The 441,254-nt window shown below is 70.5% G+C and carries 467 protein-coding genes and 7 tRNA genes (2 of these 474 running past the window's edge); 244 read left to right on the top strand and 230 right to left on the bottom strand.

Features of this window, described 5'->3' with window-relative positions:
* The 8 genes from U5911_RS08995 to U5911_RS08960 form a co-directional block, all read right to left on the bottom strand.
* Nucleotides 1–441: the 5' portion of a hypothetical protein gene (locus U5911_RS08995; RefSeq protein WP_336036691.1), read on the bottom strand. It extends 210 nt beyond the left edge of the window; the window shows 441 of its 651 coding nt (coding positions 1–441); the start codon lies at nt 439–441; its stop codon lies off the left edge, out of view.
* Between the two features lie 115 nt (nt 442–556).
* Complete coding sequence (locus U5911_RS08990; RefSeq protein WP_336036690.1) at nt 557–1,237, bottom strand: hypothetical protein; 681 nt, start codon at nt 1,235–1,237, stop codon at nt 557–559.
* 2 nt (nt 1,238–1,239) lie between these two features.
* Nucleotides 1,240–2,844 (bottom strand): SipW-dependent-type signal peptide-containing protein, encoded by a 1,605-nt coding sequence (locus U5911_RS08985; RefSeq protein WP_336036689.1) that lies wholly within the window; start codon nt 2,842–2,844, stop codon nt 1,240–1,242.
* A gap of 118 nt (nt 2,845–2,962) precedes the next feature.
* The gene (locus U5911_RS08980; RefSeq protein WP_336036688.1) at nt 2,963–3,784 is read right to left on the bottom strand and encodes a SipW-dependent-type signal peptide-containing protein; all 822 of its coding nucleotides are present in this window, start codon (nt 3,782–3,784) and stop codon (nt 2,963–2,965) included.
* A 123-nt stretch (nt 3,785–3,907) separates the two neighbouring features.
* Nucleotides 3,908–5,368, bottom strand: coding sequence for a vWA domain-containing protein (locus U5911_RS08975; RefSeq protein WP_336036687.1), 1,461 nt, complete (start codon nt 5,366–5,368; stop codon nt 3,908–3,910).
* Nucleotides 5,369–5,455: 87 nt separating this feature from the next.
* The gene (locus tag U5911_RS08970) at nt 5,456–7,225 is read right to left on the bottom strand and encodes a SipW-dependent-type signal peptide-containing protein (RefSeq protein ID WP_336036685.1); all 1,770 of its coding nucleotides are present in this window, start codon (nt 7,223–7,225) and stop codon (nt 5,456–5,458) included.
* A 99-nt stretch (nt 7,226–7,324) separates the two neighbouring features.
* Nucleotides 7,325–8,761, bottom strand: a complete 1,437-nt coding sequence (locus U5911_RS08965) for a SipW-dependent-type signal peptide-containing protein (RefSeq protein ID WP_336036684.1) — start codon at nt 8,759–8,761, stop codon at nt 7,325–7,327.
* A gap of 88 nt (nt 8,762–8,849) precedes the next feature.
* A complete protein-coding gene (locus tag U5911_RS08960; protein ID WP_336036683.1) occupies nt 8,850–10,229 on the bottom strand; it encodes a choice-of-anchor W domain-containing protein in 1,380 nt (459 codons plus the stop codon).
* 223 nt (nt 10,230–10,452) lie between these two features.
* Here U5911_RS08960 and U5911_RS08955 point away from each other — a divergent pair, with 223 nt between their 5' ends.
* Nucleotides 10,453–10,983, top strand: a complete 531-nt coding sequence (locus tag U5911_RS08955; RefSeq protein WP_336036681.1) for a DUF7344 domain-containing protein — start codon at nt 10,453–10,455, stop codon at nt 10,981–10,983.
* A gap of 33 nt (nt 10,984–11,016) precedes the next feature.
* On the opposite strand, the gene U5911_RS08950 is transcribed toward U5911_RS08955, so the two are convergent.
* Together U5911_RS08950 and U5911_RS08945 are read right to left on the bottom strand one after the other, a co-directional pair.
* Entirely contained in the window at nt 11,017–11,844 is an 828-nt protein-coding gene (locus U5911_RS08950; RefSeq protein WP_336036679.1) for a DUF8054 domain-containing protein, read from the bottom strand.
* Between the two features lie 85 nt (nt 11,845–11,929).
* The gene (locus tag U5911_RS08945; RefSeq protein ID WP_336036678.1) at nt 11,930–12,637 is read right to left on the bottom strand and encodes a helix-turn-helix domain-containing protein; all 708 of its coding nucleotides are present in this window, start codon (nt 12,635–12,637) and stop codon (nt 11,930–11,932) included.
* A gap of 132 nt (nt 12,638–12,769) precedes the next feature.
* On the opposite strand from U5911_RS08945, the gene U5911_RS08940 reads away from it, so the two are divergent.
* Entirely contained in the window at nt 12,770–13,402 is a 633-nt protein-coding gene (locus U5911_RS08940; protein WP_336036676.1) for a metal-dependent hydrolase, read from the top strand.
* 24 nt (nt 13,403–13,426) lie between these two features.
* Nucleotides 13,427–13,927, top strand: coding sequence for a GNAT family N-acetyltransferase (locus tag U5911_RS08935; RefSeq protein WP_336036675.1), 501 nt, complete (start codon nt 13,427–13,429; stop codon nt 13,925–13,927).
* Between the two features lie 3 nt (nt 13,928–13,930).
* On the opposite strand, the gene U5911_RS08930 is transcribed toward U5911_RS08935, so the two are convergent.
* Nucleotides 13,931–14,509: a DUF7978 family protein gene (locus U5911_RS08930; protein WP_336036673.1), complete on the bottom strand. Its 579-nt coding sequence runs from the start codon at nt 14,507–14,509 to the stop codon at nt 13,931–13,933.
* A gap of 207 nt (nt 14,510–14,716) precedes the next feature.
* Complete coding sequence (locus U5911_RS08925; protein WP_336036671.1) at nt 14,717–15,157, bottom strand: pyridoxamine 5'-phosphate oxidase family protein; 441 nt, start codon at nt 15,155–15,157, stop codon at nt 14,717–14,719.
* A gap of 352 nt (nt 15,158–15,509) precedes the next feature.
* On the opposite strand from U5911_RS08925, the gene U5911_RS08920 reads away from it, so the two are divergent.
* Together U5911_RS08920 and U5911_RS08915 are read left to right on the top strand one after the other, a co-directional pair.
* Nucleotides 15,510–16,244: a hypothetical protein gene (locus U5911_RS08920; RefSeq protein WP_336036670.1), complete on the top strand. Its 735-nt coding sequence runs from the start codon at nt 15,510–15,512 to the stop codon at nt 16,242–16,244.
* A gap of 51 nt (nt 16,245–16,295) precedes the next feature.
* A complete protein-coding gene (locus U5911_RS08915) occupies nt 16,296–17,459 on the top strand; it encodes a hypothetical protein (RefSeq protein WP_336036669.1) in 1,164 nt (387 codons plus the stop codon).
* 134 nt (nt 17,460–17,593) lie between these two features.
* On the opposite strand, the gene U5911_RS08910 is transcribed toward U5911_RS08915, so the two are convergent.
* The 4 genes from U5911_RS08910 to U5911_RS08895 are packed head-to-tail and all read right to left on the bottom strand — an operon-like array spanning nt 17,594 to nt 28,041.
* Nucleotides 17,594–21,235 carry a DEAD/DEAH box helicase gene (locus tag U5911_RS08910; protein WP_336036668.1) on the bottom strand — a complete coding sequence of 1,214 codons (3,642 nt, stop codon included), beginning with the start codon at nt 21,233–21,235 and terminating at the stop codon, nt 17,594–17,596.
* An 8-nt stretch (nt 21,236–21,243) separates the two neighbouring features.
* Entirely contained in the window at nt 21,244–24,105 is a 2,862-nt protein-coding gene (locus tag U5911_RS08905; RefSeq protein WP_336036667.1) for a DUF1156 domain-containing protein, read from the bottom strand.
* A 1-nt stretch (nt 24,106) separates the two neighbouring features.
* Nucleotides 24,107–24,739, bottom strand: coding sequence for a DUF7680 family protein (locus U5911_RS08900; RefSeq protein ID WP_336036666.1), 633 nt, complete (start codon nt 24,737–24,739; stop codon nt 24,107–24,109).
* Nucleotides 24,736–28,041 carry an ATP-binding protein gene (locus U5911_RS08895; protein WP_336036664.1) on the bottom strand — a complete coding sequence of 1,102 codons (3,306 nt, stop codon included), beginning with the start codon at nt 28,039–28,041 and terminating at the stop codon, nt 24,736–24,738. Before U5911_RS08895 ends, U5911_RS08900 begins: the two co-directional genes overlap by 4 nt.
* A 356-nt stretch (nt 28,042–28,397) precedes the next feature.
* Between U5911_RS08895 and U5911_RS08890 the strand changes: the two genes are divergently transcribed.
* The 6 genes from U5911_RS08890 (at nt 28,398) to U5911_RS08865 (ending at nt 33,146) form a co-directional block, all read left to right on the top strand.
* Nucleotides 28,398–28,982, top strand: coding sequence for a winged helix-turn-helix domain-containing protein (locus U5911_RS08890; RefSeq protein WP_336036663.1), 585 nt, complete (start codon nt 28,398–28,400; stop codon nt 28,980–28,982).
* Nucleotides 28,983–29,210: 228 nt separating this feature from the next.
* On the top strand, nt 29,211–30,980 hold the full coding sequence (locus U5911_RS08885; RefSeq protein ID WP_336036662.1) for a DUF262 domain-containing protein: 1,770 nt from the start codon (nt 29,211–29,213) through the stop codon (nt 30,978–30,980).
* Between the two features lie 122 nt (nt 30,981–31,102).
* Nucleotides 31,103–31,495 (top strand): hypothetical protein, encoded by a 393-nt coding sequence (locus U5911_RS08880; RefSeq protein WP_336036659.1) that lies wholly within the window; start codon nt 31,103–31,105, stop codon nt 31,493–31,495.
* Entirely contained in the window at nt 31,492–31,884 is a 393-nt protein-coding gene (locus tag U5911_RS08875; protein WP_336036657.1) for a hypothetical protein, read from the top strand. Before U5911_RS08880 ends, U5911_RS08875 begins: the two co-directional genes overlap by 4 nt.
* A gap of 97 nt (nt 31,885–31,981) precedes the next feature.
* A complete protein-coding gene (locus U5911_RS08870) occupies nt 31,982–32,548 on the top strand; it encodes a hypothetical protein (RefSeq protein ID WP_336036656.1) in 567 nt (188 codons plus the stop codon).
* Nucleotides 32,549–32,771: 223 nt separating this feature from the next.
* Nucleotides 32,772–33,146: a hypothetical protein gene (locus U5911_RS08865; protein ID WP_336036655.1), complete on the top strand. Its 375-nt coding sequence runs from the start codon at nt 32,772–32,774 to the stop codon at nt 33,144–33,146.
* Nucleotides 33,147–33,182: 36 nt separating this feature from the next.
* Here U5911_RS08865 and U5911_RS08860 read toward each other — a convergent pair whose 3' ends face one another.
* On the bottom strand, nt 33,183–34,229 hold the full coding sequence (locus U5911_RS08860; protein ID WP_336036654.1) for a hypothetical protein: 1,047 nt from the start codon (nt 34,227–34,229) through the stop codon (nt 33,183–33,185).
* Nucleotides 34,230–34,404: 175 nt separating this feature from the next.
* Here U5911_RS08860 and U5911_RS08855 point away from each other — a divergent pair, with 175 nt between their 5' ends.
* Nucleotides 34,405–34,626: a hypothetical protein gene (locus U5911_RS08855; protein WP_336036653.1), complete on the top strand. Its 222-nt coding sequence runs from the start codon at nt 34,405–34,407 to the stop codon at nt 34,624–34,626.
* Nucleotides 34,623–34,859: a hypothetical protein gene (locus U5911_RS08850; RefSeq protein ID WP_336036652.1), complete on the top strand. Its 237-nt coding sequence runs from the start codon at nt 34,623–34,625 to the stop codon at nt 34,857–34,859. The genes U5911_RS08855 and U5911_RS08850 overlap by 4 nt, the downstream gene beginning before the upstream one ends.
* 21 nt (nt 34,860–34,880) lie before the next feature.
* Here the strand turns inward: U5911_RS08850 and U5911_RS08845 are convergent, their stop codons facing one another.
* Together U5911_RS08845 and U5911_RS08840 are read right to left on the bottom strand one after the other, a co-directional pair.
* Entirely contained in the window at nt 34,881–35,267 is a 387-nt protein-coding gene (locus tag U5911_RS08845; RefSeq protein WP_336036651.1) for a hypothetical protein, read from the bottom strand.
* Nucleotides 35,268–35,383: 116 nt separating this feature from the next.
* Nucleotides 35,384–36,286 (bottom strand): hypothetical protein, encoded by a 903-nt coding sequence (locus U5911_RS08840; protein WP_336036650.1) that lies wholly within the window; start codon nt 36,284–36,286, stop codon nt 35,384–35,386.
* A 143-nt stretch (nt 36,287–36,429) separates the two neighbouring features.
* Here U5911_RS08840 and U5911_RS08835 point away from each other — a divergent pair, with 143 nt between their 5' ends.
* Nucleotides 36,430–36,903 carry a hypothetical protein gene (locus U5911_RS08835; protein WP_336036649.1) on the top strand — a complete coding sequence of 158 codons (474 nt, stop codon included), beginning with the start codon at nt 36,430–36,432 and terminating at the stop codon, nt 36,901–36,903.
* A 19-nt stretch (nt 36,904–36,922) separates the two neighbouring features.
* Here the strand turns inward: U5911_RS08835 and U5911_RS08830 are convergent, their stop codons facing one another.
* Nucleotides 36,923–37,294 carry a hypothetical protein gene (locus U5911_RS08830; RefSeq protein WP_336036648.1) on the bottom strand — a complete coding sequence of 124 codons (372 nt, stop codon included), beginning with the start codon at nt 37,292–37,294 and terminating at the stop codon, nt 36,923–36,925.
* A 251-nt stretch (nt 37,295–37,545) separates the two neighbouring features.
* Here U5911_RS08830 and U5911_RS08825 point away from each other — a divergent pair, with 251 nt between their 5' ends.
* Nucleotides 37,546–38,295: a recombinase family protein gene (locus tag U5911_RS08825; protein WP_336036647.1), complete on the top strand. Its 750-nt coding sequence runs from the start codon at nt 37,546–37,548 to the stop codon at nt 38,293–38,295.
* 118 nt (nt 38,296–38,413) lie between these two features.
* Here U5911_RS08825 and U5911_RS08820 read toward each other — a convergent pair whose 3' ends face one another.
* Nucleotides 38,414–39,121: a hypothetical protein gene (locus U5911_RS08820; RefSeq protein WP_336036646.1), complete on the bottom strand. Its 708-nt coding sequence runs from the start codon at nt 39,119–39,121 to the stop codon at nt 38,414–38,416.
* A 54-nt stretch (nt 39,122–39,175) separates the two neighbouring features.
* Here U5911_RS08820 and U5911_RS08815 point away from each other — a divergent pair, with 54 nt between their 5' ends.
* The 3 genes from U5911_RS08815 (at nt 39,176) to U5911_RS08805 (ending at nt 42,909) form a co-directional block, all read left to right on the top strand.
* On the top strand, nt 39,176–39,790 hold the full coding sequence (locus U5911_RS08815; RefSeq protein ID WP_336036644.1) for a hypothetical protein: 615 nt from the start codon (nt 39,176–39,178) through the stop codon (nt 39,788–39,790).
* A gap of 741 nt (nt 39,791–40,531) precedes the next feature.
* Complete coding sequence (locus U5911_RS08810) at nt 40,532–42,577, top strand: minichromosome maintenance protein MCM (protein ID WP_336036643.1); 2,046 nt, start codon at nt 40,532–40,534, stop codon at nt 42,575–42,577.
* Nucleotides 42,574–42,909, top strand: coding sequence for a hypothetical protein (locus U5911_RS08805; RefSeq protein WP_336036642.1), 336 nt, complete (start codon nt 42,574–42,576; stop codon nt 42,907–42,909). Before U5911_RS08810 ends, U5911_RS08805 begins: the two co-directional genes overlap by 4 nt.
* 3 nt (nt 42,910–42,912) lie before the next feature.
* Here U5911_RS08805 and U5911_RS08800 read toward each other — a convergent pair whose 3' ends face one another.
* From U5911_RS08800 to U5911_RS08790, 3 genes are all read right to left on the bottom strand, one after another.
* Entirely contained in the window at nt 42,913–43,146 is a 234-nt protein-coding gene (locus U5911_RS08800) for a hypothetical protein (protein ID WP_336036641.1), read from the bottom strand.
* A 257-nt stretch (nt 43,147–43,403) separates the two neighbouring features.
* A complete protein-coding gene (locus U5911_RS08795) occupies nt 43,404–44,384 on the bottom strand; it encodes a tyrosine-type recombinase/integrase (RefSeq protein WP_336036640.1) in 981 nt (326 codons plus the stop codon).
* Entirely contained in the window at nt 44,377–44,739 is a 363-nt protein-coding gene (locus U5911_RS08790) for a hypothetical protein (RefSeq protein WP_336036639.1), read from the bottom strand. The genes U5911_RS08795 and U5911_RS08790 overlap by 8 nt, the downstream gene beginning before the upstream one ends.
* 56 nt (nt 44,740–44,795) lie before the next feature.
* Between U5911_RS08790 and U5911_RS08785 the strand changes: the two genes are divergently transcribed.
* Nucleotides 44,796–46,301: a replication factor C large subunit gene (locus tag U5911_RS08785; RefSeq protein WP_336036638.1), complete on the top strand. Its 1,506-nt coding sequence runs from the start codon at nt 44,796–44,798 to the stop codon at nt 46,299–46,301.
* Here the strand turns inward: U5911_RS08785 and U5911_RS08780 are convergent.
* Nucleotides 46,298–47,134, bottom strand: coding sequence for a COX15/CtaA family protein (locus tag U5911_RS08780; RefSeq protein WP_336036637.1), 837 nt, complete (start codon nt 47,132–47,134; stop codon nt 46,298–46,300). The two genes, U5911_RS08785 and U5911_RS08780, sit on opposite strands and share 4 nt — an antisense overlap.
* A gap of 158 nt (nt 47,135–47,292) precedes the next feature.
* Here U5911_RS08780 and U5911_RS08775 point away from each other — a divergent pair, with 158 nt between their 5' ends.
* Nucleotides 47,293–49,545, top strand: a complete 2,253-nt coding sequence (locus U5911_RS08775) for an NADP-dependent malic enzyme (protein ID WP_336036636.1) — start codon at nt 47,293–47,295, stop codon at nt 49,543–49,545.
* Between the two features lie 14 nt (nt 49,546–49,559).
* On the opposite strand, the gene U5911_RS08770 is transcribed toward U5911_RS08775, so the two are convergent.
* Nucleotides 49,560–50,186 (bottom strand): ribonuclease H, encoded by a 627-nt coding sequence (locus U5911_RS08770; RefSeq protein WP_336036635.1) that lies wholly within the window; start codon nt 50,184–50,186, stop codon nt 49,560–49,562.
* A gap of 108 nt (nt 50,187–50,294) precedes the next feature.
* Between U5911_RS08770 and U5911_RS08765 the strand changes: the two genes are divergently transcribed.
* Both U5911_RS08765 and U5911_RS08760 read left to right on the top strand, forming a co-directional pair.
* The gene (locus U5911_RS08765; RefSeq protein ID WP_336036634.1) at nt 50,295–50,789 is read left to right on the top strand and encodes a CBS domain-containing protein; all 495 of its coding nucleotides are present in this window, start codon (nt 50,295–50,297) and stop codon (nt 50,787–50,789) included.
* 177 nt (nt 50,790–50,966) lie between these two features.
* The gene (locus tag U5911_RS08760; protein ID WP_336036633.1) at nt 50,967–51,884 is read left to right on the top strand and encodes a DMT family transporter; all 918 of its coding nucleotides are present in this window, start codon (nt 50,967–50,969) and stop codon (nt 51,882–51,884) included.
* Here U5911_RS08760 and U5911_RS08755 read toward each other — a convergent pair whose 3' ends face one another.
* The 3 genes from U5911_RS08755 to U5911_RS08745 form a co-directional block, all read right to left on the bottom strand.
* Nucleotides 51,885–52,853 carry an aldo/keto reductase gene (locus U5911_RS08755; RefSeq protein WP_336036632.1) on the bottom strand — a complete coding sequence of 323 codons (969 nt, stop codon included), beginning with the start codon at nt 52,851–52,853 and terminating at the stop codon, nt 51,885–51,887.
* Between the two features lie 73 nt (nt 52,854–52,926).
* Nucleotides 52,927–53,172, bottom strand: a complete 246-nt coding sequence (locus U5911_RS08750; protein ID WP_336036631.1) for a DUF8028 family protein — start codon at nt 53,170–53,172, stop codon at nt 52,927–52,929.
* A 364-nt stretch (nt 53,173–53,536) separates the two neighbouring features.
* Nucleotides 53,537–53,693 (bottom strand) — tRNA-Met (locus tag U5911_RS08745).
* A gap of 93 nt (nt 53,694–53,786) precedes the next feature.
* On the opposite strand from U5911_RS08745, the gene U5911_RS08740 reads away from it, so the two are divergent.
* Nucleotides 53,787–54,884, top strand: coding sequence for a DUF7115 domain-containing protein (locus tag U5911_RS08740; RefSeq protein ID WP_336036630.1), 1,098 nt, complete (start codon nt 53,787–53,789; stop codon nt 54,882–54,884).
* Between the two features lie 30 nt (nt 54,885–54,914).
* Here U5911_RS08740 and U5911_RS08735 read toward each other — a convergent pair whose 3' ends face one another.
* Nucleotides 54,915–55,331, bottom strand: a complete 417-nt coding sequence (locus U5911_RS08735) for a DUF5830 family protein (RefSeq protein ID WP_336036629.1) — start codon at nt 55,329–55,331, stop codon at nt 54,915–54,917.
* 152 nt (nt 55,332–55,483) lie between these two features.
* Here U5911_RS08735 and U5911_RS08730 point away from each other — a divergent pair, with 152 nt between their 5' ends.
* A complete protein-coding gene (locus tag U5911_RS08730; protein WP_336036628.1) occupies nt 55,484–56,110 on the top strand; it encodes a TVP38/TMEM64 family protein in 627 nt (208 codons plus the stop codon).
* Here the strand turns inward: U5911_RS08730 and U5911_RS08725 are convergent.
* Both U5911_RS08725 and U5911_RS08720 read right to left on the bottom strand, forming a co-directional pair.
* Nucleotides 56,100–56,243, bottom strand: a complete 144-nt coding sequence (locus U5911_RS08725; protein WP_336036627.1) for an HVO_2523 family zinc finger protein — start codon at nt 56,241–56,243, stop codon at nt 56,100–56,102. The genes U5911_RS08730 and U5911_RS08725 overlap by 11 nt on opposite strands.
* Nucleotides 56,244–56,335: 92 nt before the next feature.
* A complete protein-coding gene (locus U5911_RS08720; RefSeq protein ID WP_336036626.1) occupies nt 56,336–59,488 on the bottom strand; it encodes an adenosylcobalamin-dependent ribonucleoside-diphosphate reductase in 3,153 nt (1,050 codons plus the stop codon).
* Between the two features lie 406 nt (nt 59,489–59,894).
* On the opposite strand from U5911_RS08720, the gene U5911_RS08715 reads away from it, so the two are divergent.
* Nucleotides 59,895–60,101: a DUF8029 family protein gene (locus U5911_RS08715; protein WP_336036625.1), complete on the top strand. Its 207-nt coding sequence runs from the start codon at nt 59,895–59,897 to the stop codon at nt 60,099–60,101.
* Nucleotides 60,102–60,161: 60 nt separating this feature from the next.
* Here U5911_RS08715 and trpG read toward each other — a convergent pair whose 3' ends face one another.
* From trpG to trpD, 4 genes are read right to left on the bottom strand one after another with little or no spacing between them, the layout of a single operon-like run.
* Nucleotides 60,162–60,755: an anthranilate synthase component II gene (gene trpG / locus U5911_RS08710; RefSeq protein WP_336036624.1), complete on the bottom strand. Its 594-nt coding sequence runs from the start codon at nt 60,753–60,755 to the stop codon at nt 60,162–60,164.
* Nucleotide 60,756: 1 nt separating this feature from the next.
* A complete protein-coding gene (trpE, locus tag U5911_RS08705; protein ID WP_336036715.1) occupies nt 60,757–62,421 on the bottom strand; it encodes an anthranilate synthase component I in 1,665 nt (554 codons plus the stop codon).
* A gap of 38 nt (nt 62,422–62,459) precedes the next feature.
* Complete coding sequence (locus tag U5911_RS08700) at nt 62,460–63,104, bottom strand: phosphoribosylanthranilate isomerase (protein WP_336036623.1); 645 nt, start codon at nt 63,102–63,104, stop codon at nt 62,460–62,462.
* Nucleotides 63,101–64,111 carry an anthranilate phosphoribosyltransferase gene (trpD, locus tag U5911_RS08695; RefSeq protein ID WP_336036621.1) on the bottom strand — a complete coding sequence of 337 codons (1,011 nt, stop codon included), beginning with the start codon at nt 64,109–64,111 and terminating at the stop codon, nt 63,101–63,103. The genes U5911_RS08700 and trpD overlap by 4 nt, the downstream gene beginning before the upstream one ends.
* A gap of 161 nt (nt 64,112–64,272) precedes the next feature.
* Here trpD and U5911_RS08690 point away from each other — a divergent pair.
* Both U5911_RS08690 and U5911_RS08685 read left to right on the top strand, forming a co-directional pair.
* Nucleotides 64,273–64,347, top strand: a tRNA-Val gene (locus U5911_RS08690).
* 156 nt (nt 64,348–64,503) lie between these two features.
* Nucleotides 64,504–64,923, top strand: coding sequence for a universal stress protein (locus U5911_RS08685; protein WP_336036620.1), 420 nt, complete (start codon nt 64,504–64,506; stop codon nt 64,921–64,923).
* Nucleotides 64,924–65,012: 89 nt separating this feature from the next.
* Here U5911_RS08685 and U5911_RS08680 read toward each other — a convergent pair whose 3' ends face one another.
* The 3 genes from U5911_RS08680 to glpA are packed head-to-tail and all read right to left on the bottom strand — an operon-like array spanning nt 65,013 to nt 69,380.
* Entirely contained in the window at nt 65,013–66,362 is a 1,350-nt protein-coding gene (locus U5911_RS08680; RefSeq protein WP_336036619.1) for an anaerobic glycerol-3-phosphate dehydrogenase subunit C, read from the bottom strand.
* A complete protein-coding gene (glpB, locus tag U5911_RS08675; protein WP_336036618.1) occupies nt 66,359–67,633 on the bottom strand; it encodes a glycerol-3-phosphate dehydrogenase subunit GlpB in 1,275 nt (424 codons plus the stop codon). Before glpB ends, U5911_RS08680 begins: the two co-directional genes overlap by 4 nt.
* Nucleotides 67,623–69,380 (bottom strand): anaerobic glycerol-3-phosphate dehydrogenase subunit GlpA, encoded by a 1,758-nt coding sequence (gene glpA, locus U5911_RS08670; protein WP_336036617.1) that lies wholly within the window; start codon nt 69,378–69,380, stop codon nt 67,623–67,625. The genes glpB and glpA overlap by 11 nt, the downstream gene beginning before the upstream one ends.
* A gap of 118 nt (nt 69,381–69,498) precedes the next feature.
* On the opposite strand from glpA, the gene coxB reads away from it, so the two are divergent.
* The 6 genes from coxB to U5911_RS08640 are packed head-to-tail and all read left to right on the top strand — an operon-like array spanning nt 69,499 to nt 73,862.
* On the top strand, nt 69,499–70,260 hold the full coding sequence (coxB, locus tag U5911_RS08665) for a cytochrome c oxidase subunit II (RefSeq protein WP_336036615.1): 762 nt from the start codon (nt 69,499–69,501) through the stop codon (nt 70,258–70,260).
* Complete coding sequence (locus U5911_RS08660; protein WP_336036613.1) at nt 70,250–72,868, top strand: cbb3-type cytochrome c oxidase subunit I; 2,619 nt, start codon at nt 70,250–70,252, stop codon at nt 72,866–72,868. The genes coxB and U5911_RS08660 overlap by 11 nt, the downstream gene beginning before the upstream one ends.
* A gap of 2 nt (nt 72,869–72,870) precedes the next feature.
* Nucleotides 72,871–73,131: a cytochrome C oxidase subunit IV family protein gene (locus tag U5911_RS08655; RefSeq protein ID WP_336036612.1), complete on the top strand. Its 261-nt coding sequence runs from the start codon at nt 72,871–72,873 to the stop codon at nt 73,129–73,131.
* A gap of 4 nt (nt 73,132–73,135) precedes the next feature.
* Nucleotides 73,136–73,408, top strand: a complete 273-nt coding sequence (locus U5911_RS08650) for a zinc ribbon domain-containing protein (RefSeq protein ID WP_336036610.1) — start codon at nt 73,136–73,138, stop codon at nt 73,406–73,408.
* Nucleotides 73,405–73,620, top strand: coding sequence for a hypothetical protein (locus tag U5911_RS08645; protein WP_336036609.1), 216 nt, complete (start codon nt 73,405–73,407; stop codon nt 73,618–73,620). Before U5911_RS08650 ends, U5911_RS08645 begins: the two co-directional genes overlap by 4 nt.
* Before the next feature lie 47 nt (nt 73,621–73,667).
* Nucleotides 73,668–73,862, top strand: coding sequence for a hypothetical protein (locus tag U5911_RS08640; protein WP_336036608.1), 195 nt, complete (start codon nt 73,668–73,670; stop codon nt 73,860–73,862).
* Here U5911_RS08640 and U5911_RS08635 read toward each other — a convergent pair.
* The 6 genes from U5911_RS08635 to U5911_RS08610 form a co-directional block, all read right to left on the bottom strand.
* Nucleotides 73,859–74,182 (bottom strand): DUF7410 domain-containing protein, encoded by a 324-nt coding sequence (locus U5911_RS08635; protein ID WP_336036606.1) that lies wholly within the window; start codon nt 74,180–74,182, stop codon nt 73,859–73,861. The two genes, U5911_RS08640 and U5911_RS08635, sit on opposite strands and share 4 nt — an antisense overlap.
* 23 nt (nt 74,183–74,205) lie before the next feature.
* Nucleotides 74,206–75,603, bottom strand: a complete 1,398-nt coding sequence (locus U5911_RS08630) for a hypothetical protein (RefSeq protein WP_336036604.1) — start codon at nt 75,601–75,603, stop codon at nt 74,206–74,208.
* A gap of 2 nt (nt 75,604–75,605) precedes the next feature.
* Nucleotides 75,606–76,295 carry a DUF7546 family protein gene (locus tag U5911_RS08625; protein ID WP_336036603.1) on the bottom strand — a complete coding sequence of 230 codons (690 nt, stop codon included), beginning with the start codon at nt 76,293–76,295 and terminating at the stop codon, nt 75,606–75,608.
* Nucleotides 76,296–76,304: 9 nt separating this feature from the next.
* A complete protein-coding gene (locus U5911_RS08620) occupies nt 76,305–76,727 on the bottom strand; it encodes a hypothetical protein (protein WP_336036601.1) in 423 nt (140 codons plus the stop codon).
* A gap of 83 nt (nt 76,728–76,810) precedes the next feature.
* On the bottom strand, nt 76,811–77,311 hold the full coding sequence (locus U5911_RS08615; protein WP_336036600.1) for a DUF6789 family protein: 501 nt from the start codon (nt 77,309–77,311) through the stop codon (nt 76,811–76,813).
* Nucleotides 77,312–77,578: 267 nt separating this feature from the next.
* Entirely contained in the window at nt 77,579–77,896 is a 318-nt protein-coding gene (locus tag U5911_RS08610; RefSeq protein WP_336036598.1) for a lycopene cyclase domain-containing protein, read from the bottom strand.
* 108 nt (nt 77,897–78,004) lie between these two features.
* Between U5911_RS08610 and U5911_RS08605 the strand changes: the two genes are divergently transcribed.
* Both U5911_RS08605 and U5911_RS08600 read left to right on the top strand, forming a co-directional pair.
* Nucleotides 78,005–79,147, top strand: coding sequence for a CBS domain-containing protein (locus U5911_RS08605; RefSeq protein WP_336036596.1), 1,143 nt, complete (start codon nt 78,005–78,007; stop codon nt 79,145–79,147).
* A gap of 137 nt (nt 79,148–79,284) precedes the next feature.
* The gene (locus U5911_RS08600) at nt 79,285–79,476 is read left to right on the top strand and encodes a DUF7333 family protein (RefSeq protein ID WP_336036594.1); all 192 of its coding nucleotides are present in this window, start codon (nt 79,285–79,287) and stop codon (nt 79,474–79,476) included.
* A 15-nt stretch (nt 79,477–79,491) separates the two neighbouring features.
* Here the strand turns inward: U5911_RS08600 and radB are convergent, their stop codons facing one another.
* A complete protein-coding gene (radB, locus tag U5911_RS08595; protein WP_336036593.1) occupies nt 79,492–80,196 on the bottom strand; it encodes a DNA repair and recombination protein RadB in 705 nt (234 codons plus the stop codon).
* Nucleotides 80,197–80,317: 121 nt separating this feature from the next.
* Between radB and U5911_RS08590 the strand changes: the two genes are divergently transcribed.
* From U5911_RS08590 to U5911_RS08580, 3 genes are all read left to right on the top strand, one after another.
* Entirely contained in the window at nt 80,318–81,046 is a 729-nt protein-coding gene (locus U5911_RS08590; RefSeq protein WP_336036592.1) for a hypothetical protein, read from the top strand.
* A gap of 145 nt (nt 81,047–81,191) precedes the next feature.
* Nucleotides 81,192–83,417, top strand: coding sequence for a CDC48 family AAA ATPase (locus U5911_RS08585; RefSeq protein WP_336036591.1), 2,226 nt, complete (start codon nt 81,192–81,194; stop codon nt 83,415–83,417).
* Nucleotides 83,418–83,600: 183 nt separating this feature from the next.
* Nucleotides 83,601–84,737 carry a twin-arginine translocation signal domain-containing protein gene (locus U5911_RS08580; RefSeq protein WP_336036589.1) on the top strand — a complete coding sequence of 379 codons (1,137 nt, stop codon included), beginning with the start codon at nt 83,601–83,603 and terminating at the stop codon, nt 84,735–84,737.
* 51 nt (nt 84,738–84,788) lie between these two features.
* Here U5911_RS08580 and U5911_RS08575 read toward each other — a convergent pair whose 3' ends face one another.
* A complete protein-coding gene (locus U5911_RS08575; RefSeq protein ID WP_336036587.1) occupies nt 84,789–85,163 on the bottom strand; it encodes a 30S ribosomal protein S8e in 375 nt (124 codons plus the stop codon).
* Nucleotides 85,164–85,250: 87 nt separating this feature from the next.
* Here U5911_RS08575 and U5911_RS08570 point away from each other — a divergent pair, with 87 nt between their 5' ends.
* Both U5911_RS08570 and U5911_RS08565 read left to right on the top strand, forming a co-directional pair.
* Nucleotides 85,251–85,697 carry a DUF2240 family protein gene (locus tag U5911_RS08570; protein WP_336036586.1) on the top strand — a complete coding sequence of 149 codons (447 nt, stop codon included), beginning with the start codon at nt 85,251–85,253 and terminating at the stop codon, nt 85,695–85,697.
* Nucleotide 85,698: 1 nt separating this feature from the next.
* Nucleotides 85,699–86,082: a DUF7993 family protein gene (locus U5911_RS08565; RefSeq protein WP_336036585.1), complete on the top strand. Its 384-nt coding sequence runs from the start codon at nt 85,699–85,701 to the stop codon at nt 86,080–86,082.
* On the opposite strand, the gene U5911_RS08560 is transcribed toward U5911_RS08565, so the two are convergent.
* Complete coding sequence (locus U5911_RS08560; RefSeq protein WP_336036584.1) at nt 86,072–86,509, bottom strand: hypothetical protein; 438 nt, start codon at nt 86,507–86,509, stop codon at nt 86,072–86,074. The genes U5911_RS08565 and U5911_RS08560 overlap by 11 nt on opposite strands.
* A 111-nt stretch (nt 86,510–86,620) precedes the next feature.
* Here U5911_RS08560 and pyrF point away from each other — a divergent pair, with 111 nt between their 5' ends.
* Nucleotides 86,621–87,424, top strand: coding sequence for an orotidine-5'-phosphate decarboxylase (pyrF, locus tag U5911_RS08555; protein ID WP_336036583.1), 804 nt, complete (start codon nt 86,621–86,623; stop codon nt 87,422–87,424).
* A 5-nt stretch (nt 87,425–87,429) separates the two neighbouring features.
* Here pyrF and U5911_RS08550 read toward each other — a convergent pair whose 3' ends face one another.
* Nucleotides 87,430–87,597, bottom strand: a complete 168-nt coding sequence (locus U5911_RS08550; RefSeq protein WP_336036581.1) for a zinc finger HIT domain-containing protein — start codon at nt 87,595–87,597, stop codon at nt 87,430–87,432.
* 74 nt (nt 87,598–87,671) lie between these two features.
* On the opposite strand from U5911_RS08550, the gene U5911_RS08545 reads away from it, so the two are divergent.
* Nucleotides 87,672–88,199: a J domain-containing protein gene (locus U5911_RS08545; RefSeq protein ID WP_336036580.1), complete on the top strand. Its 528-nt coding sequence runs from the start codon at nt 87,672–87,674 to the stop codon at nt 88,197–88,199.
* A gap of 174 nt (nt 88,200–88,373) precedes the next feature.
* On the top strand, nt 88,374–90,005 hold the full coding sequence (locus U5911_RS08540) for a GTPBP1 family GTP-binding protein (protein WP_336036578.1): 1,632 nt from the start codon (nt 88,374–88,376) through the stop codon (nt 90,003–90,005).
* Between the two features lie 12 nt (nt 90,006–90,017).
* Here the strand turns inward: U5911_RS08540 and U5911_RS08535 are convergent, their stop codons facing one another.
* Nucleotides 90,018–90,503 carry a double winged helix-containing putative transcriptional regulator gene (locus U5911_RS08535; RefSeq protein ID WP_336036577.1) on the bottom strand — a complete coding sequence of 162 codons (486 nt, stop codon included), beginning with the start codon at nt 90,501–90,503 and terminating at the stop codon, nt 90,018–90,020.
* A gap of 311 nt (nt 90,504–90,814) precedes the next feature.
* On the opposite strand from U5911_RS08535, the gene U5911_RS08530 reads away from it, so the two are divergent.
* Nucleotides 90,815–91,786, top strand: coding sequence for a phytoene/squalene synthase family protein (locus U5911_RS08530; protein ID WP_336036576.1), 972 nt, complete (start codon nt 90,815–90,817; stop codon nt 91,784–91,786).
* A 42-nt stretch (nt 91,787–91,828) separates the two neighbouring features.
* Here the strand turns inward: U5911_RS08530 and cruF are convergent, their stop codons facing one another.
* The 4 genes from cruF to mch form a co-directional block, all read right to left on the bottom strand.
* The gene (gene cruF / locus U5911_RS08525) at nt 91,829–92,713 is read right to left on the bottom strand and encodes a bisanhydrobacterioruberin hydratase (RefSeq protein ID WP_336036575.1); all 885 of its coding nucleotides are present in this window, start codon (nt 92,711–92,713) and stop codon (nt 91,829–91,831) included.
* On the bottom strand, nt 92,706–93,533 hold the full coding sequence (locus tag U5911_RS08520) for a prenyltransferase (RefSeq protein WP_336036573.1): 828 nt from the start codon (nt 93,531–93,533) through the stop codon (nt 92,706–92,708). Before U5911_RS08520 ends, cruF begins: the two co-directional genes overlap by 8 nt.
* Before the next feature lies 1 nt (nt 93,534).
* Nucleotides 93,535–95,073 carry a phytoene desaturase family protein gene (locus tag U5911_RS08515; RefSeq protein WP_336036572.1) on the bottom strand — a complete coding sequence of 513 codons (1,539 nt, stop codon included), beginning with the start codon at nt 95,071–95,073 and terminating at the stop codon, nt 93,535–93,537.
* Between the two features lie 84 nt (nt 95,074–95,157).
* Entirely contained in the window at nt 95,158–96,093 is a 936-nt protein-coding gene (mch, locus tag U5911_RS08510) for a methenyltetrahydromethanopterin cyclohydrolase (protein WP_336036571.1), read from the bottom strand.
* Nucleotides 96,094–96,234: 141 nt separating this feature from the next.
* On the opposite strand from mch, the gene U5911_RS08505 reads away from it, so the two are divergent.
* The 3 genes from U5911_RS08505 to U5911_RS08495 all read left to right on the top strand — a co-directional run bounded on the left by U5911_RS08505 (nt 96,235) and on the right by U5911_RS08495 (nt 97,569).
* Entirely contained in the window at nt 96,235–96,855 is a 621-nt protein-coding gene (locus tag U5911_RS08505; protein WP_336036570.1) for a winged helix-turn-helix transcriptional regulator, read from the top strand.
* 70 nt (nt 96,856–96,925) lie between these two features.
* On the top strand, nt 96,926–97,222 hold the full coding sequence (locus U5911_RS08500) for a DUF7344 domain-containing protein (RefSeq protein ID WP_336036567.1): 297 nt from the start codon (nt 96,926–96,928) through the stop codon (nt 97,220–97,222).
* 8 nt (nt 97,223–97,230) lie between these two features.
* Nucleotides 97,231–97,569, top strand: a complete 339-nt coding sequence (locus U5911_RS08495) for a HalOD1 output domain-containing protein (RefSeq protein ID WP_336036566.1) — start codon at nt 97,231–97,233, stop codon at nt 97,567–97,569.
* Between the two features lie 23 nt (nt 97,570–97,592).
* Here the strand turns inward: U5911_RS08495 and U5911_RS08490 are convergent, their stop codons facing one another.
* Both U5911_RS08490 and U5911_RS08485 read right to left on the bottom strand, forming a co-directional pair.
* Complete coding sequence (locus tag U5911_RS08490) at nt 97,593–97,907, bottom strand: MTH1187 family thiamine-binding protein (protein WP_336036565.1); 315 nt, start codon at nt 97,905–97,907, stop codon at nt 97,593–97,595.
* A gap of 25 nt (nt 97,908–97,932) precedes the next feature.
* Nucleotides 97,933–99,225 carry an MFS transporter gene (locus U5911_RS08485; RefSeq protein ID WP_336036564.1) on the bottom strand — a complete coding sequence of 431 codons (1,293 nt, stop codon included), beginning with the start codon at nt 99,223–99,225 and terminating at the stop codon, nt 97,933–97,935.
* A gap of 237 nt (nt 99,226–99,462) precedes the next feature.
* Between U5911_RS08485 and U5911_RS08480 the strand changes: the two genes are divergently transcribed.
* Together U5911_RS08480 and U5911_RS08475 are read left to right on the top strand one after the other, a co-directional pair.
* Complete coding sequence (locus U5911_RS08480) at nt 99,463–99,642, top strand: hypothetical protein (protein WP_336036563.1); 180 nt, start codon at nt 99,463–99,465, stop codon at nt 99,640–99,642.
* A gap of 140 nt (nt 99,643–99,782) precedes the next feature.
* Nucleotides 99,783–101,150 (top strand): hemolysin family protein, encoded by a 1,368-nt coding sequence (locus U5911_RS08475; protein WP_336036562.1) that lies wholly within the window; start codon nt 99,783–99,785, stop codon nt 101,148–101,150.
* A 62-nt stretch (nt 101,151–101,212) separates the two neighbouring features.
* Here U5911_RS08475 and U5911_RS08470 read toward each other — a convergent pair.
* A tRNA-Gly gene (locus U5911_RS08470) sits at nt 101,213–101,283 on the bottom strand.
* Between the two features lie 263 nt (nt 101,284–101,546).
* On the opposite strand from U5911_RS08470, the gene U5911_RS08465 reads away from it, so the two are divergent.
* Genes U5911_RS08465 through secY form a run of 25 tightly spaced genes read left to right on the top strand, consistent with a single transcriptional unit; the run spans nt 101,547 to nt 115,887 of the window.
* A complete protein-coding gene (locus tag U5911_RS08465) occupies nt 101,547–102,398 on the top strand; it encodes a putative RNA uridine N3 methyltransferase (protein WP_336036560.1) in 852 nt (283 codons plus the stop codon).
* A gap of 4 nt (nt 102,399–102,402) precedes the next feature.
* Nucleotides 102,403–103,410 carry a 50S ribosomal protein L3 gene (locus U5911_RS08460; protein ID WP_336036558.1) on the top strand — a complete coding sequence of 336 codons (1,008 nt, stop codon included), beginning with the start codon at nt 102,403–102,405 and terminating at the stop codon, nt 103,408–103,410.
* A 2-nt stretch (nt 103,411–103,412) separates the two neighbouring features.
* Nucleotides 103,413–104,165, top strand: coding sequence for a 50S ribosomal protein L4 (gene rpl4p / locus U5911_RS08455; protein WP_336036557.1), 753 nt, complete (start codon nt 103,413–103,415; stop codon nt 104,163–104,165).
* On the top strand, nt 104,162–104,416 hold the full coding sequence (locus tag U5911_RS08450; RefSeq protein ID WP_336036556.1) for a 50S ribosomal protein L23: 255 nt from the start codon (nt 104,162–104,164) through the stop codon (nt 104,414–104,416). The genes rpl4p and U5911_RS08450 overlap by 4 nt, the downstream gene beginning before the upstream one ends.
* Before the next feature lie 2 nt (nt 104,417–104,418).
* Complete coding sequence (locus U5911_RS08445) at nt 104,419–105,141, top strand: 50S ribosomal protein L2 (protein ID WP_336036554.1); 723 nt, start codon at nt 104,419–104,421, stop codon at nt 105,139–105,141.
* A gap of 3 nt (nt 105,142–105,144) precedes the next feature.
* On the top strand, nt 105,145–105,567 hold the full coding sequence (locus tag U5911_RS08440) for a 30S ribosomal protein S19 (protein ID WP_336036553.1): 423 nt from the start codon (nt 105,145–105,147) through the stop codon (nt 105,565–105,567).
* Nucleotides 105,568–105,569: 2 nt separating this feature from the next.
* On the top strand, nt 105,570–106,046 hold the full coding sequence (locus U5911_RS08435) for a 50S ribosomal protein L22 (RefSeq protein WP_336036552.1): 477 nt from the start codon (nt 105,570–105,572) through the stop codon (nt 106,044–106,046).
* Complete coding sequence (locus tag U5911_RS08430) at nt 106,046–107,071, top strand: 30S ribosomal protein S3 (RefSeq protein WP_336036551.1); 1,026 nt, start codon at nt 106,046–106,048, stop codon at nt 107,069–107,071. Before U5911_RS08435 ends, U5911_RS08430 begins: the two co-directional genes overlap by 1 nt.
* Nucleotides 107,071–107,298: a 50S ribosomal protein L29 gene (rpmC, locus tag U5911_RS08425; RefSeq protein ID WP_336036550.1), complete on the top strand. Its 228-nt coding sequence runs from the start codon at nt 107,071–107,073 to the stop codon at nt 107,296–107,298. Before U5911_RS08430 ends, rpmC begins: the two co-directional genes overlap by 1 nt.
* Nucleotides 107,295–107,717 (top strand): ribonuclease P protein component 1, encoded by a 423-nt coding sequence (locus U5911_RS08420; protein ID WP_336036549.1) that lies wholly within the window; start codon nt 107,295–107,297, stop codon nt 107,715–107,717. The genes rpmC and U5911_RS08420 overlap by 4 nt, the downstream gene beginning before the upstream one ends.
* Nucleotides 107,708–108,037, top strand: a complete 330-nt coding sequence (locus tag U5911_RS08415) for a 30S ribosomal protein S17 (RefSeq protein ID WP_336036548.1) — start codon at nt 107,708–107,710, stop codon at nt 108,035–108,037. The genes U5911_RS08420 and U5911_RS08415 overlap by 10 nt, the downstream gene beginning before the upstream one ends.
* Nucleotides 108,037–108,435: a 50S ribosomal protein L14 gene (locus tag U5911_RS08410; RefSeq protein WP_336036547.1), complete on the top strand. Its 399-nt coding sequence runs from the start codon at nt 108,037–108,039 to the stop codon at nt 108,433–108,435. Before U5911_RS08415 ends, U5911_RS08410 begins: the two co-directional genes overlap by 1 nt.
* A 4-nt stretch (nt 108,436–108,439) precedes the next feature.
* On the top strand, nt 108,440–108,796 hold the full coding sequence (gene rplX / locus U5911_RS08405; RefSeq protein WP_336036545.1) for a 50S ribosomal protein L24: 357 nt from the start codon (nt 108,440–108,442) through the stop codon (nt 108,794–108,796).
* The gene (locus U5911_RS08400; RefSeq protein WP_336036544.1) at nt 108,793–109,512 is read left to right on the top strand and encodes a 30S ribosomal protein S4e; all 720 of its coding nucleotides are present in this window, start codon (nt 108,793–108,795) and stop codon (nt 109,510–109,512) included. Before rplX ends, U5911_RS08400 begins: the two co-directional genes overlap by 4 nt.
* Nucleotides 109,509–110,033, top strand: a complete 525-nt coding sequence (locus U5911_RS08395) for a 50S ribosomal protein L5 (protein ID WP_336036543.1) — start codon at nt 109,509–109,511, stop codon at nt 110,031–110,033. Before U5911_RS08400 ends, U5911_RS08395 begins: the two co-directional genes overlap by 4 nt.
* Complete coding sequence (locus tag U5911_RS08390; protein WP_167246145.1) at nt 110,030–110,185, top strand: 30S ribosomal protein S14; 156 nt, start codon at nt 110,030–110,032, stop codon at nt 110,183–110,185. The genes U5911_RS08395 and U5911_RS08390 overlap by 4 nt, the downstream gene beginning before the upstream one ends.
* 2 nt (nt 110,186–110,187) lie before the next feature.
* Nucleotides 110,188–110,580 carry a 30S ribosomal protein S8 gene (locus tag U5911_RS08385; protein WP_336036541.1) on the top strand — a complete coding sequence of 131 codons (393 nt, stop codon included), beginning with the start codon at nt 110,188–110,190 and terminating at the stop codon, nt 110,578–110,580.
* A 2-nt stretch (nt 110,581–110,582) separates the two neighbouring features.
* Entirely contained in the window at nt 110,583–111,119 is a 537-nt protein-coding gene (locus tag U5911_RS08380; protein WP_336036539.1) for a 50S ribosomal protein L6, read from the top strand.
* A 3-nt stretch (nt 111,120–111,122) separates the two neighbouring features.
* Entirely contained in the window at nt 111,123–111,848 is a 726-nt protein-coding gene (locus U5911_RS08375) for a 50S ribosomal protein L32e (RefSeq protein WP_336036538.1), read from the top strand.
* On the top strand, nt 111,845–112,294 hold the full coding sequence (locus U5911_RS08370; protein WP_336036537.1) for a 50S ribosomal protein L19e: 450 nt from the start codon (nt 111,845–111,847) through the stop codon (nt 112,292–112,294). The genes U5911_RS08375 and U5911_RS08370 overlap by 4 nt, the downstream gene beginning before the upstream one ends.
* Nucleotides 112,294–112,851 carry a 50S ribosomal protein L18 gene (locus U5911_RS08365; protein WP_336036536.1) on the top strand — a complete coding sequence of 186 codons (558 nt, stop codon included), beginning with the start codon at nt 112,294–112,296 and terminating at the stop codon, nt 112,849–112,851. Before U5911_RS08370 ends, U5911_RS08365 begins: the two co-directional genes overlap by 1 nt.
* Nucleotides 112,848–113,486, top strand: coding sequence for a 30S ribosomal protein S5 (locus tag U5911_RS08360; protein WP_336036535.1), 639 nt, complete (start codon nt 112,848–112,850; stop codon nt 113,484–113,486). Before U5911_RS08365 ends, U5911_RS08360 begins: the two co-directional genes overlap by 4 nt.
* Complete coding sequence (gene rpmD / locus U5911_RS08355; RefSeq protein WP_336036534.1) at nt 113,486–113,950, top strand: 50S ribosomal protein L30; 465 nt, start codon at nt 113,486–113,488, stop codon at nt 113,948–113,950. Before U5911_RS08360 ends, rpmD begins: the two co-directional genes overlap by 1 nt.
* Nucleotides 113,951–113,952: 2 nt before the next feature.
* Nucleotides 113,953–114,414, top strand: a complete 462-nt coding sequence (locus U5911_RS08350; protein ID WP_336036533.1) for an uL15m family ribosomal protein — start codon at nt 113,953–113,955, stop codon at nt 114,412–114,414.
* Nucleotides 114,415–114,417: 3 nt separating this feature from the next.
* Complete coding sequence (gene secY, locus U5911_RS08345) at nt 114,418–115,887, top strand: preprotein translocase subunit SecY (RefSeq protein ID WP_336036532.1); 1,470 nt, start codon at nt 114,418–114,420, stop codon at nt 115,885–115,887.
* A 323-nt stretch (nt 115,888–116,210) separates the two neighbouring features.
* Here the strand turns inward: secY and U5911_RS08340 are convergent, their stop codons facing one another.
* The 3 genes from U5911_RS08340 to U5911_RS08330 all read right to left on the bottom strand — a co-directional run bounded on the left by U5911_RS08340 (nt 116,211) and on the right by U5911_RS08330 (nt 120,757).
* The gene (locus U5911_RS08340; protein ID WP_336036531.1) at nt 116,211–117,050 is read right to left on the bottom strand and encodes a hypothetical protein; all 840 of its coding nucleotides are present in this window, start codon (nt 117,048–117,050) and stop codon (nt 116,211–116,213) included.
* Between the two features lie 125 nt (nt 117,051–117,175).
* Complete coding sequence (locus U5911_RS08335; protein ID WP_336036530.1) at nt 117,176–118,099, bottom strand: M48 family metallopeptidase; 924 nt, start codon at nt 118,097–118,099, stop codon at nt 117,176–117,178.
* Between the two features lie 69 nt (nt 118,100–118,168).
* Nucleotides 118,169–120,757 carry a PAS domain S-box protein gene (locus U5911_RS08330; protein WP_336036529.1) on the bottom strand — a complete coding sequence of 863 codons (2,589 nt, stop codon included), beginning with the start codon at nt 120,755–120,757 and terminating at the stop codon, nt 118,169–118,171.
* Between the two features lie 135 nt (nt 120,758–120,892).
* Here U5911_RS08330 and trkA point away from each other — a divergent pair, with 135 nt between their 5' ends.
* A complete protein-coding gene (gene trkA / locus U5911_RS08325) occupies nt 120,893–122,236 on the top strand; it encodes a Trk system potassium transporter TrkA (RefSeq protein ID WP_336036528.1) in 1,344 nt (447 codons plus the stop codon).
* Nucleotides 122,237–122,261: 25 nt separating this feature from the next.
* On the top strand, nt 122,262–123,854 hold the full coding sequence (locus U5911_RS08320; protein WP_336036527.1) for a TrkH family potassium uptake protein: 1,593 nt from the start codon (nt 122,262–122,264) through the stop codon (nt 123,852–123,854).
* Nucleotides 123,855–123,873: 19 nt separating this feature from the next.
* Here U5911_RS08320 and U5911_RS08315 read toward each other — a convergent pair whose 3' ends face one another.
* Nucleotides 123,874–124,713, bottom strand: coding sequence for a universal stress protein (locus U5911_RS08315; RefSeq protein WP_336036525.1), 840 nt, complete (start codon nt 124,711–124,713; stop codon nt 123,874–123,876).
* Between the two features lie 192 nt (nt 124,714–124,905).
* Between U5911_RS08315 and U5911_RS08310 the strand changes: the two genes are divergently transcribed.
* The 3 genes from U5911_RS08310 (at nt 124,906) to U5911_RS08300 (ending at nt 127,446) form a co-directional block, all read left to right on the top strand.
* Nucleotides 124,906–125,592, top strand: a complete 687-nt coding sequence (locus U5911_RS08310) for a potassium channel family protein (RefSeq protein ID WP_336036714.1) — start codon at nt 124,906–124,908, stop codon at nt 125,590–125,592.
* A 94-nt stretch (nt 125,593–125,686) separates the two neighbouring features.
* Nucleotides 125,687–127,249 (top strand): TrkH family potassium uptake protein, encoded by a 1,563-nt coding sequence (locus U5911_RS08305; protein WP_418771525.1) that lies wholly within the window; start codon nt 125,687–125,689, stop codon nt 127,247–127,249.
* Nucleotides 127,246–127,446, top strand: coding sequence for a hypothetical protein (locus U5911_RS08300; protein WP_336036524.1), 201 nt, complete (start codon nt 127,246–127,248; stop codon nt 127,444–127,446). The genes U5911_RS08305 and U5911_RS08300 overlap by 4 nt, the downstream gene beginning before the upstream one ends.
* Before the next feature lie 37 nt (nt 127,447–127,483).
* Here the strand turns inward: U5911_RS08300 and U5911_RS08295 are convergent, their stop codons facing one another.
* Together U5911_RS08295 and U5911_RS08290 are read right to left on the bottom strand one after the other, a co-directional pair.
* Nucleotides 127,484–127,894, bottom strand: coding sequence for a DUF7975 family protein (locus U5911_RS08295; RefSeq protein ID WP_336036523.1), 411 nt, complete (start codon nt 127,892–127,894; stop codon nt 127,484–127,486).
* A gap of 87 nt (nt 127,895–127,981) precedes the next feature.
* Nucleotides 127,982–128,596 carry a class I SAM-dependent methyltransferase gene (locus U5911_RS08290; RefSeq protein ID WP_336036522.1) on the bottom strand — a complete coding sequence of 205 codons (615 nt, stop codon included), beginning with the start codon at nt 128,594–128,596 and terminating at the stop codon, nt 127,982–127,984.
* An 80-nt stretch (nt 128,597–128,676) separates the two neighbouring features.
* Between U5911_RS08290 and U5911_RS08285 the strand changes: the two genes are divergently transcribed.
* From U5911_RS08285 to U5911_RS08255, 7 genes are all read left to right on the top strand, one after another.
* Nucleotides 128,677–129,327, top strand: a complete 651-nt coding sequence (locus tag U5911_RS08285; protein WP_336036521.1) for an adenylate kinase — start codon at nt 128,677–128,679, stop codon at nt 129,325–129,327.
* Nucleotides 129,328–129,527: 200 nt separating this feature from the next.
* Nucleotides 129,528–130,403: a DUF106 domain-containing protein gene (locus U5911_RS08280; RefSeq protein WP_336036520.1), complete on the top strand. Its 876-nt coding sequence runs from the start codon at nt 129,528–129,530 to the stop codon at nt 130,401–130,403.
* Between the two features lie 281 nt (nt 130,404–130,684).
* Nucleotides 130,685–131,263 carry a (d)CMP kinase gene (cmk, locus tag U5911_RS08275; protein ID WP_336036519.1) on the top strand — a complete coding sequence of 193 codons (579 nt, stop codon included), beginning with the start codon at nt 130,685–130,687 and terminating at the stop codon, nt 131,261–131,263.
* 1 nt (nt 131,264) lies between these two features.
* Nucleotides 131,265–132,158, top strand: a complete 894-nt coding sequence (locus tag U5911_RS08270; protein ID WP_336036518.1) for an RNA-guided pseudouridylation complex pseudouridine synthase subunit Cbf5 — start codon at nt 131,265–131,267, stop codon at nt 132,156–132,158.
* A 51-nt stretch (nt 132,159–132,209) separates the two neighbouring features.
* A tRNA-Pro gene (locus U5911_RS08265) sits at nt 132,210–132,280 on the top strand.
* A gap of 499 nt (nt 132,281–132,779) precedes the next feature.
* Nucleotides 132,780–133,712, top strand: a complete 933-nt coding sequence (locus U5911_RS08260; RefSeq protein ID WP_336036517.1) for a methyl-accepting chemotaxis protein — start codon at nt 132,780–132,782, stop codon at nt 133,710–133,712.
* 2 nt (nt 133,713–133,714) lie between these two features.
* Entirely contained in the window at nt 133,715–134,140 is a 426-nt protein-coding gene (locus U5911_RS08255) for a chemotaxis protein CheW (RefSeq protein WP_336036516.1), read from the top strand.
* A 410-nt stretch (nt 134,141–134,550) separates the two neighbouring features.
* On the opposite strand, the gene U5911_RS08250 is transcribed toward U5911_RS08255, so the two are convergent.
* Nucleotides 134,551–134,688, bottom strand: coding sequence for a hypothetical protein (locus U5911_RS08250; RefSeq protein ID WP_336036515.1), 138 nt, complete (start codon nt 134,686–134,688; stop codon nt 134,551–134,553).
* Nucleotides 134,685–134,999 (bottom strand): DUF7344 domain-containing protein, encoded by a 315-nt coding sequence (locus U5911_RS08245; protein ID WP_336036514.1) that lies wholly within the window; start codon nt 134,997–134,999, stop codon nt 134,685–134,687. Before U5911_RS08245 ends, U5911_RS08250 begins: the two co-directional genes overlap by 4 nt.
* A gap of 268 nt (nt 135,000–135,267) precedes the next feature.
* On the opposite strand from U5911_RS08245, the gene U5911_RS08240 reads away from it, so the two are divergent.
* The 4 genes from U5911_RS08240 to U5911_RS08225 all read left to right on the top strand — a co-directional run bounded on the left by U5911_RS08240 (nt 135,268) and on the right by U5911_RS08225 (nt 137,925).
* Entirely contained in the window at nt 135,268–135,549 is a 282-nt protein-coding gene (locus U5911_RS08240) for a HalOD1 output domain-containing protein (RefSeq protein ID WP_336036513.1), read from the top strand.
* Between the two features lie 224 nt (nt 135,550–135,773).
* Nucleotides 135,774–136,037 carry a hypothetical protein gene (locus U5911_RS08235; RefSeq protein ID WP_336036512.1) on the top strand — a complete coding sequence of 88 codons (264 nt, stop codon included), beginning with the start codon at nt 135,774–135,776 and terminating at the stop codon, nt 136,035–136,037.
* Nucleotides 136,038–136,244: 207 nt separating this feature from the next.
* On the top strand, nt 136,245–137,042 hold the full coding sequence (locus U5911_RS08230) for a hypothetical protein (RefSeq protein WP_336036511.1): 798 nt from the start codon (nt 136,245–136,247) through the stop codon (nt 137,040–137,042).
* A gap of 169 nt (nt 137,043–137,211) precedes the next feature.
* A complete protein-coding gene (locus U5911_RS08225; RefSeq protein WP_336036510.1) occupies nt 137,212–137,925 on the top strand; it encodes a glycerophosphodiester phosphodiesterase in 714 nt (237 codons plus the stop codon).
* 42 nt (nt 137,926–137,967) lie between these two features.
* Here U5911_RS08225 and U5911_RS08220 read toward each other — a convergent pair whose 3' ends face one another.
* The 6 genes from U5911_RS08220 to U5911_RS08195 form a co-directional block, all read right to left on the bottom strand.
* Complete coding sequence (locus U5911_RS08220; RefSeq protein ID WP_336036509.1) at nt 137,968–138,960, bottom strand: AbrB/MazE/SpoVT family DNA-binding domain-containing protein; 993 nt, start codon at nt 138,958–138,960, stop codon at nt 137,968–137,970.
* On the bottom strand, nt 138,960–139,634 hold the full coding sequence (gene phoU / locus U5911_RS08215; RefSeq protein ID WP_336036508.1) for a phosphate signaling complex protein PhoU: 675 nt from the start codon (nt 139,632–139,634) through the stop codon (nt 138,960–138,962). The genes U5911_RS08220 and phoU overlap by 1 nt, the downstream gene beginning before the upstream one ends.
* Before the next feature lie 5 nt (nt 139,635–139,639).
* Complete coding sequence (gene pstB / locus U5911_RS08210; protein ID WP_336036507.1) at nt 139,640–140,566, bottom strand: phosphate ABC transporter ATP-binding protein PstB; 927 nt, start codon at nt 140,564–140,566, stop codon at nt 139,640–139,642.
* Nucleotides 140,563–142,752 (bottom strand): phosphate ABC transporter permease PstA, encoded by a 2,190-nt coding sequence (gene pstA / locus U5911_RS08205; RefSeq protein WP_336036506.1) that lies wholly within the window; start codon nt 142,750–142,752, stop codon nt 140,563–140,565. The genes pstB and pstA overlap by 4 nt, the downstream gene beginning before the upstream one ends.
* Complete coding sequence (gene pstC / locus U5911_RS08200) at nt 142,749–143,858, bottom strand: phosphate ABC transporter permease subunit PstC (RefSeq protein ID WP_418771524.1); 1,110 nt, start codon at nt 143,856–143,858, stop codon at nt 142,749–142,751. Before pstC ends, pstA begins: the two co-directional genes overlap by 4 nt.
* A 139-nt stretch (nt 143,859–143,997) precedes the next feature.
* Nucleotides 143,998–145,170 carry a PstS family phosphate ABC transporter substrate-binding protein gene (locus tag U5911_RS08195; RefSeq protein WP_336036504.1) on the bottom strand — a complete coding sequence of 391 codons (1,173 nt, stop codon included), beginning with the start codon at nt 145,168–145,170 and terminating at the stop codon, nt 143,998–144,000.
* Nucleotides 145,171–145,549: 379 nt separating this feature from the next.
* Here U5911_RS08195 and U5911_RS08190 point away from each other — a divergent pair, with 379 nt between their 5' ends.
* Entirely contained in the window at nt 145,550–145,936 is a 387-nt protein-coding gene (locus tag U5911_RS08190) for a hypothetical protein (protein ID WP_336036503.1), read from the top strand.
* 142 nt (nt 145,937–146,078) lie between these two features.
* On the opposite strand, the gene U5911_RS08185 is transcribed toward U5911_RS08190, so the two are convergent.
* The gene (locus U5911_RS08185) at nt 146,079–146,273 is read right to left on the bottom strand and encodes a cold-shock protein (RefSeq protein WP_011324233.1); all 195 of its coding nucleotides are present in this window, start codon (nt 146,271–146,273) and stop codon (nt 146,079–146,081) included.
* Nucleotides 146,274–146,466: 193 nt separating this feature from the next.
* Between U5911_RS08185 and U5911_RS08180 the strand changes: the two genes are divergently transcribed.
* On the top strand, nt 146,467–147,156 hold the full coding sequence (locus U5911_RS08180) for an RAD55 family ATPase (RefSeq protein WP_336036502.1): 690 nt from the start codon (nt 146,467–146,469) through the stop codon (nt 147,154–147,156).
* Nucleotides 147,156–147,596, top strand: coding sequence for a DUF8057 family protein (locus U5911_RS08175; RefSeq protein WP_336036501.1), 441 nt, complete (start codon nt 147,156–147,158; stop codon nt 147,594–147,596). The genes U5911_RS08180 and U5911_RS08175 overlap by 1 nt, the downstream gene beginning before the upstream one ends.
* A 3-nt stretch (nt 147,597–147,599) precedes the next feature.
* Here the strand turns inward: U5911_RS08175 and ilvD are convergent, their stop codons facing one another.
* The gene (gene ilvD, locus U5911_RS08170) at nt 147,600–149,312 is read right to left on the bottom strand and encodes a dihydroxy-acid dehydratase (RefSeq protein WP_336036500.1); all 1,713 of its coding nucleotides are present in this window, start codon (nt 149,310–149,312) and stop codon (nt 147,600–147,602) included.
* Between the two features lie 134 nt (nt 149,313–149,446).
* On the opposite strand from ilvD, the gene U5911_RS08165 reads away from it, so the two are divergent.
* The 8 genes from U5911_RS08165 to U5911_RS08130 all read left to right on the top strand — a co-directional run bounded on the left by U5911_RS08165 (nt 149,447) and on the right by U5911_RS08130 (nt 155,960).
* Entirely contained in the window at nt 149,447–149,833 is a 387-nt protein-coding gene (locus tag U5911_RS08165) for a cupin domain-containing protein (RefSeq protein WP_336036499.1), read from the top strand.
* A gap of 84 nt (nt 149,834–149,917) precedes the next feature.
* On the top strand, nt 149,918–150,907 hold the full coding sequence (locus U5911_RS08160) for a beta-ribofuranosylaminobenzene 5'-phosphate synthase family protein (protein WP_336036498.1): 990 nt from the start codon (nt 149,918–149,920) through the stop codon (nt 150,905–150,907).
* Nucleotides 150,908–150,931: 24 nt separating this feature from the next.
* Nucleotides 150,932–151,771, top strand: a complete 840-nt coding sequence (locus U5911_RS08155; protein WP_336036497.1) for an RAD55 family ATPase — start codon at nt 150,932–150,934, stop codon at nt 151,769–151,771.
* Between the two features lie 69 nt (nt 151,772–151,840).
* The gene (locus U5911_RS08150) at nt 151,841–153,082 is read left to right on the top strand and encodes a hypothetical protein (protein ID WP_336036496.1); all 1,242 of its coding nucleotides are present in this window, start codon (nt 151,841–151,843) and stop codon (nt 153,080–153,082) included.
* Nucleotides 153,075–153,575: a DUF8135 domain-containing protein gene (locus tag U5911_RS08145; protein WP_336036495.1), complete on the top strand. Its 501-nt coding sequence runs from the start codon at nt 153,075–153,077 to the stop codon at nt 153,573–153,575. The genes U5911_RS08150 and U5911_RS08145 overlap by 8 nt, the downstream gene beginning before the upstream one ends.
* Nucleotides 153,576–153,583: 8 nt before the next feature.
* On the top strand, nt 153,584–153,898 hold the full coding sequence (locus tag U5911_RS08140) for a transcription factor S (RefSeq protein ID WP_336036494.1): 315 nt from the start codon (nt 153,584–153,586) through the stop codon (nt 153,896–153,898).
* A gap of 44 nt (nt 153,899–153,942) precedes the next feature.
* Nucleotides 153,943–154,374 (top strand): NUDIX domain-containing protein, encoded by a 432-nt coding sequence (locus tag U5911_RS08135; RefSeq protein WP_336036493.1) that lies wholly within the window; start codon nt 153,943–153,945, stop codon nt 154,372–154,374.
* A 71-nt stretch (nt 154,375–154,445) separates the two neighbouring features.
* Nucleotides 154,446–155,960, top strand: a complete 1,515-nt coding sequence (locus U5911_RS08130) for a hypothetical protein (RefSeq protein ID WP_336036492.1) — start codon at nt 154,446–154,448, stop codon at nt 155,958–155,960.
* A gap of 100 nt (nt 155,961–156,060) precedes the next feature.
* Here U5911_RS08130 and U5911_RS08125 read toward each other — a convergent pair whose 3' ends face one another.
* From U5911_RS08125 to U5911_RS08110, 4 genes are all read right to left on the bottom strand, one after another.
* Nucleotides 156,061–156,525: a twin-arginine translocation signal domain-containing protein gene (locus U5911_RS08125; protein WP_336036491.1), complete on the bottom strand. Its 465-nt coding sequence runs from the start codon at nt 156,523–156,525 to the stop codon at nt 156,061–156,063.
* Between the two features lie 79 nt (nt 156,526–156,604).
* Entirely contained in the window at nt 156,605–157,471 is an 867-nt protein-coding gene (locus U5911_RS08120) for a ZIP family metal transporter (RefSeq protein WP_336036489.1), read from the bottom strand.
* Nucleotides 157,472–157,572: 101 nt separating this feature from the next.
* Nucleotides 157,573–158,247, bottom strand: coding sequence for an SDR family oxidoreductase (locus tag U5911_RS08115; protein WP_336036487.1), 675 nt, complete (start codon nt 158,245–158,247; stop codon nt 157,573–157,575).
* A 63-nt stretch (nt 158,248–158,310) separates the two neighbouring features.
* Complete coding sequence (locus U5911_RS08110) at nt 158,311–159,138, bottom strand: rhodanese-like domain-containing protein (RefSeq protein ID WP_336036486.1); 828 nt, start codon at nt 159,136–159,138, stop codon at nt 158,311–158,313.
* Between the two features lie 132 nt (nt 159,139–159,270).
* Here U5911_RS08110 and U5911_RS08105 point away from each other — a divergent pair, with 132 nt between their 5' ends.
* The 4 genes from U5911_RS08105 (at nt 159,271) to U5911_RS08090 (ending at nt 162,490) form a co-directional block, all read left to right on the top strand.
* Nucleotides 159,271–160,137 (top strand): DUF6159 family protein, encoded by an 867-nt coding sequence (locus U5911_RS08105; RefSeq protein WP_336036484.1) that lies wholly within the window; start codon nt 159,271–159,273, stop codon nt 160,135–160,137.
* A 45-nt stretch (nt 160,138–160,182) separates the two neighbouring features.
* Complete coding sequence (locus U5911_RS08100) at nt 160,183–160,848, top strand: HAD family hydrolase (RefSeq protein ID WP_336036483.1); 666 nt, start codon at nt 160,183–160,185, stop codon at nt 160,846–160,848.
* Between the two features lie 61 nt (nt 160,849–160,909).
* The gene (locus U5911_RS08095) at nt 160,910–162,100 is read left to right on the top strand and encodes a redox-regulated ATPase YchF (protein ID WP_336036481.1); all 1,191 of its coding nucleotides are present in this window, start codon (nt 160,910–160,912) and stop codon (nt 162,098–162,100) included.
* 60 nt (nt 162,101–162,160) lie between these two features.
* Nucleotides 162,161–162,490 (top strand): DMT family transporter, encoded by a 330-nt coding sequence (locus U5911_RS08090; protein ID WP_336036480.1) that lies wholly within the window; start codon nt 162,161–162,163, stop codon nt 162,488–162,490.
* A gap of 28 nt (nt 162,491–162,518) precedes the next feature.
* Here U5911_RS08090 and U5911_RS08085 read toward each other — a convergent pair whose 3' ends face one another.
* From U5911_RS08085 to U5911_RS08075, 3 genes are all read right to left on the bottom strand, one after another.
* Complete coding sequence (locus U5911_RS08085) at nt 162,519–163,478, bottom strand: AEC family transporter (RefSeq protein ID WP_336036478.1); 960 nt, start codon at nt 163,476–163,478, stop codon at nt 162,519–162,521.
* Between the two features lie 134 nt (nt 163,479–163,612).
* Nucleotides 163,613–163,852 carry a hypothetical protein gene (locus U5911_RS08080; RefSeq protein WP_336036477.1) on the bottom strand — a complete coding sequence of 80 codons (240 nt, stop codon included), beginning with the start codon at nt 163,850–163,852 and terminating at the stop codon, nt 163,613–163,615.
* Nucleotides 163,853–163,854: 2 nt separating this feature from the next.
* The gene (locus tag U5911_RS08075) at nt 163,855–164,574 is read right to left on the bottom strand and encodes a hypothetical protein (RefSeq protein WP_336036476.1); all 720 of its coding nucleotides are present in this window, start codon (nt 164,572–164,574) and stop codon (nt 163,855–163,857) included.
* A gap of 102 nt (nt 164,575–164,676) precedes the next feature.
* Between U5911_RS08075 and U5911_RS08070 the strand changes: the two genes are divergently transcribed.
* Together U5911_RS08070 and U5911_RS08065 are read left to right on the top strand one after the other, a co-directional pair.
* Nucleotides 164,677–165,558 (top strand): hypothetical protein, encoded by an 882-nt coding sequence (locus tag U5911_RS08070; protein WP_336036474.1) that lies wholly within the window; start codon nt 164,677–164,679, stop codon nt 165,556–165,558.
* Nucleotides 165,559–165,659: 101 nt separating this feature from the next.
* Nucleotides 165,660–165,944: a translation initiation factor eIF-1A gene (locus U5911_RS08065; RefSeq protein ID WP_336036472.1), complete on the top strand. Its 285-nt coding sequence runs from the start codon at nt 165,660–165,662 to the stop codon at nt 165,942–165,944.
* Between the two features lie 345 nt (nt 165,945–166,289).
* On the opposite strand, the gene U5911_RS08060 is transcribed toward U5911_RS08065, so the two are convergent.
* The 4 genes from U5911_RS08060 to U5911_RS08045 form a co-directional block, all read right to left on the bottom strand.
* Nucleotides 166,290–166,724, bottom strand: a complete 435-nt coding sequence (locus U5911_RS08060) for a universal stress protein (RefSeq protein ID WP_336036471.1) — start codon at nt 166,722–166,724, stop codon at nt 166,290–166,292.
* 96 nt (nt 166,725–166,820) lie between these two features.
* Nucleotides 166,821–167,765 (bottom strand): hypothetical protein, encoded by a 945-nt coding sequence (locus U5911_RS08055; RefSeq protein WP_336036469.1) that lies wholly within the window; start codon nt 167,763–167,765, stop codon nt 166,821–166,823.
* Between the two features lie 169 nt (nt 167,766–167,934).
* Nucleotides 167,935–168,522, bottom strand: coding sequence for a DUF998 domain-containing protein (locus tag U5911_RS08050; protein ID WP_336036468.1), 588 nt, complete (start codon nt 168,520–168,522; stop codon nt 167,935–167,937).
* Nucleotides 168,523–168,721: 199 nt separating this feature from the next.
* A complete protein-coding gene (locus U5911_RS08045; protein WP_336036467.1) occupies nt 168,722–169,705 on the bottom strand; it encodes a DUF7282 domain-containing protein in 984 nt (327 codons plus the stop codon).
* 479 nt (nt 169,706–170,184) lie between these two features.
* On the opposite strand from U5911_RS08045, the gene U5911_RS08040 reads away from it, so the two are divergent.
* The 3 genes from U5911_RS08040 (at nt 170,185) to U5911_RS08030 (ending at nt 171,985) form a co-directional block, all read left to right on the top strand.
* On the top strand, nt 170,185–171,180 hold the full coding sequence (locus U5911_RS08040; RefSeq protein ID WP_336036466.1) for a DUF7972 family membrane protein: 996 nt from the start codon (nt 170,185–170,187) through the stop codon (nt 171,178–171,180).
* Nucleotides 171,181–171,393: 213 nt separating this feature from the next.
* The gene (locus tag U5911_RS08035) at nt 171,394–171,615 is read left to right on the top strand and encodes a hypothetical protein (RefSeq protein ID WP_336036465.1); all 222 of its coding nucleotides are present in this window, start codon (nt 171,394–171,396) and stop codon (nt 171,613–171,615) included.
* Complete coding sequence (locus tag U5911_RS08030; protein WP_336036464.1) at nt 171,608–171,985, top strand: hypothetical protein; 378 nt, start codon at nt 171,608–171,610, stop codon at nt 171,983–171,985. Before U5911_RS08035 ends, U5911_RS08030 begins: the two co-directional genes overlap by 8 nt.
* Before the next feature lie 127 nt (nt 171,986–172,112).
* On the opposite strand, the gene U5911_RS08025 is transcribed toward U5911_RS08030, so the two are convergent.
* The 10 genes from U5911_RS08025 to U5911_RS07980 all read right to left on the bottom strand — a co-directional run bounded on the left by U5911_RS08025 (nt 172,113) and on the right by U5911_RS07980 (nt 181,200).
* The gene (locus tag U5911_RS08025) at nt 172,113–172,583 is read right to left on the bottom strand and encodes a PIN domain-containing protein (protein ID WP_336036463.1); all 471 of its coding nucleotides are present in this window, start codon (nt 172,581–172,583) and stop codon (nt 172,113–172,115) included.
* On the bottom strand, nt 172,580–172,831 hold the full coding sequence (locus U5911_RS08020) for a hypothetical protein (RefSeq protein ID WP_336036461.1): 252 nt from the start codon (nt 172,829–172,831) through the stop codon (nt 172,580–172,582). The genes U5911_RS08025 and U5911_RS08020 overlap by 4 nt, the downstream gene beginning before the upstream one ends.
* Nucleotides 172,832–173,227: 396 nt before the next feature.
* A complete protein-coding gene (locus U5911_RS08015; RefSeq protein WP_336036460.1) occupies nt 173,228–174,058 on the bottom strand; it encodes a formate/nitrite transporter family protein in 831 nt (276 codons plus the stop codon).
* Between the two features lie 111 nt (nt 174,059–174,169).
* On the bottom strand, nt 174,170–175,555 hold the full coding sequence (locus tag U5911_RS08010; RefSeq protein WP_336036459.1) for an FAD-dependent oxidoreductase: 1,386 nt from the start codon (nt 175,553–175,555) through the stop codon (nt 174,170–174,172).
* 233 nt (nt 175,556–175,788) lie between these two features.
* A complete protein-coding gene (locus tag U5911_RS08005) occupies nt 175,789–176,547 on the bottom strand; it encodes a Nif3-like dinuclear metal center hexameric protein (RefSeq protein ID WP_336036457.1) in 759 nt (252 codons plus the stop codon).
* Between the two features lie 59 nt (nt 176,548–176,606).
* Nucleotides 176,607–177,455 carry an arginase family protein gene (locus U5911_RS08000; protein WP_336036456.1) on the bottom strand — a complete coding sequence of 283 codons (849 nt, stop codon included), beginning with the start codon at nt 177,453–177,455 and terminating at the stop codon, nt 176,607–176,609.
* Between the two features lie 19 nt (nt 177,456–177,474).
* The gene (locus tag U5911_RS07995) at nt 177,475–177,855 is read right to left on the bottom strand and encodes a translation initiation factor IF-5A (protein ID WP_336036455.1); all 381 of its coding nucleotides are present in this window, start codon (nt 177,853–177,855) and stop codon (nt 177,475–177,477) included.
* Between the two features lie 187 nt (nt 177,856–178,042).
* The gene (locus tag U5911_RS07990) at nt 178,043–179,143 is read right to left on the bottom strand and encodes an aminotransferase class I/II-fold pyridoxal phosphate-dependent enzyme (RefSeq protein WP_336036454.1); all 1,101 of its coding nucleotides are present in this window, start codon (nt 179,141–179,143) and stop codon (nt 178,043–178,045) included.
* A gap of 40 nt (nt 179,144–179,183) precedes the next feature.
* Nucleotides 179,184–180,845, bottom strand: a complete 1,662-nt coding sequence (locus U5911_RS07985) for an ABC1 kinase family protein (RefSeq protein ID WP_336036453.1) — start codon at nt 180,843–180,845, stop codon at nt 179,184–179,186.
* Nucleotides 180,846–180,849: 4 nt separating this feature from the next.
* A complete protein-coding gene (locus U5911_RS07980) occupies nt 180,850–181,200 on the bottom strand; it encodes an Hsp20/alpha crystallin family protein (protein WP_336036452.1) in 351 nt (116 codons plus the stop codon).
* A gap of 573 nt (nt 181,201–181,773) precedes the next feature.
* Between U5911_RS07980 and U5911_RS07975 the strand changes: the two genes are divergently transcribed.
* Together U5911_RS07975 and U5911_RS07970 are read left to right on the top strand one after the other, a co-directional pair.
* Nucleotides 181,774–182,976 carry a molybdopterin molybdotransferase MoeA gene (locus tag U5911_RS07975; RefSeq protein ID WP_336036451.1) on the top strand — a complete coding sequence of 401 codons (1,203 nt, stop codon included), beginning with the start codon at nt 181,774–181,776 and terminating at the stop codon, nt 182,974–182,976.
* On the top strand, nt 182,973–184,874 hold the full coding sequence (locus U5911_RS07970; protein ID WP_336036450.1) for a molybdopterin biosynthesis protein: 1,902 nt from the start codon (nt 182,973–182,975) through the stop codon (nt 184,872–184,874). Before U5911_RS07975 ends, U5911_RS07970 begins: the two co-directional genes overlap by 4 nt.
* Nucleotides 184,875–184,936: 62 nt before the next feature.
* Here U5911_RS07970 and U5911_RS07965 read toward each other — a convergent pair whose 3' ends face one another.
* The 7 genes from U5911_RS07965 to U5911_RS07935 form a co-directional block, all read right to left on the bottom strand.
* On the bottom strand, nt 184,937–185,590 hold the full coding sequence (locus U5911_RS07965) for an HAD family hydrolase (RefSeq protein ID WP_336036449.1): 654 nt from the start codon (nt 185,588–185,590) through the stop codon (nt 184,937–184,939).
* 70 nt (nt 185,591–185,660) lie between these two features.
* Nucleotides 185,661–186,029 (bottom strand): LWR-salt protein, encoded by a 369-nt coding sequence (lwrS, locus tag U5911_RS07960; protein WP_336036448.1) that lies wholly within the window; start codon nt 186,027–186,029, stop codon nt 185,661–185,663.
* On the bottom strand, nt 186,030–186,305 hold the full coding sequence (locus U5911_RS07955; protein ID WP_336036447.1) for a 4a-hydroxytetrahydrobiopterin dehydratase: 276 nt from the start codon (nt 186,303–186,305) through the stop codon (nt 186,030–186,032). It abuts the gene before it with no gap.
* Between the two features lie 141 nt (nt 186,306–186,446).
* Complete coding sequence (gene hemA, locus U5911_RS07950) at nt 186,447–187,754, bottom strand: glutamyl-tRNA reductase (protein WP_336036446.1); 1,308 nt, start codon at nt 187,752–187,754, stop codon at nt 186,447–186,449.
* Nucleotides 187,751–188,407 (bottom strand): precorrin-2 dehydrogenase/sirohydrochlorin ferrochelatase family protein, encoded by a 657-nt coding sequence (locus U5911_RS07945; RefSeq protein ID WP_336036444.1) that lies wholly within the window; start codon nt 188,405–188,407, stop codon nt 187,751–187,753. The genes hemA and U5911_RS07945 overlap by 4 nt, the downstream gene beginning before the upstream one ends.
* On the bottom strand, nt 188,407–189,462 hold the full coding sequence (gene ahbB, locus U5911_RS07940) for a siroheme decarboxylase subunit beta (protein ID WP_336036442.1): 1,056 nt from the start codon (nt 189,460–189,462) through the stop codon (nt 188,407–188,409). The genes U5911_RS07945 and ahbB (U5911_RS07940) overlap by 1 nt, the downstream gene beginning before the upstream one ends.
* Nucleotides 189,463–189,508: 46 nt before the next feature.
* On the bottom strand, nt 189,509–189,925 hold the full coding sequence (locus tag U5911_RS07935) for a DUF5778 family protein (RefSeq protein WP_336036441.1): 417 nt from the start codon (nt 189,923–189,925) through the stop codon (nt 189,509–189,511).
* 200 nt (nt 189,926–190,125) lie between these two features.
* Between U5911_RS07935 and uppS the strand changes: the two genes are divergently transcribed.
* Together uppS and U5911_RS07925 are read left to right on the top strand one after the other, a co-directional pair.
* On the top strand, nt 190,126–191,034 hold the full coding sequence (uppS, locus tag U5911_RS07930) for a polyprenyl diphosphate synthase (protein ID WP_336036440.1): 909 nt from the start codon (nt 190,126–190,128) through the stop codon (nt 191,032–191,034).
* Nucleotides 191,035–191,146: 112 nt separating this feature from the next.
* Entirely contained in the window at nt 191,147–191,992 is an 846-nt protein-coding gene (locus U5911_RS07925) for a M14 family metallopeptidase (RefSeq protein WP_336036439.1), read from the top strand.
* Nucleotides 191,993–192,038: 46 nt separating this feature from the next.
* Here the strand turns inward: U5911_RS07925 and U5911_RS07920 are convergent, their stop codons facing one another.
* A complete protein-coding gene (locus U5911_RS07920) occupies nt 192,039–192,647 on the bottom strand; it encodes an undecaprenyl diphosphate synthase family protein (RefSeq protein WP_336036437.1) in 609 nt (202 codons plus the stop codon).
* A gap of 133 nt (nt 192,648–192,780) precedes the next feature.
* Between U5911_RS07920 and U5911_RS07915 the strand changes: the two genes are divergently transcribed.
* Nucleotides 192,781–194,109, top strand: a complete 1,329-nt coding sequence (locus tag U5911_RS07915) for a DUF92 domain-containing protein (RefSeq protein WP_336036435.1) — start codon at nt 192,781–192,783, stop codon at nt 194,107–194,109.
* Between the two features lie 204 nt (nt 194,110–194,313).
* On the opposite strand, the gene dnaG is transcribed toward U5911_RS07915, so the two are convergent.
* Nucleotides 194,314–195,705, bottom strand: coding sequence for a DNA primase DnaG (dnaG, locus tag U5911_RS07910; protein ID WP_336036434.1), 1,392 nt, complete (start codon nt 195,703–195,705; stop codon nt 194,314–194,316).
* Nucleotides 195,706–195,900: 195 nt separating this feature from the next.
* Between dnaG and U5911_RS07905 the strand changes: the two genes are divergently transcribed.
* Nucleotides 195,901–196,110 carry a DUF3311 domain-containing protein gene (locus U5911_RS07905; RefSeq protein WP_336036433.1) on the top strand — a complete coding sequence of 70 codons (210 nt, stop codon included), beginning with the start codon at nt 195,901–195,903 and terminating at the stop codon, nt 196,108–196,110.
* A complete protein-coding gene (locus U5911_RS07900; protein ID WP_336036432.1) occupies nt 196,107–197,594 on the top strand; it encodes a sodium:solute symporter family protein in 1,488 nt (495 codons plus the stop codon). Before U5911_RS07905 ends, U5911_RS07900 begins: the two co-directional genes overlap by 4 nt.
* 54 nt (nt 197,595–197,648) lie before the next feature.
* Here the strand turns inward: U5911_RS07900 and U5911_RS07895 are convergent, their stop codons facing one another.
* Entirely contained in the window at nt 197,649–197,942 is a 294-nt protein-coding gene (locus U5911_RS07895; protein ID WP_336036431.1) for a helix-turn-helix domain-containing protein, read from the bottom strand.
* A gap of 151 nt (nt 197,943–198,093) precedes the next feature.
* Between U5911_RS07895 and U5911_RS07890 the strand changes: the two genes are divergently transcribed.
* From U5911_RS07890 to U5911_RS07880, 3 genes are read left to right on the top strand one after another with little or no spacing between them, the layout of a single operon-like run.
* Complete coding sequence (locus tag U5911_RS07890; RefSeq protein ID WP_336036430.1) at nt 198,094–198,882, top strand: YqcI/YcgG family protein; 789 nt, start codon at nt 198,094–198,096, stop codon at nt 198,880–198,882.
* Nucleotides 198,879–199,427: a cysteine hydrolase family protein gene (locus tag U5911_RS07885; RefSeq protein WP_336036429.1), complete on the top strand. Its 549-nt coding sequence runs from the start codon at nt 198,879–198,881 to the stop codon at nt 199,425–199,427. Before U5911_RS07890 ends, U5911_RS07885 begins: the two co-directional genes overlap by 4 nt.
* A gap of 31 nt (nt 199,428–199,458) precedes the next feature.
* Nucleotides 199,459–200,355 (top strand): HFX_2341 family transcriptional regulator, encoded by an 897-nt coding sequence (locus U5911_RS07880; protein WP_336036428.1) that lies wholly within the window; start codon nt 199,459–199,461, stop codon nt 200,353–200,355.
* A 55-nt stretch (nt 200,356–200,410) separates the two neighbouring features.
* Here U5911_RS07880 and U5911_RS07875 read toward each other — a convergent pair whose 3' ends face one another.
* The 3 genes from U5911_RS07875 to U5911_RS07865 all read right to left on the bottom strand — a co-directional run bounded on the left by U5911_RS07875 (nt 200,411) and on the right by U5911_RS07865 (nt 204,181).
* Nucleotides 200,411–201,463, bottom strand: a complete 1,053-nt coding sequence (locus tag U5911_RS07875; RefSeq protein ID WP_336036427.1) for an enolase-like domain-containing protein — start codon at nt 201,461–201,463, stop codon at nt 200,411–200,413.
* Nucleotides 201,464–201,517: 54 nt separating this feature from the next.
* Nucleotides 201,518–202,186, bottom strand: coding sequence for a DUF1405 domain-containing protein (locus U5911_RS07870; RefSeq protein ID WP_336036426.1), 669 nt, complete (start codon nt 202,184–202,186; stop codon nt 201,518–201,520).
* Nucleotides 202,187–202,285: 99 nt separating this feature from the next.
* Nucleotides 202,286–204,181 (bottom strand): formate/nitrite transporter family protein, encoded by a 1,896-nt coding sequence (locus tag U5911_RS07865; RefSeq protein WP_336036425.1) that lies wholly within the window; start codon nt 204,179–204,181, stop codon nt 202,286–202,288.
* 121 nt (nt 204,182–204,302) lie between these two features.
* On the opposite strand from U5911_RS07865, the gene pdxS reads away from it, so the two are divergent.
* Nucleotides 204,303–205,211: a pyridoxal 5'-phosphate synthase lyase subunit PdxS gene (pdxS, locus tag U5911_RS07860; RefSeq protein WP_336036424.1), complete on the top strand. Its 909-nt coding sequence runs from the start codon at nt 204,303–204,305 to the stop codon at nt 205,209–205,211.
* 137 nt (nt 205,212–205,348) lie between these two features.
* Here pdxS and U5911_RS07855 read toward each other — a convergent pair whose 3' ends face one another.
* The gene (locus U5911_RS07855) at nt 205,349–206,095 is read right to left on the bottom strand and encodes a hypothetical protein (RefSeq protein WP_336036423.1); all 747 of its coding nucleotides are present in this window, start codon (nt 206,093–206,095) and stop codon (nt 205,349–205,351) included.
* 426 nt (nt 206,096–206,521) lie between these two features.
* On the opposite strand from U5911_RS07855, the gene U5911_RS07850 reads away from it, so the two are divergent.
* The 9 genes from U5911_RS07850 to U5911_RS07810 all read left to right on the top strand — a co-directional run bounded on the left by U5911_RS07850 (nt 206,522) and on the right by U5911_RS07810 (nt 215,829).
* Entirely contained in the window at nt 206,522–207,721 is a 1,200-nt protein-coding gene (locus tag U5911_RS07850; RefSeq protein WP_336036422.1) for a LeuA family protein, read from the top strand.
* Between the two features lie 265 nt (nt 207,722–207,986).
* A complete protein-coding gene (gene ilvB, locus U5911_RS07845) occupies nt 207,987–209,861 on the top strand; it encodes a biosynthetic-type acetolactate synthase large subunit (protein ID WP_336036421.1) in 1,875 nt (624 codons plus the stop codon).
* Nucleotides 209,858–210,508 (top strand): acetolactate synthase small subunit, encoded by a 651-nt coding sequence (gene ilvN / locus U5911_RS07840; RefSeq protein ID WP_336036420.1) that lies wholly within the window; start codon nt 209,858–209,860, stop codon nt 210,506–210,508. The genes ilvB and ilvN overlap by 4 nt, the downstream gene beginning before the upstream one ends.
* Complete coding sequence (ilvC, locus tag U5911_RS07835; protein WP_336036419.1) at nt 210,505–211,563, top strand: ketol-acid reductoisomerase; 1,059 nt, start codon at nt 210,505–210,507, stop codon at nt 211,561–211,563. Before ilvN ends, ilvC begins: the two co-directional genes overlap by 4 nt.
* Nucleotides 211,556–211,882 (top strand): DUF7989 family protein, encoded by a 327-nt coding sequence (locus U5911_RS07830; protein ID WP_336036418.1) that lies wholly within the window; start codon nt 211,556–211,558, stop codon nt 211,880–211,882. The genes ilvC and U5911_RS07830 overlap by 8 nt, the downstream gene beginning before the upstream one ends.
* Nucleotides 211,875–213,299: a 3-isopropylmalate dehydratase large subunit gene (leuC, locus tag U5911_RS07825; protein ID WP_336036417.1), complete on the top strand. Its 1,425-nt coding sequence runs from the start codon at nt 211,875–211,877 to the stop codon at nt 213,297–213,299. Before U5911_RS07830 ends, leuC begins: the two co-directional genes overlap by 8 nt.
* Entirely contained in the window at nt 213,296–213,973 is a 678-nt protein-coding gene (gene leuD / locus U5911_RS07820) for a 3-isopropylmalate dehydratase small subunit (protein WP_336036415.1), read from the top strand. The genes leuC and leuD overlap by 4 nt, the downstream gene beginning before the upstream one ends.
* Nucleotides 213,966–214,931, top strand: a complete 966-nt coding sequence (locus U5911_RS07815) for an isocitrate/isopropylmalate dehydrogenase family protein (RefSeq protein ID WP_336036414.1) — start codon at nt 213,966–213,968, stop codon at nt 214,929–214,931. Before leuD ends, U5911_RS07815 begins: the two co-directional genes overlap by 8 nt.
* 127 nt (nt 214,932–215,058) lie before the next feature.
* A complete protein-coding gene (locus U5911_RS07810; RefSeq protein WP_336036413.1) occupies nt 215,059–215,829 on the top strand; it encodes a class I SAM-dependent methyltransferase in 771 nt (256 codons plus the stop codon).
* Between the two features lie 32 nt (nt 215,830–215,861).
* Here U5911_RS07810 and U5911_RS07805 read toward each other — a convergent pair whose 3' ends face one another.
* The 5 genes from U5911_RS07805 to U5911_RS07785 all read right to left on the bottom strand — a co-directional run bounded on the left by U5911_RS07805 (nt 215,862) and on the right by U5911_RS07785 (nt 220,062).
* On the bottom strand, nt 215,862–216,575 hold the full coding sequence (locus U5911_RS07805; RefSeq protein WP_336036412.1) for a TOBE domain-containing protein: 714 nt from the start codon (nt 216,573–216,575) through the stop codon (nt 215,862–215,864).
* A gap of 4 nt (nt 216,576–216,579) precedes the next feature.
* Nucleotides 216,580–217,353 carry an amino acid ABC transporter ATP-binding protein gene (locus U5911_RS07800; RefSeq protein ID WP_336036411.1) on the bottom strand — a complete coding sequence of 258 codons (774 nt, stop codon included), beginning with the start codon at nt 217,351–217,353 and terminating at the stop codon, nt 216,580–216,582.
* Nucleotides 217,350–218,117: an ABC transporter permease gene (locus U5911_RS07795; protein WP_336036410.1), complete on the bottom strand. Its 768-nt coding sequence runs from the start codon at nt 218,115–218,117 to the stop codon at nt 217,350–217,352. The genes U5911_RS07800 and U5911_RS07795 overlap by 4 nt, the downstream gene beginning before the upstream one ends.
* 2 nt (nt 218,118–218,119) lie before the next feature.
* Entirely contained in the window at nt 218,120–219,043 is a 924-nt protein-coding gene (locus U5911_RS07790) for an ABC transporter substrate-binding protein (protein ID WP_336036408.1), read from the bottom strand.
* A gap of 143 nt (nt 219,044–219,186) precedes the next feature.
* Nucleotides 219,187–220,062: a homoserine kinase gene (locus U5911_RS07785; protein ID WP_336036407.1), complete on the bottom strand. Its 876-nt coding sequence runs from the start codon at nt 220,060–220,062 to the stop codon at nt 219,187–219,189.
* Between the two features lie 149 nt (nt 220,063–220,211).
* Here U5911_RS07785 and U5911_RS07780 point away from each other — a divergent pair, with 149 nt between their 5' ends.
* Entirely contained in the window at nt 220,212–221,543 is a 1,332-nt protein-coding gene (locus U5911_RS07780; RefSeq protein WP_336036405.1) for an NAD(P)/FAD-dependent oxidoreductase, read from the top strand.
* Between the two features lie 115 nt (nt 221,544–221,658).
* Here the strand turns inward: U5911_RS07780 and U5911_RS07775 are convergent, their stop codons facing one another.
* From U5911_RS07775 to U5911_RS07760, 4 genes are all read right to left on the bottom strand, one after another.
* The gene (locus tag U5911_RS07775) at nt 221,659–222,231 is read right to left on the bottom strand and encodes a DUF6149 family protein (RefSeq protein WP_336036404.1); all 573 of its coding nucleotides are present in this window, start codon (nt 222,229–222,231) and stop codon (nt 221,659–221,661) included.
* Between the two features lie 134 nt (nt 222,232–222,365).
* Nucleotides 222,366–222,551, bottom strand: coding sequence for a hypothetical protein (locus U5911_RS07770; protein WP_336036403.1), 186 nt, complete (start codon nt 222,549–222,551; stop codon nt 222,366–222,368).
* A 428-nt stretch (nt 222,552–222,979) separates the two neighbouring features.
* The gene (locus tag U5911_RS07765; RefSeq protein ID WP_336036402.1) at nt 222,980–223,519 is read right to left on the bottom strand and encodes an Hsp20/alpha crystallin family protein; all 540 of its coding nucleotides are present in this window, start codon (nt 223,517–223,519) and stop codon (nt 222,980–222,982) included.
* A complete protein-coding gene (locus U5911_RS07760) occupies nt 223,516–224,562 on the bottom strand; it encodes a hypothetical protein (protein ID WP_336036401.1) in 1,047 nt (348 codons plus the stop codon). Before U5911_RS07760 ends, U5911_RS07765 begins: the two co-directional genes overlap by 4 nt.
* A gap of 386 nt (nt 224,563–224,948) precedes the next feature.
* Between U5911_RS07760 and U5911_RS07755 the strand changes: the two genes are divergently transcribed.
* The 3 genes from U5911_RS07755 to U5911_RS07745 all read left to right on the top strand — a co-directional run bounded on the left by U5911_RS07755 (nt 224,949) and on the right by U5911_RS07745 (nt 227,135).
* Nucleotides 224,949–226,202: an NAD(P)/FAD-dependent oxidoreductase gene (locus tag U5911_RS07755; protein ID WP_336036400.1), complete on the top strand. Its 1,254-nt coding sequence runs from the start codon at nt 224,949–224,951 to the stop codon at nt 226,200–226,202.
* A gap of 249 nt (nt 226,203–226,451) precedes the next feature.
* On the top strand, nt 226,452–226,661 hold the full coding sequence (locus U5911_RS07750) for a DUF7979 domain-containing protein (RefSeq protein ID WP_336036399.1): 210 nt from the start codon (nt 226,452–226,454) through the stop codon (nt 226,659–226,661).
* Between the two features lie 54 nt (nt 226,662–226,715).
* Nucleotides 226,716–227,135, top strand: a complete 420-nt coding sequence (locus U5911_RS07745; RefSeq protein WP_336036398.1) for a DUF7124 domain-containing protein — start codon at nt 226,716–226,718, stop codon at nt 227,133–227,135.
* 13 nt (nt 227,136–227,148) lie between these two features.
* Here the strand turns inward: U5911_RS07745 and U5911_RS07740 are convergent, their stop codons facing one another.
* A complete protein-coding gene (locus U5911_RS07740; protein ID WP_336036397.1) occupies nt 227,149–227,643 on the bottom strand; it encodes a DUF5813 family protein in 495 nt (164 codons plus the stop codon).
* A gap of 94 nt (nt 227,644–227,737) precedes the next feature.
* Here U5911_RS07740 and U5911_RS07735 point away from each other — a divergent pair, with 94 nt between their 5' ends.
* From U5911_RS07735 to U5911_RS07720, 4 genes are all read left to right on the top strand, one after another.
* The gene (locus U5911_RS07735; RefSeq protein ID WP_336036396.1) at nt 227,738–228,115 is read left to right on the top strand and encodes a CrcB family protein; all 378 of its coding nucleotides are present in this window, start codon (nt 227,738–227,740) and stop codon (nt 228,113–228,115) included.
* 19 nt (nt 228,116–228,134) lie between these two features.
* Complete coding sequence (locus U5911_RS07730; protein WP_336036394.1) at nt 228,135–228,494, top strand: fluoride efflux transporter FluC; 360 nt, start codon at nt 228,135–228,137, stop codon at nt 228,492–228,494.
* Nucleotides 228,495–228,542: 48 nt separating this feature from the next.
* Nucleotides 228,543–229,304, top strand: a complete 762-nt coding sequence (locus tag U5911_RS07725; RefSeq protein ID WP_336036392.1) for a geranylgeranylglyceryl/heptaprenylglyceryl phosphate synthase — start codon at nt 228,543–228,545, stop codon at nt 229,302–229,304.
* Between the two features lie 80 nt (nt 229,305–229,384).
* Nucleotides 229,385–229,639, top strand: coding sequence for a DUF8119 family protein (locus U5911_RS07720; protein WP_336036391.1), 255 nt, complete (start codon nt 229,385–229,387; stop codon nt 229,637–229,639).
* Here U5911_RS07720 and U5911_RS07715 read toward each other — a convergent pair whose 3' ends face one another.
* The 6 genes from U5911_RS07715 to U5911_RS07690 all read right to left on the bottom strand — a co-directional run bounded on the left by U5911_RS07715 (nt 229,640) and on the right by U5911_RS07690 (nt 234,157).
* Entirely contained in the window at nt 229,640–230,878 is a 1,239-nt protein-coding gene (locus U5911_RS07715) for a hypothetical protein (RefSeq protein ID WP_336036390.1), read from the bottom strand.
* Between the two features lie 109 nt (nt 230,879–230,987).
* Nucleotides 230,988–231,070, bottom strand: a tRNA-Leu gene (locus U5911_RS07710).
* 46 nt (nt 231,071–231,116) lie between these two features.
* Nucleotides 231,117–231,458 (bottom strand): ferredoxin, encoded by a 342-nt coding sequence (locus tag U5911_RS07705; RefSeq protein ID WP_336036389.1) that lies wholly within the window; start codon nt 231,456–231,458, stop codon nt 231,117–231,119.
* Between the two features lie 105 nt (nt 231,459–231,563).
* On the bottom strand, nt 231,564–232,106 hold the full coding sequence (locus U5911_RS07700; RefSeq protein ID WP_336036388.1) for a peptidylprolyl isomerase: 543 nt from the start codon (nt 232,104–232,106) through the stop codon (nt 231,564–231,566).
* A 69-nt stretch (nt 232,107–232,175) separates the two neighbouring features.
* The gene (locus U5911_RS07695) at nt 232,176–233,021 is read right to left on the bottom strand and encodes a winged helix-turn-helix domain-containing protein (protein WP_336036387.1); all 846 of its coding nucleotides are present in this window, start codon (nt 233,019–233,021) and stop codon (nt 232,176–232,178) included.
* A 77-nt stretch (nt 233,022–233,098) separates the two neighbouring features.
* Entirely contained in the window at nt 233,099–234,157 is a 1,059-nt protein-coding gene (locus tag U5911_RS07690; protein WP_336036386.1) for an anthranilate phosphoribosyltransferase, read from the bottom strand.
* Nucleotides 234,158–234,357: 200 nt separating this feature from the next.
* Between U5911_RS07690 and ahbB (U5911_RS07685) the strand changes: the two genes are divergently transcribed.
* Complete coding sequence (gene ahbB, locus U5911_RS07685; RefSeq protein ID WP_336036385.1) at nt 234,358–235,389, top strand: siroheme decarboxylase subunit beta; 1,032 nt, start codon at nt 234,358–234,360, stop codon at nt 235,387–235,389.
* Between the two features lie 268 nt (nt 235,390–235,657).
* Here ahbB (U5911_RS07685) and U5911_RS07680 read toward each other — a convergent pair whose 3' ends face one another.
* Together U5911_RS07680 and U5911_RS07675 are read right to left on the bottom strand one after the other, a co-directional pair.
* Complete coding sequence (locus U5911_RS07680; protein ID WP_336036384.1) at nt 235,658–235,924, bottom strand: DUF8006 family protein; 267 nt, start codon at nt 235,922–235,924, stop codon at nt 235,658–235,660.
* A 30-nt stretch (nt 235,925–235,954) separates the two neighbouring features.
* On the bottom strand, nt 235,955–236,161 hold the full coding sequence (locus U5911_RS07675; protein WP_336036383.1) for a DUF7996 family protein: 207 nt from the start codon (nt 236,159–236,161) through the stop codon (nt 235,955–235,957).
* A 380-nt stretch (nt 236,162–236,541) separates the two neighbouring features.
* Between U5911_RS07675 and U5911_RS07670 the strand changes: the two genes are divergently transcribed.
* Nucleotides 236,542–237,339 (top strand): aldo/keto reductase, encoded by a 798-nt coding sequence (locus tag U5911_RS07670; protein WP_336036382.1) that lies wholly within the window; start codon nt 236,542–236,544, stop codon nt 237,337–237,339.
* 69 nt (nt 237,340–237,408) lie between these two features.
* Here the strand turns inward: U5911_RS07670 and U5911_RS07665 are convergent.
* Both U5911_RS07665 and U5911_RS07660 read right to left on the bottom strand, forming a co-directional pair.
* Nucleotides 237,409–237,482 (bottom strand) — tRNA-Ile (locus tag U5911_RS07665).
* 59 nt (nt 237,483–237,541) lie between these two features.
* The gene (locus U5911_RS07660) at nt 237,542–238,117 is read right to left on the bottom strand and encodes an FxsA family protein (RefSeq protein ID WP_336036381.1); all 576 of its coding nucleotides are present in this window, start codon (nt 238,115–238,117) and stop codon (nt 237,542–237,544) included.
* Between the two features lie 125 nt (nt 238,118–238,242).
* Between U5911_RS07660 and U5911_RS07655 the strand changes: the two genes are divergently transcribed.
* Entirely contained in the window at nt 238,243–239,865 is a 1,623-nt protein-coding gene (locus U5911_RS07655; protein ID WP_336036380.1) for a DUF255 domain-containing protein, read from the top strand.
* Between the two features lie 248 nt (nt 239,866–240,113).
* Nucleotides 240,114–240,914 (top strand): TrmB family transcriptional regulator, encoded by an 801-nt coding sequence (locus U5911_RS07650; protein WP_336036379.1) that lies wholly within the window; start codon nt 240,114–240,116, stop codon nt 240,912–240,914.
* A 159-nt stretch (nt 240,915–241,073) separates the two neighbouring features.
* Here the strand turns inward: U5911_RS07650 and mptA are convergent, their stop codons facing one another.
* Together mptA and U5911_RS07640 are read right to left on the bottom strand one after the other, a co-directional pair.
* Entirely contained in the window at nt 241,074–242,006 is a 933-nt protein-coding gene (gene mptA, locus U5911_RS07645; protein ID WP_336036378.1) for a GTP cyclohydrolase MptA, read from the bottom strand.
* A 92-nt stretch (nt 242,007–242,098) separates the two neighbouring features.
* Complete coding sequence (locus tag U5911_RS07640; RefSeq protein WP_336036377.1) at nt 242,099–242,926, bottom strand: NAD(+)/NADH kinase; 828 nt, start codon at nt 242,924–242,926, stop codon at nt 242,099–242,101.
* Between the two features lie 121 nt (nt 242,927–243,047).
* On the opposite strand from U5911_RS07640, the gene U5911_RS07635 reads away from it, so the two are divergent.
* On the top strand, nt 243,048–244,307 hold the full coding sequence (locus U5911_RS07635) for a KaiC domain-containing protein (protein ID WP_336036375.1): 1,260 nt from the start codon (nt 243,048–243,050) through the stop codon (nt 244,305–244,307).
* A gap of 298 nt (nt 244,308–244,605) precedes the next feature.
* Here U5911_RS07635 and U5911_RS07630 read toward each other — a convergent pair whose 3' ends face one another.
* The 3 genes from U5911_RS07630 to U5911_RS07620 form a co-directional block, all read right to left on the bottom strand.
* Nucleotides 244,606–245,163: a hypothetical protein gene (locus tag U5911_RS07630; RefSeq protein ID WP_336036374.1), complete on the bottom strand. Its 558-nt coding sequence runs from the start codon at nt 245,161–245,163 to the stop codon at nt 244,606–244,608.
* Nucleotides 245,164–245,236: 73 nt separating this feature from the next.
* The gene (locus tag U5911_RS07625; RefSeq protein ID WP_336036373.1) at nt 245,237–245,656 is read right to left on the bottom strand and encodes a universal stress protein; all 420 of its coding nucleotides are present in this window, start codon (nt 245,654–245,656) and stop codon (nt 245,237–245,239) included.
* A gap of 73 nt (nt 245,657–245,729) precedes the next feature.
* Nucleotides 245,730–247,517, bottom strand: a complete 1,788-nt coding sequence (locus U5911_RS07620) for an ATP-binding protein (protein ID WP_336036372.1) — start codon at nt 247,515–247,517, stop codon at nt 245,730–245,732.
* Nucleotides 247,518–247,598: 81 nt separating this feature from the next.
* Here U5911_RS07620 and U5911_RS07615 point away from each other — a divergent pair, with 81 nt between their 5' ends.
* Entirely contained in the window at nt 247,599–248,354 is a 756-nt protein-coding gene (locus tag U5911_RS07615; protein ID WP_336036370.1) for an inositol monophosphatase family protein, read from the top strand.
* A gap of 99 nt (nt 248,355–248,453) precedes the next feature.
* Nucleotides 248,454–248,795, top strand: coding sequence for a DUF7113 family protein (locus U5911_RS07610; protein WP_336036369.1), 342 nt, complete (start codon nt 248,454–248,456; stop codon nt 248,793–248,795).
* A gap of 15 nt (nt 248,796–248,810) precedes the next feature.
* On the opposite strand, the gene U5911_RS07605 is transcribed toward U5911_RS07610, so the two are convergent.
* From U5911_RS07605 to U5911_RS07595, 3 genes are all read right to left on the bottom strand, one after another.
* Nucleotides 248,811–250,430, bottom strand: a complete 1,620-nt coding sequence (locus U5911_RS07605) for a hypothetical protein (protein WP_336036368.1) — start codon at nt 250,428–250,430, stop codon at nt 248,811–248,813.
* A gap of 2 nt (nt 250,431–250,432) precedes the next feature.
* The gene (locus U5911_RS07600) at nt 250,433–251,206 is read right to left on the bottom strand and encodes an ABC transporter ATP-binding protein (RefSeq protein ID WP_336036366.1); all 774 of its coding nucleotides are present in this window, start codon (nt 251,204–251,206) and stop codon (nt 250,433–250,435) included.
* Between the two features lie 121 nt (nt 251,207–251,327).
* On the bottom strand, nt 251,328–252,575 hold the full coding sequence (locus tag U5911_RS07595; RefSeq protein ID WP_336036365.1) for a DNA double-strand break repair nuclease NurA: 1,248 nt from the start codon (nt 252,573–252,575) through the stop codon (nt 251,328–251,330).
* A 283-nt stretch (nt 252,576–252,858) separates the two neighbouring features.
* On the opposite strand from U5911_RS07595, the gene U5911_RS07590 reads away from it, so the two are divergent.
* From U5911_RS07590 to gpmI, 3 genes are all read left to right on the top strand, one after another.
* A complete protein-coding gene (locus U5911_RS07590; RefSeq protein ID WP_336036364.1) occupies nt 252,859–253,275 on the top strand; it encodes a hypothetical protein in 417 nt (138 codons plus the stop codon).
* A gap of 108 nt (nt 253,276–253,383) precedes the next feature.
* Nucleotides 253,384–253,674: a hypothetical protein gene (locus U5911_RS07585; RefSeq protein ID WP_336036363.1), complete on the top strand. Its 291-nt coding sequence runs from the start codon at nt 253,384–253,386 to the stop codon at nt 253,672–253,674.
* Between the two features lie 27 nt (nt 253,675–253,701).
* Nucleotides 253,702–255,240, top strand: a complete 1,539-nt coding sequence (gene gpmI, locus U5911_RS07580; RefSeq protein ID WP_336036362.1) for a 2,3-bisphosphoglycerate-independent phosphoglycerate mutase — start codon at nt 253,702–253,704, stop codon at nt 255,238–255,240.
* A 7-nt stretch (nt 255,241–255,247) separates the two neighbouring features.
* On the opposite strand, the gene U5911_RS07575 is transcribed toward gpmI, so the two are convergent.
* Nucleotides 255,248–255,586 (bottom strand): DMT family transporter, encoded by a 339-nt coding sequence (locus tag U5911_RS07575; RefSeq protein WP_336036361.1) that lies wholly within the window; start codon nt 255,584–255,586, stop codon nt 255,248–255,250.
* A 111-nt stretch (nt 255,587–255,697) separates the two neighbouring features.
* On the opposite strand from U5911_RS07575, the gene U5911_RS07570 reads away from it, so the two are divergent.
* A complete protein-coding gene (locus U5911_RS07570) occupies nt 255,698–256,489 on the top strand; it encodes a TrmB family transcriptional regulator (protein ID WP_336036360.1) in 792 nt (263 codons plus the stop codon).
* Between the two features lie 40 nt (nt 256,490–256,529).
* On the opposite strand, the gene U5911_RS07565 is transcribed toward U5911_RS07570, so the two are convergent.
* Nucleotides 256,530–256,685, bottom strand: a complete 156-nt coding sequence (locus U5911_RS07565; RefSeq protein WP_336036359.1) for a DUF8143 family protein — start codon at nt 256,683–256,685, stop codon at nt 256,530–256,532.
* Nucleotides 256,686–256,816: 131 nt separating this feature from the next.
* Between U5911_RS07565 and U5911_RS07560 the strand changes: the two genes are divergently transcribed.
* Nucleotides 256,817–256,999, top strand: a complete 183-nt coding sequence (locus U5911_RS07560; protein WP_336036358.1) for a hypothetical protein — start codon at nt 256,817–256,819, stop codon at nt 256,997–256,999.
* Nucleotides 256,996–257,250 carry a DUF7344 domain-containing protein gene (locus tag U5911_RS16795; protein WP_418771523.1) on the top strand — a complete coding sequence of 85 codons (255 nt, stop codon included), beginning with the start codon at nt 256,996–256,998 and terminating at the stop codon, nt 257,248–257,250. Before U5911_RS07560 ends, U5911_RS16795 begins: the two co-directional genes overlap by 4 nt.
* Nucleotides 257,251–257,353: 103 nt before the next feature.
* Here the strand turns inward: U5911_RS16795 and U5911_RS07550 are convergent, their stop codons facing one another.
* Both U5911_RS07550 and U5911_RS07545 read right to left on the bottom strand, forming a co-directional pair.
* On the bottom strand, nt 257,354–257,668 hold the full coding sequence (locus U5911_RS07550) for a HalOD1 output domain-containing protein (RefSeq protein ID WP_336036356.1): 315 nt from the start codon (nt 257,666–257,668) through the stop codon (nt 257,354–257,356).
* Between the two features lie 115 nt (nt 257,669–257,783).
* Nucleotides 257,784–258,578, bottom strand: coding sequence for a TrmB family transcriptional regulator (locus U5911_RS07545; protein ID WP_336036355.1), 795 nt, complete (start codon nt 258,576–258,578; stop codon nt 257,784–257,786).
* Between the two features lie 295 nt (nt 258,579–258,873).
* Here U5911_RS07545 and U5911_RS07540 point away from each other — a divergent pair, with 295 nt between their 5' ends.
* Nucleotides 258,874–259,710: a TrmB family transcriptional regulator gene (locus U5911_RS07540; protein WP_336036354.1), complete on the top strand. Its 837-nt coding sequence runs from the start codon at nt 258,874–258,876 to the stop codon at nt 259,708–259,710.
* A 137-nt stretch (nt 259,711–259,847) separates the two neighbouring features.
* Here U5911_RS07540 and U5911_RS07535 read toward each other — a convergent pair whose 3' ends face one another.
* The 3 genes from U5911_RS07535 to U5911_RS07525 all read right to left on the bottom strand — a co-directional run bounded on the left by U5911_RS07535 (nt 259,848) and on the right by U5911_RS07525 (nt 262,981).
* Nucleotides 259,848–261,368 carry an amidohydrolase gene (locus U5911_RS07535; protein WP_336036353.1) on the bottom strand — a complete coding sequence of 507 codons (1,521 nt, stop codon included), beginning with the start codon at nt 261,366–261,368 and terminating at the stop codon, nt 259,848–259,850.
* A 75-nt stretch (nt 261,369–261,443) separates the two neighbouring features.
* Nucleotides 261,444–262,640, bottom strand: a complete 1,197-nt coding sequence (locus U5911_RS07530) for a thiamine ABC transporter substrate-binding protein (RefSeq protein ID WP_336036352.1) — start codon at nt 262,638–262,640, stop codon at nt 261,444–261,446.
* A complete protein-coding gene (locus tag U5911_RS07525; protein ID WP_336036351.1) occupies nt 262,637–262,981 on the bottom strand; it encodes a thiamine-binding protein in 345 nt (114 codons plus the stop codon). Before U5911_RS07525 ends, U5911_RS07530 begins: the two co-directional genes overlap by 4 nt.
* Before the next feature lie 103 nt (nt 262,982–263,084).
* Here U5911_RS07525 and hmgA point away from each other — a divergent pair, with 103 nt between their 5' ends.
* From hmgA to U5911_RS07510, 3 genes are all read left to right on the top strand, one after another.
* Complete coding sequence (hmgA, locus tag U5911_RS07520; RefSeq protein WP_336036350.1) at nt 263,085–264,299, top strand: hydroxymethylglutaryl-CoA reductase (NADPH); 1,215 nt, start codon at nt 263,085–263,087, stop codon at nt 264,297–264,299.
* A 44-nt stretch (nt 264,300–264,343) separates the two neighbouring features.
* Entirely contained in the window at nt 264,344–264,685 is a 342-nt protein-coding gene (locus U5911_RS07515) for a hypothetical protein (RefSeq protein WP_336036349.1), read from the top strand.
* Between the two features lie 67 nt (nt 264,686–264,752).
* A complete protein-coding gene (locus U5911_RS07510; RefSeq protein WP_336036348.1) occupies nt 264,753–264,893 on the top strand; it encodes a hypothetical protein in 141 nt (46 codons plus the stop codon).
* Here U5911_RS07510 and U5911_RS07505 read toward each other — a convergent pair.
* Both U5911_RS07505 and U5911_RS07500 read right to left on the bottom strand, forming a co-directional pair.
* Complete coding sequence (locus U5911_RS07505) at nt 264,890–265,231, bottom strand: hypothetical protein (protein ID WP_336036347.1); 342 nt, start codon at nt 265,229–265,231, stop codon at nt 264,890–264,892. The genes U5911_RS07510 and U5911_RS07505 overlap by 4 nt on opposite strands.
* 230 nt (nt 265,232–265,461) lie before the next feature.
* Complete coding sequence (locus tag U5911_RS07500) at nt 265,462–265,986, bottom strand: DUF5817 domain-containing protein (RefSeq protein ID WP_336036346.1); 525 nt, start codon at nt 265,984–265,986, stop codon at nt 265,462–265,464.
* 88 nt (nt 265,987–266,074) lie between these two features.
* On the opposite strand from U5911_RS07500, the gene U5911_RS07495 reads away from it, so the two are divergent.
* From U5911_RS07495 to U5911_RS07475, 5 genes are all read left to right on the top strand, one after another.
* Nucleotides 266,075–266,428 (top strand): hypothetical protein, encoded by a 354-nt coding sequence (locus U5911_RS07495; protein WP_336036344.1) that lies wholly within the window; start codon nt 266,075–266,077, stop codon nt 266,426–266,428.
* A 105-nt stretch (nt 266,429–266,533) separates the two neighbouring features.
* The gene (locus U5911_RS07490) at nt 266,534–266,875 is read left to right on the top strand and encodes a cupin domain-containing protein (RefSeq protein WP_336036343.1); all 342 of its coding nucleotides are present in this window, start codon (nt 266,534–266,536) and stop codon (nt 266,873–266,875) included.
* Between the two features lie 85 nt (nt 266,876–266,960).
* Nucleotides 266,961–267,947 carry a thiamine pyrophosphate-dependent dehydrogenase E1 component subunit alpha gene (locus U5911_RS07485; RefSeq protein WP_418771528.1) on the top strand — a complete coding sequence of 329 codons (987 nt, stop codon included), beginning with the start codon at nt 266,961–266,963 and terminating at the stop codon, nt 267,945–267,947.
* The gene (locus tag U5911_RS07480; RefSeq protein ID WP_336036339.1) at nt 267,947–268,981 is read left to right on the top strand and encodes an alpha-ketoacid dehydrogenase subunit beta; all 1,035 of its coding nucleotides are present in this window, start codon (nt 267,947–267,949) and stop codon (nt 268,979–268,981) included. Before U5911_RS07485 ends, U5911_RS07480 begins: the two co-directional genes overlap by 1 nt.
* Nucleotides 268,978–269,229, top strand: coding sequence for a lipoyl domain-containing protein (locus tag U5911_RS07475; RefSeq protein WP_336036338.1), 252 nt, complete (start codon nt 268,978–268,980; stop codon nt 269,227–269,229). Before U5911_RS07480 ends, U5911_RS07475 begins: the two co-directional genes overlap by 4 nt.
* A gap of 279 nt (nt 269,230–269,508) precedes the next feature.
* On the opposite strand, the gene U5911_RS07470 is transcribed toward U5911_RS07475, so the two are convergent.
* On the bottom strand, nt 269,509–269,799 hold the full coding sequence (locus U5911_RS07470) for an SUI1 family translation initiation factor (RefSeq protein WP_336036336.1): 291 nt from the start codon (nt 269,797–269,799) through the stop codon (nt 269,509–269,511).
* Between the two features lie 96 nt (nt 269,800–269,895).
* On the bottom strand, nt 269,896–271,155 hold the full coding sequence (gene icd, locus U5911_RS07465) for an isocitrate dehydrogenase (NADP(+)) (RefSeq protein WP_336036335.1): 1,260 nt from the start codon (nt 271,153–271,155) through the stop codon (nt 269,896–269,898).
* 163 nt (nt 271,156–271,318) lie between these two features.
* Here icd and U5911_RS07460 point away from each other — a divergent pair, with 163 nt between their 5' ends.
* From U5911_RS07460 to map, 5 genes are all read left to right on the top strand, one after another.
* Nucleotides 271,319–272,224 (top strand): isoaspartyl peptidase/L-asparaginase, encoded by a 906-nt coding sequence (locus tag U5911_RS07460; RefSeq protein ID WP_336036334.1) that lies wholly within the window; start codon nt 271,319–271,321, stop codon nt 272,222–272,224.
* An 87-nt stretch (nt 272,225–272,311) separates the two neighbouring features.
* A complete protein-coding gene (locus tag U5911_RS07455) occupies nt 272,312–273,085 on the top strand; it encodes a hypothetical protein (RefSeq protein WP_336036333.1) in 774 nt (257 codons plus the stop codon).
* 96 nt (nt 273,086–273,181) lie between these two features.
* Nucleotides 273,182–273,451 (top strand): hypothetical protein, encoded by a 270-nt coding sequence (locus tag U5911_RS07450; protein WP_336036332.1) that lies wholly within the window; start codon nt 273,182–273,184, stop codon nt 273,449–273,451.
* A gap of 111 nt (nt 273,452–273,562) precedes the next feature.
* On the top strand, nt 273,563–273,979 hold the full coding sequence (locus U5911_RS07445; RefSeq protein WP_336036331.1) for a hypothetical protein: 417 nt from the start codon (nt 273,563–273,565) through the stop codon (nt 273,977–273,979).
* Nucleotides 273,980–274,020: 41 nt separating this feature from the next.
* Nucleotides 274,021–274,911 (top strand): type II methionyl aminopeptidase, encoded by an 891-nt coding sequence (map, locus tag U5911_RS07440; protein WP_336036330.1) that lies wholly within the window; start codon nt 274,021–274,023, stop codon nt 274,909–274,911.
* A gap of 119 nt (nt 274,912–275,030) precedes the next feature.
* Here map and U5911_RS07435 read toward each other — a convergent pair whose 3' ends face one another.
* The gene (locus U5911_RS07435) at nt 275,031–275,231 is read right to left on the bottom strand and encodes a DUF7835 family putative zinc beta-ribbon protein (protein WP_336036329.1); all 201 of its coding nucleotides are present in this window, start codon (nt 275,229–275,231) and stop codon (nt 275,031–275,033) included.
* A 125-nt stretch (nt 275,232–275,356) separates the two neighbouring features.
* On the opposite strand from U5911_RS07435, the gene U5911_RS07430 reads away from it, so the two are divergent.
* From U5911_RS07430 to U5911_RS07420, 3 genes are all read left to right on the top strand, one after another.
* Nucleotides 275,357–275,899, top strand: a complete 543-nt coding sequence (locus U5911_RS07430; protein ID WP_336036328.1) for an HIT family protein — start codon at nt 275,357–275,359, stop codon at nt 275,897–275,899.
* A gap of 40 nt (nt 275,900–275,939) precedes the next feature.
* The gene (locus tag U5911_RS07425) at nt 275,940–276,839 is read left to right on the top strand and encodes a cation diffusion facilitator family transporter (protein ID WP_336036327.1); all 900 of its coding nucleotides are present in this window, start codon (nt 275,940–275,942) and stop codon (nt 276,837–276,839) included.
* Nucleotides 276,840–277,017: 178 nt separating this feature from the next.
* Nucleotides 277,018–277,170, top strand: coding sequence for a DUF8106 domain-containing protein (locus tag U5911_RS07420; RefSeq protein WP_336036326.1), 153 nt, complete (start codon nt 277,018–277,020; stop codon nt 277,168–277,170).
* 24 nt (nt 277,171–277,194) lie between these two features.
* Here U5911_RS07420 and U5911_RS07415 read toward each other — a convergent pair whose 3' ends face one another.
* On the bottom strand, nt 277,195–278,448 hold the full coding sequence (locus U5911_RS07415; RefSeq protein ID WP_336036325.1) for a tRNA (N(6)-L-threonylcarbamoyladenosine(37)-C(2))-methylthiotransferase: 1,254 nt from the start codon (nt 278,446–278,448) through the stop codon (nt 277,195–277,197).
* A gap of 123 nt (nt 278,449–278,571) precedes the next feature.
* Here U5911_RS07415 and U5911_RS07410 point away from each other — a divergent pair, with 123 nt between their 5' ends.
* Nucleotides 278,572–279,423: an NmrA family NAD(P)-binding protein gene (locus U5911_RS07410; RefSeq protein ID WP_336036324.1), complete on the top strand. Its 852-nt coding sequence runs from the start codon at nt 278,572–278,574 to the stop codon at nt 279,421–279,423.
* Between the two features lie 20 nt (nt 279,424–279,443).
* On the opposite strand, the gene deoC is transcribed toward U5911_RS07410, so the two are convergent.
* Nucleotides 279,444–280,082 carry a deoxyribose-phosphate aldolase gene (gene deoC, locus U5911_RS07405; RefSeq protein ID WP_336036323.1) on the bottom strand — a complete coding sequence of 213 codons (639 nt, stop codon included), beginning with the start codon at nt 280,080–280,082 and terminating at the stop codon, nt 279,444–279,446.
* A 125-nt stretch (nt 280,083–280,207) separates the two neighbouring features.
* On the opposite strand from deoC, the gene U5911_RS07400 reads away from it, so the two are divergent.
* From U5911_RS07400 to U5911_RS07370, 7 genes are all read left to right on the top strand, one after another.
* Nucleotides 280,208–281,152, top strand: a complete 945-nt coding sequence (locus U5911_RS07400) for a ribose 1,5-bisphosphate isomerase (RefSeq protein WP_336036322.1) — start codon at nt 280,208–280,210, stop codon at nt 281,150–281,152.
* Nucleotides 281,153–281,271: 119 nt separating this feature from the next.
* Nucleotides 281,272–282,090, top strand: a complete 819-nt coding sequence (locus U5911_RS07395; RefSeq protein ID WP_336036321.1) for a DUF63 family protein — start codon at nt 281,272–281,274, stop codon at nt 282,088–282,090.
* 25 nt (nt 282,091–282,115) lie between these two features.
* Nucleotides 282,116–283,006 (top strand): ATP-dependent ribose-1-phosphate kinase, encoded by an 891-nt coding sequence (locus U5911_RS07390; RefSeq protein ID WP_336036320.1) that lies wholly within the window; start codon nt 282,116–282,118, stop codon nt 283,004–283,006.
* 103 nt (nt 283,007–283,109) lie between these two features.
* Complete coding sequence (locus U5911_RS07385; protein ID WP_336036319.1) at nt 283,110–284,045, top strand: WD40/YVTN/BNR-like repeat-containing protein; 936 nt, start codon at nt 283,110–283,112, stop codon at nt 284,043–284,045.
* A 106-nt stretch (nt 284,046–284,151) separates the two neighbouring features.
* Nucleotides 284,152–284,325, top strand: a complete 174-nt coding sequence (locus U5911_RS07380; protein ID WP_336036318.1) for a hypothetical protein — start codon at nt 284,152–284,154, stop codon at nt 284,323–284,325.
* Between the two features lie 52 nt (nt 284,326–284,377).
* Entirely contained in the window at nt 284,378–285,106 is a 729-nt protein-coding gene (locus U5911_RS07375; protein ID WP_336036317.1) for a nucleoside phosphorylase, read from the top strand.
* Nucleotides 285,107–285,206: 100 nt separating this feature from the next.
* Nucleotides 285,207–286,661, top strand: a complete 1,455-nt coding sequence (locus tag U5911_RS07370) for an HPP family protein (RefSeq protein ID WP_336036316.1) — start codon at nt 285,207–285,209, stop codon at nt 286,659–286,661.
* A gap of 31 nt (nt 286,662–286,692) precedes the next feature.
* On the opposite strand, the gene U5911_RS07365 is transcribed toward U5911_RS07370, so the two are convergent.
* Nucleotides 286,693–287,865 (bottom strand): NAD-binding protein, encoded by a 1,173-nt coding sequence (locus U5911_RS07365; protein WP_336036314.1) that lies wholly within the window; start codon nt 287,863–287,865, stop codon nt 286,693–286,695.
* Between the two features lie 143 nt (nt 287,866–288,008).
* On the opposite strand from U5911_RS07365, the gene U5911_RS07360 reads away from it, so the two are divergent.
* Genes U5911_RS07360 through U5911_RS07345 form a run of 4 tightly spaced genes read left to right on the top strand, consistent with a single transcriptional unit; the run spans nt 288,009 to nt 291,469 of the window.
* Complete coding sequence (locus U5911_RS07360; RefSeq protein ID WP_336036313.1) at nt 288,009–289,241, top strand: potassium channel family protein; 1,233 nt, start codon at nt 288,009–288,011, stop codon at nt 289,239–289,241.
* The gene (locus tag U5911_RS07355; protein ID WP_336036312.1) at nt 289,241–290,386 is read left to right on the top strand and encodes a DUF8167 domain-containing protein; all 1,146 of its coding nucleotides are present in this window, start codon (nt 289,241–289,243) and stop codon (nt 290,384–290,386) included. The genes U5911_RS07360 and U5911_RS07355 overlap by 1 nt, the downstream gene beginning before the upstream one ends.
* Nucleotides 290,387–290,438: 52 nt before the next feature.
* Entirely contained in the window at nt 290,439–290,714 is a 276-nt protein-coding gene (locus U5911_RS07350; protein WP_336036311.1) for a ubiquitin-like small modifier protein 1, read from the top strand.
* Nucleotides 290,714–291,469 carry a glycerophosphodiester phosphodiesterase gene (locus tag U5911_RS07345; RefSeq protein ID WP_336036310.1) on the top strand — a complete coding sequence of 252 codons (756 nt, stop codon included), beginning with the start codon at nt 290,714–290,716 and terminating at the stop codon, nt 291,467–291,469. The genes U5911_RS07350 and U5911_RS07345 overlap by 1 nt, the downstream gene beginning before the upstream one ends.
* Nucleotides 291,470–291,488: 19 nt before the next feature.
* Here U5911_RS07345 and U5911_RS07340 read toward each other — a convergent pair whose 3' ends face one another.
* The 4 genes from U5911_RS07340 to U5911_RS07325 all read right to left on the bottom strand — a co-directional run bounded on the left by U5911_RS07340 (nt 291,489) and on the right by U5911_RS07325 (nt 296,153).
* Nucleotides 291,489–293,132 carry a potassium channel family protein gene (locus U5911_RS07340; protein WP_336036309.1) on the bottom strand — a complete coding sequence of 548 codons (1,644 nt, stop codon included), beginning with the start codon at nt 293,130–293,132 and terminating at the stop codon, nt 291,489–291,491.
* An 81-nt stretch (nt 293,133–293,213) separates the two neighbouring features.
* Entirely contained in the window at nt 293,214–294,152 is a 939-nt protein-coding gene (locus tag U5911_RS07335; RefSeq protein ID WP_336036308.1) for a GNAT family N-acetyltransferase, read from the bottom strand.
* Nucleotides 294,152–295,429: a Glu-tRNA(Gln) amidotransferase subunit GatD gene (gene gatD, locus U5911_RS07330; protein ID WP_336036307.1), complete on the bottom strand. Its 1,278-nt coding sequence runs from the start codon at nt 295,427–295,429 to the stop codon at nt 294,152–294,154. The genes U5911_RS07335 and gatD overlap by 1 nt, the downstream gene beginning before the upstream one ends.
* Nucleotides 295,430–295,502: 73 nt before the next feature.
* Nucleotides 295,503–296,153: an ArsR/SmtB family transcription factor gene (locus tag U5911_RS07325; RefSeq protein WP_336036306.1), complete on the bottom strand. Its 651-nt coding sequence runs from the start codon at nt 296,151–296,153 to the stop codon at nt 295,503–295,505.
* A 148-nt stretch (nt 296,154–296,301) separates the two neighbouring features.
* Between U5911_RS07325 and U5911_RS07320 the strand changes: the two genes are divergently transcribed.
* The 7 genes from U5911_RS07320 (at nt 296,302) to thrS (ending at nt 303,877) form a co-directional block, all read left to right on the top strand.
* On the top strand, nt 296,302–296,643 hold the full coding sequence (locus U5911_RS07320; RefSeq protein ID WP_336036305.1) for a DUF5802 family protein: 342 nt from the start codon (nt 296,302–296,304) through the stop codon (nt 296,641–296,643).
* Nucleotides 296,644–296,806: 163 nt separating this feature from the next.
* Nucleotides 296,807–298,153, top strand: a complete 1,347-nt coding sequence (locus U5911_RS07315) for an NAD(P)/FAD-dependent oxidoreductase (protein WP_336036304.1) — start codon at nt 296,807–296,809, stop codon at nt 298,151–298,153.
* Between the two features lie 75 nt (nt 298,154–298,228).
* A complete protein-coding gene (locus tag U5911_RS07310) occupies nt 298,229–299,128 on the top strand; it encodes a Vms1/Ankzf1 family peptidyl-tRNA hydrolase (RefSeq protein ID WP_336036303.1) in 900 nt (299 codons plus the stop codon).
* A 117-nt stretch (nt 299,129–299,245) separates the two neighbouring features.
* Nucleotides 299,246–300,259, top strand: a complete 1,014-nt coding sequence (locus tag U5911_RS07305; protein WP_336036302.1) for an N-acetyltransferase DgcN family protein — start codon at nt 299,246–299,248, stop codon at nt 300,257–300,259.
* Entirely contained in the window at nt 300,256–301,290 is a 1,035-nt protein-coding gene (locus U5911_RS07300; RefSeq protein WP_336036301.1) for a dipeptide epimerase, read from the top strand. Before U5911_RS07305 ends, U5911_RS07300 begins: the two co-directional genes overlap by 4 nt.
* Before the next feature lie 62 nt (nt 301,291–301,352).
* Complete coding sequence (locus U5911_RS07295) at nt 301,353–301,826, top strand: DUF6789 family protein (RefSeq protein WP_336036300.1); 474 nt, start codon at nt 301,353–301,355, stop codon at nt 301,824–301,826.
* A gap of 125 nt (nt 301,827–301,951) precedes the next feature.
* Entirely contained in the window at nt 301,952–303,877 is a 1,926-nt protein-coding gene (thrS, locus tag U5911_RS07290) for a threonine--tRNA ligase (RefSeq protein ID WP_336036299.1), read from the top strand.
* Between the two features lie 31 nt (nt 303,878–303,908).
* Here the strand turns inward: thrS and U5911_RS07285 are convergent, their stop codons facing one another.
* From U5911_RS07285 to U5911_RS07275, 3 genes are all read right to left on the bottom strand, one after another.
* Nucleotides 303,909–304,505 carry an HPP family protein gene (locus U5911_RS07285; protein WP_336036298.1) on the bottom strand — a complete coding sequence of 199 codons (597 nt, stop codon included), beginning with the start codon at nt 304,503–304,505 and terminating at the stop codon, nt 303,909–303,911.
* A gap of 78 nt (nt 304,506–304,583) precedes the next feature.
* Entirely contained in the window at nt 304,584–305,612 is a 1,029-nt protein-coding gene (locus tag U5911_RS07280; RefSeq protein ID WP_336036297.1) for a DUF7972 family membrane protein, read from the bottom strand.
* Between the two features lie 181 nt (nt 305,613–305,793).
* A complete protein-coding gene (locus tag U5911_RS07275; protein ID WP_336036296.1) occupies nt 305,794–306,666 on the bottom strand; it encodes a PspA/IM30 family protein in 873 nt (290 codons plus the stop codon).
* 159 nt (nt 306,667–306,825) lie between these two features.
* Between U5911_RS07275 and U5911_RS07270 the strand changes: the two genes are divergently transcribed.
* The 5 genes from U5911_RS07270 (at nt 306,826) to U5911_RS07250 (ending at nt 310,846) form a co-directional block, all read left to right on the top strand.
* Entirely contained in the window at nt 306,826–307,428 is a 603-nt protein-coding gene (locus U5911_RS07270) for an alpha/beta hydrolase (RefSeq protein ID WP_336036295.1), read from the top strand.
* 133 nt (nt 307,429–307,561) lie between these two features.
* Complete coding sequence (locus U5911_RS07265; RefSeq protein ID WP_336036294.1) at nt 307,562–309,232, top strand: CTP synthase; 1,671 nt, start codon at nt 307,562–307,564, stop codon at nt 309,230–309,232.
* Nucleotides 309,232–310,149 (top strand): glutamine-hydrolyzing GMP synthase, encoded by a 918-nt coding sequence (gene guaA, locus U5911_RS07260; RefSeq protein WP_336036293.1) that lies wholly within the window; start codon nt 309,232–309,234, stop codon nt 310,147–310,149. The genes U5911_RS07265 and guaA overlap by 1 nt, the downstream gene beginning before the upstream one ends.
* Before the next feature lie 25 nt (nt 310,150–310,174).
* Entirely contained in the window at nt 310,175–310,489 is a 315-nt protein-coding gene (locus U5911_RS07255) for a DUF7126 family protein (RefSeq protein ID WP_336036292.1), read from the top strand.
* Nucleotides 310,490–310,531: 42 nt separating this feature from the next.
* The gene (locus tag U5911_RS07250; RefSeq protein WP_336036291.1) at nt 310,532–310,846 is read left to right on the top strand and encodes a cupin domain-containing protein; all 315 of its coding nucleotides are present in this window, start codon (nt 310,532–310,534) and stop codon (nt 310,844–310,846) included.
* 9 nt (nt 310,847–310,855) lie between these two features.
* Here U5911_RS07250 and U5911_RS07245 read toward each other — a convergent pair whose 3' ends face one another.
* Both U5911_RS07245 and U5911_RS07240 read right to left on the bottom strand, forming a co-directional pair.
* Nucleotides 310,856–311,287 carry a hypothetical protein gene (locus U5911_RS07245; protein ID WP_336036290.1) on the bottom strand — a complete coding sequence of 144 codons (432 nt, stop codon included), beginning with the start codon at nt 311,285–311,287 and terminating at the stop codon, nt 310,856–310,858.
* Between the two features lie 286 nt (nt 311,288–311,573).
* On the bottom strand, nt 311,574–312,278 hold the full coding sequence (locus U5911_RS07240) for a 5-formyltetrahydrofolate cyclo-ligase (protein WP_336036289.1): 705 nt from the start codon (nt 312,276–312,278) through the stop codon (nt 311,574–311,576).
* Nucleotides 312,279–312,501: 223 nt separating this feature from the next.
* Here U5911_RS07240 and U5911_RS07235 point away from each other — a divergent pair, with 223 nt between their 5' ends.
* Nucleotides 312,502–312,969: a hypothetical protein gene (locus U5911_RS07235; RefSeq protein WP_336036288.1), complete on the top strand. Its 468-nt coding sequence runs from the start codon at nt 312,502–312,504 to the stop codon at nt 312,967–312,969.
* 102 nt (nt 312,970–313,071) lie between these two features.
* Here U5911_RS07235 and U5911_RS07230 read toward each other — a convergent pair whose 3' ends face one another.
* Nucleotides 313,072–313,695 carry a MogA/MoaB family molybdenum cofactor biosynthesis protein gene (locus U5911_RS07230; protein ID WP_336036287.1) on the bottom strand — a complete coding sequence of 208 codons (624 nt, stop codon included), beginning with the start codon at nt 313,693–313,695 and terminating at the stop codon, nt 313,072–313,074.
* A gap of 90 nt (nt 313,696–313,785) precedes the next feature.
* On the opposite strand from U5911_RS07230, the gene U5911_RS07225 reads away from it, so the two are divergent.
* Nucleotides 313,786–314,826 carry a zinc-binding dehydrogenase gene (locus U5911_RS07225; RefSeq protein ID WP_336036286.1) on the top strand — a complete coding sequence of 347 codons (1,041 nt, stop codon included), beginning with the start codon at nt 313,786–313,788 and terminating at the stop codon, nt 314,824–314,826.
* Between the two features lie 5 nt (nt 314,827–314,831).
* On the top strand, nt 314,832–315,245 hold the full coding sequence (locus U5911_RS07220; protein ID WP_336036285.1) for a DUF7977 family protein: 414 nt from the start codon (nt 314,832–314,834) through the stop codon (nt 315,243–315,245).
* A 14-nt stretch (nt 315,246–315,259) separates the two neighbouring features.
* On the opposite strand, the gene U5911_RS07215 is transcribed toward U5911_RS07220, so the two are convergent.
* The 3 genes from U5911_RS07215 to U5911_RS07205 form a co-directional block, all read right to left on the bottom strand.
* On the bottom strand, nt 315,260–315,673 hold the full coding sequence (locus U5911_RS07215; protein ID WP_336036284.1) for a desampylase: 414 nt from the start codon (nt 315,671–315,673) through the stop codon (nt 315,260–315,262).
* 73 nt (nt 315,674–315,746) lie between these two features.
* Complete coding sequence (locus tag U5911_RS07210; RefSeq protein ID WP_336036283.1) at nt 315,747–316,370, bottom strand: isopentenyl-diphosphate Delta-isomerase; 624 nt, start codon at nt 316,368–316,370, stop codon at nt 315,747–315,749.
* A 72-nt stretch (nt 316,371–316,442) separates the two neighbouring features.
* Nucleotides 316,443–316,856, bottom strand: coding sequence for an Lrp/AsnC family transcriptional regulator (locus tag U5911_RS07205; protein WP_336036282.1), 414 nt, complete (start codon nt 316,854–316,856; stop codon nt 316,443–316,445).
* 97 nt (nt 316,857–316,953) lie between these two features.
* Between U5911_RS07205 and carA the strand changes: the two genes are divergently transcribed.
* Nucleotides 316,954–318,015, top strand: a complete 1,062-nt coding sequence (gene carA / locus U5911_RS07200; protein WP_336036281.1) for a glutamine-hydrolyzing carbamoyl-phosphate synthase small subunit — start codon at nt 316,954–316,956, stop codon at nt 318,013–318,015.
* Here carA and U5911_RS07195 read toward each other — a convergent pair.
* On the bottom strand, nt 318,012–319,781 hold the full coding sequence (locus tag U5911_RS07195; RefSeq protein WP_336036280.1) for a carbamoyltransferase family protein: 1,770 nt from the start codon (nt 319,779–319,781) through the stop codon (nt 318,012–318,014). The genes carA and U5911_RS07195 overlap by 4 nt on opposite strands.
* Before the next feature lie 238 nt (nt 319,782–320,019).
* Between U5911_RS07195 and U5911_RS07190 the strand changes: the two genes are divergently transcribed.
* Nucleotides 320,020–320,289 carry a hypothetical protein gene (locus U5911_RS07190; protein WP_336036279.1) on the top strand — a complete coding sequence of 90 codons (270 nt, stop codon included), beginning with the start codon at nt 320,020–320,022 and terminating at the stop codon, nt 320,287–320,289.
* On the opposite strand, the gene U5911_RS07185 is transcribed toward U5911_RS07190, so the two are convergent.
* The 3 genes from U5911_RS07185 to U5911_RS07175 all read right to left on the bottom strand — a co-directional run bounded on the left by U5911_RS07185 (nt 320,290) and on the right by U5911_RS07175 (nt 324,923).
* Nucleotides 320,290–320,763, bottom strand: a complete 474-nt coding sequence (locus U5911_RS07185) for a hypothetical protein (RefSeq protein WP_336036278.1) — start codon at nt 320,761–320,763, stop codon at nt 320,290–320,292. It abuts the gene before it with no gap.
* 116 nt (nt 320,764–320,879) lie between these two features.
* Complete coding sequence (gene carB / locus U5911_RS07180) at nt 320,880–324,167, bottom strand: carbamoyl-phosphate synthase large subunit (protein WP_336036277.1); 3,288 nt, start codon at nt 324,165–324,167, stop codon at nt 320,880–320,882.
* 210 nt (nt 324,168–324,377) lie between these two features.
* A complete protein-coding gene (locus U5911_RS07175) occupies nt 324,378–324,923 on the bottom strand; it encodes a DUF5815 family protein (protein ID WP_336036276.1) in 546 nt (181 codons plus the stop codon).
* A gap of 94 nt (nt 324,924–325,017) precedes the next feature.
* Here U5911_RS07175 and U5911_RS07170 point away from each other — a divergent pair, with 94 nt between their 5' ends.
* The 3 genes from U5911_RS07170 (at nt 325,018) to U5911_RS07160 (ending at nt 327,320) form a co-directional block, all read left to right on the top strand.
* Complete coding sequence (locus tag U5911_RS07170; protein WP_336036275.1) at nt 325,018–326,058, top strand: ABC transporter ATP-binding protein; 1,041 nt, start codon at nt 325,018–325,020, stop codon at nt 326,056–326,058.
* The gene (locus tag U5911_RS07165) at nt 326,051–326,839 is read left to right on the top strand and encodes an ABC transporter permease subunit (RefSeq protein ID WP_336036274.1); all 789 of its coding nucleotides are present in this window, start codon (nt 326,051–326,053) and stop codon (nt 326,837–326,839) included. Before U5911_RS07170 ends, U5911_RS07165 begins: the two co-directional genes overlap by 8 nt.
* Before the next feature lie 151 nt (nt 326,840–326,990).
* Nucleotides 326,991–327,320: a DUF7344 domain-containing protein gene (locus U5911_RS07160; protein WP_336036273.1), complete on the top strand. Its 330-nt coding sequence runs from the start codon at nt 326,991–326,993 to the stop codon at nt 327,318–327,320.
* Between the two features lie 131 nt (nt 327,321–327,451).
* Here U5911_RS07160 and U5911_RS07155 read toward each other — a convergent pair whose 3' ends face one another.
* Nucleotides 327,452–327,679 carry an Lrp/AsnC family transcriptional regulator gene (locus tag U5911_RS07155; protein WP_336036272.1) on the bottom strand — a complete coding sequence of 76 codons (228 nt, stop codon included), beginning with the start codon at nt 327,677–327,679 and terminating at the stop codon, nt 327,452–327,454.
* Entirely contained in the window at nt 327,680–328,357 is a 678-nt protein-coding gene (locus U5911_RS07150) for a potassium channel family protein (protein WP_336036271.1), read from the bottom strand. It lies immediately after the preceding gene.
* An 88-nt stretch (nt 328,358–328,445) separates the two neighbouring features.
* Between U5911_RS07150 and U5911_RS07145 the strand changes: the two genes are divergently transcribed.
* Nucleotides 328,446–328,682, top strand: a complete 237-nt coding sequence (locus U5911_RS07145) for an Lrp/AsnC family transcriptional regulator (protein ID WP_336036270.1) — start codon at nt 328,446–328,448, stop codon at nt 328,680–328,682.
* 39 nt (nt 328,683–328,721) lie between these two features.
* Here the strand turns inward: U5911_RS07145 and pdhA are convergent, their stop codons facing one another.
* A complete protein-coding gene (pdhA, locus tag U5911_RS07140; protein WP_336036269.1) occupies nt 328,722–329,768 on the bottom strand; it encodes a pyruvate dehydrogenase (acetyl-transferring) E1 component subunit alpha in 1,047 nt (348 codons plus the stop codon).
* 66 nt (nt 329,769–329,834) lie between these two features.
* On the opposite strand from pdhA, the gene U5911_RS07135 reads away from it, so the two are divergent.
* Nucleotides 329,835–330,161 carry a DUF7991 family protein gene (locus U5911_RS07135; protein WP_336036268.1) on the top strand — a complete coding sequence of 109 codons (327 nt, stop codon included), beginning with the start codon at nt 329,835–329,837 and terminating at the stop codon, nt 330,159–330,161.
* Here the strand turns inward: U5911_RS07135 and U5911_RS07130 are convergent.
* A complete protein-coding gene (locus tag U5911_RS07130) occupies nt 330,129–330,611 on the bottom strand; it encodes a hypothetical protein (protein ID WP_336036267.1) in 483 nt (160 codons plus the stop codon). The genes U5911_RS07135 and U5911_RS07130 overlap by 33 nt on opposite strands.
* Before the next feature lie 42 nt (nt 330,612–330,653).
* Nucleotides 330,654–331,244 (bottom strand): dTMP kinase, encoded by a 591-nt coding sequence (gene tmk, locus U5911_RS07125; protein ID WP_336036266.1) that lies wholly within the window; start codon nt 331,242–331,244, stop codon nt 330,654–330,656.
* A 137-nt stretch (nt 331,245–331,381) separates the two neighbouring features.
* On the opposite strand from tmk, the gene U5911_RS07120 reads away from it, so the two are divergent.
* The 6 genes from U5911_RS07120 to cofG all read left to right on the top strand — a co-directional run bounded on the left by U5911_RS07120 (nt 331,382) and on the right by cofG (nt 336,771).
* On the top strand, nt 331,382–332,272 hold the full coding sequence (locus U5911_RS07120; RefSeq protein ID WP_336036265.1) for a complex I NDUFA9 subunit family protein: 891 nt from the start codon (nt 331,382–331,384) through the stop codon (nt 332,270–332,272).
* 190 nt (nt 332,273–332,462) lie between these two features.
* Complete coding sequence (locus tag U5911_RS07115; RefSeq protein ID WP_336036264.1) at nt 332,463–333,641, top strand: tubulin/FtsZ family protein; 1,179 nt, start codon at nt 332,463–332,465, stop codon at nt 333,639–333,641.
* On the top strand, nt 333,619–334,401 hold the full coding sequence (locus U5911_RS07110) for a hypothetical protein (RefSeq protein ID WP_336036263.1): 783 nt from the start codon (nt 333,619–333,621) through the stop codon (nt 334,399–334,401). The genes U5911_RS07115 and U5911_RS07110 overlap by 23 nt, the downstream gene beginning before the upstream one ends.
* Before the next feature lie 3 nt (nt 334,402–334,404).
* Nucleotides 334,405–335,094, top strand: coding sequence for a 2-phospho-L-lactate guanylyltransferase (gene cofC, locus U5911_RS07105; RefSeq protein WP_336036262.1), 690 nt, complete (start codon nt 334,405–334,407; stop codon nt 335,092–335,094).
* A gap of 106 nt (nt 335,095–335,200) precedes the next feature.
* Complete coding sequence (locus U5911_RS07100) at nt 335,201–335,653, top strand: hypothetical protein (RefSeq protein WP_336036261.1); 453 nt, start codon at nt 335,201–335,203, stop codon at nt 335,651–335,653.
* The gene (cofG, locus tag U5911_RS07095; protein WP_336036260.1) at nt 335,650–336,771 is read left to right on the top strand and encodes a 7,8-didemethyl-8-hydroxy-5-deazariboflavin synthase subunit CofG; all 1,122 of its coding nucleotides are present in this window, start codon (nt 335,650–335,652) and stop codon (nt 336,769–336,771) included. Before U5911_RS07100 ends, cofG begins: the two co-directional genes overlap by 4 nt.
* On the opposite strand, the gene U5911_RS07090 is transcribed toward cofG, so the two are convergent.
* Complete coding sequence (locus U5911_RS07090; protein WP_336036259.1) at nt 336,772–337,326, bottom strand: metal-dependent hydrolase; 555 nt, start codon at nt 337,324–337,326, stop codon at nt 336,772–336,774.
* 46 nt (nt 337,327–337,372) lie between these two features.
* Nucleotides 337,373–338,740 (bottom strand): 7,8-didemethyl-8-hydroxy-5-deazariboflavin synthase subunit CofH, encoded by a 1,368-nt coding sequence (gene cofH, locus U5911_RS07085; protein WP_336036258.1) that lies wholly within the window; start codon nt 338,738–338,740, stop codon nt 337,373–337,375.
* 157 nt (nt 338,741–338,897) lie between these two features.
* Here cofH and U5911_RS07080 point away from each other — a divergent pair, with 157 nt between their 5' ends.
* Genes U5911_RS07080 through U5911_RS07070 form a run of 3 tightly spaced genes read left to right on the top strand, consistent with a single transcriptional unit; the run spans nt 338,898 to nt 341,448 of the window.
* Nucleotides 338,898–339,938 (top strand): phosphoribosylaminoimidazolesuccinocarboxamide synthase, encoded by a 1,041-nt coding sequence (locus tag U5911_RS07080; RefSeq protein WP_336036257.1) that lies wholly within the window; start codon nt 338,898–338,900, stop codon nt 339,936–339,938.
* A complete protein-coding gene (locus tag U5911_RS07075) occupies nt 339,935–340,291 on the top strand; it encodes a VanZ family protein (protein ID WP_336036256.1) in 357 nt (118 codons plus the stop codon). The genes U5911_RS07080 and U5911_RS07075 overlap by 4 nt, the downstream gene beginning before the upstream one ends.
* Nucleotides 340,292–340,347: 56 nt before the next feature.
* Entirely contained in the window at nt 340,348–341,448 is a 1,101-nt protein-coding gene (locus tag U5911_RS07070) for an archaeosine biosynthesis radical SAM protein RaSEA (protein WP_336036255.1), read from the top strand.
* A gap of 39 nt (nt 341,449–341,487) precedes the next feature.
* Here the strand turns inward: U5911_RS07070 and purQ are convergent, their stop codons facing one another.
* Entirely contained in the window at nt 341,488–342,162 is a 675-nt protein-coding gene (purQ, locus tag U5911_RS07065) for a phosphoribosylformylglycinamidine synthase I (protein WP_336036254.1), read from the bottom strand.
* Between the two features lie 79 nt (nt 342,163–342,241).
* The gene (purS, locus tag U5911_RS07060) at nt 342,242–342,496 is read right to left on the bottom strand and encodes a phosphoribosylformylglycinamidine synthase subunit PurS (RefSeq protein WP_336036253.1); all 255 of its coding nucleotides are present in this window, start codon (nt 342,494–342,496) and stop codon (nt 342,242–342,244) included.
* A gap of 317 nt (nt 342,497–342,813) precedes the next feature.
* Between purS and U5911_RS07055 the strand changes: the two genes are divergently transcribed.
* A complete protein-coding gene (locus tag U5911_RS07055) occupies nt 342,814–343,068 on the top strand; it encodes a hypothetical protein (protein WP_336036252.1) in 255 nt (84 codons plus the stop codon).
* A gap of 102 nt (nt 343,069–343,170) precedes the next feature.
* Here the strand turns inward: U5911_RS07055 and U5911_RS07050 are convergent, their stop codons facing one another.
* From U5911_RS07050 to arcS, 7 genes are all read right to left on the bottom strand, one after another.
* Nucleotides 343,171–344,334, bottom strand: coding sequence for a PGF-pre-PGF domain-containing protein (locus U5911_RS07050; RefSeq protein WP_336036251.1), 1,164 nt, complete (start codon nt 344,332–344,334; stop codon nt 343,171–343,173).
* A 71-nt stretch (nt 344,335–344,405) separates the two neighbouring features.
* A complete protein-coding gene (locus U5911_RS07045) occupies nt 344,406–349,106 on the bottom strand; it encodes a surface glycoprotein (protein WP_336036250.1) in 4,701 nt (1,566 codons plus the stop codon).
* Between the two features lie 91 nt (nt 349,107–349,197).
* Nucleotides 349,198–349,368 carry a hypothetical protein gene (locus U5911_RS07040; RefSeq protein WP_336036249.1) on the bottom strand — a complete coding sequence of 57 codons (171 nt, stop codon included), beginning with the start codon at nt 349,366–349,368 and terminating at the stop codon, nt 349,198–349,200.
* Nucleotides 349,369–349,711: 343 nt separating this feature from the next.
* A complete protein-coding gene (locus U5911_RS07035; RefSeq protein WP_336036248.1) occupies nt 349,712–349,993 on the bottom strand; it encodes an ArsR family transcriptional regulator in 282 nt (93 codons plus the stop codon).
* Nucleotides 349,994–350,368: 375 nt separating this feature from the next.
* Complete coding sequence (locus U5911_RS07030; protein ID WP_336036247.1) at nt 350,369–350,656, bottom strand: DUF8103 family protein; 288 nt, start codon at nt 350,654–350,656, stop codon at nt 350,369–350,371.
* A 188-nt stretch (nt 350,657–350,844) separates the two neighbouring features.
* Complete coding sequence (locus tag U5911_RS07025) at nt 350,845–351,273, bottom strand: CBS domain-containing protein (RefSeq protein WP_336036246.1); 429 nt, start codon at nt 351,271–351,273, stop codon at nt 350,845–350,847.
* 58 nt (nt 351,274–351,331) lie between these two features.
* Entirely contained in the window at nt 351,332–353,086 is a 1,755-nt protein-coding gene (gene arcS / locus U5911_RS07020; RefSeq protein ID WP_336036245.1) for an archaeosine synthase subunit alpha, read from the bottom strand.
* A 115-nt stretch (nt 353,087–353,201) separates the two neighbouring features.
* On the opposite strand from arcS, the gene U5911_RS07015 reads away from it, so the two are divergent.
* Nucleotides 353,202–354,089: a mechanosensitive ion channel family protein gene (locus U5911_RS07015; protein WP_336036244.1), complete on the top strand. Its 888-nt coding sequence runs from the start codon at nt 353,202–353,204 to the stop codon at nt 354,087–354,089.
* 36 nt (nt 354,090–354,125) lie between these two features.
* Here the strand turns inward: U5911_RS07015 and tgtA are convergent, their stop codons facing one another.
* The 4 genes from tgtA to U5911_RS06995 form a co-directional block, all read right to left on the bottom strand.
* On the bottom strand, nt 354,126–355,598 hold the full coding sequence (tgtA, locus tag U5911_RS07010; protein ID WP_336036243.1) for a tRNA guanosine(15) transglycosylase TgtA: 1,473 nt from the start codon (nt 355,596–355,598) through the stop codon (nt 354,126–354,128).
* Nucleotides 355,599–355,743: 145 nt separating this feature from the next.
* Nucleotides 355,744–355,917, bottom strand: a complete 174-nt coding sequence (locus U5911_RS07005) for a hypothetical protein (protein ID WP_336036242.1) — start codon at nt 355,915–355,917, stop codon at nt 355,744–355,746.
* A 67-nt stretch (nt 355,918–355,984) separates the two neighbouring features.
* A complete protein-coding gene (locus U5911_RS07000; RefSeq protein WP_336036241.1) occupies nt 355,985–356,542 on the bottom strand; it encodes an NUDIX hydrolase in 558 nt (185 codons plus the stop codon).
* A gap of 50 nt (nt 356,543–356,592) precedes the next feature.
* Nucleotides 356,593–357,129, bottom strand: coding sequence for a P-loop nucleotide/nucleoside kinase family protein (locus tag U5911_RS06995; RefSeq protein ID WP_336036240.1), 537 nt, complete (start codon nt 357,127–357,129; stop codon nt 356,593–356,595).
* A gap of 481 nt (nt 357,130–357,610) precedes the next feature.
* Here U5911_RS06995 and U5911_RS06990 point away from each other — a divergent pair, with 481 nt between their 5' ends.
* The gene (locus U5911_RS06990; protein ID WP_336036239.1) at nt 357,611–358,117 is read left to right on the top strand and encodes a DUF6653 family protein; all 507 of its coding nucleotides are present in this window, start codon (nt 357,611–357,613) and stop codon (nt 358,115–358,117) included.
* Between the two features lie 2 nt (nt 358,118–358,119).
* Here the strand turns inward: U5911_RS06990 and U5911_RS06985 are convergent.
* Nucleotides 358,120–358,192, bottom strand: a tRNA-Pro gene (locus U5911_RS06985).
* Between the two features lie 175 nt (nt 358,193–358,367).
* On the opposite strand from U5911_RS06985, the gene katG reads away from it, so the two are divergent.
* Nucleotides 358,368–360,587 carry a catalase/peroxidase HPI gene (gene katG / locus U5911_RS06980; protein WP_336036238.1) on the top strand — a complete coding sequence of 740 codons (2,220 nt, stop codon included), beginning with the start codon at nt 358,368–358,370 and terminating at the stop codon, nt 360,585–360,587.
* 125 nt (nt 360,588–360,712) lie between these two features.
* Here the strand turns inward: katG and U5911_RS06975 are convergent, their stop codons facing one another.
* Both U5911_RS06975 and trmY read right to left on the bottom strand, forming a co-directional pair.
* On the bottom strand, nt 360,713–361,156 hold the full coding sequence (locus U5911_RS06975; protein ID WP_336036237.1) for a TIGR00725 family protein: 444 nt from the start codon (nt 361,154–361,156) through the stop codon (nt 360,713–360,715).
* Between the two features lie 2 nt (nt 361,157–361,158).
* Entirely contained in the window at nt 361,159–361,749 is a 591-nt protein-coding gene (gene trmY, locus U5911_RS06970) for a tRNA (pseudouridine(54)-N(1))-methyltransferase TrmY (RefSeq protein WP_336036236.1), read from the bottom strand.
* 82 nt (nt 361,750–361,831) lie between these two features.
* Here trmY and U5911_RS06965 point away from each other — a divergent pair, with 82 nt between their 5' ends.
* The 11 genes from U5911_RS06965 to U5911_RS06915 all read left to right on the top strand — a co-directional run bounded on the left by U5911_RS06965 (nt 361,832) and on the right by U5911_RS06915 (nt 375,265).
* Nucleotides 361,832–362,065: a hypothetical protein gene (locus tag U5911_RS06965; RefSeq protein ID WP_336036235.1), complete on the top strand. Its 234-nt coding sequence runs from the start codon at nt 361,832–361,834 to the stop codon at nt 362,063–362,065.
* A gap of 104 nt (nt 362,066–362,169) precedes the next feature.
* Nucleotides 362,170–363,450 (top strand): tRNA pseudouridine(54/55) synthase Pus10, encoded by a 1,281-nt coding sequence (locus U5911_RS06960; RefSeq protein ID WP_336036234.1) that lies wholly within the window; start codon nt 362,170–362,172, stop codon nt 363,448–363,450.
* 7 nt (nt 363,451–363,457) lie between these two features.
* Nucleotides 363,458–364,129, top strand: a complete 672-nt coding sequence (gene rnhB, locus U5911_RS06955) for a ribonuclease HII (RefSeq protein WP_336036233.1) — start codon at nt 363,458–363,460, stop codon at nt 364,127–364,129.
* Nucleotides 364,130–364,892: 763 nt separating this feature from the next.
* Nucleotides 364,893–365,651, top strand: a complete 759-nt coding sequence (locus tag U5911_RS06950; protein WP_336036232.1) for an IclR family transcriptional regulator — start codon at nt 364,893–364,895, stop codon at nt 365,649–365,651.
* 137 nt (nt 365,652–365,788) lie between these two features.
* A complete protein-coding gene (locus tag U5911_RS06945; RefSeq protein ID WP_336036231.1) occupies nt 365,789–366,760 on the top strand; it encodes an ABC transporter permease in 972 nt (323 codons plus the stop codon).
* Nucleotides 366,761–366,762: 2 nt separating this feature from the next.
* Nucleotides 366,763–367,668 carry an ABC transporter permease gene (locus tag U5911_RS06940; protein ID WP_336036230.1) on the top strand — a complete coding sequence of 302 codons (906 nt, stop codon included), beginning with the start codon at nt 366,763–366,765 and terminating at the stop codon, nt 367,666–367,668.
* Complete coding sequence (locus U5911_RS06935; RefSeq protein ID WP_336036229.1) at nt 367,665–368,831, top strand: ABC transporter ATP-binding protein; 1,167 nt, start codon at nt 367,665–367,667, stop codon at nt 368,829–368,831. The genes U5911_RS06940 and U5911_RS06935 overlap by 4 nt, the downstream gene beginning before the upstream one ends.
* A complete protein-coding gene (locus tag U5911_RS06930; protein WP_336036228.1) occupies nt 368,828–370,198 on the top strand; it encodes an ABC transporter ATP-binding protein in 1,371 nt (456 codons plus the stop codon). The genes U5911_RS06935 and U5911_RS06930 overlap by 4 nt, the downstream gene beginning before the upstream one ends.
* 70 nt (nt 370,199–370,268) lie before the next feature.
* Nucleotides 370,269–371,435, top strand: coding sequence for a hypothetical protein (locus U5911_RS06925; protein ID WP_336036227.1), 1,167 nt, complete (start codon nt 370,269–370,271; stop codon nt 371,433–371,435).
* A 68-nt stretch (nt 371,436–371,503) separates the two neighbouring features.
* Nucleotides 371,504–373,240 carry an ABC transporter substrate-binding protein gene (locus tag U5911_RS06920; RefSeq protein WP_336036226.1) on the top strand — a complete coding sequence of 579 codons (1,737 nt, stop codon included), beginning with the start codon at nt 371,504–371,506 and terminating at the stop codon, nt 373,238–373,240.
* Between the two features lie 72 nt (nt 373,241–373,312).
* Nucleotides 373,313–375,265, top strand: a complete 1,953-nt coding sequence (locus tag U5911_RS06915; protein WP_336036225.1) for a CocE/NonD family hydrolase — start codon at nt 373,313–373,315, stop codon at nt 375,263–375,265.
* 54 nt (nt 375,266–375,319) lie between these two features.
* Here U5911_RS06915 and U5911_RS06910 read toward each other — a convergent pair whose 3' ends face one another.
* Complete coding sequence (locus U5911_RS06910) at nt 375,320–376,492, bottom strand: M20 family metallopeptidase (protein ID WP_336036224.1); 1,173 nt, start codon at nt 376,490–376,492, stop codon at nt 375,320–375,322.
* A gap of 848 nt (nt 376,493–377,340) precedes the next feature.
* Here U5911_RS06910 and U5911_RS06905 point away from each other — a divergent pair.
* Nucleotides 377,341–379,008 (top strand): aldehyde ferredoxin oxidoreductase family protein, encoded by a 1,668-nt coding sequence (locus U5911_RS06905; protein WP_336036223.1) that lies wholly within the window; start codon nt 377,341–377,343, stop codon nt 379,006–379,008.
* 3 nt (nt 379,009–379,011) lie between these two features.
* Here the strand turns inward: U5911_RS06905 and U5911_RS06900 are convergent, their stop codons facing one another.
* The gene (locus U5911_RS06900; RefSeq protein ID WP_336036222.1) at nt 379,012–380,256 is read right to left on the bottom strand and encodes a M20 family metallo-hydrolase; all 1,245 of its coding nucleotides are present in this window, start codon (nt 380,254–380,256) and stop codon (nt 379,012–379,014) included.
* Between the two features lie 195 nt (nt 380,257–380,451).
* Between U5911_RS06900 and U5911_RS06895 the strand changes: the two genes are divergently transcribed.
* Nucleotides 380,452–381,264 carry an SDR family oxidoreductase gene (locus U5911_RS06895; RefSeq protein ID WP_336036221.1) on the top strand — a complete coding sequence of 271 codons (813 nt, stop codon included), beginning with the start codon at nt 380,452–380,454 and terminating at the stop codon, nt 381,262–381,264.
* Nucleotides 381,265–381,301: 37 nt separating this feature from the next.
* Here U5911_RS06895 and U5911_RS06890 read toward each other — a convergent pair whose 3' ends face one another.
* Together U5911_RS06890 and U5911_RS06885 are read right to left on the bottom strand one after the other, a co-directional pair.
* Nucleotides 381,302–382,108, bottom strand: a complete 807-nt coding sequence (locus U5911_RS06890; RefSeq protein WP_336036220.1) for an SDR family NAD(P)-dependent oxidoreductase — start codon at nt 382,106–382,108, stop codon at nt 381,302–381,304.
* Nucleotides 382,109–382,196: 88 nt separating this feature from the next.
* Nucleotides 382,197–383,300 (bottom strand): cis-3-hydroxy-L-proline dehydratase, encoded by a 1,104-nt coding sequence (locus U5911_RS06885; protein ID WP_336036219.1) that lies wholly within the window; start codon nt 383,298–383,300, stop codon nt 382,197–382,199.
* Nucleotides 383,301–383,457: 157 nt separating this feature from the next.
* Here U5911_RS06885 and ddh point away from each other — a divergent pair, with 157 nt between their 5' ends.
* A complete protein-coding gene (gene ddh / locus U5911_RS06880; protein ID WP_336036218.1) occupies nt 383,458–384,396 on the top strand; it encodes a D-2-hydroxyacid dehydrogenase in 939 nt (312 codons plus the stop codon).
* Here the strand turns inward: ddh and U5911_RS06875 are convergent, their stop codons facing one another.
* Both U5911_RS06875 and U5911_RS06870 read right to left on the bottom strand, forming a co-directional pair.
* A complete protein-coding gene (locus U5911_RS06875; protein ID WP_336036217.1) occupies nt 384,397–385,197 on the bottom strand; it encodes a creatininase family protein in 801 nt (266 codons plus the stop codon).
* Complete coding sequence (locus U5911_RS06870; protein ID WP_336036216.1) at nt 385,197–386,399, bottom strand: NAD(P)/FAD-dependent oxidoreductase; 1,203 nt, start codon at nt 386,397–386,399, stop codon at nt 385,197–385,199. The genes U5911_RS06875 and U5911_RS06870 overlap by 1 nt, the downstream gene beginning before the upstream one ends.
* Nucleotides 386,400–386,509: 110 nt before the next feature.
* Between U5911_RS06870 and U5911_RS06865 the strand changes: the two genes are divergently transcribed.
* On the top strand, nt 386,510–387,157 hold the full coding sequence (locus tag U5911_RS06865) for a DUF8102 family protein (protein ID WP_336036215.1): 648 nt from the start codon (nt 386,510–386,512) through the stop codon (nt 387,155–387,157).
* Between the two features lie 60 nt (nt 387,158–387,217).
* Here the strand turns inward: U5911_RS06865 and U5911_RS06860 are convergent, their stop codons facing one another.
* The 6 genes from U5911_RS06860 to U5911_RS06835 form a co-directional block, all read right to left on the bottom strand.
* Complete coding sequence (locus U5911_RS06860; RefSeq protein ID WP_336036214.1) at nt 387,218–388,078, bottom strand: ABC transporter permease; 861 nt, start codon at nt 388,076–388,078, stop codon at nt 387,218–387,220.
* Nucleotide 388,079: 1 nt separating this feature from the next.
* Nucleotides 388,080–389,006, bottom strand: a complete 927-nt coding sequence (locus tag U5911_RS06855; RefSeq protein WP_336036213.1) for an ABC transporter permease — start codon at nt 389,004–389,006, stop codon at nt 388,080–388,082.
* 7 nt (nt 389,007–389,013) lie between these two features.
* Entirely contained in the window at nt 389,014–390,102 is a 1,089-nt protein-coding gene (locus U5911_RS06850; RefSeq protein WP_336036212.1) for an ABC transporter ATP-binding protein, read from the bottom strand.
* Between the two features lie 27 nt (nt 390,103–390,129).
* Nucleotides 390,130–391,335: a type 2 periplasmic-binding domain-containing protein gene (locus tag U5911_RS06845; protein WP_336036211.1), complete on the bottom strand. Its 1,206-nt coding sequence runs from the start codon at nt 391,333–391,335 to the stop codon at nt 390,130–390,132.
* Between the two features lie 180 nt (nt 391,336–391,515).
* Entirely contained in the window at nt 391,516–392,610 is a 1,095-nt protein-coding gene (locus U5911_RS06840; RefSeq protein ID WP_336036210.1) for a Leu/Phe/Val dehydrogenase, read from the bottom strand.
* Between the two features lie 132 nt (nt 392,611–392,742).
* Nucleotides 392,743–393,744: an agmatinase family protein gene (locus U5911_RS06835; protein WP_336036209.1), complete on the bottom strand. Its 1,002-nt coding sequence runs from the start codon at nt 393,742–393,744 to the stop codon at nt 392,743–392,745.
* A gap of 125 nt (nt 393,745–393,869) precedes the next feature.
* Here U5911_RS06835 and U5911_RS06830 point away from each other — a divergent pair, with 125 nt between their 5' ends.
* On the top strand, nt 393,870–394,691 hold the full coding sequence (locus U5911_RS06830) for an SDR family NAD(P)-dependent oxidoreductase (protein ID WP_336036208.1): 822 nt from the start codon (nt 393,870–393,872) through the stop codon (nt 394,689–394,691).
* An 82-nt stretch (nt 394,692–394,773) separates the two neighbouring features.
* Here the strand turns inward: U5911_RS06830 and U5911_RS06825 are convergent, their stop codons facing one another.
* Nucleotides 394,774–395,082 (bottom strand): pyrimidine/purine nucleoside phosphorylase, encoded by a 309-nt coding sequence (locus U5911_RS06825; protein WP_336036207.1) that lies wholly within the window; start codon nt 395,080–395,082, stop codon nt 394,774–394,776.
* An 82-nt stretch (nt 395,083–395,164) separates the two neighbouring features.
* On the opposite strand from U5911_RS06825, the gene U5911_RS06820 reads away from it, so the two are divergent.
* Nucleotides 395,165–396,064 (top strand): DMT family transporter, encoded by a 900-nt coding sequence (locus tag U5911_RS06820; RefSeq protein ID WP_336036206.1) that lies wholly within the window; start codon nt 395,165–395,167, stop codon nt 396,062–396,064.
* Here U5911_RS06820 and U5911_RS06815 read toward each other — a convergent pair whose 3' ends face one another.
* The 3 genes from U5911_RS06815 to U5911_RS06805 form a co-directional block, all read right to left on the bottom strand.
* Nucleotides 396,065–397,528, bottom strand: a complete 1,464-nt coding sequence (locus U5911_RS06815) for an amidase (RefSeq protein WP_336036205.1) — start codon at nt 397,526–397,528, stop codon at nt 396,065–396,067.
* Nucleotides 397,529–397,611: 83 nt separating this feature from the next.
* Complete coding sequence (locus U5911_RS06810; RefSeq protein ID WP_336036204.1) at nt 397,612–398,910, bottom strand: amidohydrolase; 1,299 nt, start codon at nt 398,908–398,910, stop codon at nt 397,612–397,614.
* Nucleotides 398,897–400,276 carry an aspartate aminotransferase family protein gene (locus U5911_RS06805; protein ID WP_336036203.1) on the bottom strand — a complete coding sequence of 460 codons (1,380 nt, stop codon included), beginning with the start codon at nt 400,274–400,276 and terminating at the stop codon, nt 398,897–398,899. The genes U5911_RS06810 and U5911_RS06805 overlap by 14 nt, the downstream gene beginning before the upstream one ends.
* 119 nt (nt 400,277–400,395) lie before the next feature.
* On the opposite strand from U5911_RS06805, the gene U5911_RS06800 reads away from it, so the two are divergent.
* On the top strand, nt 400,396–401,574 hold the full coding sequence (locus U5911_RS06800) for a M24 family metallopeptidase (protein WP_336036202.1): 1,179 nt from the start codon (nt 400,396–400,398) through the stop codon (nt 401,572–401,574).
* Between the two features lie 21 nt (nt 401,575–401,595).
* Here U5911_RS06800 and U5911_RS06795 read toward each other — a convergent pair whose 3' ends face one another.
* Both U5911_RS06795 and U5911_RS06790 read right to left on the bottom strand, forming a co-directional pair.
* Entirely contained in the window at nt 401,596–402,558 is a 963-nt protein-coding gene (locus U5911_RS06795) for a D-2-hydroxyacid dehydrogenase (RefSeq protein ID WP_336036201.1), read from the bottom strand.
* Nucleotides 402,551–403,879: a class-III pyridoxal-phosphate-dependent aminotransferase gene (locus U5911_RS06790; RefSeq protein WP_336036200.1), complete on the bottom strand. Its 1,329-nt coding sequence runs from the start codon at nt 403,877–403,879 to the stop codon at nt 402,551–402,553. The genes U5911_RS06795 and U5911_RS06790 overlap by 8 nt, the downstream gene beginning before the upstream one ends.
* 126 nt (nt 403,880–404,005) lie before the next feature.
* Between U5911_RS06790 and U5911_RS06785 the strand changes: the two genes are divergently transcribed.
* The 4 genes from U5911_RS06785 to U5911_RS06770 all read left to right on the top strand — a co-directional run bounded on the left by U5911_RS06785 (nt 404,006) and on the right by U5911_RS06770 (nt 408,756).
* On the top strand, nt 404,006–404,800 hold the full coding sequence (locus tag U5911_RS06785; protein WP_336036199.1) for an IclR family transcriptional regulator: 795 nt from the start codon (nt 404,006–404,008) through the stop codon (nt 404,798–404,800).
* A gap of 452 nt (nt 404,801–405,252) precedes the next feature.
* Nucleotides 405,253–406,389 (top strand): thiamine pyrophosphate-dependent dehydrogenase E1 component subunit alpha, encoded by a 1,137-nt coding sequence (locus tag U5911_RS06780; protein ID WP_336036198.1) that lies wholly within the window; start codon nt 405,253–405,255, stop codon nt 406,387–406,389.
* Nucleotides 406,386–407,405: an alpha-ketoacid dehydrogenase subunit beta gene (locus U5911_RS06775; RefSeq protein WP_336036197.1), complete on the top strand. Its 1,020-nt coding sequence runs from the start codon at nt 406,386–406,388 to the stop codon at nt 407,403–407,405. The genes U5911_RS06780 and U5911_RS06775 overlap by 4 nt, the downstream gene beginning before the upstream one ends.
* Complete coding sequence (locus U5911_RS06770) at nt 407,395–408,756, top strand: dihydrolipoamide acetyltransferase family protein (RefSeq protein WP_336036196.1); 1,362 nt, start codon at nt 407,395–407,397, stop codon at nt 408,754–408,756. The genes U5911_RS06775 and U5911_RS06770 overlap by 11 nt, the downstream gene beginning before the upstream one ends.
* 103 nt (nt 408,757–408,859) lie before the next feature.
* Here U5911_RS06770 and U5911_RS06765 read toward each other — a convergent pair whose 3' ends face one another.
* Both U5911_RS06765 and U5911_RS06760 read right to left on the bottom strand, forming a co-directional pair.
* Nucleotides 408,860–410,089, bottom strand: coding sequence for an acyl-CoA dehydrogenase family protein (locus U5911_RS06765; RefSeq protein WP_336036195.1), 1,230 nt, complete (start codon nt 410,087–410,089; stop codon nt 408,860–408,862).
* A gap of 568 nt (nt 410,090–410,657) precedes the next feature.
* Nucleotides 410,658–412,247 (bottom strand): Na+/H+ antiporter NhaC family protein, encoded by a 1,590-nt coding sequence (locus tag U5911_RS06760; protein ID WP_336036194.1) that lies wholly within the window; start codon nt 412,245–412,247, stop codon nt 410,658–410,660.
* Between the two features lie 135 nt (nt 412,248–412,382).
* Between U5911_RS06760 and nucS the strand changes: the two genes are divergently transcribed.
* The gene (nucS, locus tag U5911_RS06755; RefSeq protein WP_336036193.1) at nt 412,383–413,135 is read left to right on the top strand and encodes an endonuclease NucS; all 753 of its coding nucleotides are present in this window, start codon (nt 412,383–412,385) and stop codon (nt 413,133–413,135) included.
* A gap of 29 nt (nt 413,136–413,164) precedes the next feature.
* Here the strand turns inward: nucS and U5911_RS06750 are convergent, their stop codons facing one another.
* The 5 genes from U5911_RS06750 to U5911_RS06730 form a co-directional block, all read right to left on the bottom strand.
* Nucleotides 413,165–415,609: an efflux RND transporter permease subunit gene (locus U5911_RS06750; RefSeq protein WP_336036192.1), complete on the bottom strand. Its 2,445-nt coding sequence runs from the start codon at nt 415,607–415,609 to the stop codon at nt 413,165–413,167.
* Nucleotides 415,606–418,932: a COG1361 S-layer family protein gene (locus tag U5911_RS06745; protein ID WP_336036191.1), complete on the bottom strand. Its 3,327-nt coding sequence runs from the start codon at nt 418,930–418,932 to the stop codon at nt 415,606–415,608. Before U5911_RS06745 ends, U5911_RS06750 begins: the two co-directional genes overlap by 4 nt.
* Nucleotides 418,933–419,265: 333 nt before the next feature.
* Nucleotides 419,266–420,783, bottom strand: a complete 1,518-nt coding sequence (locus U5911_RS06740; RefSeq protein ID WP_336036190.1) for a preprotein translocase subunit SecD — start codon at nt 420,781–420,783, stop codon at nt 419,266–419,268.
* Nucleotides 420,780–421,634 (bottom strand): protein translocase subunit SecF, encoded by an 855-nt coding sequence (secF, locus tag U5911_RS06735; RefSeq protein ID WP_336036189.1) that lies wholly within the window; start codon nt 421,632–421,634, stop codon nt 420,780–420,782. The genes U5911_RS06740 and secF overlap by 4 nt, the downstream gene beginning before the upstream one ends.
* A gap of 221 nt (nt 421,635–421,855) precedes the next feature.
* Nucleotides 421,856–422,458, bottom strand: coding sequence for a metal-dependent hydrolase (locus U5911_RS06730; RefSeq protein WP_336036188.1), 603 nt, complete (start codon nt 422,456–422,458; stop codon nt 421,856–421,858).
* A gap of 243 nt (nt 422,459–422,701) precedes the next feature.
* On the opposite strand from U5911_RS06730, the gene U5911_RS06725 reads away from it, so the two are divergent.
* Complete coding sequence (locus U5911_RS06725; RefSeq protein ID WP_336036187.1) at nt 422,702–423,019, top strand: DUF7968 family protein; 318 nt, start codon at nt 422,702–422,704, stop codon at nt 423,017–423,019.
* 34 nt (nt 423,020–423,053) lie between these two features.
* On the opposite strand, the gene U5911_RS06720 is transcribed toward U5911_RS06725, so the two are convergent.
* From U5911_RS06720 to U5911_RS06710, 3 genes are all read right to left on the bottom strand, one after another.
* The gene (locus U5911_RS06720; protein WP_336036186.1) at nt 423,054–423,272 is read right to left on the bottom strand and encodes a DUF7130 family rubredoxin-like protein; all 219 of its coding nucleotides are present in this window, start codon (nt 423,270–423,272) and stop codon (nt 423,054–423,056) included.
* 94 nt (nt 423,273–423,366) lie between these two features.
* Nucleotides 423,367–423,834 carry a DUF5812 family protein gene (locus tag U5911_RS06715; RefSeq protein ID WP_336036185.1) on the bottom strand — a complete coding sequence of 156 codons (468 nt, stop codon included), beginning with the start codon at nt 423,832–423,834 and terminating at the stop codon, nt 423,367–423,369.
* A gap of 58 nt (nt 423,835–423,892) precedes the next feature.
* Nucleotides 423,893–424,435, bottom strand: coding sequence for a DUF8056 family protein (locus U5911_RS06710; RefSeq protein WP_336036184.1), 543 nt, complete (start codon nt 424,433–424,435; stop codon nt 423,893–423,895).
* Nucleotides 424,436–424,549: 114 nt separating this feature from the next.
* Here U5911_RS06710 and U5911_RS06705 point away from each other — a divergent pair, with 114 nt between their 5' ends.
* From U5911_RS06705 to U5911_RS06695, 3 genes are all read left to right on the top strand, one after another.
* Nucleotides 424,550–425,827 carry a glucose-6-phosphate isomerase gene (locus tag U5911_RS06705; protein WP_336036183.1) on the top strand — a complete coding sequence of 426 codons (1,278 nt, stop codon included), beginning with the start codon at nt 424,550–424,552 and terminating at the stop codon, nt 425,825–425,827.
* Nucleotides 425,828–425,891: 64 nt separating this feature from the next.
* On the top strand, nt 425,892–426,926 hold the full coding sequence (locus U5911_RS06700) for a CPBP family intramembrane glutamic endopeptidase (RefSeq protein WP_336036182.1): 1,035 nt from the start codon (nt 425,892–425,894) through the stop codon (nt 426,924–426,926).
* A gap of 67 nt (nt 426,927–426,993) precedes the next feature.
* On the top strand, nt 426,994–427,158 hold the full coding sequence (locus U5911_RS06695) for a ribbon-helix-helix protein, CopG family (protein WP_336036181.1): 165 nt from the start codon (nt 426,994–426,996) through the stop codon (nt 427,156–427,158).
* A gap of 52 nt (nt 427,159–427,210) precedes the next feature.
* On the opposite strand, the gene U5911_RS06690 is transcribed toward U5911_RS06695, so the two are convergent.
* A complete protein-coding gene (locus U5911_RS06690) occupies nt 427,211–427,669 on the bottom strand; it encodes an NOB1 family endonuclease (protein ID WP_336036180.1) in 459 nt (152 codons plus the stop codon).
* Nucleotides 427,669–427,911: a PRC-barrel domain-containing protein gene (locus tag U5911_RS06685; protein ID WP_336036179.1), complete on the bottom strand. Its 243-nt coding sequence runs from the start codon at nt 427,909–427,911 to the stop codon at nt 427,669–427,671. The genes U5911_RS06690 and U5911_RS06685 overlap by 1 nt, the downstream gene beginning before the upstream one ends.
* Before the next feature lie 181 nt (nt 427,912–428,092).
* Between U5911_RS06685 and infB the strand changes: the two genes are divergently transcribed.
* Nucleotides 428,093–429,895, top strand: coding sequence for a translation initiation factor IF-2 (gene infB, locus U5911_RS06680; protein ID WP_336036178.1), 1,803 nt, complete (start codon nt 428,093–428,095; stop codon nt 429,893–429,895).
* A gap of 27 nt (nt 429,896–429,922) precedes the next feature.
* On the opposite strand, the gene U5911_RS06675 is transcribed toward infB, so the two are convergent.
* From U5911_RS06675 to pepF, 6 genes are all read right to left on the bottom strand, one after another.
* Nucleotides 429,923–430,288, bottom strand: coding sequence for a DUF5811 family protein (locus tag U5911_RS06675; RefSeq protein ID WP_336036177.1), 366 nt, complete (start codon nt 430,286–430,288; stop codon nt 429,923–429,925).
* A gap of 63 nt (nt 430,289–430,351) precedes the next feature.
* Complete coding sequence (locus tag U5911_RS06670; RefSeq protein WP_336036176.1) at nt 430,352–431,191, bottom strand: phosphatase PAP2 family protein; 840 nt, start codon at nt 431,189–431,191, stop codon at nt 430,352–430,354.
* A gap of 2 nt (nt 431,192–431,193) precedes the next feature.
* Nucleotides 431,194–432,906: an ABC transporter substrate-binding protein gene (locus U5911_RS06665; protein ID WP_336036175.1), complete on the bottom strand. Its 1,713-nt coding sequence runs from the start codon at nt 432,904–432,906 to the stop codon at nt 431,194–431,196.
* 310 nt (nt 432,907–433,216) lie between these two features.
* Nucleotides 433,217–433,690, bottom strand: coding sequence for a pyruvoyl-dependent arginine decarboxylase (locus U5911_RS06660; protein ID WP_336036174.1), 474 nt, complete (start codon nt 433,688–433,690; stop codon nt 433,217–433,219).
* A gap of 93 nt (nt 433,691–433,783) precedes the next feature.
* Nucleotides 433,784–435,019 carry a proteasome-activating nucleotidase Pan2 gene (gene pan2, locus U5911_RS06655; RefSeq protein ID WP_336036173.1) on the bottom strand — a complete coding sequence of 412 codons (1,236 nt, stop codon included), beginning with the start codon at nt 435,017–435,019 and terminating at the stop codon, nt 433,784–433,786.
* 134 nt (nt 435,020–435,153) lie between these two features.
* Complete coding sequence (pepF, locus tag U5911_RS06650) at nt 435,154–436,944, bottom strand: oligoendopeptidase F (protein ID WP_336036172.1); 1,791 nt, start codon at nt 436,942–436,944, stop codon at nt 435,154–435,156.
* A 106-nt stretch (nt 436,945–437,050) separates the two neighbouring features.
* Here pepF and U5911_RS06645 point away from each other — a divergent pair, with 106 nt between their 5' ends.
* Nucleotides 437,051–438,373 (top strand): M28 family metallopeptidase, encoded by a 1,323-nt coding sequence (locus U5911_RS06645; protein WP_336036171.1) that lies wholly within the window; start codon nt 437,051–437,053, stop codon nt 438,371–438,373.
* On the opposite strand, the gene truA is transcribed toward U5911_RS06645, so the two are convergent.
* The 3 genes in view from truA to U5911_RS06630 are tightly spaced (at most 48 nt apart) and all read right to left on the bottom strand, a layout consistent with a single transcriptional unit that may run on beyond the window.
* Nucleotides 438,370–439,191 carry a tRNA pseudouridine(38-40) synthase TruA gene (gene truA / locus U5911_RS06640; RefSeq protein WP_336036170.1) on the bottom strand — a complete coding sequence of 274 codons (822 nt, stop codon included), beginning with the start codon at nt 439,189–439,191 and terminating at the stop codon, nt 438,370–438,372. The genes U5911_RS06645 and truA overlap by 4 nt on opposite strands.
* Before the next feature lie 3 nt (nt 439,192–439,194).
* A complete protein-coding gene (hisS, locus tag U5911_RS06635) occupies nt 439,195–440,493 on the bottom strand; it encodes a histidine--tRNA ligase (RefSeq protein WP_336036169.1) in 1,299 nt (432 codons plus the stop codon).
* A 48-nt stretch (nt 440,494–440,541) separates the two neighbouring features.
* Nucleotides 440,542–441,254, bottom strand: the 3' portion of a protein-coding gene (locus U5911_RS06630; protein ID WP_336036168.1) for a DMT family transporter. Its footprint extends 163 nt past the window's final position; the window shows 713 of its 876 coding nt (coding positions 164–876); the start codon falls outside the window, past its right edge — the gene reads right to left on this strand; the stop codon is at nt 440,542–440,544.

Here is a 441,254-nt window from a genome sequence, read left to right as displayed (position 1 = left end):
GTACAGCGTGGCGTCGTCCCCGCCCCAGGTCGGCGCGTACGCCAGCGAGACGTCCAGGGCGTCGGCCAGCGGCGCGTCGGCGTCGCCGAGGGGGCGCAGCCAGACGCGACCGGGGTTCTCGCAGGCGCGGAACGCGACGGTCGTCTCGCCCGACGCGTCGCCGCCGTCCGGGTCGACGGTCGGTAACGGGACGGTGACGCCGGACTCGGCGGCGAACGTCGACGGGAACGAGCCGTCCTGGGGCGGCTCGTGTGTCGTCTCGCCGCCGACCGTCGAGCGCGCCGCGACCTCGAGGTCGAGGCTGCCGGACGCGAGCGTGCTCCCCCGGAACCGTTCGCGGTCCGAGAGGAGGGCGTGAGCGCCGACGCCGGCCGCGCCGCCGAGCGTCGCAGCGCCGGCTACCGTCGCGACTCGCAGAATCGATCGCCGCGTTCGTTCCACCACTACCGTCCACCCCCGGTTCCCTGTCCGGACACGGGCCTCGGTACGCGGATCGTGGGCATAGTAATTGACCGACTTACCGTTTCAACCGGTGGTTTAACCGGCCGTGTGGGGGTCACGACGGGTCACACGGCTCCACCGTGAACGCGAGGTCGGTCGCCACGCTGTCCCCCTGGATCCGGTTGCCGGCGGTCGCGGGCAGCGCCCACTCGACGCCGACGCAGACGCCGTCGTCGCTCGCCAGGCAGTCCCCGCCGAGTCGCACGCCGTCGGCGAGCGCGGCGTCGGCGTCCAGCAGCGAGCCGTCGACGAGCGTCGACTCCGCGGTGTCGCGGTCGCCGTCGCAGGCGCCGAGGCCCGGGACGCCGAACGACCCCGTGTCGTACCAGACCGCGACGTCGAGGGCGTCGCCGAGTTCGCCGCGGTCGGGCGTCTCGTCGCCGGCCGCGCGCTCGGGCTCGTTGCGGCCGTTCTCGGCGTTCTCCGTGACGGCGAGCGAGAACAGGACGCGGGCGCCGCCGCCGGTCTCCGGCCGCACGCGGAACGCCAGCGACCCCGAGTCGCCGGGCTGGGCGTTCCCCACGTGCAACACCGGGCCGTCCGCGTCCTCGTCGCCGTCCTCGCGGACGGCGCCGTTGTACGTCTCCCGCCAGTCGACGCGCACGGTCGGGTCGCTCCCCACCGTCGCGGTCTGCTCGTAGGCGACCGCGTTCGAGGACAGCGCGGTCACGCCGACGAGCGCGGCGCTGCCCGCGCCGGCGACCGCGCCGAGCAGCTGGCGGCGGCTCAGGTCCATGGTCACGTCCCGTCCGGCCCGCCAGCGTCGTTGTGGCGGCACTGCTCGGCGTGGAACCCGAGGTCGAAGCGCACCGAGTCGGTCTGGACCTCGTTGCCGACGTCGGTCGGCAGCCACCACGCGAACCCGAGGTAGTGGTCCGTCGACGGCTCGAAACAGCAGTCCTCGTCGCCGTTCCCGCCGCCGCCGTCCGTCGAGACGGCGAGACAGAAGTCGACGTGGCTGATGTCCTGGCCGGTCGGCGTCTGGAGTTCCGTGTCCTCGTCGCTCATCGCGCCGACGGCGCCGTCGTCCTCGCTGAAGTCGTCGTCGCCGTCCGCGTTGTCGTAGCTGTAGACGTTCGCGCCCTCGTTGCCGCCCTTCACGACGACTTTCGCGACGCAGTAGCCCTCGTCGCTGTCGAGCTCCCAGTCGGTGACCGTCTGCTCGTCGTCCACGAGGGCCGTGGTCACGGTGATCTCCCCGTACTCCGTGCTGTATGTCGTCTCGCCGCTCTCCGGGAGGTTGCCTTCTGGCGCCTCGTCGGTCTTCAGGCCCTGGATCAGCCCGAAATCCGCGCACTTCGGGTTCTGGTCGATCTCGACCTCGGTCGGCCCCTCGGTCGCCGGCGTGTCCACGGTGACGGTCTCGCCGGACGCGTGCACGCTGTCGTAGTCCTTCTCGTCGGGGCAGTCGCCGGCGGGCGGCTCCACGGCCCCCCCGTCGCCGCCGGGACAGAGCTGGACGCCGTCGCCGTCCTCGAGGAGTACCAGGAGCTCCCCGAGCGAGAGCGCGGGCGTGAGGTAGCTCGGGTCGTCGCCGCCGACCTCGGGGACGTTGTCGCCGTCGTCGTACCAGAGCCGCGTCTGGATCGCGTCCAGCAGCTCGCCCTCGGTCCCGGGGTCGTCGACGGTGCCGTCCTCGCCGTCGGCGTCCGCCTCCGGTCCGGTCACCCCGTTCTCGGCGTTCTCGCGGAGCGCGCCCGTCAGCCACACGTACCCGGGGTTGCCACAGAGGTGGTAGCTCAGCGTCACCTCGCCGAAGTCCCCTGGCTCGACGTCGTCGAGGGCGACCAGCGGCTTCGGCTCGCCGGCCTCGCCGTCCCACGTGTCGTCGTTCTCGGTCCGGAGTCCCTCGGTCGGGTCGAGGTCCGCGGACGCGTCGGCGCCGTCCTCGCAGACGTACCGGACGCCCTCATCCGTGGTCTCGCCCGGCTCGCTCGCGAACGCGTCCTGCACGCGGTCGTCGTCCGGGTCGGGGTACGCCTCGATTGCCGTCGCGTCCATGTACTCAGCGAGGTCGTCCTCGTGCACCCAGACCATCGGGTGTTCGGGGTCCGGCAGCGCGACGTACCCGTCGTCGCCGGGCTCGGTCCGCGTGACGTCCAGGCCGTCCGTCGGGTCGGCGAAGCCGTACGCCTGGGGGTGCGAGTAGTGCTCGGCCCAGTCGACTTTCAGGTCGAGCGTCCCCGCCGCGAGGACGTTGTCCTCGAAGGACTCCGTGTCGTTGAGGTACGCCGACGTCCCGAAGCCCGCGGCGGCCGACGCCGCGCCGACCGCGCCGAGGCCGGCCAGCACGCGCCGCCGCGAGAGCGCGAATCCGTCTCCCGTCGTGTCTGCGTTCGTCATGTATCGGGTTCCCTCCTGGGGACGCCCACCGGCGGAGTCGAACCGCCGCGCCGCGGGTCGGCCGCGAAATCGGGGGTCACGCCGCGACAGGCACCGGCGTGGGTCGAGTGCGCCATCGTCACGAGTTCGCGAACGGCGCGTCGTTGTGGCGGACCTGTTCGGCGTCGAACCGCATCGTGAACGTCAGCGAGTCGCCCTGAATCTCGTTGCCGACCGACGGCGGGAGTTCCAGGAGCTGGTAGAACCACGCGGCGTCACCCTGTGTGCCGACCTCAAGCGGGTCTCCCGTGGACGGGTCCCGAAGCAGGACGCCCGACTTGTAGACATCGTGGGCTTCGTTCATGGTCGTGTAGTGGGCGCCACTCGACGTTTCGCCGTCCTCGTCGGGCGTTTCGTAACTGCCGAGGTCGGAGTCGTTGTTGTCGGTCGTTTCGTCGAGGCCCTCCAGGTACTGGCGGGGGTCGCCCCCTCCGAGGCTTTCGTATGACGACCAGACAGTCGACAGAAGTGCGTCACCGAGGTCACCCGGTGAGGACGTGTCGGTCTCCGGTTCCGGGTTCTCACCTTCTTCGTTCACGTAGTCGTCGTCGTCAGACGTGACCTGTACGTACCCGGGATTGGCGACGACTTCCGGGTTCCACTCGAGGATGAGCCAGTCACCGGGCTTCATGTCGTCGACCGTGATTGTGACTTCGTTCCCGTCCGCGGTGTCCTTCGGCGTGATCGTCGTGTTGTCGCGTACGATCTCGTTCGCGTGCTCAATGTTGTCCACGGTGACTCGAAGATTGAGCGCGCCAGCTTCCACGGTGTTGTCCGTGAACGACTCCGTGTCGTTGAGGTACGCGCTCGTGCCGAGTCCCGCCGCCGCGCCTGCCGCGCCGACCGTCGCGAGGCCGGCGAGCACGCGGCGCCTCGTCAGTTCGTGTCCTTCTCCTTTCATTTTCCTCATCCCCCTTCCGGGGAACGCTCACGGGCGGAGTCGAACCGCCCGGCGCGTCGCCGCGCCGCACCCGCGTGAGTCGCGGTGACCGTCTGGGCCACCAGTCGCTGGTCGTCGATTCGGCTACGCGTTCGTCCGAGCGCCGTCGTTGTGGCGGCACTGCTCGGCGTAGAACCCGAGGTCGAACTCGACGGTGTCGCCCTGGATCTCGTTGCCGACGTCCGTCGGCACCCACCACCGCATCCCGATGCAGTGGCCGGAGCGCGCCTCGAAGCAGTCCCGGTCCTCGTGGGTGTCGCCCGCGCCGTACGGCATGTCGCCGTCGCCGTCCAGCGGAATCATGCCTTCGTTGCGGTCGATGATGTCCATCGCTTCCGCGAGCGTGACGGGGTCGTCGTGCTCGCCGTCGCCGACGCCGAGGATGACCTGCTCGCCGGTGATGACCACCGAGGCGATCTGGTTGTAGATCTCCTCGAGGTTCTCCGAATCGGCAGCCGTGTAGGCGTCGTCGGGGTTCGACGCGATGCCCTCCATGAATTCCTCGTCGGCGCCGTCGCCGAGCGCGATGGTGAAGATGCGGATGCCCTCGTCCTTCGCGTCGTCAGCGGCGTCCTCCGCGTCACCCTCGTCGCTCGGTTCGCCATCGCTGAGGACGATCATGACCTTGTTCGCACCGTCAGTGGCGTTGGTGCCGTCGAGAAGTTCGTCGGTGGCAGTCGTGATGCCATCGTCCATGTCCGTGGAGCCACTGGCGGAGTAGTCGTCGATGGCGTCCTTGACGGCATCGTAGTCCGTCGTCAGTTCCTGGTCGAGGGTCGAACCGTTCGCGAACGACACTGCTGCAGCTTCGTCCGGACTCGCGAGTTCGTCGAGGAAGCTCTTCGCAGCGGTCTTCAGGTCGTCGATGGAGTCGTCCATCGAGCCGGAGACGTCGCTGACGAGAGCGACCTCAAGTTCCTGACCCTGCTCGCCGCCCTCGCGGTCGAGCTGGTTGTCGCAGTCCTCGTCGTACCAGAGTTCGACGAAGGTGTTCTCGGCGAGCTCGCCGTCGTCTTCCTCGTCGCCCTCCAGTTCTTCTTCCTCGGGTTCGGTCGTCACGCCTCCGGTCTGACTGAAGTTGTCGGCCATCAGCCAGACGTACCCGGGGTTGTCACACAGGTGGAGGCTGAACGTGATCTCGCCCTCGTCGCCGGGCTTCACGTCGCCGAGTTCGACCAGGTGCTCCTGATCTTCGCCGAAGTTGTAGTTGTGGTCGAGGTTGCCACAGGTGAGGTGGTCGACGATGTTCCGCTCGTCGTCGCTGTACCGGTGAACGGCATCGTCGACCTCGATGGACTGCTCGCCGTCCTCGTCGTGGTCGGGGTGGGCGTTCACGAACTCCCAGGACTCGCTGGCGCCGTAGTAGGACTGCTGCCAGTCGACCTTGAGGTCGAGCGTCCCGGCCGTGATGGTGTTTTCTTCGAACGATTCCGTGTCGTTGAGGTACGCCGACGTGCCGAGGCCCGCGCCCGCCCCCGCCGCACCGATTGCGCCGAGGCTCGCGAGCACCTTCCGCCGCGTCAGCTCGATTTTCTCTGCGGTCATCTGTACCCCCCTCCTGGGGGAGACCCACCGGCGGAGTCGAACCGCCGTCGCGCGCCTGCGTGGGTGGAGCGGCTCCGCTGGGAGCCGTCAGTCGTCGGCTGCCGGTCCGCTGCCGTCGTTGTGGCGGCACTGCTCGGCGTAGAAGCCGAGGTCGAAGCTCACCGTGTCGCCCTGGATCTCGTTGCCGACGTCCGTCGGCAGCCACCACGCGAACCCGACGTAGTGGCTCACGCCAGGCACGAAGCACTCGCGGCTCTCCGAGGACGGGTCGTCCTCGAGTTCGTCGAACTCACTGGCGCGGTTCCCGTCGAGTGGGATGCCGTCCCCGGACGCGAGCCGCTCGAGGTCCTCATCGAGGGTGCCGCGGCGGAACACCTCGCCGCAGAACGCGCCCGCGGTCATGTCGCCGAAGTCGTAGTCGTAGGCGTCGCCGTCGAGCGTCATCGAGTACGACTCGGTGATGCTGCCGTCGGTCCGGTCGACGACGTGGATCTCGTCGTTGTCGCGGTCGGACGCGACGATGTCGCCGGTGCCTGCGTCGCGGATGGCGAGGCCCGTGATCCGCTCGTCTTTCTCGCCGATGTTGTCCTCGTCGACGGGAACTGCAGTCGGGTCGCTGCCCGGGTCGTCGACCCTGTAGAGGCCGTCCTCGTCGGTGTTCGCCGTCCAGATGTACATCGTGCCGTCCGAGGAGAACACGAGGTCCGCTCCAGAGAGGTCGATACCAGTGTCGCCCTGGGACGTGGCAGAGGGGCCCGACGGGTCGACCGTGTAGAGTTCGTTCGTGTCCTGGCTCGCCGCCCAGAGCGTCCCGGTCGGGGAGTACCCGGCGAGGACAATTCCTCCCGGATCGCCCGAAATCTCTCCCTCGTCGGTGAACGTGTCGGCGTCGATGTCGTACGTCCCCAGGTGGCCAGACTCCTTGTCGTAGAACAGGACCTCGTCGCCGTTGGGCGTCGCGGCGATCGCGTCCGTCTGGTTGAAGTCGTCGTCGCTGTACTCGCCGGGGCCCAGGAGCTCGGTCAGCTCCGCCTCGTCAGTGTCGTCGTTCAGCGCGACCTCGAACAGGGTCGTCGGATTGGTCCCGCTGTCGGCCAGGTACAGCTTCTCCTCGCACCCGGTCTGGAGGACGTTGTCGCCCCGCGAGTCGTACCACCAGACGGTCCGGATGTTCTCGGCGAGTTCGGGGTCCTCCGGAGTGTCGTCTACTTCGGCTTCGGGTTCAGTGAGGCCATTCTCGGACTCCGAGACGTTCGCCGCCTGCAGCCACACGTACCCGGGGTTGTCGCAGAGGTGGAAGCTCAGCGTGAGCTCGCCGAAGTCACCGGGCTTGACGTCCGTGAGGTTGACGAGCGGGTTGACGTCATCGCCGGTGACCGTGTCCTCGTTGTCCGTCCGCGTCGCCGGCCCGTCCTGCGGTTCCAGGTCCGCGTCGACGTCGGCGCCGTCCTCGCAAGCAGCGTACGTGAAGTCCACGTCGTCGTTCTCGTACTCGACTTCCTGGCTGCCGTCGTTGTTCGGGTCCGGGAACGCCTCGATGGCGGTGGCGTCCATGAACTCCGGGATGTCGTCCCCGGAGAGCCAGACCTGTGGGTCGTCGGGATCGGGGAACCCGACCGCGCCGTCGCCCGGGTCGCTGTACGCGACGAGGTCGCTGCCGCTGGAGCCGTCGTAGTAGTGCTCCTCCCAGTCGACCTTGAGGTCGAGCGTCCCGGCCGCGATGGTGTTGTTCTCGAACGACTCCGTGTCGTTGAGGTACGCGCTCGTACCGAGGCCGGCCGCCGCCGATGCGAGGCCGACGCCGCCGAGCCCGGCGAGCACGCGCCGCCGTGAGAGTTCGAACGTGTGGTCTGTCATGATTGCTCCCCCTCCGGGGAAGACCCACCGACGGAGTCGAACCGCCGAGGCCGGCGAGGCCTGCGACCTGCGTGGGAGGATGGCATCACTTCGAGTCACCTACGCAGCGTCCGAACCACGGCCCTCACAGTTGCAGTCCACTCCGCCACAGAGGAGCAATCCGACCGGATTTGCGCCCCCGTTCGCGTCGTCGGCGTTCTCGACTTCTGCGATGAGCGTGTGCTCGCCGGGAGCGATCTCCTGTTCGAAAGTCTCCATGGCCGCATACGTCTCGGTGTCCATCGGGCCGCCAAGCGTACCGATCTCGTTCTCGTCTGAGACCGAATCGAGGTAGAACGACGCATGGTTGTCGGTCGCGGCGTCGAATAGCAACGTACACGGGCCGCCACCGGCCGGCGTCTCCTCCAGATCGACCTCGAAAGACGTCTCGAACGTGTACGTTCCCACCGGGTCCACATCGCCGTTGGCGTCCGTGTTCCCGTCGTCAGGCGGTGCAACCCACGAACAGTCTTCGGCTGGCTCGACCCAGCGCTCGTGAGGTGTCTGTACGACCGCATCCCCGGTCTGTGGGCCGCTAGAAATCGACCAGTCCGCGATACCGGTACTCAGGTCGAGTGACCGTGGGTCACAGCCGTCGTTGTGCCGGCACTGCTCCGTGTAGAACCCGAGGTCGAAGCTGAGTGTATCGCCTTGAATGACGTTGCCGACCTCGTCGGGCACCCACCAGTGAACGCCGATACAGTACTGCTTGTCACCGTCGAAGCAGTTGCGAGAGACGGCGCCGGCGGGAATGTTCCACCCGTTAATCCCGCCGTTACTCAGCGGAATCAGGCCGTCTGCATTCTGGAGTTCCGAACGCGCCTGTGCGAGCGTGACATCGTCAGTGTGTACGCCGTCGCCGTCGCCGAGGATTATGGCCTCGTCGTCATCGAACTCGTTGTCGCAATCGGTATCGTACCAGATCTCGACGTAGAGATTCTCTGCGAGTTCGCCCTCGTCGGGCGTAGGTTCTGGTTCCGGCGTGTCGCCCGGGCCCTCCTCGATGTTGTTCAGCGTCATCCAGACGAAACCCGGGTTGTCACAGAGGTGCAGGCTGAACGTGACCTCACCCTCGTCACCGGGCTTGACGTCGCCCAAGTCGACGAGGTGGTCCTGGTCCGTGATCGGGCCCGGGGTGGAACGCTCGGGCGATTCGAACACGTCTTCATCGAGTTCCGAACCGCTCTCCAGTTGGCTACACTCGAGGGTCAGCGGCTCTCCGGGCGCGTACTCGTTCGTGTCTGAGGTCGACTGCCAGCCGTCGTCGTCGTGGTCGGGATACGCGTTGACCGGCACACGCCCGTCAGGTCCGGTGTACGTCTGCTGCCAGTCGACTTTGAGGTCGAGCGTCCCGGCCGTGATGCTGTTACCTTCGAACGACTCCGTGTCGTTGAGGTACGCGCTCGTGCCGAGGCCGGCCGCCGCCGACGCGAGGCCGACGCCGCCGAGCCCGGCGAGCACGCGCCGCCGCGTGAGTTCGAACGTGTGATCTGTCATTGGTGGCCCCCTCCTCGGGGAGGACCCACCGGCGGAGTCGAACCGCCGAGGTGCCAGCGTGGGTCGGGTCAGTTCGCGAGCGCTGCGCCTACTCGAAGACCACGTCGAAGGCGACGCCCTCCTGGCCGCCGGCGTAGTCGTCCTGGAGAGTGACTGTCGCTTCGCCGCTGAGTTCGAACGAAGTCGAGCCGTCGAGCGCCGTGTTCACGACAAGGTGACGGACCTGGCGGCCGTCTCCGTCGTTGGTCGCGGTGACGCTGGTCGGGCCGCTCAGCGAGACGGAATCCCCGTCGATGCTGAGACTGTCGATGGAGGCCTCGACGTTGGCCTCGTCGGCCTTCCCCTGGATTGCCATCCGGCCGTCCGGCTGGGGGTCGTCGATGGTGTCCGAGATGGTGGTTCCGTCGAACGTGAACGTCAGCTCGTCGCTGGACTCGTCGTACTCGACGGAGTAGTCGACCGTATCACCGCTCGTCCACACGTGGTTCTCCTGTGCGAACTCGCCGGACACACCGGGTTCGTCGCCGACGGCGAGCTCCCAGGCTCCGGAGGAACCGTTGTTCCCGTAGCGCGCACGAGCACCGGCACTCGAGGTGCCGTCGCCGTTGAACTCTTGGGTCTGCTTCGCGAAGTCGTCGCCGGTCTCCGTGGTGATGCCGCACGGGTTGTCCGTGCCGTCGTTGTGGCGGCACTGCTGGGCGTAGAACTGGACGTCGAACTCGAGGCTGTCGCCCTGGATCTCGTTGCCGACCGACGTCGGCACCTCCCAGTCCAGGCAGATGCAGTAGTTTTCTTCATCGCTGTCCGTGCCGACGAAGCACTCCTGCTCGCCCGGTTCGTAGAAGCCGACAGTGTCGTCGTTGTCGTTGTTGTCGTCGTTATCGTCGTCCGGACCGTCTGCGTCGCCGTCCAGCGGGAGGCCCGTCTGGGCCATCGCGAGGAACTCCGCGAGCGTCCCCGACCAGATCGTGGCGACCTCGTCGACGTCGTCGGGGTCGAAGTCGTCCCCGATGTCGTCGTCGAGTTCGCAGTACTTGACGTCGACCTCGATGTTCTCCTCGAGTTCGCCCTCGCCGTTGTCGTCCTCTGGTTCGGGTTCTGTGTAGCCGTTCTCGCTGCTGTCCGTGAGTTCCCCACAGAGCCAGAGGTACGCGGGGTTGGTCTCGATGCGCGGACAGAACGCGACGATGCCGCTGTCGCCGGGCTTGACGTCGCCGAGCTCGGAGGAGACGGCCTCGCCGTCGGCCGTGCCCGAGACCTCGCCGGTGCCTGCGGACCCCTGGTTCCAGTAGGAGTAGTAGTCGACGAGCAGGTCGAGCTCGCCGGCGGTCATCACGTTGTCTTCGAACGATTCCGTGTCGCTCAGATACGCGGACGTGCCGAGGCCCGCGGCGGCTCCGGCGACACCGATTGTGCCGAGGCCGCCGAGGACGCGGCGCCGCGTGAGTTCGATTTGCTTCTTCGACATGGGTGGTGGCCCGACGGTCGGGGTCGGGCGCTACCACAACCCACTGATAGATACCCCCATAGCTAATCGCGAGATTGGCGAACGGAACGACCCGTTCGACGTTCCTAAACCCGGTATTCAGGGATTTTAGCGGGCGGTTCGAAGCGGTTAGTCACCCGTCTATACCTGGTCGGTAGAGGTAAGAAAGCGGATAAATAAGCGGTATGCTGTCGCCCGTGGGCGTATGGCGCTCACGCGACCCACGTCGCTGCCCGAGACGGAGATCCACGACATCCTGCGGAACGACCGCCGCCGTCGCGTACTCGAACACCTCAGGGAGTCGGTGGGCAGCGTGACCGTCCGGGAGCTCTCCGAGGCCATCGCCGCCCACGAGGCCGGCGAGTCGCCGGCGCCGCGGCCGCTCCGGGAGAGCGTCTACAACTCGCTCCACCAGACCCACCTCCCGAAGCTCGACAGCGAGGGCGTCGTCGAGTACGACGAGCACCGGAAGACGGTGGAGCTGCAGGCGCGCGCACGCGACGTGAACGTCTACATGGAGGTCGTGACGAAGTACGGCGTGACGTGGGCGGACTACTACCGGACGCTCGCGACGCTCGCGCTCGCGCTGGTCGTCGCCAGCGACCTCGGCGTCCCGCTGGTCGCGGCGGTGCCCGGGCTGCTGTGGGCGAGCGTCGCGCTCGCGGCCATCGCCGGGTCGACCGCCTACCAGCTGTGGACGCGGCGGTGGACGTACCTCCGGCCGCTGCTGGACTGAGCGCTCGGCGAGCGCGGCCGCCGGGAGCGCGAGTCAGGACTCGTCGTCCGGCAGCGGCGCCTCGAAGACGCGCGCGCCACAGGACGTACAGGACGCCGCGACCACGGGGACGGACCGACAGCAGGACTCGACGGTCTCCTCGCCGAGTTCGACGCGGCCGTCGCAGACCGAACACCGGTCGAGCCAGAGCCGGAGGCCGGCCAGCAGGCGCGTGCGCTCGGCGAACTCGCGGTCGGGCCACTCGGGGTCGGCGTCGGCGAGCGCGGCGGCGCCGGCGGCGTCCGCGACGAACGCGGCGCGGGACGGCCACTGCGCGACCGTCGTGCCGGAGACGCGCGCGACGACGGACTCGCCGCGGAACTCCACGTCGGCGGGGTCCTCAACCGAGTCGGGGAGGAGGCGGCCGACGGCGGCGTCGAGGTCCGCGGCGGCGGCCGCCATCTCGGAGCGCCACGCGGTCCGGAACACGGAGTCCAGGCAGAGGTCGTCGCGGTCGGCACAGGGGGTGAGCGCGCCGGCGTCGCGGAGCGCGGACTCCGGGTCGAAGTCGCGGTCGGCGTCGTCGACGCCGTCGTCGGCCGCGTCGGCGGCGGGGCCGCCGTGCTCGAAGTACGCGAGCACGCGGTCGGGGAGCAGCCGCTGGGTGAGCGTCGGCGTCCCGGGGACGACGTAGCCGCGGGCGTACACGAGCGCGACGCCGACGACGGCGACGCCGACGCCGGCAGCGAGCGTGCTCCAGGCGGCCGCCGCGGCGCTGGCGGCCGCGACGACGACGAGATTGACGGCTGTACACGGCAGACAGCGGTTCTCCCCGGTGTACTCCGGACGCCGGAGCGCGGCGACCGCGCGACGACCCTCCATACCAACGGAGTGGGGCGTCGACCGAGTTAGGTATCACCCCGCTAACGGGGCTGAACGGCGAGTTAAACCGGCGCCGCGGCGGGCCTCAGGCGAGGTCGCGGAGCGCGTCGAGCATGTCCTCGAGGCTCGCTTCGGTGACGGCCAGCGAGTAGCCGTCGCGCTGTGCGAGCTCGGGCGCGTGCTCCCAGAGGTCCTCGGGGGAGAGGCCGTGCAGGAGGACGGCGTTCGGCGTGGGGTTGACGACGCGCAGCGCGATGCCGGTGCTCTCGCCGCGCGTGACGCTCGTGAACGCGAGCACGCGGCTCGTGGACTGGCCGTACAGCCGGTAGAACTCGTCGGCGCGCAGGCGCTTGATCGCCTGGATGGAGTCGATGACGGTGTGGCCCGTGATCTGGTCGCGGTCGCCGGCGACGACCTCGGTGGCGTCGACGGCGTCGTAGAGGTCGTCGAGTTCGACCGCGGTGGGGTACTCCTGGAGGTCGAGGACGACGTCGCTGTCGAAGCCGGCGGAGAGCACGCGCGTGTACTGGCGGACGTGGTCGCCGCCGCGGCGCTCGTCGACGTCCAGCAGCGCCTCGACGAGCCGGCGGACCAGGGCGATGCCGGGGCTCTCGCGGCGCCCGCTCTCGTAGTCGGAGACGACAGACGACGAAACGTCGAGCTCGTCGGCGAGCTCGGTCTGGGTCACCTCGAAGTCCGTGCGCCACTTCCGCAGCGTCGCGCCCGGGTCGTCGCTGAGGGTGATCTCGCCGGCGATTCGCTCCGCGAGGTCGCCGCGCGGGTCGTCGGGCATGGCGTCGACTCGGGTACCGCCCGGCAAAAGCGTACCGGAGGGAGTTCGACACGTGCCGAACCCGAGCCGGGCGGACGGCGCCTCCGGCCCGGCGGCGCAAGACACATCTACGTGTGTGACACACCCACACGCATGGTCTCGACGGTCGTCCACGTCTCGGTCGGCGCGCTCGTCGCCGCCGCGCTCCTCCGGTGGTTCGACGCGAAGTCCCTGGCGGTCGTCTGCGCGTTCGCCGCGTTCCCCGACCTCGACACGTTCCTCGGCGTCTGGGTCCCCGGCGGCCACCGCGCCCTCCTCCACACGCTGCTCGTCCCCGCGGTCCTCGGCGCGGTCGTCTACTGGGACGCGCGGCGCGCGGACTCCTGGCTGCGCGGACGCTTCGGCCAGCGCGGCCCGCACGTCGCCGCCGTCGGCGTGCTCGCGCTGACGTTCGGCGGCATCCTCCCGGACCTGACGGCCAACGGCGTGAACCTCCTCTACCCCGTCCACGACCGCTTCTACACGTTCTCGGGGAGACTCCACCTCTCCAGCACCGAGGGCGTCGTCCAGACGTTCGTCGACTTCGCCGACGAACCCGGTGGCGGCGGCACCGTCGGCGGCACGACCGAGAACACCCACTACTACACCGGCGTCGACGTCGAACGGGGGCCGGACCCCGCCGACGCCGAGCGCGTGTTCCCCGTCGTCTCCTCGGGGATGGAACTCGTCGTGGTGCTGACCGCGGCGCTCGGCGTCGCCGGCCGGTTCCGCGAGCAGAAGCGCTAACGGCACGCGGCGCGACGCTCGCGCATGGTCAGACCGTACGAGGACGCGGACGCGGACGCGCTCTGGGCGCTCAAGCGCGGCTTCGAGACCGGGCTCGGCGAGGGGACCGGCGGCGACGAGAAGGCCGCCGCCTACGAGGCGAAGCTCACCGACGGCTACCGCGACCGGTGGCTGGACTGGGTCGACCGCTGTGTCGCCGAGGACGAGCGCTGCGTGCAGGTCGCGCCGGCCGACGACGGACGCGGGACCGACCGCGCGCTCGCCGGCTACGTCTTCGTGCTCCCGGCGTCGATGGCGTTCGTCTGGGACGCCGCCGTCCTGAACGAGGTGTACGTCCGGCCCGCGGACAGGGGGACGGGCGTCGCCGACGACCTGATGGACGCGGCGCTCGCGTTCGCTCGCGACCAGGACCTGCCGCTGGACCGGCTGGTGCTGGACGTCGACCGCGAGAACGACCGCGCGCGAGCGTTCTACGACCGGTACGGCTTCGAGCACTGGGGCGAGCTGGTCTCCCGGGAGCTCTGAGCGCTACGACGCCGCCGTCGCGGCGCCGAGCGCGCCGCCGAGCGCGCCGAACCCCAGCGGGTAGAGGAGGCCGGCCAGCAGCACGCCGAGCGCGTAGTCGACGTGCATCGTCGCGCCGCCCGCCGAGTACCGGAACGCGACGAGCCCCACCACGGCGAGCAGGACGTAGCCCGCCGCGACGGTCCCGCCGGCGCGCGCGCCGTCGCTCGCCGTGGCGGCGCCGGCGCGCCGCGCGACCGCGAACCCCGCGACGGCCAGCAGCAGCGGCGGCAGCAGGTAGAGGAGCACGGGCGCGTTCCCGTCCGCGATGAAGTTCCGGGAGACGCGGCCGCCGCCGAGCGCGGGGTGTGTCACGGCGACGTTGTGCGCGTTGTAGTACAGCCACCCGACGGCGGTCCACGCCGGCACCGGGTCGCCGCCGAGGAACTCCACGATAGCGTTGTACGCCTCGAGGCTGTCTCGGACCGCGTCGGCCTGCCAGAGGTACGTCAGGACGTAACCGACGGCGTACGCGAGTACCCCGGTGACGACACCGCCGCTGACGGACGCCGCGTCGAACCGCTCCGTGGCTCGCTCGGACATAGTACCAGCCCTCGACGCGCAGCGAGAAGTCCTTTGGGGCAGATCTGTCGGTGCCGTGACGGCCACGCGTCGGCGAACCACCGGACGTGCCGGCCCGGTCGCGTCGTCGGACTAGCCGGCGTCGGCCGCCTCACTCGCCCGGACTGCCCGGAGTTGGGCGCCCGGCGTCCCCGGAATGCCCGCCGTCGGGCACCTGGCGGCGCCGGATCACCCGGCGTCGGGCGCCTCGCGCCGACCGGACACCGCGTCGGGGTCGAGCACGAAGAACCCGAACGTCGTCTCCCGGACCGGCTTCTCGAAGATGTCCACGAGCGGGATGTCCACGCGCTGGAGGCCAGCGAGCACGTCCGAGGGCACGTCGGCCTCCTCGACCGGCTGCAGGTCGCCGGTCGCGACGACGCTCTGCCAGCCGTCCTCGGTCTCGTCGTACGTGACGAAGCTCACCGTCCCGGCGTCGTAGTCGGGCTTCTGGGAGTCCGGCTGGTAGGCCAGCCGGAAGTAGAACCACCCCTCCTGGGCGTCGTAGCCGTAGGACACCGGCAGCGAGTGCGGCGGGTCACCCGGGAACGAGATGACGCCCGTGCCGCCCGCGCCCAGGAACGCGTCGACGTCCTCCCGCGACAGCTCGACCGTTCGAGTATCGGCCATACTGTTCTGTTCGGCAGCGACCACGAAAACTGTGGGGGACGGCGCCGCCAGCGGTCGCGGACGGCTGGCTCAGTCAGCGAACTCCCCCCGGTCGAGCACGCTCTCCGCAACCACTAAACGCGGTTCCCACCTAGCCCAGAACAATGGTAGACTGGACGGAGAAGTATGTGAAATCGTGTGTATATCGTGTTGACAACCAGCGGGGTGGAGTTCACTGACTTGTTCAAACAGCCAGTCAAATGAAGTTCAAAGAAGGATTCAGTAGGCGCACCTCGACCAGTCTTTATCTGTAAAGAACTACGTCTCCCGAATATCTGGCGCATAAGAACTGGTCTCCACTAAACCAACTACTATGGATGAAGACATTAACGACGCGATGGAGGTATTCCATTCAGTTCGTGACCACGACTATAACGAACTCCGCAACGATATTGCTGGGTTGAGGGCCCGCGTTCAAGCGATGAATGCCGCGATTGAAGAACTGAGTGAACTTGAAAATGAGATTCAGGGAGAAGGCTGGGCTTGGATTCCTGAAGGAGATGAAGAACACTCGAAGCGGGAGGACCTACTCATTGATATTCTGAGAGTCGTTGATGATGGGTATCTCTCTTCTGCTTGGGCCCTCCGTGAAACGCTCAAATCTCTAAAAATCGACCACGCATCAGAGTCGGGCAAAGCCGACTCTCTGCACGAGAAATACGAAGACGAAAGTCGGGCAGTGATGGGTTTGAGAATCTACTCTCACCACGGTAACAGCCTTCCAATAAGAATCATCAATGACACAACCGGTAATGAAACCGGGGGTGGTGCGGAAGTACGTCAAAAAATTGGCGTACGCGTTGACGACGTATGGGAAAAGAAAGGTGGTGAATATCACACGTCTCCAGACAACCACTATGGCCATCTTGACACGGACTTCATCCATCTCCCTACTTTCCTAGCGCGGCATTTCGAGAAGGCAGACGGCCTAGTTGACGAGTTCACTGAGGTGGTTCTTCAGGAGAATTCGGATATGGTTCAGGACTACCAAAGCATACAAGCGAAGCTTGGCTCGTTGTTGGACTCCGGTGCCCACAACCGTTATTGAGTACCATTCTTTCCCTGTTGTTTATATCACACAGATAAGTAACGGGGGAGTGTGGCAAATACTCGCCTAGACGCCGCACTACAGGCTATCGGCGACGGTGCTCGACTCGAACAACTTGCTTCAGACCTCCTGAGACGAGAGGGGTACTCGGTAGACCCTACCGGAACACGCGGACCTGACGGCGGTCGTGATTCGTTACTCTCTATCGACAACGAACAGGGTATTCTACATTGTAGCGTAGCAGAGGAGTGGGAGTCAAAAATCAAATCGGACGTGGAAAGTGCGAGAAACCGTCCTGAAGATTTTGAATTCTTCCTCTTCGCGACAATACAGAATCCGGCAGGGATAATGCGTGACCGAGTTGAAGAAGAAATTGCAGAGGAGTACGGTTGGCGAGTACGGATATACGATTTCGAGCGGCTTCGTAACCGGCTGATGGGCAACCGTGAGAATCACGACCTCGCACGAGAGCACCTAAGCGTTGACCCAGGACACGCCTTCGACGACATTTCTAGTCAAATAAATGACCGATGCGAGTCGTTCTTAGAACGCCTCCACGAACGAGAAGCGCCATATGGGTCAATCCGTTCCGACTTACCCTTCGCCGCTGTCCATATCATTCCGGCTGAATCATTGAACGACAATTTCGACAGGATAGCAGTAGACCTTCCCGACCCACCGTGTTTCGCTTCCCGTAGTGGTCTCACTCAACGTGTTGGGGATGCCGTTATCACGTGCAACCCAACAGGTCTTGAGGACGAACCATACGCCCATTATACGAGTTTTCACATAGAAGGGTGGATGGAAGCAGTCAGCACCTACGTTGACGTAGCTCAAGCAGATACCCCACAACTCACTTACGGGCTTGACCGATACATTGTTCATTTCGTTGAACAGGCGCTAGAGAGCTATGAGCAGGCCAATATCTATCCGCCGTTCTTTGTTTACATCACTCTCATTGATGCAGCGGACTACACAATGAGTAAACCTCCTCGGATGACTGGTCCTGCTGTTTCACGAGACCTTGGAACAGACGAGTTCCGATTGAATCGAGTGACAATCAAGAGTTATGACGAAGATGTTCCCAACGCACTTCGAAGACCTCTCTATCAGCTTTGGAACCGGGCAGGTTGGTCTACAGGTTCTATCAATTACAACGAATTGGAGGATGACACCGGGGAAATACGCTACGAGTGGGACCCTTACGCTGAGTGACCTCGGTAAGGAATCCTACTCCGAGGAGGAAATTTGCGCGATTATAACCCAGATTCGACAGCAAGCCGGTCTTTCTCGCGATACAGCTAATCACCGATTTCGGCATACCAAATAGCCAAACTCCAAGCGCCGATTCACTCCAACCCGACGAAGTCAGCGTACTTCTCCAACCACTCCTGCACATCTTGTCTCCCAGTTTGCTCATCCGGCAATGGCACGTCAAGAGTAAGTCGGCGTGCTGACTCCGTCGCGTAGGTCGCCACCTGTGCTGGAGAGTTTGCTAATGACTCCGTCCAGAGGTGTGGATTCCCATTCTCAATGCTCCCTGCTACCCTGACGACCTCATCATCTACCGTGTCCTCAAGTTCCGCCATTAGCTCCTCCAGCAGGTATTCGAATAGGCCATGCTGGGGAAGTGGAACAACTACTGACGGGTACCATTCGAGAACTTCGGGGTCGAACGAGACCAGTACTTCCCCGGAATCCGCGAATAGTGACTGCACCGTGTCTTCCGGTGGATTTGTAGAAATCGGTGGGTCTGCATCTTCTGGGATATTCAACCGATACAGCTTCTGATAGGGCGCATCCTCGTCATCCGTCAATTCGCGGTCCAGCATCTCGAACGTCCAGCCCTTGTTCCGCAATACCTGACTCTGCGTGAAGAGCCGCTTCACCACGCCAGGACTCATCAACGGGTCGAACGGGCGGTCTGGATAGCCGATACGCCCTACGTCTGGATGGGACTGTGTCCACCCGTAGAGTTTGGCTTCCTCGATGATGTCCTCTGGTTGAACCTCGTCGAGGTCTTGAACGAGACCCACTTGTTTCGTCTTCTGTTCAGCCTCCTTCGACTTGGCTTCCGCATCAGCAGCAACATCCTCTCCCGACTTCTGTGACTCACCCATCGCTACGTCCTGTACCTCGCCTTCGAGTCCATCAAGAATTGGACGAAGTGGACCGACAGCTTGCTCGAAGAGGTTGATGCGTTCTCCCAACCGTTCGTAGATATCCTCCTCGACCGTATCGTCGTAAATATAGTTCCAAATGAGGACTTTCTCGTTCTCCTGTCCGATGCGGTCAATCCTCCCGATTCGCTGTTCGACGACCTGCGGATTCCACGGCATATCGTAGTTTATCATCGCATCGCAGGACTGGAGATTCAGCCCCTCGCTGGCAGAATCAGTGCATACGAGAATCGAGAGGTCGCCATCTGGGTCGGTGAACTCACGCTTCACTCGCTCCTTGCTTACGCCCCGCCACTCGTCATTAGCGCGGTTGTATATCTCCCCGCCACCACCCGAATATGTCCCCACATCGTGATGACTGAGACAGACCTTCTCTTTGATAGCATCCAGGGTGTCCGTGTACTGCGTGAAGATGATGACCGTGTCACGGGCTCGCGCACTGAGTTCGTTCAAGTCCTGCATCAACTGCTCCAGCTTCGGGTCTTCAGGAACGTCGTAGAGTCGTGCGATGAAGTCTTCCAGTTCACTCAACTCGAACTTTCGAACCCGCTCCCCAGCCGACCCACTCGCGCCAATCTCATCCACCGTGAGACCGTACTCACGCTGCAGCACCTCCTCACGGTCGGCAATCGCACCCGTCCGAAGGTCGCTATCCGAGACCTCAGAGATGTCTCGTAGGTCCGAACGAAGGTTGTTGCGACGACGCTGGAGAGATTGCTCAACCGCATGCAGACTTGACGTGAGCCGCTGCCGGTAGGTGGTCATGACAAACCCGATGGCAGTCTTCTCTTTACCCTCCAGCAGCTTCTTGGATTGGTCGTACACGTTGCTGATGTACGTCTCGACCCGTTCGTAGAGCGGTTCGGCGTCCCCGAGTTCAACGGACCGCGTCTCGATATCGCGACGCGGGATATTTTCGTCGATGAGGTCCGCTTGCTTGCACATCCGAAGCGTCTGGCGAGTATTCCGAAATACTCGTGATTTGACCGGCGTCGTCTCGTCGCCGAGGTCGAGGAGGAACCGCAGGCTGTCGACCGAGAGATTCGAGAACTTCTCCTCCCAGTTGCGTGGTCCGAGCTTTCCTGTCCCGAGCACACGGTTGAGACGGCGGCGTTCACTGAGTGAGAGGCCGCTGTCGTCTACGCGGTCCCCAACCCAATCCGCAACGTCGTCGTGTGACTGTACGAACGATTGAATCATCCCGGCCCACGTCTGGAGATGGGTCATTCCCTCGTATGGCTCGTAGTTCCACTTCGATGCGAGGTCGGGGAGTATCTCCTCAACGGTTTTCGAACCGGCAGCATCGAGTTCGTCGAGCGTTTCAGCGAGGTCTTGCTGCATCTCGAAATACGTGTCAAACGACTCTCGCTCATTCCAGCCATAGGGAAGGTCACAAACTCGAAGAAGGTCGAATAGCTCAGTGATTTCGAGTTGCATCGGCGTCGCCGTCAGAACATACGTACAGGCCGTGTCGTTCTGCAGTGCCGTGACCAAGTCGTAGAGATTCGTTCCTTCGCGACCGTGATGAGCCTCGTCGACAAGCGTGAGGTCCCACTCGAAGTTTCCCTCCCGAGATTCGTCCGATAGTTCTGGCTCTTCTGAGTGAACGGACGGTGAGAACATCCCCATGTTCTCTGTCCGTCGAGCTGTGTGCCACGAAGCGAGGATGACCGTTGGCTTGTCCCGGCCGGTGACGAATTCGCCGATATGAGAGTCTTTCCACGCATCGATAGTCTCGTAGTCGGATAGAGAGTGCTCAATGCCGTAGGCATCGCGTAGGACACGCTCTGCACCACTGTATTCGTAGGAGTAGGCGTTGATGTTGAACTTCTCCAGTAACTCCTCCTGCCACTGTGGCTGAACTGTCGCTGGAACAAGCAACAGGGCGTCGCTCACCTCACCAATTGTGAGCAGTCGCGAGATAGTGAGCCCAGCTTCGATGGTCTTTCCGAGCCCGACCTCGTCGGCAAGCAGGAGACTATTCGGATAGATGCTGGTGGCCGTGTCAGCGATGACTCGCTGGTGAGGCCACGGCTCTATTGAACTGATGTCCTCTGCAATGTTAACTGCGCCCGGTAGAAGCTCGCGCTCGTTCGCGATGCGACCTACGGTAGCTTCGGACGCAGGAGGTTCACTCGATTTTTCTAACCGTTCGACGTGTTTTTCGACCTCCTCGTCGGACTCGGGTTGCCAGTCGAGGATATCCCGCTCGATAGCCTCATCGATGTCCGTGACTTCGACGTCTTCGTGTTCCTCGTTCCAGAGCCGCTTGAAGGTCTTCACGTCCTCCTCGACGTATTCGTTCTCGACCTCGTCCCACGAACGGTGGACTTTGAATCGCTCGTAGTTGCGATACCACGCGTTGTACGTCTCGTTAATACTCCCCTCGAACGTGATTCGGTTCCCATCGGCGTCGGTCGCGATACCGAGCTTGGGATGGAAGATACCCGAATCGGAGTTATTCCTAGGTTCGCCAATTTTGAGGTGGAGACGTCCTTCATCCAGCATCTGAGCGATGAGTGCAAGCCGTGATTCCCCCTCCTCAGAGAGCGGAGCATCATCGGTCAGGACTGGCTTGTTCTCTTGGCTCAGACGCTTCGAGGCGATTATACGGATTTCGCCGTCGGATTCAAACGCTGACTCGATGCCTTGGAGAGCGTCAGCGAGGTTCTGGAGGCTGAGATAGCCAGCGAGACGGTCATAGTACCGTGCTTCCGAGAGCAGAGGGCGATAAAATAAGGTCACAAGAGTCTCGCTACCCCTAAAATTGCTCTCGTATACGCGATTCCATTCCTTTTGCCGAAAAGTCATAAGCAGTTTTAGAAGTCTTGGAGCGTGGTTCGGCTATTTTCACGCTCATCTTCGGCGATGAATTCTGTGGGATTGACATCAAGAAGTTCCCCTGTCTCTCCAGATGCAAGGTTCACCAGATTCTCGTAATCTTCGAAGTCCTCAGGCATCACTTGTAATAGACTCTTGATTGTCCTCTGGAACGATGCTCTATCTTGTAGATTTCTCTCATTCAACCAATTCCATGCGAATTCCGACCCCTTCGTTTCAAGCACATTCAGCGCAGCCTGAACTGCATCTATTTCGTAATCAAAGCTCTCATCACGAGGGTCAACCGGGTAAGCCCTCTTTCGGCGCTTTCCGCCGGATTCAAGCTCTGTGTAATCCCTAACGCGGTCCTTTTGTCCTTGTAGAATCAGGGTCTCTTTGCTTTTACTCCAGATTTTTGTATCTCTTTTTATTTCGTCAATGTTAATACCGACACCTAGACCGAGTTGGCGAGCATCGTCATACGGTACAGCAGTGCGTTCATAGACTAAGAGCGTTAGAATATACCATTTAGATAGGTTATCAACCGTGTCTAAAGTGTTATTCAACTCTCGGTCAACCAAGACTTCAGTTACCGCAGTTCGGGCCTCTTCTAATGCTCTCTGAGGGCGTACTTTTTCATCATATTTGTCAACAACCGGGTACTCTTCGGTAAAGACCTTTAGAGTCGGGCCGAAAGCGCCAATTATGATGTCTGTTTTTGTTAATTCTATTTCTGAAGCCAACAACTCTTTTGCTTTTTCCTGAGCAGATTCTCGGGTTTTTTGTTGAATGTCACTCCAAAGAGAGGGCTGCGACCTTCCCTGCGAATCTGGTTCTATAGGTTTTCGGCATGTGAGTAAAAGAGTGCTGTCAGCAGAAGCCCTCTCCCTCATCCCTACTCGTTGCGGCATCTCACTGGTGATAGTGTGGGTCGCTGAGATAGTGAACCCAGAATTTATCAGAGACATGGTTAGTGAGTCCCATGCGGAGGCCTCTTTATCAGTAAAGTAAACCGTGAGGACGCCCCCTCGTTCCAAGACCCTATGACACTCGGAAAAGATACCACTCATCTTCCGCTCATACTTTTCCCGCGCTCGTTGCTGGGCCGAGTCTTCACTGGACTCCTTATCGAATAAACCGACATTCTCTACCGCTTCATCCGCTTTATTCGTCTCGGGAGCCGCGAATTCTTGCGGGAACTCGTCCTGTAGATACTCTCTTAACCAAACATAGAGAGAGTCAGATAACTCTGAATACATGACATTATCGCCATAAGGGGGGTCAATGACAACTGCTCCAACACTTTCGTCGTCATGCGAAAGGTCGGATGCGTCACCTTGGGTTAAGCCAACCGCTGGAACATCATCAACATCGAAATAGTCAACTATCTCCTCATACTTCTCCATCACTTTCTCTACGGTACTAATATAGCTAAAGGAACCTACCGTTGGATTGGTCTCGGCAAAATGCCACTGGAAGGCATAATTGTTATTCCCGAGCATGCTATTCGGGATACCTAATCGTATGTCTAACGGTTGGAGTCGTGAGTTTCTATTGACGAGTTTCGTTGCACCAAGAGAAATCATTGCAATAACGGCCTCGGCCTTTTCATCTTCATACTCCTCACGAATCTCGTCAGTAAACTCTTGGAATACTTGCAAATAGGTAGCGTGAGATAAGAATTGACGTGGACTGAATAAGTCGCGCCATTGGGTCATCCCATAAGGCGCAGCACGGTCTTGCAATCCAATATAGCGGTCATTAGATAAGAGCGTAGTTAACTCAAGATTGGATTCAATCTTCTGGGTAGCTCGGTCTAATGCCCGTTTATCCTCCTCGCTCGGGGTAGTGTACCGGTTATTGCCATTTTCGACTTCGTGGAGTACCCCGCAGATTTCATACTCAAACTCACCGTTGCTCATTAAGTCGGTGATTTTGTCACGCTCGGTTACCACACCACAACTCGGGCATTCCGCATCACCGCCACTCACCGTTCCTTCCGAGGGGTTGAAATCACTCTCAGAGACGTCTGTCACGTGCTCATATTCAATATGGTCTTCATGAGGTATCGGACGGAAAGCGTGTCCCTCCGTGGCTGAATCTTTATAGAACCACCATCTATTGCTGAGCGGAAGCCGCTTACCACATGAGGGGCATTCTATACTATAAGCATTGAAATAGTATGTTGGGCTTTTTTCTCCTGAATGAGACGGATAAAATTCGCCTAGTCGAGAGGTTGCCTCATCATCAATCTTGTTTACCCATTCAAGGACATCGGATTCAAGCGACCCGACTTGAGGAGCGTACTGCAAAATTACTTTGTTGATGAGCCATGCGACGGGATTAAGCTCATTTGCTTCAGTTGGAAGACCGTATCTGAGCGACTCCATCGGTATGGTTCCTCCCCCAGCAGTTGGGTCCAAGATAGTGGGGAGTTCGCCATCCCAATGGTTCTTAACCATCTCATGGAGGTCCTGAATTTCTTCTTTATTCGGTGTCTGCGAATGGGGGAGTGAATACCCGTAGTGGTCTTCAAGTGATTCATCACTATCCTCCCATGATTTTCGCCGTTCAATAACGTAGTCACTAACACTCCCATCCATTAACTCCGGATGAGCGGGCCCGATTTGCATCAATTTGAGCAGCTCATCATTAGAGACCTCTTTCGGGAGAATAGATGCTAATATGGCTAACCGTGTCGCCGAGGTAGGTCGACGAGCGAACCACTTGTACAGGTATCGGTGAGGAGACATAGTGGTCGGAATCGATTCTTTCATACATTCAATTCCCACCGCCTTCACGGGGAGAACATCTTCAACTTTCAACGAGCGAAGTTGCTGTTTTTGATTATCGTCTGTCATTCTATAGGTGGTCTGCGAGTAGCGTTCGGAGAGCCTTTATTCCATTCGGACTTGATGGCGAACGACATTTTGCGTGCCAATAATAACACTCCTCAAGGCTCATTCGTGCTATACAATCTGCGACGGTCGTTAACTTCTCGTACTTCTGAAGTCGCTTCATCGCTAAGAATGCGATAGTCAATCGAATTCCTGCTCCCTCAGAAAGGACAGTCGAGCCTTCTCCTCGGGTCACGAAATTAACATCAATCCCGCTATCATCCAAGACATCATGAACGAGCCTGTGTACGGCCTGTTGACGACTGTTCGAAAGGCTAGCAATTTTCAGGGCACACCAGTCATTCCAATGCCAATCATTAGGCGTACGTGCCGACGGTGCGCCCACTTCTGAAAAGTCTAGAACACCGTTCGAATCCTCCCGCACATCCGGGATAGCATCCGTCACGGGGACCCGTGAGAGCTTCCGGTTGCTATTCGCCTTTCTGAATCGCTTCTGACGTCCGTTAGCGAGGTCGTCGGGAATCAGCTCGTACAGGGTCAGGCCAGCGTCGTCGCCCAGTCGACGCGTCAGCGCGAATGTCGGTCGCCCACCGTACATGCTACTGCCGTAGGCGAATGACTCCGCCTCGATGCTCATACGCTCACCTCTTCACTCTGTTCCGACTCCTCTTTCACGGTACCAGAGACGACCAGTTCGATGTTGTTAATCCCACCGAGGCTTTCGAGCGCGTCCTCCAGCACGCCAAGCGTAGCCTCACGAGAGTTGTCCTCCATCGATTCTGTGTCGATTATCAAGACTGCCTCCCCTTCGGAGTCTCCTCCAGCACTGATGAAGCTCTCCGGGATGTGGTTCGTGCCGAAGTGGTCAGCGAACTCGGCTGCAGACCCTTCGAAGCCGGCCTCGAAGACGCTGCCAGATGTATCAGTTCCTTGGGCGATAAATTCGAACACGATGGAGGTTGCTTCCCCGATGCTATCTAAATCTTTGAGCTTGTTCGAGATGAACCACGCCCGCTCCCAGACTTGGTCGCCCTCCAGTTCGATTTCAATGGAGTCGACCTCGACCACAATGTCATTACTGGACACGTCGTAATTGTCCCGCAGGCTCATCTTCTTCTGGTCGATAGCGCCGTTCACATCCGAGAACGCGCCTTTGATTGCGCTCGGCGAGTCCGTGTCAGCGTTGAATGAAAGTTCTGTACGCTGAGGCGGGCTGATACCCCCTCCGGCCCCACCACTGCTTCCGCCGCCCGCTCCGCCGGAACCACCCGTGCTTCCGCCCTCAGAGCCACCTTCATCTTCGCCTTCCTCCTCGGTCTCCTCGGGGAAGTCGAGTTCGTGTTCGGCGAGCAGCTTTTCGCCATCCCCATAGACGAGGTGGTCGTCGCTAATCAGGACGCTCGACATCGGAAGGTCAGTCGACATTTGCTCGGACTCGGAGAGCGTCTTCTGACCTTCCGACGTGTCTACGGTCATCCCTTCTGAACAGTATCCCTCACTAGCCGTTTCATCCCAGAAGACGTACGTCGACATGTCGCTGGTCGTCACGGCTCGGATGGTTGCTCGAAGCGGTCTCGGGTCAAGGAGGATGCGGATGTCTGTCCGCTTTGCCACGAGCTTCTGGATGTCAAGCGTCGTCATCGAGTCCGGGTCGGATTGCCAGATGCGGTTCCGAAACCATGTCGTGCCGAGTGCGCCCTCGTCCTGCGTAATGAGTTTGTCGAGGCTTTCGAGGTTCTCGAAGACGATGTCGTGGAGGTCCGAGCTATCGTTGACAGAGTCGATGGTCTCATTCGACAGTCCGTTAGAGTCTGGGTAGTAGAGATGTCGGTAGGATTGCCGGACAGATTCACCGAGAAGGGCTGACTCCTTCTGGAGACGTTCGTCGAGGTCGTCTCGCTGGGCGTTGTTGAGTTCGGCCTCCCACGCTTCTCCGTTGAGAACGCGCTCCATTGCTTTCACGCGTCGTGCGTGGTCAAGTGCACCCTCTGTCTCCTGCTCGCCCGCCGCGAGGAATACGATGTTGTTGCGGTAGACGCGCTTTTTTTCCGACCCCGGCGAATTCCCGGTCTTGGTCGCCAGCGTTTGGAGTAACTCGGGAGGTTCGTCAAGGTCACTAGTGACAGTCACCGCCTCGAATCCCATCACGCAGAGCCGGACCGTGTCGTAGTCGTCCGGGACTTCGTAGGGGGCTCGCGGGTCGTAGATAGTTTCGAAGACACCACCTCCGAGTGCGCCTCGAATCGTCTGTTCGAGACGGTTCCGAGCGACTCCCGGCTCGATTTGCTGTGCCTCGTTGGTGATGAGCTTCGAAATCTTCGGTTCGCCCTTGAATCGGAGAAGACCGTTCTCCGTCTCGTAGAGGAAGAATGCCTCGGTGTCCGGGTCCGCCCCTGTCTCGTTGAGGTTCTTCAGGGCGTCGCGGTAGTGGTCGAGTTCGACACCGGGCTCCAGAATCATCTCCCAGAGCTTCCGTCGTGTTACACCACGGCCGCGATTCCCTCCAGAGACGATACTCTTCCAGAGGATACTCGTTCCGAGATGCGTCGCAATCGGAGGATGCCCCATCGGCGTCCAGTTCTCGTCCTCGTACTGGCAGGCCGCCTTTCCATCATTCGTATAGATGTCCGACTTTGAGGCTGTCCGGAGGTCCTGCTCGATGTGCTCGAAGAGGTCGAGGAGAGTCGACCAGACGTGGTCGTCCGAGGGGTGCATATCGAACGTCCGGACGTAATGACGACTCTCGTTACTGTCTTGATTATTCCAGATTCGGTGGACAGCTCGGGAAACGAGCTTAAGCGCTCCACGTGTACGCTGGAAATTCGGGAGGGTGTCAATTTCCTTCCCAAGTAGGTCGATGAGAGTGGGGTGGAAGGGATACGTTCGTTCGAGTTGGTCGCGGAAATCAGCCTTGGTTACCCGGTCGGGAAGTTCGTCCTCTAACTCTCGATAGTAGGCCTGATACTCCTCGGCGACTGTTCCAGCTACGTCGTCATCAACCGATTTGAACAGCCGGTGCCGGAGGACCGCTGCGACTTCGTCGTCATCAGTGGGGGTAACGGAGTGTTCAGTCCGCTCGGAGATATCGTCGAGGTCGTCAATGAGGTCTTGGACTTCCTGTGCTCGTTCCTCGAATGCAGTGGAGGACACGGAGAGGATGACCGTCACTGCGTCCGTGTTTTGGCTGGCGCGCATCAGAGACCATAGGAACGAGTTCGTCTGGTCCGCCAGTGTTGAGTCTTCCACGCCGATTGCAGCGGCCTGCTCGAAGTATTGAGCAACTTCGTCGATGAGCACGAGGCCCGGGTCATCGAGTGATTCGAAGAGGTCAACGATGTCGGATTCGCCGGGCGCAGTGAGGTCGTCGTCTTCTTCGCTGAACTTGGCGTACCCCTCAGCCCCGCCGAGTTGATACGCGAGTTCGCCCCACATTGTCTGTGTATTTGGGGCATTCTCGTCGTCCTTGTTGCACTTCGCACTCTTCGCGCTGACGTATCCACCCTCAAAGACCGCTGTCCGCACGGAAAGTTCGTCTTTGATTTCTTCAAATTCTTCGCGCGCGTCGTCGTCCACGATATATTCATCCAGATTCTGGATGACTTCGGGATTCCGAGATAGGTGATAGGCGGCTATTTGAGAGTGCGTCTTCCCCCCTCCGAAGACGGTATCGAGCGAGAGGAGACCATCTTCACCGCTGAACTCCCCCCTGACTTGTCCGCTATAGCGTTTGGCGAGAAGCGTGAGGAGGGTTTGGAGCCCGTCCGTCGCGTATGTTTTGGAGAAGAAGGTATCTGGGTCAGCGTAGATGTCTGGCGACTCTTCCGACCGAAAAGCTACGTCTGAGAGCTTTGCGGCGAACTCGTTTTCAGAGAGTGTCCCCGACAGCACATCGTCGTGTGGCGTACACGACTCAAACAGCGTGGGAATTTCTGGAGACATTGATGATACTGGCAACGTAGCGAGGGGGGAAGTAAGTCTTTACGTCTGATTAACATTCCCTCGGCGAGCTTTCTCTACTGCCATATTCCGTTTCTACGCCGATTCTGGCTTGGATTTCCATCTGAAAATTTGAGCTACTACCTGGTATTGTAATTGGCTCGGTGGTCAGTATTCTCAGGCCATAGTAACTCCCCAAAAAAGCAGTTAGTTCACGGGGTTGGCTTCTTGGAGTAATCGTTGCTCACTCCTAAATCGGATAATTTCCCATTGTTACACGTTTTGAGTCGTCCACCGAGATTACACGGATATTCCGGGATGGAGGAGCTCCTTTGCGCGTCCGTCTAAAATTCAGACATATGCCGGTAGACAATCTTGCACGTCACGTCGACCGAGACGCCCTTCGATTTCTTCGAGCCGTAGAATACCACGGCGGGAACGCATCAATGACCCAAATTCGACAGCGAACCGGTCTGTCTCGCGACGCAGCTAATCACCGATTTCAGCGACTCGAAGAGTTAGACCTGATTGATGTCACGTATGCCGAGGAGGGCTACGGCGACAGACACCCTCCAAAAGTCGCGCATCTAACAGGCGTAGCACGTCGTGAGATTGAGCGTGGCTTATTCCAGCCTCTCGACACGGAGAAAGGGGAATCTGGGGAGACAGTAGACATCCAAGCGGAACTCGGTACGATGCAAGACCAACTTGACCAGCACGACCGTCGACTGGATTCACTATCAGCAAGCGACCCATCCGTGGACCATCTCAGCGAACAGGTGGAGGCGATGGAAACTCGTCTTGACGAGCTTGAGGATTACATATACGAGTGGCACGAAGCTGCCGAAACGTACCTTCGCGGGCTTCGAGCCGCCTTAGAGGCCAACGGAATTGATGTCGAACCGCATTTTCGCGAGGCTCAGGACGCAACCACCGATGAATGAATGGTTGCAAATTGACGCCGCACAAGTGAAGAATCCAACCTAGTTCTATCTTGTCCGTGACGTATGGCCGCGATGAACTGAGTTGGTAGATTGAGTTGCTGTCACAGTCCGCTGGTCCTAGGGGTCCGGAAACACCAAGTCATGTCAACCTGCGCCGGGGAATACAGCCGGATTTTGTCGGTAACTCACCACCACCATTATGTTTGTCTGATGTAATTCCCTGAAAGAATGAGTGCCAGCCAGATTGACGCGAAGGAAGAGTTTCTCAGCAAACTCTACGACGATTACCACTACAAAATCCCCAAGTTCCAGCGGCCCTTCTCCTGGACCGAGGAGAACTTCAACGACCTCATCGACGACCTCACGGACGCCTACGATGTCGGTCGCGAGGCACACGGCACCCTCCTTGACGAGGAAGACGAGCTAGACAAATCCACTCTTGACGCTTACGAACCCTACTTCCTCGGCAGCATCATTCTGAACGACGGAGACGACTCCGGCGAACGCTCGGATATCATTGACGGACAACAACGGCTGACCTCGCTCGCGATTCTCATCGCAGTTTTGAGGGACATCGTTGAGAACGAGGCTCGCGCCAACTCGCTTGGCGGCCTCATCTACGAGGAGAGTGACCCGATAAAGGGGAAGTCAGAGACGGTACGCCTGGAAATCAGGGGCCGTGACCGCGAATTCTTCGACGAGCATGTTCTCGCACGCGGCGCGACAGAGGACGCGCCGGACCCCGAAACGGGGGAGTCGGAACCCGAACAGAATATTCTACAAGCTATTGAGACGTTCCGAGAAGAACTTACTGAGTGGCAGGACGAGGAAGACGGCGACCTCGGAGACTTCGCTACGTATCTCACGCTCCGCGTGGTGATGGTTCGTATCTCGACGAACTCCCTGAGTTCTGCATTCCGCCTGTTCAACGTCACGAACGCGCGAGGGATGCCGCTCAACAACGCCGACCTCCTCAAGTCCGAGAATCTGAGCCACATTGATGACGACGAGAAGCGTGAAGAATACCAGCAGACGTGGGAGGACATGGAAGAAGAAGTCGGGAACGAGGGGCTTGAACGGTTCATCGGCTTCATGCGCCACATCATCGTGAAGGAGAAGTCCCAGAAGTCTGTCTACGACGAGTTCAAGGACCGCGTGTTCCCCGAAGATAAGGGGTTCCGGGGCGCCAAGTTCGTCGATTATCTGGAGACGGTCTTCGATGTCCATCGCCACCGGATATACAACGCAGAACTTGACTCAGTCTCTCACTCCGAGGAGGTGTATTACCACAATCTGGTTTCGCTCATGCGGGACTTCTACCCCTCTGACGAATGGATGGTCGCACTCATCCAGTTCGATGCAAAATTCGAAGACGAGTCGGCTTTGCTCTCGTTCGTCGAACTCTTAGAACGACGTTTGACCGTTGACTGGTTGACCGGCTCTTCGAATACCGGGAGATATAGCCGGGTCTACGAACTCCTGCGAGAGATAGAACGTGCGTCTACCCCGGAGGATGTCCTCTCGCTCTCGGTGCTCACCGAGGACATTGACGATGAGAGTGAGGCGTTCGAGAACGCACTCGACCGTAGTAACTTCTATCGCAAAGGGAACTACCAGTGGCCGAAGTACATCCTGATGCGTATCAACGGCGAGCGGTTCGATAACACGAACTCAAAGGTCGAGTATGGCAGTAACGTCACTATTGAGCATATTCTCCCACAGACGCCCAATAACGACTATTGGTTGAGCCGATTCGATGACGAACATTGGAGGGACGACTGGACGGACCGCATGGGGAACCTCGTACCGCTGGACGGTCGGAAAAACTACAAAGTGAGCAACAAGCCGTTCAACGCGAAGTACGATGAATACTTCAAGAAGAAGAGTGATTTCCCTCTCGTCACCGAGCTTGAGGAGCACGACGAGTGGACACCTGACCACCTCGAAGAACGTCACGAGCGTCTAAAAGAGGAAGCCAAAGAAATCTGGTTATCCTAGCTGAGGTTAGGTACTGGCGAGCAAGCTGACCCCATCTTGGCAGACCTGAACGTCGTTATTTCACTGTCCAAATGACAGTGAGAAGATAGTGCTCTCTTTTACTCTACGAGCCCAGCTAGCGTGTGCTCGAGTTCCTCGTCGAAATCGGTTCGCTGTTACTGATTGGAGCTATTGGCTGCCTGTTCATCGGGTTCTTTACCGTCAAAACCGTGATTTGGGGTAGTGTGGCGACAGTCGCCGTATGGTTGATGTCATTCGTTGTCGCGGATTTCACCGGACTAGAAGTCCTGAACGAGCTTGTCCCGCACCTAAAGGGGATGTTGACCGTCTATCCGCGTGCCCTCGGATTGGCGTGGGTGGACGCAACGGACTACGGCAACGTACTGTACAGCATCGTCGGCGGTGCGACCGTCATCATCACCGGTATCATCCTGCTGCCGTTCTACATCACCGGCCTGTTCTTCGGCTTCACACTCTGGCCGGAGTTATTCGTTTTCGGGTTGATTTTCCGATGACCGACGAGTACTACGACCGCGCTGCCATCCACGCCCACATTCATAGCGACGATGTACCTAGCGACGTTCGCATAACAGACCAGGACACCCACGACCGTACGGCCGAGCTTGTCTACCACCGTGATTCTGACGACTACCGCGCTCTTGAGCGGTTCCAAGGGGAGGGCGTTCTATACCTGCAAGTCGCGGAACCACGCGACCATTTCGAGGACGCGCTGCGGGATGCGATTGACTATGCCCGAGCGAACGCTATTCCTCTCCAGCGAACGGTATTCGCTTGGACCTTGAGGTCCAGCAGCCTCGACCCTGGTGCCGCCCGGCTGCCCCGCCCGTGGCTCAACCCCGACGGAATTGAATCACAAACCAACGAAGATTCCACCGACAGCTAGACCCCCTAAATTAGCGGTACAGGGCTTCTTCGAGTTGTATTCGAGCCTCTTAGCAGGATACGTAGTTATATATTGGTGATATTTCGTTGAGGGAAGTATGAGTCTGACACCAGATGATGACTCTGCACAGGCCGATAACTACGTTCCGACCGACCACGACCGAGTCGTCTACGAGGCGACGACTGACAAATACGGTCGAGGAGAACTCGCCGTCGCCAAAGCCGTGGCAGAAGCAGTAGACGACTACACGGTCGTCATTTCGATGGGTCCGTACCGGGGATACAACGTCCACTACGACACCGATGTGGAGAACAAGACCATCGAGCTAGACTTCTATTCGGCAAGTCCCCAGCGAGGATACTCGGCTGCAGAAGTCATTGCGGACATCAAGGCTGGAATCACGATTCAGTCAGGCGCGGAGACATTCGATGACCTTGTGGACCTGCTTGATAGCATCGGGACCCCGAATGATTGGGCCGTTCGGTTCGCCCTAGCTGGTGACAAGCAGACCCTCCAGGATGGAGCAAACGTGTGGTGTGGTTCCCCGGATGAAATCGAGGATATGTATGTCCACGTCGGTCTTGACGAGCGTGCGGCCAGTTACAAACTCACCGCCGATGGAGCGGGGGAAATGGTACGCGATGCGCTCCAGTTAGAGAGTTAGTCCCGGCGGCTAAACCCGGGCCGTTTGTTGAGTGGATTTGTGAATTAAAAGTGATGTTTTGAGGGTGGTGGGTTAACTATTGACATTGGATTCGTCATACTCTATCCCCACTAAGTGTGTGGGTTTCGGACGCGCGACCCTTCTCCTATATAAGAGTATACTATGTGCTCGTTATATTTAAATAAAATTATAGGTTTTATCAGTAATTGGTTCGAATCCAGTAATGATGGAATCCAATACCCATCACGAATCGTCCGTCGAATCGTTCGAAGACCTCGCAACCGACCTCATCGAAAGTGGCGTCGTCACCATCATGGCCGCTGAAGACCTCATCGGGTCTAAGCAGCTGCTCCTGTCTCTGCACCTTGGTGTTGACGCCGACCTTGACGCCATCCGGAACATCGTCGACGATACCGAGGAAGTACGCGTCGACGACCACGTGTTCGACCTCTACTGTGACATCGACCCGTGGGCACCCAGCGACCTAGGTAAAATTACAGTCTACTTCAAGGCGCCTAAGGATGAGACTGGGTGTCAGATAGTCCCGTCAACCTCCCTCAACGACGGTATCGACCAGGTACTCGCCAGAGCAGAATAACCCAGAAGTTCAGACTCGGCCGTCGTCACCTGGAAACTATGCTCCAGTAGGTTCGGTACTTGTTTTAGATGACGAGTCAGTTTGAAGCCCACTTCTATCCCCGTTCAGGACGGCCTCTAGGGAGAGAGCCTCCTGCTTAATTCCCTCTGCCAGTTCTTTCGCTCCCTCAATTTCGTGTTCACCCAGGACTCGTTCAATCTCCTGTTCGTCCGTATTCCCAATCTGGGTGAGGTTACCGAGTCGGTCTTGAATCGATGATTGGCTACTGATGAGGTCTCGCATCTGCTCTTCAGTGGCATATGGGATTGCGAGCAATGCGATGTTTTCTCGGAGTTCCTCTTCCATCGAGATTCGGTCACTCCGAGCTAGCATACTCAGCAGGTCGTCCGTTGGAACAACGGGTTCCGTGTCGAAAAGCTCATCAATTGTATTCATCTCGAACTGGCTGTCGTCACCGGCCTTATCCTGGCCGAAAACCTGGCGAAGGTCAATAACGGAGAACAGTTCCAGCTTATAGGTTAGATTTTCACGCCCACCAAGAACTTCCTCGTGGAACCACTCCTCTAGTTCGGCTCGAGTTTCGATATCTTGGTCAATACTTCGAGGAGGGATAACACGTGTCGCGCCGTGCAAAATCTTCGTATCCAGCTTATCTAGCTGGTCTCGAATGAACTGCTCTCCTTCAGATGTGTTCCACCCATTCTCCGATTTAAAGTGAGTCAGCACTAGGAGAGGCGCTTTGAGAGGCTGTCCGTATTTCTCGACGAGATAGTCCACGTCAATTCCTTCCCGGTCAAGGACTTGCTTGAGATTCCGTAGACGCTGGCTTTTGAGTTGCTTCTTGCTCTCCGTCTCCTCCAATTCTTCCTTCAGGTCCTCCTTCTCCTCCAAGAGACCGTTCAGGGCTGACTCTAGGGCAGCAACTTTCTTCTTCTTCCTCCAGCCATACACCCCGCTCCCTACGCTGACCGAGAAGGCCAGGAGTGTGAGAGCATTTGGCGCACCTATAATATACAGGAACACACCGAAACATATCAGAACGCCCCCTACGCCAAAGGCCACTTTCTCCCCCTCAAGACTCATGTGTCAACTGGTGCTGGTATCGCGCATGTAATTAATATTTGGCAACATCTCCAAAATTTATCATTCATCGTTTCAGCCCAATCTCATTGACTAATAGAACCCGTATTTGGAACGGGTGTTTCGCCACTGTTATTGAGTAAATGATTATTAGTTGCAGAGTCGTATATATGCTCCAATGACGGATGCAGTGGGTGCAATTGTCCAGTCTATCGTCGTTTTCATATTGGCATTCATCGGAATCGCTGTCCTCGCCGCACTACCGTCAGTCGAAGGCACGTTCGCTGCTGAGGCTGCACAGTTCCGATTGACGACGGCTAATTTACTGGTACTCGCGGCAACAACACTGGGTGGCGTTTCCCTATTCATCATCGCAACGCTAGGGTCAATAGGACGATGACGGACGAAGTAGATTTTATCTGGAATCTGGTCTACGCCGGAATCTTCGTGGTCGTCATCGCGGTGTTCTTCGAGACGGTCGCGAGCACGGGGCTCGCCCCAGAACCAGGCGACCATTTCTACGTGGCGTGGCTGGACGTTACTCGGTACGGGGAGGCAGCCTTCGCCCTCGTCATTCCGGGGGCGGCGGGCGCGCTCTTCATTCTACGTGAGAAGCTCGACGGCGGCAGGTAACTGGTGCCGAAATTGGAACCGTCAGAATGAGAACGCAGAATAGGTTAGGTAGCCTGAGCCGACGAGGAATGCAACTGTGACGAGTCGCCAAAAGTTCCCGTCGAGAACTATATCTATACTGACGTTCTCTTCGGCCCATTTTCCAAGTCTTCTGAGTGCCGAATCTGCCTTTTGAACGAGTCCAAGACCACCTTTACCAACGAACAGGAGCAGTCCACCGGCGAGCTTCACAAAGAGATACAGAACAGACCCAAATCCAGATAGCAGACGAGTGATTGAGTCCTGGTCTGAGTTTTTGTCGTTGTCACCTCCTAGTGCCCAAGCTGTGACCCATACAGCGAACGCCACGATGAACCACCATTCTACAGGCAGGAGACCGAGGATATCTCCAAATATCTCACCTGACACGTCTCCGTGATATCACCCAGAGTAAAAATATCTTAGCGGGCCGTGTCGTATTTTGTGGGATTTCCTGATAGAGTCAGCTGCGCACCGGTCGCTGTGGTCACTGTTTGAATTCTTCTTCAAGTGAAGAACAACCAGTATATGAACCCACCATAGACACCCATCGTCGCCAAGTGGTGAGTATTCCCCTGCAGGAAACGACTCAGGTGCTGCGAGCCATACGCAAGATACCAGAATCCGATTAGATGACGAATAGCCATAATTGCAAACAGAAACAGCAGACCGCTTACAACGGGGTATCCAGTGAATGATAGAATCCAACTCACCACGCCGTATCCAATAGCGAGTACGATTCCAGTACCCACCAGTAGCTGTCCTACTCCCGAGTCACTCCCCACTTCCATTTCCATCTCCTCGACGAAACTCCGGAGAGTGTTCCACTTCTCCAAATCTTCATCCGGAATTACGTTCGGCGCATCCAATATTTTGTACGCGAATGTGAGGTAAGCTCTTGAAAGCGAACGTCGCAGCAACTCTGGGACAAGATTGTCTGCCTCATTAGCACCTCTCTGGAGCGCCATCCCCTTCGTGTAGAACGCTGCCCCCCACCAAATCATGTAGTCTCCAAAGACCAACTCTTGGATGATGACTACTCCCAGAACTCCAACGACCAGTATAGCTGAGAACACCCCCAGACTGGATTCTTGAAGTCCAACTGTCCTGAGAGATACGAGACTGACTTCAACGAGACAGACGATAGTCAAGAACTCTATAGGCTGGACAGTCGAATTCAATATCGAATCTGAGTCAGGAAATGGACTGCTAACCCCCATTCGTCGTACGAGAGTCAGAATCAACACCGCAACAGCACAAATAGTGACGATAAGAGAGTGTTCCGCTTGAGACCTTGAGGCGGCGAGTGTGCCGGTAGCAATGAGGGCCGTAAACGCAATCTCAAAATCAACGGACTCTGGTTGCGATTTATCGAAGATAATGTCGACTAGCCGAGTGGAGTCAGTCATTTCACGTATAACGTTTCTAGGGGCTCATGAAGTTGACTCCTTGATACTACTGAGTTAAGACTATATCTGGGTATTCGGCGTTCGCGGCCGGTTCAATAGTCATAGTACAGCTTTATCCGGCGTGTCGATGCACACCACCTCCAATGACTGACGACTGGGTCGCTGCTCCTGAGGACGCTGTTGCATACTGGTTCTCCCAAGAAGTCGGGCACCCGATTGAGTCTCTGGTTGTGTTAGATACGGACGACGAGACGATGACGGCGTCAATCAACTGGGTGGAGCGCGCTCAGGAGCTTCCAGATGGAGACCTGACTGAGGACGTGGACTGGGTGTCGTCCGCCGGCATCGGTCGCAAAGAGATTCACATCCCTTCCGTCTTTGAGGCGCTCGAACTCCACGAGAGCGACCTCGGAGAGTGCGACCGAGATGACTGTAGGGCTTCTGCCGACCAGTTCGTCCTCTGGGCAACTGCGTATTGGGAGTCGGGGAGCGAGGCTGTCTCGGATGTACAGCAGTACTGCGACCGTCACGTTCCACTATCCTGCCCGTTCCATAGAGGCGGCACGACGACCGGCGTCGACGCTCCCGGGTTCGGTTGGTCACCAGGGAAGTCGTGATTCTTCCAAGTGACCCCGGTCAGCCGTAGACCTCGGCGTGCGCTTCCCGTAGGTCGGCCATCACGTCCCCAACCTCGTCCTCGTCCAGATAGTATTCATATAGAGCTTCGTCTCCTGCTTCAAGGCGAGTTCCAACCTCGGAGAGCTTCTCCTCTCGGTCGGTCCCACTCTCAACGTAGATTTCTGCGTACATCGGCTCCACGCCGTCTTCGGAGAGGTCGAAGTCTACCTCTGCGTCAAACGTCTCACCGTTCAGTTCGACCGGGATGTTGAGGAAGAACCAGCAGATATGGTCACCCATCGCCGTGTCCGGATGAATTTCCTGCCCCACCTTCTCTTCGACCGATTCGCGGAACCGTTCGAGGTCTTCGTCGTAGGTTGGTTCTGGCACGTGTACACGCTTGGACGAGAGTCATATGAAGGTATTTGTGAAATTCTCCGTGTCGTATTTTGAGGAATCCTCCGACATTTTGGCATCGACGTTCCTGGGTTCGGATGGTCACCAGGGAAGTCGTGATTTCAGTCGCTCATAGAACAGCAACCCCTAGCGGTTGCGTTGTAAATTAACGGGCATCCGCTTACATCCTGTAAGCGACCAAGGGGGACTTATATAGGAGTACAGTTGCAAGCTACAACCACGATATGTCAACCAACATGAACGAGGTGACGGCCTACATTCGCAAATCCACAGCCGACCAAGAAGACGAACACCAGCGACAAGACATCGCCAACTGGCTTGACCAGCACGACCTCACGATTGGTGAGGTCGAGGTCTTCGCAGAGCAAGCATCCGGAGCTTCTGAAGACCGGGACGAGTTCCTCTCGCTCATCGAACGCATCGAGGACGGCGACTTTACCAATGTGGTCGTCTGGGAAATCAGCCGAATTGCACGGAAAGGCGTACTCGCCCAGCGTTTCTTCGACGCCTGCGAAGAAAACGAGGTCGTTATCAACGTCACCAACGGGAGCGTGCGCGAGGTCCACCCAGACGGAACAGGACGCCTTATCGCCGACATCATCGCCTCGGTCGCGGCCGAGGAGCGTCGGTCACTAATTCGTCGTACTCGCTCCGGTCAGCGTCGAGCGCGGGAAGCAGGAAAGTGGCTCGGTCAGGTCCCCGCCGGGTTCATTCGTGAGGACGGATACCTCCGCCCGAATCTCAACCCGGACTATGAGAATGATGAAACAGGGTACTTCGATATCGTCAAGGCGCTTGAAGCAATCTCCAACGGAGAGAGCTACAACAGTATAGCAGGACGCACGCCGAACGTGACCCGGCAGACGCTTGCGACTATTGACCAGAACGAGGAGCGTCGGTCGTGGTACGAAGATGAGCCTACGGCAAATGATAGTCGAGTTGAAGCTGCTCTTGACTCCCTCCGTACTGACTAACCAGCAGAGAACTCTTCCACGACAGTTTGCGTCGGGACAACCAAACCATCACAACTAGAGGTCTTACCAATGCACAGGATACACCCTGTGAACTCAGATGAATCGAGTTACGTGAAAATCACTCATTGTCCCAGTTATGGTAGTCCTCTGCAAGTCTCTTGTAAAGTTCATCGGCTTGTTCTCGAAGCTGCTGGAGTTCACTTCGGTCTTCTTCTGTTCTGGTCTCAATCGTGTCAATCGTGTCCTCGAAAAATTCCTCAACGTTCGGCCAATCTTCCTGAATTAGCTCTACCGGCTCGAAGTACGGTTTGTCGATATGGCCGAAGTGAGTGTCAAAATCTCTATCCTCACCGCTTCTATGTAAATCATCAACGTAGATAACGAGTGATGCAGAATTATCTAACTTCGATATTTTTGGCTGCAAGGGGAGAACATTTTCATGCTGAATGTAATGCCGCAAGCCGAGAGTAGTAAGTGATGATTCAAGTCGAAGATAATCGCCCCGGACTTCTCCCAGTTCTCCACGGTAATTCTCCCCCACGCCGTCTTGGAGAGACTTTTGCTGCTCAACTAGACTGAACAAACCAGATAGGTAGTGATGGAGTCGACGTTCAAATTCGAAAACATACCCTTGAGACCGGAGTTGGTCTCCAAGTTCTGTAGCGGGTGGAACATCCATTTCATGGATGGCGATTAAGTCCTTGAAATCACTCTCAAGCGTGGTAAATCTCCACCTCAGTTTCTGGACTTGCTCCTCAACCCTACGACCGTGGTGTTCTCGGATTCTATCAAATATCGTCTCAACACTATCCTCGTCTGGCACCATACCAGAGAACGTGGAGAGGGAATATTATATTCTTCGCGGGGTATGAAAATAGTGATGGGGCAATTAATCGAGAGTCGCTTCCGCATCCTTGACTTCGATGAAGACGACGCCCAAATGACCGACATCGCTGACGTGGGTCAGCCCGTCTACGTCGCGAAGGAACTAGATGAGTACAGTCAGAGTCTCCAATCGAAGATTGACGACTTGGAGGTCGGCTATGTAGTTGAGGCCGAAATCCAAAGTGAGAGCGTGACCCGGCAGGACAGCTTTTGGAAGTTTGTTGACCTTAAGATTGTAGACCGGACACGATTTCATTTCATTGAGGATGCTTCAACTCATCCCGCTGTTGCAGACAAGCTGTTTGAGGGGGCGAAGAAATCTGACGGAAATAGTGCTCGGACAGCCCTCGCTTCAAATGGGGAACCGATAGGATACATCACGGTAGCTGAAACTCAAGGAGGTTCGTTCTGGTCTGGGCTAAGAATGGGCGTGAACTCGCACGAATTTGATTTGCAGAATTTGGAGGAACTAGATTCACCTCCGTTTGAGGCGATTTACACACGTGATTCTGAAGAAGGCAGGCTAGTTTTCTATCACTTTTGCGAGAAGGGGACGGAGATTGCTAAGACGATAATTTCTGCGAATTCTCCAACGGACTCGAACAGATAAGTAGCAAACGTTGGGAGGAGACTGGGCAGAAATCAATGTCAGATAGTACTTAGCGGCGGTTTTGAACGCTCTCTAGAGGTTATCGTCTGGCACCATTGGTGACGGGGTGTTGTCCGCTGGCCTCTCAGAGAGGGGTTTGCGTCGGCACAATTGCGTCGGCGCAACTCCGATTCTTACCAACGACGACTGTCTCGGATGGAATCAAAGACCTACCGGATAGCGATTGCTATCGCTGGAATAGAATAGAGAACGACGGGCAAGGAACCCGCCCGCCGAACCACCAAGATGTCTACTCCAGCATCACGGACCCGACTACTGCTGGCGGATACTGGACAACATTATATAATATTCCCGACACTATATGTCCATCGGTGGTGGGGGTGGTGAAACAGACCCCCTCCCAACCCCCCGGAATTCTACCGAAAATAAGAGGTGGAACCCCTCTACTTCCAGATTCATTTGTTATGGTGGGGGAGGGGGGTGGTTAGGGGAGTCTAGTGGAGATTCTGATTGTTATTTGTTAACAAATGTAAGATGTGGAAGTCAAAATCCCAAGAGTAGAGAGCTATCGTTGACCCCCTCCCCCCAGTTCTACCAATCAGTTTATGTATGGTCGCTTTCTCAGACGCTCTCTCAATGGATTTGAGGGGGGGCATATAGGGGTGGTTGGGGGGTTCGACCAGCCCGTGTTTGTATCGGATTGGCGACATACTTATGAGATGGCTCGGGTTTATGTCAATTATGACATCAACCAAGATGTCTTCAGAGACTGATGTATCGTCCTCCGACGTAACGGAGGTGAACAATCCCTTGCTGTACGGAGCACAGTCCAACGCCCCGAATTCGACTTCAAGGTTCGCGGACCTCCTTGACGGAGTCCACGCTGAGGATGGTGTTGTGGAGGTATCCTCACCCGACATAGTCGAGAGTGGGTCTGAAGAGATTCTGGAGGAGATTATTAAGGAACCGGATGAGTGTCTCTTCCACTATGAGGTCGCTGCGAGAGTCCTCGGAGAAGGGTCGGAGGAACTCCGTCTAGTCGGTGAACTCCCGACGCATCAGCGAATCGAGGACCTCCGAGCAGACTCAATCGGTACACTGGTTTCGATTGAGTGTCGGGTGATGGACCGAACGGACCAGTACTCTCGGCACATCATCGCTAAGTTCCTGTGTCGTGACTGCGGCGCGCAGATTGACCGGCGGCAGTCGCGGGCTGCTGGCGACCTTGAGTATCCGAATGAATGCTATTCCTGTGAGAACAAGTCTACGAAGGTCTTCAAGCACCTTCCAGAACAGGGGGAGGTCGTCGACCGCCAGCAGGTCATCGTCCAAGACCTTCACACACACTCCTCAACGCCGAATCCGACAGACATCCGAGCGGACCTCCATAACGGTCTCGTGAATGAAGTTGAGGCTGGGGAGACAGTCACGTTGACTGGGATTCTGCGTGCGACGGCGGACGACGACAAGGACTCTGACCTCTACATTCAGGCGACTGGCATCGAGCATCACGACCGAGGGTATTCTGGCGTTGAACTGACGGAGGAGGACATTGCCGAGAACGAGCGGATTGCGTCCCAGGATGACGCTATCGGCGCGCTCGCGGACAGCATCGCGCCGACGATTAAGGGTGACTATAAGCTCGCGAGGATGGCTGCGTTACTCCAGCTTGTCGGTGGTGTTCGCCGTGGGTTGGATGACCAGAAGGAGCGTGAGCAAATCCACGTCGCCTTCGTGGGTGACCCTGGTACCGGGAAGTCCGATATCGCAAAGTACGTATCTGAAATCGCACCGAAGTCTGTCTATCAGAGTGCGGACAACGCTACGCAAGCGGGACTGACTGCGTCCATTTCGTACGAGGAGCAGTTCGATTCTACGAAAGCTACGCTTTCGGGAGGTGCTCTGGTTCGGGCGGACGGTGGCCTCGCGGTAATCGACGAATTGGACAAGGGTTCGGAGAGCGTTCGGAACTGTCTGCAAGAGCCGCTTTCGGAGCAGGAAGTTTCGGTCGCGAAGCACAACATTCGGGCGACGTTGCCGACTCGGTGCGCAACCCTCCTTGTCGCAAATCCGGTGGACTCCCGCTTCGACCTCTACGAGCCGCTGAAGCACCAAATCAACGTGAACGAGGTTATCTGGGACCGTATGGATATCATCGTCCCGTTCATCGACCGACCGGATGCGGAACGGGACGCCGAGATTGCGAAGTCAGTCCTTGACCGGGCACAGGGCGTCACCGGGGACTACATCTCGCCGGAACGGATGATGAAGTACGTTGCACACGCTCGAAGTCTTGACCCTGACCTGACGGACGAGGCATACGATATCCTGCACGATGCGTGGGTTGACTGGCGTGAGGATTCGAACGAAGTTCGAACGGCGGTCGGGGTGCGGAAGCTCTACGCACTCCGTCGTCTCGCAGAGGCCTCGGCTCGTCTTCGCCTCTCCGAGGAAGTGACGGTTGGTGACGCCGAGCGGGTCGTCCACCTGATGGAGACGTGGATGGGCGCGCTGATGACGAACGAGAATGGAAAGCTCGACCGAGACGTTCTTGCAGGGTCGGCGTCGGCTCCGGAGCGAGAACTGAAGCAGACCGTCCGTCGAGTGATTGACGACATTGGTACTGGTGGGGCAGCCCCGCGAGACGAGGTCGTCGATGCTGTTGAAATGAAGGGGGATGAGGACCGAGAGGCGATTCAGCAGGAGATTAACGGTTGGATTGGCAACCCAGCGGGCTCGGGCTTCAAACAGGAGGATGGCCACCTGTTCAAGGGTGATTTCTCGTGAGCGCCTCGGTTGATGAGTCGCCGTTCGTGTTCTTCAATGGTGACGTAGACCCTCGTCCTCGTGGACGGGCGGTGATTGCTGACCGTCGCATTATTGTTCGCCTTGAACCGCACGTGGAGGTGGGTGGTGACCGTGTTGGCGTCGTAAAGTTCGGGTCGGATGCGGAGTGGGTCCGGCGAGCGTTCGACGATTTCGTGCTGCCATCGGATTCGGATTCGGCGGCCCTGGTCCGTGTTGAGGACCTCCGAGGTCTGGTGACGTACTGTGCAGAATGTGGGGTGGAGGTCGTTGTGGACCGCGAGTTCTGGACGTACGCAGAGCTTCTTCACTGACCGTTACTCTGCGTCGACGGCCACGACCCTCCCGTCGTAAATTGCAAACATTTTGGCGGACCTGATGTGCTTGCATTCCATTTCTAGCAGAGTACCAAGCTTGGGGTCGGTCTTGTTCTTCTCCCATTCTTCGCACTCGCATTCAGCGCCGTCCCACCGCCGAACGGCTTCTTCCGGGGCACGGCGGAGTGTGACGGTCATCGCACCGACTCGGTAGTGTTCATCGTCGTCGGTCATCTGTTACCAACGACGTTCGACCAGAACTTCAAACAGGAATCTTATTCCGAAGATTAATGGGCGGAATGATAGCCAATGGGCGGGGTTGGCGTCCGTCCCCGTATGGATTCCACACAGTCACTCAACTTTGAAGAACGCCACTACGTGGCGTGTCCAAACGACGAGAATTGGGTTCGGTGCAAATTCTGTAACGAGAAGGTGTTCGCGGGGGAGAATCGCCTTGACATAGAACGCCACGAGGAGCGTTGTGAGTGGCGTTAGATTCGCGGAGCGTACTTCTTCTCAGCTTCCCGGATGTCGTCCTTCCGGAACTTCAGGTACTTCCGTGTTTGCTCAATGTCGGCGTGTCCCATCAACTCTTGAAGGTAGACGATGGGCATCCCTTGCTTCACTCGGTGAACAGCGTAGCTGTGACGGAATGAGTGGGCCGTAACACGGTATCGTTTGCGACCGGAGGCATCCTCCCAAAGTTCATCTTGAACACCAGCATCGGTTGCGATTTCGTCGATGATTTCAGTTACTCGTTTAGGCTGAGGGTGGTCGGCCTGCTTCGAAACGATGAGGTGGGACGAACTATCGGAAGACATGTACTTATTCCGAGCACCCCGGTCAAGCCAGTCACGGAGCGTTCGCTCCATTCGGCGGCTATAGTAGACAGTACGAGATTTAACATCAGAGGTTCGTCCTTGCTTCCCGGTCTTGATGGTGATTTCCCGTTTATCTCTATCAAGGTGGGCCTCTACCTCGATGTTCACAGCCTCCTCCGCTCGGACACCGCAGTTCCACAATAACCGTAAGAGAAGCTCATCCCGAACCCGAGAACAGGCGTCCAGCATCGCCTCGTATTCCTCTGGCTCTAAATAGCGAACCTCGGCGTATTCATCCATGATGGTGCCGGTCAAATCACTCGTATCAACATCCTCCACGGGATTCTCGTCCACATGGTTCCGCTTTTTAAGGTACTGATAGAGCGCAGAGATGTCGTAGATTTTGTTTCGAACGGTACGAGGTGCGAACCCCTCTCCGCCCTCGTCGTCCAGCATGTAGTCAATCCAATCCTCAACAAGCCACTCGTCTGCCTCAAATAGGGATGAGCCATTCCTACGGCACCACTCATCGAACTGTGCCGCCGCAATGCGGCGATTCTTGAGGGTGTGCGGTGATTGACGAGCACGGACTCGACGGAGGTATTTACTAACAGCTATGGCTACTTCGATTGAGGTTGCTTGACTACTCATCTGACCTCCTCACTGTGTCTTCGAGGTCCCGAACCTCTTCCTGGATGAGGTCGGAGTGGAATTCTACTATGTCTTCAACAGTCTCTTCGTCTAGCTGAGATTGTTCGAGAGACTCGAATGCTTCATTCGCGAAGTTCAAACGAGATTCAAACCGTTCAAATTCAGCGAGGATTTCGTCGAACCGACTCTCCATCTGCTCGGGAAGCTCCGATTCCGAATTCGTATCCTCAATGAACTTCTCTACTGCCGTTCTGATGAGGTCTGAGCGGTCATCAATGCCAGACTGTTTTTCGGCGAAGCCATCCCAGCGTTCTTTTTGCTCGCCGGAAACAACGAGTTGTATGCGCTCTCCCACGTTGAACCAATTGTTGAACAAATCACTTAACTCTATACACATGGAATACACACGATATGACTGATTGGACGGAGAAGTATCGTCCGTCGTCGCTGTCGGAGGTCCGCGGGAACAACAAGGCCCGGGACGCCCTCAGGGAGTGGGCGGACACCTGGGAGGACCACCGCGAGGCCGTCGTCCTGCACGGGAGTCCGGGCGTCGGGAAGACGTCGGCGGCGCACGCGCTCGCGAACGACGAGGGCTGGGACGTCGTCGAGCTGAACGCCTCGGACCAGCGCACCGCGGACGTCGTCGAGCGGGTCGCCGGCGAGGCGGCGAAGTCGGGGACGCTCACGGGGGGGACGGGCGGCCGGAAGCTCGTCGTGCTCGACGAGGCGGACAACCTCCACGGGAACGTCGACCGCGGGGGCTCCGCGGCCATCACGCGGCTCGTGAAGGAGGGCACCCAGCCCATCGTCCTCATCGCGAACGAGTACTACGACATGAGTTCGGCGCTGCGGAGCGCGTGCCGGGACGTCGAGTTCCGGGACGTCTCGAAGCGCTCGATCGTCCCCGTGCTGCGGGACATCTGCCGCCGCGAGGACGTCGAGTACGACGAGGCCGCCCTGGAGGCCATCGCCGAGCAGAACTCGGGGGACCTGCGGTCGGCGGTCAACGACCTGCAGGCGCTCGCGGAGACCGACCGCCGGCTCACGGTCGACGACGTGGTGATGGGCGAGCGCGACCGCAGCGAGGGCGTCTTCGACTTCCTCGACGGCGTCGTGAAGCACCTCGACGCGGAGGCCGCGCTGCAGTCGGCGTACGACGTCGACGAGACGCCGGACGACCTCATCAACTGGGTGGAGGACAACGTCCCGAAGGACTACTACGGCGAGGAGCTGGCGGTCGCCTACGAGTTCCTCTCGAACGCGGACGTCTGGCTGGGGCGGGTGCGCGCCACCCAGAACTACTCGTACTGGCGGTACGCGACGGACAACATCGCGGCGGGCGTGGCGGCGGCGCGTCGGAACGACCACGGCGGCTGGACGCGGTACGGGCCGCCGTCGTACTGGCGGAAGCTCGGGAGCTCGCGCGCCACGCGGGAGAAACGCGACTACGTCGCGCGGAACGTCGCCGAGGTGTCGGGCACCAGCATGTCGACGGCGCGCCGCGAGGTCGTCCCCTTCCTCGCGGCGATGACCCACCACTGCAAGAACCGCGAGCTCACCGTGGCGATGACCGCGGCCTACGACCTCGACGCCGAGCACGTGTCGTTCGTCACGGGCTCCGGCGAGACGACGAACAAGGTCCAGTCAATCGTCGAGGACGCCGAGGCGCTCCGCGAGGAGCGCGCGGTCGAGCACTCGGGCGGCGCGTTCGAGGGGCAGGCGTCCGTGGACGCCGACGTCGGGGACGACGCCCAGGGCGTGGCCGCGGAGGCCGGAGGCGACACCGAGCAGGCTGCCAGCGGCGGGGACGCGGCCGTGGCTGCGGACGACGCGGACGCGAGCGGGGAGGCAGCCGACGCGGACGGAGCGGACGACGGCGACGACGACCAGGCGGGCCTGGACGACTTCTTCTAGTCGGCCGTCGCGGCCGCGGTCGGGCCGTCGGTCGGGAGGCGCGCGGCGACGACGAGGAGCGCGCCGACGGCGGCGGTGAGCGCGTAGTAGGTCAGCTGGACGGCGGCGGAGAACTGCACGATCCCGGTGCCGAGCAGGATCTGGACGGTGACCAGCCAGGCGGCGGCGCCGGCGGCGGTGGCGGCACGCGCGGCGTCGCGGCGGCGCCCCCACGTCCACGCGGCGAGCGCGGCCGCGAACACGACCAGTTCGAACGCGTGGTGGGCGAGCTGGACGCGCGTGCCGTACACCGCGAAGACGGTGTTGCGGCTGAACGCGAGCACGAGCGGGAGCGCCGCGAGGCCGGCGACCGCGGCCGTCCGGACTCGCCCGACGCCGAGGCCGGCGAGCTCCCGCATGCGGAGGGTCGTGTAGACGAGCGTGCCGAAGATGGCGAGCGCGGCGAGGTGGTGGACGGCCTGGGTGAGCGGCATGTACCCCCAGGGGACGAGGCCGCTGAACGTGACGGTGGTGCCGCCGAGGACCACCTGGAGCGGGAGGAGCACGACCGCGAGGACGCCGCCGAGCTTGACGTCCCGCTCGTCGAAGCGCCGCCACGCGAGGACGCCGGTGCCGAGGATGAAGAAGCCGACGACCATCGCGACGGCGCGGTGGAGCCACTCGATGAAGTCGTGCAGCGGCAGGCCGAACGGGAGCAGTTGTCCGTTGCAGTACGGCCACTCCAGGCCGCAGGTCGCGCCCGACGCGGAGACGGCGGTGAACTCCCCGAGCAGGATGAGCGCGAACGTGAGCGCGGTCGTCGCGACCGCGAGCTGGTACGAGCGGCGGGCCATACCGGGAGCTATCGGCGCTCGGTACGTAGGGCTGTCGTCTCGTCCGCGCGCGTGCGAGCTCGAGGACGACGCAGACGGCGGCCGGGTTTCGACGACCGTCGAAGCAACATTCGACGCGTTGGGACAGGTTTTTGCCGGTCGCCGCGGCACGGGAGGACATGGGACTGGACGACGACTCGCTGGAGTACCACGCCAGCGACCCGCCAGGGAAAATCGAGATCTCCACGACGAAGCCCACGAACACGCAGCGGGACCTCTCGCTGGCGTACTCCCCGGGGGTCGCGGCGCCGTGCCGCCGCATCGCCGAGAACCCCGAGGACGCGTTCACGTACACCGCGAAGGGCAACCTCGTCGGCGTCGTGTCGAACGGGTCGGCCGTCCTCGGCCTCGGCGACATCGGCGCGCAGGCCTCCAAGCCCGTCATGGAGGGGAAGGGCGTGCTGTTCAAGCGGTTCGCGGACATCGACGTCTTCGACGTCGAACTGGACCAGGACACCGCCGACGAGATCGTCGAGTCGGTGTCCGCGATGGAGCCGACGTTCGGCGGCGTCAACCTCGAGGACATCAAGGCCCCGGAGTGCTTCGAGATCGAGACGCGCCTCCGCGAGGAGATGGACATCCCCGTCTTCCACGACGACCAGCACGGCACCGCGATCATCTCCGGCGCCGCCCTCCTGAACGCCGCCGAGATCGCGGGCAAGGACCTCGAGGACCTCGAGGTCGTGTTCTCCGGCGCGGGCGCCTCCGCCATCGCCAGCGCGAAGTTCTACGTCTCCCTGGGCGTCCGCCGCGAGAACGTCACGATGTGTGACTCCTCGGGCGTCATCACCGAGGACCGCGACGTCAACGAGTACAAGGCCGAGTTCGCCAGCCCCGCCGACGAGGCCGGCGACCTCGCGGACGCCATGGAGGGCGCCGACGTGCTGGTCGGCCTCTCGGTCGGCGGCATCGTCGACCAGGAGATGGTGCAGTCGATGGCCGACGACCCCATCGTCTTCGCGATGGCGAACCCCGACCCCGAGATCGGCTACGAGGCCGCGAAGGACGCCCGCGACGACACCGTCATCATGGCGACCGGGCGCTCGGACTACCCGAACCAGGTGAACAACGTCCTCGGGTTCCCGTTCATCTTCCGGGGCGCCCTGGACGTCCGCGCGACCGACATCAACGAGGCGATGAAGGTCGCCTGCGCCGAGGCGCTCGCGGACCTCGCGAAACAGGACGTCCCGGACGCCGTCGTGAAGGCCTACGGCGACCAGCCGCTGCAGTTCGGCCCCGACTACATCATCCCGAAGCCCCTCGACCCGCGCGTGCTGTTCGAGGTCGCGCCGGCCGTCGCCGAAGCAGCCATCGAGTCCGGCGTCGCTCGCCGCGACCTCGACCTCGAGGCGTACCGCGAGGAACTCGAGGCGCGCCTCGGGAAGAGCCGGGAGATGATGCGCATCGTCCTGAACAAGGCCAAGAGCGAGCCGAAGCGCGTCGCGCTCGGCGAGGGCGACGACGAGAAGATGATCCGCGCCGCCTACCAGATGGCCGAGGAGGGAATCGCCGAACCCGTGCTCATCGGCGACCGCGACACCATCCACGGCGTCGTCTCCGGACTCGGCCTCGACTTCGACCCCGAGATCGTCGACCCCAACGAGGGCGACCACGAGGCGTACGCCGAACGCCTCTACGAACTCCGCCAGCGCAAGGGCGTCACGCGCAGCGAGGCGGAGTCGCTCGTGAAACGCGACCCGAACTTCCTCGGGTCCACGATGGTGGAGGCCGGCGACGCCGACGCGTTCCTCACCGGCCTCACGCACCACTACCCGAGCGCACTCAAGCCGCCGCTGCAGGTCGTCGGCACCGCGCCCGACGCCAACTACGTCGCCGGCGTCTACATGCTGACGTTCAAGAACCGCGTCGTGTTCTGCGCGGACACCACCGTCAACCAGGACCCCGACGCCGACGTGCTCGCGGAGGTCGCCCAGCACACCGCCGAGCTCGCGCGCAGCTTCAACGTCGACCCCCGGGTGGCGATGCTGTCGTACTCGAACTTCGGCAGCGTCGACAACGAGGGCACCCGGAAGCCCCGGGAGGCCGCCGCGATGCTGCGCGACGACGACAGCGTCGACTTCCCCGTGGACGGCGAGATGCAGGCCGACACCGCGGTCGTCGAGGAGATCCTCGAGGGCACCTACGAGTTCAGCGAGCTCGCGGACCCCGCGAACGTCCTCATCTTCCCGAACCTCGAGGCCGGCAACATCGGCTACAAGCTCCTCCAGCGCCTCGGCGGCGCGGACGCCATCGGCCCGATGCTCGTCGGCATGGGCGAACCCGTCCACGTCCTCCAGCGCGGCGACGAGGTCAAGGACATCGTGAACCTCGCCGCCGTCGCCGTCGTCGACGCCCAGGAGGACACCGAGTAGCGAGCCCGCGCTGCCTAGTCGCTCGCGCGGCGGTCGCTGCGCGACGGCGGCGGCACCTTCGGGTCGCCGCCGGCGTCCTCGAAGGCGGGGAGCGGACAGCGCGCCGGCTCGTCGTTGACGTGCGCGTACTGGTCGGGTTCGTTCGCGAGCACGTGCGCGGGGTTCGTCCCGGAGTCGAGCTGGGCGGCACGGAGTTCCTCGAACCCGACGACGCGCGCGCGGATGCCCCGCCAGTGGTGGTCGGCGCCCCTGGGCGGCGAGAACTCCCGGATCGGCCGGTAGTCGTGGGCGCGCGCGGCGAGCACGGCGGTGTTCACGTCGCCCGCGAGGTCGTTGTGGTCGACGAGCACGCCGACGCGCGCGTCCCGGGGCGCACGCGCCGCGAGCACGTCGAGGCCGAGGTGGAGCGCGCGGTACTCGGCGACGTTGTTGTTCGGGGCCTCGTCCGGTACCGCGAGCCTGGCGACGCGGTCGCCCGTGCGCGTCTCGACGACGACGCCGAGACCGCTGCCGTCGCTGGAGTACGAGCCGTCGGTCGCGACGTAGAAGTCCCGCCGGTGGGACTCGGGGGGGTGGGCGATGTGTGGGGTCGGCGCGTCGTCGAAGAGGTCGCGGAGCTTCCTCCGGCCCACGGTGGCCATACGCCGAATTGCCGCTGGTGTGACTTAAGCGGTGCGCCGGTCCGCGGTCGCGTGCGCCGCCACCGGCCATCCACAAACGATAGGGAGCGCGGCCGCGACCGTTCGCGTATGCAGGTACGAGACCTGATGACGGCCGACGTCGAGACGGTCCACGAGGACGACGAGATCAGCGACGTCCTCCAGCAGCTCGCGCGGCGGAAGTTCACGGGCTTCCCCGTCGTGGACGACGACGACCGGCTCGTCGGCGTCGTCACCCAGCGGGACTTCGTGGAGCTGTTCCAGCCGAAGAGCCACACCGTCTGGATCCCCATCGGCCTGCCGCCGTTCCTGGAGACCCTCGACTACGGCATCGACCTCTCGTGGAACGAACTGGAGACCGAACTCGACCTCGCGAAGAACGCCGGCAAGCCCGTGAAGACCATCATGACCGGGGACGTGCTCACGGTCGGGCCGGACGCCAGCGTCGACGACGCGCTCGCCATCCTCGCCGCGGACGAGCGCGACGTCAACCGCGTCCCCGTCGTCGAGGACGACCGCATCGTCGGCATCGTCACGCGCCAGGACGTCCTGCGCGCGCTCCACGCGGAACGCGGCGGGGAGTGAGTCGCGGACCCGGCCGTCGAATCCGGCTACGCGGCGACCGCCTGTCCGCAGACCCGGACGGCACGCGCGGCGGCGCGTGCGTCGGGTCCGGCCGCGCCGACGACGGCCCGCCGGGCGGCCGCGGCAAAACGCGCACGGGTTCGAAAGCGTAAACGTCGCGCCCGCCGGAGCACCGACGTGACCAGCTACCGGGACGCAGCGCTGTTCCTCGCACTCGCCGCGGTCTGGGGGTCGGCGTTCGCCGCCATCAAGGCCGGCCTGAACGCGGGCTTCGAGCCCGTGCTGTTCGCCGCCGTCCGGTACGACGTCGCGGGCGTCCTCATGCTCGCGTACGCCGCCCACGCCGCCGACGACTGGCTGCCGCGGACGCGCGCCGACTGGACGGTCGTCGCGGTCGGCGCCGTCTTCCTCATCGCCGCCTACCACGCGTTCCTGTTCGTCGGCGAACAGCACACCACGAGCGCCGTCGCCGCCGTCGTGGTCAGCCTCAGTCCGGTCCTCACGACCGGGTTCGCGCGCGCCCTCCTGCCGTCCGAACGCCTCTCCGCGGTGGGGCTGGCCGGCCTCGCGCTCGGGCTCGTCGGCGTCGCCGTCCTCTCGGATCCCGACCTCTCGAACCTCCTCGACGGCGGCACCGTCGGCGTCCTGCTCGTGTTCGCGGCCGCCGCGTGCTTCGCGTTCGGGAGCGTGCTCACCCAGCGCGTCGACGACGGACTGGACGTCGAGACGATGGAGGCGTGGTCGATGCTCGGCGGCGCCGCCCTGATGCACGCCGCCAGCGTCGCCGTCGGCGAGACGCAGACGATTCCGGCCAGCACGGACGCGCTCGTGGCGCTGGCGTACCTCTCGGTCGCGTCGAGCGCCGCCGGCTTCCTCGTCTACTTCGAACTGCTGGACAGGCTCGGCCCCATCGAGATCAACCTCGTGAGCTACGTCGCGCCCGTGTTCGCGGCGGTCGTGGGGTTCCTCGCGCTCGGGGAGCCCATCACCGCCAACGTGGTCGCCGGCTTCCTCGTCATCTTCGCCGGCTTCTGCCTGCTGAAGCGCCGCGCGCTCGCGGCGGAGCTCCGGAGCGTCCGCACGACCTGGGGGTGACTACTTCGCGTCCGCGATGCGGTCGAACTGGCCGTCCGTCAGCGACACGTCCGCCGCCGCGAGGTTCTCCCGGAGCTGTTCTGGCGTCCGCGCGCCCGAGATGGGCGCGACGACGTCGTCGTGGTGGCACAGCCACGCCAGCGACACCTGCGCGGGCGACGCGCCGACCTCCGCGGCGACCGCCTCCACCTCCTCGAGCGCGTCGAAGTTCCGCGGCGTCAGGTAGGAGTCGACGAACTGCTGGTCGGTCGCCCCGCGGGTCCCCTCAGGCGGGTCCTCGCCGCGCGTGTACTTCCCGGTGAGGAACCCGCCAGCGAGCGGCGACCACGGCACCACGCCGACGTCGTAGTCCCGGCACATCTCGAGGTAGTTCCCCTCGACCTCGCGGTTCACGGCGTTGTACCGCGGCTGGGCGACGGTGAACGGCTCGTAGCCCTCCCGTCTCGCGATCTCGTTGGCCTTCGCGACCTTCCAGGCGTTCGGCTCGAACGTCGACGCGCCGAGGTAGTGCACGCGGCCGTCGCGGACGAACTCGTCGAGCGTGCGCATGAACTCCCGCGCGGGCGTGTCGTCGTCCCAGCGGTGGATGTAGAGGACGTCGAGGTAGTCCGTGCCGAGCCGGTCGAGGATGCCGTCGAGGCTGTGCCGGAGGTGCTTGCGGTTGAGGCCGCGGCCGTTCGGGTCGTCGCGGGTCGGCCAGTAGACCTTCGAGGCGACGACGAAGTCCTCGCGGTCGCGGTCGGCGAGCCACTCGCCGACGTAGCGCTCGGCGCGGCCGCTGCCGTACATGTCCGCGGTGTCGACGAAGCGGCCGCCGGCGTCGGCGTACGCGTCGAGGAGGGCGTGCGCGCGGTCGCGGCCGACCTCGACGTCGCCGGCGTCGTTCTCGCGGCCGAACCGCCACGTGCCGAACGCGACCTCGGAGACCTTCAGTCCGGTGCGGCCCAGGGGGACGGCGTCGAGACCCATACGGGGACCGACAGGGCGGCCCGAGTTAAGGGACCCGAACTCGCGTCGCCGCCCGGTCGCTGGACTCGCGCCGTCAGTTCGTGTTGTGCCGGTGGCCGAGCACGAGCGCGACGACGTGGAGGGCGACGAGCGCGGCGAGCGCGGTCTGTTCGGCGCTCGTCTCCGGGCCGGCGAGCACGAGCGGCGTGTACAGGAACGGCAACGCGATCGCCGCCCAGAACCCGGCGACCTCGAAGGGCTTCAGGAGGGTCGCGGACGCGGGCGTCTTCACGGCGTCCGACGCGGCTTCGGCGAGCGCGGAGCGGGAGGGAGTGGACATGTCGGGGGGCACCTCGTTACTCCATCCATGGACCGGCCACCCCATATAACGGCCAGACCGTTGCCCGGATTTCAGCACGTTTCACCCGGCCAGACCCGAGTTGCCGACGTTTCACGAGGCGACGAGAGGCCTCCAAACTGTTTACGGACGGCTCTGCGTCCGTTTCGGTGGATCGGGGGTGAACGTCACCAGCCGAGCCCTGGTGCGGTGGCGCGCCGAGGCGACCGCCCGCGTTAGCCGAGTTGCTAACGAACGCCGGTTCCGCTCCGTAAGCTGATACTACTCGACGGGACGCCGGAAATAGGAACCGTCTAACACCGCGCCAGGAGTGGGGACTCGCGGCTCGGTCGCAGTGGAACGAGTATGCCCGGGGAGGGTTTCGAACCCTCGACCTCCGCATGTCCCAGGTTCGAGGCTCGGCGGGCCTCGCGGACATGCCGAGCAACCACGTGGCGTGGGTTGCCGCACCGAAGCTCGGAACCCTATGAGTGCGGCGCTATGACCAGCTAAGCCACCCGGGCTCGATTCCGGCTAGGGCGAGGGTATTCTTTAACGTTCTCATCTGCGCTCGGCCACCCGCCGGGTTTAAGCCGAGCCGGTTGCTTCGAGCGTGTATGAACGTACCTGCGCTCGTGCAGTCCTCGCTCGGCGACGAGGACGTCGCCGCGCACGTCCCGCTGAAGGGCGAGGACGCCCTGTTCGTCACGCCGACGCGCACCATCGTCTACACGGCCGACGGCCTGCTGAGCGACGAGTCCGTCGACGAGTTCTCCCACGACGCGGAGGGCGTCGAGGTCAGCGAGGGCCGCCGGAAGGCCAAGGTCACCCTCGACTACGGCCTCGACGGCGACGAGACGTTCACGGTGCCGTCGGGGAAACTCGACGACGCCCTCCACCCGATTCTCGCGGGCGTGCTGAACGCCGCGGGCGTCACCCAGCCCGGCGAGACTGTCAAGCGGACCTACCGGTTCAGCGAACTCACCCTCGTCGTCACTAGCGACCGCGTCGTCAAGCACATCGGGAGCGCGGTCTGGGGGACCGACTTCGAGGAGATCGACTACGAGTCGGTGACCGGCATCGGCGTCGAGGACGGCAACGTCTCCAGCCAGCTCGTCCTGGAGACGAGCGAGCGAGCCCAGCGCATCAAGGCGCCGAACGAGCAGTTCCGGGACGTCCGCGAGACCGTCGAGGACGCCGTGTACGCGTACCACGACGCCGCGAGCGCCGAGGAGTTCGAGCGGATGACCGTCGACGAGGACGCCGACGCGGGGACCGAGGAGGTGTCGTTCGGCGGCGGCGTCGACCCCATCGACACCAGCGGCCTCGACGAGGACGCGGAGGGCGGCGAGGAGGCGGCCGCGGACTCGCCGGACGCCGGCGGCGACCCGGCGGACGCAGGGGCGGCGGAAGCGACGACCGGCGAGCCCACGGGCGCCGCCGGCGAGGGCGACGAGTTCGCGTCGAGCGGCTTCCAGACCGCCGCCGCGACCGTCGAGCCGCCGGTCGACCCCGAGGATCTGGACGCCGAACTGGACGCCCTCGAGGCCAGCGTCGCGGACCTCGCGGCGACCCTGGACCGCCAGCGCGAGGTCGCCGAACAGCACCGCGAGGCGGCCGAACGACACCTCGACGTCCTGGACGCCCAGGAGGCCGTCCTCGAGGAGCACCGCGAGCGCCTCGCGGCACTGCGGGCCCTCGCGGACGACGAGTAGCGCGGGCGGCGGCGCCGGGGCCGTCACGCCCTACTCGCGTCCGGTGACCTTCCGGATGCACGACGAGCCGAACGCGCCGAGTTCCCCGGCCTCGAAGTCGATGAAGTAGCCCGTGGAGATCGTGGCGCCGCAGCGCCGACACGAGAACTCTCCCTCCTTCGTGACGACGTCCGACTGGAAGGAGACGTAGCCGCCGCTCTGCGGGCGGACCTCGCCCGCGTCGCGCTCGATGACGCCGCGACGCTGGGCCTCCTCGAGGATCTCCCGGGTTTTCCGGGGGTGGGTGGTGACGGTCTCGAGGCGGTCGATGGCGGCCGCGACGGACAGCGACCCGAATTCGAGGTTCGCGAGGAGTTCCACGCCCACCGCCACGGGGTCGTCGAGGTCGCCGTGGGCGTCGAGGTGGTCGCCGCCGTGGGCGTCCCGGTGGTCGTCGCCGTCGGCCATGCGTTGTGGTGGGGCGACGGCGCGCTTAACGCTTGCGTGCGGCAGCGGTCCGGCGGCGAGCTGACGGCGGCGCGGCGGCGAGCGGACGGCGGACCGGCCGGACGGCCGCGGAAGGGAAAGCCACAAGCGCGGTGCCGCGGTAGCGGGCGGTCATGAAGCGGTACGCGGCCGGCGTCGCGGTCGCCGCGCTCCTGGTCGCAGCGGCGCTCGCGCGACCCGACCGCGCGTTCGGGGCGCTGCGCGTCGCGCTCGCCAGCCCCTGGTTCCCCGTCGTCCTGGTCGGCCTGTACGCGGTCCGGCCGCTGCTCGGGTGGCCGATCAGCCTCCTGTCGGCGCTCGTCGGCTTCAGGTACGGTCTCCTGGTCGGCGTGCCGGTGGCGCTCGCCGGCGCGGTCGCCACCAGCCTGCTCCCGTACGCTGCCGGCCGGTACGCACCCGCCGACGGCCGCCTGTTCGGCCGGTTCTCGGACGGCAGCGAGCGGTACTTCGACGCCGCCGGGCCGCTCCGGGGGCTGGTCGCCGCTCGCCTCGCCCCCACGCACCCCGAGCCGGTGTCCGCCGCCGCGGGCGCGGGCGGCGTCCCCCTCCGCGCGTTCGCGGCCGGCACGCTGCTCGGCGAGCTCCCGTGGGTGGTCGGCGCCGTCGCCGTCGGCAGCGGCCTCGACGCGTTCACGATGGCCGCGACCGACCTCGACACCGTCTACGTCGTGGGCGGTCTGGTCGTCGCGGGCGCCCTGCTCGCACCGGTCGCACACCGCGCGTTGCGGGCTAGAAGGTGAAGGGGTCGCCGCAGTCGACCACTACGCCGTGCTGCGGACAGACGTACTTGCAGTGGCGCCTGAACAGGTCGGCGCCGCACAGCGGGCACTGGCTGCCGCCGCGGTCGCCGGAGTCGTCGGCCCGCTCGCTCATGGCTGTCGGTGCGCGCGCGACGAGGAAAAGCGTGTTCCTCGCGGCGAGCGGCGTGTTCCTCGCGGCGAGAGCCGAGCCTCACCGGGAGCGAGTCAGCACTCGCTCCAGCCGCAGGACTCGCAGGTCTTGCAGCCCTCGCTGTAGTAGAGGGTCATCGACCCGCAGTCCGGGCACTCGGGGCTCTCGCCGGCCTCGATGAGCGACTGCGTCGCGTCCTGGGCGTCCTCCTCGCCGGCGCCAGACGGGCCCTGCGGGCCGCCGACCGCGGCGTCCCCGGCCGACGCGCCGCCGTCCGTCTCGGGGGTGCCGGGGGCCTCCGCGTCCTCGGAGATCTCGCCGAGGCGCTGCTGCTGGGGGTAGGCCGCGCGGTCGACGTCGCCGTCGAGGTACCGCCGGAGCGCGGTGCCGAACGCGTCCGGGATGGAGTTGATCTGCTCGCCCTTGTCCCAGGCGACCTTCGGCGAGCGGATGCCCTGGAGCTTGTCCGCGATCTCCTCGGGGTCGACGCCCGACCGGAGCGCCACGGAGATGGTCTTCGCGAGCGCCTCCGTGAACGAGCCCGTGAAGCCGCCGGAGTTGCCCGTGTTCGCGAACAGCTCGAACGGCCGCTCGCGCTCGGGGTCCTCGTTGATGGTGACGTACAGCTTCCCGTAGCCGGTGTCGATGCGCTGCGTGACGCCGTGCAGGAGGTCGGGACGCGGCTGTTTCTCCGCGAAGCCGTCCTCGTCGAAGCGCCCCGCGTCGCCCGTCTCGAACAGCTCGCGGAGCTCGTCGCCGAACGCCGCCTCGACGTCCTCGTTGTCGAGGAAGCCCTCGATGCCGCCGAACGTCTCCTGGATGGTGTCGACGATGGCCTCCGCGGCCTCGTCTTCGTCCAGCTCGGAGAACTCGGTGTTGTCGGCGCGCGTCGTCAGCACTTGCTTGCTGCGGGTGCCGTCGCGGTAGACGGTGACGCCCTTCCCGCCGTGCTCGTAGATGTAGCGGTAGACCTCGTCCATGTCCTCGACGGACGCGTCGTTCGGGAAGTTACACGTCTTCGAGATGGCGGAGTCGACGCCGCCCTGGCAGGCGGTTTGGACGGCGGCGTGCTCCTTCCCGGAGAGGTCGCTGGTGACGACGAACAGCTCGCCGATGGCGTCCGGGACGGTGTCCAGGCCCTCGACGCCGTCGAACTCGTTGTTCGCCATCTGCACCTGGGCCTCCTCCTTGACGGCCTGCACGTCGACGTCGTTTGCCTCCAGCGTGCGGAGGAAGTAGTCGTCGAACTCCACGAGCATCTCGTCGCCCTGCACGTCGTCGCTGACGTTCTTGTAGTACGCGACGTTGTAGATGGGCTCGCAGCCGCCCGTGGTGTTCCCGACCATCGACGTCGTCCCGGTGGGCGCGATGGTCGTGGTGTTGTGGTTCCGGATGGGGTAGCCGTCCGCCCAGTCGTCGGCGTCCTCGCCGGTGTGGTGCTCGAACCACTCGCGGTACTCGGTGGGCTCGGCGTACTTCGAGTTCTCCCACTCGTCGAAGCTCCCGCGCTCGGTCGCGAGGTCGTGGCTGGCGGCCTTCGACCCGTGGTTGATCTGTCGCATCACCTGGCGGGCGATCTCGTTGCCCTCCTCGCTGCCGTACTTCACGCCGAGCTGGATGTACAGCTGCGCGAGCCCCATCACGCCGAGGCCGACCTTCCGCATCGCCGAGACCTTCCGTTCGATCTCGGGGACGGGGAAGTCCGACATCGTGACGACGTTCTCGAGGAACCGCGTGCCGACTTCGATGCGGTGCTCGAACTCCTCGTGGTCGAGGGCCTCCTCGAGGAAGCGGCCGACGCCCTCCTCGAGGCTGTCGAAGTCGTGTTCCTCGCGCCAGACGCGCCAGTCGGGCGCGTCCCGGTCGGCGAGCGTCGAGAGGTTGATGTGGCCGAGGTTGCAGGCCTCGTACTCCTCGAGGGGCTGCTCGCCGCAGGGGTTCGTCGCGAGGATGCGGTGCTCGGGGTGTTCCTCGACGTCGAAGGAGTGCTGTTTGTTGACGCGCTCGAGGTAGATGACGCCGGGCTCGCCGTTCTCGTGGGCGCCCTCGACGATGCGCTCCCAGAGCACCTCGGCGGGGATGGAGAGCTCCTCGCCGACGTCGACGTACTCGCCCAGCCCGTACCGCGAGTACATCTCCTTGGTCTCCTCGGTGGCGACGTGGGGCTCCCCGGTGCGCGGGTTCGTGAACGTGTACTCCTCGCCGGCCTCGAGGGCCTCCATGAAGCCGTCGGTGACGCCGACGGAGATGTTGAAGTTCGAGAGGTGGCCCTCGACGGCGTTCCGGAGGTGCTCGGGGACGCGGCCCTCGTCGTCGATGAGGTCCCGTGCTTCCTCGAGGGCCTCGGAGAACTCGGTGTACGTGTAGTCGTCGGGGTCGTTGAGCTTCAGGGTGTGCGCCAGCGAGACGTCCTTGTTCTTCGCGTGGATGAACTCCACGACGTCGGGGTGGCTGACGCGCATCACGGCCATCTGCGCGCCGCGGCGCGCGCCGCCCTGCGCGATGGTCTCGCACATCTGGTCGAACGTCTCCATGAACGTGAGGGGGCCGGAGGCGATGCCGCCCGTGGAGCCGACCGTGTCGCCGTAGGGGCGGAGCTGCCAGAACGCGTACCCCATGCCGCCGCCGGACTGGAAGACCTCGGCGGCCTCCTTGGCGGTCTGGTGGATGTCCGTGATGTCGTCGTCCGGGGAGTCCACGAAGCACGCCGAGAGCTGCTGGAGTTCGTCGCCGGCGTTCATCAGCGTCGGCGAGTTCGGCATGAACGAGAGGCCCTCCATGAGGTCCTGGAACTCCTCGCGTTTCGCCTGCACGTGCTCGCGGACGTCGTCGTCGAGTTCGGGGACGACGGTGTCGTACGCGAACTTGTTGACGTTCGCCTCCGTGAGCTCGACGGTCTCCTCGGTGTCCTCGGGGGAGACGCCCTCGCCGAAGACCGCCTCGGCGAGTTCGTCCCGGCGCGGGTGGTCGGGCTTGAGCTGGTCGGGCGACACCTCGACTGGGTCGTCGCTGGCGTAGACGACTTCCGCGAGCGCGATGTTCTTCGCGACGCGCGGGAAGAGGTCCTCCTGCTCCTCGACGAGTTCGCCGTCGGTGTTCTTCCGGAGGTACCGCGCCGGCAGGATGTCGTGGTAGGCGTTCGCGGTCAGCCGCTCCTCGAGGGTGTCGCCGGTGGTGCGCTTGACCGGCAGTTCGAGTTCGTCCGCGGAGAGGTCGGGCGAGCTCATCGGCGGTCCCGCCTCCGTACAGTCGGTGACGTGGGTGGTTGGTGTATCATGGATTGTCGGACGTGGGGTGTCGGTAGGGACGACTTCGTTGCGGGCACGGGACGTTAGTAGTTGTGCTTCCGGTGCCCCGACCCTGGTCCCCGAACCCGCCCGTTCGGGCGTGGTCGGACCGTAGGGGCGGACCGGATATAACGGTGACCAAAGCGGAGTGAAAGTGGCCGCTATCCGGACGCGACGTGGGCACCGTCACGGGGTTTCAGTTTCGACCCTGCAGTGGAACCGGAGGGGGCGTTCGGGCCGCCGCCGAGTCGGGGTGCGTGCCCGCTCCGATCGGGCGAGTACGCCGAGCCTACTCGCCGCGCGAACCGCCACCTCACTTAAGGGGGTGGTCGCCGTGGCTTCGCGCATGGACCCGACTGCTGTCGCGTCGCTGGCGCCGCTCGCGCTCGGCGGCCTGACGTCGTCCCCGCTCGGCACGCTGCTGCTCGCGCTGGTGGTCGTCACGGTCGTCGTGCTGGTGGGTCGCGTCGTGTTGAGCGTCGCGTGGAAACTGCTCGTCGTCGCGACGCTGCTCGTCGGCGCCGCCTGGGTCGTGACGACGCTGCTCGGCTGACGAGTCGCGGAGGCGTTCGGCCGACGAGTCGCGGAGGCGTTCGGCCGACGAGTCGCGGAGTCAGACCGACGCGAGGAAGTTCTCGACGACGTCGTGGCCCGCCGCCGTGAGCACGCTCTCCGGGTGGAACTGGACGGCGGCGATGGGGTGCTCGCGGTGCCGCACGGCCATCGGGAGGTCGGCGTCGCCGTGCCGCGTGGTCGCCGACACCTCGAAGCAGTCGGGGACGGCGGTGCAGGCCAGCGAGTGGTAGCGCGCCGCCGGGAACCCCTGTTCGACGCCGGCGAAGACGCCCTCGCCGTCGTGCTCGACGGGACTGGTCTTGCCGTGCATCGGTTCGGGCGCGCGCCCGACGGTGCCGCCGTACTCGTGGACGGCGGCCTCCATCCCGAGGCAGACCCCCAGCGTCGGCACCTCGGTGCTGACCTCGGTGAGGACGGCCGCGGTGACGCCGACGTCCCGGTCGTTCTCCGGGTGGCCGGGCCCGGGACTGACGACGACGGCGTCCGGGTCGACGGCGCGGACGTCCGCGAGGGTCGCGGTGTTCTTCAGCACCGTCGTCGCCGGGCGCTCGCCGTCGACGCGCTGCTCGGAGACGTACTCCACGAGGTTGTACGTGAACGAGTCGAAGTTGTCGACGAACAGGACGCGCATGCTACTGCTCGACCTCCGGCGCCGCCTCGTCGGTCGCGTCGCTCGCCTCGTCCTCGCGGATGCGGTCGACGGCCGCGAGCACGCCGTCCATCTTCGCCTCGGTCTCGTCGAACTCCGCGCCCGGGTCGCTGTCCGCGACGACGCCGGCGCCCGCCCGAACGCGGAGCGTGTCGGCCTCGCCGGCGTGGTCGACGGTCGCCGACCGGATGGTGATGGCGAACTCGGCGTCGCCGGTCCACGAGAAGTAGCCGACGCCGCCGCCGTAGATGCCCCGCGGCGACGACTCCAGGTCGTGGATGTGCTCCATCGCGCGCACCTTCGGCGCGCCCGAGAGCGTGCCGGCCGGGAACGACGCGCGCGTCGCGTCGAAGGCGTCCTCGTCGGCGGCGAGCGTCCCCGTGACGGTGGACTCGATGTGCTGGACGTGGCTGTACTTCAGCACGCGCATGAACTCGGGGACGCGGACGCTCCCGGGTTCGCTGACGCGGCGGACGTCGTTGCGCGCGAGGTCGACGAGCATCGTGTGCTCGGCGCGCTCCTTCTCGTCGGCGAGCATCTCGCCCGCCAGGCGCCGGTCCTCGACGGGGCTCGACCCACGGGGGCACGTCCCCGCGATGGGGTTGTTGAGGACGGTGTCGTCGTGGACGGCGACGAGCGTCTCCGGACTCGCGCCGACCACGCTCCGGTCGCCGTGGGACAGCAGGAACATGTACGGCGAGGGGTTCACGTCCCGGAGTGCGGCGTACAGTCCCCTCGGGTCGACGTCGCCGTCGAGTTCCCGGGTCCGCGAGAGCACGGCCTGGTAGACCTCGCCGTCAAGAACGGCTTCCTTCGCCTGCTCGACGGCGTGCTCGTACTCCCCGCGCGGACCCGAGCGCTCGGCAGTCACGCGGAAGCCGCCGAACTCGGGGTCGTCGGCGTCGGCGAGCGCGCGCTGCACGCGGTCGGCCTCGGCCTGGAGCGCGTCGTAGACGGCGTCCGCGTCGTCGCCGTCGCCGACGACCGGCGTGAACACGAGCGAGACGCTGCCGGTCGCGCGGTCGTAGACGAGCGTCCGCGTCGTCAGCACGAACTCGGCGTCCGGCAGCGGCGTCGCCGGGCGGTCGACGCCGACCTCCTCGAGCCAGAGGTCGTAGACGGCGTCGTAGGAGAGGAACCCCACGAGCCCGCCGTCGAGCAGCTGGCGGTCCTCGTCGGGGAAGCCGCGGCGCTCGACGTCTGGGAACGCGTCGCGGACGCGGTCGAGGACGTCGCGGTCCCCGTCGGAGCCGCCCCCAGCGGTCGCCGCCAGCAGGTCGGTCGCGCGCTCGTCGCTCAGTTCCACGACCCGCGTCTCGTCCGGGTCGACCGTGACGACCGCCGCTGGGTCGTAGCCGACGAACGAGTACCGCGCGTGCCGGTCCTCGGTGGCGTCGGACGGCCGGAACGCGCCGTCCGGGTCGCTGGCCGCGGTCTTCTCCGCGCTCTCCAGGAGGAAGCCGTACTCGCCGTCGCACTCGCCGTGCTCGCGTCCGGCGCCGCCGGCCGCGTCGCTCTCGGGGAGCCCGTCCGTGAGCGTCGCGTACGCGGTGAGCGGCGACGCGTCCGTGTCGACGTCGGCCGCGACCCGGACGACCGCGGGACCGTCCGCCGCGAGGGCGGCGAACTCGCCGCGCGTGGTGTCCAGGCGCGCGGCGGGCTCGCGTTCGGTCGGCGCGGCGTCGGTCACGCCTCCACCTCCCGGCCGCGCGTCGCGTTCGCGACGAACCGCCGGACCGCGTCGTGGTCCTTCTCGCCGCCGCTGGCCTCGACGCCGGACGCGACGTCGACCGCGAACGGGTCGACGGTGGCGACGGCCTCGGCGACGTTCTCGGGCGTGAGACCGCCGGCGAGCACGACCGGCGAGTCCACGGCGTCGGCGAACGCGCGCGTCGCCGTCCAGTCGTGGGTCTCGCCGGTGCCGCCCGCGCCCTCGCCGTCGACGGAGTCGACGAGCAGGGCGTCGGCCACGTCGTCGTAGCGGCCGCCCTCGGGGTCGTCGGCGGCGACGGTCTTGACGACGCTCGCTGTCGCGTTCGCCGACACGTACGCGACGTCGCCGACCGGGACGTCGCCGTGGAGCTGGACGACGTCCGGGCCGACGTCCTCGACGAGCGCGACCGCTCGCTCGGGCGTGTCGGGCATCGTCACGAGGACCGTGGTGACGAACGGCGGCGCGGCGGCGACGAGGCCGGCGGCGGTTTCCAGCCCGACCTCGCGGGGCGTGTCCACCGGGACGTCCGCGACGACGCCGACGGCGTCCGCGCCGGCGTCGACGGCGGCCCGGAGGTCGGGTTCGTTCGTGATGCCACAGACCTTCGCGCGCGTCATTGCGTCGCGGTCGCGGGGTCCCGGAGCGCGTCGAGGGTGGCCGCGGCGTCGCCGGCGTCGATGGCGTTCGCGGCGGCCTCGGCGCCGTCCTCGAGGGAGTCGGCGAAGCCGGCGGCGTAGACGGCGGCGCCGGCGTTCGCGAGGACGATGTCCCGCTTCGGGCCGGTGACGTCGCCGGTGACGACGCCGCGGAGGTCGCGGGCGTTCTCCGCGGGCGTGCCGCCCGCGACGGCGTCGACGGGCGCCTCCTGGAGGCCGAAGTCCTCGGGGGTGACGGTGTACTGTTCGACGTCGCCGCCGTCGAGTTCCGCGACCGTCGACTCGCCGTGGAGCGCGAACTCGTCGAGGCCGTCGCCGTGCACGACGAGCGCGCGGTCGACGCCCATGTGCGAGAGCGCTCGCGCGAGCACGGGCACGAGGTCGGGGTCGTAGACGCCGACGACCTGGGCGTCCGCGCCGGCCGGGTTCGTGAGCGGGCCGAGGACGTTGAAGATGGTGCGCACGCCGAGTTCGCGGCGCGGCCCGATGACGGCCTTCATGGCGGGGTGGAACGCGGGCGCGTGCATGTAGCCGATGCCGTGGTCCTCGATGGTGGCCTCGACGGCCTCGGGGTCGGCGTCGAGGTCGACGCCGACTTCCTCGAGGACGTCGGAGCTGCCCGACGAGGAGGACACGGAGTAGTTGCCGTGCTTGGCGACGGGGACGCCGGCGCCGGCGACGACCACCGTGGACGTCGTGGAGACGTTGATGGTGTCGTAGTCGTCGCCGCCCGTGCCGCACGTGTCGACGAGGGGCGCCCGGTCGGGGTCGATGGTGTGTGCGGCCTCGCGCATCCCCTGCGCGAAGCCCGCGATCTCGGTCTCGGTCTCGCCTTTCGCGCGCAGCGCGGCGAGCAGCGCGCCGATCTCGGCGTCGGTCGCGTCCTCGAACAACTGGGTGACTGCGTCGCGCGCTTCGGCGAGGGCGAGGTCCTCGCCGGCGGTGACGCGTTCGACGTACTCTTTCATTGTGGACACCAATGTACTATTTCGGGTTATAGTGTACAACTCTGTACAGAGACTTAACTCTGTCGTGGGAACGAGTGACGCGGGGAGGTCGCCGCGAGGTGGCGATTCGAAACCTTCAACTATACCCCCGGACTACGATGGAGTGCACTCGAAGCCAGCGCGGGTCGGTGGTCTAGTCTGGCTATGACACCTCCTTGACATGGAGGAGGTCGGCGGTTCAAATCCGCCCCGACCCACTTCTACTGACCCAACGACCGCGAGAGACCGCCGTGTCTCTCGCGTCGTCGCAGTTGCGTGCGGTCGGCGGGATTCGAACCCGGAGCCAGCGCCGGACGGCGGACCGGAGTGGCTGCGGTGCGAGGGCCTTTCCGGCGCGACGCCGTAGGCGTGGTATGGTATCGCAAGTACTGGTCGGGATGGACGATTCGGAGATGGCCGAACGGGCGCTCGAGTACGCGCTTGAGGTGCATCCGGACGCGGAGATCACGGTGTTGCACGTGGTCGGCGGCGGGTCGCCGATGATGGGGGAGGCGACGTCGGTGGCGTTGAGCGAGGACTCGGAGGCGGCGGCCGAGGAGCACGGCCGGGAGGTGTTCGAGTTCGCCGACGAGCTGGCGGCCGAGCACGGGCGCAGCGTCGAGACGACGGTGGCGTTCGGGAAGGCGGCGCAGGCGATTCTCGAGCACGCGGAGGAGTACGACGTGGTGGTCATCGGCGCGCACAGCGGGTCGCTGGCGGAACGGCTCTTCACGGGGAACACCGCGGAGACGGTGGTGCGGAAGTCGCCGGTGCCGGTGACGACAGTCCGGTGACTCGTGGCGGCCGCGGTACTCGCCGGCAGTGAGGCCGCCGGTCGGCCCGTCGGCGTCCGCGTCGTGGTGAACGGCGAACGGGATTCACGTCACTGGGCGTCGCCGACGAGCGCGGCGTCGAGGAGTTCGAGGGGGTGGCGGACGTCGTATCCGGTGCCGTGTTCCATCTGCATGGCGCAGGTCGGGCACTCGGTGAGGCCGGTGTCGCCTTCCGCGGCTTCCATGTGGTCGAACATCTCGGCGCCGATGGCCATCGACGTCTCGTACTTCTCGGCCTTCCAGCCGTACGTCCCGGAGATGCCCGAACAGGAGTCGCCGACGTCCTCGACGCCGACGCCGTCGAGGTCGCCGAACAGCTCGACGGCCTGCCGGTCGAGGCCCTGGTTGCGGGCGTGACAGGGCGCGTGGTACGCGAACTCGGCGGCGAGGTCGCCGCCGAGGTCGGCGGCCCGGAGTTCGTCGGCGAGCGGTTCGTTGACGCGGAGGTACTCGACGGACTCGAAGGCGTGGGCGGCGACGTCGTCGACGCCGTCGAGGTCGAACAGTTCGGGGTACTCCTGGCGGAGCGCCATCGAGCAGGACGTACACGACGCGACGGCGTCGTAGCCCTCGTCGACGAGCGCCGACAGGGAGGCGACGTTCGTCTCCGCGTGCCGGCGCGCGTCACCGAGGACGCCGTTCGCGAACATCGGCGTGCCCGAGCAGCCCTGCTCGGGGACGACGACCTCGTAGCCGAAGTGCTCGAAGACGCGCACCAGCGACGTCGCGACCTCGGGCGTGTTGTAGTTCGCGTAGCAGCCGTGGAAGTACGCGACCTTCTTGTCGGCGTCGACGGGGTCGCCGCGTTCCTCGCGTCGCTCGCGGGCGCGCTCTCGGGACGCCGCCGCGCCGCCCCGCTCGGCCCACCACTCGCGGAACGTCCGCTCGGCGAACTCGGGGAACTCGCGCTCGCTCGTGACCCCGAGCGCCTTCTCCAGCAGCCAGCGAGCGGGACCGAAGTTCGCCGCGGCGTTCGCCAGCCGTGGGACCTCGCTCGCGAGCCGCGCCGCCGTCCGGTAGTTCGCGAGCAGGCGGTTGCGCCAGTACGCGGCGGACCGCCGCGACTGCTCCTCCCGGACGTACTCGGCGCGCGCGACGTTGTGCATCTGGGACAGCGACACGCCGGCCGGACAGGCGCTGTCACAGCGCATGCAGTTCGAGCAGTCCAGCACGGAGTCGTCGACCGCGTGGTCGTCGTCGCGGCGCTTCAGCCGCCACTGCTCGGGGCCCTGGAACTTCGGCCCGGGGAAGTCGTCGTCGACCGCCGCGACCGGACAGCTGGTGTCGCACGTCGAGCACTTGTAGCAGTCGTCCGCGCCCGGCCGCAGGTCGGCGTCCGGTTCGGCCGGGTCCGCGTCCGGCTCGGCCGCGTCGGCGTCCGGGAACTCGGGGTCGCTCATCGCGTGGCCTCCGCCGCGGCCGTGCCGGCCGCGTAGCCCGTCGCGAGGGAGACGCCGGTCCCGGACTTCTCCGCGGCGAAGTCGTAGCCGCCGAGCACCGCGCCCGCCGCCCGGAGGTTCGCGAACTCGACGCCGCCGGCCGCGTCGACCGGTCGCAGGTCGTCGTCGGTGGTGACGCCGAACCGCGCGAACGCGTGGTCGCCGAACGCGCCGTCGGCGTACCACTCGGTGCGGTCCTCCGGGTGGGGGACGTGGCAGCCGAAGACCGGTTCGCGGACGCCGGAGCGGTCGGACGCGACGCCCTTGCCGACGAGGCCGCCGGTCGCGAGGACGTACTCGTCGGCGGCGTTCGGGATCCGCGCGCCGTGCTTCTCGACGTACACGCGCTCGATGCGGTCGGTGCCGTCGAAGCCGGCGACCGGGTTGCCGGTCTCGACGCTCGCACCGGCCGCGTCGAGGGCGTCGAAGAGCGCGTCCTCGAGGCGGAGGCCGGGCAGCGACGGCGGTCCCGGGGGGACCTCGAACACCGCGGCGCCGAGGCGGTCCGCGAGGTCGGCGCGCACGTCGGCAGGGGCGTCGTCGCCGAGGATGGCGGGGAAGCCGACGCGGTTCTCGCCGTCGAGGGCCGCCGTCACGCGTTCGGCCAGCGCCTCGCGGACCGGCCGCTGGCGGCCGTCGGCGTCGACGGTCGCGTTCTCGTCGAGCAGTCTGGCGTACCGCGTGACGCCGGCGTCCGCGCGCAACTCGCCCGGGAAGCCGACGGTGACGCCGCGCGCGTCGAACGGAACGCCGGCGGCGGCGAGGTGGGCGGCGGCGCGCGGGGCGTCGAAGTCCAGCAGGGAACCGAACCCGACGAGGAGGGCGTCGCGGCCGTCGCTGGCGACGCCGGCGCTCGCGCCCCGGGGGTAGCGCGCCGTCGGCTTGACGGTCCCGCCGTGCGTCGGCAGGAGGGCGTTCCGGTCGGTGTGGCCGCCCTCGTAGCCCGGGACGGCGTCGTCGAACAGCGCCAGGCCCTCGCGGACGGCGTCGACGCCGACGACCCGGTAGGGGTGCCGGTCGGGCAGGTCCGGGATGGCGGCGAACGGGTCGACGACGGGGCCGTCGCGGCCCGGCGCGTAGCCGAGGACGTCCACGAGCCCCGAGGCGTTCCGGAGCGTGCTCTCCCGGTGGGAGACGAGGCGCACGGACGCGCCCTCGCGCGCGGCGGCGAGCGCGCTCGCGAGGCCGGCGAGTCCGCCGCCGACCACGAGGACGTCGGACTCAACCGCCATCCGGTCGTCCTCCGTCGGCGGCCGGGCGGTCGGCGTCGGTGCTCGCGGGACGCGGCGGCCCGTCGTCGAACGCGTCGAAGTCGACGGTCCCGGGGCGGTCGGCGGGGTCGCGGTCGCGGTTCTGCGTGGTGGCCTGGAGCGCGTAGTTCAGCATCGCCTGGGAGAGCTGGTCGCCCCAGAGGGCGTGCCGCTGGCCCTTCCAGCGCTCCGCTACGAGTTCGTCCCACGCGCGCCTGACAGTGGGTTCGTCGAAGCCGCCGTCGCCCGTCGGGTCGGCCGCGCCGTGGAGGACGCCCGCGAGGCGGTGACAGCAGAAGCCGCCCTGGCAGCTCCCCATCGACGCCCGCGTGCGGATGCGGACCGCGTTCAGGTCCGAGCCGGACTCCTCGATGGCGTCCCTGACCTCGGCGCGCGTGACCGCCTCGCACTCGCAGACGACGGGGTTCGGGCCGTCCGTGTCGAGGACGTCGTCGGCGCGCGACCCGAGGCGTTCGACGCTCCGGCGGCCGACCGGCGACCGCAGCCCGAACTCGGACATGTAGTCACGCAGCACGTCGAAGTCCTCGCTGCCCGGCAGGGGGACGTCGGCGGTCCGGCAGTCGGCGTCGACGCCGAGCGTCGCGCAGACGTGGTCGGCGACGGCCTCGGCCATCGCGCGGTACGTGGTGAACTTCCCGCCGACGATGGTGGTCAGTCCGGGCCGGTCGTCGCGGTCAGCGTGGTCGAGGAGGAAGTAGTCCCGGGTGACGTCCGTCGGGTCGTCGCTGCCGACGTCCGGGGGTTCGTACAGCGGCCGCACCCCCCAGAACGACCGGACGGTGCGGGCGTCCCGGAGCAGGGGGACGAGCTCGGCGAGTTCGTCGACGAGGCGGTCGACCTCCCAGCGCTCCTCGGGGTAGTCCTCGGGGTCGTCGACCGCCTCGTCGGTGGTGCCGAGGATGGCGGTCGTCTCGTGTGGGACGAGGATGTCGGCGTCGCCCTTCGGCCGGCAGCGGTTGATCACGGTGTCGACCTGCCGGACGTTCGTGACGACCATCGCGCCCTTCGACGGGCGGACGGCGACGTCGACGCCGGCTAGCTCGCCCAGGCGGCCCGCCCACGCGCCCGTGGCGTTCACGACGTGGTCGGCGCGAATCACCTCGGTGCCGCCCTCCCGGCCGTGCACGCGCTCGCCGGGCCCCGAGTCGTGTTCGACCTCGAGGCCGACGACCTCCCCGGACTCGACGAGGACGTCGGTGACCGTCGAGTGGGTCTCGACGCGCGCGCCGTGCTCTCTGGCGCTGGCGGCGTTCGCGACGACGAGCCGGAACGGGTCGACGGCGGCGTCCGGCACCGCGATGGCCTTCTCGACGTCGTCCGCGAGGTGGGGTTCGATCGCTCTCGCGTCCGCGCCGGAGACCACCTCGGCGGGGATTCCGCACTCGCGGCAGCCGTCGAGTTTCGCCTGGAAGTACGCCTCGTCGTCCGCCGGGCGCTTCGCGAACAGGCCGCCGGTCTCCTCGACGCAGTGGCCGGCGACGTCCCGGAGCACGCGGTTCTCCGCGATGCATTCGCGGGCGCTGGCCTGGTCCGCGACGGCGTACCGGGCGCCGCTGTGCAGGAGACCGTGCATGCGTCCCGTCGTGCCGTGCGTGAGGTTCCCTCGTTCGACGAGCGTCACGTCGAGTCCGCGCATCGCGAGGTCGCGCGCGACGCCGACGCCCGTCGACCCGCCGCCGACGACGGCGACGTGTGGTGTGCCTGCCATCCGTTCTCCGTGCGTTCAGCGGCCACGTACTTTAGTCGGGCGCCCCGCGACCGCCCCAGAGGTGTTCCGCACCAAATATTTACGTAGTGGTACCTGCTAACACTGGTCAATACGTGGCATGATACCGCTTGGCAGTGTCGGCCGATGGGCTGGGGGGGTCGCGTCCATCGTCCCGCGCGGGACGCGAGCGTACGTCTTCGACCAGATCTACACCGTCTTCCTCCTGCTGGGGACGCTGGTCGGGGTCGTCGTCGTCCTCTACATGCTGCACAAGGCGTACAAGTACCGCGCGTCCCGGTCGGCGGGCGACGACGACTACGACCGGCCGGAGGTCGGCGAACTCCCGGAGGGCGGCGGCGGCGGCCGGAAGCTGTTCGTCTCGTTCGCGCTGAGCGCCATCATCGTCGTCTCGCTGGTCTCCTGGACGTACTTCACGCTCCTGTACGTCGAGAACCCCGACGACCAGGGCGACGAACAGCCACTGGAGGTCGAGGTCGTCGGCCACCAGTTCTACTGGGAGTTCGTCTACCCGAACGGCAACTCCACGCGCGGCACGCTGCGCGTCCCCGCCGACCGCCGCGTGCAACTCGAGGTGACCTCCGGGGACACGTTCCACAACTTCGGCGTGCCGGAGTTGCGCGCGAAGGCGGACGCCATCCCCGGCCAGACCACGACCACGTGGTTCGTCGCCGACGACCCCGGGACGTACCGCGCGCACTGCTACGAGCTCTGCGGGTCCGGCCACTCGTACATGGACGCGACGGTCGAGGTGATGCGCGAGGACGACTACGAGGCGTGGTACGCGAACACGACGGCCGACAGCGAGTCCGGCGCGAACGCCAGCGCCGCGCTCGGGGGGGGTGTGAGCGATGACGACTGACGACCAGCCGACCGGCGCTCTTTCTGACGACGAGTGCCCCGACGCCCAGTCCGACCGCGACTCCACCGGCGAGGACGCGCGCCCGGACGGCGGCGTCGCTCACGAGGACGCCGACGGCCGCGGCCACGCGTTCCCGCCGACCAGCTCCGTGAAGCGGTGGTTCGTCACCACGAACCACAAGGACGTCGGCACGCTGTACCTCGTCACGTCGCTGCTGTTCCTCGCGATGGGGGGCGTGCTCGCGCTGCTGATGCGCGCGCAGCTGTGGGTGCCGCGGCCGCCCGGCACCGGCCCGCTCTCCCAGCTCGCGTACAACCAGGCGGTGTCCGTCCACGGCCTCGTGATGGTGTTCTGGTTCCTGTCCCCGTTCGCGTTCGGGTTCGCGAACTACGTCGTCCCCCTCCAGATCGGCGCGAAGGACCTCGCGTTCCCCCGGCTGAACGCGCTCTCGTACTGGCTGTACCTCGCCTCCGGCGTCCTGCTCGGCGTCTCGTTCTTCCAGGGCGGGTCGTTCGCGGGCGGCTGGACGATGTACGCGCCGCTGAACCTCCCGACGTTCACGCCGAGCGTCGGCGGCAGCGCCGCCATCCTCGCGCTCACGCTGTTCGTCGTCTCCGTCACCGTCGGCTCCGTGAACTTCCTCACGTCCATCCACCGGATGCGCGCCGAGGGGCTGACGCTCCGCCGCATGCCGCTTTTCACGTGGACCATCCTGCTGACGGTGTGGATGATGCTGTTCGCGTTCGCCGCGCTGCTGGCGGCGCTGCTCATCCTCTCGGCGGACCGCCTGCTCGGCACCACGTACTTCGCCGCCGACGCCGCGAACGGCTCGCTGCTGTGGACGCACCTGTTCTGGTTCTTCGGCCACCCCGAGGTCTACATCGTGTTCTTCCCCGCGCTCGGCGTGATGGCGGAGACGTTCCAGACGTTCACCGGCCGCCGCGTCGTCGGGCGGAAGTGGTTCATCGCGGCGATGGTGCTGGTGGCCCTCCAGAGCTTCATCGTCTGGATGCACCACATGTTCCTCACCAGCATCAACCTCGAGATCAAGACGCTGTTCATGGCGACCACCATCGGCATCTCCCTCCCGTTCGACCTGATGGTGTTCGCGCTCATCTACACGATGGTGAAGGGACGCATCCGGTTCAAGACGCCGTTCCTGTTCTCGTTCGGCGGGCTCCTGTTGTTCATCCTCGGCGGCATCACGGGCGTGTTCCTCGGCGCGGTCGTCCTCGACTACGAGATGCGGGGCACGTACTGGGTCGTCGCGCACTTCCACTACGTGATGGTCGGCGGCGCCACCGCCCTGATCGGCGGGCTCTACTACTGGTACCCGAAGATCACGGGCCGGATGTACGACGAGTTCCTCGGGAAGGTGCACTTCGCGGTGTACTTCGTCGGGTTCAACCTGCTGTACTTCCCGATGTTCGTCGCCTGGGAGACGCCGCGGCGCGACTTCGCGTACGAGCCCGGGATGACCGCCTGGCACCAGCTCGCGACGGTCGGCGCCGTGGTGTTCGGCGCGTCGTTCGTCGTCATGTTCTACAACATGGTGAAGTCCGCGTACGCGGGCGAGCCGGCGAGCGAGAACCCCTGGGAGTACTCCTCGACGGCGGAGTGGGCGGTGCCGTCGCCGCCGCCCCTGGAGAACTTCCCCGGGATTCCGAGCTACGGCAGCGGCCGCCTCCAGTTCCTCACCGGCGACGGCGACGACGCGCGGGCGCTCGACCCGCCGGTGAGCGAGGCGGACGCCGCGGCGGCCGGCGACGGCGTCGCGGACGGCGGGTACGCGTCGGGCCACGCGGGCGAACTCGCGTCCGGACACGAGGACGGCCACGAGAGCCACGCGAGCTGGTGGCCGGTGCTCGTCGCCGGCGCCGTCCTCCTGGTGTTCTTCGGGCTGTCTGGCTTCCAGGGCGGCCAGTTCCCTGACTCCGCGATGGGCGTCGTGTACGCGTCCGCGACCGGCCTCGGCCTCGCGGGGACGCTGGTGACGCTCGTCGGCATGGCGAGCGAGCGGTTCACGGGGCCGGAAGGACCGTTCGGCGAGAGCTGGCCGTTCGACGGCGTCGACAACACCAAGACCGGCGTGTGGATCTTCCTCGCCTCGGACGTGGTGCTGTTCGGCGCGTTCATCGGCGCGTACGTGTTCCTCCGGTACTCCGTCGGCTGGGTGAGCTGGGAGCCGATTCCGGGGAACGTGATGCCCGGGCTCGTGAACACGTACCTCCTGTTGACGAGCAGCTTCGCGGTGGTGCTCGCCCTGGAGGCCGCCGAGCGGCAGAGCCGGTGGGGCGTGGTCGCGAGCCTCGCGACGACGCTGATCCTCGGCGTCGGCTTCCTCGGGAACAAGGCCATCGAGTGGAATCACTTGCTCCACGAGGGCGTCTGGCTGTCCTCGAACGTCCGCGCGTCGACGTTCTTCCTGACGACCGGGCTGCACGCCGCCCACGTCGTCACCGGCCTCGTCGTGGCGGCGTACATGCTGGCCCGCGCCGCCCGCGGCGCCTACCTCGAGGACAACGCGCCCATCGAGCACTTCGGGCTGTACTGGCACTTCGTGGACATCGTGTGGCTGTTCCTGTTCCCGCTGTTCTACATCCTGTGACAATGACCAGGCTCAAACTGTACACCGCCATCTACGTGGTACTGTTCGCGTCCGCGACCGTGCAGGTGCTCGTCGAGCGGGCGGGCCTCGAGTACGGCGTGGCGCTGGCCGCCATCCTGGTGCTGTCGTTCGCGAAGGCCGCCGTCGTCGCGGGCTACTACCAGCACCTGCGCTGGGAGCCCCGGTCGCTGACGTACCTGGTGGGGCTGGGACTGCTGGCGGTCCTGGCGCTGACCGTGGCCTCGACGTACTCTATCGCGTGACGCCATGTTGGACGCCCTCGCGTTCGCGGCGCTGGTCGTCGTCCCGCTCGCGCAGGTGCCGCTCGTGGCGTACCTCTCGCGGTACGTGGAACTCGACGCGGACGAACAGCTCCCGCCGCCGGGACGCGGCTACGTGACGTACGGCACGGCGTCGGCGCGCCCCGGCGGCTGGGAGGAGGGCAGCGAGGGCCCGAACTGCGGCGCCGAGGCCGCCGCCGACTACGACTACTGCGGGGCGTGTGCGGCGCGGCTGCCGCCGCGGAGGGAGCGCCGGTGACGTCGACGCGCGAGCGACTCGGCTGGGCGCTGCTGTTCGGGCTGCCGGTCGGGGCGGGCGTCGCGCTCGCGACCGCGCGGATGGGGCGGACCGGGCTGGCCGACCCGCTCGTCGTGGGCGCTGGCGTGGGGTTCGCCGCGCTCGTCGGCGGCCTGCTGTGGGCGGCGACGAGCGTGAACCAGGCGCCGCCGGGTCGAGAGGGGGCGCCGTAGGCCGGCGCGCGCATAGTTTTAAGCCGCGCGCCGCGAATCGTGCTACCATGGCACAGTCCGGGGCCGTCTACGTGGCGCTGCTCGCGGCGCTGACCGCCGGCGTCGCCGGGATGCTCGCGGCGGAGTTCTTCCACGGCCTCGACGTCCTGCTGTGGGCGGGCGGCGGGCTCGCGCTCGCCGCGGTCGCGGGCATCACGGCCGCCGTCTCGCGCGCGGACCCGCCGGCGGACGCCGGCCACTAGAGGAAGTCGCTGCCGAGCGCCACCATGTACAGGAGGACGGTGACGGTGTACAGCACCGCGAGCGCCGCGACGACGCGCAGGTGGAAGTAGAAGAGGTCGTCGCGCTCGGCGGCCCGGGCGTCCTCGTAGGCCTCCCGCTCCGCGGCCGTGCAGTCGGCTGCGTGGACGTCGCCGACGTGGAGGTCGCGGGCCTCGCTGTCGGCGAACGGGCGACCGCAGTGCGGGCAGACGGCGACGGGGTCCTCGCCGTCCCTGACAACGGTCTCGAGGCTGGCGACGGCGTCGGCCGTCACGCGGTCCCGGGTGCGGCGAGACTGCATCTGCCCGGACGTGTGCGGTGCAGTCACAAGAAGGCAGGGGTGACCGCGGGCTGGCCGACCACCCACGCGCTGGTCATCGTGTACGCCGTCATCGCGACGACGAACGGGTACTGGCTGCGGATGGGGCGGAGGACGCCCGGGAAGAGCTCCATCGCGAGCGCGTGGGCGACCCAGACCGCGAGCAGGTGGCCGGCGACGACGAACCCGAGTTCGAGCGTGCCGAACCACGCCGGCAGCACCGCGACCCGGGCCGGGCCCGCGCCCCCCAGCGGGTGGGCGAGCACGCCGGCGAGCGCGGGCGACAGCGTGAGGAGGTACCCGAGGAAGTGCGCGACGTGGTAGCCGGCGGCGATCGGCAGGAGGGCGGGCGCGAACCACCGCTCGACGGCGCCGGGCGCGAGGAAGCTGTCGACGGTCGCCCGGGAGCGCTCGGCCGCGAGGCGGTAGGCGCCGAGGAAGGCGGCGAACCCGACGAGCATCGCCGCGAGGTAGAACAGGGAGACGGCGGCGCGCCCGAGCGCCCGGTCGGGCGCGACGGGGCCGAGGACGACGGTGGCGACGGCGTTCCACGCGGGCGTCGCGACGAGGCCGTCGAACGTCGTCACCCACAGCAGGGCGACGACGAACGCCGTGCTGCCGGGTTCGCGGCCGCCCGTGCGCTCGGTGAGTTCGGTCCCCGGCAGCCGGAGGTGGACGCCGTCGGCGTCGCGCTGGACCGGCGCGACGCGCCCGTACAGCCGGAACACCCGGGAGACGGGGTCGACGCGCCCGAACCACGTCCCGGTGCCGTAGACGGACGCGCCGGCGAGCGCGAGGACGGTGTAGGCGGCGACGAGCGCGCCGAGCGCGGGCGCGTTCGCGGCCAGCGGGCTGACGACCTCGACCCAGACGAGCGCGAGCAGGCCGGCGACGCTCGGCCACGCGCCCCACGCCGCGGGCAGGTCGCGGCTGCCCGAGACGGGGAGCAGGCGCGCGAGCGTCCGCCACGGGTTCACGGCCGGCCACGTGTTCCCGACGGCGTACGTCGACATCGCGTAACCGGCCCACCAGCCCACCCAGACGACGAGGATGGCGAAGTTCCGCGTGGGCTCGTCCGGGCCCAGGACGCTGGACGCGAGCACGAGCGCGAGCCCGAGAACGCCGGCAGCGGAGAGCGCCGCGGCGCCGGCGCGGCGGAGCAGCGGCGGTGACGGGAGCGCGGCGCGCGCGCCGTTCACCGCGCGGACGGCCTCGTGGTCGGTGAGCAGGCTGTTGAACAGAAACGACGCGCCGACGAGCGCGCCGCCCGTGAGGACGGTGAGCCAGGACGGCACGCCGCCGCCGACCACCTGGTCGCCGAGCCCGCCGACGTGGGCGAGCAGCCGCCAGGCAGCGGCGAGCGCGTCGAGGACGCCGGGGAGCGCGGCGGCGGTCGGCGACACGGCTAGCGCGCCCCCGGCCGCCAGACGAGCAGCGCGACGGCGGCGACGAACGCGGCCGTCGAGAGGTCGACCGAGAAGCTGTACACGGCCGAGGCGACCGCCGAGCCGCCGGCGACGCCGGCGAGCAGGGACGCGAACACCGGCCACGAGCAGCTCGCACACGACAGCAGTCCGACCGCGCCGCTGAGGGCCGCCGACGCGGTGTCGAGGAGCGCGGCGTACGCGAGGTACGCGAGCGCGAGGTAGCCGACTAACTGGTAGGGGACGACGGTCACCGAGAACAGCGCGTGGTCGTAGGCGACGGTCGGCCCCCAGCCCGGCGGGAGCGACGTGAAGACGGTGAGCCCGCTCGCGCCGCCGTGGCTGTGTGCGTGGCCGACGTGCGCGAGGTCGAGGACGCCGCCGAAGTACGCGAGGACCAGGAGGTAGGCCGCGGCGGCGGCGCCGACGGCGTACCGGACCCGCCGGGAGGCCGTCGGCGGGTCGACGGCGAACACCGCGGCGGCGGCGACGTTCAGCCAGACGAAGGGGTAGAGGAGGTAGCGCACGTTCCCGGCGGTCGTGCCGGAGACGCCGAGGTAACCGGCGACGAGCGCGAGTTCGGCGGCGACGACGGCGGCGAGCGCGCCGGCCGTGACCGGGTCGACGCGGCCGGCGAGCGCGTGCAGCGGCCGCGCGAGGGAGTCACGCATGCGGCGGAGTCAGCCGACGAGGAGTTCGACGGCGATGGCGCCGACGAGCAGGACGCCGAACAGCCACGCGCTCAGGCCGACGGCGTGGGCGCGCGGGAGGCCGCGGGCGCGGGCGATCGCGTAGACGCCCCACGCGAAGTACGCGGCGACGAGCCCGACGGCCACGCCGGCGACCGCCACCGGGCCCGCGTCGGCGAGGATCGCCGCGCCGGCGCCGACGGCGACCAGGACGGCGGCGACGAACGCCGCGGCGTCCGCGGAGACGCCGGTGGACTCGCCGGTTTCGCCGGGGAGCGCGGCGACGCCGCTGCCGGTCGCGCGCAGCTGTGGTCGGTACTGGCGCCACCGCCGCAGGCGCGCGACGGCGACCGCTGCGCCGAGGAGCAACACCCCCATCACGACCGTGCTAGCCAGGAACGCTCCCGAGACCATTGGTACCTTACCACACGGGTATCGGGCGGGGAGGCCAATAACTTTCGTATTGTTTCCGTCCGCTCGGCGCGGAATTATACCGGTCAGACCCGGTGTTCCGGGATTCCCGTGAGCCGCTGCATCACGAGGCCGAGCACGAGCCCGTACAGCCAGTGGGCGACCAGCGTCACGGCGAGGAAGACGCCGTCGACGAAGAGGCCGCCGTTCGGCCAGAAGATGAACACGAACGCCGCCCAGAACAGCGTCGCGATGGTCGCGCCGCGGACGTACTTCGGTTCGCGCGGCGGGAGGAACGTCGCCGTCACGAGGAAGAAAAGCGGCAGCACGAACGCGCCGCCGGCGACGAAGAACGCGACGCCGAGCGTGCCGCTGGCGTCCGCGATGACCAGGTCGGCGAACCGCTCGAGGGGCTCCATCTCGAAGACCCCGAGCAGGATGGGGATGCCCGCGATGACGGGCGCCATCACGAGCAGGCCGGCGATGCCGCCGGCGAACGCGCCGAGCACGGCCCGGACGGTCAGCGGCTCCTCGGTCTTCCCGAGTACCTGTTCCTCGGCGGTCGCCTCGCTGGTCCGTTCGGCCATACGTTTATCATGGTCGTTCGTGTTGTTAATGTTTCGCACACTCCGCGAGTGCTCGCGGCCGGGCGAGCATCCCGGTCACACGTCGTCGAGGCGCGCGCCGCCGTCTGGTCTCACTCGCCGAGGCGCACAACAACCCCTCAGTCGTCGAGGCGCGCGCCGCAGTCCGGGCACTCGTCGTCGACGACCGTCACCTGCGCGTCGCAGTCCGGACAGAAGTCGAGCCAGCACGCGCGGTCGCCCATGCCCCGGCGTTCGGCGGCCGGGAACTTAGTCGTAGTCGTGTATCGTCTCGTGGAACCCCACCACGAGCGCCGGCACCACCACCATGAAGAGGTGTTCCTCCACGGGAATCCCCAGGAGGTCGACGCCCGTCCGCAGTTCGACGGCGAACACGCCGATGGTCAGCGTGTACCAGTCCCAGACGTACGCCACCGGGTAGAGCGCGGCGACGGTCGCGGCTGCGCGCCGGAGCGCGCCCGCCCGGTACAGCAGCGCGAACGCCACCGCGCCGAACGCCACCTCCGACGCGAGGTACGTGTACGGGCCGAACACCGCACCCACGTCCGGGACGAACCACGGTAACACGGCACGGCCTACGCGTCGGGGCCCCATAACTCTACGAGGGAACTCCAGCGAATCGAGGGGCGCAACAAGGTTGAAGGCGCTGGTCCGCGACGTCCCAGACGTAGGCCCATGGACATCTCTGACATCGCGACGAACGACTACATCGAGGTCGAAGCCGAAACCCGACTGGGGAAGGTCCGCTCTATCTTCGAGGACGAGAACCCCAAGGGCATCATCGTCACGGAGGCCGGTCAGTACGAGGGAGTCGTCACGGAACGACAGCTCATCGGCTCCCACATCGAGGACGACACCCGGGTCGCCGCGCTCACCGAGCCCGCGCCGAAAGTCGACCGCACCGAGGACGTCCGCGAGACCGCGCGCATGCTCGTCGAGGGCGGCACGAAGATCGCGCCCGTCTTCGAGGCGGGCGACCTCTGGGGCATCGTCACCGAGGACGCCATCCTCGAGGCCGTCCTCGACAACCTCGACGCGCTGTCGGTCGGCGACATCTACACGGAGAACGTCGTCACCATCGGCGAGGACGACAGCATGGGCACGGTCATCAACCGCCTCCGCGAGCACGGCATCTCCCGGCTGCCGGTCGTCGACGAGGACGGCTTCCTCACCGGCGTCGTCACCGTCCACGACATCGTCGACTTCGTCGTCCGGGACATCTCCAAGACGACCCGCGGCGACCGCCGCGGCGAAGTCGAACGCATGCTCGACCTCCCCGTCTACGACGCGATGTCCAGCCCCGTCGAGACCGTCACCGTCGACGACTCCGTCGAGGACGCGGTCGCCACCATGCTCGACAACGACTTCTCCGGGCTGGTCGTCACGCCCGCGGACGACGACCGCGTCGTCGGCGGCGTCCTCACGAAGACGGACGTCCTGCGCGCGCTCACCTACACCGAGGAGGAACGCATGGACGTCCAGATCACGAACGTCGACCTCCTGGACGCGCTCAGCCGCGAGGAAGTCCAGGAGCGCATCGAGCAGGTCGCCGAGAAGTACAGCGACATGCGCGTCCACCACGCGCACGTCCGCCTCCACAAGCACAAGGAGAAGCTCCGCGGCACGCCGCTCATCCAGGCGCAGATCCGGCTCCGCACGAACAAGGGCCAGATGGCCGGCAGCGGCGAGGGCTACGGCGCCGACAACGCCTTCCACGTGGCCCTGGACGTCCTCGAGCGCAACGTCCTCGAGGAGAAGGGCATCGAGCGCGACGAGGAGTACGAGGGCCAGCTCCTCCGGAAGCTGAACGAACTCTAGGACGCACTGTTTGCTGCGGTCGGCGCGGCGCCGCCGCGCCTCCCCGTCGAACCCGTGGGACAACGCGTTTCGCCGTCCCGTCGGTCGTCCTCGCGCCTTCACGAACCTATTTGCTGGGCGCGTCCCAACCCGCGGACATGGAGTACGACTTCACGCGAGCGGTCGGCATCCTCGTGGCAATCGTCGTGGTCGGCGTCGTCGGGCTGGCGTCGGCCGACGTGATGGGGGCAGACACCGTCTTCACGATGGTGCTGCCGTCGATGATCGCGTTCGCGGTCGTCTCGTTCTTCCTCGGGATGAAGCACGGCGAGTACCGCGCGTCGCACTGACGGCCCCGCGAGCGGTCAGTACTGGCCGGCGTCGACGCCCTCGACGCCGGCGTCCGTGAGCTGGAAGCGGACCTGGTCGCCGTCGGGCTTCGAGCGGTGCTTCTCGAGGGTGGCGCGGCGGTTGCCGCCGCGGAACCGGTCGAGGCGGACGACGACGCCCGTCCAGTGGTTGAGCGTGTGGCCGCCCAGGGGGCGCACGCGGTCGCTGTCGCTGTCGACGTCGGTGAACACCTGGTTCGTGACGACGACCGCGAGGTCGTGTTTGCGCGCCAGCGACAGCAGGTGCGCGACCTGGTCGGCGACGCGGCGGAGGGCGTCGCCGCCGTCCTCGTCGTCGCGGGCCAGCCGGTAGAAGCCGGTCGCGGAGTCGACGACGACGAGGTCCGCGCGCTCGGCGAAGTCGCCGGCGTCGCGGACGGCCTCCGCCTGCTCCTCGAAGTCGTGGGCCGCCGAGAGCACGACGCGGCTCGAGGCGGCGTCCGGGTCGTCGGCGCGCGCCCGGAGCAGCTGCTCGAAGCGCGCGACGGAGACGCCCTCCGTGTCGACGTAGACGGCGGTGCCGCCCTCGGCGGCGACCTCGACCGCGGTCGAGAGCGCGACGTTCGTCTTGCCGGCGGCGGGCGGCCCGTAGAACTGGGTGACGGTGCCGCGCTCGACGCCGCCCCCGAGCAGGTCGTCGAGCGCGCCGCAGCCGGTCGAGACGTGGGTGTCGTCGGTCACTGTCTCCGGGTTGGGTGGGCCTCCGCAAAAGAACCTCGGTCGGCCGGACCGGTCGTCGCTCGCGGCCGTCCGCGCGAGCGGCGGGCAAGGGTTTTGCTGTCGGCCGTCCCAGGTTCGGACAGTGATCGTCGTCGCGACGGCGGACTTCGAGGTGTACCACGAGGTCGTCGAGGAGCTGCGCGAGCGGGACGTCGAGTTCACGACCGTCGAGCCCGGCGACCCGCTGCCCGAGCGGACGAGCGTGGTCGTCACGGCGGGCGAGGACGTGGACACCGACCTCCCGGTTGTGGTCGCGGCGGGCGGTGACGCGCGCCGCACGGTCGAGGAGGCGCTGGTGCACGTGCGCGGCGGCGAGGGGCGGACGGTCGTCGGCGTCGACCCGGGGACGCGGCCCGGCATCGCGGTGCTGCGCGGCGGGATGCTCGTGGCGGCGTTCCAGGTGCCGGTCGACCGCGCGGCCGACGTCGTCCTGGAGGAGGTCGCGGGCGACGACGACGCGGTGGTGCGCATCGGCGACGGCGCGCGGCTGGAGGGCGCGCGCATCGTCGACGAACTCGACGACGTGCGCGTCGAGCTCGTCGACGAGACGGGGACGACGCCGTTTCTCGGTCCCGGCGCCAGGGGGATGGGCGACGTGCTCGCGGCCGCGAACATCGCGCTGATGGCGGGCGAGGAGATCGAGGGGCGGACCATCGAGCCGACGGCCGGCGAGCTCCAGGTCATCAAGTCGCGGTCGCGGGAGGCCAGCGAGCAGAACCGCGCCATCACGGAGGCGCTCGCCCGGAGGGTCGCGCGCGGCGAACTCACCCTCGAGGAGGCGCTGGCGGAGCACCGCGCGGACGACGCGTAGGGCGGTCGTCGACACCGGCAGGACGGGCGGCGAACAGCACTGCTATCAGGCTCCGCGTGGTACACTCTCGCAAGCGCGGGGGGTGCGGCGGAAACTACTTCCGTCACCACGCCGGATTCCGACACATCACCCGCAGTCGCCAATCATGAACGAAGTCCAACTTGAGGTGGCGAAAGCCTACCCGAACGACTCGGGGAGGGGCATCGCTCGCCTCGACCCCGACACGCTGTTGCACCTGAAGCTCAGCCCGGGAGACATCATCGAGATCGAGGGGGCGGAGACGACCGCCGCGAAGGTGTGGCGCGCCGACCGGCAGGACTGGAACACGGACACCATCCGCATCGACGGGTTCACGCGCCAGAACGCCGACGTCGGCATCGGGGAGCGCGTGAAGATCCGGAAGGCGGACGCCGAGAAGGCCGACCGCCTCGTGCTGGCGCCGCCGGAGGACGCCAGCGTCCAGTTCGGGTCGGACGCCGCCGGCATGGTGAAACGCCAGATCCTCAAGCGGCCGGTGGTCTCGCGGGACATCGTGCCCGTCATGTCGTCGACGAACCACCCGTTCATGCGGTCGCCCGGCCAGGCGATCCCGCTCATCGCCGTCGAGACCGACCCGGAGGGCGTCTGCCTGGTCACCGAGGACACGGACGTCGAGCTCCGCGAGGAGCCCATCAGCGGGTTCGAGCGCACGGGCGGCGGCATCACGTACGAGGACATCGGCGGCCTCGAGAACGAGATCCAGCGCGTCCGGGAGATGGTCGAACTCCCGATGAAACACCCCCAGATCTTCCAGAAGCTCGGCATCGAGCCGCCCCAGGGCGTGCTCCTGCACGGCCCGCCGGGCACGGGGAAGACGCTGCTGGCGAAGGCCGTCGCCAACGAGACGTCGGCGAGCTTCTTCTCCATCGCCGGCCCCGAGATCATCTCGAAGTACTACGGCGAGAGCGAACAGCAGCTGCGGGAGATCTTCGAGGACGCCAAGGAGGACTCGCCGGCGATCATCTTCATCGACGAGCTGGACTCCATCGCGCCCAAACGCGAGGACGTCACCGGCGAGGTCGAGCGCCGCGTCGTCGCCCAGCTGTTGACGATGATGGACGGCCTCGAGGGCCGCGGCCAGGTCATCGTCATCGCGGCGACGAACCGCGTCGACGCCGTCGACCCGGCGCTGCGCCGGCCGGGCCGCTTCGACCGCGAGATCGAGATCGGCGTCCCGGACGAGGTCGGCCGCGAGGAGATCCTGAAGATCCACACGCGCGGCATGCCGCTTTCCGACGACGTGAACCTCTCCTCGCTCGCGGACGACACCCACGGGTTCGTCGGCGCGGACATCGAGAGCCTGACGAAGGAGGCGGCGATGCGCGCGCTCCGCCGGTACCTCCCCGAGATCGACCTCGACGAGGAGGACATCCCGCCGAGCCTCATCGACCGCATGATCGTCAAGCGCCAGGACTTCAAGGGCGCGCTCAACGAGGTCGAGCCGTCCGCGATGCGGGAGGTCCTCGTCGAGCTCCCGAAGCTCTCCTGGGACGACGTCGGCGGCCTCGAGGACGCCAAACAGGAGATCAAGGAGTCCGTGGAGTGGCCGCTGAACCAGCCCCAGAAGTTCACGCGGATGGGCATCGACCCGCCCGCCGGCGTCCTCCTCTACGGGCCGCCGGGGACGGGGAAGACGCTGATGGCGAAGGCCGTCGCCAACGAGACGGACGCGAACTTCATCAGCGTGCGCGGCCCCCAGCTGCTCTCGAAGTGGGTCGGCGAGTCCGAGAAGGCCATCCGGCAGACGTTCCGGAAGGCCCGCCAGGTGTCGCCGACGGTCGTGTTCTTCGACGAGCTGGACAGCCTCGCGCCCGGCCGCGGCCAGGACGTCGGGAACAACGTCAGCGAGCGCGTCGTCAACCAGCTGCTCACCGAGCTCGACGGCCTCGAGGAGATGGAGGACGTGATGGTGATCGCGGCGACGAACCGCCCGGACATCATCGACCCCGCGCTCATCCGCTCGGGCCGCTTCGACCGGCTCGTGCAGGTCGGCCAGCCGGACGTCGACGGCCGCGAGCAGATCCTGAAGATCCACAGCGAGGCCATCCCGCTGGGCGCGGACGTCAGCCTCCGCGAGCTCGCGGAGCTGACCGACGGCTACGTGGGCAGCGACCTCGCGAACATCGCCCGCGAGGCCGCCATCGAGGCGCTGCGCGAGAACGAGGACGCCGAGGTCGTGGAGATGCGGCACTTCCAGAAGGCGATGGAGGACGTCCGCCCGACCGTCACGGACGACCTCCAGGAGTACTACGACCGCGTCGAAGAGCAGTTCAAGGGCAGCCAGACGCCGGAGCCCGGCCGCGAGCGCGGCGGCCACATCGGCTTCCAGTAGTCCCGTTTTCCTGCGCGGTGGCCCCTCGCTCGCCGCGGTCGTTCGCCGAGTGAACCGCTCGCTCCAATCGCGAAGTGAACCGCTCCGTTCCCGACCGCCGGGGACGTAAGTACGTTCGCCGCGCTCGCTGGCAGCGAAACGGGAACGGGGTACTGAAGGGGGGACCGTCCAAACAACGGGCCGATGGCTCCTGCGCCCTCCAGACGAGACGTACTGAGCGCGCTCGCGGCCGCCGGCGTCGCCGGCGTCGCGGGCTGCACTGGCAGTCCCGGCAGCGGCGGCGAGACGACCCGGCCGCCGACGAGCGCCGAACCCACCACCGCGGCGTCGACGACCGCGGCGACGACGGACGAGCCGACGACCGGGGAGAGTGCGGACGCGGCCGCAGTCGACCCGGCGGACAGCCCCGTCGCGGCGGTCGAGTCGGCGTTCACCGCGGAGGACGTCGAGGGGTTCCAGTCGCGGTTCCACCCGCTCCACCCGATGAGCGCCGAGCGGATGACCCGGGAGCAGGCGGAACCGCTCCACGAGAACGCCAGCGAGCCGACGACCGTCGAGCGCGCGGACCGCGAGGTCACCGTCGACCTCGTCCTGTCGTCGACGCTGCCGGGGTCGGACGTCGAGCGCGCCGCCGTCGAGGACGCGCTCGACGGGGCCGGGACCGCCGTCGTGACGGCCACCGTCGAGGGGACGGACTCGGGCACACAGCGGGTCCAGTTCGTCACCGTCGAGCGGGACGGCGGCTGGCTGGTCCTCGCACAGGGGCTGCCGGCGCCTGAGGAGTCGTCGTCGGGCGTCCTGGAGGCCCGCGTCGTCGGGGGCGTCGCGTTCGAAGCCGACCAGGAAGCGGCGCGCGTGCAGTTCGTCTCGGACGTGGTCGCGGACGGCGTGACCGTGGAGTCCGTCCGGGCGGGCGAATCCACGTCGACGAGCACGCCCGGGAGCACGACGTACCTCGAGGTCGGCGTCGACCCCGAGGGCGACGAGGTCGTGGTCTCCGCGACCGTCGACGACGAGTCCCGGGTCGTCCACCGCGAGCGCTTCCCCGAGGACGACCGCCTCGTCGACGACGTGGAGTTCGTCGCCGACCCCGAGACCGACGACCGGGACGCGATCGCGCGCGTGACGTTCAACGACACCGACGGGGAGGGACGGGTGCGCGTGGTCTCGACGGTGAACGACGGCAGCGCGGAAGCCGAGCCGGCGGGGTCGCTGAACTACCTCAACGTCGGCGTCGACCCCGAGGGCGACGAGGTCGTCGTGACCTACCCCGTCGGCGACGACGCCGAGGAGGTCCACCGCGAGCGCTGGCACCCGTAGCGGTCGCCGGGCGGCCCGCCAGCGGGAGAACCGGGGAGAGAACGAGCGGCGTTACTCGTCGACGAGGACGGCGTTGACCTGGCCGTTCTGGCCGGGGCGGGACGTGACGCGGGCCGTCCCGGCGTCCGTCTCGATGACGGCGCCCTTCGTGACGATGTTCCGGCGGGCGTAGTTCGGGTTGGCGTCGTTCTCCACGACGTCCTCGATGGTGGCGCGGACCGTGCCGTCGTCGGTGGAGACGTTCGCGACGTTCGTGGAGAGCGCGCGCACCTTCTCGACGTTGCCGCGCGCGTCGACGGTCCGGAACCGGGGTTCGCCGACCGTCGTCTCGGTCGGGCTCCGGCCGAGTTCGGACTTGTCCTTCTTCGAGCGCGGGCGGAGTCGGGCGCCGGTCTTCGAGCGCTTGGAGCGGCCCTGGTATTGCATACGCGGAGAGTGGCCCACGACGTACTTGAAAGGCTCGGTTGGCCGAGAACAGCGGGTTTTACCGGCGTGCGAGCCGTCGCCGCGGGTATGAGTCTCCGGGTGGCGGTGGCGGCGCCGTTCAGGCAGAAGGGCAGAGAGCGGCTCCCAGAGCAGGCGTTCGTCGTGGCGCTGTCGCTGGACCGCGACTGGATGAGTCCCGACCAGGCCAAGCGCCTGCTGGACGTCGCGGCCGGCGAGGGCCTCGTCAAGCGCGAGGGCGGCGAGGTGGCGGCGGCCTTCGACGTCGACGGCGTCGAGATCCCCGAGGAGTACTCGCCGGACGAGTCGCTGTTCCAGGAGCGGTCGGCGTTCGAGCGCGCGCTGGACGCGCTCGCCGACGCCGGCCACGACCGCCAGGAGACGGTGGCGGCCGTGAACCGCCTCCAGCAGGAACTCGGCGTCACGGCGGACGCGGCGGCGGTGGTGTACGCGCGCCGGCGCGGCGTGGACGTCGACGGCGCCGCGTCGAAGGCGCGCGCGGACCTGGAGGGGTAGCGTGGTCGAGGACCGCATCACGGACGGCACGCGCATCGCGCAACTGCTGTCCAGCGAGGTCACGGGCCACGGGGACGACCCGTACGGCCGGCTGGCGGTGACGAACGCGGACCCGGACGTGGAGCCGACGACGGACGGCGCGCACGCCTACGACGTCGCACTGGACGGCGAGCGGCTCGCGGCCGTGTACGTCCAGCCCGACCGCGTGCGCGTGGAGGTGTTCGACGGCCTGGCGGCGGCGCGGCGCGAGGCCGGGGAGCGCGGGCTGCGCGCGCGGCCGGTCGGCGGTCGGCCGCCGCGGCTCCTGGTGTTCGTGCCGGACGGCGCGAAGACCAAGCGCGCGCTGGACGTCCTCGGCGCGGCCGCGGACGCGGCTACGACCTGAGCCGGTCGGCGGCGAGCTCGGCGGCCCGCCAGCAGCCGACGGCGACGGCGAGCACGGTCGCGGCCGCGGCGAGAGCCAGCCACAGGAGGACGGCGCCGCCGACGCCCGCCGGCCCGAACGCCGACAGCAGGGGGCCCGGGGCGACCAGCAGCGCGAGCGCCGGGCCGACGAACGCGAGCACGCCGAGCGCGCCGGCGACCTGGAGGACCCGCGCCTGCAGCGGCCGGAGGCCGGCGCCGGACAGCAGGAGCGCCGCGCCGGCGACGGCGACGCCGGCGGCGAGCACGAAGAAGCCGAACACGACCGCGAGACCGCCGGGGAACCCCTCGGCGCCGAGGCCGCTGGCCGCGAGCGCGGCGCCGAGCAGGACGAACGCGGCCCCGGCGACGGCGAGGAGGGCGCGGAGGACGCTTCGGAGGGAGGGCACGTGCGGTGGCTCGCGGCGGACCGACAAGTGCTTTCGGTCGCGGCGACGGCTCGCAGCGCCGACCGGCCCGGAAAGCGAACCGCTTTTGCCCGGAGCGAGGGACCCCCACCCATGGGCTTCTTCGACGACCTGGCGGCGCGCATCGACGCCGCCGACACCGTCGTGAGCGTCGGCCTCGACCCCGACCTCGACCGCCTCCCCGACGAGGTCCGGGACGCGGACCTGCCGCGGTGGGCGTTCAACCGCCGCGTCATCGACGCGACCCACGAGCACGCCGCCGTGTTCAAGCCGAACGCGGCGTTCTACGAGGACGCCGACGGCTGGCGCGCGCTCCGCGAGACGGCGGCGTACGCCCACGGCAAGGGCGTGCCCGTGCTGCTGGACGCCAAGCGCGCGGACATCGGGAACACCGCGCGCCGGTACGCCGAGGTGCTGGAGTACGTGGACGCGGTCACTGTCAACCCCTACCTCGGCGAGGACGCCCTCCAGCCGTTTCTCGCCCGCTCGGACGCCGGCGTGTTCGTGCTGTGCCGGACGTCGAACCCCGGCGGCATGGACTTCCAGCACCTCGAGCTCGCCGCGTACGATCGCCGGCTCTACGAGCACGTCGCCGAGCGCGCGGCCGGCTGGAACGACGAGTACGGCAACGTCGGCCTCGTCGTGGGCGCGACGGCGCCCGACGAGCTGGAAGCGATTCGCGAGCGCGTCCCGGAGCTCCCGTTCCTCGTGCCGGGCGTCGGCGCGCAGGGCGGCGACGCGGAGGCGGCCGTCGAGTACGGCCTGAACGACGAGGGCGTCGGCGTCGTGAACTCCACGCGCGGCATCATCTTCGCGGGCGAGGACTCGCCGGCGTGGGAGCGCGCCGCCGGCGACGCCGCGCGCCGCCTGAAAGAGCGCCTGAACGAGCACCGGTAGGGCGGTCAGCGCGGACCGCTGTCGCCGCGGCCGGCCCGGACCTCGGCGGCGCAGTCCGTGCAGTAGCCGGTCTCGGGGTCGTAGTGGGCCTCGCAGACGAGCGCGCCGCAGCGACTGCACTGGTAGTCGGCGCGCTGGCGCTCGCAGATCTGGCAGAGCCCGCTCACGCTCATGCGGTGGCGTACGCGCTCCGTCGTGAAAGCCGGTGGGGCCAACAGCCTTTACGCTCGCGGCCCCAACCACGGGTGTGGAGACGGACTCGAGCATCGTCTGGGGGTTGACCGGCGTGTTCGGCGTGCTCGCCGCGGTGTTCGGCGTGCTCGGCGTCGCGTACAGTCCGGTGGCGCTCGGCGTCGCGGTGCCGTTCGGCGTGGCGGCGGCCATCTTCTACCTGCACGCGTCGGGCCGCCTCGCGGACGCGGCGTTCCGGCGGCGCCGGCTGTCCCGCGAGGAGTACGCCCGCGAGCAGCGCGAGCGCGCGCGACGGGACCGCCAGCGCGCCGGCGGCTTCCGCGGCGGCCGGCGGCGACGGCAGCGAGGCCGAGCGGGCGGCGGCCGCGCGGCAGACGGCTGGGAGGGCGCGAGCGGCGCGGCGTCGACGACGCCGACGCGCGAGGACTACCGCGTGCTGGGCGTCGACCCCGGCGCCAGCGAGGAGGAGGTGCGGGCGGCGTACCGCGAGAAGGCGCGGGAACTTCACCCGGACCGGGGCGGCGACGCCGACGAGTTCTCGCGCGTGAACGAGGCCTACCGTCGGCTGAAGCGGAACGCGTAGCGGACGCCGGCCGACGCGGAACGCGTAGCCGCCGGCCGACTGGCCGACGACTCACACGGAACGCGGAGGCGGCCCAGCGCGTGGCGGCCGGAGGCCGCCGAACCCCCCGTCTCCGTACGTCTCGGGAGCGCTACCCGGGGAAGCCTTTTATTCGCCTCCGCCTAAGCCCCGGCCATGGGGCGTGACCGTGCCCGCCTGGTCCGCGCGCTCGACCGCGGGGAGCAGGAGGGCGGCAGCGTCGAGTTCAAGGAACGGTTCAGCCGCGACGTCCACCTCGCCGACGGCCGCATGGAGAGCCTGGCGGCCCAGCTGCGCCACCGCGTGCTCTCCGGCGACGGCGAGGCCGAGTACGTGCTCGGCGTCACCGACGACGGCGGGCTCGCGGGCGTCAGCCCGGAGACGTTCTCGGAGACGATGGACGTGCTGAGCCTGCTCGCCGAGGAGGCCGGCGCGCACATCGCCGACGTCCAGACGTGGGGCGTCGACAGCGTCCGCGAGGCGGACGGCGACGCAGACGCGGGCATCGTCGGCGTCGCGACGGTCCGCGAGGGGTCGTCGCTCGCGCCGAGCGACGACCACATCATCGTCGGGACCGCCGGCCACGTCGACCACGGGAAGTCGACGCTCGTCGGCAGCCTCGTCACGGGCGACCCGGACGACGGCGACGGCGACACCCGGGAGTTCCTCGACGTGCAGCCGCACGAGGTCGAGCGCGGCCTCTCCGCGGACCTCTCGTACGGCGTCTACGGGTTCGACGGCGACGGCCCGCTGCGCGTGCGGAACCCCGACCGGAAGGACGAGCGCGCGGCGGTCGTCGAGCGCGCCGACCGCGTCGTGTCGTTCGTGGACACGGTCGGCCACGAGCCCTGGCTGTCGACGACCATCCGCGGCCTCGTCGGCCAGAAACTCGACTACGGGCTGCTGACGGTCGCCGCGGACGACGGCCCGACGAAGACGACCCGCGAGCACATCGGCGTGCTGCTGGCGACCGAGCTGCCGACCATCGTCGCCATCACGAAGACCGACCTCGTCGACGACGACCGGGTCGCCGAGGTGGAGCGGGCGGTCGAGCGCCTGCTCCGGAACACGGGCCGGTCGCCGCTGCCCGTCGAGCGCCACGGCGTCGACGCCGCCGTCGACGAGATCGGGGACAACGTCGTGCCCATCGTGCGCACGAGCGCCGTGACGATGGACGGCCTGGACGTCCTCGACGAGATGTTCGAGCGCCTGCCGAAGACGACCGCGGCGAGCGGGCCGTTCCGGATGTACGTCGACCGCACGTACAAGGTGACAGGCGTCGGCGCCGTCGCCTCGGGCACCGTGAAGTCCGGCACCGTGGAGGCCGGCGACGAGCTCCGCCTGGGGCCGTTCCCGGACGGCGAGTTCCGCACCGTCGAGGTGCGGTCCATCGAGATGCACTACCACCGCGTGGACCGCGCGGAGGCCGGCCGCATCGTCGGCATCGCGCTGAAGGGCGTCCGCGAGGCCGACGTCGAGCGCGGGATGGTGCTGCTGCCGGCCGACGCCGACCCCGAGCCCGTCAGGGAGTTCGAGGCGGAAGTGATGGTGTTGAACCACCCGACGCGCATCGACGCGGGGTACGAGCCCGTCGTCCACCTGGAGACGGTCGCGGAGGCCGCGCGCTTCGAGCCGGAGGGCGGCCAGCTGCTGCCCGGGGACACGGGCGAGGCGACGGTCCGGTTCAAGTTCCGGCCGTACCTCGTCGAGGAGGGCCAGCGGTTCGTGTTCCGCGAGGGCTCCAGCAAGGGCGTCGGCACAGTCACGAACGTGCCGGACGGCGAGTAGCGTCCCGCGGCGTCACGCCGGCAGGCGGTAGCCGCCGTCGCCGCGCTCGGCGAGGCCGAGCAGGACCGCCCAGTCGAGGCGGCGCTCGACGCGGCCCGTCCAGAACGCCGGCCAGTTCTCGCGCTTCGCGCGCTCCCACTGGGGGACCCGGTCGCGGACCGCCTCGAAGACTTCGGCGGCGGTCCGCGCGTCCGCGTCGTCGAGGGCGGCCAGGCAGTCGGCGGCGAGGAAGACGTTCTCGCGGAAGTTCGCGGCGAGGGCGGCCGCGTCCGGGTCGCCGCGTCCGCGCGCGAACCCCTTCTCGGTGTCGTCGACGACGCCGAGCGCCGCGAGGAACACGAGCCACGCCGACGCTGTCCCGCGGTCGGGGACGCCGGCCCGCTCGACGAGGCGGCGACAGCAGTCGGCCTCGGGTTCGGGCACCAGCGGCACGGCGTCCCGGACCGTCCAGACGGCGTCCAGGGAGTCGGGCGCGGGCGGCACGGGCTTGCGCTGCATGCGTCCGCGTCCGCGCCGGACAGCCTTGAGTCGTTTGGACGCGGCGGTCGAGCGGCGCGGCGAGTCGAGCGGCGCGGCGAGTCGAGCGGCCCCGGTCGCGGTTCGACCGGACGGCCCCTCCGGCGGTTCGGTCAGGCGACCGGCCCGCGCGTGCAATCGGGGGACGACGGGGGGCGTTGTTAGCTCGGTTACGGGTAGCGGTAGGCACCGCTTACGCCACCGTGTTTTTTCTTCTTGGCGGCCCAACAGACTGACCGTACAGCCGGGAGCTGCACGCGCCGCAGTGCCGCATCTGGCCCCATCCCCCCACAATGGTCGACAGCACCCAGATCTCGACGAGCAAGGCGATACAGCAGCGGACCGGGAAGACCTTCCACCTGGCGACGCGACTGCTGCCCGAACGCGTCCGCCACGCGACCTACGTCCTGTACGCGTTCTTCCGCGTGGCCGACGACGTCGTGGACACCACGGCGGACCGCGACCCGGACGAGCAGCGCGCGGAACTGGAGGCGGTGCGCCGCGCGGCGCTCGGGGAGGCGCCCGCCGACGTCGACGCGCTCGACGCGGACGAACAGGAGGTGCTGGCGGCGTTCCACGAGCTCGCGGGGCGGTACGGCATCGACGACGAGGACGTGGACACGTTCGTCGACGCGATGCTCGCGGACCTCGACACCCAGCACTACGACGCGTACGCGGAGCTCGAGGCGTACATGCGCGGGTCGGCGGTCGCCGTGGGGAACATGATGATGGACGTGATGACCGTCGAGGACCGCGAGGCCGCGGCGCCCCACGCCGCGGCGCTCGCGGAGGCGTTCCAGCTGACGAACTTCCTGCGGGACGTCCGCGAGGACGTCGACGACTACGGCCGCGTCTACCTCCCGGGGGAGACGCGCCGCGAGCACGGCGTCACCGTCGACCAGCTGCGGCGCCACGAGGTGACGCCGGGGTTCCGGGACGCGGTCCGGACGGAGCTGGCGCGCACGGAGGCGCGCTACCGGGAGGGCGTGGCGGGCATCAAGTACCTGCCCGAGGACTGCCAGTTCGCGGTGCTGGTCTCGGCGGTGCTGTACGCCGACCACCACCGCGAGATCCGCGCGCGCGGCTGCGACACGCTCACGGCGACGCCGTCGCTGTCGACGCCCCGGAAGCTCTGGCTGGTCGCGAAGACGCGGCTGTACTGGGCGTACTACGGCGACCCCGAGCACGTGTTCTACCGCGTAAGCTGCGTGTCCTCGCACGCCGACCACCGACACGGCCACGGCGACCCCCACCCGGCGCCGTAGTCGCGTCCGCCAGCGAGGGCGGCGGGGTCCCGTGGCCGCCAGTCACCGGTCGCGGGCGGGGTTCCGGTCGCGGACGGCGAAGTCGAAGCGGTCCGTCCGGAGCAGCGCGACGCCGAGCACCGCGGCCGCGAGCACGGGCGCGACCTGCCCGAACGCGGCGTTGACGGCCCCCCAGAGGATGACGAAGCTCACGAGGTCGTCGAGCATGAACGGGCAGTCCGCGAGTCGCTCGCGGAGGTCGGCGGCGTCGAACCCCCAGTCGAGGACGGCGACGGAGACGGTCGCCGAGAGCACCCAGCCGAGGTAGTTCGACAGCGGGACGCCGTGGTAGGCGCCGCCGGCCTCGTACGCCCAGAAGCCGAGCGCGACCGCTCCGGGGTCGATGACGACGTCCATCCAGACGACGACGGCGGCGACGAGCGGGACGCGGACGGCCGCGCGGCGGGCGAGGGGGCCGCCGACCAGCAGCACGAGCAGGTAGCTGTTGACGACCAGCGGCAGGAAGAACACGGGCAGGCCCAGGGGGACGGCGCCGGCGAGCATCGGACCGAGGTCGACGAGGTACGCGAACTCGCCGTACGGCCAGCCGGTGTGGACGCCGACGAGTTCGACGCCGTACGCGTACGCGGCGAGCGCGAGCACCGCGACCGCGGCGCGGCGGTCCGCGAGGGGGAGGAGGCCGGCGACCAGCGGCAGCCGCATGACGGTGACGCCCGCGAGCACGAGGTAGGGGTTGAACGCGAGCGGGTCGGGCAGCCACCCCCACGCGGACGCGAGCAGGAGGGCGGCGCCGACGACCGGGAACACCACGGCGATCTCGAAGCGGTGGCCGGCGACGAGGTCGTCGAGGCGGCGTTCGACGCGCGCTCGCGTCCACTCGCCGCCGAGCGCGGCCGCGGACTCCGAGCCTGGTTCGGCGTCACCCATTGGTGAGCCTCCAGAGGCCGCCGAGCGTGATGAGCGCGCCGACGGCGGTGTTCACGGCGGGGTACCACCAGTACGCGCGGTCGACGTCGACGTCCGACCGGACGATGCCGGCGACCAGGAGCGGGTACGCGAGCAGGACGGTGCCGAGCCGCCAGTCGACGAGCCCGAACGCGGCGGCGGCGGCGAGCCAGCACGCCGCGCAGTACGCGTACGTGCGGCGTTCGCCGAGCGCGGTCGCGGTGGTGGTGACGCCGGCCTCGCGGTCGGGTTCGATGTCCGGGATGGCGGAGAACGTGTGCATGCCCATCGCCCACAGCCAGCCGCCGGCGACCGCCAGGAGCGGCGGGTGCCGCCCGGCGACGGCGGCGTACGCGGCGGCGCCCGGGAGGACGTACAGGCCGTTCGAGACGGAGTCCAGCAGCGGCGTGGTCTTGAAGCGCAGCGGCGGCGCGCTGTACTCCACCGCGAGCAGCGCCCACGCCGCCAGCCAGGGGACGGCGACCCGGGGCGCCGCGGCGGCCACCGGGACGAGGAGGACTCCCGAGGCGGCGACGACCGCGTGCACGGCGGCGCCGCCGCGGTAGCGCGCCTCCTTCTGGTCCTTCTTGGGGTTCGCCTCGTCGATCTCGCGGTCGAAGGCGTCGTTGACGCCGTACAGGAAGACGTTCGCTGGCACGAGGAAGTACGCGAACAGCGCGAGCGCCGGCGGCGAGAACAGGTCCGGCAGGGAGTCGGCGGCGTACGCGACGCCGACGAGGACGGGGCCGGCGAGGTACAGCCAGAACCGCGGCCGGGACAGCACGAGGAGGTACCGGAGCATCCTACGCGGCGTCTTCGAGGACGTAGTCGGCGGTGAGTTCGCCGCCGATGAGGCACATCGGCACCCCGATGCCGGGCGTGGTGTACGCGCCCGTGAAGTAGAGGCCGTCGAGGGCCGTCGAGCGGTGCGGCGGCCGGAACAGCGACGTCTGGCGGAGCGTGTGCGCGAGCCCGAGCGCGGTGCCGCGGTAGCTGTTGTACCGCTCGGCGAACTCCGAGACTGAGAAGCGCTCCTCGACGACGATGCGGTCGCGGAGGTCGACGCCCGTGTGTTCGGCGACGTCCTCGAGGACGAGGTCGCGGTACGCCTCGCGCACCTCGTCGGTGTCGTCGAGGCCGGGCGCGACCGGGACGAGCGCGAAGAGGTTGCTGTGGCCGTCCGGCGCCACCGAGTCGTCCGTCTCGGAGGCGACACAGAGGTAGTAGGCGGGTTCCTCGGGCCACTCGGGGTCCTCGAAGATCTGGTCGAAGTGCGCCTGCCAGTCGCTGGGCAGCACGAGCGTGTGGTGGGCCAGCGGGTCGACGTCGCCCTCGACGCCCAGGTACAGCAGGAACGCCGACGGCGCGTACGTCCGGGACGCCCAGTAGTCGGCGTCGTACTGGCGTTTCTCCGGCGGCAGGAGCTCCTGTTCGGTGTGGGCGTAGTCGGCGTCCGAGACCACCTCGTCGGCGAAGACGTCGTGGGCGCCGTCGGTCTCGACCTTGAAGCCGCCGCGGTAGCCGTGAATCCTCGTCACCGGGTGGTCGGTGAGGAACCGCACGCCGAGCTCCTCGGCGAGGTCGGCGACGCCGCGGGCCACGCCGGACATGCCGCCCTCGGGGTAGTAGACGCCGAGGTTGAAGTCGACGTGGCTCATGAGGTTGTACAGCGCGGGCGTCGTCGTCGGCGACCCGCCGAGGAACACCAGCGTGTACTGCATCACCTGCTGGAGCTTCGGGTGGTCGAAGTACTTCTCGACGTGGTCCTGCATCGACCCGAGCAGCGTCAGACCCCGGGCGTACTGCGCGAGGTCGGGGTCGAGCCAGTCCCGGACGCGCGGCCGGTCCTCGTAGACGAAGTGCTCCATGCCCACCTCGTAGTTCTCCCGCGCCTGCGCGAGGTAGTCGTCGAGGCGGTCGCCGGCGCCCGGCTCGTAGGCGTCGAAGACGGCCTTGACCTGCTCGCGGTCGGGCGTCACGTCGAGGACGTCGCCGTCAGCGTTCACGTCGAGGCCGGGCGGCGCGCGGCCGGGGCGGCGGCCGGCGTTGTCCTTGAAGAAGATGCGGTAGTGGGGGTCGAGGTGCGTCAGCCCGTAGTAGTCCGTCGGCTCGCGCCCGAAGTCCGCGAAGAACCGCTCGAAGACGTCCGGCATCAGGTACCACGACGGCCCCATGTCGAAGGTGAACCCGTCGCGCTCGAGGACGCTCGCTCGCCCGCCGACCTGCTCGTTCTTCTCGACGACGGTGACGTCGGCGCCCGCGTCCGCGAGGTAGCAGGCCGTCGACAGGCCGCCGAAGCCAGCGCCGACCACGGCGACCGACCGACCCGACAGGGCGTTCATGCCTCTCTCGTGTGGCTCGGCGAAGATAAAACGACGCGTTCCCGCCGCCGTCGCCGCGTCCGGCGCCCGACGGCCGCGTCCGTGTCAGGCGACGCCGAACCCCTCGGCGAGCAGGTCCTCGCGGACGCCGCCGAGCGCGTACGTCGGCCCGCCCTCGACGTCGACGGTGACCTGGGCGGGACCGAACACGCCCTCGTCGACGGCGCCGGCGTCCCAGTCGTGGTCGTCGAAGACGTCCGCGAACGGCCGCCCGTAGCGCTCGGCCGCCGAGGACGGCACGGCGTCGAACTCGTCGAAGTCCTCGGCGACGGTGAGGTGGACGCGGCCGCCGTACGCGAGCGCGTCGTTCGTCCGGGCGATAGCGGCCTCCTCGTCGCCCGGGACGGGCGCGACGGGCGCGCTCCCCGTCGCGGTGAGGACGTCCGTGGGGTCGTAGCCGAGCTCGTACAGGCGGAAGACCGCGAGCTCGGCGGCCCGCGCCGCCGCGGTGACGCCGCCCGCGACGCTCGCGGTGCGGTACGCCGCCAGGAACACGCTCTCCGGGTTCACGTCCGCGAGCTCCGCGACCTGTTCGGCCGCGGACGCGGTCGGGAGCGCGTCGCTCTCCAGGGCGAGCACCGCGAACTCGAAGGCGTCCACGTAGTCGATGGCCTCGTACTCGCCCTCGCGCGCCACGAGGGCGCGCGCCGGCCCGCTCCCGAGCCCCTCGTAGTCGGCCGTGGAGAGCTCCCAGCCGGCCTTCTGCGCGCCGAGCAGCGCGACTGCGGGGCGGTCGCAGGCCAGTTCGACGTACGGGAACGCCGCGCCCGCCACGACGTCGACGCGCGTCTGCAGGGTCGCCAGCCCCGCGGTCTGGAGTTCGGCGAGCAACAGCCCGGCTTCGAGGCCGCCGCGGTGCTGGACGCCGAAGTCGATGACCGTCGCGCCGTTGTCGAGCTCGAACGCGCCGACGTCGAGCTCCTCGGTGAACTCGAGGGCCTCGTCGGCGAGCTCAAGCGCCATCCGGTTGAGACTGTCCATGGCGCCGGGTTCGGCGCCCCCACACAAGAGGTTTCTCAGTCCGGCCGTGTCGGCGTCCCGACGCGTCCCGCCGGTAATCTCGTCCTACCGCTGTCAGGTGCCGAGCGACTGAAGTGCCTGCAGCGCACAGACGGTTCCGCCATGCGCCGCGACCGCCTCGCCGTCTGCGCCGCGCTCGTGCTCGTGTTCGCAGCGGCACTCGCCGCGACCGGCCCGGCCGCCGCGTCCGCCCAGCCCGACCGCGGGGACGCGGGAGCCGCCCTGGTCGCGGCCGCACCGGCCGGGGAGACGACCGCGAGCCAGTCCGTCAGGCCGTCGCGGGACCGCGAGTTCGACAGCGAGGCTCGCGCCGCCATCTACGACGTCGTGCGGTCGCTGCCGGGCGTCCACTTCGCGCGGGCCGCCGAGGACGCCGGCCTGGAGACGTCGACCGCGCGGTACCACGTGCGCGTGCTGGAGCGCGACGGCGTCGTGGACAGCGAGCACGTCCTCGGGAAGAAGCGGCTGTTCCCGTCGGACCGCGACGCCGACCGCGCCGCCGACGCGGCCGCCGTGGACCCGACGACGCGCGCCGTACTGGCGGCCGTCGACCGCACGGACCCCGCGACCGTGAACGCCGTCGCGGCCGCCCTCGACCGCGCGCCCAGCACCGTCTCCGAGCACCTGGACCGGCTGGACGACGCCGGCGTGCTCGACCGGGAGCGCGACGGCGGCAGCGTGGTCGCCCGCCTCAGTCCCGCCGCCGAGGGCCGCCTGCCGTGAGGTGACCGCGCCGGCCGGCTTTCGGGGAATCCGCCAGAACACGCTTTTCCCGTCCGTCCGCAGTGAGGGTATGGGAGTGAACCCGGACGACCTGCTCGCAGTGCTGTCGAACCGCGACTGCCGCGTCGTGCTCCGGGAGCTCGACGACGGCCCGCGGACCGTCGACGAGCTCGGCGCGGCGCTGGCCGCCGCCGACGACGTCCGCAGCGAGCGCGACGGCGTCACGGCCGCACACCACGTCGTCGTGCCGAAGCTCCGGCGCGTCGGCCTCGTGGACGTGGACGCGAGCGGCGTCAGTGCTGCCATCGACGCGGGGCGCGCCGACGCGTCCCGGACGCCGGCGTCGAAGCACACGCGACACGCGTGAGGACGGCGATGGAGGACACGTCGGACGACGACCCACCAGGTCAGGTGGACCACGACGCGGCGCGGCGCGAGGACACCGTCGCCCGGGAGTGGGAGCGGACCGGCGACGGGCGCGCGGCCGCCGAGGTGGTGGCCGCCGTCGCGGCCGCCCTCGACGTCGACCCGGTGACGCTGCCGCCGCTCGCGCACCGCATCGACCCGGACAGCCTCGACGACCTGCTCGCGGACGCGCCGAACGCCACCGTCCGCTTCACGTACGCCGCCTGCCGCGTGCGAGTGACGAGTCGAGGGACCGTGCACGTCGTCCGGGACGCCGCGACGACGACGGCCACGACGCGCCAGCGGTGACGGCCACGACGCGCCAGCGGTGCCTACTCGCGGTCCGAGCGCGCCGGCCGGCCGAGTTCGCGCTCGACGGCGTCGACCTTCTCGGTGGCGGGCCGGTCGTCGGTGCGCTTGTCGTCGACTTTCAGGAACGTGCTCACGCGGTCGGCGTCGACGGCCTTGTGCGCGGCGGCGACCGCCGCGAGCAGCGTGTCGACGTCCTCGGCCTCGATCACGGTGCCCATGGGGTTGGTCTCGTAGCTGACGTCGAAGTCCTCGAGCGCCGCGACGGCGTCCGCGACGTCCGCCGCCATGCTGTCCTCGGTGACGGGCGCGACGCTGAGCAGCGCGATGACTGTCATACCAGGAACTGGGGGCGCTCGGTACTTAGTCCTCGGCGGTCGCGTCGGCGTCCGCGGCCGTCGCCGCCCGGGAGGCCTCGTAGTCCTCGCTGATAGGCGGTCGGAACAGCCACAGGAGCGCGGCGCCGACGAGGAAGATGCCGCCGAGGATGGCGACCGCCCTGATGGACCCGAACATCCCGGCGAGGACGCCGCTGCCCACGCGGAACGGGATGCCGGCGACGCTGCGCAGCATCGCGACCGAGGACAGCAGCGTCGCGCGGCCGACGGACTGCACCTGGTCGTTGATGTAGCGGTTCTGGATGGGGCCGGTGAGCGCGCCGCCGCCCTTCATCACGAAGAACATCGGGAACGCCAGCACGGCCACCATCCCCGCGAGGAGGTACGAGACGGCGATGGCCGCCGGCACGAGCATCATCGCCTTGCGGACGCCGAAGGCGTCCTCGACGTCGCTGGCGTAGTCGCTGGTGACCGCGCTGACGAGCGTGAACGACGAGTACAGCAGCCCGAGGATGACGCCCTCGGTCAGGCCCCAGGACTCCAGGGTCGGCCCGAAGGACTCCCGGAGCGCCTCCTGGGCGATGGGCTGGATCCACATGTCCATGGTCATGATGGCGCCGCTGAACAGCGCGATGTAGACGACGAACCACCGGAGGTCGGGCGCGCGCAGCTGGTCGCGGATGATGGGGAGCGCGTCGACGATGGTGAGGCGGTCGTCGTCCTCGTCGGCGTCGGCCTCGTAGTCGTCGTCGTACATCCGGTTCTTCGGCAGCCGGAGGACGAACACCAGGCTCAGCGTCGCCGCGAGGACGCCCGCGTAGAACGGGTAGAACCGGTCGAGGGAGTAGAGGACCCCGCCGACGGGGATGGTGACGACCTGCACCCAGCGGGAGAGCGCGCGCGACCGGCCGGAGACGTACGTGAACTCGTCCTCGTCGTCGTGTTCTTTGAGGGTGTCGTAGAGCCACGCGCTGCCGCTGCCGGAGAGGAACGTGCCGCCGAACGACAGCATCACGAACGTGAACGTGAAGCCGACGAAGTCGGTGGCGACGAGGTAGCTGGCGTTCGAGACGAGCATGAGGAACCCGCCGACTGCGAGGCTGTTCCGGCGCCCGATACGGTCGCCGACGTAGCCAGTCGGGATCTCGCCGGTCACGACGACGACGGACTGGATAGTGGCGATGAGGCCGATCTGGGGGAGCGAGAGGCCGTTGAACAGCAGGAACAGCGTGTAGACGGGGTAGTGGAAGTTCGGTCGTGCGGTCGCCCGGTAGAGGTAGTACCGCCGGATGACCTGGGACTTCGAGAGGCGGCTCATCGGAGGACACGGTACTGTTATTCTAATCAGACATATATCCACCGAGAGAGTGGTTCACATTCTCACATCCCTCGGCGAGCGGGCGCGTTCGAGTCCCCCTCGGCGGTTCTCCGCTCCGGCCGGATCCGGGCAGGTGAACAGAATTAAAGTATGAAAAGTGATACAACCGGCGGCTCGCCTCGCGGCGCGTGCGAACGACCGGCACCGTTCAAGTGCCAGGCGCCCGTACGCCCGCTCATGCCAGGTCGCAGCGGCCGCCTCCAGCGCGTCGGCCTCCTGTTCTTCGCCGTCGCGCTCGTGGGGTACGCGGTGTTGGGCTGGCGGTTCGGCGACGGCTCGACCGACCCGGCGGCGTTCGGACTCGCGCTGGTCGCCGTCGGCGTCGCCGCCTACAGCACGCTCCGCAGTCGCGGCTGAGCGAGGCGGCCGCGTCGTGAGCGCCCGCGCACCGGCGTCGCGTCCGCCCGGGCCAGGTGCGCCGCGCGTTCGCGACCGGACGGAGCACCGACACGGCGGCGAAACCCCCCTTACAAGACCCTCACCGACGATGCGGACGTATGGTAACGTTACTCTCCGTCGGCGGGCTGCTCCTCGCCGTCTTCCTCGTCGTCATGAACGGCGTGTTCGTCGCCGCCGAGTTCGCGTTCGTGAAACTCCGGCCGACGCGCGTGAACGCGCTCGTCGACCGCGGGAAGCCCGGCGCCGGCCTCGTCCGCGACGCCATCGAGAACCTGGACGGGTACCTCGCCGTGAGCCAGCTCGGCATCACGCTGTCCTCGCTCGGCCTCGGGTGGATCGGCGAGCCCGCCGTCGCCGCCCTCATCGAACCGGTGCTCGGCGAGGTGCTGCCCCCGAGCGCGGTCCACCTCGTCGCGTTCGCGCTCGGGTTCGGCTTCATCACGTTCCTCCACGTCGTGTTCGGCGAGCTCGCGCCGAAGACGCTCGCCATCCAGGAGGCCGAACGCGTGGCGTTCCTCGTCGCGCCCCTGATGAAGTTCTTCTACTACGTCTTCATGCCCGGCATCGTCGTCTTCAACGGCACCGCGAACTACTTCACCGGCCTCGTCGGCGTCTCTCCCGCGGCGGAGGGCGGGGAGACGCACTCCGAGGAGGAGATCCTGATGATCCTCAGCCGCGCCGAGGAGTCCGGCCGCATCGACCTCGACGAGGTGGAGATGATCGAGAGCGTCTTCGAGCTCGGTGACACGCTCGTGCGCGAGGTCATGGTGCCGCGTCCGGACGTGGCGACCGTCGCCGCGTCGACGCCCCTCCCGGACCTCCGGTCCGTCGTCGCGAACGGCGCCTACACGCGCTACGTCGTCCTCGACGACGACGGCGAACAGCCCGTCGGGTTCGTGCACGCGAAAGACGTCCTCCAGGCCAGTGAAACCGCCACGGACGGCGAGGAGCCGACGACCGCACGCGATCTCGCTCGCGACGTCGTCGTCGTGCCGGAGACGCGCCGCCTCGACGAGATTCTCGCGGAGTTCCAGGCGCACGGCAGCGGTCAGATCGCGGTCGTCATCGACGAGTGGGGCGTCTTCGAGGGCATCGTCACCATCGAGGACGTCCTCGAGGAGATCGTCGGCGACATCCGCGACGAGTTCGACGCGCCGCCGCGTGCGCCCACGATCGAGACGCGGGACGACGGCACGCACGTCGCGGACGGCGGCGTCCCGCTCCGGGAGGTGAACGACCGCCTCGGCACCGAGTTCGAGGGCGACCAGGTCGAGACCGTCGGTGGCTTCGTCTTCAGTCGCCTCGGCCGCGAACCCGAGGTGGGCGACGAGGTCGAACGCGACGGATACGTCCTCCGCGTCGACGCCGTCGAGGACGCGCGAATCGAACGCGTCGTCCTCTCGGAGTCCGAACGGGGACAGGACGCGTCCGGACAGCAGCAGGACGAGTCCGTGGACGACGCGTAGCCACGGCCCGAGCGTGCCGCGAGCGACACAGTGGTCTCTCGGGGTCGTGGTTGCAGTAGAAGTGCGCTGGCTGGGATTTGAACCCAGGTTGTGACCATGGCAAGGTCACGTGATACCACTACACTACCAGCGCGCCTGCCTTCGTTCGCATTCGGACGAACGGCACGGTCGTATATAAATCCGTTCTTTGCGAACGGCAGTGGGAACGCGGGACAGCCGCGACCGGAGACACCACAGCCCCGACCCGGGAACGCGGAGTGACAGGCAATCGCACGCTATTCGGCGCGTAGGTGGAGTGTAACGCCGTCACACGGCCGGAATCGAAACGCCACCCTTTTAGGCGAGGGCTCGGTACCTAACCTACAGTCTCGTGACGAGACACGGACGCGACACGGCATGACACTCAGCGTACTCGTGCCGTCGTCCCTCGTCCGGGAAGCCGAAGACAAACGCGAGGCCACGCGGAAGCTCGGATACGTCGCACGCGCGGCGGCCGTCTTCGACGTGGACCGCCTCGCGGTCTTCCCGGACCCGGACGGCGAACGGCGCTGGGGCGGCGGGTTCGTCGAAACGGTGTTGCGGTACGCCGCGACGCCACCCTACCTCCGAAAGGAGGCCTTCGGGCGGCGCGACGAACTGGAGTACGCCGGTGTCCTGCCGCCGCTCCGTCTCTCGTCATGGACCGGCTCAGACTCGAGCGGGTCTGGGTCGTTACGACAGGGAATCGTGACCCAGGTCGGATCTGAAGGGCGCGTACGGGTCAATTGCGGCTTGCAACACCCAATCTCCCTCCAGACGCCTCCCGACGTGGAGGTCGAGGAGGGGGAACGCGTGACCATCAGGGTCTCTTCGCGACGACCGGTCCGTGCGAAGCTGGTCGACGAACCCCTCCCGGGGTTCTCGGTCGAACGCACGGCCCTCGGTGACGCGCTCGACCGCCCCGACGCGGGCGTTCGCATCGCCACCTCCCGGCACGGGGAGCCGCTCACCGCGGCTTCCCTCGGGGGGTACGTCGAACGCACCGCCCGGGACGGACTGACCGTCGCCTTCGGCGCCCCCGAACGTGGGCTCCCGCCCATGCTCGGGCTGTCCGAGGACGAGGTCAGCGAGGCGGTCGCCGACTCCGACGCCGACGCACCCGCGCGATTCGACGCCTGGCTCAACACCATCCCCAATCAGGGCAGCGAGGTCGTGCGAACCGAAGAAGCGATGTTCGCCTCACTCGGCTGCCTGACGCTCACGGAGTGATACGATGCCACAGCCAAACCGACCACGAAAAGGCTCGATGGGGTTCAGTCCCCGCAAGCGCGCGGAGAGTGAAGTACCGCGCTTCAACTCGTGGCCCGAAGACGACGGCCAGGTCGGCCTGCAGGGCTTCGCCGGCTACAAGGCCGGCATGACCCACGTCGTCCTCGTCGACGACAAGGCGAACGCACCGACGGAGGGCATGGAGACGACCGTGCCCGTCACCGTCGTGGAGACGCCGCCCATGCGGGCGGCCGCAGTTCGCCTCTACGAGGACACGCCGTACGGCGCGAAGCCGCTGACGGACGTCTGGGCCGACGACACCCACGAGGAACTCGACCGCGCGCTCTCCGTCCCCGAGGACGGTGGAGACACTGACGCACTGACCGAAGCGCTCGAAACCGAGGACGTCGCGGACGTGCGCGTCATCACGCACACGGTCCCCGGCGACGTCAAGAGCGTGCCGAAGAAACAGCCCGACGTCATGGAGACGCGGGTCGGCGGCGGCTCCGTCCGGGACCGCGTCGACTTCGCGACCGAACTGCTCGAGGACGGCGGCGTCCACGAGTTCGGCGACGTGTTCCGCGCCGGCGAGTTCACGGACGTCGCCGGCGTGACGAAGGGCAAGGGCACCCAGGGCCCCGTCAAGCGCTGGGGCGTGCAGAAGCGGAAAGGCAAGCACGCCCGCCAGGGCTGGCGGCGCCGCATCGGGAACCTCGGCCCGTGGAACCCGTCCCGGGTCCGCTCGACGGTTCCCCAGCTGGGCCAGACCGGCTACCACCAGCGCACCGAACTGAACAAGCGCCTCATCGACATCGGTGACGGCGACGACGTGAACGCCGCCGGCGGCTTCCCGAACTACGGCGAAGTCGACGGCCCGTACGCGCTCGTGAAGGGCTCGGTGCCCGGTCCCGAACAGCGCCTCGTGCGGTTCCGTCCGGCCGTCCGGCCGAACGAATCGCCGCGCCTCGACCCCGAGGTGCGCTACGTGAGCACCGCATCCAACCAAGGCTAACCATGCAGGCAACTGTACGCGACCTGAACGGCGACGACGCGGGCTCGCTGGACCTGCCGGACGTCTTCGACGAACCCGTCCGGCCGGACCTCGTGAAGCGAGCCGTGCTCGCCGCGCAGGCAAACCGAACACAGGAGTACGGCGCCGACGAGTACGCGGGCCTGCGCACTTCCGCCGAGTCCCACGGGAGCGGACGCGGCATGGCTCACGTCCCGAGGACGAACGGCCGTGGCGCGCGCGTCCCGCAGACCGTCGGCGGCCGGAAGGCGCACCCGCCGAAAGCCGAGAAAGACCACGGCCTCGACGTCAACGACAAGGAGCGGAAGGCCGCCGTCCGGAGCGCCGTCGCGGCGACGACGGACAGCGACCTGGTCGCCGAGCGCGGCCACGACTTCGACGACGACGTCGAGCTCCCGCTGGTCGTCAGCGACGACTTCGAGGACCTCGCGAAGACGAAGGAGGTCGTCGACTTCCTCGAGGCGGTCGGCGTCCACGCGGACGTCGAGCGCGCCGACGACGGGCGGTCCGTCCGCGCCGGCCAGGGGAAGCTCCGCGGCCGGAAGTACCGCGAGCCGACGTCCATCCTCTTCGTGACGTCCAGCGAGACCGGGCCGTCGAAGGCGGCGCGGAACCTCGCCGGCGTCGACGTGGCGACCGGCCGGGAGGTGAACGCCGAGGACCTCGCGCCCGGCGCGGAGCCGGGCCGCCTGACGGTCTGGACCGAGAGCGCCGTCGAGGAGGTGGGCCAGCGATGACGGGCATCATCGACTACCCGCTGGTCACGGAGAAGGCGATGGACAAGATGGACTTCGAGAACAAGCTCCAGTTCGTCGTCGACCTCGACGCCGCGAAGCCCGAGGTCCGGGACGCCATCGAACGGCAGTACGACGTGACCGTCGTGAACGTGAACACGCAGGTGACCCCGGAGGGCGAGAAGAAGGCGACCGTGGAACTGTCCGCGGACGACGACGCACAGGACGTCGCCTCCCGCATCGGGGTGTTCTGATCATGGGACGCAGAATCCAGGGCCAACGGCGCGGCCGCGGCTCGTCGACGTTCCGCGCGCCGTCCCACCGGTACAAGGCAGAGCTGTCGCACCGCAAGACCGAGGACGCCGACGTGCTCGCCGGCGAGGTCGTGGACATCGAACACGACCCCGCCCGCAGCGCGCCCGTCGCGAACGTCGAGTTCGAGGACGGCGACCAGCGCCTCGTGCTCGCCAGCGAGGGCGTCGCGGTCGGCGACACCATCGAAGTCGGCATCTCCGCGTCCATCGAGGAGGGCAACACGCTCCCGCTCGCGGAGATCCCGGAGGGCGTCCCGGTCTGCAACGTCGAACGCCAGCCCGGCGACGGCGGCAAGTTCGCTCGGGCGAGCGGCGTGAACGCCGACCTCATCACGCACGAGCGCGACGCCGCGGTCGTCCAGCTACCCAGCGGCGAGATCAAGCGCCTGAGCCCGGACTGCCGGGCGACCATCGGCGTGGTCGCGGGCGGCGGCCGCACGGACAAGCCGTTCGTGAAGGCGGGCGCGAAGTACCACAAGATGAAGAGCCGCGGCGGCAAGTGGCCGAAGGTCCGCGGCGTCGCGATGAACGCCGTCGACCACCCGTTCGGTGGCGGCGGCCGCCAGCACCCCGGTCGGCCGAAGAGCGTCTCGCGGAACGCGCCGCCGGGCCGGAAGGTCGGCGACATCGCCTCGAAGCGCACCGGTCGCGGAGGGGAGAAGTAACCCATGAGTAGTGAATACCGAACCGGCCGCGAGGGTGAGTTCACCTACCGCGGTCACGACCTCGACGAGCTGCAGGACATGAGCCTGGAGGACGTCGCGGAACTGCTTCCCGCTCGACAGCGGCGAACCATCACCCGTGGGCTGTCCGACGAACACCTGAAGGTGCTCGAGGAGGCCCGCGAATCTGAGCCCGAGGAGACGGCCAACGACCCCATCCGGACGCACCTGCGCGACATGCCGGTGCTGCCGGAGTTCGTCGGGCTGACGTTCGCGGTCTACGACGGCCACGAGTTCGAGCGCGTCGAGGTCGAACCCGAGATGATCGGGCACTACCTCGGCGAGTTCCAGCTCACCCGGACGTCGGTCGAACACGGGCAGGCGGGCATCGGCGCGACCCGCTCCTCGAAGTTCGTGCCGCTCAAATAACCATGGGAATCAGCTACAGCGTGGACACCGACCCGGACTCGACCGCGAAGGCGATGCTCCGGGAGCGGCCCATCAGCCTGAAGCACAGCAAAGCCATCGCCCGACAGCTCAAGGGCAAGACGGTCGCCGAGGCGCGCGAGTACCTCGACGCGGTCGTCGACGAGGAGCAGTCGGTGCCGTTCAAGCAGCACAACAGCGGCGTCGGCCACCGCAGCGACATCGAGGGCTGGGACGCCGGACGGTACCCGGAGAAGGCCTCGAAGGACTTCCTGAAGCTCCTCGAGAACGTCGCGAACAACGCCGAGCAGCAGGGCTTCGACAGCGACGAGATGGTCATCGAGCACGTCGCGCCGCACAAGGTCGACGAGAGCGTCGGCCGGAAGCCGCGCGCGATGGGGAAAGCCGACCCCTGGAACACGACGCTCTGTGACGTCGAAGTCGTCGTCGCCGAGCCCGACAGCGAGGAGGTGAGCGCCTGATGGCCGACGAGATGGAGTTCATCGAGCAGGGCATCCAGCGCTCCCAGATCGACGAGTTCTTCGCCGACGAGCTGGCGCGGGCCGGCTACGGCGGCATGGAGCTCGCGCCGACGCCGATGGGCATGCAGATCGTCCTGAAGGCCGAGAAGCCCGGGATGGTCATCGGCAAGGGCGGGAAGAACATCCGGAAGATCACGAGCGAGCTCGAGGAGCGCTTCGACCTCGAGGACCCGCAGATCGACGTCCAGGAGGTCGACGAGCCCGACCTGAACGCCCAGATCGTCGCGGACCGCCTCGCGAACGCGCTCGAGCGCGGCTGGTACTTCCGGAAGGCCGGCCACACGACCATCGACCGCATCATGGAGGCGGGCGCGCTCGGCGCGGAGATCGTGCTGAGCGGGAAGGTCACGGGCAACCGCGGCCGCGTCGAGAAGTTCAACCGCGGCTACATCAAGCACAACGGCGAGCCCGCCGAGGAGATCGTCGACCACGGGAAGGGCGTCGCCGTGATGAAGCTCGGCACCATCGGCGTCAGCGTGAAGATCATCCCGCCGGACGCGAAGCTCCCCGACGACTTCGAGATCCACGAGGAAGCGGACATCGAGGACCTGGTCGTCGACGAGGAGGACGCCGAGGACCTCGAGGAGCTCCTCGAGGGCGAGGGCGACGCCGAGGAGGCCGGCGGCCCCGAGGGCGAGCCGGCCGACGAGGCCGCCACGACCGAGGCGGACGGCGACCTCGCGGCCGAGGAGATCGTCGAGGAAGTCGTCGAGAGCGAGGAGGGCGCCGCCGAGACGTCGCCGCCGGACGCCGACGGCGACGTCGAGGAAGAGCTCGACGAGCTCGCGGAGGAAGTCGAGGGCGAACCCGTCGACGAGGAGTTCGACGACCTCGACGAGGAGACCGAGGAGACCGCCGAGGCGCTCCTCGAGGAGATGGAGACCGAAAGCGAGTCCGACGAGGATTCCGACGACGAGTCCGACGAGGATTCCGACGACGAGTCCGACGAGGAGGGTGAGCAGTAATGGCGATCCTGCACACCGAGGAGATCCGGGACATGACCCCGGCAGAGCGCGAGGCGGAACTCGAGGACATCGAGACCGAGCTGCTGAACGCGAAGGCCGTGAAGGCCGCCGGTGGCGCGCCGGACAACCCCGGCCGCATCGGCGAACTGCGTCGCACCGTCGCGCGGATCAAGACGATCCAGCGCGAGGAAGGCGACCTCGACGACGCGGAGACAGAGAGCGAATGATGACCGTGACGCCCGAGACGCTGCCGCGACACGAACTCGTCGGCCTGCACGTGCGGGTCGTCGAGTCGACCGACCCGTCGCGGGTCGGCATCGAGGGCGAGGTCGTCCGCGAGACGATGCGGACGCTCGTCGTCGACAGCGGGGCGGACGGCGCCCCGGACGCGAGCGGCGACGGCCGCGAGCGCGCGGAGCGCGATTCGGGCGTCACGCAGGTCCCCAAGCGGGGGACGACATTCGAGTTCCGACTCACAGATGAAGCTGCGGACGTCGCGAAGACGTCCGGGACCGCGTCCGAACCTGCAGGTGGCTCCGGCCAAACCACTGGCGAGGGCGTGGCCTACGTTACGGTGGATGGGGTCGCGTTGCTCTCACGACCCGCAACTCGCTCCGAGAACGGAGTTGATTCGAAATGGCGATAGGACTGAACGTAACAGAACCGGAGGACACGTGCTCTGACGAGAACTGTCCGTTCCACGGGGGACTCTCCGTGCGCGGACAGGTTCTCGAGGGCGAAGTGGCCTCCACAGACATGGAGAAGACCGTCGTCGTCGAGCGCGAGTACGACGTGTTCGTGCCGAAGTACGACCGGTACATGAAACGCCGGTCCCGAGTACCGGCGCACGCGCCGGAGTGCTTCGACATCAGCGTCGGCGACACGGTCAGCATCGCAGAGACCCGACCGCTCTCGAAGACGAAGTCCCACGTGGTCGTCGAAGTCACCGAGGGAGGTGACGCCTGATGGAAGCCATCAAGGCCGACGTCACGCAGGGACTCGAGAAGGGTTCGCTGATCACGTGTGCGGACAACACGGGCGCACGCGAACTCAAGATCACGAGCGTGCAGGGCTACCAGGGAACGAAGAACCGCCACCCGAAAGCCGGGCTGGGCGACACCGTCACCGTCTCGGTGACGAAGGGCACCCCGGAGATGCGCCGCCAGGTACTGGAGGCAGTCATCGTCCGGCAGCGCAAGCCCATCCGTCGGCCGGACGGCACGCGCGTGAAGTTCGAGGACAACGCCGCGGTCGTCATCGACGACCTCGGCGAGCCTCGCGGGACCGAGATCAAGGGCCCGATCTCGCGCGAGGTGGCGGAACGGTACGGTACCATCGCGAGTACCGCGACGATGATCGTATAGAACCATGAGCGAACAACCACGCAAACAGCGAGGCAGTTCGGAGCGCGCGTCGCTGCACGAGCGACAGAAGCAGGTGCACTCGACGCTGTCCGAGGAGCTCCGCGAGGAGTACGGTCGGCGCCGCGTCCGCGTGAACGTCGGCGACACCGTCGAGGTGATGCGCGGCGACGACGCCGGCGAGTCCGGCGAGGTCGTCGACGTCGACCTGCGGTCGGAGACGGTGCGCGTCGAGGACGTCACCGTCGAGAAGGCGGACGGCGAGGAGGTCCAGCGTCCGCTGGACGCGAGCAACCTCCGCGTCACCGACCTCGACCTCGAAGACGACGTGCGCGCCGAGCGACTCGAGGGTGACAACGAATGACGAACCACCAGAAGCGACTCTCGGTACCGAAGTCCTGGCCCGTCGAGCGGAAGACGGAGACGTTCACCGCGAAGGCCGGGGCCGGTCCGCACGGCGAGAGCGGGGTCCCGCTCGTCGTCGTGCTCCGGGACGTCCTGGGCTACGTCGACGACGCCAGCGAAGCGCAGTACGCCGTCAACACCGACGGCGTGCTCGTGAACGGCGACAGCGTCGGCGACGTGAACCGCCCGATCGGGATGTTCGACATCCTGGCGTTCCCCGAGCGCGACGAGTACTACCGGGTGTTCCCGGACGAGGGCGGCCGCCTCGGCCTCACGCCGATCGACGCGGACGCGGCGGACAGCAAGCTCAGCAAGGTGACGGACAAGACGACCGTCGCCGGCGGACGGACCCAGCTGAACCTCCACGACGGCGGCAACCTCGTCGTCGAGGACGACGTCTACAGCGGCAACGACTCCGTCGTCGTCGACAACGAGACCAGCGACGTCGTCGCCCACTTCGAGTACGAGGAGGGCGCGCTCGTCACGGCGGTCGCCGGCCAGCACGCCGGCGACGTCGGCCGCGTCGAGGAGATCGAGGTCCAGCCCGGCAGCGCGGACAACACCGTCCGCGTGACGACCGCCGACGGCGGCTTCGAGACCGTCGAGGACTACGTCGTCGTCATCGACGAGAACTTCGTCGGCGACGACGCCGACCTCCCGGGTGATGGCGAATGAGCGAGGCCGAGACCGACTTCCACGAGATGCGCGAGCCGCGCGTCGAGAAGGTCGTCGTCCACATGGGCGTCGGCCAGGGCGGCGTCGACCTCCAGAACGCGGAGGACATCCTCGAGGAGATCACCGGCCAGGAGACCGTTCGGACGACCGCCAAGCGGACCGAACCCGAGTTCGGCATCCGCGAGGGCGACCCGATCGGCGCGAAGGTGACGCTCCGGGGCGACGACGCGTTCGACTTCCTCGAGCGCGCGCTCCCGAACGCCGACCTGAACGAGCGCCAGTTCGACGACACGGGGAACGTGAGCTTCGGCATCCAGGAGCACACGGACTTCCCGAGCCAGGAGTACGACCCGAACGTCGGGATCTACGGGCTGGACGTCACGGTGAACCTCGTGCGTCCGGGCTACCGCGTCTCCAAGCGCGACAAGGCGACCCGCCAGATCCCGTCGAACCACCGACTCGACGTCGAGGACGCAGTCGCGTTCCTCGAGTCCAACTTCGACGTGGAGGTCAACGAATGAGCGAGACGGAGGAAGTCGAGGAGACGGGCCAGACACACGAGTGCCGGCGCTGCGGCCGCAAGCAGGGCCTCGTCGGCAAGTACGACATCTGGCTGTGTCGACAGTGCTTCCGCGAGATCGCCCGCTCGATGGGCTTCAAGAAGTACAGCTAACAATGACTGCGAACGACCCACTGGCCAACGCGCTCTCGGGCATCGACAACGCCGAGAGCGTCGGCCACCTCAACCACACGGTAGCGCCCGCCTCCAACATGGTCGGCTCCGTCCTCGAGGTCTTCTACGACCGCGGGTACATCGACGGCTTCGAGTTCGTCGACGACGGCAAGGCCGGCAAGTTCGAGGTCGAACTGAAAGGTGCCATCAACGAGTGCGGCCCCGTCACCCCCCGGTACTCGGTGGGTGCGGACGGCTACGAGAAGTGGGAGAAGCGATACCTCCCCGCTCGCGACTACGGCTCGCTCGTCGTGACGACGAGCCACGGCATCATGAGCCACTACGACGCCCGCGAGGAGGGCATCGGTGGCCAGGTCATCGCGTACGTATACTAACCATGGCACGAGTCGAAATCGAGATTCCGGACGACGTGACGGCGGAGGTCGACCACCTCGACCTCACCGTCGACGGTCCCGAGGGCTCGGTCACGCGACGGCTCTGGTACCCGGACGTCGACGTCGCCGTCGAGGACGGCGTCGTCGTCGTCGAGAGCGACAGCGACGACGCGAAGACGCTGTCCACGGTCGGGACCTTCGAGAGCCACGTGGAGAACATGTTCCACGGCGTCACCGAGGGCTGGGAGTACCGGCTGCAGGTGCACTACTCTCACTTCCCGATGCAGGTGGAAGTCGAGGGCGACGAGGTCGTCATCCAGAACTTCCTCGGCGAGAAGGCACCCCGGCGCACGCCGGTCCGCGGCGACACGGAGGTCGCCGTGGACGGCGAGGAAGTGACTCTCTCGGGCCCGAGCATCGAGGACGTCGGCCAGACGGCGGCCGACATCGAACAGCTCACGCGCGTCACCGACAAGGACACGCGCGTGTTCCAGGACGGCGTGTACATCGTCGAGAAACCCGCGAAGGGAGGTGCCTGATAGATGGCAGACGAAGACACCGACGCGCCGACGGAACTGGAGGACATCTCGGGCGTCGGCCCGTCGAAGGCCGAGGCGCTCCGAGACGCCGGCTACGAGACCGTCGAGGACGTTCAGGCGGCCAGCCAGGGCGAGCTCGCCGACGTCGACGGCGTCGGGAACGCGCTGGCGGCCCGCATCAAGGCGGACGTCGGCGGCCTCGAGGTCGAGGCCGAGACGGAGGCCGAGGTCGAGGAGGCCGAGCCCGAGGAGGAAGCCGAGGAAGCCGAGGAGGACGTCGAGACGGAGCTCCGTCCGCGCGGCCTCGCGGAGAAGACCCCGGACCTCGGCGACGACGAGCAGCGGCTGTTGGACAAGCGGCGCCGCGAGGGCAAGCCGCAGTTCAACCGCCAGGACTACCACAAGAAAAAGCGCACCCCGGAGTCGTGGCGGCGCCCGCGCGGCCAGCTGTCCAAGCAGCGCCGCGGCGTGAAGGGCAAAGGCGACAAAGTCGAGGCCGGCTTCCGGACGCCGGAGGCCGTCCGCGGCAAGCACCCGAGCGGCTTCGAGGAGGTCCGCGTGCACAACGTCGACGACCTCGACGGCATCGACCCGGACACGGAGGCCGCCCGCATCGCCTCGAAGGTGGGCGCGCGCAAGCGCGAACGCATCGAGGAGCAGGCCGAGGAGGCGGGCATCCGCGTCCTGAACCCGACCTACGTGGAAGTCGAAGTGGAGGCAGAGGAATGACTGACCTGAGCGCACAGAAGCGGCTCGCGGCCGACGTCCTCGACGTCGGCGAGAGCCGCGTCTGGTTCGACCCCGACGCCCAGTCCGAGATCGCGGACGCGATCACGCGAGAGGACGTCCGCGAGCTCGTCGACGAGGGCGCGATTCAGGCGGAACAGACGCAGGGCAACTCGCGCGGTCGCGCACGCGAGCGCGACGCGAAGCGGTCGTACGGCCACCAGAAGGGCGCCGGCAACCGCAAGGGCAAGGCCGGCGCGCGTCACGACGAGAAGGACGCGTACGCCGACCGCATCCGCGCGCAGCGACGGACGCTACGGGAGCTCCGCGACGAGGGCGAGCTGTCGCCCTCGGAGTACCGCGAGCTCTACAACAAGGCCAACGGTGGCGAGTTCGACAGCGTCCGCCGCCTCAAGAACTACATCGACGAGAACTACGGTGACACCTAATGGCGACTGGACCACGGTACAACGTGCCGATGCGGCGACGCCGCGAGGCCCGGACCGACTACCACCAGAGGTTGCGCCTCCTGAAGTCAGGGAAACCTCGGCTCGTTGCTCGGAAGAGCAACAAGCACGTCACGGCGCAGCTGGTCGTGACCGGCCCGAGCGGCGACGAGACGATCGCGAGCGCGAACTCCAGTGACCTCGCCGAGTACGGCTGGGAGGCTCCGACGGGGAACCTGCCGGCGGCGTACCTGACGGGGCTGCTGGCGGGGACGCGAGCGAAACAGACTGACGTCGACGAGGCCGTCCTCGACATCGGCCTCAACACGGCGACTCCCGGTTCGAAGGTGTTCGCCGTCCAGGAGGGCGCGATCGACGCCGGCCTGGACGTGCCGCACAACGACGCGGTCCTCGCGGACTGGTCGCGGACGCGGGGCGAACACATCGCGGAGTACGCGGAGTCCCTCGACGAGCCGCTGTACAGCGGCGACTTCGACGCGACCGAGCTTCCCGCCCACTTCGACGAGGTCAGGGAGGCAATCACGGAGGACAACGAATGAGCTACGACGACACCTGGCAACCGAAGACTCGCCTGGGTCGCCTCGTCAAGGACGGCGAGATCGAGGACATGGACGCGGCGCTGAACAGCGGCCTGCCGCTGAAGGAGCCGGAGATCGTCGACAACCTCCTCCCGGGGCTCGACGACGAGGTCCTGGACATCAACATGGTCCAGCGGATGACCGACTCCGGCCGCCGCGTGAAGTTCCGCTGCGTGGTCGTCATCGGCAACCGCGACGGCTACGTCGGCTACGCGGAGGGCCGCGACGACCAGGTCGGCGGCGCCATCCAGAAGGCGATCGAGGTAGCGAAGCTGAACATCATCGACGTCTCCCGCGGCTGCGGGTCCTGGGAGTGCGGCTGTGGGCGCCCCCACACCGTCGCCCTGAAGACGACCGGGCAGGCCGGGAGCGTCGAGGTCGAACTGATCCCCGCGCCGCGCGGCCTCGGCCTCGCGGGCGGCGAGACGGTCCGGCACGTGCTGGAGCTGGCGGGCATCGAGGACGCGTGGACGCGCTCCTCGGGGAAGACCCGGACGACCGTGAACTTCGCGAAGGCGACGTTCAACGCGCTCCGGAAGACCGCGGAGGCCCGCGTCCCCCAGCACGCCCACGAGCAGCGCGAGGTGATCGAGTGATGCAGGCGGTCGTCCAGCTGCGCGGCGAGGTCAACGTCAGCGAGGACGTCACGGACACGCTGGCGATGCTGAACATCCACAGCGTGAACCACTGCGCGCTCGTCCCCGAGACCGAAACGTACGAGGGGATGGTCGCGAAGGTCAACGACTACGTGGCGTTCGGCGAGCCGAGCCGGGACGTGCTCGCGACGCTGCTCGAGTCGCGCGCCGAGCCCGCGGAGGGGTCGGCGGCCGTCGACGACGAGTGGGTCGCCGAGAACACGGCCTACGACGACGTCGACGACCTCGCGGGCGCGCTGCTCGACGAGGAGACGACGCTGCGCGAGGAGGGGCTCGCGCCCGTCCTCCGCCTGCACCCGCCGCGCGGCGGCCACGACGGCATCAAGCAGCCCGTCGGCGACGGCGGCCAGCTCGGCAGACACAGCACCGAGGAGATAGACAGCCTCCTCACCGACATGCGCTAACCATGACCAGCAAGAAACGACGACAACGCGGTTCCCGCACGCACGGCGGCGGCACCCACAAGAACCGCCGCGGCGCCGGCAACCGAGGCGGGCGCGGGCGCGCGGGCCGCAAGAAACACGAACAACACAACTACGAGGACGTCGGCAAGAGCGGCTTCAAGCGCCCGGAGAAGACCGAGCGCGACGTCCGCGAGGTGTCCGTCCAGACGCTCGACGAGGACATCGCGGTGCTCGTCGCGGACGGCGTCGCCGAGGAGACGGACTTCGGCTACCGCGTGGACGCGCGGGACGTCGCCGAGGACGGCTGGGAGGCCGACGTCGTGAAGGTACTGGGCGGTGGACAGGTCCACGAGCAGCTCGAAGTGACGGCGGACGCGTTCACCGCGGGCGCCGTCGACCTCATCGAGGGCGAGGGCGGCGACGCCGTCGTCTCCGAGCGCGCGAGCGAGGACAGCGAGGAGTAACCCATGGGATGGAAGGAGGCTGCCGCACCGGTCCTGACGCGGATGCCCGCGGTACAGCGGCCGGAGGGCCACGTGCCGTTCCGCCGGAAGATGTACTGGACGCTCGGCGTGCTCGTCCTGTACTTCTTCCTGACGAACGTCACCCTCTGGGGGCTGGACACGGGCGCCAGCAACGACCTGTTCGGGCAGTTCCGGAGTCTGCTCGCCGGCGGACAGGGAACGGTGCTGCAGCTCGGCATCGGCCCGATCGTCACCGGTAGCATCGTCCTCCAGCTGCTCGGCGGCGCGAACCTGCTCGGCCTGGACACCAACGACCCCCGCGACCAGGCGATCTACCAGGGCCTCCAGAAGGTGCTGGTGATCGCGATGGTGTTCCTGACGGGCATCCCGATGGTGTTCTTCGGGAACTTCCTCCGACCGGACCCGGCGCTGGCGGCGAGCCTCGGCGTCGGCTCGTTCGGCGTCCAGGTGCTGCTGTTCGCCCAGATCGCGGCGGGAGGCATCCTCCTGCTGTTCATGGACGAGGTCATCTCGAAGTGGGGCGTCGGCTCCGGCATCGGCCTGTTCATCGTCGCGGGGGTCAGCCAGCGCCTCGTCGGCGGGTTCCTGTTCTGGGAGGGGCAGTTCCCGAACCAGGGGCTGATCCCGAACTGGGTCAGCCTCGCGACCGGCAGCGTCGGCAACATCCCGCCCCTGCTGTCGATGGACGGCATCTCGTTCGTCCTGATCCAGGGGGGAATCCTCGGCCTCATCACGACGTTCCTCATCTACGTGACCGTCGTGTACGCCGAGAGCGTGCGCGTCGAGATTCCGCTCAGTCACGCTCGCGTGAAGGGCGCACGGGGCCGGTTCCCCGTGAAGCTCATCTACGCGAGCGTCCTGCCGATGATTCTCGTGCGCGCGCTGCAGGCGAACATCCAGTTCCTGGGCCAGATCCTGAACTCCACGACCGGCCTGCCGGCGTGGGCGGGCGTCTACTCGGACGGGACCGCCGTCGGCGGCCTGTTCTACTACTTCGCGCCCATCTACAACCGGCAGGCGTGGATGTGGTGGCTCGGCGGGACGACCGCCGAACCCTGGCAGATCGCCATCCGCATCGCCGTCGACCTGACGTTCATGATCGTCGGCGGCGCCATCTTCGCCATCTTCTGGGTGGAGACCACGGACATGGGGCCGGAGGCGACCGCGCGCCAGATCCAGAACTCGGGGATGCAGATTCCGGGGTTCCGGAAGAACCTCGGCGTCATCGAGAAGGTCCTCGAGCGGTACATCCCCCAGGTGACCGTGCTCGGCGGCGCGCTCGTCGGGCTGCTGGCCGTGCTGGCGAACATGCTCGGCACCATCGGGGACGTCACCGGCACCGGCCTGCTGCTGACCATCTCCATCACGTACAAGCTCTACGAGGAGATCGCCGAAGAGCAGATGATGGAGATGCACCCGATGATGCGGGAGATGTTCGGCGGCGGCGACTAGCGCGAAGTTCCCCCTTTCGCTGTCTTCTCTGCGGACGCTCGGCGGCGAGCGAGGTCGTTCGGCCAGGAGCGCGTGCGTCCGTCGCGCAGTTCGCACGGACCGCATCGGTCCGCGCAGGCCGCCCGCGACGAGTCGCGGGGTCACTCCGGCGCGAAGCGAGGACTCCCCGACGCGAACACCGACGACCGCCCCGACCGAACACCGACGACCGCCCCGACCGAACACCGACGACCGCCCGGCGAGGGCGCTCCGCGCGTCCGCGCCCGTAGGACCCACCGGTCGGCGCCGTGAGCCGTCACTCCACCGGTCGGCGCCGTGAGTCGTCACTCCGGTTCGACGTCGCGGAGGTCCGGGTGGCCGAGGTGACGGCGGCTCCGGTCGCGCAACTGGGCTGGCGAGTCGGCCGACCGGACCCGGTCTCGGACCGCCTGCCACGCGGTGTGTCTGAGGCGGACCAGCACGGGGATCTCGTCCACGTCGCACTGGTGGGCGAGCGCGAGCCTGTGCCGGCCGTTCGAGTAGTGCAGGAGCGTCCCGTCGCGGCCGACGTCGACGATCACTTCGTCCGGATGCTCGCCGCTCACGCGCTCGGTCCCGACCGCGTCACGGGCCTCGACGTCGCGGCGGTACCCGTCGGACTCGATCGACGCCCCGAGTCGCTGCAGGTACCCGACCCGGTCGAGCAGCTCGGACTCGGACGCGCACCCCCAGACCTGTCGCCCGCGCCGGAAGCGGTCGAGGCAGTCCTCGTAGAGCTGGGTCTCCTCCCAGTCCGCCTGCTCGTCGAAGAGGGCGGCGACGAGGTCCCACTCCGAGTACTCCGTGATCGGCACGCGCTCACGGTCCCAGTCGCCCGCGAGGACGTCGCCGAAGTCGGCGTACCGGACGGCTGGGGGGTGGCGTACCAGCTCGAAGTGCCGACCGGAGCGGCGGGGCTCGAGCCGCGTGGCGACGACGTGTTCGATCTCGTCGACGCCGGCCCGACGGACCGCTCGCGGGTCGGCGTCGGTCCGTCCACTGAGGTCGTACGTCCGCCTGAGCTCACCGACCGCGCGCCGCCTCGCCTGTTCGACCCTGTTCGCCGCGACCCGAGCGGCCCGGCGTGCGAGGCGCGCCGCGCCCTGGTTCCGCCGTATCTCCGCGGCACGTGACAGGTACTTCATGTGGAGGGACAGCAACGACAGGAGAGGACTGCGTCCGTCGCCCCGTATTCCTTGTGGCCGTCGGCGGAGACAGCGCGGCGGCCCCCTGCCGGCACGCTCCGGCCGTCCCGCGGCCGGCGGCGGCGTCACTGCACTTCGACGCGGTGGGTGTCCTCGCTGGCGCGCTCGCGGAGGCGTTCGACGCGGTCCTCGACCGCGGGGTGCGTGGACAGCCAACGGTCGGCGTCGGCCTGCTCGCGACGCGGCGGCGCGAGCACGGCGAACAGGCCGCGGGGCCGGGTAGCTCGTTCCATCTTCCGGAGCGCGGACGCGAGCGCGAGCGGGCGGCCGGTGACGTCGACGGCGCGGTCGTCGGCCGCGAACTCGCGTTTCCGGGAGCGCGCGCGGACGAGGACGCTGACGAGCAGGACCGCGACGAGGACGACGCGGCCGACGCGCTCGTGGACGGGGAGGCCGCGCTCGCCGGGGCGGCCGCTGGCCCACGCGAGCAGGCGGTCGCCGCCGCGCACGAGCAGGACGGCGGGCAACACGAGCACGGCGAGGAAGGACGCGAGCGTGCGGCCGACCGTGTACGCCAGCGACTGGACGAGGCCGTCCCGTCGCTCGACGTGCGCGAGTTCGTGCGCGAGCACGGCCTCGAACTCGTCGGCGTGGAGGATGGAGAACAGCGACTCGTCGAGGACGACGGCGCCGCCGGGCCCGCCGAGGCTGACGGCGTTCGGCGCGGCGAGGCGGGCGACGTACAGCGTCGGCGGCTCGACGCCCATGCGGTCGGCGAGCGCGTGCAGGCGGTCGTAGGCGCCCGGGGCGCGCCCGGGGGACAGCGGCACGGCGTTCAGCTGAGCGAGCACGCGCGCGGTGCCGGCGCGGTAGGAGAGGTAGCCGACGGCGAGCACGGTGCCGGCGGCGACGGCGAGGGCCACCGCCGGTCGGACGTCCAGGGAGAGCGCGGCGACGACGCCGAGGAGGACGACGCCGGCGGCGGCCGCGTACCCGAGGAACGCGGCGACGCCGACGAGCGCGAACGCGGCGCGGCGACCGGGACGCATGTGGACGCGTAGGGCCGTCGGCCTCAAACGGGTGTCGCAGCGGCCGGCCGCCGGTGGCCGGCCGCCCGGTCAGTCGCCGGTGCGGAACTCGAAGCGCGCGCCGCCGGCGTCGCTGTCGGCGACGGCGACGTCCCAGTCGTGGGCGTCCGCGACGCGGTCGACGATGGCGAGCCCGAACCCCGTGCCGTCGCTGCTGGTCGTGTACCCCGTCTCGAAGACGTCCTCGCGCTCGTCCGCCGGGATCCCGGCGCCGTCGTCCGCGACGTAGAAGCCGTCGTCGTCCTCGAGGACGCCGACCGTGACCGCGAGTCCGTCGCCGCCGTCGGCGGCCGTCGCGCGGTCGCCTCGCGCCTGCGAGTCAGGGCTCGGGGAGCCGTGCTCCACGGCGTTCGCGAAGAGGTTCTCGAGGAGTTGCTGGAGGCGCCCGCGGACGGCGTCGACGGTGTGGCCGTCGGCGTCGACGGCGAGGCTGGCGTCGCCGGTGGCGACCGACGCCCACGCGGACGCGCTGACGGCGTCGAGGGAGACGGCGTCGGTGTCGCGGGCGTCGGCGCCCTCGCGCGCGAGCGCGAGGAGTTCGTCGAGGATGTCCGCCATGCGGCCGTGGGCGCGCTCGACGCGGTCGAGGGCGTCGCCGTCGCCGGTCTCGCGGTACTGGTCGAGCCAGCCGGTGGCGACGTTGAGGGGGCTGCGGAGGTCGTGGCTGACGACGCTCGTGAACTCGTCGAGGCGCGCGTTCTGGCGCTCGAGTTCGCGCTCGCGGCGCCGGCGGTCGGTGACGTCGCGGAGCACGCCGATGGTCCCCCTGAACTCGTCGTCGTGCGGGCGGAGCGCGAGGTGGCACTCGACGACGCGCTCGTCGTCGCTGCCGGCGGGGGAGACGTGGAACTCGAACTTGCCCTTGGCGTCCTCGTCGTCGGCGGCCAGGAGCTCGCGGACCGTCTCCCGGTAGCGCGGGACCACCTCGGGGTCGAAGACGCCGTCCTCGACGAGTTCGGGGACGCTGCGGCCCGCGAGGTCGGCGTCCCGGACGCCGGCGCCGTCGACGTTGCCGCCGACGTAGTTGGCTTCCTCGTCGACGATGAACACGCCGTCGGGCGCGGTCTCGACGATGGTCTCGTACTGGCGGCGCTCGCGGGCGCGCTCGCGGCGCTCGGAGACGTCCCGGCAGATGGCGAGCACGGCGGGGTCGCCGTCGTACGTGATTCGGGCGGCGGTGAACTCGAGGGGGACGCGGTCGCCGTCGGCGGTGAGCGCGTGGAACTCGTAGCGGTCCTCGGGGTCCTCGCCGGCGAGCCGCCGCCGGAGGCGGTCGAGGACGGTCTCGCGGTCCTCGGGCGCGACGATGTCCGCGACGGGCGTCCCCTCGACGTCGCCCTGGTCGAGGCCGAGGATGTCGGCGGCTCGCGGGTTCCCGAACCGGAGTTCGTCGCCCTGCGCGATGACGACCGCGTCGCTGGCCTCCTCGACGACCGTGGCGTACTTCTGTTCGCTCTCCCGGAGGCGGCGTTCGCGGCGCTCGCGCTCGGTGACGTCCCGGACGACGCCCGCCGTGCCCTCGAAGTCGGTGTCGTGGGGGAGCAACGCGATGTGGCACTCGACGTGCTCGACGCCGGCCGCCCAGTCGTCGACGCGCAGCTCCAGCAGGCCGGACTCGCGGTCGCCGGCGAGGAGGTCCTCGATGATCTCGGTTCCCTCCCGGAGGGCGTCGTCGTCCATGACGACCGAGCAGTGGGCGCCGAGCAGGTCGGCGCGGTCGCGGTCGGTGAGCGCCTCGAAGGCGTCGTTGACGAACGTGAACTCGCCGCGCTCGTCGAGCGTGTAGACGGCGTCGCCGACGGCGTCGACGATGGTGCTGGCGCGCTCGGCCTCGCGGTCGGCCTCGACGCGGTCGGTGACGTCGGTGAACGACGCGACGACGCGGTCGACGTCGCCGTCGTCGTCGAAGAGGGGCGCGCAGTGCAACACGAGGTACTTCCGCCAGCCGTCCGGCCACTCGACGCCGAGGCGCTCGCCGTAGAGGCGCTGACCGGTGCGCGCGACGCGGCGCGCGGGGTGGCGGTCGTCGGGCAGGGGGTCGCCGTCGAGCGTGACGAACTCCCAGTCGGGGGTCTCGGGGGTGTCGCCGGCGAGGCCGAGGGTGGCGCGGGCGCGGTCGGTCGCGGACGCGACCGTGCCGTCCGGCCGGAAGACGACCGAGCCGGGCGTGGTCGCGAGCACCTGCTCGAGGAGGTGTTTCTCCTCGCGGAGGGCGCGCTCGCTGCGGCGCTTCTCGACGGCGTTCCGGACGGTGTTCGCGAGGACGGCGTACTGGTCGGTGCCGGACTCCTTCTGGAGGTAGTCGGTGACGCCGGCGGAGATGGCGTCGCTGGCGATCTCCTCGCTGCCCTTGCCGGTGAACAGCACGAACGGCAGGTCGGGGTGGGCCTCGCGGACGGCGTCGAGCAGTTCGAGGCCGTCCCGGCCGGGCATGTCGTGGTCGGAGACGACGCAGTCGACGCGGTTCGCCGCGAGGTACTCGAGCGCGTCGTCGGCGCTCGACCGCGTGGTCGCGGCGAAGTCCTCGCGCTCGCGCTCGAGGAACTCCGCCGTGAGGTCGGCGAACGCGGCGTCGTCGTCCACGAGGAGCACCCGGATCGGGGGTTCGTCCACCGGCATCTCTCACCCGACGTGTGTCACAGGTAACAATAAACGTTGCAGTCGGTCGCACCCGCCGGCGGCCGGTCGGCGTTCCGAAGGGCTATTGACGGAGGCAGGTCACGTACCCCCCATGCAGGAAGGAGTGATGCGGTGATGCGCATCCTCGTCGTCGGCGCCGGCGAGGTCGGGTCGAGTATCGCCGGCAGCCTCTCCGACGCCCACGAGGTCGTCGTCGTCGACCTCGACCCCGACCGCGTGGAGTCCCTGACGTACGCAGAGGACGTGCTCGCGGTGACCGGCGACGGCACCGACCTCGACGTGCTCGCCGATGCGGAGGTCGGGCTGGCGGACGTAGTCATCGCGAGCACGGACGACGACGAGACGAACCTCGCGGTCTGTGCGACGGTGAAGACCGTCAGCGACGCGTTCACCATCGCGCGCGTCGAGGACACGAACTACCTCGACACGTGGCGCGAACACCAGGGCGCGTTCGGCGCGGACTTCATGGTGTGCACCCAGCTGCTCGCCGCGGAGACCATCGTGCGCGTCGTCGGGCTGCCGACCGCGCGTCAGGTCGACCCGTTCGCGGGCGGCTGCGTGGAGCTCGCGGAGTTCGACGTCCCCGAGGACAGCCCGCTGGCCGGCGAGACGGTGGCGGACGCCGACCGCTTCGACGAGCTGACGTTCGTCGCCGTCGTCCCCGAGGGCGCCGACCACGCGAAGGTCACGCGCGGCGACACCGTCATCGACGGCGGCTCGCGCGTGGTCGTCGTCGGGCGGCCGGCGAGCGTGCGCGAGTTCTCGCGCGCGGTCGACCCCGAGCGCGCCGGCAACCGCGTCGACGACGTCGTCATCGTCGGCGGGTCGACGACCGCCGAGCTGACCGCCGAACAGCTCGTCGACCGCGGCATCACGCCGCGCATCGTGGAGTTCGACCCGGAGCGCGCGCGCGAGCTCGCCGAGCGCCTCCCGTCGGCGACCGTGTTCAGCCACGACGCGACCGACCCCGAGTTCCTCTCCCGGGAGCACGTCCAGGACGCGGACGCGGTGGTGGCGACGCTCGGCAGCGACGAGCGCAGCCTGCTGGCGGCGCTGCTCGCGAAGCAGGCGGGCGCGGACCGCGCCATCGCGGTGGTCGACCAGGCGCGGTACGTCGACCTCTTCGAGACCGTCGGCGTCGACGTCGCGGTGAACCCGCGCCGGGTCACCGCCGAGGAGATCACGCGGTTCACGCGCGAGCGCCGCGCGGAGAACGTCGCCATCATCGAGCCGGGCGGCGCGGAGGTCGTCGAGGTGGAGGTCGACGAGGAGAGCGTGCTCGCGGGACGACCGCTGCGCGACGTGAACGGCGACCTCCCCGACGGCGTCGTGATCGCCGCGATCACGCGGGACGGCGGCTACGTGACGCCGCGCGGCGACACGGTCGTGGAGGTCGGCGACCACGTGGTGGCGTTCGCGGAGGCGGACGTCGTCGACGAGGTGACCGCGAAGCTATGACCGCCCGCGGACCGACGAGCCGGCCATGAGCGCGGTGCGCGACTGGCTGACGCCGACCCGCCTCCGCGTGAACTGGCGCGCGAGCGCGGCTCTCACGGGCACGGTCGTGAAGTGGCTGAGCGTGCCGCTGCTGTTGCCGCTGGCGGTCGCCGCCTACTACGGGGACGGCGGCGTCGCGGCGTTCGTCGTCACCGTCGCCGTCGCGCTCGTCGCTGGCGCGGCCCTGGAGCGCCTCGGCGACCCCGACGACCTGGGCGCCCGCGAGGGCTTCCTGATGGTCGCGGCGACGTGGCTGGCGGTCAGCCTCGTCGGCGCGCTCCCGTACCTGTTCGCCGCCCACGGCGTCCCGGGCGTGGCGGCGGCGACCGCTCCGGCCTCGACGCTCGGCGACCCGGTGAACGCGCTGTTCGAGTCGACGAGCGGGTTCACGACCACCGGCGCGACCGTGATGGGCGACATCTCCTTCGACACGCACTCCCACGGGATTCTGCTGTGGCGCCAGCTCACGCAGTGGCTGGGCGGCATGGGCATCGTCGTGCTCGCGGTCGCCATCCTCCCCGAGCTCTCGGTGGGCGGCGCGCAGCTGATGGAGGCCGAGGCGCCGGGACCGGGCATCGAGAAGCTCACGCCGCGCATCGCGGAGACCGCGCGCGTGCTCTGGCTGGCGTACGCCGGCATCACCGCCGTCGAGGTCCTGCTGCTGTACGGCCTCCACCACGCCGGCTTCGCGCCGAACATGGGGCTGTACAACGCCGTCGCGCACGGCTTCACGACGATGGCGACCGGCGGCTTCAGCCCGGAAGCGCGCTCCATCGAGGCGTTCTCGGGGGTCGTGCAGTGGGTCATCGTGCCGTTCATGGTGGCCGCCGGGACGAACTTCGCGCTCATCTGGCAGGCGCTGACGGGCGACCGCGACGCCCTGTTCGGTGACGCTGAGTTCCGGTTCTACCTCGGCGTGCTCGGCACCGCCACTGCGCTCATCGCCGGCCTGCTGTTCACGGGGCCGGCGCTTGACACTGTCGTCGGCCCCGTCGCTGGCGACCTCGAACCGTCGCTGCGGCACGCGGCGTTCCAGGCGGTGTCCATCGTCACCACCACCGGGTACGCGAGCATGGACTTCGCGCAGTGGGGCGGCGCCGCCCAGTACGTCCTGTTCGTCGCCATCTTCCTCGGCGGCAGCGCCGGGTCGACGGGCGGCGCAGTGAAGATGGTGCGGTGGCTGGTCATCCTGAAGAGCCTCAAGCGCGAACTGTTCACGACGGTCCACCCGGAGGCCGTCGAGCCAGTGCGCCTCGGCGGCCGCGCGCTCGACGAGCAGGCGATTCGCGGCATCTACGCGTTCACCGCGGTCTACTTCGCGCTGTTCGTCGCTGGCTCGGTGTTCGTGGCAATGGACTCGACGCGCATCGAACAGACGCTGTCCGCGCTGGAAGTGATGAGCGCCGTCGCCGCGACCCTCGGGAACGTCGGCCCGGGGTTCGGCGCGGTCGGTCCGATGGGGTTCTACGAGTTCCTGCCGGCCACGACGAAACTCCTCATGGTCGGCCTGATGTGGGTGGGTCGCCTCGAAATCCTCCCGGTGCTCGTGCTGTTGACGAGATCGTACTGGAAGACGTGACCGCCCCCCGGGGGAGCGCTCACAGCCACCGCGAGAGCACGGGCTCTTCGGTATCCCGGTGGGCCATTAACACGGGACCGGACGCCTCGTCGCCGGTCACTTCGTCGGCGGTCGACCCGAACAGGAACCGCCGTAGTCTCCCCTTCTCGGGTGCGCCGACGACGGTGAGGTCGTGGTATCGGGAGTGCTCGGTGATTCCGCTGGCGGCGTCCGGGGCGCGCGTGACGTGGTGGTCGACCTCGACGTCGTCGCGGAGACGGTACTCGTAGGCGTCCAGCAAACCGTCGGCGTCCGCGACTGCGTCCTCGGAGGCGTCCTCGGGGACGACGTGGAACAGTTCCAGCCGGCAGTCGTAGGCGCGCGCGACGGCCGCCGCAACGCGCGTCGCCAGCCCCGAGTGAGGTCCCCTCGCCACCGGCACGAGGACGCTCGACGGCGACTGGAAGCGGTCCATGCGAGTGCCGACGACGTGGTGGCAGTCGGTCGCAGACGGCCGGTCGCTGCCGCGCGCGAAGAACCCGTCCTGTTCGCGGTCGACGATCGTCGTCGTGATGCCGTAGGACTCCACGAGCGACTGCAGGACGCCGCTACTGTACGATTCTTCAGACTGCACTACGGGAACGTCGAACTCCTCTCGGACGCGCATCCGGAGGGCGGCCTCGTCACGGAGCGTGTCGCTGTTCGGCGTCCCACCGCCTCCGATGGCGTGCAGGAGGTAGAGTTCCCCGTCGGACCCGGACGCGACGCTCGCGCCGAGCAGGCTCGTCTCCATCTGATTGATGGCCTCGTGGAACGGGACGAGCACGCGCGGGTCGTCCTCCGGCCAGGCGAGCCCCTCGTGGTGAGGTGCTGCGGCCACGGGCGGTCGTCCGAGTTGATGCTCATCGTCGCGGAATTCGCGGGGACGACAATAAGACTGTCTCCGGGTCCGCCGAATCCGGCGGCGCCGACGCTCGGTCTGCCACGCCCCACTCGAACGCCGTCGCCGCCGGCAGGTCGGCCAGCGAGAATGCCAAACGTATATGCGTCGCTAATTCGAATCGCCTCCGACATGTACATCATCGTCGTGGGCGCCGGCGACATCGGCAGACCGCTCATCGACATCTCCACGCGGTCCGGCAACGAGGTAGTCGTCGTCGAACGCGACGAAGCGCGCGCGGACGCCGCCGCCGACGAGTACGACTGTCTCGTGTTGAACGCGGACGCGACGACGAAAGAGACTCTCGAAGACGCGGGCGCCGACCGCGCCGACGCGGTTATCTCGACGACCGAACAGGACGCGACGAACGTGATGGTGTGCCTGCTCGCAAAGGAGTTCGAGATTCCCGCGATTCTGTCGGTCGTCCACAACCCCGAACACATGGGGTTGTTCCGGCAGATCGGCGTGAACACGATGGAGAACCCACAGCAGCTCATCGCGGAGTCCCTCTACCGCGCGGTTGCGCGCCCGGCAATCGTGGACTTCATGCGCGTCGGCGACGAGGCGGAGGTGTTCGAAATCACGGTCACCGAGGACGCAGCCCTCGCGGGGCGGACGCTCAGGGACGCAGCAGAACAGCAGTTGCTCGCCGAGGACGTGCTCATTGTAGCTGTCGAACGCGAGGACGGCGACCACCCGGTCACGCCCCGGGGCGACACCGAGATTCGGGCGGGCGACCTGCTTACGGTGTACTCCGCGCGGGGCGCCGACCCCGAGGTGACGGACGCGTTCGGTCACCACGAGGACAGAGAGGAGTGACCGACGTGCCATCGAAGCGCCGCTGCGGTCGCGGACCCGGGAGACACATCGACGCCGGAGGGCGACGCCGCGGCTCCCAGCGTGGTGGTCGCCCGTGAACGGGACCGCCGCGACAATCGGCCGCGACCTCGGTCGAATGCTGGAGGCGCTCGCGGGCCTGATGCTCGTGTCCGTTGCCGTTCCCCTCGCGTGGGGAGAATACTACGCGATTCCCGCGCTGGTCGCGTCCGCCGCGGTGCCGCTGGCAGTCGGGCGCGCGCTCGCGACACGGTTCCGCGACGCCGACGCCCCCGGGAAGCTCCACGGGATGATGGTGGCGGCGTCCGGGTGGCTGTTCGTCGCCGTGTTCGGGTCGCTGCCGTTCCTGCTGGTCGCGTGGACGGCCGCCGTCGACCCCTCCGGACTGGGTGCGCCCGACCTCACGGGCCGCGCGGCGTCGACGCTCGCGGCGTTCCAGAACCCAGTGAACGCGCTCTTCGAGTCGATGAGCGGGTTCACGGGCACCGGGCTGACGATGACCGACGACGAGTCGTCGCTGCCGCACACCCTCCAGTGGTGGCGGACGTTCATCGAGTGGGTGGGCGGCGTCGGCGTCATCGTGCTCACCACGGCGATCCTCGCGCGGCCCGGCAGCGGGTCGCTGACGCTGTACGAGAGCGAGGCGCGCTCGGAGAAGATCCACCCCAGCATCGTCTCGACGGTGCGCACCATCTGGTGGATCTTCATCCTGTTCACGTTCATCGCGACGTTCCTGCTGTGGCTGGCGGGGATGCCGCTGTGGGGCGCCATCAACCACGCGATGACGGGGCTGGCCACCGGCGGGTTCTCCATCACGGACAACTCCATCGCCACGTACGACAGCGCGCTCATCGACGTAACCCTGATTCCAATCATGACTCTGGGCAGCATCGCGTTCCCAGTCCACTACCTGATGCTGCGCGGGGACCTCTCGAACCTCTACCGCGACCTGCAGACTCGGTGGCTGCTGGGGTTGTTCGCCGCTGGGTCGGTCCTGTTGACGGTGTTAGTCCACAGCAGCGGTACGTACGACTCCTGGGCGACCGCGGCGCGCTACGGCGTCTTCCAGTTCGTGTCCGCGATGTCCTGCACGGGGTTCCAGACCGCCGTGGACTCCACGAACGTCGCGCTGGGCAAGTGGTCGGCGCAAGCGCAGTTGACGGTCGCGTCCGGCATGATCGTCGGCGGCGCTGCGGGGTCGACCGTCGGCGGCATCAAACTGATTCGCCTCGCGACGCTCGTGAAGGGCGTCCAGCACCGCATCTCGGACGTCTTCTACCCGAACTCTGCTGTGCGTCGCCTTGAGATCAACGGCCGACGCCTCGACGACGAGGAGACGAGCCGCGAGTTCGAAGAAGCCGCCATCATCGCGTTCCTGTGGTTCGTCTTCCTCGTGCTCGGCGTGTTCGTCCTGCTGGCGGTGCTGCCGGACGGCCAGTACACGCTCGAGAACGTCATCTTCGAGGTGGCGAGCGCGCAGGGCAACGTCGGCCTGTCGGCGGGTATCACGGGACCGTCGTCGCTGCCGACCGCGGGAAAGGTGATGTTCCTGTTCAACATGTGGATCGGCCGCCTGGAGATCATCCCGGTGCTGGTGTTGCTTCGCGCGGCGTTCAAGCGCGGGGGGCTGTACCGATGAACGTCGGCGACGTTCCCGTGGTCGGCGAGGTCGTCGAAGCCGGCGCCGACGACCGCGTCTTCGACGGTCTGCTGCTCGCCGGGCCGCTGGTCGTCGCGCTCATCGCGGTACTCGGCCGGACGCCGGTGACAGTCGCCGTCGCCGCCGGCTACGTCGCGGTGTTCGTCGCGTACACGCTCTGGAAGGCGGTGGAGTAGGTCGCAGTCGTCCGCTCGCGCAGTGCCGTGATTCTCGTCAGACCTCCACCGCCCACAGGCGGAAGTCCGCGGGCAGGCCGTAGACCTCCCGGAAGACGGCGTCGACGAACTGGCCGACCCGCTCGGCGTCGGCGTTCGCCTCGACGCGGACGTTCGTCCCGGGGTCCTCCTCGGCGGTCTCCGCGGGGATCGTCTCGCGCGCGGAGACGGTGAACGCGCCGAACCGGGAGACGACCGTCGAGAGCGCGTCGAGTTCGGCGTCCGTGCAGTCGAGGTTGAGCGTGCCGTCCGCGTACTGCACCCACGGCGGCAGGAACGCTGGGTCGTCGCTGGGGTCGTCGTCGGCCTCCAGCGTGCAGAACGCGCTGTCGCGCTCGCGGTGCGCGGCGACGGCGTCGGCGACGAGCGCGACGCGGTCGGCCTCCGTGCTGGCGTCGAAGCGAGTCATGGCGGGCCGTTCGCACCGCGGCCCCAAAGCAGGTCGGGTCTCGGCGCGCGAGGCGCCGGGCGGACTCCGAGTCCGGCGGACTCCGAGTCAGGCGGGCGTCGCGAGCGCGCTCACCCAGCGGTCGGCGACGCGGACGTCGGCCGCGAGGCCGGCGCCGGCGAGCAGGTCGCGGAACTCGCCGCCGCGGTAGTACGCGAAGTAGCGGTCGTCGCCGCCGCCGTGGTCGTCGTCGGGTTCGAAGCCGGCGTCGCCGCCGCGTTTCACCGAGCAGAAGAGCGCGCCGTCGGGGCGGAGGACGCGCGCGAACTCCGAGACGGCCGATTCGGCGTCGGCCTTCGGGACGTGGTGGAGCGCGGCACAACACCAGACGCCGTCGAAGCTGTCGGCGGCGAACGGCAGGCGGCGGAGGTCGCCGCGGCAGAACGCGCCCGGGACGTCGCTGGCGGCCGCGCGGAGGAACGACTGCGTGACGTCCAGGCCGACGACGTCGAGGCCGCGGTCGGCGAACACCGCGGCGTCGCTGCCCGGGCCACAGCCCGCGTCGAGGACGCGCACGGGCCGGTCGTCGCTGCCGTCGCGGTCGGGGAGGTCCTCGAGGAACGCGTCGCCGAACCGGGCGGCGACGCTGCCGCCGCGGTACTTCGCCGTGTACGCGTCGGCGTGCGCCTCGTAGGTGGCGGCGGTGCGGCGGGCTTCGTCCACGCGGCCCGGTAGTCCGGGCGGGACCTTGAGAGTTCGGCCGGAAACAACACCTCCTTACTGTCGGCCCTGGAACGGCAGGTATGAGCAGTCCGAACATCCTGATTCTGGGCGCCCCGGGCGCCGGGAAGGGAACGCAGAGCCGGCGACTCGTCGAGGAGTTCGGCGTCGAACACGTCACCACGGGGGACGCGCTCCGCGCGAACAAGGGCATGGACATCGGCCACCTCGACCTCGAGTACGACACGCCCGGCGAGTACATGGACGCCGGCGAGCTCGTGCCGGACCCGGTCGTCAACGAGATCGTCAAGACCGCCCTCGAGGCGGCGGACGGCTACGTGCTCGACGGCTACCCGCGCAACGAGAGCCAGACGGAGTACCTCGACTCCATCACTGACCTCGACGTGGTGCTGTACCTCGCCGTCGACGAGGACGAGCTGGTGCGCCGGCTGACCGGCCGCCGCGTCTGCGAGGACTGCGGCGCCACCTACCACGTCGACTTCGACCCGCCGGCGGAGTCCGGCGTATGCGACGAGTGCGGCGGCGACCTCTACCAGCGCGAGGACGACACCGAGGAGACCGCCCGCGAGCGCATCCGCGTCTACGAGGAGAACACCGAGCCCGTCGTCGAGTACTTCCGCGACGAGGGCGTGCTCGTGGAGGTCGACGGCGAACGGACTCCCGACGAGGTCTGGGCGGACGTGGAGGACGCGGTCGAGGCGCGCGCGAACTGACGGCGGCACCGCCGCTCGCACTCGGCCAGTCGGAGCGCTGGTGCCGCCTGCGCCCGGCCAGGCCCACCAGGACCACTGCACTCCCTCGACCAGTCCGACCGCGACCGCTGCTCGCGGCAACCCAGTCGCGCGCCCGCGAGCGGCGCGAGCCGTCCGGCGTTCCGTAAGAGGTTCAAGCGGGCGCCTCGAAGGGACGGCAAATGCCTCGAACCGCGGAGAAAGTTCGGTCGCTCGTCGCGGAGGACCCCGAGCTGGCGACCGTCCTCGAAGACCTCCTCGACGTGGACGGCGAACTCCGCTGGCGGGACGTCAAAGGCGACGTCTCGAGCGGCCAGTGGGGCCGCCTCCTCGAGAAGGACATCCTCGTGGAGGCCGACGACGGCTTCGAGTTCGCCGACCCCGAGGGCGTCCGCGAGGGACTGTCCCCCGACGACGACCTCGAGGCCGGCGACAGCCCGGAGTCCTCGTCGTGGTCGAAGTGGGACAAGCTCGCGGCGCTCGGGTCGCTGGCGGCGATCCTCGGCTACAACTTCCAGCCGATCAGGGACACCATCGGCGGCGCCGTCGAAGTCGTGCTCGGGCCGCTGGACGCCGTGTTGCCGTTCTGGGTGGTCGTGATGGCGCTGGCCGTCCTCACGGGCCTCTACTCGACGCTCCTGCAGGCGAACCTCACGGACATGTCGAAGATGTCCGAGTACCAGGAGCGCGCCCAGCAGCTCCAGGACAAGATGAAGGCGGCCAAGGAGCGCGGCGACGAGGCCGAGATCGAGCGCCTCCGCGAGAAGCAGATGGAGGCGTTCGGCGAGCAGGCGGGCATGCTCAAAGAGCAGTTCCGGCCGATGGCGTGGATCATGCTGCTGACCATCCCGGCGTTCCTCTGGATGTACTGGAAGCTCGGCACCGGCCGCGTCCCCGGCGAGGAGCTGCGGATGGTGCTGCCGCTCATGGGCGAGGTGAACTTCAACTCCGGCCGGGCGCTCGTGTTCCCCGTCTGGATCCTCTGGTACATGGTGTGCTCGTTCAGCTTCTCGAACATCATCCGGAAGGCGCTGAACATCCAGACGACGCCGACGTAAACGCACGTTCTGCGCTGCGGGCGGCCTGCGGCCGCCCTCGGCAAGCACTTGCGGAAAAGCCGTCCTCACCCCCTCCGGGGGCCGTCGGCCTCCGCTCACTCGCTGGTCGCGGTTCGCTTCGCTCGCCGTCCACGAGTTCGGCGGCGCTCCGCGCCTCCCACCGCTCGTTCGCGGAGTGAACCGCTCGCGGCTGCGGCGCTCGCGGATGCCCGACGGCTGACTGTGGGCCCACCGCTGTAGCGCTTCAAAACCTCTTTGTTCCGGCCGGCCCGAGCACGGATATGTTAGTCACGATCTCCGGGCCGCCGGGCAGCGGGAAGAGCACGGTGGCGTCCGCGCTCGCGGACCACCTCGGCTACGAGCACGTCTCCGGCGGCGACATCTTCCGGGGGCTCGCCGAGGACCGCGACCTCTCCCTCGAGGAGTTCAACGAGCTCGCCGAGGAGGACCCCCAGATCGACCGCGACCTCGACCGGCAGCTCCGGGCGACCGCCCGCGACCGCGACGACGTGGTCCTGGAGTCCCGGCTCGCCGGCTGGATGGCCGGCGAGTACGCGGACATCAAGATCTGGCTGGACGCGCCGATGAGCGTGCGCGCCCGCCGCATCGCCGAGCGCGAGGACAAGACGCCGGCCGCGGCCAGGGCGGAGACGGAGAAACGCGAGGACTCCGAGACCGCGCGGTACGCCGAGTACTACGGCATCGACTTCGACGACCTCACCATCTACGACCTCTCCGTGAACACCGCGCGCTGGGGGCCGGACGCCGTCACGGACGTCGTCCTGTACGCGGTCGACAACTACGAGCCGTCCAGCGACGAGGGGCCGGCGCCCATCGAGGACGTCTCCTACGAGTTCTGAGATGCTCCGAGAGGCCCCCGCGGACCGCGGCCCGGACGACGTGCTCGCGTTCGGCGTCGTCAACCTCGACAAGCCGCCGGGGCCGTCCGCCCACCAGGTGTCGGCGTGGGTCCGGGACCTGACCGGCGTCGAGAAGGCCGCGCACGCCGGCACGCTCGACCCGAAGGTGACGGGCTGTCTGCCCGTGTTGACGGGCGCGGCGACGCGGCTCGCGCCCGCGCTCCTCGAGGGCCCGAAGGAGTACGTCGCCGTCCTGGAACTCCACGCGGACCCGCCCGCGAACCTCGAGTCCGTCGTCGGCGAGTTCGAGGGGCCCGTCTACCAGAAGCCGCCGCGGAAGTCCGCGGTCGCGCGGCGCCTCCGCGTCCGCGAGGTGTACGCCCTCGACGTCCTCGAGGTCGTCGACCGCCGGGCCCTCCTGCGGATCCGCTGCGAGTCCGGCACGTACGTCCGGAAGCTCTGCCACGACCTCGGGCGCGCGCTCGGCACCGGCGCGCACATGGGTCACCTCCGCCGCACCGCGACGACGCCGTTCGACGACACCACGCTGTCGACGCTCCACGACCTCGCGGACGCGCTCGCGTGGCTGCGCGACGAAGACGACACCGAACCGCCGGGCGGCGACCCGGAGGCGGCGCTTCGGGACGTCGTCGCGCCCGCGGAGCGCGCGCTCGAACACCTCCCCAGCGTCACCGTCGCGCCGTCGGCCGCCGAGTCGGTCGCCGACGGCGCGCCCGTCTACGCGCCCGGCGTCCTGGCTGCCGACGACGCCGACGAGGGCGCGCTCGTCGCCTGCTACACGCCCGACGGCGCCGCGGTCTGCCTGGGCCGGCTGGTCGGCGACCCGGACGCGGACAGCGGCACGGTCGTCGACCTCGAGCGAGTGCTCGTCTGACCGCCGGCGAAGCGAAGGCCTTAATGCCGGCACGGGCGTCGGTCCGAGTGCGGGACCGTGGGGTAGCGGTATCCTCGGCGCATGGGGTGCGTCGGACTCGAGTTCGAATCTCGACGGTCCCACTCACTCTCGTACTGCTTCTACACAGTCAGCACTAGTAGCGCCAGCGCGACCGTCTGGCTACGTTCGAATCTCGGCAGTGGTCTCGAATTGTCGATCGGCGTTGTGTTCTCCGTTAGTTCCCATTGGAACGCCGCGGTCTGAGTTCGGATTCTGGCGTTCAGTGGCAAGCGTTCTCGCTGCGCCGCTGTGGTTCTCCAACAGGTCGCACTCGATTCTGCGGTCGTCGTGGCAGCGGATTGTCCCGGTCGCTGCGTCGAGGAGCTCCGAGACCGCGGAGGCGTCCACTCCCGATTCCCGGACGTCAGTGATGGCGTCCGCCCGGGACGGTGCAGACAGTCGGCTTCCCGGCCCTGGTGCGAGGGCGTCGAACGCAGGGTATTGTGTTCGCCTACCATATTTTGCCGCCAGTCCAGGGTCGAAGTATAATAGAAAATTGAGATATCAGATGTGATAGCTGGCGCCCAGATTTTTTATATCGATTTCCCTACTCGCGAGTGCATGTCACAAACCGACGATAGCCGGGTCGACGTGGGGGACGAACTGTCCGACGACATCATGGAGGACATCGACGAGGACGACGCCGACGACGAACTTGTCGAGATTCGTGAATCGCTCGTCGAGCTCCACGACGCGTCGCTCGACATCGCCGGCTCGATCAACGAGATCACCGCGCTGTCCGACGAGCAAGCGGAGAGCATGAACGAAGTCGAGGGCGAAGTCTCGGAACTGAGTGCGGCCATCGAAGAGGTGGCTGCGTCGGCCGACCAGGTGGCCTCCGCCGGCGAGGAAGCCCGCCAGAACGCGAAGGCCGGGCAGGACAACGCCGAAGAGGTCATCGAGGCGATGGAGGGCATCCAGGCCGCCTCCGAGTCGGTCGCCACCGACGTGCGGACCATCCGCGAGGGCGTCCAGGAGATCGACGAGATCACGAACGTCATCAACGACATCGCCGACCAGACGAACCTGCTCGCACTCAACGCCAGCATCGAGGCCGCACGCGCCGGCGAGGCCGGCAGCGGGTTCTCCGTCGTCGCCGACGAGATCAAGGAACTCGCCAGTGATTCCCAGGACCAGGCCGCCGAAATCGAGAGCATGGTCGCGGAGATCCAGTCCGACGCCGAGAACGCCGTCGAGAACCTGGAGACCAACACCGAGGAGATCGACACGGGACTCAGGCGAGTCGAGGAGGCGATGTCGATGCTCGACGAGATCTCCGAGGCGGTCGACGAGGTCGTCCTGGGCATCGAGGAGGTCGCCAGCGCGACCGACCAGCAGGCGGCCAGCGCCGAGGAGGTCTCCGCGATGGTGACACAGACTGCTAGCCACGCGAGAGAAGTGAGCAGCGAGACGCGAGACATCGCGGCCGCGGTCGAAGAACAGACCACGATGGTGAAGGACATCGACGACACTGCGACCGAACTCTCCGACTGAACATGGCTGTCGCAACGACCCAGGGAGACGAGGAAGTACTGACGTTCCGCCTCGGCGGCCAGTCGTACTGCGTCTCCATCGACAACATCGACGAGATCGTGGACTACGACCAGAACCTGACGAAGCTCCCGGAGACGAGACCCCACGTGGAGGGCGTCATCGACCTGCGGGGCCGGACTACGACCATCGTAGACCCGAAAGCGTTACTGGATATCGCGGACGACAGCGGCGCGAATCACGTCGTGGTCTTCGATTCGAACGCCGAGGACGACGGGCAGGTCGGATGGATCGTCGACGAGGTTCGAAAGGTCGTCGGCATCGAGTCGGCCGACGTCGATGAATCCGTCGAGAGTCGGCTCGCTCGGGGAATTGTTCGAAACGGTAGCGACGACTTCCTGGTCTGGTTGAACCCCGAAGCCTTCGAGTAGGTCTCTGTCGGTTCTCATCTCGCTGACCGTCTCGACGTGCGACCAGACGAGACGTTATACCCGCGGGACGTTTCGCTCGCTCGCCACTTCGCTGGCGGTGCCGTGGCGGCACGGCCACCCAGTGCTCGGCGCACTCGTACCAACTCAGGAACCGTCGGGGATCCGGGGACGAGTCCTCGAACCCCAGTTGTCTGCTGGGTGGCTTGGCTCGAGGGCAGCGACGGTGCTGCGACCGTGGCGCCCACGCTGTAGCTCCACTGCGAGACCCCAACCGCGCTCGGCAGCGAATAACACGTCCTCGACAGCAGACGACAGACAGGCGACGCCTGGGGTGTGAACGCCCCCGAGTTCGGCACTCGGTCCGGCGACAGTGACACCCCGGTAGCAGCGACCCGAATGGCACATTCCGGTCACTTCGTCGACGAGCGACGGAGGTCTTCGGCGGACCGCTCGAATCGCCGCTTCCCGGCGAACGCGATAATCTGTTCCATATCCTCGTCGGTGATCCCGTGTTCGTCGCCGGATGGCTCTCGCTCGTCGCCGCTCATACCGCGGCCTCGTCCAGTGAGAGTGCGTCGCTTTCGTTCGCCACGAAATCCAGCAGTTCCGCCGCCGCCTCGAAGTTAGGCCCTCTCGTCACTCGGTTTTCGTCCCTGTCCCAGTTGATGAGACCACAGTCCGCCAGTTTCGGGAGGTGCCTGTGGTACATCGCCGCGTCGACGTCGACCACGATGCCGGGGCCTACGCCCTCGTCGGGGGGCGAGTCCGAGATCAGTGAGTCCAGCAGCTTCCGCCGCTGGACGTTACTCACGGCCTTGAAAACGTCGTCTACTGAGAGCTCTGGGTTAGTCGTCTCCATACACACGGTACGCGACCGCGACGGTTAACCCCCGATTGTTTTGATTATCCGCGTCAGACCGCCGCTCGCCGATGTGGCGGGTGCGAACGTCCCGGGACAGTGGAGTCGTCCTCGCCCGACGACCGCACGTCCGCGGCGGTAATCTCCGCGTGCCCGGGCCTCGTTGTCACCGCCGCCGTGCCAGCGCGCCGTCGGCGTTCGCCCCTCGGACTCCTCGACTGCTGGTACCCTCATATTCAAATGAGTTGACTCCTATCTGTGCTGTCATATGGAGAACGCGCTCGGGGACGTCGAGGGGGTACAGCGGGAGTACGAGTGGAACGACGTCGAGCCGACCGTACCGATTCTCGAGACGATCGCCGCCTTCGAGCGCGGCGACCCCACGGAGACGACCGGCCTCCTCGACGCCCCACTCGGGGCCTACGTCGATCTCGACGCGCTCGGCGCCCTCGTCCGGAGCGAAACCACGCGCTCGATCACCGTCGAAATCGAGGACTACCACGTCCAGATCGACGGCGACACCGTCGCCGTCACACCACGCGACCGGTGATCGATCGACGCGCCCTCGGCCTGCCGGCCCCCTGCGAGCACGGCCGCCAGGACCGCCGCGCCGAAGCGAAGGCACTGGGACGCCCCACGTAACGTCCGAACTCGCCGTCGCTCCGAGCACGTCTACGCTACGGCGACACGACGAGGTCGCCTCGCACGCCGACACCGCGTGACGCGTCCCGCCCCGGGCGAAGACCTTTGCCGCGACCGGCTCAAACACCACCTATGAGCGAGCCCGGTCCCCGCGATCTCGCCCCGCTGTGGGTGTGGCTGACGACCGCCGCCAGCACACTCCTCACCGTCGTCGCCGTCGTCGCGACCGACGCCGGAGTGGCGGTGGTCGGTCCCCTCGCCGCCGTCGCCGTCGCCGGTGTCACTGCCCTCCTCTACCGCTGGGGGCAGCTCCGAGACCGGGATCCCGGCTCGGACGCCGACGGCAGGGACCGCCGCGAGCGGGAAGTCGAAGCCAACAACGACGGCTGGTCGTAGCTCGACCGCGCACCCGAACCGGACCCGATTCGACTCGGCGCGCGGCCGCACTCGCGAGCGTCGCCTGCGAGCACGCTCGAGCGACCCGGAACGCGGCCAGCGCGCGAGGGCGCCCCGAGCGAGCCACCGCCCTTAGACGGCCTGTAAGTCGGTGAATTCGCGACAACGGTCACGGGGGTATAACCGACCGCGAGGGCATCCACGCGTATGGGCGAGCAGCCGAACCAGCGGCGGCGGAGAGCCATCCGGGCGCTCGGCGGTGCCGTCATCGCCGGGCTCGCCGGCTGTACTTCCTCGGGCGGCGGGGAGTCCACGACGCGGTCGTCCGGCACGCCGACGGCGACGACGTCGGCGGGGACCGGGACGGAGACGGCGTCCGACCCGACCACCCGGGAGCAGACCGAGACCGGGGAGTCCGGCGACCAGACCGAGCAGGCCCGGGAGACCACGGAGGGCGAGCCGTCGGCGTCCCCGGACTTCGCGCGGAACCCGGAGGAGGTGCACGCGACGGTGGTGGAGGAGACGTCGGTCCCCGAGGACGAGGTCCTGGTCGGGTTCCGCCTCGAGGACTCCTCGCTGCCGTTCACGACCGAGGTGTACCACGCGCCCGAGGACGCCGCGTTCCAGGCGACGGAGACCTACGACACCCGGGACCTCGGCGCGGTCGACCTCGTCCCCGAGCCGCCGCGGGCGCTCGAGACGGTCGCCACCGACCGCGAGGACGTCCACTACGCGACCACGGCGGTCGGCGAGCCGCTGGCGGTGGCGCTCGTCGCGCGCCACGACGGCGAGACGTTCGACTGGCGCGCGTGGGACCGCACCGGCTACCCGCACGACGGCCACGACGAGGACGACCCCGCGCTGTCGGTCGACTGTTACTGCGGCGGAACGGTCTACACCGCGCCCGGCGGCGGGACGTGGGCGCGAGTGATCCAGGTGACGCCGACCGAGCGCGTCGACCCCGGGACGACCGTCGTGGTCAACTGGACGTCGAGTCGACGCTGACCACGCCGGCCGTCGCGGTTCGACGCTGACCGAAGCCGATCGTCGCGATTCGATGCCGGCGCACGTCGACCGTCGCGAGGGCCGCCCGCCGAGTCGTCCGTGCTGTGGCGACGCCCGCGGCGGCGCGTCCGCCACGCAGTGTTAAGTGGTCGCGCGGGGTAGGCGGCGCATGGAGCACATCGCGCACCGGGGGTGCGCCGGCCAGTATCCGGAGAACACGCGCCGCGCGGTCCGGGAGAGCGCGCCGCACGTCGACCGCGTGGAGGTGGACGTGCGGCGGTGCGGGTCGGGCGAACTCGTCGTCCACCACGCCGACGACCTGTCGGTGAAGACGGACGGCGAGGGCCGCGTGCACGCGTCGGCGCTGTCGACGCTCCGGGACGTGGACGTGCTCGGGAGCGGCGAGGGCGTTCCGCGGTTCGACGAGGTGCTCGCCGACGTGCCGCCGTCCGTGGACGTCCAGGTCGACCTCAAGCACGAGGGACTCGCGGCGGACGTCGCGGACGCGCTGGCGGCGGCGCCGAACGACGCCGTGCTGTGTTCGACCGACCGGAGCGTGCTGGCGGACGCGGCGGCCGGGTCGCTGCCGTTCGGCCTGGTGTCGTTCGCGTACTTCGAGACGCGGCCCGTCTCGGACGAGGAGGTCGCGCGCGTCGAGTACGAGTCCGTCGTCGCCGCGGCCGCTGACCTGGGGTGTGCGTTCGTGGAGGCGCCGGCGAAGCTCTGCCGGCAGACGGCGTTCGTGTCGACCGCCCACGACGCCGGCCTCGACGTCGTGGCGTGGCCGGTGGACAGCCGGGACGCCGCGGCTGCGCTCCGCGACGCGGGCGTCGACGGCCTGATGCTCGACCGCCACGACGTCCTCGGGGACGGCGGCGAGTGACGCGCCGGGCCGGCGCGGTCGGGTCTCGGCGGCCGTGCGGTCTCAGTCCGCGACGTCGCCGCGGAGGGCGACTGCCGCGATCTCGCGGACGTGTTCCGTGACGCCCTCGATGGCGTCGACGGCGCGCGCGGCCGGCACCGCGACGGCCGCGTCGTGGTCGGCGAGCGCGCCGTCGAGGGCCCGGCAGCGGTCGGCGACGCGCTCGCAGGCGTCGGTGGCGTCGTCCGCGGCGGCGTGGTCCGCGTCCGTGACCGCGGCGTCGGTCGCGTCCTCGACGGCCGCGCGGGCGTCCGCGCCGACCGCGGCGACGTCGCCGGCGAGCCCGTCGGGCAGACCGCCGTCGAGGCGGTCGGCGGCGTCCGCGACGTCCACCGCGCGGTCGGCGACGCGCACCAGGGACTGCGCCGTCGCGTAGTACCGGAACAGCTGTCGACGGCCGACGCCGAGCTGGTCGACCTCCTCGAGGTCCGACAGCGAGCGGTCGAAGTGCCGCGTGACCAGCGCGAACACGCGGTCGGCTTCGTCGGCCCGGCCGGCGACGCCGTCGGCGGCACCGCCCGCGGCGACGGCCTCGACGGCCGCCTCGAGCATCGCCGTGGCGACGAACCGGAGCTGGAGGACCGACTGGCGGACGGAGACGTCGGCGGGGTCGAGCAGCCCCTGGACGACGACGCGGTCGGCCCCGGACTCGGTGACTTCGACGCCGACGAGCGAGCGCGCGGCCGCCGAGACGGCGCGGCGCTGCTCGGTCGAGAACTCCCCGTCGGCGGTCAGGGTCACGCGCTTGTAGCCGGCGGCGTACGCCGCGCGCAGGCGGCGGCGCGCGGCCGCCGGGGAGTCGCCCTCGACGGCGACCGACGCCGACGCGAGGTCGCTGTCCTCGCGTTCGCGGCGGCGAACGACGAGCGAGCCGTCGTCGTGCGCGTAGAGGTAGACCGGCGCGCCCGCCTCGACGCCGCAGGACTCCGCCCACGACTGCGGCAGCGAGACCGTGTACGTGCCGCCGCCGACCTGCTGGACTTTCCTCGTCTCCATCAGTACACCAGTTCGGGGTCGCTGTCCGCCGCGTAGAGGGTGCGCGCGGCGACGTTCACGGCGTGGTCGGCGACGCGCTCGAGGTCGCGGATCGTCAACAGCAGCCGGGAGACGTCGTCGAGGAGGGCCTCGACCGTCCACGCGTCGCTGCCGGCCTCGTGCGCGACGAGGTCCCGGACGAGGCGGTCGCCGGCCGTCCGACAGCGCGCGTCCACCTCGTCGTCGCGGGCCGCGATCTCGTGGCAGGCGTCGGCGTCGCCGGCCTCGTAGGCGTCGAGGGCGTCCGCGAGCAGGTCGCGGGCGGCGTCCCCGATTCCCTGCACGTCGACCTCGAAGGCGCCGCGGTCGTCGGCCGCGAGCGCGTACTCGGCGAGGTTCGCGGCGAGGTCGCCGACGCGCTCGAGGTCGGTGACGACCTTGAAGGACGCGACGACGAACCGGAGGTCGCCGGCGACCGGCTGCTGGAGCGCGAGCAGGTCGACGCACTCGGCTTCGAGCGCGAGGTAGCGCTCGTTCACGTCGTCGTCGCCGTCGACGACCGACCGCGCGAGCGCCCCGTCGCCGGTCCGGAGGGCCTCGAGGGCGTCGTCCAGCCGGTCGAGCACGAGGTCGCCGAGGTCTCGGACGTCCGCGCGGAGGTCGTCCAGGGACTGCTGGAACGTGTCACGTGGCACGCGGATCACCCGAACTTGCCGGTGACGTAGTCTTCGACGCGCTGGCTCTCGGGGTCCTCGAAGACCTGGTCGGTGTCGCCGTACTCGACGAGTTCGCCGCCCGTGAGGAAGACCGCGGTCTGGTCGCTGATGCGGGCGGCCTGCTGCATGTTGTGCGTGACGACGACGACCGTGTAGTCCTCGGCGAGCTCCTCGATGAGGTCCTCGATCTTCGCGGTCGCGATGGGGTCGAGCGCGCTCGCGGGCTCGTCCATCAGGATGACGTCCGGGTCGACCGCGAGACACCGCGCGATGCAGAGCCGCTGTTGCTGGCCGCCGGAGAGACCGAGCGCGTTGTCGTCGAGGCGGTCCTCGACCTCCTCCCAGAGCGCGGCGGCGCGGAGACACCGCTCGACGAGTTCGGCTTCCCGCTCGGTCTCCTCGCGGCCGAGCAGCCGGGCGAGGAGGCCGCGGTCGATGTCGCCGTGCTTGCGTGGCGCGTACGCGACGTTGTCCCGGATGGACTTCGGGAACGGGTTGGGCTGCTGGAACACCATGCCGATGCGCTTGCGGAGTTCGACGAGGTTCGCGCCGTCGGCGTAAATGTCCTGGCCGCAAAACGAGACCGAGCCCTCGACCCGGGCGCTGTCGATGCGGTCGTTCATGCGGTTGAGACACCGGAGGAACGTCGACTTCCCGCAGCCAGACGGCCCGATGAGTGCGGTGACGGACTCCTCGGGGACGTCGATGGAGATGTCCGTCAGCGCGTGTTCCTCGCCGTAGTAGACGTCGAGGTTCTCGACGGACAGCACGGGGTCGCCGTCGAAGGAGTACTCGCGCCACGCGGCGCGCGTGCGCTCGTCGCTCTCTCCGGTGGTCGTCGCCCCGTTCGGCGTGGCCGTCTGCGCGTCGGTTCGGTCCGCTGTCGTGGTGTTCGTGCTGGATCCGGTCATTGGTGGAGTTTCCGCCTGAAGTACCGCCGGGTGGCGATGCCCATCGCGAAGAACCCGAGGACGACCCCGAGGAGGACGAGCGTCGTCCCCCAGCCGAAGGACTCCTCGGCGCCGACGCCGGCGGTGATGATCGCGTACAGCTGGTAGGGGAGCGCGCTCGCCCGCTCGAGCAGCGCCGGGTTGGAGACGTGGACGAACGGTGGTTCGAGCCCGAAGTCGACCGCGAAACTCGAGAGGACGCCGGGCGCGGCGTTCGGGAAGTTCGGGCCGTTCAGGACGAGCAACAGGGGCGCCGTCTCGCCCGCGATGCGGCCGACGCCCAGGATGACGCCCGTGGTGACGCCGGGCATCGCGGCGGGGACGACGACGCTCCGGACGGTGTCCCACTTCGAGACGCCGAGCGCGGCGCTGGCGTCCCGGTACTCGTCGGGGACGCTCTTCATCGCCTCGCGGCTCGTGATGAGCACGAGCGGCAGGAGCATGAACCCGAGGACGAGCTGGGCCGCGAAGATGGAGGGGGCGCCGCCGAACCGCGGCACGAGGAACGCCAGCCCGAACAGGCCGAAGACGATACTCGGCGTGCTCCAGAGGCCGTTCGTGGCGACGTCGACGGCGCGCGTGAACGAGCTGTCCGCGGCGTACTCCGTGAGGAAGACCGCGGCGCCGACCGCCAGCGGCACCGCGAACGCGACGGCGCCGAGGACGATCCAGATCGTCCCGAGCATCGCCGGCATCACGCCCTTCTGAATGCCGAGTCCCTGCGAGGGGTTCATCACGAACGGCCAGTCGACGGTGCCGCCGGCGACGACGCCGACGGGTCCGAGCGCGAGCGAGTAGCCGGTGACGGCGACGTGGAGACAGCACACCGCGAACGCCAGCGCCGCGACCGGACCCGTGCGTGCGGCCGGCGGGAGCCACCCGGGGAGAGTGGACGCCCCGACACGGTCCGCGAGACGGGACAGGGCGTACGCGGCGGCGGCGACCGCGCCGACGGGGAGTGCGACGGTCGGGACGACGGCGACGCCGGCGCCGGCGAGTTCCGACCACGTGAGCGCTTCCACGGCCATCGTCCCGACCGCCAGCCAGGTGGCGAGACGCAGGCCGGTGTCGACGCGGCGCCCGATGCCGGTGGCGGGCGTCCACTGGGTCGCCGACTGCCGCGCGACGGCGAGGAGGACGACCGCGAGCGCGAGTCCGGGGACCGCGCCGACGACGGTCGTCGGCTCGACGGTGACCGCGTACCCTGACACCGACTGCCGGGTGGCGGCGAGGCCGGCGAGTGCGGCGCCGACCAGGCCGAGGAGGACCGCGACGGCGAGGCGGACGAACGCGACGACCGCCTCGGTGCCGTCGGCCTTCGTCGGGTTCGCGTTCCCGAGTCGGACGAGGACCGCGAGCGCGGCAGCGAGGAGCGCGAGCGCCGACCCCGTGCCGACCGTGAGGTTCTCGAGGACGACGGCGACGCCGCGCTCGAAGACGAACGCGACGAGGAACGCGAGCACCGAGAGCACGAGCACGACGACCAGGGAGATGAGCAGGAACGCGCCGTGCTCCCGGCCGCGCATGCCGAACCCCTCGTGGGCCGACGCGGCGGCCCAGCCGGTGAGGAGGCTGGCGCCCATCGTCAGGAACGGGACGACGATGAGGCCGGGGATGGTCGCGTCGAACGCCCTGGGCTCCCAGGTCCACGTCGGCGTTATCACGCCCGCCGCGACGACGGCGCCGACGAGGCAGACGAACGCCGCCGCGGGGAGCGTCGCGCCGACGTCTTCGCGGCTGCTCGCGGTGAGGTAGCCGGCGGTCAGTCCGACCGGGACGGCGACGAGCCAGCCGAGCAGGTCGAGGCCGAGCGTGTTGCTGGCGACGAGGCCGGCCGCCGCGAGCCAGAGCGCGGTCTGGACGCCGGCGACGGCGAATCCGGGCGAGCGGTCGGGCGTCGTCCGGACGCCGCCCCACCGGGAGAGCGCGCCCAGCGCGCCCGTCGCGAGGCCGAGGGCGAGGACGCCCACGCCGAACGCGGTCGCGACCGGGAGGCCGCCGACCTGGCCGTCGAGTGGCACCCAGTCGAAGAGGACGCCGGCGGCGAGCGCGAACGCCGCGAACGACCCGGCGACGACCGTCGACGCGAAGCGCTCGTACGTCGAGCCGCCGTCGTTGACGAGTCGGACCTCGTGGGCGTCGCTCATTGTCCCTCCTCGAGCTTGCGGTGCATGCGTTCCTCGATGAGCTGCGAGACGATGCCGAGGCCCGTGACGATGACGAGCAGGAGGACGCCGGCGGCGAACAGCGCGCTCCAGAACAGCTGTCCGGGCGTGACGTGCCCGTAGCTCGCGGCGACGAACGTCGTCAGCGTCTCCGTGCTGTCGAAGACGTTGTACACCTCGGGCTCCGGGAGCCGACGGCTGTGCGAGATCATGACGGTCGCGGCCATGGTCTCGCCGATCGCGCGCCCGACGCCGAGCAGGACCGCCGCGGAGATGCCGGAGAACGCCGTCGGGACGGAGACGCTTTTCATCGTCTGCCAGTCCGTCACGCCCATCGCGACCGAGCCGTCCTTCATCGCGTCGGGGACGGCCGAGAGCGCGTCCTCCGCGACGGAGACGACCGTCGGCAGCGCCATGAACCCGATGACGACGCCGATGGCGAACAACGCGCCCGGACTCACGGAGAACAGGTCGCCGACGTAGGGGTTGATGACCGTGAAGCCGATGAAGCCGTACACGATCGAGGGGACGCCGGCGAGCAGTTCGACCGCTGGCTTGACGATCTCGCGGAGCCAGTCGGGGGCGACGTCGCTGACGAACAGCGCGCCCGCGACCCCGAACGGCGCCGCGACGAGGATGGCGACGAGGGTCGTCAGCGCCGTCCCCCAGAGCATGGGGACCAGCGAGAACTGGCCGCCGGAGACGCTCCACTCGGTCGAGCCGAACGGCGACACGAGCCCGAGGCCCGCGTGCCGGAACACCGGGACGGCCTCGATGACCAGGAAGATGGCGATGAGCCCGAGCGTGACGAGCGTCGTCGCCGTCATCAGGAAGGTCACGACCTTCGCCGTCAGCGCCTGCCGGACGGCCCAGCCGACGCCCGAGGCCAGCAGGAACCCGTACAGCAGCGTGACCGTCCAGGGGGACTGGCGGAGGAAGCTGACGAACGCGGCGGTAATCAGCAGTACCTGTGCCGTCGCGAGGAGCAGGCTCGGCCGGTCCACGTCCGCGGCCGTCCGCGCGAGCGCGGTCGCTCGGCGCCGCACGCGCGGAATCACTCCCCGAATTCGTGTGTGCAATTGTACCATGCTGGCGGCAGTCCTGTGTGCAATTGTCCCATACTGAGTCGGTGGTTCGTTCGGTCGGGAGTCGAGTACTGAAATGTCGCGACCCGGGACGTCCCGGGGACGGCCGTATCGAGACCCGGGAAGCCCCCGGAGTCGGGCGTCAGACCTGGTCGGCGAGCTTCGCGCGCTCCTCCTCGCGGCGCTCCTCGGGGAGCTTGAAGTAGTTGTTCGGCTCGACGAAGTACTGCTGGCCGAAGTCCGAGAGGATCATGTTGATGAACGCGCTCTCGCGGCGGTCGGTGCCCTCCCACGTGTAGCAGTGGAGGTCGCGGTTGAGCGGGTACTCCTTGGCGCCGAGGTTCTTGCCGTACTCGTAGACGGTGCCGTCGAGTTCGAGGGCGACGGGGGGCGTGGCGCCGTCGGGCTCGACGAACGCGAGCGCGATGTACGCGATGGCGTTGTCGTTCTGTTCGACGAGGGTCGCGACCTGCTGGTTCTGTCCCTTCCGGGTGTCGGGTTCGATCGGCGCCTCCGGGTCGCCGTAGAGGTTCGCGCGGAACGCCGTGTCGGTGCCGGAGTCCTCGGCGCGGCCGATGGCGTAGATCTCCTTGTCCGGACCGCCGAGTTCGCTCCAGTTGGTGATCTCCTTCATGTAGATCGCCTTCAGTTCCTCGCCGGTCAGCTGCTCGACGCCGGCCTCGTAGATCTCGCGGCTGACGACGACGGGCTGGCCGTCGACGCCGACGACGTGGTCGACGATGTCGTCGAGTTCCTCGGCGCCCTCGCCGAGGATGGACTCGGCCGTGGAGCTGGCGTCGCCGATGTCGACGCGCTCGTTGATGACGCCCTCGACGCCGGTGCCGGAGTGACTGAGCGCGACCTGGACCTGGAACGGCGGGACGCTCCGTTCGCCGGTCGGCTCGAAGCCGTACAGGCCCGCCCAGTAGTCGGCGAGTTTCTCGTCGGTCTCGATGCCGTACTGGTGGGGGCCCCAGTACTCCTCGTCGTCGGCCGGCGGGTTGCCGTTCCACAGCGACGACGCGAGGTTGGTGATGGGGTACACCGTCGAGGAGCCGTCGGCCGTCAGCGAGCCCGGTTCGGCGGCGCTCTCCGAGGAGTCCTCGTCGGACTCGGTCTCCGAGTCGCCAGTTTCGGTGTCCGCGGGCGCTTCCGTGTCGGGGGCCGCCGTCGTGGCGTCGTCGCCGTCGTCGCCGTCGTCGCCGTCGCCGCCGCTGGAACAGCCGGCGATCGCCGCGGCGCCCGCTGCGCCGGTCGTCGCGATGAATTTCCGCCGCGATACGAGGTCTGACAGCCGCGGGTCGTCTGGTGCCATCACCTGTTCGAAGGCGACCCGGCTATATGAACTATAATATGTTTGATATATAGTGGTCCGAGAGCGCAGTACGGCTCTGAGTCTCACGTACCACGACAGACGGATATATAGCCGACAGTACCGCGAGGAGCGGGTCGCCGCGGAGTACGCAGGCGGGGTCCGTCTGCCCGGCACTGACCGCATCTGTGGTCCGTCGGCCCGGCACTGACCGCATCTGTGGTCCGTCGGCCCGGACCCCACCAGATCTGCGACCCGCCGACCCGGTCCCGACCGAACCGGCTCGCCGACCCGGCCACCGTCACTCGACGGACCGAGAACCAGTTAGAGCGTTGACCCGTGTGGCGTGGAGTAATGTAGTGTGGGGTGGTAGCGCCCCCCCATGACGGTGCGGTACCGCCTGGTCCTCCGGTCGACGGAGACGCGGCCGTCCCGGGAGACCCAGGAGCACGTCCTGCCCGCGCTCGCCCAGCAGTTCGGCCGGCGCGTCGACGTCACGGCCGCCGACCTCGCGCCCGACGACCGCCTGCGCGCCGCGACCATCGGCGCGGTCACCGTCGAAGACGCCGACGCGCTCTGCGACGTCTACGAGTACCTCGCGCCGAACCGCCTCGTGAAACTCGCCGCCGTCGAAGCCAGCGACGACGCCAGCGTCGTCGTCCGGAAGCGCCACGAGGTCGACCGCGGCGACCTCGAGGACCGCGACGACGTCTCGGTCCTCGGCGCCGCCCACGGCGACGTGCTCCTCCGCCTGCGCGAGGACGAGTGACGCCGCCGTCGGGCCTGACGCCGTCGTCGAACCCGGCCGCCGGCGCGGCCGCTCTGTCGAGCCCGCGGGTCACGCGACGGGACGGCCGCGTCGCTACGCGGTCGTGAAAATACGGGAATCTCGGTCGTTCGTATCGGCCGGCTTACAGCCGGGTGAGGTTCGTCGCGCGGGGGCCCTTGTCGGCCTCCTCGATGTCGAACTCCACTTCCTGTCCCTCTTCGAGGTCGGGGCCGCCGACGTCCTCCATGTGGAAGAACACGTCCTCGTCCGCGTCCTCAGTCTCGATGAAACCGTAACCGCCAGTGTCGTTGAAGAAATCAACCGTACCGGTTGCCATTGCGTGCTGGCGTAGGCCGCGTACACGGATAACACTTCCGAGTGCCGCCGGCCCGCCGACCGCGTGCCGACAGGCCCGCCGATTACGTACCCACCGGCCCGCCGACCGGGTGCCGGGCGGCAGTCCCGGCCCACCGACCTGAAACCTCGCGAACACGGGACGATTTAAGCACGCGCCGCGTGCAGTCCCGGTGATGCGAATCTCCACCGGCGTCTCCGGGCTCGACAGCCTCCTCGACGGCGGGCTGCCGGCGCGGCGCCTCTACACGCTCAGCGGGCCGCCCGGCAGCGGGAAGACCACCCTCGCCGCCCAGTACGTCACGGAGGGCGTGAAGAACGGCGACGACGTGCTGTACGTGACGATGCACGAGACCCGCAACGAACTCGTCGACGACATGGCGAACTACGAGTTCGGCTTCGAGCGCGCCGCGAACGCGGACAACTTCGAGTTCCTGAACCTCACGCGCGAGCGCTCGCGGCGGTCGCTCACCCAGTACGGCCGCGAGTCCGGGCTGTCCTCGCGGCTGTCCTCGATGATCCGCCAGGAGGACTACGACCGCGTCGTCGTCGACTCCACGATGCTGCTCGCGCACTTCGCGGACGACGCCGACGCGGAGGTGACCCACTTCGCGACCGGCCTCAAGCAGACCGACGCCACCGTCCTCCTCGTCTCCGAGATGACCGACCCGACCGCGTACAGCGAGGAGCACTACCTCGCCCACGGCGTCATCTTCCTGCACAACTTCCTCGAGGACGGCGGGATGACCCGCGGCGTCCAGCTCGTGAAGATGCGGGGCACGAACATCGACTGCGACATCCGGGACGTCTCGTTCACGGGCGCCGGACTCCAGGTCGACCCCGGACGGAAGGTGCGGCCGAACTGATGTACGACGACGCCTTCGACCGGGACTGGGACGGCGACGACCTCGACCGCGAGGAGGCAGTCTGGCGGGCGTACGCGCTCGGCGTCGCGGCGGCGCTCGGCGACCGCAACCCCGAGGAGTACCGCGAGCTCGTCGCCGCGGCGGGCCGGTCGCTCGTCGAGATGGCCTACGACGAGGGGAAGTCCTCGGCCGCCGACCTCGACAGCCGGCTCGCGTCCGGGGAGGCCGACGTCGACCCCTCGGAGTTCCCGTCCCGGGAGCGCGCGGTGTGGTCGAAGCTCGTCACGTACAGGCAGGCTGGCGGCGGCGAACTCGCGACCGGGAGCGGCGACGCCGACCGGATGGACCTGCCGGAGCTACTGGAGCGCGTCGACCTCGACGGCGTGGAGAAAGACGACCTCTCGCGGCTGCGCCTCCCGGAGTTCCTCTCGCGGAAGTAGCGGTCAGTCGTCGCGCTTCGCGCCGGGGTTCGTCACCGCGCCGAGCGCGGCGGACGCGAACTGGTCGCCGTACTTCCGGAGGACGCCGGTGTCGTAGCGCGGGTCCGGTTCCTCCCAGTCGGCCTTCCGCGACTCGAGCTCGGACTCGGAGACGGCGACGGAGAGCTCGCGGTTCGGGACGTCGACTGTCACCTCGTCGCCGTCCTCGACGAGCGCGATGGGGCCGCCGACCGCGGCCTCGGGGGCGACGTGGCCGACCATCGGGCCGCGCGTCGCGCCCGAGAACCGGCCGTCCGTGAGGAGCGCGACGTCGTCCTCGTGGCCCTGGCCGACGACGGCGGCGGTGACGCCGAGCATCTCGCGCATCCCGGGGCCGCCCCGGGGCCCCTCGTTCCGGATGACGATGACGTCCCCGGACTCGATGCGGCCCTCCTGGACGTACGCCATCGCGTCCTCCTCGCTCTCGAAGACGCGCGCGGGGCCCGTGTGCTGGGTCTCGTCCTTCCCGGTGACCTTGAGGACGGCGCCGTCGGGCGCGAGGTTCCCCGTGAGGACGGTGATGGCGCCGGTCTCGTGGAACGGGTCGTCGACCGGCCGGAGGAAGTCCACGTCGCCCTCGACGGTCCCGTCCTCGCCGAGGTGGTCGAGCTCCTCGGCGATGGTGCGGCCCGTGACGGTCATGGCGTCGCCGTGGATCAGGCCGGCGTCGAGCAGGCGCGCGAGGACCACGGGGACGCCGCCGACCTCGTGGAGGTCGTTCATCACGCGCGAGCCGCCGGGCTGGAGGTTCGCGATCTTCGGCGTGCGGTCGCTGATGGCGTTGAAGTCCTCGATGTCGAGGTCGACGCCGGCCTCGGCGGCGAGCGCGAGCAGGTGGAGGACGGCGTTCGTGGAGCCGCCGAGCGCGACCTGGACGGCGATGGCGTTCTCGAAGCTCTCCCGGGAGAGGACGTCGCTGGGGCGGCGGTCCTCGCGGACGCACTCGGCGGCGAGTTCGCCGGCGCGCTCGGCGACCGCGTAGCGCTCGTCGCTCTCGGCGGGCGGGCTCGCGGAGCCGAGCGGCGCCAGCCCGATGGCCTCCGAGATGGAGGCCATCGTGTTCGCGGTGAACATCCCGCCACAGGAGCCGGCGCCGGGGCAGGCGTGGCGCTCCATCTCCTCGAGTTCGCCCTCGGACATGTCGCCGGAGGCGACCGCGCCGACGCCCTCGAAGACGTTCTGGACGGTGATCTCGCGGCCCTCGTGCTCGCCGGGCATGATGGAGCCGCCGTAGAGGAAGACGCTCGGGAGGTCGGTGCGGATGGCCGCCATCATCATCCCGGGGAGGTTCTTGTCGCAGCCCGCGACCGTCACGAGCGCGTCCATGCGCTCGCCGAACGCCACGAGTTCGACGGAGTCCGCGATGACCTCCCGGGAGACGAGCGACGCGCGCATCCCCTCGGTGCCCATGGAGATGGCGTCGGAGATGGTGATGGTGCCGAACTCGATTGGCATGCCGTTCCCGGCCTCGACGCCGTCGACGGCCGACTGCGAGACGTCGTCGAGGTGGACGTTACACGGCGTGACGTCGGCGGCGGGGTTGGCGACCCCGACCATCGGCGAGGAGAAGTCCGCGTCGTCGTAGCCCATCGCGCGGAACATCGCCCTGTGCGGCGCGCGCTCGTAGCCCTCGGTGACGTCCGCGCTCCGGAGGTCCGGGTCCTTCTGCTGGCTCATGGACAACGAGTAACGCGCGCACCGGTTAAAGTGCGCCGACTGAACAGATGTTGCCGGTGGCCGCCGACGCGGCGGCGCGAGCACGAGTCCTGCTCGCCCGGGGGTACTTTGCCGCGAGGCGCGTACGCGGCCGCATGGCCAGCGACTTCGAGGTCGTCGACCCCGAGGCGGTCGAGCCCGAACCGTTCGTCACCTGCGACGTCCGGCACCGGAAGCTGACGGCGGCGCTGGGCTGCACGGAGCTGCGGCGCAACGCCGTCACGGTCGAGCCGGGCGAGGCGACGACGCCGCACAGGCACGAGGAGGTCTACGTCTCCCTCACCGGCGGCCGCGTCGAGATCGACGGCGACGCGTACGACGTCCCCGAGGGCGGCGTCGTCCGCGTCGGTCCGGAGCCGCTGCGGAGCGTCCGCAACGACACCGACGACGAGACCCACGAGTGGGTGATGGTGGGGGCGCCGCCGGTCGGGACGGTCGAGGACTTCGGGAACACGGTCCTGCCCGACGGCGAGCAGCTGTAGCGCGGCCGCGAGTCCGGGTGGCGGTACCGGGAAGGGTTGCCTCCGCGGCACGACCTTTAACCGGCGGCCGCCGAACTCCGGTGTATGTCCGTCCGGGTCGCGGCCGGCGCCCGCCTCCACTTCGGGTTCCTGAACCTCGCGCTCTCCCACGACCGGCTGTACGGCAGCTTCGGCGTCGCGCTCGACGAGCCGCGCGTCGTCGTGACGGCCGAGCGCGCGGCCGCCGTCGAGTGCGACCACGAGCGAGCCCGCGAGTACGCCGCGGGCGCCTGCGAGTTGCTCGGCGTCGAGGGCGCCCGCGTGACCGTCACCGAGGAGCTGCCCGTGCACGCCGGCCTCGGGTCCGGGACGCAGCTCGCGCTGTCGGTGCTGACGGCGGTGGCGCGAGCGCACGGGGTGGAGCCACGGGTCCGCGAGCGCGCGCCCGACCTCGGCCGCGGCGGCCGGAGCGGCGTCGGCGTCGCCGCGTTCGAGGACGGCGGGTTCGTGCTCGACGCCGGCCACCCCACGGGCCTGTTCACGACCGAACCGCCGGCGCAGGGCGAGTGGACCGTGCCGCCGGTCGCGGCGCGCCACGACGTCCCCGGGGACTGGCGGTTCGTGCTCGTGTTGCCCGACGCGGACCCGGGGAAGGCCGGCGACGGCGAGACCGAGAGCATGCGCGCGTCGGTGGAGGCCGCCGACCCCGGGGTCGCCGACAAGATCGCGGGCGTGGTGACGCGGCGCGTGCTGCCCGCGCTCGCGAGCGGCGACGTGGACGCCTTCGGCGCGGCGGTCGCGGAGGCCGGCCGGCTGAACGGCGCGTGGTACGCCGACGAGCAGGGCGGCGTCTACCGGCCGCCGGTCGGCGCCGTCGTCGACTCGCTGGCCGGGAGCGCCGCGGTCGCCGGCGCCGGCCAGTCGTCGTGGGGGCCGGCGGTGTACGCCGTCACCGACCGCGACCGCGCTGACGCGGCGAAGCGCGCTGGCCGCCGGGCGCTCGCGGAGGCGGGCGTCGACGGCGACGTGCACGTCGTCCGGGCGCGCAACGAGGGCGCGCGCGTGGACGGCGCTCGCGACCAGCAAAAGAGCTAACCGCCGCGGCCGCCAGGCCGAGGTATGGCGACGATTCCGTTCGGCGTCTCGCGGCTGGACGGCCGCATCGGGGGCGGCGCGCCCGAGGGCAGCGTCGTCTTGCTGTCCGGGGAGGCGGGCGCCGGCGCCCGCGAGTTCCTGTACACGAGCGCCGTGATGAACGGCCTCCACGAGGCCGACCGGGACCTCTTCGAGCTCCACTACGGCGACCTCCACGGGGACGCGGTGCCGCCCGAGGACATCCACTACGTGTCGTTCACGGCCGACGGCGAGGAGCTGCGCCGCGAGATCGCGTTCACGATGGACGAGGAGATCGTCGACGCCGGACTGGACGCGTTGACGTTCGCGGACCTCTCACCGGAGTACTTCCAGTTGAGCCCGGTGCCCCGCGAGTGGTACGCGGGCGAACACCGCTCCATCCGCGACCTCGGGCACACCGACAACGACCGGCGGGACGTCCTGGAGGCGTTCGCGGACTACCTCGACGAGCACGCGTCCGGGAGCCTCGTGGTCGTCGACTCGCTGACCGACCTCATCGCCACCGAGCACAAGGACATGACGTTCGGCGACGTCGTGACGACGCTGAAGGGCCTGCGGAAGGCCGCACGCGGCTGGGACGGCCTGATCCTGTTGCACCTGACCCAGGACGCGGTGACCGACGAGGAGTTCGGGAGCCTGATGACCTCCGTGGACGGGACGATGCGGTTCGCGTGGGAGCGCGGCGGGAACGAGCGCGTGCGGACGATGTACGTCCGGGAGTTCCGCGGCGTGCTCGGCCGCCTCGAGGAAGAGGACATCGTGCAGTTCGAGACGGAGGTCCACGACGGCGGCTTCGACGTCTCGGACGTCCGCAAGATCCGGTAGGCGGCGGGCCGCCGGCCGACCCCTCAGACGGCCGAACGATTAAGACAGCGGGGCGCCAAGACCGGGTGAATGGCCGACGGCTCGTCGGACGGTGTCGAGAGCGCGACGCTGGAGGGGCCGGCCGCGGCGTGGGTCGCCGAGCGGGCCGCCGAGCAGGACCTCTCCACTGACGAGTTCCTGACGCGCGTCGTCGCCGCGTACCGGGCGGCGCAGGCGGGGGCGGACGCGGCGGACCCGGTGGGGGACGTGGTCACCGAGACCGACCTCGAGTCGGAGCTGGCGTCGCTGCGCGCGGACCTCGAGGGCGACGTGGCCGACGTCGACGAGGAGTTCGCGGCGAAACTCGAGGACGTCCGCGAGCGCGTCATCCAGGTGAAGCGGGAGGCGGACGCGAAGGCGCCCGCGGACCACGACCACCCGGAACTCGACGAGCGGGTCGCCGACGCGCTCGCCGCCGCCGAGGACGCGCAGGCGGAAGTGGGGGCCGTCGCCGGGCGCCTGGGGCGGCTCTCGGAGCGCCTCGACGCGGGCTTCGAGAACTTCGAGGAGGTGTTGACGTACCTGCGGGACGAGACCGACGACCTGGACGGGAAGGTGACGGCGCTGGCGACGGCGGTGCTGGCGATGCGGGAGTCGGTGGGCGCGGTGGCGGCGGCGAACGCGCGCCGCGAGCGCACCGAGCGCCTGAAGCAGCGCGCGAACCGGGAGAACGTGCGCGTGGCGGACTGCGAGGCCTGCGGCAGCGAGACCACCGTGAGCCTGTTGACGGCCCCGGAGTGCCCGGCCTGCGGCGCCGCCTTCGAGGACGTGGACGCCAACGAGGGCTGGTTCGGCTCGCACACCCTGCTGACGGGGTCGGCGCCGGCGTTGACGTCGGGCGACCAGCCGGAGGCGGGCGAGGTCGAGGACTGGCTGGGCGCGGACGCCGACACCCTCGAGGCGATGGTCGACGGCGAGGACGGGAACCACGCCGCGGGCGGCGAGACCGCCGTCGCGACGGACGAGGACGCGATGGACGCGGCGTCGCCGTCGAATGACGGCGCGGAGGACGCGTTCGAGGACGAGGCGTTCGTCGAGGACGCGTTCGACGACGAGAACCTCGGTGCCGGGGGCCTCGACGGTCAGCCGTTCGACGACGAGGCGTTCGACGACGACCTCGCCGCTGAGGTCCTCGACGGCGACGCACTCGACGACGCGGCCCCGGACGAGCCGCCGACGCGCGACGCGGCCCCGGCGGAGGACGCCGGCGGCGGGTCTGGGACTCGCGAGCGGACCGACGCGGCCGACGCGGACGGTGAGCGCGATGGGTGAGGACGCGGGCGAGGACCGCCAGCGGCGCGACCGCGACGGCCAGCGAGCGGGAGACGAGGCGCGCGCGCCCCTCTCGGACCTCCGCGAGGACGTCGAGCGGCGACGCGAGGAGGCGGACGCGGCGGCCGCGGACGACGCCGCCGAGCTGTTCAGGGAGATGGACGTCGGCGACGTCGACGAGGAGTCGGTGTGGTCGGAGCTCTCGGCGGCCGCGCAGACGCCGTCGGTCGGTCCCGGGGAGGCCGTGCCCGACGAGGGGACGGGGGACGCTGCCGCGACGGGGACCGGCGACGACCGGTCGGTGACCGTCGTGGAGAAGCGGCTCTGTCACGGCTGCCCGCACTTCGCGGACCCGCCGGAGACGGCGTGCACGCACGAGGGGACGAGCATCGACGCGGAGGTAGACACCGACCACTTCCGCGTGGTCGACTGTCCGGTCGTCGCGGCGCGCGACCGGCGGGAGGCGAGTGACTTTTCACCCGACGACGGGTAACGTCGAGCATGCAGTTCTGCGACGAGTGCGGGTCGATGATGCACAAGCAGGACGGCGAGATGGTCTGCCAGTCGTGTGGCGCGACCGCCGCCAGCGAGGACAGCGGAGAGTTCGTCACGACCGCCGAGCAGGACACCAGCGACGTCGTCGAGTCCAGCGAGGACGCGAACTTCGAGGGGAAGCCGACCGCCGAGGAGCCGTGCCCGGAGTGCGACAACGACACCGCGTGGTACACCATCAAGCAGACCGGGAGCGCGGACGAGCCGCCGACGCGGTTCTTCAAGTGCACGGAGTGCGGCGCGCGCTGGCGGGAGTACGCGTAGCACACCTGCGGAAGATTCAGGGCGGCGCGCGGTGACCGGGTCGCATGGACGAGTACGCGTACGTCGTGAACGTCGACGCGGCAGTGGTCCGCGGCGACGAGTACGTGGTCGTCGAGCGCAGCCGCGAGGAGGCGCACGCGGCCGGCGAACTGGCGTTCCCGGGCGGCAAAGTCGAGCAGACCGAGGGTGTGGACCCCATCGAGGCGACCGCGCGCCGCGAGGTCCGCGAGGAGGTCGGCGTCGAGGTCGGCGACGTCCAGTACGTCTGCAGCAACGCGTTCGTCGCCGACGAGGGCACGGAGTGCCTGAACGTGGTGGCGCGCTGCGAGTACGAGTCCGGCGACCCCGAACCCCGGGACCCAGAGGAGGTCGCGGACGCGTTCTGGCTGTCCCACGACGACCTGCTCGCCCACGAGGACGTGCCGGAGTACGTCGCGTGGTACGCCGAGCAGGTCGCGGCGAGCCGGAGCGACTGACCGCGCTGCGGGACTTCGACGGCGGTGTGAGTCCACAGAAAGCCCTTTACCGCGCCGCCGGACGTTCGGGTATGCGCAGGCGAGCTCTCCTGTCGTCGCTGGCGGCGACGACGACCGCCGCCCTCGCCGGGTGTGCGAGCAGCACCGGCGAGGACGCGACGACCACGCGACCGACCGACGACGACGGGACTACCGACGCGGGCACGACCACCGACGACGAGGTGCCGTCGGGGGAACCGGCGGGGTACGCCAGCGTCGTCGACCTGGAGACCGGGCCGCGGACGTACGCGTTCGCGCCGACGGGCATGCACACGGACGACGGCGCGCACGTGTCGCTGTGGTTCGACCGCACCGGGACGGCCGACCACCCGCCGCGGCTGCGCGGCTGGCTGGAGAACGCCAACGACTACGCGAACACCTTCGAAGTCGAGTGGATTCCGGTGGTCGGGCGGACGCACACCCGGCAGCCGCGCTGCTTCGACCACGGCGCGCGACTGCACGCCGCCCCCACCGCGAACAACGACCTCGCGGAGACCGTGCCCGAGGTCGTCCGCGACGAATCCGGGTTCTGGCGCGTCGTCGACGTCGGGCCGTGGATGCCGGCGCGTCGCCGGCTCGACCCGGGCGAGCGCGTGCGCCTGGAGTACGTGCTCGTCGGCGAACCGGAGATGGACGGCCGGCCGACCGGCACCTACGAGTTCCGCGGCCGCGACGAGACGGCGCGCGTCGCGGTCTGGAACGCGGACGAGCCCGGGCCGACGCGCGAGTCGCGGTTCTCCGGGCGGTCGGTGCCGGCGCCGTCCGAGGACGCGTCCGTCCAGTGGTTCCACGACGCCGCCGCCGACACGGCGGTCTACCTCGCGCCGTCCCGCGAGCGCGTCGAGTTGGACGGCGCGGTGCAGTTCGAGGTGGTGAACCACGGCCGCGAGGCCGCGCAGTGCGGGCACTGGAACGTCCACAAGCTCGTGGCCGGCGAGTGGTTCCACGTGGCGCCCCGGGCCCACCTCTCGGACTGCCGCGTGCTGCATCCGGGTGCCCGGATGGACTGGACGCTGCGCGCGTTCAACGGCGAGGCGGTGCCCTGCGGGAGCGGCTGCGGCGGCGCGGGCTGCCGCGGCGGCCTCACCCAGGGGTTCCTCGGCGGCGGCGAGTACGCGGTGGTCGCGGGCTACGGCCACCCCGAGGACGAGAGCGCGGCGCTCGTCGAACTCGTCGGCGACCCGGTGGAGGTCGTGCCGACCGAGGACGCCAGCGTCGAGGTCGACGGGTCGACCGCGACCGTGACGACGCCGCGGTGGGGCGACGGCGAACATCCGCCGGACGCGACTCTCGTGGTCTCGCGCGCGGAGAGCGCCGACGAGCGACTGCTCCCCGAGCAGGTGATGGCGGCGAGCGCGGGCGGGTTCGCGGGCGGCGGCGGCGCGCTCCGGAACGCGCTGGCGGCGTTCGAGGACGGCGTCGAGCGCGTCGAGGTGCGGGCCGACGAGTACGCCGTCGACGGCGCGGTCGGGCACGACGCCGACGTGGGTCGGTTCGAACTGCGCGGGCGGGCCTACGAGGCGGCGCGGTTCGGCGGCGACGCGTGAGCGGAGGCGCTGTCAGTCGTCGCCGTCGGCGGATGTACTCGGTTCCGGGCCCGGGACCTGCGACGGTCGACCTGACAGGTGCTCGCGCGGACGGCGTCTGCTAGGGTTGATCGATTCCACCTTGTTCGGCTTCGTTCGAGGGGAAGTCGTCGTAACAGGCGAGGTTCAATCGAACGTTGACGGGCGTCTCGTGCTCTATCTGGACGTATATGGCGCGGCCGCTGTACTCGGGAGTGCAATCGAGCGCGTGCTGGCCGGTCGCTCGCAAGCCGTCGCCGAACGACGCTGTCACGTCGAGGGGGGTTCCACTGGGCAGGTCACCGGGGTCGAGTTTCGTCTCCACCGTCGTCCACCCGTCCGGTTCGGCGGGCCCGACCTCTACGTACTGGTGGACGAGTTCCGTGCCGTCCGTTTCGACGAGGACGCTGCCCTGGTGGGGTGAGTCGGAGTAGTTGTCCACCGCGACCAGGATGGGTCGCTCCGGGTCGGAGAACGCCGAACAGCCGGCGAGTGCGGTGAGGGCGCCCGTGGCTGTGAGGAGGAACTGCCTGCGAGTGGGAGCCATACGGCTACTGGCGAACCGACCGACGTACTATCTTTCGTAAGTGAACCGCCAGGAGGAGAGTGAAAGGGACGGGCGGCGGTTACTGCAAGAGCAGCCACGCGGCCGCGACGGCGACGCCGCCGAGCAGGGTGGAGCCGACGGCGTGCACGCGGAGTTCGTCGAGGAGCGCGTGGTCGTGTTCGTCCGCGTGGTCGCCGCGAGTGGCGGCGGCGTGGACCTCGCTGCCGGTCTCGCACTCGGGGAGGAAGTCCATGGCGACGTGCAGGAAGATGCCCGCCGCGAATCCGAAGACGACGGCGCGGACCGTCGCGTCCGTGGGGACGGAGACGACGGTGACCGCGAGCGCGGCGATGCCGACGCCGGCGGCCGGGAGCAGCAGCATCATCGGGGAGCGGTCCCTGGCGGCGAGGCGCCGCGCGGCGGCGTAGCCCGCCGGTCCCTTGTGGGAGACGATGGCGAGGCCGAGCAGGGGCCCGAGGTCGGGCATCGCGGTGTAGACGACGCCGATGATGGAGCCGGCGGCCAGCGAGTGCGCGGACAGCTCGGCGGTGGTGCGGTCGAGGGGGAGGTCGCGGTGCGTGAGCAGGTGGCCGACGGTGTGCGCGCCGAAGCCGACGAGGATGCCGGCGGCGACGCCGAAGCCGCCGGGCTTGGCGGCGTAGCCGATGGCCTGCGGGAGGAGGAACGCGGCGGCGGAGGCGATCATCGCGCCGCTGGCGAGGCCGTACCCCCAGACGAGGCCCGTGGGGTGTTCGGTGTTCGCGCGCGCGCCGAGGACGGCGGCGCCGGCCATGGCGGCGAACGCCACCCAGGCGATGCCGAGGAGCTTCGGCGCCGACCCCGCGAGGAGGACGTACGCCGACAGCGCGACGAACGCGAGCAGGCTCGCGGCGCCGAGCCGCGACGTCCGCGTCCGCGCGAGCGCGACGGACTCACTGACAGACATTGGTTAATAACAGACCCCGATGCGTTAACAGTCCGTCGGTTCCCCCCGGCGTCGACGTCACTGCCGGACGAGTGCGTCGGCGCCGACCGCGCCCGGACCGCTCACGCGGTCGCGCGCTTCCAGTCCGCGAGGTCCAGCACCGCGCCGTCCAGTTCCCCGGGGACCGACGCCGCCCACGTGAACAGGCTCGCGACCGCGCCGGGGTCGCGCCCGCCCAGGCCGTGGAGGCCGGTGTCGACCGCGCCCGGGTCGACGCAGCCGACCGCCTGCTCGCAGTCCGCCGCGAACTGGCGCGCGACGCCCTCCGCGGCGGCCTTCGAGACGGCGTACGCGCCGAACCCGGGTTCGGCCTCGCGCGCGACGCTCCCGGTCGGCACGAGCACGCGCCCCGACTCGTCCATGTGGGGGAGCGCCTCGCGCACGGCGGCGAAGACGCCGCGGACGTTCGTCCGCACCGTGTCGTCGAACGCGCTGTACGACTCCTCGCCGAGGCGCGTCTCGCCCGCGTCGCCGTGGTAGACCGCCGCGCACGGGACGACGACGTCGACGCCCGAGGCGTCGCCCGCCCGCGACGCGCGCTCCATGAACCGCTCGACCTCGAACTCGTCGCGGACGTCCACGCGCAGCGACTCGCCGCCGACGTCGTCGGCGAGCGCGTCGACGGCGTCCCTGTCGCGGCCGCCGACGACCACGGTCGCGCCCTCGGCCGCGAACGCTCGCGCCACCGCCTCGCCGATGCCGCCCGACGCGCCAGTCACGGCTACGGTCGTGCCCATACGCACCAGTCGGTGCGGCGTCGCGTAAAACTCCCGGCGCCCCGAGACCGGGCCCGCCGCGCGTTACCCCGTCAGGACGGTCGCGGTGACGTCCGCCAGGGGCTTCGTCACCTCGAAGGCGGGCGTGGAGACGCGGATGGGCGCGTCCGGCCCGAGGTCGTAGAACTTGAACGCGAGTTCGAACGAGCCGTCCTCGCGGATCGGCGCGGCCTCCTGCTGGCCCGAGGGGTCGTGGGACGCCCACGCGTACTCGCCCGCGTACGAGGCGGCGACCTCGCCCTCGATGACCGCCTCCTGGGGGTCCTCGAACGTCGTGCCGCCCATCGCGTAGCCGTTGCGGGCCCACGGCCCGAACCCCTCGTCGATGACGTAGACGTCCGAGAAGCCGGCCTGCTGGAGCGCGCTCGCGCGAATCGACGAGAGGTGGTGCGGACAGCCGCAGTAACAGACCACGCGGCCCGCCTCGTCCCAGCCGTCGATGCCGCCGCCCGTCGACCCCTCCTGGGCGGGGCTGTTCACCGCGCCGTAGACGTGGGCCTCCTCGTAGAACTTGCGGCCGCGCGCGTCCACGAACCGGGCCTCGCCGCGCCGGTGCCAGTACCGCGTCACCTCGATGGGCGCGAGCCGGATCGTCTCGCCGTTCGTCGACGTCGTGGGGAACGTCGAGGGGTCTACCGACCGCTCGCCCGGGGGGTCCTCGCGCGCGGGCGGGTAGCCGTCCGCGGGGTCGTCGTCCTCGGGGAGCGGCTTGTTCGGGTGGAACGACGTCTCGAGGTTCCCGGGGTGGTGGACCGGCGCCGAACTCCCGGAGGACCCGAACAGGCTCGTGCAGCCGGCGGTCGCCGCCAGCGTCCCGGTCGCGCCCGCGGCGAGGAACGCGCGTCGCTTCATGTGACGTCCATCGGCGTCGGCGGATTAAGGGCTGTCGCTGGCCGCGTCGCGGGCCGCGACGGCGGGCGGCCTCGCCGGGGCTGCGAACGCGGACGAGACTTCTTGAGTGATGGCGCCGAACCCTCACCCACGATGGGTCTGCGACGCCGCCTCTGGACCGGTATCACGCTCGCACGGGACAGCGTCTCGCTCCTCCGCGACCACCCCCACTTGCTGTGGTTCCCGCTCGTCGCGGGCGCCGCCGGCGTCGCGTTCTTCCTGCTGGCGTTCGGCGGCGCGCTCGGACTGCTGCCGCTGGCCGCGCTCGCCGGCGCGTCCGACGCGGTCGTGCTCGCGGGCGCGGCCGTCGGCTACGTGGGCGCGTCCTTCGTCGCCGTGCTGTTCACCGCCGGCCTGATGTTCGCGACCAGGGAGATCATGGAGGGACGCGACCCGACCGTCCGCGACGGCCTGCGCGCGGCGTGGCGGCACAGGTCCACGCTGTTCGCGTGGGCGGTCGTGAGCACGGCCGTCGGGCTCGTCGTGCGCGCCCTCCAGGAGTCGGAGAGCCTCGGCGCGGTCCTCGCGGGCGCACTCCTGAGCGTCTCGTGGGCGGTCGTGACGTACTTCGTCGTGCCGGTCGCCGTCTTCGAGGACGAGGACATCCGCGGCGTGTTCGGCCGGAGCGTCGACATCGTGCGGGAGACGTGGGGCGAGTCGCTGGGCGCGGAGTTCGGCCTCGGATTCGTGCACGCCGCGCTGTTCCTCGCCGTCGCGGTCGTCGCCGGCCTCGCGTTCGCGGCGACCGGGAGCGTCGGCGCCGCCGCCGCGGTGGGGCTTCCCCTCGCCGTCGTGGCGTTCGTCGTCGGCGCGACGCTGAACGGCGTCGCGAAGGTCGCGCTCTACGAGTACGCGACCACGGGCGAGCCGCCGGCGTACTTCGAGAACGTCGACTTCGACGTCGGCGGCGACCGGTCGGCCTCGCAGTCGCCGCTCGACCGGGCGCGCGGCGGCATCTGACGCGGCCGCGAAACGGTTTTGGTGGGCTTCCACGAACCCCCGTGCGTGCCCTACGACGCAGTGGTCTTCGACAACGACGGCGTGCTCACGCACCCGACGCCCCGCGACGTCCTCCGGGACGCGACCGTCGAGGCCTTCGAGCGCGTGGGCGTCGCCGACCCCGACCCGGCGCACGTCGACGCCATCCACCTCCACGTGACGCCCGACGACCTCCGGACCGCGGCGGACGCGTACGGCCTCGACGCCGCCGCCCTGTGGCGCGCCCGCGACGAGGCGTTCAGCGAGACGCAGGTCGCGGACCTCGAGCGCGGCCGGAAGCCGCTGTACGACGACTACGGCGCGGTCCCGGAACTCGACGTGCGGCGGGGCATCGTCTCGACGAACCAGCACCGCACCATCGAGGAGATCCTCGACGTCCACGGCATCCGCGAGCACTTCGGCGCGTACTACGGCCGCGAGATGGAGCCCGCGAGCCTCCGGAAGAAGAAGCCCGACAGCCACTACCTCGATTGCGCGCTCGCGGACCTCGGCGTCGACCCCGAACGCGCGCTGTTCGTCGGCGACAGCCAGAGCGACGTCGAGGCGGCGCGGAACGCCGGCACGGACGCGGCGTTCCTCCGGCGGGACCACCGCGCCGACTACGACCTCACCGTCGACCCCGAGTACGAACTCCAGTCGCTGTACGACCTCCGCGACGTCGCGGGCGTGTGAACGACTCGCAGACGGCGGCGAGGTAGCAATACGTTTGTTCGGCGCACCGCTGGGACGGGTAATGAGCTACCGCATCGGCCTCGTGGGCAAGCCCTCGGTGGGGAAGTCCACGCTTTTCAACGCGGCGACGGACAACGACGTGCCGGAGGGCGCGTACCCGTTCACGACCATCGACCCCTCCGTCGGCGAGGCGTACGTGCGCGTGGACTGCGCGGCGCCGGAGTTCGGCGAGACCTGCACCCCCTCGACGGGGTTCTGCGAGGACGGCACGCGGTTCGTCCCGACGAAGCTCGTGGACGTCGCGGGCCTCATCCCGGGCGCCCACGAGGGCAAGGGCCTGGGCAACCAGTTCCTCACGGACCTGAACGAGGCGGACGTGCTCGTGCACGTCGTCGACTTCTCCGGGACGACCGACCTCGAGGGCGAAGCGACGGCGGGCCACGACCCCCGCGAGGACGTCGACTTCCTCGAGGAGGAACTCGACCAGTGGTACCTCGACGTCCTGGAGAAGGGCATCGAGCGCTACGAGTCCCAGCACGTGGTCGAGGCCGAAATCGAGGCGGAGCTCGCCGAGCAGATGAGCGCGTTCCGCACGAGCGACGAGGAGATCAAGCAGGTGATCCTGTCCCTGGACCTCGACCTCGACCCGGACGCGTGGGAGGCCGCGGACCGCCTCGAACTGGCCCGCGAGATCCGCAAGCGCACGAAGCCGATGGTCGTCGTCGCGAACAAGATGGACACGCCGGAAGCGCAGGCGAACTACGAGGAGATCGCGAGCGACCCCGAGTACGACGACGTGACGTTCGTGCCGGCGAGCGCGCACGCCGAGCAGGCGCTGAAGGCGGCGAGCCGGGAGGGCGTCGTCGAGTACACGCCCGGCGACGACGACTTCGAGGTCACGGGCGACGTCGGCGACGAGCAGGCGGCGGGCCTCGAGTCCATCCGCGAGTTCCTCGAGGCGTACGGCGGCACGGGCGTCCAGCGAGCCCTCGAGGCGGCGCTGTTCGACGAACTCGGCGTCGTCCCCGTCTTCCCGGGGTCGGCGAACGGCCTCGGGACGACCGACGGCCGCGTGCTCCCGGACGTCTTCTTGCTGCCCGAGGGCGCGACCGCCGAGGAGTTCGCGTACCGCGTCCACAGCGACGTCGGCGACGGCTTCCTGCACGCCAAGGACTGCCGCGCGAACCGCCAGATCGCGGCCGACCACGAACTCGAACCCCGGGACGTCGTCGAGATCGTCACGACGAACTGACCGTCTCACGGGACTGCCTCGACCGACGCGTTCAGGGCGCTGGCGCGTGACGGACCGACAATGTCTGCGTGGCTGGTGCTACTCGTCGCGGGACTGTTCGAGGCCGTCTGGGCCATCGGGCTGGCGTACACGGACGGCTTCAGCGAGCCCGCTGCGTCCGCGGTGACGCTGGCGGCGATGGCCGTCTCCGTCTACCTGCTCGCGCAGGCCGTGCAGACGCTGCCCGTGGGGACGGCGTACGCGGTCTGGACGGGCATCGGGGCGGTGTCGACGGCGATTCTCGGCGTCTACCTCTTCGACGAGCCGGTGTCGCTGGCGCGGGCCGGCTTCATCCTCCTCATCGTCGCCGGCATCGCCGGCCTCCAGGTGACCAGCAGCGGCCACGCCTGACGGAGACGGCGCGTGCGGTGCCGCCCGACTACACGACGGCGCCGGACTGCAGGACGGCGATGAGCGCGGTGAGGTAGGGGACGCCGAGCAGCGTGGTGACGAGCACGCACGTCGCGACGTACTCGGGGACGGTGACGGCGCCCGTGCGGGCGTCGGCGGCGAACTCCGTGACGAGGATGACGGGCGTGACGGCGGCCGGCATCGCGGCCTCGAGGACGAACACGCGCGCCACGGTCGGCGACTGGAAGCCGACGGCGAACGCGACGCCGACAGCGACGACGGGCGCGACGCCGAGCCGGAGCGCGGTCGCGCTGGCGGACTCCGAGACGGCGGCGCCGGTGTCGGTGCGCGCGAGCTGGATGCCGAGCACGAGCAGCATCACGGGGATGGAGGCGTCGCCGACGAGCTGGACCGCCTCCATGCTCGCGGACGCGGGGTCGGGGACGACGCCGAGCGCGCGCGCGGCGAGCGCGGCGGCGACGGCGTACACGAGCGGCAGCGAGAAGACGCGCCGCACGCCGGAGCGCCCGGCGTCGCCCCCGCTGCGGGAGGCCGCGTACACGCCGACGGTGTAGACGAGCACGGACTGCACGGAGAGGAAGACGACCGCGGTCTGGCGGCCGACCGGGCCGAACGCGAAGTCCGAGACGGGGATGCCGAGGTTGCCGGCGTTCGAGAAGATGGCGACGAGCACGAGCGCGCTCAACAGCGGCTCGCGCTCGCCGACGGCGCGCCCGAACCCCTCGGCGACGACCCACATCGCGAGCGTGAACGCGACGACGGCGACCGCGAGCCGGACCAGCGTCGCCGCGCCGAACTCGGAGACGGCGAGGCTGTGGAACACGAGCGCCGGCGCGAACACGTAGACCACGACGGTGTTCAGGGGGCGGGGGTCGACGCCGCGGAACGCGGACAGCGCGTAGCCGACCGCGGCGATGGCCACCGTCGGGCCGACCGCCCCGAGGAAGATGCCGAGGACGTCGACCATCAGGCGGCCCTCCGGACCGGTGGGCGGTCGGCGGACGCGGCGACTCGGGCGGACGGCGAGTGCACGGTTCGTTCAGTCGGTCGGCGCACCGCCGTATCTGCGTTTCGACACCGGCACGCGTCCGGGGCGACCGGTCAGACCACGAGCCGGACGGCGTCGCCGTCCGCGGCGACGAGCGCGTCGGGGAGCGGGACGCGGTCGGCGCCGGGCTCGCAATCGAGGGCGTCACAGACGTGCGCGGGGGCGTCCGGGGCGACGGCGACGTACCGCGCGCCGTCCTCGCGGTCGACGACGGTCCCGGCGCGGTCGCCCTCGCGGCTCAGGACGGGTTCGCGGCGGTCGCCGCGACCGGCCGCACAGCGGATCTGGAGCATCGTCACTCCGCGAAGACGACCTCGCGGACGGCGACGTCGGTGACCGTCGGCGTGCCGTCGGGCCCGCGCGACCACGACAGTTCGGGGCGGACGTCGTAGGTCTCGCCGCCCGAGTCGAGTTCGAGCGTGGCGGTGTCGCCCTCGGCGAACCGGCGCGCGACGTCCGCGCGCGCGCCGTCCGCGAACCGGTTCATGTCCTCGGTGCCCTTCCCGGAGCGCACGGCGACGACCTCGACGTCCAGGCCGCCGGGGCCGGTGTGGAGCGCGACGCGCAGCGGCACGCGCTCGCTCTCGTCGTCGCCGAGCACGAGCACGGCGTCCTCGGCGTCCTCGAGGCGGTCGATCTCGTCGTCGAGCGTGCCGCCGGCGCCGCCGAGGGAGTCCGAGACCGAGGAGAGCACGCGCTCGGCGACGCGCTGGCCGAAGTCGGGGTCGAAGGGGGACGGCTCCTCGCGCTCGCGGCGGTCGCGCTCGCGGCGGTAGTCGCGGTCGGGTTCGCGGCGGTCGCCGCGGTCCGCGCGCTGGCGGTCGCGGCCCGTCCGCGAGGCCCGGTGGCCGTCGCGCGCGTCGGCGGGCTGGCTGGGCGCGCGCGGCGGCTCGGGGCTGTCCCGGAGGCCGCGGCGGAGCGCGTCCTCCCAGGAGAGGTCGAGGGCGTCCTTCCGGCGCTTGAGGCGCTCGAAGACCTCGTCGTCGTCGATGGAGATGCGGATCTGTCTGCTCACACTCGCCACGAACGCCCCCCAGTACAATAAATGTGCGTATCGGCTCACACTCGACTCACATCGAGGGTAAGATTCATGTGGTGTGCCGCCGGTGGTAGTCACATGGGCGACACAACCTCCGGCGACGCGGTCACGGTCAACGGCGCCGGCACGTACGACAGCGTCGACTGCGAGACGTTCGAAGTCAACGGCACGGGGAAGGTCAGCGGCGACGTCCTCGCGACGACGGCCACCGTCAACGGCACCGCGAAGGTCGGCGGCCGGGTCGACGTCGGCACGCTCGACGTGGACGGCACCGCGAAAGTCGAGGGCGGCGTGCGCGGCGAGGCCGTCGGCGTCGACGGCACCGCGAAGTTCCGCAGCGACGTCACCGCCGACCGCGTCGAGATCGACGGCACGACGAAGGTCGGCGGCGACGCCAGCGGCAGCGAGTTCACGGCCGACGGCACGCTGAAGGTCGGCGGCAACCTCGACGGCCACGACGTGGAAGTCGACGGCACCGCGAAGGTCTCGGGCAGCGTCGTCGCGGCGGACGCCTTCTTCGACGGCACCGTGAAGGTCGGCGGCCTCACCGACGTCACCGACCTCGGCGTCGACGGCACCGGGAAGTTCGGGGACGTGAACGCGGACGTGTTCGCGGCCAGTGGCACTCTGCGCGCCGGCGAGGTGCGCGCGCGGTCGTTCGAGTTCGCGGTCGGCGACCGCAGCGAGGCCGACAGCGTGCGCGCGACGGACGCGTCGGTGCACCGCGGCAGCGGCGGGTCCTCGCTCGGGCGGAAACTGCTCGGGCGCGACGACCCCGTCTTCGAGGTGGGGACCGTCGAAGCCGAGACGGCGGCCCTCGACGCGGTGGACGCGGAGACGGTCGTCGCGGACAGCGTGACGCTCGGCCCGGACGCCGACGTCGGCGTCGTGTACACCGACGACCTCGAGGACGACCCGGAGGCGACCGTCGGCAGCGTCCGGCCGCGCGAGGACTACTGAGGCGGTCCACGCCGACGGCGGGACCGTCCGACGGCGCCGCCCGAGCGGCGTGTTACCGCGGCTCACCTGCAACTTAAACGTGCGCCGGTCGTAGGGCTGGTGTGAGTGAAGAATCCGGGCGTCGCAACCTGCGAATGCCCAACGGAGACGAGCTTTTCGCCGTCGTGACCGAGCACAACGGCGGGAACCACGTTCGCGTGCAGTGCGAAGACGGCGAGAACCGGATGGGGCGCATCCCCGGCCGCATGAAGTACCGGACCTGGATCAACGAGGGCGACGTCGTCCTCGTCGAGCCCTGGGACTGGCAGGACGAGAAGGCCAACATCGAGTGGCGCTACGACGAGCAGGACGCCGACCAGCTGCGCGAGGAAGGCCACATCAACTGACCCGCGGACCGTTCTCGCGTCGCCGCGACCCCACAGCGCCAGCGCCGGCGCGCCGGCTCCACGGGCGGCGATTTGCCGGCTCCGCGAGCGCTGACGCACCACCGCTACGAGCGCCGACCGCGCCGACCAACTAGGTTCGCGAGCGGCGACTCGGGCGTCACGCCGTATCAGTGCCAGCGCGTCACGCCGTATCAGTGCCAGCGCGTCACGCCGTATCAGTGCCAGCGCGTCACACCGTATCAGTGCCAGCGCGTCACACCGTATCAGTGCCAGCGCGTCACACCGTATCAGTGCCAGCGCGTCGCGCCGTATCAGTGCGAGCCGGAGTACCCGTGCGAGCCGGGGTTAGGACTCGTCCGCCAGCGACACCGTCAGCACGGGGACGTCGGCGGAGCCGACGACCTCCCGGGAGACGCTCCCGAGCATCGACTTCTCGAACTCGCCGCACCGCGTGCCCATCGCCACGAGGTCGACGCCCGCCTCGGCCGCGTAGTCGAGGATCTCCTCGCCGGGGCTGCCGCGCCGCAGCGCCGTCTCGACGGCGACGCCGGCGTCCTCGAACGTCGCGGCGGCGTCGTCGAGCGCGCGCCGGCCGTCTCCGCGCAGCTGGCCGAGCGCCTCGTCGGTCATCTCCTCGTCGAGCGTGAGGAACGCGCGGTCGTCGACTACGTACAGCGCGTGGACGGTCGCGTCCCGTCGCGCCGCGATGTCGGCGGCGTGCTCGTAGACGCGCGTCATCGCGTCGCTGCCGTCCGTCGGCACGAGAATCCGGTCGTACATGCTCGCCGCTAGGACGAGGCGGGTAATATGCGGCCGGGTTTCGGCCGCGACGGCCGGGAGCCCGGGGCGGGCTCCCGTCGGTGCGTCGCCGGTCGGCTACCGTGCGAGCTCGAAGCCGTCCGCCGAGCGGTCGCCCGCCGCGTGCTCGCGGAGGTAGTACGCGACCCCGGGCTGGTGGGCGGCGCCGACGACGAGGTGGACGCTGGCGGCGCTGTCGTGGTGGTAGACGGCGTAGTCGGCCATCCGCTCGTTGCGGGCGTGCGTGACGACCTCCAGTTCCGGGTCGTGGCGGCGCAGCCACTCGCGTTCGACCGGCTGGGGGAGGAACGCGCGCTCGTAGTACGCCTGGAGGGCGGCGAGCCGCGAGGGGTCGCGGGCGGCCCGCGCCGAGCGCTTGAACGACGCGAAGTCCCGGCCCGTCGCGGCGTCCTCGTGGCTGGTGAGAAACGACGTCGCGAGGTCGCCGAGCGCCGCCTCGAACGCCTCGCCGTAGACGCTGCTGCCGGCGTCGACGAGGGAGAACGCGGCCTCCCGGAAGCGCGCCGCCAGCGACGCGACGTCCTCCCGGACGCCCTCGAAGGCGCCGTCCGGCAGGTCGACGTGGGAGTCGCAGTCCATGGCCGCGCAGCGCCGGGTCGCCCACGCGTAGTCGTCCATCGCGCAGACGCCGTCGACGTCCCGGAAGTACATCGGTCGGACGCCCTGCTCGGCGTACACGACGGCGTCGCCGTCGAGAATCCGGTGGACGTGGTCCCGGAGGAAGTCGCGTTCGGCGTCCGTGTCGGCGTGCGTGACGCCGTGCACCCAGAAGTCGGCGCCGTCGAGGACGACGCGGCGGCCGGGGAGGCCGCCCGCCGACCCGGGACCGCGGCCGGCGCGCGCGGCGAGGTCGCGGTGGGCGTCCTTCGCGGCGAAGTACGCGTCGTGTTCGTCGGCCGCGCCGGTGACGGCGACGAGGTCCGCGAGCGACTCGGCGCCCCTGAGCGCGGCGTACTCGGCGCGTTCGGCGGGAGAGAGGGGGTCGCCGCCCGTCGGTGGCATCGACCGGAGTTGGCGCTCCACGGAGATAAGTCGCGGGTGTCCGCGTGGACACCGCGCTCTCGGGCCGCCACCCGACGGGAGTGCGAGCAGCAGCCTCGCTCGGAGGCGGTCCGAGCACGGTGGCCGCTCGACGCGTCCCGAACATGGCTGCCTCGCGGCCGGTTCGCGTTCACGGTCCGGCGTCGAGCGGCCGCACCGGACTGAGAGCGAGCACCCACGCGCCGAACAGCACGACGCCGACGAACTCCGGGACGGCGATGCCGTCTCCGGGCCCGGCGGCCGCCCACGCGGGCCACGCCAGCGGCGTGAGGACGCCGCTCGCGAGCGCGACGCGACCGCGTCGCGTCCGGCGTCTGGCGGCGCCGTCCGCCAGCAGCGTCGCCGTCGCCGACGCGAAGAACGCGACCGCGGCGGGCACGTGCAGCGCGTGACCGAGGGGGAACAGGCCCACGCCGGCCATTCCGACCGCGGCCGCGGCGAACGCGGCGGCGCGCACGCGGGCCGCGAGTGCCGTGTCGACGCGGTAGAGCGCCCACGCGTACGGCGCTGCGAGCAGCGCACCGGACAGGAGGCCCCCGTTGAACAGCCACGCGACGCCGGTCTCGACGCCGAGGTCCGAGAGCGCGCTCCCCGGCCACGTGAACGTCGACGACAGCGCCGTCGCCAGCAGGATGCTCCCGACCGAGACGACGACCGCCGCGGCGCCCGAGAGCCGCGCCGCGCGCGGCGAGTCCGCGTCCGCCGTGGTGGTTCGCATACCGGTCGGTGAGCCGGTGGCACCGTGAAACCTCCGCTCCGACGCCGTCCGCGAGACTGGCGTCGAGACTGGCGGCGGCACACGCGTCTGCAGAACGCGAGCGCACGGGCCGGTCGGCGGCGGTGCGGGCCGGTGGCTCCCACGGCTGGGAGCCACCGGCTACCGCGGGTGGAAGTCAGCTACGGCCGACGGCCGGAAGTCAACACTCCTCGGTCACGTCGACCTCGGCGGCGTCCGAGACGACGTCACCGTCGTCGGTGTAGGACTCGTCGCAGTCCTCGTCGAACTCCTCGTCGCCGTCGGTGTCGCAGTGCGCCGTGGCGTCAAGGGTGGCGTCACCGCTCAGCTCCTCGTCGAGCGAGACGGTGACGTCCTCGTGTGTGCCCGGGGAGAGGTACGCCGAGTGCCCGACGAGGTCGCCGCTCTCGTCGTAGATGGCGACGAAGCCGCCCTCGGAGAGCGTGACTTCGTCCACGGTGACGGTCGACCCGTTCGAGGTCTGCGCGTCGAACGCGACCGACGCACCGACGCACTCGCAGTCGGTCTCGTCGTCGGTGCCGTCGTCAGCACCGTCGTCGGTACCATCTTCAGCACCGTCGTCGGTACCATCTTCAGCACCGTCGTCGGTGCCGTCGTCAGCACCGTCGTCGGCTGCCTCGACGGAGAGGGTCGCGCTCGCCGACGTGGCGGCGCTCTGCTCGTTGACCGTCAGCTCGACCTGGGAGTCGCCAGCGGAGCCGGGGTTCTGGGCGCCCTCGTAGACGACCACGAGTTCGTCGCCCTGCTGGAGCTGGTAGTTCCCACCGAAGCCGACCGTCAGCGTCGAGCCGTCGTCGCTGGCGCTGACGCTGCTCACGTCCGAGGCGACCGACTCGTCGACGGTCGTGCCGTCGCTGTCGTCGCCGCGGTCGATGCCGACGGCGACGAGGTCGCCCTGGCCGACGTTCGAGACGTCGGCACCGCCGTCGCCGTAGTCGACGACGAGCGAGTTCCAGGAGCTCCCGGCGGCGTCACCGTCGACGGTGACGCTGACCGAGTGCGTCGCGTCGGACCCTGTCGTCGCCGGGTCGGCGGTGATGTCTCCGTCGGTCGCCGCGCTGGCGACCAGCGGGCCAGCGGCCGCGACCGAGGTGAGCACTACGAGTGCGACGCCGAGTGTGCGCAGCGATTTCCTGTCCAACATCGTTGTGTACTCGCGGGCGACCGGCGCGTCGTCGCGGTCCCGCGAGCGTTGGCGTCGTCGCCCGGCCCACGGATTACTATACGAACGGTAAGCGCCACGGAGAACGCGTTTACAGGGACGCTAAGTCGGTGTCGGCGCGGTGGAGGCGTCAGTCGCGGCGTGGGGAGCGTCGGTCTCGGCGCGATGGAGGTGCGGCCACGGCACTCACGTGGCTGGAGGACGTCGTCGAAGTAACGGCTCGAACCGCGAACGAGGGAGTGTTTCGACCGACGACACCACCGCCGGTCAGTCGGAGAACCCGTACACCACCGCCGGTCAGTCGGAGAACCCGTACACCACCGCCGGTCAGTCAGAGAACCCGTACACCACCGCCGGTCAGTCAGAGAACCCGTACACCACCGCCGTTCACGCTGAGTACCCAGGCGCCACCGGCAACCACCTGGACGACCCATACCCACCGCCGATCACCCGGAGAACCAATGAGCGAGGACGTGTCGACGGCGAGTTCGGTCCGGAGCATCGACGGCCCCGTCGAACGGGCGACCCACTGGCTCGTGCTCGGCGGGAACCGCATCGCGGTATCGGGAGTGCTGGTCGCGGCCGTGGTGGCCTTCTTCTTCCCGCTGGCCCGGTTCGGGGTGCTGGCGATCGGGCCGGACAGCGCCGCGGCGTCGGCCTTCGCGAGCGGGCTCATCTCCGGGACGGTGACGCTCGTGACGATCGCGCTGTCCATCAACCAGCTCGTCCTCTCCCGCGTGTTCGGCTCCCCGAACGAGCTGTCCTCCCAGCTGGGCGGCACGCGCGACCTCCGCGGTCGCGTCCGGGAGCACGCCGGCGAATCGGCCGCCCCGAACGACCCCGCGGAGTTCCTCGACCTCGTCGCGGAGACGCTCGCCGAGCGCGCCGACCGCCTCGGGTCGGCGGTCGAGAACGCCGCTGGCGGCCCGCCGCGCGAGGTCGAGGAGTACGCCGAGGGAATCGCCGCCTACGGGGAGAGCATCACGGCGAAGATCGAGAGCCAGACGGCCATCGTGAACGTCCTCGAGGTCGTCCTGGGGACCGAGTACGCCCGGAACATGACCGCGACGGAGTACGTCCGGAACGAGTACGGCGACCGGCTCTCCGAGGAGGCCGACGCGGAACTCGACGCCATCGACGACCTGCTGGGCGCCATCGCCATCACGCGGCAGTTCTTCAAGACGCTCTCGCTCCAGCAGGACTTCGCTCGGCTCTCCCGCGTGGTCGCCTACAGCGGCCTCGTGGCGCTGGCGGCCAGCGTCTCGCTGGCGCTCGTCTACCGGCCCGACTCCGTCACCGTCCCGGCGCAGCACCTCCCGGTCGTCTTCAGTCTCGGCGTCGGCGTCGTCGTCGCGCCGCTGACCGTGTTCATCGCGTACGTGTTCCGGGCTGCCACCATCGCTCGCCACACCGTCTCTGTCGGGCCGTTCGTCCCGCCCGAGGAACGCTCGGACTGACGCCGGCGGCGGTGACGCCGACTCGGCCTACCGTCGACAGAAGCGACGTCGGCCCGGACTGACGCCGACAGAAGTGACGCCCGCCCGGAGCGTCGCTCCGTCGGCGAACGGCACGCAACCGGACTGTAATCGAAACCATCGCGTTCCCAACGAGCCCCGACCGGTCTCCAGTCGGAGAATACCGTTTTTCGGCTGTGCGTGCAACGACAGCGTATGTCGGAGTCGACAGTCCCCGAGGAGCGAATCGACGAGACGTCCACGTGGCCGGAACTCGCCATCGGCCTCTACGACCGCCTGACTGGCCGCGGCGCCGAGATCGTCTACGAGTTCGAGGACATGACCGTCGACGTCCCCAGCAAGGTCGGCGACGACGCCGACCACGCCCACTGGCGGCTCGACGGGACGGTCCGGATCACCACGCGCGATCGTGACTGACGCCGCCGACGCCGGGCGCGGGCCGCTCAGCGTCGCGGCCGACCTCACGCTGACGGTCGACGGCACGGAGGCGACGTTGCGCTCGACCGGCGACCGGCTGTTCCTCGAGTTCCCGACGGTCGTGTCGGCGGCGGGCGCGCTGCGCGACCTGCCGCGGACCGGACACCGCCGGCTACACGAGGCGCTGACGACGGCCGACCTCGCGCTGGAGGTCCGCGCCCGGAACCGGACGCTCGCCGTGCTCGGCGCCGGCAGTCGGGCCGGCGCGCTCTCGCGGCGGCTCGACGTCGACCCCGTCGAGGTCAGGCTCTGCGGCGTCCTGTCCGCGGTCCGGGCCGGCGTCCTCGCGACGGTCGACCGACTCCGGTAGCGGCGACCGGGCGTCGATTCGGGCTGGGTCGCCTCCGCGGCGAGAATCGGTGCGGCCTCGGCACTCACGACTCACAATCTATCCATAGTGAATCTGTTTAGCGCGGCTATAGAGTCCGCTCGTTCCGTTATTGGCCGTCCAGCATCTGGATGCCGTGCTCTACGACCGCCTCGGTCACAAAGAGACTCGTCTCACGTTGGTGTGCACGCATGAGTGATGCCGCCTCGTCCCTATCGAGTGATCTCCGAGCGTGAGCGAGTGCAATTACGCCGATAGAGCCGTGTACTTCGACGCCAGCGTCCGATGCTGCCTCTCGGGCGGCGAGGTCATCGGTTAGGAGAACGATTCCCCGCTGTTCAGCTACCGCAATCGCGGCGCGTTCTCCGGCATCAAGTTCTTCAGTCCCGACTCGGCTTTCATCGGCTTCGACGAGTTCGTACGAGAGGTCGGCCAGCCCGTACGGAACACCTCCGGCATCGACCTCCTTGTAAACCGTCTCTGGAACGAGGAGTGTGTCAAACGTCGCGAGCAGTTCGAGCGAATCGATTTCGGCGAGGTGAATGAGCGGTCCTGCATCCGGGACAGCCGCACGCGTCACGCGTTCAAACCCCAGTCGACGTCCTCCTCGACGGCCTCACGCTCTCGCTCCACTCGCTCGACTTTCGTCCGACCGACACGTTCGATTGCTTCCTCGCGGTCGAGTTCGCCGTCGAGGTACCGCGCGAGAACGAGATCCTCCCACAGGTCTTCGAGACCGCGTTCGAGTGCCCGCTCGAATACTTCGGACTCCGGAAGGCCGCAGGCTTCAGCGATTTCTCGAACCCGGTCGGAGAGTTCGGCGGCCATACCGCATGATTGCTTGGCAACGTTCTTAAATCCGTGTCTGCCTACTCGGCGAGAACTTAACCGGGGGGCCTATGTTTACTGTGGCCACAGCCCGATTCGCCCAGAGACGATGTCTACCGTCATAAATAGCGGCCTCGGCACTCATAGGGCTCGTCGTCCCGCGGGAGCCACCCCGGGTCGGCCCGGTGGCGTCGTCATCGGCCACGCGAGGGTAGTAGCCGCGCGCTCAAAACGTCTCGGTCACGCGACGGTCGTCAGCGACGGCGACTGTCCGGTCACGCGACGGTCGTCAGCGACGGCGACTGTCCGGTCACGCGACGGTCGTCAGCGACGGCGACTGTCCGATCACGCGACGGTCGTCAGCGACGGCGACTGACGGCCGCGCGACTGCGACGGTCACTGCTGGTCGACGTCGACGTCCATGTCTTCGCCGACGAGCGCGATGTGACCGTAGTTGAGGCCCGCGACGAACACGGTTCCGCCGACGACGTTGCCGGCGGTCGTCGGGACCAGGAAGTACGCGACGTCGGCGGCGGTGACGCCGGTGCCGACGAACATCGCGGCGAGCACCTCGGTGGTGCCGAGGATGGCGTGGTGGAAGGGCGCGAACCCGATGGCGCTCGTGACGAGGAGGACGACGAGAATCCGGCCGGCGCTGTCGCGGCTGGCGGCGACCAGCCACGTCGTCAACCCCATCAGCCAGCCGGCGACGACGCCGGAGAGGAAAACCGCCCACGGCGGGTGGTCGAGCAGCGACGCGGCGAGCCGCGCGAAGGCCGCCGGCTCCACGATCCCCATCGACGGGCCGAGCACGGCGATCAGGGCGGCGAACAGCGCACAGCCGACGAGGTTCCCGGCGTAGATGACGCCCCAGAGCCGCCCGAGGTCGCGCAGGCCGGTGCGGCCGTCGAAGACGGGGAGGACGGCCATGGTCGTGTGCGCGGTGAACAGCTCCGTCTGCCCGAGGACGACGAAGATGAACGCGACCGACGACGACGCGGCGAGCACGACGCGCGCCACGAGCGGCGACGGGAAGGTCCCGGCGAACGTCAACGCCATCCCCATGAACAGGGCGCCGAAGCTGAGGTTCAGACCGGCCGACAGCGCCGAGAGGAACAGCCCCCTGCTCGGCCGCTCGAGCTCCGAGAGCGCGTCCTCCATCTCGCGTTCGAGGATGTGGACGTAGGACAGCGACCCGCCGGACGGCTCGTCGTGGTCTGGTCTCATGGCCGTACGGCCACGTCCGTCCCCAGCAACGAGGGAGTTACGGCAGGGTCGCGCGGCCGGTCCAGGGGCGGGCTCGTCCGCCCACCGTCGCCAGCGGCCGGCCGCCCCCCGTCAGTCGTCGTCAGCGGCGGCCGCCACCCGCTCCGGTTCGTCGGCGTCGCCGGCGCGCGGGAAGTGCTCGATGGTGTCCTCGCGGAACGCGACCTCGTCGAACTCGTAGTCGCCGTCGAGGAACTCCACGACCTGGTGGGCGTCCCGCATCGCGTTCTTCAGGCACGTCGAGGCGCCCGGCGACGGCGTGACGTTGAAGATGATGTCGTCGCCGACGATCTTCGCCTCGCCCATGTCGAGGGACTTCTCGCTCGTGTCCACGATCTGGGGGCGGACGCCGCCGTAGCCCTCCGCGCGCTCGACGTCGTCGAGGGTCGCCGTGGGGACGACCTTCTGGACGTGCGGGAGGAACGCGCGCGCGCCGACGTTCGGGACGTCGTAGACGAGGTTCCGGAGGACGTACGGGAGGAGCACGCGGTCCGAGAGGATGTTCGCGTAGCTGAGGAACGCGGCGGCGTTCAGCCCGAACACGTCGAGGAAGTCAGTGACCGTGGAGACGCGGCCGCGCTCGAGGGTGGGGACGAGCTTCGCGGTGGGGCCGAACCGCGTGATCGAGTCGTCGTGGACGTCGGCGTCGCCGTGCACCGCGGCGAACGGGAGCTTCTTCATCTGGAGGGTGTACACCTTCCCGTTGAGGAAGTTCTCCGCGAGGAAGAAGCTGCCCGCGACCGGCAGCAACACCTTGTCCTCGCCGTACCCGAGGTTCTTCGCGATCTGGAGGCTGTGCGAGCCCGCGGCGACGACGGCGACCTCGCAGTCGTAGGGGCCGTCCCCGGTCGTCACCGTGTAGCCGCTGGCGGTCTCCGTGACGTCCGTGACCTCGGTGCCGGTGAACACGTCGACGTTCGACTCCTCGCGGGCCTGCTCGACGAACGACTCCGCGGTCTGGCCGTAGTCCACCACGTAGCCGTCGGGCGTCTGGAGCGCGCGGAGTTCCGTGTCCGGGTCCCGTCCCTCGACGACCTTCGGCTCGTGTTCGCGGATCTCCTCGCGGCCGATGACGTCGAGTTTCGGGAAGAGCGCGCCGAAGCCCTCCTCGTGGTAGCGGTCCTCGAGCTGCCGGACCTCCTCGGCGCCGACGCCGAGGACCATCTTCGAGCGCCGGTCGTGGAACTCGCGGTCGCCGTCGTAGTGTTCGAGGTAGCCGGCGAGCAGCTCCGCGCCCTCCTTGACCTCCTCGGCCTTCTCGAGGGTGTAGTTCGTCTCGATGTCGCCGAAGTGCAGCGTCTGGGAGTTGTTCGTGTGGTGGGAGTTGATGGCCGCGACGTCCGACTCCTTCTCGAAGAGCGCGACGTCCTCGACGTCCGTGAACTTCGCGACCGTGTAGAGGAGCGATGCGCCACTGATGCCGCCGCCGACGATGATGAGGTCGTACTCTCGTTCCATGTGTAGCTTTTGCGTGCCGCTGCGAACCGTCTTCGCACGATTCCAGTCGCCGGCCGTACTAAGGTGCTACTATCCGGGACAAGATTCGCGACCCCCCTGAACCCGGCGCAGTCAGTCGGTTTCCGACAGCTGTCGAGCGGTCGCTCGTCGTCCAGCGTGGCCCGAGCGGTCGGCGGGCGCATGGCCCGAGCGGTCGGCGGGCGCATGGCCCGAGCAGTCGGCGGGCGCGCGGCCTACAGCCCGGTCGGGTGGTCGACGAACGTCGTCTCCAGGCCCCAGTCCGCGGCGACGGCCTGGAGCGCGCGCACGCCCTCGGTCTCCGTCGCGTAGTGGCCCGCCAGGAACACGGACACGCCGGCCTCCCGGGCCTCGTGGTAGAGCTTGTGTTTGCCCTCGCCGGTGACGAGCGCGTCGACGCCGGCCGCCTCCGCCTCGCGGAGCCAGTCCGCGCCGCTGCCCGTCAGCACGGCGACGTCCTCGAGTTCCTGCGGCCCGAAGTCCAGCACCTGCACGCCGCCCTCGGGGTCGAGTTCCTCGGCGAGCAGGTCCTCGAGGCCGTCGGCCGCGTACCCGCCGGGCGCCGTCCCCCTCGTGCCGAGGTGTTCGCCGGCGTGTTCGCCGAACGGCGCGCGGTTCTCCAGGCCGAGGACGTCCGCCAGCCGCGCGGCGTTCCCGAGTTCGGGGTGGCCGTCGAGGGGGAGGTGGGCGCTGTACAGCGCGCAGTCGCCGTCGACGAGCGGCGCGACGCGGTCGTACTCGCGGCCGGTCACCGAGTCGATGCCGCCCCAGACGACGCCGTGGTGCGTGACGAGCACGTCCGCGCCCCACTCCACGGCGTCCTCGATGGTCGCGACGGCCGCGTCCACCGCGAACGCGGCGCGCTCGACCTCCCGGTCGGCCGGCCCGACCTGCACGCCGTTCGTCGCCGCGTCCTCGTAGTCGTCGACGCGGAGCCGCTGGTCGTACCGCGCAGCGAGTTCCGAGAGCTCCATACTCCCAGAGGCGGCCGCCGGGGACTTCTATGCGTCGGCGGGACGCCGCGGCGGCGGTGTCAGTTCGCGTCCGCGTGACCGTGCACGAACTCCCGGCAGAGCTTCGCGGCGAGCGTCCCGGCCTGGCCGTCGTCGCGGTCGTTCACCTCCACGACGTCGAACGCGGCGGCGTGCGGCGCGGCGGCGCGCACGACGTTCCGCATCGCCGTCGAGTCGAGGCCGAACGGCTCCGGCGTGCCGGTGCCGGGCGCGAACGCCGGGTCCGCGGCGTCCACGTCGACGGAGAGGTAGACGTCGCCGTCCGCCGGCAGCCAGTCGGCGTCGCGGACGCCCGCCTCGGTCCCGGGCACGTCCTCGGGCGGGACGACGGTCACGTCGCCCTCGCCGGCGCGCTCCCACTCGCGCTCGTTCCCGGCGCGCGCGCCCACGACGACGGCCTCGTCGGCGGCGTCGAGGGCGTGCCGCGTGACCGTCGAGTGACTCAGGGGGTTGCCGTCGAGGTCCTCGCGGAGGTCGAGGTGGGCGTCCAGCGCGAGGAAGACGTCCGGGTCGGCCGCGCGCACGCCCGCGACGGACACCGTGTGCTCGCCGCCCAGCAGGAGCGGGACGGCGTCCGCCCAGTGGACGTCGGTCAGCACGCCCTCGAGGTAGTCGAGGTAGGCGGCGGCGTCGTCCCACGCGCGCACGTCGCCGCGGTCCGCGACCCCGAGGGCGGAGAAGTGGCTGTCCGTCTCGCGGTGGTAGTCCTCGAAGGTGCGCGCGAACCGCCGGACGCGGTCCGGGCCGAACCGCGTCCCCGGCTGGAAGGACGTCGAGACGTCCAGCGGCGCGCCCACGACGACGTAGGCCGCGTCCGCGTACGGTCGGTCGGCGGTGTCGTCGACGGCGTGCGCGCCGGGGAACGTCATGCGAGAAGCGTGAGCGGCGTTACTCGAGGATCTTCCGCTGGCCCTCGAACTCGAGGTACTCGATGTTCTCGTCCGGGGAGAGGTCGAGGTCGGCCGGGATCTGCATCGTCACGGTCTCGTACGTGTCGAGGTCCATGACCTGCGCGACGGTGTCGGACTCGATGGAGACGACCTGTCCCTGCTTGCGGTCGACGATGGGGACCCAGATCTTCTGGTCGACCGGCTGGCTGAGGCTGCGCTTCTTCTCGTCGAAGACGCCGACGGCCTCGATGCGCGCCTTCGCGCTGCCGTGCTTGCCGGGTTTCGCCGTGCTGTAGGCGTTGATCTTGCAGGGCGCGTCGTCGATCATCACGTAGTTGCCCTCCTGCAGGTCCCGTACTTCCGTCTGCTCTTTCGCCATACGCCCGATTCACACCTTGCGCGTATAAACGGTTTGGAACGCTCTCCGGGCGGGAGCGCGCCCCACACCCCCGGAACCGGGGGGCTGACCCGACCAACCCACGAGGCCGACCCGACCAACCCACGAGGCCGACCCGACCAATCGGTCGAACCAATCAGACCAGCCGGGGCGTCCGTCGCGGCGTCGACTACAGCACGCCGGCGACTCGGTCGAGGCCCTCGCGGAGTTCGTCGGTCGGCAGCCCGAACCCCAGCCTGAAGTACCGGTCGTAGGACTCGCCGCCGGTCGAGAAGCAGTCCCCGGGCGCGAGCACGACGCCGGCGTCCCCGACGACCGTCCGGCAGAACTCCCGGCCGTCGGCGAACCCCTCGGGCACGCGCAGGAAGACGTTGCAGCCGACCGGGTCCGGCCACGCGAGCCCGTGGTCGCGCGCCCAGTCCGCGGTGATCTCGCGGTTCCGCCGGACGTGCTCGACGGCCTCGCGGCGGAGTTCCCGGTCGCGGTCGGCGTCGGTCAGCACCTGCGAGGCGACGTGGTGGCCGACCGCCGAGGGCGAGATGGTCGTGTAGTCCTTCCAGCGCTCGACCGCCTCGACTACCGGCTCGGGGCCGGCGAGCCAGCCGAACCGGAGGCCGGCGAGCCCGTACGCCTTCGAGAGGCCCGCGGTGCTGATGGCGCGGTCGCCGAGCGTCGTCGCGGGTGGCAGCGGGTCGTCGGCGAGCAGCCGGTAGACCTCGTCGCAGAGCAAGTGCGCGTCCCCGTCGGCCGCGACGTCGTACAGCGCCTCGACGGTCGCCCAGTCGTGGCGCTCGCCCGTGGGGTTGTTCGGGTTGTTCACCACGACGAGGTCGGTCTCGTCGCGGACCGCCGCGGCGACCCGGTCGACGTCCAGCGTCCAGTCGTCGGCGGTCGCGCCGTCCCCGGGGCGGTCCAGCGGCACGCGCGTCACGTCGCAGATGGAGTCCGGGACGGCGTGCAGGCTCTGGTAGGTCGGCGTCACCACGACGGCGTGGCCGTCCGCGTCGAGCAGGCTCTGGAACGCGAGGAAGTTCGCCTCCTGCGTGCCCACGGTGCAGACCACCTCGTCGGCGGTCACGCCGTGGTCGTCGGCGACGGCCTCGCGGACGGCCTCGCCGCCCTTCGTCGGGATCACGTAGCCCAGTTCGCCCGGGTCGAGGTCGAAGCGGTCCGCGGGGAGGCTTCGCACGCCGCTCTCCGCGAGCATCACGTCGGCGCCGTGCTCGTGCTCGGCGAACCACCGCTCCAGGGCGAACGCGTCGACGTCCATACCGGCGGTTCGCGGCGGAGCGGGAAAACTCGGTGGGTCGTCAGTCCTCGCGGCGCTGCCGGAGGTTCTGGCGCGTGAACTGCGGCGTCGCGCGGATGCCGCGGCGCTTCCGGAACGACCGGTAGAGCGCCGCGCCGACGGCGGTCGTGAAGACCGCGGCGACGCCGGCGGCCACGAGGTCCGCCTCCACGTAGAGGAACGCCGTCGTCGGGACGCTCGTCGCCAGCACGAGCCCGAGGACGACGCGGCGCGCGAGCCGGTCGACGACGCCGTCGCCGTCCTCGATGTCGGCGCGCACGTGGAGGTCCTCGCGGTCCACGCGGTCGAGGGCGTCCTCCAGCTTCGGCGGCACGCGCACCAGCGACTGCGCCGTGCGCTGGACCTGGTCGCCGGTCGCCTCGACGTACTGGCGGACGGACTCCTCGCGGTAGCCCTGCTCGGTGAGGTACTCCGTCGCCACCGAGATGAAGTCGAACTCGGGGTCGAGGGTCACGCAGACGCCCTCGACGACCGTCGCGACGCGCAACACGAGCGCGAGGTTCGACGGCAGCCGCAGCGGGAACTCGTAGATGGTGTCCTCGACCTTCCCGACGATCTGCTGGACGCGGTACGTCTCGATGTCCTCGCCGCGCGCGTCCTGGATGGCGAGTTCCATCACGTCCGCCATCACCGCCCGGTCCGCCTCCGGGGACAGCGTCCCCATCTCGACGAGCGCGTTCAGGATGGCGTCGATGTCCTGGTTCGCGACCGCGACGTAGAAGTCCACGATCTTCCCCTGGACGAACTCGTCGACGCGCCCGCTCATCCCGAAGTCGTAGAACACCACCGCGCCGTCGTCCCGGACCGCGAGGTTCCCGGGGTGGGGGTCGGCGTGGAACACGCCGTCCTCGATGATCATCTGGAGGTACGCGCGCTCGACGCGCTCGGCGACCTTCGACCGGTCGATGCCCCGCCGGTCGAGCTCCTCGAGGTCCGAGATCTTCGTGCCCGGAACGTACTCCATCGTGAGCACGCGGCTGCTGGAGTGCTCGTCGTAGACCGCCGGAATCACGACCTCGTCGTCGTCCGCGAAGTTCCCCCGGATCTCGGTGAGCATCTCCGCCTCGCGGGCGTAGTCCATCTCCTCGCGGATGGTCTTCGCGAACTCGTCGGCGAGGTTCCGCAGGCTGAACGCCCGGGACTCGTCGACGAAGTACACCAACACCGGGAGCGTCCACCGGATGACGCGGAGGTCGGCCTCGACGAGGTCCTCGATGTCCGGGCGGCGCACCTTCACCGCGACGGGCTCGCCGTCGACCTTCGCGGTGTACACCTGCCCGAGGCTCGCGCCGCTGATGGCCTCCTCGTCGAAGTCGTCGAACCGCTCGCCGACGGGGCCGAGTTCGTCCTCCAGGACGACCTTCGCGTCCGCCCAGTCAGCGGGCGGCACGCGGTCCTGGAGCTCCGAGAGCACGTCCACGTACTCCGGCGGCAGCACGTCCGGGCGCGTCGACAGCAGCTGCCCGAGCTTGATGAACGTCGGCCCGAGGGTCAACAGCGAGTCCAGCAGTCGGCGGGCGCGCGCCACCCGCATCTCCGGCGTGACCCGCCGCCGGCCGCCGACCAGCACGTACCGCCGGCGGTCGCGCAGGTACCCCCACAGCAGCGGGAGGAACTGCCAGACCACCACGACGAACCGCCGGTACGACCGGAGCAGCGCCACCCGTCTACCCCTCGATGGGCACGCTGGTGCCGCTGGACCCGCGCTTCGGCAGCCGCACCTCCAGGACGCCGCGCTCCACGCTCGCGGACGCCCCCTCGTCGGTGGCGTCCGGCGGCAGCGGCAGCTCCACGTCGAGGAACAGCGACCGCTCCTCGCTGCGGTACTCGAACCCGTCCGGGACGGCCTTCTGGCGGCGCGCCTCGACGCCGAGCGTCCGGCCCTCCACGCGGACGTCGACGGTGTCGGCGGTCGCGCCCGGGACGTCGACCACGACGCAGTACGCGTCATCGCTCTCGAGCACGTCGACGAACACGGAGTCGGGCAGGTTCCCCAGGGCTTCGCGCAGACGGGACATGGGAGCCTGTTGTGCTGGCGTCGCCGTAAACCCGGTGGTCGGCGGCGGGAACGACCGCGACCGCTCGCGGCTGTGCCTCGGCAGGAATCGGGGACGGCGCCGGCCGCGGCCGCGTAGACCCGGTGTGGCCGCGGCGGCGCGTCCCGGAGTTCACCACTGACTGTTAGAGCGCGGTCGCGCGGTGGGGGAATGGGGATGCGCGACCGGGCCCGGTAGTCGACGGCGGGTGGGGGGAGAGGGGGATGGGGGATGCCGTCGACGTCCGGCGCAACGCTCAACGTGCCCTGACCGGCGGCGGGTCGATTGCCGCCACCCGACCCAACGACCGGGACCGTAATCAACGGTGGCGTCGCTCGGCCCGGATTACCGACGGTTAAGCCGAATTAACCGCGGTTAACGGTCGACGGAGCCGGCGCGGCGCGGCGCTGACGAGACTGCGGTGCTCGCGTTAACGTGGCGCGCCTGTGGTCACCGACGCTGCTCGCGGGTCGCTGTGCTCCCCGCTCGCGAAACCGTGGCGCGCCTGCGGTCGCCCACGCTACCTTTACCCTTCCGCCACCCCAACCCGGAGCCATGACCGACCACGACCGGCACGACGCCGGCTTCAAGGACCGGACGCGGGTCGCGGCCGCGCGCGACAGACTGCTCGAACGCGCGGCGGTCCACGGCCGCACGGAGCGCGTGGACCTCCTCGACGCCGACGGCCGCGCGCTCGCCGCGCCAGTCGACGCCCAGCGGGACGTCCCACACTACCGGCGCGCGGCGATGGACGGCTACGCGGTGCGGGCCGCCGACACGTTCGGCGCGAGCGACCGCTCGCCCGCCGTCGTCCGCGAGGGCGACGCCGAGCGCGTCCACACGGGGAGCGCGCTCCCTGACTGGGCGGACGCCGTCGTCATGATCGAGCACGTCGACGAACCCGGCACGGGCGACCTCGAGGTGTTCGACGCCGTCGGCGAGGGCGAGAACGTCGCGCCCGTCGGCGAGGACGTCGCCGCCGGCGACGCGCTCTACGACCCCGGCCACCGGCTCCGCCCCTCCGACCTCGGGCTGCTGAAGTCCGTGGGCGTCCGCCAGGTCGACGTCTACGAGCGCCCGGACGTCGCGGTGATCCCGACCGGCGAGGAGCTCGTGCAGGCCGACCCCGGTCCGGGCGAGGTCGTGGAGACGAACGGCCTCACGGTCTCCCGGCTGGTCGAGCGGTGGGGGGGCAGCCCGCGGTACCGCGACGTCGTCACCGACGACGAGGCCGCGCTCCGGGCGGCCGTCGAGCGCGACGTCGACGCGGACGTCGTGGTCACCACGGGCGGCTCCTCGGTGGGCGAACGCGACCTCGTCCCGGAGGTCGTCGCCGACCTCGGCGAGGTGTTCGTCCACGGCGTCGCGCTCCGGCCCGGCCACCCGGTCGCGCTCGGCGCCGTCGACGACACGCCCGTCGTGATGCTGCCCGGGTACCCCGTCGCGTGCATCGTCAACGCTGTCCAGTTCCTGCGGCCAGTCGTCCAGCGCGTCGGCGACATGCCGGTCGAGGCGCCGCCGAGCGCGGCCGCGACCCTCGACGGGAAGCTCCGGTCCGAGCCGGGCGTGCGGACGTTCGCGCGCGTCCGCGTCCGCGAGGACGGCGGCGAGCGCGTCGCCGAACCGGTGAGCGCGAGCGGCAGCGGCGTGCTCTCGAGCGTCGCGCTCGCGGACGGCTGGGTGGTCGTCGGCGAGGACGCGGAGGGGGTCGACGCCGGCGAGACGGTCGCCGTCGAGAACTGGGAGGCCCACCGATGAGCGACCGCAAGCAGTTCCGCGACCTCGTCAGCCCCGAGCGCGCCCGCGAGGTCGTCGACGGCCTCGAGATCGACCCCGGCGTCGAGCGCGTGCCCCTCGACGAGGCGGACGGCCGCGTGCTCGCCGACCGCGTCGACGCGCGCCTCGACGTCCCGGGGTTCGACCGCGCGAAAGTCGACGGGTACGCGGTCCGCGCCGCGGACACGTTCGGCGCGAGCGAGACCGACCCCGTCGACCTCGACTGCGTCGGCACCGTGCACGCCGGCAGCGAACCGGACGTGCGCGTCGGCGGCGGCGAGTGCGCGGAGATCTCGACCGGCGCGCCCGTGCCGCCGGGCGCCGACGGCGTCGTGATGGTCGAACGCACCGGCCGCGAGGGCGACGCGGTGACCGTGCGCACGTCGCTGGCGCCCGGGGACGGCGTGATGGTCGCCGGGTCGGACGTCGCCGCCGGCGACCGCACGCTCGGCCCAGGGACGCCGCTCACCGCGCGCGAGGTCGGCCTGCTCGCGGCGCTCGGCGTCGAGTCGGTGCCGGTGCGCGCGAGGCCGAGGGTGGGCATCGTCTCGACGGGCGACGAGCTCGTGCGGCCGGGCGGCGACCTCAGCCACCGCGCCGGCCAGATCTACGACGTCAACAGCTACTCCATCGCGGCGGCGGTCCGCGAGGCGGGCGGCGACCCCGTGCTGTACCCGCACGCCGGCGACGACTACGAGGAACTGGAGCGCGTGCTCCGGGACGCCGCCGACGAGTGCGACCTCGTGCTCTCGTCGGGGTCGACGTCCGCGAGCGCCGTCGACGTCGTCTACCGGGTCGTCGAGGAGCGCGGCGAACTGCTGTTGCACGGCGTCAGCGTCAAGCCCGGGAAGCCGATGCTCGTCGGCGAGATGCGCGGCAGCGAGAGCGGCGAGGGCCGCGAGTCGTCGCCGTGCGCGTACGTCGGCCTGCCGGGGTACCCGGTGTCCGCGCTCACCATCTTCCGGGCGTTCGTCGCGCCGGCGGTCCGCGAGGCGGCGGGCGCGCCCGAGCCGCGGACCGCGACCGTCGACGGCGAGATGGCCGTCCGGGAGCGCTACGGCGAGGGCCGCACGCGACTGATGCCCGTGGGTCTCGTCGAGGACGGGGACGGCGACACGCTCGTCTACCCGGTCGACAAGGGGTCGGGCGCGACCACGAGCCTCGTGGAGGCCGACGGCATCGTCACCGTGGACGCCGACACGGAGTACCTCGAGGCGGGCGAAGCGGTCTCCGTGGAGCTGTTCTCGCCGGCCGTCCGCCCGCCCGGCGTGCTGGTGGTCGGTGAACGCGACCCGGGCTTCGACCGCGTGCTCGACGGCCTCCGGAACCCCAGGTTCCTCGGCGTCGGCGCCCGCGAGGGCGCGCGCCGCCTCCGCGAGGGCGTCCCGGACGTCGCGGTCGTGACCGGGGACCACGGCGAGGGCGAGGAGCTCGCGTCGTGGACGCGCGAGTGGGGGCTGGTCGTCCCGTCGGGGAACCCCCTCGGCGTCTCGGGGCTCGCCGACCTCGTGGATGGGGACGCGGCGTTCTGCAACCGCACGGACGCCAGCGGCCTCAGGGACGCCCTCGACGACGCGCTCGCGGCGCTCGCCGCCGACCGCGACGCCGACCGCCGCGCGCTCGCGGACGCCATCGACGGCTACGAGCGCGCGGCGAAGGGGACCGAGAGCCCGGCTCGCGCGGTCCTCGAAGGCGAAGCGGACGCCGGCCTCGCGCTGCGCGCGACCGCCGACCGCCTCGGTCTGGCGTTCGTGCCGCTCGGCGAGCAGCCCGTGCGCGCGCTCGCGAACCCGGAGCGGACGGAGAAAGCTGGCGTCCGCGAGGTCGCCGCCGGACTCGCGGAGCTGGACGACGCGACCGCCGACCTCGCCGGGTACTGACCGCCGACCTCGAAGGACACTGACGACGCGCCGCAGTTGGGTCGCGCCGTCCGCGGCGGCCGTCAGTCCGCGGACCGCCGCTTCCGGAAGAGGTCCTCGACGGACTCGATGCGGTAGTCGCCGAGCACGCAGTGCCCGCGCTTGTGGGGGTCGTGGCGTTCGACGTGCACGCCGTCCAGGCCCGCGTTCTTCGCGGCGCCGACGTCGCTCGCGGCGTCGCCGACGTAGACCCCGTCGTGGCCGTTGTCGGCCCCGAGGTCGGCGAGCGCGAGCTCGATCGGGCGCGGGTCGGGCTTCCAGCCGATGTCGTCGTCACAGCAGACCACCACGTCGAACCAGTCCGCGACGTCGAGGCTGTCCAGCACCGGACCGGTGAGGAACTCCGCGCAGTGGGTCACCACGCCCACGGGGCCGTCGAGGTCGGCGACGCGCGCGGCGTCGTCGTAGAGGTAGGTCGCCTCGGCGCGCGCCCCCGGGTCCTCGACCTCGTGGAACGCGTCCCAGAACGCGGGCGGGTCGAACCCCCACTCGCGGAGGTGGTCGTCGCGGCTGCCGCCGAGGCCGTGCCACAGCACTTCCGCCTGGTAGTCCGAGAACTCGTGGCCGACGCGGTCGCCGACGCGGTCGAACACCTCCCGCGTGTACGACCACTCGGTGTCCACGAGCGTGCCGTCGAGGTCGAACAGCCAGACGTCGTAGTCCGCGCGGGAACCCATAGGACACTAGACTACGGGGTGCTCCATGAAGTGTCTTCGGGCGGCGTGCGGCGGCCTCCCACGCCGCCGGTCAGTCCCGAACCTCGATGGAGCTCCCGAAGTACTTGTGCAGGACCTCGGTCGTGCTGTCGGCGTTGAACAGGTCGAGGTTCGCGCCGATCGCCGCCTTCAGGGCGTCGAGGGACGCCGCGTCGGTCTCGAACGCGCGGTACTCGACGGCCTCGACGGGCACGCCGAGCGCGTCCTCGGTGAGCGCCCGGAAGTGCGCGGGGTCGCCGAGGTCGCCCCGCCAGAGGTTGTCCCGGAAGAACAGCCACCCCTGGTCGCCGGGGTCGTCGGCGTCGCGGTACAGCCGCGTCTCGAAGGACTGCGGGTCGACGCGCACCCCCGGGTCGGGGTCGAGGCGGAACCGCACCGCGAACGCGTACGCGGCGGCCATCTACCGGCGGTCGTTGCAGCGCGCCGCCAGGTCGAGGTCCTGCTCGGTCACGCCGCCCGCCTCGTGGGAGGTGAACCGGACCTCGACCTCCTCGTAGCGGATGCGGATCTCGGGGTGGTGGAACGCCTCCTCGGCGAGCTCGCCGACCTCCGAGGCGAACGCCACGCCCGCCAGGTAGTCGTCGAACTCGTAGGTCCGCACGATCTCGTCGCCGTCGACCGCCCAGCCGTCCGGCAGTCGGTCCGCCAGTTCGTCCGCGGAGAGCGTCTCGGCCATGCGCGAGTGGTCGTCCGCCAGCCCCATAACGGTACCCGCCAGGGGTCGCCACCACTACTCGCCAGCGACGTCACTGCTACTCGCCAGGCGTCGCGGCTGCACGGAACCGTCGGCCGCACCGCAGAGAGACGGCGCCGACAGCTAGTCCTCGGACTCGGCCTGCGCGAGCGCGTCCTGCTCGACGTCGAACGGCATCCCGTCCTCGAACTCCGGGTCGAACAGCTCCAGGGCGGTCGCGATGGTCGACCAGTCGTCCTGCTCGGCGGCGTCCCGGAGGCTCTTCGTCGGCGCCGCCAGCAGCTGGCTGACCAGCGCGTCCGCCATCGACTCCACGACCTCGCGTTCCTCCTCGGAGACCTCGCCGCCGACGGCCTCCAGCTGGCTGACGGCCGTCGAGACCTCGCGGGCCTTCAGGCGGTCCGCGCTCTCGTACATGCGCGCGATGACCTCGTCGGCGCGCTTGCGCTTGTACTGGGCGAGCAGCCGCTGGAACTCCGCCTCCAGCATCGCCTCGACCTGCTGGGCGGCCCGCTCGCGCTGCTCGCGGGTCGACGCCGTCACCGACTCCAGGTCGCCGAGGTCGAACACGGAGACGCCGCACACCCCGTCGGCGGCCGGGTGGACGTCCCGCGGCTGTGCGAGGTCGACGACCACCGTCTCGCCGGCGGCCGCGAGCGCGTCGTCGTCCAGGACGTAGTCCGCGCTCGCGGTCGCGGTCACCACGACGTCCGCGGCCGCGGCGCGCTCGTCGACGTCGCCGAGGTCGGTCGCCGCCGTCGGCGCGTCCACGGCCTCCGCGACGCGCTCGGCGCGCTCGACGGTGCGGTTCGCGACCACCACGCGGCCGGCGTCCGCGGCCGCGAACGCCTTCGCCGCGAGCGCGCCCATCTCGCCCGCGCCGACGACGAGCGCCGTCCCGCCCGCGACGTCCGTCTCCCGGGCGGCCAGTTCGACGGCCGCGCTCCCGAGCGACGTCACGCCCTCGTTGATGGCCGTCTCCGTCCGCGCGCGCTCGCCGACGTGGATCGCCTTCGTGACGGCCTGCCGGAGCACGTGCCCGATGCCGCCGGCGTCCTTCGCGCGGTCGTAGGCGTCCCGTATCTGGCCGAGGATCTGGTCCTCGCCGACGACCAGCGACTCCAGGCCGGCCGCGACGCGCAGCAGGTGGCGGAGGCTCTCCTCGTGGCCCATGCCGACCGCGCCCGCGGCGGCCGGGTCGAACCCCGCGTTCGCGAGCGCGCGCCGCCCCGTCGTGCCGTCCGCGGCGACCACGTACGCCTCCGACCGGTGGCACGTCTGGACGACGAACGCCTCCTCGACCGGCGGCTGGGAGAGCAGCGCCTCCAGCGCGTCCGTCTCGCTGCCGGCGCTGGCGGCCTCCAGTTCCGTGAGGGAGGCCGACTCGTGCGAGACCCGGACGCCCGAGACGACGCCAGTGTTTCCGTTCACGTGGACCACTCCGACTCCCCGACGACGTCCTCGACCACGTCGTCGGCGCTTTTCCGAGGGTTCGTCCCACCAGTACGTAAAGCCTTCCAAACCGGCCCCGACCGCACGACCGCCCGCACCGCGTCCCGCCGGACGTCCGGCGGGACGTCCGCGGCCCGCAGGTCCGCCCGCAGGTCGGCGGTCAGTTCGGCCATCGCGCCGGCGCCCTCGAGTTCGGCCTCGACGCGCTCGCGGAGGTGCTTCGCGAGCGCCGGACTCGACCCGCCCGTCGTCACCGCGACCGTCACCGGGTCGTCGCGCACCGTCGCCGGGACGACGACGCTGCCGGCGTCCCGGCGGCCCGCCCGGTCCGCGCGGTTCGCGAGCGCGCCCGCCTCGCGGGCCGCCGCCGCGAACGCGTCGTTCACCTCGTCGTCGTCCGTCGCGGCGACGACGAGCGCCGGGTCCGTGCGTTCGACCCAGTCCCGGGCCTCGTCGGGGGACGGTGCAGCGCGCACGCGGTCGGCGCCGCCGAAGTCCGCGTCGGCGAACGTCGGACTCACCACGACCACGTCCGCCTCGCGCGCGAACCGGCGCGCCTTCCGCGCGCCCACGCTGCCGCCGCCGACCACGAGGACCGTCTCGCCCGCGAAGTCGTGGACGAGCGGGATCATCAGGCGGTGTTGGCGTCCGCGCGCTCCGCGAGGCGGATGCCCGTCTTCTTCAGGATGCGCGTCGAGAACAGCGTGTCCCAGTCGTCGTCGCCGACGTCCCAGTACTCGGCCATCACCTCGCGGACGCGCTCGATGCGCTCGCGGCTCTCTGCCTCGCTGCGGCCGTGGGTCATCGCGAAGAAGTTGTACGGCCACACGCCGTCGTGTCGCGGCCGCTCGTAGCAGTGCGTCACGAAGTCCAGGCTCGCGACCGCCGGGCCGACGTCCGCGACGACGTCGTCGGGCACGTCCCAGACGGTCATCCCGTTCTCCGTGTACCCGAGCGCGTAGTGGTTCGGGATGACGCCGACCCGCCGGACCTTCCCCTCCTCGTTGAACCGCCGCAGCGTCTCCACGACCCAGTCGACGTCCGCGCCGATCTCGTCGGCGACCGCCTCGTACGGCGTCTCCACGATTGGGAGGCCGTCCTGGACGGCGAGCACGAGGTCGCGCTCGGCCGGCGTGAGCGTGCCCCGGTCGGTCGGCTCCGGCGTCGGCCCGAGGTGCGAGAGGTCCACGTCGCCCTCGGGGACCGGGCCGTCCACGAGGAACTTCGCCTCCACGCGGAACTCCCGCTGCTTCGGGAGGTTGTACGTCTCCTGGCCGGTCTCGTCCTCGATGGCCGACAGCACCTCGGGGACGCGGTCGGCGTCCGCCACGGAGACGACGAACCACATGTTCAGGTGGGGGTGCTCGCGCTCGTAGTTGTGCGCGACCTCCCGGAAGCCGTTGACCGTCTCGGCCACCTCGTCGTACTCGTCCTCGGGCGCGTGCATCGCCACCAGCGACGCGCTACCGCCGATCTCCTCGGCGTCGATGAGCGCGCCGAACCGCGTCAGTACCCCCTCCTCGTCGAGCGTCCGCACGCGGTCGAGCAGGCCGGCCGGGTCGACGTCGACGCCGCGCGAGCGGAGCGCGTGGGCGGCCGGTTCGAACGGCCGGTGGACGACCGGGAACCCCCCCTGGAACGCGTTCAGCACCGCGCGGTCCCGGTCGTCTAACTCCGATACGTCCATGTCCCCACGTCGGGCGTCCCCGACCATAAACGACCCGCCTCGGCCCTCACTCGTCGTAGCCGTCCTCGGTGACGCCGACGACGCGGTCGACGCCGTCGAGGTCGCGGATGTCCGCGAGCACCGCGTCGTGGTCGCCGGTCGCCTCCCAGTACAGCACGAGGTCGAAGGTCCCCTCGCGGAGGAGCTGCTGGCACTCCCAGACGAACTCGTCGTCCGCGAGGGTGAGCCCCTGGTGCTGGTTCACGCCGAACTCGTCGCTGTCGTTGCCCGAGTAGACGTACGTGTCCCCGGCGTCGCCGTGCTCGGCGACCGCGTCGCCGGCGTCCAGCGTGAGCTGGTGGAGCATGCTCTCCTCGCTGGAGTCGTAGGTCGTGTGCACGACCGCGCCCGCGAGGCTGATGTCGCCCGGCTTCAGGAGTTCGACCGTGCCCCGGTAGAGGTCCTCGTCGACCGTCTCGCTCATACTCCGACGGTCACGGCTGCGAGCAATACGTGTGGCGGTTCCCGTCGCCGTTCCCGACGTTCGGGAATCTGCGGCTCCTCCCCCACCGCATCCACGACCCTCCCCCACCGCATCCGCGGTCTCGCCGTCCCTCGCCTGCCGCGCGAGCGGGTGGGCGGCGAGCAGAAGGCTGATACGTCCCTCCGTCGTCACTCCGGGTGATGCGCGAGCACCTCGACGCGGCGGTCGACGCCGTCTACGAGCGCCTGCTCCGGCGCGAGATCGACGGCGCGCCGGCCCACGTCGCCGTCATCCAGGACGGCAACCGCCGGTACGCCCGCGAGCGCGGCGACGACGCGACCGACGGCTACGACGACGGCGCCCAGACCACCGAGCGGGTGCTGGACTGGTGTGCCGAACTCGGCGTCGAGGAGCTCACCCTGTACGCGTTCTCCACGGAGAACTTCGAGCGACCTGAGGAACAGCAACAACACCTCTTCGACCTCCTCGAGGCGAAGCTCACCGAGTTCGCGGACGCCGACCGCGTCCACGAGGAGCGCGTCCGGATCCGGGCCATCGGCGACACGGACCGCCTCCCCGGACGCGTGCGGGACGCCGTCGAGTACGCCGAGTCGCGGACCGCGGGCTACGACGGGTTCGCGCTGAACATCGCGCTGGCGTACGGCGGCCGCGCGGAGCTCCTCGACGCCGCGAAGGGCGTCGCCGACGCCGTCGACCGCGGCGACCTCGACCCCGCGGATGTCGACCTCGACGAGATCGAGTCGCGGCTCCACACGAGCCCCGTGCGGGACGTCGACCTCATCATCCGGACCGGCGGCGACGAGCGCACGTCCAACTTCCTGCCGTGGCACGCGAACGGCAGCGAGGCCGCCGTCTTCTTCTGCACGCCGTACTGGCCGGAGTTCTCGAAGGTGGACTTCCTGCGCGCCGTCCGCACCTACGAGTCCCGGGAGGCGTCCTGGCGGCGCACGCGGGCGAAGCGAGCGCTCGCGCTCGTCCGCGCGCTCGGCACCGAGGTCGGCGAGGCGCGGCGCGTCCTCGACCGCCTCAAGGGCACGCTCCCGGACCCGCCGGAGGACGTCGACGCCGAGGGGCGGTCGGCGGACTGACTGCCGGACGGACCGCGCCGCGACCCGCCGCGTGCAGCGGCTCGCCGGGGCCACCGGACCGTACGGCCTCGCGGCCACCGGACCTTACGGGCCGGCGGGCGTACCCGAGGACGTGTTCGGCGACGACGTCACCATCGACGCGACGGTACTCGGCGACGGCGACCCCGACCTCGCGGTGGTCGGCGGCGTCCACGGCGACGAACCGAGCGGCCTGCGGGCCATCCGGCACGTCCTCGACACCGAACCCGACCTCGAGCGCCCGGTGAAGTTCGTGGTCGCGAACCCGCCCGCCGCGGTGGCCCACCGGCGCTACCTCGACGCGGACATGAACCGCGTGTTCCCCGGGGACCCGGACGCCGGCGAGCGCGAACGCCGGCTCGCCGCGCAGCTGGGGGAGGCGGTCGACGGCAGTCTCGCGCTCTCGATGCACGCGACGCACTCGTCGGCGGAGCCGCTGGCGTTCGTCTCCGGCGACCACCCCGCCGCCCAGGCCGCCGCCGCCCGCCTGCCGCTCGAACACGTCGTGAACCACGACCCAGCCGTGGACGGCGCGTTCACGTCCTGCGAGCGCGTCGTCAGCGTCGAGGTCGGCCGCCAGCTCACCGAGGACGCCACCCAGAACGCCACCAAGCTCGTGCGGGCGTTCCTCCGGCTCACCGACGCCCTGCCGGACGACCCGAAGACCGGGTCGCCGGCGTTCTACACGATGCGGGACGCCGTCGAGAAGCCCGCCGGCGAGGACGACGTCGGCCTGCTCGTGGACAACTTCGAGCGCGTCGACGCCGGCACCGCGTACGCCGCGACGCCCGACGAGGAGTACGTCGCCGACGACCCCTTCTACCCGGTTCTGATGTCCGAGACGGGCTACGAGGACATCTTCGGTTACCGAGGCGAGCGCGTCGCGGACTCCCTCGCGGCGGCCCGCGAGGCGTGGGGGACGCCGCCGGAGGGCGGCTAGTGGAGGGGAGAGCGAACGGTCGACCCGCGGCGCCCGAACCGTCCGCCTACCGCCCGAACCTGCGCTGGCGGTTCTCGTAGTCCAGGACCGCGCGCAGGTAGTCGCGTTTCCGGAAGTCCCGCCAGTTCACGTCCGTGAAGTACAGCTCCGAGTAGACTGACTGCCAGATCATGAAGTCCGAGAGCCGCTCGGCGCCGGTCTTGATGACGAGGTCGGGCTCCTCGGGGAACACGAGTTCGCCCTCGATGACGTCCTCGTCGACGTCCGCCGGAGCCATCTCGCCGTCGTCGACGGCCTCGGCGACGTGCCTGACGGCCGTCGCGAACTCGTGTTTGCCGCCGAGGCCGACGCTCACCTGGATAGGGGCGTCCGCGCGCCGGTCGTCCTCGGGGCCGCGGACGGCCACCTCGCGGGGCGCGGGGACGTTCGCGAGTTCGCGTTCCAGCGTCGGCGCCGCGGCCTCGTCGAGCACGCTGACGTAGACCGTGACGCGGTCGGCGCCGTAGTCGAACGCCCACCCGTAGAAGTCCGCGAGCGTGTCGTAGGCGCCCGCCTCCAGGAGGTCGCGTTCGGTGATGACGAGCGCGACGTGGTCGGGCGAGTCGGCGTCGTGGCGGCGGACCCGGAGGGCGAGGTACCGGTCGTAGAGACCCACACCGGGTGGTCGGCCGGCCGCGTTCAAAATCTTGCGGGTCTCGGGCCGCCCGCGGACGCACGACAGCCGTCCGACGCCGCGAGCCCGCGGGTTCGGGGAAGTTAAGTGCAGTCCCGGGCAACCCCCGGAGGACGTGAACCGGAGTCTCCGCCGCGCCGCGGCGTTCGCGGCCGTGGCGACGCTGGTGCTGGCCGCGCCGCTGCTCGGGGCTGCGACAGCGGCCCCGTTCGCGGTCGTCGCGGCCGCCGCGCTGACGGTGACCGACGGCTGGCTGTTCGACGTGTTCTCGACGCCGCGGGACCGCCGCGAGGGCCGCCTGCGGACGCTCGCGGGGTTCGCGCTCGCGGCGACGGGCGTCGGGCTGCTCGTCCCCGTCTTCGGGGTGCCCGTCGGGGTGTTCGTCGCGACCGTGCTCGCCGTCGGGTACGGCGACCTCGGGCGGCGCCTCGTCCTCCAGGTGCGCGAGGACCGCGCGGTCTCGATGGCCGGGTTCGTCGCGGCCGGCACGGTCGCGGCGCTGGCGGGGCAGGCGGCCGCGGCCGCGCTCGCTGGCACGGCCGCGTCGGAGGCCGTCCCCTACTGGGTGTTCGTCGCGTCCAGCGGCGCGCTCGTCGCGGGCGTGCTCCGGTCGGTGTTCGTCGGGCGGGACGACGCCGTCGTGGTGGTCACCGTCGCGCTCCTGCTGTGGCTGCTCGCGGTGCTCGCGCCGGTCGAGTCGCTGTCGACGGCGGCGGCCTACGAGCGCGTGTTCGTCGCGCTCGGCGTCACCACGCTGTTCGGGTACGTCTCCTACGCGCTGGACGCCGGGTCGGTCGCCGGGATGCTGACCGGCGTCCTGCTCGGGCTGTTCGCGGTCGTCCTCGGCGGCTACGGCTGGTACGCGGTGCTGCTGGCGTTCTTCATCGTCGGCAGCCTCACGACGAAGTTCCGGTACGACCGCAAACTCGAGCGCGGCGTCGCCGAGGAGAACGAGGGCGCCCGGGGCACGGGCAACGTCCTCGGGAACTCGGCGGCGGCGCTCGTCGCGCTCCTCCTGTACGCCGCCCACGCCCACGTGCCGCTGACGGCGCCCGCCTACCAGTTCGCGTACGCCGGCGCCGTCGCGACCGCACTCGCGGACACGCTCTCCAGCGAGGTCGGCGGGCTCTTCGACGGCCCGCGACTGATCACGACGTTCGAGCGCGTCGAACCCGGGACGGACGGCGCGGTGACCTGGCAGGGCGAACTTGCCGGGCTGGCGGGCGCGGCGCTCATCGCCGGGCTCTGCGTCGCCGTGTTCGGGTTCGGGCCGGTGGGCGCGGGCGTCGTCGTCGCCGCCGGGTTCGCCGGCATGACCGCGGACAGCCTCGCGGGCGCGGTCCTCGAGGGCGACGTCGTCGGGAACCAGGGCGTGAACTTCCTCGCGACGCTCACGGGCGGTCTGGCCGGCGGCGCGCTCGCGCTCCTCGGCCACGTCGCCTGAGGCGATTCGCGGCGGGCGAGCAATCGTTCTGGAACGACAGTCGGCGAGAGCAACAAGACAGCGGTGCCGCCGCTGGAGCCGTCGTCAGTAACCGACGTCAGGGGCCGTCGTCAGTAACCGACGTCAGGGGCCGTCGTCAGTAACCGACGTCAGGGGCCGTCGTCAGTAGTCCTCGAACGAGTCGCCGGCGTCGACTCGCGGGCGTCAGTAGTCCTCGAACGTGTGGACGCGGACGCCCGCGGGCTGTTTCACGAACTCGCCCGTCGACGCGCCGACGAGCGTCGCGACGTCCCGCTGGGCGGCGACGTCGAGCAGGCGCTGCGTGACGGCGTCGTCGAGGACGACCACGCGCGGGGCGTCGTCGGCCGCGTCCAGTTCGGCGAACGCGTCGGCGGCGTCGGGCGCTGCGACCACGGCGAGGTCGCCGTCGAGGAAGCGCGCGGTGCCGCTCCCGGCGACGGCGTCGACGTGGTCGGACAGCGACAGCGCCGCGCCGGGGTCGTCGGTCCGGTCGTCCGCGTCGCCGCGTTCGGGGTCGGTCGTGGCCGCTGTCCCCGGGTCCGTGGCGGCGTCCGTCGCCCGGTCGGTGGCGTCGCCGGTCTCCGGTTCCGTCGCGTCGCCGGCGGCCGGCGCGTCCGTCGACCGCTGGGTCGTCGCCGGTCGCTCGGCGGCGGCCGTCTCGGGCGCGGGCGCGGTGCTCCCGTCGGTCGCCGCCGTCGCCTCGTCGACCTTCGCGTCCTCCGCCGAGTCGGCCGGGGCGTCGCCGTCCGCGTCCGCCGCGTCGACGCCGACCGGGGTCGCGGCGTCGGCCGGCGTCTTGTCGCGGAGCGCCGCGTCGACGGCCTGCCGAGAGAGGTCCTCGACGGACTCGCCGCGGGGCGCGCGGGCGACGTAGTCGAGGTCGCCGACCTGGTCGAGCTCGCGCCGGATCATGTCGCCGCCGCGGTCGCCGTCGAGGAACGCGGTCGCGGTCCGGTCCGCGGTGAGGTCGGCGACGGCGTCGGGGACGTCCGTGCCCTCGACGGCGACGGCGTTCTTGATGCCGTACTGGAGGAGGTTCGAGACGTCCGCGCGGCCCTCCACGACGAGGACGGCGTCGCTGGACGCGACGTTCGGGCCGGCGGGCAGCCCCTCGTACTCCGTGATGTCCTCGACGCGGACGCTCTCGCGGACCTCGCGGAGGATGTCCTCGGAGTCGATGGCGCCCTCGTCGAACGCCGTCGCGAGCAGCTCCTTCGCGCGGTCGACGATGTCGCGGCGCTTCGCGGCCCGGACGTCCTCGATGCGCTGGACCTCGACCTGCGCGCGGCACGGCCCGATGCGCTCGACGGCCTCGAGGGCGGCCGCCAGCGTCGCGGTCTCGACGCGGTCGAGGCTGGACGCGATGGTGATGGTGCCGAACGACTGGCCGCCCTCGCTGTCGACGGAGACGTCGATGCGGCCGAGCTTCGCGGAGTCCTGCAGGTCGCGGATGTCGAGGTCGTCGCCCAGCAGGCCCTCGGTCTGCCCGAAGGCGGCGCCGACCACGTCGGTGCGTTCGACGACCCCGTCGGCGACGAAGTCCGCGTGGATGAGGTACTTCGCGGTGTCCTCCATCAGTCTCGCTCTCTTTGTTACTACGGACGCACGCGGGAAATAGCTGTCGTGACTCCGCCGCGGTCGGTCCCCGCGGAGCGGGAGTCGAAGCTCGAAGTCCGTGGAACCGCGTTTCAAGAGAAAATATCTCTACTATCTCCGTTACGGAGGTTTTCAGCAACACTTAACCCGGTTTGGTAGAGACAGTAGTGTAACATGGCGTGGCGTTCGGCTCTCGGCTGGGGTATCGTGTTCGTCGTGCTCGTCGCGTTCGCCATCCCGTGGTTCCTGTGGAACGACGCGTCGATGGTCGCCGGCCTGCCGGTCTGGCTGTGGTGGCACGTCGCGTGGATGCTGGTGACCGCGGTGGCGTTCGCCGCGTTCGCGCGCCGCGGCTGGGGGACGTTCGCGGAGGTGCAGCGGTGAGCGTCCTGCTGGAGGTCGGCATCGTCGTCGCGTACGTGCTCGCGGCGCTCGCGGTGGGCGTCGTCGCCTACCGCGTCACCGACCGCACCGCCGAGGACTACTACCTCGCGGGCCGTGGCCTCGGCACCGGCGTGCTCCTGTTCACGACGTTCGCGACCCTCCTCTCGGCGTTCACGTTCTTCGGCGGCCCGAACGTCGCGTACGGCTCCGGCCCCGAGTGGATTCTCGTGATGGGGCTGATGGACGGCGTCCTCTTCGGCCTGCTGTGGTACCTCCTCGGCTACCGGCAGTGGCTGCTCGGGCGCGCGCACGGCTACGTGACCCTCGGGGAGATGCTCGGGGACCGCTTCGGGTCGAAGGCACTGCGCGGGCTCGTGGCGGGCGTCAGCGTCTTCTGGCTGTTCCCGTACGTGATGTTACAGCAGGTCGGCGCCGGCACCGCCCTGGCGGCGCTGACGGACGGCGCGGTCCCCTACTGGGCGGGCGCCGGCTTCGTCACGCTGTTCATGATCGCGTACGTCGTCCTCGCGGGGATGCGCGGCGTCGCGTGGACGGACACCCTCCAGGGCGTGTTCATGCTGTCGATGGTGTGGCTGGCGTTCGCGTGGGTCGCCGCCGTGCTCGCCGCCGAACCCGGCGGGCTCGCGGCGGCGATGCCCGCGGAGTTCCGCGCGCTCGGCGGCGGCGTCTACTCGCCGCAGTGGATGCTCTCGCAGGCGGTCGGCATCGCGTTCGGCGTGACGATGTTCCCGCAGGTGAACCAGCGGTTCTTCGTCGGGAAGTCCGAGCGAGTCCTGAAACGCACGTTCGCGCTGTGGCCCGTGCTCGTCGTATTGCTGTTCGTGCCGGCGTTCCTCCTCGGGTCGTGGGCGCAGGGCGTCGGCCTCGCGGTGCCGGAGGGCGGCAACGTCCTCCCCGTGCTGCTCGCGGAGTACACGCCCGGCTGGTTCGCTGCGCTCGTCGTCGCGGGCGCGCTCGCCGCGATGATGTCCTCGTCGGACTCGATGCTGCTCTCCGGGGCGTCGTACTTCACGCGGGACCTCTACCGGCCGTTCGTGAACGCGGACGCCAGCGAGGAGTTCGAGCACTTCCTCGGGCGCGTCGGCGTCGTGGCGTTCGCATCGGCGGCGTTCGTCGCGAGCCTCTTCGAGCCCGGGACCCTCGTGGAGATCGGCGAGACCGCGTTCGGCGGCTTCGCGCAGCTCGCGCTCCCGGTCGCGGTCGCGCTCTACTGGCGCGGAACGACGCACAGCGGCGTGGTCGCCGGCGTCGCCGGCAGCCAGCTGTTCTACCTCGCGGCCGTGTTCGGGCCGACCGTCACGCTCGCCGGCGTCCCGGTCCTCGCGGACGCGTACTGGGGCTGGCTGCCGAGCGTCGTGGGGATGGCCGTCGGCCTCGTGCTCACCGTCGGCGTCTCCGCGGTGACCACGCGGGCGGCCAGCGAGGACACGTCCGTCTACTTCGAGAGCGCCCGCGCGGACTGACCGCGCGGACCGACCGTGCGCGCCAGGCGCCGGCACCCACGACGCGCGCCCCGGTCAGGGCTCGCCGTCCCAGTCCGCGAGCCGGTCGGTCACCCACTCGCGGTGCTCGCGCAGGCGCCTGACGCCCGCCTCGGTGAGCGTCAGGCGGTCGTGGACGCCGTCCGGTTCGCGGTCGAGGAGGCCGGCGTCCTCGAGTTTCCGGACGGCGCCGTTGAACCGCTTCGGCCGGATGCGGTCGTCGTTCTTCCGCTCGACGGCGCGCTTGACCGACTGCTGGGTGGGGTCGCCCTCGCCGGCGACGACCACGCAGACGTCCCTCCGGAGGCCGGACTCCAGCCACTTGCTCATGGCCGCGAGTAGCGTCCGCGTCGAGATACCGCTGGCGGTCCCCGCCGACCCGGGGGCCGCCGGCGGCGGCGGCGCGAGCGAGGGCGGTCGAGGCCGGTTCTTCTGTCGGCACTCGAAACACGGAAGGCGAATCGGCCGCACAGGTTCGGGTATGAACGAGCCCGGCCTCGGTGCGGTGCTCGACCACGACACCGCCGCCGCGCGCGTCGAGCGCGGCGACCTCCCGGCGTGGGCGCAGCGCCACTTCGAGAACTTCACCGCGTCGGTCACCGGCGAGCGCGACGGCGCGCCGTTCCCCTGCTTCTTCGGGAAGGCGTCCGTCGAGGAGGGGCGGCCGCTGTACGCGTTCGTCGACTCCACCACGGACCCCGACGCCCTCTTCGAACTCCGGGACGCGCTCCTGGAGTTCCTCGACACCTACCGGGAGCACGGCGACCGCGTGAGCTTCGCGGTGTTCTTCCGGCCGCCCGAGGGGGACCTCACCGAGGCGGAGTGGCACGAGCGGTTCTGGCACGTCCTCCAGTTCCTCCACGTCGAGGACCCCGAGCCGTGGCCCGAGGACATCCCGACCGACCCCGACGACCCCTACTGGGAGTTCTGCTTCGGCGGCGAACCCATCTTCCCGACGGCGCGCGCGCCGTTCTACGAGCAGCGCCAGAGCCGCTACTGCCCGGTGGGCCTGGAGGTGACGTTCCAGCCGCGGGCCATCTTCGAGGGCATCACGGGCGACACGGAGGCCGGCCAGCGCGCCCGCGACCGGATCCGCAGCCGGCTCGAGGAGTACGACGACGCGGCGTGCCCGCACGCCGACCTCGGCGAGTGGGGACAGGACGGCGACCGCGAGTGGCCGCAGTACCTCCTCGGCGAGGACGACGACCAGGCGCCGGCGACGTGCCCGCTCGACGTGACGCCGAGCGTCACCGCGATGGAGCGCGCATGACCGCCGTCCTCGTGCTCGTGGACTTCCAGGCGGGATTCGACGACCCGTCGTACGGCGACCGCAACAACGCCGACGCGGAGGACAACGCCGCGCGCCTGCTCGACGCGTGGCGCGACCGCGGCGACCCGGTGGTGCACGTCCGCCACGACTCCACGGAGCCCGAGAGCCCGCTCCGCGGCGACCGCGAGGGGTTCGCGTGGAAGCCCGAGACCGAACCCGTGGACGGCGAGCCGACGTTCGCGAAGTCCGTCAACGGCGCGTTCGTCGACACCGGCCTCGACGGCTGGCTGCGCGAGCGCGGCCACGACGAACTCGTCGTCTGCGGGCTGACGACCGACCACTGCGTGTCGACGACCGCGCGGATGGCCGAGAACCGCGGCTACGACGTCACCGTGGTCGCCGACGCCACCGCGACGTTCGACCGCGAGACCCACGACGGCGGCCGCATCGACGCCGACGCGAACCACCGCGCCGCGCTCGCGCACCTCCGCGGCGAGTTCGCCGACGTCGCCGCGACCGACGACCTGCTCGGCGGCGACGAGTAGCCTTTTCCCGGCCTTGCGCGTAGCCCCGGCCATGCAGACGCACGTCGTGCCGGTCGGCTTCGACTACGACCGGCTGATCGCGCCGCTGGTGCGCGAGCAGCTCGCCGTCGACCGCGTCATCCTCCTGGAGGGCGCGGTCGGCAGCGAGGCGAACGTCGAGTACAGCCAGCGCATCGCCGAGAAGCTCGAGGCGGACTTCCGGAACCTCCTCGGCGCGGAGACCGAGCGCGTCGCCGTCGCGGACGTCTACGACTACGACGCGGCCTTCGAGCAGGCGTTCGACCTCATCGAGGACGTCCTCGACGCCGACCCGGACGGCGAGGTCTGGGTGAACATCGCGTCGATGCCGCGGACGGTGTCGTTCGCGTTCGCCACCGCCGCCCACTCCATCATGGTCGAGCAGCCGGAGGACCGCGAGCGCATCCACACGTACTACACGGCGCCCGAGAAGTACCTCGAGACCGAGCTCGCCGAGGAGCTGCGCGCCAGCGCCGACCTCCTCGAGGCGGTCGCCGACGGCGACGTCGACGAGAGCGAGGTGCGCGACCAGCTCGCGGACGCCCGCGACCTGCTCGCGGAGTTCGACGAGCGCGGCACCACCATCGGCGCCCAGGAGATCGACGGCAGCCACGTCGTCGAACTGCCCGTGGCCTCCTTCTCGAACGTGAAGCCCTTCGAGGAGCTCATCCTGTACACGCTCGGCGAGCACGGCGAGTTCGACTCCGTCAGCGACCTCGCGAAGACGCTCGCCGCGGACCTCAGCGAGGAGTACACCGACTCGTTCCGGTCGAAGGTCACGTACACGGTGGACAAGCTCGGCCCCGGCGGCAAGGGGTACGTCGAGCGCGAGGAGCGCGGGAAGTCCTATCGCACGCGGCTCTCGCGCATCGGCGAGCTCTGGGTGCGCGCGCACCGCGACCGCGAGTAGCGCGCCAGCGGCGTCCTCGCGACCGCCAGAACCCCGAGCCGACCTCCGCGCCAGCTCAGAACCCGAACCCGGCGTGGTCGTCGGGCACCGAGACCGGACTCCTCGGCGGCTCCGGAGGGAGCTCGGGGTCGTTGTAGACGGCGGGCGCGACGTCGTTCGGGCCGGCCGGGTAGAACAGACTGGCGAGCTCCTGGACCTGCCCGCGGCCGACGGAGAGTTCGAACTGGCCGCCGCCGTACAGCGCGACGTCCTCCTCGAGCGCCCACGCGAGGGTCTCGAACAGGGACTCGAGGGTGCCGAACCGCGAGGGCTTGACGTTCAGCCACGCGACGTCGAAGGGCGCGGCGAGGACGTCCTCGAGGCCGTGGACGGGCGCGTCCCAGGCGACGCGGTCGCTGTGCGCGGCGACCACGTCCCGCGTCTCGTCGGTGACCGCGGGGTCCTCGACGACCGCGTCGGGGAACCGCTCGAAGACGGTCTCGTAGAGGTCGCGGTCGGGGGCCTGGTCGACGTCGGTCCCCTCGTAGCGGCCCTTCAGGTCGAGGACGCGGACGGCGTCGGTGCCGGCGAGGTAGTCGACGGTGTCCCCGTCCCAGTCGGTGGTCGGGTCGAGTTTGAGTTCGGCGTCCGGGTAGCGCTCGAGCAGCGTCTCGACGCGGGCCGTGTCGCCGTCGGGGAGGCGGCTGGAGACGACGAACCGCACGGGGTCGAACGAGCGGTCGAGGACGGCGGCGAGGTCGGTGTCCCGCTGGCGGAGCGCGAGGTCGAGGCCGGCGGCCTCGAACGCCCAGCGCCGGTAGTCGAGGAAGTCCTCGCGGTCCGGGCGGCCGTGCGGCCAGAGGTCGACGTCGTCGAGGCGCGCGGCGAACTCCCCGAGGGTGTACTCGCCCGCGAGGTCGAACGGGTCGCCCCCGGTGGACGCGGCGTACTCGTGGAGGGCGTCGTGGAGCGCGGTCTCGTAGGTGACGTCCTCGCCGCGGCCGGTGTGGCCGTCGCCGGCGAGCGCGACGACGGTGGTGGCGCGAGCGAACGCCGGCGTCTCGCGCTCCAGGCGCTCGAGGGAGACGGATTCGACTGTCAGCGGCAGGTCGGCGACCGCGTCGTACATGCGTCGACGGTCGCGCGGCAGCTCCAAAAACCCCGTCAGTCCACCAGGTCCCCGTCAGTCCACCAGGTCCAGCGCCTTCACGCGGGTCGCGAGCGCGAGGAACGTCGCGAGCAGCGTGAGCGCGACCGCGGCGGCGGCGGCGAGGTCGTGGGCCGCAAGCGAGTGGTCGACGCCGGCCGGCCCGAGTTCCGCGCGCAGCAGCGTGTGGTGGGGGCCGCCGGCGACGGACAGGAAGTAGTCGACGGCGTCGTTGAAGCCGTACCAGGCGACGGCGACCGCGACGGCGCCGACGGAGAACCGCGCGTAGCGGTGGATCACGAACGCCTCCAGCGCCATCGCGAGGTGGCTCAGGACGAGAAACCAGTACATCGCCCACCAGAGCTGGCCCTGGCCGTTCACGAAGAGCTGGACGAACGGCGTCCACAGCCCGAGCTTGATGCAGCCGAAGAACGCGAGCGCGTGCAGCCAGTCCGCGTCGACGTCGAGTTTGTACGCCGCCAGCGAGAGCGCGATGAACAGCGTCGCGACGGGGCTGTCGGGGACGACCGGCCACGCCACCAGCGGCGTCGCCGCGAACTGGACGCGGTAGTACCAGAACCCGAACGCGGTGCCGGCGAGGTTCACCGCGACGATGCCCCACGCCCACCGGAGCGCGACGTCCTCCAGCCACTCGGGCAGCGGCGCGACGTACCACGGGAGGTCCCGGCGGGGCGGCGGCGACATGGCCGGTGGTGGCGCCACCACGTCGAAAACTCTACCGGTGTCGGCGCGACCGGCCGCCTACCGACCGGACAGACCCGCCCACGCACTCGGGCCGGCCGCCTACCGACCGAACAGCCGCGCCCACAGGCTGCGGTCGGTCGCGCGCTCCGCGAGCAGCAGCGAGCAGTCGACGTCGCTGACCAGGTCGAAGTGCAGCGAGTCCGTCACGAGCCGGGACAGCAGGCCGCGGGACGTCGCGCCCACGAGCAGGAGCGAGCAGTCCTCGGCCTCCCGGACGATGGCCGCCTCGACGTCGCCGGAGTCGTCCACGACGAGGTCGGCGTCCGCGAGGCCGTGCTCGGCGGCCCACGACTCGAGGAACTGCTCGGCCTCCTCGCGGTGGTCGGCGTCGCGGGCGACCCGCAGCAGCGTGAGCTCCGAGCCCGCGCTCTCCCTGAGCAGCGACGCGACCTCGGCGTTCAGGTCGGCGTGAGCGTTGTCCGCCACCGACAGGAGGACGCGGGACGCGTCCAGGCCGCGGTCCTTGAACACGAGGACGTCCGCCGACAGGCTGTTCGTGAGCTCGTCGAGCGGGCGCTCCGCGCGGCCGTTCGACCAGAGGCGGTCCTCCCCCCACCCCATCAGCACGAGGTCGGCGTCCTCGCGCTCGGCGACGTCGAAGATCTCCTGGAAGGAGCGGTGGGAGACCACCGTCGACGTCCGGTAGTCGACGTCGTAGCCCTCCGCGACGTCGCGGATGTCCGCGAGCAGGGTGTCGGACTGCTCGACGATGCGCTGGCGCTGGTCGACGCGGTAGCCCCGCGGCGTCCGGTCGGGCATCTGTACGATGTGGACGATGTCGACGACGGCGTTTTGCTTCTGCGCGGCGAGCGTGCACGCGAGCTTCACGAGCGCGGTCTCCGTGCGCGGGTTCGAGATGGGGACGACGATGCGGAACTGGCCGGCGCCGTGGTGGCCCTCGGCGGTGTCGATGAGGGGGACGTACGAGCGGCCGGCCAGCCCGCCGAGCAGCCACTCGCGGAGGGAGAGCTGTCGGGTCGCGCCCTCGAAGCGCGCGGACGCGAGCCGGTACTCCGTCGTCTGGAAGTAGTTCACGACGGTGACGAGCACGACGCCGCCGGCGGTGTTCCCGAGCAGGACGGGGAGGACGAACTCCCAGAGGCCGACGCCGACGCCGAGGCTGCCCTGGAGGACGAGGTACGTCATCTCCGTGAACGAGACCACGGAGTGGTAGAGCCCGCCCAGGGGGATGGCGAGGAACGCGAGGTAGACGACCACGAGCCGCGAGATGGTGTCCCGGGCGGCGTACTCCACCCAGACGACGCCGGCGACGATGAGGCCGGCGAACGCCGCCTTCGAGAACAGGCTCCACCAGGGCGTGTCGACGCCCGTCTGCGCGAGGTCGACGGCGTACCCGCCGGCCGCCGGGGAGATGACGCTGCCGAACGCGAGCGCGGCGGCGCCGAGCGCGCCGCCCGCGAAGTTCCCGGCGAGCACCACCACCCAGTTCCGCAGCAGCGCGGGGACGCTGGCGAGCCGCTCGAGGGTGAGCGCCACCGGCGGGAGCGTGTTCTCGGTGTACAGCTGGTAGCCGCCGATGATGATGTAGATGAACCCCAGGGGGTACAGCATGGCGCTGAGGACGACGTCGCCGCCGGTCTCCGCCTTCAGCGTCACGTACAGCATGAACGTCACGGTGATGGCGAACCCGCCGGCGAGCGCGCTGAAGAACAGCTCCCGGCTGCCGGAGGTGATCTCCTCGTCGGCGGCCGCGATGATGCGCTGGAAGATCTCGTCGCTCGTGAAGCGGTCGCGGACGACCGACCCGACAGCGGGGGCGCCGCTGCGCGACCGCTCGATGGCCTCCCGGACCGAGCGCTCGGCCTCGTCGGCGTCCTCGTGGACGTCCGCCGTGCTGGGCGCGTCCGCGGTGGCGTCCGCCGTCCCCCTGTCGGCCCCGTCCGGGGGGCCGTCCGTGGGTGCGTCGTCGCTCATCATCGGCTCCCTCGGGGGGGCGACCCAAATCGTTTGGCATGTCCGGGGCGCCGGCCGGGCGCCCGGACGCGGCCGTGCCGCAACCAACTGTATTAAGCGGCGGCGCGCGCAACACCCACGTATGCCGACTGAGACCGACCTCGAGGACTTGCGGCGCGGCAGCGACCTCGTGAAACGCGGGTTCGCGAAGATGCAGAAAGGCGGCGTCATCATGGACGTCGTGAACGCCGAGCAGGCCAGGATCGCCGAGGAGGCGGGCGCGGTCGCGGTGATGTCCCTGGAGGCCGTGCCGGCGGACATCCGGAAGCGCGGCGGCGTCGCGCGGATGGCCGACCCGGCGGACGTCCAGGAGATCATCGACGCCGTCTCCATCCCCGTGATGGGGAAATCGCGCATCGGCCACACGAAGGAGGCCGAGATCCTGGAGGCCGTGGGCGTGGACATGATCGACGAGTCCGAGGTGCTGACGCCCGCCGACGACAAGTACCACATCGACAAGCGCGAGTTCACGTCGCCGTTCGTCTGCGGCGCGCGCGACCTCGGCGAGGCGCTGCGGCGCATCGACGAGGGCGCGGCGATGATCCGGACGAAGGGCGAGGCCGGCACCGGGGACGTCAACCAGGCGGTCCACCACCAGCGCACCATCAAGGGCGCCATCCGCGAGCTCGAGGGGATGACCTACGAGGAGCGCGAGCACTACGCCCGCGACATCGAGGCGCCGGCCGAACTCGTCCACGAGACCGCGGAGATGGGGCGGCTGCCGGTCGTGAACTTCGCGGCGGGCGGCATCGCGACGCCCGCGGACGCGGCGCTGATGATGCACCACGAGTGCGACGGCATCTTCGTCGGCTCGGGCATCTTCGGCGCCGAGGACCCGGAGGCGATGGGGCGGGCCATCGTCGACGCCGTGAACAACTGGGACGACCCCGAGCGCCTCGCGGAGATCTCCGCGAACATCGGCGCCGGCATGAAGGGCGAGGCGAACGTCGACCTCCCCGAGGAGGAGCAGCTCCAGGACCGCGGGAACTGACGGCGACGTAGCGTTCTGGGTCCCGTTCTTCTCCCGGCCACGCTGGACAGCGACGGCGCTGCTCGACGGCCGTGAGGGCGGGACTTTCGAGGACGCGTCGGCGGCGGAGTCGCCGACGGAAGCGGCGCCCGCGGGGACTAGAAGCCGCCCCAGCGGATGTAGACCATGGTGGCGACGACGCCGAGCTGGAAGACGCCCTGGACGCCGCCGAGCTTGGCGTTGCGCATGCCGATGTCGGCGATGACCTGGGGGTCAGGGCGCTCGGAGGCCATCTGTCTGTACATGCGGACTTCGCCGGGCATGAGGACGCCGAAGCCGAGAACGTTGAGGACGGCGACGATGGCGAGCGCGGCGACGAAGACGGGTTCGGTCCACGCGAAGTTCGGGAGCGTGACGGCGAGGTAGGCGCCGCTGACGGCGAGGACGACGGCGAACCAGGCCTGCCAGCGCCAGTCGCGGTAGGCGTCGAACTCCCGGCCGAGCAGGAGCATCGTCGGCACGAGTGCGGCGGCGGTGAACAGCGCGAGCCAGACGTGGGCGTGCGAGAAGATACCGGGGAGGCGGAGCGCCAGCGTGATGCCGCCGGCGATGGTGACGGCTGCGAGCGTCGGGAGGAGGAACGACGTCTTCGGGGTGAGCCGCTGGAAGAAGCTGGCGCGGTCCTCGACGTCGAGGCCGCCGACGGCGGGGCCGAGCGCGACGGCCATGAAGAGGTCGATGCCGGTCCAGAGCACGCCCGCCATGACGTGGACGTAGGTGTGCTGCTGGACGGTGCCGGCGGTGGCGGCGTACGCGAGCGCGGCGAGCGGGACGCCGACGACGCCGACGGCGAACGCCGGGTTCGCGCGGCGGGCGAGGCCGGCGACGGTGCCCCGGACGGTCACGCGGTCACCCCCCGTTCGCGTGGCTGCGTTCTGTGTGCGGTGCGCGTGTCGTCGACGTGCCGCGGACGCATACGCTCACGTTTCAACCCCGTATCATAACGGTTGGGGGAGCGGCAGCCTGGACGCGGCGGGGGCCGGCGACCACCGACGGACCGACCGGTTGCGGAGCGCGCGCACGCCGCGCGCCGCCGCCAGAACCGGCTCGAACGGGGCGAATCCGGCGTTCCTCTCGGACGCCAGACCATACAGTCGTAAGACGCGTACCCCACACCTAATATTCCCTTTGACGTACCGCCGTCTTGCACTTCCCGGGTTTCGGCGTTCGGCGCGGCGCGGTCCCCGAGCCGAGCGCGTCTGTCAGGGGGAAAGGCGTAAATAGGAGGGGGCGGTGTGAAGGTGACACGATGTCTCACAACGAGGCGCCCGGTGCAAGTCCGGGGGAACGAGTTCTTCCAGGGCACGTTAGCCCAGCGTAGCGAGTTCGAGACGGTACGAGTTTTCGACACGACGCTCCGAGACGGCGAGCAGACGCCACGCACGTCGTTCAGTTACGACGACAAGCGCGCCATCGCGGCCGCGCTCGACGACGCGAACGTGGACGTCATCGAGGCCGGCTTCCCCGCGAACAGCGAGCAGGAAGCCCGGGCCGTCGCGGACATCGCCGAGTCGACCGACGCCACCACCTGCGGGCTCGCCCGCGTCGTGGAGTCGGACGTCGAGGCGGCGCTGGACGCCGGCGTGGACATGGTACACGTGTTCGCGTCCACCAGCGACGTCCAGATCGAGGACTCCATGCACAGCACGAGAGACCAGGTCGTCCAGCGCTCGGTCGACGCCGTCGGGCAGGCGAAGTCGGCGGCCGTCGAGGTGATGTTCTCGCCGATGGACGCCACCCGCACGGACCCCGAGTTCCTCGCGGAGATCGTCGAGGCCGTCGACGACGTCGGCGTGGACTGGATCAACATCCCGGACACGTGCGGCGTCGCGACGCCGAACCGGTTCGCCGACCTCGTCGAGTTCGTCGGCGAGCACACCGACGCCCGCATCGACGTGCACACGCACGACGACTTCGGGCTGGCGACCGCGAACGCCCTGGCGGGCGTGGAGGCGGGCGCCGACCAGGTGCAGGTGTCCGTGAACGGCATCGGCGAGCGCGCCGGCAACGCCGCCTTCGAGGAGGTCGTGATGGCCGCCGAGAGCGTCTACGGCGCCGACACCGGCGTCGACACGACCGCCATCAGCGACATCTCCGAGCAGGTCGCCGACCGGTCGTCCGTCCCGGTGCCCGTGAACAAGCCCGTGGTCGGCGCGAACGCCTTCGCCCACGAGTCCGGCATCCACGCGGCCGGCGTCATCGAGAACAGCGAGACGTTCGAGCCCGGCGTGATGACCCCGGAGATGGTCGGCGCGGAGCGGGAGGTCGTGCTCGGGAAGCACTCGGGCACGCACGCCGTCCGCCAGCACCTCGTCGAGGAGGGGTACAACCCCACCGAGGACCAGGTGCGCGAGGTCACGAAGAAGGTGAAAGCCCACGCCAGCGGCGACGAGGTCGTCACGAAGGCCGTCCTGCGGGCGTTCGCGGGCGAGGTCGGCGTGGAGCGCGACCGGGAGGAGGTGACGGCGTAGCCATGCCCGGTAAGCGTTGCGCGGCCAGCAACAGCTATAAGCGTCGACCCCATTGTGCGACCCACGATGCAGTCGCACGCCGCACGCAGGGGTCTTCTCGCGGTCAGCGGCGCGGCTGTCGGGATTCGCGGTATTGTAGGGGCGTAAGCTCCCCTACCAATACCCACTCCAGTTCCGGCGATTCTCACACACGACCGACAGCCACGACAGCAGCCGCGATGCACACCACGACCACGCGCGACACGACACCGCACGAGGGGTATCGATGAGCGAACACCAGCCGATGCCGGAGACCGACGGCGCGGACGACGGAACCGACCGACGGACCGACGGCCAGTCGGCGGACGCGGCCGGCGAGCGCCCCGAGGGCGCCGCCACTGACGCCGAAGGGGCGGCCGCCGATGCCGCAGACCAGACCGAAGACGCCACCGACGCGGCGGGCGAGCGGGCCGCGCAGACGGGCGCGGACTCGGTCGTCGCCTCCCTGGAGGCCGCGGGCGTCGACACCGTCTTCGGCGTGCAGGGCGGCGCCATCATGCCCGTCTACGACGCGCTGTACGGCTCCGAGGCGGTGACGCACGTGACGATGGCCCACGAGCAGGGCGCCGCGCACGCCGCGGACGCCTACGGCGCGGTCAGCGGCGAGCCGGGCGTCTGCCTGGCGACGTCTGGGCCGGGCGCGACGAACCTCGTGACCGGCATCGCCGACGCGGACATGGACTCCGAGCCCGTCGTCGCGCTGACCGGCCAGGTGCCGACCGACCTCGTCGGCAACGACGCGTTCCAGGAGACGGACACCGTCGGCGTCACGACGCCCATCACGAAGTCGAACTACTTCGCGTCCAGCCCGGACACGGTCGGCGAGGACGTGAGCACGGCGTTCGCGCTCGCGAACCACGGCCGGCAGGGGCCGACGCTCGTCGACCTGCCGAAGGACGTGACCCGCGGCGAGACCGACGCCCAGCCCGTCGAGCCCGAGGTCCCGGACACGGTGCGCGTCCAGGAGCGCGCGCCGGCCGACGAGGTGGCGGCGGCCGCCGAGACCGTCGCGGAGAGCGAGCGACCGGTCGTCCTGGCTGGCGGCGGCGTCGTGAAAGGCGACGCCACCGACGAGGTCTACGAGTTCGCCACCGCCCACGACATCCCCGTGGTGACGACGATGCCGGGCATCGGCGCGTTCCCGGAGGACCACGACCTCGCCCTGGAGATGGCGGGGATGCACGGCACCGGCTACGCGAACATGGCGGTCACGATGACCGACTGCCTGGTCGCGGTCGGCACGCGGTTCGACGACCGCCTGACCGGCGGCGTCGACTCGTTCGCGCCGGACGCCGAGGTCGTCCACGTCGACATCGACCCCGCGGAGATCTCGAAGAACGTCGAGGCCGACCACCCGCTGGTCGGGGACGCCGCGACGGTCGTCGACCAGCTCGCGGACGCGATGCCGCGCTCGCCCGACACCGCGGAGTGGGTCGCGCAGTGCGAGGCGTGGAAGGCGGAGTACCCCCTGGACTACCGCGCCCCCGAGGACGAGCCGGTGAAGCCCCAGTACGTCGTCGAGACGGTGGACGCGGCGACCGACGACGACACCGTCGTGACGACCGGCGTCGGCCAGCACCAGATGTGGGCGTGCCAGTACTGGACGTACACCCAGCCGCGCACGTGGGTGTCCAGTCACGGCCTCGGCGCGATGGGGTACGGCCTGCCGTCGGCCATCGGCGCGCGCCTCGCCGCGGACGACGACCAGTCGGTCGTCTGCTTCGACGGCGACGGGTCGTTCCTGATGACCTGCCAGGAGCTCGTCGTCGCGGTGCGCGAGCAACTGGACGTCACGGTGTTCGTGCTGAACAACGAGGCCATCGGGATGGTCCGCCAGTGGCAGGACGCGTTCTTCGAGGGGCGCCGCATGGCCTCCGAGTACCCCTGGGTGCCGGAGTTCGACAAGCTGGCGGAGGCGTTCGGCGCCGACGGCTTCCGCATCGAGGACTACGACGACGTCCCGGACGTCGTCGAGGAGGCGCTGGCCGTCGACGGCCCGAGCGTCGTGGACGTCTACATCGACCCCACCGAGAACGTCTACCCGATGGTGCCGTCGGGCGGCGACAACGGCCAGTTCGCGCTGACGGAGGACCAGCTATGAGCGAGCGCGAGACGACGCCCGACGACGAGGACGCGCGGACGCACGGCCTGCCGGGGCCGGCGCCCGAGGAGCGCCAGCGGCCGCGGGGCCGCCGGAACAGCCAAGGCATCCGCATCGACCCGGAAGTCGAGGCCGAACACCCGCCGCGCCGCACCGTCATCTCCGCGCTCGTCGAACACGAGCCCGGCGTGCTGGCGCGCGTCTCCGGGCTGTTCAGCCGCCGTCAGTTCAACATCGAGTCGCTGACCGTCGCGGACACCCAGAACGACGACTGGGCGCGCATCACGGTCGTCGTCGAGGAGCCCGACCCCGGCATCGACCAGATCGAGAAGCAACTGGAGAAGGTCGTCCCCGTCATCCACGTCCGGGAGCTGGCCGAGGACGCCGTGACCCGGGAGCTCGTGGTTGTGAAGGTGGACGCCGACCGCCCCCACGAGGTCCACGCCATCACGGAGATGTACGAGGGGAAGACCCTCGACGCCGGTCCGCGGACGATCACGGTCGAGCTGACCGGCGACGAACGGAAGATCGACGACGCCATCGACGCCTACCGCCAGTTCGGCATCCGCGAGATCGCGCGGACCGGACAGACGGCGCTGGCGCGCGGCGAGACGAAAACTGCAGTCGTTCCAGACTACCTCAAATGACAGACGAAGACGAATTCACGCAGCCGGTGTACCACGAATCGGACACGGACCGACGCTACGTCGAGGACAAGACGGTCGCCGTCCTCGGCTACGGCAGCCAGGGGCACGCGCACGCCCAGAACCTCGCGGACAGCGGGGTGGACGTCGTCGTCGGCCTCCGCGAGGACTCGTCGTCGCGTGCGGCCGCCCAGGAGGACGGCCTGCGCGTGGCGACGCCCGTCGAGGCGGCCAGCGAGGCGGACGTCGTGTCCGTGCTCGTCCCGGACACCGTCCAGCCGTCGGTGTTCGCGGACATCGAGCCCGAGCTGGACGCCGGCGACACGCTCCAGTTCGCGCACGGCTTCAACATCCACTACGGCCAGATCGAGCCGCCCGAGCGCGTCGACGTGACGATGATCGCGCCGAAGTCCCCCGGCCACCTGGTGCGCCGCAACTACGAGGCCGGCCAGGGGACGCCCGCGCTGCTGGCGGTCTACCAGAACGCCACCGGCGAGGCGCGCCAGGAGGCGCTGGCGTACGCGGACGCCATCGGCTGCGCGCGCGCCGGCGTCGTGGAGACGACGTTCCGCGAGGAGACCGAGACCGACCTCTTCGGCGAGCAGGCCGTCCTCTGCGGCGGCGTCGCGGAGCTGACGAAGGCGGGCTACGAGACGCTCGTCGAGGCGGGCTACAGCCCGGAGATGGCGTACTTCGAGTGCCTGAACGAGCTGAAGCTCATCGTCGACCTGATGTACGAGGGCGGGCTCGGCGCGATGTGGGACTCCGTCTCGGACACCGCGGAGTACGGCGGCCTGACGCGCGGCGACGCGGTCGTCGACGAGTCCGTCCGCGAGAACATGGAGGACGTCCTCGAGCAGGTCCAGAACGGCGAGTTCGCCCGCGAGTGGATCGCGGAGAACCAGGCGAACCGGCCGTCGTACCGCCAGCGCCGCAAGGCCGAGAAGAACCACGACATCGAGGACGTCGGCGAGCGCCTCCGCCAGCTGTTCGCGTGGGCCGAGGCGGAGACCGAAGAGGAGCGCGAGCGCGAGCAGGGGGTGAGCGCGGATGACTGAGCGGACGCTGAAGGACGTCAGCCAGCGCAACCCGGCCGCGCCCGAGCACTCGCGGGACGTCTTCGACCGGATGTTCCAGCGCGGCCCGGACGTCGCCGCCGACGGCGGCGAGCGCGGCGCGGCGAAGCGCCGCGGAGCGGACGACCCGGCGGAGGACGGCGAACAGCGAGCCGCGGGGGAGACGGTGCCCGTCGACGAGCAGACCCTCAAGCACGTGGACAAGACGCCGCCGGGCGAGGACGAGGGCGCGAACCCGGTCTGGGAGCGCGGCGGCGAGCCGGGCGTACGCGAGGCGGACGCCGAGGACGCCGATGAGTGAGGGCACGCTCTACGACGAGGTCTGGGACCGGCACGCGGTGACGGAGCTGCCGACCGGTCAGACGCAGCTGTTCGTCGGCCTCCACCTCGTCCACGAGGTGACGAGCCCGCAGGCGTTCGGGATGCTCGAGGAGCGCGGCCTCGACGTCGCGTACCCCGAGCGGACGCACGCGACCGTCGACCACATCGTGCCGACGGCCGACCAGTCGCGGCCGTACAGCGACGACGCGGCCGAGGAGATGATGAGCGAACTGGAGGCGAACGTCCGCGAGGCGGGCATCGAGTTCAGCGACCCGACGACGGGCCGCCAGGGCATCGTGCACGTCGTCGGCCCCGAGCAGGGGCTGACCCAGCCCGGCATGACCATCGTCTGCGGGGACTCGCACACGGCGACCCACGGCGCGTTCGGCGCGCTGGCGTTCGGCATCGGCACGTCCCAGATCCGGGACGTGCTGGCGACCGGCTGCGTCGCGATGGAGAAACAGGACGTCCGCCGCATCGAGGTCACCGGCGAGCTCGACGAGGGCGTGACGCCGAAAGACGTCATCCTCCAGGTCATCCGGAGGCTCGGGACGGACGGCGGCGTCGGCTACGTCTACGAGTACGGCGGCGAGGCCGTCGAGGCGATGGACATGGCCGGCCGCATGAGCATCTGCAACATGAGCATCGAGGGCGGCGCTCGCGCCGGCTACGTCAACCCCGACGAGACCACCTACGAGTACCTCCGCGGCCGCGAGAAGGTCCCGGAGGGCGAGGCGTTCGAGGAGCTGAAGGCCTACTGGGAGTCCGTGAAGAGCGACCCGGACGCCGAGTACGACGACGTCGTCACCGTCGACGGCGACGCCCTGGAGCCGACGGTGACGTGGGGGACGACGCCCGGACAGGGCGTCGGCATCACCGAGGAGATTCCCGCGCCCGAGGACCTGCCCGCGGACGAGCGGGAGACCGCGCGCAGCGCGCAGGAACACATGGAGGTCGAGCCCGGCGACACGATGGCGGGCTACCCAATCGACGTGGCGTTCCTCGGCAGCTGCACGAACGCGCGCCTGCCCGACCTCCGGGAGGCCGCCGAAGTCGTGCGGGGCCGGGAGGTCCACGACGACGTGCGCGCGATGGTCGTGCCGGGCAGCCAGCAGGTGAAGGCCGCCGCCGAGGCCGAGGGCCTCGACGAGGTCTTCACGGAGGCCGGCTTCGACTGGCGCGGCGCGGGCTGTTCGATGTGCCTCGGCATGAACGAGGACCAGCTGGTCGGCGACGAGCGCTGTGCGTCCTCGTCGAACCGGAACTTCGTCGGCCGCCAGGGCTCGAAGGACGGCCGCACCGTCCTGATGAGCCCGCCGATGGTCGCCGCGGCGGCGGTCACCGGCGAGGTCACGGACGTCCGCGACCTGGAGCGCTTCGAGGAGGTGCGCGCATGAGCGCCGACGCCAGCGACGGCGACGGCGGCCCGGCGGAAATCGTCGAGCAGGTGACCGGCACGGGCGTGCCCGTGCGCGGGAACGACATCGACACGGACGAGATCATCCCGGCGCGCTTCCTGAAGGTCGTGACGTTCGACGGCCTCGGGCAGTTCGCGTTCTTCGACGTCAGATTCGACAGCGCGACTCCGGAGGAGTCCCGAGACGGAGACGGCGAAGCCGTCGGAGTGGACGAGCCGAAAGACCACCCGTTCAACGACCAGCGCTTCCAGGGCGCCAACGTCCTCGCGGTGAACGCGAACTTCGGCTGTGGCTCCTCGCGGGAGCACGCGCCGCAGGCGCTGATGCGGTGGGGCATCGACGCCATCGTCGGCGAGTCGTTCGCCGAGATCTTCGCGGGGAACTGCCTCGCGCTCGGCATCCCCACGGTCACCGCCTCGCAGGATGACGTCGAGGCGCTCCAGGACTTCGTCGACGACAACCCGGACGCGGAGATCGAAGTCGACGTCGTGAACGAGGAAGTCCGGTACGGCGACGCCACTATCGACGCCGAGGTCGGCGACGCGCAGCGGCGCGCGCTCGTCGAGGGCGTCTGGGACACGACCGCGCTGATGCGGTCGAACGCCGACACAGTGAAGGAGACGGCCGCCAGCCTCCCCTACACCGATGTCTGAGGTGATCGCCGTCGTCCCCGGGGACGGCATCGGCCGGGAGGTGACGCCCGTCGCCGCGGACGTGCTGGACGCCGTCGGCGACTTCGAGTTCGTGCACGCCGACGCCGGCGACGCCGTGAAGGAATCGCAGGGCACCCCGCTGCCCGAGGAGACACGGGAGACCGTCGTGGGGGCGGACGCCACGCTGTTCGGCGCGGCGGGCGACACCGCCGCCGACGTCGTGTTGCCGCTGCGCGCGGCCATCGACTCGTTCGTGAACGTCCGGCCCGCGCGCACGTACCCGGGCGTGGACGCGGTCCAGCCCGAGACAGACCTCGTGTTCCTCCGGGAGAACTCGGAGGGCGTCTACGCCGGCATCGAGTCCGAGATCGCAGCGGGCGTGACGACGACGACGCGCGTGATCACGCGGGAGGCCAGCGAGCGCCTCGCGGAGTTCGCCGTCGACTACGCGCCCGAGGGGTTCACGCTCGCGCACAAGGCGAACGTGATGCGGACGACCGACGGCCTGTTCAAGGAGGCCGTCGAGGGCGTCGCCGACGAGCACGGCGTGCCGACCGAGCCGGTCCTGATGGACGCGCTCGCGATGCACCTCACGATGAACCCCGAGGCGTACGACGTCGTCGTGACGCCGAACCTCGCGGGCGACGTGCTCTCGGACCTCGCGGCCGGCCTGGTCGGCGGCCTCGGCCTGCTGCCGTCCGCGAACGTCGGCCCCGACAACGGGATGTTCGAGCCGGTGCACGGCACCGCGCCGGACATCGCCGGCGAGGGCGTCGCGAACCCGGCGGCCGCGGTGCTGTCCGCGGCGATGCTACTGGAGTTCCTCGGCTACGACGAGGACGGCCGCCGCGTCCGGGCGGCCGTCGAGGGCGTGCTCGCGGACGGCCCGCGGACGCCCGACCTCGGCGGCGACGCCACCACCGAGCAGGTCGGCGACGCCATCCTCGACCGGCTGTAGCGCCGCGGCGCCGCCGCTCACACGATTCTGGCCCGCCTGTCCTGTAACGCCACAGCGGCGCGCGCGACCACGCGATGCTCTCGCACACTGGGGAAACGCTGATGCCGGCCGGCCCGCGACTCCGAGTATGACAGCGCACCGACGCGAGAACCGGCGGCTCTGGGACGAGTGGAGCGACGACTTCCAGGCCATCTGGAACGCGAACACCGCCGAGGGCGAGCTGCCGCCGGCGCCGTCGCCGTTGGCGCCGGACGCGCCGGGCGGCCGGCCCGACGGCGTCCTCGAGGGCGTCGACGGGCGGGCGTACGTCGAACTCGGCTGCGGCGGCGGCCAGGGCAGCGTGGGGACGGCGCGCCTCGGCGCCGACCCGGTCGTCGGCGTGGACCTCTCCGGCGAACAGCTGCGGCACGCGCGGAAGCTCCGGGACTTCTACGGGGTGGACGCGCAGTTCCTCCAGGGCGACGCCACCGACCTCCCGCTGCCCGACGACCGCTTCGAACTGGCGTCCTCGGTGGCGGCGTTCCAGATGGTGCCGGACCTCGACGCCGCGCTCGCCGAGGCGCGCCGGGTCCTCGTCGACGGCGGCGTGTTCGTCCTCGGCGTCCCCCACCCGCTGTACGAGGCGCTCGACAACGAGACCGGCGTGGTTGAGGGCGACTACTTCGACACGGGGCCCCGAGAGATCACCATCGACGAGGACTACGACGCGAACATGGTGGCGTTCGACCGGCCGGTCGCCGACCTCCACAACGCCCTCGAGGACGCCGGCTTCGACGTGGTGCGCGTGGTCGAGCACCAGCGCCACGCCGTCGAGAACGGCGACCCCGGGGACGCCGACCTGCCCGCGGTGCTGTGGCGGGTGCCACAGGACGTGCGGTTCTGGGCGGTCGCCCGGTAGCCGGCGGACGCAGCCCTCGGCGGCCGAGGACCCTACAGCGAGGGCGTGACGCCGCGTGCGGCCGTCGACTTGAACGCGACGACGACGTCGCGGCCGACCTCGAGGCCGAGGCGGTCGCGGCTCTCCGCGGTGACGACGGCCTGCACGTCGACGTCCTCGGCGACCGAGACGGCGACGTCCGCGACGGTCTCGCCGGCGTCGACGGCCGCGACGGTGCCGGCGAGGCGGTTCCGCAGGCTCGTCCGCGCGCCGTCGGCGTCGACGTCGCTGGTCATCACGACGACGGCGTCCGACCGGACGAGCACGTCGACCGGCACGCCGATGTCGTCGCCGGGGACGCGCGCGGTGAGGTCGCCGGCCGGCGTCTCCACGGTCGCGAGCTCGCCGTCCCGGTCGACGACGGTGCCCGGAATCACGGACTCGGCGACCGCCGCGACGCCGCCCAGTTCCACCCGGAGGCGCTCGAACTGGCGGACGAGCCGCGTCGCGCGCTCGGTGAGTTCGGTGCCGCCGCCGCCGCTGCCGCCGCGCACGCGCTCCGTGAGGCGGCCGGCGGCGTCCTCCAGTTCGACGACGCGCCGCTGGAGGTGGGGGTACGAGCGGCCGAGCGCGTCCGCCGCGGCCTGCATCGAGCCGTGGCGGTCGATGGCGCGCAGCATCTCGACGTCGCGGCCGTCGACGGCGACGTCGCCCACCGCGAGGTGGGGTTCGAAGCCGTCCTCGGCCGCCTCTGCGTCCTCGCTCACGCTGTCAGTACACTAGCTCGCCGTCGATAAATTTCTTTGCGCGGTCGTCCTCGGGCGCGGAGAACACGCGGTCGGCGGGGCCCTCCTCGATGACGCTGTCGTCGAGGAGGACGGCGACGCGGTCGGCGATGCGCTCGGCCTGGTGCATGTCGTGGGTCGCGACGACGACGCCGATGCCGCGGTCGGCGGCCGCGGTGACGGCGTCCTCGATGACCGCGGTGTTGCGCGGGTCGAGGTCCGACGTGGGCTCGTCCAGGAGGAGGTACTGGGGGTCGTACGCGAGCGCGCGAGCGAACGCGACGCGCTGGGCTTCGCCGCCGGACAGCGAGTCGGCGTCCGTGTCCACGTAGTCCGCGAGGCCGACGACGTCGAGCGCGTCGGTCACCGCGTCCGGGTGCTCGCGGTCGCCGGTGAGGTCGGCGACGGCGTCGCGGACGCGGTCGCGCCACGACCGCCGCACGCGGAGGCCGTACTCGACGTTGCGGGCGACCGACGCGTCGAAGAGGCTCGCCTCCTGGAAGACGACGCCGACGCGCCGCCGCAGCGCGAGGCGGTCCTCCCCGTCGAGGGCCCACGCGTCCTCGCCGTCGACGCGGACGACGCCGTCCGCGGGCTCCGTGAACAGCCCGAGCAGCCGCAGGAGGGTCGTCTTCCCGACGCCCGACGGGCCGATGACCGCGACCACGTCGCCCTGGCCGGCGGTCAGGGAGACGTCCCGGAACACGCGCGTGTCGCCGCCGTCGTAGGCGTGTGTCACGCCGCGCGCCTCGAGGCTCACCGCAGCCCACCTCCGGCGGTCTTGCTGTCGCCGAGGCGGACGACCACGGCGTTGACCACGAGCACGACCACCACCAGCACGGCGCCGAGCACGAGCGCGAGCTCGTAGCGGCCCTGGCGGGCCTCCAGCCGGATGGCGGTCGTCAGGGTCCGGGTCTTCGAGACGCCGTTCGCGCCCGCGATGTTGCCGCCGACGATGAGCACGGACCCGACCTCGCTGATGGCGCGGCCGAACCCGGCGAGCACGGCGGTCGCGATGCCGTACCGCGCCTCCTTCACGACGGTGAGCGCGACGTCCGCGCGCGTGCCGCCGAGCGCGAACGCGGCGTCCCGGACGTCCCCGCGGACGCTCGTCACCGCGGCGAGCGCGATGCCCGTGATGGGGGGCGTCGCGAGCACGAACTGCGACATGATCATCGCCTCCTTCGTGAACACGAGGTCGAACTCGCCGAGGGGCCCCTGGCTGGAGACGGTGATGAGCACGAGCAGGCCGACGACGACGCTCGGGAACCCCATGCCCGTGTTGATGACCGACGTGAGCAGGCGCTTCCCGCGGAACTCCGCGAACCCGACGAGCATCGCGAGCGGCACGCTGAACAGCGTGCTGAGCAGGACCGCGGTGACGCTGACGTACAGCGAGACGTAGATGGTGCTGGTGACGTACCGCGGGGCGAACGGGAACTCCACGAACAGCGGTCCGGCGGCGGTCGCGACCGCGAGGAGTGCGTCGACGGGCGTCACGGCTCCGGCCTGGACCGCGACCATTATCACTCGTTCGAATCTGCGCTCCAGCCCTCGGGCACGTACTGCTGGAAGTCGGGGTCCTCGGAGAGCGCCCGCGGGAAGAACAGCTGCTGGCCGTTCGCCTCGTACTCCGAGATGACCTCCTGGCCGTCGGGGCTGGTGACGTAGCCGATGTACGCCATCGCGAGGTCGTAGTTGACGTTCCCGTGGACGGCCGGGTTGACGGCGAGGATGCCGTAGGGGTTCGAGAGCAGCTCCGGGCCGCCCTCGATGGGGCCCTGGACGAGGATGGAGAGCTCGATGTCGTCCTGCATCGAGAGGAAGGTGCCGCGGTCGGCGAGCGTGTACGCGCCGCTCTCGGACGCCTGGTTGAGGACGTCGCCCATGCCGGCGCCGGCCTCGCGGTACCAGTCGCCGCCGGGGTCGACGCCGGCCTCCTCCCAGACGACGAGCTCCTTGGTGTGCGTCCCGGAGTTGTCGCCCCGGGAGACGAACGTCGACTCGGACTCGGCGATGGTGGCGAACGCCTCGGCCGCGGACTCCATCCCCTGGACGCCGGCGGGGTCGCCGTCCGGCCCGACGACGACGAAGTCGTTGAACATGATGTCGCGGCGGTTGACGCCGTACCCCTCGTGCATGAACTCGTCCTCGAGGGACCGCGCGTGCACCATGACGACGTCGGAGTCGCCGTTCTCCGCGGTCTCGAGGGCGGCGCCGGTCCCCTGCGCGACGGCGTCGACGGTGACGCCGTACATCTCCTGGAAGGGCGCGTTCAGCGCGTCGAGCAGTCCCGTGTCGTACGTGCTCGTGGTGGTCGTGAGCGTGAGCGTCTCGCCGCTGACCTCCGGCCGGTCGGCGGCGCCGCCGAGTGCAGTCGAACAGCCGGCGAGCCCCGCCGCCGCGCCGGTCCCCAGTGCAGCGAGGACCTCGCGTCGATGTGTCGGCATGGATACTACGATCGGACGCCATCGTCAAAAGTGTTTTCCGGGAGAAGTAACTGCCGGTGGTTTCGGCAGACGGACACGGAGCCGACTGAGAGGGGTGTACCCGGATCGGGGAAACTGATTTCGGCTACTCGACGGTTCGACCGCTAGAGCACGCGCGCGCCGTCGCCGACCCGCGACCGGTACGCGGTGGCCTCGACGTCGGCGTCGTCGAAGCCGTCGACGAGCGCGCTCGCGACGCGGCGCTGGTCGCGGTCCCGGCAGACCGCCAGCACCGCCGGCCCGGCGCCGCTGACGGTGACGCCGGTCGCGCCGGCCTCCCTGGCGGCCTCGCACGCGTCGTGGTAGCCCTCGATGAGGTCCGCGCGCGCCGGCGTCACGAGGTGCTCCTCGAGGCCGCGGCCCACGCGGACGGGGTCGCTGCGGCACATGCCGATGGCGAGCGTCGCCGCCGACCCCACGGTGTCCACGACGTCCTCGATGGCGGCCGACTCGGGGACGACGCCGCGGGCGTCCCGGGTCGACACGACGAGGTCCGGCAGGCAGACGACGAGCGCGAGGTCCGCGTCCACGTGTTCGATGCCGTCGTCCCTGACGACCGTGAACCCCCCGAGGATCGCGGGCGCGACGTTGTCCGCGTGCGCGTCCCCCGAGACCGCCGCCTCCCCCTCGGCGGCGACGCGCACGAGCTCGCGGCGCGAGTACTCGAGGTCGTAGAGGTCCGCGAGCGCCACCGCCGCGCCCGCCGCGCTCGCCGCCGACGACCCCAGCCCCGAGGACGGCCGCACGCCCTTGTCGATGCGGATGTGCGCCGGCGCGTCGAGCTCGCGCGCGACGACGCCAGCGGTGTTGTCCGCGGGGTCCTCGGGGATGAACGACGCCCCCGTCCCCGTCACCTCGATGGTCGTCTCGGCGGCGCGCTCGACGCGGACCACGTCCGCTGGCCGGTCGAGCGCCACCCCGAACACGTCGAAGCCGCTGCCGAGGTTCGCGCTCGTCGCCGGCGCGCGCACCGTAGTCATGTCGCCCCGTAGCGTGGGGGCGCGCAAAAGCGTAGCGGACTGCGCCACCGCACCGAACTGCGCCGCCGCGGCGGACTCCTCTACCGCTCGGCGTCGACGGGCCGGCGGGGACCGTAACGCTAACCCGGGGGCCCGACCGAGTCGGGAGTATGATCGCCATCGTCGGCGGCGGCGTCGCGGGCCTCGCCGCGGCACGCCGCCTGCAGGCCCACGGCCGGGACGTCCGCGTCTTCGAGGCGTCCTCCCAGGTCGGCGGCCTCGCGGCGACCGCGGAGACCGCCGGCGACCCCATCGAGCAGTTCTACCACCACCTCTCCGGGTCCGAGGAGACCGTCGTCGAACTGATCGAGGACCTCGGCCTCGGCGAGGACCTCCGGTGGCCCATCGGGAAGAACGCCTACTACGTCGACGGCACCGTCTATCCGATGGACAAGCCCTGGGAGATCCTGGCGTTCCCGCACTGGAGCCTCTACGACAAGTTCCGGCTGGGGATGCTCACGCTCGACGTCGACGTCCGCGGCAGCGTCCCGAGCTTCGACACGTACGAGGACCTCGAGGACTTCGAGGACGTGCCCGTCGAGGAGTTCTGCGTCGAGCACACGACGCGGAACGTCTACGAGACGTTCTTCGAGCCGCTGCTCGAGGCGAAGTTCGGCGAGCGCATGCACGACGTCTCGGCGGCCTGGCTGCTCGGCCGCATCAAGTTCCGCGGCGAGCGCGACCTCCTCCGCGGGGAGCCGCTGGGCTACCTCGACGGCGGCTTCGGCCGCCTGCTGGACGCGCTCGTCGACGAGGTCGGCCGCGACAACATCGAGACGAACACGCGCGTCACCGACGTCGCAGTCGCCGACGGCGAACTGCAGTCGGTGACCGTCGAGCGCGGCGCCGACGGCGACGGCTTCACGCAGGTGGAGACGTTCGACGCCGACGCCGTCGTGGTCGCGGCGATGCCCGACGTCCTCGAGTCCCTCACGGGCTACGAGTGCGACGTCGACTTCCAGGGGACGGTGTGCTCGCTGGTGTGCATGGACGAACCCCTCACGGACACGTACTGGCTGAACATCGCCGACGACGCGCCGTTCGGCGCGCTCATCGAGCACACGAACTTCGTGGGGCCGGAGCGCTACGGCGGCGAACACCTCCTGTACGTCCCGAAGTACATCCAGTCCCCGGACGACCCCGTCTGGCAGGCCAGCGACGGTGAGGTCGAGGACCGCTGGCTGGACGGCATCGCCGACCTCTTCCCGGACTTCGACCGCTCGCAGGTGAACTGGGTCGAGACGTTCAGGAACCCCCGCACCGCGCCCGTCTACGAGCGCGGCTACCTCGACATGGTGGTTCCCTACCACCTCGACGCCGAGGTTGGCGAGGGCGTCTACTACGCCGGCATGGCGTCCCGCGCCCAGTACCCCGAGCGCTCGCTGAACGGCGGCATCGTCGCCGGCTACGAGTGCGCCGACAGGATCGCCGGTCAGCGGTAGCGCCGCGGCGGAGTGAGAGGCGAGCGGCAGCGCCCTCGCGGACTGACGGCAGAGGAGCGGCAGCGCCCTCCCGGGCGGACAGCGTCGTCCCCGCTACGTTCCGGGGTGGTCCACCCTACGTCCCGGGGCTCTTCGCCGGGTCGACGTCGTCGGGCTCCTCGACGTCGCCGCGCTGGACGTCGCCGTCCTCGGTCTCGACGTAGACGTCGTCGGCGTACCCGCCCTCGGCGTTCTCGAAGTCGGCCTCCGCGAGGCGCTCGGGCGTCGCCGGGGCGTCCGCGACGCCGTCGACGGGCCGGAACTCGCCGAGCGGGTCGTCGACGCTGACGCCGTGGGCGTCGAAGAAGGACTTGTACCGCCGGTAGTGGTCGGAGAGCTCGTCGGGCGGGAACTCCATCATCTCCGCCCAGCCGTGGTTGTAGAAGTCGAAGTTCGCGACGACGTGCGTCGTCTCGCGGGCCTCCGCCTCCGTGTACCCCTCCTGGAGCGCGGCGAGGTACATGTCCATCGTCGCGTCGAAGAAGTCCTCCAGGTGGGCCTCGCGCTCCTCGCGGCGGCTCTCGTCGGCCTTCTTCGAGAAGATCTTGACGTGGAGGTCGACGAGACCCCTGCGCGCGACCGACCGCACGCCGGGGAGCTCCAGCGCCTTCCGGGACGCGAAGTGGCGGACGTTCTGGCGGAGTTTCATGCCCCCACGTTGGGCAGGCAGCGTTAAGAACGTCCCGACGCGGCCGACGACCGCCCCGGACGCGCGGCGACACGGGGAGCCGGTGCGGTCGGTGGAGGGACGGTGCGGTCGAGCGCGGCGGAGAGACGCCCCAGCTACTCGACGTACGCGAGTGGGCCGTCGTCCTCGATGGGGACCTGGGTGACCTGCTTGAGGTAGGTGACGCGGACGAAGCCGTGCTGGTCTGCCGGTTCGACGACTGGCTGGGCCCCCTCGGGGACGTCGAACTGTTCGCCGGGCCGAGCGAGTTCCGAGACGAGGCGGTATGTGACAGTAGACATGTGCTAACTGCGGTCGCGGGTACACGCGACCGGTCTTCGACAGTCGTTAGCACTCGGCTACCAAGACAGTTTCGGCTCGGCCAGCATCGCGGCAAGTGGCGGCGGGACGCGCGGCCTCGCGGTCGGAAAGCACACACTACCGGTCGGTACGCGTCGCCAGTCGGGAACGACGTCGCCGGCACGCGACCAGCAGTTCGCCACTACGGTCCCGAGCGTGGGCGGCACGGAACCCCGACCGCTAGGGGCACGGGTCCCGACCGCTGGCGGACGCGGCGCTGGCGCGCACTCGCGCGTGGCGACGACGAGGGGTGACGAAGATAGACGAACGGCGGAACCAGGGCAGCGACGGAAGGGGACGGCTGCGAAAGAAAGCGACGGCTGCGAAGAAAAGCGGCGGCGACGGAAGCTGGCCCGCTCTCGCGGGGCGGCTACTGGAAGCCGATCTCGTGGCGCCGGTCGTGCTCGTCCTTCGGCACGACGATCTCGCAGACGCCGTTGTCGTGGTCGGCGGTCACCTGCTCGGGGTCGATGGTGACCGACAGCGGGATCGTCCGCTCGACGCGCACCGGTCGCTCCGCGACGAGCGCGCGCTCGCCCTGGTCGGGGTTGAGCGCGGCGTCCTCGGACCGGTCCCCGGAGAGGTAGATGCGGTTCGCGTCCGCGTGGATCTCCAGGTCGTCCTTCTCGAAGCCCGGGACGTCGACGTACACCACGAGCTCCGTCGGCGACTCGATGACGTCCACGGCCGGGACGCTCGCCGGCTGCTGTGGCCGGACGCCGGACTCGGCCTGCGCCTGCGCGGCCTGTCCGCTCTGCTGGCCGGTGGACTGCTGGCCGGTCGGGACGTACTGGGGCGTCGTCGGCCCCTGCGGGCCGGTGAACGCGTCGGCCTGCGTGGAGACGCCGGCGACGCTACCGGGCTGTTCCGCGTACGTCCTCGCGGCCTGCCAGGGCTGGTACCACGTCATCTGTAGGGGATCTGGGTGAGCTGCTGGCCGACCGGCTGCTCGGCGGCCTGCTGGCCGACCGGCTGCTGCTGGCCGTACGTCGACTGCTGGTGGCCGCCGTGCTGCTGGCCGAACTGCTGTTCGAGGGCGGCCCGGAGCTGCGGGATCGCCTGCGTGAGCTGCTGGCTGCTGATGCCGAGGCGGCGCGCGAGCGCCTCCGCGAGCACCGGCGTGTCGGCCAGCTCGACGGTCTGGCGGACCTGCTCGCGCGTCTGCTGGGAGCCCCACTGCTGTGGTGACTGCTGGACCTGCTGGGGGGCCTGCTGGGAGAGCTGACCGGGCTGCTGCTGGACGCCGGTCGACATCGGCGTCCACTGCGGGACACCGAAGCCGGTCGACGCGACGCCCTGCTGGGGGACGGCGCCCTGCTGGGGGACGGCGCCCTGCTGGGGCGCCACCTGGCCCTGCGTGTGCTGGACCGGCAGGAACTGCCCGACCGGCTGCATCTGGGGCTGCTGTGCCGCCTGCGTCCACGGCTGGGACGCGTGGGCGGCCTGCTGGATCGGGTTCTGCTGGGTCGGGTTCGACTGCTGGGTCGGGTTCGACTGCTGGGTCGGGTTCGACTGCTGGGTCACGGCCGGCTGCGCGCCGACGAACTGGGGCTGCTGGCCGCCCTGTGGCTGCTGTTGGCTCGCGAACTGCGGCTGCTGGCTACCCTGCAGCTGCTGGCTGCCCTGGGGCTGCTGCTGGGCCGCGTACTGCGGCTGCTGGCCGCCCTGGGGCTGCTGCTGGGCCGCGTACTGCGGCTGCTGGCCGATGGCCTGCGGCTGCTGGCTGCCCCGCAGCTGCTGGCCGCCCTGGGGCTGCTGCTGGCTCGCGAACTGCGGCTGCTGGCCGCCCTGTGGCTGCTGCTGGCTCGCGAACTGCGGCTGCTGGCCGCCCTGGGGCTGCTGCTGGGCGCCCGCGAGCCGCTGTTGGCTCCCGAACTGGGGCTGGGCGAACTGCTGTCCGGACTCGATTCCGCTCGATAGCTGTGGCTGCTGGAACGGTGTTTGCTCGTACATCGTGTGTCAGTTCCGGACGGCCCGGAACAGGCGAATCATCGACGGGATTGCAGATAAAGGCCGCCGATAGTTCAGCCGAGTTTTCGGGGGGGAGCGCTTCTAACGCCGACTTACTGGTATTTCCACCCACGGTTACTCGTGGGACAGGCGTGGAAACGACACCCAGTAGTCGACCCCCAACGAACCGGTTAGACGGGTGCTACGGCCGGCCAGGACGGCGCTACTCGCGTGACCCCGGGACACCGCCGACCCGACGCGCTCCCGGCTCCCGGATCGGGCCGAGAACGGACCGTTCGCCCGCCTCGAACCCTGTCGCTGTGGAACAACCCACACGCGAACTCGGAAAGATAGCAATCCACTTTAACCCCGAATGCCTCACTTCGAGCATGAGCGAGTCCTACGTGATAATCGGTGACGGTATCGCGGGTAGTTCCGCTGCCGAGGCCATCCGCGAGGAGGCGTCCGACGTGGACGTCACCGTCGTCACCGACGAGGGGGAGGCCCTCTACAACCGGATTCTCATCAAGGAGTTCGCGAAGGGGAAGCTCCCGGAAGCCCCCATCAGCATCCACGAGGAGGACTGGTACGACGACCGCGACATCGACCTCCGCCTGAACACGCTCGTCACCGACGTCGACCCGGACGCGCACACCGTCCACACCCACGACGGCGAGGAGATCGGCTACGACAAGCTGCTCGTCGCGGCGGGCGGCACGCCGAACCAGCTGCCCGTCGAGCACTCCGACGCCGAGGGCGTCCACCACTTCTGGACGTTCCAGGACGCGCGGCGCATCCGCGAGCACGCCGAGGAGGCCGAGACGGGCGTCGTCGTCGGCGCGGGACTGCTCGGCATCGACCTCGCCGCCATCTGCGGCGGCCAGGGCGTCGACGCGAAGTACCTGATGCGCGGGAACCGCTGGTGGCGGTACGCGCTCAGCGAGGACGGCGCCGAGATCATCCACGAGGGCCTCCGCGAGAAGGGCGTCGAACCCGTCTTCGAGTCCGGGGTCGACCACTTCGAGGTCGACGACGACGGCCACGTCGAGGCCGCGGTCGACGGGAACGGCGACCGGCACGACGCGGAGTTCGCTGGCGTCGCCATCGGCCTCGACTTCAACGTCGAGATCCTCCAGGACACGGACGTCACCATCGACGGCGGCGTCCACGTCGACGAGTACATGCGCACGGAGGTCGACGACGTCTACGCGGCGGGCGACATCACGCAGTTCTACGACACCATCCTCGACGAGCGCGCCCAGAACGGCTCCTGGGGCTCCGCGAAACAGCAGGGGAACCTCGCCGGCCGCGTGATGCTCGCGGACGCGGGCCACGACGTCGACGTGGAGCCGTTCCGCTGGGTGTCCTCGTACTCCATCACGCACTTCGACTTCCCGTTCCTCTCGTTCGGCTTCCCGACGAAGGGCGACGACGCCTGCGAGCGCAAGTACAGCGACACGGAGTGGCGCCGCCTCACGTTCAAGGACGGCAAGCTCATCGGCGGCGTCCTCATCGGGAACCTCGCGCCGCAGTCGAAGTACAAGCAGCTCATCGAGGACGAGGCCGTCGTCGCCGACCAGACGGACGTCCTCCTCGAGGAGAACTTCGACCTCGAGGACCTCGCCATCCCCCAGGAGCAGTAAGCGCCTCCCCCCGCTCCGTCACCGGCTCGTTCTCCAGGCTCGCTCACCCCTCCCCACTCGCTCACTCCTCCCGGCCCGCACACCCCTGTCCGCCGCTCGCTCGCGCATGCCCGTACCGCCGCTCGCTCACCGCGGTTCGCGGCGCGCTCGCTGCCGCCCGACGGCGTCCGGTGCCCGGATTGCGTCTACCACTAGTCTTATGCCGATTCGTGCGAATCGTTCGCACGGCACACGAGTGCCGGTGACCCGATGAACCAACTGCTCGAAGCGACCGAAGCCACACCGACCGCGGACCGCCGAGTCCGCGACTACGACGAACTCGACGACCGAGCACAGGCGGTCCTCCTCGACGCGGTCCACGACGGCGCCACGACCGTCACCGAGGACGCCGCCGACGCCTTCGACGAGGGCGAACTCGTCCGGTTCACCGGCTACTATCGCGTCACCATCGCGCAGTAGCGCCCGCGTACCGCGACCGAAGCCGTTTTTCCCGTCCGCCACCGAGACTCCCGCATGAGCCAATCCGGCGGGAGCACGGACATGACCCTCGCGTTCGAGCTGTCCGCGCTCCAGGAGCTCGCGAAACCCGGCACCGCGTTCGCCGGCGCACGCCAGTGGACGGAGTACGTCGGCGTCGTCTCCGACGAACCCACGTACGTCGTCACCAACTTCACCCGGAAGCGGCGCATCCGCCAGGACTTCTTCTCCGGGCCGAAGGGCCGCGAGGAGAGCCTCGAGTCCGTCAAGCGCCAGTTCGACACCGAGCGCCACGTCTTCGTCGGCACCAGCGAGGAGGACCGCCAGCTCGCAGAGGACGTCGGCTGGGAGTACCTCCCCCTCGAGGAGGCCGCCGCGAAGGCCGACTGGGACCTCGCCGCCGACCAGGACGACGACGAGACCGAAGAAGAGCCCGTCCGCGACGACTGGCCGTAGGCCGTCGCCCGTCCTACAGCGGCGTGCCGTCGGTGCGCTGGGCGTTCTGCGCGGCCTGCTCGCGCATCCCCTGGACCTTCTCGACGTAGTCGTAGCCCGGAACGACGCCCTCGAACCACGTGCCCTCGACGTAGTTGACGAGCGCGAGCGCGTCGTCGGCGGCCTTCCCCGTCCGCGGCGTGAGCACCAGTTCGACGGTGACGTCGCCGCGGTTGCGCTCGACGGCTGCGACCTCGACGTCCTCCGCGAGCGTGACCCCGTCGGCGTCGTGGACGCGGCGCTCGAACGTGTCGAACCAGCCGTCCTCGACGACGTCCGCGACGTCGTCGTTCGTCGCGGCGTCCAGCGTCGGCACCACGACCGTGATCTCGACTTCGGCCTCGTCGACGCGGACCGACGCCTCCCAGTCGTTGCTCGTGGGCGCGAACGCGTCCTCGACGCGGTCGGCTGCGTCGTCTACCCGCTCGAACCGCGCGTGGTCGGCGAACTCGGCTGCGAGCGCACTCATTGTCGTACCGGAGGCGTCGCTGGCAGTTGGGTGTTGCGCTCGGGACTCCGACGCGCGTAAGTACGAGTCGCGTCCAGTGCCAGCAACGACACCCATGGGGACCTGGAGGCGCGCACTGACCGTCGCGGCGCTCGTCGGCGTCGGCGGGTTCGCGGGCTCGGTGCTCCGGTACGCCGTCGCGCTGGTCGTGCCGGGGCTCGGCGGGACGCTCGCGGTGAACGCCGTCGGGTCGTTCGCGCTCGGCGCCCTCGTCTACGAGGCCGTCGGGTCGAGTGCGCTCGGCGACGGCGCGCGCACGCTGCTCGGCACCGGGTTCCTGTCGTCGCTGACGACGTACAGCACGTTCGCCGTCGAGACCGCATCGGTCGCGCCGCCGCTGATGGCTGCGAACGTCCTCGCGAACTACGCGCTCGGCTTCCTCGGCGTCGTCGCCGGCCGCGCGCTCGCCGTCCGGTACGGAGGCGGCGCGTGACCCGGCACGGAGGTGGCGCGTGGTAGCCTTCTCGCTGCCGGCGCCGCTGCTGGTCGGCCTCGGCGGCGCCGCCGGTGCGCTCCTCCGGCACGCCGTCTACGAGACCCTCGCGGTCGAGGGCTACCCGGCGGCCACGCTCGTCGTGAACGTCGCCGGGTCGTTCGCGCTCGCCGCGCTCGCGTTCGCCGGCGTCGGCGGCGACGCGGCGCTGCTGTTCGGCACCGGCGCCTGCGGCGCGTTCACGACGTTCTCGTCGTTCACCGTCGACGTCGTCGGCCTCGTCGAGAACGAGCGCTGGCGCGCCGCCGCGTTCCACGCCGCCGGGAACCTCCTCGGCGCGGGCCTCGCGGTCGCGCTCGCGTGGCTGGTGGTCGGGTGACCGGCCGCGGTCGGAGGACTCATTAGGTGCTCGCGGCGTGACGCTACCATGAACCTCGACTGGAGTGGGGTCGACCACGTCACGAAGGTCGACCCGGCGAAGCCGCTGCCCGGCGACCTGGACGTGGTCGCGCACACGGACCTCGTCGTCGTCGGCGGGTCCGACGGCGTCACGGAGGCGAACACCATCGACACCATCGAGCGCGTCGCCGACGCCGCGCCCGACCTCCCCGTGCTCCAGGAGCCGTACAGCGGCAGCCACGTCTCCGCGGCGACCGTCGACGCCGCGGACTACGTCGCCATCCCGGCCGTCTTCAACGGGGACCGCGCGAACTTCGTCGCGAAGCACGTCCAGTTCTTCGCCGAGGTCGGCCGGAAGCCGGCCGAACTGCTCGGCGCGGACATCCCCCTCCTGGGTGACGTCATCGCGTCCCGGGGACGCGAGGCCGTCGCGGACCTCGCCGAGAAGGTCCTCGCGGAGGGGTACGTCGTCCAGAACGTCGACTCGAAGGCCGCCGCCGAGTCCGGCGTCGACCGCGCGTTCAGCGCCGACGAGGTCGCGGGCGCCGCGCTCGCCACGGAGTCCTTCTACGACTTCCCCGTCTTCTACGTCGAGTACTCGGGCACGTACGGCGGCCCCGAGGACGTCGAGGCGGCCGCGACGTACCTCGCCGACACCGCGCTCCTCTACGGCGGCGGCATCGAGAGCCGCGACCAGACCGCGGAGGTCCTCGACGCCGGCGCGGACGCCGTCGTGGTCGGCGACTGCTTCCACGACGACCCCGACCGGTTCCTCGACACCATCCCCTGACGCCGTCGACCTCCTCGCGCCGCACCCGCGGGTCGCGTGCCACCGGACGGTTCATGTCGCGGTGTCGCGTACGCGCGGACGTGCCAGACCGACCGGCCGTCGACTCGCGGACGCGGCGACTGCTCGCGTACCTCCGCCACAACCGCGACCAGCTGGTCGTCGACGTCGCCATCCTGTTCGCGTGGACGGTCGGCTCGGCGGCGGTGTTCCAGTGGCTCGGCCTCCCCCAGTGGCTGTACTACCTCGTGCTGTTCGTCGGCGTCGCGGTCTACAGCAACGTCACGCCGAACTGGGAGCGACCGTACCGGCCGCCGGAGCGCGAGGACCGGCGCTGACTACACCGGCAGCGGCGTGTGCTGCAGCAGCGGCGCGCCCGACGCGACGAGCCACAGGAGGACGCCGACCCGGACGTGGCTCGTGCCCGCCGGGCGCTCGCGCTCGACGCGCGTCGCGCCCACAGCGACGAGACCGACGGCGACGGCGAGCGCGCTCCGGTGGACGAGCACGTGCAGCGGGACCTGGGTCACGCCGAGGGCCGAGTAGTCGACGAGGACCGCGGCGAGGAACCCCAGCGCGCCGGCCGCGAACGCCCGGACGCGGTCGAGCCGCCGCGAGAGCGCGTACGCGGTCACGGGCAGCCCCACGAACAGCACGGGGTAGAGCGCGAACGCCAGCGCCTTCGGCGGCACGTCGAGCGTGCCCTCCAGCCAGACGGCGGTTACGCGGAACGTCCGGAACAGCGCGACCAGGCTGACCGCGGTCAGGACCGCGTTCGCGTCGCCGGAGGACGCGCGCTCGCGGAGCCACCGCCGGACGCCGCCGGCGCGCGCGCCCACCGCGGCGACCACGGCGAACAGCGCGACGGACGGCACCGGTCGCTCCCGGAGGTTGACGACCGTCAGCCACTCCTCGAACCCGTCGTCGGGGCCCTGGGACATCGGCACGCGCTGGATCTCGGGCGTCCACGGCGAGCCCGCGAACTCGCGTTCGACGTACGACTGGGTCTCGGTGGTGCTCGTCACGACGTGCTTCCCGAAGAACCAGTCCCAGTGCTCGTGGTGGGCCTGCATCGCCGTCCACCCGTCCTCGTCGGGGGCGGTGTACGCCCTGACGTGGTGTCGGCTCCCGAGGTACGTGCCGTCGTGGACCTGGTAGGCCTCGGCGAGCCAGCGGCCGCGCTGCGCGTCGGCGAGGTAGACGTACCGCTGGGCGCCCGTCGCGGTCTCCCACGGCGCCGCCCGGGCCTGCGCGGCCGCCTCCTCGCTGACCGCCGCGTCCTGCTCGTCGGCCGCCGTCTCGTTCCAGTTCCCCGTCCCCTCGAGGAGGTACCGGCGGACCGCGTCGGCGTCCCCGTAGACGACGACGTTCAGCGAGAGCGTCGGCGAGGAGAACGTCCGGCCGGTGCTCGTGTACAGCCAGAGCTCGCGGTCCTCCTCGGGCAGCGGAATCGACTCCACGCGCTCTGGCCGCTCGGGCTCCTGGGCGTCCGCCACGGCGATGGACCCGGCCGTCCCGACCGCGAGCACCGCGACCAGCACCAGGACCGCCACCGTCGGACGGAGTTCCACGGCCATCTCCCGTCCGTACGCGACCGAACACCATTACTGTCCGGGCCCGTACAGGTATCGCCTCGTCCACGAGACGACCGCTCGCATCGCTTCCCGCGTCCGTTCGCGGGACGAGTGCGAGAGGTGGGATTCGAACCCACGTACCCCTACGGGAGCGGGTCTTAAGCCCGCCGCCTTTGGCCGCTCGGCCACCCTCGCACGTCGGAGTGCGCGCGCCGGGGAGAAGTCGGTTACGGTCGCCGGGCTACCAGTCGACGGACACCGTGCCGTCGCCGTGGGGGTCGGGCGCGAGCTCCTCGTTCGTGCGGCGGTCGACGACGTGGATGCAGCCGTCGCCCTTCTTCGCTGGGCAGGCCTCGGCGGCGGCGACGTTGTGCTCGAGGTCGTCCTCGCCGAAGAAGTACGTCCGGGGCTGGGCCATGCCGGATTCGATGTCCATCTCCCAGTTGTCCGAGACCTCCGCGCACTTCCCCGCGCCGAAGCACCTGTTCGCCTCGAAGAGGAGCTTGTAGGGCTTCTCCTCGACCGGCGGTGCGTCCGTCTCGCCAATCTGGCTCGGGTCGACGGCCCCCTCGGAGTCGCTCATCGCGTAGACGTTGGCGCCGACGCGCTTTGAACTGTCGGTCGGCGGCGCCCCCTGCCGGCCGCCGCGCGGGCGGGACGAGTGCGGGCGACGAGAGGGCGGGCGGCGTCAGTCGTGGATCTCGACGGACTCGAGGCGGACCTCTCGGGTCGGCTGGTCGTTGGCGTCGGTCTCGACGCTGCCGATGGCCTCGACGACGTCCATGCCGTCCGTGACCTCGCCGAAGACCGCGTGGCGGTCGTCGAGGTGCGGCTGGGCGTCCAGCGTGACGAAGAACTGGCTGCCGTTCGTGTCCGGGCCGGAGTTCGCCATCGAGAGGACGCCGGGGCCGTCGTGGCGGAGGTCCTCGTGGAACTCGTCGTCGAACTGGTAGCCGGGGCCGCCGCGGCCGGTCCCCGTGGGGTCGCCGCCCTGGATCATGAAGCCCTCGATGACGCGGTGGAACGGGACGTCCGCGTAGAGCGCGTCGCCGCGGACCTCGCCGGTCTCCGGGTCCTCCCAGGTGTTGGTGTCCGGCGCGGGCTCGGCGTCCGCGGCGGGGTCGTGGGTCGCGAGCCCGACGAAGTTCTGGACGGTCGTCGGCACCTTCTCGTCGTACAGTTCGACGTCGATGTCGCCCTCGGTCGTGTGGAGGGTCGCCTTGATCGCCATACCGGAGTGGAGGCCGTCGCGCCGGATAACGCTACCTACTCGCGGCGAGGCGGCCGCCGGTCGGAGCCGTCACGGCTCCGGCGCGTCGACGACGTTCGCGCTGTCGTCGAGCACGAACTCGAGGTCGCCGTCCGGGCCGGCGTCGACGGCGACGCGGACGGGGTCCTCGGCGGCGAGGTCGGCGGCGCCGGGCACGCTGCAGTCCAGCGTCCAGAACGGCCGCTCGCGGACGTCGACGCCCGCGTCGCGGTACGCGGCGACGAGCGCCGGGTGGTCGAGGACGAGCATCCCGGGCGGGACGCCGAGGTTGTGGCCGCAGCGCCCGCAGGCCGGGAGGTAGAAGAAGTCGATCGGCGCCTCGTCCGGGAGGTCGCGTTCCAGCGACCACGTCATCTCGCCGTGGCAGAGCGGACAGGCGCCGCGGCGCGCGAGCGCGACGTCGCCGCGGAGCTTCGCGTCGAAGGCGTCGACGGCGCCCTCGAGGCCGTGCTCCTCGACTGCGGCGGGCGGCACGGCGTCGGCGAACCCGTGGCCGTTCCCGCAGGAGACCGTGAGTCGGCCGCGCTCGTAGGACGCCGCGAGCGGGTCCCCGCAGCGGCCGCAGTGGTCGTCCAGCTCGACGGGGTCGCGTTCGGGCGGGTCGTCGAACTCGCCGCCGAGGACGGAGCCGGCGGCGCGCACGCCGACCGCGGACAGCCGGTAGCCGCCGCCGTCGGCCTCGGTGACGAAGTGGCCGCGGAGCTTCCCGAGGTGGTAGTTGAAGCGGCCGGAGTCGGTCGCGCCGACCCGCCGCCGCAACTCGGAGAACGACAGCGCGGGGTCGACGGGGTCCTCGCGGCGGGCGTCGGCGAGCGCGCGGAGGATGGCGGCGCGCGTCTCGTCGGCGAGCAGGTCGAAGCCGTCTCCCCCGGTCATACCCGCCACGATTCGGTCAATCCACTAATGTATTGCCGTCGGGCCGCGAGCGCGGCCGGGCCGCGCCGGGCTGCCGGTCAGAACGAGCAGACGTCCGCGAGCACGCTCTCGGCGCGACCGCTCGCGATGGCGTCCGCCGCCTCCTCGACGCCCTCGTGGAGGCTGTCGACGTCCTCGCGGGCGTACATGCGGAGCGCGGCGTTCAGCTTCACGGCGTCCGCGAAGGGGCCGCTGCGCTCGCCGGCGAGGACGTCCGCGGTGACGTCCGCGGAGTCGGCGGCGACGTCGTCGACCTCGAGGTCCTCGCTCGTGACGTCCATCTCGAAGTCCTCGGTCTCGATGGTGAAGTCCGCGAGGTCGGCGCCCTCGCTCCACTCCGCGACCGTCGTCGACCCGGGGCGGACGTCGTCGTAGCCCTCCATCCCCTGGAACATGAGCACGCGGTCGAAGCCGCTGCGCTCGCTGGCCCGGACGGTCTCGACGACCTTCTTCGCGAACGCGAGGTGGTAGAACGACCCGAGGTGGACGTCGGCGTTCGCGGGGTTCGCGAGCGTCTCGACGGTGTTCACGAACGTCCGAACGCCCATCTTGTCCCGCCGGTCCCAGAGGGCGTCGACGACCGGGTTGAACGCCGGCTGGTAGTAGAACCCGAACCCGGTCTCGTCGACCATCGCGGCGGACTCCTCGGGGTCGAGGTCCGTCCGGACGCCGAGCTCGTCGAGGACGTGCTTGTACGCGTCCTGTTTCTGCGTGGGGACGCGGTCACCGGAGTGCACCACCACCGGCGTCCCGGCCGCGGCGGCGACGACGCCCGCCGCGACGCCGAGAATGGCGGTGTCGCCCTTGCCGTCGTAGTTCGCGCCGCAGTCCACGGGGTCGACGCTCGGCTCGGCGGCGACGACGCTCTCCTCGCGCATCACGTCGACGTACGCGCCGAGCTCCTCGCCGTTGTTGCGCTTCCAGCGGTTCGCCAGCCAGAACGCCCCCAGGGTCGTCTGGTCGGGCGTCAACTCGAGGATGCGCCGGAAGGCCTCCGCCGCCTGCTCGCGGGTCATGTCCTCGGCGGACTTCGGCCCGGAGCCGACGACCTCCGTCATCAGACGCTGCAGCGGCCACTCGCCGAAGGCGTCGCTCATGAGTGCGGCTATGTGACCGCACCCGCGTAAATCCACCCGATTCTCCCGCGGTGCTGGAACGCACTCGGGCCTCCCGCGCGCCCGGAGTGCACCCCGCCCGGTCCTCCCGCCCGACCGGGCGCACAGAGCGGCGAGCGACGCCGGGACCGCCCGGCACCGAACCGGTAAACAGTAGCCGACGCAGTCCGTAGGCGCGACCGATGGCCGCTGCCGACTGGCGCGAGCGGATCGACGACACCGACGCCCGCCTCATCGACGACTACCAGAGCGGCTTCCCCGTCCGCGAACGCCCCTTCGCGGCGGTCGCCGACGACCTCGGGACGACCGAACGGGACGCCCTCGAGCGCGTCCGGCGGCTCCGCGACGAGGGCGTGTTCAGGCGGTTCGGCGCCGTCCTCAACCCGCCGGTCGTCGGGTCGTCGACGCTGGCCGCGGTGAGCGCGCCCGAGGCCCGCTTCGAGGCGGTCGCCGAGACTATCAACGGCTACCGGCAGGTGAACCACAACTACCGGCGCGCCCACGAGTGGAACATGTGGTTCGTCGTCACCGCGGCGAGCCGCGAGAAGCGCGACGCCATCCTCGCCGACATCGAGCGCGAGACCGGCTGCGAGGTCCTGAACCTGCCGATGCTCACGGACTACTACATCGACCTGGAGTTCCCGGTCGTCAACTCGGACCGGTTCGCCCGGGAGTCCCTGGACAGCACGGCGGTGTCAGCGACCCGTATCAGCGAGGACGCGACCGGCGACCTGTCGCGGCTGGAGGCGGACCTCCTGCTCGCCGTCCAGGACGGCTTCCCGCTGTCCGCGACGCCGTACCGGGACGTCGCCGACGCCGTCGGCGCGAGCGTCGACGACGTCCTCGACGCCGTCGACCGCCTGCTCGCGGCCGGCTGCATCAAGCGCGTCGGCTGCGTCGTCAACCACGTCGTCACCGGCTTCGACGCGAACTGCATGGTCGTCTGGGACGTCCCCGACGACGAACTCGACGACCGCGGCGTCGCGGTCGGCGAGCTGCCGTACGTGACCCTCTGTTACCACCGGCCGCGCCGCCCCGACCAGGACTGGCCGTACAACCTCTTCACGATGATCCACGGCCGCGAGAGCGACGCCGTCGACGAGAAGATCGACGAGCTCGCCGCCGACCACCTGCCGTTCGCCCACGAGCGGCTGTACAGCGAGGAGACGCTCAAGCAGACGGGCGCGCGCTACGACGACCTCGTCGGCGAGTGAGCGGCGCGTCCGTCGTCGAACGAGTGATGCGTCCGTCGTCGAACGAGTGATGCGTCCGTCGTCGAACGAGTGATGCGTCCGTCGTCGAACGAGCGATGCGTCCGTCGTCGAACGAGCGGCGCGGCGACGAGTCGCGCGAAGACGGCGAGTGCACGACGGGCCGGCGAGCGAGTGCCGAGAACGCTGGACGGAGACAGAGAGTGAGGCGCAGACGAACGGGGAGAGGCGACGGGGCGGCGTTCGACCGCGAGTCGGGGGCGCGTCGGTCTTACTCGCGGGCGGTCGTGTAGAGGATGGGCGCGACGACGAGCAGGGCGATGCCGAGGAAGCGGAACGTGAACGGGTCCGAGCCGAGCTCGGAGCCCGGCGTCACGAGGAACAGCAGTCCGAACAGGAGCGCGTTCGCGGAGACGATCTTCCGGGAGCCGAGGGGGATCGACCCGACGACGGACAGCGCGAACAGCGCCAGGAGCGCGTGCCCGACGTGGTATTGCGCGATGAAGTCGTCGATGAGCGGCAGCGGAGTGAACGCCATTGTCGGCTGGATTTGGCCGCGAAATCCCCTTTAAGGTTCCGTTCCGCCCTCCGGCCCGGTGAGGTCCATGGGCCGGATCCAGCCGTACCACACGACCAGCACCATCGACGCGTACCCGACCGCCCACACGACGGCGCCGGCGGTGGGCGCGCCGGCGGCGTCCAGCGCGTAGTTCGCGACGCCCGGCACCACGACGCCCGCTGCGATGACCAGTCCGAGTGCGACGCGGTCGTCCATACGGGGCGTTCGTGCTCGGGGCGCGTCAATGCCCCGGTTCCGGGCGGCGGCCCGGGCGCTGTCGTCCCGAGATCGTCCGCTTCGAGCGTGGTCGTCCCGGGGCTGGTCGCGTCGAGGAGCCGAAGGAGCGGGGGGCGCAACGACGGCGCGCGGCCGAGGGGCAGTGCGGCGCGCGCCGCACGCCGGCACGCCAGGGGTGGGGACCGGCGGAGCACCGGTAGCGTGGTGCCCGCCCGTTCGTTCCGGCGGTACGGTACTTAATCCAGCGCGCAGTCGCAGCGCGTGCAAAACCCCTCGGGTCAGTGCTCGGGACCTGTCGGCTCCGTTACGGAAACGAGCTCCCGCGAGCGCTTTTGTGACCGCCGCCGCTACCGAACGCCATGACCCCCGACAACGTCCCCGCCGTCGGGTTCGGCACGTACCGGCTCGACCCGGCCACCTGCGAGGACGCCGTCGCGACCGCGCTCGACGCCGGCTACCGGCACGTCGACACCGCCGAGATGTACGACAACGAGGCCGCCGTCGGCGACGCGGTCGCCGCGAGCAGCGTCGACCGCGAGGCCGTCTTCGTCGCCACCAAACTCCACTCCGAGCACCTCGCGTACGACGACGCCGTCGCGCACGCCGAGGCCTGCCGGGACCGCCTCGGCCTCGACGCCATCGACCTCCTCTACGTCCACTGGCCCATCAACACCTACGACCCCGAGGAGACGCTCGCGGCCCTCGACGACCTCCACGACCGCGGACTCGCGCGCCACGTCGGCGTCTCGAACTTCACGCCCGCACTCCTCGCGGACGCCATCGACCGCCTCGACGCGCCACTGCACGCCCACCAGGTCGAGTGTCACCCCCTCCTGCCCCAGGCGGAGCTGCGCGCGATGGCGCGCGACCACGACCACGCGCTCGTCGCGTACTCGCCGCTCGCGAAGGGCCGCGTCTTCGACGTCCCCGAGCTCCGGGCCGTCGCCGACAAACACGACGCCACGCCCGCGCAGGTGTCGCTGGCGTGGCTGCTCTCGAAGGGCGTCGCCGTCGTCCCGCGGTCCTCGAATCCGGCCCACGTCCGCGAGAACTACGCCGCCCGCGACCTCGACCTCGACGCCGGGGACGTCGCCCGCGTCGACGCCATCGACCGCAGGGAGCGCCAGGTCGACTTCCCCGGCGCACCCTGGAACTGACCGCGGGACGCCCCGAGCAGTCCCACCACAGGAGTCACTGGAGGGGCGAGTCGACGTGAGAAATCGGAGTGGGTCAGTCCGGATTTGAACCGGAAGCCTCCACCTTATCAGAGTGGCGCTCTACCTAGTTGAGCTACTGACCCGACGCACTCCACCGTTCGCCGCTGGCACAATTAAGGGTTTCCTTTCTACAGCACCGGGGTCACCGGCGGTCCTCGTCGTCGTCGAACTCGACGTCGTAGGCGTCCTCGTCGAGGTCGATTGTGTCGTCGTCGGACTGCCGGTCGAAGCCGCCGTCGGCGGGGTCAAACCCGCCGCCGAACGGACCGCCGTTCCCGTCCCCGTCCCGGTCGCTGGGGAAGCCGAACGTGTAGACGTTGCCGGTGGCGAAGCCGCCGGTCTGCCGGTCGAGGCGCGGGACGATGACCCACTCCCTGACGGCGTACCGGAAGGGGGCGCGCGTGAGCGGGAACACGAGCAGGAACCCGAGGGCGTCCGTCAGGAGGCCGGGCGTGAGGAGGAACGCGCCGGCGGCGATGAGCAGGCCGCCGTCGACGAGCTCGTCCGTGGGCGGTTCGCCCGCCGCGAGCGACCGCTGGATGCGCCGGATCGTGTGGCGGCCCTCCGCGCGCACGAACAGCGTGCCGAGCAACGCGGTGAGCACGACGAGCGCGACGGTGACCTGCCAGCCGAGTCGCCCCGCGACGAACACCAGGAAGACGGCGTCCGCGAGCGGGACGACCAGCAGCGCGAGGAACAGCCACCGGAGTCGGGGCATACGCCGGGGTAGCCGGCGGCGCCTGATAGCCTTTCTGTTCGGGTGGACCGGGCGTCGCCGTCGCGGCCGCCGCGGCGGGCCGCCGGTGTCGAAACGGTTTCCCGGGTTCGACGCCGAGCGGACGTATGAGCGAGGCCGCGGATCCGACGCGCGTGGCGTGGCGCGACTGGGGGCAGGCGGCGTTCGACGAGGCCCGCGAGCGCGACGTGCCGGTGCTCGTCGCGCTGGTGGCGTCGTGGAGCGACTGGTGCCGGCAGATGGACGAGCGGACGTACGCGGAGCCCCGCGTCGCGGCGAACGTCAACGACGACTTCGTGCCGGTGCGCGTGGACGCGGACCGGCACCCGCGCGTCCGCGAGCGGTACAACATGGGCGGGTTCCCGTCGACGGTGTTCGTCACGCCGTCGGGCGACCACGTCGCGGGCGCGACGTTCCTCGAACCGGAGGGGTTCCGGCAGGTCCTCGAGCGCGTGCGGGAGACGTGGGACGAGCGCGGCGAGGACGCGGGGAGCGTGCCGCGCGCGCTCCGGGGCGGCGAGCCGCCGGCGGCCGCGGTGTCGCCGGACGTCGAGCGGCTGCTCGCGGGCCAGCTCGCCGAGCAGTACGACGAGGAGTACGCGGGCTGGGGGGAAAGCGAGAAGTTCCCGCTGCCCGAGACGGTGGCGTTCGCGCTGAAGCGCGAGCGCGACCAGGCGCTGCGGACGCTGGACGCCGTCCGCCGGAACCTCGCGGATGACGTCGACGGCGGGTTCTTCCGGTTCGCGCACGGCCGCGACTGGTCGGACGTCCAGCGCGAGAAGGTGCTCGCGGAGAACGCGAGCCTGCTGCGGGCGTTCGCGTCGGCGTACCTCCACACGGGCAGCGAGGACTACCGGGAGCCGGCCGAGCGCGTCATCGAGTACGCGACGGGGACGCTGTGGGCGGGCGAGGCGTTCGGCGGCAGTCAGGCGGCGGGCGAGTACTTCGACGCGCCGGCCGGCGAGCGCGCGAGCCAATCGGAGCCGCCGGTGGACGAGACGGCGTACGCGGACGTGAACGCGCTCACCGCGGACGCGCTGCTGCGGTTCGCGGCGTACACGGACGACGAGACGGCGACGCGGTACGCCGAGCGCACGCTCGCCTACCTCGAGGACGCGCTCGTCGACGGCGGCGACGTCCGGCACTTCGACGGCGAGGACGCGCCCGGGGGCTTGCTCGCGGACCGCGCTCGCGTCGTGCGTGCGTTCGCGACCGCCGCGCAGGTCCTGGGCGGCGAGTACGTCGAGACCGCGCGCGCGGTCGCGGACGCCGCGATCGACGACCTCCAGGACGCGACCGGCGCGTTCCGGGACGGCCCCCCGGAGGGGGCCGGCCTCCTGGACGAACCGCTGCGGCCCATCGACGACGCCGCCGTGATGGCAGACGCGCTCGTCGACCTCCACTACCTCACGGGGGAGCCGCGTTACCACGACGCCGCCGCGGACGCCGTCGGCGCGTTCGCGGGCGCGGCCGACCGCATGGGCGTGCAGGTCGCGGCGTACGGCACCGCGGCGGCGCGCGTGGTCGGCGACCCCCTGGTGGTCGAGGTCGCCGACGAAGCCGGCAGCGACCTCCACCGCGCCGCGCTCCGGCTGGCCGACCACGAGAAGGTCGTCGTGCCCGAGGCGGACGGCGACTCCGGGACGGCGTGGGTCCTCACCGCGGACGGCGCCACCGAGGCGGTGGACTCGCCGCAGGCGCTCGCCGACCTCGTCGCCAGGACCCAATAGCGCTCGGTAGCCCTCCGGGGGCGACCGTACCACTCGGAATCGGGATTCAAGGTCCCGGCCGCCGTCCTCGTCGTCGATGGCAGTTCCAGACACCGACGACCCGTTCGACGTCGCGGCGCTGCTCGGCGACCGGCCCTACGTGACGCGCGCTCCCCGCCCGCCGACCGCGACGGCGCGCCCCAGTCCGACGCCGGCAGCGAATAAACCGTCGGAGCGTTTTTGGAAGCGGCGCACCAAGCCGCGACGAGATGGCTGACTTGAGGGACCTCGGGCTCTCGGAGTACGAAGCGAACGCCTACCGCTCGCTGCTGCGGACCGGGCCGGCAACCGCCAAGGAGTTGTCCGAGGCCTCCGGCGTCCCGATGGGCCGCATCTACGACGTCCTCGGGAGCATCGAGTCACAGCACCTCGTCCGCAGCCAGACCGCCAGCCGGCCGAAGAAGTACGTCGCCGTCGAACCCGACACCGCGCTGGACCGACTGCTGGCGGACCGCAAGCGCGAGCTCCGCGAGAAGGCCGACCAGTACGAGGCCGTCGTCGACGAGCTCGCGGACGACCTCCAGACGCCCGCCCAGCCCGACGAGGGGTTCTGGACGGCCGCGCTCGGCCCCGGGGAGTCCGTCGACCTCCTCCTGGAGCGCGTCGACGCCGCCGACGACTCGGTGCGGCTGCTCGCCGGGTTCGCGTCCACGAGCTTCGACGTCGACGACACCACCAGCCGCGTCGTCGACCACCTCGAGGACGCCCTCGACCGCGACGTCGCCGTCTCGGTGCTCATCTCCCGGGACCTCGCCGCGAACCTCCCGGACGTGGTCAACGAGCGGTACGTCGACGTGCTCGCCGAACACCCGAACTACGAGGTCCGCATCGGGCAGACCGTCGAGGGCAACGTCACCATCGTCGACGACGCCGAGGTCTGCCTGGACGTCTCGAACCCCGTCGACCCCGACGAGTCGTTCGCGATGATCGACCTCCACGACGCCGCGTTCGCCGCGGACGTCACCGCCGTCTTCGAGGACACGTGGGCGGACGCCGCGACCCTCGACTAGAGGACGCAGGGACGCCGCGACCCTCGACTAGACGACTCCCGACCGCCCCGACGCCCGACCGCCCCGACGCCCGACCGCCCCGACGCCCGACCGCCCCGACGCCCGACCGCCCCGACGCCCGACCGCCCCGACTCCCGAGAGGGTGGCGCTCTCGCAGGCTCAGTCGCCGTTCACTTCCCCGCGCAGCGTCCCGAACTCCGCGACGCGCTCGGCGTGGGCGTTGTGCTGGTGGATGGACTCGTCGTTGGACTGCTTCATCGTCACGACCGCGTCGTCGTCGAGGTGGTCGAACTCGTCGACGACGCCCTCCGCCATCGACCGCACGCAGTCCTCGACGAACTTCGCGTTCGCGTGCGCCGCGTACGTCATCGCGTCCTCGTCCGGGCGCTTCGCGAGGTTGTAGATGCGCGCGCTCATCGCGTCCCGCGCGACGTCCACGACGTCCAGCAGGTCGACGTCGGGGTCGCCGGTGGTCTCGATCGTGAGCGTCGCGTGGCCGCGCTGGCTGTGGCCGGCCTGGGGCACCGCCTCGAGGAACTCCCGGACCTCGCGCTCGCCGACGCCGAGCTCCGCGAGCTTCTCGCTGGCGCGCTGGCTCATCATCTGCTGGCTGCACGGACACACCGTCATGCCGGTGACGTGCGCGCCGATCTCCTCGCGCGTCGGCTCGCCCTCTCTCGCGGTGGCGGCGGCGACGATGTCGACGGTGCCCTGGGTCGGCCGGCCGCTGGCCGGCGTCTCGTCCTGCACGACGAACTCCGCCTCCATCTCGACGGTCGCCGTCGTCGTGTAGTCGTGTTTCTCCAGGAGGCGCTCGGCCGTCTCCCCGCACATCTCCTCGACGCGGTAGACGGGTTCGGCGACGGCGTCCTCGAGGGTCTCGTCGATGACCTCCATGTTCCGGCTCATGTCGATGCCCTTCCGGCCCTGCGGGAGGTCGACGTACACCTCGAACTCCGCCATCAGCACGATGGGGCGCTTGTCCTCGCGGGCGAGCTTCACGAGCTTCTCGACGCCCGTCACGCCGACCTGGCTCAGGCCGACCGCGACCTCGGGCTCGGACGCCTGGACGTCCGGCAACTGCTTGCTCATTGCCACGACGTTGGGCTGGAAGCTCACTAACCCTTTCCGTTCCGGCGACCGCCTCTCGTTGTGCCCCGGTCCGCGCCGGCGGCGACAGCGGCCTACTCGAGTTTGTTCAGGGCCTGGAAGAAGTCGGCGTCCGGGCCGGCGACCCGCGCCGGCTCGTCCGCCGCCTCGACGCGCACCACCTCGGGCGTCTCCACGCGCTGCTGGCTGGCGCCGTCGCTGGAGACGGTGACGTACTCCGGGCCGTCGACGCGGACCGTGACCACGCTGTCCAGCGGCGTCAGCAGCGGCGGCAGCGCTTCGCTCGCGCACATGCCGTTCACGACGAACGCGTCGACGCCCGGCTGGACGAGCGGGCCGTCCTCGCTGAGGTTGTACGCCGTGCTGCCGGTCGAGGACGCGACGAGCACGCCGTCGGCGTGCGTCGCCTCGTACAGCGACCCGTCCACGCGGACCTCCACGTCGACGCCGTGGCCGTGGCCGCGCTGCTCGCCCTGGATGGTGACCTCGTTGAGCGCGGGCGTCAGCGACCACTCGCGCTCGCCGGACGCCGCGACCCGGGGGACCTCGCGGTGGCGGACGGCGCCGGTCTCCCGGTAGCGGTCGACCTCGCGGCGCACCGCCGTGACCGCGTCCTCGGGCGCGACCGCGTTCAGGAACCCGACCTCGCCGAGGTTCACCCCGAGCACGGGCGTCGACCCGGCGCCGCGCGCCGCGAACAGGAACGTGCCGTCGCCGCCGATGCTCACCACCAGGTCGCAGGCGTCGAACGTCCCGACCTCGCGGCCGTCCTCCCCGAGGGCGTCCGCCGTCTCGGCGTCCAGCCACGCGGTCGTGCCCTCCGCGACCAGCATCTCCCGGACGTCGGCAGCGAGGTACGCGGCGCGCGCGTTCCCGCGCTGTGCGACGATTCCAACGCGCATACGTCCACTCCGCGTCCGGGGTTTGAAAAACCCGCGGGCGGCGGAAACTACTTTTCGCTGTGCCACGACGCCCCTGGCATGGAGGCGACGGCGTCGGACGCCGCGGGACGGGGGCGACAGCGTGGCTGACGACGAGGGCGACGAGGACTGGTTCGAGCGCGCGTTCGAGGAGGGGACCGCCGACGGCGAGGCGGCCGAGGAGCGCGCCGACTCGGACGACGGACACGACGACGCGGACGACGAGCGCGCCGACTCGGACGACGGACACGACGACGCGGAGGGAGAGCACAACGAGGGACCGGGGCAGGCGGACGACACCGACCCGGCGCAGGCAGACGACGCCGACCCGGAGCGAGCGCGCGACGAACGGGGCGGTGAACCGGCGAGCGAGTCGCCACCGGACGGCGAGCAGCCGTCCACGCGCGGGTCGACGCCGCAGTCGGACCGGCGGTCGGGCGGACAGCCGGACGAGGACGAGTTCGCCGCCGCGTTCGGCGGTGGTGGTCCGGAGCGCGAGGAAGGCGAGGACCTCTTCGAGGACGACTTCGCGGACGCCTTCGGTGGCGGCGGCCAGGGCGGGATGGACGCGGCGGGCGGCGGCGGAGACTTCGGGTTCGACCTGGACGCCGACGTCGGCGCTGGCGCCCCCGGCGGGTTCGAGGCCGACGAGGACTACGAGAGCGACATCCCGCGCATCGACTTCGGCATCGAGGGCCTCGACGAGATGATCCAGGGCGGCGTCCCCGAGCGGTCGCTGATCGTCGCCATCGGCGAGGCCGGCACAGGGAAGACGACGTTCGGCCTCCAGTTCCTCCACGAGGCCCTCGAGAACGGCGAGCGAGCCGTGTTCATCACGCTCGAGGAGTCCCGGCAGCGCGTCGTACAGAGCGCCACCGAGAAGGGCTGGGCGTTCGACCGGCACACCGAGGAGGGGGACCTCGCGGTCGTCGACATCGACCCCATCGAGATGGCGAACTCGCTGACGAGCATCCGGAACGAGCTCCCGCGGCTGGTCGAGGAGTTCGGCGCCAGCCGCCTCGTCCTCGACTCCGTGTCGCTGCTGGAGATGATGTACGACGACCAGTCGACGCGCCGCACCGAGATCTACGACTTCACGAAGTCGCTGAAGGAGGCCGGCGTCACCACGATGGTCACCAGCGAGGCCAGCGAGGACAACTCCTTCGCGTCCCGGTACGGCGTCATCGAGTACCTCACGGACGCCGTCGTGGTCCTGCGGTACATCCGGCCCGAGGACTTCCGGGAGACCCGCCTCGCCGTCGAGATCCAGAAGATCCGGGACGCCAACCACTCCCGGGAGACCAAGCCCTACGAGATCACCCACCAGGGCATCTCGGTCTACCGGCAGGCGAACATCTTCTGAGGGCCGTCCCGCGCTGCGCGCCGGCCTCGCCAGCGCTCGGCAAAGCCGCCACGAGAGGCAGGCTCGTTCGAGGGACGGTCGAGGATTCCCGTGACGACGAGCGGCCCGCAGCGCGGTCCGACGCGTTCCCGTGCGCCCGCGGCGCGTAGATTCAAGTACCGTCGCGGGACCAACCCGGCGCGTGACGTGACGACCGGCGCAGGCCGGCCGAGGCGGGAGCGCGGCGCACCGGCCTGCGAGCGACGCGCGCCGCCTGTCCGCCAGACCACCTGCCTCCCCGTGCGGGACCGCGGTGGCGTCACGCGTCGCTTCCGGGGAGCCGCCAGCAGTCCTCGTCGATCAGGCGGTTCGCCGCGACGCCGCGCCGCTGGCGGACGACGCGGTCGGCCGCTAGCACGTACCGCGCGCGGTGCTCGGTCGCGTCCTGTGGCTGTTCGGTCTGCGTGCCGTCGCCGGCGTCCGTCGCGACCTCGACGTCCACCTCGACGACGTAGCTGCCGTCCGCCGCCTCGGCGCGCGTCACCTGCAGGGACGCGACGCCGGTGGCGCGGTCGTCGGTGACGGGCACGTACGCGCGCTCGAACTCGCTGGCGTACGACTCCGCGCGGTCGACGCCCCACTCGTCCGGTGCGTCGGGCAGGCCGTCCACGTCCGGCAGGGAGCGGCAGTCAGCCGGGCGCTGGCTCGTCGTCTCGGCGGTCGGCTCCCGACTCGTCTCCGTGGTCGGTGACTGTTCGCCGGTCGGCGGGCTGGTCGTCTCGGTCCCGTCCGCGGTCTCGTCGCCACTGGTGCAGCCTGCAGTGGCGACGGCGCCCGCGGTGAGCAGGGACGCCAGCACGTCGCGCCTGGAGGGCATACGGTGGCCTTCCGGACGCCGCGTGAAGTGTTTTCTGCCGGACAGTACGTGCGGGGCGTTCGCCGCCGGCGAGCTACCGCACGATGGTGACCGGCACGGGCGACCGCCGAACGACGCTCTCGGCGACGCTGCCGAGGAGGATGCGGGAGACCCCGGACCGGCCGTGGCTCCCCATCACGATGTGGTTGATGTCGTGTTCGTCGGCGTAGTCGACGATCGTGCGGCTCGGCCGCCCCACCTCGGTCACGGTGTCGAGGTCGTGGTCGCCGGCGAGCTCCTGGGCCTCCTCGAAGAGGTCGTCGGCGGCCGCCTGGGCCTGCTCGAACCACTCCTCGGAGTACCCCGGGACCGTCGCCTGCGCCGTGTACCCCGCCTCGATGGGGTCGATGACGTTGATTGCGGTGATGTCGGCGTCCTTGAAGTGCTCGAGGGCGTACTCGAGGGCGTCGCGTGACTGCTGGGAGCCGTCGATGGGGACGAGAATCTTGGCCATAGTTCGCCTGGTGGTTCGCCGTCGTCGGGAAAAAGTCTGGGGGTGGTTCCCGCGCGCTGGCGGCCAGCGACGGTCAGTCGCGGCCGTGCCGCGTCAGGCACGTCGGCAGGCCCTGGATCTCGACGGGCTCGGAGTTGTCCGGCGAGTAGACGACCATCTGGCCCTTCTCCATGTAGGGGACCTTCGACTGGAGGTTCGAGGGGATGTTCACCGCCTGGATGGCGTCCTCGTCGCCGAGGTTCAACACGACCGTCGTGTTCACCTGCTTGAACACGGGGTCGGCGACGTCCTGGGGGTCCTGCGTGACGAGGAACAGGCCGAGGCGCTCCTTGCGGCCCTGCTTGGCGGCCTCCGTGAACTTCCCGACGACCTTCGACGCCTGCACGCTGTCGGCGTCCGCGAGGAAGTTGTGCGCCTCGTCCATCCCCACGAGGAGCGGCGTCTCCTTGATGGCGTCGTACCGGGGGTCGTTCGAGAGCTTCTGGTCGACGAGGAGGCTGGACACCGCGAGCACCACGGTCTCCGCGGCGCGCGAGTTGCTGATGTGGTAGGTCGGCACGACGGAGAGGCGGCCGGGCCGCACGAACCGGCGGTCCGCGACGAGGTCCGTGATGGCGCGGGCGTCCTGGTCGAAGAGGCCGGACGGCATGTTGGTGACGCGGCGCAACACCGCCGCGTAGGTGGCCTCGTGGACGCGCCCGCTCTCGTCGAGTTCCTCCTTCAGCGCGGGGTCGTCGAGGAACCCGCAGAACTCCTCGTAGGTGCCGCCGCCGCCGTACTGCCGGAAGAACCGGTCGAGCAGGAGCGTGAGCGCGCCGTACTGGTTGTCGTTGAGGCCGCTGGAGGCGACCAGCCAGGGGTTCGAGCGCACCATCGAGAACGGCACCGTGAACTCGACGCGCTCGGCGCGGTGGTGGTCGGCCTCGTAGGACGCCGACCCGACCTTCGGGACGAACGCGACGGTGTCGTCGTGGCCGCCGTGGGCCAGCCCCTGGGTCTCCCAGGCGCGCTCGTCGGCGGCGTCCGCGTCGGGGTTGTCGTCGTGCATCTGCGCGTACTCGTCCTGGGGGTCGAACTGGACGACGGCGAGGCGGCGTTCGGCGCCGCCCGCGTCCACGGGGTAGCGGCGTTCCTCGTGGAGGTACTGGCGGAGGACGTTCTTCGCCGTGTGGGTCTTCCCGGAGCCGGTGCCGCCGGCGACCAGGGTGTGCCGGAACACCAGGGGGTCGCCGGCCTCGTAGTCGTCCTCGACGCGGTAGTCGATGGTCGGCGGCTCCGCGGCCGTCCGGACCTTCTCGCCGCCGACGGAGAGGTGACCGAGGAAGACGCCGTCCTCGGGGATCTTGAGGCCGGTCTTGATCTCGGTGGCGTCGTCGGCCGCCCGGACGACCGTCTCGGGCTTGGGGACGCGGTCGGGCATGCGGCGTTTGAGGTCGCCACCGTCGGAGTAAAGCACCGCTACGGGTTCGAGGTCCGCGAGGAACTTGTAGTCCTGTTCGTCGACGCCGTCGCTGCGCATCGCGCGGCGCGCGTGGATCTCCGTGGCGTCGTCGCTCTGGAACGCCTGCACGTACTCGAGGCCGGTGATCTTGCAGAACAGTTTCTCGCCGCCGGGGTAGGGCGCGACGAGGTACGTGCCGAGCCGGACCGCCGAGCGGTTGCCGGCGGTGACGTACGCCTTCAGTTCGGTCTCGCGGCCGTCCTCGTGGATGCGCAGGCCCTCGGAGACGGCGAGCGCGCCGAGGCCGTCGTCGCTGCCGGTGTCCGCGAGGTCGGGGCGGTCGAAGTCGTCTGCGTCCGCGTCGACGCCGTCGTCTCCGTCGTCGCGGCCGTGGTCGGCGAAGTCCCCGAGGTCGCTCATGGGCGTTCGGTGACGGGCCGCGCACTAACCGCTTTCCCTCGGACCGTAACGCCTTACACGCTGGTCGCGAGTCGTCCGGTGATGCTCTCCGCAGTCGAGAACACGGCGGTCCGCGCGTGTCTCGCGGGCGGACGGCACCTCCGCGAGCGGTTCGGCGGCGAGGTCGACGCGGAGTTCAGCCGCCACGACGTGAAGGCGGCCGCCGACCGCGCGAGCGAGCGGCGGATGCTGGACGTGATCCGGGCCGCCCACCCCGACCACGCGGTGTACGCCGAGGAGTCCGGGGACGTGTCGGAGGGCGGCGACTACCAGTGGGTGGTCGACCCGCTGGACGGCACGAACAACTTCGTGTCCGGGCTGCCGTCGTTCGCCACCGCCGCGGCCGTCCTGGACGACGACGGGCCGGTCGTGGGCTGCGTGTACGTCCCCGTGAGCGACGACCTCTACGTGGCGCGCCGCGGCGAGGGCGTCCGGCACGACGGCGCGTCCGTGGCCGCGGCGGCCGACGTGCCGACCGCGAAGGCGACCGTCGGGTTCGTCGTCGGGCACGACGTGAAACTCGACGGCCGGCTGGACGACGCCGCGGCGATGCAGGCGGCGCTCGCGGACGAGGCGAAGCGCGTCGTCGAGTCGTGGTCGCCGTGCGTGCACTGGGGCGCGCTCGCTCGCGGCCGCCTGGACGGCATGGTGTGTTTCCACCCGGACGACGAGGAACAGCACGTCGGCGAGCTGTTCGCGGCGGAGGCGGGCGCGGCCGTCGCGCGTCCCGGCGACGGCCTGTACGTCGCGGCGACCACCGGCGGCCTCCGCGACGACCTCGTGGCCGCGGTCCGGTAGGTCCCGCACCGGGCCGACGGCCGCCGACCGGCCGTTCAGTCCTCCGAGCGCGTGGGAGGTGTCCGCGGGCTTATGTTCACGGGCGCCGTACGCTGAGACATGTTGCTGGTGCGCGGTTCGGCCGGGGGGACGACGCTGACGGGGACGCTCTACGAGCGGGGCGAGGAGCCGCCGTCGTTCAAGGGGGCGCCCGACGAGGCCGCGCCGTACGTCTGGGTCTGCGACGAGTTCTACGCCGTCGAGAGCGGCGGCAGCGTCCAGGAGGTCGCCGGCGAGGACGTCAACGTCGCGTTCGAGACGCCGATGCCGCGCGGGTTCGACACGCGCGAGCAGGCCCTTGCGGCCGCGGAGGAGCACGTCCGCACGCAGTTCGCGCGCATCGGCGTCGACCCGGGGGACGTCGTCGTCGAGATCGTGCCCGAGCACGAGGCGGAGGCCTGACCGCGCGGCCGGCGTTCAGCGCCCGCCGTCGACGGTGTAGTCGTCGAACGCGCGGACGGCCGCCCGCACGGAGAGCGCGGCGGCGAGGCCGGTGAGCGCGACGCCGGCGGCGAGCGCGCCGACGCGGACGGCCGCCGCGGAGACGCCGGCGGCGTCGGCGAGCAGTTCGGCGGCGCCGGGCGGCTGTGCGCCGGTGGCGACGCCCGCCGCGAGCAGGAACGCGAGCGTGTAGACGGCGAACGCCCACAGCGACGGGACGACGACCTCGCGGTTCCGGCTGACGCTGGTGGCGTCGTACTTCGGGAACGCGGTGCCGACGCCGGCCGCGACGCCCGCCGCCAGCACCGGGAGGACGGCCGCGGCGACGGCCGTGCAGGCGACGGCGACCGGCCCCATCGGGCTGAGCGCGGCGAGGGCGAGCGTCGCGGCGAACGTCAGCGGCGCGCCGGCGAGCGCGCCCGCGGCGACGAGGCCGCCGACGAACTCGCGGCCGGAGACGCCGGTGGTGGCGGTGACGGGGAGGACGACGCCCTCGTCACCGAGGGGGTTGAGGGTGAACGCGGCGCCGGTCATCCACGCGCCGTATAGCGCAACCGACGCCGGGAGGAGGCTGGTGACGCGGCCGGCCTCGACGCTCGCCTGGACGGGCGTCACGAGCAGGAACGCCGGGTAGACGACGTAGACGAGCTTGACGGGGGCGCGGCGGGCGCGCAGCCAGGACTTCCGCGCGACCCACGCGGTCCGCCGGCCGACCACGCGGTCGAGGCGGCCGCCCGCGACGGAGGCGGTCTCGCCGGCGCCGGTGTGGGCGGACTCGCCGTACCAGCGGCGTTCGGACGCGCGGACGCTCGCGAGCACGCCGAGGACGCCGACGGCGACGGAGCCGACGACGGCGCCCGCGGCGGCGAGCGGTCGCGCCGAGTCCAGCACCGGCAGCAGCGCGAGGTCCGCGTACCACGCGATGGGTGACGCCTCCGCCGCCTCGACGACGGGCCCGAACACGTCGCCGAGCGTGCCGGTGACGATGAGGCCGAAGTACGCGAGGAACGCGGCCGTGCCGAGCAGGGCCTTGTACCGCGCGACGAACGCGGAGCGGCTCGCGAGGTCGGCGACGGTGACACCGACCGGGTAGCCGACGAGGAAGGCGGTGGCCGTCGCGAGGAACGCGGCGAGCGCGGCGAGCGGGAACGCCAGCGGCGCGCCGGCGCCGTACGCGAGCGCGGCCGCGGCGACGAGCAGCGGGACCGCGAAGTAGCCGACGACGCGCACGTAGCCCGCCAGCAGCAGGCCGCCGACGACGTCCCGCGCGGGGACGGTGGTGAGGTAGCCGTCCCGGGCGTCGATGTCGCCGAGCTGGACCGCGGTGAGGTACGCGGCCATGAACAGCGTGAACGTCGCGACGCCGGCCGGGACGAGGCCGACGAGGTCGGCGAGGTCGCCGGGGTCGCCGGCGAGCGTCCGGCCGGCGAGGTACGCGCCGAACGCGGCGGCCGCGGAGAACGCGACGGCGAACAGCGCCGCGGCGGCGACGGCGGCGAGCTGGACGCGGCTCTTCGAGCGGACCTTCCGCCAGCCGACGCGGAGTTCGTTGCGGGCGATGTTGGTCGCGTGGTTCGCGTCCGGGAGCCGCGGCATCGCTACGCTTCCTCGCGGACGGCCGCAGCGTCTCCGTCGCCGATGCCGCCGGTGACTTCGAGGAAGACGTCCTCGAGCGTGCGCTCGTCGCCGGACTCGGCGCGTGACTTGAGGCGGTCGGGCGCGCCCTCGGTGACGAGCCGGCCGTCGGAGAGCACGCCGACGGTGTCCGCGAGTTCGTCGACGACGGGGAGGATGTGCGTGGAGAGGAAGACGGTGGCGTCGCCGTCCGCGAGGTCGGCGATGGTGTCGCGGACGGTGCGCGCGGCGCGCGGGTCCAGCCCGGAGGTGGGTTCGTCGAGGAAGAGCACGTCGGGGTCGTGGAGCATCGCCTGGATGATGCCGGCCTTCTGTTTCATGCCCTTCGAGTACGCGGAGATGCGCTTGTCGGCGTCGCCGGCCAGCGAGAACCGCTCGAGGAGGTCGTCGATGCGCGCCTCGGCGTCGGCCTCGGGGAGGTCCCGGAGGCCGGCGACGTACCGGAGCTGTTCGCGGCCCGTGAGTTCGCCGTGCAGCGGCGGCTCCTCTGGGAGGTAGCCGATGTCGGCGACGACGGCGTCGCGGTCGGTGATGTCCGCGCCGGCGACGGTGCCGGACCCCCCAGACGGGGTGGTGAGCGTGGTGAGCATCCGCATCGTGGTGGTCTTCCCGGCGCCGTTCGGGCCGAGGAAGCCGTAGACGCTGCCCTCGGGGATGGCGAGCGAGAGCCCCTCGACGGCGGTCTCGTCGCCGTACCGCTTCGTGAGGTCGCGCGTCTCGATGGCGCGGTCGGTCATCGTCGGAGAGAGCCCGCGCGCGTCCTTAAATCTGGACGGCGGTTCGCGGCCGCTGCGAGGTGGGACGCTGTCGGGACCGCTGCGAGCCAGCGGCCGATGCGGCGCGGGGCGCGCGCCGCGGTCAGCGGTCGGGCCACCGCCGGTCGTCGTAGTTCTCGTCGCGGCGGCTGTCGAAGGACGCCTCGAGCTTCCGGACGAGCTCCTGTTTCTCGGTGGCGCCGATGCGCGCGAGCTCGTCGGCCTTCTCGATGGGCTCGGGCGGCCCGGCTTCGGCGGCGACCTGGCTGGTGACGTAGCGCTCGACGGCGTCCCTGGTGTCGGCGTCGTCGGCGAACGCGCGCGGCAGTTCGACCTTGTGCACGAGGTCCGTGCGGGGGTCGTAGACGACGAAGAACGCGACCTCGTACTGTTCGGCTGGCAGTTCCCGTTCGACGCCGAGTTCGCTCGCGTCGGCGAACACGCCGTCGGCGCCGAGCGTGGACGTGAACCAGCCCGTCCACGTGAGCTCGTCGGTGCGGCGGCAGTAGTCCCCGTCGTGGAAGTCGCGGCGTTCGAGCACCTGCGAGAAGAACGCGGCGTCGCTGGCCCACGGCGTCGGGCGGCCGCGGTCGCGGAGCGCGCGCACGAGCGCCTGGCTCGCCGGGCTCTTCACGAAGCCGGCGAGCGGGACGCCGCGGTCGGCGAAGTCCTCGACGAGGCGGACGTAGTTCTCCAGGACCTCGGCGACGAGGTCGTTCTCCGTGACGAGGTCCGCGAGGCTGGCGTGGCGGTCCGCCCAGTTCACGAGCTGTTTCGGGTAGACGGGGCCGTCCAGCAGCAGGAGGTCGTCGACGTCCCCGGCGTGTTCGAGGGCGTGGTGGCTCTCCGCGAGGTAGAGTGCGAGCCCGTGGACGACGCGCTCCTGGTCGCGGGCGAGCGGCGCGGTGTGGACGATGCGGCCGCGCCAGTACCCCTCGTCGTTCTTCCGCCAGCCGGTCCCCGTCCGCACGGTGGCGTCGTTGGAGTGGACGCTCGTGATGACGGTCCGCGAGCGGTGGAGGTCGAGGTCGGAGGGCGTCGCGCTCATCGCGGCCTGCGCGAGGTCGAGCACGAGGCCGTTCTTGAACGTCTTCGGGTTGATGGTCCCGGAGTCGAGGCCGTGGGCCGTCTCGAAGGGCGACGGCTGGAGCGCGAGTTCCTGGACGTCGGCCGCCCTGCGGCGCTGTTCGTCGAGCGGTTCGAGGACGGGACCGTCGTCGCCGTACAGCGGGTCGAGGTAGTTCGCCCACGTCTCCTCGGCGACGTCGCGGTGTTCCTCGGCGTCCACCTCGTGGCGGATCTGGCTCGCGAGGGCTTCGATGCCGTCGAAGTGGACGGGGTCGAGGGTCATGCACGCCCCTCGGCGGTGGAGGGTCATATAGGCCCCCGGTACGTTCGCACGAACGACCAGAGACGTACCAGAAGCGTGTGCTTTCACGCCTGTTCTCTGTGCTGTTCGTCTCTCTCACCGACGCCCATCTCGCCCTCCCCGGATTCGGTCAAACAGCCGAATGAATCCGGGAGTCGAGCCGTTGTAGGGATAAACCCCTGGTTTAGCCTGTACGGGCTTTATTCTGGAACGTCCCGAACGGGGTCTCGTGACTCGAATACGGGTGCCAGCACTGGCAATCGCCGTGCTCGTCGTGACCGCAGGCTGTGCCAGCAGTCCGCTCGTAACCGATTCGAGCGATGGGACGGTGGCGACGATATCGAGTCCCGAGACGACCGCTGTCACCACCGTCGCTCCTGCATCGTTTCCGTCTCCTCCCACCAACCTGACTAACGAAACGGCAACGACAGCTGCGATAGCCCACGAGGAAGCCCGCCTGCAGAGCCAACTCCGCAACGAGACCGACGTCACGTACTTCGAACTCGGGTACGTGCGCCCGGTCAACGCGACAGTGCTGAACGAGAGCGACGACGGACTGTACGTACGTGTCGATGCGACGTACTCGTACGGCACGCCGGACAAGAGCGCAGACGGCGTTCCCGTGGTGTCACTGTACCACGTGAACGAGACCACTATCCGTCACGTGAACGAAACGACGTGACGGTTCGAGAACGCGGACGCCTGTGGGGGACCTCGTCACCGTTTACTCGAACCCGAGCCAAATTTTTGTCAGAAATGTTAATTGGCGCGGGCTGGTAGAGGAGGACAGATGTCTGGCGGAGCCCACAGTCCGGCGGTGAACTGGCGTCGCACCGGCCACGGCGTGGAACTCTACGACGAATCCGACCCGGACGCGTGGATCCACATGGCCGTCGAACCCGGCGCGCCGGCCGACGAACGGCCGTTCAGCGTCTGTCCCGAGTGCGGTTTCGTCTCCGCCCAGCGCACCGTCCCCGGTCGGCACATGGTCTGCGGCGAGTGCGGCGCGGAGTTCGACGCAGACGCGCCGGACGCACACACCGCCAGCGAGGACGGCAATCGCGCCGCGGACGACACGTAATTACGCGCGGCTCACCCACCTCCACGCATGCAGGTCGCGCTCGTGATTCTCGACGGCTGGGGGCTCGGCGACCACGATCGATTAGACGCCGTGAAAGCCGCCGACACCCCGAACTTCGACGAGTACGCCGACCGCGGCGCGTTCGGCACGCTGGCCACGTCGGGTCGCGACGTCGGCCTCCCGCGCGGCCAGATGGGCAACAGCGAGGTCGGCCACCTCACCATCGGAGCCGGACGCGTCGTCCTCCAGGAGTACACGCGCATCGAGGACGCCATCGCGGACGGCGAGTTCTGCGCGAACGACGCCATCAGTGGCGCGCTCGACCACGTCGAACGCACGGGCGGCCGCGTCCACTTCATGGGGCTCGTTTCCGACGGCGGCGTCCACTCCGACCACGAACACCTCCACGCGCTCCTGGAGTGCGCGGCGTCCCGGGACCTCCCGGCGACCACGCACGCGTTCACGGACGGCCGCGACACCGCGCCCCACGGCGGCGAGAACTACCTCCGGGCGCTCGAGGAGGTAATCGAGGAGTACGACACGGGCGACGTCGCCACCGTCACCGGGCGCTACTACGCGATGGACCGCGACGAGAACTGGGCGCGCACGAAGCGCGCGTACGACGCCATCGTGGACCGCGTCGGCGACCACCGCGCCGAGACGGCCGTCGACGCCGTCCGCGAGAGCTACGACCGGGGCGACACCGACGAGTTCGTCGAACCCACTATCGTCCGGGGCGGCGACGCCCTCAGCGAGGGCGACGCCGTCGTGTTCTGTAACTTCCGCGCGGACCGCGCGCGCCAGCTCACGCGCATGCTGGCGGACGTCCGCCCAGAGGACTGGGAAACCGAGGGCGTCACCACGGACCCGCCCGAGGTGCCGGTGGCGACGATGACGGAGTACGACAGGACGTTCGACCTGCCGGTCGCGTTCGAGTCGAAACAGCCCGAGGACACGCTCGGGGCCGTGCTCGCCGCGAACGGCCTGACGCAGCTCCGGGTCGCGGAGTCCGAGAAGTACCCCCACGTGACGTACTTCCTGAACGGCGGCCGCGAGGTCGAGTTCGAGGGCGAGACCCGGCGCATCGTCGAGAGCCCGGACGTCCCGACGTACGACCGCCGGCCGGAGATGAGCGCCGCCGGCGTCACGGACACCGTCCTCGACGCGCTCGCCGGCGACGACCCGGACGTGCTCGTGGTGAACTACGCGAACCCCGACATGGTCGGCCACACGGGCGACTTCGACGCCGCCGTCGCGGCCGTCGAGGCCGTCGACCGCGAACTCGGCCGCCTCGTCCCCGCCCTCCGTGAGGCCGGCGCGCACGTCCTCCTCACCGCCGACCACGGGAACGCCGACGACATGGGAACCCGGGATGACCCCCACACCGCGCACACGTTCAACCCCGTGCCGTTCGTCTCACTGGACGCGGACGCCACCGGCGACGGCCTCGGCGGCGGGAAGCGCGTGCGCGAGGGCGGCGCGCTCCGGGACGTCGCGCCGACGCTGCTGGCCGTGCTCGGCGTCGAGAAACCGGCCGCGATGACCGGCGCGTCGCTGCTCGAGTAGGCGCCGGTCAGTACGCGGGCGCGTACGCGTCCGAGACGAGGTTCAAGAGGAGCACTCCGGCGACGACCAGTGCCATCCCAACGACGCCGGCGACGTCCATCGCCTCGTCGAAGACGACGACCCCGACGGCGGCCGTCGCGACGACGCCGGCGCCCGCCCACGTCGCGTAGACGACGCCGACCGGCAGTTCCTCCAGCACGAGACCGAGGAGGTAGAAGGAACCGGCGTAGCCGGCGACGACGGCGACGCTCGGTGCGGGCTCGGTGAGCCCCTCGGAGAGTTTCAGCGCGGTCGTGCCGGTGACTTCCGCGGCGATGGCGGCGGCGAGGTACGCGTAGGCCTGCATGAGAGAGCCGCGGCCGGCGTGCCGGAAAGCCGTTCTCGAACGCGGCGCCACTTGCTGTTTGTTTGCCGACACACCGGTGGCTTCTTGCGGGACCGGCGCGCGCCCACAGTCATGTCGCGGCTCGCGGAACTCGGGCTCTCCAGCTACGAGGAGCAGTGCTACCGGGCGCTGGTGGCGCGCGGCCCGTCGTCGGCGCAGGCCGCCTCGGACGCCAGCGGCGTGCCGATGGGACGCGTCTACGACGTGCTGAACGGGCTCGCAGCGCGCGGCCTCGTGACCACGGAGCCGACGGAACCGACCACGTACGCGGCCGTGCCGCCCACGGAGGCGGCGGACGTGCTGCTCGCGGAGCGCCGCAGCGAACTCGACGCGCACGCCCAGCGCTACGAGCGCCTCGCCGAGGAGGTCGGCGACGACCTGGCGGCGACGCCGCCCGCGGAGGGGCGGTTCTGGACGGCGCCGCTGGGCAGCGACGCCGCGGTCACGCTCACAGAGCGGGCGTTCGTCGACGCGGAGTCGTCGGTGCGGTCGGCGATGTCGCGGCCGTACGCGTCGGCCGCGTGGACGGACTACGAGGCCGAGCTGACCGCGTTCCACGACGCGCTGCCCGTTGACCACGACGTCCGCGCGCTCGTCGACGCCCGCGTTCTGGACGGCGTCCCGGCGGACGTCCGCGACCGATACCGGGACGGCGACGCCATCGCGGTGCGAGTGACGACCGGCCTCTCACTGACGTTCGACGTCGTCGACGACGACCGCGTGTTCTTCCACGTCCCCCACCCACTGGACGACGGCGAGCGTCTCGGCGGCGTGGAGTTGCGCGACGACGCGCTCGTCGACCGGCTGGCCCACCGCTTCGAGCGCGCGTGGGACGCCGCGAAGCCCCTCGGTGCCGTCCGCTGAGCGGCGTCGGCCGCCGTGTCGCGTCGGCCGCGTCGGCCGCTCAGCGGTCGTCTCGGTCGCGGGAGACGCGCTCGCGGGCCTCCTCGCGGCTCATCCGGTCGCTGTCCTCGGCTTCCCGGCGGACGAGCGCGTAGAGGGCCAGCGGCGCCGCGACTCCGAACGCGACGACCAGGAGGACGAGTCCTGCGGCGGCCATACCCGAAAGTCGCTCGCGCGACCTGAAAGGCGTTCCGCCGACTCACCGCGGCGGCCGTGCGACCCTCGCCGTGCGCGTCGGCCGCGGCGGCCGCCACCAACACTTATCGGGTCGTGTGCGTAGTGGTCCCTATGAACACGGCGCGGTACGACACGCCGCTCCGGGTGTGGGTGGTCGCGGCGGTCGGCGCGGGCACCGCCCTCATCCTGTTCGGGTCGGCGACGCTCACGATGGTCGGCGTCCTGCTGGTGGTCGTCGGCCTCGTGTCGCTGATGCCGCTCGTGCGGAACGCGCTCGCGGCCGACGCGCCGTGACGGCGCCACCCGGGAGCGGACCGTCGGTCGCGGAGCCCACGACCGCAACCCCAGCGCCGCGCGGGAACGGCGCCCCGGAGGGGGGCCTCGTCGAGCTCCACCAGCGCCACCTGCCGATGTTACAGGACGCAGACGTCGTCGTCTACGACGCCGACCGCGGCACAGTAGCGCCCGGGGAGCACTTCCGGGAGGTTTACTCGCTGCTGCGGGCGCTGGACAGCCACCGGAGCGACGAGTCGGCCGACGACTGACGGCGCGCGCGGACCGGTGTTGCGCGCGGCGGCCGAGCGCCGTTGACACGGCCCGGGACGCGCCGCTCGAGACGGGGGAGGCTACTCCGCGGCGCGCCGCCGCTCACTCCGCGACGGCGACTTCCACGGTCCCGGCACCGTTCACCGAGACGGTCACGTCCGCGTAGGTGAACGAGACCGTCACGGCCGACTGACCGCGCGTGAGCAGTGTGTCGAGCGCGTCCGGGTCGACGGACTGCTGGAGCGGCGGGAGGTCGGTCGTGAGCCGGCCGGTGGCGGCGGCGACCGCTTCGGACACGGTCACGCTGGGCTGGCCGGACTCGCGCCAGTCGTAGCGGACCGTCGCTGGCTCCGCGTCCAGGGTCGGACGCCGTTCGGTGGGCTCCCGGTCGGCCGCGTCGTTCGAGTCGTGGCTCATTGTGCCTCAGCGCCCGGGCCGACCGTGGCGCCGTGCCGCGTCGGACCTGACATACAGAGTGATTGGACCCCCACAGGTAAACCCTTGGTGTGAGGGAACGAGTTACAGGCCTCGCCTATCCGCGGCTCCCGTCGAGCTGCCAGGCGAACAGCGCGTTCAGGACGACCACCAGGCCGTTCTCCGGCCCCGACCCCCAGATGGCGGTCTCGTCGCGCGGTTCCGGCGGGCGGTCGCCGTCCGCGTCCACGCGCACGCTCACCAGGGTCTTCTCCCGGTCGACCATCAGCAGCCGGCCGGCGGGCGTCTCCGACCAGTCCCACAGCGACTCGAACAGCCGGGCGTCGGGCACCTCCCGTTGGAGTCTGGCCCCCGCCGACGGGGACATCTCCGCGAAGCGGATCGTCGCGCCGCGGTCGCTGGCGCGACGCAGGCTCTCGACGACCCCGTCCGTCAGCAGCGAGTCCACCGTCGTGAACACGACCTCGTCGCCGGCCGTCGAGACGAACTCCGCGACGCGTTCGGTCACGGCGTCCCGGCCGGTGACCGTCCAGACGCCGCGCTGTTCGCTGGTGCGGTTCGTGGGCTCGAGTGCATCGAGGGCCGCCGTCAGGGTCGACACGCGGTGGGCGTACTCCGCTTCGAAGTGACGGCCGGCCGTCTCCGCCGAGACCGCCCAGAACCGCTTCGGGTTCGACTGCCTGACGTCGACGAGGCCGTGCTCGCGCAGTTCGTCGGCGGCGTCGTAGACGCGCGTCCGGGGGACGTCGGCGACCTCGCTCACGTCCTGTGCGGTGCCGTCGCCGAGGCCGACGAGCGCGACGAACGTCCGCGCGGCGTAGGTACTCAGACCGAGTGCCTCGAGTTGTTCGACCGCCGTGGAGCGTGGCCGGTCTGCCGGGTCGCGGGACATGGCTACGTCGTCGTCGTCGTCGTGAAAACCACCGGGTGTGGTGGTTCCGGGCGTGTAGCGACAGAGGGGTTGGGACCAGTTCTGGAGCTACACGCCACGCAACAGTCTGTTCCACCCCTACATAGAATTACTGTGATTAAGTGAGTGAACGAATCGAGCCGGCCGCCCTCGGGGAGCTACAGCCCCCTCGATTCCGACGAGTATTGTCATCCTCCTAGTGACAGGTCTCCGCGGCAGGACGACGAACTAAACACCTGGGGGCCGAAAGGGACGGTAGCAGTCGAGGTTGGGACCAATGGACGAACCTTCAAATCAACAACGAGCGATCGAACTGCTCCAGCAGCTCGGACTCAAGGAGTACGAAGCCAAGTCCTTCGTGGCGCTGGCGCGGCGAGCGGAGGGCACGGCCAAGGACATCAGCGAGACCTCCGAGGTGCCGCGGACGCGCGTCTACGACGCCATCCGCGTCCTGGAATCGAAAGGCCTCGTGGAGACCCAACACTCCAACCCGCAGGTGTTCCGCGCGGTCTCCATCGACGAGGCCGTCAGCACGCTGCAGTCGGAGTACGTCGGCCGCACGGAGACGCTCCGGGACGCGCTCGGCGGCCTCGAGCCGTCCGACGACGGCCGGACGACGGAAGCCACCCACGAGGTGTGGGCAATCGAGGGCGACCAGGGCATCACGAGCCGCACGGAACAGCTCATCGCCGGAGCGACCGAGGAGGTGGTGCTCGTCATCGGGCACGGGAGCATCTTCACCGACCGGCTGGCCGAGCAGTTACAGACCGCCCACGAGCGGGGCGTGAGCGTCGTCGTCGGGACCGTCGACGAGGACCTCGAAGCCGAGATCCAGCGCGCGCTCCCCGAGGTCGAGGTGTTCGTGTCGGGCCTGGAGTGGTTGCGCGGGTCGCCGCTCGCCGGCGACGACACCGAGATCAGTCGACTGGTGCTGGTCGACCGGGAGGCGATCCTGGTGAGCTCGTTCACCGAGACCGCCGAGGCCGACCGCACGCACGAGCAGGGCGTGTTCGGGCGCGGCTTCGACAACGGGCTGGTCGCCATCGTGCGGCGGCTCATGGCGACCGGCCTGCCGGTCGAGGACGACCCGGAAGAGGGGGGCGTGGCCGGCTAGGGCGCACCGACTCGACCGCGCGCCGTCAGTCCGCGCGGTAGACCACGTCGCCGTCAGTCCGCGCGGTAGACCACGTCGCCGTCAGTCCGCGCGGTAGACCACGTCGCCGTCAGTCCGCGCGGTAGACCACGTCGCCGTCAGTCCGCGCGGTAGACCACGTCGCCGTCGACGACGGTCATCGCCACGTCGAGGTCGCGAATCGCGTCGGCGCGCTCCCACGGGGACGCCTCCAGCACCGTGAAGTCCGCGAGCGCGCCCACTTCGATAGTGCCCTGCTCGTGCTCGCGACAGCCCGCGTACGCGCCGCCGCTGGTGTACGCGCGCAGCGCCTCCGTGACGGACACCTGCTGTTCGTCCGCGGGCGCGTTGACGGCGTAGTGGACGCCCAGCAGGGGGTCGAGGGGCATGCAGTCGCTGCCGAACGCCAGCGGCACGCCGGCCTCGAGGTACGCGGGGAAGCAGTTCGAGGCCTCCCGGCGCTCCGTGCCGAGGCGGTCCTCGTAGAGCCCCTCGCGGCCCGCCCACTTCAGGAAGTTCGGCTGCATCGACGCGACGACGCCCAGCTCGGCCATGCGCGCGACCGCGTCGTCGCTGGCGAGCTCGCTGTGCTCGATCCGGTGGCGGCTCGCGCCCGCGTCCGCCGCGGCGTCCTCGTAGGCGTCGAGCACGGCGTCGACGGCCTCGTCTCCGATGGCGTGGGCGGTCACCTGGAGGCCGGCGTCGTCGGCGCGCGCGACGAGCGCGCGGAGTTCCCCGGGGTCGACGACCCACGTGCCGGTCTCGCCGGTCGCGTCGGCGTACGGCTCGGAGAGCTTCGCGGTGCGGCCGCCGAGGCTGCCGTCCGTGAACGTCTTGATACCGCCGACCTCGACCATCGCGGAGCCGTGGTTGGTCCGCAGGCCGGTCTCGAGGACGGCGTCGAGGTGGTCGCTCCAGTAGTTCAGCCGCACGCGCACCGTGAGGTCGCCGGCCGCGTCGAGGTCGCGGTAGACCCGCGGCGCGTGGGACTGCCGCACCATGTCGTGGACCGCCGTCACGCCCTTCTCGTTGGCCTCGCGCTGCGCCGCGCGGAGCAGGGCCTCGGTCTCCCCGGGGTCGGGGTCGGTCGCGGCGAAGACGACCTCGACGGCGTCCTCGACGATCCGGCCGTCGCCGAGCACGTCGCCCGCTGGCATCTCGGCGCCGTACGCGTCGAGCGCGGCGCCGTTGACGGTCGCGGTGTGCATGTCCTCGCGGACGGCGGCGACGGGCCGCGTCTCGCTGACGGCGTCGAGGTCCGACCGGTGGAGGTCGCCGTCCGCCCACTGGCTCTCGTCGTACCCGAACCCGAGCACCCACTCGCCGTCGGTCTCGCCGGCGCGCTCGCGGAGGCGCTCGGTGACCTCACCGGGGCCGCTCGCGCCGCGGAGGTCCGCGTGCACGCCGAACTGGCCGACGTGCTCCATGTGCGTGTGCGCGTCCACGAACCCGGGGAGGACGTGGCGGCCGCCGAGGTCCACCACCTCGGTGCCGGTGCCCTCGAGGAACGCGACGTCGTAGTCGCTGGCGAGTCCCACCACGCGACCGTCACGGACGGCGACGGCGTCGTACGTCTCCTCGTCGCCGGCGAGCGTGTGCACGACGCCGTCGCGCAGAATCAGGTCGGCTGCCGCAGTCATGGTTCGAACGCGTGCGGCCGGACGCTTAGCCGTTCGGGAAGCGGCCCGCCAGTGCGCGCAACTGGACGGGGCAACTCACTGCGTGGCGATGCGCCGCGCGACCGCCTCGCGCCACTCGTCGGCGCGCTCCGCCAGCGTCTCGTAGCCGTACTGGAGGGCGTTCTCGGGGACGTGGACGTACTGCCGGAGGTCCTCGGGGAGCGTTGCGTCCTCGACGGTCGGGATGCCGACGTTCTTCACGGCGACCTCTCGCTGGGTCTCGGCCGCGAGCATGAACTCCGCGAACGCGTGCATCAGGTCCTCGCTGCCGGTGCCGGCGAACCGCGCGGTGCCGGAGACGTACGCGTACCCCTGGTCGTTCGGGAACGCGATCTGGTGGCGGCGCATGTCCGTGTCCTCGGCCTGCGAGGCGTACACCTGGTCGGTGCTGTACGACATCACCATCGGCGCCTCCTCGCTGGAGTACGCGCTGTAGGCGGCGTTCCAGTTGCTCGTCGTCTGGAGGCCGTTGTCGACGAGGCGCTCCCAGTAGTCGAGGTAGTCGTCCTCGCCGAACTCGTGGACGGTCCACAGCAGGAAGCTGAGGCCGGTGACGGTGTTCTGTGGGTTCGGCAGCAGCAGGCCGTCGCTCCACTCGTCCCGCGTGAGGTCCTCGAGGGTCTCGGGTTCGGGGACGGCGGTCTCGTCGTAGACGACGCAGACGTAGGAGGCGCCGGTCGGGAGGACGCGGCGCTCGGGGTCGAACCAGTAGGCGTCGGTGACGTCCCCGGTGTTCGGAATCCGGTCGGTGTCGAAGGCCGCGAACAGGGAGTCCTCGAGCGTGCGGTCCGCGCGCACGAGACTCGTGGGCGTGACGCCGACGTAGCCGTGCGCGCCGAGGTCGACGCCCTCCTGTTTGCGCTGGACGAAGTCGTTGAGTTCGTTCTCCCGGACCACCCACTCGAAGTCGACGTCGTGCTCGGCCTCGAAGGCCTGTTTCACCCAGTCGCCGGCGCTCGTGGAGACGGCGTCGACGTACGCCTGCGTGGTGCCGACGCGCAGCTGCTGGGGTTCGCCCGCGGTGGTGGCGGTGGTGCCGCCGGTCGTCGTCGACGTGCCCCCGGTCGAGGGGTCGCTCGTCGTCGCGGCGTCGTCGCCGGTGGGCGAGGTCTCGATGCAGCCGGCGAGGCCGAGCGCGGTCGCGGAGCCGACGGCGGCGACGAACCGCCGCCGCGACGCGACCCGGGACGCCGACGACCGCTCGGCGTCGCCGCCGGTCTCGCTGGCCGTCATCCGTCGCTGGCCTCCGCGTCGCGGGCGTCAGCGCTGGCGGCGCGCCGGCCGAGGTGGGCTTCGACGCGGTCGACTTTCTCCTCGACGTCGAGGGTCTCCTCGCGGAAGTGGTCGATTTTGAGCTTCGTGCTGACGCGGCTGGCGTCGACGGCCTCGGTGGCGCCCTGCGCGGCGGCGAACACCTCGTCCAGCGAGTCGGCCTCGATGGTGGTCTCCATCGGGTGGGTCTCGTAGCGGACGTCGTAGTCCTCGAGGGCGTCGACGGCCTTCGCGATCTCGGCGTCGAAGTCGACCTCCGGGCTGTCCAGCGGTGCGACCGACAGCATCGCGGTCACGGCCATACCACTAGGTACGACCACCGAGTAATACGCCCTGCGGTTCGCGGCGGCGCGGCGGCCCCGGGAAAGGACAACCTTGAGGGCGCCGCGGCGTGGACGCTCCGGTATGACCGACGCCAGCGACCTCGCCGACCGCGTGCAGGCCGGCGACCTCCGGCTCTACGAACTCGAGGACCGCGCTGACGCCGACGCCGCGGCGGCCGCGCGCCGCGAACTCCTCGAACGCGAGACCGGCGCGGACACCGACGCGCTCGGGTCGTTCGCGTTCGACGCCGCGCAGGCCAGCGAGACCGCCATCGAGAACCTCGCGGGCGGCGCCCAGGTCCCCCTCGGCGTCGCCGGCCCGCTCGCCGTCTCCGGCGGCGCCGCGGACGGCGAGTACTACCTGCCACTGGCGACGACGGAGGGCGCGCTCGTCGCCTCGGTGAACCGCGGCTGTTCGGCGATCACCGCGGCGGGCGGCGCGAACGCGCGCGTCACGAAGGTCGGGATGACGCGCGCCCCCGTCTTCAGAGTCGCGGACGTCACCGAGGGCGCCGCGGTCGCGGAGTGGGTCGGCGACCACTTCGAGGACCTGAAGGCGGCCGCCGAGGCGACGACGAGCCACGGCGAGCTCACGGACGTGACGCCGTACGTCGTCGGGGACAGCGTCTTCCTGCGGTTCGTCTACGACACGAAGGACGCGATGGGGATGAACATGGCCACCATCGCGACAGAGGCAGCCAGCGACGTCGTCGAGGCGGAGACGCCCGCCGAACTCGTCGCGCTCTCGGGGAACCTCTGCACGGACAAGAAGCCCGCCGCCATCAACGCCGTCGAGGGGCGCGGCCGCACGGTCACGGCGGACGTGACGATCCCCCGGGACGTCGTCGAGGAGCGCTTCGACACGACCCCGGAAGCCATCGAGGAGGCGAACACGCGCAAGAACCTCGTGGGGTCCGCGAAGGCCGGCAGCCTCGGGTTCAACGCGCACGCCGCGAACGTCGTCGCCGCCGTCTTCCTCGCGACCGGACAGGACGCCGCGCAGGTCGTCGAGGGGTCGAACGCCATCACCACCGTCGAGGCGCGCGAGGACGCGCTGTACGCCTCCGTGAACCTCGCGAGCCTGGAGGTCGGCACCGTGGGCGGCGGCACGAAGCTCCCGACCCAGCGCGAGGCGCTGGACGTCCTCGGGGTGCGCGGCGGCGGCGACCCCGCCGGCGCGAACGCGGACGCGCTCGCGGAGGTCATCGCGGCGGGAGCGCTCGCCGGGGAGCTCAGCCTGCTGGCGGCGCTGGCGTCCCGGCACCTCTCCTCGGCGCACGCGGAACTCGGGCGCTGAGACCCGTCGGAAGGCTTACCTGTTCGCCGCCGCGAGGGCGACGCATGAGCGACGTCGACCTCCGCGCCACCGCGCTCCGGTACGGCGCCGTCGGCGTGGCGACGGCGGCCGTGCTGGTCGGCGTCGCCGCCGCCGTCGACTTCCCGCTGCTGTTGCTCGGGATGGCCCTCACGGGCGTGCCGCTGTTCGTCGTCCCGGGCATCCTCGGCGTCACTGACGTCGGCCTGGAGACAGCGGCGGCGAGCGCGCGCATCGGCGCCTCGACGGGGCACCCGGGCCAGTACCAGGCGGGGCGAGTTATCCCCCTGCCGAACCCCCTGCAGGCGGTGTGCTGGCTGTGCGGCGTCGGCGTCGCGGGCGTCCTCGTGATGGCGCTGACGGCGTAGCCGTCCAGTTTCACTTTCACCGAGCGGCAGACGCGGAGTTATTTTCCCGAAGGCCGTCCCCCGTAATATGAACGTACACAGCGACGGCGACGACCCGGACCCGGCGCGCTCCCGGGCGGTCCGCGCGCTGCGCGTCCTGAAGCTGCTGCTCACCGTCCTCGTGCTCGCGCTCACGCTCTGGCAGGGGCTGACCGGCGGCCCGCTCTAGTCGACCCCGAGCCACACGAGGTACGCGCCCGCCCCCAGCACGACGGCGACGCCGCCGACCGTCACGAACCCGACCTCGAGGAGTTCGCCGACGAGCAACAGCAGCCACCCGAGCACGGCCAGGAGGTTGCCGGCGCCGCGTTCCCGGTCGCCGTCGACGACCCGCACCGCGGCGGCCACCGCGAACCCGACCGCGAACACGCCGGCGAGCGCCGCGACCGTCGACACGCCGGGCACCGGCCAGCCGGGGTCGGTGCTCGCGACGACCACCACGACGGCCGCGCTCACGAGCGTCAGGCCGACCACGACGTCCCAGAGCCGCCCGGACAGTCCCTCCATCGTGGATACGTCTGCCGGCCACGTGGAAGAACGTGGCGGTGGCCGCGGCGGGGTCTCGCACCCGCCAGCGGCCGGTAGCCGTCGCCCGACAGCAGCCGGTAGCCGTCGCCCGACAGCGATAGCCTCTCGCCGCCCGACAGCGATAGCCTCTCGCCGCCCGACAGCGATAGCCTCTCGCCGCCCGACAGCAGCCGATTCCCGCCGCCCTACAGCAGCCGATTCCCGCCGCCCTACAGCAGCCGGTAGCCGTCGCCGGTGTGCGTGAGTTCGCCGGCGCGCTCCAGCTTCCGGAGCGCTCGCTCGACGTAGTCGGCGCCGACGCCGTGTTCGGCCGCGAACGCCTCGACGTCCGCCTGCGTCGGTTCGTCGAGGTCGCGCAGCGCCGCCCGCACCGCCTCGCGTTTCCCCAGGCTCCGGGTCGACTGCTCGGCGCGCACCGCGGCGTCGGCGACCTCGTCGGTGTCCACGCCTGCCGCCGACAGGAAGTCCTCGTCGCTCATCCCGGCGTCGTCGGCGACGTCGTCGAGCGCCGCGAAGTCCTCGACCTCGGCGAACGCGTCGCCGTGGCCCGCGCGGTTCGCGAGCATCGACGCGCGCACCTCCCGGGCGTGGTCCTCGTCGTCGGTGGTGACGAACCGCCTGAGCTTCGAGAACCGGTGGCGTTTCTCGCAGCGCGGACACCCCGTGGTCTGCGGGCGCCCCTCCACGACCCAGAGCGCGCCGCAGTCCGAACACCCGACGACCGCGTACGTCATCCGTGGGAGAGTCGTGCGTCCCGTCGCTTAAACGTCCCGCCACGCGGCCACCGCAACGCTGATTCCGCGTCGGGGAGACGTGGCGACCGTGACAGCCACAGCCGCCGGTCCGGACTCGGAGAGCCGGTGGTGGGTCCCCATCGCCGCGCTCGCCGCGACGCTCCCCGCGATGGTCGTCCTCTCGGCCGTGCTGCCGCCGGACCCCGTCACGTCGCTGCCCCTGTTCGTCGTCGCGCTCGCCGGCGTCGCGCTCGCGTTGCTCTCGCCGGTGTTCGTCTCCTTCGACCGCGACTACCTCGCCGCGGCCGGCGAGTGGACGCCCTCGCCGTGGTACTACCTGATGGCCGCGCTCCCCGTCGCGCCGCTGGTCGCCGCCGCCTACGTCTACCGTCGCCACCAGCGCGTCGGCGTCCCAGACCTCTCGTTCGGCGACGGGCGCTGACGCGACGGGCAGCGCGACGGCTCGCAACCGCGCGAGGCGCGGAGGCACCGCGCCGGAGCACCGCGACCGGCCGGATTTTTGCCGGTCCGTCCCGTCGGTCCGCGCATGGACACAGTCGAGTTGACCGAGACCGACGTCGTCGAGGCCGTCGAGGGCGTCCACCTCGCGCAGCTGGCGGTCGGCGAGGAGATGAGCGTCCAGCACTTCCACATCGAGCCGGGCGCGGCGGTCCCGGAGCACGACCACCCCCACGAGCAGGCCGGGTTCGTCTACGAGGGCGCGCTGACGTTCCGCGTGGACGGCGAGGAGTACGTCGTGACCGGCGGCGAGTCGTACACCATCCCCGGCGGCGAGGCCCACGCCGCGGTGAACCGGGGCGACCAGCGCGTGCGCGGCGTGGACGTCTTCCACCCGGCGCGCGCGAACCCGGACTGGCTGGACGACTGACGGCGCGCGGGGTAGCGGGCGACTAACTTTGCGCTCGGTGGCCGTCCTCACACCGAGGATGGTCAGCGCCAGCACACTCCGAGAGATGTACGAGCAGATGGTGACCGCCCGCGAGTACGAGGAGCGCCTCCAGGAGGCCTACCTCGAGGGGAAACAGCCGGCGTTCGACATCTCCGCCGGCCCCATCCCCGGGGAGCTCCACCTCGCGGCCGGCCACGAGGCGTCGGCGGCGGGCGTCTGCGCGCACCTCCGCGACGACGACACCGTCACGGCGCCCCACCGCCCGCACCACGTCGCCATCGCGAAGGGCGTCGACCTGAAGCGGATGACCGCCGAGATCTTCGGCCGGGAGACCGGGCTCTGCAAGGGGAAGGGCGGCCACATGCACCTCTTCGACCCGGACGTGAACTTCGCGTGCAGCGGCATCATCGCGCAGGGCTGTCCGCCCGCGGTGGGCGCCGCGATGGCCGCCGACAAGCGCAACGAGGACAGCGTCGCGGTCGCGTTCCTCGGCGAGGGCGCCGTCGACCAGGGCGCGTTCCTCGAGTCGCTGAACCTCGCGGCCGTCCACGACCTCCCCGTGGTGTTCGTCGTCGAGGACAACGACTGGGCGATCAGCATGCCCCAGGAGCGCGTGACGGACGTCGAGGCCGCGGCTCAGCGAGCGGACGGCTTCGACATGCCGGGCGTGCGCGTCGACCACGACGACGCCGTCGCGGTGTACGAGGCCGCCCACGAGGCGGTCGGCAGGGCGCGCGACGGCAACGGGCCGACGCTGCTGGACGTCCAGGTGCACCGCCGCATGGGGCACTTCATGGGCGACGCCGAGGCCTACCGGCCCGACGAGGACAAGGAAGCCGCCCAGGAGCGCGACAGCATCGAGCGCCTCGAGGCAGACCTCCGCGAGCGCGGCCTCGACGACGCCGACTTCGACGACGTCCGGGCGCGCGCCGAACAGCGCGTCAGCGAGGCCATCGAGTGGGCGAGAGAGCAGCCGGAACCGGGCCCCGAGGCGGCACACGAGGACGTGTTCGTCGACGACTCGGCCGCGGCCAGCGGGGGTGAGGACTGATGGCGGCGCCCGAGTCCGACCCCGGGACGGAGCACGCCGACCGCGAACTCACGATGAGTCGCGCGATGGTCGACGCCGTCGCGTCGGAGATGCACCGCGACGAGGAGGTGTTCTACATGGGCGAGGACGTCCAGGACTACGGCGGCATCTTCGACTCCACGGACGGCCTCCTCGAGGAGTTCGACCGCGACCGCGTGATGGACGTCCCCATCAGCGAGACGGCGTACGTCGGCGCGGCCGTCGGCGCCGCGCAGGCCGGCATGCGGCCCATCGCGGAGATCATGTTCACGGACTTCGTCGGGGTCTGCCTCGACCAGGTGTACAACCAGATGGCGAAGAACACGTACATGAGCGGCGGGTCGTTCAACGTCCCGATGGTGCTGACGACCGCGGTCGGCGGCACGTACAACGACGCCGCCCAGCACTCCCAGACGCTGTACGGCCTGTTCGCGCACCTCCCCGGGATGAAGGTCGTGGTGCCGTCGACGGCCTACGACGCGAAGGGGCTGATGCACACGGCGATCCGCGACGACGACCCCGTCGTGTACATGTTCCACAAGCGCCTGATGGGCATCGGCTGGATGCCGGCGCCCGAGGGCCCGAAGACGCCCGTCCCGGACGACGACTACACGATTCCGCTCGGCGAGGCGGACGTGAAACGCGAGGGCGCGGACGTGACGGTCGTCACGCTCGGCCTGCACGTCCACCGCGCGCTCGCGGCCGCCGAACAGCTCGCCGAGGACGGCGTCGACGTCGAAGTGATCGACCTGCGGTCGCTGGTGCCGTTCGACACCGAGACCGTCCTCGAGTCGGTACAGAAGACCGGCCGGCTGGTCGTCGTCGACGAGGACTACCGGTCGTTCGGCGTCTCCGGGGAGGTGACCGCGCGCGTCGCCGAGCGAGCGCCGGACGCCCTGGAGGCCGTCGAGCGCGTCGCGGCGCCTGACGTGCCGATCCCGTACGCGCGGCCGCTGGAGAACGAGGTCAACCCGCAGGTCGCCGACGTCGTGGCGGCCGTCGAGTCCGTCGAATGACCGTCACCATCGACTCCGCGGCGGTCTGGCCCGAGGACGCCGACGACGTCGAGGAGGGCGTCGTCGCGAACTGGTTCGTCCGCGAGGGCGCCAGCGTCGAGGCCGGCGAGACCGTCTGCGAGATCCAGATCGAGAAGGTCAGCGTGGACGTGCCGGCGCCGGCCGGCGGCACGCTCGCCGAGCGCGCCGTCCCCGAGAACGGCGAGTTCCGCCGCGGCGACGCCCTCGGGACCATCGAGGAGGCCTGACCGGGCCGCCCTTCGGGTCCCAGACTCGACCGCCGCTCGCGTCCACCAAATCGACCACCGCTCGCGTCCACCAAATCGACCACCGCTCGCGTCCACCAAATCGACCACCGCTCGCGTCCACCAAATCGACCACCGCTCGCGTCCACCAATCCGACCGCGGCGCGTCAGTCCGCGGCGCTCGGCGGCGGCCGGTGACGCGCTCCGGCGCTCGGCGGCGGCCGGTGACGCGCTCCGGCGCTCGGCGGCGGCCGGTGACGCGCTCCGGCGCCGTCGACGGCGTCAGTCCGCGACCCGAAACCCCTCCTCCTCGAGGACGTCCGCGACGCGGTCGGTGTGGTCGCCCTGGATCTCGACGCTCGTCTCCTTGGCGGTGCCGCCGGCGCCGAGGCGCTTCTTCAGTTTCGTGGCCACCGCCCCGACGTCGGTGACGTCCGGGTCGAACCCCTCCACGACGGTGACGGGCTTGTCGTACGTGCGGCGCTCGACGCGCACCGTCAGCGTCTGCTCGGCGCGCGCCACGTCCTCGATGCCCGGTACGTCGAGGTCCTCGAACGGGTCGTCGTCGCTCATACCGGGTGGTACGGGACTCGGACGCATAGCCGTTGTCGCCGAACGGCGCGGCCGCTGTCCGCGGCTGAAAGAACGGGAGGGGAACGCAGCGTCGAGTCAGGCGAGGTCGTGGATGCGGTCGACGACCTCCTCGGCGAACTCGCTGGTCGCGAGCTTCACGCCGCCCTCGACCTGGCGCTCGAGGTCGTAGGTGACGCGGTGCTCGCTGATCTGGGCTTCGACGGCGTCGTGGACGAGGTCCGCGGCGTCGTCCCAGCCGATGTACTCCAGCATGAGCTTCCCGGAGAGGATCATCGCGGTCGGGTTCGCCTTGTCCTTGCCGGCGTGCTTCGGCGCGGAACCGTGGACGGGCTCGGCGAGCACGCGGCCGTCGCCGAAGTTCGCGCCCGGCGCGATGCCGAGGCCGCCGATCTGGGCGCCCGCGGCGTCAGACAGGTAGTCGCCGTTGAGGTTCGGCATCGCGAGCACGTCGTAGTTCGACGTGCGCGTCAACAGCTGCTGGAGCATGTTGTCGGCGATGCGGTCTTTCACGACGACGACGTCGTCGGGCGCCTCGCCGTCGTACTCCTCCCAGAGGGTGTCCTCGTCGATGGTCTCCTCGGGGAACTCCTCGGCGGCGACCTCGTAGCCCCAGTCGCGGAACGCGCCCTCCGTGAACTTCATGATGTTGCCCTTGTGGACGAGGGTGACGGAGTCGCGGTCGTTCTCGATGGCGTACTCGATGGCGCGGCGGACCAGCCGCTTCGTGCCGTACTCCGTGATGGGCTTGACGCCGATGCCGACGTCGCCGTCGTGGATGGTCTCGTCGAAGCCCATCTCGTCCTCGACGAAGTCCCGCACCTGCTCGACCTCGTCGGTGCCGGCCTCCCACTCGATGCCGGCGTAGACGTCCTCGGTGTTCTCCCGGAAGTTCACCATGTCCATCGCCTCGGGGTTCGAGACGGGGGAGGGGACGCCCTCGAGGTAGTACGTCGGGCGGACGTTCGCGTACAGGTCGAGTTTCTTCCGGAGCGCGACGTTCAGGCTGCGGAAGCCGGCGCCGACCGGCGTCGTGAGCGGGCCCTTGATGGCGACGCGGTGGTCGCGGATGGCGGAGACGGTGTCGTCGGGGAGGTTCTCGCCGTACTCGTCGCGGGCGGCCTCGCCGGCGAGCACGCGCATCCACTCGATGTTGCGGCCGGTCGCCTCCGCGGCGGCCTCGAGGACCGCCTGTGCGGCGGGCGCGACGTCCCGCCCGATGCCGTCCCCGTGGATGATGGGGACGATGGGGTTCTCGGGGACGTGGAGAACGTCGTCGTCCTCGTCGTAGGTAATGCGTTCCCCGTTCTCGGGGACGGAGACTTCGTCGTAGCTCATGGTCGTGTGGAAATCGCACGATGCGCCTAAAAGGACTGCTGTTTCGACCGACCGCGGCAAGCCTTGACGCGGTCGGAATTCGGTGTTGCGCCGCGTCGCGGTCGCGACGGCGACCCGGACGGAATCCCCACGCTCTAAGGCGCGGGCGGTGGACCGTCCGCGCATGCGAGTCATCGTGCACGGCGGCGCGGGCAGCGCGCCGGACGACCCGGAACCGCGACAGGCAGTGCTGGACGACGCGGCGGCCGCGGGCGCCGAGGAGGACGGCGTCGCGGACGCGGTGGAGGCGGCGGTCCGCGTGCTGGAACGCGACCCGAAGTTCAACGCCGGGACGGGCGGCGCGGTGCAGTCCGACGGCGTGGTCCGCACGGACGCGGGCGTGATGACCAGCGACCGCGAGGCGGGCGCGGCGGCGTCGATGCCCGGCGTCGAGGCCGCCGTCTCGGTCGCCCGGGCGGTGATGGAGGAGACGCCGCACGTCCTGTTGAACGGCGTGCACGCCGTGGACTTCGCGGTGGACGTCGGCGTCGACGCGGAGGTCGACCTCTGGAGCGAGGACGCGCGCGAGCGCTGGAACGACCTGGACGACCACCCGGAGGGGACGCCGCTCGACCACCTGGAGTGGATTCGGGACAAGTTCGGCGAGACAGACCCCGGTGGGCGAGAGCAGACCGGCGGGGGCGGCGAGAAAGACCACGACACGGTCGGCGCGGTGGCGTTCGACGGCGACGCGCTCGCCGCCGCCACGTCGACGGGCGGCCGGTGGCTGGCGCTCGCCGGGCGCGTCGGCGACGTCCCCCAGATCGGCTCGGGGTTCTACGCCGCGCCGGCGGGCGCGGCGTCCGCGACGGGCGCCGGCGAGGACATCGCGAAGGCGACGCTGACGCGGCGCGCGGTGCGTCACCTCGAGGCCGGACTGGGCGCGCAGGCCGCGGCAGACCGCGCCATCGCGGAGTTCGGCGAACTCACCGGGTCGTCGGCGGGCGTCATCGTGCTGGATTCGGACGGCGGGTTCGGGGAGGCGTTCAACTCCGAGCAGATGCAGACAGCGAGATCCCGAACGGAGTGAGGGATCTCGTCACGACGAGCGGCGAGAGACCGACCGCGAGTCCCGACAGCGACAAGACACTTACGCGCTGGACCAGCAGTCGTGGGCGTGTCCCGACGATTGGTCCCCGTCGCGGTCGCCGCGCTGCTGGTGGTCGCCGGCTGCACCGGGTTGCCGGGTGAGTCGACGCCGACGGCGTCGCCGGAGACGGTCGACCCCGCCGAGGCCGACCTGCCGCCGGGCGTGAGCGAGAGGGGCGTGACGAACGCGTCGGCGCTGGCGGCGGCGCACGACGCGACGCTGCGCGCGGAGGGGTTCGTGCTCGAGGGGACGTTCGAGCGCGACCCGCCCAGCGGCGCGAAGCAGACGCGGAACTACACGACCGTGGTCGCGCCGGGCGGCGAGCGGTTCCGGACCGCGGTGACGACGGTCTACGAGGGCAGTGACGAACCGGACGCGTCGGGGGCGCGGCGGATGCAGACGCGCGCCTGGAGCAACGGCTCGGTGACGCTGCGCGCGGTGACGATACACGGCGAGACTGCCGTGTCGACGGTCGCGGACCTGTCGACTTCGCTGTCGGTGACGCGCGCGCCGCAGCTCCGGTCGTACCTCGAGGTCGGCGCGTACGACGTCGAACGAGTGGTCGTCCGGGACGACCACGCGTTCACGACGCTCGTCGCCGAGCACGCCAGCGGAGCCGTCGGTGAGGACGTGTCCTTCGACGCGCGACTCGTCGTCGACGAGCGCGGCGTCGTCCACGAGGCGGACGTCGCCGTGAGCGGCCCGGACGGCGTGCGAGACGACGCCCGCTACGAGGTCGTCCGGTTCGGCGGGTCGCCCGAGCGGCCGGAGTGGGTCGAGGACGCCGAGGTCGACGGCTGACGCGCTGGGGGCCGTCGGTGCGGTCACGGACGGAGGGCCACATCGTCGCTGGGGTCTACCCCGCTTTCATGGTGGACGGGCGCAGAGTTCGTCGTGATGGAGTCATCCCGGTTGTTCTTCGAGGCGGACGTGCTGGACGTAGACGAGGTGTGGACGGAGGCGTGGGCGCTGGCGCGGCTGGTCGCCGCGGTCGGGGCGGCCGCGCTCGTCCCGATGGCGCTGCAGTGGCTGGTGGTGGAGACGCTGGGGTTCGCGTCCGTGTTCGTGACGGTGCTGTCCCTCGCGACGCAGTTCGTGCTGGCGGTCGGGACCGGCGTGGTGGCCCTGTACGTCGTGGCTCGCGGCGTGCAGTTGGCCGACGCGTAGCGCGCCGACGCACCGGGGAGGCGAGTGGGCAGCGCCTCCGCGCCGGGACGAGGGCGCGAGCGGCGAGTGACCGGCGGCGGCTTTTTTGTCGGCGGCGGGCGACGACCCGCTATGGCCCTCCAGCGCCTGCTCGTCGGTCCCGACCGGACAGCGCTCCGTCGCGGCGTTCCCGCCGTCGTCCTCGCGGGCGTCCTGACTGCCGCGAGCACAGCCGTCGTCCTGACGTCGAACAGCGGCGGCGGCGTCTACTTCCCGCTCGACGCGGTGGCCGTCGGCGTCGGCGGCGCCGCCCTGTACGCCGCGCGGTACCGCGCGCTCGCCGTCTGCCTCGCGGTCGGCGTCGCGGCGTTCGCCGGGTCGTACGTCGGGTTCCACGCGGTCGCGGGGGACGAGGCCGTCCTCGGGGTGCTCGCGCGGTTCGCTCGCGACGCCGAGGGCGCAGCACTCGGCGCGCTCGCCGGCGGCGTCGGCGGCGCCGCGGGGTCGGCGGTCGGGCGCGCGCTGGCCGTGCGGCGCCAGCGCACCTGAATCCCGCAACCTCTTTCCCGGCCTCGGGCGAACGCGGACGCATGGCAGACAGCGTGGAAGTCGGCTCGGAGGCGTACGAGAAGTACGCGGAGGCCGGCGAGATCCTGACGGACGTGATGGAGTCGGCGGCGGACCGCATCGAGGTCGGCGTCACGCACCTCGAGGTCGCGGAGTTCGCCGAGGAGCGAATCCGCGAGCTCGGCGGCGAGCCGGCGTTCCCCGTGAACATCAGCGTGGACGAGGAGGCGAGCCACGCGTCGCCGGGCCGCGACGACGAGACGGAGTTCGGCGAGGAGATGGTGTGCCTGGACGTCGGCGTGCACGTCGACGGCCACATCGCGGACGCGGCGACGACCGTCGACCTCTCCGGGAACCCCGAGCTCGTGGAGGCCGCCGAGGAGGCGCTGGCGGCCGCCGTCGACGCCGTCGGGCCGGGCGTGCACACGGGCGAGATCGGCGCGGAGATCCAGGACGTCATCGAGGCGTACGGCTACAACCCCGTCGTGAACCTCACGGGCCACGGCCTGGACGTCTACGACGCGCACACGGGGCCGAACGTGCCGAACCGCGCGCTGGACTCCGGCACCGAGCTCGCGGTCGGCGACGTGCTCGCCATCGAGCCGTTCGCGACGGACGGCGGCGGGAAGGTCACGGAGGGCTCGGCGACGGAGATCTACGAGGTCGTCGGCTCGGGGAACGTCCGCGACCGGCGCGCGCGCCAGCTGCTCGAGGACCTCGAGCGGTTCGACGGCCTGCCGTTCGCGGCGCGGTGGCTGGACTCCTCGCGCGCGGAGATGAGCCTGCGCCGCCTGGAGATGGCGGACATCGTGCGGTCGTACCCCGTCCTGAAGGAGGACGACGGCGCGCTCGTCAGTCAAGCCGAGCACACGCTCGTCGTCACCGAGGACGGCTGTGAGCTGACGACCGACTGACTGCGCCGGACTCCGACCGACCGCTCCCGGACCCCGACCGGCGGACTACCCCGCGTCCCGACCGACCGCTCCGGAGCCGGGACTGCCGGTCGGGGTCCCCGAGCGGGCGTCCGGCCCGCTCAGGCGTCGTTCATGCGGCGCGCGGTCGTGTGGCCGCAGGCCTCGCAGGTCGCGACACGGTAGGGCTCCCGGGAGAAGGCGGCGGTCTCGGGGTCCGAGCCCTCCGTGCGGAGTTCGACGGCGACGGCGTGGACGGTCTCGCGACCGCAGTGCTCGCAGTGCTCGGTCACGGTCGGGGTGTCGGTGAGTTTGCTCGACATCTGTTCTGGCCACAATCTAGAGACGTTCGCCCGCCCCATAGGTGTGTTCCTTGTTCACACACCTGTTTAAACCGGGCGGGGTCGGCACCGAAACACTCCTGCCGCGGGAACCCGACCGCTCCCGCATGGAGCAGGTGTTCGCGCCCTGGCGCATCGAGTGGGTGGAACGCGACGACCGGAACGAGGGCGTCGACTGCGTGTTCTGCGAGTTCCCGGAGCGCGACGACGACCGCGAACACCTCGTCGTCGCGCGCTCGCAGCGAGCGTTCGTCATGCTGAACAACTACCCCTACAGCCCCGGCCACTGCATGGTCGTGCCCCGCGAGCACACCGGCGACTACACCGACCTCGACGCCGAGACGCTGACCGAGCACGCGCGCCTCAAGCAGGCGACCTTCGACGCCCTCGAGGCGGCGTTCGGCCCGGACGGCTTCAACGCCGGCCTGAACCTCGGCGGCGACGCCGCCGGCGGCAGCATCGACGACCACCTCCACACGCACGTCGTGCCGCGCTGGAGCGGCGACACGAACTTCATGCCCGTCATCGGCGACACGAAGGTCATCGTGGAGGCCCTCGAGGCCTCCTGGGACCGCGTCGTCGAGGCGTTCCTCGACCGCGAGGACGCCACGGAGGCCGCGAGCGGCGCGGCCGTCCTCGATTTCGACTGAATCGAAACCTCGAAAGGGGCGGGGGCGGAAGGGGCGTCCGATGGACCGGAGTTCGGCGGTCCGCCGCGTCGGCGTCGTCGTGCTCGCCGCGAACCTCGTCCTGGTCGCGGCGAAGGGCGGCGTCTGGTGGCTGACCGGCAGCCTCGCGGTCGGCTCCGAGGCCGTCAACAGCCTCGCCGACGTCGCGTACTCGCTGGTCGTCGTCGGCGGGCTCTACCTGACGACCCAGCCGCCGGACTTCGAGCACCCCCACGGCCACGAGCGCATCGAGCCGTTCGTCTCGCTGTTCGTCGCGGTCGGCGTGCTCGCGGCGGGCGCCGGCGTCATCTGGTCGGCGTCCACGACGCTGCTCGCGGGGACGTACGGCCGCTCCGCGGGCGTCGCCGGCGTCGCCGTGCTCGCCGCCACCGCCGTCGCGAAGTACGCGCTCTACCGGTACTGCCTGGGCGTCGCGGAGCGCCACCACTCGCCGGCGCTGCGCGCCACCGCGCTCGACAACCGCAACGACATCCTCACCGCGGGCGCGGCCCTCGCGGGCGTCGTCGGCTCCGCGCTCGGGCACCCGCTGCTGGACCCGCTGGCGGCGCTCGTGGTCGCCGTCGGCATCCTCTACACGGGCTACGAGATCGTCCGCGACAACGTGAACTACCTCGTCGGCGCGGCGCCGCCCGAGGACCTCCGCCGGGAGATCGTCGAGCGCGCGCTCGCCCACCCGGACGTCGAGGGCGCCCACGACGTCGTCGCGCACTACGTCGGCCCGGAGGTCGACGTCAGCCTCCACGTCGAGGTGGAGGGCGAGATGACCCTCCGCGAGGCCCACGACATCGAGACGGCGGTCGTGGAGTCGGTGCGCGCGATCCCCGAGGTCGACGACGTGTTCGTGCACGTCGACCCGAAGGCGCTCGGCGAGTGGAAGGCCGACGAACCGGACGCGCAGTGACCGCGAGAACCGCACGCGCAGCGACAGCGGCGAGCAGCCGTGGAGCGACCGCGAGAACCGGACTCGCAGCGACCCCGACGGGCCGGGCGGAAAGCGACTGGCGCACGCGACTGTGAGAGGGGCGACCTATCGCTCCGCTGGAGATACTACTTTGGTGTGCGGTCACGAACCACGACCCATGAGCAGCGCCACGCGGAGGCGGCTGCGATGCCACGAGTGCGGACGCACGGAGCCGACGGACGGCGACTGGGGGCGGGTCACGCACCCGACGCTCGGGTCGCTGACGCAGTGCCCCGACTGCGGGTCGACGAACGTCCAGACCGACCGGTAGCCGACGGCGCCGGGACGCCCGCGGTCAGACCGGCTCGCCGAACGCGTAGACGGTCTGGTGGCCGGTGACCTCGACGGTCGCGAAGTCGCCGGGCTCGAGGCCGTGCTCGGTGGCGTTCTGCACGATCACCTGGCGGTAGTGGTCCGTGTAGCACTTCACGGAGTCCCCGGTCCCGTCCTCAACGACGAGGACGTCCTGCTCGGTCCCCACGAGCTCCTCGTGGGCCTCGCCGACGACGTCCATCTTCAGCTCGCTCATCGCCTTCGAGCGGTCCTTCTTCGTCTGGCCCCCCAGGCCCTTCATGTCCGCGGCGTCCGTCCCCGGGCGCTTCGAGAACCGCGTGACGTTGATCTTCTCCGGGCGGGTCTCCCGGAGGAGCGCCATCGACTGCTCGTGGTCGCGGTCGGTCTCGGTCGGGAACCCGACGATGAAGTCCGTCGAGAGCGTCCAGTCGTCGAGGGACTCGTCGAACGTCTCCACGATGTCGACGTACTGGTCGACGCGGTGCTGGCGGCGCATGTCCTCGAGGACGTCGTCGCTGCCGGACTGCACGGGCGCGTGCAGGAAGTTGTAGATCTCGTCGTGCTCGGCGAACACGGCGGCGAGCTCCTCGCGGATGCCGTGGACGCCCCCGGGGTTCGCCATCCCGACGCGCACGCGGAAGTCGCCCTCGATCTCCGTGGCGATGCGCTCGAGGAGCTCCGGGAGCTTCCGCTCGCCGTCGTCCCAGCCGTAGACGCCGGTGTCCTGGCCCGTGATGCGCAGTTCCCTCGCGCCGGCGTGGACGAGCGCGCGCGCCTTCTCGACGTTCTCCTCGACCGGTGGGCTGTCCACGCGCCCCGTCGCGTGCTTCGTGATGCAGTACGAGCAGTTGCTCATGCAGCCCCGCGCGATGGGGAGGATGCCGATGACGCCGTCCAGCACGGGCTCGCTGTCCGGCGTCGTCGTCGGGCACTCGCCGTTCGTCACCGCCTCCGGGACGTCGTCCCAGTGCAGCACCCGCGCGTCGACGTCCGCCGCCTCGAACTCCTCGCCCTGCGCCAGCGCCATACAGCCCGTCACGATGAGGTCCGCCGTCGCCGACTCCAGCTTCTGGGCCCGCCGGAGCATGTTCCGCTCCGTCTTCTCCACGACCGTACAGGTGTTCAGGATGGCGACGTCCGCGTCGTCGACGCCCTCCACCCTGTGGTGGCCGGCGTCGCGGAGCCGTCGCTCGATCTCGCGGCTCTCGCCGCGGTTCGACGTACACCCGTACGTCTCGATGTGGTACTGGGCCATCCGTTGGGCGTCGTTCGGCGCGCGCGGCCAAAAACACGGCGATAGGCCGCGCGAGGCGAGCGAGCGAGTGCCGCCGCGCGGCGAGTGGCAACGACTGTACCGCTGGCGGCCGAACGCTCGCGCATGGACACTGTCGCGGTCACCGGCGCCACCGGCACCGTCGGCCGACACGTCCGCCGACTGCTCGCCGACCGCGCCGTCGCGGTCCGCGCGCTCGCGCGGAACCCCGACCGGGTCGACGCGCCGACGGACACCGACGCCGTCCGCTTCGACTTCGACGACCCGGGGACGTGGCGGGCGGCGTTCGCGGGCGCCGACGCGCTGTTCCTCGTGCGGCCGCCGTCGATGGGGCGCGTGGACGCGATCACCGACGCCGTCGACGCAGCCGTCGACCTCGGCGTCTCCCGCGTCGTGTTCCTCTCCGTACTCGGCGCCCAGCGGAATCCGCTGTTGCCCCACCGCCGCATCGAGCGCCACCTCGCCGCGGCGCCCGTCGACGCGTCGTTCCTGCGCGCGTCGTTTTTCATGCAGAACCTCACGGAGGTCCACGGCGACGACGTGCGCGCCGGCCGCATCCGCGTGCCCGCGGGCGGCGGCGAGACGAGTTTCGTGGACGCCCGAGACGTCGCCGCCGTCGCCGCCGCTGCGCTCGCGGACGACGCGGACGCGCACCGCCACTACGACGTCACGGGCGGCGACGCGCTCACGTACGGGGAGGTAGCGGCCGTCCTCTCCGCGGTGCTCGACCACCGCGTCAGGTACGACCCCGACCCGCTGCCCGTCTTCGTCGCGCGCGAGGCGCGCAGGCGCGGCGTCGGCGTCGCGCTCGTCGAGGCCGGCGTCTACACGACCGCGCGCCTCGGGTTCGCGGACCGCGTCACCGACGACGTCGAGCGCGTGCTCGGCCGGCCGCCGCGGACGCTGCCCGAGTTCGCCAGGGGCCACGCCGACGAACTCGCGGCGGGGAGCGGGTAGCCGAACCCGGTCTCCGCGACTCAGCCCTCGAACGTCTCGACGATGTTCACGCCCGAGGACGCGCCGATGCGGTCGGCGCCGGCGTCGAACATCGCCCGCGCGTCCTCGTAGTCGCCGACGCCGCCGCTCGCCTTCACGGGGAGGTACTCGCGCATCAGTTCGACGTCGGGAACGGTCGCGCCGCCCTCGGAGAAGCCGGTCGCGGTCTTCACCATGTCCGCGCCGGCGTCGACGGCCGCCTGGCAGGCCTCGCGCTTCTCGTCGTCGTCGAGCAGCGGCGTCTCGATGATGACCTTCACGGGCAGCGGCGTGGCGTCGACGACGGCGGCGAGGTCGTCGCGGACGGCGTCGAGTTCCCCCGCTTTGAGGCGGCCGACGTTGGTGACGACGTCGAGTTCGTCGGCGCCGTCGGCGTACGCGACGCGCGCCTCGCTGGCCTTCGCGTGCCGCTCGTGCTGGCCGTGCGGGAAGCCGACGACGGTGGCGACGGTGAGGTCCTCGGGCGCGTAGCTGCGGACGTCCGCGACGTAACACGGCGGGATGCAGACGTTCATGCCGTACTCGGTGGCTTCCTCGACGACGCGTTCGACGTCTGCGGGCGTCGTCTCGGGGCCGAGGACGGTGTGGTCGATGCGGGCGGCGAGCTCCTCGCGGTTCATACCCGGTGGGACGCGGCCGGCCGTGAAAAGTCGGGCGGTGGTCGGCGGCCCGTGCGGTCGGCCGCGGGACCGCCGACCCGCCACGGACGCCAACGCCTTTTACTCGCGGCGCCAACCGTGGAGGTATGCTCGCACCGGAGGTCGAGGAGACCGCCGACGACATCGCGGAGATGGAGGTCCGCGGCGCGGCGACCATCGCGCGCGCCGCCGCGGAGGCGCTGGCGGCGCAGGCGCGCGCCAGCGACGCCGACGCGCCCGCGGAGTTCCGGCACGAGCTCCGGGCGGCGGCGCGCCGCCTGAAGGACACGCGGCCGACCGCGGTCAGCCTGCCGAACGCGCTCCGGTACGTCCTCAAGGGGATGGACGGCGGCTCGGTCGCCGACCTCCGGGCGTCGACCGTGGAGGCCGCCGAGGACTTCGTCGCGCAGCTTGACCGCGCGCAGGACGACCTCGGCGCCATCGGCGCGAACCGCCTGCGGGACGGCGACACCATCATGACGCACTGCCACTCGACGGACGCGCTGGCGTGCGTGGAGGCCGCCCTCGACGACGGCAAGCACGTCGAGGCGGTCGTGAAGGAGACGCGGCCCCGGAAGCAGGGCCACATCACCGCCGAGCAGCTCCGCGAGTGGGGGGTGCCGGTGACGCTCGTCGTGGACAACGCGGCGCGGCGGTACCTCGACGACTGCGACCACGTCCTCGTCGGCGCGGACTCCATCGCCGCGGACGGCTCGGTCGTCAACAAGATCGGCACGAGCATGCTCGCGGTCGCGGCCAGAGAGCGCGGCACGCCCATCATGGTCGCCGCGCAGACGCTGAAACTCCACCCGGACACGATGACCGGCCACACCGTCGAGATCGAGATGCGCGACGAGACGGAGGTGCTCTCGGACGCCGAGCGCGCCGACCTCGGGAACCCGGACGTCGAGAACCCGGCGTTCGACGTGACGCCGCCGCGGCACGTCGACGCCATCGTCACCGAGCGCGGGCAGTTCCCGCCGGAGAGCATCGTCACGCTGATGCGCGAGCTCTACGGCGAGGGCGGCACCGAGCCGTGGGCGGAGGAGTAGGAGCCGGCGACCGAATGGGTCGGCGACCTGACGGCCGGGACGACCGACTGGCGCGACGCCGCCGGCGACCGAGCGACCGGAACAGCAAGGTTTTCGAGGGCAGCGGCCGGCCTGCCGGTATGGTCCTGCCCTCTGGGTTCGCGCTGCCGCCGCTGCCGTACCTCGCGGCCGTCGCGGCGGCGGTCGTCGCGGTCGGCTGGCTGCTCGTCCGCGAGGCGCCGGCGGTCGACGACCGGACGGTGCTGGCGTTCGCGCCGTGGATGGCGCTCGGGTCGTCGCTGTACGTCTGCTACCAGCTCCAGCTGTACCCGGACGCCGTCGCGCCCCTGTTCGGGTCGCCGGTCGTGTACGCGTCGACGTTCGCGGTCGCCGGGGCGACGTGGCTGGCGGCGCGGCGGACGGCCCGCCCGCTGCGCGCGCTCGCTGGCGTCGGCGCCGCGCTCGCACTCGCGCCCGTCGCCGCGGCGGTCCGGTTCGGCGTCGCGAACGACACCCTGACGCTGGCGTGGCCGCTCGCCGCCGTCGCCGCCGCGGCGGTCCTCGGGCACGTCGCGTGGTGGGCGCTCGAGCGGTGGCGGCCGGGCGACGTCGCGGTCGCGGGCGGCGCGGGCGCGCTCGCCGTGTTCGGGCACGTCCTCGACGGCACGTCGACCGCGGTCGGCGTCGACGTCCTCGGGTTCGGCGAGCAGACGCCGCTGTCGGCCGCCATCATGCACTTCGCCGGGACGCTGCCGACCGAGCCCCTCCTGGGGACCGGCTGGCTGTTCGTGCTCGTGAAGACGCTGCTCGCGGCTGGCGTCGTCGTCCTGCTCGCCGACTACGTCCGCGAGGACGCCGCCGAGGGCTACCTCCTGCTGGCGTTCGTCGCCGCGGTCGGCCTCGGGCCGGGCGTCCACAACGTCCTGTTGTTCGTCGCGGCGAGTCCCGCAGGGTTTTAGCGCGGCGGCGCCGAACGCCGCTACCATGGTCCGCGTCGTCGCCGCCGGGCACGTCAACTGGGACGTCACGCTGCGCGTCGAAGCCCTCCCCGAACCGGACGGGGAGGCGCGCATCGTCTCGCAGCGCCGCTCCGGCGGCGGCAGCGCAGCGAACGCCGCGGTCGCGCTCGCCGGCTTCGGCGTCGACACCGGCGTCGTGGGCAGCGTCGGCGACGACGAGAACGGCCTGCTCGCGCGACGCGAACTCGAGCGCGTCGGCGTCGACCTCCGGGGGCTGCGCGTCGTCGAGGACGCAGAGACGAGCGTGAAGTACCTCGTCGTGGACGGCGACGGCGAGGTGATGGTGCTCGGCAACGACGGCGCGAACGAGGCCGTCGCGCCCGGGGACGTCGACCCGGGCTACGTGCGGCCGGCCGACCACGTCCACCTCACGAGCCAGCACCCGGACACCGCCGCGCGCCTCGCCGACCTCGCGGCCGACGCCGGCGCCACCGTCTCCTTCGACCCGGGCCGCCGCCTCGACGAACGCGACTACGCGGCGACAATCGAGGCGACGGACGTCCTCTTCGTCAACGACCGCGAGGCCCTGGAGGTCCTGGAGGGCGACGCCGCCTACCCCGAGTCCGAGGTCAGCGACCAGGTCGTCGTCGTGAAACACGGCGCGGAGGGCGCCACCGTTCACACGCCGGCGGCCTCCTTCGAGCACCCGGGCTTCGACGTCGAACCCGTGGACACGACCGGCGCCGGCGACGCGTTCGCGGCCGGGTTCATCGCCGTGCTGCTCGACCACCCGGGGGACTACGAGCGCGCCCTGGAGTTCGCGAACGCCTGCGGCGCGCTCGCCGCGCAGTCGGAGGGCGCACGCACCGCGCCGTCGTTCCCCGAGGTGGAGGCGTTCCTCGGCGAGCAGTTCTGAGGGAGGATGCGTCCGGGCTGGCGCGGACAGACCGCGACGAGAGACGGCCGACGAGTGACCCGATCGGGGGTGGCTTTCTAACGGCTGGCGTCGTAAGGCCGGTATGCGACTACTCGCGGCGTTCCCCGACCGCGTTCTCGCGGTCGGCGACGACGGCGGCGTCCGGGCGACATTCGAGGGCGACGTGCAGTGCCTCGCGAGCGGCGAGTACGGCACGTACTGCGGCACGAGCGACGGCGTCTACCGCAGCACGGACGCCGGCCGCGAGTGGCACCACGTCGCCGACGTGGGCGACGTGACGGCGGTCGCGGTCCACGGCTCGGGCGCCTGGGCCGGCACGGAGCCGAGCGCGGTCTACCGGGCGGCCGACGGCGAGTCGTTCGCCGAGTGCGAGGGGCTCACTGACCTGCCGTCGAGCGGCGACTGGGCGTTCCCGCCGCGTCCGAGCACGCACCACGTCCGCTGGCTCGAACCGACCGACGACCGCCTCTACGTCGCCGTGGAGGCTGGCGCGCTCGTGCGGTCGCCGGACCGCGGGGAGACGTGGCAGGACCGCGTGCCGTCCGGGCCCTACGACACGCACTCGATGGCGACGCACGCCGGCCGCCCGGACCTGGCGTACGCGGCGGCCGGCGACGGCTTCTACGTCACCGAGGACGGCGGCGAGTCCTGGCGCACCGAGGCGGACGGCCTCGACCGGACGTACTGCTGGAGCGTCGCCCGCGACCCCGGCGACCCGGAGCGCGCGCTCGCGTCGGCGGCGCAGGGCCCCCGGAGCGCCCACGACGCCGGCAGCGCGGACAGCGCAGTGTTCCGCCGCGACGGCCTCGGCGAGCGCTGGGAGCGCTGCGACGGCCTGCCCGGCCCGGAGGGCCTGCTCGCGCCGTCGCTCGCAGCCGTCGACCCGGGCGGCGCGGTGGCGGTGACGAACCGCGGCTGCTACCGGACCGACGACTGGGGCGCGTCCTGGCGGCGCGTGGACGACGGCTGGCCGGCCGCGCTCGCGTCCGAGCGGCCGCGCGGCGCCACCGTCCCCTGAGACCGGCCGCCCGGCCGCGGCGCCGCCGGCCGACGCGCCCCCGACCGCCGCGGTTCTCGCAGCGGCGACCGGAAGCGCTTTTTCGCCGCCGCGCCGTCGTGGCCGTATGAACGCGTGGAAACTCGTCGGCGGCCTCCTCGTGGTGCTGGGCGTCTTCCAGGTGCTGGCCGCGCTCGGCGCGCCCACGCTCGCGGCCGGCGCCAGCACCGCCGTCTCCGGGCTCGCGCTGCTCGGCATGGCGTTCCTCGTGTTCTACCGCGCGGACCTCGACGACGGGTAGCCGGCCGCCGGAATCCCCGCTCTTTTTCTCCGCGAGCGTCGAAGCCGCCCGCATGGCGAAACAGCCCCACCTGCTCGTCGCGGACGGCGACGTCAACGACATCGCGCTGGTGCCCGGCGACCCGGGCCGCGTCGACCGCATCGCCGGCCACTGCGACGACAGCGAGGTCGTCGCCGAGAACCGCGAGTACAAGGTCGTCAACGCCACCTACGAGGGCGTCGACCTCACCATCGCCTCGACCGGCATCGGCTGTCCGTCGGCGGCCATCGCCGTCGAGGAGCTGTCCCGCGTGGGCGTGGAGACGTTCGTCCGCGTCGGCACCACCGGCGCGCTCCAGGCGGACGTCGAGGTCGGCGACATGGTCGTCGCGACGGGCGCCGCCAAGGAGGAGGGCACGAGCAAGCGCTACGAGTCCGCGGAGTACCCCGCCGTCCCGGACTACGACGTCCTCTCGAGGCTCGTCGACTCCGCCGAAGCCAACGACGAGGCAGTCCACGTCGGCCCCATCGTCAGCGACGACGCGTTCTACAACGAGACCGACGAGTACGTCGAGGACTGGAACGACGCGAACCTCCTCGCCATCGAGATGGAGGCCGCGACCGTGTTCTCGCTGGCGCGGCGCCGCGGCTGCGCGGCCGGCGCCATCTGCACGGTCGACGGCAACCTCGTCGCGGGCACGCAGAAGGGCGCGGACGGCGACGACGAACTCCCGGAGAAGGCGAAGGACAACGTCGCGCGCGCCATCGACATCGCCCTCGACGCCGTCGTCGACCTCGCGTAGTCACCGACGTAACCGCGGTCGACCTCGCGTACGGGTCGGCCGGTCCCGCGCGCCCGGAGAGCCGAAACACCCAACTGCCGGGCCGGCGGAGTCGGTGGACATGTTCTCGGAGCTCCGCCGACGGCTCGCGGCCGCGCGGCGGCGCCTCTCCCGGGTCGAGCGCCGCGAACTCCGGCAGTTCCGGAGGTGGCTCGAGACCACGAGCAACCTCCTGCACGTCTCCGTGTTGCTGTTCGTGCCGCTGCTCGTCGGGCTGGTGACGCTGCTGGCGAACACGGTCGGCCTGGTGTCGTTCCTGCTGTTCCCGCCGCTGGCGTCCGGAACGTACACGCTGTTCGCGGACCCGGAGGGCCGGTACTCGGAGCCGGTGACGTTCGTCGGCGGGCTGACCGTCGGCGCGCTCTGCGGGTGGGCGGCCGTCGAGGTCGTCGCGACGTTCCTGTACCGCGTGCCGCCCGGGCAACTGGGCGTGGACGCCGGCGCGGCCGCGCTCGCGGTGCTGTTGACCGGCGGCGTCACCTGGGCGCTCGACCTGGAACTGCCGACGGCGTTCTCGACGGCGCTGCTCGTGCTCGTCACGGGCACCGCCCAGCTGGCGTACGTCGTCGGCGTGGCGCTGTCGTCGTCGCTGGTCGCGGTCGTGTTCGCGGTGTGGCGCGCGGAGTTCTACGAGGAGCGCGCGCGCTACCTCTACCGGACGACGACGGCCGACGACCACGTCGTGGTGCCGATGCGCGGCCCGGACGCGCCGAAGGCCGCGATGCTCGGCGCGCGCATCGCCGCGGCACACGACGCCAGCAAGGTGGTCCTGCTGGACGTCGTCGACGACGCGGACCTCGCGGCCGCCGAGCGCGAGTCCATCTCGCGCGAGGACGGCGACCGCCCCGACTACGTCGAGGACGCCGAGTCCGGCGCGGAGGTCGAGGCGGCGGACGCCGCGGCGCGCCGCCTCGAACAGCAGGCCGCGACCATCGAGACGCAGGTCGGCGTCCCGACGGACGTGGTGGTCGCGGTGGCGGACGGCAACCACGCCAAGACGGTGCTGTCGACGGCCGAGGAGGCGAACTGCGACCTCGTCGTGACGCCCCTGGAGGTCGGCGACGACGGCGGCCCCACCCCCTTCCTGCGGACGCTGTTCGCCAGCGACGTCGACGTGGTGGCGCTGCAGTCCGCCTCGGACCGCACGCGCTGGCGGCGCATCATGGTGCCCGTGCGGTCGGCGTCGGACGTCGCGCACGCGATGCTGGACTACGCCGAGCGGCTCGCCGGCCGCGGCGGCTCCGTCAGCGTCTGCTCGTGCATCGACACCGAGCGCGAGCGCCGGCGCGCGGAGTCGATGCTCGCGAACCTCACGGAGACCGTGGCCTCGCGCTGCGAGACGCGCGTCTCGCGGTCGAGCGTCGAGTCGTTCCTCGAGCGCAACGACGCCCACTACGACCTCGTGTTCCTCGGCGCGAGCACGGACCGGTCGGTGGCGTCGAAGTTCTTCTCGCGGCCGACCTACGAGCGCGTCCGCGACCTGGAGACCGACGTCGCGGTCGTGCACACGGCCTAGCCGCCCCGGCGCCGCGGCCGACGCCGGACCGTCACTCCGCGCCGCGGTCCTCGAGGACGTCCGCGGCCTCCCGTTCGGCGTCCCGATCGCCGAGCGCGGACCGCGCGATGAGGCGGCCGCCGATGACGGCGGGACTGATGACGGCGTCCGCGCCCGCGCGCCGGAGCTTCGACTCGTTCTCCTGTTCGGTGGCGGCCGCGACGACGCGCACGTCCGGGTACGCCTCCGTGACGGTGAGAATCGAGAGCGCGTCCTCGCCGTCGTCGTTGGTCGCCGCGACCACGGCTCGCGCCCGGTCGACGCCCGCGCGCCGCAGCGTCGCCTCGTCGCCGGGGTCGCCGACGAGCACGTCCACGTCGCGCTCGCGGAGGTCGGCGACGTCGGTGTCGGCGGACGCGACGACGAGGAACTGTCGGCCGCTCGCCCGGAGTTCGGTCAGGATCGGTTCGGTCAGGTCGCCGTAGCCCGCGACGACCACGTGGTCGTCGAGGGACTCGAGTTGGCTCTGTGTCATGCGTCCGAGTGCGCTCGCGAACCGGGCCTCGATGGCGGGGCCGAGCAGCGCGGTCAGCGCGATGGCGAAGCTCGCGGTGCCGAGCACGAGCACGGACAGCGAGAACAGCCGCGCCTCCTGGGTGACCGGCGCGAGGTCGCCGTACCCGACCGTGCTCGACGTGACGAGCGTGTAGTAGAACGCGTCGAGCAGCGTCGCGACGCCCGGGAAGCCGCGGTCGCCCCGCAGCGCGTACGTGCCGATGGTGCCGTACGCCTGCACGCCGAACAGCGCGCCGCCCGCCGCGAGCTGGCTGGTGGACAGCGAGAGGGGCTCGTCGAACCGGCCGCGGGCGGCCGCCAGCAGCGGGAACGACACGACCGAGAGCACGACCAGCGGCACCGAGTACGGCGTCGCCTGCACGAGCCCCTGGAGCAGCGTCACCGGCAGCAACACGAGCGTCGAGTACCACGCGACCCGGAGGCCGCGGCGCAGCCCGAACGCGCTCATCACCATCAGGAAGCCGGTGAGCGCGCCGGTGAAGCCCGCGACCTGGCTGACGGCCGGCGGGATGTACCGCGCGAGCGGCCCGAAGCTCGCGGTGGGGTCGACGATGCCGAGGATGCCGACGGCGACCGAGAGCGCGGCGACGGCGAGCGTGAGCGCGACCGCTGCCCGTCCCGTCACGCGCTCGGCGCCCGGCAGGTCCATACCTGCACGCGCGGCGGCGGTCGCCTTAACGGCAACGACGCCTCCTGCCCCACGCGAGCCGCCACGGACCGTCGCCACCGACGCTCGCCACGCCGACCGCCGGCGGCGGTAGGGTTTTGGAGGGGGCGCGAGTCCACGCCGGTATGACCTCCGCACCCGTGCAGGCGCTGCAGGGCGTCTACCTTGGGCTGCTCGCGGGCGTGATCCCGGCGCTGGTGGCCTTCGGGTTCGGGTTCCTGTTCCGGTACGTGACGGGGCTGTCCATCCCGGCGTTCGGCGTGGTCGTGCTCGGCGTCGCGCTCGCGGGCGTGAACGGCGGCCTGCTCGCGTTCGCGGACCCGACCATCACGCAGGCCGCGAACTCCACGACGCTCATCGTCGCGCTGCTCGTGGTGTCCCTGTTGACGTTCTACACGCACGCGGTCGGCGACCGGCTCGGGGGGTCGCTGCCGCGGCGCGTCAGCCTGCGGCGGCTGCGCGAGCGCACGCTGAACGCGGACGTCGTCGAGTTCGTCGGCGGCCGCAACGAGGTCGCGGTGTCGGTGGCGGGCGCGGTCCGCGACCTCGAGGGGTACCCGCCGCTGCCGGAGTCGCTGCGGGCGGACGTCCGGGCGGCGGAGTGGCGGTTCCCCGCTGACCTCCCGCTCTCGGAGCTCGAGAAGCGGTTCGTCGACCGCCTGCGCTCGGAGTTCGACGTCCAGGAGGCGGCCGTCACCATCGACGAGCGCGGCCGCGCGACGGTGTCCGCGGCGCCGCCGGCGGCGGGCGTCTCGAAGCGCACGCCGCCCGGGAAGCGCGCGGTGTCCGTGTCCGCGCTCGTGCCCACCGGCGTCGCGCGCGGCGACGAGGTGGCGGTGCTGACCGGCGAGGGGCGCGTGGTGGGCACGGTGGTGTCCGCGAAGTCCGGCGGCGCGAGGAAGACGGCCGACGACGAACCCGCCGCGGCGCCGGACGGCGGCGAGCCGGAGGACGGCGCCGCGGCGGCGGCGCCCGCGGCGCCGACGACGACGGGCGGCGAGGGGCGCGTGACGGTGGCCGTCGACCGCGCCGAGGCGGAGGCGCTGTTGACGGCGACGTCGCCGCGGCTGGTCGTGCAGGCGCGGGGGACGCGCCGCGAGTACGAGCTCCTGGGGCTGCTGCGCCGCGGCGGCCAGCGCGTCCGTCGGCTGACCCTCGGCGCGGACGCGCCGGTCGTCGACCGGACGCTCGCGGAGGCGCGCGTCCGGGAGGAGTACGGCGTGGCGGTGCTGGCGGTCCGCCGCGAGGGCGACTGGACGGTCGCGCCGGGCGGCGGCGTCGCCCTGCACGGCGGCGACGACGTCTTCGTCGCGGGGCCGCGGGCGGCCCTGGACGCCTTCGAGGAGGTGGCGCGCTGATGGTGTCGATGCAGGCGGTCGCCGAGGCCGGCGGCGTGCTGCTGGTCGCGGGCGGCGTGGTGACGGCGCTCGCGGCGGCGTTCCGCTGGTACTTCCGCCAGCAGCTCCCGGTCGGCCTCGCGTTGCTCGTCGACGTCTCCGTGGTCGCGTTCTACCTGAACACGCGCGTCGCGCTCGGGCAGGCCATCGTCGGCGAGGTGGACGCGCTGGCGCCCGAGGAGGTGGCGTTCAACCTCGCGGCGTTCGGTGCGGCGTCTCTGCTCGCGCCCGCGGCGAACCGCGCCGGCGACCGCGTCGGCGTGCAGGTGCTCGCCGCGACCGGCACGAAGGAACTGGAGGGCGAGGTCGGCCGCCTCGTGAAGACCGTGGGGCGCGCGCTCGTCGTGGAGCTCCCCGAGAACATCGAGGACATCGAGGGGTACGACCCGGTCGCCGACGACGTGAAAGCCGAGCTCGCGGGGAAGACGCTCATCTTCCCGCGCCGGCTCACCGTCTCGGAGCTCCGGGACCGCGTGGTCACGCGGCTGAAAGACGACTACGAGGTCGGGTACGTCGACGTCGAGCTCGCCGACGACGGGAGCGTGGAGTACCTCGCGCTCGGCAGCCGCACCGCCGGCGTCGGGCCGACGCTGCCGCCCGGCACGGCCGCCGTCGCGGTGCGCGCGGACCCGCCGAACGCCGCCGGGCCCGGCGACCTCGTGCAGGTCTGGCGGACGGGCGGCGAGTCGCCCGAGCGCGTGACGACCGCGGAGGTCCGCGCGACCCACGACGACACGGTGACGCTGTCGCTGGACGAGGTCGACGCCGACGCGGTCGCGGGCGGGGACTACCGGCTGGTGACGCTGCCGTACGAGCCCGGCGCGGACCGCCAGTTCGCGTCCCTGCTGCGGACCGCCGACGAGACGATGGCGGTCGTCACGGTGGCGGCCGGCAGCGCGCTGGACGGCGCGACCGTCGCGGCCGTCGAGGGGACGGTCGTCGCGGTGCGGTCGGCCGACGGCGTCGACGCGATCCCCACGCACGTGCGGTCGCTCGCGGCGGGCGACACGCTGTACGTGGTCGCGCGGCCGGACGCCGCCCGCCGGCTGGACGCGGCGGCCGCCGGCGGGGAGGGGGACGCGGCGCCGTCGGAGCGCGCGGAGTGACCGCCCCGCCGGCCCCGTAGCACCTTTGAGGCGGGACCGCCGAGTGACGCGCATGGAGTGGAAGCTGTTCGCGGACCTCGCGGAGGTCGGCGGCGACCGCCGCGTCGAGGTGGACGTCGACCCGGGCGAGACGGTCGGGGACGCGCTGGACGCGCTGCTGGACGGCCGGCCGGCGCTGGCAGACCGCGTGCTCGACGACGACGGCGACGTCCGCGAGCACATCAACGTCCTGCGGAACGGCGAGAACGTCCGTCGGCTGGACGGCATGGGCACGGAACTGGACGAGGGCGACGAGCTCGCCATCTTCCCGCCGGTGAGCGGCGGCTGATGTTCACCGTCGCCCACCGGGGGTTCGCGGGCGTCGCGCCCGAGAACACCGCGGCCGCGGTCCGCGTCGCCCGCGAGCGCGCCGACGGCGTCGAGGTCGACGTCCAGCCGGCCGGCGACGGCACGCCCGTCGTCTTCCACGACCACCGCCTGGACGGCGACGGCGACTCCCGGGGCGTCACGGACCTGTCCGGGTTCGTGTGGGACGCCAGCCCGGACGTCCTCGCCGACGCGTCCGTCCTCGGGAGCGGCGAGGGCGTGCCGACGCTCGCCGCTGTCGCCGACCTCGTGCCGCCGGGCGTGGAGTTCCACGTGGAACTGAAGACGCCGGGCAGCGAGGACGCGCGCCTCGGCCTCGACGGTCCGAACGTCTCGGCGTGGCGGCCGTTCGTCGAGGCCGTGGACGCGGCGCTGGCGGACTGCGAGGCGCCCGTCGTCTACTCGTCGTTCTTCGACGGCGCGCTCGAGGCCGCCCAGGAGGTCGCGCCCGGGACGCCGCGCGCGGCGCTCTGCCTCGACCCGGACCGGGGGCTGACTCGCGCCAGCGAGTTCGACTGTCGCGCGCTCCACGCGCCCGTCGACGGCGTGAGCGGGGACGTCGTCGACCACGCGCACCGCGACGGCCGCAGCGTGAACGCGTGGACCGTCACCGGCTGGGCGGACGCGGTCGCGTGCCACGACGCGGGCGTCGACGGCGTCGTCAGCGACTACCCGGGCGTCGCCGACTACGCCGCGGACCCGGCGCGGCGGCGCTGAGCGGGCGAGATCCGTTCGCTCAGTCGGTCCGCTTCTCGAAGCGCTGGATGGCGCGGTCGCTGCCGGCGACGAACACCTCGTCGGTGGCCTCGACGACGGTGTCGTCGCCGGTGAGCACGTCGCCGTTCCGCGCGACGCCGACGACCGTCCAGTCCTCGTCGGGGTCGCCGGCGTCGCCGACCCGCTGGCCGACGAACGGGTCGGCGGCGGCCCGGACGAGCCGGATCTGGTTGACGGGGTCCATCACGCGCTCGCCGTGGACCTCGGCGGCGACGAGGCGAGCGCTCACGCGCTGGACGGACAGCGCGTAGTCGGCGCCCGCGCGGAACGCCGCGGACGTCTTCTCGTGGTCCGTGACGCGCGCGAGGATCTCCACGTCGTCGCTCATCGAGCGCGCGAGCGCCACCGTCAACAGCGCGGTGGCGTCGTCGTCGACCGTGACGACGAGCGCGGACGCGTCCTGGATGCCGGCCGCCTCCAGGGTCTCCGGTTCGGTGGCGTCGCCGACGACGTCCGGGTCGGCCGCCTCGACCGGGTCGACGGTCGTCACCGCGGCGTCGCCGAGCGTCGCCACGGCCGCCCGGCCGCCCTCGCCGAGCCCGGCGACGACGACCCGCGAGTGGTCGCGCGCCCGCGGCCGCCGGACGCCCGCGGCCTCGCTCGCGGCCTCCTCGACGACGCGCTCCGGGCCGGCGACCACGAGCACGGTGTTCGACGTGAGCCGGTCGTCCGGGGACGGCGGCACGCGGAGGTCGCCGTCGAACCAGCCGGCGACCAGCGTCAGCTCCGGGTGGCGCGCGAGCGGGGACGACCCGACGCGGACGCCGTGGAGTTCGCTGTCGCGGCGCACGAGAATCTCGCGGACGACCACCTCGTCGCCGCCGACGTCGCCCGGCGCGACCACGGGCGTGGTCGCCTTCGCCGCGAGGCGCTCGCCGATGAGCGCGTGCGGCGCGACGCTGCGGTCGACGCCGACCTCCGCGAGCGCGGCCTTCCGGCGCGTCGACGGCGTGAAGCTCACCACGCGGAGGGCCTCGTTCAGCTCCAGGGCGGTGAGCACGACGCTGGCGGTCTCCTCGCCGGCGTCCGTGATGAGCACCGACGCCTTCCGGATGGACGCGCGTTCGAGGTCCGCGCGGTCCGCCGGGTCGCCGTCGATGACCTGGTAGCCGTCGTCGGAGAGCTGTTTGGCCTCCTCGACGTCGGACTCCACGAGCACGTAGTCGACGCCCAGCTCCTCCAGCTCGTCGAGCAACACGCCCGTGTCCCGCCGGTACTCCGCGACGACGACGTGGTCGTCCTTGGGCGTGAGGCGGTCGTCGAGGTGGATGGGCGTGCGCTCGAACAGCGGGATGACGAGCACGCGCAGCGTCACGAACCCCATGGCGACGCCGGTCACCTGCATCGCCGCGACCAGGAGGTTCATCCACGGGGACTGCCACGGCGAGTCCGCGCCGAACCCCGTCGTCGTCAGCGTCTCGATGACCGTGTTCAGCGCCTGGAACGGCGTGCGCGGCCGCCCCTCGAGGACCGCCATCCCCCAGTAGTAGACGCCCGTGTACACGAGGACGACGGACGTGATGCCGGCGAGGAAGACGAGGACGAGGCGCTGCCGGCGCGTCAGGTCGTCGACGCTGGACGGGACGTCGGTGATGCCGCGCATCCGGATGCCGGCCCTACTCCGCCCGGTGTGAAAACGGTTCGGTCGGTCGCGGACGGTGCCGCCGGCCGGCGGCGGACCGCGTCACCGACCGCGGTAGTCGCTGGTGAGGTCCGCGGCCATCACGAAGTCGGGTTCGTCGCCGATCTCCGTGCGCGTGACGGCGACGTCGCTGACCGCGTCCACTGCCTCCGGAATCAGGACGCGCGTCGCGTCGGCGCCGACGCTCGCGGCGTCAGCGCTGACCGCGGCGAGGAGGTCGGCCGCGGCGCTCCGGCCGTCCCACGCGGCGACGCCGTACTCGGCGTGCGTCCGCTCGACGCCGTCGTCGCCCTCGCGGTCGTCGGTGCGCGCGCGGAACGCGAACCCGACCGTGCCCTCGGCCTCGTCCTGCAGGACGAGCAGGCCGTCGCGCTCCTCGCGCGCGGCGGCGAGGCGGTCCCGGGTGAGTTCGGCGAGCGCCCACGACTCGCCGGTGTCGAGCGCGAGTCCGCGGAGGCGGTCCCGCGCCGTCGACGCCTGCCAGTACCGCCACGCCGCGTTCACGTCGCCGGTGACCTCGCGGCCCGGGGTCGCGTCCGCGTCCGGGTCGGGGTGGACCCACCGGAACTCGGTCGCCGGCTCGAAGCCGACCGCCCGGGAGTGCCCGAGCCCCATCACGTTCCACGAGAACACCATGTTCCGGGCGACGGTGGCGCCCCGCTCGCGCGCCCAGTCGAAGCCGGCGTGCGCCAGCCGTCGGCCGACGCCGCGGCCGCGGTAGTCGGGGTTCGCGCGCATCCCCTGGGCCCACGCCTCGTGGTCGGACAGCAGCACGAACTGCGCGAGGCCGGCGATATCGTCGCCGGCGTCGACGACGAACGTGCGCTGGCGCGGGCCGTCGCTCTCGACCCAGTCCTCGAAGACGCGCGGGACGTAGTCGCCGCTCTCGCGGCGGTCCGCCCACGTGTCCCGCGTGAACGCCGCCACGTCCTCGTAGTCGGCCAGTTCGGCCTGCCGCACGCGGAGGTCCTGCTGGGCCATCAGTTCCAGGGGGTCGAGCGGTCGGTCAGTTCGCCGGCGAGCGGCCGCCGCATCGCGTCGCCGGGGTTGTCCGCGTTCGCGAGCGCCCACATCAGCTTCACCTTCGCCGTGCCGGGCAGCATGTCCTCGCCCTCGACGACGCCGGCGTCGAGGAGGTCCCGGCCGGTGTCGTAGACGCGGTCGCAGACGCGGCCCTCGAGGCACTGGCTGGTCATCACGACCGTCGTGCCGTCGGCGACGAGGGCCTCGATCCGGTCGATGAAGTCCGTGTGGACGTGGCCGAGGCCGGTCCCCTCGATCACGACGCCGCTCTTGCCCTCGCAGACGTCGAAGAACGCCTCGTCCACGCCGGGCGTGAACTTCAGGAGTTCGACGTCCGAGTCGAGGTCGGGGCTGATGTCGAGGGCCCTCGCACCGCGCTCGGCGTGGTCCCTGCGGTAGGTGACGCCGCGCGCCTCGGCGGTGGCGGCCTCGCTGGCCTCGTCGTAGTCGACGTACCCGAGCGGCCGCGCGCCCACCGTCTCGAAGGCGTCCCGGCGGCTCGTGTGGTTCTTCCGGACGCGCGTGCCGCGGTGGAGCGCACACCGGTCGTCGCTCTCGGAGGCGTGCATGCAGACCATGACCTCGCTGGCGTCGCTCTTGGCGGCCTCCACCGCGCAGACGGCGTTCATCACGTTGTCCGAGGACGGCCGGTCCGCCGAGCGCTGGCTGCCCGTGAACACGACCGGAACGGGCGCGTCCAGCATGAACGAGAGCGCGCTCGCGGAGTACTGCATCGTGTCCGTGCCGTGCATCACGACGACGCCGTCCGCGCCCGCCTCGATCTCCTCGTGGACCGCCGCGGCGAGGTCCTGCCAGATGGGCGGCTCCATGTTCTCCGAGAGGATGTTCGCGACGACGCGGCCGCGGTAGTTCGCGCGGCCGGCGAGGTCCGGCACCGCGCGCAGCACGTCCTCGGCGTCGAACTGCGCGGTCACCGCGCCGGTCCGGTAGTCGACCGTGGAGGCGATGGTGCCGCCCGTGGAGATGAGCGCGACCGTCGGCAGGTCGTCGTCGAACTCGACCTCGGAGGCGGCGCCCTCGCCGTCCTCCGCCTCGACGTCGTAGACGCCGCGTTCGAGCACGTCGACGTCGGCGGCGTCGCGGTCGACGCCGACGTTGTACCCCGAGTCGAGTTTCACGACGAGGTGGTCGGGCGACGCCGACGGCAACAGCACGCCCTCGTGGGTGGTGCCGTCGCGCTCGACGCGCACCCGGTCGCCGGTGTCTGCTGTCATGGGGGAACGTTCCCCGGCCGCGGTGGAAAAGGTTGCTACTCGGCCCGCCCCCTGGGTGTCGGCGGCGCGGCGGCTACTCGGGGATGTGCCACTCGCCGTTCCGGCGCGCGACGACGCCCTGCTCGCGCAGCGTCTCCAGGACGCCCTCCAGGAGCGGCTCCGGGGCGTCCAGTGAGGCCGCGAGTTCGGGGACGGTGCCGTCGCCGTCCGCGAGCGCGGCGAGCACGTCCGCGTACAGGCGCTCGTGGCCGTCGCCGACCGCGTCCCCCAGACGGCCGCGGACGTCCGCCAGGCGGCCCTGGACCCAGCGCTGGGCGAGCGAGAGCTCCCGCTCGAGGTCCTTCAGCTCCTGGAGGCGGGCGGCGAGGTCGGCGACGTCGTCCTCGCGGTCCTGCTGGACGCGGATGGAGACGTGCTGGCAGCGCGCGAGGTCGAGGTCGGCGCTGGCTGGGTACGCGGACTTCGCGCCGAAGTCGAACGGGGACAGCCGCACCTCGAGGCGGAGGTTCTCGGCGATGTGGAAGTACTTCCGTCGCTGGTCGTCGACCCGGGACTCGACGAGGCCGGCCTCCTCGAGCTGGCGGAGGTGGTCGATGACGGCCTTGGGGCTGACGCCGATGTACTCCGAGATCTCCGTGACGTAACAGGGTTTGCGCGCGAGCAGTCGGAGGATGCGGCGCCGGTTCTCGTTGCCGAGGATGTCGAGCAGTGCCCCCGAGTCCATCGTGTCTTCACCCGGAGTTAGCGGCGCGCCGGGATAAGGGTGTCTGCTCTCCGGGGCGACGCGGCCGGGTCCCGCGCCGGTGGAACTGCGCGACGGCTTAAGGGTTGGGCGCAGCGCTTATGTAGTGTCGTGGTAAAGGTTCACACACATGTTCGAGGCGTTCTCCAGCGGCTACTACCTCGGACGGCTGTACGTCGAACCGACGGCCGGCGAGCGCGCCGCCATCAACAGCCGCCACCACGAGCGGGTCAACGAGCAACTGTACACCGGCGACGACGACGCCATCGTCCGCACCGACCTCCCGCTCGTGATGAAACTCGGCTCCTCGCACCTCGCCGTCGACGGCGAGGACGACGTCCCCGAGCGGACGCTCGCCGTCCCGGAGGACGTCCTCGAGTCCGCGTCCGTCGACAACCCGCCGTCCCTCGAGGAGGTGCTGCTCGCGAAGCGCGAGCACGCCGCGCGCCTGCTCGACATCGGCGCGGTGTAGGCGGCACCGAATCGGCGCAGCCGACGCGACAACGTATCGGCGTGGCGGACTCGACACCGCACCGCGACCGACCGCACGGTACGTTTCACTGCGCGCCGCGGCGGACCACTCGGGAACGCTTAACACCGGGCGGCGACAGCGTCACGCAACGAGAGACACTCGCGTGACGCTCCGGACAGTTCCACGCTACGACCCGACAGCCGCCGGCCGCGTCGGCGAGCACGCCGTCGTCGTCGGCGCGAGCGTCAGCGGCCTCGTCGCCGCGCGAGCGCTCGCGGACGCCTTCGACCGCGTGACCGTCGTCGAGCGCGACCGCCTGCCCGACGGCCCCGAACAGCGCCGCGGCGTCCCGCAGTCCCGCCAGCCCCACGTCCTCCTCGAAGCCGGGCGCGCGACCCTCGAGGACCTCTTCCCGGGGTACGGCGAGGACCTCGTCGCGGGCGGCGGCCTGATGCTCGACTGGACGAAGGACCTCGTGCACTACGAGGGCGGCGACTACCTCGCGACCGGCCCCGAGCCCAAGGTGATGTACGCGGCGAGCAGGCCGCTGTTCGAGGCGACCGTCCGCCGCCGCGTCGCCGCCCGCGACGGCGTGACCGTCCGCGACGACACCCAGTTCGTGACGTACCTCGCGGACGACGACGCCGCGGCGGTGGCGGGCGTCGTCGTGCGCGGCGGCGACGGCGACCGCGAGCAGGTGGCCGCGGACCTCGTCGTGGACGCGACCGGCCGGACGTCCGCGACGCCCGAGTGGCTCGCCGACCACGGCTACGGGGCGCCGCCCGAGGAGACGGTCGCGGTGGACGTCTCGTACAGCACCGCCGTGGTCGAGCGGCCGCGCGACGACCGGCGCGCGTTCTTCGTGCCGCCGTCGCCGCCGCGCACGAGGGGCGGCGGCGCGTTCCCGGTCGAGGGCGACCGGTGGCTGGTCACGATGCAGGGCGTGCACGGCGACGACCCGCCGACGGACCTCGACGGCCTCCGCGAGTTCGCGGCGAGCCTGCCCGTCGACGACGTCGCCGCCGTCCTCGAGGACCGCCGCGTCGTCGGCGACGGCGCCGCCCACTACCCGTTCCCCTCGAACCGGCGGCGGCGCTACGAGGCCCTCGCCGACCACCCGGACGGCCTCGTCGTCGTGGGGGACGCGGTCGCGAGCTTCAACCCCGTCTACGGCCAGGGGATGTCCGTCGGCTGTCTCGAGGCGCTCGCACTCCACCGCGCGCTCGCCGACGGCGGCCTCGCGGACCTGCCGCGGCGGTTCTTCGACCGCGCGAGCGACGTGGTGGACGTCGCGTGGCTGATGGCGACGACCGCCGACCTCGCGTACGAGCAGACCGAGGGCGCGCGCTCGCCGGGCGCGCGGCTGTTCGACCGGTACGTCGCCCGGGTCGTCGAGACGGCCCACGACGACGGCGCGGTCGCGACCGCGTACGGCCGCGTCATCAGCATGGAGGTGCCGCCGACGTCGCTGCTCCGACCGCGAGTGCTCGCGCGCGTGCTCGCACCCTGAACGCGGTCGGGCGGCCCCCTGGGGAGTCCGCCGCGACCCCAAACGCCTAAGCACGCGGCGGGCCGCCGTGCAGGCATGCTGGACGAACTCCTCGGGCGCGCGGAGCTGAAAGCGCGCATCGAGGACCTGGAGGACGAGAAGGAGTCCCTGCGCGCGCAGCTGGACGCGGAGGGCGAGCGCCGCCGCGAGGCCGTCCGGAAGCGACAGGACGCGGAGGAGCGCGTGAACGAACTGGAGGACAGGGTCACTGAGCTCCGGGACCGCGTCGACCGCCTCTCCGGCGACGCGGACGGCGAGGCCGACTTCCGCGGCCGCCGCGACCTCCGCGCCGACGGCGTCGAGCGCGTGCTCGCGCTCCTGGCGAGCGTCGAGTCCGCCGAGGAGGGCGTGCTGACGGCGTACGTCCCGGACGACCCGCCCGAGGCGGTCCGGGCGGCGTTCGGCGACCGCGCGCCGCTCGTCGAGCGCGCGGCGCCCTGTCTCGTCGTCCGCGACCGCGACGGCCTGCTGTCGGCGGCGCTGCGCCCCCCGAACCCCCCGGAGGCGTTCTGCAAGTGGGGGGAGGCGGTACGCGTCGAGCGCGAGTGGCTCGCGCCCACCGGCCGGTACGCGCTCGCCGTCGTTCGCGCGGACCTGTTCGCGGTCGGCGCCTACGAGACGGACGCGGACGGCCGCCCGGAGCGCGTCGCCTTCGAGGGGTTCACCAGCGACGTGAAGGGCAAGCACTCGAAGGGCGGGTTCAGCCAGGACCGCTTCGAGCGCCGCCGCGACAGCCAGATCCGCGAACACCTCGACGACTGCCAGGACGCGCTCGCCGAGGTGGACGCCGAGCACACCTTCGTCGTCGGCGAGGAGACCCTGCTGGACGAGTTCGACGCCGACGCCACGGCCGCCGTCGACGCGACCGGCGACCCCGAGGACGCGCTCGCGCACGCCCACGAGGACTTCTGGACGGTGCCGCTGTCGCTGCTGTAGGACAGTGCCGCCGTCGCTGCTGTAGTCAGGGACGACTTTCGGCGTGCGGAGCGACCGCGCCGCCCCCGGATTGCCACCGGACGGAGGTTTAAGGCCGGCGGCGGCCTCCGGACTCGTATGAAGGTCGCACTCCTCGCACACGAGCAGTTCCCGGACCGCGCGAAGACCGCGGTCGGCGTGCTCCGGTACGCCGACTACGACGTGGTCGCGGTGCTCGACCGGGACAACGACGGCACGCGCGTCCACGACCACGTCGCGGACGTCCAGGACGCGCCCGTGGTCGCGTCGATGAGCGACGTCGACGCGGACGTGGACGCGCTCGTAATCGGCATCGCGCCCATCGGCGGCGCGTTCGAGGAGTCCTGGCGGCCGGACGTCCGGAACGCCCTCGAGCGCGGCTGCGACGTCTACGCCGGCCTCCACTACTTCCTCGAGGACGACGAGGAGTTCGCTTCGCTCGCGGCCGAGCACGGCTGCGAGCTCTGGGACGTCCGGAAGCCGCCCGCCGACCTCGGCGTCGCGGACGGCGTCGCGGACAGCGTCGACGCCACCGTCGTCGCCACCGTGGGCACGGACTGCTCGGTCGGGAAGATGACCGCGACCCGCGAGATGTACGAGTACGCCCGCGAGGAGGGCCTGGACGCGGCGTTCGTCGCGACGGGGCAGACGGGCATCCTCATCGAGGGCGAGGACATCCCTGTCGACCGCGTCGTCTCGGACTTCGCGGCCGGCGCCGTCGAGGACATGGTGCTGGACGCGGGCGCCGACCACGACTACGTGTTCGTGGAGGGGCAGGCGAGCCTCGTCCACCCCGCGTACTCGGGCGTCACCGCGAGCATCCTCCACGGCGCGATGCCCGACCACCTCGTGCTCTGCCACGAGCACGGCCGCGAGTCGGTGCACGGCTACGACCAGGCCCTGCCGCCGGTCGCGTCGTTCGTCGACCGCTACGAGGCGTTCGCGGCGCCCGTGAAGGAGGCCGACGTGGTGGGCGGCATGCTGAACACGCGCGGCGTCGACGCGGACGACGACGCGAGGGAGGCCATCGCCGACTTCGCGGACGCCATCGGCGCGCCCGCCGACGACCCCGTTCGCTTCGACCCCGGCAGCGTCGTGGAGGTGATTCGATGAAGGCGACCTTCGAGCGCCGCGAGTTCCCCCTCGAGTACCCGTTCACCATCTCCCGGGGCACCCAGGAGACCGCGGCGACGGTCGTCGTGCGCGTCGAGGACGACGACGGCATCGTCGGCGTCGGCGCCGCCGGGCCGTCCGCGCACTACGGCGAGACGGCCGCGACCGTCGAGGCCGTCATGCCGGACCTGCTCGAGGTCGTCGAGCGCGTCGACGACCTCTCGAACGCCCAGCGCATCGAGGCCGGGATGCGGCGGGTCGTCGAGGACAACCCCTCGGCGCGGACCGCGGTCAGCATCGCCGTCCACGACCTGCTCGCGAAGCGCGCCGGCCTCCCGCTGTACGAGTACTGGGGACTGGACCCCGCCCAGTCCGTCGACACGTCGTACACCATCGGCATCGACGACGCGGAGACGATGCGCGAGAAGACCCTGGAGGCCGTCGACCGCGGCTACGGCACGCTGAAGGTGAAACTCGGCACGAGCCGGGACGAGGAGCTGCTCTCGACGGTCAGGGAGGCGGCGCCGGACGCCACCATCCGCGTGGACGCCAACGAGGCGTGGACGCCGAAGGAGGCGGTGCGGCACATCGAGTGGCTCGAGGACTACGGCGTCGAGTTCGTCGAACAGCCGGTGCCCGCGGAGAACACGCAGGGCCTGCGGTACGTCTACGAGCGGTCGCGGCTCCCGATCGCCGCCGACGAGTCCTGCGTCGTCGCCAGCGACGTCCCGAAGATCGCTGACAAGTGCGACATCGCGAACCTCAAGCTCATGAAGACCGGCGGCCTCCGCGAGGCGAGACGCCTGATTCACACCGCTCGCGCGCACGGCCTCGAGGTGATGTGCGGCTGCATGGCCGAGTCGAACGCGTCCATCGCCGCCGCCTGCCACCTCGCGCCCCTGCTGGACTACGCGGACCTCGACGGGTCGCTGCTGCTGGACCGCGACGACTTCGAGGGCGTGCCGATGCCCGCCGGCCGCGTCGACCTCGAGGCCCTCGACCGGCCGGGGACCGGCGCTCGCGAGGCGTAAACCACGGGTTTCTCGGACGTAGGCCGGTCGTAACTTTCCGCGTGGCGGGCGTCGCCGGAGACATGGACCCGCTGCGTAGCACCTTCGTCGCGGGCGTCGCCGCGACCGGAGCGTTCGTCGTCGCGCTGGTCGTCACCGGCGTGGTGGTCGGCGGCACGCGGCTGTTCGTGTTCTCGACGATCGCGGGGCTCTGTGCGATCGGCGGGCCGCCGTACTGCGCGCTGAACTCGCCGGCCGCGGTGGCGCTCACCGCGCTCGCGTTCCTCGCGCTGTTCGTCGTCGCGTGGCCGCTGGTCTTCGCCGCGTGGACGTGGGCGCTCCCCGGCGAGTCCGGCGTCGCCCACGGCGTCACGTTCACGCTCGTGCTCTGGGCCGGGTACGCGGTCACCGTGGTGTACGGCGTCAGCTTCGGGAGCGGGTCGCTGGCGGGGAACGCCGGCCTGCTCGCCGCCGCGCTGGTGTCGTACCTCGTCTACGGCGCCGTGCTCGGCGGCACGTACGACTACGTCGCCGCGCACCGCACGCTCATGGAGTGAGACGCCGCGTCCCGGCCACCGTCGAGACACCGCGTCCCGCTGGCCTTCAGCCTTCCGGCGGTCTGTCACGTGGTCGCACCGTCTCAACAGGCTTATGGGTGCCTCCGGGCGAAACAACGACGAGCATGAGTTCCGTCACTGTGACGCTCCCGGACGGCTCCACACTGGACGTCGAGTCCGGGGCGACGGTCGAGGACGTAGCGCACGAAATCGGGCCCGGCCTCGGCCGTGACACAGTCGCCGGGAAGGTCGACGGCGAACTCGTCGCGAAGGAGGCGCCGATCACCGAGGACTGCGAGATCGAGATCGTCACCGCGGACAGCGACGAGTACCTCGACGCGCTCCGCCACACGGCGGCCCACGTCCTCGCGCAGGCCATCCTCCGCCACCACCCCGACGCGAAACTCACCATCGGCCCGTACACGGAGGAGGGGTTCTACTACGACGTCGCGGACGTCGAGCTGGACGCCGAGGACCTCGCCGCCATCCAGGACGAGGCCGAGGAGATCATCGACGCGGACTACGACGTCGAGCGCGTCGAGTACGACCGCGAGGCGGCCCGCGAGAAGTACGCGGACAACCCCTTCAAGCGCGAGATCCTCGAGACGGAGGCGGCCGGCGAGGACCCCGTGAGCTTCTACAGGCAGGACGGCTTCGAGGACCTCTGCCGGGGCCCGCACGTCGACTCGACGGGCGAGATCGGCGGCTTCGAGGTGCTGGAGACGTCGGCGGCGTACTGGCGGGGCGACGAGGACCGCGAGACGCTCACCCGCGTGTACGGCACCGCGTTCCCCACGCAGGACGAACTCGAGGAGTACCTCGAGCGACGCGAGGAAGCCAAGGAGCGCGACCACCGGAAGCTCGGCTCGGAGATGGACCTGTTCTCCATCCCGGACGTCACGGGCCCCGGGCTCCCGCTGTACCACCCCGCCGGGAAGACGGTGCTCCGGGAGCTCTCGGAGTACGTCCACGGCCTCAACCGCGAGATGGGCTACGAGGAAGTGGAGACGCCGCACCTCTTCCGGACGGAGCTCTGGAAGCAGTCCGGGCACTACGACAACTACGTCGACGACATGTTCCTCCTCGACGTCAACGACGAGGAGTACGGCCTGAAGCCGATGAACTGCCCGGGCCACGCCACCATCTTCGACCAGTCCTCGTGGAGCTACCGCGACCTCCCCGTGCGGTACTTCGAGGACGGGAAGGTGTACCGCCGCGAGCAGCGCGGCGAGCTCTCCGGGCTCTCCAGGGTGTGGGCGTTCACCATCGACGACGGCCACGTGTTCGCGCGCGCCGACCAGATCGAGGAGGAGGTCCGCCGCATCATGGACCTCATCTTCGAGGTGCTGGACACGTTCGACCTCGACTACGAGGTCGCGCTCGCGACCCGCCCCGAGAAGTCCGTCGGCAGCGACGAGATCTGGGAGAAGTCCGAGTCCCAGCTCCGGGACGTCCTCGAGGCACAGGGCGTCGAGTACGACCTCGAGCCCGGCGACGGCGCGTTCTACGGCCCGAAGATCGACTTCGCGTTCGAGGACGCGCTCGGCCGGACGTGGGACGGCCCGACGGTCCAGCTGGACTTCAACATGCCCGAGCGCTTCGAGCTGGAGTACACGGGCTCGGACAACGAGGCCCACCAGCCCGTGATGATCCACCGCGCGCTCTACGGGAGCTACGAGCGGTTCTTCATGGTGCTCATCGAGCACTACGACGGGAAGTTCCCGACGTGGCTGGCGCCCGAGCAGGTGCGCATCCTCCCCGTGACGGACGACAACCTCGGGTACGCCCACCGCGTGAAGAACGAGCTCTCCGGGTACCGCGTCGAGGTCGAGGACCGCGACTGGACGGTCGGCCGGAAGATCCAGCAGGCCCACGACGACGACGTCCCCTACATGCTCGTCGTCGGCGACGACGAGGAGGACGCCGGCACGGTGTCCGTGCGCGACCGCCGGGAGAACGAGCGCAACGGCGTCGACCTGTCGACGTTCGTCGACCACCTCGAGGCGGAGGTCGGCGAGAAGCGCACCGAACCCGACTTCGTCGCGGACTGAACTGTTCCCCCCGGGCCGCCGCCGGCGACCGCTACGTCGGCGGGTCCCGGACGCCGCCGAAGCCGGGAGTCGCGTAGTCGACGCCGACCAGCACCAGGACCGCCGAGAGGATGACCGCGGCCTCCCGGACGCCCGGGAGGACGCCGAGGCTGACGATGAGCGTCGTCGCACACGCCGGGGCGTGGCGGAGGTCAGTCGCGAGCATCCCGGCGCTCGTCAGTCCGACCGAGAGGGTCGCGCTGGCGGCGAGCCGCGCGCTCTCGACGGTCAGCCCCGGCGGCAGGTGGGTGACCGCGAGCCCCGGGGCGAGCAGGTGGTACGCGAGGAGGCCGCCGGCGAGGCCGACCAGGTGGCCGCCGACCACGCGCTGTGGGCTGCTCGACGCCGCCGACGGGCTCACCGCCAGCGCGTACGCCGACGGCCCGAGGCTCGGGAAGACGTACGGGAGCCCGCTCGTCCACGCGACGGCGGCCAGCCCGAGGAAGAGCGTGCAGACGCGTGCCGCCGTCCTGAGGGCCGCGCCCGGCGAGGGCCGCACCGCCAGGGGGTCGAGGAGCTCCCGGACGACGCCCGCGAGCGCGTCCCGCGGCGTCGACACGGCCGCCGCCACGGCGTCCGACAGCGACATGGCCGCGGGTTCGCCCTCCGCACTGAAAACGCCACAGGTTCGCTCGCGGACCGGCCGCCGAGGGCGTCACCGCGTCGGTCAGTCCCACTCGACGCTGCCGCTGCGGTCGGTCTCCCGGAGGATGAACGGCCCGATTGAGAGCGTGCGCTTGGTCACGGTGACGATGCGGAGCACGTACGCCAGCAGGAGCGCGAACGGCAGCGCCGCCACCGTCGCCGCCGCGCTCACCGCGACCACGGCGTGGTTCACGCCGAGGGTCGCGCCCGGGTACGCCGACGGCTCCAGGAACAGGAGCGCGGCCGCCGACACCGCGAGCGCCGGCACCGCCGCGTACAGCAGCGTCCGCGAGAGGTCCGAGAGCTCCCACTGGAAGTACAGCGTCTTGAAGTGCTCGCGCGCCGGCCCGAACAGCCGCAGCGTGTCCAGGAGGTCCTCGAGGGCGTCGTGGGCGTCCTCGCTCAGGTCGTCGCCGTACTCCGAGCGGATGCGCTCGGCGGCGTAGATCTTCCAGGAGTAGTTGTAGTTCAGGGCCGCCCACACCACGTCGAAGTCGCCGAACTGCGCGCCCTCGAGCTGTTCGGTGACGGCGTCGGCGTTCCCCGTGAGGTTGTCGACGAACGCCGCGACCGCGTCCTCGGCCGCCTCCGCGTCGACGGCGTCGTCCAGCCGCTCGGCCTCCTCCCGGGTCGCCTCGACGAGCCCCCGGAGGAACGCCGACGGCTCCGTCGGCGCGACGTCCATGTCGGCGGCGTCGGCGGTGTCCTGCCGGAACTGCATCGCGCCCTCCATCCGCTCGCGCTGGTCGCCGACCGCGCCGAGCTCCTGGGAGAGCACGAGCTGGCTCAGCGTCAGCACGAGCGTCACGCCCGTGATGGTGGAGCCGACGAGCGCGTTGAACAGCGTCTCGTGGGGGTCGCCGTCGGTCAGCTGCTGGAACGCGGCCGGGTCCAGCAGCGTCCCCGCCGCCACCAGCACCACGAAGACCACCGCGAGCACGCCGCCGGCGACGGCGCGACGGTCCGCGTCCAGCACCACCCAGAACCACCGGCTGCTGCGCGGCACGCGCTCGCGCATCCGGTCGCTGGGTCGGTCCTCCCGGTCGCTCATACCGGGACTTCGACGCCCCCACGGAAAACAGGGGCGGCCGACTGCCGCCGTGCGCGTTCGCGCTCGCACGCAGACGGGACGACCGGACCGACGAGTTCGACGCGCTGGCCGCGGTGGCGGGACGACCGGACCGACGAGTTCGACGCGCTGGCCGCGGTGGCGGGACGACCGGACCGTCGGCTTACGCGCGTTCCTCCTCGCGGATGGCCTCGAGTTCCTCCTCGACGGCCTCCTCGTCGACGTCCTCGACGGCGTCGCGCTGGACGTCCTCGACGGCGTCGCGCTGGACGTCGCCGGTGGTCTCGACGGCGTCGTCGGCCTCGCGCTCCGGGCCCGCCACGTCGACGTCGACCGCCTCGGCGTCCTCGCCGCGGACCTCCGCCCGGAGGTCCGCCAGCTCCGCCTCGACGTCGTCGCCGCGCTCCGCGGCGAGTTCGCGGTCGATGCTGTCCTGTTGGGAGAGCGGGTCGTCGAGGGCGCCGCGGTCGCCGAGTTCGTCCAGCGCGGCGGCGCGGGCCTCCATCTCCTCGGTGCGGTCCGTCGCGCGCTCGACGGCGCGGGCGACCTCGTCGTCGCCCACCCCCGTCACGGCCTCCGAGGCGCGCGTCTGGGCCTCGGCGGCCTCGTGGCGCGCCTTCATCGTCTCCTTCTTCGTGCGGAACTGCTCGACCTTCCGCTCGAGGCCGTCGCGTTTCTCCTCGAGGTCCCGCTGGGTCCGCTCCAGCCGGGCGATCTGGTCGTCGAGCTCGGCGACCTGGTCGCGTTTCGCCTGCTTCTTCTCGAGGGCGCGCCGCGCGAGGTCGTCCCGGCCCTGCTGGACGGCCTCCCACGCCTGGTCGTCGTGCTTCTGGACGTTCTGGGCGAGGCGCTCGCGCTGCACCTCGAGGCGCTTCTTCTGTGCGGTGAGGTCCGCGAGCCCCTGCTCGACGTCCCGGACCTGGTCGCGGAGGCGTTCGTACGAGTAGTCCAGCGTCTCCGCCGGGTCCTCGGCGGACCGGACCACCGCGTTGAGCTTCGACCGGACGGCGTACGAGATTCGTGATACGATACCCATACGCACGGGTTGGGGCTCGCGACGTATAATCTTCACCGCGAGCGCGGCCGACCGGAGTGAGGCCGCGACATCGCGAGCGGCGACCGCCGGTGCCCGCTCGCCGGGGCCGCGCTCGCCGCAACCGCAGGCTACACGACCCCCGGTGGCCAACCACCGCGCATGCAACAGGAGACCGTGCTGGTGCCGGGCGGCCGCGACGTCGAGGCGACGCTGGATTCGCCCGACGGGGGGGCGTCGTCGTGCGTCGTGCTGTGTCCGCCCCACCCCCAGCACCGCGGCCACCGCGGCGACGACCGCCTCGTCGCCGTCGCCGAGTACCTCGTGGACCGGGGCGTCGCGGCGCTGCGGTTCGACTACGGCGACTGGGACGAGGGCCTCGGCGAGCGCGAGGACGCCCGGAACGCCGTCCGGTGGGCGGGCGAGCGCTACGACCGCGTGGGGCTGTTCGGGTTCAGCTTCGGCGGCTCCATCGCCGCGCTCGCCGCCGCCACGGTCGACGTCGACCTCTGCGCGGTCGCGCTGCTCGCGCCCGCCGCGGAGCTGTCCTCGGGGCTGAACGCCGCGGACGCCCTCGGCGACGTCGACGCGCCGCTGTTGGTCGCGTACGCGACGCGGGACGACACCGCGGACTGGGAGCCGGTCGTCGACGCCGCCCGCGACCGCGGCGTCGAGGTCGTCGAGCTGTCCGCGGACCACTTCTTCGTCGGCCGGATGGACGCCGTCGCGGAGGCCGTCGGCCCGTTCCTCGCTGACGCCTGCTGACGCCGCCGAACCCGGATGCGGAAACGGCGCGTGCGACTCGCGAACCCGGGACGCAGAGGACGGCGCGTGCGACTCGCTGGCGCGCCGGCGGGCGTCCCGAAACGGTTTTTGCCACGCCCGCCGCACGGTCAGTATGCCGACGGAGACCGGATACGACCCGTCACTGGGGAGCAAGTTCGTGTTCGTCACCGGCGGCGTGATGTCGGGACTCGGGAAGGGCATCACCGCCGCCAGCCTGGGGCGCCTTCTCTCGAACGCGGGCTTCGACGTCACCGCCGTCAAGATCGACCCCTACCTGAACGTCGACGCGGGCACCATGAACCCGTACCAGCACGGCGAGGTGTACGTGCTGAAAGACGGGGGCGAGGTCGACCTCGACCTCGGGAACTACGAGCGGTTCCTCGACGTGGACATGACCTCCGACCACAACGTCACCACGGGGAAGGTCTACCAGGAGGTCATCGAGCGCGAGCGCGCCGGCGACTACCTCGGGAAGACCGTCCAGGTCATCCCGCACGTCACCGACGACATCAAGCGCCGCGTCCGTGAGGCCGCCGAGGGCAACGACGTCTGCATCGTCGAGATCGGCGGCACCGTCGGGGACATCGAGGGGATGCCGTACCTCGAGGCGCTCAGGCAGTTCAGCCACGAGGAGGACGACGAGGACATCCTGTTCGCACACGTCACGCTCGTCCCGTACTCGAAGACCGGCGAACAGAAGACCAAGCCCACCCAGCACTCCGTGAAGGAGCTCCGGTCGATCGGTCTCCAGCCGGACGTCATCGTGGGTCGCTGCGAGGACCGCCTCGAGCCCGACGTCAAGGAGAAGATCGCGCTGTTCTGCGACGTCCCCACGGAGGCGGTGTTCTCGAACCCGGACGTCGAGGACGTCTACCACGTCCCCCTGATGGTCGAGGAGGAGGGCCTCGACGAGTACGTGATGGAGCACTTCGACGTGCGGGACGACGCGCTCCCCGCCGACGAGCGCTCGACGGAGTGGCGCGACCTCGTCACCCGGGAGCGCACCGGCGAGGTCGACGTCGCGCTCGTCGGGAAGTACGCCCTCGAGGACGCCTACATGAGCATCCACGAGGCGCTGAAGCACGCGGGCCTGGAGCGCGGCGTCGACGTGAACGTCCTCTGGGTGGACTCCGAGAAGATGAACGACGAGCACCGCGACCGCCTCCGGCAGGCCGACGGCGTCGTCGTCCCCGGCGGGTTCGGCTCCCGTGGCACCGAGGGGAAGATCCGCGCCATCGAGTACGCCCGCGAGCACGACGTGCCGTTCCTCGGGCTCTGCCTGGGGTTCCAGCTGGCGGTCGTCGAGTACGCCCGCGACGTCCTCGGGATGGACGGCGCCCACTCCACGGAGATCGACGAGGACACGCCGTACCCCGTCATCGACCTGCTGCCCGAGCAGTACGACCTCGAGGACCTCGGCGGCACGATGCGGCTGGGCGCCCACGAGACCGAGATCGAGCCGGGGACGCTCGCCCACGACCTCTACGGGTCGACGTCCTGCACGGAGCGCCACCGCCACCGCTACGAGGTCAACCCCGAGTACATCGACGACCTCACCGAGGACGGCCTGACGTTCTCCGGGGAGGCCGGCAACCGCATGGAGATCCTGGAGTACGACGACCACCCGTTCTTCTTCGGGACGCAGTTCCACCCCGAGTTCCGGTCGCGGCCGACCCGGGCGAGCCCGCCGTTCGTCGGGCTGCTGGACGCCGTCCTGGAGCGCGCGGACGTGGAGGCCCGCGACGGCGGTGACGCGGACGTCCAAGCGGGGGTGACGAACTGATGGTCGACGTCGAGGAGTTCGTCGCGGACGCGAAAGCCGAAATCAGCGAGGAACTCGGCGACAGCACCGCCATCATCGCGCTGTCTGGCGGCGTCGACTCCTCGACGGCGGCCGCCCTGGCGTACGAGGCGGTCGGCGACCAGCTCGTGCCGGTCTACGTGGACACGGGCCTGATGCGGAAGGGCGAGACCGAGGAGATCCGGGAGGTCTTCGACTACATGGACAGCCTCCGCGTCGTCGACGCGCAGGACCGCTTCCTCGACGCGCTCGCGGGGGTCACCGACCCCGAGGAGAAGCGCCACGTCATCGGCGAGCAGTTCATCCGGGAGTTCGAGGCGGTCGCCGGCGAGGTCGACGCCGACTACCTCGTGCAGGGCACCATCTACCCGGACCGCATCGAGAGCGAGGGCACCATCAAGAGCCACCACAACGTCGGCGGCCTGCCCGAGCGCGTGGACTTCGAGGGCATCGTCGAGCCGATGCGCGACCTCTACAAGGACGAGGTGCGGGAGGTCGCGCGCCACCTCGGCCTGGAGGAGATCATCAGCGAGCGCATGCCGTTCCCGGGGCCCGGGCTCGCGGTGCGCGTGCTCGGCGAGGTCACCGAGGACAAGCTCCGGGTCGCCCGCGAGGCGACCGCCATCGTCGAGGAGGAACTCGACGAGTACGACCCCTGGCAGGCGTTCGCCGCCATCCTCGGGAAGGCGACGGGCGTGAAAGGCGACAACCGCGTGCACGGCTACGTCGTCGCGGTGCGCTCGGTCGAGTCCCGGGACGGCATGACCGCGCGCGCCCAGGAGCTCGACTGGGAGACCCTCCAGCGGCTCCAGTCCCGCATCGCCGGCACCGTCGACGACGTCTCCCGGGTCGTCTACGACGTCACGCACAAACCGCCCGCGACCATCGAGTACGAGTGACCCCGCACGCAGCCAACCCACACCAATGAAGGCAATCGTCGTCGGTCCGGACCGCGGCATCGTCGCCGCCCTCACCGCGGAGGGCGTGACAGTCACGCGCATCGAGGGCGTCGCCTCCGGCGACCGCCTCAGCGAGGCGGGCGTCGAGGACGCCGACCTCCTCGTCGTCACGGACGTCGGCGAGGCGACCGCGATTCCCGTCGCGAAAGAGCGCAACCCCGACCTGAAGACCGTCGCGTACACGCCGGACTCCGTGCCGGAGTTCGTGAAGGGCGTCCTCGACCTCGCGGTCGACCCCGAACTGCTGGACGCCGAGACCGTCGCCGAGGAACTGGCCTGAGCCCCCCACACTTCTAACTCGCCCGCCGCCCTCGGGGACGGTATGGCACTCGACCGGTATCCGGACCTCGACCCCGACGAGGGCGAAGTCCTCACCGAGGAACTGTACTACTCCGGGGACGCGCTCGTGAAGGCGTTCGCGCTCGGCCCCGGCGCCGAGGTCGAACCGCACGAGCACGCCGACCAGACGAACGCGTTCCACGTCCTCGACGGCGAGGTCGTGGTCGTGCAGGGCGACGAGGAAGAGCGGATCGAGGCGCCGGGCGTGGTCGTCCACGAGCGCGGCGTCCCCCACGGCGCGCGCAACGAGAGCGACGACGCGGCGGTGTTCACGGCGACGATGGCGCCGATGGAGTAGTCGGGAGCGTCACAGCGACAGCGCGACCGGCCGGCCCGGCCGGACGTCGGCGTGGTCGACGGCGGCGCTGTGGGGGCTGACGTGCTCCCAGCAGACGAACTTCGCGACGTGGCCGGCCTCGTAGAGGAAGTAGTCGGCGGGCTTCGAGCACAGCGCACACGAGGGGTCGCCGTCCGCGTCCTCGAGCGCCTCGCTCAGCGCCGCCTCCGCGTCGGCGCGAGTCCGGGCAGCGCTGGCGTCGTCCTCGCGAGTCCCACCGGCGTCGGCCTCGTGAGACCCGCCGGCGTCGTCCTCGCGAGTCCCACCGGCGTCGGCCTCGCGAGTCCCGCCGGCGTCGTCTTCCCGAATCCCACCGACGTCGGCCTCGCGAGTCCCGCCGGCGTCGTCCTGGCCGGCGTCCGGGGCCTCGTCGCGGGTCGCGTCGTCGCCCGAGAGCGGCATGCACGCCGTCGTACGGCGCTCTCCCGGATAAGTTTCGTCCCCCGACACACTAGTCAGCGAGCTAACGAAAATTTTCTTCGGCGAAGGCATATCGTGGTGTGTCCTGAACCGGCGCGTGGGAAGTGACCACTTCCCCCCGAACCGTCGGTTCGACCCCCTCTCCCCCGGTTCGAGCCACCTCGACGGCCCCTCCACCGTCACTTCCCGTCGGTTCCGCTCGTGTCGGGGACACCGCGCTCCCGCGCCAGAGCGTTCTCCGCCACGTCGCTGCCGCAGGCCGCCCCGTTCACTCCCGGAGAGCGGCCAGCGCCGGGATCTCGGCGACGCGCGCCTCGTCGAGCGCCCGCCAGTCGACGCCGGCGGGTTTGCCGCCCCGGTGGTCCGTTCGGACGGTGCGCTCGGGCGTCACCACGAGGTCCATCGGCACGTCGTGGCGGTCGGTGGGGACGTCGTCGTCGACGACCTGGCGCTCGTGGACGGTCGTCGCGGTGGTCGTGTCGTCGTCGACGCGGTCGAACTCGCGGAGGAGCGCGAACTCGAGGTCGCTGTACCCCTCGCCCTTGCCGACGCGCTCGCCGCGCTCGGTCACCGCGACGCTCCCAGAGACGACAAGGTCGACCGGCTCGACGTCGCCGGGACCGACCGGGTCGCCGTAGTCGCCGACGCCGCCGACGGTCGTCGCGTCGTCCACGTCGTCGACGGCGTCGGGGTCCAGCCGGAGGAAGCACTCGCGGTCGCGGAGCCGCGGCACGGCCACGTAGACGGTCTTGCCCGCGCGCAGCGCCGCGCGGCGGACCGGCAGCTGGGGCGCGTCCGGGTTCGCCTTCACGACGTCCGCCCCGCGCCACTCCTCGGTCGCGGCGAGGCGGTCGGCCGCGTCCGCGGCGCCCGCGAAGTTCGGGATGCGGTCCCGGGGCGGGAACGGGAACCGCGCGACGCCCGACGCCTCGAGGTCGTCCCAGACGCGCTCGCGGAGTGCCTGCTTGTCCATGCGTGCCGCGACGGCGCGCGGGAACTTCACCGCTTCGCGGCCGGGTGGCGCGCGCGAGCGGCGGAATGGCCCCGGGCCGGGCGGGCCGGCCGCACCCCCTCGAAATCCGCGTCTAACTCGGCGCGAACTCGCGTTAATCGGGCTTGAGACGGCTCCTCGGCGGAGAAATCCGGGTTCAGGGCTTCCGGGGGTTAAGTGGGCGCCGCGACCAGAGGCGACTGCGATGACCGCACGCAAACTGCTCGCGCTGCTCGTCGCGGCGACCGCCCTCGTGGGCGGCGTCGCGGCGGCCGGCGCCGCGACACCCGCGGACGGACAGGCCAGCGACCAGACCCCGGACGGCCCGGACGCGAACGCACCGGACGACGCCGGCGGCAGTGACGCCGACACTGCCGAGAACCAGTCGACGAGCGAGGACGCCGACGGCAGCGACGAGAACGCGAACGCCGACGAGAACGACGAGGCGGCCCGGGGACCGCCGAGCGAGCTGCCCGACCAGGTCCCGGATCACGTCTCCGAGGTCCACGACCGCATCGGGAGCTACCTCGACGGTGAAATCGACAACCTCGGACACGCGCTGAGCGACCTGCTCGGCGACGACGGCGACAGCGGCGACGAGGCGTCCCAGGACGCCGAGGGCGGCCAGTCCACGGGGAGCGAGCACGCCAGCGACGCCGCGCCCGTCGCGTAACGCTCCCGGCGACTGACCGCAGGTACAGCAGGCACAGCCGGTTCCGACGCCGCAGTCCACCGTTTTCTCCGCGACCGCTATCGTGTGCAGCGGCGCGGCCGCCTACCGCCCCGCGAGCCCGACGAGGTGGCCGATCTCGGGGACGACGACCGACTCGCAGCCGAGTTCGGCGGCGTGCTCGCTGCCAGGCAGACAGAACACGGGGACGCCGTCGGCGACTCCCGCTGTCGCGCGCGTCGCGACGACCTTCGCGCCGATCTCCTCGTAGGACAGCCGCCGGAACAGCTCGCCGAACCCCGGGAGCTCCTTGTCGAACAGCGGCTCCACGGCCTCCACGGTGACGTCGTCGGGCGTCACGCCCGTGCCGCCCGTGGTGACGACGACGTCGACGTCCCCCCTGCTCGCGAGGTTGTCGACGCCGCCCTGGACGGTGTCGTAGCTGTCCCGGACGAGTTCGCGCGTGACGACCTCGTGGCCGTCGGCCTCGAACGCCGCGGCGACGGCGTCGCCCGCCGGGTCGTCGTCGAGCGACCGCGAGGACGACACCGTGAGGACGGCGACGCCCACCTCGTCGGCGTCGTGGTGGTGGTGGTCGTGGGCGTCCTCCTCGTGAGCGTGGTCGCCGTCCCCGTCTGCGTCGTGCTGGTCGTCCGCCGGTTCCTCGTCCTCGTCCTCGCCGTCGCCGTCCGGCGCGCGGCGCGTGTCCCTGGACTGGAAGTCGACCATACCCCCGGGTTCGCACCCCGGTGGGAAAACGTCTCCCCCGGCGGCAGCGACGACCCCACAGTTTTGGTCGCCGGCCGCGACCGTCCGGACATGCAGGCGACTGTCTTCGACGGGCACGGCGGCACGGACGTCATCGACTACCGCGAGGTCCCGGACCCCGAGGTCGGCCGCGGCGACGTGCTCGTGGACGTGAAGGCGGGCGCGCTGAACCACCTGGACGTGTGGACGCGCCGCGGCATGCCCCAGCTCGACCTCGAGATGCCCCACGTGCCGGGCAGCGACGGCGCGGGCGTCGTCGTGGAGACCGGCGCGGACGTGACGCGCTTCTCCGAGGGCGACCGCGTCGCGGTGTCCGCGGGCGTGTTCTGCGGTGACTGCGAGTTCTGCCGGGACGGGGAGTACCCGCTGTGCACGTCGTTCCACGTGCTCGGCGAGCACGTGCCGGGCGTGCACAGCGAGCTCGCGGCGGTGCCCGAGGACAACCTCGTGGCGGTGCCCGAGGGCGTCGACTGGGAGACGGCGGCGGCCGCGCCGCTGGTCTTCCAGACGGCGTGGCGGATGCTGCACACGCGCGCCGACGTCGAGGCCGGCGAGACGGTGCTCGTGCTCGGCGCGAGCGGCGGCGTCGGCCACGCGGCGGTCCAGATCGCCGCCCACGCCGGCGCCGAGGTGTGGGCGACGGCGAGCAGCGAACAGAAGCTCCGGTACGCGGCGGAGATCGGCGCCGACCACGTCGTGAACTACGAGGACGAGGACTTCGCGGACGTCGTCCGGTCGGAGACCGGCAAGCGCGGCGTGGACGTGGTCGTCGACCACGTCGGCGAGGCGACGTGGGACAGCTCCCTGGCGTCGCTCGCGAAGGGCGGCCGCCTCGTGACCTGCGGCGCGACGACGGGCGGCCGGCCGCAGACCCACGTCCAGCGGCTGTTCTGGAACCAGCTCACCGTGCTCGGGTCGACGATGGCGACGCCCGGCGAGGTCGACGACGCCCTCGCGCTCGTCTGGGACGGCACGTTCGAGCCGCGAATCCGCGAGGTGCTCCCGATGAGCGAGACGGCGCGGGCCCACGAGCTGCTGGAGAACCGGGAGGGCTTTGGGAAGGTAGTCGTAAAGCCCGACAGCGAGTACTGACTTCGATGGGGACCGAGCACACCAGCGAGCGTTCGACCGACCGGCCCGCCACCGCCAGCGACGCGGACGACGCGGTGTCTGCCAGCGACGCGAGTGACGCCACCGCCAGCGACGCGGACGACGCGGTGTCTGCCAGCGACGCGACCGGCTCCGTGACGGCCGGCGACGCCGCCGGCAGCGAGGCCGAGGCCGCCGGGAACGTCCCCGCGGACGGCGGCCCGGACGGAATGAGCGAGCGAGCGCAGTGGGCGGTCGTCGCCGCGCTGGTGGTCTCGGGGGTCCTCGCGCCGCTGTACCTCTACGTCGTCGGTCCGGGGAGCTTCGGGCTCGGGTTCCGGGACACCTACCTGGCGGTCCCCATGGTCCCGGCGCTCCTGCTGGGCGCCATCGGCCTCTGGACGGCCGTCCGCGGCCGGTAGGCCACGACGGACGCTCACTCCTCGACGGTGACGGGTTCGCGCTCGAAGGTGTCGCCCGTCCACCTCCACGCGTCCAGGGTCGGCGGGCGCGCCGCCAGCGACGCGAGCACGTAGACGTAGCCCGGCCAGGACGCCCGTTCGCGGTCCGTGTCGCTCAGCTCCGCCGGTCCCGCCGGGTGGGAGTGGTAGAAGCCGACGACGTCGCGACCGGTCGCCTCCGCCTCGTCGAAGACCGCCAGGGTCGCCTCCGAGTCGAGTTCGTAGGTCACGCGCGGCGCGTCCGCGACGTTCGGCACGCGGCGGGCGGCCTCCGCGAGGACGCGGTCGTCGCCGCGAGCGCCGAGCAGCGCCCCGCAGGCCTCACGGGGCGCGTCCGCTCGCGCGTGGTCGAGAATCGCGTCGTACGCCGACCGACTCAGGGCGAGCACACGCACAGTTCGCAGCGGAGCCGCAAAAACCCCCGCGAGCCACCGCGACCGGCGAGACCGCCCCCGGGACGGTCTACTCGCGGGTGCCGTCCGGCACCGGGTCGGCGTCGCCCTCGAAGTCCCGGCGCATCGCGATCTCGAACCACGGACAGAGGCGGAGCTGGCGGTAGTACCGGGGGTTCTCGTAGAGGTCCTCGTAGTCGACCCACATGACGCCGCCGACCTCGTCGGGGTCGCGGTCGAGGCTCGTGTCCGTCAGCGTCGCCTGCAGCACCGCACAGACCTCCCACTCGACGCCCTCGTCGAGGTAGTACCGCTTGTACTCGAAGCGGTCGGTCACCTCGAGGTCGCCGTACTGGTCGGCTTTGATGCCGAGTTCCTCCTCGAGTCGCTCCCGGGTGGCCGCCCGCTGGCTCTGGCCCTCGACGGGGTGGCTGGCGACGGTGCCGTCCCAGTGGGTGTCCCAGAGTCGCTTGCGCGCGGCGCGCTGGGCGAGCAGGACGTGGCCGTCCTCGTCGAACAGCAGGCACGTGAACGCGCGGTGGCGGACGCCGTCGCCGGTGTGCGCGTCGAGGCGGTTCGCGACGCCCTCCTTCTCGTCGTAGGCGTCGACGGCGACGACGTCCTGCTCGGCGTTCTCGGCGGTCTCGTCGTCCCGCGCGGACTCCACGGGCGCGTCCGGCCCTGATTCGCTCATGCACGCACGGACGTGGACCCGGGACAATAGCGCTTCGACTCGGCGTGCGGTGGGCCGGCGGCCGCGCCGCGGTCACCCCATCTTCTCGTCGAGGATGAGCCGGGTCTTCGTGGAGACGACCTCCTCCTGTTCGCGGGCCTTCGTCACGAGGTCGTTGACGCCGCCGGTGTCCGCGGCGTCGACGACGAGCACGATGTCGTCCTCGCCGGAGACCTGCCAGACGAAGTCCACCTGCTCCCAGTCGACCATTCGGTCGCCGACCTCGTGGGTGTCGACGTCCATGGCGACGCCGATCTCGATCATCGCCTTGACGTTCCCCGTGGACGTGGAGACGGTGAACCGCTCGATGACGCCGTCCTCGAGGAGGCTGTCGACGCGGTTGCGGACGGTGCCCTCGCTGACGCCGACGTCGTCGGCGATCTCCGTGTACGGCGTGCGGGCGTCCCGTCGCAGCGCGTCGAGGATGCGGCGGTCGATGTCGTCCATGTCCGTCCATCACGCCAGCACGCAAAAAGGATTTCGAAATTCGTAACTCAGCTACGAAAGCAAGATTTATACTCCGGCCCTCCGTTTGAATCTCGTAATGTCGGACGCGTACCTCGCGTTAGAGACCGGCGACGTGGTCGAAGCCAACGCCCGCTCCCCGGGAGCGGCGCGAGGCGAGCTCGTGTTCACCACGGCGTACACCGGCTACGAGGAGAGCCTCACGGACCCCTCCTACGAGGCACAGGTGCTCACCTTCGCGTACCCCCTCATCGGGAACTACGGCGTCCGCGAACAGCGATTCGAGTCCGACCGCGTCCACCCCAGCGCCGTCGTCGCGCGCGAGCTCACCGACGACGTCGCCGACTGGCTCGCCGAGGAGGGCGTCCCCGCCGTCGACGGCCTCGACACCCGCGACCTCGTCCTCGACATCCGCGAGGGCGGCGCGATGAAGGTCGGCATCGCCGCCGGCCCCGACGCCACGCCGGAGGCCGCGAAGGCCGAACTCGAGGACTGTCCGCACATGAGCGAGCTCACGGACATCGGCAGCCGCGTCAGCGTCGACGAACCCGAGGTCCACGGCGACGGCGACACCGACGTTGCGCTGATCGACTGCGGCGCGAAGGGCTCCATCGTCGACTGCCTCGTCGAGCGCGGCGCCACCGTCCACGTCCTCCCCTACGACACCGCGCCCGACGAGGTCGCCGAACTCGACCCCGACGTCCTGTTCGTCTCGAACGGCCCCGGCGACCCCGCGAACTTCGACGCCGCCCAGACGCTCGTCGAGGCGTTCGTCGGCGACGTCCCCGTCGCGGGCATCTGCCTCGGCCAGCAGGTCGTCGCGCGCGCGCTCGGCGGCGACACCGAGAAGATGGACTTCGGCCACCGCGGCGTGAACCAGCCCGTCCTCGACTACGACTCCGGGAGGGTCGTGATGACCACGCAGAACCACGGCTACTCGGTCGCCGACCCCGGCGACCTCGAGGTCACGCAGGTGAACGTCAACGACGACACGCCGGAGGGACTGGACTCCGCGGAACTCGGGGTCATCACGCGCCAGTACCACCCCGAGGCCAACCCCGGCCCCCACGACAGCCTCGACTTCTTCGACGACGTGCTGGCGCTGCCCGACGACTGTCGAACGCCCCTCGCCGCGGACTAGCCGTCGGTCGCCGGCGACCCGGACCCGACGCCGGACGACACGGTACTCCCCGTCTTCTCGACGACCGCGTCCTCCAGGACGAGCAGGTCCAGGCCCATCGCGTAGAAGTCCTTCAGGGCCTCCGTCGGCGTCGCGACGATGGGTTCGCCGTGGTCGTTGAACGACGTGTTCAGGACGGCCGGGACGCCCGTGATCGACTCGAACGCCGAGATGAGCCGGTGGTAGCGGGGGTTCTGTTCCGCCGTGACCGTCTGGGGGCGGGTGGTGTCGTCCGCCGGGTGGAGGACCGCCGTCACCTCGTCGCGGCGGTCCGGGTCCACGTCGAAGGTGTCGATCATGAACGGCGACGGGGCGGCGTCGGCGAAGTACTCGTCGGCCGCCTCGGCGAGAATCGAGGGCGCGAACGGCCGCCACCCCTCGCGGTGTTTCACGAACTCGTTGACGCGGTCCCGGGAGTCGGCCGTCCGCGGGTCCGCGAGGATGCTGCGGTTCCCGAGCGCGCGCGGCCCGACCTCGAGGCGGCCCTGGAACCACCCGACGAGGGCGCCGTCGGCGAGCCGCTCGGCCACGAGGCGCTCGAGGTCGTCGGGCTCGCGGTAGTCGACTTTCGCCTCGTCGAGCAGCGACCGCACCTCGTCCGTGCCGTAGGACGGCCCGAAGTACACCGTGGACTGCTCGGGGACGTCGCCCGGGTCCTGTTCGAGCCAGCCCGCGCCGAGCGCGAGCCCGGCGTCGTTGGCGACCGGCTGGACGAACAGCTCGTCGACGGCGTCGCGCTCGCGGACGCGCTTGTTCAGCTTGCAGTTCAGCGCGACGCCGCCGGCCAGCCCGACGTTCCGCGCGTCGAGGGCCTCGCAGTACGCCTCGACGAGGTCCACGACGGTCTCCTCGAGGAGCTTCTGGGCGGTGTGCGCGAAGTCCCGCTCCCACTGGTCGAACTCGCCGGGCTCGGCGGTGCGCTCCCGGCCGAACGCCTCCTCGAGCTTCCGGACGCCGTGTCCGGTCCCCCAGCGCTTCGTCAGCGCGGTGACGTCGTAGTCGACGCCCGTCGTCACGAGCTCGCGGAGCGTCCGCTCGATCTCGGGGTTGTCTTCGCCGTACGGCGCCAGCCCCATCACTTTCCCCTCGCCGTTGAACATCCGGTAGCCGAGGAACTCCGTCACGACCGCGAAGAACAGCCCGAGGCTGTTCGGGTGCTCGTAGGTGCGGACGCGCTCGAGGCCGCCCGGGTCGCCGCGCCAGACCACCGTGGAGTCGTACTCGCCTTTCGCGTCGACGGTGAGCACGACCGCCTCGTCGAACCCCGACGGGTGGAACGCGCTCGCGGCGTGACAGGCGTGGTGGCTCAGGTGCTCGATGTCGGGGACCGGCGTGCCGACCTCCCGGAGGCGGTTCTCGACGACGGCGTCCGGCCGGAACCTGGCCTTGAACAGCGTCTTCGCCAGCTCCTCGAGCGCGACGAGCTTGCTCGTCGCCCCCGGCACGCGCAGGGCGTCCGGGAGGTAGTGCGAGAACGCGATGTTCTCGCGGAGGTCCGGGACGTGGGGGACGAGCAGCCGGTCGACGTCGGCGAGCTCGAGGTCGCGGGCGTCCAGGCACGCGCGGATGGCGCGCTCGGGGAAGACGTCCGTCGCGTGCTTGCGGCGGACGAGGCGCTCCTCCTCGACCGCGAACGCCAGGTCGCCGTCCTCGAAGAGGGCCGCGCTCGGGTCGTGGCGGCCGTAGAGGTCGACGTTCGGCTTGAACGCCAGGTCGTACCGGCTCATTCGCCCGTCCCGGACGCCGCCGGTCGTGACTGAAGCGAGTGTCCCATGCGCTCGACGGGACGCGCGGACCGGTCGTTATTATGGGTCTTGTACCGGGGGCGTCCGCGTCGCCGCCCGCGCCGGGAGAGCGCTTACCGTCCCGTTAAGCCGACGTCTGTCGCCAGCGGCCAGTTCCCGGTCGCGAGTGCCCCAGCGCCGACCGAATCGTCTTTGTGCACGCGGCGAGTCACCGAATACAATGTCGGAGTCCGTGTTCTCCAGCAACGAACTGACGTTCCGCGAGTGGCACGCCGCCGTGCTCGGCGCGTGCGTCGGCGCCGTCGCCGCGTACGCACGCACCGCCGACTACGCGGTCCTCGCCGGCGCGGTCGCCGCCCTCTTCGTCCTCGCGTCGCTGGGCGTCGCGCGGTACGGCAGCGTCGCCGGCCGGACCGTCAGGAAGGAGCCGTGGTACGCCCTCGCCGCGTTCGTCGCCGCGGGCGGGGTCGTCCTCGTCGCCGTCCCGTAGTCACGACGAGGACAGCCGCGTCGCCACCCACCGGAGGCCCGCGCCGACGCCGTAGCCGACTGTCCCGACCACGACCGCCAGCACCAGCCCGGAGCCGACGCTCGTCTCGAGGGCGCCGACGAGTTCGGCGCGGGCGGACCCGTACGCGAACCCCATCATCCGCGGGTGCGTGTAGCGGCCGGCCGGCGCCCACTCGCCGCTCAGGTAGCCGACCAGGGGCGGGAAGACGTACCCCCAGAGGCCGACGAGCCACAGCGAGCCGACCGCCGGAACGAGGCCCGCGCCGAGGACGCCCGCGGCGACGGCGACCCCGGGCACGACCAGCAGCCAGCCGGTGAACTCGGTGAGCGCGACGGGGAGTCCGGCGAGGAAGGCGACGGACGCGACCGCCAGCAGCGCGACGACGGCGCCGGCGACGGCCGCACGCGGACGGGACGCCCCGGCGAGGTGACGCCGGGCGCGGTCTCGGTCCATGGCGGTCGTTCGGTCGCGGACCTGTTAGTATGCGGGGGCGGCGTGGGAGCCACGCCGGCCGCTCGGCGCAGGTCCGAGTCGCGAGGTGCGGGGACGGTCGCCGCGGTACGCGACCGTCAGCCCCAGCGCTCGTCCGTCACGGGGCGGTCGCTGACCGGCGCGACCGCGAGGTCGGCGTCGTGGTACTCGAGGGCCTCGACGAGCGCCTCGGCGCTCTCCGCCGTCGAGAGGTACGGGACCTCCTCCTCGACGGCGGTGCGCAGCGCGTCGACGTCCCGGGACACCACGAGGTCAACCTCGCCGCGCCTGATGGCGGCGGGCACGTCGTCGAACGACGCCACGTCGAAGTACGCCTCGAAGCCGTCGACCGCGAGGTCGACGACCGCGGTGCCGCCGACCTCGGGCGCGTTCCCGGCGGCCTGCTGGGCCTTCCAGTACGCCAGCCCGGGCTCGGGCGCGGTGCCCATCACCTCGCCCGTGGACTTCATCTCCGGGCCGAGCCGGGGGTCCGAGCCCGGCAGGCGGTCGAACGGCAACACGACCTCCTTGACGCTGTACTGCTCGGGGACGCCCTCGCTGACGTCGAGGTCGGCCAGCGACTCGCCGGCCATCACCTTCGCCGCGAGCTTCGCGATGGGGACGCCGGTCGCCTTCGAGACGAACGGCACCGTCCGGGACGACCGCGGGTTCGCTTCCAGCACGAAGACGTCCCCGTCGCGGACCGCGAGCTGGACGTTCAGCAGGCCGACCGTGTCCAGCGCCCTCGCGATGTCCTCGGTGACCTCGCGGACGCGCGCGAGGGTGTCGTCGTCCAGCGACCGCGGCGGAATCACGCACGCCGAGTCCCCGGAGTGGACGCCCGCCGCCTCGACGTGCTCCATCACGCCGCCGATCAGGACGTCCTCGCCGTCGCTGACGGCGTCGACGTCCAGTTCGACGGCGTCCGCGAGGAACTCGTCGACCAGGATGGGCTTGTCCGGGCTGACGCGCACGGCCTCCTCCATGTAGTGTTTGAGTTCGTCGTCGTCGTGGACGACCCGCATCGCGCGGCCGCCGAGCACGTAGCTCGGCCGCACCAGGACGGGGTAGCCGAGGTCGCGCGCGAGGTCGAGGGCTTCCCGCTCGCTGGTCGCGGAGCCGCCCGCCGGCTGGCTGACGCCGAGGTCGTCCATCAGCTGGTTGAAGCGGTCGCGGTCCTCCGCGAGGTCGATGGCCTCCACGCCGGTCCCGAGGATGTCGCAGTCGACGCCGCGGCGGGCCAGCTCGTCGCGGAGCGGCTCGCCGATGTCCACCGACGTCTGCCCGCCGAACTGGATCATCACGCCGTCGGCGCCCGTCGCCTCGACGACGTCGGCGACCTCCTCGGCGGTGATGGGGTCGAAGAACAGGCCGTCCGAGGTGTCGTAGTCCGTCGACACCGTCTCCGGGTTGTTGTTGACGACGTGGGCCTCGATGCCCTCCTCGCGGAGCGCGCGCACCGCGTGGACCGAACAGTAGTCGAACTCCACGCCCTGCCCGATGCGGATGGGGCCGCCGCCGACGACGACCACGCTGTCCGCCTCGCGGTCAACGCGGAGTTCGCCCGCCGCCGAGTCGCCCTCGTAGGGCCCCGAGAACCACTCCGGCGCGCGCGAGGAGTAGTAGTACGGCGTCGACGCCTCGAACTCGCCCGCGCACGTGTCGACCTGCTTGTACGTCCGCCCGGGCACGTCGGCCTCGACCTGGCCGACGCCGGCCCGCGCGGCCGAGACCGGGAGGTCCTCGTCCGCCGCCGCGCTGCCGCCGGCCTCGCCGGCGACCGCCTCCGTCGCGTCCGCGGTCCGCCACGCGCCACGCGTCTCCGGCAGCCACGTGAGGCTGCTGTCCTCGAAGACGTTCCCGGCGAGCGCGCTGATCTCCGCGTTCGTGAAGCCGGCGACCGCCGCGGGCGTGAACTCGCCGTCCACGACGTCCTTGCTGGCGTCGACGATGCGGTGGAAGCGCTCGACGTACCACTCGTGCATCCCGGTCGCGTCGACGACGTCGTCGACGTCGAACCCGCGCTCGAACGCCTCGAAGACGGCGTACGGCCGGTCGGGGCTCGGGCGCTCGAGGTACTCCTCCCGGAGTTCGTCGTCCTCGACGGCGCCGAAGTCCACGGCGGGGTCGTACTCGGAGCTGCGCAGCGCCTTCAGGAAGCTCTCCTCGAACGTGCGGCCGATGGCCATCGCCTCCCCGGTGGACTTCATCGCCGTCGAGAGCGTGAAGTCGACGTCCTCGAACTTGTCGATGGGCCACCGCGGCACCTTCGTGACGACGTAGTCGATGGCGGGCTCGAAGGCGGCGGTGGTCTCGCCCGTGATCTCGTTCGTGATCTCGTGGAGGCGCTTGCCGAGCGCGACCTTCGCGGTCACCCTCGCGATGGGGTAGCCGGTCGCCTTCGACGCGAGCGCCGACGACCGCGAGACGCGCGGGTTCACCTCGACGACGCGGTACTCGCCGCCGGGCGTGCCGTCGTCGCGCCACGCGAACTGGATGTTGCAGCCGCCCTCGATGCCGAGGTCGCGGATGACCTCGAGCGCGACGTCGCGCATCTCCTGGTGGCCGTCGTCGGGGATGACCTGGCTGGGCGTGACGACCGTGGACTCGCCCGTGTGGATGCCCATCGGGTCGATGTTCTCCATGTTGCAGACGATGATACAGGAGTCGTCGGCGTCCCGCATCACCTCGTACTCGAGTTCGATCCAGCCCTCGATGGACTCCGTGACGAGCACCTCGTCGTTCCGGGAGAGCCGCAGGCCCTTCCGGACGCGCGTGAGCAGTTCGTCCATCTCGTGGACGACGCCGGAGCCGCTGCCGCCGAGCGTGTACGTCGTGCGCGCGATGACCGGCAGGCCGCCGACCTCGTCGACGGCGGCCTCGACGCGCTCGCGGAGGTCGTCCTCGGTGAGGTCGGTGACGGACTCGTCGCCGTCGAGCACGATGGTCGTCGACGCGGGCACGGGCTCGCCGAGGTCCTCCATGCGCTGGCGGAAGAGGTCGCGGTCCTCGGTCGCGTAGATGGTGTCCAGCGGCGTGCCCATGACGTCGACGTCGTACTCGTCGAGGACGCCCTCCTCGGCGAGCTCGGCGGTGACGTTCAGCCCGGTCTGGCCGCCGAGCCCCGCGATGACGCCGTCCGGGTCCTCCCGGGCGATGACGTCCGCGATGGCGTCCGTCGTGATGGGTTCGATGTAGACGGCGTCGGCCATCTCGGGGTCGGTCATGATGGTCGCGGGGTTGGAGTTCACGAGCACGACTCGCACGCCCTCCTCCTGGAGCGCGCGGCAGGCCTGCGCGCCGGAGTAGTCGAATTCCGCGGCTTGTCCGATCTGGATTGGGCCACTCCCAATGAGCAGTACCGTGCGGTCGTCGTGCTCGCTCATTGCTACTCGTGTCGAGTTCGCCCATCGTAATAAGCTACGCGGAATAGAGCGAACTTCGAAGTCGAGTTACGAAAATCGAAACCTCGGCTGCGTGGAGACCGCCCGTCGGCGGTAGCGTCTCGCAACGGCCGATACAACAGCAACACCTCGCACCGCCCAACCCAGCAGCAACACCTCGCACCGCCCAACCCAGCAGCAACACCTCGCCCGCTACGCGGGCGTGTCGTACTCGTCCTCGAACTCCCGCTGTTCGCGGTACGTCTCCACGAACGCCGCCACGTCGAACTCCTGTAGCTGCCGCTCGAACTCCGAGGCCGTCGAGTCGTCGTCGGCGTGACTCACCGCGTGGTCCATCAGCTCCACGACGACCTCGACGACGACCTCGTGGAGGTCGCGGGCGTCCATGTCGGCCACCCACAGCAGCGCGTACCCCACGCTCCCGTTCTCGCTCTGGTCGACCGCGACCACGTCCTCGGGCAGTTGCTCCATCACCGCGCCCATCAGGTGCGCGGTGCCGAACTCGTCGAACTGGTCGTCGGGCGCCGGCGTCACCGCCTCCCGGAGGACGCCCACGATGGACTCCGGCACGAACCGCGACGGCGGGTGCATGTCCATCACGACCGCGTGCCTGTCCCCGCAGGCGCAGGCGTACTCGCGCATCCCCAGGTCGAAGTCCTTCACGTGCGCGCGCTCCCCGCACGGCAGCTCCACCCAGTCCTCGTCCTCCCCGGTGCCCGGTACGCGCGGCTCGGTCATCGCTCGCTCGTTGGCCGGCCGCGCGGTTAAGCCCCGCGGAGCGGGACCGCCAAGCGGGCGAATCTTCTTGCCCGTCCTCTGTGAACGCCGCGCCATGGCCGCCATCGAGTTCGCGTCCCTCACCAAACGCTACGGCGACCTCACCGCCGTCGACGACCTCTCGTTCGGCGTCGAGCGCGGCGAGGTCTTCGGGTTCCTCGGCCCGAACGGCGCCGGCAAGACCACCGCGTTGCGCACGCTGCTCGGGATGCAGGCGCCCACCGCGGGCGGCGTCTCGATCCTCGGCCGGGACACCACCGTCGAGTCCGAGCGCCTCGACGCGCTCGCGGACACCGGCTACCTCCCCGCCCACCCCCAGTTCGACGAGCAGGCGACCGGCCGCGAGATCCTCGACCTCCACGAGTCGCTGAAGGGCGGCGGCCGCCGCGGCCGCCTCCTCGAGCTGTTCGACCCGCCGCTCGACCGGAAGGTCCGCGCGTACTCCACGGGGAACGTCCAGAAGCTCGGCGTCGTGCAGGCGTTCATGCACGACCCCGACGTCGTCGTGATGGACGAACCGACGTCGGGACTGGACCCCCTGCTCCAGGAGCGGTTCAACGAGTTCCTCCGCCGGGAGCGCGACCGCGGCACCACCGTGTTGTTCTCCAGTCACGTCCTCAGCGAGGTCCGGCGCGTCTGCGACCGCGTCGCCGTCATCCGGGACGGCTCCCTCGTCGCCGTCGAGGCCGTCGAGGCGCTGCTCGACCGCAGCGGGAAGGTCGTCCGGGCGCGCGTCGACGGCGACCCGCCCGCGGACGCCTTCGACGTCCCGGGCGTCGCCGACCTCTCGCGGCGGGACGCGGACGGCGCCACCCAGGTCTCGTTCACGTTCACGGGCGACGTCGACGCGCTCGTGGACGAACTCGACCGGTACTCGCTCCGGGAGCTCGACGTCGAGGAGGCGCCCCTGGAGGACGTCTTCCTCCGGTTCTACGGCGAGGACGAGGGCCAGAGCGAGAGCGAAGACGGCGGAGAAGACGAGAGCCAGAGCGAGAGCGAAGACGGCGGAGAAGACGGAGGGGAGGACGAAGACGGCGAGGGTGCGGCGACCGGCGGCGCCGCGGCGGCCGCGGAGGGAGGTGAGGAGGGTGTTTGAGCTCGCCGCGTACGGCGCCCGGCGGCGCGTGAGGGGCGCGCTCGCGCTCTCGGTCGGGCTGTCGGCGTTCAGCGGCCTGTACGCGGCGTTCTTCCCGTCGGTCACGGAGGGCATCGACCTCGACCAGTACGCCGAGAGCCTGCCGCCCGTCTTCGTGGAGGCGTTCGGGCTTCGGTCGCTGGGCTCCATCGAGGGCTTTCTCGCCACCGAGCTCTACCAGTTCGCGTGGGTCATCCTCCTCGGGCTCTACCTGGCGTACAGCGCCGCGTCCCTGGTGGCCGGCGACGTCGACAGCGAGCGCATCGACGTCCTGCTCGCGCTCCCCGTCTCCCGGGCGCGCCTCGTCGGCGAGAAGTTCCTCTCGGTCGCGCCCGGCGTCCTCGTCATCAACGTCGTGGTCGCGGCCGCGACGTGGGCGGCGACGCGCGCCATCGGCTACCCGGTCGGCGCGGTCGACCTCGCCGCCGTCCACCTGCTGTCGCTGCCGTACCTCTTCGCGTGCGCGGCCGTCGGCCTCGCGTTCAGCGTCGCCGTCGACCGCGAGAGCGTCGCCCAGCGCGCCGCGATGGCGACCGTCTTCGGGCTGTTCCTCCTCGAGTCCGTGGTCGGCACCACCGACTACGACTGGCTCGGCTACGCCGCGCCGATGCGGTACTACGACCCGACCGCGATTCTCGTCGACGGCACGTGGGACCTCGGCGGCGCCGCAATCCTCACCGCCGCGACGCTCGCGCTCGTCGCCGCCAGCCAGCAGTACTTCCGCCGCAAGGACGTGAACTAGCGGCGTCGTCGCACCGCTCCGTCGCCGCACGCGGAGTCGAACGCGCGTTGTCGAGCCCACCGGGCTACCGCGCGAGTAGGAGCGTGCTACCCGAGAGTAGGACTGTCTTAAAGCGAAGATTGAAATTCGCCGAGGATATTCATTGGTTGTAATGTGTGACCTGGACGGGGTCTTCCACGCGCTGGCGGACGCGAAGCGGCGCCACGTCATCGACTGCCTCCGGCGGCACGACGCGGTTTCACTGTCCGACCTCGCCGAGTTCGTCGCGGAGCGAGAACGCGAGGACGACGCCGATGCCGTCCCCGCCGAGCGGGTCCACGAGGTGTACTGCTCGCTGTACCACAACCACATCCCGGCGCTGGAGGCGGCCGACCTCGCCGACTACGAGCGGGAGGCCGACAGCGTCGCCAGCACGCGGCACACGCAGTCGTCGCTGGCGCGGGCGCGCGGCCACGTCGACTCGCTCCTCCGGGAGTCGTGACGCGAACGCCGCTCCCGGACCCGTAACTCGAATCCGACCTCGGACACGCGACTCGGACCCCACTCCCGACCGGCGCCGCGAGTCCTCGCCGCGGCGCCGCCTCGCGCGCCCCGACGGCACAGACGGCGGTCCTACATGCTGATGTACGTCTCGGTGCTCTCGACGCCGTCGACGGTCTGGATCCGGTCGGCGGCGATCTCCTTGACGTCGGTGGGGGCGTCGACGTCGAGTTTGGCGATGAGGTCGACGTCGCCGGCGACGATGTGGGCGTCGACGACGCCGTCGATGGCGGCGACGTCCTCGAGGAGGCGGTCCGCCTCGCCGGTGTTCGCCTTCACGAGGACGTAGGCGGTGACCATCTACATCCCCTCCGCGGCCGCGGCGTTGCCGACGAGAATCTGGCGGACGTCGTCGAGGGCGTCGAACTCGGCGAGGACGGCGATGCGGTCGCCGACCTCCAGGGTCTGGTCGGGCAGCGGCAGGCGGAGCGCGCCGTCCTTCTTCCCGAACGCGAGCAGGCGGGCGCGCGAGGGGAGTTCGAGCTCGGAGAGCGTGTAGCCGCGCATCGGGGCGTCCTGGGAGACGGTGAACTGGACGACCTGGAGGTTCTCCGCGAGGTCGGCGATGGCGGTGACGTTGCCGCCCAGCAGGGCGTTCTTCGCGCCGATGGCGCCGAGGCGCTCGGGGTAGACGATCTCGTCGACCTCCTCGGCGTACTTCCGGTAGATGTTCTCGCGGTAGTCCTCGTCGATCCGCATGACGGTCCTGCTGCCGTGGTGGTTGCCGACCATGCAGGCGACGAAGTTCGTGTTGAGGTCGCCGGTGAGCGCGCCGAGGGCGTCGGCCGCGTCGACGCCGGCGTCCTCGAGGACGTCCTCGCTGGAGCCGTCGCCCTCGACGACGTCGAAGTCCTCGTTGCGGGCGCGCTCGGCCTTCTCGTAGTCGCGCTCGACGACCGTCACCTCGTGGCCCTCGTTGGCGGTGATGCGGGCGGTCCGGAGGCCGACCCGTCCGGCACCGATGATGACGATGCGCATAGGCGTCGTACGGCGGGCTCCGACAAATATGTTTGTGCCACGTTACCACGCAACAATGCTTTTGGTGGCGGCCGCCGAACGCCACCCCATGGTCCACGCGTTCATCATGGTGAAGGCGGGCGCCGGCGCGGCCAGCGACGTCCGGAACCAGATCGCCGGCCTCGACGGCATCACCGAGGCCCACGTCGTCGCGGGCCGCTACGACGTCATCGCGGAGGTCGGCGGCGGTGAGGTCCACGACGTCCTCGGCACCGTCTCCGACGAGATCGGGACCGTCGCCGGCGTCACCGACACGAAGACGTACATCTCGCTGTCCGCCTCGTAGGCCCCGAGGGCGAGGAGCGCCGGTCGCCGCGAGCGCCGCCTAGAACTCCATCTCCTGGGGGTCGTGGTCCGCGAGGTAGTCCTCGAGCCACGCCCGCTGCTCCCGGAGGCGCGGCGGCAGGTCCGCGTAGACGTGCTCGAAGACGTCCGCGGGGTCGGGGACGCTGGCGTCCTCGGCGGCGTCGATGGCGGCCTCGAGTTCGGCTTCCGCCTCGCTCCGGCAGTCCGCGACGAACTCGTCGTCGACGACGCCGGCCTCGCTGAGGTACGCCTCGAAGCGCTCGACGGGGTCGGCGGTCCGCCACTCCGGCAGGTCCTCGTCCTCGGGGCGGTAGCGGCCCGGGTCGTCGCTGGTGGTGTGCGCGCCCTGCCGGTAGGTCAGGCTCTCGACGAGCACGGGGCTGCCGTCCCGCGCGTCCGCGAGCGCGTCCCGCATCGTCTCGTAGACCGCGACGGGGTCGTTGCCGTCGACCTGCACGCCCTCGAAGCCGTACGCCTCGGCCTTCACCGCGATGGAGTCGCTGGCGGTCTGTCGCTCGCGGGGCAGCGAGATCGCCCAGTTGTTGTTCTCACAGAAGAAGACGACGGGCGCGTCGAAGACGCCCGCGAAGTTCGCGGCCTCGTGGAAGTCGCCCTCGCTGGTCGCGCCGTCGCCGAAGTACGCGACCGCGGCGGCGTCGGCGCCGTCGTAGTCCATCGCCATCCCCGCGCCGACCGCGTGGGGGATCTGCGAGGCGATGGGGATCGCCATCGGGAAGTTCGGGACGTCGTGGTCGGAGTGGTACTCGGCGAACCCCCGCCGGAACAGGAGGATGTCGCTGGCGGGGACGCCGCGGGCGAGCTGCATGGCGTTCGACCGGTACGTCGGGAACAGCCAGTCGTCGTCGGCCATCGCGTACGCGGCGCCGACCTGCGAGCCCTCCTGGCCCTTGAACGGGGGGTAGCCGGGCATCCAGCCGCGGCGCTGCAGGGAGAGCGCGCGCTCGTCGAACTCGCGTGCCAGGACCATGTCCCGGAACGCCTCGCGTGCCGTCGCCTCGTCCATGGCGGTGTCCGCGAACTCGCGGTCCCCGATGGCGCGGTGCATACCCGGCCCTCCGCCGCGCAGTCACTTACCGATAGCGAAAAACGCGACGAGCGCGTAGGCCCGGACATGGTCTCGGTCGTCACCGCCGCGGGCGTCGGCGTCATCGTCCTCGTGCACACCGCCATCGCCGCCGTCGGCGCGCGGTTCTTCCGCATCACGCTGCAGACGCGCTGGGGGTCGGTCCTGTACACCGCGGTGTTGATCCCGCTCGTGTACGTGGTGACGACGCTCGCCCTGGGCGCGCTCGGCTTCGGCGCGGGCGCGTTCAGCGACCCCGGACAGCTCGTCGTCGTGACGTGGGCGTTCCCGTTCTTCCTCGGGTGGTCGATCGACCTGTTCTGGATCCCGCCGCCCGAGGACCTAGAGGACGTCCCGGAGGGTTCGGGCGACTAGCAGCAGCGTCAGCGTCGGCGCCGCCCCGAGTTCGCCGGCGCCGGCGAGCGCGGCGGCGGCCTCCCAGACGTACGCGACGCCGAGCGCGCCGAACGCCGCCGCGGCGACGAGCGACCCGGCGACGACCCGCACCGCTGTCACCGCGGCGGCGTCGACGGTGAGCGCGAGCGCGGCGTCCACGGCGTCGAACGCGAGGAGCGCCGCGGCGACGCCGCGCCGGGAGACGCGGCCGCGCGGCCGGCCGCCGACCGGCCACAGCACGCGGAAGTCCTCGGGGAACAGCGGCGGCAGCCGGATGGGCGGCAGCGAGAGGGAGAACCCGCCGTCCCCGTCGTCGACCGTGTCGTCGCCGTCTGTGGCCCCGCGGGGAACGTCGTCGCCGTCCGCGCCGTCCGCGTCCTCGCGCCGTGCGTCGCCGCGGTCGTTCGCGCTCGGGTCGTCGGTGGGCATCGGGGCTCGGTGGTCGGAGCGTCGTCGCGGCGGGCCGTCGCGTCACTCGTCCGCGAGCACGCGGTCGAGGACGTCCTCGGCGTCCTCGAGGACGTCCTCGGGCGGCTGGGCGGCGTCGATGCGGACGAAGCGCTCGGGCTCGTACTCGACGAGCTGTTCGAAGTTCTCGCGGACGCGGCCCAGGAATTCGGCCTGCTCGAACTTGTTGGTGGCGCCGGAGCGCGCGGCGCCCGTCTCCGGGTCGACGTCGAAGTAGAGGGTGACGTCCGGCGGCCGCGTCCACGGTTGGTGGACGCCGCGGACGTACTCCATCGGCCGGGGGACGAGGCCGTCGAGCGCCACGCCCTGGTAGGCGTACCGTGAGTCCGAGTAGCGGTCCGAGACGACGACGTCGCCGCGGTCTAGCGCCGGCCGGACGACCCGCGAGAGGTGGTCGGCGTGGTCGGCGGTGAACAGGAACAGCTCCGCGAGCGGGTCCGCGTCGCGCTCGGCCTCCGAGCGGCGGACGGCCTCGCCGTACCACGAGTCGGTGGGCTCGCGGGTGAACGTGTAGCCGTCGCCGCGTGCGTCCCGCAGGGCCTCCCAGACGGTGGTCTTGCCGCTGCCGTCGATGCCCTCGAGCGTGACGAGCATGCCCGAACCACGGCGAGCGACGTACAAACGGCTTCGGGTTCCGGCCGGCGCGGGGGCGGCGCCGCGGCTACCGGGACCGCCGGCGCTGGTCGCTGATGGGCATACTTTTAGGGTCGTGTCGGCCCTCGGAGACAACCATGGACGTGCTGGTCACTGGTGGGACGGGCTTCATCGGGACGCACCTGTGCCGGGAACTCGACGACCGCGGCCACGACGTGACGGCGCTCTCGCGGAACCCGGGGGGCGCCGGCCTGCCGTCGGGCGTCGAGACGGTCGTGGGGGACGTGACGGCGTCGGACGCCATCGCGGACGCGGTCGACGGCCACGACGCGGTGGTGAACCTCGTGGCGCTGTCGCCGCTGTTCAAGCCGAAGGGGGGCAACCGCCGGCACTTCGAGGTCCACCTCGGCGGCACGGAGAACGTCGTCGAGGCCGCCGAGGACGCCGGCGTGGAGTACCTCCTCCAGCTGTCGGCGCTGGGCGCGGACCCGGACGGGTCGACGGCGTACGTTCGCGCGAAGGGGCGAGCGGAGGAGGTCGTTCGGAGCTCGGACCTCGCGCACACCGTCGTCCGGCCGTCCGTGGTGTTCGGGGACGGCGGCGAGTTCGTGGCGTTCACGAAGCAGCTGACGACGCCGTACGTCACGGGCCTGCCGGGCGGCGGTCGCACGCGCTTCCAGCCGATCTGGGTGGGCGACCTCGCGGGGATGCTCGCGGACGCCGCGGGGGAGGAGACACACTGGGGGGAGACGTACGAACTCGGCGGCCCGGAGGTGTTGACCCTCGGGGACGTGACGCGGCTCGTCTACCGGGCGGAGGGGCGGTCCGTGCGCGTCCTGCCGGTGCCGATGCCGCTGGCGGGCCTCGGGATGCGGCTGGCGGACCCGCTGCCGTTCGTGCCGTTCGGCACCGACCAGTACCGGTCGCTGAAGTTCGACAACACCGTCGCCGACAACGACGTGTCGGCGTTCGGAGTCGAAGCGAGCGAGCTCACGACACTCGCGGCCTACCTCGGCGTTAACGACTGACTAATGGCGACCTGGCGACAGGTCCCGACAAACTTAAACGCAGCGAGTGGTCCTCTCGGGCAGGAGTCGGCTATATATCCCCGCACTGCGCGCCGTCGGCGGATAACGCGTCCTTTTTCTGAACCGTCCGACACGCGTCTGCAAAAGCCTTATACGCCCGTTTCTACTCTAATTGTGCAAAGGGTTCCGCATGAAACTGGCAATGATCGGGTTCGGTCAGGCGGGCGGTAAAATACTCGACAAATTCCTCGAGTACGACAAGCGGCACGACTCCGGTATCGTGCGTGCCGCGGTCGCCGTAAACACCGCCAAAGCCGACCTCATGGGCTTAGAGCACGTCCCGCAGGAGAACCGCGTCCTCATCGGGCAGTCCCGGGTGAAGGGCCACGGCGTCGGCGCCGACAACGAGCTCGGCGCGGAGATCGCCGAGGAAGACATCGACGAGGTGCAGGGCGCCATCGACTCCATTCCCGTCCACGAGGTCGACGCGTTCCTCGTCATCGCCGGACTCGGCGGCGGCACCGGCTCCGGCGGTTCCCCGGTCATCGCGAAGCACCTCAAGCGCATCTACACCGAACCCGTCTACGGCCTCGGCGTCCTCCCGGGCAGCGACGAGGGCGGCATCTACACGCTGAACGCGGCCCGGTCGTTCCAGACGTTCGTCCGCGAGGTCGACAACCTCCTCGTGTTCGACAACGACGCGTGGCGGAAGTCCGGCGAGTCGATGCAGGGCGGCTACGACGAGATCAACGAGGAGATCGTCACCCGCTTCGGCATCCTCTTCGGCGCCGGCGAGGTCGAACAGGGCGGCGACGTCGCGGAGAGCGTCGTCGACTCCTCGGAGATCATCAACACGCTCGCGGGCGGCGGCGTCTCCACGGTGGGGTACGCCTCCGAGGGCGTGGAAAACGACACGTCCGGCAACGGCCTGCTGTCGCGGTTCACGGGCGGCGACGACGCCGTCGAGGACTCCGCGTCGACGACCAACCGCATCACGAGCCTCGTGCGGAAGGCCGCGCTCGGCCGCCTGACGCTCCCCTGCGAGATCGAGGGCACCGAGCGCGCGCTGCTCGTGACCGCCGGCCCGCCGCAGTTCCTCAACCGGAAGGGCATCGAGCGCGGCCGCAAGTGGCTCGAGGAGCAGACCGGCTCGATGGAGGTCCGCGGCGGCGACTACCCCGTGGCGAACTCCCAGCAGGTCGCCTCCGTCGTCCTGCTGTCCGGCGTGAACAACGTCCCCCGCGTGAAGGAGCTCCAGGAGGTCGCCATCGAGGCCCAGGAGAACATCGACGACATCCGCGAGGAAAGCGAAGAGAACTTGCAGGACCTGGTGGAAGACGACGACGATGAACTCGAGCCGCTGTTCTGAGCTCGCGGTCGCGGCCGTCGTCGTGCTCGCATTCGCGGTCGCACCAGCCGCCGCGGTGTCCGTCAGCGGCGACACGCCCCCGTCCGTGGAGGTCGGCTCCGACCAGGACGTCACCTACGAGGTCACGGACCTCTACACGGACTACGACCAGTGGACGCTCCGGGGCGAGACCGAGCTGACGGACGTCTCGTGGACGGTCACGCTGTACGACCAGACCGGCGCCCAGATCGACCGCCAGACGTACAACGGACAGACGTTCGAACAGCCCGTGGACGCGGAGAACGACGTGAGCACCGTGGAGGTCCGCCTCGAGGGGACCGTCCCGGGCGTGGAGTCGTACTCCTACGACCCCGCGCAGACGACGACCGTCGCGTCGTTCGCCCAGGTCCAGGAGGGCGGGACGTCGACGACGCTGGAGACCTACGACGACGTCCGCCCGTACACACAGGACAGCCAGTCGGCCCGGACCGCCATCAGTGACGCCGAGGACGCCGTCGAGAGCGCGAAGAGCGCCGGCGCCGGCGTCAGCGACGCCGAGAGCGACCTCGAGGACGCCATCGAGTTCTACAACAGCGGGAACTTCGAGCAGGCGATCAGCAACGCGGAGGAGGCCGAGTCCACCGCGAACAGCGCGGCGTCGTCGGCCGAACGCACGGACCTCATCGTCATGGTCGGCGCGGCGGTCGTCGTCCTCCTGTTGCTCGCGGGTGGCGTCTACTGGTACCTCCAGCAGCGGGACACCCACGACAAGCTCGGGTGAGGGATGCGGGTCGTCGTCCCGTTCGACCCGGAGACGCCGAACGAGCGCCTCTCCTCGCTGTTCTCGCTCGCCGAGCGCCGCGAGTTCGCCGCGGCGATGCTCGGCGACGTCCTCGCGGCCGTCCGCGGCGCGGGCGGGCGGCCCGAGGTGCTCGCGGCCGCCCCGCTCGCGGACACGCCGGCCGCGGCCGCGGTCGGCGACGCGCCGGTCGTCGTCGACGACCGACCGCTCTCCGAGGCGGTGAACGCCGCGCTCGCGGACGGCCTGCCGGCGGCCGTGGTGATGGCGGACCTCGCGCTGGCGACGCCAGACGCGCTCGCGGCGCTGTTCGAGCGCGAGGGCGACGTGGTGCTGGCGCGGGGCCGCGGCGGCGGCACGAACGCGGTGGTCGTCCGCCACCCGGGGTTCCGCGTGGACTACCACGGCGTCTCCTTCCGGGACCACGTCGCGGCCGCCGAGCGCGTCGGCGCGACGGTGGCGACCGTGGACTCGTTCCGCCTGGGCGTCGACGTCGACGACGAGGCGGACGTCCTGGACGTGCTCGTGCACGGAGCCGACGCGGCCGACCAGCGGGCGGCCGCGGGCCGAGCGAACGGCGCGACCGCGGGCAGCGCGGCCGCCGGCTGGCTGGCCGACGCCGGCGTGCGCGTCGACGTGGTGGGCGGCGAGCCGACGGTCGTCAGGGACGAGTGAGCGCGGTCCGGGGTCGCCGGCGCGTCGGGCGGTCGCCGGGGGCGACGGCGTCGCGGGGACGGCGCGGAACCCAACGCCTAAACGCCCGTCAGTCCACGTCACGCGTATGAACTTCAGGGAGGTGGCGCGGAACGCCGCCCTGCTGGTGGCGCTGGCGGCCGCCGCGGCGGTCGCGTTCCTCGCCGTGCAGTCGGCGCTGGTCGCGGCGGGCGCGCCGGAGGCGGCCGCGTACCCGGCGGCCGTGGGCGCGGTGCTGCCGCCGGTGCTGGCGTTCGCGGACGCGTTCACGCCGTTCGGGAACAGCGAGCGGACGGCGGCGCTGGGCTCGCTGCCCCGCGAGCGGCTCGCGGCCGACGGCGCGCTCGCCGCGGCGGTCGGCGGCGTCGTCGGCGGCGTCGGCGGCGCGCTGTTCCTCGCGGGCGACGCGACGAGTCTCGCGGAGCTCGGCGTGCTGTCGGCGGCGGTCGTCGCGGGCTACGTGACGTTCGTCGCGCGGAACCTCGAGGTGTACGGCGGCGCGCGCGGCAGCAGCGTCGACCCGGAGGAGGTCGAGCCGTGAGCTCGATTCCGGGCGCCGACGAGTACGGCGTGGACGTCGACGTCGCGGCCGCCGACCGGGAGCGCGCGCTCGCGGTGCGGCCCGGCGACGTCGAGGCGGCCGACGAGCTGACGTTCGCGCGGAACGTCTTCGTGCCGCTGACGACGGCGTGCCGGTACACGTGCACGTACTGCACGTACTACGACCCGCCGGGGGAGGCGTCGCTGCTGAGCCCCGAGGCGGTCCGGGAGACGTGCCGGACGGGCGCGGAGGCCGGCTGCACGGAGGCGCTGTTCACGTTCGGCGACGACCCGGACGACCGCTACACCGAGGTCCACGACCAGCTCGCGGCGTGGGGCCACGACTCGATCCACGAGTACCTCCGGGAGGCCTGCGAGATCGCGCTCGAGGAGGGACTGTTGCCGCACGCGAACCCGGGCGACCAGACCCGCGAGGAGCTGGCGGCGGTCGCGGACGTGAACGCCTCGATGGGCGTGATGCTGGAGACGACGGCGGACGTGCGGGCCCACGGCGGGCCGCGCGCGAAGAACCCCGGCCAGCGGTTGCACACCATCGACGTCGCGGGCGAACTCGGAGTGCCGTTCACCACCGGCGTCCTCGTCGGCATCGGCGAGGACTGGGGCGACCGCGCGGACAGCCTGCTGGCGATCCGCGACCTCCACGAGCGCCACGGCCACGTCCAGGAGGTCATCGTCCAGCCGGTGAGCCCGAACGAGCGCTGGGACCGCGAGCCGCCGAGCGAGGCGACGATGCGCCGCGTCGTGGCGATGGCGCGCGCGGTGCTGCCCGACGAGGTGGCGGTGCAGGTGCCGCCGAACCTCGCGGACGCTCGCGCGCTCCTGGACTGCGGCGTCGAGGACCTCGGCGGCGTCTCGCCGGTGACGAGAGACCACGTCAACCCCGACTACGCGTGGCCGGCGCTGCGCGAACTGGAGGCCATCGCCGAACACGGCGGCGTGCCGCTCCGCGAGCGCCTGCCCGTCTACGAGCGGTTCCTGCCCGAGGGCGTCCGGGACGGCGACGCGATGGCGAACGAGTGGGTGAGCGAGCGCGTCGGGCGCGCCATCGCCGCGGACGGCGACGCGGGCGAGCGGTTCCGCGCGGTGCTGGCTGACTGACTACCGGTCGTAGCGGTGCGCGAGCTCGCCGAGCGGCTTCCGGAGGGCGGTGTAGGCGGCGGAGACGGCGAGCATCGCGACGGTGAGGTCGCGGACGGGGCCGCCGTACAGCAACAGACCGGGCAGCGAGAGGACGGCGACGGCGACGAGGTCCTCGGGCGCGCCGTCATAGCGGATCCAGCGCCGCGGCCGGATCCAGCGGCCGCGGCAGTGCGAGTAGACGCCGCGGTGGTCGTCTTCCACCCAGGGGCGCGCGCCGAGGCCGCCGCCGACGGCGTCGGTTACGGAGTGGACGGCAGCCGAGAGCGCGAAGAACGCCGCGCCGACCGTGAGCGGCCGCGGGTCGAGCGCGGCGAGGGGGAACGCGGCGAGCACGGCCAGCCAGTAGTGCTCGGGGAAGTGCAGGGTCTTGCGGTGCGCGAGGACGGCGACGTCGAGGTCGGGGAAGACGCCGCCCGCCATCGCGGCGAGGGCGGCCGGCGCCGCGAGTTCGGGCGCGACGGCGAGGACGGGCGTCGCGAGCACGACGCCCATGGCGGCGTGCGTGGTGCTCATCATGGCTCCGGGCGTGCGCGGTGGGGTCGCGTGGTGGGCGTGCGCATCAGTCGTCGGCGGTGGCGGGTTCGCGCGCGGCGTCGGCGTCCGCGAGCAGCGGCGTGCCGTCCGCCTCCGGGCCCAGTCGCGGGCCGAGCGGGTCGGCGTCCGGGTCGACGACGCGGCGCTCGGTGTAGTCCGTGGAGCGCTCGACGGGCGTGCGGCCGATGGCGGTTATCATGTCGGCGTAGTCGGCGACCGAGCGGAACTCGCCGTGCTGGCCGCCGGCGCGCTTCGTGATCTCCTCGCTGAGGATGGTGCCCATGAAGTCGTCGGCGCCGCAGTTGAGGAGTTTCAGGCCCTTCGCGTTCCCGAATTTCACCCACGAGGACTGGACGTGGTCGACGTTGTCGAGGAACAGCCGGGAGACGGCGACCATGAGTTCGTCCTCGGCGTCGCTGGCGCCGCCGGAGACGACGCCGCGGTCGTAGAGGGGGGTCTGCTCGTGGACGAAGGAGAGGGGCACGAACTCCGTGACGTTGCCCGTGCGGTCCTGGAGGTCCCGGACGACGTCGAGGTGGTGGACGCGGTGGGCGGCGTTCTCGACGTGGCCGTACATGATGGTCGCGGTCGTCGGGAGGCCGGCGTCGGCGGCGGCCTCCATCGCAGCGACCCACTCGCCGGAGTCGATCTTCCCGGGGCAGATGACGTCCCGGACCTCGTCGACGAGGATCTCGGCGGCCGTCCCGGGGACGCTGTCGAGGCCCGCGCTCGCGAGTTCGTCGTAGACGTCGGGGTAGTCCCACTCGACGCCGCGCTGGGCGTGGTGGGCCTCCTCGGGCGTCATCGAGTGGACGTGCGCGCCGGCGTCGCTCATCGCGGCGACCTGCTCGACGTACGTGTGGGGGTCGGTGTCGTAGCGCTCCGGCGGCTCGTAGTTGTGGTCGGGCTCGTCGGGGTCGAGGGCCTCGCGGTGGTCGTCGTTCAGGCCGAACGCCGGGTGGAGCCCGGAGACGGACGTGACCTCGTAGACGCCGCGGTCGACGGCGTCGCGGACGACTTCGTGGGACTCCGCGGGCGTCTTCGTGAACCCGGCGTGGGCGTCCTCGTAGTCGGTCTCGAACTTGTGGGCGGTGTCCTTGAAGTTGCAGAACAGACAGCCCGTGTTGCAGGCGGTGGTGACGTTGTTGTTGACGTTCGCGACGAACGTCACCTCGTCGCCGACCACCTCGGCGCGGCGGCGGTCGGCGGCCTCGAGGACGAGTTCCTTCCGCCGGGGATCGACGCCGTCGACGTCCGTGCCGGTGGTGATGAGTTCGACGCCGTCGGCGACGGTGAGGCGGTCGCCGTCGCGGGCCTTCGCCAGCGCGTTCTCGAACGACTGGTCGGTCTCGGGGACCACGTCGAAGTCGAACTCGCCGGCGGCGTCGGTCATACGCGTGGGGAGTCGGGCCACCGGCAAAAACCCTCCCACAGCGGTCAGGCTCTCCGCCCCGGTCTACCCCCACGTTCGTGTACACCTCCAGGGGAAACGGAGGGGTTGTGGGCACGGGAGTGAAAGATTGATGGTGGTCGGCCGCCCGGATACGGACATGACGAGCGTCAAGGACCTGCGCGCCGAGGCCGAGCCGACCGGGGACGCCCTCGGCCGCGGCGTCTTCGCGTTCAGCGACCGCTACTCGGTCTTCGACTGGGGGGAGATGCCAGACCTGATCCCGGGGAAGGGCGCGAGCCTCTGCACGATGGGCGCGTTCAACTTCGAGCTCCTCGAGACCGAGGGCGTGCCCACGCACTACGAGGGCGTCCGCAGTGAGGGCGAGACCGTCCCGCTCGCGGACGCCGCCGACCCGCCGACGGAGATGGTCGTCGACCTCGCGCAGGTCCCCGACCTCCCGTTCGTCGGCGACGGCGACACGCACAACGGCTACGACTACGACGCCTACCACGCCGCCGCCGGCGACAACTACGTCGTCCCCCTGGAGGTCGTCTTCCGGAACAGCGTCCCCGTCGGCTCCAGCCTCCGCGAGCGACGCGACCCGGGGGAGTTCGGCCTCGCGGACGACGAGTGGCCCGACGAACCGGTCGCGCTCCCCGAGCCCGTCGTGGAGTTCTCCACGAAGTACGAGGAACGGGACCGCTACCTCGACCGCGCGGAGGCCGACGAGCTCGCCGGGGACGCCGACGTCGCGGCCCTGGAGGCCGTCGCGCTCGCCGCGAACCGCGTCGTCACCGAGCGCGCCGAGGACGCCGGGTTCACCCACGAGGACGGGAAGATCGAGTGCGTGTACGCGGACGGCGAGGTGCTCGTCGCGGACGTCGTCGGCACGTTCGACGAGAACCGCTTCGCGTACGAGGGCCGGGAGGTCTCCAAGGAGGTCGTCCGGCAGTACTACAAGCGCGCCGACCCCGAGTGGGTCGCTGCCGTCGGCGACGCCAAACGCGAGGCCGACGAGCGCGGCGTCGCGGACTGGAAGTCCCTGTGCGAGGCGTCCCCGGACCCGCTGCCCGACGAGCTCGTGCGCGCGACCGCGGACGTGTACGCGGCCGGCGCGAACCGCTACACGGGCCAGGAGTTCTTCGACGCGCCGCCGCTCGCGGACGCGCTCGACGCCTTCGACGACTACGAGGCGTGACCCGCGCGGACCCGACGGCGCGGCAGTGGTGGACGCTGGCGGCGGTCGCGACTGCGGTCGTCGTCGCCGGCTCGCTGGCGCCCGGTGCCGCGACCGGCGGCGTCCCGGCCGGCGCGGACAAACTCCTCCACGGCCTCGGGTACGGCGCCATCGCGTTCTTCGTCGCGGGCGCGCGCCGCCGGCGGTCGGTGCGGGCGCTGGCGGGCGTCGCGGCCGCGGTGGCGCTGCTCGGCGCGGGCGTCGAAGTCCTCCAGCCGCTCGCCGGCCGGGCCGCGAGCCCGCTGGACGCGCTCGCGAACCTCGTCGGCGCCGTGGCGGGCGTGCTCGCGTACGAACTCAGCCGGGCGCGCTGACCGCCTCCGGGAGGGAGGCGAAGCGGCTTTACGGCCGCGACGGCTCCTGTCGGGCAATGAGCGAGCCGAGCGCGGAGGGCTACGAGCGGGGGCGCGGGATGGACGCCCACAACGAGGTGATGCGCGAGCTGCGCGCGGAGAAGGGGACACGGGACTACGACCCCCGGGAGCCGACGCGCGTCTGGCTGGACGAGGACAACACGCCGGGCGGCGTCTACCAGAGCCTCACCATCATCCTGAACACGGGCGGCTGCCGGTGGGCGCGAGCGGGCGGCTGCACGATGTGCGGGTACGTCGCCGAGTCCGTCGAGGGCGGGTCGGTCAGCCACGAGGACCTACTTGCCCAGATCGAGGCGTGCCTCGACCACGAGCGCGAGGAGGGCGACGAGGCGAGCGGGCTCGTGAAGATCTACACGAGCGGGTCGTTCCTCGACGAGCGCGAGGTGCCCGCACAGACCCGGCGGGCCATCGCCGAGGCGTTCGCCGACCGCGAGCGCGTCGTCGTGGAGAGCCTGCCGGACTTCGTCGACCGCGGGAAGCTCGCGGACTTCACGGCCGCCGGCCTCGACACGGACGTCGCGGTGGGCCTGGAGACCGCCACCGACCGCGTGCGCCACGACTGCGTGAACAAGTACTTCGACTTCAGCGACTTCGAGGCCGCCTGCGCGGAGGCCGCCGCGGCGGACGCCGAGGCCGACGGCGCGAGCGTCGGCGTGAAGGCCTACCTCCTCATGAAGCCGCCGTTCCTCGCGGAGTCCGAGGCCATCGCGGACATGAAGGCGTCGGTCCGGCGGTGCGCGGACGTCGGGGGCTGCCACACGGTGTCGATGAACCCGACGAACGTCCAGCGGTACACGATGGTCGACCAGCTGCACTTCCGCGGCGGCTACCGGCCGCCGTGGCTCTGGAGCGTCGCCGACGTCCTCGAGGACACCGCGGACGCGGACGCCATCGTCGTCTCGGACCCCGTCGGCCACGGCAGCGACCGCGGCCCGCACAACTGCGGGGAGTGCGACGACCTCGTCCAGGAGGCCATCAAGGACTTCGACCTCCGCCAGGACCCGTCGGTGTTCTCGGAGGTGTCCTGCGAGTGCGAGCGCACCTGGGAGGCGGTCGTCGAGCGCGAGACGAGCTACAACCTCCCGCTCGCGGAGTGATCTAGCCGTTTTTCCGCGAACGCCGCGCGGAGGAGCCGGCTACGCGAACGCCTCGAGGACGCCCTGCCCGTCCGTCAATCCGAGTTCGGGGAGCGTCGCGCGCTCTGGGTGGGGCATCAGGACGGCGACGTTCTCGCGCTCGCCGAGCACGCCGGCGACGGCGCCCGTCGAGCCGTTCGGGTTCGCGGCGTCGGTGACGGCGCCGTCCTCGTCGCAGTACCGGAAGAGCACGCGGTCCTCGCGTTCGAGCGCGTCGTAGCGGTCGGCGTCGATCTCGAAGCGGCCCTCGCCGTGCGCGATGGGGAGCGTGACGACGTCGCCCTCGTCGTACGCCCGCGTGAACGGCGTGTCGGCGTTCTCCACGCGGACGGTGACGTGCTCGCACTGGAAGCGCGCGCTCGCGTTCGTCGTGAACGCGCCCGGCGTCATGCGCGCCTCGCAGCCGATCTGGGCGCCGTTGCAGACGCCGAGCACGGGCACGCCCTCGTCGGCCGCGGCGCGCACCTCGTCCATGACCGGCGAGTGGGCGGCCATCGCGCCGGCGCGCAGGTAGTCGCCGTACGAGAAGCCGCCGGGGAGGACGACGCCCGTCGCGTCCGCGGGGAGGCCGTCCTCGTGCCACGCGATCTCGGCGTCGACGCCGAGGTGCTCGAGCGCGCGGACGGCGTCGCGGTCGCAGTTCGACCCGCCGAAGCGCACCACTGCGACCGTCACGCGAGCCACCCCGGCTGGCGAGTGCGACGCCGAAAGGCCCGGCCGGCGACGCGAAGCGACCGGGACCGTCTCCCGGAAGTCATTCCGCGGTCTCGACGCTTACGTCGTAGTCGTGGATGGTGGGGTTCGCGAGCAGGCGGTCGGCCATCTCCGCGGCGCGCTCGGAGGCCGCCTCGGCGTCCGCGGCGTCGAGGTCGATCTCGAAGCGGTCCGCCGAGCGCAGGTCCGCGAGGTCGAACCCGAGGCGTTCGAGCGCGCGCCGGGTGGTCTCGGCCTCCGGGTCGAGGACCCCGTGCTTCAGTCGGACCGTCACCGTCGCGGTGTACGCGGTCATCGCTTCGATATGGGCGTCCGTGGTCAAAGACTCTTTTGGAACGCTCCGAAGATGCACGTTCGTGGATACAGCTCTCGGGGCGTCCGTCGAGGCGGCGGCTCGCGCTGCCCGGCAGTGCGGACGGCGGCGAACCGGCGGTCGATCTCGAGCCATCGGCCGACCGAGTGAGGGACGCGCCGTTCCGCGAGTCCGCGCCGGACCGCTGCCGTCTACCGGTCTCGCCGCCGGGATAGGCGACCGCCTAAACGCGCTCGCGCCGCGATTCACCGGTGGGTAACGAAGGCCCCGAAGCGCGTCGTTCGCGTCGACCCCCACCGATGTCCCCCACCACAGCGGAGACGGCTCACGACCGCTTCAGGCGGTTCGTCGCGTGGTACGTCGCCGTGCTCGGCGCGTTCGCGACGCTCCTCCTCGGGACGCTCGTCCTCACCGCGTACGTCTTCGACGGCTCCCTGCACATCTACGTCGACAGGTTCCGCGAGGCCGGCGTCGAGGTCGCGCTGTTCGCGGTCGTCTGCGGCACGGTGCCGTTCGGCCTCTACGTCCTCGACGACTTCCTCCGACCGGAGTGAGCGGCCGCGGTCGGGCGCGAGCGTCGGCGACAGCAGTCGCTGCGGCGCGCTCGCTCCGCTGGGCCACGGGGCGCCGAAAGAAACGTGGAACGTGGGGGTCGGTTATTCGCGGCCGTACACGAGGTACGCCGCTGCGGCGATCGCCGCCAGCACCACGAGGACGCCGACGATCAGCAGCGGCCCCGGACCGCCGCCGTCCTCGTCGGACGGCGTCGTGGTGTCCGCGGGCTGCGTGGTCGTCTCGTCGGACGGCGTCGTGGTCTCGGCGGGCTGGGTCGTCGTCTCGTCGGACGGCGTCGTCGTGGTCGTCGGCGGCTGCGTCGTCGTCTCAGCGGGCTGCGTGGTCGTCGGCTGCGTCGTGGTGTCGTCGGCCTGACCGCCACCGCCGCCACCACCGGCGCCGCCGCCGCCACCGCCACCGCCGGCACCGCCGTCGTCACCGTCGCCGCCGTCGTCACCGTCGTCGTCCTGCTGGCTCGTGCCGGCGACCGCGAACGGCGAGAAGCCGTCGACGTCCGCGCGCAGCATCACGCTACTCGCGGACTCGCTGGCGACCTCGGTGTCGAGGGTCTGCCAGTCGCCGCCCGTGTAGTGGAGGATGTTCGCGTCCTCCGGGGCGACGCCGATGGCGTCCAGCCGGCTCTGCGTGACCGTGACGGTCACCGAGCCCGAGGACCCCTCGGGCGCCTCGATGTCGAGGTACGCCGCGACGGACACGCCGCTCGGCGCGGACGCGCCACCGGACGGGTTCGACGTCTGCCGCACCGTCACGGTGCCGGTCGTGTCCTCGCCGAGGCTGACGCCGACGTTCTCGACCTCGTCGCTGCCGAGGTCGACCGTCGCGCCGCCGTCGCTACCGAGCTCCTCGGAGCCGCCGGCGACCGTGTCGGAGTCGACCGTGAAGTCGACTTCCGTCGAGCCACCGGAGGCGACGTCGCGCGTCTTGGTCTGTTCCTGGACGGAGATCTCGACCTGCTCGTCGGTGTCGACCTCGCTGGTGTTCACCTGCAGGTCGTAGTATCCGTCGCTGTCCGTTACGTCCTCGGCGACGACAGTCCCGTCCTGCGTCTCGACGGTGACTGTGAGGCCGCCGACTCCTTGCCCGGACGCGTCGCTGACGGTACCGTAGTACCGCTGCGGCGGTTCGGGCGGACTGTCGGCTGCCGCGGCGCCGACCGGCGCGAACGCACCGGTGACCGTCAATAGCACGACGACTAGGACGAGCAGTCGAGTCGCCGAACGCTTCCATTTCATGGTACCTACCATCAGTATATTCGTTTCGTGTGATAAATGTTTGAGTTCGTTAAAGAACGTTGTAGTGGATATAGCTCTGAGGGTTACTGTTCGGAGTTGGCCTCCTGACTACCCTCGGAGATGGAGTTACCAGCGAGGTCCAAGATCTCGCCAGTAATCTCAGCTGTGACAGGGCTATCCGAGTAGTCACCATCAAGTTCAACGGTGACTTCTGCGGTGGAGTCCCCATCCTCGATGCCGGAGACGTCCACACCGTCGGTCGCGACGACACTGTCGCCCTGGTCGTTCGTCACGTCGAAGTCTCCGGTGTCAACAGTACTACTGTCGAACCCGGAGCCGTCGTCAGTCAGCGTGACAGTGACGGTAGTCGTACTGTCGGTCGTGGATTTGGTTGCACTATCGAGTGACGGTGCAGTCGTGTCGTAGGTGAAGGTGACTTCGCTGGTGTCCGTGTTCCCAGCATTGTCAGTGACCTCGAGGGTGGCAGTGTACGTGTCATCCTCGAGGCTGCTGAAGTCGTAACTGGAATCTCCAGCCACGTTAACACCGTCAATTTCGACGTTGCCTTCGTCGCCTTCTATGGTCAGCGACGCCGTATCGACGCCAGAACCATCGTCGCTAGCGGTGAATTCGAGGGTTCCACTGCTCGTGTCGACGTCACTGGACGGCGAGGTGATATCCGCTGTCGGATCCGTCGTGTCGAGCGTGAACGTCGCTTCACCGCTGCCAGTGTTCCCAGCAGCGTCATCGACGTCCGCACTCACCGTCACGTCGCCATCAGCCAGCGTAACCTCGCTCGTATCGACGCTCACCGTACCGTCATCACTGACCGAGACAGCACCGTCGTCAGTACCAACACCGTCGATTGCAGTTGTGCCCTCCGAGTCACTCACGGTCACGGAGAGCGTACTAGTGTCGACACCACTGGTCCCGTCGGAAACTTCGAACGTAATCTCGTCGTTCGAGATGGAATTCACCGTCTTACCGTCCGACGGCGCGAAGTTATCGACGGTCGGCGACGCCGTGTCGAGCGTGAACGTCGCTTCACCGCTGCCAGTGTTCCCAGCAGCGTCATCGACGTCCGCACTCACCGTCACGTCGCCATCAGCCAGCGTAACCTCGCTCGTATCGACGCTCACCGTACCGTCATCACTGACCGAGACAGCACCGTCGTCAGTACCAACACCATCGAGTACAACGGTCTCATCCGAGTCCTCCACGGTCACTGAGAGCGTGCTCGTGTCGACACCACTGGTCCCGTCGGAAACTTCGAACGTAATCTCGTCGTTCGAGATGGAATTCACCGTCTTACCGTCCGACGGCGCGAAGTTATCGACGGTCGGCGACGTCGCGTCCAACGTGATGCTGTCAGTGCCAGTCGACGAAATACCCGTCTCGTCGATGGCTTCGACGGTCAGGTCGACCTGACCGTCCTCGGCGGTAGCCTGGGAGGCATCAACCGGGAAAGTCACATCGTAGGTGTCACCATCGACCTGCTTCAGGGGGAGGTCACTCGGACCACCGAGGGCAGAGGCGTTGACAACCGTCGTGCGGAGGTTATCGTCAGTAATCTCCGCGGTGACAGTAACTGAGTCGCCATCCGTCACGGTGTCGCCTGCCGGTGACGAGACATCGACGTTGCTCACCGACGGCTTGGCGGAGTCCTCTGCATCGCCGTAGTTCACCGCACTGTACATGTCGCTGTCCTCGACGAACACCCAGTAGGACGAGCCGGGCCGCAGGATGGCAGCGTCCTGGCTGTCCTGCCCGAGCACGCCGACTTCAGCGACCTGGTCGATGCTCGTCAGGGCGTGGTCCGTCGGCTGAGCGCCCTCCTGGAAGTGACCGATGAGGTTCCAGCCGGGGTTCAGATTCTCGACCGACGGACTGTTCGGTCCTTCGCTGGCGCCCGCGTCGTACGTCGTGTAGCCGCGGACGTCGAGTTCAGTGGACTCGTTCGCGTAGAGGATGTAGCCCTGGCCGCCTTCGAGGGCGGTCAGGTCGTTCTCCTCTGCGGACGGATCGAAGCTCTCCCACTCGCCGTCGTCGTACGCCCAGATGACGTCGACGCCGGAGAGGTCGAGTTCGTCGAGTTCGACATCACCCGCCTCAATCGGAGCGGAGACGAAGTTCGCGCCCTCGCTCAGCTCGAGTTCGATGCTGTCGACCGTCTCCGAGCTGTCACCGAATTCAAGCTCGGGGTCGTCGCCGGTCTGGATTTCGCTGTCGAACGTAAGCGTGTAGACGCCGTCGCCGTTAGTGGAGTCGACGACGCCGATGACCTCAGCGCGGTCGTCAGCGAACGTGAAGTCATCGCTAATCGGGCCAACGCCGGGCTCGGAGAACTTCACCTGAACCTGGCTCTGACCCTTTTCGACACCGCTCACGTCAGCGTCAACTATTGCAGCCGAGCGGTTGTCGACTTGCTGGAACGACGTCGCATCGCTAGCCTCATCAGTGCCACCAAGATCCTCAGTAGTTAGGACCTGGTCACCGAGACTTGCGTTGTGGAATAGCGCGCCGAAGTCACCGTCGCGCTCGGTCGTGTGGTTGAGTGAATACTCGTAGCCAGCGTCTGTCTCCACCATTTCGAAGTCGTCCAACGAGTAGGTGGTGACGCTCTGGTCGACGTAGTCGTCAACAGTGCCGACAGAGATGTTCAGCCCGTCGAGTTTCGCGTCAGACTCGAAGGACACGTTCAGCGTGTCCGAGCCCTCTTCGGTCGTCGTTAGGCCGAGACCGTCATTCACCGTCTGGAGCTTCTCGCCGTTGACAGTGAACGTCTCGGACACTGTCGCCGTGTCACCGTCGTAGCCGGGATTATCGGCAGTGACGGATATCTCGTAATCACCGCTGCCGTGTTTGTTGACGTCGAACGTCAAATCCTCCGACAGAATCTTATCGCCCGAGGGACCGTCAACTTCTGCGTTAGCTAGTTCGACGCCGATGTCTTCGATGGCGACGATGTCAGTAACGTTGACTTCACCGGTGAGTTCGTCTGGCCCGACGTACGAGATAGTCGGGTCAGCGTTGTCGACCGTGAATGGATCAACCTCGACGCTGTCGGAGTTACCAGCGTCGTCCGCCACCGAGACCGTGAGCGTGTGCACGCCCTCGGGCAGGTCGGTCGTGTCGAGGTTCGACGGATCCTCGATGACGCGCGTCATCTCCTCGTCTTGGCCGACCTCAACCGTGTACACGAGCGAGTTACCGTCAGCGTCGCTCGCCGAGAAGTGGCCCGTGAGGTTCACGTAGCCACTAATCGGGTCGAGTTCGCCGAGGTTGTTGGAGTTGACGGTCGGGCCGTTCGTGTCGATCTCGAACGTCGCGTTGCTCGCGTCCGCGTCAGCGTTCGTGAGCGTGTTGTCGCTGTCTGCAGGGATGTCGACTGAGTCGGTCGCCGCGGTGACGTTCACGACCGCCGAGTCGTTCTCGACACCGTCGTAACCATCGTTCGACAGGGTCAGATCCTGCTCAAGGACGCCAGCCGTATCAGTCGACGAGAAGTCGTCGAGTGTTTCGACTTCACCGTCGATATAAACCGTTGCTGAAACCGATTCGGGGTCAACATCGTCCTCTTCGAACGTGACGATGACCTGCTCGTCGTTCTCGTCGGTGTCGCTGAGGTTGAGAGCGTCGTCGGACAGCGAAACGCTGTCGACAGTCGGACCCTCCGTGTCGACCGTGAAGTTCAGCGTGGCCGAGTCGGAGTACCCGAGGTCGTTCTCACCGCTGACAGTGACCGTGTAGTCACCGTCGGCGAACGACTCGACGTTCTCGTTGTCTTCTGGGTTAACAGTGAACGTGTGCGTGTCGTTGTCCCAGGCGTCGCTGGTGTTATCGAAGGTGTAATCGTTCGGGCCCTCAATGTCCAGCTCGACCGTCGAGTTGACGATGTCGTGCGAGTCGTCGGTGACGGAGGCCTTGATGGTCTGGTTCTCGTCACTAGTGATGTCGTCCTCGCTAGGCTGACTCACGTCAGCCGTGGGCGCGTCCGTGACGACATCGAACGAGAACTTGGTGGAGTTGGAGTTACCTGCTTCGTCAGATGCGCTCACGTCGACGGTGTAGTCACCGGTTTCGAGAGCAGGGACGTTACCGCTGCCAGGACTGATGACGAGTTCGTTATCCGAGAACTCGATACCGTCCTGAGACGCGGAGTCGGGGTTGATTTCCCACGTGTTGATGACGTCGTCTTCGCCCTTCGTGATCGTCGCCGAGATGGAGTCGACGCTCGTATTCTCGTCCACGATGTCGACGGAGACGTCGCCCGTCTCCTGAAGGGCTATCGTCGCCCCATCCTCAGGCGACTCGTCACTGAAGATCGGAGCATCCGCGTCGACTTGGAGTTCAGCGGAGCGCTCCTCTTCGTTGCCATCACTGATCCCTGGGTCTTCCTCGTTGGCCTCGTCTTCCACCTGGAAGATCGAGACATCGTAGGTACCGCTCTCATCCGGAACGTCTTCGGAGTTAGCGGTAATCGAGAACGAGTTGTCGTCCTCGTAATCCTCGATGTCGACGGACCCAAGGTGAGTGTCGTTGTCCGCGTGGTACTCGCCATCATCGTTTTCGTCGATGAAGGCGTGCACCGTTCCGTTCTCATTTACTGTTCCGTTGACGTCGAACCCCTCATCACCCTTAACGAGGTCTTCACTCAGGGTGATATCAGTGGTAGACGCCGCGGCAGTCCCCGTAAACGCGATGCCGGCGCCGAACACGGAGCCGATCATCAGCGCCGTCAGGAAGACCGCGCGGAGTTTGTCGCGATAGTTGTCGCGTGTCATCTATTGTGTGTTGTTGTCTGAATCGTCGGTTAGCGAGCGATGCCCCTCCCGAGTCGTCGCGTGCTCCGGCGGTGTCGCGCCGTACCGCGCGTCAATCGAGGTCGTAGTAATCCTCGAGCACCTCCTCGAGCTTTCGTGAGACGTTCTGACCGTCGGCGACGGCGTCGCTGCGTACCTGTCGCCAGACGTCGCGGCTGACCTCGATGGTCGTCCGCGTGACGTCGCGTGCGTCGTCGCCGTCGCCGTCGTGCGAGGCTGTCATCCTTGCTCCATTTCGGTTGTCGAGCGTTCCATTCGGTTTGGGTGAAGTCTGGTGACTTCGCTACCAGACAGGTCCACCCTTCAGAGTGATACCACTTATAGATACCGTCAGTAGATGGGTTCGGTACTAACCAAGGATTAACAGCGTTAGGGAGGCGTATAATCGTCGCTCTGGGCGCTCACGGGGCGGTTTCGTCGGCGGCGTCCAGCCCGCTGCGCACTCGCTACGGGCCCGGACGGCGACCAGCGACCGACCGCGGCGGAGCGCCGCCGCTACGCGAACGGCGTCCAGGAGAAGTCGTCGTCGACCGCGCCGCGGTGTCGTCCTCGCGTCCCGGCGGCCGTCAGGCCAGTTCGTCCTCGACGCGCGCCTCGAAGTCCTCGTCGTTCTCGTAGGCCTCGCGGTGCTCCAGTGCGGCCTGGCCCTTCGCCGTGATCTCGTAGAGGCCGCTGTTCGGCGCCGGGCCGACGCGCTCGACGAGCCCGTAGTCCGCGAGCACGGGGAGCCGCGTGTTGATGTACGCGCGGTTCTTCTCGAGGAGGTGAGACAGATTGACAGCGTTGTTACGTTTCCCGTCGGAGAGCGCGTCGAGGATCTCGAAATCCGTCGGGACTGCGAGTTTCATACGCACTCGGTGGTAGTCAGGGCTCATATATACTTGGGAAGGTATTCTTAAATACGACTGGTATGTACCAGTTCTACTCACAGTCGCGCTCGGGGGGTGGTGTGGGCCGGACGAAGCAACGACGGCGCGGACGGCCGGTGGGGACGGCCGTCCGCGGCTTCGCGGTGGGCTCGCGGGGGGAAGCGAGTCACCAACCGTCGTACCCGGGCGGAGCCGGGTCCGGGGGCGGGCGGATACTATCAGTATACGCCCACGGTAGACGTTAGGGTGCGCGTAGAAAAGTACTTCGGTGGCGGAACTCCGGCGTCTGCGCCGACGGACACTCCGAGAAAACGCGGGCAGCGAACGGCTCGCGGCCGATCACCGCGCGGTCGGTTACCGGTCGTCCAGCTCCCGGAGCGCCTCCTTCGCGAGCTCGAGTTCCTCGAGCGTCCGCCGCTGGCGCTCCGCGAGTTCGTCGATCCGGGCGGTCAGTTCCTCCGCTGGCAGGTCCTCGAGGCGGCCGGTCGAGGAGTACAGCAGGAAGTCCTCGAGCGTGTTCGTGCAGGCGCTGTTCACCTCGAGCAGCGACTTCACGACCGCCCACTGCGGGTCCGCGATCTGGTCGGTCCGCTCGATTCGGGGCCCCACCCCCTCGAAACAGTAGTCCCCATCGCTCATCATGTAGCGAATGTAGGCTTAGTAGGTCCCTAACTTGAAAGTATTGGTTAGAAATACTTTCACGCCGCCGAACAGTATCTACAACGTTCTGCACCGTTCTGTAACTTGCTTCAGCGAGTACCGGACCAGGAGTCGAACCGTCGACGGTCCCCCTGGGCGACGATTACCCCCAGCTCGATTACCATTCCGGTTCAGTCGGTGTGGTCCCACTCCTCGCGCTGCTCGCGGTGCTCCCGGGCCTCCCGCAGCAGGTCGCCCTGGGCCGCCAGCAGGTCCGTCGCGGTGACCACGCCGACGAGCGTCTGGCCGTCCGCGACCGGGAGGTGGTGGACGTCGCGGTCGAACATGCGCGCGGCGGCGACGCGGACGGTCGCGGACGGCTCGACGGTGACGAGCGGGCGGCTGGCCGCGGCGTAGACGGGAATCTCGCTCAGCGGGCGGTCGTACTCGTGGCCGGCCTGCAGGACGTCCACCTTCGTGAGGATGCCGGCCGGCGTGCCGTCGCTGGTGACGACCACGCTGCCGGCGCCGGCGTCGAGCATCCGGCCGACCGCGTCCCGGACCGCGGTCCGCGCGGGCGCGGTGAGGACGTCCGTCGACATCACCTCGCGGACGAGCATGGCGGCGTGTTCACACACCGCGAGGGTAGCTCTTTCGCTCGCGCCGGCCCGTCGAGTGCTACGTCTCCTCGCTGTGCCGGACCTGGACGGCGATGCCGCGCGTCGAGTCCACCATCGCCGGACCCGGCATCTCAGCGCGCCCGACCGCGAACGCCGTCGGGCCCTCGACGACGACCTCGTCGCCGACGCGGATGTCGTCGCTGGCGTCGACGACGCCGGGCGCGAGCACGCTGCCCTCGGGGACGAACGCGTCGATCTCCACGCGCTTCGTCGGAGCGTCCGAGTCGACCCAGCGGCGCGCGCCCGCGAGCGTGAACGACAGCGACCCGTACTGGGGGACGAGCGCCGCGAGCTGCTCGCCGTCCGAATCGAGCGCCTGGAGTTTCGGGTAGCGGCCCTGCACGGTGAGGTCGCCGAAGAGCTCGTCGCCGGCGCCGTCGCCGACGAAGTAGTCCGCGACCGCCTTCAGGGTCGCCTCCTCGCGCTCCTCGACCCAGATCGTGTCCTCGCCGGCGAGCGCGGCGTTCAGCTCGCCGAGGCTCGCGTCCGTCGTCGGGTGGTCCTCGACGGTGTACTCGAAGGGGACGTCGACCTCGCGCTCGACGCGCTCGCAGACCTCGCGGTAGCCCTCCGGCGGCACGTGCGCGAGCACGCGCGAGTAGTCCGTGCGCTCGAGGTACCGCCGGAGGACGCGCGCGACGAAGTCCGTCTCCTCGGCGCTCCACCGGCCGGTCACGACGCTGTCGTAGTGCTGGGCGGGGTACGTGAGCTCGAGCTCCTGGGGGACGACGCCGATGGGCGACGTCATCGACACGACGTGCGCGCGGTAGCTCGCGGCGTCCTGGAACTGGCGGTGGCTCTGGCTGTCGCTGTACGGCTTCGCCGCCGAACACGGCACCAACAACAGGGGGTGGCCGTCGAGGCGCTTGCGGTACCGCGAGGTGACGCGGTCGGCGAACCGCTGGATCTCCACCCGCCGGAGCGCGTCCTCGGTCGCGGACAGCAACAGCGAGTCCCGGAACGCGGGCGTGCGCTCCTCGACGTACGCGTACTCCTGGTCGAGCTCGCGGAACGCCGCGGTCGCCCACGCCTCGTGGCGCGCCTGCCCCTCCACGTAGTCCCGGAGCCGACCGTCACGGATGCGCCGGCGGACGCGCGCCAGTTCGGCCTCGAGGACCGCGACGTTGTGGTCGACGCAGTCCCCGCGGTCGAACTCGGCGACGGGCTGGCGGCAGGCCGCACACGAGCACGGCAGTTCGTCGAGGGCCGCGAGGTCGTACTCGCCCTCCGTCGTGAGGTAGCGGCCCTGCGTCCCGCGGATCACGGCGCGGTCGGCGTCCACGAGGTCGACGCCGGCGTAGACGAGCACGGCGACGTTCCGCGGCGTCGCCACGCCCGAGAGGTAGAGCGCGGTGTCGTCCGGGATGGCCTCGCGCGTCTCGACGACGGCGTCCTCGAACGCGGCGCCGTGGCCGACGACGCCGGGCGCGCCGGAGAGCACGTAGGCGTCCGCGCCGTAGTCGGCGGCGGTCTGCGGCGACACGACCGCCGCGCTCGGGAAGTCGACGTCCGGGTACTCGGGCGCGAACGACGCCTGCACTTCCTCCGCGGTCCCCGAGGGGAACCCCCGGTGCGGGAGCACCGTCAACTGCGACTCGTCGCCCTCCGGGCGGTCCCGGTGCTGGACCCACTGGCTGCCCGCGTCCGCCAGGACGTCGTCCGCGAGCGCCGGCGTCACCACCGGGTCGCGCAGGCGGAGTTCGCCCACGCGCGCCGCGGCGTCGCGGGCGTGCACCTCGAAGTAGTCGGTCATTGCACGCCCCTCCGGCCCGCGCGCTCAATTGCCTTGCCGTTTCCGCGCGGCGGCCGCGGCGCCGCCGCACCCCTCTCGACAGCGGTTTTATCCGCCGCGCCGTCGACGACCCGCTATGACACCCGCCTGGCCGGCGACGCCGGGAGCCGTCCCCGGCGTCTCGGACGCGCTCGACCCGTACAGCAGCGTCGCCGTCGACGTCCTCGTGTTCGGTGCCGTCGCCGCCGCCGTCTACCTGCTCGGGCGGCTGGTCGTCGTGCCGGCCGTCGCGGGCGTGCTCCGCGACCGCAACGAGAACAACCCGACGCTGGTCACCGCCGCGGAGACGTACCTCGCCGCGGTCCTCGTCGGCGTCGCCGTGTTCGCCGGCCTCGCCGCCACCGGGCAGGCCGGCGTGCTCGTCACCACCGACTCCGCCATCCTCATCGCCGCGCTCACGTTCGCGTTCGGCGTCGCCGGCCAGGAGGTGCTCGGGTCGCTCGTCAGCGGCTTCTTCCTCGTCGCCGACCCCGACTTCAACGTCGGCGACTGGATCTCGTGGCCGGGCGGCGAGGGCGTCATCCAGGCCATCGACTTCCGCGTCACGCGCATCCGGACGGCCGACCACGAGGTCGTCACCGTCCCGAACACCGAGCTCGCGACGAACGCGCTCACGCGGCCGTTCGGCGGCGACCGCTACCGCGTCACCGAGCGCGCGTTCGTCGCCTACGCCGAGGACACCGAGCGCGCGCTCATGGAACTGCAGGCGGTCGCCGTCGACCACGACGGCGTCGCCGCCGAGCCCGCGCCGGACGCCCGCGTCCTCGACCTCGGCGCCGACGCGGTCACCGTCCAGGCGGAGTTCTGGGTCGAGGACCCCGGGCGCGCGGACGTCGCGGCCGTGCGCTCGGACTTCCGGCGGCGCGTCAAGCGCCGCTTCGACGAGGCGGACCTGACGCTGGCGCCCGCCGCCGGCCGCGAGGTCTCCGGGTCGCTGACCGTCGAGCGCCCGGCCGAGCACTGAGTCGCGCGCCGCGCTCGAATCCGCGACCGCCCCGGGTCACGCGCCGTCCGGCGAGATGTCCACGAGGGCGACGCGTTCGGGCACGCGGTCGAGCGCCGAGTCGGGCCAGCCGCGGTGGGCGAGCGTGAACTCGGTGTCGGGGTTGGCCTCGCAGAGCGCGGCGACGCCGTCGGCGGCGGCCTCGTGGCCGGCGCGGTCCATGCGCTCGGGCGTCTCCGCGTTCAGGGGGTACGTGGTGGACAGCGCGCGCGGGAACGGCCCGAACGGCGGGACGACGTTCCAGGACTCGTCGTAGCGGTCGTCCCGGGACCCCTCGGTGAGGAGGACGTCGCCCTCGGGGGCGAGGCGCGCGAGGCGGTCGTGGTGGCGGACGACCTCGGGGCGGCGCGCGCTCTCCGCGGACGCGTAGGAGAACGCGTCCTTCGTCGCCGGATCGGTCGCCTCCAGCTGGTCGGCGTGGTCGAGGAGCGCGCGGTAGCCGTCGAGGGTCCGCGGGTGGGCGTGCGCGCGCGCCTCGACGAGTTCCATGAGGTTCCCGGCCTTGATGGCCTGCTTGACGCGCCGGAGCTCCCCGAAGGAGACGTGGAGGTTGTGCTCGGCGAGCAGCCGTTCGCGCGCGTCGTCCCCCACGCGTTCGAGTTCGTCCGGCGTGTGCTCGGCGCAGACCGGGCAGTCACAGGGGAAGTAGTGGAGGTCCTCGAGGTGTTCGGTGCCGTGGACGGTGAGGTAGCGGTCGTCGCGGGCGTAGATGGCGTACGCGGCGGAGTCGAGGAGGTCACAGCCCAGCGCGGCGGCGAGCGCGAACATCATCGGGTGGCCGGCGCCGAAGAGGTGGACGGGCGCGTCCCGGCCGAGGCCGCGTTTGGCCGCGAGCACGGCCTCGGCCACGTCGCCGTAGCGGTACTGGTTCATCAGGGGGACGACCGCGCCCACGGGGAAGAGGTCGAGGCCGGTGCCGTAGGCGTGTCGGGCCGCCGCCTCGCGGAGGTCGGCGTACGTCGACCCCTGGACGGGCGCGTTCACGAGCATGTCGCCGACGTCGACGGTCTCGGCGAGTTCGAGGCGCTCCCTGGTCGTCGCGAGTTCGCGCTCGGCGCGCTCGCGGTCGGCGTCCGGCGGCGTCGGGATGTCCACGGGCGTCCCGACGTCGCTGCCGACCTCGTGCTGGAACGCGAGGATCTCCTCGGTGTCCGTGTCGATCTCGCCGTACTCCGCGAGCTGGAAGCTCCCGGAGTCGGTCATGATGGCGCCGTCGAAGCCCAGCATGTCGTGGAGGCCTTCGTCGAGCGCGCGCTCGCGGAGGTCGGGGTCGCTGTTGACGATGTAGGCGTTCGTGATGAGCATCTCCGCGCCGAACTCGCGGAACCGCGACGGCTCGACGGTGACGAGGTTCGGGTTGACGACCGGCATCAGCGTCGGCGTCTCGACGGTCGCGCCGGCCCGCGGCACGTCGAGTTCGCCGACGCGCGCGGCGCCGTCCTGCGCGACCACCTCGAAGACCTCTCTCATTGCACGAGGGGTAGCCGACGGCCGCGCGTAAGGGTTTCTGTCCGGTCGCGGCCCGGCGCGCCGACAGCTGGAATCCCGTTGTGGCTCGGCGCCGACAGCTGGAATCCCGTTGTGGCCCGGCGCGCCGACGGCCGGAGTCCGGCGGCTACTCGCCGGCCTCGACGTAGAACACGCGCTCGCGTGGGATGCGGCGGACCGTGCTGCCGTCGTCGCTCGTCACCAGCCAGTGGCCCGTCTCCTCGTCGTAGCCGAGGTTGTCGTCGCTGGTCTTCCAGGTGGTGGCTCCGCCGTCGGGGTCCTCGTAGACGATGGCACCCATGCAGGTGCGTCGGGGAGCGCGGCGATAAAGCCGGCGGACGCGCCGGCCGGCTCGCGGTCGGCGGCCGTCAGTCCGCGCGGAGCTCGTAGTGGAGGACGCCGAGCGCGGTGCGGCCGTCCCGGACGTCGCCGTCGCGGACCGCCGCGAGCAGGTCCTCGTAGGGCGTCGTCGTCACGCGGATGGACTCGTCGAAGTCGAGGTCCTGTTCGGCGGTCGGCCGGCAGCCGCGCGCGACGTAGTAGTGGTGGACGGCGTTCGCGATGCCGTTCGCGGGCTCGAACTCGCCGAACTGCTCGACGCTGTCGGCCTCGTAGCCGGTCTCCTCGGCGAGCTCGCGGCGCGCGGCCGCCGCGAGGTCGTCGTCGCCGTCCTCGACGCCGCCAGCGGGGAGCGCGCGGTTCACGCGCCCGACCGCCTGCCGCCACTCCTCGACGAGTACGACGTCGCCGCCGGGCGTGAACGCCAGCAGGACGACGGCCGGGTCGTCGACGAGGTAGTCGAAGTCCGTCACGGTGCCGTCCGGGAGTTCGACGTCCTCGCGGACGATCTCGAACCCCGGGCACTCGTAGGCGACCTCGCTGCGTTTCGTCGCCCACGCGAGCGGGTCGCGGTCGTCGCCGGTCACGGCCGCGGGTTCGCGGCACCGCGACAAAAGCCTGCCGCGACGCCGCCCGCTCAGAACAGCGCCGTCACCTGTTCGCGCGTCGACGCGAGGGTCTCGGAGTTGTCGACGACGGCGTGCTCGCGGTCGACGTCGTCGAAGGACTCCCGGTACTGGAGGTGGATCCGGAAGTCCGCGTCGCTGGCGTCGCCGGTCCGCTCGCGGATGCGCTCGCGGACGACGTCCGTCTCGCAGTCCACCTTCACGAAGGTCACCGGGACGCCGAGGTCGTCGCCGACCGCCTGCGCGTCGTCCCGGAGGTCGCGGTGCTGGAACGTGCCGTCGAGCACCGCCGCGTCGCCCGCGCGCACGGCGGCGGCGGCGCGCTCGAGCAGTTCCTCGTACACCGCGCGCATCTCCGCGTCGGTGTACTCGGGGTCCTCGAAGAGGTCCTTGCGGACGACGTCCGTGCGCAGGAGGACGGCGTCGAGTCGGTCGGCGGCGTGTTCGGCGACGGTCGTCTTCCCGGCGCCCGGCAGCCCGCAGACCACGACGACGCGCGGCTGTCGGCCCCGGACCGGGTCGTCCGCGATGGCTCGCTCCCCGCTCACGGTGATCGACTGAGACACGACGCGCCCGCAATATGAAGGTGTGGAATCGCCGCCGCTCCGACGCGCGCGGTCAGTCGACCGTGACGCCGTCCTCCGAGCGGAACTCGCCCGCGCACTCCGCGCAGAGTTCGAGTTCCATCTCCGTCGGTTCGCCGTTCCCGTGGACGAACCGCACCCGGTAATCGTCCACGGCCCCCCGTCCGCCGCAGTTCGTGCACGCCATCGCATCGCCGTATCACGTCCGCAGTCGAACCCTTCACCCCTGACAGGTAATGGCGATTTATATGGTGGTAGGTAGTTGCCACCGTGAGGCGAGGACCACGGGTCGACCGACCACGCACGGGCACCGCGAGACACGGGCCGTGGACCGACCGACCGCGCACGGCGTCGCGAGGCCCGGACCACGGGTCGACCGACCGACCGCGCACGTGGACCGCGAGCACGGTCGAGAGTTAAGCCCGAGACCGTCCAACGAGTGAGCATGCAACGGACTCTGGACGGCCTCGAGGAGACGTTCTGGGCCCGGCACGCGAACCCGAAGAGCGGGTGGACGCGAGTCCCGACCGGCGCCGTCCTCGTGTACGCCGTCTACCGGCGGGACTGGCGGCTCCTCCTCGCGGGGCTCGCCTGGGCGGCGCTCAACCCGCTCGCGTTCCCGCCGCCCGACTCCGAGGACGCGTGGATGACGCGGGCCGTGCTCGCCGAGCGGTGGTGGGTCCGCGAGGAGGGCAACGGGACGGTCGGGGCTGCCTACCCGAACGTCTGCAACGCGGCGAGCGCGCTGGCGTTCCTCTACGCGTTCGTCGCCGCGTGGCGCCGCCGCCCGGCCCGTGCCGGCGTGGCGACGGTCCTGGCGAGCGGACTGAAACTCTGGTGGGTCGGCGTGCTCGTCCGCCGCTTTGACGCCCACCGGGCCGCCCGTACGCCGGGTCCGGACGCCGGCCGCGCCACTACCTGTCGGCGGATGCGGGAGAAGGGGTGTACGTGAAGTGGGCCGGCACGAATTTGAATCGTGGTTACGGCCACCCGAAGGCCGAAGGATACCAAGCTACCCCACCGGCCCGCAGTGAGACGTTCGCCCGTGGACGGTTTAACGCTTCCGAATCGGGAGAAGGGGTCGCGCCGTGGGGGTGCAACGGGCGGCCGTCTCGGCGGGCCCACCAGCCCGCCGGAGTTGGCAGATGCTAACGGCACCGTTAACCGGGAGGCGCCTCTGTGTCGGGACGGGTAGAAGCTCGATGAGTGACGACACATCCGAGAACGGGACCAACGACCCGCGACCCGACGGCGGGAAGCGGGAGCACTGGCACCCCAAGGGCGTCGACGACTGGTGGCCGGAACTGCTGGACGTGGACGTCCTCGACGACAACACCCGCTACGTCGGGCCGCTCGACGAGGACTTCGACTACGCGGAGGCGTTCCAGGACCTCGACCTCGAGGCGGTGAAAGCGGACATCGAGGACGTGATGACGTCCTCGCAGGACTGGTGGCCGGCGGACTACGGCACCTACGGCCCGCTGTTCATCCGGATGGCGTGGCACAGCGCCGGCACGTACCGGACCGCCGACGGCCGCGCCGGCGCGTCCGGCGGCCTCCAGCGCCTCCCGCCGGAGAGCAGCTGGCCGGACAACGTGAACCTCGACAAGGCCCGCCGGCTGCTCCAGCCCGTAAAGCAGAAGTACGGCCGCAAGCTCTCGTGGGCCGACCTCATCGTGCTCGCCGGGAACGTCGCCCTCGAGTCGATGGGCTTCGAGACGTTCGGGTTCGCCGGCGGCCGCGAGGACGAGTTCAAGCCGAACCACGCCACCGACTGGGGGCCCGAGACCGAGTGGGAGGAGACCTCGCCCGAGCGCTACGAGGACGGCGAGGTCGGCGACCTCCGCGACCCGCTCGCGAACACCGTGATGGGGCTCATCTACGTGAACCCCGAGGGGCCGTACGGCGAACCGGACGTCGAGGGCTCGGCGGCGAACATCCGCGAGGAGTTCGACCGCATGGCGATGAACGACGAGGAGACCGTCGCGCTCATCGCCGGCGGCCACACGTTCGGGAAGGTCCACGGCGCCGACGACGAGACGGAGGTCGGCCCGGAGCCCGAGGCGGCGCCCATCGAGGAGCAGGGCCTCGGCTGGGACCACGACTTCGAGAAGGCCGGCATGATCACCAGCGGCATCGAGGGGCCGTGGAACGCCACGCCCACCCAGTGGGACATGGGGTACGTGGACAACCTCCTGAACTACGAGTGGGAGCCCCACAAGGGCCCCGGCGGCGCCTGGCAGTGGCGGCCGGCCAGCGAGGAGGAGCGCGAGGCCATCGAGAAGGCCCCGGACGCCCAGGACTTCGACGAGTCCGAGGAGCCGATGATGCTGACGACGGACGTCGCCCTGAAGCGCGACCCGGACTACCGGGAGATCCTCGAGCGCTTCCAGGACGACCCCTCGGAGTTCCGCGCGGCGTTCGCGAAGGCGTGGTACAAGCTCATCCACCGCGACATGGGGCCGCCCGAGCGGTACCTCGGCCCGGAGGTCCCCGAGGAGACGATGATCTGGCAGGACCCCGTGCCGGAGGCCGACTACGAGCTCGTCGGCGACGACGAGGTCGCCGAGCTCAAGCAGGCGCTGCTGGACTCGGAGCTCTCCCGCGCCCAGCTCGTCAAGACCGCGTGGGCGTCCGCGTCGACGTACCGCGACAGCGACAAGCGCGGCGGCGCGAACGGCGCCCGCATCCGCCTCGAACCCCACCGCACCTGGGAGGCCAACGAGCCGGACGAGCTCGGGACCGTCCTGGAGACCTACGAGGCCGTCCAGGAGGAGTTCAACGGCTCCCGCGACGACGACACGCGCGTCTCGCTGGCCGACCTCATCGTGCTCGGGGGCAACGCGGCGATCGAGCAGGCGGCCGCCGACGCCGGCTACGACGTCGAGGTGCCGTTCGAGCCGGGCCGCACCGACGCCACCCAGGAGCAGACCGACGTCGAGTCCTTCGAGGTGCTCGAGCCGGAGGCCGACGGCTTCCGGAACTACCTCGGCGGCGGCTACGACCAGCTGCCCGAGGAGCGCATGGTCGACAAGGCGGACCTGCTGAACCTCGACGCCTCGGAGATGACGGTGCTGGTCGGCGGCATGCGCGCGCTCGGCGCGACCTACGGGGACACCGACCGCGGCGTCTTCACTGACGACCCGGGCACGCTGACCAACGACTTCTTCGTGAACCTCCTCGACATGGGCTACGAGTGGACGGCCGTCGACGAGGACGAGGAGGTCTTCGAGGTCCGGAACCGCGAGTCCGGCGACGTCGAGTGGGAGGCCACCCGCTTCGACCTCGTCTTCGGGTCGAACGCCCGCCTGCGCGCCATCGCGGACGTCTACGGCGCCGCGGACGGCGAGGAGAAGTTCGTCCGCGACTTCGTCGACGCGTGGACGCACGTGATGCGCCTGGACCGCTTCGACCTCGAGTAGGCCCGTCGACCGACCCCTCGTTCTTCCGCGCGCCGCGACCGCCAGCGACTCGACGGCCACTCCGCGTGCCGCTCGGCAATCACTCCGCGTGCCGCTCGACGGTCGGTCTGCGTGCCGCTCGACGGTCAGTCTGCGTGCCGCTCGACGTACTCGACCGCCTCCCGGGGCGAGTCGACGGCCTCGACGTGCGGCGCGTCGGGCGCGCCGATGCCGGCTATCGGGCGGTCGTAGACCGCACCGAATCCGACCTCGGAGAGCGTGCCGCCGCTGCCGTCGACGGCGATGACGGCGTCGCCGTTCAGCACGACCAGCGCGTTCCGCGCGTGCCCGAGCCCCGTCGCGATGGCCGTGTCGACGTACTCGTTGGCCGCACGCCGGTCCTCGCCCGGCAGGACGCCGATTGTGTGGCCGCCGGCGTCGCTGGCGCCGCGGCACGCCGCGCGCATCACGCCGCCGAGGCCGCCGCAGACGAGGACGTGGCCGCGCTCCGCGAGCAGGCGCCCGACCTCGCGCGCGTGCCGCTTCGCGGCTTCGGGCGGCGTGCTGCCGCCGGCGACGCTCACGCGCATCGTCAGTAGGCGGTGAAGCCGTCGGTGTCGAGGTAGTTGTGCGCGACCGTGATCGCGTGGTCGGCGTGCAGCACTTCGGGGCCGACGCGCACCCGGCAGTCGCTTCGCTCGGCGAGCAGGCTGGCCTCCGCGTCGGTGAAGTCCTCGTGGTCGGAGAGCACGAACACCGGGTCCTCCGGCGGCTCGACGTCCGCGAGCGGGTCGCCGTCCTCGTGGAGTTCCACGACGGTCCCGTCGAGGGCGTCCAGCACCGCCTCGAAGCCGCGCTTCGAGACGTGGATGCCGGGCGTCGACTCGGCCTCGCGGTGGCCGATGGCCTGGTCTTTCGCCTCCAGCGCCTGCTTCAGCAGGCCGGCGACGTTGCGCTCGTCCGGATTCATGTACCGGAGGTCGCTGGCGTCGATTCGCACCGTCACCTCGTCCCGCAGCACGAGCGAGATTTCGACGTCCTCGCGGATGCCGTGCGAGAGGAACAGCGCGCTGTTCACGCACCGGCAGAGCACGTCGAGGCGGCCGGCGCCGCCCGCGAGGTCGGAAAGCGAGAAATCGGGGTCCGTGGGGGCGTTGTGCCCGAGCACGACGAACTGGCGCATGGATGGCCTGTCGCACGCCCCGGGCTTACGTGGTTCGGGAGGCGGCGGGAGACTTATACCGGCTCGCCGTGGGGCGTCCCGTATGGTCGCCGTCGAGTTCGTCCTGCTCGGCCTGGTCCTCGCGTTCTTCGGGTTCGGCGCCGCGTACAACGCCCGCGAGGTCGCCCGGAAAGACGAACAGTACGACGCCATCGGGAGCCAGCGCGACCCCCTCGACGCCCGGCCGGCGGGCTGGAAGGTGTCGCTGACGCGCTGGCTCTGGGCCGCCGTCGGCGTGGCCGGCGTCGCGTTCGTCGTCCTCGGGTTCGTGTGGTGACCGGCGGAGCGGACGGCGTGGCAACCGGGGACCGAAGCATAGAGCGACCGGCGTGGCAACCGGGGACCGAAGCATACGTACCACGCGCCCACGACCACACGCCCATGACCATCCTGGAGGACGCGAAGCGGGTGCTCGCGGAGGACCCGGTCTGCGACGCCTGCGTGGGGCGGTGTTTCGCGGACCGGAGCTTCGGCCTGACGAACGCCGAGCGCGGCCGGGCGCTGCGGACGGCCGTGGCGCTCGACGACGACGAGCCCTACGAGCCACCCGAGGAGACGTGCTGGGTGTGCGAGGGGGCCGCCCAGCGCTTCGACGAGTTCGCGGACCTCGTGGTGGACGCGCTCGCCGACGAGCACTTCGACACCTACCAGGTGGGGACGCGCGCGCCGCCGCTCGTCGAGGAGAACGAGGCGATGCTGCGGGACCTCGCCGGCCTCGAGGCGGACGCCGGCGAACGGTTCAAGTCCGAGTGCAACCGCGAGGTCGGCAAGCGAGTTGGGCGGGCGACGGGCGCGGACGTCGACTTCTCGCGGCCGGACGTGCTCGCGGTGCTGGACGTCGAGGCCGAGACCGTCGAGGTGACCGTGAACTCGGCGTTCGTCTACGGGCGCTACCGGAAACTCGAGCGCGGGATCCCCCAGACGAAGTGGCCGTGCTCGGACTGCAACGGTACGGGGACGCTCGTGGACTCGCCGTGCCCGCACTGCGACGGCACCGGCTACCTCTACCCCGAGAGCGTCGAACAGCTGACCGCGCCGCCCGTCGTCGAGGCGATGGGCGGCACGGAGGCGTCCTTCCACGGCGCCGGCCGCGAGGACATCGACGCGCTGATGCTCGGGACGGGCCGGCCGTTCGTCGTCGAGGTCGAACGCCCACGGGACCGCCACCCCGACACGGACGACCTGGAGGCCGCCATCAACGAGTACGCCGAGGGGAAAGTCGAGGTCGAGGGCGTGCGGCTGGCGTCCTACGAGATGGTCGAGCGCGTGAAGGAACTCGACGCGCGGAAGCGCTACCGCGCGCAGGTCGAGTTCGACGCGCCCGTCGACGCGGCCGCCCTCCGGGCCGCAATCGACGAACTCGACGGCGCGACAATCGAGCAGGAGACGCCCCAGCGGGTCAGCCACCGGCGCGCCGAGAAGGTCCGGACGCGCACGGTCTACGACATCGACGGCGAACTGACCGACGACGCGCACGCAGTCGTGGAGATCGAGGGCGAGGGCGGCCTCTACGTCAAGGAGCTCGTCTCCGGCGACGACGGCCGCACGGAGCCGAGCCTCGCCGGTCTGCTCGGCGTCGGCGCGACGGTCACCGCGCTGGACGTCGTCGCCGTCGAGGGCGAGGACGAGGCGTTCGAGGACGAGGCGTTCTTCCTGGAGTGACCGCGCGATGACCGGGACCGGGGTGGCCGGGAACGCGGACGACGCGCGCGCGTTCGGCGTGGACGAAGCGGGGAAGGGGCCAGTGCTCGGGTCGATGTTCGCGGCGGCGGTCGTCGGCGACCCCGACGGGCTTCCCGACGGCGTCGCGGACTCGAAGCGCCTGTCGGCGGCGCGCCGCGAGGAACTGGACGCCGCCATCCGGGCGGCCTGCGAGGTCGGCGTCGCGGAGGTGCCGGTCGCGCGCATCGACGACCCGGCGACGGACATGAACGCGCTCACGGTGGAGGCGCAGGCGAGCGCGCTCGACGCCGTCGCGGCGGACGGCCTCGCCGGCCACGTCGACGCCGGCGACGTCGACGAAGCCAGGTTCGGGAGGCGCGTCGCCGACGCCGTCGCGGCGGACGTCGACGTCACCGCGGCCCACGGCGCGGACGACGAGTACGCGCTCGTCGCCGCGGCGAGCGTGGTCGCGAAGGTCGCTCGCGACAGCCACGTCGACGCGCTCGCGGACGAGTACGGCGACGTGGGCTCCGGCTACCCCGGCGACCCGACGACCCGCGAGTTCCTCCGCGAGTACGTCCGCGAGCACGGCGCCCTGCCGGAGTGCGCTCGCGCGTCCTGGCAGACGAGCGCGGACGCGCTCGCCGCCGCCGAGCAGGCCGGCCTCGAGGAGTTCTGAGCGCGCGAGTTCCGACCGTCGTCGTGGGGCAACGTGCCGGTCGCAGCACACCATCCGTCGCCGTGAGTAGGGGACTCGTCCAGAACGGAGCAGCACCGAAGCCCGAGAGGATGGTCCACTGCGGCGGACAGACGGACGCACTGCACTCGACGCGACGAACAGACAATTTAACTGATTGTTCTAGAGAATAGACGGAAAGTAGATATGAACCGGCGGGCGGTTCGTCGCGGCGGTCGGCCGGGCGAAGCGCTGCGCCGTAATCAGCTGTACCACGGTAATTCTGGGTTTAGGAGCGTTTTACTGTGGTCGGCCGGGGCGTCCGAGGGGTGGAGCGGCTCGAGGTAGCTGGACAGTGGCTCGGAGGGGAGTCGACTCGGAGGAAACACTCGTTCCCCTCGCTGAAAGCCGAGAATATGCCTTTCTTGAAGCGTTCCTGTGGCATTGGACGCGTCGGTACCGACGCTCGTCTCGGAACTCATACCTAAAAAATACATTCATTATCTCGTTCTGGTATAGTTATTCGAGTCCGGAGACCGCCCGCGTTCCGTTACAGGCATATATTCGTAATATCCTGGCCGGCTCGTACTCGCCGCGGTCCGCGGGAGTCCCGGCGTGTCGTTTTCACAGTGTGGAGAACGGGTCGGTGAGAACTGAACGACCCAGGAGGAGCCCCGGGGACGGAGTTCCTTCCGGGGGCCGGGACACTGAGAGTACCAGACTGGCGGAAGTAGTTTTACATGGTGGAAACACACTATGTGAACGCATGACAGGCGAAGCGGAGAACACGCTGTCCTCGGTCGAACGGACGCTGGACGTCCTCGAGTACCTCAAGAACGCCGAGCGCGCGAGCGTCACCGAGCTCGCGGAGGCCCTGGACGCGCCGTCCAGTACGGTGTACAACTACCTCAGGACGCTGAAGAACCGCGAGTACGTCCGGAAGACGGACGGCGAGTACGAGCTCGCCAACCGGTTCGTGCACTTCGGTGACTTCGCGCGCGTCCGCCTGCCGCTGTACCGGACCGGGAAACCGAACATCGTCTGGCTCGCCGAGGAGACCGGCCGGACCGTGAACCTCGTCGTCGAGGAGTTCGGGCGCGGCATCTACCTGTCGACGGCGAACCGGGAGCGCCACCTCCGGAACTTCGCGCACGCGCGCCGCCGGGAGTACCTCCACACGACGGCCGCCGGCAGGGCGGTGCTGATGACGATGACCGACGACGAGATCGACGACGTCGTCGACGAGCACGGGCTGCCGGCGCGGACCGACAACAGCATCACGGACCGAGAGGAGCTGTTCGAGACCGTCGAGCGGGCCAGAGAGCGAGGGTACACGGTCAACGACGAGGAGAACACGCCCGGCATCCGGGCCGTCGGCGCGCCGGTCGAGAACCCCGACGGCCCGTACGGGTCGGTGAGCCTCTCCGGGCTGGCGAGCCGGTGCTCGCTCGAGGAGCTCCACGACGACCTCGCGCCGAAGGTCCGGGACACCGCCGAAGCCATCAGCCTCGAGCTACAGTCCTGAATCCTCGTCCCAGATCGTGGACGACGCGTCGAGTCGCCGCACCGGCCGAGCGTGGCTGCCGCGGGACGCAGACGGGCGCTCGCGGCCGCTCCCGCCACCGACACGCTTTTGGCGGTCGAATCGAGACATGTGGTAGCATGGGTTTCGCCAACTACACCCTCAAGCGGGTCCTGCTGGCGGTGCCAGTGCTGGTCGGGGTGTCCGTCGGCGTGTTCCTGCTGGTCAAGCTCACGCCCGGCGACCCGGTATCGACGATACTGCCGCCGAACCAGCGCACCGACGCCAACGTCGCACGGCTCACCCAGCGCCTGGAACTCGGCGAGCCGCTGTACGTCCAGTACTGGAGCTGGTTCACGAACGCCGCCACCGGCGACCTCGGGCGCTCGTACGTGCTCGGGGAGCCCGTCTTCGACCTGATCGCGTCCCGCGTCTGGCCGACCGCACAGCTGTCGCTCGTCGCGTTGCTCGTGGCGACGTTCATCGCCATCCCCACTGGCGTCGCGAGCGCGGTGTACAAGGACACGTGGGTCGACCACCTCGGTCGCGTCGTCGCGTTCCTGGGCATCAGCATCCCGGCGTTCTGGCTGGGCATCATGGTCATCCTCGTGTTCGCGCTGTTCTGGGGACAGTGGTTCGGCGAGGGGCTCATCCCGGCCGGCGGGTACACGCCGCCCAGCGAGGGGCTGGGCGCGTGGGCACGGTCGGTCGTCGCCCCGGGCGTCACGCTCGGCGTCGGCTACTCCGCGCTGACCGCGCGGATGACGCGCTCGGCGATGGTCGACGTCCTCAACGAGGAGTACGTCGAGACGGCGCGCTCGAAGGGCGTCAAGGAGTCGGTCGTCGTCCTCGTGCACGCGTTCCGGAACGCGCTCATCCCGGTCGTGACCGTGCTCGGGATGAACATCGGGTTCCTGTTCAACGGCTCCATCGTCGTCGAGGAGGTCTTCCAGTGGCCGGGCATCGGCCGCCTGCTGTACGGCGCCGTCCTCGACCAGGACATGCCGCTCATCCAGGGGCTCATCCTGTTCATCGCGGTCGTGTTCATCGTGGCGAACCTCGTCGTGGACCTGCTGTACGCGTTCCTCGACCCGAGAATCTCCTACGACTAACAATGACAGACACGAACACCATCCGGAGCGCGCTGCCCGGCGTACCGAGGGCGAAACTGGCGGCGGCGAAGGGCGTCTACGGCCGCCTCGACGCGAGCGCGAAGGTCTCGCTGTGGGTCATCGTCGCCATCGTGGTCGCGGCGCTCCTGGCGCCGGTGATCTCGCCGTACGGACCGGCCGCCCAGCACTACGACGCCTCCCTGCAGGGGCCGTCAGTCGAACACCCGATGGGCACCGACCTCACCGGCAGGGACGTGCTCTCCCGGCTCATCTTCGGGGCGCGCGCGTCGCTGCTCGTTGGCACGGTCGCCGTCGCCATGGCCATCGCCATCGGCGTGCCGCTCGGCAGCGTCGCCGGCTACGCGGGCGGCGTCGTCGACGAACTCATCATGCGGACGATGGACATGGTCATCTCGGTGCCGGCGCTCGTGCTCGGCCTCGCGCTCATCGGCGCGCTCGGCGCCGGCATCGAGAAGGTGATACTGGTGGTGGGCATCGTCTACTCGCCCCAGTACGCACGCGTGATACGCGGCGAGGTGCTCACCGTCAAGGAGGAGGAGTACGTCGAGGCCGCGGAGAACACCGGGCTCAGCCACCTCTCCATCCTCGGGAAGCACATCGTCCCGAACGCGCTGACGCCCGTGCTCGTCCAGGGCACGTACCACATCGCGACCGCCATCATCCTCGAGGCGTCCCTCTCGTTCCTGGGGCTGGGCGTCCAGCCGCCGAAGCCGACGTGGGGCGTGATGATCTCCAACGGCCGCGACTACCTCCCGGAGGCGTGGTGGATCTCGACGTTCGCCGGCCTGGCGATCATGGTGACGGTGCTGTCGTTCAACCTCCTGGGGGACGGGCTCCGCGACGAGTTCGACCCGCGGTCGGTGACCGAGGGAGGTGGCGAGGCGTGACCGACTCGAACGCCGAGACCGGCGCGGTCGAGGGCGACGCCGAAACGACCGCGGCCCCAGACCAGGGAGAAACGAACGCGGTCCCAGACCAGGGAGAAACGAACGCGGTCGACGGCGACGCCGACCGCGAGCGCGACCACGGGGCGCGCTCGACGCCGGGCAGCGACGCGGAGCACGAGCGCATCCGCGGCGGCGACGACCCCCTCCTGTCCGTGCGGGACCTCCACACGCGCTTCGACACCGACGAGGGGGTCGTCCGCGCGGCCGACGGCGTCTCCTTCGAGATCCGCGAGGGCGAGATCCTCGGCCTGGTCGGCGAGAGCGGCTCCGGGAAGAGCGTCACGAGCCGGTCGCTGCTTGACCTCGTGCCGTCGCCGGGCTACGTCGCCGACGGCGAAGTCCGGTTCAAGGGCGAGGACGTCCTCGGGAAGTCCGAGTCCGAACTGCGGTCCGTCCGCGGCAGCGAGATCTCGCTCGTGTTCCAGGAGCCGATGTCCGCGCTGAACCCCGTGTTCGACGTCGGCTGGCAGGTCGGCGAGCCGCTGCGCGTCCACCGGGACCTGAGCAAGGACGCCTCGCGCAGCCGCGCCGCGGAGCTGATGCGCGAGGTCGGCATCCCGAGCGCGGAGGACCGCGTCGACGACTACCCCCACCAGTTCTCGGGCGGGATGCGCCAGCGCGCGATGATCGCGATGGCGCTGGCCTGCGAGCCCGACCTCCTGGTCGCCGACGAGCCGACGACCGACCTCGACGTCACCATCGAGGCCCAGATCCTGGACCTCATCGACGACCTGAACGACGAACTGGGCATGGCCGTCCTGCTGGTGACCCACGACCTCGCGGTCGTCGCGGAGGTCTGCGACCGCGTCGCCGTGATGTACGCGGGCCGCATCGTCGAGTACGGCGACGTCGAGGACGTGTTCCAGGACCCGCGACACCCCTACACGAAGGGGCTGCTCGACTGCGTCCCGGACCCGCGCGCGGACGACGCCGAATTGTCGCCCATCGAGGGCGACGTGCCGGAGCTCCACGACCTCCCGGAGGGGTGTACGTTCGCGGCGCGGTGTCCGTACGCGGTCGAGGACTGCGAACAGACCGACCCCCGGCTCCGGGCGGTCGACGACGACCACTACAGCGCGTGCATCTGGGAGGACCCACAATGAGTGACACACTGGCGGGCGGCGAGGCGGTCGGCGCGGCTGCCGACCGCGGCGACGCCGTGCTCCGCATCGAGGGCCTGAAGAAGTACTTCACGGACGACGACTCGCTGATCCGGCGGCTCCGCCCGGACCAGTCGGTCCGGCGGGTCCGCGCCGTCGACGACGTCGACCTCGCGGTCCGGGCCGGCGACACCCTGGGGCTGGTCGGCGAGAGCGGCTGCGGGAAGAGCACGCTCGCGCGGACCGCACTCCAGTTGCTCGAGCCGACGGCGGGGTCGGTCTACTTCGAGGGCGAGGACCTCACGTCGCTGTCGCGGCGGCAGCTCCGGTCGTTCCGGAGCGAGGCCCAGATGATCTTCCAGGACCCATTCTCGTCGCTGAACCCCCGGTACACGGTCGAGCAGACGATCACGGAGCCGATGGCCGTCCACGGCGTCGGGGACTCCGACGCGGACCGCCGGGAGCGGGCCGCGGACCTCGTCGAGCGAGTGGGCCTCGGCGAGGAGCACCTCGACCGGTACCCCCACGAGTTCAGCGGCGGGCAGCGCCAGCGCGTCGCCATCGCGCGGGCGCTGTCGGTGGAGCCGTCGCTGGTCGTCGCCGACGAGCCGGTGAGCGCCCTCGACGTCAGCGTGCAGGCGCGCATCCTGAACCTGCTCTCGGAGCTCTCCGAGGAGATGGACCTGACGATGCTGTTCATCAGCCACGACCTCAGCGTCGTCCGGAACGTCTGCGACCGCGTCGCAGTGATGTACCTCGGCGAGGTGGTCGAGGAGGCGCCCACCGACGAGCTGTTCGCGGACCCGAAACACCCCTACTCGGAGGTGCTCGTCTCGAGCATCCCGACGCCGGACCCCGCGGACTCCCGCGAGCGCATCGAGCTGGCGGGCGACGTGCCGACGCCCATCGACCCGCCGAGCGGCTGCCGGTTCCACCCGCGGTGTCCGAAGGTCGTCCAGCCGGCCGACTGGGAGCACGACCAGGCGCTCTGGCGCCGCGTCCTCCACTTCAAGCACCGCGTGGCGAACGGGACTGTCGAGCCGTCGGCGCTCCGGACGAAACTCGAGTCCGAGCGCGAGGGGGACGTCTCCGCGGCGACGCTCGCGGACGAACTGTACGAGAAACACATCGCGGCTGGGGGCATCCAGGACACGACGGTCGACCCGCCGCCGGGCGTCGAGGGGCCCGTCCGGGCGGCGATCGAGCGGCTCGTCGACGGCGACCGGGCGGCGGCCGTCGACGCGCTCGACGAGGAGTTCCGGACCGTCTGCGGGGAGGCCGTGCCGCGCGACCTCGACGCGGACGACCGGATGGTCGCCTGCCACCACCACGACCCGGACGTGGAGACGCCGGGCCCGGAGGACGCGTGACTCGCGCTGTCCCGCCGGTCGACGGCGTCGGCCGGACGGTCCGCGGTCCTCGAGCCGGGGGTGGACGCCGATGACGTCGCCGGGAGAGCGGGACGGAGCGGACGGCCCGGCCGGAGCGGCCGATGCCGTCGACGCCGGCGAACCGACCGCTGGGGGCGCCCGGGCCGACGACGGACCGACGGAGACGGTCGTCCTGAACGGCCTCGACGGCCTCGTGAGCGACCGGGGGTCCGTGCTCGCGGACGACGCCTCCGAGCGCGCGCTCCGGGACGCGTACCGCGAGGTGACCGACGCCGCCGAGCGCGACGTCGTCGCGGGCGCCCTCGACCGCCTCGCCGCCGTCCAGGCCGTCGAGGACGCCGAGCGCTCGACCACCGGCGAGGAGAGCGCGGGCGGCGTCGGCGAACCGGCCGACCGCGAACGGGACGACGGCGAGCCGATCGACGACGAGCAGGTCGTCGCCGACGTCGTCGGTCGCGTCGTCGACGAGCTCTCGGCGCGCGACGCCACGTTCGTGGTCGACCACGACGCCGCGCTCGACCTCGCCCCGTCGTCGTGCGCCGTCTACGAGTTCTTCGGCGCGCGCGACCCGGCACTGCTCGCGCCGCTCGCGGACGACGCCGCGACGGCCGACGCGCTCGAGCGTGGCGGCGAGGCCGCAGCGGCCGGCGACCTCGCGGCCGCCGCCGGGGCGTTCGAGGACGGCGTCGACGCGGCGGCCGAAGCCGGTGCGGCGGCCGCCGGGACGGCGGCGCGCGTGCTGGCCGCGTGGGCGCACCACCGCGACGGCGACGACGAACGCGCGCTGGAACTGGTCCGGAGCGCTCTGCTCAGGGACGGGGACTACTGGCCGGCCCGCGTCGTCGGCGTCGCGGCCGACCACTCGAACCCCGAGTGGTTCCGGGCCGGCCGGCTGACCAGCGAGGCCTACCTCCGGGTGCGGGCGAGCGTGCCGGACGCGGCGAGCGTCGACGCGGCGCTCGTCGACGGCGACGGGGCGGAGCGCTGGCTGGACGGCTCGGCCGCGTGTTTCCGCGCGTCGTCGCTGCCGGCCGGCGGCCACCTGCGACTCCGGCTCCGCGGCCCGCCGGGCGCGCTGCCGGGGCTCCACGTCTACTACCTCGCCGTCGGCGTCGTGGAGCCCGAGTCGGCGCGGCCGCGGTCCGTCGAGCAGATTCTCGTCGACGGCCCGGAGCCCGCCGGCCACGCCGAGCGCGTCCGGATTCGGGTCCCGTAGGCGGGCGAGCGGCCGGACCGTGCTACTCGTCCCCAACGTTAATGAGGTTGGAGCGAAGGGGTGTTTCCATGGCATCCAGTGCCAATAGCGGAATCGGTAGACGCAAGTTTCTGCGGCTGACGGGCGCCGCCGGCGCCGGGTCGATGCTCGCCGGCTGTAGCGGCGGCGGCGACGGCGACGGCGACGGCGGGACGACGGAGGACGCCGGCGCCGACACCGTCGGCGGCAGCGAGGAGACGACAGCGGACCCCAGCGAGATCCAGTCCGGCGGGACGCTCACCGTCGCGATGCAGTCGGACTTCGACACGCTGCACCCCCACAAGATCCCCGGCACGACGGGGTCGACGATGGCGGAGAACTTCGGGAACGCGCTGGTCATGGCGACGCCGGAGGGCGACATCGTCCCGGACCTGGCCGCCGAGATGCCGGAGATCTCCGAGGACGGCACCACGTACACGTTCACGCTCCGGGAGGGCGTGCAGTTCCACCCGCCGTACGACCGCGAACTGACCGCCGACGACGTCGTCGAGAACTGGCGGACCATCCTCGACGCCGACTACGGCGCGTACGGCCGGAGCACCTACCAGGGCGTGCTCGTCGGCGAGGACATCGACCCCGAGGAGACGGTCCGGAAGACCGGCGAGTACGAGGTGACGTTCGAACTCGCGGAGCCGTTCGCGCCGTTCCTCATCAAGCAGGCGAAGATGTCGGCGTTCGGCTGGTTCACCATCGTCCCGATGGAGGCCGTCGAGGAGCACGGCGAGGACTTCGGGACCGCCTCGACCGGCGTCTGGGCGACCGGCCCGTTCATCTACCGGCCGGAGGAGTCCACGTCCGGGTCGAGTTACGTCTACGAGGCGAACCCGGACTACTTCAAGGAGGGCGAGGGCGGACAGCTCCCGTACGTCGACGAGCTCGTCTACGAGGTGGCGCCCGAGAGCTCGACGCGGTCGACGGCCCTGCAGGCCGGCGACATCGACATCGACGAGTCGACGGCCGCCACCGACATCGACAGCGTGAAAGACGCCGAGAACGTCGACGTCGTCTCGAAGGCCAGCTCCTCGAAGACCAACCAGTGGGTGAACACGCGCAACTTCGAGCCGTTCACGAACAAGAAGGTGCGGAAGGCGCTGCTGTACGCCGCCAACAGGGAGGCCGTCGTCCAGACGAAGTTCCAGGGCTACGCGACCGTCGCGCACAGCCCCATCCCGCCCTGGCACTGGGCGTACGACGAGGAGGCCTGCGTCACCTACGACCACGACCCCGAGCAGGCGCAGTCGCTGCTCGAGGAGGCCGGCCACACGGGCTTCGAGTTCAAGTGCGAGCCGACGAACCAGCCGAAGTTCGTCGACGTCGCGAAGATCCTCCAGCGGAACTACCAGGACGCCGGCCTCGAGATGTCCGTCGAACCCGCCTCGAAGGGGACGACCTACGACCCGCTGGTCGGCGGCTGGGAGGACGAGTCGATCCCCCCGGAGAGCTTCCACTCGATGATCGAGAACTTCACGTGGGGGTTCTCCGCGGACGACTACACGTACGCGACGTTCCACTCCGGGGTGCCGTTCAACTACAGCTACTACTCGAACGAGGCGGCCGACGAGGCGATGGAGAAGGCGCGGAAGACCCCCGACCGGGAGGAGCGCAAGGAGCACTACCGGACGGCCCAGCGGGAGATCACCGACGACATGCCCCAGCCGTTCATCCTCTGGAACAACGTCTCGCACGGCTTCCGCACGCGGGTGAACAACTTCGACGTCTACCCCACCGCGTACATGCAGTTCGAGGACGTCTGGCTCTCGCAGTGACCGCGCCGCCCCCGGGCGGGCGCGCCAGGCGGCCGCGGAGCCGAACCGCTGTCGACTACCCTCCGAACACGAATGTCACGACACGAACCACGAATCGACGACGGCGTCGTTCGCGACACCACGCTCCGAGTCCCGGTCGGCGACGAGGAGGTCGCCGCGACGAGGTACAGCCCGAGTGACGAGGACGGCCCGCTGCCGGCGCTGCTCATGCACGTCCCGTACCCGAAAGACGACCTCATCACGTTCGGCGGCTACGACCCCCTCGTGCGGTACCTCGCGCGGAACGGCTACGAGGTGGTCGTCTCCAACATGCTCGGCACCGGCGGGTCGAGTGGCCGGATCGAGAAGATGTTCGTCCGGCGGGAGGGCCGGGAGGCCGCCGCGATCGTCGAGTGGCTCGCCGACCGCGACTGGACGACCGACTCAGTCGGGATGTTCGGGAAGTCCTACGGCGGCATCACGGCCCTGGACGCCGCGGCCCAGGACGCCGACGCCCTCGACGCCATCGTCCCGATACACACGCCCTACGAGGGCTACCGGAACGCGTACACCCACGGCGGCGCCTTCGAACTGCTGAACATCGGCATCAACTGGCTGACGCTGATGCAGGCCCTGGACGTGAAGCCGCCGAGCCGCCGGGACGACGAGGCGGGCTGGGCGGCGTGGCGACAGCGACTCGACGGCGTCCGCGACAGCGACCCGTGGCTGTTCCAGTTCCTCGACCACGGGCCGTCGGACCCGTTCTGGGACGACACGGTCATCCCGGTCGAGGAGATCGACGTGCCGATGCTCGCCGTCGGCGGCTGGCGGGACTCCTACACGCGGGACACCCTCGAGTACTTCGAGGCGGCGGACGCGCCGAAGCGACTGCTCCTGGGGCCGTGGCGGCACACGATGCCCCACCGCGGTCGCGAGTCCAGCATCGACTTCCGGCGGCAGGTCGTCGAGTGGTTCGACCACTTCCTGAAGGGCGAGGAGACGGGCGCGCTCGACCGCCCCCGGATCCAGTACTGGACGGAGACGGACGGCGGCGGCGAGGTCGACGGCGGCGTCTGGCGCGGCCGCGACCGGTGGCCGCGGGTCGGCGAGGGCGACGACGTGCGGTTCGACGCGACGGCGAACGGGCTCGTCGACGCCGACACGACGGGCGACAGCCGCGTCGAACGGACCACCGAGTTCGACCACACGGTCGGCGTGGCGTCCGTGCCGGGCGGCGGAGCGGGGAGTCCGCCGGTGGACACGACGCCCGACGACCGCCGGTCGGTCTGCTTCGACTCGGACGCGCTCGAGGCGCCGGTCGAACTCACCGGGACCGGGCGCGCGACCGTCGACCTCGACTCGTCCGCGGCGCCGCACGTGCTGTCGGTCCGCCTGGTCGACGTCGCGCCGGACGACACGGGACGGGTCGTCACGCACGCGACCGGCCGGACCGACCACCTCGAGACCGACGACGCGGGACGCACCGTCGTCCCGCTGCAACCGACGTCCCACGTCTTCGAGGCCGGCCACCGGCTCCGGCTGGCGGTGTCCGCCGCGCACTTCCCGGTGACACGGCCCGCGAGCGCCCACGGGTCGTTCACCGTCCGCTCGCGGCCGGGGTCGCGCACGAGCGTCTCGTTCCCCGGGCGCGAGCTGGCGAGCGTGGCGTTCGCGGACGACGTCGCGGCGTCGCCGCCCGACGGGGCCGTCCCGACGACGTCCCCGTTCCTGACCGACAGCGACGGGTCCTGGACGGTCGCGCGGGAGCGGCCCGGCGACGGCGCGACGGTACGGCTCCAGCAGTCGGCGGCAGCGACGCTCCCCCACGCGGAGACGTTCTCCCGGGAGTCGTCGTGCCGGGCCGCCGTCGACGCCGACGACCCGGCCTCCCTGCGGGTCTCGAACCGCATCGAACTCGTCGTCGACTACGGCGACGAGGCGGTCCGCGTCGTCGCGGAGAACCGCATCGGACCGCCGGTCACCAGCGCGGAGACGCGCGTCGAGGTCGGCGACGCGACGGTCTTCGAGGAGCGCTGGGTGCGGTGACGGCCCGGCGGTCGCCCGGGCGGTGACGCCGCGCCGCAGGCCGCTGCCGGCCCGTCACTCCGGGGAGAGCAGCCGCCGCGCCGCTCGCTCGAGGACGTCGAGGCCCGCGACGGCGTCGTCGACGGCGACCCGTTCGTCGACGGTGTGCGCCTGCGCGAGGCTGCCCGGCCCCCACGTGACCGCCTCGACGCCGGCGTCGTTGACGAAGTTCCGGGCGTCCGTCGCCGCCTCGATGCCCCACGGTTCCGTCGGCGCGCCGACGCGGTCCGCGGACAGGTCCCGGAGGCACTCGGCGAGGTCGCTGTCGACGGGCACCGACGAGGACGCGTAGTGCTGGACGCGCTCGAGGGCGACCTCGCAGTCGGCGTCGGCCGCCGCGTCGGCGACCACGGACTCGACCTCCGCGTCGACGTCGGCGAGCGACTCCGCGGGGAGGACCCGGCGGTCGAGCACGAGCGTCGCGCGCCCCGGGAGCACGCCCATGTTCGAGTCGCCGCCGCACTCGAAGGCCGTGACGGTCGCGTACGCCCGCCCGCACAGGGGGTCGCTGCGTTCGCGGAGGCGGTCGTCGTAGCGCTCGATGGCTTCGAGGAGCCGCCGCGCAGTCGGAATCGGGCTCGTCCCCTGGTCGGGGCGGCTGGCGTGCGAGGACTCGCCCTCGACGGTCAGCTCGTAGTTCGCCAGCCCCTTCGTGCTCGTCGCCACCCGGAAGTCCGTCGGCTCCAGGACGACGCCGTAGTCGCCGCCGTACCCCGCCTCGAGGAGCGTCTTCGTGCCCGGGTCGCCGGTCTCCTCGCCCATCGCCGCGTGGACGACGATAGAGCCCGCGAGGCCCCCGGATTCGAGTTCGTCCCGGAGGTCGACTGCGGCCAGCATCGCCACCGCGAGGCCGGCCTTCATGTCCGCGCTCCCGCGGCCCGTGAGGTCGCCGTCGACCACCGCGCCGCCGAACGGGTCGTCGGTCCACGCGTCCGGTTCGTCGACGGGGACGACGTCCGTGTGGCCGTTCAGCACGAGCGTCGGGTCGCCGTCGCCGACGCGCGCGACGGCCTGCGCGCGCTCGGGCGAGGGGTCCTCGACGAGTTCGGCGTCGACGCCGCGCTCGCGGAACCACTCCACGACGAACTCGGCGCAGGCCCGCTCGTTCCCGGGCGGGTTCGAGGTGTCGAACGCGACCAGGTCGCCGGCGAGGTCGGCCACGCGCTGGCGGTCCGAGGAGTCGGTCACCGGACCACCTCGCCGCAGTCCGGCGGCGCTCGCGCGGTCGGCGACCAGCCCGCGGAATCCGCACGCCGGGCCGCGGGACCGGTGCGAGCGAGTGATTGTACACTGTCCGGTGAGCGGGCGGCGTCGCCCGGCTCGCGTCGCGACTGCGTCACGGGCGTCCGGTTGCACGCCGGCGACATTAAGCGTACCCCCACGACGGTCTACGGTGGAGCGGCGAGGCAGATATAACAAAAGTTAGTAACTACCTAATAAGTATGTAAATACCGTAATTTACGGCTAATCTTCCCGACCGGCGGTGGAGCGCCAGCGAACGAGCGAGCGGGACTGGTTCATTCACCACCTGAGAGCGGCAAATTCGGACCTTTCGAGCCTTCTGACCCCCGGTCCTCTGGCTCGGGAGCAGCGCGGAGGGCGACGCCGTTGACTGCCACTGGTGAGAGACAGCAGAGCGCCGAATACGGCGCTTCATGGGCTCTAACATCAGTACTCAAAATTAGACGAGGGTCGAGCAGCGCGGAACGCCGACGAACGGCGCGACCGTTCCCGAGTGCCCGAATTGGCGTATATATCGTATTTATATATTGTATCTGGTTCCGATAGTTCCCGGTGGTCCGAGGGTTGTGGCGTGGCCGAGACGTCGGCTGGAGCGACGACAACGGCCGTGTTCGGTCCGCCCGCCCTGGCCCGGAGGACCGATCCCGCCGCACTACCCCCAGGGCCGATCCCGCCGCACTACCCCCAGGGCGGGTCCTCGCCGTACCGACTCACGGCGTTAGTCAACGGTTTCTGACCGGTGCGTGACTGTTTCTGTGCAAGATTTAATAGCAGGGAACGGCCTCGTTGTGGTAATGCTGACCAGTGCCGGTCCGCTGCTCTCGGTGGACCTCACGACGCGGGAAACGCAGACCGAAGACGTCGACGACGTCCTGGAGTCGTTCGTCGGCGGCCGCGGCGTCGCGACGAAGCTCGTCCACGACCGCGTGCCGTTCGACGCCGACCCGCTCGGCCCGGAGAACCGCCTGGTGTTCACGACGGGCCCGATGCAGGCCTCCCAGATGAGCTTCACCGGCCGGATGAACGCCACCGCGGTGTCGCCGCTCACGGACGGCCTGCTGTCCTCGAACGCCGGCGGCTTCATGTCCCGGCACTTCGCGGACACCGGCTACAGCGCCGTCGAGTTCGCGGGCGCCAGCGACGAACTCGTCCTCGTGCACGTCCGCGACGACGGCGTCGCCTTCGAGGCGGTCCCGGAGCTCGCGGGCGCGACGGTGCCGGAGACGTGCGCGTACGTCGAGGAAGAGCACGGCCTCGAACCCGACCACACCGCGGTCGTCGGGCCGGCCGGCGAGAACGAGGTGCGGTTCGCGTCCATCATGACCACCGAGGAGCGCGCGTTCGGCCGCGGCGGCCTCGGCGCCGTGCTCGGCGCGAAGAACGTCAAGGGCGTCACCTTCGACGGCGACAGCGCGCCCGACATCGAGGTGCCGGCCGGGCAGATGGAGATCCACCGCGAGGCCGCCACCGACGACCACATCATGAAAGAGCAGGGGACGGTCGCGGTGATGGACCTCGCCAACGAGATGGACGGCCTCCCCTCGTACTACTTCTCCGAGCAGTCCTTCGAGGGCGTCGACGGCATCAACGGGTCGGCGGTCGCCGAGAAGAAGTACAAGAAGGGGACGTGTTCGGCGTGCGCGTTCGCGTGCAAGCTCCCGACGCGGGACGAGGCCCGCGGCGTCGAGACGGAGGGCCCCGAGTTCGAGGTGGCGATGGCGTTCGGGTCGAACTCGGGCGTCGACGACATCGTGGACGTGATGAAGTCCAACGAGCTCTGCGACGACTACGGCCTCGACGCCATCTCGGCGGGGAACACCGTCGCGGCGTACCTCGCCGCCGAAGACGAGTTCGGGAACCGCGAGCTCATCTGGGACCTCGTCGAGCAGATCGCTCACCGCGAGGGCGTCGGCGACGACCTCGCGGAGGGCGTCGGCCGCGTCGCCGACGACCTCGGCGTCGAGAACTGGTCGGTGAAGAACATGGACTTCGCCGCCCACGAGGGCCGCATCCTCCACGGGCAGGCGCTCTCGTACGCGGTCTCGAACCGCGGCGCCGACCACATGTACGCGACGTTCTACTCCGTGGAGTACCCCCTGGTCGGCGACGACGAGGCGATGGACAACAGGGGCTTCGAGGGGAAGCCCCAGCGCCTCGTCGAGCGCGAGAACCTCATGGCGCTCAACGACAGCGGCGTCGTCTGCAAGTTCTCCCGGGACTACATGAACCCGGAGCGCTACGAGATGCTGTTCGGCGCGGACTTCGAGGACCTCCTCGCGGTCGGCGACCGCGTCGTCACCCTCGAGCGGCACTTCAACAACCAGCGCGGCATCGACGCGGCCGACGACCGCCTCCCCTACGGCGACCAGCTCCCCGGCCTCGAGGACGCCATCGCGCAGTACTACGACGTCCGCGGCTGGCACGACGACGGCACCGTCCCCGAGTCGGCGCTCCCGGCCTGAGGGTCAGTTCTCCGTCGCGAGTTCGAGCGCCGTGTGCGCGAACGCGCGCGCGCCGGCGACGCAGTCGGCCCACTCGGTGTACTCGGCCTCGGTGTGCGTGTAGCCGTCGACGCTCGGCACGAACAGCATGCCGGCGTCGGTGAGCGTCTGGAGGTGCTGGGCGTCGTGGCCGGCGCCGCTGACGAGGTGGCGGGCGTCGACGCCGGCGGCCGCGACGCCGCGGTCGGCGGCGTCCCGCACGCGGTCGCTGAACGACAGCGAGTGGTGGCGGGAGACGCGCTCGACCTCGTAGTCGGCGCCGTGGCGGTCGCAGGCGGCCGCGACCTCCGCCTCGACGCGCTCGACGCCGCGGTCGACCGCGTCGTCGTCGTAGCTCCGGAGGTCGACGGTGAACTCGGCGCGCGCCGGGATCACGTTGATGGAGTTCGGCTCGACGGCGAGCTCGCCGACCGTCGCGACGGCGTCCGCCGAGAGCTGCTGGGGGAGGCGGTTGACCTCGCGGATGGCGTCAGTGGCGGCCGCGAGGGCGTCGCTGCGGTCGTGCATCGGCGTCGGGCCGGCGTGGTTGGCCTCGCCGTCGACGGTGACGCGCAGCCACGACAGCCCGTAGACGCCGTCGACGATGGCGACCGGGACGCCCTCGTCGTCGAGGACCGGCCCCTGTTCGACGTGGAGTTCGAGGAAGCTGTGGACGCCCGCCTCGGGCGGCTCGCAGGGCGCGTCGCCGTCGTAGCCGATGCGCTCGAGTTCCTCGCGGACGGAGACGCCGTCGCGGTCGGTCGCGTCGAGGAGCTCCTCGACGGGCTCGTAGCCGACGTACCCCGAGCTCCCCATCATCGACGGCTGGAAGCGCGTGCCCTCCTCGTTCGTCCAGTTCACGACCTCGACGGGGCGGTCGGGCTCGACCGGCGACTCCGCGATGGCCTGGACGGCCTCCAGGGCGGTGAGGACGCCGAGCTGGCCGTCGAAGCGACCGCCGTACGGCTGGGAGTCGAGGTGCGACCCCACGAGCACGGGCGCGGCGTCAGGGTCCCCGGCCTCGTAGCGACCGAAGACGTTCCCGAGCTCGTCGATACGGACGTCGAGGCCGGCGTCGCGGAGGTCCTCGACGAACCGGTCGCGGGCCCGCCGGTCGGCGTCCGAGAGCGCGAGCCGGTGGAGGCCGCCGGCGTCGGTGGCGCCGAACTCGGCGTACGCCTCGAATCGCTCGCGGAACCGGTCGGTGTCGATGGCGACGTCGTCGTGCATGCCCACTCGTGGGCTGGCCGACGACAAAAGTGGTCGGGAGGCCGCCGCTGTTGCCGGTCGGTGGCGCCGCCACCCTCGGACCGGCCGGGCCGTCGGAGCCACCACCCACGCACCGGTCGGTGGCGCCGCCACCCACGCACCGGCCGGAACTGCCGCCGGGGACCGATTTAAGCGCCGCGGCGGCGAACTCCGGGCGTGACAGCACTCGACACACCCGACGGGACGCCGGACCTCGATGGTGACACGGCGCTCGTCGCCGCGTCCAGCAGCGGCCTCGGGAAGGCGGCGGCGACCAGCCTCGCGGCCGCCGGCGCGAACGTCGTCCTGAACGGCCGCGACGAGGCCCGCCTCGACGCCGCCGTCGCGGACGTGGACGCGGTCGGCCCCGGAGACGCGGTCGGCCACGCGGCCGACATCACGGACGCCGACGCGGTCGCCGGCCTCGTGGACGCCGCGGCCGAGCGCTTCGGCGGCGTCGACCACCTCGTGTTGAACGCGGGCGACCCGGCCAGCGGCGGCCTCGGCGACGTCGGCGACGACGACTGGTACGAGGCGTTCGACCTCCTGGTGATGAGCGCGGTGCGGCTCGTGCGCGCGGCCCGCCCCCACCTCCTGGACGGCGGCGGCTCCGTCGTCGCCATCACCTCCATCACGGTGCGCCAGCCCGTGCCGGACCTCGTGCTCTCCAGCAGCGTGCGGATGGCCGTCCTCGGGTTCGTGAAGACGCTGTCGCGGTCGCTGGCGCCCGACGTGCGCGCGAACGCGGTGCTGCCCGGGCCCGTGGAGACGCCGGCGCTCCGGGACATCGTGGAGGCGGCCGTCGAGCGCGGCGAGCACGAGACCTACGAGGCGGGGCTGGCGAGCTACTGGCCCGACGACGTCCCGACCGGCGGCGTCGCCCAGCCCGAGGAGCTCGGGGACGTCGTGGCGTTCCTCGCGAGCCCGGCGGCGAGCTACGTCAACGGCGCGTCCCTGCTCGTGGACGGCGGCATCGTCCGGGCCGTGTAGCCCCGTCCGCGGCGGCGCGACCGAGCACGGGCGCCGCCTACGTCCCCTTGCTCCCCCAGCCGAACGCGAGCCAGCCGCCGTCGTTGTGGAGGACCTCGCCGGTGACGTAGTGGTCGCCGGCGACGAGGAACGTCGCGCAGTTGCTGACCTCCTCGAAGGTCCCGAACCGGCCGAGCGGCGTGCGGTTCGTGACGTGCTCCTCGCTGTAGCCGTAGTACGGCCAGTCGCGCTCCTCGGCCTCCTCGCCCCACGGCGCCTCCGCGAGGTCGGTCTTCACGTAGCCCGGCGCGAGCGCGTTCACGTGGACGTCGTACTCGGCGAGTTCGACCGCCAGACACCGCGTGAGGTTCTCGATGCCGGCCTTCGTCGCGTTGTAGGGCGCGCGGCCCTGCACGCCGACGCTCCCGTAGATGCTGGAGACGTTCAGGATGTGGCCGCCGGTCCCCTGCTCGGCCATCTGCTCGCCGGCGACCTGACAGCCGTAGAACGTCCCCGTGAGGTTGACGTCGAGGACGTGCTGCCAGTCCTCGACCGTCTGGTCGAAGACGTGCTTCTCGACGGTGGTGCCGGCGTTGTTCACCATCACGTCCAGCTGGCCGTACTCCTCGACGGCGGCGTCGACGAGCGCCGCCACGTCGGCCTTCTCGCTGACGTCGGCCTCGGCGGCGACGGCCTCGCCGCCCGCCTCCCTGATGGCCTCGGCGGTGTCCTCGGCGCGGTCCTGGGACCGCGAGTTCGTGACGACGTTCGCGCCCTCCGCGGCGAACCCCTCGGCGATAGCGCGGCCGAGGCCGCTGCTGGACCCGGTGACGACGGCGGTCTTGCCGCTGAGCTTCCCGCTCATGGGCGTGGGTCTGCGTGGCACACCTTAGTTCTACTGTCGCCGGAAGGCCGCTCGCGGCTCGCCGCTCGGCGACGGCGCCGTCGCGGCCTCACTCGTAGACCGCTACCGGGTCGCCGAGCACGTCCAGTCGCGGTTCGACCCCGAGGCCCGGGTCGGTTGAGGCCGCCATCGTCCCGCCCGCCGCGGGCGGCGCGCCGTCGGCGGTCGTGACGGCGTTGTAGTTGTGGAAGTCCGTCGCCGCGAACCGCGCGTCGGCGGGCGTGCTGTGCGCGAGGTGCGCGATGGCCGCGGTCGCGACCTCGCTGCCCCACGTGTCCTCGACGATCATCGCGACGCCGAGGTCCGCACAGAGGTCGCGGATCGCCCTGGCGCGCGTGAGCCCGCCGACCTTCGAGATCTTGAGGTTCACGACGTCCATCGCGTCGTCGCCGTAGCCGCGCAGCACGGCGTCGACGCCGGTCATCACCTCGTCGAGGACGAACGGCTTGTCCGTCTGCCGGCGGACCGCCCGGCAGGCCTCGTAGCTGTCGCAGGGCTGTTCGACGTACACGTCGACGTCCGAGACGGCGTCCACGACGCGGACGGCCTCGTGGCGCGTCAGCCCGGTGTTGAAGTCCGCGTCGAGGACGTGGCGGGCCTCGAGTTCGGCGCGCGCCGCGCGGATGCGCTCGGCGTCGGTGACGGGGTCCTCGCCGACCTTCAGCTGGAACGCCCCGTACCCCTGGTCGCGGTAGGTGGCGACGCTGTCGGCCATCTCCGCGGGCGTGCCCTGGGAGATGGCGCGGTAGAGGTCGACCTCGTCGCCGAACCGGCCGCCGAGGAGGTCCGCGACCGGCGCGTCGCGGACCTTCCCGGTGAGGTCCCAGCACGCCACATCGAGGGCGGACTTCACGTAGGGGTGGCCGCGCAGTCGGGCGTCGAGGCGCTCGGCGAGCACCGCCGGCTGCGTGGGGTCCGCGCCGAGGACCTCGTCCGCGAGCTCCGCGACGCCGGCGCGGGCTCCCCTGCCGAACGCCGGCAGGTACGCCGACCCGAGCATCGCCACCTCGCCCCAGCCGGCGACGCCCTCGTCGGTGCGCAGCCGCAGGATGGTGGAGTCGAACTCCGCGTAGGAGTTGCCGCCCGCCCAGTCGTAGGTGCCCTCCGCGATGGGGAGGTCGACGGTGTAGACGTCGATACCGGTGACTTCCATGGTTCGTGCTGACACACCACTCCCGGGGTGAAAAGCCTACGTCTCGCGGCACCGACCCGACACGGACCCGGTGTCGCCGGCGACGCCCCGTCGGTCACCGCACGCAAAGGCGGCCCCGGAGCAAACATTGATGCCGCCGTCCGTGCCTCACAGTGGCATGGCCATCGAGCGCATCGGCGTCCACGAGTCGACGGAGATCGACTTCCCCTTCGACGTGTTCCGCGACGAGCTCGCCGACACCGCCCCCGAGTACGTCCCGGTTCGCGAGGACGGCGGCGCCGACCCCGAGAGCTGCGACGCGTTCGTGACGTTCACCCACCAGGACCGCCTGCTCGAGGCGGACCCGGAGTGGATCCACACCACGCTCGCGGGCGTCGAGGAGTTCCCCTTCGACGAGTACGAGCGCCGCGGCGTCGCGCTCACGAACAGCACGGGCCTGCACGGCGACAGCGTCGGCGACACCGCCGTCGGGTTGATGCTGACGCTGGCGCGGCGCCTCCACGACTTCGTCGCCGCCCAGCAGCGCCGCGAGTGGGCGTTCCCCGACTGGGACGAGGGGTTCACGCTGCCCGGCGAGCGCGCCTGCGTCGTGGGCCTCGGCACCGTCGGCGGCGCCGTCGCAGAGCGCTGTAGCGCGCTGGAGCTGTCGGTCGCGGGCGTCCGGCGCTCCCAGGAGCCCGTCGCGGGCGTCGACGACCTCTACCACCCCGAGGACTTCCACGACGCGGTCGCGGACGCGCGCTTCGTCGTGCTCTGCGTGCCGCTCACGGACGCCACCGAGGACCTCGTGGACGCCGACGCGCTCGCGGCGATGCGCGAGGACGCCTACCTCGTGAACGTCGCGCGCGGCGGCGTCGTCGACGAGGACGCCCTCGTCGAGGCGGTCCGCGGCGGCGAGATCGCGGGCGCCGCCCTCGACGTCTTCGAGGAGGAACCGCTCCCCGAGGACAGCCCGCTCTGGGGCCTCGAGGACGTCGTCGTCACGCCCCACGCCGCCGTCGCGAACGAGTTCTTCTACGAGGACGTCGCCGAACTCGTCCGCGAGAACCTCCGGCGGCTCGCGGCCGGCGAGGACCTCGAGAACCGCGTGGTGTGACTACTCGTCGCCGGCCGCGACCGAGGCGTCCATGCCGGCGAGCGCGTCGACCAGCTGGCTGATGTTGTCGACCGCCTCGTCGACCATCGCGGCGCCCTTCTCGCGGGTGGCCTGCGTCGGGTCGCCGAGGTTGCCGGTGTGCGTGAGCGCGTCCATGCGCTCGGCGGAGAGCGCCCAGCCGACCCTGTTGTCGCCGTAGGCGTCGTAGTCCGTCAGCGGGAGCGCGTCGTCGGGGACGTCGACGGCCTCCGCGCTGTCCATGTCCACGTACTCGGGGAACAGCTCGAGCATCAGGCTCGTCTCGAACTCGGAGGCGTGGAAGGAGACGTCGCTCGTGCGGGCGGCGCGCGCCGCGTCCTCGAACACCGAGACCAGGGGGACGTGGAACGCGCGCATCGCGTGTTCGGTGGTGAGTTCGCGCACCACGACGTCGAGTTCGGGGTCCTGGACGAGGTAGTGGCCGTTCACGAGCAGGACGTTCTCGACGCCCCACTCCGACGCGGAGACGCAGACGTCGCGGACGTAGTGCTGGAACGTCTCGCTGGCGACGGTGAACGTCCCGGGCTTGAACGTGTGGTGGGGGCTGACGCCGTACCAGATCGGTGGCGCGAGCAGGCAGCCCGTGCGCTCGGCGACGCGCTCGGCGATGGCCTCCGGCATGTAGACGTCCACGCCGAGGGGCATGTGGTGGCCGTGCTGTTCGGTGCTCCCCACGGGCAGCAGCATCGTCTGCGTGTCCTCGACGGCGGCCTCGACCTCCCGCCAGGTCATCTCCGCGAGGCGGTACTCGGGGGCCGCCATCAGACGTTGTCCGCGGGCTTGCCGTGGCCCTCCGGGTGCTCGTCGAAGCGGTCGAGCGCGAAGTAGTCGGCGTCCACGAGGTCGGTGTCGCCGTCCACGACGAGGTCCCGCACGATTCGGCCGACCGCCGGCCCGTGCTTGAAGCCGTGGCCGGAGAACCCGCAGGCGAGGAAGCAGCCGTCGGGGCCGGCCTCGTCGAGCACGAAGTCGTGGTCGGGGGTCGTCGAGTAGACGCCGCAGTACTGGCCCTGGATGCCGGCGTCCGCGAGGCCGGGGATGCGCTCGGTGACGACGTCCGTGAGCTCGAGCAGCGTCTCCTCGTCGGGGGTGTCGTCGTAGTCGTCGGGGTCGGTCTCCTCGGTGAGGTAGTGGGTGGCGACGAGGACGTTGTCGCCGAAGTCCGGGCGGAGGTACCACTCGCCGCCGGGCACGCTCGCAGTGGGCGTCAGCTCCGGGAACGCCTCGACGTAGTCGTCGCCGGGGTCGAGGATGACGACCTGCTCGCGCGTCGGCGTGATGGGGACGTCGACGCCGACGTCGGCGGCGAGCTCGGGCGTCCACGGGCCGGCGGCGACGACGACCTCATCGCAGTCGACGCGGCCGTCCTCGGTCTCGACGCCGACGACGCGGCCGTCCTCGGTCGCGATGCCCTCGACTGCGACGCCGGTGACGACGACCGCGCCCGCGTCGGCGGCGGCGCGCGCGAACCCGTTGGCGGCGTCCGCGCCGTCGGAGTACGCCGCGGTGTCGTCGCTCACCGCGAAGTCGAACTCCTCGAGGCCGTCGTACATGGGGTACGCGTCGGGGAGTTCGTCGCCGTCGAGCCACGTCGCGGGGATGTCGCGGTCCCGGAGGGCGTCGTAGCCGGCGGCCGCGTAGTCGCCGGCGGCGGTGCCCTCCTCGCCGAAGCGCACCATCGGGCTGTCCGCGTGCGCGATGGCCTGTCCGGTCTCGGCCTCGAACTCGCGGAAGAACTGGTGGCTCCAGTGGGCCATCTCGGTGTAGATCTCGTCGTCGCCGTAGTGGTGGCGGAGGATTGCCGACGAGTCGCCCGTCGACCCGGCGGCGATGTTGTCCCGTTCGACGAGCGTCACCTCGCGGTCGCTGTCCGCGGCGAGGAAGTACGCGGTGGCGGCGCCGACGAGGCCGCCGCCGACGACGACGGTGTCCGTCCGGTCCGGTAGCTCGGGTATGGCTCCCATGCGAACACCAAGCGGGACTGCGTATTTGGCTCTTGGGCTGGCGACAGCCCTCGCGGTGGCGGGCGGTTGCCGGCCGAACGACTAAGTGACGCCGTCGACGAATACTGTGTATGCCCGACTCCGTGGAGAGCGACGACGACCTCACGACGTCCCCGCAGCGCGACCGCGGCGTCCTCACGCAGAGCGACCGCGAGTTCCTGCTCGGCCGGAAGTCCGATTACACCGAGCAGTCCCGCCGCCAGAAGCGCAGCCGCATCCGGCGGCGCGTCCGCAACGCGGTCCTCGATTTCACCATCCTCTTCGAGCACCTCGACGAGCGCGACCGCGAGATGGTCTTCGACCCCGACGACGAGCACCGAGACGCCTACACGCGCGGCATGACGGACATGCTCGCGTTCCTCCACCTCGGCACGATGGGCTACTACACGCCGTTCAAGCACATGCTCGCGGAGGGCGTCAACCGCGCCGAGCAGGCGCTCGCGGGCTCGGACTACCGGCTCGTCAACGTCGAGTTCAACGTCGACCCCGTCGGCCGCATCGACGTCGACGACGTCGTCGACAAGCTCGAGGACGGGCGGTTCGCGGAGCTCACCGACGAGGAGCTCCAGGCGTTCGTCCGCCTGCTCGGCGAGAGCGACGCGTTCTCCGCGGCGGACCTCCGGGAGGACCTCCGCGACCAGATGTCCTCGTTCGTCGAGAGCGTCGAGGAGGCCCGCCGCCTCCGCGACGAGCGCGCCGAGGAACTGCAGGGAGAGTGACTGCGAGGGAGACAGAGAACCGAAGCCGAGACGGCGCGCCGCGGCGGCGCGCGCGAGGACTTACATGAAGTCGCTGATGCCGAACAGGTACTCCATGACGAAGATGACCGTCAGCACGCCGGCCATCAGCAGCGTCGCGATGGCCGCCAGCGTCGCCGGCGCCGTGTTGTAGAACAGGCTGAACAGCAACAGCGGCATCGTCGTCGTCTCCGGGCCGGAGAGGAACAGCGAGACGATGTACTGGTTGAAGGATAGAATGAACGCGAACACGAACCCGCTCATCAGGCCGGGCTGGATGAGCGGCAGCGTGATACGCGCGTACGACTCCAACTCCGTCGCGCCGAGGTTCTGTGCGGCCTCCTCGAGGGAGTCGTCGTAGTTCTGGAGGCTCGCCCCGATGGTGCGGATGGGGTACGGCAGCGTGAACATCACGTGCCCGAGCAGCAGCGTCCAGAACGACATCTGGATGGCGACGCCGAGGATGTCCCCGAGGCGGTTCAGGAACAACAGCAGCGACAGCCCGACGACGATCCACGGGTAGATCAGCGGCGAGATGAGGATGGTCTCCAGGGTCGTCTGGTACTTGAAGTCGTACCGGACGATGGCGAACGCCGCGAGCGCGCCCAGCACCGTGGAGACGACGCCGGTCGCGAGCGCGAGCTCGAGGCTGTTGTACAGCGCCGACTCGACGCCGAGGAACCCGAGCTGTTCGGGCAGCCCCGTGTAGTGGCTGAACGTGAACCCCTGCGGGGGCCACGTCGCGTACGAGGACTGCTGGAAGGAGATGACCACGACGACCACCAGCGGCGCGAGCAGGAACGCCAGCGTCGCCCACACGAGCAGCCGGTAGCCGACCGACCCCGCGCGGGAGACCAGCCAGTCGAAGCGCATCGACCGGCCGGACTCGTCGGAGGTCGCCATCTCAGACACCCCCCACGCCCTCGAGTTGCTTGAGGACGCGCTGGTAGCCGACGATGACGAGCAGCGCCACCGCCACCAGGATCATCGACATCGCCGACGCGAACGGCCAGTTGCTCGTGGACGTGAACGTCTCCGTGATGACCACCGGGACGACGCGCACGCCGCCGCCGAGCAGCGCCGGCGTGACGTAGGACGCCAGCGACACGACGAACGTGATGAGCACGCCCGCGCTGATGCCGGGCAGCGCCAGCGGCACGAGCACGCGCGCGAACACCGTGAAGCGGTTCGCGCCGAGGTTCTGTGCGGCCTCCTCGAGCTCGCGGGGGATGGTGTGCATCACGTTGATGATCGGGAACACCATGAACGGCAACATCACGTGGGACAGCCCGATGACGATGCCCGTCTCGTTGAACAGCAACTGGGGGGCGTTCTGCTGGGTGACGACGCCGAGTTCCACGAGCGTGGAGTTCACGATGCCCGTGCCGTTCAGCAGGATGAACCAGCCGAACGACCGCACGACCAGGTCGATGGTCAGCGGCGCGAGCGTCGCGATGACGATGAACTTCCCCGTCCAGCCGCCCTTCCGGACGGCCGCGTACGCCAGGGGGAAGCCGAGCACGAAGTCGATGATCGTGACCGCGGTCGCGATCTTGATCGTGCGGACGAGCGTGTCCTGGTAGAGCTGCGTCGTGAACGCGCGCACGTAGTGTTCGAGGGACATCCCCGCCTGGATGGCGCCCTGGTCGTAGGGGTTGAAGCTGTAGCTCAGCAGGATGGCGGTCGGGAACACCATCAGCACCGCGACGACCAGCAGGGTCGGCGAGATGAGCGCGTACTTCCCGACGCGCGTGTTCCGGTACCGCCGGATGACACTCGAGACGCGCTCGTTCGCGCCGGCGAGCGCCGACTCCGACTGTTGTCTACTCACGGCGTGGTCACCCGTGTGCGAGCCGCGTGTCTTCCATGCTCCACGCGAGCACGACGTCGTCGCCGGGCTCGTGGAGGGTGGTCGCGTGCTGGTTCGAGTCGTCGACGACGAGCTCGTGGCCGTAGGCGTCCACGAAGTACCGGACCTTCGACCCGAGGAACAGCCGGCGCTCGACGCGGCCGGCGAGCGTGTTCAGCGAGCCGTCGGTGAACCCGGCCTCGTAGGCGTTGATCTTCTCCGGGCGCACGAACACCGCGCCGCCGCCGTCCGAGGGCACCTCCGCCGCGTTGACGCCGACCTCGGCGTCGTCGATTCCGAGGACGACCGACCCGTCGCCGTTCCGCCGGAGGTCGCCCTCCAGGAAGTTCGTGTCGCCGATGAAGTCCGCGACGAACTCCGAGGCGGGCTCCTCGTACACCTCGATGGGCGAGGCGATCTGCTCGATGCGGCCCTCGTTCATCACCGCGATGCGGTCGGCGATGGTGAGCGCCTCCTCCTGGTTGTGCGTCACGTACAGCGTGGTGATGCCGAGGTCGGCCTGGAGCTCGGTGAGTTCGACCTCGAGCTGGTCGCGGAGCTTCTTGTCGAGCGCGCCGAGCGGCTCGTCCATCAACATCACCTCCGGTTCGATGGCGATGGCCCGCGCCGTGGCGACGCGTTGCTGCTGGCCGCCCGAGAGGTTCCGCGGGTTGCGGTCCTTGAAGCCGCCGAGGTCGACCATGTCCAGTACCTCCTCGATCCGGTCCTGGATCTCGTCCTTCTCGAACCCCTGGCGTTTCAGGCCGAAGGCGATGTTCTCCCCGACGGTCATGTGGGGGAACAGCGCGTAGTCCTGGAACACCATCCCCGTGTCGCGCTTGTGCGTGGGGACGTGCGTGACGTCGTTGCCCGCCAGGGAGATGGTGCCCCTGGTGGGCTGCTCGAAGCCGGCGAGCATCCGCAGCGTCGTGGTCTTCCCCGACCCGGACGGGCCGAGCAACGCCAGCAGCTCGCCGTCCTTCACCTCGAAGGAGACGTCGTCGACAGCGGTCAGGTCGCCGTACTCCTTGGTGACACCGTCGTACCGGATCGCGGCATCCGAGCCGTCAGAGTCCATGATGCGTTGTCAAAGCTGTGTTGGAGCCTAGAACAGTGCGTTGTACCGTTCGGCCCAGTCGTCGCGGTTGTCCCAGATGTAGCCGAAGTCGGGGAACGTGAGCTGGTCGAACTCGTCGGAGGTGGTCGCGCCGAACTCGAGCGCGACGTCGGACACTTCCGCGTCCTCGTGGGTGACACCGCTGCCCATCTGTTCGGACGCGGTCTCCTGGAACCACGGCGAGAGGCACTCGTTGGCGTACACGAGCGCGGCATCCATGTTGTCGGAGTTCCGCGTCACGCCGACGGACTCCGCGAACGCGATGCCGGTCGGCTCCAGGCGGAACAGCGGGTCGATCGGCTGGTCGTCCTGGAACATGTCGAAGACCATGTAGTCCCAGAACAGGTTCAGGGTGTCGACGTTCCCGCCCGCGAGCTGCTGTTTCGCGGACGCGACGCCGCCGTACTCGGAGCTGACGTTCGGCGCGAAGTTCTCCTCCAGCCAGTCGAAGCCGGCGTCGACGTCGAGCTGGGAGTCGAAGGGCTCGCCGGTGGCGATGGCGGAGGCCATCAGCAGGAGGTAGGGGCCGCCGGACCACGAGAACGGCACGGCCGCCGTGGAGTTCGAGTCCTGCATCACCGACGCGTGGGAGTCGGGCGTCGAGTCCCAGAGCTGGGTGTTGATGACCGGCAGCACCTCGCCGACCTCCCAGGACGCGCCGATCCCGTCGTAGTGAACGAACTTGTCGTCGATCTTCTCGATGTGCGGGACGATGTCGGTGTGGTCGGTGAGCGGTTCGAGCCAGTCGTTGTCCGCCGCGCGGTCGAACCCGATGACGTCCGGAATCAGGACGTCCGGCGGGTTGTCGGGGTTGGCCTCGACCTGCGTGAGCTGTTCGGTCGTCACCGCGGTCGTGGTGTTGATGTTGAGGTTGTACTTCTCCTCGACGCGCGGGATGAGGTGTTCCTTGTGGACCGTGGAGATGGCGCCGACGTTCAGCATCACGTTGAGCTCCGCGCCGCCGAAGTCCATGTCGTCGTTCGCCGACGTGGTGCCGTCGTCGCCGTCGTCGCCGTCGTCGCCGTTACCGCCGTCTTCGGTGGTGTCGGGCGCCTCGGTCGTCTCCTCTCCGCTGCCGCCGTCGCCGCCGGTCAGACAGCCGGCGAGGCCGGAGAGGCCGACGGCGCTGGCACCGCCGACCTTCAGGACTGTGCGACGCTTGTGGCTCTCGATACCGGAATCTTTGTCTGGCATTGTCTCTCACCCTGTATTGTTAAAGCCGACATATAAACTTTGGCGTGCCACGACCGGGGCGTCTATACACCTCCGTGCATCTCCCCGGGGCTACCGACCCCTCGTCAGTCCGGCCCGTTCCGCCCGCGGGCCGCGCGGCGCCCCGACCCCCCTCGAACCGCGGAGTCCCCGAGCGTCGCCCTACCACTTCGGCGAACGGCGGTTGGTGACCTTCGGCCGCATCGACCCGACGGCCTCGATGCGCTGCTCGGCCATCTCGTCGGCGACCTCGTTCGTCGGGCGGTCCTCCGCCTCGGCGCGCCGCCCGACCTCGAGCATGCGGTCGTAGATGCCGTCGATCATCGCCGTCGCGCGGTCGTGCTGGTAGCCGCCCTTCCGCAGGAGGTCGGTGTCGTCGATGGTGCGCCCGGAGTTCGCGAGGTAGTCGGGCGCGTACAGGATGCCCTCGTCGCGGAGGCGCCGGCCGTGCGCCTCGGGGTCGTCGAGCTGGTTGTTCGCGGCGCCGCAGACGATGTCGCACTCCAGCTGGGGGATGGTGTCGTCGTTGATCACGAACCCGAGCGCCGACGGCGCGAAGATGTCGCAGTCGAGGCCGTAGACGTCGTGGGGGTCGACCGCCTCCGCGCCGTACTCGTCGACGGCGTAGTCGACGGCCGCCTCGTCGACGTCCGCGACGGTGACGCGCGCGCCGCGGTCGGCGAGGTAGCTGATGATGGCCTCGCCCATGTCGCCGACGCCCTGGACGGCGACGTGGCGGTCCGAGAGGTCGCGGTCGCCGTACGTGAGCTCGCAGCAGGCCTCCATCGCGCGCACGACGCCGAGGCCGCCGCCGTGGTAGCCCTCCGGGTGGTCGAACTGTTCGGGGAGCCCGAGCACGTAGTCGGTCTCCATGTTGATCCAGCGGAGCTCGCGCTCGTCGGTGCCGACGTCGCCGCCCGTGACGAACCGGCCGCCGAAGCTGTCGACCATCCGGCCGTACGAGCGGTACAGCTCCTCGGTGTTGTGGTCGTCGTCGTCGACCCAGATGACGGCCTTCGCGCCGCCCATGTTGATGCCGGAGATGGCGTACTTGTACGTCATCGCCTTCGACAGCCGGAGGACGTCCTCGATGGCCTCCGCCTCGGAGTCGAAGGCGTACCGTCGCGTGCCGCCCGCGGCCGCGCCCAGCGTGGTGTCGTGGATGCCGATGAACCCGCGGAGGCCGGTCTCCTCGTCGCGGAACGCCTTCAGTTCGTCGTGGCCGTGCGTCGCCAGTTGCTCGGTGATGTCGCCCATCGGCCGAGAGGATGTGAGACGGTAACTTAGCTGTTGGGGGGCGCTACCAATACTCACATAACTGCGGCGGGTCGTTACGGGCGGAAAGTCCGGGTGGTGCGTCGGCGGTCCGGGAGCGAGCGCGGCGGCCGCCTACGTCGAAGCCTCCCTGCGCGCGCCGAGGAACTGCGTGACGACCGCCGCGCCGATGGACGTGGTGGCGCCGGTCCGGTCCAGCGGCGGCGCGACCTCCATCAGGTCGGCGCCGCGGACGGCCTCGTGGCTGCCGAGCTGGTAGACGAGCTCGAGCAGCTGCCAGGACTGCAGGCCGCCGGGCGCGGGCGCGCACGTCCCCTCGGCGAGGCCCGCGTCGAGGACGTCGATGTCCACGGAGAGGAAGACCGCCTCGGTGCCGTCGGTCGCGGCCTCCAGCGCGCGGTCGGCCGCGACGTCGACGCCCTTCTTGTGGACGTCGCGCGCGGGGATGACCTCCGCCCCGACCTCGTGCACCCAGTCGAGGTAGTACTTGGAGTTGTGCCAGCCGGAGAGCCCGAGTTCGACGAAGTTCTCGCCGTCGAGCTGGCCCGAGTCGTCCTCGAGCAGCCGCCGGAACGGCGTGCCCGAGGAGAGCTCGCCGCCGTGGGAGTGGCGGACGTCGTGGTGGGCGTCGACGTTGATGACTCCGACCTGGCCGTCGACGGCGTTCATCAGCGCCTTCGCCGTCGGGTAGGTCAGGGAGTGGTCGCCGCCGATGGAGAACGGCACCACGCCGGACTCGGTGACCGCGGTGAGCACGCGCTCGACGCGGTCGTGGGTCTCCTGGACGTCGGTGTGGACGACGTCGACGTCGCCGTAGTCGACCACGTCGATGCCCTCGCTGATGTCCACGTCGATCTCGGGGTTGTAGCACGTGCCGTACGTGATGTCCCCGCGGACGCCCTCCGGCCCGAGGCGCGAGCCGCGCGGGCCGGCGACGCAGGCGGTGTCGAACGGGACGCCGACCAGCCCGACGTCCGCGTCCTCTGCCTCGCGGGCGTCCGTGATGATCTCGCCGACGTTCGTGTCGTACTCGTCGTCCACGCCGACGCTGTACCCCGGATAGGGAGACAGCAGTTCGGCTGCCGCTGGCGGGATGACTCCGGCTGACTGTGCCATGACCAAGCGTAGCGTGGAGCGGGGTATTAGGTGTTGTGACGCCGTGACGGGCTTGCCGGTGGTCGCGGCAGGCGGGGCGGCCGAGAGAAAACTACTTACGCCCCGTGGTAACATACGGCACCTGTATGTCCGAACGGTTAGCTTCTCAGACGGCCATCGTCACCGGGTCGAGCAGCGGCATCGGCGAGCACATCGCACACCGGTTCGCCGCGGAGGGCGCGAACGTCGTCACGAACTCGCGGTCCCAGGACCGCGCCGACGAGACCGCGGCGGCCATCCGGGACGAGGGCGGCGAGGCGGTCGGCGTCGGCGCCGACGTGAGCCAGAAGGCGGACGCCCAGCACCTCGTCGAGCGAGCGCTCGAGGAGTACGGGCGCGTCGACGTGATGGTGAACAACGCCGGCATCGGCCGCATCGCGCCCGTCCTGGAGATGACCGAGGAGGAGTGGCGCAGCGTGATCGACGTCAACCTCAACGGCGTGTTCTTCGGCGCGCAGGCCGCCGGGCAGGCGATGGCCGAGCAGGGCGACGGCGGCCACGTCATCAACGTGTCCAGCATCTTCGGGAGCATCGGCGTGCAGGGCCGCGCGCCCTACAACGCGTCGAAGGGCGGCGTGAACAACCTCACGCGGTGTCTGGCGGTCGAACTCGCCGAGTACGACGTCCACGTGAACGCGCTCGCGCCCGGGTTCATCAAGACCGCCCTCGACGAGCAGACCCGCGAGGAGAAGGCCGAGGACGCCGACGAGGAGAGAGAGCCGTGGCCGCGGTACGGCTACGAGGACCGCGACATCCGCAACCGCACGCCCCTCGACCGGTTCGGCACCGTCGAGGAGATGGGCAACTGCGCGGTGTTCCTCGCCAGCGGCGACCACTACATGACCGGCGAGGTGCTGCACGCCGACGGCGGCTGGCTCGCGTTCGGCTGGGGGAGCAAGGAGCGGTAACCCGCCGCCTAACGCTCGCGGTTCGCGGGCGTCGCAGGCCGTCGGCGTCACTGACCGAGTGGGAGACCGTCGACCCGCGCGCCTACTCGTACGCGCAGCAGTAGTCGACGACGTCGTCGGCGACGAACTCGAAGGCGGTGTCCGCGGGCACGGTGACCTCGTCGCCGGCCGCGAACTCGACGGTGCCGTCGGGGAGCTCGAGGCGGCCGCTGCCGGCGAGCACCTCGATGCGTTCGGTGGTCTCGGTCTCGAACTCGTAGCTGCCGGGCAGGACGACGCCGAGCGTGTACCGGTCGCCGTCGGCGGTGAGTTCGCGGCTGGTCACCCTGCCGTCGTAGTAGACGTTCGCCCGCTTCTGTACGGTCGCGTCCTCGAAGGCGTCGGCTGCCATACGTCTACCTCCCACACGAGGCTGTTAAGTGTTACCACGGCGCGCCGGAACGCCCAAGACCACCCCCGGTGTTGTGTGAATCGTGACCACGGCTCTCGGCATCGCGCTCGCCGTCGCCGGCGCCGCCGGCTGGGCGCTCCAGTACGTCTGCATCCGCGTGGCCACCGACCACGAGCACGGGACCGTCGCCGCCGCGATGGTCGTCGGCCTCGCGACCAACGTCGCGCTCGTCGTCCCCCTGGTCGCGGTCTGGTACTACCCCGACTACGGGCTGACGCCGCTCGCGGTCGCCGCGTTCGCCGCCGCCGGCCTCGCGGGGTCGCTGATCGCCCGCCTCGCGCAGTTCGCGTCGACGACGACCATCGGCGCGTCACGCACCGCCCCCGTCGTCTCCACGACCGCGCTGTTCTCCGCGGTGTTCGCGGTGGCGTTCCTCGGCGAGACCCTCTCGGCCGTCCACGCGGCCGGCATCGTGCTCGTCGTCGCCGGCGTCGCGGTCATCTCCTACGACACCGCCCGGGACGGCGACGAGGCGTCCCTTCGCGAGGCGGGCGCGGCGCTCGTCCTCCCGCTGGTCTCCGCGCTCGCGCTCGGCGTCGAACCCGTGTTCGTGAAGACCGGGCTCGCCGAGGGCGCGTCGCCGTTCGTCGGCCTCGCCGTCATGGCCTCGGCGGCGACCCTCGGGTACGGCGGCTACGCGCGCCGGACGCGCGCCGTCACGCTGCCCGACCTCCGCGGCGGCCCGATGGCGTGGTACGTCGGCTGCGGCGTCGCGTCGACGCTCGCGCTCGCCGGCTACTTCGCGGCGCTGTCGCTGCTGCCCGTCGTCGTGGTCGTCCCCATCTTCCAGACCGCGCCGCTGCTCGTGCTCGTGTTCTCGGCGGTCCTGCTGCCGCGGCGCCTCGAGCGCGTCACCCCCAGGCTCGTCGGCGCCGCCGCGGTGGTCGTCGTCGGCACCACCGTCGTCTCGCTGTCCACGTAGCTACGCGACCACGGCCTCGACCGCGCTCGCCGCCGCCAGTACCGCCTCGTCCCGTCCGGGTTCGCCGAGCAACTGCAGGCCGACGGGCAGCCCCCGGACCCGACCGCAGGGCACCGAGACCGCCGGCGCGCCCACGAGGTTCGCCTGCCGGACGTTCACCGACAGCGGCGGCCCGTCGAAGTCCCGCGCGGACCGCTCCGCCGCGGACAGCGGCCACTCGCCGACGGCGGGCGCCGTCACCGGCATCGTCGGCGCCAGCAGCGCGTCGTGGTCCCCGAGGGCGGTCCGGTAGCCGTCCGCGAACCGCCGGACCTCCGCGAGCGCGCGGTCGTAGACGCTGCCGCCCGAGGCGGCGAGCAGCGCCGCGCCGTCGAGGGCGTTCTCCACGACGCGGTCGTAAAACGACGCGTCGCCGTCCGCGAGCGCGGCCGCCGCGGCCCGGTGCCAGGCGTCGTCGACGCTCACGCCGCCCAGCGGCGCGAAGCCGGCGGCGACGGCGGCCGCGAACTCGACGTTCGCGACGGCGTCCCACGCGTACGCGGTCTCGTCGAACCGCGGCACGGAGACGTGCTCGACGGTCGCGCCCGCGGCCTCGAGGGCGTCGGCCGCGCGCTCGACGCGCCCCCTGACCGCCGGGCCGACGTGCTCGCCGAGGAACTCCTCGGCGAGGCCGAACGAGCAGTCCGCGACGGCCGGCGGCGCCCCGGCGGCGTCCGCGAGGGCGCCCGGCGAGCGCCCCGCTGTCGCCGGGTCGAGCGGGTGGGAGCCAGCGACCGCGTCCGCCACCGCCGCGGCGGTCTCGACCGAGGCGGCGAGCACGCCGACCTGGTCCAGCGACGCCGCGAGCGGGACGACGCCGGCCCGCGGCACCGCGCCGAACGACGGCTTGTAGCCGACGACGCCGCAGAACGACGCCGGGATGCGGACGCTGCCGCCAGTGTCCGTGCCGAGCGCGGCGTCCGCGACCCCCGCCGCGACCGCCGCGCCGCTGCCCGCGGAGGACCCGCCGGCGACGTGCGCGTCGCCGCGGGGGTTCCGCGTCGGCCCGAAGCCGCCCGTCTCACCGGTCGGCCCGTACGCGAGCTCGTCCATGTTCGTCTTCCCCGTGACGGTCGCGCCGGCGTCCAGCAGGCGGTCGACGACGGGCGCGTGCCGGCCGGGTTCGGCGTCCGCGAACGCGCTCGCGCCCGCCGTGAGGGGGACGCCCGCGACGGCGACGTTGTCCTTCACCGCGACGTCCAGGCCGGCGAGCGGGCCGTCGTCGGCGCCCGCGAGGTCGAACGTCGCGGTGAACGCGTTGAACTCGTCGTCGCTCACGTCCGGGTCGAGTGTCACGGCCACGGGCTGGCGCGCGGGCGGCGCGTCCGCGGGCGGGAGCGCGCCGTACGTGCGCGCCGCGGGCACGTCCCCGGGGTCGGCGCCGAGCAGCGCGGCGACCACCCGGCGCTGGTCGAAGTCGGGCATACGCGAACCGTTCGGCGGCGGGAAGATAAGCGTTCGCTCGCCGCGGGGCCCGCGAGCGCTCGGCCGCCGCGGAGCGCCCGCACCTACAGGTCGACGGCGGCGACGCGCTCGACGGACTCGGCGAGCACGTCCACCGCGATCGGGAGCGAGCGCTCGTCGACGTCGAACGTCGGCGTGTGGTGGTCGCCGGGGTGGTCGGTGCCGACGATGGCGTACGTCGCGAGGCCGCCCTGTTCCTGGACGGCCTCCATGAGGTACGTCGCGTCCTCGCTTGCGCCGAAGTCGGCGTGCTGGACGGCGCTGGTCACGCGGTCGTCGCGGTCGGCGGTGTCCGCGACGAGCGCAGCGAGCTCGGGGTCGCTGTCCGCGCGCGGCGACGCGCTGACCACGTCGAAGTCGACGCTGCAGCCGTGCATCCCGGCGGCCGCCTCGAACGTCCGCCGGAGTTCGTCGCGGGCGTACTCCATCAGTTCGGTCGTCTCGCCCCTCGCTTCGGCGAGCAGGTCGACGCGCTCGGCGACCACGTTGCTCGCGGAGCCGCCCTCGACGCGGCCGACGTTCACGCGCGTCATGCCGTCGGCGTGCCGCGGGATCCCGTACGCGTTCTGGATGGCGGTCGCCGCCGCCTGGACCGCGTTGTCGCCCTCGTTCGGTTCCTTGCCGGCGTGGGCGGACGTGCCGCGGAACGTCGCCTCCACGTGGCACATCGCCAGCGGCTTCTCGATGCCGCCGACGACCTCGCCGGTGGGGTGGCCGAGGCCGAGGTGGACCGCGAACAGGTAGTCGATGCCGTCGACGTGGGCGCTTTCGGCCATCGGCTTCCCGCCGCCCGAGGCCTCCTCGGCGGGCTGGAAGAACACGGTCAGCGTCCCGTCGAAGTCGCCGTCCGTGACCGCCTCGATGACGCCGACGCCGACGGTCGTGTGGCCGTCGTGGCCGCAGGCGTGCATCGACTCGGCGTACTCGGAGGCGAATCCCTCGCGAGCGGGCGCGTGGCCGTCCTCGCGGGCCTCCTCGACGAGAAGGCCGTCGACGTCCACGCGCAGGCCGACGTGGGGGCCGTCCCCGCACTCGACGCGCGCGACGGCGCCCGTGTAGCCGCCCGCCAGGTCCGCGAGCACGTCCTCGTCGACGCCCGCCTCTCGCGCGCGGTCGAACCACGCCGCGAGTTCGTCGTCGTCCGGGACCGCCATGCGCTCGTCGGGGTCCATCGCCGCGCGGCCGACGTGGAGCTCGTCGACGCCGACCGACCGGAGCTCCTCGACGAGCCGGCAGGTCGTGCGGAACTCCCGCCACGCCGGCTCCGGGTAGCGGTGGAGCTCGCGGCGCAGCGACCGGAGGCGGTCGGGGTCGGCGCGCGTCCCGCGGTCAGTGCCGGGCATGCTCGCGCGCGGTCGCGGCGACCGCGTCGGCGATGATCTCCGTGCCGACCTCGGCCTGCCGCTGGGTGAGCACGAGCGGCGGCAGCAGCCGGACGACGTTGCTGTGCTGGCCCGCGGTCCAGACGAGCACGCCGTGCTGGTAGCAGTACTCCTGGATGGCCGACACGCGGTCCTCGTCGGGCTCGCCGTCCTCGTCGACGAACTCCGCGCCGACGAACAGGCCCTTCCCGCGCACGTCCCCGAGGCCGGGGTCGTCCTCGGCGGCCTCGCGGAGGCGGCTGCGGATGTAGTCGCCGACCTCCGTGGCGTGGTCGAGGAGGTCGTGGGCCTGGATGTACTCGATGGCGCGCACGCCGCCGATCATCGCCGTGGCGTGGCCGCGGTACGTGCCGGCGTGGTCGCCCGGCCCCCACGTGTCGAGGTCCTCGCGGTAGAGCGTCCCCGAGAGGGGGAGGCCGTTCCCGCCGAGCGCCTTCGCCATCGTCATCACGTCCGGCGTGACGTCGTAGTGCTCGCCGCCCCACCACTCGCCGGTGCGGCCCATGCCGACCTGGATCTCGTCGAAGACCAGCGGCAGGTCGTTGTCGTCGGCGACGTCGCGGAGCCCCTGCAGGAAGCCCTCCGGCGGCACGACGACGCCGCCCTCGCCCTGGATGGGTTCGACGAAGATGCCCGCCGGGTCGGCGAGCCCGCCGTAGGGGTCCTCGACGATGGACTGGACCTCCTCGAGGGCGCGGTCGACCGACTCCTCGGGGCTGCGTCCCTCCTGGAACGGGTGGGGGAACGGCGCGTGCACGACGTCCGGCAGCAACGGCGCGTACGGCTGCTTGAACTTCTTGTTCGACGTGAGGCTCATCGCGCCCGACGTGGCGCCGTGGTAGGCGTTCCGGAACGCCACGAGGCCGTTCCCGCCGGTGTTGTACTTCGCGAGCTTGATGGAGGCCTCGACGGCGTCGCTGCCCGTCGGCCCGCCGAAGACGACGCGGTTGTTCCCCTGGAGGTCGCCGGGCGCGATCTCGTCGAGTTTCTCGATGAGTGCGAGGCGCGGCTCCGTCGGGAAGTCGACGCTGTGCGTCAGCTTGTCGAGTTGCTCGTGGACGGCCTCGTTCACGTAGGGGTTGGCGTGCCCGACGTTGTAGACGCCGATGCCCGCGAAGAAGTCCAGGAAGACGTTGCCGTCGACGTCCTTCAGCGTGGCGCCCTTCCCCTCGTCGAAGCCGAGGGGGATGTTGTTCGGGTACGCGACCGCGCTGGAGTCGATGGCCTCCTGGGTCTCGAGGAGGCGCCGGGAGTTCGGGCCGGGGACGTCCCCGTCGACGGACGGTTCCTGCGCGAAGTGGAGTTCGTCGATTGGTGGTCCAGCCATACGTGGCCGAATGGGACACACCCACAAATAGGTTGTTCACAGGAACCACTGTGCGCGTCGACAGAAACTGACCGCTCCGCGCAAGGTTTATGCGAACAGTCCGCGAGGTGGGAGACGAGATGAGCGAGCTCGCCCCGTTCCCGAGCAGCGAGTACGAGCGACGCGTCGACCGGACCCGCGAGCGGATGCGCGAGGCCGGCCTCGACGCGCTCTGGGTGACCGACCCGGCGAACATGAACTACCTCACCGGCTACGAGTCGTGGTCGTTCTACGTCCACCAGGGCGTGCTCGTCACCCACGACCACGACCCCGTCTGGGTCGGCCGCGAGATGGACGCGAAGTCCGCGGAGGCGACGACGTACCTCGACGACGACCACGTCCGCTCGTACACCGACGACTACGTCCAGTCACCCCACGACAAGCACCCGATGGACTACGTCGCGGACGTCGTCGCGGACGTCGGTTACGACGACCGGTCCCTCGGCGTGGAGATGGACGCCTACTACTACACCGCGCGCGCCCACCAGCGGCTCACCGACCAGCTCCCGGCCGCGGACGTCTCGGACGCGACGCTGCTCGTGAACTGGGTGCGCCTCCACAAGTCCGACGCCGAGATCGAGTACATGCGGGACGCCGCCGCGCTCGCCGAGACGGGGATGCAGGCGGCCGTCGACACCATCGGGGAGGGCGTCCGCGAGTCCGACGCGGCGGCCGCCATCTACGGGGGGCTCATCGGCGGCACCGACGAGTTCGGCGGCCAGTACCCCGCCATCGTCCCCCTGATGCCCTCGGGCGACTACACGGGGACGCCGCACCTCTCGTGGTCGGACCGCGAGTTCGCGGCCGGCGACCCCGTCATCGTCGAACTCGCGGGCTGCCGGCACCGCTACCACTGCCCGATGGCGCGCACGCTCTCGGTCGGCGAGCCCAGCGACGAGATGGCGGACGTCGCGGAGGTCGTCCGGATCGGCCTCCAGGACGCCCTCGACGCCGTCGAGCCCGGCGTCACCGCCGAGGAGGTCGAGGGCGTCTGGAGCGAGTCCATCGCGCAACACGGCGTCGAGAAGGACTCCCGGCTCGGGTACGCGACCGGCGTCGGCTACCCGCCGGACTGGGGCGAGCACACCGTGAGCCTGCGGCCCGGCGACGACACGGTGCTCGAGGAGGGGATGACGTTCCACATGATACCGGGCATCTGGTACGACGAGTTCGGCGTCGAGATCAGCGAGACGTTCCGCGTGACCGGCGACGGCGCGGAGACGCTCGCGGACTTCGACCGCGACCTCTTCGTCGTCTAGGCGGCGGCCGGCGGACTCTCTTCAGGCCAGCACGACGTTCTCCAGTTTTTCGCCGGTGTCCAGCGCGTCGTAGTTGTGCGCGAGGATGTCCGCGAGGCGGTCCCAGTGCTTCGGCGTGTGGCCGCCCGTGTGCGGCGTGATCAGGGCGTTCTCCAGCGTCCAGAGGACGTGGTCCTCGGGCAGCGGCTCGGGGTCGGTGACGTCGAGGGCGACGCCGCGCAGCCCCTCGGTCTGGAGGGCGGAGACGACGGCGTCGGTGTCCAGAATCGGTCCGCGCGCGGTGTTCACGACGACGGCGTGCGGCGGCAGCGTCGCGATGGCCGCCTCGTCGACCAGTCCCCTCGTGGTCTCGGTGAGCGGGCAGGCCACGATCAGGTAGTCGGTGCGCGCGAGCGCGTCGTGGAACGCCTCGTCGTCGAACCCGATGACCTCGTCCGTGGGACCGCCCTTCTCGGGCGTGTACCGGACACCGATGGTGTCCACCTCGAAGCCCTGCAGGCGCTGCGTGACCGCCTGCCCGATGGAGCCGAGGCCGACGACGGTCACCGTCGAGTCCGTCAGCTCGTGGGCCTGGAAGTGCCGCCACTCCCTGTTCCGCTTGCGCCGCCAGCCCTCGTGGAGTCGACGCGAGAACGCGAGCACGTGGCCGATGGCCTGCTCGGCGATGCCGGGCGCGTGGATGCCGCCCGCGTTCGTCACCGTCACGCCCCGCGCGTCGAGTTCGTCCATCGGGAGGTGGCCGGTGCCGGCGAACGCGCACGCGAACAGGTCCAGTTCCGCGGCGGCGTCCAGCAGTTCCTCGTCGATGCCGACGCCCGTGACGACGGGCGCGCGGCGGACGAGTTCGCGCTCCTCGTGGGGCGTCCGCGCGTGGCGGACGTCCGCGTCGGGGAGGCGCTCGCGGACCGCGTCGGCGTAGTCCGCCATGTCGAGGCCCTCCGTGCCCTCGCGCAGGACGACGACGTCCGGCGGACCGCTACTCATCGGCGACCTCCGCGTGCGCCTCGTTGAGGATGGACGCCCCCAGGGCGATCTCGCGCTCGGTGACGTCCAGCGGCGGCAGCAGCCGGAGCGTGCGCGTGCCACAGCCCAGCGTCAGGAGGCCGCGCTCGAGGGCGGCCTGCACGACGGCGTTCCGGCGCTCTTTCGCGTCGTAGTCGACGGCGACCAGGAGGCCGAGGTTGCGCGCGTCCTCGACGCAGTCGTGGCCGGTGTCCAGTTCTTCGACGAGCTGGGCGCCGCGCTCGGTGGCGTTCTCGTGGAGGTCGTGTTCCTCGATGGCCTCCAGCGTGAACGCGCCCTGCATCGCCGCGATGACGTCGCCGCCGCCCCACGTCGAGCCGAGGCGGTTCTTCTCGTCGGGGAACAGCTCCGAGCGGCCGACCGTCGCGCCCACCCGGAGGGCCTTCGCGGACGCGACGAGGTCGGGCTCGTAGGGGTAGTGGTCGCTCGCCCACGTCGACCCGCTGCGGCCGACGCCGGTCTGGATCTCGTCGACGACGAGCGGGACGTCGTACTCGTCGCTGACGCGGCCGACCTCGCGGGCGAAGTCGTCGCTCGGGAAGCGGTAGCCGCCGACGCCCTGGATGGGCTCCATCACGATGAACGCGACCTCGCTGGGGTCCATGTGGCCGTGCGGCCCGAGCAGTTCCTCCAGCCGGGAGACACCGTCCGCCCAGAAGCCACACGAGCACTCGCCCTCGCAGGTGCAAAACGGCACCTCGCGGACGCCCGCGACCTCCGGGTACTTGCGCGTGTAGACGCTCTTCGCGCGCGTCAGCGACAGCGTCCCGAGGGTGCGGCCGTGGAACGCGTTCGTGAACGTGATGCCGTACTTGGGGTTCTCGCAGTGGTCGTAGGCCGCCTTCATCGCGTTCTCGATGGCCTCCGCGCCCGAGTTCGAGAGGAAGACGGTGTCCATCCCGTACTGGCTCGAGACCTCGGTGAGCTTCTGCATCAGCTGGGTGGAGCCGGGGAACTCGGGGTCGTCGACGGTGCCGCTCCCGAAGTAGAAGTCCTGGCCGGCGATCTTCAGCGGGTCGACGAGGTCGAACTCGCGGAGCCTGTCGAGGACCTTCGGGTTGTTGTACCCGAGCGGCGCGGCGCCGATGTGGCACGTGAAGTCCATGAGGACGTTGCCGTCGAGGTCGGTGACGAAGGGGCCGGCCGCGTCGCCGGTGACGTCCCAGACGAACTCGTGGGAGTACTCGCTGGGCGCCGCGACGTCCTGGTGGGCGGCGATCCACTCCTCGGAGGCCGTCCCGGAGAGGGTCTCGACTGTCGGCTCGGCTGTCTCCCGGTCCATACACGGAATGTGTCTAAATACACCTTAAATCTTGCTCTGGGTAGACAGTAAGTGACTATCCGGGCGGTCGGCGACCGCATTTGCGAGCGTCAAAACCGTTATGGTGGCGGCGGCGAACGTCGTGGTATGGGAACGGACGACGCGGCGGGGCGGACGATCGGCTCGGTGGACAGGACGCTGCGGGTCCTCGAGGCGCTGCGGCGCCTCGACGGCGCGACGCTCGCGGAGCTCGCCGACGAGGTCGACCTCTCGAAGGGCGCCATCCACACGCACCTCTCGACGCTGCGCCAGCACGGGTTCGTCGAGCACCGCGGCGACAGCTACGCGCTCGGCCGGCGCTTCCTGACGTTCGGCGAGTACGTCCGGAACAGCGTGCCGCTGTACCGCGCCGCGAAGGGCGAGGTCGACGAGCTCGCCGCGGAGACCGAGGAGTGCGTCCACCTCATCACCGAGGAGAACGGCGAGGAGTCCATCCTCTACGAGGCGTTCGGCGACCGCGCGGTCGGCCGCGAGTTCTTCCTCCAGAACCGCTCGGAGATGGGGCGGTACCTCCACTACTCGGCGGCCGGGAAGGCGATCCTCGCGGAGCTCGACGACGAGCGGGTCGACGAGATCGTCGACGAGCACGGGCTGCCGGCGGCCACCAGGCACACGATCACCGACCGCGAGGCGTTCTTCGCGGAGCTGGCCGACGTCCGCGAGCGCGGGTACGCGACCAACGACGAGGAGGACCTGCTGGGCATCCGCGCGGTCGGCGCCCCGATTCTCGGCCCGGGCGGCGAGGTGTTCGGCGCGCTGAGCGTCTCGGCGCCGGCGAGCCGGCTGCAGGGCGAGCGGTTCACCGAGGAGTTCCCCCGCGTCGTCAAGGAGTACGTCAACGTCATCGAGGTGAACCTCCAGACGGGCGACGTCTCCGTCTGACCGCGTTTGTCAACGTCAAACGATGTCGGTCGAAAGCCGACAAACCTTGCTACCCGTTACACCAGTATGCCCGTAATATCTGACGGAGTGCGGCAACGACTGTCAAGAAAGCGTTCGCGAGCAGCAAACGAGCGTGAGCGAGAATTTACCAACTGTTCTTTATACTCCGAAATAATTTTCCATATAACGTGCAGAACCCAACGAAATAAAAATATGTAGCAACTCGGCGATTCGGCGCGAGGGATTCTGGACGACTCGCCGGTCGCGCCGGCAGACCGTAGCCGACGCGCCGAGCGCTGTCCCGACGACCGGTCGCGCCGACGCTGGCTCCCACCCGAACGCCCCCCGTCGACGCTGGCTCCCACCCGAACGCTCCCACGCCGTCCCCCGACCGCGGCCACTTCGCCGGCGTACATATTTTTAAGTCGAGCGGTGTCGTGTGTTGCGGACACATGGCACTCTGGTCCGAAGAGCGGCCGTCCGAGGACGTCCATCGGGTGCTCGAACCCGACGGCTCCCTCGTCGGCGACCCGCCAGACCTCGACGACGACGAACTCCGCGAACTGTACTGGACGATGAAGCTCACGCGCGCCTTCGAGGACCGCGCGCTCCGCATGCAGCGCAGCGGCGAGGTCAGCATCATCTCGCGGTGCCGCGGCGAGGAGGCCACGCCGCTCGGCGCCGCCGCCGCGCTCGACCCCGGCGACTGGTGTTTCCCGCTGTACCGGCAGCGCTCCGCGCTCGTCTACTGGGGCGTCCCCCTCGACCGACAGCTCGCGAACCTCATGGGCGCCGAACCCGAGACCGTCGACGAACACCTGCCGTTCGACGACCGGCCCGAACCGCCGGTGAACTTCTCTCCGGGCTACATCCCCCTCGGCGCGAACCTCCCGAACACGGTCGGCTCCGCGCTCGCCGACAAGCTCAACGACCGCGAGACGGTGTCGCTGACGTTCGTCGGCGACGGCTCCACCAGCGAGGGCGACTTCCACGACGCGTTGAACTTCGCCGGCGTCTTCGAGGTGCCCGCGGTGTTCGTCTGCCAGAACAACCAGTGGGCGATCTCGGTGCCCGCCCACCGCCAGACCGCCGCGGAGACGTTCGCCCAGAAGGGCGACGCCTACGGCGTCCCGAACGAGCGCGTCGACGGCAACGACGTGCTCGCGGTCTACCAGACCCTCAAGGACGCCGTCGACCGGGCGCGGGACGGCGGCGGGCCGACGTTCGTCGAGTGCGTCACGTACCGCGTCGTCGAGCACAACACCGCCGACGAACCGAGCGTCTACCGCGACGACGACCTCCGCGAGGAGTGGCTGGAGCGGGACCCGATCGACCGCTTCGAGGCGTACCTGCTCGCGGAGGGCGTGCTCACCGACGACGAGATCGAGTCGATGGCGGCCGACATCGACGAGGAAGTCCAGGCGGCAGTCGACGCCGCCCGCGAGGTGCCGCGCTCGGAGCCCGAGCGGATGTTCGACAACCACCTCCGCGGCGAGTCCTGGAAGGAGTCCCACCAGCGCGCGGAGCTCCGGCGCGAGCTCGACGGCGAGAACCCGTTCACCGACTGGACGGGGGAGGGGTTCGAATGAGCGGCGACGCGAGCGCCGGTCGGGCCGCCGACGAGGCGGCGACGACCGAGCGGAACCTCGTGGAGACGGTCAACGAGACGCTCGCCGCGGAGCTGCGCCGCGACGACTCGGTGCGGTTGCTCGGCTACGACATCGGCCCCATCGGCGGCGTCTACCGCACCACCGAGGGGCTCCTCGAGGAGTTCGGCGACGACCGCGTCGTCGACACGCCGCTCTCGGAGAACGGCGTCCTGGGGACTGCGGTCGGCATGGCGATGCGCGGCGAGCGCGTGATCCCCGAGATCCAGTTCATGGGGTTCTTCTACCCCGCCTTCGGCCAGTTCATGTACACGCTCGCGAAGATGCACGAGCGCTCGGGCGGCAGCGTCGACGTCCCCCTGACCGTGCGGATGGTCTGCGGCGGCGGCGTGAAGTCCAGCGAGTACCACTCCGAGTCCACGGAGACGTACCTCGTGCACACGCCCGGCGTCCGCGTCGTCTACCCGAGCGGGCCGCGCGAGGCGAAGGGCCTGCTCGCGGCGAGCGTCCGCCACGACGATCCGGTGGTGTTCATGGAGCACAAGAAGCTCTACCGGACGCACCGCGAGCCCGTGCCGGACGGCGACTACACGGTGTCGCTGGACGACGCGCGCGTCGCCCGCGAGGGCGAGGACGTCACCGTCGTCACGTGGGGCGCGATGGTGCGGCAGGCCGAGATGGCCGCGGACGCGGTGGACGCCGACGTCGAGATCGTCGACCTCCGCACGCTGAGCCCGCTCGACGTCGAGACGGTCCTCGACTCCGTGAAGAAGACGGGCCGCTGTGTCGTCTTCCACGAGGCACGCCGGACCCTCGGGCTCGGCGCGGAGCTGACCGCAGTGATCAACGAGTACGCGTTCGACCGGCTGCACGCGCCGGTCCAGCGCGCCACCGGCTACGACGTCCACTTCCCCGGCAACCAGATCGAGGACGCGTACCTGCCGGACGCCGAGCGTGCGCAGTACGCCATCGAGGCGGTGATGGACTATGAGTTCTGAGACACACCGATTCGAGTTCCGGATGCCCGACCCCGGCGAGGGGCTCACCGAGGCCGAACTGGACGCGTGGCGCGTCGCCGAGGGCGACGAGGTCACCGAGGACGACGTGCTCTGCGAGGTCGAGACGGACAAGGCCATCGTGGAGATCCCGGTTCCCTGCGACGGCGAGGTCGTCGAACTGCGCGCCGACCCCGGCGACGTGGTCGCGGTCGGCGACGTCGTCGCGGTCTTCGACACGCCCAATCCCCCGAGCGAGCAGCACGCGGTGGGCGGCGGTAGCGAGGGAGCGAGCGAGTCGACCGAGACAGCGGCGGCGGAGCCGGACGAACCCGAGTCCGCGGTGAGCCGCGTCGCGGACGACGCGGACGAGACAGCGCGCGACGCCGAGGCCGCGAGCGCGAGCGACGAGCGCGTGTTCGCGGCGCCGAGCACGCGCCGGTACGCGCGCGAGCAGGGCGTCGACATCTCGGCGGTCGACGGCTCCGGGCCGGGCGGCCGCGTGCTCCGCGAGGACGTGGACGCGCACGCCGACGCGCAGGCCGGCGGTGCGGCGGCCGGCGCGGGGAAAGCGGCGGCAGGTGCAGGGAGCGCGGGGGCCGACACGGGAACCGCAGCGAGCGCCGAGTCGGCCGGCGACGCGGACGCCCACGGCGAGGTCGTGCGGACGCCCCTGCGCGGCCTCCGGGCGACCATCGCGGAGAACATGGTCGAGTCCAAGCAGACGATCCCGCACGTCACGTCGATGTTCGAGGCGGACGCGACCGACCTCGTCGACCTGAAGGAGCGCCTCGACGAGAAGCTCGACGCCCCGGTCTCGTACACCGCGCTCGTGATGAAGGCGGTCGTGCCGGCGCTGGAGGCGTACCCCTCGCTGAACGCGAGCGTCGACGAGGACGCCGGCGAGATCGTCGAGAAGCGCTACTACAACCTCGGCGTCGCGACGCACACCGAGGACGGCCTGCTTGTGCCGGTCGTCGAGGACGTCGACGAGAAGTCCATCGCCGAGGTGAGTCGCGAGGTCGCGGACCTCGCCGGGCAGGCCCGCGACCGCTCCATCGACGCCGCCGACCTCGGCGGCGGGACGTTCACGGTGACGAACACGGGCAGCCACAGCGAGCACGGCACGTTCGGCACGCCCGTCATCCGGCACCCCGAGGTCGCGATTCTCGGCGTGGCGCGCGTCCAGCGCAAGCCCGTCGCCGTGAGCGACGACGAGGTGGACGTCCGGCCGGTGCTGCCGCTGTCGCTGTCCTACGACCACCGGCTCGTCGACGGCGTCACCGCCGCCCAGTTCGCCGAGCACGTCATCGAGGCCATCGAGGACCGGGACGTGCTCACCGCGCGGCTCTGAGGCAGGGCCCCCGGAAGCGTCCGCGCGCACCGCCCCCGGAAGCGTCCGCGCGCACCGCCCCCGGAAGCAGCCCCGCACACTCCCCGTCGCGTCGCCGCAGTTCCTACCGCTCCGTCACGGGATCGCCGAACCGCGTGACGGCGTCCAGCTCCCACGCGTCGACGTCGTCGAAGGCGTCCCGGGCGATGACGCGCTTGTGGACCTCGTCGGCGCCGTCGATGACGCGGAACTGGCGGACGTTCTCGTAGAAGTCCGCGAGCGGCAGGTCCTTCCCGACGCCGTTACCGCCGCAGATCTGGACGGCGAGGTCGATGGCCTCCTGGACGGTGTTCGCGGCGAACACCTTGCACATCGAGACGGGCACCCGTGCCTGCTCGCCGGCGGCGATGCGGTCGGCGGCGTGGCGCACCATCGTCCGGACCGCGTGCAGGCGCGTCTCGGCGTCCGCGACCCTGTACCGGAGGTCCTGTTTCTCCGAGAGCGGGCCGTCGAACGCGCGGCGCTCGGTCGCGTACGCCTTCGCGACGTCGAGGGCGCGCTGGCCCATCCCCGAGTACCGCATGCAGTGCGTGAGCCTGGCGGGCCCGAGGCGCAACTGGACGTTCGTGAAGCCCTCGTGGAGGTCGCCGAGGAGGTTCTCCTCGGGGACGCGCACGGAGTCGTACCGGATCTCGGCGTGACTGACGCCCGCGACGCCGCCGCCGACGTGGGGGATGTCGCGGAGGACCTCGACGCCGTCGGCGTCCGCCGGGACGAGGAACGTCGAGCACCCCTCGTAGGGGTGGGCGTCCTGGTCGGTGCGCGCGAACACGATGAGCAGGTCGGCCTCCGTCCCCTGGGTCGTCCACCACTTGTGGCCGTCGATGACCCACTCGTCGCCGTCCTTCTCGGCGGTCGTCTGGATCATCTTCGGGTCCGACCCGGCGCCCTGCAGCGGCTCGGTCATCGAGAACCCGGAGCGGAGCTCGCCGGCCGCCAGCGGCCCGAGCCAGCGGTCCTTCTGTTCGTCGGTGCCGACGAGTTCGAGGAGGTGCATGTTCCCCTCGTCGGGCGCCGCGACGCGCATCGCCGCCATCGCGAGGAGGCTGCGGCCGGCCTGCTCGAACACCGGGAGCATGTCCCGGAAGTCCAGGCCCATGCCGCCGTACTCCTCGTCGACCTGGGGCGCGTACACGTCCCACTCGCGGGCCTCCTCGCGGAGCGCCGCGATCTGGTCGTCGGACACGGGGCCGTCACCGAGCACGTCGCGCTCGACGGGGATCACGACCTCGTCGACGAACTCCCGGGTCCGACTCGCCACTGCCGCCGCCTGCTCCGAGTCGCCGTACTCCATGCCACCCCGTACCGAGTGGACCGGCGTAAGTGTTGTTCCGAATCCCATCCCGCGGGACGCGTCGAGTTCGGGACTCGGCCGCCGCGGACACACCGGGGTCCCGCCCCGTACGGACACACCGGGGTCCAGTCCCGCACGGACGCGCCCGGGTCCCTCCCCGCACGGACGCGTCCGAGTCACGTCCCCCACAGACGCGTCCGAGCCGCCCAGCGTCGATAGATAGAATTCGTACTATTCTCGCCTCCCACCAGTTCTAGTATACGTTATCGGTGGCGGCCCGACCGTGGGTCCTCGCGTCGACGCAGTGAGCGCGAGGAGCGGCCTCCGGGGCGGTTAGTCGCCCATTACGCGGCGTATCTCGTTCGACCGGACAGCGAGTCCGTCGGCGGGAAGCTGTCCAGGCGGAGAGCGGACGATCCGCGCGATAGTCGCCCGAGAGCGCGTACGAGAGGGTTCCAGCGGCGCCCATTCGGGCCGGTCGGTCGCTCCGCAGAGCGCCAGAACTACCAGTATATTTTTAATTATCCCACTCGGATAGTTCTGGTCGAGTCGGAAGTGCCGTGGGCGGTCAGTCGTCGGCGGCCGCGGGCGGCTCGTCGGACTGCTTCGCGGAGATGCCGCGGCGGCTCGCGTCGAACTCGGAGAACGCGTACACGAGGCCGACCAGCGCGAGGACGCCGACCGGCAGCAGCGCCAGCGGCGTGACGCGCGTGTACCCCCAGACGACGAGCAACACGGCGGCCACGACGACGACGGTGACCGCGTAGTACAGCTGCGTGCGGACGTGGTCGATGAGGTCCGCGCCCGTGAACGTCGCCGACAGCACGGTGGTGTCCGAGATGGGCGAGGAGTGATCGCCGAAGATGGCGCCGGAGAACACCACGCCGACCACGGCCGCGACCATCGTGTGCGTGCCGGTGAGCTCCCAGGCGACCGGCACCGCGATCGGCGTCACGATGCTCATCGTCCCCCACGAGCTCCCCGTGGAGAACGCCACGAACGCCGCCGTGAACAGCACGACGACCGGCAGCAGCTCCGGCGAGAGGAACTGCTCGACGACGGCGGCGACGTAGTCACCGGTCTCGAGCGCGCTGACGACGTTCCCGATGGACCACGCCAGCACGAGGATGGTGACGGCGGTGAGCATGATGCCGAAGCCGTCGATGGTGGTGTCGACGCTCTCGCCGAGCGTCAGCGTGCCGAACGCGAGGCCGAGCGCGTACGTCGACGCCACCATCGCGAACGACCCGAAGATGAGCGCGAGCGCGTAGTCCGCGCCGGTCACCATGTCGTAGAGGGTCGCGCTCGGCGAGTACCCCGTCCAGAGCGCGGAGCCGATGGTGACGACGACGAGCACCGCGATGGGGCCGAAGAACGACGTCAGCCGCGGGTTCGACACGTCGGGTTCGCCGAGTTCGTCCTCGACGTCCTGCATCGGGGTGGCGTCCTCGCGCGTCACGTTGCCCGTCGTGGACGCGCGGTGCTCCGCGGCGAGCATCTCGCCGTAGTCGCGCCGCGACAGCACGACGATGGCGACCATCGCGATGGCGAGGATCGAGTACACGTTGAACGGGATGGCCTGCAGGAAGATCTCGAAGGACCCGGGGCGGTCGGTGACGCCCGCGGCCTCGTAGCCGGCGTCGATCATCGACAGCTGGAACGCCACCCACGAGGAGATCGCGAGCGTCGCGACGGGCGCCGCGGTGGAGTCGACGATGTACGAGAGCTTCTCCCGGGAGACGCCGAGGTGGTCGGAGACGTCTTTCATCGTGGAGCCGACGACCGCGGTGTTCGCGTAGTCGTCGAAGAACAACAGCAGGCCGAGCAGCCACGCGACGAACCCGGCCTTGCGCTTCGTGTCGACGCGCTCGATGGCCCAGTCGCGGACGGCGTACGAGCCGCCGAGGCGCCACATCATCGCGACGCCCGACCCGAGCAGGAGCGTGAAGATGATGATCTGGGCGTGGAAGATGGAGTCCTCCTGGGAGATGGCCTCTGCGATCCAGGTGAACGTCTGTTCGAGACCGACGCCGCCGGTGAAGATGACGGCGCCCGACCACACGCCGAGGAACAGCGACAGCACCGCCTTCCGCGTGACGATGGCGAGCGCGATGGCGAGCACCGGTGGGACGACCGAGAGAGCGCCGAACTCGGACATGTGTACACCTCCGACGTTGAAATACAAAAATCCATTCGGCCGTCTGCGCCTCGCCGGCCGCCCGGCCCGCGGTCGCCGGCCCCCGGAGCGATACCCCCACCTTTATCGGGTGGTCGGGGCAATGCTGCGGAGACGATGGACGTACAGCGGTTGGACGCGCCCGACCCCGGCGAGTTCGTCGCGGCGGCCAAGCGGGCGTTCCGCGACGGCGCCGTGTTGACCGTGGAGGCGCGCTGCGAGGTCGAGTACGAGGGCCGGACGAGCGGCTACCTCGACGCGGGCGACCGGCTGCTCGTCGCGAAGCCCGACGGGACCTTCCTCGTCCACCAGCCCACCGGCCACAAGCCCGTGAACTGGATGCCGGGCGGCGGCACCGTCGAGGCCCGGGAGAGCGAGGGCGACGCGGTGTTGCTGGCGCGCCGCACGAACCCCAGCGAGCGCGTGGAGACGCGCCTGCTGGACGTCTACGGCGTCACGCGCTTCGACGCCGAGGACGGCGCGACCTACGAGGAGTCCGGCACCGAGGCGGAGATGCACGAGTACATCGAGGCCAACCCCGGGGAGCTGGAGGCCGGCCTCCGCATCGTCGAGCACGAGCGCGAGACGAAGTACGGGTTCGTGGACTTCTACGCCGTCGACAGCGACGGCACGCCCGTGGTCGTGGAGGTCAAGCGCATCCAGGCGACGCTGAACCACGTCGACCAGCTCCGGCGGTACGTGGAGCTCTACGAGGAGACGAACGAGGACGTCCGCGGGATGCTGGTCGCGCCGTCGGCGTCCGAGCGCGTGCACCGCACCCTCCGCGACAACGACCTGGAGTTCGTGGAGCTCGCGGAGTTCGGCCTCGACGCGAAGGGCGCGACCGAGGCGAAGCTCACGGACTTCTAGCGCGCAGTCGGCCCCGTACTCACGGACTGCTAGGCGCGCAGTCGTCCCCAGACCACGAGCACGGACGGCGTGAGGAAGACCGCGGTGAGGTACGAGTAGAAGATCGAGAGCGCGGTGAGCACGCCGAACTGCCCGAGGACGGGCGTCACGGCGAACACGAGCACGCCGATGCCCGAGGTGGTGGTGAGCATGCTGCCGGCGAGCGCGCTCCCGGTGCCGCGGACGGCGTCCTCGAGGGCGGCGTCGACGGTGCCGCCGCGCTCGTACTCGTCGGCGAACCGGTGGACGACGTGCGCGGAGTAGTCGGTGCCGAGGCCGATGGTGATCGAGAGGATGGTGGCGGTGAGGGCGTTGAACGGCAGGCCGAACGCGCGCATCGACCCGGCGAGGAACGCGATGGTGAGGACGATGGGGACGAGGTTCACGACGCCCAGCGAGGGCGCGCCCTCGAGGGCGGCGTAGACGGCGACGAGGAAGGCGGCGGTGGCGGCGAGCGCGACGGCGAGGCTGGTGAGCGCGGACCGGAGGATGACGTCCGAGACCGCCTGGAAGACCACCGTCTCGCCGGTGGCGGTCGCCTCGAAGCGGTGGCGGTCCGCGAGTTCGCGGCCCGCCGCCGCGACCTCCGCCTGCGTCGCGTCGGCCTCGAGGGTGTAGACGACGCGGGCGGCGCGCCGGTCCTCGGTGACGAACCGGAGCGCGCGGTCGCGGGCGGGCGAGTCCAGCAGGGCGTCGTAGACGGCGTCGAGGTTGTCGTCCGGCACGCCGTCGTCGTCGGCGTCGTTGCGCTCGACGAGGCGGCGGAACGACGGCGACGCGGCGGCGCGGGACTCGACGACGTCGAGGACGCTCTGCGTGGTCGCCGTCCGGTTCTCGGCGACCACCGCGTCCGGGGGGTCGCTGGCGGCCCGCTGGAAGGACTCGAGGGCGTGGTCCCGGCGGAGGCTCCCCTCGACGTAGACGGTGACGGCGTCGCCCTGCGAGCGCTCGAAGTTCGCCTCGAGGAAGTTCAGTGTGCCCGTGACCGTGTACTCGCTCGGGCGGAACGGCTCGGGGAGGTCCTCGAGGTAGGCCGGCGTCTCCTCGGGCGGCAGGAAGTCGTCCTGGGAGAACGACGTGTCGACGCCGAGCCCGTAGGCCCCGGAGAGCGCGGCGAGCAGGACGGCGGCCGCGAGGAACACACGCGGCGCCCGCCGCGCGGCGACGAGGCCGCCGGTCGACACGGACGCGAGCAGCGTTCCCTCGGCGCCCAGCGGCCGCTGGCCGAACGCCGGGAGGTTCCGGCGCTCGCGGAACCGGTCGGCGAGCACCTTCAGCGCGGGGAGGAACACGCCGAACACGAGGAACGTGAACCCGATGCCGACGGCGGCGACCAGCCCGAACTCCCGGATCGGCGCGAGCCCGCTGGTGAGGTTCGCGGCGAACCCGAGCGCGGTGGTGGCGGTGACGATGAAGAACGCGACCAGGAGCTGGCGGCCCGCGGTCGCCATCGACGCCTCGATGCCGCGGCCCTCGGTCCGCTCCTCGCGGTAGCGGTTGACGCTGTGGATGCCGAAGTCGATGCCGACCGCGAGCAGCAGCGGCGGCACCGCGATGAGCAGCTGGGAGAACGCGATGCCGGCGAGCCCGAGGAAGCCGACCGTCCAGACGAGCGCGACGGCGAGCGCGACCAGCCCCAGCAGGAGGTCGACGGGGTCGCGGTACGCCACCAGCAGGAACAGGAAGATGAGCGCGACCGACGCCGGCAGCACGAGGATCAGCGAGTCGAAGACGACGTTCGCGAACTCCGCGGAGACGAGGCCCGCCCCGAACACCGTGATGTCCGCGCCCGTGGACGCGACGACGCGCCGGGAGCGCTGCTGTATGGGGGTGAGCGGGCTCTCCGTGCCCGCGCCCGCGGTCGCCTCGAGGCCGGCGGGGAGTTCGTGCTCGACGACGCCGACGGTCGCGGCGGCGCGCGCGCCGCGTCGGTTGAAGTCGTCGCTGAGCTGGTTCGTGAAGGCGTCGCTGGCGGCGGCGGCCCGCACCGCGGCGTCGACCTCCCTGGGGGTGGCGCGCTCGACGGCGCGGATCTGGGCGTCGAGGGTCGCCGCGTCGGGGTCGAGGTTGGTCGCGACCGTCGAGGCCGCACTCGACGTCGACGCCACGCGGAGCCCCGGGCGCTCGGCGAGGCGCTGCTGGGCCTCGAGCATCCCCAAGAGCGCGGGCTTCGCGAGGACGTTTCGCTCCGACTGGACCAGCTGGGTGCTCCCGGTGTCGGGCTCGAACGTCGGCGTGAACTGCTCGTTGACCGCCTCGAACGCGCGCTGTGCGGGGAGTTCCTCCGTGAACTGCTCGGTGCCGGCGTCCGTCGACACGTTCCCCACGCCGAGCGCGAACACGCCCGTGAACAGGAGAAACGCCGCGACGACGGCCCCGGGCCGCTCGACGGTGGCGCGCGCGACCGCGTCGACGAGCCGCCGGAACGCGCTCATCCCTCGTCGCTCCCGTCGAGCCACGCCGGGCCGTCGTCCGAGTCGCGGTCCGCCTCGCCGGTCGCAGACGACTCGCCGGTCGCAGACGACTCGTTCCCGTCCACGGCCCCCACGTCGGCCTCGTCACCCGTCGCCACGTCGGCCTCGTCGTCCGGCCCCACGTCGGCCTCGTCGCCGTCGCCGCGTCCGCGTCGCCGGTGCCGGACCAGGAGCGCGACGGCGACGACCACCACGAGCACCGCGACGAGGGGGAGCACCCACCACGGGAGCGTGCTCGGCGGCGGTCGCTCGACGGTCACGCCGACGTCCACCGGCTCGGAGAGCTCGGTGTCGCCGTCCGGCGTCGTGTACAGGAAGTCCACGGACAGCGGGTAGGCCTTCTCGTCGGCGCTCCCGGCCGGGGAGACGGTGAACCGGATGGTCGCGGACTCGTTCGGTTCGAGGGCGCCGACGAACGCCTGGTCGTCGGTCACGGACAGGGGGTCGTCGGCGAACGCCGCCGCCTGCACGTCGGTGACGGTGACGCCGCGGTTGTTCGTCACGGTGAGCGCCACGACGCCGCTCTGGCCCCGCGTGACGGTGACCGGCTCGCGCTCGACGACGAACGCCCTGCGCTCGGGCGCGACCCGGACGTCCGCCGTGAGCGGGTCGCTCGTCCGCCTGTCGCCGTCGTCGTCCGTGTACCGGAGGCGGTACGTGAACTGCCGGACGCCGGGACCGGCGTTCTCCGTGATCTCGACGGGGAGGTCGAAGGCCGCCGTCTCGCCCGCGGCGAGGTCGCCGAGCGCGGCCTCCGTCTCGACCGGTGCGACGTTCTGCGCGTCCGTGCGGAGCGTGACCGCGGCGTCGCTGACGTTCGCCGGCCCCTCGTTGGTGAGCGCGACGGCCACGCGGCCCTCCTCGCCGACGCGGAGCGTGCTCTCGACGGTCTCGGCCGCGAACGACTGCTCGTCGGCGGGCGTCGCGCCGAACGCGAGCGCGTCCGAGCGCCGCTGCTGGCCCTCCTCGTCCTCGAAGCCGACGGACGCCTCGAAGGCGTACGTCTGGTCGCCGGTCTCGTTGCCGGCGCGCACGCGGTACCGGACGACGCGGCGCTCGCCGGCCGGCCACCGGCCGACGAACCGCGTGTCGTTGCCGGCGTCGCCGACGAGCAGGCCCGTGCTGCGCGACGCCAGCGTGACGGTGGCGTCCGTCAGCGTCTCGTCGCCGCGGTTCACCACTTCCAGCGCGACCGTGCCGTCGTCGCCGGCCTGCAGGTCCGCGTCGACGGTCTCGAGCTCGAAGCGCTCGGTCTCGCTGGACGCGGCCGCGACCACCGAGACGGGGTCGCTCTCGCGGCGGTCGCCGTCCGGCGTGACGTACTCCACGACGACGGTGAGCCGGCGCGGGCCCGGCTGGGCGGTGTCCAGCACCGACGCCGGGACGGAGAAGTCGGCGTCGTCGCCGACGTCGAGGTCGCCGAGCACGACCTCGCGCTCGCGCGGCCGGAGGTTGTCGTCGGTGCCCGTGACGCGCAGGACGGCCGTCTCGACGTCGTCCGGGCCGCGGTTCACCACGGTCCCGTTCACGCGTCCCTCGCGGCCGACGCGGAGCGTACTCGACACGTCCTCGACGGCGAACGACTGCTCGTCGTCGGGCCGCACCGACGCGACGAGGACGTCCGACGTGCGGTCGTCGCCGTCCTCGTCGGTGTACGACACCGTCACCTCCAGGGGGTAGCGCTGCGCGCCCGCGTCCGCCGCGACGGACGCCTCGACGGCGACGGTCTCCTCGTCGCCGTCGTCCCAGTCGCCGACGTACCGCGTCGCCTCGCCGTCGCCGCCGAGTCGCAGGTCGGCGTTCGGCGACCGCACCGTCACGGTCGCGTCCGCGAGGTCCTCGTCGAGGCGGTTCTCGAGGGTCAGTTCGACGGTTCCCGTCTCGCCGGCCAGGAGGGCCTCGTCGACGTCCTCGATTGAGAACTCGTCGCGTTCCTCGCGGACCCGCGTGGTGTCGAACAGCCGGTCGCTGCGGCGCGCGTCCCCGTCGGTGTTCACGTAGTCCACGACGAAGGAGAGCCGCCGCTCCCCGGGTTCGGCGGCCGCCGGGACCCGGGCGGGGATCCGGAAGTCCTCGCTCTCGCCGTCGTCGAGGTCGCCGACGACCGCCGGGCGGCGCGCGACCACGTCACCGTCGCCGTCCACCAGCCGGACGACCGCGTCCGCGACGGGCTCCGGGCCGTCGTTGGTCACGGTGCCGACGACCGCGCCGTCGTCCCCGACGCGGAGGTCGCTCTCGACGTCGTCGACGTCGAAGGACTGCGCGTCGTCGAGGCGGACGCCGAACGGCCGGGGCACCGACCGCTGGGGGTCGCCGTCCTCGTCGGTGTACCGCACGACCGCGGACAGCGCGTACCGGTCGGCCCCGGACGTGTTCAGCGCGGTCGCCTCGACCTCGACGGTCTCCTCGTCGCCGTCGTCCCAGTCGCCGACGTACCGCGTCGCGTTGGTCCCGGAGTCAACGGTCAGGTCGCGGTTCCGGGAGCGGATCGTCACGGTCGCGTCCCGGAGGTCGGCCTCGCCGACGTTCTCGAGGGTCACCTCGACGGTGCCCGTCTCCCCGACCTGGAGGTCCTCGTCGACGTCGACCACCTCGAAGCGCGCGTCCTCGGTCACCACGAGCGTCAGTTCGAACGTCTCCGTCTCGGAGGCCTCGTCGCGGTCGTCGCCGGAGATCTCCTCGGTGTAGTCGTAGTCGACGGTCGCCTCCAGTTCGTACACGCCGGGGTCGGCGTCCTCGTCGACGACCACGTCGAAGCCCGCCTCGCCGATGGCGCCGGCCGACAGGTCGCCGAGCGGGGTCTCCCCGGTCTCCACGCGCACCGGCGCGTCGCCGTCCTCGAGTTCCACCTCGACGTTCCGCGCGGTCGTCACCGCCCGCTCGCCCGCCGGCGGCGTGTCGAGGCCGCCGTCGTCGACGGTGCCGCCGTTGGCGATCTGGACGGCGAGCCGCGTCTCCTCGCCGGGCGCGACGGTGTGCTCCGGCAGGAACGCCGAGAGGTCCGGCTCCCCCTCCACGGTCACGTCCTCGGGCGTCGTGGTCGGGGACGGACTGGCCGTCGTCCGCTTCGCTGTCGACGTCGAGTCGGTCGTCCCGGCGGGGCTCGTCGTCGTCTCGCCGTCCGAACAGTCCCCCTCGGGCGTCGACGCCGTCGTCGGCGTGGCCGTCGAGCAGTCGTCGCCGGCCGTCGCGAGCGCCGGTGCGCTCCCGACGGCGGCGCTGGCCGCGCTCGCGGCGAGCAGGCACGCGACCACCGCGGCGAGCGCGCGACGGTCGCGGCTCATCCGCTCGGCGGCCGCGTAACCGCGGCCTGTCTCGGCGTAAGGCCGGCCTGTGTGTCCGCCGCGCCGGCCGGCGACGCGGTCGCCGCGCCGGCCGACGGCGGCAGTACGCCGCTGGCGTCCCGGAGGTGCACGACGCCGAGTATGGCCGGGCGGCCGGTTTGTTGTGCGCGACTTACCGGCTCCCGCGCGGCCGCTCGCCCGAGTAACGGGACGGTAACGCGGCCAGTCCGGTCCCGCCGTTGTGCGGTCTGGTCGGACCCGATAACGCGGCCGGTTCGACCGCGCGGTAGTGCGGTCTGGGCTGCCCGCGAGGAGTGGCGGCGGTGCGGCCGGTCAGTGCTCGCCGGTGACGAGCCGCCGGAGGATGTCGCCGTACGCCGGCCGCGTGATGACGACGCCGATCAGCACGCCGAGGATGGTGACGATGGCGAACCCGCGGAGGTCGCCGAGGCTGAGCACGGCGAGGGGACTCATCGCGATGATGGTGGTGACCGCGGCCGCGCCGATGACCCACAGCGCCTTCCGGAACCGGCTCTTGAACACGCGGTTCGAGTCGATCTCCTTGGTCATCACCTCGTCGGCGATGATGACGAGGTCGTCGACCCCCGTCCCGATGACGGCGATCAGGCCCGCGATGTGCGAGAGGTCGAGCGCGAGCCCGCTCACGGCGGCGAACCCGAGCAGGATGACGACCTCCGAGAGCGCGGTGAACACCATCGGGACCGCCACGCGCGGGTCGCCGTACCGGAGGAACACCACGAGCGCCATCGCGGCCGCGGCCGCCAGCCCGGTCACCAGCGACAGGGGCTTGTAGCGCTCGGCGAAGCTCGGCGAGACGTAGTAGGAGTCCTGGAAGTTCAGCTCGGTGGGGAGCGCGCCCGCCCGGAGGTTCACCTGGAGCTCCCGGGCCTCCTCCGTGGAGTTCGCGGTGATGTAGAACCGCGGGTCGTTCTCGAAGTCGTCGCCGCGGAGGCTGCTCGCGAGCGTCGGCCCCATGCTCGCGTCGTAGACGACCTCGCCGTCGAGGACGGTGAGCAGACAGTACCCGCCGTCGGGGTACTGGCAGTTGCTCACGCCGTTGCCGCTCGTGAACCCGTAGTCGCGCATGTTCTGGGCGAACTCGGGCGCGGCGTCGTCGGTGAGCACGACCGGGACCGACGGCTGGTCGTCGATGACCCGCGGCGAACTGATCTCCGCGAGGTCCTCGCGCTGGAGGACGGTGCTGTTGGTCTGGTTGCCGTCCTGCGGGTAGTACGCCCACAGTTCGACCTCGCCGCGGCCCTCGATGAGCGAGCGCACCTGGCTGGCGTTCTGCCCGGGGACCTCCACGACGATGTAGTGCTCGCCGGTCGTCCGGCTCTCCGTCTGCTGGACCGTCGCGCCGGAGAACCCGCTGCCGCCGACCTTGCTGTTGATGGTGGAGACGATGGTCTGGCGGGTCTCCTCGTGGACGCCACGCGAGACGGAGTCGTACTCGTAGCCGGTCTCCTCGAGGGCGCCCTCGACGCTCGCGGTGGTGTTGTTCGCGTACACCTCCACGACGTCGTACTGGTCGCGCGCGTTGACGGCGCGGTCCTCCAGGGAGAGCGCGGCCGCGACCTCCCGTTCGACGGCCTGTTCGTTGTCCGCGGTGACGTCGACGCCGTCCGCGACGACGCCGGTCGGCGTCGCGCGGAGGCGGACGCCGCCGGACAGCTCGAGGCCGTAGTTGAGGTTCGTCGGGCGCTCTGCCGCCTGGCCGTCGGCGCCGCCGGCGGACGCGCCGATGCCGGGCGCGAACAGCGAGACAGCGCTGCCGAGCAGGAGGACCACGAGGAACGCCACCCGCCAGTTCTCGCGGACCCAGCTCATCGGGCCACCCCCTCGAACTTGTACCACCGGAGCAGCGAGACGTTCATCATGTACGTGTTCACGAGGTCAGTGGTGAGGCCGAACACCAGCACGACGCCGATGTCGGTCAGCAGTTCGATGCCGAAGACGTAGGCGACGACGGTCATCACGGCCATCGCGGCGATGGAGGTCACGGTCATCGTGACGCCGGTGCGCATCGCGCGGTGGACGCTCTCCCAGAAGCTCCCGGAGCGCCTGAGCACGTGGTTGTTCAGGAGGATGTCCGAGTCGACGCTGTAACCGATGAGCATCAGGAGCGCGGCGATGGTGCCGAGGGAGAGCTCGATGCCGAAGAGGTTCATCAGGGCGACCGGGACGACGATGTCGCTGAACGCGGAGAGCACGACCGCGATGCTGGGGACGAACGTCCGGAACAGCAGGAAGACGACGGCGCTCATGCCGAGGAACGCGACGGCGACGCCGACGACCGCGAGCTGCTGGGTGGACTCGGCGAACGCCGCCGACGAGCTCTGCGACTGGACGACCTCGACCTGGACGTCGCTGTCCTCGCTGATCGTGGGGTCCTCGGCCTGGAACGTCACGAGGTACTGGTCGTCGGCGGTGCCGATCGACCGGATGGAGTCGGGCTGCTCGGTGAACGCGCCGGCGATCTCGGACTGGGAGGCGTCGGACTCGACGACGAGCTCCGTGCCGCCGGTGAGTTCGATGCCGGGGTCCGCCGGCCACCCCGTGAGGGCGAGGGACCCGCCGACGACGGCGAGCGCGACGACCAGCAGGACCAGCGGCGGCACGGCGAGCTGCCGCATGGAGTACTGGCTGAGGTCGACGTCCGGGACCTCGAAACTGGGCATGGGAAGCGGTCGGGAGCGACGCAGGATAAGGCTTCTTATAGCCACTCGGCGGGCGGCTGCGGCGGCCGCCCGACGGCCCGCCGCGGCGAGCGAAGTGACTCACTCCGGAACTTTACGGCAGCTACGTCACGAACCACCCGAGAATGCGGCGGCGGCTACGTCACGAACCACCCGGAACGCCCCGGCGCCTACGTCACGAACCACCCGGAACGCCCCGGCGGCTACGTCGTGAACCGCTCGGGGACGCGGTGGCGGAGCCCGTCGGGGACGCGCGCGGACAGCCACGCGGCGACGGCGGGGAGGCGCTTGCGGACGGCGACGTAGCCCGCGGAGACGGCGAGCGCGGCGGCGACCAGCCGCTGGACGCCGGGCCCGAACGCGAGCGACGCCGGGACGCCGACGACCGCGGCGACCGCGAGGTCCTCGGGCGCGCCGTCGTAGCGGACGAGCCGGCGCGGGCGGATCCAGCGCCGGTGGAAGTGGCTGTAGACCGCGCGCTCGCTGGTGGCCCGCCAGGGCTCGAGTTCGAGGCCGCCGCCGAGCGCGTCGCTGGCGGCGTGCAGCGCGGCCGCGACGAGGAAGACGGCGACGCCGACGGTCCACGCGGTCGGCGCGGCGGCGGCGGCGGCGGCCGCCGGCGCCGCCAGCGTGGAGAAGTACACGGGGAAGTGGAGCGTGCGGCGGTGGCCGGCGTAGAGGTCGAGGTCGGGGAAGACGCCGCCGGCGAGCCCGGCGGCGGCCGCGACGAGGCCGAACTCGGGCGCGACGAGGGAGACGACCGCGGCGACCGCCAGTCCGACGAGCGCGTGCGTCGTGGCCATCATGGATGTCGCGGCTACGCCGCGGACCGGCTTGAAGGTGTCGCCTGTGAGGGGTCAGAATGCCGGGGCCAGGGCATCGGTGACAGAGTGGCCGTCCGCGGCGGCGCGTCGCTCGATGGCGGCGTGGGCATCCGCGCCGACACCTCCGTCGATGGCGGCGTGGCCATCCGCGGAGGTACGTCCCACGATGGCGGTACCGCCGTCGGCGGCGGTACGCGTATAGTCGTGGGCGCCTTACGCACGACCATGACCACGGAGCGCGTGACCCTCTCGTACCCGGCGGACGTCAGCGCCTGGGGCGCCGACCAGCTCACCACCGACCACATGCGGGCGTACCTGCGGAAGACGAAGGGGCCCGCCCGCGAGGGCGACACGTGGGACGTGTTCCTCGACGTCGGCTGCTGCGGCGACAGCCCGGACGTGCCCCTCGTCGTGGAGGCCGTCGAGGGCGAGGGCGAACTGGACGCGGACACCGCCATCGAGTTCGTCGAGCGGGAGGCCTGCGGCGTGCAGTCCGGCTGGGAGGTCCAGAGCGAGGCCGGCCCGGAGCCCGCCGAGCAGTGAGGCGGCGACGCCGGCCGTCGTCGCGGCGGCCGGCTCAGTCCTCGATCCGGTAGCACAGCTGTTCTCTCGGGGCGCCGCAGTCCGGGCACTGCTCCGGGAGGCCGGCCTCGAGGTCCCGGAGCGCGCCGCAGTCCCCGCAGCGCCACATCGTCGCCGCTCTCGCTTCCGCGTCCGACGCCTCGCCGATGGGGAGTTCTGTCTCGTTCTTGTTGCCGTCGACGAGCGGCTCCTGTGGGTCTCGTTCGGGTGCCATCCCGGTGGACCTACGACCCGTGCCACGTTAAACCATGGCACTCGGGAGCGGGCGGCGCGGACGGCCAGACCGCCGCAGTGACCGCAGGACGGCGCTACGGCAGGTAGCGGACGCTCACGAAGTCCTCGCCCGACCGGATCTCGACGCGCTCGACGCCGATGCGGGCGGCGCGCGCGACCGTCTGGTCGTCGGTGCGGACCGCCTCGACGGCGTCGGCGACGCCGCCCTCGGGCACGCGGAGGACGTGGACCTCGCCGACGCCCGCTCGCTCGGTCGTCTCCAGGTCGCCGACCGCGAGCCCGTCGGCCAGCTCGGCGGCCTGCCGGGTCGGCGACTCGTCGGTTGCGGTGACCGGAATCCGCTTGCGCTCGGCGACCTCAACGACGCTGTAGGTCACGTTCATCGGCGGGTCCGGGGCGACGGTCGCCTCCAGCACGTCGCCCGCCTCGACGCCGGGGTTCTCCGAGAGCGTGTGCACCTGGGCGTCCCGCACGTCCGAGAGCACCGCGGAGCCGTCGTCAGCGCTCGTGACGAGGAACGTCGCGGTCTTCTCGTCGGTCATCACACACCCTAGCTCGGCTCGCGGTTTCCGTGTTACGACCCGCGCCGGCGCCGCGGCGTCACGCCGCGTAGCGGCGGTGGACCGCGTACACGAGCAGCGCGCCCGCCAGCGGCACGAGCGGCGACGCCGGCGCCGGAATCGCGTACAGCACCTCCACGACGGGCGCGAACAGCCCGGACGGGTCGGGCCGCGCGACCGTCTCGCCGTCCGTCGCGAACTCGGGCGGCATCGACGCCACGACGCCGAGGTAGACCGACGCGACGAAGAGGTAGCCGGCCGCCGCGAGCGCGCCGTCGTAGCGGTCGGCGACCCGGCGCCCGCGGCGGTGGCGGCGCGCGACGAACAGCACGGGCGCGACCAGCGGCAGGAACACGAACAGCCCGACGACGACGTAGAACGTCCGCGAGAGTGTCAGCGACCCGCCGCGCGTGCCGGCCGTGTTCCCGACGAGGACCAGGAGCGCGCCGCCCATCAGGAACGCGAACAGCGCGCCCAGCAGCGCGCTCACCACCACGTAGCTCCGGAACAGCAGCGAGTCCGACTGCCGGAACGCGTACGGGAACGCCGAGAGCAGCCCGGAGTAGCTGTCGAACCGACCCATTGCCCGGGAGTCCGCGCTACCACAGCAAAAGCACGGCGACTCGCCGCGCGCGCGGGCCGCGTCGGCGCGCCCGAAGCACCGCGACTTAAGCCGCCGGCCGCCGCGGGTACCCGTATGCAGGTAGACGTGGGCAACGCCCTCGACAGCGAGGCGACGCCTGGCGTGCCGCGGGACGCGCTCGAACGGCTGGACGACCGCGTGCGCGACGCGCACGACCGCGTCGCCGCCGGGATGGCGGACGGCGAGTTCGGGTACGCGGCGCTGAACCTCCCCGAGCGCGCGGACGCCGACGCCGTCCGCGCCGCGGTCGAGCCGTTCGCGGACGCCGAGGTCCTCCTGAACGTCGGCATCGGCGGGAGCGCGCTCGGCGCCGCGACGCTCGTGGACGCGCTCGGCGGCGACCTCGAGTGTCACTTCCTGGACAACGTCGACCCCGAGCACGTCGACGCTCTCCTCGACCGGGTCGACCTCGCGAACGCCGCGGTGCACGTCGTCTCGCGGTCCGGCACCACCGCGGAGACGCTCGCGAACTTCCTCGTCGTCCGGGACGCGATGCGTGAGGCGGGCGTCGACTGGACCGAGCGGACGTTCGTCACGACGGGGCCCGAGGGGAACCTCCGCGAGCTCGCCGACGAGCACGGCCTGCCGGCCGTGGACGCCCCGGAGGGCGTTCCCGGCCGGTTCTCCGCGCTGTCGACCGTGGGGCTGCCCGCCGCGGCGCTCGCCGGCCACGACATCGAGGCGCTGCTCGCGGGCGGCCGCGACGGGATGGACGCGCTCGCGGGCTCGCTGTTCGACTGTCCGGCGTACGCGTTCGGCGCGACGGCGTACGCGCTCGACCAGCGCGGCGCGGGCGTCCACGCGATGATGCCGTACGCGGAGGGCCTGGAGACGTTCGCGGAGTGGTTCGCGCAGCTCTGGGCGGAGTCGCTGGGGAAGGACGGCCTCGGGCAGACGCCGGCGCGCGCGCTCGGCGCGACCGACCAGCACAGCCAGCTCCAGCTCTACCGCGCCGGCCCGCGCGACAAACAGGTGACGCTGCTGCGGGTCCGCGAGCGCGAGGACCGCGCCGTCCCGGAGACGGACCTCTCGGGCCTGGAGTACCTCTCGGGCGGCAGCCTCGGCGCGCTCCTCGACGCCGAGTTCGAGGCGACGGAGGCGAGCCTCGCCGAGTCCGGCGTGCCGAACGTCCGCGTGGAGGTCCCCGCCCTCGACGAGCGCTCGCTGGGCCGGCTGCTGTTCGACGTGGAGGCTGCCTGCGTGCTCGCCGGCGAGCTCTACGGCGTCGAGACGTTCACCCAGCCCGCCGTCGAGTGGGGGAAGGAGGCCGCGCGCGGCCTGCTGCGCGGCGAGCAGGCGCTCCCCGAGAAGACCGAGCTCGTCGTCGAGTAGCGCGGCCGGCGAGGGGCGTGCGCGGAGCGGCACGCCTTTGGTACCGCGGGCCGGAGACGGCGACGTGAACGACCGGTACGCGCAGACCGTCGGCTTCGTGCTCGCGGGCGTCGGCCTCGCGGCGTCGTTCCTCGCGTGGCCCGCCGAGGGCGCGCTCGCGTCGCGGGCCGCCGCCGCGTTCGCCGGCCTCGCGGTCGCGGCGTTCGCGGCGCGTCGCTACGGCGTGGACGTCGAGGAACTGGACTACGCGGCGGGCGTCGGCGGCGTCGGCCTGGTGGTCGCCGCGACCGCGGGCGTGCTCGCCGTCGGCGGGACGCTCCCCCCGGGCCCGCCGGTCGCGCTGTTCGCGGGCCTCGGCGCGGTCGGGCTCGCGGTGGCCGCGGTCACCGGTCTCGACGCGGCCGCGGTGCACGCCCGCGAGCGCCGGTTCCTCGTGGGGGTCGCCGTCTCCCTGTTCGCGCTCGTGTTCGGGTCGCTTGTCGCCACGGTCGCCACCGGGTTCGTGCCCGACGACCCGCTGGCCACCGTGCCCGTGAGCACCGTCGCCTCCAGCGCCGGGTTCGGGGTCGCCGGGCTGGCGTTCCTCGGGTGGTACGGCGGCGGCCTCGACGTGCGGTCGCCGACGCGGCGGGACCTCACCGTCGCGGCCGCCGGCACCGTCGCCATCCTCGCGTTGCACTACGTGATGGTCGGCGCCGTCCTCCACTTCGACCTGCCGCGGACCAGCCACGGGCTCGTCGAGACGGCGCGCGAGCACCCCGAGATCCTGCCGCCGCTGGTGGTGCTGTCGTACCTCGCCATCGGGCCGGCGGAGGAATTGCTCGCGCGCAACGGCGTCCAGAAGTACCTCTACGGAGCGTTCTCGCGGCGCGGCGCGGTCGTGGTGGGCTGTCTGGTGTTCGCCGGCGTCCACCTGCTTGCGTACGCCGGCACCGGCGCGACCCCGGGCGCGGTGCTGGTGACGCTCGCGCGGCTGTTCGTCGTGTCGCTGGTGCTGGGGGTCACCTACGAGCGCACCGACGACCTGTTCGCGCCGGTGGTCGTCCACGGCACCTACGACGCGGTGCAGTTCGCGCTGGCGTACGCCGCGTTCGCCTGACGTTCCGACGGCCGTCTGACGGCGGGCTGACTAAGTATTACGTGGGGCCCGCGAGAAGGAAAGTGTCGTGCCCCGGAAGTACTCGGTCGTCTGTGGGGACGCGCTCGCCGCGGAGATCGAGGAGCTGGCCAGGGACTACGGGCTCTCCGAGCAGGAGGTGCTGCGCCAGCTCATCGACCACGGCCTCGAGGCCGTCAGGGAGCGCGCTGAGACCACGGGGCGACTCGACTGAGCGAGCCAGGGCCGGCGGGGGGGCGACCCGACGGGGGAGCCCGCGGTCCGCGCTACCCCGGGTTCTTGCGCTCGAGAGCGCTCCCGCAGACCGGACACCGGTCGCGGTCCGCGTCGAACTCGCGGCCGCAGCCCTGGCACTGGAAGCGCCAGTCGCGGCGCTCCTCGATGCCGTCCTGGGCGATGGCCTCGACGCCGACGCCGAGCTCGTCCGCGACGTTCTGCACCGCGTAGTCGTCGGTGACGACGACGCCGTCGAGCTCCCGTGCCGCCGCCAGCAGCCCCACGTCCGTCGCCGAGAGCACGTCCAGGTCGCCGGTCGTGCGCGCGGCCTCCCGGACGGCCGCGAGCGCGCGCTCGCCCGGCGAGTGGACCTGCATCCCGCTGCCGGCCTGCGCGTCGAAGCGGAACGCCGCCGCGTCGGTCAGCTCCTCGCGGACCGCCGGCGTCGACGCCGTCGGGCCGTCCGGCCGGTAGTCGTGGATGAACGCGGACGCGTCGAGGACCCGCACTATCGCTGGACGACGATGTAGTCCTTGACGGCCTGCACGCGGTTGACGGGGACGCGGTAGTGGCCCTCCGCGTCCGTCGGGAAGTCGATGTTCACGGCGGCGTCCGGGTCCGGCTCCACGAGCAGGTCCTCGAGCTTCCCCGTCTTGAGGTCCATCGTGATGTTGTACAGCATCCCGAGCTCGGTGCCGTCCGACCCCATCACGGCCTTCCCGGAGAGGTTCTCGGCGAGGATGTCGGCCATACCCGACCCCACTGCCGGGATTCACATAAACCCCGCGGGGTCGTCGGACGCCCGCGTGACGCCGTCCCGCGCCCGTTCCGGCGGCCCCGGGGGAGCGGTCCGCGGTCGCCGCGTGACGATGGAATTAAACCCCGTGGCCCGTTCTGTTCGGGTAACAACCGTTCTCTCGGAGGATTCTACTATGTCCGACGCCGACACATCAGACGACGCCGGGGAGCTCCGGACGCCCATCGTGGCGGTCCTCGGGCACGTCGACCACGGGAAGACCAGCCTCCTCGACAAGATACGGGGCTCGGCCGTCATCGAGGGCGAGGCGGGCGCCATCACCCAGCACATCGGCGCGACCGCGGTGCCGCTGGACGTCGTCAGCGACGTCGCCGGCAGCCTCGTCGACCCCGCGGAGTTCGACCTGCCCGGGCTGCTGTTCATCGACACGCCCGGCCACCACTCGTTCTCGACGCTGCGGTCCCGCGGCGGCGCGCTCGCGGACATCGCCATCCTCGTCGTGGACGTCAACGACGGCTTCCAGCCCCAGACCGAGGAGGCGATCCGCATCCTCGCGGACACGGGGACGCCGTTCGTCGTCGCCGCGAACAAGATCGACACCATCCCCGGCTGGAACCCGACGCCGGACGCGCCCGTCCAGCAGACCTACGAGGCCCAGTCCGACCGCGTGCGCGGCCAGCTCGACGAGAAGCTCTACGAGCTCATCGGCGAGCTCTCGGACGCCGGGTTCTCCTCGGACCTCTACTGGCGCGTCCAGGACTTCCAGTCGAACATCGGCGTCATCCCGGTCTCCGCGGAGACCGGCGAGGGCGTCCCGGACCTCCTGACGGTCCTGATGGGGCTCGCGCAGCGCTACATGAAATCCGAGATGGAGGTCGACATCGACGGGCCGGGCGCCGGCACCGTCCTCGAGGTCAAAGACGAGCAGGGCTTCGGGACGACCCTGGACGTCATCCTCTACGACGGCACCGTCCGGCAGGGCGACACCATCGTGGTCGGCGGGACGAACGACCCCATCGTCACGGAGGTGCGCGCGCTCCTGAAGCCCCGCGAGCTCTCCGAGATCCGCACCGAGAAGCGCTTCGAGGACGTCCCCGCGATGCAGGCGGCGGCCGGCCTGAAGATCGCGGCGCCGGACCTCGACGACGCGATGGCGGGCGCGCCCGTCCGCGTCGTCGGCGACCGGAGCGTCGACGCCGTCGTCGACGAGGTGAAAGCCGAGCTCGCGGAGTTCGCCGTCGAGACCGCCGAGGAGGGCGTCGTGGCGAAGGCGGACACGCTCGGCAGCCTGGAGGCGCTCGCGAACGCCATGCAGGAGGCCGAGATCCCCGTGATGGCGGCGGAGGTCGGCGACGTCGCGCCCCGGGACGTCTCGATGGCGACCACCGCCGACGAGGACGTCCACCGCACCATCCTCGGGTTCAACGTCGACGTGCTCGAGGACGCCGAACGGAAGGCCGACGAGGAGGGCGTCCGCGTCTTCTCCAGCGACGTCATCTACCAGCTCGTCGAGGACTACGAGTCGTTCGTCGAACAGCGCGAGCGCGAACAGAAGGAGGCCATCTTCGAGAACATCGTCCGGCCCGCGCGCTTCCGCATCCTGAAAGACCACGTGTTCCGGCAGAGCGACCCCGCCGTGGTCGGCGTCGAGGTGGTCTCCGGCACCCTCAAGCGGAACACCCCGGTCGGCCACGTCGAGGGCAACGACCTGGAGCGCGTCGGCGTCGTGAAGGGCATCCAGGAGCAGGGCGAGGACGTCGACGAGGCCCGGGCGGGGAACCGCGTCAGCGTCTCCATCGACGGCCCGACCGTCGGCCGCGACGTCGAGGAGGGCGACGAGCTCTGGGTCGACCTCCCGGAGAAGCACGCGAAGGTCCTCGAACAGGAGCTCAGCGAGGAGATCCCCGCCGACGAGCGCGAGGCGCTCAAGCAGTACCTCGAGATCCAGCGGAAACGCGACCCCTTCTGGGGGAAGTAGAGAACGGCGCTACCGTAGCGAGCGGCGCTACCGGGCGGTCTGCGGGACGTCGTCGCCGAGCGCGGCCTTCACCTGGAGGGCGGCGCTGGCGGCGAGGCCGCGGGCGACCTCCTCGCGGTCGTCGTCCGGGATGAGGTCCTCGTCGCCGACGCCGTCGAACTCGGGCGTGAAGCCGGCGCTGACGGGGTTGCCGGCGGGCGGCCGGACGGCGACGGTGACCTGGACGCCCTCGGTCCCGGTCGTGATCTCGGAGCCGACGACGTACTCGTCGGGCAGGAACTCCCGCGTGCGCGCGGCGATCCGGGAGATGGAGTCCTGGAGCGCGCGCCGCTGGGTCCCCGTGAGCTCCGGTTCGGACGGCTCGGCGCCACTGTACGGCGTGTTCCCGTGCATTCGGTCCACGTACGTCCCCCCCACGTAAAGTCCTTTTAGTTTGCGGGTGGTTCGCACGCCCGGTCAGCTCGGCCACAGCCGCGTCACGCGGTCCGGCAGCGACGACCAGCAGCCGTAGCGGGCGACCGCGCGCACCGCCCCCACGTAGGCGACGCCAGCGAGCACGAGGCCGCCCGCGACGTCGGTCGCCCAGTGGATGCCGAGGTACATGGTCGCGACCGCGACGCTCACCGCCAGCGGCGCCGCCACCGCCAGCCACCCCGGGTACTCGCGGCGCGTCCGCCACGCGAACAGCGCAACCGTCGCCGCCAGCGACGCGTGCAGCGACGGGAACACGTTCGTGTTCAGGTTCACCTCGCCGGTGAGGTGCTGGGTCGTCGGGTGCGTCGTGTACAGCAGCGACTCGACGGCCTCCGGCACGACGTTCCGCGGTCCGTACGCGACGAACAGCACGTAGCAGACGAGGCCGAGCCCGTAGTTCAGGCCGTACGCCGCGAGCAGCTCGGCGAGGCGGTCGCTGCGGTCGAGCGCGAAGTACGCCACCAGCGGGAACACCAGCAGGAACACGTAGCCGTAGAGGTAGACGAACACGAAGTACTCGGTCAGCGCCGGCGTCGCCACCGACTGCACGTCCGCGACGAGCGTCCCCTCCAGCGAGTAGATGTACTCGGTGGCGTTCCACTCCAGGTACCACGACAGCTCCGGGCCGACGGTCAGCGCCAGGCGGCGCGCGCCCAGCACCGCCAGCAGCGGCAACACGTACGGCGCGACGGCGACGACGCGACGGCGGCCGTCCGCGACCGCGCGAGCGAGCCGCCGCGGCCCCACGGAGACGGCGACGCCGACCGCGAGCATCACCGAGACGTACGCCGCGAGCGCGAGTAGTGTCTCTGTCAGGACCATGGCTAGCGGAAGAGGTTGCCGTCGTCGTCGTACGTGTACCCGGCGTCCTCGAACAGCCGCCGACCGGCGTCGGCGTCGAGTTCGCCGTCCCGCCCCGGGAACGACCCGACCGTGTACTCGTCGGTCGCGACGTCGTCGGTGTCCCACGCCGGCACGACCGGGACGTCGGTCGGCGTCGCGTACCCCGCGAACGTCTCGCGGGCGACGGCCTCCCGGTCGTGGAGCCGCGCCAGGATCTGGCGGAAGTGGAAGTCCGACAGCGGCCCGCGCCGCACGTTGTACCCGACGACGTACAGGCCGCGCGAGGGCGCCGTCGCGGTGCCGACGTCGTCGGCGTCGTCGGCGTCCACGAACGCGGCGAGGGGGAACTCGTGGATCGACGTGTCGAGGCGGCCGTCCGCGAGCGCCGCGAGCGCGTCCTCGCCCGACGGCGCGTACCGCGCGTACACGCCCTCGCCGTCGAGGGCGGCCGCGTACCGCGCGGCGGGTTCGTCGGCGACGTCCGCGAGGAAGTGGTCGGCGAACGGTTCCAGGCGCACGGACTCGTCGACGGTCGCGCTCGCGAACGCCAGCGGGCCGCTGCCGACCGGCTTGCGGTTCTCCCAGACGAGCGCCTTCGTGACGCGGTCGTCGACGAGGTCGGTGCGCTCGCTCCACTCCGCCTCGGGAAGGATGGGGAGCGTGAGCACGCGCTCGGCGGTGTTCGGGTCGACGTCCGACGCGACGCGGAACCGGACGGTGGTGTCGTCGACGGCGTGCGCGGACGACACGAGCGTCGTGCGGCCGCGGAACCGCGTCGCCGGCAGCGGCGAGGACGCCTCCCCCATGGACGTGTCCGACAGGAACTCCAGGGTGAACACGACGTCGTCGGCGGTCACGGGCGTGCCGTCGTGGAACGTCTGGCCGGGGCGCAGGTCGGCGACGAGCGTGTCGCCGTCGAAGCGCCAGTCGCCGGCCGCCCAGGGGACGAACCCGTCGGCGTCCCGGGGGCGTCGCGCCAGCGAGTCGTACACCAGGCCCAGCAGCTGGTTCGTCCACCGGAACTCGCCCGCGATGGGGTTGCGGTTCTCGGTGAGTTCGCCGGAGAAGATGCCGCAGCGGAGCGGCCGGTCGAGGTCCACGGCGGCGAGCTGCCCGAGGACGTCGAGGGGCCGCTCGGTGACCGCCTCCGCCGGGACGGAAAGCGACCGGCGGCGGGCCGTGAGGAACTCGGGCGCGGCGACCACCGCGAACGGCACGCGTTCGACGTACGCCGCCAGGAACTCCGCCAGTGCGGCCGCCGTGTCCGAGGAGGAGCGCAGGGCCTCGAGGCTGTCGTCGATGGCGACGCTCGTCGAGCCGAACGGGTTCTGCCAGCCGGGCTCGGGCGCGAACTTCGAGTGCAGGAGGGGGTACAGCGCGTCCGGCCGCGCCAGGCCGGGGTGGCGCGCGACGAACACGTCGAAGTCGTGGTTGATGAGCGCGTCCAGGTAGAGCTGCGACTGGGCCTTCGGCTGGAACGAGGCGTCGACGCCGAGCGCGGACAGCCGGTCGGCGAGCCTGCGCCCGATGGTCGTGGCGGCGCGGTCGTCGTCCGCGGGCGGCGCGCTGACCGCCAGGGAGACGCGTTCGCCGGGCTGGTAGCGGTCGCGGTACCGGAAGCCGCTACAGCCGGCGACCGCGACGGAGGCGGCGGACGCGAGGAACGCGCGGCGCGAACGGATTGTACCAGTCATGGGCGGAGCGGGCGCGAGTGAGTGGGCGCGGTGTCGGCGGGCGTGCGACGGGCGCCGCCGCGGCCGGCCCACGCCGCGGCGTCGTGGACACTCGACCGTGCGCTCCGTCGCATCTGTCTCGGTCGCGTCTGTTTGGTCCCTACGCGTATATACCTGTTCGGAACACTACCGAGACGCTCCCGGGGAACGCGAGCGAACCGCCCCCGGAGTCGACGCGGGCGCGCAGCCACGGCGGCGGCTCGCCGGACGCGACGGCTCGCAGCGGCCCGCCCGCTGCGACGGCTCGCAACCGCTCGCCGGACGCGACGGCTCACAGCAACGACTCGCCGTCGCCGTACACCGCGACGACGACCGCGGCGGCGTACTCGCCCGCCGCGGCGTTCACGCTCGCCGTCCGGACCGTCGCGTCGCCGTACGTCCAGTTCCGGAGGGCCATCCCCGCGTCGAGGCCAGCGCGCACGCGCTCCTCGACGTCCGCCGCGGACGCCTCGTCGGCGACCTCGTAGAACAGGCCCGGGCCGTCGTCGCTGGTCGCCCACGCCAGCGACGCGCTCACGCGCCGCGGCCCGGCGGCGTTCGCGTGCGCCTCCACGACGGTCAGCCCGTGTCCAGCCGGTCCGAGGTCGGGCGCCGTCCCGACCGCCTCGACGTCGGCGTCCGCGGGGATCACCGACGACACCGCGACGAGGTTGTAGTTGTGGACGCCGGCGTCCGCCAGCGCCGCGTCGTAGGCCGCCAGCTCCGTCGGCCCCGACCCGGTTCCCCACACGACGCGAATTGTCATGCGTCCTCCTCGACGGCCGACACACAAGAGCGTTGACCTCCCACGTCGGAACTGCCGGGAGAACGGAGACCGCGCGGGACCCCGCCGACCGGACTACTGGATGTAGCTCGGGTAGCTCGCGCCGAGCTCGCCGTCCTCGCCCTCCGCGACGAGCTTCTCGTAGGCCGCGTCGAAGTCCTCGCGGCGGACCTCCTCGCGGTCGTCGCGGATGGCGAACATCCCCGCCTCCGTGGCGAGGCTCGCCAGCTGCGCGCCCGAGAAGCCGTCCGTGCGGCGCGCCAGCTCCGCGAACTCGACGTCGTCGGCGACGTTGATCTCGTCGGCGTGGATCTGGAGGATGCGCTCGCGGGCCTCGTGGTCGGGGTTCGGCACCTCGATGAGGCGGTCGAAGCGGCCCGGCCGCAGGATGGCGGAGTCCAGCATGTCGAAGCGGTTCGTCGCCGCGATGATGCGGACGTCGCCGCGCTCGTCGAAGCCGTCCATCTCCGAGAGCAGCTGCATCATCGTCCGCTGGACCTCCGCGTCCCCGCTGGTCTTCGAGTCCGTGCGCTTCGCGGCGACGGCGTCGATCTCGTCGATGAAGATGATGGCGGGCTCCTTCTGGTCGGCGAGCTCGAAGAGGTCGCGGACGAGCCGCGACCCCTCCCCGATGAACTTGCGGACGAGCTCGCTGCCGGCCATCTTGATGAACGTCGCGTCCGTCTGGTTCGCGACCGCCTTCGCCAGCATCGTCTTCCCGGTGCCGGGCGGCCCGTGCAGGAGCACGCCGCTGGGCGGCTCCACGCCCACTTTCTCGAACTTCTCGGGGTTGACGAGCGGGTCCTCGACCGCCTCGCGGACCTCGCGGAGCTGCTCGTCGAGGCCGCCGATGTCCTCGTAGCCGACCTGGGGGGACTCGTCGACCTCCATCGCCTGCGCGCGGGCGTCCGTCTCGTCGTCGAGCACGCGCTGGACGCTGAACGAGTCGTTGATGGCGACGCGGTCCCCCACGTCGAGCTCGTCGGCGAGCCGCGGCGACAGCTCCGTCAGCACCTCCTGGTTGTTGCCGTGCTGCTTGATGACGGCGCTGCCGTCCTCCGGGAGGTCCTCCACCGTGGCGAGGTACAGCGACGCCGTCTTCAGCGTCTCGTTCTCGCGCTGGAGGCGGTTGACTTCCTCGCGGAGTTCTTCGCGGCGCGACTCGACGTCGTCCAGTTGCTCCTGGAGCTGCTCGTGGACGTCCAGAATCTCGGAGTAGTGCTCCTGGAGCGCGTCGAGGTGTTCCTCGGGCGACGACTCGGGATCGACGTCGAGCGTCGGCCGGTCCGGCAGTGAGGGACTACGCGACATTCGTTGGGGCCGCTAGGGCCCGGGCGTAGAAGTTCCTTTGGGTCGGCTGAACGCCTACCGGCTGTCGCGCGTCGGACGCCGGAGCGGCCCTCGACGGTCGGTTCGGCCGGGCGGAGACCCGCGACAGTCGGCGCTCAGACGAGGTCCTCGGCCTGCCCGAGGCGCTGGTCGTAGACGTCGAGCGCGCGCTCGATGGGGTCGCTCGTGGACATGTCCACGCCCGCCTCGCGGAGCAACTCCAGGGGGTACTCGCTGGACCCGCGCTCCAGGAACTCGAGGTAGCGGTCGGCGGCGGGCTCGCCCTCCTCGAGGACGTCCTGGACCAGCGCGACCGCCGCGGAGATGCCCGTCGAGTACTGGAACACGTAGAAGTTGTAGTAGAAGTGGGGGATGCGCATCCACTCGCGGCGGATGTAGTCGTCGACGTCCGCGTTCGCGTAGTAGGCCTCCTTGCGCTCGCCGTACACCTCGTCGACGCGGTCCGGCGTCAGCGCCTCGCCCGCCGCGGCGAGCTCGTGGAGGCGCTGTTCGACGTCCGCGAACAGCGTCTGGCGGTACAGCGTCGACCGGAACCGCTCGAGGTACTCGTTGAGGATGTGCGTCCGGAAGTGGTCGTCGTCGACCGCGTCCAGGAGGTGGTTGACGAGCAGCGCCTCGTTCACCGTCGAGGCGACCTCCGCCACGAAGATCTCGTACTGCGAGTAGACGTACGGCTGGGCCTCGCTCGTGTACTGGCTGTGGAGGCTGTGGCCGAGCTCGTGGGCGAGCGTGAACATCGAGGAGATGTCGTCCTGGTAGTTCATCAGGATGAACGGCTGGGTGTCGTACGTGCCGCCGGAGTACGCGCCGGCGCGCTTCCCGCGGTTCTCGTAGACGTCCACCCACCGCGACTCCAGGCCCTCCGCGACGCGGTCCTGGTAGTCCTCGCCGAGCGGCGCGACCGCCTCGACGACGTGGTCTTTGGCCTCCTCGTAGGGGACCTCGGGGCTCTCGGAGTCGACGATAGGCATGTAGAGGTCCCACATCTTCAGCTCGTCCACGCCGAGGGCCTCGCGCTTGAGCTCCGCGTGGCGGTGGAGCTTGTCGAGGTTGTCGTCGACCGTGTCAACGAGGTTGTCGTAGACGGCCGTGGGGATGTTCGCGTCGTCGAGGGCGGCCTCGCGGGCGGTGTCGTAGTTCCGCGCCTCGGCGAGCTTGACGTCCTTTTTCACCTGGTTTTTCATCGTGGAGCCGATGGTGTTCCGGACGTCGCTGATGCGCTCGTAGAAGGACTCGTGGACGGTCTGGCGGAACTCGCGGTCCGGGTCCTTCAGCAGCTTCGTGAAGTTCGCCTGGGAGATCTCGACGGGCTCGCCGTCCGGGTCCTCGACGGTCGGGAACTCCAGGTCGGCGTCCGTCAGCATGTTGTACGCGTCGCTGGGCGCGCCGAACACCTCGCCGAGGTCGCTGAGCAGCTCCTCGACCTCCGCGGAGCGCGTGTGCGGTTTCATCCGCAACACGTCGTCGAAGTAGTGCTCGTAGGTCGCCAGCTCGGGCTGCTCGTCGACGAGCGCGCGCAGCTGCTCGCGCGTGCAGTCCTGGAGCTCGGGCTCGAAGTACGACGTGGCGCTGGAGACGTCCGCCACGAGGCTGGACGCGCGCGCCCGCAGCGCCTGGTAGTGCTGGTCGCGGGTGTCCTCGTCCGAGCGCATGCGCGCGTACGAGGACACCATCTCCACCTGCCGGTGGACGTCGTCGCGGAGCTGGAGGGCCTCAAGGAGGGTGTCGCCGGACTCGGTCAGCCGGCCCTCGTAGGCCTCGAGGTCGTCGACTTTCGACTCGACGGCCTCGTAGGCGGCCTCCCAGTCGTCGTCCGTGGCGTAGATGCTCTCGAGGTCCCACTTGTACTGCTCGGAGAGCTCGCCGCGTTCGGGAACGCTTTCCATACCCCGTTCTTCGAGTCGATTCGGTTAAGCGTTGGCAAAGGGTGTCCGCGTCGCCGCCGCTCGCGCCGGCAGGGGGCTTTTCGGGGGCGCGCGCGAACGAGCATCCATGCCAGACCCAGAGGTCGACCGCGCGCTCGGCCGCGCGTGGCGCGACCGCGAGCCGTGGCGCGTGCTCACCGCGCTCGCCGAACTCGACGACCGGATGGCCGGCCACCCCGGCGAGCGCGAGGCCGCCGACCTGGTCGCCGACGCGCTCGCCGACGCCGGCGCGCGGAACGTGCGGACGACCGGATTCGACCTCCCGGTGTGGACGCGCGGCGACTGCTCGCTCGCCGTCACCGACCCCGTCGACCGCGAGTTCCCCGCGCTCGCGCTACCGTACTCGCCGCCGGGCGACGCCGCGGGCGCGCCGCTCGCGGACGTCGGCCACGGCACCGAGGACGACTACGACGGCCGCGACGTCGCGGGCGCGGTCGTCCTGGCGTCCACGGACAGCCCCGACTCGGCGCGGTTCGTCCACCGCATGGAGAAGTACGGGTACGCCGTCGACGGCGGCGCCGCCGGGTTCGTCTTCTACAACCACCGGGACGGCCAGCTGCCGCCGACGGGCGCGCTCCGGTTCGGCCGCGAGGCCGAGATCCCCGCGGTCGGCGTCTCGAAGGAGACGGGCGCGTGGCTCCGCGAGTACGCCGACCGCGGCGGCCGCGTCGACCTCGCCGTAGACGCCGAGACCGTGGCCGGCTCGGGGGCGAACGCGCAGGGCGTGCTCGGGCCGGACACCGGCGACGAGGTCGTCGTCGTCGCGCACCACGACGCCCACGACGTCGCGGAGGGCGCACTCGACAACGGCTGCGGCGTCGCGACGCTCGTCGCCGCCGCGCGCGTGCTCGAGGGCCTCGACCTCGACGCGACGGTCCGGTTCGCGACCGTCGGCGCCGAGGAGGTCGGCCTCCAGGGGTCGAGCGCGCTCGCCGCGAGCCTCGACCCCGAGTCGGTGCGCGCGGTCGTGAACGTCGACGGCGCCGGCCGCTACCGGACGCTGCGCGCGTTCACGCACGGCACCGACGACTTCGCGGACGTCCTCGACGACGTCGCCGACTGCGCGAACCGCCCCGTCGAGGTGACCGACGCCGTCCACCCGTACAGCGACCACTGGCCGTTCCTCCGCGAGGGCGTGCCCGCCGTCCAGCTGCACAGCGTCACGCCCGGCCGCGGCCGCGGCTGGGGGCACACCGCCGCCGACACCCGCGACAAGGCGGACGCGCGGAACCTCCGCGAGCACGGGATGCTCGCCGCGCTGCTCGTCCGGGAGCTCGCGAGCAGGGCGGTCTCGCGGCCCGACGAGGACGACCTCCGCGAGACGCTCGTCGCGGACGGCTTCCGGCCGGGGATGGAGGCCGCGGACGTCTGGCCGGCGGACTGGGACTAGGCGCCGTCGGCGAGGTGGTCGGCGACGTGGCCGGCGACGCGAGCGAGGCCGCGGCGCTCCTCGCGCAGGCCGCCGAACGCCGCGCGCGCCGCCGCGGCGGCGTCCGCGTCGACCGCGAAGTCGAGGTCGTAGGCCACGTCGTGGAGCACGAGCGGTCCGGGCGGCGCCGGCTGGACGCCCGCTGGGCCGTCCAGCGGGTCGTCGCCGAGCGCGGCGTCGATCCGCTCGAAGTCGCCCGCGGCCGCGACTTCCGCCACGAGCGAGACGACGCGCCGCACGAGTTCCCGGCAGAAGCCGCTCGCGCGCAGGGTGACGACGAGGAACGCGCCGTCGCGCTCGGCGCCACCGTCGAGGTCGCGGACGGTGCCGTGGTCGTCCGGCGTGAGGTTGTGGAAGTCGTGCTCGCCGAGCAAGCGGTCGAGCGCGCGCGCCGCGCGGTCGTCGTACTCGCGGCCGCGGTCGGGCGAGAACAGGAAGTACCGGTACGTCCGGCGGTTCGCGTGGTGGGTTGCGTGGAAGTCGCTGGGCGCGTCCGTCGACGCCCACGCGCGGATGGACCGCGGGAGCTCGCCGGTCAGCGCGTGCGGCGTCAGCCACTCGGGCGCGTCGAACGCGACGGTCTGGCGGAGCGCCGACACGCCCGCGTCCGTCCGGCCGGCCGCCGCGTAGCCGTCGGGTCGGCGCTCGTCGCCGGCGAGGACGTCGAGGCGCCGGAGCGCGCCGAACAGCTCGCCCTCGACGGTCGCGACGTCGGGCTGGCGCTGGAACCCGTGGTAGGGGCGGCCGTCGTAGGCGACGCGGAACGCGCGACGCGGCATCCGCTACTGGAAGTCCGCCAGGGTCGGTCGGTCCCGGTCGCCGGGGAAGTCGTCGAACGGTGCCGTCGTCTGGTCGCCGGACGCCATGTCCTTGACCGTGACCTCGCCGTTCGCGAGGTCCTGCTCGCCGACGATGACGACGGTCTCGGCGCCGATGCCGTCCGCGTAGTTCATCTGCGCGCCGAAGCTCCGGCCGGAGACGTCGGTCTCGACGACGTGGCCGCGGTCCCGGAGGTCGCGGGCGACCCTGGCGGCCTCCTCCTCGGTGTCGCCGACCTGGAGGACGTAGTAGTCCGTCGCGAGGTCGGACTCGGGCAGGACGCCGGCGCGCTCGAGCAGCAGGTTCAGCGGCGCGTGCCCGGGCGCGACGCCGACCGCGGGCGTCGGCTGGCCGCCGAACTCCTCGATGAGGTCGTCGTAGCGGCCGCCGCCGAACACCGACCGCCCGATCTCGCCCGTGGAGTCGAAGCACTCGAAGACGACGCCCGTGTAGTAGTCAAGCCCCCTGGCGGTCGTCAGCGAGAGCGTGCAGTACTCGCGGACGCCGAGGTCGTCGGCGGCCGCGAGGACGTTCCGGAGGTTCGCGACGGCGTCCTCGACGCGCTCCGTCCCGGCGAACGCGACGAGGGCGTCGAGGTCGTCGCCGGCGAGCAGGTCGTCGAAGCGCTCGGCCTGGTCGTACGTGAGACCGGCGGCCGCGAGGCCGTCGAGGTACTCGGCGCGCTCGATCTTCTCGCGCTTGTCGACGACGCGGATGGCCGCCTCGGTGTCGACGTCCGCGTCGAAGGCGTTCAGGAGGCCGCCGAGGATGTCGCGGTGCGAGACGCGGAACTCGAAGTCGTCGCAGGTCAGGCCGAGGGCCGTCAGGCCGTCCGCGGCGACCGCCAGCACCTCGGCGTCCGCCCGGGGGTCGCGGGACCCGAAGACGTCGACGTTCGTCTGGTAGAACTCCCGGAAGCGACCCTGCTGGGGCTCCTCGTAGCGCCAGAACGCGCGCGTCGAGTACCACTTGATGGGCTTCGAGAGCGCCTGCTGGCGCGCGACGACCATGCGCGCGACGGTCGGCGTGAGCTCCGGGGTCAGCGCGACGTCCCGGCCGCCCCGGTCGGTGAACGAGTACAGTTCGTCGACGATTCCCTCGCCGGACTTGTCCACGTACATCTGCGTGGGCTCCAGGGCGGGCGTCCCGATCTCGCGGAAGCCGTACCGGCGCGCCGCGTCCTCGAGGGCGTCCATCGCCTCGCGGCGCGGCGCCATGTCCTCGGGGTAGAAGTCCCTGAACCCCTTCAGTCGCTCGTACATACAGCGTCGTTGGCCCCTGCCGCGCTTGAAAGCTTCCGTTCCCGGACGCTACGCCGCGATGAGGCCGACGCCGACGACCGCCAGACACGCCGCCGCGAGGCGCCGCCGCAGGCCGGGTTCGCGCAGCAGCAGGCCGCCGAGGAGGACGGCGACGATGGCCTGCGCGTTCACGAGCGTGGAGACGACGCTCGCCGAGGCGTTCGCGAACGCCAGCGCGGTGACGTGCTCGCCGACCGCGACGCCCGCGCCCGCGAGGAGGAACACCGGCAGCCACGGCCGGACGCCGCCGTCGGGCCACCGGCGGAGCGCGAGCGGCAGCACGGCGGCGGCGATGCCCGCGAGGAACAGCGGCACCCACAGCCGCGTCGGCACCGTGTAGTCGCCGAGCACGAGGCGGCGGCCGACGTCGCTGCCCGCGTACAGCACGGCCGAGAGGAGCGCGAGCTGGGCGGGCCGGTAGCTGGCGGCGCGCCGCAGCGGTTCGAGCACGCCGCCGCCCTCGTAGTTCGCGAGGTAGACGGCCGTCGTCGCCACCGCGATGCCCGCGACCGCGGTCGGCTCCAGGCTGGCGTGCAGCCAGAACACCTCCACGGGCACGACGAACACGGGCACGATCTTCGCGATGGGCGCGACGTAGGAGACGTCGCCGACGCCGAGGGCGTACACCGAGAGGATGAACCCGGCGCCGCCGAGCACCACCGTCGCCGCGAACACCGCGACCGCGGTCGCGTCCAGCGGCGGCAGCGCGGGCAGGCCGCCGG

Origin of the sequence: Halobacterium yunchengense, from assembly GCF_037031165.1 — an archaeon.
GTDB classification, from domain to species: domain Archaea; phylum Halobacteriota; class Halobacteria; order Halobacteriales; family Halobacteriaceae; genus Halobacterium; species Halobacterium yunchengense.
This window is presented reverse-complemented; position numbering and strand designations above follow the sequence as displayed.

Coding starts and splice junctions, on each gene's coding strand:
- U5911_RS08870 (WP_336036656.1), top strand. CDS start 31,982: ATGAGTCTGACACCAGATGATGACTCTGCACAGGCCGATAACTACGTT.
- U5911_RS07760 (WP_336036401.1), bottom strand. CDS start 224,562: ATGTACGAGCAAACACCGTTCCAGCAGCCACAGCTATCGAGCGGAATC.
- U5911_RS08260 (WP_336036517.1), top strand. CDS start 132,780: ATGTCACAAACCGACGATAGCCGGGTCGACGTGGGGGACGAACTGTCC.
- U5911_RS07395 (WP_336036321.1), top strand. CDS start 281,272: ATGGTCCTGCCCTCTGGGTTCGCGCTGCCGCCGCTGCCGTACCTCGCG.
- U5911_RS06730 (WP_336036188.1), bottom strand. CDS start 422,458: ATGATGGCCACGACGCACGCGCTCGTCGGACTGGCGGTCGCCGCGGTC.
- U5911_RS08115 (WP_336036487.1), bottom strand. CDS start 158,247: ATGGGCACGACCGTAGCCGTGACTGGCGCGTCGGGCGGCATCGGCGAG.
- U5911_RS07795 (WP_336036410.1), bottom strand. CDS start 218,117: ATGGTCGCGGTCCAGGCCGGAGCCGTGACGCCCGTCGACGCACTCCTC.
- U5911_RS07380 (WP_336036318.1), top strand. CDS start 284,152: ATGAACGCGTGGAAACTCGTCGGCGGCCTCCTCGTGGTGCTGGGCGTC.
- U5911_RS07470 (WP_336036336.1), bottom strand. CDS start 269,799: ATGAGCGACGACGACCCGTTCGAGGACCTCGACGTACCGGGCATCGAG.
- U5911_RS08575 (WP_336036587.1), bottom strand. CDS start 85,163: ATGCAATACCAGGGCCGCTCCAAGCGCTCGAAGACCGGCGCCCGACTC.
- U5911_RS07055 (WP_336036252.1), top strand. CDS start 342,814: ATGTCCCCCACCACAGCGGAGACGGCTCACGACCGCTTCAGGCGGTTC.
- uppS (WP_336036440.1), top strand. CDS start 190,126: ATGCGCGAGCACCTCGACGCGGCGGTCGACGCCGTCTACGAGCGCCTG.
- secF (WP_336036189.1), bottom strand. CDS start 421,634: ATGCCCAGTTTCGAGGTCCCGGACGTCGACCTCAGCCAGTACTCCATG.
- U5911_RS07785 (WP_336036407.1), bottom strand. CDS start 220,062: ATGACTACGGTGCGCGCGCCGGCGACGAGCGCGAACCTCGGCAGCGGC.
- U5911_RS07525 (WP_336036351.1), bottom strand. CDS start 262,981: ATGGCCGTGACCGCGATGCTGTCGGTCGCACCGCTGGACAGCCCGGAG.
- U5911_RS08445 (WP_336036554.1), top strand. CDS start 104,419: ATGGGACGCAGAATCCAGGGCCAACGGCGCGGCCGCGGCTCGTCGACG.
- pyrF (WP_336036583.1), top strand. CDS start 86,621: ATGGGCTTCTTCGACGACCTGGCGGCGCGCATCGACGCCGCCGACACC.
- U5911_RS07205 (WP_336036282.1), bottom strand. CDS start 316,856: ATGGACGACATCGACCGCCGCATCCTCGACGCGCTGCGACGGGACGCC.
- U5911_RS07365 (WP_336036314.1), bottom strand. CDS start 287,865: ATGGACCTGCCGGGCGCCGAGCGCGTGACGGGACGGGCAGCGGTCGCG.
- U5911_RS08930 (WP_336036673.1), bottom strand. CDS start 14,509: ATGTCCGAGCGAGCCACGGAGCGGTTCGACGCGGCGTCCGTCAGCGGC.
- U5911_RS08975 (WP_336036687.1), bottom strand. CDS start 5,368: ATGACCGCAGAGAAAATCGAGCTGACGCGGCGGAAGGTGCTCGCGAGC.
- U5911_RS07755 (WP_336036400.1), top strand. CDS start 224,949: ATGAGCGAGTCCTACGTGATAATCGGTGACGGTATCGCGGGTAGTTCC.
- U5911_RS08430 (WP_336036551.1), top strand. CDS start 106,046: ATGGCCGACGAGATGGAGTTCATCGAGCAGGGCATCCAGCGCTCCCAG.
- U5911_RS07715 (WP_336036390.1), bottom strand. CDS start 230,878: ATGGCCGTGGAACTCCGTCCGACGGTGGCGGTCCTGGTGCTGGTCGCG.
- U5911_RS08180 (WP_336036502.1), top strand. CDS start 146,467: ATGCGAATCTCCACCGGCGTCTCCGGGCTCGACAGCCTCCTCGACGGC.
- U5911_RS07870 (WP_336036426.1), bottom strand. CDS start 202,186: ATGTCGCCGCCGCCCCGCCGGGACCTCCCGTGGTACGTCGCGCCGCTG.
- U5911_RS08330 (WP_336036529.1), bottom strand. CDS start 120,757: ATGCCGGTGGACGAACCCCCGATCCGGGTGCTCCTCGTGGACGACGAC.
- U5911_RS08450 (WP_336036556.1), top strand. CDS start 104,162: ATGACGGGCATCATCGACTACCCGCTGGTCACGGAGAAGGCGATGGAC.
- U5911_RS06975 (WP_336036237.1), bottom strand. CDS start 361,156: ATGCGCGTGAGCGTCGCCGGCGGCAGCACGCCGCCCGAAGCCGCGAAG.
- pdhA (WP_336036269.1), bottom strand. CDS start 329,768: ATGCACCGCGCCATCGGGGACCGCGAGTTCGCGGACACCGCCATGGAC.
- U5911_RS08480 (WP_336036563.1), top strand. CDS start 99,463: ATGCCAGGTCGCAGCGGCCGCCTCCAGCGCGTCGGCCTCCTGTTCTTC.
- U5911_RS08885 (WP_336036662.1), top strand. CDS start 29,211: ATGAGTGCCAGCCAGATTGACGCGAAGGAAGAGTTTCTCAGCAAACTC.
- glpA (WP_336036617.1), bottom strand. CDS start 69,380: ATGGCAGGCACACCACACGTCGCCGTCGTCGGCGGCGGGTCGACGGGC.
- ilvC (WP_336036419.1), top strand. CDS start 210,505: ATGACAGACGAAGACGAATTCACGCAGCCGGTGTACCACGAATCGGAC.
- U5911_RS08990 (WP_336036690.1), bottom strand. CDS start 1,237: ATGGACCTGAGCCGCCGCCAGCTGCTCGGCGCGGTCGCCGGCGCGGGC.
- U5911_RS07725 (WP_336036392.1), top strand. CDS start 228,543: ATGAACCTCGACTGGAGTGGGGTCGACCACGTCACGAAGGTCGACCCG.
- U5911_RS07040 (WP_336036249.1), bottom strand. CDS start 349,368: ATGACAGCCTCGCACGACGGCGACGGCGACGACGCACGCGACGTCACG.
- U5911_RS06870 (WP_336036216.1), bottom strand. CDS start 386,399: ATGGGAGCCATACCCGAGCTACCGGACCGGACGGACACCGTCGTCGTC.
- U5911_RS07305 (WP_336036302.1), top strand. CDS start 299,246: ATGAAGGTCGCACTCCTCGCACACGAGCAGTTCCCGGACCGCGCGAAG.
- U5911_RS07135 (WP_336036268.1), top strand. CDS start 329,835: ATGGTCTCGGTCGTCACCGCCGCGGGCGTCGGCGTCATCGTCCTCGTG.
- U5911_RS07965 (WP_336036449.1), bottom strand. CDS start 185,590: ATGGGTTCCCGCGCGGACTACGACGTCTGGCTGTTCGACCTCGACGGC.
- U5911_RS08785 (WP_336036638.1), top strand. CDS start 44,796: ATGACTGATTGGACGGAGAAGTATCGTCCGTCGTCGCTGTCGGAGGTC.
- map (WP_336036330.1), top strand. CDS start 274,021: ATGGCAGACAGCGTGGAAGTCGGCTCGGAGGCGTACGAGAAGTACGCG.
- U5911_RS07410 (WP_336036324.1), top strand. CDS start 278,572: ATGGACACTGTCGCGGTCACCGGCGCCACCGGCACCGTCGGCCGACAC.
- ilvN (WP_336036420.1), top strand. CDS start 209,858: ATGAGCGAGCGCGAGACGACGCCCGACGACGAGGACGCGCGGACGCAC.
- U5911_RS08020 (WP_336036461.1), bottom strand. CDS start 172,831: ATGGCCGCCGAACTCTCCGACCGGGTTCGAGAAATCGCTGAAGCCTGC.
- U5911_RS07210 (WP_336036283.1), bottom strand. CDS start 316,370: ATGAGCGAATCAGGGCCGGACGCGCCCGTGGAGTCCGCGCGGGACGAC.
- U5911_RS07005 (WP_336036242.1), bottom strand. CDS start 355,917: ATGGGTGCCATCGTCTACGAGGACCCCGACGGCGGAGCCACCACCTGG.
- U5911_RS08175 (WP_336036501.1), top strand. CDS start 147,156: ATGTACGACGACGCCTTCGACCGGGACTGGGACGGCGACGACCTCGAC.
- U5911_RS08120 (WP_336036489.1), bottom strand. CDS start 157,471: ATGTCTGTCAGTGAGTCCGTCGCGCTCGCGCGGACGCGGACGTCGCGG.
- U5911_RS07250 (WP_336036291.1), top strand. CDS start 310,532: ATGGCACTCGACCGGTATCCGGACCTCGACCCCGACGAGGGCGAAGTC.
- U5911_RS07585 (WP_336036363.1), top strand. CDS start 253,384: ATGTCTGGCGGAGCCCACAGTCCGGCGGTGAACTGGCGTCGCACCGGC.
- U5911_RS08495 (WP_336036566.1), top strand. CDS start 97,231: ATGGAGGACACGTCGGACGACGACCCACCAGGTCAGGTGGACCACGAC.
- U5911_RS08135 (WP_336036493.1), top strand. CDS start 153,943: ATGGACGAGTACGCGTACGTCGTGAACGTCGACGCGGCAGTGGTCCGC.
- U5911_RS08860 (WP_336036654.1), bottom strand. CDS start 34,229: ATGAGTCTTGAGGGGGAGAAAGTGGCCTTTGGCGTAGGGGGCGTTCTG.
- U5911_RS08750 (WP_336036631.1), bottom strand. CDS start 53,172: ATGTCCACTCCCTCCCGCTCCGCGCTCGCCGAAGCCGCGTCGGACGCC.
- U5911_RS08350 (WP_336036533.1), top strand. CDS start 113,953: ATGACCAGCAAGAAACGACGACAACGCGGTTCCCGCACGCACGGCGGC.
- hisS (WP_336036169.1), bottom strand. CDS start 440,493: ATGTACGAGCGACTGAAGGGGTTCAGGGACTTCTACCCCGAGGACATG.
- U5911_RS07335 (WP_336036308.1), bottom strand. CDS start 294,152: ATGGCCCAGCAGGACCTCCGCGTGCGGCAGGCCGAACTGGCCGACTAC.
- U5911_RS06825 (WP_336036207.1), bottom strand. CDS start 395,082: ATGGCAGCCGACGCCTTCGAGGACGCGACCGTACAGAAGCGGGCGAAC.
- U5911_RS07450 (WP_336036332.1), top strand. CDS start 273,182: ATGGAGTCATCCCGGTTGTTCTTCGAGGCGGACGTGCTGGACGTAGAC.
- U5911_RS06990 (WP_336036239.1), top strand. CDS start 357,611: ATGCAACGGACTCTGGACGGCCTCGAGGAGACGTTCTGGGCCCGGCAC.
- U5911_RS08940 (WP_336036676.1), top strand. CDS start 12,770: ATGGTCTCGACGGTCGTCCACGTCTCGGTCGGCGCGCTCGTCGCCGCC.
- U5911_RS08875 (WP_336036657.1), top strand. CDS start 31,492: ATGACCGACGAGTACTACGACCGCGCTGCCATCCACGCCCACATTCAT.
- U5911_RS08585 (WP_336036591.1), top strand. CDS start 81,192: ATGAACGAAGTCCAACTTGAGGTGGCGAAAGCCTACCCGAACGACTCG.
- U5911_RS08730 (WP_336036628.1), top strand. CDS start 55,484: ATGAAGCGGTACGCGGCCGGCGTCGCGGTCGCCGCGCTCCTGGTCGCA.
- mptA (WP_336036378.1), bottom strand. CDS start 242,006: ATGAGCAAGCAGTTGCCGGACGTCCAGGCGTCCGAGCCCGAGGTCGCG.
- U5911_RS07300 (WP_336036301.1), top strand. CDS start 300,256: ATGAAGGCGACCTTCGAGCGCCGCGAGTTCCCCCTCGAGTACCCGTTC.
- U5911_RS06800 (WP_336036202.1), top strand. CDS start 400,396: ATGAGCGAGCTCGCCCCGTTCCCGAGCAGCGAGTACGAGCGACGCGTC.
- U5911_RS07050 (WP_336036251.1), bottom strand. CDS start 344,334: ATGGTAGGTACCATGAAATGGAAGCGTTCGGCGACTCGACTGCTCGTC.
- U5911_RS08045 (WP_336036467.1), bottom strand. CDS start 169,705: ATGTTGGACAGGAAATCGCTGCGCACACTCGGCGTCGCACTCGTAGTG.
- U5911_RS08150 (WP_336036496.1), top strand. CDS start 151,841: ATGGCCGACGGCTCGTCGGACGGTGTCGAGAGCGCGACGCTGGAGGGG.
- U5911_RS07355 (WP_336036312.1), top strand. CDS start 289,241: ATGGTGTCGATGCAGGCGGTCGCCGAGGCCGGCGGCGTGCTGCTGGTC.
- U5911_RS08820 (WP_336036646.1), bottom strand. CDS start 39,121: ATGGTGCCAGACGAGGATAGTGTTGAGACGATATTTGATAGAATCCGA.
- U5911_RS07370 (WP_336036316.1), top strand. CDS start 285,207: ATGTTCTCGGAGCTCCGCCGACGGCTCGCGGCCGCGCGGCGGCGCCTC.
- U5911_RS07535 (WP_336036353.1), bottom strand. CDS start 261,368: ATGACTGCGGCAGCCGACCTGATTCTGCGCGACGGCGTCGTGCACACG.
- U5911_RS08895 (WP_336036664.1), bottom strand. CDS start 28,041: ATGTCTCCAGAAATTCCCACGCTGTTTGAGTCGTGTACGCCACACGAC.
- U5911_RS07540 (WP_336036354.1), top strand. CDS start 258,874: ATGGACGAACCTTCAAATCAACAACGAGCGATCGAACTGCTCCAGCAG.
- U5911_RS07015 (WP_336036244.1), top strand. CDS start 353,202: ATGACACCCGCCTGGCCGGCGACGCCGGGAGCCGTCCCCGGCGTCTCG.
- gatD (WP_336036307.1), bottom strand. CDS start 295,429: ATGACAGCAGACACCGGCGACCGGGTGCGCGTCGAGCGCGACGGCACC.
- U5911_RS08920 (WP_336036670.1), top strand. CDS start 15,510: ATGGATGAAGACATTAACGACGCGATGGAGGTATTCCATTCAGTTCGT.
- U5911_RS08390 (WP_167246145.1), top strand. CDS start 110,030: ATGAGCGAGACGGAGGAAGTCGAGGAGACGGGCCAGACACACGAGTGC.
- U5911_RS07185 (WP_336036278.1), bottom strand. CDS start 320,763: ATGGACCGAGACCGCGCCCGGCGTCACCTCGCCGGGGCGTCCCGTCCG.
- U5911_RS06785 (WP_336036199.1), top strand. CDS start 404,006: ATGGGAACGGACGACGCGGCGGGGCGGACGATCGGCTCGGTGGACAGG.
- U5911_RS08810 (WP_336036643.1), top strand. CDS start 40,532: ATGACATCAACCAAGATGTCTTCAGAGACTGATGTATCGTCCTCCGAC.
- U5911_RS08605 (WP_336036596.1), top strand. CDS start 78,005: ATGGACATCTCTGACATCGCGACGAACGACTACATCGAGGTCGAAGCC.
- U5911_RS07670 (WP_336036382.1), top strand. CDS start 236,542: ATGACCCCCGACAACGTCCCCGCCGTCGGGTTCGGCACGTACCGGCTC.
- U5911_RS08775 (WP_336036636.1), top strand. CDS start 47,293: ATGGGACTGGACGACGACTCGCTGGAGTACCACGCCAGCGACCCGCCA.
- U5911_RS07230 (WP_336036287.1), bottom strand. CDS start 313,695: ATGGTCGACTTCCAGTCCAGGGACACGCGCCGCGCGCCGGACGGCGAC.
- U5911_RS08440 (WP_336036553.1), top strand. CDS start 105,145: ATGAGTAGTGAATACCGAACCGGCCGCGAGGGTGAGTTCACCTACCGC.
- U5911_RS08520 (WP_336036573.1), bottom strand. CDS start 93,533: ATGCTCCGGTACCTCCTCGTGCTGTCCCGGCCGCGGTTCTGGCTGTAC.
- U5911_RS08950 (WP_336036679.1), bottom strand. CDS start 11,844: ATGGAGGGTCGTCGCGCGGTCGCCGCGCTCCGGCGTCCGGAGTACACC.
- U5911_RS07245 (WP_336036290.1), bottom strand. CDS start 311,287: ATGCCGCTCTCGGGCGACGACGCGACCCGCGACGAGGCCCCGGACGCC.
- U5911_RS07360 (WP_336036313.1), top strand. CDS start 288,009: ATGACCTCCGCACCCGTGCAGGCGCTGCAGGGCGTCTACCTTGGGCTG.
- U5911_RS08835 (WP_336036649.1), top strand. CDS start 36,430: ATGACTGACGACTGGGTCGCTGCTCCTGAGGACGCTGTTGCATACTGG.
- U5911_RS08865 (WP_336036655.1), top strand. CDS start 32,772: ATGATGGAATCCAATACCCATCACGAATCGTCCGTCGAATCGTTCGAA.
- U5911_RS06660 (WP_336036174.1), bottom strand. CDS start 433,690: ATGACAATTCGCGTCGTGTGGGGAACCGGGTCGGGGCCGACGGAGCTG.
- U5911_RS07650 (WP_336036379.1), top strand. CDS start 240,114: ATGGCTGACTTGAGGGACCTCGGGCTCTCGGAGTACGAAGCGAACGCC.
- U5911_RS06905 (WP_336036223.1), top strand. CDS start 377,341: ATGCTGACCAGTGCCGGTCCGCTGCTCTCGGTGGACCTCACGACGCGG.
- U5911_RS07390 (WP_336036320.1), top strand. CDS start 282,116: ATGGTCCGCGTCGTCGCCGCCGGGCACGTCAACTGGGACGTCACGCTG.
- U5911_RS06850 (WP_336036212.1), bottom strand. CDS start 390,102: ATGGACTCTGACGGCTCGGATGCCGCGATCCGGTACGACGGTGTCACC.
- U5911_RS07625 (WP_336036373.1), bottom strand. CDS start 245,656: ATGGCCAAGATTCTCGTCCCCATCGACGGCTCCCAGCAGTCACGCGAC.
- U5911_RS06775 (WP_336036197.1), top strand. CDS start 406,386: ATGAGCGGCGACGCGAGCGCCGGTCGGGCCGCCGACGAGGCGGCGACG.
- U5911_RS07600 (WP_336036366.1), bottom strand. CDS start 251,206: ATGACCGACCGCGCCATCGAGACGCGCGACCTCACGAAGCGGTACGGC.
- U5911_RS07615 (WP_336036370.1), top strand. CDS start 247,599: ATGCTCTCCGCAGTCGAGAACACGGCGGTCCGCGCGTGTCTCGCGGGC.
- U5911_RS07460 (WP_336036334.1), top strand. CDS start 271,319: ATGCGAGTCATCGTGCACGGCGGCGCGGGCAGCGCGCCGGACGACCCG.
- U5911_RS07310 (WP_336036303.1), top strand. CDS start 298,229: ATGCTGGACGAACTCCTCGGGCGCGCGGAGCTGAAAGCGCGCATCGAG.
- pstC (WP_418771524.1), bottom strand. CDS start 143,858: ATGGTACAATTGCACACACGAATTCGGGGAGTGATTCCGCGCGTGCGG.
- U5911_RS06860 (WP_336036214.1), bottom strand. CDS start 388,078: ATGGCGACCTCCGACGAGTCCGGCCGGTCGATGCGCTTCGACTGGCTG.
- U5911_RS07750 (WP_336036399.1), top strand. CDS start 226,452: ATGAACCAACTGCTCGAAGCGACCGAAGCCACACCGACCGCGGACCGC.
- U5911_RS06845 (WP_336036211.1), bottom strand. CDS start 391,335: ATGCCAGACAAAGATTCCGGTATCGAGAGCCACAAGCGTCGCACAGTC.
- U5911_RS07690 (WP_336036386.1), bottom strand. CDS start 234,157: ATGAGCGACGCCTTCGGCGAGTGGCCGCTGCAGCGTCTGATGACGGAG.
- U5911_RS07735 (WP_336036396.1), top strand. CDS start 227,738: ATGGGGACCTGGAGGCGCGCACTGACCGTCGCGGCGCTCGTCGGCGTC.
- hmgA (WP_336036350.1), top strand. CDS start 263,085: ATGACCGACGCCAGCGACCTCGCCGACCGCGTGCAGGCCGGCGACCTC.
- U5911_RS07160 (WP_336036273.1), top strand. CDS start 326,991: ATGTGTGACCTGGACGGGGTCTTCCACGCGCTGGCGGACGCGAAGCGG.
- U5911_RS08765 (WP_336036634.1), top strand. CDS start 50,295: ATGCAGGTACGAGACCTGATGACGGCCGACGTCGAGACGGTCCACGAG.
- rpl4p (WP_336036557.1), top strand. CDS start 103,413: ATGCAGGCAACTGTACGCGACCTGAACGGCGACGACGCGGGCTCGCTG.
- U5911_RS07070 (WP_336036255.1), top strand. CDS start 340,348: ATGAGCGAGCCGAGCGCGGAGGGCTACGAGCGGGGGCGCGGGATGGAC.
- U5911_RS06930 (WP_336036228.1), top strand. CDS start 368,828: ATGAGTGACACACTGGCGGGCGGCGAGGCGGTCGGCGCGGCTGCCGAC.
- pdxS (WP_336036424.1), top strand. CDS start 204,303: ATGCCGACTGAGACCGACCTCGAGGACTTGCGGCGCGGCAGCGACCTC.
- infB (WP_336036178.1), top strand. CDS start 428,093: ATGTCCGACGCCGACACATCAGACGACGCCGGGGAGCTCCGGACGCCC.
- trkA (WP_336036528.1), top strand. CDS start 120,893: ATGCGCATCCTCGTCGTCGGCGCCGGCGAGGTCGGGTCGAGTATCGCC.
- rnhB (WP_336036233.1), top strand. CDS start 363,458: ATGACCGGGACCGGGGTGGCCGGGAACGCGGACGACGCGCGCGCGTTC.
- arcS (WP_336036245.1), bottom strand. CDS start 353,086: ATGACCGACTACTTCGAGGTGCACGCCCGCGACGCCGCGGCGCGCGTG.
- U5911_RS06900 (WP_336036222.1), bottom strand. CDS start 380,256: ATGCACGACGACGTCGCCATCGACACCGACCGGTTCCGCGAGCGATTC.
- U5911_RS07815 (WP_336036414.1), top strand. CDS start 213,966: ATGTCTGAGGTGATCGCCGTCGTCCCCGGGGACGGCATCGGCCGGGAG.
- U5911_RS08725 (WP_336036627.1), bottom strand. CDS start 56,243: ATGAGCGAGCGGGCCGACGACTCCGGCGACCGCGGCGGCAGCCAGTGC.
- icd (WP_336036335.1), bottom strand. CDS start 271,155: ATGAGCTACGACGAAGTCTCCGTCCCCGAGAACGGGGAACGCATTACC.
- secY (WP_336036532.1), top strand. CDS start 114,418: ATGGGATGGAAGGAGGCTGCCGCACCGGTCCTGACGCGGATGCCCGCG.
- U5911_RS07895 (WP_336036431.1), bottom strand. CDS start 197,942: ATGAGCAAGTGGCTGGAGTCCGGCCTCCGGAGGGACGTCTGCGTGGTC.
- U5911_RS07790 (WP_336036408.1), bottom strand. CDS start 219,043: ATGCCGACACATCGACGCGAGGTCCTCGCTGCACTGGGGACCGGCGCG.
- U5911_RS06835 (WP_336036209.1), bottom strand. CDS start 393,744: ATGGCACAGTCAGCCGGAGTCATCCCGCCAGCGGCAGCCGAACTGCTG.
- U5911_RS07170 (WP_336036275.1), top strand. CDS start 325,018: ATGGCCGCCATCGAGTTCGCGTCCCTCACCAAACGCTACGGCGACCTC.
- U5911_RS08680 (WP_336036619.1), bottom strand. CDS start 66,362: ATGAGCGACCCCGAGTTCCCGGACGCCGACGCGGCCGAGCCGGACGCG.
- U5911_RS07270 (WP_336036295.1), top strand. CDS start 306,826: ATGCAACAGGAGACCGTGCTGGTGCCGGGCGGCCGCGACGTCGAGGCG.
- U5911_RS07770 (WP_336036403.1), bottom strand. CDS start 222,551: ATGTCTACTGTCACATACCGCCTCGTCTCGGAACTCGCTCGGCCCGGC.
- U5911_RS07765 (WP_336036402.1), bottom strand. CDS start 223,519: ATGACGTGGTACCAGCCCTGGCAGGCCGCGAGGACGTACGCGGAACAG.
- U5911_RS07680 (WP_336036384.1), bottom strand. CDS start 235,924: ATGGCGTTCACTCCGCTGCCGCTCATCGACGACTTCATCGCGCAATAC.
- ilvD (WP_336036500.1), bottom strand. CDS start 149,312: ATGAGCCAGCAGAAGGACCCGGACCTCCGGAGCGCGGACGTCACCGAG.
- U5911_RS07425 (WP_336036327.1), top strand. CDS start 275,940: ATGGACCGGAGTTCGGCGGTCCGCCGCGTCGGCGTCGTCGTGCTCGCC.
- U5911_RS08540 (WP_336036578.1), top strand. CDS start 88,374: ATGGGGCGTGACCGTGCCCGCCTGGTCCGCGCGCTCGACCGCGGGGAG.
- U5911_RS07810 (WP_336036413.1), top strand. CDS start 215,059: ATGACAGCGCACCGACGCGAGAACCGGCGGCTCTGGGACGAGTGGAGC.
- U5911_RS08475 (WP_336036562.1), top strand. CDS start 99,783: ATGGTAACGTTACTCTCCGTCGGCGGGCTGCTCCTCGCCGTCTTCCTC.
- U5911_RS06940 (WP_336036230.1), top strand. CDS start 366,763: ATGACAGACACGAACACCATCCGGAGCGCGCTGCCCGGCGTACCGAGG.
- U5911_RS08505 (WP_336036570.1), top strand. CDS start 96,235: ATGCGCCGCGACCGCCTCGCCGTCTGCGCCGCGCTCGTGCTCGTGTTC.
- U5911_RS06725 (WP_336036187.1), top strand. CDS start 422,702: ATGACCACGGAGCGCGTGACCCTCTCGTACCCGGCGGACGTCAGCGCC.
- lwrS (WP_336036448.1), bottom strand. CDS start 186,029: ATGGCCGCCGCGTACGCGTTCGCGGTGCGGTTCCGCCTCGACCCCGAC.
- glpB (WP_336036618.1), bottom strand. CDS start 67,633: ATGGCGGTTGAGTCCGACGTCCTCGTGGTCGGCGGCGGACTCGCCGGC.
- U5911_RS08110 (WP_336036486.1), bottom strand. CDS start 159,138: ATGAAGCGACGCGCGTTCCTCGCCGCGGGCGCGACCGGGACGCTGGCG.
- purS (WP_336036253.1), bottom strand. CDS start 342,496: ATGACCGCGTACACCGCGACGGTGACGGTCCGACTGAAGCACGGGGTC.
- U5911_RS08815 (WP_336036644.1), top strand. CDS start 39,176: ATGGGGCAATTAATCGAGAGTCGCTTCCGCATCCTTGACTTCGATGAA.
- U5911_RS07885 (WP_336036429.1), top strand. CDS start 198,879: ATGACCGCCGTCCTCGTGCTCGTGGACTTCCAGGCGGGATTCGACGAC.
- U5911_RS07435 (WP_336036329.1), bottom strand. CDS start 275,231: ATGTCGAGCAAACTCACCGACACCCCGACCGTGACCGAGCACTGCGAG.
- U5911_RS08035 (WP_336036465.1), top strand. CDS start 171,394: ATGTCGGAGTCGACAGTCCCCGAGGAGCGAATCGACGAGACGTCCACG.
- U5911_RS07150 (WP_336036271.1), bottom strand. CDS start 328,357: ATGCGCATCGTCATCATCGGTGCCGGACGGGTCGGCCTCCGGACCGCC.
- U5911_RS08270 (WP_336036518.1), top strand. CDS start 131,265: ATGCTCCGAGAGGCCCCCGCGGACCGCGGCCCGGACGACGTGCTCGCG.
- U5911_RS08310 (WP_336036714.1), top strand. CDS start 124,906: ATGTACATCATCGTCGTGGGCGCCGGCGACATCGGCAGACCGCTCATC.
- U5911_RS06865 (WP_336036215.1), top strand. CDS start 386,510: ATGCCCGACTCCGTGGAGAGCGACGACGACCTCACGACGTCCCCGCAG.
- U5911_RS08600 (WP_336036594.1), top strand. CDS start 79,285: ATGGAGTACGACTTCACGCGAGCGGTCGGCATCCTCGTGGCAATCGTC.
- U5911_RS07115 (WP_336036264.1), top strand. CDS start 332,463: ATGAAACTGGCAATGATCGGGTTCGGTCAGGCGGGCGGTAAAATACTC.
- U5911_RS06705 (WP_336036183.1), top strand. CDS start 424,550: ATGCAGGTAGACGTGGGCAACGCCCTCGACAGCGAGGCGACGCCTGGC.
- U5911_RS07905 (WP_336036433.1), top strand. CDS start 195,901: ATGGCGTGGCGTTCGGCTCTCGGCTGGGGTATCGTGTTCGTCGTGCTC.
- U5911_RS06685 (WP_336036179.1), bottom strand. CDS start 427,911: ATGGCCGACATCCTCGCCGAGAACCTCTCCGGGAAGGCCGTGATGGGG.
- U5911_RS06925 (WP_336036227.1), top strand. CDS start 370,269: ATGACGTCGCCGGGAGAGCGGGACGGAGCGGACGGCCCGGCCGGAGCG.
- U5911_RS08255 (WP_336036516.1), top strand. CDS start 133,715: ATGGCTGTCGCAACGACCCAGGGAGACGAGGAAGTACTGACGTTCCGC.
- ilvB (WP_336036421.1), top strand. CDS start 207,987: ATGAGCGAACACCAGCCGATGCCGGAGACCGACGGCGCGGACGACGGA.
- U5911_RS07155 (WP_336036272.1), bottom strand. CDS start 327,679: ATGGTCACCGCCTACGTCCTCGTGAAGGCGAACACCGGCGAGGCGGAC.
- U5911_RS08715 (WP_336036625.1), top strand. CDS start 59,895: ATGGACCCGACTGCTGTCGCGTCGCTGGCGCCGCTCGCGCTCGGCGGC.
- U5911_RS06750 (WP_336036192.1), bottom strand. CDS start 415,609: ATGAGCGCGTTCCGGCGGCTCGTCGACGCGGTCGCGCGCGCCACCGTC.
- U5911_RS07045 (WP_336036250.1), bottom strand. CDS start 349,106: ATGACACGCGACAACTATCGCGACAAACTCCGCGCGGTCTTCCTGACG.
- U5911_RS06875 (WP_336036217.1), bottom strand. CDS start 385,197: ATGGCGGCCCCCGAGTACCGCCTCGCGGAGATGACCTGGCGGGAGGTC.
- U5911_RS08735 (WP_336036629.1), bottom strand. CDS start 55,331: ATGGCCGACGGCGACGACCACCGGGACGCCCACGGCGGCGACCACCTC.
- U5911_RS06765 (WP_336036195.1), bottom strand. CDS start 410,089: ATGGAGTACGGCGACTCGGAGCAGGCGGCGGCAGTGGCGAGTCGGACC.
- U5911_RS08335 (WP_336036530.1), bottom strand. CDS start 118,099: ATGCGTCCCGGTCGCCGCGCCGCGTTCGCGCTCGTCGGCGTCGCCGCG.
- U5911_RS08910 (WP_336036668.1), bottom strand. CDS start 21,235: ATGACTTTTCGGCAAAAGGAATGGAATCGCGTATACGAGAGCAATTTT.
- U5911_RS06760 (WP_336036194.1), bottom strand. CDS start 412,247: ATGTCCGAGTTCGGCGCTCTCTCGGTCGTCCCACCGGTGCTCGCCATC.
- U5911_RS07560 (WP_336036358.1), top strand. CDS start 256,817: ATGAACACGGCGCGGTACGACACGCCGCTCCGGGTGTGGGTGGTCGCG.
- U5911_RS07420 (WP_336036326.1), top strand. CDS start 277,018: ATGAGCAGCGCCACGCGGAGGCGGCTGCGATGCCACGAGTGCGGACGC.
- U5911_RS08160 (WP_336036498.1), top strand. CDS start 149,918: ATGTCCGTCCGGGTCGCGGCCGGCGCCCGCCTCCACTTCGGGTTCCTG.
- U5911_RS08055 (WP_336036469.1), bottom strand. CDS start 167,765: ATGCCACCGACGGGCGGCGACCCCCTCTCTCCCGCCGAACGCGCCGAG.
- U5911_RS08105 (WP_336036484.1), top strand. CDS start 159,271: ATGGGTCTGCGACGCCGCCTCTGGACCGGTATCACGCTCGCACGGGAC.
- U5911_RS07345 (WP_336036310.1), top strand. CDS start 290,714: ATGTTCACCGTCGCCCACCGGGGGTTCGCGGGCGTCGCGCCCGAGAAC.
- U5911_RS07630 (WP_336036374.1), bottom strand. CDS start 245,163: ATGCCCTCCAGGCGCGACGTGCTGGCGTCCCTGCTCACCGCGGGCGCC.
- deoC (WP_336036323.1), bottom strand. CDS start 280,082: ATGAACCGCGAGGAGCTCGCCGCCCGCATCGACCACACCGTCCTCGGC.
- U5911_RS08780 (WP_336036637.1), bottom strand. CDS start 47,134: ATGGCCCGCCGCTCGTACCAGCTCGCGGTCGCGACGACCGCGCTCACG.
- U5911_RS07705 (WP_336036389.1), bottom strand. CDS start 231,458: ATGAGCGACTCCGAGGGGGCCGTCGACCCGAGCCAGATTGGCGAGACG.
- U5911_RS07605 (WP_336036368.1), bottom strand. CDS start 250,430: ATGCCGCGGCTCCCGGACGCGAACCACGCGACCAACATCGCCCGCAAC.
- U5911_RS08720 (WP_336036626.1), bottom strand. CDS start 59,488: ATGAGCTCGCCCGACCTCTCCGCGGACGAACTCGAACTGCCGGTCAAG.
- truA (WP_336036170.1), bottom strand. CDS start 439,191: ATGCCGCGTCGCGCGTTCCGCGTCGCCTACGACGGCCGCCCCTACCAC.
- U5911_RS06770 (WP_336036196.1), top strand. CDS start 407,395: ATGAGTTCTGAGACACACCGATTCGAGTTCCGGATGCCCGACCCCGGC.
- U5911_RS07100 (WP_336036261.1), top strand. CDS start 335,201: ATGAACTTCAGGGAGGTGGCGCGGAACGCCGCCCTGCTGGTGGCGCTG.
- U5911_RS08825 (WP_336036647.1), top strand. CDS start 37,546: ATGTCAACCAACATGAACGAGGTGACGGCCTACATTCGCAAATCCACA.
- pstA (WP_336036506.1), bottom strand. CDS start 142,752: ATGAGCGACGCCCACGAGGTCCGACTCGTCAACGACGGCGGCTCGACG.
- U5911_RS08855 (WP_336036653.1), top strand. CDS start 34,405: ATGACGGATGCAGTGGGTGCAATTGTCCAGTCTATCGTCGTTTTCATA.
- U5911_RS07945 (WP_336036444.1), bottom strand. CDS start 188,407: ATGATCCCGCTCGTCCACGACTTCGCGGGCGAGACGGTCCTCGTGGTC.
- U5911_RS08005 (WP_336036457.1), bottom strand. CDS start 176,547: ATGGAGCTCTCGGAACTCGCTGCGCGGTACGACCAGCGGCTCCGCGTC.
- U5911_RS07265 (WP_336036294.1), top strand. CDS start 307,562: ATGCCGACGGAGACCGGATACGACCCGTCACTGGGGAGCAAGTTCGTG.
- U5911_RS08970 (WP_336036685.1), bottom strand. CDS start 7,225: ATGACAGACCACACGTTCGAACTCTCACGGCGGCGCGTGCTCGCCGGG.
- U5911_RS07510 (WP_336036348.1), top strand. CDS start 264,753: ATGAACGTACACAGCGACGGCGACGACCCGGACCCGGCGCGCTCCCGG.
- U5911_RS06790 (WP_336036200.1), bottom strand. CDS start 403,879: ATGGACCGGGAGACAGCCGAGCCGACAGTCGAGACCCTCTCCGGGACG.
- U5911_RS07640 (WP_336036377.1), bottom strand. CDS start 242,926: ATGCGCGTTGGAATCGTCGCACAGCGCGGGAACGCGCGCGCCGCGTAC.
- U5911_RS08220 (WP_336036509.1), bottom strand. CDS start 138,960: ATGGAGACGAGGAAAGTCCAGCAGGTCGGCGGCGGCACGTACACGGTC.
- U5911_RS08935 (WP_336036675.1), top strand. CDS start 13,427: ATGGTCAGACCGTACGAGGACGCGGACGCGGACGCGCTCTGGGCGCTC.
- U5911_RS08155 (WP_336036497.1), top strand. CDS start 150,932: ATGGCGACGATTCCGTTCGGCGTCTCGCGGCTGGACGGCCGCATCGGG.
- U5911_RS08900 (WP_336036666.1), bottom strand. CDS start 24,739: ATGAGCATCGAGGCGGAGTCATTCGCCTACGGCAGTAGCATGTACGGT.
- U5911_RS08245 (WP_336036514.1), bottom strand. CDS start 134,999: ATGGAGACGACTAACCCAGAGCTCTCAGTAGACGACGTTTTCAAGGCC.
- U5911_RS07080 (WP_336036257.1), top strand. CDS start 338,898: ATGACGAGCGTCAAGGACCTGCGCGCCGAGGCCGAGCCGACCGGGGAC.
- U5911_RS08140 (WP_336036494.1), top strand. CDS start 153,584: ATGCAGTTCTGCGACGAGTGCGGGTCGATGATGCACAAGCAGGACGGC.
- leuD (WP_336036415.1), top strand. CDS start 213,296: ATGAGCGCCGACGCCAGCGACGGCGACGGCGGCCCGGCGGAAATCGTC.
- U5911_RS07505 (WP_336036347.1), bottom strand. CDS start 265,231: ATGGAGGGACTGTCCGGGCGGCTCTGGGACGTCGTGGTCGGCCTGACG.
- U5911_RS07485 (WP_418771528.1), top strand. CDS start 266,961: ATGTACGAGCAGATGGTGACCGCCCGCGAGTACGAGGAGCGCCTCCAG.
- U5911_RS06720 (WP_336036186.1), bottom strand. CDS start 423,272: ATGGCACCCGAACGAGACCCACAGGAGCCGCTCGTCGACGGCAACAAG.
- U5911_RS08905 (WP_336036667.1), bottom strand. CDS start 24,105: ATGACAGACGATAATCAAAAACAGCAACTTCGCTCGTTGAAAGTTGAA.
- U5911_RS08295 (WP_336036523.1), bottom strand. CDS start 127,894: ATGACTCGCTTCGACGCCAGCACGGAGGCCGACCGCGTCGCGCTCGTC.
- U5911_RS06780 (WP_336036198.1), top strand. CDS start 405,253: ATGGCACTCTGGTCCGAAGAGCGGCCGTCCGAGGACGTCCATCGGGTG.
- U5911_RS08925 (WP_336036671.1), bottom strand. CDS start 15,157: ATGGCCGATACTCGAACGGTCGAGCTGTCGCGGGAGGACGTCGACGCG.
- U5911_RS08385 (WP_336036541.1), top strand. CDS start 110,188: ATGACTGCGAACGACCCACTGGCCAACGCGCTCTCGGGCATCGACAAC.
- U5911_RS08460 (WP_336036558.1), top strand. CDS start 102,403: ATGCCACAGCCAAACCGACCACGAAAAGGCTCGATGGGGTTCAGTCCC.
- U5911_RS07700 (WP_336036388.1), bottom strand. CDS start 232,106: ATGGCGATCAAGGCGACCCTCCACACGACCGAGGGCGACATCGACGTC.
- U5911_RS08410 (WP_336036547.1), top strand. CDS start 108,037: ATGGAAGCCATCAAGGCCGACGTCACGCAGGGACTCGAGAAGGGTTCG.
- U5911_RS08500 (WP_336036567.1), top strand. CDS start 96,926: ATGGGAGTGAACCCGGACGACCTGCTCGCAGTGCTGTCGAACCGCGAC.
- U5911_RS07220 (WP_336036285.1), top strand. CDS start 314,832: ATGGGGACCGAGCACACCAGCGAGCGTTCGACCGACCGGCCCGCCACC.
- U5911_RS06795 (WP_336036201.1), bottom strand. CDS start 402,558: ATGAGTAGCGGTCCGCCGGACGTCGTCGTCCTGCGCGAGGGCACGGAG.
- U5911_RS08850 (WP_336036652.1), top strand. CDS start 34,623: ATGACGGACGAAGTAGATTTTATCTGGAATCTGGTCTACGCCGGAATC.
- U5911_RS07675 (WP_336036383.1), bottom strand. CDS start 236,161: ATGGACGACCGCGTCGCACTCGGACTGGTCATCGCAGCGGGCGTCGTG.
- U5911_RS07120 (WP_336036265.1), top strand. CDS start 331,382: ATGGACGTGCTGGTCACTGGTGGGACGGGCTTCATCGGGACGCACCTG.
- U5911_RS08280 (WP_336036520.1), top strand. CDS start 129,528: ATGCCTCGAACCGCGGAGAAAGTTCGGTCGCTCGTCGCGGAGGACCCC.
- U5911_RS07865 (WP_336036425.1), bottom strand. CDS start 204,181: ATGAGCGACGACGCACCCACGGACGGCCCCCCGGACGGGGCCGACAGG.
- U5911_RS08145 (WP_336036495.1), top strand. CDS start 153,075: ATGGGTGAGGACGCGGGCGAGGACCGCCAGCGGCGCGACCGCGACGGC.
- U5911_RS06950 (WP_336036232.1), top strand. CDS start 364,893: ATGACAGGCGAAGCGGAGAACACGCTGTCCTCGGTCGAACGGACGCTG.
- U5911_RS08380 (WP_336036539.1), top strand. CDS start 110,583: ATGGCACGAGTCGAAATCGAGATTCCGGACGACGTGACGGCGGAGGTC.
- U5911_RS07610 (WP_336036369.1), top strand. CDS start 248,454: ATGTTGCTGGTGCGCGGTTCGGCCGGGGGGACGACGCTGACGGGGACG.
- U5911_RS07880 (WP_336036428.1), top strand. CDS start 199,459: ATGCAGACGCACGTCGTGCCGGTCGGCTTCGACTACGACCGGCTGATC.
- dnaG (WP_336036434.1), bottom strand. CDS start 195,705: ATGGAGGACACCGCGAAGTACCTCATCCACGCGGACTTCGTCGCCGAC.
- cofC (WP_336036262.1), top strand. CDS start 334,405: ATGCGGGTCGTCGTCCCGTTCGACCCGGAGACGCCGAACGAGCGCCTC.
- U5911_RS07575 (WP_336036361.1), bottom strand. CDS start 255,586: ATGCAGGCCTACGCGTACCTCGCCGCCGCCATCGCCGCGGAAGTCACC.
- U5911_RS07490 (WP_336036343.1), top strand. CDS start 266,534: ATGGACACAGTCGAGTTGACCGAGACCGACGTCGTCGAGGCCGTCGAG.
- leuC (WP_336036417.1), top strand. CDS start 211,875: ATGAGTGAGGGCACGCTCTACGACGAGGTCTGGGACCGGCACGCGGTG.
- U5911_RS08685 (WP_336036620.1), top strand. CDS start 64,504: ATGGTATCGCAAGTACTGGTCGGGATGGACGATTCGGAGATGGCCGAA.
- tgtA (WP_336036243.1), bottom strand. CDS start 355,598: ATGAGAGAGGTCTTCGAGGTGGTCGCGCAGGACGGCGCCGCGCGCGTC.
- U5911_RS08095 (WP_336036481.1), top strand. CDS start 160,910: ATGAGCTACCGCATCGGCCTCGTGGGCAAGCCCTCGGTGGGGAAGTCC.
- pepF (WP_336036172.1), bottom strand. CDS start 436,944: ATGGAAAGCGTTCCCGAACGCGGCGAGCTCTCCGAGCAGTACAAGTGG.
- U5911_RS07340 (WP_336036309.1), bottom strand. CDS start 293,132: ATGCGCGGCATCACCGACGTCCCGTCCAGCGTCGACGACCTGACGCGC.
- U5911_RS06960 (WP_336036234.1), top strand. CDS start 362,170: ATGACCATCCTGGAGGACGCGAAGCGGGTGCTCGCGGAGGACCCGGTC.
- U5911_RS08615 (WP_336036600.1), bottom strand. CDS start 77,311: ATGGCCGAACGGACCAGCGAGGCGACCGCCGAGGAACAGGTACTCGGG.
- U5911_RS07275 (WP_336036296.1), bottom strand. CDS start 306,666: ATGGGTATCGTATCACGAATCTCGTACGCCGTCCGGTCGAAGCTCAAC.
- U5911_RS07655 (WP_336036380.1), top strand. CDS start 238,243: ATGAGCGAGGCCGCGGATCCGACGCGCGTGGCGTGGCGCGACTGGGGG.
- rpmC (WP_336036550.1), top strand. CDS start 107,071: ATGGCGATCCTGCACACCGAGGAGATCCGGGACATGACCCCGGCAGAG.
- U5911_RS08980 (WP_336036688.1), bottom strand. CDS start 3,784: ATGAAAGGAGAAGGACACGAACTGACGAGGCGCCGCGTGCTCGCCGGC.
- U5911_RS07400 (WP_336036322.1), top strand. CDS start 280,208: ATGCTCGCACCGGAGGTCGAGGAGACCGCCGACGACATCGCGGAGATG.
- U5911_RS06745 (WP_336036191.1), bottom strand. CDS start 418,932: ATGAGCCGCGACCGTCGCGCGCTCGCCGCGGTGGTCGCGTGCCTGCTC.
- U5911_RS07545 (WP_336036355.1), bottom strand. CDS start 258,578: ATGTCCCGCGACCCGGCAGACCGGCCACGCTCCACGGCGGTCGAACAA.
- U5911_RS08365 (WP_336036536.1), top strand. CDS start 112,294: ATGGCGACTGGACCACGGTACAACGTGCCGATGCGGCGACGCCGCGAG.
- U5911_RS07530 (WP_336036352.1), bottom strand. CDS start 262,640: ATGACGGCCAGCGAGACCGGCGGCGACGCCGAGCGGTCGTCGGCGTCC.
- U5911_RS08800 (WP_336036641.1), bottom strand. CDS start 43,146: ATGACCGACGACGATGAACACTACCGAGTCGGTGCGATGACCGTCACA.
- U5911_RS06915 (WP_336036225.1), top strand. CDS start 373,313: ATGTCACGACACGAACCACGAATCGACGACGGCGTCGTTCGCGACACC.
- U5911_RS08250 (WP_336036515.1), bottom strand. CDS start 134,688: ATGAGCGGCGACGAGCGAGAGCCATCCGGCGACGAACACGGGATCACC.
- U5911_RS08060 (WP_336036471.1), bottom strand. CDS start 166,724: ATGTACGACCGGATTCTCGTGCCGACGGACGGCAGCGACGCGATGACG.
- U5911_RS08235 (WP_336036512.1), top strand. CDS start 135,774: ATGAGCGAGCCCGGTCCCCGCGATCTCGCCCCGCTGTGGGTGTGGCTG.
- U5911_RS08185 (WP_011324233.1), bottom strand. CDS start 146,273: ATGGCAACCGGTACGGTTGATTTCTTCAACGACACTGGCGGTTACGGT.
- U5911_RS08320 (WP_336036527.1), top strand. CDS start 122,262: ATGAGCGCGGTGCGCGACTGGCTGACGCCGACCCGCCTCCGCGTGAAC.
- U5911_RS08620 (WP_336036601.1), bottom strand. CDS start 76,727: ATGGTCTCGGGAGCGTTCCTGGCTAGCACGGTCGTGATGGGGGTGTTG.
- U5911_RS08165 (WP_336036499.1), top strand. CDS start 149,447: ATGGCCAGCGACTTCGAGGTCGTCGACCCCGAGGCGGTCGAGCCCGAA.
- U5911_RS07285 (WP_336036298.1), bottom strand. CDS start 304,505: ATGTCGCTGTCGGACGCCGTGGCGGCGGCCGTGTCGACGCCGCGGGAC.
- U5911_RS08985 (WP_336036689.1), bottom strand. CDS start 2,844: ATGACGAACGCAGACACGACGGGAGACGGATTCGCGCTCTCGCGGCGG.
- U5911_RS08195 (WP_336036504.1), bottom strand. CDS start 145,170: ATGGCACCAGACGACCCGCGGCTGTCAGACCTCGTATCGCGGCGGAAA.
- U5911_RS07240 (WP_336036289.1), bottom strand. CDS start 312,278: ATGGACAAGCAGGCACTCCGCGAGCGCGTCTGGGACGACCTCGAGGCG.
- U5911_RS08660 (WP_336036613.1), top strand. CDS start 70,250: ATGACGACTGACGACCAGCCGACCGGCGCTCTTTCTGACGACGAGTGC.
- U5911_RS06670 (WP_336036176.1), bottom strand. CDS start 431,191: ATGGTCCTGACAGAGACACTACTCGCGCTCGCGGCGTACGTCTCGGTG.
- U5911_RS08580 (WP_336036589.1), top strand. CDS start 83,601: ATGGCTCCTGCGCCCTCCAGACGAGACGTACTGAGCGCGCTCGCGGCC.
- U5911_RS08945 (WP_336036678.1), bottom strand. CDS start 12,637: ATGCCCGACGACCCGCGCGGCGACCTCGCGGAGCGAATCGCCGGCGAG.
- U5911_RS08700 (WP_336036623.1), bottom strand. CDS start 63,104: ATGACGCGCGCGAAGGTCTGTGGCATCACGAACGAACCCGACCTCCGG.
- U5911_RS08795 (WP_336036640.1), bottom strand. CDS start 44,384: ATGAGTAGTCAAGCAACCTCAATCGAAGTAGCCATAGCTGTTAGTAAA.
- U5911_RS07695 (WP_336036387.1), bottom strand. CDS start 233,021: ATGACCGGGGGAGACGGCTTCGACCTGCTCGCCGACGAGACGCGCGCC.
- U5911_RS08755 (WP_336036632.1), bottom strand. CDS start 52,853: ATGGGTCTCGACGCCGTCCCCCTGGGCCGCACCGGACTGAAGGTCTCC.
- nucS (WP_336036193.1), top strand. CDS start 412,383: ATGGACGTACAGCGGTTGGACGCGCCCGACCCCGGCGAGTTCGTCGCG.
- U5911_RS07830 (WP_336036418.1), top strand. CDS start 211,556: ATGACTGAGCGGACGCTGAAGGACGTCAGCCAGCGCAACCCGGCCGCG.
- rpmD (WP_336036534.1), top strand. CDS start 113,486: ATGCAGGCGGTCGTCCAGCTGCGCGGCGAGGTCAACGTCAGCGAGGAC.
- U5911_RS08070 (WP_336036474.1), top strand. CDS start 164,677: ATGGGCGACACAACCTCCGGCGACGCGGTCACGGTCAACGGCGCCGGC.
- U5911_RS07995 (WP_336036455.1), bottom strand. CDS start 177,855: ATGGCGAAAGAGCAGACGGAAGTACGGGACCTGCAGGAGGGCAACTAC.
- U5911_RS07660 (WP_336036381.1), bottom strand. CDS start 238,117: ATGCCCCGACTCCGGTGGCTGTTCCTCGCGCTGCTGGTCGTCCCGCTC.
- trpD (WP_336036621.1), bottom strand. CDS start 64,111: ATGAAAGAGTACGTCGAACGCGTCACCGCCGGCGAGGACCTCGCCCTC.
- U5911_RS07550 (WP_336036356.1), bottom strand. CDS start 257,668: ATGAGCCACGACTCGAACGACGCGGCCGACCGGGAGCCCACCGAACGG.
- U5911_RS08435 (WP_336036552.1), top strand. CDS start 105,570: ATGGGAATCAGCTACAGCGTGGACACCGACCCGGACTCGACCGCGAAG.
- U5911_RS08360 (WP_336036535.1), top strand. CDS start 112,848: ATGAGCTACGACGACACCTGGCAACCGAAGACTCGCCTGGGTCGCCTC.
- gpmI (WP_336036362.1), top strand. CDS start 253,702: ATGCAGGTCGCGCTCGTGATTCTCGACGGCTGGGGGCTCGGCGACCAC.
- U5911_RS08190 (WP_336036503.1), top strand. CDS start 145,550: ATGACGGTGCGGTACCGCCTGGTCCTCCGGTCGACGGAGACGCGGCCG.
- U5911_RS08420 (WP_336036549.1), top strand. CDS start 107,295: ATGATGACCGTGACGCCCGAGACGCTGCCGCGACACGAACTCGTCGGC.
- U5911_RS08955 (WP_336036681.1), top strand. CDS start 10,453: ATGGCGCTCACGCGACCCACGTCGCTGCCCGAGACGGAGATCCACGAC.
- tmk (WP_336036266.1), bottom strand. CDS start 331,244: ATGCTCGTCACGCTCGAGGGCATCGACGGCAGCGGCAAGACCACCGTC.
- U5911_RS07035 (WP_336036248.1), bottom strand. CDS start 349,993: ATGAAACTCGCAGTCCCGACGGATTTCGAGATCCTCGACGCGCTCTCC.
- ddh (WP_336036218.1), top strand. CDS start 383,458: ATGGCCATCGAGCGCATCGGCGTCCACGAGTCGACGGAGATCGACTTC.
- U5911_RS08840 (WP_336036650.1), bottom strand. CDS start 36,286: ATGACTGACTCCACTCGGCTAGTCGACATTATCTTCGATAAATCGCAA.
- U5911_RS08395 (WP_336036543.1), top strand. CDS start 109,509: ATGAGCGAGGCCGAGACCGACTTCCACGAGATGCGCGAGCCGCGCGTC.
- U5911_RS07875 (WP_336036427.1), bottom strand. CDS start 201,463: ATGTACGACGCGGTCGCCGACCTGCCGCTGACAGTCGAATCCGTCTCC.
- U5911_RS07255 (WP_336036292.1), top strand. CDS start 310,175: ATGAAGGCAATCGTCGTCGGTCCGGACCGCGGCATCGTCGCCGCCCTC.
- U5911_RS07320 (WP_336036305.1), top strand. CDS start 296,302: ATGTTCGAGGCGTTCTCCAGCGGCTACTACCTCGGACGGCTGTACGTC.
- U5911_RS08535 (WP_336036577.1), bottom strand. CDS start 90,503: ATGCAGCGCAAGCCCGTGCCGCCCGCGCCCGACTCCCTGGACGCCGTC.
- U5911_RS07090 (WP_336036259.1), bottom strand. CDS start 337,326: ATGAGCACCACGCACGCCGCCATGGGCGTCGTGCTCGCGACGCCCGTC.
- U5911_RS07570 (WP_336036360.1), top strand. CDS start 255,698: ATGTCGCGGCTCGCGGAACTCGGGCTCTCCAGCTACGAGGAGCAGTGC.
- U5911_RS08635 (WP_336036606.1), bottom strand. CDS start 74,182: ATGCAGTCTCGCCGCACCCGGGACCGCGTGACGGCCGACGCCGTCGCC.
- pstB (WP_336036507.1), bottom strand. CDS start 140,566: ATGACCGGATCCAGCACGAACACCACGACAGCGGACCGAACCGACGCG.
- U5911_RS08740 (WP_336036630.1), top strand. CDS start 53,787: ATGAACGTACCTGCGCTCGTGCAGTCCTCGCTCGGCGACGAGGACGTC.
- U5911_RS07565 (WP_336036359.1), bottom strand. CDS start 256,685: ATGGCCGCCGCAGGACTCGTCCTCCTGGTCGTCGCGTTCGGAGTCGCG.
- U5911_RS08515 (WP_336036572.1), bottom strand. CDS start 95,073: ATGAACGCCCTGTCGGGTCGGTCGGTCGCCGTGGTCGGCGCTGGCTTC.
- U5911_RS06665 (WP_336036175.1), bottom strand. CDS start 432,906: ATGACTGGTACAATCCGTTCGCGCCGCGCGTTCCTCGCGTCCGCCGCC.
- trpG (WP_336036624.1), bottom strand. CDS start 60,755: ATGCGCGTCCTGTTCGTCGACAACTTCGACTCGTTCACGTACAACCTC.
- U5911_RS08550 (WP_336036581.1), bottom strand. CDS start 87,597: ATGAGCGTGAGCGGGCTCTGCCAGATCTGCGAGCGCCAGCGCGCCGAC.
- U5911_RS07515 (WP_336036349.1), top strand. CDS start 264,344: ATGAGCGACGTCGACCTCCGCGCCACCGCGCTCCGGTACGGCGCCGTC.
- U5911_RS07235 (WP_336036288.1), top strand. CDS start 312,502: ATGACCGCACGCAAACTGCTCGCGCTGCTCGTCGCGGCGACCGCCCTC.
- katG (WP_336036238.1), top strand. CDS start 358,368: ATGAGTGACGACACATCCGAGAACGGGACCAACGACCCGCGACCCGAC.
- U5911_RS07620 (WP_336036372.1), bottom strand. CDS start 247,517: ATGAGCGACCTCGGGGACTTCGCCGACCACGGCCGCGACGACGGAGAC.
- U5911_RS07500 (WP_336036346.1), bottom strand. CDS start 265,986: ATGACGTACGCGGTCGTCGGGTGTTCGGACTGCGGCGCGCTCTGGGTC.
- U5911_RS08010 (WP_336036459.1), bottom strand. CDS start 175,555: ATGGAACGAGAGTACGACCTCATCATCGTCGGCGGCGGCATCAGTGGC.
- U5911_RS07190 (WP_336036279.1), top strand. CDS start 320,020: ATGTCGGAGTCCGTGTTCTCCAGCAACGAACTGACGTTCCGCGAGTGG.
- U5911_RS08125 (WP_336036491.1), bottom strand. CDS start 156,525: ATGGCTCCCACTCGCAGGCAGTTCCTCCTCACAGCCACGGGCGCCCTC.
- U5911_RS06645 (WP_336036171.1), top strand. CDS start 437,051: ATGCCAGACCCAGAGGTCGACCGCGCGCTCGGCCGCGCGTGGCGCGAC.
- U5911_RS07740 (WP_336036397.1), bottom strand. CDS start 227,643: ATGAGTGCGCTCGCAGCCGAGTTCGCCGACCACGCGCGGTTCGAGCGG.
- U5911_RS08465 (WP_336036560.1), top strand. CDS start 101,547: ATGACACTCAGCGTACTCGTGCCGTCGTCCCTCGTCCGGGAAGCCGAA.
- U5911_RS08655 (WP_336036612.1), top strand. CDS start 72,871: ATGACCAGGCTCAAACTGTACACCGCCATCTACGTGGTACTGTTCGCG.
- U5911_RS08000 (WP_336036456.1), bottom strand. CDS start 177,455: ATGACGTTCCCCGGCGCGCACGCCGTCGACGACACCGCCGACCGACCG.
- U5911_RS08625 (WP_336036603.1), bottom strand. CDS start 76,295: ATGCGTGACTCCCTCGCGCGGCCGCTGCACGCGCTCGCCGGCCGCGTC.
- U5911_RS07745 (WP_336036398.1), top strand. CDS start 226,716: ATGAGCCAATCCGGCGGGAGCACGGACATGACCCTCGCGTTCGAGCTG.
- U5911_RS08770 (WP_336036635.1), bottom strand. CDS start 50,186: ATGGCCACCGTGGGCCGGAGGAAGCTCCGCGACCTCTTCGACGACGCG.
- U5911_RS08530 (WP_336036576.1), top strand. CDS start 90,815: ATGGTCGACAGCACCCAGATCTCGACGAGCAAGGCGATACAGCAGCGG.
- U5911_RS07175 (WP_336036276.1), bottom strand. CDS start 324,923: ATGACCGAGCCGCGCGTACCGGGCACCGGGGAGGACGAGGACTGGGTG.
- ahbB (WP_336036442.1), bottom strand. CDS start 189,462: ATGGACGTATCGGAGTTAGACGACCGGGACCGCGCGGTGCTGAACGCG.
- U5911_RS06885 (WP_336036219.1), bottom strand. CDS start 383,300: ATGGAAGTCACCGGTATCGACGTCTACACCGTCGACCTCCCCATCGCG.
- pan2 (WP_336036173.1), bottom strand. CDS start 435,019: ATGTCGCGTAGTCCCTCACTGCCGGACCGGCCGACGCTCGACGTCGAT.
- carB (WP_336036277.1), bottom strand. CDS start 324,167: ATGAGCGAGCACGACGACCGCACGGTACTGCTCATTGGGAGTGGCCCA.
- U5911_RS07980 (WP_336036452.1), bottom strand. CDS start 181,200: ATGTCCCGTCTGCGCGAAGCCCTGGGGAACCTGCCCGACTCCGTGTTC.
- U5911_RS08300 (WP_336036524.1), top strand. CDS start 127,246: ATGAACGTCGGCGACGTTCCCGTGGTCGGCGAGGTCGTCGAAGCCGGC.
- U5911_RS07475 (WP_336036338.1), top strand. CDS start 268,978: ATGACCGTCACCATCGACTCCGCGGCGGTCTGGCCCGAGGACGCCGAC.
- U5911_RS07990 (WP_336036454.1), bottom strand. CDS start 179,143: ATGGACGTCGACGCGTTCGCCCTGGAGCGGTGGTTCGCCGAGCACGAG.
- U5911_RS06830 (WP_336036208.1), top strand. CDS start 393,870: ATGTCCGAACGGTTAGCTTCTCAGACGGCCATCGTCACCGGGTCGAGC.
- U5911_RS07025 (WP_336036246.1), bottom strand. CDS start 351,273: ATGCTCGTCCGCGAGGTGATGTCGACGGACGTCCTCACCGCGCCCGCG.
- U5911_RS08890 (WP_336036663.1), top strand. CDS start 28,398: ATGCCGGTAGACAATCTTGCACGTCACGTCGACCGAGACGCCCTTCGA.
- U5911_RS07130 (WP_336036267.1), bottom strand. CDS start 330,611: ATGCCCACCGACGACCCGAGCGCGAACGACCGCGGCGACGCACGGCGC.
- coxB (WP_336036615.1), top strand. CDS start 69,499: ATGATACCGCTTGGCAGTGTCGGCCGATGGGCTGGGGGGGTCGCGTCC.
- U5911_RS08085 (WP_336036478.1), bottom strand. CDS start 163,478: ATGGTCGACGTCCTCGGCATCTTCCTCGGGGCGGTCGGCCCGACGGTG.
- U5911_RS06740 (WP_336036190.1), bottom strand. CDS start 420,783: ATGAGCTGGGTCCGCGAGAACTGGCGGGTGGCGTTCCTCGTGGTCCTC.
- U5911_RS07480 (WP_336036339.1), top strand. CDS start 267,947: ATGGCGGCGCCCGAGTCCGACCCCGGGACGGAGCACGCCGACCGCGAA.
- U5911_RS07445 (WP_336036331.1), top strand. CDS start 273,563: ATGGCCCTCCAGCGCCTGCTCGTCGGTCCCGACCGGACAGCGCTCCGT.
- U5911_RS08050 (WP_336036468.1), bottom strand. CDS start 168,522: ATGCGAACCACCACGGCGGACGCGGACTCGCCGCGCGCGGCGCGGCTC.
- U5911_RS07295 (WP_336036300.1), top strand. CDS start 301,353: ATGGACCCGCTGCGTAGCACCTTCGTCGCGGGCGTCGCCGCGACCGGA.
- U5911_RS07955 (WP_336036447.1), bottom strand. CDS start 186,305: ATGGCCGAGACGCTCTCCGCGGACGAACTGGCGGACCGACTGCCGGAC.
- U5911_RS08570 (WP_336036586.1), top strand. CDS start 85,251: ATGAGTCTCCGGGTGGCGGTGGCGGCGCCGTTCAGGCAGAAGGGCAGA.
- U5911_RS07145 (WP_336036270.1), top strand. CDS start 328,446: ATGGTCCACGCGTTCATCATGGTGAAGGCGGGCGCCGGCGCGGCCAGC.
- U5911_RS08640 (WP_336036608.1), top strand. CDS start 73,668: ATGGCACAGTCCGGGGCCGTCTACGTGGCGCTGCTCGCGGCGCTGACC.
- U5911_RS06890 (WP_336036220.1), bottom strand. CDS start 382,108: ATGAGCGGGAAGCTCAGCGGCAAGACCGCCGTCGTCACCGGGTCCAGC.
- U5911_RS07350 (WP_336036311.1), top strand. CDS start 290,439: ATGGAGTGGAAGCTGTTCGCGGACCTCGCGGAGGTCGGCGGCGACCGC.
- U5911_RS08375 (WP_336036538.1), top strand. CDS start 111,123: ATGGCAGACGAAGACACCGACGCGCCGACGGAACTGGAGGACATCTCG.
- U5911_RS07195 (WP_336036280.1), bottom strand. CDS start 319,781: ATGAGCCGGTACGACCTGGCGTTCAAGCCGAACGTCGACCTCTACGGC.
- U5911_RS08960 (WP_336036683.1), bottom strand. CDS start 10,229: ATGTCGAAGAAGCAAATCGAACTCACGCGGCGCCGCGTCCTCGGCGGC.
- U5911_RS07890 (WP_336036430.1), top strand. CDS start 198,094: ATGAACGAGCCCGGCCTCGGTGCGGTGCTCGACCACGACACCGCCGCC.
- U5911_RS08090 (WP_336036480.1), top strand. CDS start 162,161: ATGTCTGCGTGGCTGGTGCTACTCGTCGCGGGACTGTTCGAGGCCGTC.
- U5911_RS08650 (WP_336036610.1), top strand. CDS start 73,136: ATGTTGGACGCCCTCGCGTTCGCGGCGCTGGTCGTCGTCCCGCTCGCG.
- U5911_RS08340 (WP_336036531.1), bottom strand. CDS start 117,050: ATGAAGTACCTGTCACGTGCCGCGGAGATACGGCGGAACCAGGGCGCG.
- trmY (WP_336036236.1), bottom strand. CDS start 361,749: ATGCGCCAGTTCGTCGTGCTCGGGCACAACGCCCCCACGGACCCCGAT.
- ahbB (WP_336036385.1), top strand. CDS start 234,358: ATGGCCGCTGCCGACTGGCGCGAGCGGATCGACGACACCGACGCCCGC.
- U5911_RS06920 (WP_336036226.1), top strand. CDS start 371,504: ATGGCATCCAGTGCCAATAGCGGAATCGGTAGACGCAAGTTTCTGCGG.
- mch (WP_336036571.1), bottom strand. CDS start 96,093: ATGGACAGTCTCAACCGGATGGCGCTTGAGCTCGCCGACGAGGCCCTC.
- U5911_RS07975 (WP_336036451.1), top strand. CDS start 181,774: ATGACCGACCACGACCGGCACGACGCCGGCTTCAAGGACCGGACGCGG.
- U5911_RS08080 (WP_336036477.1), bottom strand. CDS start 163,852: ATGCTCCAGATCCGCTGTGCGGCCGGTCGCGGCGACCGCCGCGAACCC.
- U5911_RS06805 (WP_336036203.1), bottom strand. CDS start 400,276: ATGGCTGGACCACCAATCGACGAACTCCACTTCGCGCAGGAACCGTCC.
- U5911_RS08485 (WP_336036564.1), bottom strand. CDS start 99,225: ATGAGCCGCCTCTCGAAGTCCCAGGTCATCCGGCGGTACTACCTCTAC.
- U5911_RS08285 (WP_336036521.1), top strand. CDS start 128,677: ATGAGCAGTCCGAACATCCTGATTCTGGGCGCCCCGGGCGCCGGGAAG.
- U5911_RS07385 (WP_336036319.1), top strand. CDS start 283,110: ATGCGACTACTCGCGGCGTTCCCCGACCGCGTTCTCGCGGTCGGCGAC.
- U5911_RS08015 (WP_336036460.1), bottom strand. CDS start 174,058: ATGAGACCAGACCACGACGAGCCGTCCGGCGGGTCGCTGTCCTACGTC.
- U5911_RS07030 (WP_336036247.1), bottom strand. CDS start 350,656: ATGATGAGCGATGGGGACTACTGTTTCGAGGGGGTGGGGCCCCGAATC.
- U5911_RS08965 (WP_336036684.1), bottom strand. CDS start 8,761: ATGACAGATCACACGTTCGAACTCACGCGGCGGCGCGTGCTCGCCGGG.
- U5911_RS07280 (WP_336036297.1), bottom strand. CDS start 305,612: ATGAGCGACCGGGAGGACCGACCCAGCGACCGGATGCGCGAGCGCGTG.
- cruF (WP_336036575.1), bottom strand. CDS start 92,713: ATGGGTGACGCCGAACCAGGCTCGGAGTCCGCGGCCGCGCTCGGCGGC.
- U5911_RS06675 (WP_336036177.1), bottom strand. CDS start 430,288: ATGCACGGGAACACGCCGTACAGTGGCGCCGAGCCGTCCGAACCGGAG.
- U5911_RS07325 (WP_336036306.1), bottom strand. CDS start 296,153: ATGGACTCGGGGGCACTGCTCGACATCCTCGGCAACGAGAACCGGCGC.
- U5911_RS07935 (WP_336036441.1), bottom strand. CDS start 189,925: ATGAGCGAGACGGTCGACGAGGACCTCTACCGGGGCACGGTCGAACTC.
- U5911_RS07225 (WP_336036286.1), top strand. CDS start 313,786: ATGCAGGCGACTGTCTTCGACGGGCACGGCGGCACGGACGTCATCGAC.
- U5911_RS06710 (WP_336036184.1), bottom strand. CDS start 424,435: ATGGGTCGGTTCGACAGCTACTCCGGGCTGCTCTCGGCGTTCCCGTAC.
- U5911_RS07430 (WP_336036328.1), top strand. CDS start 275,357: ATGGAGCAGGTGTTCGCGCCCTGGCGCATCGAGTGGGTGGAACGCGAC.
- U5911_RS08400 (WP_336036544.1), top strand. CDS start 108,793: ATGACGAACCACCAGAAGCGACTCTCGGTACCGAAGTCCTGGCCCGTC.
- U5911_RS06715 (WP_336036185.1), bottom strand. CDS start 423,834: ATGACCGACGAGAAGACCGCGACGTTCCTCGTCACGAGCGCTGACGAC.
- U5911_RS06945 (WP_336036231.1), top strand. CDS start 365,789: ATGGGTTTCGCCAACTACACCCTCAAGCGGGTCCTGCTGGCGGTGCCA.
- U5911_RS07775 (WP_336036404.1), bottom strand. CDS start 222,231: ATGAAACTCCGCCAGAACGTCCGCCACTTCGCGTCCCGGAAGGCGCTG.
- U5911_RS08225 (WP_336036510.1), top strand. CDS start 137,212: ATGGAGCACATCGCGCACCGGGGGTGCGCCGGCCAGTATCCGGAGAAC.
- cofH (WP_336036258.1), bottom strand. CDS start 338,740: ATGACCGACGCCGCCGGCGAGTTCGACTTCGACGTGGTCCCCGAGACC.
- U5911_RS06815 (WP_336036205.1), bottom strand. CDS start 397,528: ATGCCCGACTTCGACCAGCGCCGGGTGGTCGCCGCGCTGCTCGGCGCC.
- U5911_RS08130 (WP_336036492.1), top strand. CDS start 154,446: ATGCGCAGGCGAGCTCTCCTGTCGTCGCTGGCGGCGACGACGACCGCC.
- U5911_RS08040 (WP_336036466.1), top strand. CDS start 170,185: ATGAGCGAGGACGTGTCGACGGCGAGTTCGGTCCGGAGCATCGACGGC.
- U5911_RS07415 (WP_336036325.1), bottom strand. CDS start 278,448: ATGGCCCAGTACCACATCGAGACGTACGGGTGTACGTCGAACCGCGGC.
- U5911_RS07595 (WP_336036365.1), bottom strand. CDS start 252,575: ATGACCCTCGACCCCGTCCACTTCGACGGCATCGAAGCCCTCGCGAGC.
- U5911_RS06965 (WP_336036235.1), top strand. CDS start 361,832: ATGGTCGCCGTCGAGTTCGTCCTGCTCGGCCTGGTCCTCGCGTTCTTC.
- U5911_RS08490 (WP_336036565.1), bottom strand. CDS start 97,907: ATGACAGTCATCGCGCTGCTCAGCGTCGCGCCCGTCACCGAGGACAGC.
- rplX (WP_336036545.1), top strand. CDS start 108,440: ATGAGCGAACAACCACGCAAACAGCGAGGCAGTTCGGAGCGCGCGTCG.
- carA (WP_336036281.1), top strand. CDS start 316,954: ATGTCGGACGCGTACCTCGCGTTAGAGACCGGCGACGTGGTCGAAGCC.
- U5911_RS07970 (WP_336036450.1), top strand. CDS start 182,973: ATGAGCGACCGCAAGCAGTTCCGCGACCTCGTCAGCCCCGAGCGCGCC.
- U5911_RS07110 (WP_336036263.1), top strand. CDS start 333,619: ATGAACTCGAGCCGCTGTTCTGAGCTCGCGGTCGCGGCCGTCGTCGTG.
- U5911_RS07780 (WP_336036405.1), top strand. CDS start 220,212: ATGATCGCCATCGTCGGCGGCGGCGTCGCGGGCCTCGCCGCGGCACGC.
- U5911_RS06810 (WP_336036204.1), bottom strand. CDS start 398,910: ATGCCCGGCACTGACCGCGGGACGCGCGCCGACCCCGACCGCCTCCGG.
- U5911_RS08230 (WP_336036511.1), top strand. CDS start 136,245: ATGGGCGAGCAGCCGAACCAGCGGCGGCGGAGAGCCATCCGGGCGCTC.
- guaA (WP_336036293.1), top strand. CDS start 309,232: ATGGTCGACGTCGAGGAGTTCGTCGCGGACGCGAAAGCCGAAATCAGC.
- thrS (WP_336036299.1), top strand. CDS start 301,952: ATGAGTTCCGTCACTGTGACGCTCCCGGACGGCTCCACACTGGACGTC.
- U5911_RS07375 (WP_336036317.1), top strand. CDS start 284,378: ATGGCGAAACAGCCCCACCTGCTCGTCGCGGACGGCGACGTCAACGAC.
- cmk (WP_336036519.1), top strand. CDS start 130,685: ATGTTAGTCACGATCTCCGGGCCGCCGGGCAGCGGGAAGAGCACGGTG.
- U5911_RS06840 (WP_336036210.1), bottom strand. CDS start 392,610: ATGGGCGACATCACCGAGCAACTGGCGACGCACGGCCACGACGAACTG.
- U5911_RS08415 (WP_336036548.1), top strand. CDS start 107,708: ATGGCGATAGGACTGAACGTAACAGAACCGGAGGACACGTGCTCTGAC.
- U5911_RS08240 (WP_336036513.1), top strand. CDS start 135,268: ATGGAGAACGCGCTCGGGGACGTCGAGGGGGTACAGCGGGAGTACGAG.
- U5911_RS08370 (WP_336036537.1), top strand. CDS start 111,845: ATGACTGACCTGAGCGCACAGAAGCGGCTCGCGGCCGACGTCCTCGAC.